Origin of the sequence: Lacinutrix mariniflava, from assembly GCF_001418015.1 — a bacterium.
In the GTDB taxonomy this organism is placed as follows: domain Bacteria; phylum Bacteroidota; class Bacteroidia; order Flavobacteriales; family Flavobacteriaceae; genus Lacinutrix; species Lacinutrix mariniflava.
In genome coordinates this window covers 346029-807401 of the sequence record NZ_LIQG01000026.1, presented here as the reverse complement: position 1 = coordinate 807401, position 461373 = coordinate 346029, and the positions used below count along the sequence as shown (strand labels likewise).

407 protein-coding genes, 6 tRNA genes and 1 pseudogene (2 of these 414 running past the window's edge) are annotated in these 461373 nt (G+C 31.9%); 236 read left to right on the top strand and 178 right to left on the bottom strand.

Annotated features, from left to right (window positions below; genetic code table 11):
* Both ASC44_RS10545 and ASC44_RS10540 read left to right on the top strand, forming a co-directional pair.
* Nucleotides 1-611: the 3' portion of a sensor histidine kinase gene (locus ASC44_RS10545; RefSeq protein ID WP_241491426.1), read on the top strand. 193 nt of this gene lie to the left of the window's left edge; the window shows 611 of its 804 coding nt (coding positions 194-804); the start codon falls outside the window, past its left edge; its stop codon occupies nt 609-611.
* Nucleotides 604-1281 (top strand): response regulator transcription factor, encoded by a 678-nt coding sequence (locus ASC44_RS10540; RefSeq protein ID WP_055447562.1) that lies wholly within the window; start codon nt 604-606, stop codon nt 1279-1281. Before ASC44_RS10545 ends, ASC44_RS10540 begins: the two co-directional genes overlap by 8 nt.
* Before the next feature lie 55 nt (nt 1282-1336).
* On the opposite strand, the gene ASC44_RS10535 is transcribed toward ASC44_RS10540, so the two are convergent.
* From ASC44_RS10535 to ASC44_RS10515, 5 genes are all read right to left on the bottom strand, one after another.
* Nucleotides 1337-2056: a Bax inhibitor-1/YccA family protein gene (locus ASC44_RS10535; RefSeq protein ID WP_055447561.1), complete on the bottom strand. Its 720-nt coding sequence runs from the start codon at nt 2054-2056 to the stop codon at nt 1337-1339.
* Between the two features lie 26 nt (nt 2057-2082).
* Nucleotides 2083-2796 carry a zinc metallopeptidase gene (locus ASC44_RS10530; RefSeq protein ID WP_083476277.1) on the bottom strand — a complete coding sequence of 238 codons (714 nt, stop codon included), beginning with the start codon at nt 2794-2796 and terminating at the stop codon, nt 2083-2085.
* Between the two features lie 204 nt (nt 2797-3000).
* Nucleotides 3001-3480 carry a hypothetical protein gene (locus tag ASC44_RS10525; RefSeq protein WP_055447559.1) on the bottom strand — a complete coding sequence of 160 codons (480 nt, stop codon included), beginning with the start codon at nt 3478-3480 and terminating at the stop codon, nt 3001-3003.
* A gap of 84 nt (nt 3481-3564) precedes the next feature.
* Nucleotides 3565-3996, bottom strand: coding sequence for a hypothetical protein (locus ASC44_RS10520; protein WP_055447558.1), 432 nt, complete (start codon nt 3994-3996; stop codon nt 3565-3567).
* The gene (locus ASC44_RS10515) at nt 3989-6913 is read right to left on the bottom strand and encodes a leucine--tRNA ligase (RefSeq protein ID WP_055447557.1); all 2925 of its coding nucleotides are present in this window, start codon (nt 6911-6913) and stop codon (nt 3989-3991) included. Before ASC44_RS10515 ends, ASC44_RS10520 begins: the two co-directional genes overlap by 8 nt.
* Before the next feature lie 127 nt (nt 6914-7040).
* Here ASC44_RS10515 and ASC44_RS10510 point away from each other — a divergent pair, with 127 nt between their 5' ends.
* The 6 genes from ASC44_RS10510 (at nt 7041) to ASC44_RS10490 (ending at nt 11215) form a co-directional block, all read left to right on the top strand.
* A complete protein-coding gene (locus tag ASC44_RS10510) occupies nt 7041-7919 on the top strand; it encodes a cell division protein FtsX (protein ID WP_055447556.1) in 879 nt (292 codons plus the stop codon).
* Nucleotides 7920-8080: 161 nt separating this feature from the next.
* Nucleotides 8081-8218: a hypothetical protein gene (locus ASC44_RS18050; protein WP_161805016.1), complete on the top strand. Its 138-nt coding sequence runs from the start codon at nt 8081-8083 to the stop codon at nt 8216-8218.
* Between the two features lie 373 nt (nt 8219-8591).
* Nucleotides 8592-8867 (top strand): DUF3098 domain-containing protein, encoded by a 276-nt coding sequence (locus tag ASC44_RS10505; protein WP_055447555.1) that lies wholly within the window; start codon nt 8592-8594, stop codon nt 8865-8867.
* Between the two features lie 44 nt (nt 8868-8911).
* Entirely contained in the window at nt 8912-9706 is a 795-nt protein-coding gene (locus ASC44_RS10500) for an undecaprenyl-diphosphate phosphatase (protein ID WP_055447554.1), read from the top strand.
* Nucleotides 9707-9710: 4 nt separating this feature from the next.
* Nucleotides 9711-10409, top strand: a complete 699-nt coding sequence (truB, locus tag ASC44_RS10495; RefSeq protein ID WP_055447553.1) for a tRNA pseudouridine(55) synthase TruB — start codon at nt 9711-9713, stop codon at nt 10407-10409.
* A 26-nt stretch (nt 10410-10435) separates the two neighbouring features.
* Nucleotides 10436-11215, top strand: coding sequence for a hypothetical protein (locus ASC44_RS10490; RefSeq protein WP_161805015.1), 780 nt, complete (start codon nt 10436-10438; stop codon nt 11213-11215).
* 126 nt (nt 11216-11341) lie between these two features.
* Here ASC44_RS10490 and ASC44_RS10485 read toward each other — a convergent pair whose 3' ends face one another.
* Nucleotides 11342-11959 carry a thioredoxin family protein gene (locus ASC44_RS10485; RefSeq protein WP_055447551.1) on the bottom strand — a complete coding sequence of 206 codons (618 nt, stop codon included), beginning with the start codon at nt 11957-11959 and terminating at the stop codon, nt 11342-11344.
* Between the two features lie 105 nt (nt 11960-12064).
* Here ASC44_RS10485 and ASC44_RS10480 point away from each other — a divergent pair, with 105 nt between their 5' ends.
* Nucleotides 12065-12628 (top strand): DNA-3-methyladenine glycosylase I, encoded by a 564-nt coding sequence (locus ASC44_RS10480; RefSeq protein WP_055447550.1) that lies wholly within the window; start codon nt 12065-12067, stop codon nt 12626-12628.
* A 126-nt stretch (nt 12629-12754) separates the two neighbouring features.
* On the opposite strand, the gene aat is transcribed toward ASC44_RS10480, so the two are convergent.
* The 3 genes from aat to ASC44_RS10465 form a co-directional block, all read right to left on the bottom strand.
* Complete coding sequence (aat, locus tag ASC44_RS10475; RefSeq protein ID WP_055447549.1) at nt 12755-13381, bottom strand: leucyl/phenylalanyl-tRNA--protein transferase; 627 nt, start codon at nt 13379-13381, stop codon at nt 12755-12757.
* An 89-nt stretch (nt 13382-13470) separates the two neighbouring features.
* Nucleotides 13471-13845 (bottom strand): DUF3127 domain-containing protein, encoded by a 375-nt coding sequence (locus ASC44_RS10470; protein WP_055447548.1) that lies wholly within the window; start codon nt 13843-13845, stop codon nt 13471-13473.
* Nucleotides 13846-13890: 45 nt separating this feature from the next.
* Nucleotides 13891-14745 (bottom strand): flavin reductase family protein, encoded by an 855-nt coding sequence (locus tag ASC44_RS10465; protein WP_055447547.1) that lies wholly within the window; start codon nt 14743-14745, stop codon nt 13891-13893.
* A 131-nt stretch (nt 14746-14876) separates the two neighbouring features.
* Between ASC44_RS10465 and ASC44_RS10460 the strand changes: the two genes are divergently transcribed.
* Complete coding sequence (locus ASC44_RS10460; protein ID WP_055447546.1) at nt 14877-16055, top strand: sensor histidine kinase; 1179 nt, start codon at nt 14877-14879, stop codon at nt 16053-16055.
* Between the two features lie 2 nt (nt 16056-16057).
* Nucleotides 16058-16411 carry a hypothetical protein gene (locus ASC44_RS10455; protein ID WP_055447545.1) on the top strand — a complete coding sequence of 118 codons (354 nt, stop codon included), beginning with the start codon at nt 16058-16060 and terminating at the stop codon, nt 16409-16411.
* On the opposite strand, the gene ASC44_RS10450 is transcribed toward ASC44_RS10455, so the two are convergent.
* Entirely contained in the window at nt 16392-16781 is a 390-nt protein-coding gene (locus ASC44_RS10450) for an HIT family protein (RefSeq protein ID WP_055447544.1), read from the bottom strand. The two genes, ASC44_RS10455 and ASC44_RS10450, sit on opposite strands and share 20 nt — an antisense overlap.
* Nucleotides 16782-16928: 147 nt before the next feature.
* A complete protein-coding gene (gene greA, locus ASC44_RS10445; protein ID WP_055447543.1) occupies nt 16929-17402 on the bottom strand; it encodes a transcription elongation factor GreA in 474 nt (157 codons plus the stop codon).
* A gap of 192 nt (nt 17403-17594) precedes the next feature.
* On the opposite strand from greA, the gene ASC44_RS10440 reads away from it, so the two are divergent.
* Complete coding sequence (locus ASC44_RS10440; protein WP_055447542.1) at nt 17595-18071, top strand: hypothetical protein; 477 nt, start codon at nt 17595-17597, stop codon at nt 18069-18071.
* A gap of 195 nt (nt 18072-18266) precedes the next feature.
* Here ASC44_RS10440 and ASC44_RS10435 read toward each other — a convergent pair whose 3' ends face one another.
* From ASC44_RS10435 to ASC44_RS10400, 8 genes are all read right to left on the bottom strand, one after another.
* Nucleotides 18267-20528 carry a TonB-dependent receptor gene (locus ASC44_RS10435; protein WP_055447541.1) on the bottom strand — a complete coding sequence of 754 codons (2262 nt, stop codon included), beginning with the start codon at nt 20526-20528 and terminating at the stop codon, nt 18267-18269.
* A 280-nt stretch (nt 20529-20808) separates the two neighbouring features.
* Complete coding sequence (gene arfB, locus ASC44_RS10430; protein ID WP_055447540.1) at nt 20809-21216, bottom strand: alternative ribosome rescue aminoacyl-tRNA hydrolase ArfB; 408 nt, start codon at nt 21214-21216, stop codon at nt 20809-20811.
* The gene (locus ASC44_RS10425; protein ID WP_055447539.1) at nt 21216-22766 is read right to left on the bottom strand and encodes a DUF4301 family protein; all 1551 of its coding nucleotides are present in this window, start codon (nt 22764-22766) and stop codon (nt 21216-21218) included. The genes arfB and ASC44_RS10425 overlap by 1 nt, the downstream gene beginning before the upstream one ends.
* The gene (locus ASC44_RS10420; RefSeq protein WP_055447538.1) at nt 22753-23331 is read right to left on the bottom strand and encodes an AAA family ATPase; all 579 of its coding nucleotides are present in this window, start codon (nt 23329-23331) and stop codon (nt 22753-22755) included. The genes ASC44_RS10425 and ASC44_RS10420 overlap by 14 nt, the downstream gene beginning before the upstream one ends.
* The gene (pnuC, locus tag ASC44_RS10415) at nt 23292-23924 is read right to left on the bottom strand and encodes a nicotinamide riboside transporter PnuC (protein ID WP_055447537.1); all 633 of its coding nucleotides are present in this window, start codon (nt 23922-23924) and stop codon (nt 23292-23294) included. The genes ASC44_RS10420 and pnuC overlap by 40 nt, the downstream gene beginning before the upstream one ends.
* On the bottom strand, nt 23908-24168 hold the full coding sequence (locus ASC44_RS10410; RefSeq protein WP_055447536.1) for a hypothetical protein: 261 nt from the start codon (nt 24166-24168) through the stop codon (nt 23908-23910). The genes pnuC and ASC44_RS10410 overlap by 17 nt, the downstream gene beginning before the upstream one ends.
* A gap of 81 nt (nt 24169-24249) precedes the next feature.
* Nucleotides 24250-24960 carry a geranylgeranylglyceryl/heptaprenylglyceryl phosphate synthase gene (locus ASC44_RS10405; RefSeq protein ID WP_055447947.1) on the bottom strand — a complete coding sequence of 237 codons (711 nt, stop codon included), beginning with the start codon at nt 24958-24960 and terminating at the stop codon, nt 24250-24252.
* A gap of 1 nt (nt 24961) precedes the next feature.
* Entirely contained in the window at nt 24962-25588 is a 627-nt protein-coding gene (locus ASC44_RS10400; protein WP_055447535.1) for a 4'-phosphopantetheinyl transferase family protein, read from the bottom strand.
* A gap of 131 nt (nt 25589-25719) precedes the next feature.
* On the opposite strand from ASC44_RS10400, the gene ahcY reads away from it, so the two are divergent.
* Both ahcY and ASC44_RS10390 read left to right on the top strand, forming a co-directional pair.
* Nucleotides 25720-27036: an adenosylhomocysteinase gene (gene ahcY / locus ASC44_RS10395; protein WP_055447534.1), complete on the top strand. Its 1317-nt coding sequence runs from the start codon at nt 25720-25722 to the stop codon at nt 27034-27036.
* 409 nt (nt 27037-27445) lie between these two features.
* Nucleotides 27446-27910, top strand: a complete 465-nt coding sequence (locus ASC44_RS10390) for a DUF1569 domain-containing protein (RefSeq protein ID WP_055447533.1) — start codon at nt 27446-27448, stop codon at nt 27908-27910.
* A gap of 3 nt (nt 27911-27913) precedes the next feature.
* Here ASC44_RS10390 and ASC44_RS10385 read toward each other — a convergent pair whose 3' ends face one another.
* The 3 genes from ASC44_RS10385 to rplU form a co-directional block, all read right to left on the bottom strand.
* Nucleotides 27914-28681, bottom strand: coding sequence for a hypothetical protein (locus ASC44_RS10385; protein WP_055447532.1), 768 nt, complete (start codon nt 28679-28681; stop codon nt 27914-27916).
* Nucleotides 28682-28774: 93 nt separating this feature from the next.
* Nucleotides 28775-29035, bottom strand: coding sequence for a 50S ribosomal protein L27 (gene rpmA, locus ASC44_RS10380; RefSeq protein WP_034062695.1), 261 nt, complete (start codon nt 29033-29035; stop codon nt 28775-28777).
* 40 nt (nt 29036-29075) lie between these two features.
* Nucleotides 29076-29726: a 50S ribosomal protein L21 gene (gene rplU, locus ASC44_RS10375; RefSeq protein ID WP_055447531.1), complete on the bottom strand. Its 651-nt coding sequence runs from the start codon at nt 29724-29726 to the stop codon at nt 29076-29078.
* Between the two features lie 456 nt (nt 29727-30182).
* Here rplU and ASC44_RS10370 point away from each other — a divergent pair, with 456 nt between their 5' ends.
* A complete protein-coding gene (locus ASC44_RS10370; RefSeq protein WP_055447530.1) occupies nt 30183-31505 on the top strand; it encodes a M16 family metallopeptidase in 1323 nt (440 codons plus the stop codon).
* A 24-nt stretch (nt 31506-31529) separates the two neighbouring features.
* Nucleotides 31530-33617, top strand: a complete 2088-nt coding sequence (locus tag ASC44_RS10365; RefSeq protein WP_055447529.1) for a M16 family metallopeptidase — start codon at nt 31530-31532, stop codon at nt 33615-33617.
* Nucleotides 33618-33664: 47 nt separating this feature from the next.
* On the opposite strand, the gene ASC44_RS10360 is transcribed toward ASC44_RS10365, so the two are convergent.
* Complete coding sequence (locus ASC44_RS10360; RefSeq protein ID WP_055447528.1) at nt 33665-34543, bottom strand: DMT family transporter; 879 nt, start codon at nt 34541-34543, stop codon at nt 33665-33667.
* A 107-nt stretch (nt 34544-34650) separates the two neighbouring features.
* On the opposite strand from ASC44_RS10360, the gene ASC44_RS10355 reads away from it, so the two are divergent.
* Nucleotides 34651-35169, top strand: coding sequence for a cation transporter (locus ASC44_RS10355; protein ID WP_055447527.1), 519 nt, complete (start codon nt 34651-34653; stop codon nt 35167-35169).
* 103 nt (nt 35170-35272) lie between these two features.
* On the opposite strand, the gene ASC44_RS10350 is transcribed toward ASC44_RS10355, so the two are convergent.
* The 3 genes from ASC44_RS10350 to ASC44_RS10340 form a co-directional block, all read right to left on the bottom strand.
* Nucleotides 35273-35632, bottom strand: coding sequence for a YraN family protein (locus tag ASC44_RS10350; protein ID WP_055447526.1), 360 nt, complete (start codon nt 35630-35632; stop codon nt 35273-35275).
* 123 nt (nt 35633-35755) lie between these two features.
* Nucleotides 35756-36064, bottom strand: coding sequence for a hypothetical protein (locus ASC44_RS10345; protein ID WP_055447525.1), 309 nt, complete (start codon nt 36062-36064; stop codon nt 35756-35758).
* 177 nt (nt 36065-36241) lie between these two features.
* The gene (locus tag ASC44_RS10340) at nt 36242-37252 is read right to left on the bottom strand and encodes a S66 peptidase family protein (protein ID WP_083476276.1); all 1011 of its coding nucleotides are present in this window, start codon (nt 37250-37252) and stop codon (nt 36242-36244) included.
* A gap of 211 nt (nt 37253-37463) precedes the next feature.
* Here ASC44_RS10340 and metG point away from each other — a divergent pair, with 211 nt between their 5' ends.
* The 5 genes from metG to ASC44_RS10315 all read left to right on the top strand — a co-directional run bounded on the left by metG (nt 37464) and on the right by ASC44_RS10315 (nt 44456).
* On the top strand, nt 37464-39521 hold the full coding sequence (metG, locus tag ASC44_RS10335) for a methionine--tRNA ligase (protein ID WP_055447524.1): 2058 nt from the start codon (nt 37464-37466) through the stop codon (nt 39519-39521).
* 3 nt (nt 39522-39524) lie between these two features.
* On the top strand, nt 39525-40940 hold the full coding sequence (locus ASC44_RS10330; RefSeq protein ID WP_055447523.1) for a hypothetical protein: 1416 nt from the start codon (nt 39525-39527) through the stop codon (nt 40938-40940).
* A 126-nt stretch (nt 40941-41066) separates the two neighbouring features.
* Nucleotides 41067-41537 carry a lipocalin family protein gene (locus ASC44_RS10325; protein ID WP_055447522.1) on the top strand — a complete coding sequence of 157 codons (471 nt, stop codon included), beginning with the start codon at nt 41067-41069 and terminating at the stop codon, nt 41535-41537.
* Nucleotides 41538-41542: 5 nt separating this feature from the next.
* Complete coding sequence (locus ASC44_RS10320) at nt 41543-42250, top strand: YiaD family glycine zipper/OmpA-like lipoprotein (protein ID WP_055447521.1); 708 nt, start codon at nt 41543-41545, stop codon at nt 42248-42250.
* 85 nt (nt 42251-42335) lie between these two features.
* Nucleotides 42336-44456, top strand: a complete 2121-nt coding sequence (locus tag ASC44_RS10315; protein WP_055447520.1) for a Tex family protein — start codon at nt 42336-42338, stop codon at nt 44454-44456.
* A 62-nt stretch (nt 44457-44518) separates the two neighbouring features.
* On the opposite strand, the gene ASC44_RS10310 is transcribed toward ASC44_RS10315, so the two are convergent.
* From ASC44_RS10310 to ASC44_RS10260, 10 genes are all read right to left on the bottom strand, one after another.
* Nucleotides 44519-45013 carry a hypothetical protein gene (locus ASC44_RS10310; RefSeq protein WP_055447519.1) on the bottom strand — a complete coding sequence of 165 codons (495 nt, stop codon included), beginning with the start codon at nt 45011-45013 and terminating at the stop codon, nt 44519-44521.
* Between the two features lie 93 nt (nt 45014-45106).
* Nucleotides 45107-45448, bottom strand: a complete 342-nt coding sequence (locus ASC44_RS10305) for a hypothetical protein (protein WP_055447518.1) — start codon at nt 45446-45448, stop codon at nt 45107-45109.
* Between the two features lie 109 nt (nt 45449-45557).
* A complete protein-coding gene (locus tag ASC44_RS10300) occupies nt 45558-46301 on the bottom strand; it encodes a LytR/AlgR family response regulator transcription factor (RefSeq protein WP_055447517.1) in 744 nt (247 codons plus the stop codon).
* A complete protein-coding gene (locus ASC44_RS10295) occupies nt 46291-47097 on the bottom strand; it encodes a sensor histidine kinase (protein WP_055447516.1) in 807 nt (268 codons plus the stop codon). Before ASC44_RS10295 ends, ASC44_RS10300 begins: the two co-directional genes overlap by 11 nt.
* 623 nt (nt 47098-47720) lie before the next feature.
* On the bottom strand, nt 47721-48290 hold the full coding sequence (locus ASC44_RS10285; RefSeq protein ID WP_055447514.1) for a hypothetical protein: 570 nt from the start codon (nt 48288-48290) through the stop codon (nt 47721-47723).
* A gap of 298 nt (nt 48291-48588) precedes the next feature.
* Nucleotides 48589-49299 carry a hypothetical protein gene (locus ASC44_RS10280; protein WP_055447513.1) on the bottom strand — a complete coding sequence of 237 codons (711 nt, stop codon included), beginning with the start codon at nt 49297-49299 and terminating at the stop codon, nt 48589-48591.
* Between the two features lie 118 nt (nt 49300-49417).
* On the bottom strand, nt 49418-51196 hold the full coding sequence (locus ASC44_RS10275) for an OmpA family protein (RefSeq protein WP_161805014.1): 1779 nt from the start codon (nt 51194-51196) through the stop codon (nt 49418-49420).
* Between the two features lie 250 nt (nt 51197-51446).
* Nucleotides 51447-51824: a hypothetical protein gene (locus ASC44_RS10270; protein ID WP_055447511.1), complete on the bottom strand. Its 378-nt coding sequence runs from the start codon at nt 51822-51824 to the stop codon at nt 51447-51449.
* A 67-nt stretch (nt 51825-51891) separates the two neighbouring features.
* Nucleotides 51892-53316 (bottom strand): DUF5689 domain-containing protein, encoded by a 1425-nt coding sequence (locus ASC44_RS10265; protein WP_055447510.1) that lies wholly within the window; start codon nt 53314-53316, stop codon nt 51892-51894.
* A 37-nt stretch (nt 53317-53353) separates the two neighbouring features.
* Nucleotides 53354-56131, bottom strand: coding sequence for a TonB-dependent receptor (locus tag ASC44_RS10260; protein WP_055447509.1), 2778 nt, complete (start codon nt 56129-56131; stop codon nt 53354-53356).
* 119 nt (nt 56132-56250) lie between these two features.
* Between ASC44_RS10260 and ASC44_RS10255 the strand changes: the two genes are divergently transcribed.
* The 3 genes from ASC44_RS10255 to ASC44_RS10245 all read left to right on the top strand — a co-directional run bounded on the left by ASC44_RS10255 (nt 56251) and on the right by ASC44_RS10245 (nt 58661).
* Entirely contained in the window at nt 56251-57306 is a 1056-nt protein-coding gene (locus ASC44_RS10255; protein WP_055447508.1) for an endonuclease/exonuclease/phosphatase family protein, read from the top strand.
* A 69-nt stretch (nt 57307-57375) separates the two neighbouring features.
* On the top strand, nt 57376-57999 hold the full coding sequence (locus ASC44_RS10250; protein WP_055447507.1) for a DUF4097 family beta strand repeat-containing protein: 624 nt from the start codon (nt 57376-57378) through the stop codon (nt 57997-57999).
* 26 nt (nt 58000-58025) lie between these two features.
* Nucleotides 58026-58661, top strand: coding sequence for a lipoprotein signal peptidase (locus ASC44_RS10245; RefSeq protein WP_055447506.1), 636 nt, complete (start codon nt 58026-58028; stop codon nt 58659-58661).
* Here ASC44_RS10245 and ASC44_RS10240 read toward each other — a convergent pair.
* The 4 genes from ASC44_RS10240 to ASC44_RS10225 all read right to left on the bottom strand — a co-directional run bounded on the left by ASC44_RS10240 (nt 58658) and on the right by ASC44_RS10225 (nt 61571).
* Entirely contained in the window at nt 58658-59224 is a 567-nt protein-coding gene (locus ASC44_RS10240) for a 5-formyltetrahydrofolate cyclo-ligase (protein ID WP_055447505.1), read from the bottom strand. The two genes, ASC44_RS10245 and ASC44_RS10240, sit on opposite strands and share 4 nt — an antisense overlap.
* Before the next feature lie 2 nt (nt 59225-59226).
* On the bottom strand, nt 59227-60201 hold the full coding sequence (locus tag ASC44_RS10235) for a succinylglutamate desuccinylase/aspartoacylase family protein (protein WP_055447504.1): 975 nt from the start codon (nt 60199-60201) through the stop codon (nt 59227-59229).
* A 2-nt stretch (nt 60202-60203) separates the two neighbouring features.
* Entirely contained in the window at nt 60204-61076 is an 873-nt protein-coding gene (gene rimK, locus ASC44_RS10230; protein ID WP_055447503.1) for a 30S ribosomal protein S6--L-glutamate ligase, read from the bottom strand.
* Between the two features lie 63 nt (nt 61077-61139).
* A complete protein-coding gene (locus tag ASC44_RS10225; RefSeq protein WP_055447502.1) occupies nt 61140-61571 on the bottom strand; it encodes an ATP-dependent zinc protease family protein in 432 nt (143 codons plus the stop codon).
* 107 nt (nt 61572-61678) lie between these two features.
* On the opposite strand from ASC44_RS10225, the gene uvrC reads away from it, so the two are divergent.
* From uvrC to ASC44_RS10170, 11 genes are all read left to right on the top strand, one after another.
* Complete coding sequence (gene uvrC, locus ASC44_RS10220; protein ID WP_055447501.1) at nt 61679-63481, top strand: excinuclease ABC subunit UvrC; 1803 nt, start codon at nt 61679-61681, stop codon at nt 63479-63481.
* A complete protein-coding gene (locus ASC44_RS10215) occupies nt 63482-65731 on the top strand; it encodes a patatin-like phospholipase family protein (protein ID WP_055447500.1) in 2250 nt (749 codons plus the stop codon).
* Between the two features lie 193 nt (nt 65732-65924).
* Nucleotides 65925-67085, top strand: a complete 1161-nt coding sequence (locus ASC44_RS10210; RefSeq protein WP_055447499.1) for a homogentisate 1,2-dioxygenase — start codon at nt 65925-65927, stop codon at nt 67083-67085.
* A 212-nt stretch (nt 67086-67297) separates the two neighbouring features.
* Nucleotides 67298-68461, top strand: a complete 1164-nt coding sequence (gene hppD / locus ASC44_RS10205) for a 4-hydroxyphenylpyruvate dioxygenase (protein ID WP_055447498.1) — start codon at nt 67298-67300, stop codon at nt 68459-68461.
* Between the two features lie 153 nt (nt 68462-68614).
* Complete coding sequence (locus ASC44_RS10200; protein ID WP_055447497.1) at nt 68615-69394, top strand: DUF3108 domain-containing protein; 780 nt, start codon at nt 68615-68617, stop codon at nt 69392-69394.
* The gene (locus ASC44_RS10195; RefSeq protein WP_055447496.1) at nt 69395-70318 is read left to right on the top strand and encodes a tryptophan 2,3-dioxygenase family protein; all 924 of its coding nucleotides are present in this window, start codon (nt 69395-69397) and stop codon (nt 70316-70318) included. It begins immediately after the preceding gene.
* Nucleotides 70276-71595 carry a M23 family metallopeptidase gene (locus ASC44_RS10190; RefSeq protein WP_055447495.1) on the top strand — a complete coding sequence of 440 codons (1320 nt, stop codon included), beginning with the start codon at nt 70276-70278 and terminating at the stop codon, nt 71593-71595. Before ASC44_RS10195 ends, ASC44_RS10190 begins: the two co-directional genes overlap by 43 nt.
* A 12-nt stretch (nt 71596-71607) precedes the next feature.
* A complete protein-coding gene (pgi, locus tag ASC44_RS10185) occupies nt 71608-73251 on the top strand; it encodes a glucose-6-phosphate isomerase (RefSeq protein WP_055447494.1) in 1644 nt (547 codons plus the stop codon).
* A 167-nt stretch (nt 73252-73418) separates the two neighbouring features.
* Nucleotides 73419-75968: a TonB-dependent receptor gene (locus ASC44_RS10180; protein ID WP_055447493.1), complete on the top strand. Its 2550-nt coding sequence runs from the start codon at nt 73419-73421 to the stop codon at nt 75966-75968.
* A 10-nt stretch (nt 75969-75978) separates the two neighbouring features.
* Nucleotides 75979-77655, top strand: coding sequence for a choice-of-anchor J domain-containing protein (locus ASC44_RS10175; protein ID WP_055447492.1), 1677 nt, complete (start codon nt 75979-75981; stop codon nt 77653-77655).
* A 100-nt stretch (nt 77656-77755) separates the two neighbouring features.
* A complete protein-coding gene (locus tag ASC44_RS10170) occupies nt 77756-78175 on the top strand; it encodes a hypothetical protein (protein WP_055447491.1) in 420 nt (139 codons plus the stop codon).
* Between the two features lie 69 nt (nt 78176-78244).
* Here the strand turns inward: ASC44_RS10170 and ASC44_RS10165 are convergent, their stop codons facing one another.
* The 8 genes from ASC44_RS10165 to panC form a co-directional block, all read right to left on the bottom strand.
* The gene (locus ASC44_RS10165) at nt 78245-78631 is read right to left on the bottom strand and encodes a TraR/DksA family transcriptional regulator (RefSeq protein WP_055447490.1); all 387 of its coding nucleotides are present in this window, start codon (nt 78629-78631) and stop codon (nt 78245-78247) included.
* Between the two features lie 4 nt (nt 78632-78635).
* The gene (gene ileS / locus ASC44_RS10160) at nt 78636-82043 is read right to left on the bottom strand and encodes an isoleucine--tRNA ligase (protein ID WP_055447945.1); all 3408 of its coding nucleotides are present in this window, start codon (nt 82041-82043) and stop codon (nt 78636-78638) included.
* Nucleotides 82044-82254: 211 nt separating this feature from the next.
* The gene (locus ASC44_RS10155; RefSeq protein WP_055447489.1) at nt 82255-87057 is read right to left on the bottom strand and encodes a LamG-like jellyroll fold domain-containing protein; all 4803 of its coding nucleotides are present in this window, start codon (nt 87055-87057) and stop codon (nt 82255-82257) included.
* A 215-nt stretch (nt 87058-87272) separates the two neighbouring features.
* Complete coding sequence (radA, locus tag ASC44_RS10150) at nt 87273-88631, bottom strand: DNA repair protein RadA (RefSeq protein WP_055447488.1); 1359 nt, start codon at nt 88629-88631, stop codon at nt 87273-87275.
* Between the two features lie 100 nt (nt 88632-88731).
* Nucleotides 88732-89877, bottom strand: coding sequence for an alpha/beta hydrolase (locus tag ASC44_RS10145; protein WP_055447487.1), 1146 nt, complete (start codon nt 89875-89877; stop codon nt 88732-88734).
* A gap of 35 nt (nt 89878-89912) precedes the next feature.
* Entirely contained in the window at nt 89913-90866 is a 954-nt protein-coding gene (locus ASC44_RS10140) for a lysylphosphatidylglycerol synthase transmembrane domain-containing protein (RefSeq protein ID WP_055447486.1), read from the bottom strand.
* 3 nt (nt 90867-90869) lie between these two features.
* On the bottom strand, nt 90870-91220 hold the full coding sequence (gene panD, locus ASC44_RS10135; protein ID WP_013869457.1) for an aspartate 1-decarboxylase: 351 nt from the start codon (nt 91218-91220) through the stop codon (nt 90870-90872).
* Nucleotides 91221-91233: 13 nt separating this feature from the next.
* Entirely contained in the window at nt 91234-92082 is an 849-nt protein-coding gene (gene panC, locus ASC44_RS10130) for a pantoate--beta-alanine ligase (protein ID WP_055447485.1), read from the bottom strand.
* A 174-nt stretch (nt 92083-92256) separates the two neighbouring features.
* Between panC and ASC44_RS10125 the strand changes: the two genes are divergently transcribed.
* The 8 genes from ASC44_RS10125 (at nt 92257) to ASC44_RS10090 (ending at nt 104103) form a co-directional block, all read left to right on the top strand.
* Nucleotides 92257-93063, top strand: coding sequence for a glycogen/starch synthase (locus tag ASC44_RS10125; protein WP_055447484.1), 807 nt, complete (start codon nt 92257-92259; stop codon nt 93061-93063).
* A gap of 20 nt (nt 93064-93083) precedes the next feature.
* On the top strand, nt 93084-94775 hold the full coding sequence (locus ASC44_RS10120; protein WP_055447483.1) for a BamH family beta-barrel-assembly machinery protein: 1692 nt from the start codon (nt 93084-93086) through the stop codon (nt 94773-94775).
* A gap of 6 nt (nt 94776-94781) precedes the next feature.
* Entirely contained in the window at nt 94782-96629 is a 1848-nt protein-coding gene (gene glmS / locus ASC44_RS10115; protein ID WP_055447482.1) for a glutamine--fructose-6-phosphate transaminase (isomerizing), read from the top strand.
* A gap of 199 nt (nt 96630-96828) precedes the next feature.
* Nucleotides 96829-99576 (top strand): TonB-dependent receptor, encoded by a 2748-nt coding sequence (locus tag ASC44_RS10110; RefSeq protein ID WP_055447481.1) that lies wholly within the window; start codon nt 96829-96831, stop codon nt 99574-99576.
* 1 nt (nt 99577) lies between these two features.
* Nucleotides 99578-101212 (top strand): SGNH/GDSL hydrolase family protein, encoded by a 1635-nt coding sequence (locus ASC44_RS10105; RefSeq protein ID WP_055447480.1) that lies wholly within the window; start codon nt 99578-99580, stop codon nt 101210-101212.
* A gap of 168 nt (nt 101213-101380) precedes the next feature.
* Nucleotides 101381-102889 carry a F0F1 ATP synthase subunit beta gene (gene atpD, locus ASC44_RS10100; protein ID WP_055447479.1) on the top strand — a complete coding sequence of 503 codons (1509 nt, stop codon included), beginning with the start codon at nt 101381-101383 and terminating at the stop codon, nt 102887-102889.
* Between the two features lie 90 nt (nt 102890-102979).
* A complete protein-coding gene (locus ASC44_RS10095) occupies nt 102980-103273 on the top strand; it encodes a FoF1 ATP synthase subunit delta/epsilon (RefSeq protein ID WP_055447478.1) in 294 nt (97 codons plus the stop codon).
* 143 nt (nt 103274-103416) lie between these two features.
* Nucleotides 103417-104103, top strand: coding sequence for a GNAT family N-acetyltransferase (locus tag ASC44_RS10090; protein WP_055447477.1), 687 nt, complete (start codon nt 103417-103419; stop codon nt 104101-104103).
* Between the two features lie 40 nt (nt 104104-104143).
* Here the strand turns inward: ASC44_RS10090 and ASC44_RS10085 are convergent, their stop codons facing one another.
* Genes ASC44_RS10085 through ASC44_RS10075 form a run of 3 tightly spaced genes read right to left on the bottom strand, consistent with a single transcriptional unit; the run spans nt 104144 to nt 107210 of the window.
* A complete protein-coding gene (locus ASC44_RS10085; RefSeq protein ID WP_055447476.1) occupies nt 104144-105907 on the bottom strand; it encodes a M61 family metallopeptidase in 1764 nt (587 codons plus the stop codon).
* A gap of 35 nt (nt 105908-105942) precedes the next feature.
* Nucleotides 105943-106386: a LexA family protein gene (locus ASC44_RS10080; RefSeq protein WP_055447475.1), complete on the bottom strand. Its 444-nt coding sequence runs from the start codon at nt 106384-106386 to the stop codon at nt 105943-105945.
* 56 nt (nt 106387-106442) lie between these two features.
* Complete coding sequence (locus ASC44_RS10075; protein ID WP_055447474.1) at nt 106443-107210, bottom strand: XRE family transcriptional regulator; 768 nt, start codon at nt 107208-107210, stop codon at nt 106443-106445.
* Between the two features lie 82 nt (nt 107211-107292).
* Here ASC44_RS10075 and ASC44_RS10070 point away from each other — a divergent pair, with 82 nt between their 5' ends.
* Both ASC44_RS10070 and dinB (ASC44_RS10065) read left to right on the top strand, forming a co-directional pair.
* Nucleotides 107293-110292 (top strand): DNA polymerase III subunit alpha, encoded by a 3000-nt coding sequence (locus tag ASC44_RS10070; RefSeq protein ID WP_055447473.1) that lies wholly within the window; start codon nt 107293-107295, stop codon nt 110290-110292.
* On the top strand, nt 110289-111509 hold the full coding sequence (gene dinB, locus ASC44_RS10065; protein ID WP_055447472.1) for a DNA polymerase IV: 1221 nt from the start codon (nt 110289-110291) through the stop codon (nt 111507-111509). The genes ASC44_RS10070 and dinB (ASC44_RS10065) overlap by 4 nt, the downstream gene beginning before the upstream one ends.
* A 24-nt stretch (nt 111510-111533) precedes the next feature.
* Here the strand turns inward: dinB (ASC44_RS10065) and ASC44_RS10060 are convergent, their stop codons facing one another.
* On the bottom strand, nt 111534-112001 hold the full coding sequence (locus ASC44_RS10060; protein ID WP_055447471.1) for a CYTH domain-containing protein: 468 nt from the start codon (nt 111999-112001) through the stop codon (nt 111534-111536).
* 1 nt (nt 112002) lies between these two features.
* Complete coding sequence (locus ASC44_RS10055; protein ID WP_055447470.1) at nt 112003-112602, bottom strand: DUF2238 domain-containing protein; 600 nt, start codon at nt 112600-112602, stop codon at nt 112003-112005.
* Between the two features lie 44 nt (nt 112603-112646).
* On the opposite strand from ASC44_RS10055, the gene dinB (ASC44_RS10050) reads away from it, so the two are divergent.
* Nucleotides 112647-113747 (top strand): DNA polymerase IV, encoded by a 1101-nt coding sequence (gene dinB, locus ASC44_RS10050; protein ID WP_055447469.1) that lies wholly within the window; start codon nt 112647-112649, stop codon nt 113745-113747.
* 254 nt (nt 113748-114001) lie between these two features.
* Here the strand turns inward: dinB (ASC44_RS10050) and ASC44_RS10045 are convergent, their stop codons facing one another.
* The 3 genes from ASC44_RS10045 to ASC44_RS10035 are packed head-to-tail and all read right to left on the bottom strand — an operon-like array spanning nt 114002 to nt 115175.
* Nucleotides 114002-114208, bottom strand: a complete 207-nt coding sequence (locus ASC44_RS10045) for a helix-turn-helix domain-containing protein (RefSeq protein WP_055447468.1) — start codon at nt 114206-114208, stop codon at nt 114002-114004.
* 2 nt (nt 114209-114210) lie between these two features.
* Nucleotides 114211-114720, bottom strand: a complete 510-nt coding sequence (locus ASC44_RS10040) for a DUF2975 domain-containing protein (protein ID WP_055447467.1) — start codon at nt 114718-114720, stop codon at nt 114211-114213.
* Nucleotides 114721-114722: 2 nt separating this feature from the next.
* The gene (locus ASC44_RS10035) at nt 114723-115175 is read right to left on the bottom strand and encodes a DUF2975 domain-containing protein (RefSeq protein WP_152973313.1); all 453 of its coding nucleotides are present in this window, start codon (nt 115173-115175) and stop codon (nt 114723-114725) included.
* 159 nt (nt 115176-115334) lie between these two features.
* Between ASC44_RS10035 and ASC44_RS10030 the strand changes: the two genes are divergently transcribed.
* Nucleotides 115335-115886, top strand: coding sequence for a hypothetical protein (locus ASC44_RS10030; protein WP_055447465.1), 552 nt, complete (start codon nt 115335-115337; stop codon nt 115884-115886).
* A gap of 147 nt (nt 115887-116033) precedes the next feature.
* On the top strand, nt 116034-116471 hold the full coding sequence (locus ASC44_RS10025; RefSeq protein ID WP_338035190.1) for a putative signal transducing protein: 438 nt from the start codon (nt 116034-116036) through the stop codon (nt 116469-116471).
* Nucleotides 116472-116531: 60 nt separating this feature from the next.
* On the opposite strand, the gene ASC44_RS10020 is transcribed toward ASC44_RS10025, so the two are convergent.
* Nucleotides 116532-117014, bottom strand: a complete 483-nt coding sequence (locus tag ASC44_RS10020; protein WP_083476275.1) for a cytochrome c oxidase assembly factor Coa1 family protein — start codon at nt 117012-117014, stop codon at nt 116532-116534.
* A gap of 248 nt (nt 117015-117262) precedes the next feature.
* Between ASC44_RS10020 and ASC44_RS10015 the strand changes: the two genes are divergently transcribed.
* The 3 genes from ASC44_RS10015 to ASC44_RS10005 all read left to right on the top strand — a co-directional run bounded on the left by ASC44_RS10015 (nt 117263) and on the right by ASC44_RS10005 (nt 120385).
* Entirely contained in the window at nt 117263-117835 is a 573-nt protein-coding gene (locus ASC44_RS10015) for a hypothetical protein (protein ID WP_055447463.1), read from the top strand.
* 14 nt (nt 117836-117849) lie between these two features.
* Nucleotides 117850-119268, top strand: coding sequence for a flotillin family protein (locus ASC44_RS10010; RefSeq protein ID WP_083476274.1), 1419 nt, complete (start codon nt 117850-117852; stop codon nt 119266-119268).
* A gap of 148 nt (nt 119269-119416) precedes the next feature.
* Entirely contained in the window at nt 119417-120385 is a 969-nt protein-coding gene (locus ASC44_RS10005) for a hypothetical protein (RefSeq protein ID WP_055447462.1), read from the top strand.
* A gap of 141 nt (nt 120386-120526) precedes the next feature.
* Here the strand turns inward: ASC44_RS10005 and ASC44_RS10000 are convergent, their stop codons facing one another.
* Both ASC44_RS10000 and ASC44_RS09995 read right to left on the bottom strand, forming a co-directional pair.
* On the bottom strand, nt 120527-120823 hold the full coding sequence (locus ASC44_RS10000; RefSeq protein WP_055436067.1) for a hypothetical protein: 297 nt from the start codon (nt 120821-120823) through the stop codon (nt 120527-120529).
* Nucleotides 120824-120938: 115 nt separating this feature from the next.
* Complete coding sequence (locus ASC44_RS09995; protein ID WP_055447461.1) at nt 120939-122429, bottom strand: aminotransferase-like domain-containing protein; 1491 nt, start codon at nt 122427-122429, stop codon at nt 120939-120941.
* A gap of 78 nt (nt 122430-122507) precedes the next feature.
* On the opposite strand from ASC44_RS09995, the gene ASC44_RS09990 reads away from it, so the two are divergent.
* The 4 genes from ASC44_RS09990 to ASC44_RS09975 all read left to right on the top strand — a co-directional run bounded on the left by ASC44_RS09990 (nt 122508) and on the right by ASC44_RS09975 (nt 126943).
* Nucleotides 122508-124328 (top strand): TonB-dependent receptor plug domain-containing protein, encoded by a 1821-nt coding sequence (locus ASC44_RS09990; protein WP_152973312.1) that lies wholly within the window; start codon nt 122508-122510, stop codon nt 124326-124328.
* A gap of 106 nt (nt 124329-124434) precedes the next feature.
* Nucleotides 124435-125529, top strand: coding sequence for a biotin synthase BioB (gene bioB, locus ASC44_RS09985; protein ID WP_055447459.1), 1095 nt, complete (start codon nt 124435-124437; stop codon nt 125527-125529).
* A 66-nt stretch (nt 125530-125595) separates the two neighbouring features.
* Nucleotides 125596-126441 (top strand): cupin-like domain-containing protein, encoded by an 846-nt coding sequence (locus tag ASC44_RS09980; protein WP_055447458.1) that lies wholly within the window; start codon nt 125596-125598, stop codon nt 126439-126441.
* Nucleotides 126442-126448: 7 nt separating this feature from the next.
* Entirely contained in the window at nt 126449-126943 is a 495-nt protein-coding gene (locus ASC44_RS09975) for a DUF6646 family protein (protein ID WP_055447457.1), read from the top strand.
* A gap of 61 nt (nt 126944-127004) precedes the next feature.
* On the opposite strand, the gene ASC44_RS09970 is transcribed toward ASC44_RS09975, so the two are convergent.
* On the bottom strand, nt 127005-127481 hold the full coding sequence (locus ASC44_RS09970; protein WP_055447456.1) for a regulatory protein RecX: 477 nt from the start codon (nt 127479-127481) through the stop codon (nt 127005-127007).
* Nucleotides 127482-127527: 46 nt separating this feature from the next.
* On the opposite strand from ASC44_RS09970, the gene ASC44_RS09965 reads away from it, so the two are divergent.
* Complete coding sequence (locus ASC44_RS09965) at nt 127528-130821, top strand: lamin tail domain-containing protein (RefSeq protein WP_055447455.1); 3294 nt, start codon at nt 127528-127530, stop codon at nt 130819-130821.
* A 47-nt stretch (nt 130822-130868) separates the two neighbouring features.
* Here the strand turns inward: ASC44_RS09965 and ASC44_RS09960 are convergent, their stop codons facing one another.
* The 4 genes from ASC44_RS09960 to gdhA all read right to left on the bottom strand — a co-directional run bounded on the left by ASC44_RS09960 (nt 130869) and on the right by gdhA (nt 137799).
* Complete coding sequence (locus ASC44_RS09960) at nt 130869-133298, bottom strand: TonB-dependent receptor (protein WP_055447454.1); 2430 nt, start codon at nt 133296-133298, stop codon at nt 130869-130871.
* Nucleotides 133282-133998, bottom strand: a complete 717-nt coding sequence (gene recO / locus ASC44_RS09955) for a DNA repair protein RecO (protein ID WP_055447453.1) — start codon at nt 133996-133998, stop codon at nt 133282-133284. Before recO ends, ASC44_RS09960 begins: the two co-directional genes overlap by 17 nt.
* Nucleotides 133998-136352, bottom strand: a complete 2355-nt coding sequence (gene porZ, locus ASC44_RS09950) for a type IX secretion system anionic LPS delivery protein PorZ (protein ID WP_055447452.1) — start codon at nt 136350-136352, stop codon at nt 133998-134000. The genes recO and porZ overlap by 1 nt, the downstream gene beginning before the upstream one ends.
* Nucleotides 136353-136455: 103 nt before the next feature.
* A complete protein-coding gene (gene gdhA, locus ASC44_RS09945; protein WP_055447451.1) occupies nt 136456-137799 on the bottom strand; it encodes an NADP-specific glutamate dehydrogenase in 1344 nt (447 codons plus the stop codon).
* Nucleotides 137800-138021: 222 nt separating this feature from the next.
* Between gdhA and ASC44_RS09940 the strand changes: the two genes are divergently transcribed.
* Nucleotides 138022-138831, top strand: coding sequence for a THC0290_0291 family protein (locus ASC44_RS09940; protein WP_055447450.1), 810 nt, complete (start codon nt 138022-138024; stop codon nt 138829-138831).
* A 74-nt stretch (nt 138832-138905) separates the two neighbouring features.
* On the opposite strand, the gene ASC44_RS09935 is transcribed toward ASC44_RS09940, so the two are convergent.
* The gene (locus tag ASC44_RS09935) at nt 138906-140045 is read right to left on the bottom strand and encodes a cystathionine gamma-synthase (protein ID WP_055447943.1); all 1140 of its coding nucleotides are present in this window, start codon (nt 140043-140045) and stop codon (nt 138906-138908) included.
* 100 nt (nt 140046-140145) lie between these two features.
* Here ASC44_RS09935 and ASC44_RS09930 point away from each other — a divergent pair, with 100 nt between their 5' ends.
* Nucleotides 140146-140889: a PdaC/SigV domain-containing protein gene (locus ASC44_RS09930; protein ID WP_055447449.1), complete on the top strand. Its 744-nt coding sequence runs from the start codon at nt 140146-140148 to the stop codon at nt 140887-140889.
* On the opposite strand, the gene ASC44_RS09925 is transcribed toward ASC44_RS09930, so the two are convergent.
* A complete protein-coding gene (locus tag ASC44_RS09925; RefSeq protein ID WP_055447448.1) occupies nt 140878-141342 on the bottom strand; it encodes a DinB family protein in 465 nt (154 codons plus the stop codon). The two genes, ASC44_RS09930 and ASC44_RS09925, sit on opposite strands and share 12 nt — an antisense overlap.
* A gap of 71 nt (nt 141343-141413) precedes the next feature.
* Here ASC44_RS09925 and ASC44_RS09920 point away from each other — a divergent pair, with 71 nt between their 5' ends.
* Nucleotides 141414-141773 (top strand): arsenate reductase family protein, encoded by a 360-nt coding sequence (locus tag ASC44_RS09920; RefSeq protein ID WP_055447447.1) that lies wholly within the window; start codon nt 141414-141416, stop codon nt 141771-141773.
* Entirely contained in the window at nt 141763-142662 is a 900-nt protein-coding gene (locus ASC44_RS09915; RefSeq protein WP_055447446.1) for a DMT family transporter, read from the top strand. The genes ASC44_RS09920 and ASC44_RS09915 overlap by 11 nt, the downstream gene beginning before the upstream one ends.
* Here the strand turns inward: ASC44_RS09915 and ASC44_RS09910 are convergent.
* Complete coding sequence (locus ASC44_RS09910) at nt 142651-143130, bottom strand: acyl-CoA thioesterase (protein ID WP_055447445.1); 480 nt, start codon at nt 143128-143130, stop codon at nt 142651-142653. The two genes, ASC44_RS09915 and ASC44_RS09910, sit on opposite strands and share 12 nt — an antisense overlap.
* A gap of 127 nt (nt 143131-143257) precedes the next feature.
* Between ASC44_RS09910 and ASC44_RS09905 the strand changes: the two genes are divergently transcribed.
* The 3 genes from ASC44_RS09905 (at nt 143258) to nadD (ending at nt 145393) form a co-directional block, all read left to right on the top strand.
* Nucleotides 143258-144115, top strand: a complete 858-nt coding sequence (locus ASC44_RS09905; RefSeq protein WP_055447444.1) for a YicC/YloC family endoribonuclease — start codon at nt 143258-143260, stop codon at nt 144113-144115.
* A gap of 84 nt (nt 144116-144199) precedes the next feature.
* The gene (gmk, locus tag ASC44_RS09900; protein ID WP_055447443.1) at nt 144200-144802 is read left to right on the top strand and encodes a guanylate kinase; all 603 of its coding nucleotides are present in this window, start codon (nt 144200-144202) and stop codon (nt 144800-144802) included.
* Between the two features lie 12 nt (nt 144803-144814).
* Entirely contained in the window at nt 144815-145393 is a 579-nt protein-coding gene (gene nadD / locus ASC44_RS09895) for a nicotinate (nicotinamide) nucleotide adenylyltransferase (RefSeq protein WP_055447442.1), read from the top strand.
* Between the two features lie 399 nt (nt 145394-145792).
* On the opposite strand, the gene lysM is transcribed toward nadD, so the two are convergent.
* Together lysM and ASC44_RS09885 are read right to left on the bottom strand one after the other, a co-directional pair.
* Entirely contained in the window at nt 145793-146278 is a 486-nt protein-coding gene (gene lysM, locus ASC44_RS09890) for a peptidoglycan-binding protein LysM (RefSeq protein WP_055447441.1), read from the bottom strand.
* A gap of 172 nt (nt 146279-146450) precedes the next feature.
* On the bottom strand, nt 146451-147407 hold the full coding sequence (locus ASC44_RS09885; protein WP_055447440.1) for a hypothetical protein: 957 nt from the start codon (nt 147405-147407) through the stop codon (nt 146451-146453).
* 132 nt (nt 147408-147539) lie between these two features.
* Here ASC44_RS09885 and ASC44_RS09880 point away from each other — a divergent pair, with 132 nt between their 5' ends.
* Nucleotides 147540-148541, top strand: a complete 1002-nt coding sequence (locus tag ASC44_RS09880) for an NAD(P)H-dependent glycerol-3-phosphate dehydrogenase (protein WP_055447439.1) — start codon at nt 147540-147542, stop codon at nt 148539-148541.
* Between the two features lie 187 nt (nt 148542-148728).
* On the opposite strand, the gene ASC44_RS09875 is transcribed toward ASC44_RS09880, so the two are convergent.
* The 11 genes from ASC44_RS09875 to ASC44_RS09825 all read right to left on the bottom strand — a co-directional run bounded on the left by ASC44_RS09875 (nt 148729) and on the right by ASC44_RS09825 (nt 161906).
* Complete coding sequence (locus ASC44_RS09875) at nt 148729-150504, bottom strand: alpha/beta fold hydrolase (protein ID WP_055447438.1); 1776 nt, start codon at nt 150502-150504, stop codon at nt 148729-148731.
* Between the two features lie 75 nt (nt 150505-150579).
* Complete coding sequence (locus tag ASC44_RS09870; RefSeq protein WP_055447437.1) at nt 150580-151161, bottom strand: Crp/Fnr family transcriptional regulator; 582 nt, start codon at nt 151159-151161, stop codon at nt 150580-150582.
* Between the two features lie 49 nt (nt 151162-151210).
* Complete coding sequence (locus tag ASC44_RS09865) at nt 151211-151606, bottom strand: hypothetical protein (RefSeq protein WP_055447436.1); 396 nt, start codon at nt 151604-151606, stop codon at nt 151211-151213.
* A 17-nt stretch (nt 151607-151623) separates the two neighbouring features.
* Nucleotides 151624-152217 carry a TetR/AcrR family transcriptional regulator gene (locus tag ASC44_RS09860; protein ID WP_055447435.1) on the bottom strand — a complete coding sequence of 198 codons (594 nt, stop codon included), beginning with the start codon at nt 152215-152217 and terminating at the stop codon, nt 151624-151626.
* A gap of 11 nt (nt 152218-152228) precedes the next feature.
* A complete protein-coding gene (locus tag ASC44_RS09855) occupies nt 152229-153650 on the bottom strand; it encodes an efflux transporter outer membrane subunit (RefSeq protein WP_055436099.1) in 1422 nt (473 codons plus the stop codon).
* 4 nt (nt 153651-153654) lie between these two features.
* Nucleotides 153655-156792, bottom strand: coding sequence for an efflux RND transporter permease subunit (locus ASC44_RS09850; protein ID WP_055447434.1), 3138 nt, complete (start codon nt 156790-156792; stop codon nt 153655-153657).
* A gap of 21 nt (nt 156793-156813) precedes the next feature.
* On the bottom strand, nt 156814-157944 hold the full coding sequence (locus ASC44_RS09845) for an efflux RND transporter periplasmic adaptor subunit (protein ID WP_055447433.1): 1131 nt from the start codon (nt 157942-157944) through the stop codon (nt 156814-156816).
* A gap of 12 nt (nt 157945-157956) precedes the next feature.
* On the bottom strand, nt 157957-158460 hold the full coding sequence (locus ASC44_RS09840; protein ID WP_055447432.1) for a GbsR/MarR family transcriptional regulator: 504 nt from the start codon (nt 158458-158460) through the stop codon (nt 157957-157959).
* A gap of 171 nt (nt 158461-158631) precedes the next feature.
* The gene (locus tag ASC44_RS09835) at nt 158632-160725 is read right to left on the bottom strand and encodes a M13 family metallopeptidase (RefSeq protein WP_055447431.1); all 2094 of its coding nucleotides are present in this window, start codon (nt 160723-160725) and stop codon (nt 158632-158634) included.
* Between the two features lie 129 nt (nt 160726-160854).
* A complete protein-coding gene (locus ASC44_RS09830) occupies nt 160855-161388 on the bottom strand; it encodes a nuclear transport factor 2 family protein (RefSeq protein WP_055447430.1) in 534 nt (177 codons plus the stop codon).
* A complete protein-coding gene (locus tag ASC44_RS09825) occupies nt 161385-161906 on the bottom strand; it encodes a hypothetical protein (protein ID WP_055447429.1) in 522 nt (173 codons plus the stop codon). Before ASC44_RS09825 ends, ASC44_RS09830 begins: the two co-directional genes overlap by 4 nt.
* A 158-nt stretch (nt 161907-162064) precedes the next feature.
* Between ASC44_RS09825 and ASC44_RS09820 the strand changes: the two genes are divergently transcribed.
* Nucleotides 162065-163015, top strand: coding sequence for an NAD-dependent epimerase/dehydratase family protein (locus ASC44_RS09820; protein WP_055447428.1), 951 nt, complete (start codon nt 162065-162067; stop codon nt 163013-163015).
* 19 nt (nt 163016-163034) lie between these two features.
* Here the strand turns inward: ASC44_RS09820 and trpS are convergent, their stop codons facing one another.
* Nucleotides 163035-164003 (bottom strand): tryptophan--tRNA ligase, encoded by a 969-nt coding sequence (gene trpS / locus ASC44_RS09815; protein ID WP_055447427.1) that lies wholly within the window; start codon nt 164001-164003, stop codon nt 163035-163037.
* 126 nt (nt 164004-164129) lie between these two features.
* Here trpS and ASC44_RS09810 point away from each other — a divergent pair, with 126 nt between their 5' ends.
* On the top strand, nt 164130-164870 hold the full coding sequence (locus ASC44_RS09810; RefSeq protein WP_055447426.1) for a lysophospholipid acyltransferase family protein: 741 nt from the start codon (nt 164130-164132) through the stop codon (nt 164868-164870).
* Nucleotides 164871-164981: 111 nt separating this feature from the next.
* On the opposite strand, the gene ASC44_RS09805 is transcribed toward ASC44_RS09810, so the two are convergent.
* From ASC44_RS09805 to ASC44_RS09795, 3 genes are all read right to left on the bottom strand, one after another.
* Complete coding sequence (locus ASC44_RS09805) at nt 164982-166829, bottom strand: energy transducer TonB (RefSeq protein ID WP_055447425.1); 1848 nt, start codon at nt 166827-166829, stop codon at nt 164982-164984.
* Between the two features lie 12 nt (nt 166830-166841).
* The gene (locus ASC44_RS09800; RefSeq protein WP_055447424.1) at nt 166842-167384 is read right to left on the bottom strand and encodes an RNA polymerase sigma factor; all 543 of its coding nucleotides are present in this window, start codon (nt 167382-167384) and stop codon (nt 166842-166844) included.
* Between the two features lie 211 nt (nt 167385-167595).
* A complete protein-coding gene (locus ASC44_RS09795) occupies nt 167596-168381 on the bottom strand; it encodes a DnaJ domain-containing protein (protein WP_055447423.1) in 786 nt (261 codons plus the stop codon).
* A gap of 261 nt (nt 168382-168642) precedes the next feature.
* Between ASC44_RS09795 and ASC44_RS09790 the strand changes: the two genes are divergently transcribed.
* The 4 genes from ASC44_RS09790 to ASC44_RS09775 all read left to right on the top strand — a co-directional run bounded on the left by ASC44_RS09790 (nt 168643) and on the right by ASC44_RS09775 (nt 171555).
* Nucleotides 168643-169053 (top strand): BrxA/BrxB family bacilliredoxin, encoded by a 411-nt coding sequence (locus tag ASC44_RS09790; protein ID WP_055447422.1) that lies wholly within the window; start codon nt 168643-168645, stop codon nt 169051-169053.
* Between the two features lie 115 nt (nt 169054-169168).
* Entirely contained in the window at nt 169169-169906 is a 738-nt protein-coding gene (locus ASC44_RS09785) for a lysophospholipid acyltransferase family protein (RefSeq protein ID WP_055447421.1), read from the top strand.
* 4 nt (nt 169907-169910) lie between these two features.
* Nucleotides 169911-170897, top strand: coding sequence for an acyl-ACP desaturase (locus tag ASC44_RS09780; protein ID WP_055447420.1), 987 nt, complete (start codon nt 169911-169913; stop codon nt 170895-170897).
* A 1-nt stretch (nt 170898) separates the two neighbouring features.
* Entirely contained in the window at nt 170899-171555 is a 657-nt protein-coding gene (locus ASC44_RS09775) for an HD domain-containing protein (protein ID WP_055447419.1), read from the top strand.
* Between the two features lie 48 nt (nt 171556-171603).
* On the opposite strand, the gene ASC44_RS09770 is transcribed toward ASC44_RS09775, so the two are convergent.
* Nucleotides 171604-172473 carry an AraC family transcriptional regulator gene (locus tag ASC44_RS09770; protein WP_055447418.1) on the bottom strand — a complete coding sequence of 290 codons (870 nt, stop codon included), beginning with the start codon at nt 172471-172473 and terminating at the stop codon, nt 171604-171606.
* Between the two features lie 203 nt (nt 172474-172676).
* Here ASC44_RS09770 and ASC44_RS09765 point away from each other — a divergent pair, with 203 nt between their 5' ends.
* Complete coding sequence (locus tag ASC44_RS09765; protein ID WP_055447417.1) at nt 172677-173273, top strand: hypothetical protein; 597 nt, start codon at nt 172677-172679, stop codon at nt 173271-173273.
* Between the two features lie 120 nt (nt 173274-173393).
* On the opposite strand, the gene ASC44_RS09760 is transcribed toward ASC44_RS09765, so the two are convergent.
* The 5 genes from ASC44_RS09760 to hemH form a co-directional block, all read right to left on the bottom strand.
* Entirely contained in the window at nt 173394-174176 is a 783-nt protein-coding gene (locus ASC44_RS09760) for an enoyl-CoA hydratase/isomerase family protein (protein WP_055447416.1), read from the bottom strand.
* 97 nt (nt 174177-174273) lie between these two features.
* Complete coding sequence (locus tag ASC44_RS09755; protein WP_055447415.1) at nt 174274-175725, bottom strand: sensor histidine kinase; 1452 nt, start codon at nt 175723-175725, stop codon at nt 174274-174276.
* Between the two features lie 2 nt (nt 175726-175727).
* Nucleotides 175728-176105 (bottom strand): hypothetical protein, encoded by a 378-nt coding sequence (locus tag ASC44_RS09750; protein ID WP_055447414.1) that lies wholly within the window; start codon nt 176103-176105, stop codon nt 175728-175730.
* A gap of 81 nt (nt 176106-176186) precedes the next feature.
* A complete protein-coding gene (locus tag ASC44_RS09745) occupies nt 176187-176735 on the bottom strand; it encodes a CopD family protein (RefSeq protein WP_055447413.1) in 549 nt (182 codons plus the stop codon).
* A 2-nt stretch (nt 176736-176737) separates the two neighbouring features.
* On the bottom strand, nt 176738-177766 hold the full coding sequence (hemH, locus tag ASC44_RS09740) for a ferrochelatase (RefSeq protein WP_055447412.1): 1029 nt from the start codon (nt 177764-177766) through the stop codon (nt 176738-176740).
* 175 nt (nt 177767-177941) lie between these two features.
* Between hemH and ASC44_RS09735 the strand changes: the two genes are divergently transcribed.
* Complete coding sequence (locus ASC44_RS09735) at nt 177942-181415, top strand: TraB/GumN family protein (protein ID WP_055447411.1); 3474 nt, start codon at nt 177942-177944, stop codon at nt 181413-181415.
* Between the two features lie 9 nt (nt 181416-181424).
* Nucleotides 181425-182000, top strand: a complete 576-nt coding sequence (locus ASC44_RS09730; RefSeq protein ID WP_055447410.1) for a hypothetical protein — start codon at nt 181425-181427, stop codon at nt 181998-182000.
* Here the strand turns inward: ASC44_RS09730 and ASC44_RS09725 are convergent.
* On the bottom strand, nt 181997-182899 hold the full coding sequence (locus tag ASC44_RS09725) for a helix-turn-helix transcriptional regulator (RefSeq protein WP_055447409.1): 903 nt from the start codon (nt 182897-182899) through the stop codon (nt 181997-181999). The genes ASC44_RS09730 and ASC44_RS09725 overlap by 4 nt on opposite strands.
* A 177-nt stretch (nt 182900-183076) precedes the next feature.
* Here ASC44_RS09725 and hemA point away from each other — a divergent pair, with 177 nt between their 5' ends.
* From hemA to ASC44_RS09680, 10 genes are all read left to right on the top strand, one after another.
* Nucleotides 183077-184336 carry a glutamyl-tRNA reductase gene (hemA, locus tag ASC44_RS09720; RefSeq protein WP_055447408.1) on the top strand — a complete coding sequence of 420 codons (1260 nt, stop codon included), beginning with the start codon at nt 183077-183079 and terminating at the stop codon, nt 184334-184336.
* A complete protein-coding gene (gene hemC / locus ASC44_RS09715) occupies nt 184329-185912 on the top strand; it encodes a hydroxymethylbilane synthase (protein WP_055447407.1) in 1584 nt (527 codons plus the stop codon). The genes hemA and hemC overlap by 8 nt, the downstream gene beginning before the upstream one ends.
* A gap of 8 nt (nt 185913-185920) precedes the next feature.
* Nucleotides 185921-186007 (top strand) — tRNA-Ser (locus ASC44_RS17935).
* A gap of 53 nt (nt 186008-186060) precedes the next feature.
* Nucleotides 186061-187089, top strand: coding sequence for a uroporphyrinogen decarboxylase (gene hemE, locus ASC44_RS09710; protein WP_055447406.1), 1029 nt, complete (start codon nt 186061-186063; stop codon nt 187087-187089).
* A gap of 68 nt (nt 187090-187157) precedes the next feature.
* Complete coding sequence (locus ASC44_RS09705; protein WP_055447405.1) at nt 187158-187931, top strand: EI24 domain-containing protein; 774 nt, start codon at nt 187158-187160, stop codon at nt 187929-187931.
* Between the two features lie 22 nt (nt 187932-187953).
* Nucleotides 187954-188487 (top strand): GNAT family N-acetyltransferase, encoded by a 534-nt coding sequence (locus ASC44_RS09700; RefSeq protein WP_055447404.1) that lies wholly within the window; start codon nt 187954-187956, stop codon nt 188485-188487.
* A gap of 6 nt (nt 188488-188493) precedes the next feature.
* The gene (locus tag ASC44_RS09695; RefSeq protein ID WP_055447403.1) at nt 188494-188841 is read left to right on the top strand and encodes a 5-carboxymethyl-2-hydroxymuconate Delta-isomerase; all 348 of its coding nucleotides are present in this window, start codon (nt 188494-188496) and stop codon (nt 188839-188841) included.
* Between the two features lie 2 nt (nt 188842-188843).
* Complete coding sequence (gene hemF / locus ASC44_RS09690) at nt 188844-189746, top strand: oxygen-dependent coproporphyrinogen oxidase (protein ID WP_055447402.1); 903 nt, start codon at nt 188844-188846, stop codon at nt 189744-189746.
* 2 nt (nt 189747-189748) lie between these two features.
* Nucleotides 189749-190519: a hypothetical protein gene (locus ASC44_RS09685; protein ID WP_055447401.1), complete on the top strand. Its 771-nt coding sequence runs from the start codon at nt 189749-189751 to the stop codon at nt 190517-190519.
* Between the two features lie 10 nt (nt 190520-190529).
* Nucleotides 190530-190919, top strand: coding sequence for a YchJ family protein (locus tag ASC44_RS09680; protein WP_055447400.1), 390 nt, complete (start codon nt 190530-190532; stop codon nt 190917-190919).
* 3 nt (nt 190920-190922) lie between these two features.
* Here ASC44_RS09680 and ASC44_RS09675 read toward each other — a convergent pair whose 3' ends face one another.
* The gene (locus ASC44_RS09675) at nt 190923-193559 is read right to left on the bottom strand and encodes a DEAD/DEAH box helicase family protein (protein ID WP_055447399.1); all 2637 of its coding nucleotides are present in this window, start codon (nt 193557-193559) and stop codon (nt 190923-190925) included.
* Between the two features lie 120 nt (nt 193560-193679).
* Between ASC44_RS09675 and hemB the strand changes: the two genes are divergently transcribed.
* The 6 genes and pseudogenes from hemB (at nt 193680) to ASC44_RS09645 (ending at nt 198727) form a co-directional block, all read left to right on the top strand.
* A complete protein-coding gene (hemB, locus tag ASC44_RS09670) occupies nt 193680-194669 on the top strand; it encodes a porphobilinogen synthase (protein WP_055447398.1) in 990 nt (329 codons plus the stop codon).
* Between the two features lie 29 nt (nt 194670-194698).
* Nucleotides 194699-195775: a CNNM domain-containing protein gene (locus tag ASC44_RS09665; protein WP_055447397.1), complete on the top strand. Its 1077-nt coding sequence runs from the start codon at nt 194699-194701 to the stop codon at nt 195773-195775.
* Nucleotides 195775-196251, top strand: coding sequence for a methylated-DNA--[protein]-cysteine S-methyltransferase (locus ASC44_RS09660; protein WP_055447396.1), 477 nt, complete (start codon nt 195775-195777; stop codon nt 196249-196251). The genes ASC44_RS09665 and ASC44_RS09660 overlap by 1 nt, the downstream gene beginning before the upstream one ends.
* Nucleotides 196251-196769 carry a DUF4442 domain-containing protein gene (locus tag ASC44_RS09655; protein WP_055447395.1) on the top strand — a complete coding sequence of 173 codons (519 nt, stop codon included), beginning with the start codon at nt 196251-196253 and terminating at the stop codon, nt 196767-196769. The genes ASC44_RS09660 and ASC44_RS09655 overlap by 1 nt, the downstream gene beginning before the upstream one ends.
* A 53-nt stretch (nt 196770-196822) precedes the next feature.
* Nucleotides 196823-197977 carry a serine hydrolase domain-containing protein gene (locus ASC44_RS09650; protein WP_055447394.1) on the top strand — a complete coding sequence of 385 codons (1155 nt, stop codon included), beginning with the start codon at nt 196823-196825 and terminating at the stop codon, nt 197975-197977.
* Between the two features lie 36 nt (nt 197978-198013).
* A pseudogene (locus ASC44_RS09645) lies at nt 198014-198727 on the top strand (3'-5' exonuclease).
* A gap of 19 nt (nt 198728-198746) precedes the next feature.
* On the opposite strand, the gene ASC44_RS09640 reads toward ASC44_RS09645, so the two are convergent.
* Nucleotides 198747-199889 (bottom strand): fibrinogen-like YCDxxxxGGGW domain-containing protein, encoded by a 1143-nt coding sequence (locus ASC44_RS09640; RefSeq protein ID WP_152973311.1) that lies wholly within the window; start codon nt 199887-199889, stop codon nt 198747-198749.
* A gap of 176 nt (nt 199890-200065) precedes the next feature.
* Here ASC44_RS09640 and ASC44_RS09635 point away from each other — a divergent pair, with 176 nt between their 5' ends.
* Complete coding sequence (locus ASC44_RS09635; protein WP_055447392.1) at nt 200066-200980, top strand: hypothetical protein; 915 nt, start codon at nt 200066-200068, stop codon at nt 200978-200980.
* Nucleotides 200981-200990: 10 nt separating this feature from the next.
* The gene (locus ASC44_RS09630) at nt 200991-201647 is read left to right on the top strand and encodes a putative signal transducing protein (protein WP_055447391.1); all 657 of its coding nucleotides are present in this window, start codon (nt 200991-200993) and stop codon (nt 201645-201647) included.
* 196 nt (nt 201648-201843) lie between these two features.
* Here the strand turns inward: ASC44_RS09630 and ASC44_RS09625 are convergent, their stop codons facing one another.
* A complete protein-coding gene (locus ASC44_RS09625) occupies nt 201844-205308 on the bottom strand; it encodes a M4 family metallopeptidase (protein ID WP_055447390.1) in 3465 nt (1154 codons plus the stop codon).
* 251 nt (nt 205309-205559) lie between these two features.
* A complete protein-coding gene (locus tag ASC44_RS09620) occupies nt 205560-208217 on the bottom strand; it encodes a GEVED domain-containing protein (RefSeq protein WP_083476273.1) in 2658 nt (885 codons plus the stop codon).
* Nucleotides 208218-208398: 181 nt separating this feature from the next.
* On the opposite strand from ASC44_RS09620, the gene ASC44_RS09615 reads away from it, so the two are divergent.
* On the top strand, nt 208399-210084 hold the full coding sequence (locus tag ASC44_RS09615; protein WP_055447388.1) for an ABC transporter ATP-binding protein: 1686 nt from the start codon (nt 208399-208401) through the stop codon (nt 210082-210084).
* A 338-nt stretch (nt 210085-210422) separates the two neighbouring features.
* Here the strand turns inward: ASC44_RS09615 and ASC44_RS09610 are convergent, their stop codons facing one another.
* The 15 genes from ASC44_RS09610 to ASC44_RS09540 form a co-directional block, all read right to left on the bottom strand.
* Nucleotides 210423-211049, bottom strand: coding sequence for a hypothetical protein (locus ASC44_RS09610; RefSeq protein WP_055447387.1), 627 nt, complete (start codon nt 211047-211049; stop codon nt 210423-210425).
* 9 nt (nt 211050-211058) lie between these two features.
* On the bottom strand, nt 211059-211712 hold the full coding sequence (locus ASC44_RS09605; RefSeq protein WP_055447386.1) for a CoA transferase subunit B: 654 nt from the start codon (nt 211710-211712) through the stop codon (nt 211059-211061).
* A 101-nt stretch (nt 211713-211813) separates the two neighbouring features.
* On the bottom strand, nt 211814-212515 hold the full coding sequence (locus tag ASC44_RS09600; protein ID WP_055447385.1) for a CoA transferase subunit A: 702 nt from the start codon (nt 212513-212515) through the stop codon (nt 211814-211816).
* A 94-nt stretch (nt 212516-212609) separates the two neighbouring features.
* On the bottom strand, nt 212610-213965 hold the full coding sequence (locus tag ASC44_RS09595; protein WP_055447384.1) for a dihydrolipoyl dehydrogenase family protein: 1356 nt from the start codon (nt 213963-213965) through the stop codon (nt 212610-212612).
* 170 nt (nt 213966-214135) lie between these two features.
* Nucleotides 214136-216679: a TonB-dependent receptor gene (locus ASC44_RS09590; protein ID WP_241491425.1), complete on the bottom strand. Its 2544-nt coding sequence runs from the start codon at nt 216677-216679 to the stop codon at nt 214136-214138.
* 83 nt (nt 216680-216762) lie between these two features.
* Nucleotides 216763-217593 (bottom strand): GLPGLI family protein, encoded by an 831-nt coding sequence (locus tag ASC44_RS09585; protein WP_055447382.1) that lies wholly within the window; start codon nt 217591-217593, stop codon nt 216763-216765.
* Nucleotides 217594-217664: 71 nt separating this feature from the next.
* Nucleotides 217665-218000, bottom strand: coding sequence for a hypothetical protein (locus ASC44_RS09580; protein ID WP_055447381.1), 336 nt, complete (start codon nt 217998-218000; stop codon nt 217665-217667).
* Nucleotides 218001-218441: 441 nt separating this feature from the next.
* On the bottom strand, nt 218442-221120 hold the full coding sequence (locus tag ASC44_RS09575) for a TonB-dependent receptor (RefSeq protein ID WP_241491424.1): 2679 nt from the start codon (nt 221118-221120) through the stop codon (nt 218442-218444).
* A gap of 17 nt (nt 221121-221137) precedes the next feature.
* A complete protein-coding gene (locus ASC44_RS09570) occupies nt 221138-221905 on the bottom strand; it encodes a GLPGLI family protein (RefSeq protein WP_055447379.1) in 768 nt (255 codons plus the stop codon).
* Nucleotides 221906-221931: 26 nt separating this feature from the next.
* The gene (locus ASC44_RS09565) at nt 221932-222669 is read right to left on the bottom strand and encodes a GLPGLI family protein (RefSeq protein ID WP_055447378.1); all 738 of its coding nucleotides are present in this window, start codon (nt 222667-222669) and stop codon (nt 221932-221934) included.
* A 164-nt stretch (nt 222670-222833) separates the two neighbouring features.
* Nucleotides 222834-223403, bottom strand: coding sequence for a uracil-DNA glycosylase family protein (locus ASC44_RS09560; RefSeq protein WP_055447377.1), 570 nt, complete (start codon nt 223401-223403; stop codon nt 222834-222836).
* On the bottom strand, nt 223404-225143 hold the full coding sequence (locus ASC44_RS09555) for a M28 family peptidase (protein WP_055447376.1): 1740 nt from the start codon (nt 225141-225143) through the stop codon (nt 223404-223406).
* 18 nt (nt 225144-225161) lie between these two features.
* Nucleotides 225162-225833, bottom strand: coding sequence for a 16S rRNA (cytidine(1402)-2'-O)-methyltransferase (rsmI, locus tag ASC44_RS09550; RefSeq protein ID WP_055447375.1), 672 nt, complete (start codon nt 225831-225833; stop codon nt 225162-225164).
* Entirely contained in the window at nt 225826-226221 is a 396-nt protein-coding gene (locus ASC44_RS09545; RefSeq protein WP_055447374.1) for a DoxX family protein, read from the bottom strand. Before ASC44_RS09545 ends, rsmI begins: the two co-directional genes overlap by 8 nt.
* Nucleotides 226222-226230: 9 nt before the next feature.
* On the bottom strand, nt 226231-226959 hold the full coding sequence (locus ASC44_RS09540) for a hypothetical protein (protein ID WP_055447373.1): 729 nt from the start codon (nt 226957-226959) through the stop codon (nt 226231-226233).
* A gap of 118 nt (nt 226960-227077) precedes the next feature.
* On the opposite strand from ASC44_RS09540, the gene ASC44_RS09535 reads away from it, so the two are divergent.
* The 10 genes from ASC44_RS09535 to ASC44_RS09490 all read left to right on the top strand — a co-directional run bounded on the left by ASC44_RS09535 (nt 227078) and on the right by ASC44_RS09490 (nt 240212).
* On the top strand, nt 227078-227719 hold the full coding sequence (locus ASC44_RS09535; protein ID WP_055447372.1) for a thymidine kinase: 642 nt from the start codon (nt 227078-227080) through the stop codon (nt 227717-227719).
* Entirely contained in the window at nt 227712-228818 is a 1107-nt protein-coding gene (gene alr, locus ASC44_RS09530; protein ID WP_055447371.1) for an alanine racemase, read from the top strand. The genes ASC44_RS09535 and alr overlap by 8 nt, the downstream gene beginning before the upstream one ends.
* A 95-nt stretch (nt 228819-228913) precedes the next feature.
* Nucleotides 228914-229318, top strand: a complete 405-nt coding sequence (mscL, locus tag ASC44_RS09525; protein ID WP_055447370.1) for a large conductance mechanosensitive channel protein MscL — start codon at nt 228914-228916, stop codon at nt 229316-229318.
* Nucleotides 229319-229480: 162 nt separating this feature from the next.
* The gene (locus ASC44_RS09520) at nt 229481-230470 is read left to right on the top strand and encodes an aspartate-semialdehyde dehydrogenase (RefSeq protein ID WP_055447369.1); all 990 of its coding nucleotides are present in this window, start codon (nt 229481-229483) and stop codon (nt 230468-230470) included.
* 94 nt (nt 230471-230564) lie between these two features.
* Nucleotides 230565-232730 (top strand): prolyl oligopeptidase family serine peptidase, encoded by a 2166-nt coding sequence (locus ASC44_RS09515; RefSeq protein ID WP_055447368.1) that lies wholly within the window; start codon nt 230565-230567, stop codon nt 232728-232730.
* Between the two features lie 142 nt (nt 232731-232872).
* Nucleotides 232873-233283, top strand: a complete 411-nt coding sequence (locus ASC44_RS09510) for a hypothetical protein (RefSeq protein ID WP_055447367.1) — start codon at nt 232873-232875, stop codon at nt 233281-233283.
* A gap of 150 nt (nt 233284-233433) precedes the next feature.
* Nucleotides 233434-234516: an efflux RND transporter periplasmic adaptor subunit gene (locus ASC44_RS09505; RefSeq protein ID WP_055447366.1), complete on the top strand. Its 1083-nt coding sequence runs from the start codon at nt 233434-233436 to the stop codon at nt 234514-234516.
* A 25-nt stretch (nt 234517-234541) separates the two neighbouring features.
* The gene (locus ASC44_RS09500; RefSeq protein ID WP_055447365.1) at nt 234542-237793 is read left to right on the top strand and encodes an efflux RND transporter permease subunit; all 3252 of its coding nucleotides are present in this window, start codon (nt 234542-234544) and stop codon (nt 237791-237793) included.
* Nucleotides 237786-239234: a TolC family protein gene (locus tag ASC44_RS09495; protein WP_055447364.1), complete on the top strand. Its 1449-nt coding sequence runs from the start codon at nt 237786-237788 to the stop codon at nt 239232-239234. Before ASC44_RS09500 ends, ASC44_RS09495 begins: the two co-directional genes overlap by 8 nt.
* Nucleotides 239235-239303: 69 nt before the next feature.
* Nucleotides 239304-240212 (top strand): ABC transporter ATP-binding protein, encoded by a 909-nt coding sequence (locus tag ASC44_RS09490; RefSeq protein WP_055447363.1) that lies wholly within the window; start codon nt 239304-239306, stop codon nt 240210-240212.
* A 91-nt stretch (nt 240213-240303) separates the two neighbouring features.
* Here ASC44_RS09490 and ASC44_RS09485 read toward each other — a convergent pair whose 3' ends face one another.
* Together ASC44_RS09485 and ASC44_RS09480 are read right to left on the bottom strand one after the other, a co-directional pair.
* A complete protein-coding gene (locus ASC44_RS09485) occupies nt 240304-241788 on the bottom strand; it encodes a leucine-rich repeat domain-containing protein (protein WP_055447362.1) in 1485 nt (494 codons plus the stop codon).
* Nucleotides 241789-241901: 113 nt separating this feature from the next.
* Nucleotides 241902-243623 (bottom strand): WYL domain-containing protein, encoded by a 1722-nt coding sequence (locus tag ASC44_RS09480; RefSeq protein WP_055447361.1) that lies wholly within the window; start codon nt 243621-243623, stop codon nt 241902-241904.
* Nucleotides 243624-243715: 92 nt separating this feature from the next.
* Between ASC44_RS09480 and ASC44_RS09475 the strand changes: the two genes are divergently transcribed.
* From ASC44_RS09475 to ASC44_RS09455, 7 genes are all read left to right on the top strand, one after another.
* Nucleotides 243716-244303: a hypothetical protein gene (locus tag ASC44_RS09475; RefSeq protein WP_055447360.1), complete on the top strand. Its 588-nt coding sequence runs from the start codon at nt 243716-243718 to the stop codon at nt 244301-244303.
* A 454-nt stretch (nt 244304-244757) separates the two neighbouring features.
* Nucleotides 244758-245468 (top strand): peptide chain release factor H, encoded by a 711-nt coding sequence (gene prfH, locus ASC44_RS09470; RefSeq protein ID WP_055447359.1) that lies wholly within the window; start codon nt 244758-244760, stop codon nt 245466-245468.
* Nucleotides 245469-245472: 4 nt separating this feature from the next.
* Nucleotides 245473-246015, top strand: a complete 543-nt coding sequence (locus ASC44_RS09465; protein WP_055447358.1) for a hypothetical protein — start codon at nt 245473-245475, stop codon at nt 246013-246015.
* Nucleotides 246016-246179: 164 nt separating this feature from the next.
* A tRNA-OTHER gene (locus tag ASC44_RS17930) sits at nt 246180-246319 on the top strand.
* 161 nt (nt 246320-246480) lie between these two features.
* Nucleotides 246481-246542 (top strand) — tRNA-OTHER (locus tag ASC44_RS17925).
* 590 nt (nt 246543-247132) lie between these two features.
* On the top strand, nt 247133-248233 hold the full coding sequence (locus tag ASC44_RS09460) for a slipin family protein (protein ID WP_055447357.1): 1101 nt from the start codon (nt 247133-247135) through the stop codon (nt 248231-248233).
* Nucleotides 248234-248640: 407 nt separating this feature from the next.
* The gene (locus ASC44_RS09455) at nt 248641-250044 is read left to right on the top strand and encodes an RtcB family protein (protein ID WP_055447356.1); all 1404 of its coding nucleotides are present in this window, start codon (nt 248641-248643) and stop codon (nt 250042-250044) included.
* 46 nt (nt 250045-250090) lie between these two features.
* On the opposite strand, the gene ASC44_RS09450 is transcribed toward ASC44_RS09455, so the two are convergent.
* The 13 genes from ASC44_RS09450 to ASC44_RS09390 all read right to left on the bottom strand — a co-directional run bounded on the left by ASC44_RS09450 (nt 250091) and on the right by ASC44_RS09390 (nt 265006).
* A complete protein-coding gene (locus ASC44_RS09450) occupies nt 250091-250684 on the bottom strand; it encodes a 4'-phosphopantetheinyl transferase superfamily protein (protein WP_055447355.1) in 594 nt (197 codons plus the stop codon).
* Nucleotides 250681-250935 carry an acyl carrier protein gene (locus tag ASC44_RS09445; RefSeq protein ID WP_055447354.1) on the bottom strand — a complete coding sequence of 85 codons (255 nt, stop codon included), beginning with the start codon at nt 250933-250935 and terminating at the stop codon, nt 250681-250683. The genes ASC44_RS09450 and ASC44_RS09445 overlap by 4 nt, the downstream gene beginning before the upstream one ends.
* Nucleotides 250936-251021: 86 nt before the next feature.
* Nucleotides 251022-252284: a beta-ketoacyl-[acyl-carrier-protein] synthase family protein gene (locus ASC44_RS09440; RefSeq protein ID WP_055447353.1), complete on the bottom strand. Its 1263-nt coding sequence runs from the start codon at nt 252282-252284 to the stop codon at nt 251022-251024.
* A gap of 42 nt (nt 252285-252326) precedes the next feature.
* Nucleotides 252327-252764, bottom strand: coding sequence for a 3-hydroxyacyl-ACP dehydratase FabZ family protein (locus ASC44_RS09435; protein ID WP_055447352.1), 438 nt, complete (start codon nt 252762-252764; stop codon nt 252327-252329).
* A gap of 55 nt (nt 252765-252819) precedes the next feature.
* Nucleotides 252820-253617 carry an enoyl-ACP reductase FabI gene (locus tag ASC44_RS09430; protein ID WP_055447351.1) on the bottom strand — a complete coding sequence of 266 codons (798 nt, stop codon included), beginning with the start codon at nt 253615-253617 and terminating at the stop codon, nt 252820-252822.
* A gap of 56 nt (nt 253618-253673) precedes the next feature.
* Nucleotides 253674-254726, bottom strand: a complete 1053-nt coding sequence (locus tag ASC44_RS09425; protein ID WP_055447350.1) for a type III polyketide synthase — start codon at nt 254724-254726, stop codon at nt 253674-253676.
* Nucleotides 254727-254830: 104 nt separating this feature from the next.
* The gene (locus ASC44_RS09420; protein ID WP_055447349.1) at nt 254831-255547 is read right to left on the bottom strand and encodes a methyltransferase domain-containing protein; all 717 of its coding nucleotides are present in this window, start codon (nt 255545-255547) and stop codon (nt 254831-254833) included.
* Nucleotides 255544-256680: an NAD(P)/FAD-dependent oxidoreductase gene (locus tag ASC44_RS09415; RefSeq protein ID WP_193787266.1), complete on the bottom strand. Its 1137-nt coding sequence runs from the start codon at nt 256678-256680 to the stop codon at nt 255544-255546. The genes ASC44_RS09420 and ASC44_RS09415 overlap by 4 nt, the downstream gene beginning before the upstream one ends.
* Before the next feature lie 54 nt (nt 256681-256734).
* Complete coding sequence (locus ASC44_RS09410) at nt 256735-257196, bottom strand: GreA/GreB family elongation factor (protein ID WP_055447347.1); 462 nt, start codon at nt 257194-257196, stop codon at nt 256735-256737.
* The gene (gene mtgA / locus ASC44_RS09405; protein WP_055447346.1) at nt 257189-257875 is read right to left on the bottom strand and encodes a monofunctional biosynthetic peptidoglycan transglycosylase; all 687 of its coding nucleotides are present in this window, start codon (nt 257873-257875) and stop codon (nt 257189-257191) included. The genes ASC44_RS09410 and mtgA overlap by 8 nt, the downstream gene beginning before the upstream one ends.
* The gene (locus ASC44_RS09400) at nt 257876-258994 is read right to left on the bottom strand and encodes an NAD(P)/FAD-dependent oxidoreductase (RefSeq protein ID WP_055447345.1); all 1119 of its coding nucleotides are present in this window, start codon (nt 258992-258994) and stop codon (nt 257876-257878) included.
* Between the two features lie 184 nt (nt 258995-259178).
* On the bottom strand, nt 259179-262022 hold the full coding sequence (locus ASC44_RS09395) for a T9SS type A sorting domain-containing protein (protein WP_055447344.1): 2844 nt from the start codon (nt 262020-262022) through the stop codon (nt 259179-259181).
* Nucleotides 262023-262264: 242 nt separating this feature from the next.
* On the bottom strand, nt 262265-265006 hold the full coding sequence (locus ASC44_RS09390; RefSeq protein ID WP_055447343.1) for a zinc-dependent metalloprotease: 2742 nt from the start codon (nt 265004-265006) through the stop codon (nt 262265-262267).
* Nucleotides 265007-265083: 77 nt separating this feature from the next.
* On the opposite strand from ASC44_RS09390, the gene ASC44_RS09385 reads away from it, so the two are divergent.
* Complete coding sequence (locus ASC44_RS09385) at nt 265084-265626, top strand: hypothetical protein (protein ID WP_161805013.1); 543 nt, start codon at nt 265084-265086, stop codon at nt 265624-265626.
* 38 nt (nt 265627-265664) lie between these two features.
* Here the strand turns inward: ASC44_RS09385 and accC are convergent, their stop codons facing one another.
* The 6 genes from accC to pdxA all read right to left on the bottom strand — a co-directional run bounded on the left by accC (nt 265665) and on the right by pdxA (nt 270685).
* Entirely contained in the window at nt 265665-267017 is a 1353-nt protein-coding gene (accC, locus tag ASC44_RS09380) for an acetyl-CoA carboxylase biotin carboxylase subunit (RefSeq protein ID WP_055447341.1), read from the bottom strand.
* 78 nt (nt 267018-267095) lie between these two features.
* A complete protein-coding gene (gene accB / locus ASC44_RS09375) occupies nt 267096-267566 on the bottom strand; it encodes an acetyl-CoA carboxylase biotin carboxyl carrier protein (RefSeq protein ID WP_055447340.1) in 471 nt (156 codons plus the stop codon).
* A gap of 40 nt (nt 267567-267606) precedes the next feature.
* Entirely contained in the window at nt 267607-268602 is a 996-nt protein-coding gene (locus ASC44_RS09370; protein ID WP_055447339.1) for a beta-ketoacyl-ACP synthase III, read from the bottom strand.
* 178 nt (nt 268603-268780) lie between these two features.
* Entirely contained in the window at nt 268781-268984 is a 204-nt protein-coding gene (gene rpmF / locus ASC44_RS09365) for a 50S ribosomal protein L32 (protein WP_013869593.1), read from the bottom strand.
* 9 nt (nt 268985-268993) lie between these two features.
* The gene (locus ASC44_RS09360; protein WP_055447338.1) at nt 268994-269533 is read right to left on the bottom strand and encodes a YceD family protein; all 540 of its coding nucleotides are present in this window, start codon (nt 269531-269533) and stop codon (nt 268994-268996) included.
* 72 nt (nt 269534-269605) lie between these two features.
* A complete protein-coding gene (gene pdxA, locus ASC44_RS09355) occupies nt 269606-270685 on the bottom strand; it encodes a 4-hydroxythreonine-4-phosphate dehydrogenase PdxA (RefSeq protein ID WP_055447337.1) in 1080 nt (359 codons plus the stop codon).
* Between the two features lie 66 nt (nt 270686-270751).
* Between pdxA and ASC44_RS09350 the strand changes: the two genes are divergently transcribed.
* Entirely contained in the window at nt 270752-271342 is a 591-nt protein-coding gene (locus tag ASC44_RS09350) for a riboflavin synthase (protein WP_055447336.1), read from the top strand.
* On the opposite strand, the gene ASC44_RS09345 is transcribed toward ASC44_RS09350, so the two are convergent.
* The 3 genes from ASC44_RS09345 to mce form a co-directional block, all read right to left on the bottom strand.
* Nucleotides 271339-271542: a PID-CTERM protein-sorting domain-containing protein gene (locus ASC44_RS09345; RefSeq protein ID WP_055447335.1), complete on the bottom strand. Its 204-nt coding sequence runs from the start codon at nt 271540-271542 to the stop codon at nt 271339-271341. The genes ASC44_RS09350 and ASC44_RS09345 overlap by 4 nt on opposite strands.
* A 274-nt stretch (nt 271543-271816) precedes the next feature.
* A tRNA-Ile gene (locus ASC44_RS09340) sits at nt 271817-271890 on the bottom strand.
* 47 nt (nt 271891-271937) lie between these two features.
* On the bottom strand, nt 271938-272354 hold the full coding sequence (gene mce / locus ASC44_RS09335; protein ID WP_055447334.1) for a methylmalonyl-CoA epimerase: 417 nt from the start codon (nt 272352-272354) through the stop codon (nt 271938-271940).
* 173 nt (nt 272355-272527) lie between these two features.
* Between mce and rbfA the strand changes: the two genes are divergently transcribed.
* A complete protein-coding gene (gene rbfA, locus ASC44_RS09330) occupies nt 272528-272929 on the top strand; it encodes a 30S ribosome-binding factor RbfA (RefSeq protein WP_055447333.1) in 402 nt (133 codons plus the stop codon).
* 5 nt (nt 272930-272934) lie between these two features.
* Entirely contained in the window at nt 272935-274149 is a 1215-nt protein-coding gene (locus ASC44_RS09325) for an ABC transporter permease (protein WP_055447332.1), read from the top strand.
* 236 nt (nt 274150-274385) lie between these two features.
* On the opposite strand, the gene dusB is transcribed toward ASC44_RS09325, so the two are convergent.
* From dusB to ASC44_RS09310, 3 genes are all read right to left on the bottom strand, one after another.
* Nucleotides 274386-275381 (bottom strand): tRNA dihydrouridine synthase DusB, encoded by a 996-nt coding sequence (gene dusB, locus ASC44_RS09320; RefSeq protein ID WP_055447331.1) that lies wholly within the window; start codon nt 275379-275381, stop codon nt 274386-274388.
* Nucleotides 275382-275418: 37 nt separating this feature from the next.
* A complete protein-coding gene (locus tag ASC44_RS09315) occupies nt 275419-275817 on the bottom strand; it encodes a DUF4345 domain-containing protein (RefSeq protein ID WP_055447330.1) in 399 nt (132 codons plus the stop codon).
* A 137-nt stretch (nt 275818-275954) separates the two neighbouring features.
* Nucleotides 275955-278348, bottom strand: coding sequence for an outer membrane beta-barrel protein (locus tag ASC44_RS09310; protein ID WP_055447329.1), 2394 nt, complete (start codon nt 278346-278348; stop codon nt 275955-275957).
* A gap of 161 nt (nt 278349-278509) precedes the next feature.
* On the opposite strand from ASC44_RS09310, the gene lepA reads away from it, so the two are divergent.
* Entirely contained in the window at nt 278510-280306 is a 1797-nt protein-coding gene (gene lepA, locus ASC44_RS09305; RefSeq protein WP_055447328.1) for a translation elongation factor 4, read from the top strand.
* 68 nt (nt 280307-280374) lie between these two features.
* On the opposite strand, the gene ASC44_RS09300 is transcribed toward lepA, so the two are convergent.
* The 4 genes from ASC44_RS09300 to ASC44_RS09285 all read right to left on the bottom strand — a co-directional run bounded on the left by ASC44_RS09300 (nt 280375) and on the right by ASC44_RS09285 (nt 286502).
* Nucleotides 280375-281139 carry a LytR/AlgR family response regulator transcription factor gene (locus ASC44_RS09300; RefSeq protein ID WP_152973310.1) on the bottom strand — a complete coding sequence of 255 codons (765 nt, stop codon included), beginning with the start codon at nt 281137-281139 and terminating at the stop codon, nt 280375-280377.
* Between the two features lie 4 nt (nt 281140-281143).
* Nucleotides 281144-282157, bottom strand: coding sequence for a sensor histidine kinase (locus tag ASC44_RS09295; RefSeq protein WP_055447326.1), 1014 nt, complete (start codon nt 282155-282157; stop codon nt 281144-281146).
* Nucleotides 282158-282172: 15 nt separating this feature from the next.
* Nucleotides 282173-284530, bottom strand: a complete 2358-nt coding sequence (locus tag ASC44_RS09290; protein ID WP_193787265.1) for a TonB-dependent receptor — start codon at nt 284528-284530, stop codon at nt 282173-282175.
* A gap of 121 nt (nt 284531-284651) precedes the next feature.
* The gene (locus ASC44_RS09285) at nt 284652-286502 is read right to left on the bottom strand and encodes a cation:proton antiporter (RefSeq protein ID WP_055447324.1); all 1851 of its coding nucleotides are present in this window, start codon (nt 286500-286502) and stop codon (nt 284652-284654) included.
* Between the two features lie 135 nt (nt 286503-286637).
* Here ASC44_RS09285 and ASC44_RS09280 point away from each other — a divergent pair, with 135 nt between their 5' ends.
* The 6 genes from ASC44_RS09280 to ASC44_RS09255 all read left to right on the top strand — a co-directional run bounded on the left by ASC44_RS09280 (nt 286638) and on the right by ASC44_RS09255 (nt 294724).
* The gene (locus tag ASC44_RS09280; RefSeq protein WP_055447323.1) at nt 286638-287486 is read left to right on the top strand and encodes a universal stress protein; all 849 of its coding nucleotides are present in this window, start codon (nt 286638-286640) and stop codon (nt 287484-287486) included.
* Nucleotides 287483-289669, top strand: coding sequence for a SulP family inorganic anion transporter (locus ASC44_RS09275; RefSeq protein ID WP_055447322.1), 2187 nt, complete (start codon nt 287483-287485; stop codon nt 289667-289669). The genes ASC44_RS09280 and ASC44_RS09275 overlap by 4 nt, the downstream gene beginning before the upstream one ends.
* A gap of 51 nt (nt 289670-289720) precedes the next feature.
* The gene (locus ASC44_RS09270; RefSeq protein ID WP_055447321.1) at nt 289721-290593 is read left to right on the top strand and encodes an MBL fold metallo-hydrolase; all 873 of its coding nucleotides are present in this window, start codon (nt 289721-289723) and stop codon (nt 290591-290593) included.
* 24 nt (nt 290594-290617) lie between these two features.
* A complete protein-coding gene (locus ASC44_RS09265) occupies nt 290618-292231 on the top strand; it encodes a S8 family peptidase (protein ID WP_055447320.1) in 1614 nt (537 codons plus the stop codon).
* A 67-nt stretch (nt 292232-292298) separates the two neighbouring features.
* The gene (locus ASC44_RS09260) at nt 292299-294140 is read left to right on the top strand and encodes a M1 family metallopeptidase (RefSeq protein ID WP_055447319.1); all 1842 of its coding nucleotides are present in this window, start codon (nt 292299-292301) and stop codon (nt 294138-294140) included.
* 83 nt (nt 294141-294223) lie between these two features.
* Nucleotides 294224-294724: a hypothetical protein gene (locus tag ASC44_RS09255; RefSeq protein ID WP_055447318.1), complete on the top strand. Its 501-nt coding sequence runs from the start codon at nt 294224-294226 to the stop codon at nt 294722-294724.
* A gap of 51 nt (nt 294725-294775) precedes the next feature.
* Here the strand turns inward: ASC44_RS09255 and ASC44_RS09250 are convergent, their stop codons facing one another.
* Nucleotides 294776-295411, bottom strand: coding sequence for a peroxiredoxin-like family protein (locus ASC44_RS09250; RefSeq protein ID WP_055447317.1), 636 nt, complete (start codon nt 295409-295411; stop codon nt 294776-294778).
* Nucleotides 295412-295540: 129 nt separating this feature from the next.
* Between ASC44_RS09250 and rnpA the strand changes: the two genes are divergently transcribed.
* From rnpA to ASC44_RS09235, 3 genes are read left to right on the top strand one after another with little or no spacing between them, the layout of a single operon-like run.
* Nucleotides 295541-295906, top strand: coding sequence for a ribonuclease P protein component (gene rnpA, locus ASC44_RS09245; protein WP_055447316.1), 366 nt, complete (start codon nt 295541-295543; stop codon nt 295904-295906).
* Between the two features lie 4 nt (nt 295907-295910).
* A complete protein-coding gene (locus ASC44_RS09240; protein WP_055447315.1) occupies nt 295911-297557 on the top strand; it encodes a S41 family peptidase in 1647 nt (548 codons plus the stop codon).
* An 18-nt stretch (nt 297558-297575) separates the two neighbouring features.
* On the top strand, nt 297576-298451 hold the full coding sequence (locus ASC44_RS09235; RefSeq protein WP_055447314.1) for an OmpA family protein: 876 nt from the start codon (nt 297576-297578) through the stop codon (nt 298449-298451).
* 315 nt (nt 298452-298766) lie between these two features.
* Here the strand turns inward: ASC44_RS09235 and ASC44_RS09230 are convergent, their stop codons facing one another.
* From ASC44_RS09230 to rpiB, 3 genes are all read right to left on the bottom strand, one after another.
* Nucleotides 298767-299216 (bottom strand): GNAT family N-acetyltransferase, encoded by a 450-nt coding sequence (locus ASC44_RS09230; RefSeq protein ID WP_055447313.1) that lies wholly within the window; start codon nt 299214-299216, stop codon nt 298767-298769.
* A gap of 120 nt (nt 299217-299336) precedes the next feature.
* Entirely contained in the window at nt 299337-300254 is a 918-nt protein-coding gene (locus ASC44_RS09225) for a cation diffusion facilitator family transporter (protein WP_055447312.1), read from the bottom strand.
* Nucleotides 300255-300683 carry a ribose 5-phosphate isomerase B gene (rpiB, locus tag ASC44_RS09220; protein WP_055447311.1) on the bottom strand — a complete coding sequence of 143 codons (429 nt, stop codon included), beginning with the start codon at nt 300681-300683 and terminating at the stop codon, nt 300255-300257. It abuts the gene before it with no gap.
* 868 nt (nt 300684-301551) lie between these two features.
* Here rpiB and rnr point away from each other — a divergent pair.
* The 6 genes from rnr (at nt 301552) to ASC44_RS09190 (ending at nt 307512) form a co-directional block, all read left to right on the top strand.
* Nucleotides 301552-303750 (top strand): ribonuclease R, encoded by a 2199-nt coding sequence (gene rnr / locus ASC44_RS09215; RefSeq protein ID WP_055447310.1) that lies wholly within the window; start codon nt 301552-301554, stop codon nt 303748-303750.
* Between the two features lie 157 nt (nt 303751-303907).
* On the top strand, nt 303908-304216 hold the full coding sequence (locus ASC44_RS09210) for a heavy metal-binding domain-containing protein (RefSeq protein WP_055447309.1): 309 nt from the start codon (nt 303908-303910) through the stop codon (nt 304214-304216).
* Nucleotides 304217-304274: 58 nt separating this feature from the next.
* On the top strand, nt 304275-304949 hold the full coding sequence (locus ASC44_RS09205) for a head GIN domain-containing protein (RefSeq protein WP_055447308.1): 675 nt from the start codon (nt 304275-304277) through the stop codon (nt 304947-304949).
* A gap of 147 nt (nt 304950-305096) precedes the next feature.
* The gene (locus ASC44_RS09200) at nt 305097-305777 is read left to right on the top strand and encodes a LysE family translocator (protein ID WP_055447307.1); all 681 of its coding nucleotides are present in this window, start codon (nt 305097-305099) and stop codon (nt 305775-305777) included.
* 17 nt (nt 305778-305794) lie between these two features.
* Nucleotides 305795-306712: a hypothetical protein gene (locus ASC44_RS09195; protein WP_055447306.1), complete on the top strand. Its 918-nt coding sequence runs from the start codon at nt 305795-305797 to the stop codon at nt 306710-306712.
* Nucleotides 306713-306753: 41 nt separating this feature from the next.
* Nucleotides 306754-307512 (top strand): polysaccharide lyase family 7 protein, encoded by a 759-nt coding sequence (locus tag ASC44_RS09190; RefSeq protein WP_055447305.1) that lies wholly within the window; start codon nt 306754-306756, stop codon nt 307510-307512.
* 365 nt (nt 307513-307877) lie between these two features.
* Here the strand turns inward: ASC44_RS09190 and ASC44_RS09185 are convergent.
* Together ASC44_RS09185 and folB are read right to left on the bottom strand one after the other, a co-directional pair.
* Nucleotides 307878-307948: transfer RNA gene (locus ASC44_RS09185), tRNA-Cys, on the bottom strand.
* 50 nt (nt 307949-307998) lie between these two features.
* A complete protein-coding gene (gene folB, locus ASC44_RS09180) occupies nt 307999-308361 on the bottom strand; it encodes a dihydroneopterin aldolase (protein WP_055447304.1) in 363 nt (120 codons plus the stop codon).
* Between the two features lie 154 nt (nt 308362-308515).
* Between folB and ASC44_RS09175 the strand changes: the two genes are divergently transcribed.
* The 8 genes from ASC44_RS09175 to ASC44_RS09140 all read left to right on the top strand — a co-directional run bounded on the left by ASC44_RS09175 (nt 308516) and on the right by ASC44_RS09140 (nt 318852).
* The gene (locus ASC44_RS09175) at nt 308516-310522 is read left to right on the top strand and encodes a glutamine--tRNA ligase/YqeY domain fusion protein (RefSeq protein WP_055447303.1); all 2007 of its coding nucleotides are present in this window, start codon (nt 308516-308518) and stop codon (nt 310520-310522) included.
* Nucleotides 310523-310645: 123 nt separating this feature from the next.
* On the top strand, nt 310646-313222 hold the full coding sequence (locus ASC44_RS09170; RefSeq protein WP_083476271.1) for a DUF2339 domain-containing protein: 2577 nt from the start codon (nt 310646-310648) through the stop codon (nt 313220-313222).
* The gene (locus tag ASC44_RS09165) at nt 313197-314429 is read left to right on the top strand and encodes a hypothetical protein (protein WP_055447302.1); all 1233 of its coding nucleotides are present in this window, start codon (nt 313197-313199) and stop codon (nt 314427-314429) included. Before ASC44_RS09170 ends, ASC44_RS09165 begins: the two co-directional genes overlap by 26 nt.
* A 21-nt stretch (nt 314430-314450) precedes the next feature.
* Complete coding sequence (locus ASC44_RS18190) at nt 314451-315761, top strand: TPM domain-containing protein (RefSeq protein ID WP_055447301.1); 1311 nt, start codon at nt 314451-314453, stop codon at nt 315759-315761.
* 53 nt (nt 315762-315814) lie between these two features.
* Nucleotides 315815-316294, top strand: coding sequence for a DUF1761 domain-containing protein (locus ASC44_RS09155; RefSeq protein ID WP_055447300.1), 480 nt, complete (start codon nt 315815-315817; stop codon nt 316292-316294).
* 56 nt (nt 316295-316350) lie between these two features.
* Nucleotides 316351-317511 carry a GNAT family N-acetyltransferase gene (locus ASC44_RS09150; protein WP_055447299.1) on the top strand — a complete coding sequence of 387 codons (1161 nt, stop codon included), beginning with the start codon at nt 316351-316353 and terminating at the stop codon, nt 317509-317511.
* An 84-nt stretch (nt 317512-317595) separates the two neighbouring features.
* Nucleotides 317596-318492 carry a hypothetical protein gene (locus tag ASC44_RS09145; RefSeq protein ID WP_055447298.1) on the top strand — a complete coding sequence of 299 codons (897 nt, stop codon included), beginning with the start codon at nt 317596-317598 and terminating at the stop codon, nt 318490-318492.
* Between the two features lie 156 nt (nt 318493-318648).
* Entirely contained in the window at nt 318649-318852 is a 204-nt protein-coding gene (locus tag ASC44_RS09140; protein ID WP_055447297.1) for a hypothetical protein, read from the top strand.
* A 44-nt stretch (nt 318853-318896) separates the two neighbouring features.
* Here ASC44_RS09140 and ASC44_RS09135 read toward each other — a convergent pair whose 3' ends face one another.
* The gene (locus ASC44_RS09135; RefSeq protein ID WP_055447296.1) at nt 318897-319841 is read right to left on the bottom strand and encodes an SPFH domain-containing protein; all 945 of its coding nucleotides are present in this window, start codon (nt 319839-319841) and stop codon (nt 318897-318899) included.
* 108 nt (nt 319842-319949) lie between these two features.
* On the opposite strand from ASC44_RS09135, the gene ASC44_RS09130 reads away from it, so the two are divergent.
* Both ASC44_RS09130 and ASC44_RS09125 read left to right on the top strand, forming a co-directional pair.
* On the top strand, nt 319950-320636 hold the full coding sequence (locus ASC44_RS09130; RefSeq protein WP_055447295.1) for a hypothetical protein: 687 nt from the start codon (nt 319950-319952) through the stop codon (nt 320634-320636).
* A 56-nt stretch (nt 320637-320692) separates the two neighbouring features.
* Nucleotides 320693-322516 (top strand): T9SS type A sorting domain-containing protein, encoded by a 1824-nt coding sequence (locus ASC44_RS09125; RefSeq protein WP_055447294.1) that lies wholly within the window; start codon nt 320693-320695, stop codon nt 322514-322516.
* Between the two features lie 70 nt (nt 322517-322586).
* Here ASC44_RS09125 and gltX read toward each other — a convergent pair whose 3' ends face one another.
* Nucleotides 322587-324095: a glutamate--tRNA ligase gene (gltX, locus tag ASC44_RS09120; RefSeq protein ID WP_055447293.1), complete on the bottom strand. Its 1509-nt coding sequence runs from the start codon at nt 324093-324095 to the stop codon at nt 322587-322589.
* A gap of 170 nt (nt 324096-324265) precedes the next feature.
* Nucleotides 324266-326290 carry a T9SS type A sorting domain-containing protein gene (locus tag ASC44_RS09115; protein WP_161805012.1) on the bottom strand — a complete coding sequence of 675 codons (2025 nt, stop codon included), beginning with the start codon at nt 326288-326290 and terminating at the stop codon, nt 324266-324268.
* 286 nt (nt 326291-326576) lie between these two features.
* Between ASC44_RS09115 and ASC44_RS09110 the strand changes: the two genes are divergently transcribed.
* From ASC44_RS09110 to ASC44_RS09080, 7 genes are all read left to right on the top strand, one after another.
* On the top strand, nt 326577-330089 hold the full coding sequence (locus tag ASC44_RS09110; protein WP_055447291.1) for a DUF4175 family protein: 3513 nt from the start codon (nt 326577-326579) through the stop codon (nt 330087-330089).
* Nucleotides 330082-330492: an rRNA maturation RNase YbeY gene (gene ybeY, locus ASC44_RS09105; RefSeq protein WP_055447290.1), complete on the top strand. Its 411-nt coding sequence runs from the start codon at nt 330082-330084 to the stop codon at nt 330490-330492. The genes ASC44_RS09110 and ybeY overlap by 8 nt, the downstream gene beginning before the upstream one ends.
* A 157-nt stretch (nt 330493-330649) precedes the next feature.
* Complete coding sequence (gene mnmG, locus ASC44_RS09100; RefSeq protein ID WP_055447289.1) at nt 330650-332521, top strand: tRNA uridine-5-carboxymethylaminomethyl(34) synthesis enzyme MnmG; 1872 nt, start codon at nt 330650-330652, stop codon at nt 332519-332521.
* 49 nt (nt 332522-332570) lie between these two features.
* Entirely contained in the window at nt 332571-332945 is a 375-nt protein-coding gene (locus ASC44_RS09095; protein ID WP_055447288.1) for a hypothetical protein, read from the top strand.
* A gap of 30 nt (nt 332946-332975) precedes the next feature.
* The gene (locus ASC44_RS09090; protein ID WP_152973309.1) at nt 332976-333836 is read left to right on the top strand and encodes a class I SAM-dependent methyltransferase; all 861 of its coding nucleotides are present in this window, start codon (nt 332976-332978) and stop codon (nt 333834-333836) included.
* Between the two features lie 225 nt (nt 333837-334061).
* On the top strand, nt 334062-334574 hold the full coding sequence (locus ASC44_RS09085) for an OmpH/Skp family outer membrane protein (RefSeq protein WP_055447286.1): 513 nt from the start codon (nt 334062-334064) through the stop codon (nt 334572-334574).
* A gap of 145 nt (nt 334575-334719) precedes the next feature.
* The gene (locus tag ASC44_RS09080) at nt 334720-336681 is read left to right on the top strand and encodes a hypothetical protein (protein ID WP_055447285.1); all 1962 of its coding nucleotides are present in this window, start codon (nt 334720-334722) and stop codon (nt 336679-336681) included.
* Between the two features lie 4 nt (nt 336682-336685).
* Here the strand turns inward: ASC44_RS09080 and ASC44_RS09075 are convergent, their stop codons facing one another.
* A complete protein-coding gene (locus tag ASC44_RS09075) occupies nt 336686-337606 on the bottom strand; it encodes a diacylglycerol/lipid kinase family protein (protein WP_241491423.1) in 921 nt (306 codons plus the stop codon).
* The gene (locus ASC44_RS09070; protein ID WP_055447283.1) at nt 337606-338760 is read right to left on the bottom strand and encodes a DNA polymerase III subunit; all 1155 of its coding nucleotides are present in this window, start codon (nt 338758-338760) and stop codon (nt 337606-337608) included. Before ASC44_RS09070 ends, ASC44_RS09075 begins: the two co-directional genes overlap by 1 nt.
* A 185-nt stretch (nt 338761-338945) precedes the next feature.
* Between ASC44_RS09070 and ASC44_RS09065 the strand changes: the two genes are divergently transcribed.
* From ASC44_RS09065 to ASC44_RS09050, 4 genes are all read left to right on the top strand, one after another.
* Nucleotides 338946-340502, top strand: coding sequence for a hypothetical protein (locus ASC44_RS09065; RefSeq protein WP_152973308.1), 1557 nt, complete (start codon nt 338946-338948; stop codon nt 340500-340502).
* Nucleotides 340503-340519: 17 nt separating this feature from the next.
* Nucleotides 340520-341707 carry a phosphoglycerate kinase gene (locus ASC44_RS09060; protein ID WP_055447281.1) on the top strand — a complete coding sequence of 396 codons (1188 nt, stop codon included), beginning with the start codon at nt 340520-340522 and terminating at the stop codon, nt 341705-341707.
* Between the two features lie 63 nt (nt 341708-341770).
* Nucleotides 341771-343354 (top strand): LysM peptidoglycan-binding domain-containing protein, encoded by a 1584-nt coding sequence (locus ASC44_RS09055; RefSeq protein ID WP_055447280.1) that lies wholly within the window; start codon nt 341771-341773, stop codon nt 343352-343354.
* A gap of 23 nt (nt 343355-343377) precedes the next feature.
* Nucleotides 343378-344364, top strand: a complete 987-nt coding sequence (locus tag ASC44_RS09050; protein ID WP_055447279.1) for a DUF4837 family protein — start codon at nt 343378-343380, stop codon at nt 344362-344364.
* Nucleotides 344365-344437: 73 nt separating this feature from the next.
* Here ASC44_RS09050 and tatA read toward each other — a convergent pair whose 3' ends face one another.
* Nucleotides 344438-344623, bottom strand: coding sequence for a twin-arginine translocase TatA/TatE family subunit (tatA, locus tag ASC44_RS09045; protein ID WP_055436204.1), 186 nt, complete (start codon nt 344621-344623; stop codon nt 344438-344440).
* A 127-nt stretch (nt 344624-344750) separates the two neighbouring features.
* Between tatA and ASC44_RS09040 the strand changes: the two genes are divergently transcribed.
* From ASC44_RS09040 to ASC44_RS08870, 35 genes are all read left to right on the top strand, one after another.
* Nucleotides 344751-345623, top strand: a complete 873-nt coding sequence (locus tag ASC44_RS09040; protein WP_055447278.1) for a M23 family metallopeptidase — start codon at nt 344751-344753, stop codon at nt 345621-345623.
* Nucleotides 345623-346519 carry an alpha/beta hydrolase family protein gene (locus tag ASC44_RS09035; protein WP_055447277.1) on the top strand — a complete coding sequence of 299 codons (897 nt, stop codon included), beginning with the start codon at nt 345623-345625 and terminating at the stop codon, nt 346517-346519. Before ASC44_RS09040 ends, ASC44_RS09035 begins: the two co-directional genes overlap by 1 nt.
* Entirely contained in the window at nt 346519-348021 is a 1503-nt protein-coding gene (locus tag ASC44_RS09030) for a GH3 auxin-responsive promoter family protein (protein WP_055447276.1), read from the top strand. The genes ASC44_RS09035 and ASC44_RS09030 overlap by 1 nt, the downstream gene beginning before the upstream one ends.
* A 28-nt stretch (nt 348022-348049) precedes the next feature.
* A complete protein-coding gene (locus ASC44_RS09025) occupies nt 348050-349738 on the top strand; it encodes a DUF6909 family protein (RefSeq protein WP_055447275.1) in 1689 nt (562 codons plus the stop codon).
* 15 nt (nt 349739-349753) lie between these two features.
* Nucleotides 349754-350815, top strand: coding sequence for a hypothetical protein (locus tag ASC44_RS09020; RefSeq protein WP_055447274.1), 1062 nt, complete (start codon nt 349754-349756; stop codon nt 350813-350815).
* Nucleotides 350805-351821, top strand: a complete 1017-nt coding sequence (gene rfbB / locus ASC44_RS09015; protein WP_055447273.1) for a dTDP-glucose 4,6-dehydratase — start codon at nt 350805-350807, stop codon at nt 351819-351821. Before ASC44_RS09020 ends, rfbB begins: the two co-directional genes overlap by 11 nt.
* 90 nt (nt 351822-351911) lie before the next feature.
* Nucleotides 351912-352775 (top strand): glucose-1-phosphate thymidylyltransferase RfbA, encoded by an 864-nt coding sequence (gene rfbA / locus ASC44_RS09010; protein WP_055447272.1) that lies wholly within the window; start codon nt 351912-351914, stop codon nt 352773-352775.
* 10 nt (nt 352776-352785) lie between these two features.
* Nucleotides 352786-353334 carry a dTDP-4-dehydrorhamnose 3,5-epimerase gene (gene rfbC / locus ASC44_RS09005; RefSeq protein WP_055447271.1) on the top strand — a complete coding sequence of 183 codons (549 nt, stop codon included), beginning with the start codon at nt 352786-352788 and terminating at the stop codon, nt 353332-353334.
* Between the two features lie 81 nt (nt 353335-353415).
* Nucleotides 353416-354264, top strand: a complete 849-nt coding sequence (rfbD, locus tag ASC44_RS09000; RefSeq protein ID WP_055447270.1) for a dTDP-4-dehydrorhamnose reductase — start codon at nt 353416-353418, stop codon at nt 354262-354264.
* A gap of 16 nt (nt 354265-354280) precedes the next feature.
* Nucleotides 354281-355537 carry a nucleotide sugar dehydrogenase gene (locus ASC44_RS08995; protein WP_055447269.1) on the top strand — a complete coding sequence of 419 codons (1257 nt, stop codon included), beginning with the start codon at nt 354281-354283 and terminating at the stop codon, nt 355535-355537.
* Nucleotides 355538-355716: 179 nt separating this feature from the next.
* Complete coding sequence (gene wecB, locus ASC44_RS08990) at nt 355717-356841, top strand: non-hydrolyzing UDP-N-acetylglucosamine 2-epimerase (RefSeq protein ID WP_055447268.1); 1125 nt, start codon at nt 355717-355719, stop codon at nt 356839-356841.
* Between the two features lie 2 nt (nt 356842-356843).
* A complete protein-coding gene (gene wecC, locus ASC44_RS08985; protein ID WP_055447267.1) occupies nt 356844-358046 on the top strand; it encodes a UDP-N-acetyl-D-mannosamine dehydrogenase in 1203 nt (400 codons plus the stop codon).
* A gap of 6 nt (nt 358047-358052) precedes the next feature.
* A complete protein-coding gene (gene pseB / locus ASC44_RS08980; protein ID WP_055447266.1) occupies nt 358053-359072 on the top strand; it encodes a UDP-N-acetylglucosamine 4,6-dehydratase (inverting) in 1020 nt (339 codons plus the stop codon).
* Nucleotides 359072-360217, top strand: a complete 1146-nt coding sequence (gene pseC, locus ASC44_RS08975; RefSeq protein ID WP_055447265.1) for a UDP-4-amino-4,6-dideoxy-N-acetyl-beta-L-altrosamine transaminase — start codon at nt 359072-359074, stop codon at nt 360215-360217. The genes pseB and pseC overlap by 1 nt, the downstream gene beginning before the upstream one ends.
* Nucleotides 360210-360896, top strand: coding sequence for a pseudaminic acid cytidylyltransferase (gene pseF, locus ASC44_RS08970; protein WP_055447264.1), 687 nt, complete (start codon nt 360210-360212; stop codon nt 360894-360896). The genes pseC and pseF overlap by 8 nt, the downstream gene beginning before the upstream one ends.
* 2 nt (nt 360897-360898) lie before the next feature.
* Entirely contained in the window at nt 360899-362362 is a 1464-nt protein-coding gene (pseG, locus tag ASC44_RS08965; protein ID WP_055447263.1) for a UDP-2,4-diacetamido-2,4,6-trideoxy-beta-L-altropyranose hydrolase, read from the top strand.
* On the top strand, nt 362355-363377 hold the full coding sequence (gene pseI / locus ASC44_RS08960) for a pseudaminic acid synthase (RefSeq protein ID WP_055447262.1): 1023 nt from the start codon (nt 362355-362357) through the stop codon (nt 363375-363377). The genes pseG and pseI overlap by 8 nt, the downstream gene beginning before the upstream one ends.
* A gap of 92 nt (nt 363378-363469) precedes the next feature.
* Nucleotides 363470-364609: an MATE family efflux transporter gene (locus ASC44_RS08955; RefSeq protein ID WP_152973306.1), complete on the top strand. Its 1140-nt coding sequence runs from the start codon at nt 363470-363472 to the stop codon at nt 364607-364609.
* Complete coding sequence (locus tag ASC44_RS08950) at nt 364606-366342, top strand: hypothetical protein (protein WP_055447260.1); 1737 nt, start codon at nt 364606-364608, stop codon at nt 366340-366342. The genes ASC44_RS08955 and ASC44_RS08950 overlap by 4 nt, the downstream gene beginning before the upstream one ends.
* The gene (locus ASC44_RS08945; RefSeq protein WP_055447259.1) at nt 366339-367520 is read left to right on the top strand and encodes a hypothetical protein; all 1182 of its coding nucleotides are present in this window, start codon (nt 366339-366341) and stop codon (nt 367518-367520) included. The genes ASC44_RS08950 and ASC44_RS08945 overlap by 4 nt, the downstream gene beginning before the upstream one ends.
* Complete coding sequence (locus ASC44_RS08940; RefSeq protein WP_055447258.1) at nt 367517-368713, top strand: O-antigen ligase family protein; 1197 nt, start codon at nt 367517-367519, stop codon at nt 368711-368713. Before ASC44_RS08945 ends, ASC44_RS08940 begins: the two co-directional genes overlap by 4 nt.
* Nucleotides 368714-368721: 8 nt before the next feature.
* Entirely contained in the window at nt 368722-369231 is a 510-nt protein-coding gene (locus tag ASC44_RS08935; protein ID WP_152973305.1) for a hypothetical protein, read from the top strand.
* An 843-nt stretch (nt 369232-370074) separates the two neighbouring features.
* On the top strand, nt 370075-370548 hold the full coding sequence (locus ASC44_RS17920) for a hypothetical protein (RefSeq protein WP_152973304.1): 474 nt from the start codon (nt 370075-370077) through the stop codon (nt 370546-370548).
* 10 nt (nt 370549-370558) lie between these two features.
* On the top strand, nt 370559-372028 hold the full coding sequence (locus ASC44_RS08925; RefSeq protein WP_152973303.1) for a right-handed parallel beta-helix repeat-containing protein: 1470 nt from the start codon (nt 370559-370561) through the stop codon (nt 372026-372028).
* A 38-nt stretch (nt 372029-372066) separates the two neighbouring features.
* A complete protein-coding gene (asnB, locus tag ASC44_RS08920) occupies nt 372067-373884 on the top strand; it encodes an asparagine synthase (glutamine-hydrolyzing) (RefSeq protein WP_055447254.1) in 1818 nt (605 codons plus the stop codon).
* 77 nt (nt 373885-373961) lie between these two features.
* Nucleotides 373962-375788, top strand: a complete 1827-nt coding sequence (locus ASC44_RS08915) for a heparinase II/III domain-containing protein (RefSeq protein WP_161805011.1) — start codon at nt 373962-373964, stop codon at nt 375786-375788.
* 3 nt (nt 375789-375791) lie between these two features.
* The gene (locus ASC44_RS08910) at nt 375792-377030 is read left to right on the top strand and encodes a glycosyltransferase family 4 protein (protein ID WP_055447252.1); all 1239 of its coding nucleotides are present in this window, start codon (nt 375792-375794) and stop codon (nt 377028-377030) included.
* Between the two features lies 1 nt (nt 377031).
* The gene (locus ASC44_RS08905) at nt 377032-377637 is read left to right on the top strand and encodes a sugar transferase (protein WP_055447251.1); all 606 of its coding nucleotides are present in this window, start codon (nt 377032-377034) and stop codon (nt 377635-377637) included.
* Nucleotides 377637-378248, top strand: a complete 612-nt coding sequence (locus tag ASC44_RS17915; protein WP_055447250.1) for an acetyltransferase — start codon at nt 377637-377639, stop codon at nt 378246-378248. The genes ASC44_RS08905 and ASC44_RS17915 overlap by 1 nt, the downstream gene beginning before the upstream one ends.
* Nucleotides 378249-379376 carry a DegT/DnrJ/EryC1/StrS family aminotransferase gene (locus ASC44_RS17910; RefSeq protein ID WP_055447249.1) on the top strand — a complete coding sequence of 376 codons (1128 nt, stop codon included), beginning with the start codon at nt 378249-378251 and terminating at the stop codon, nt 379374-379376. It begins immediately after the preceding gene.
* Between the two features lie 94 nt (nt 379377-379470).
* Entirely contained in the window at nt 379471-381435 is a 1965-nt protein-coding gene (locus ASC44_RS08890; RefSeq protein ID WP_055447248.1) for a polysaccharide biosynthesis protein, read from the top strand.
* A gap of 75 nt (nt 381436-381510) precedes the next feature.
* Nucleotides 381511-382809: a UDP-glucose dehydrogenase family protein gene (locus ASC44_RS08885; protein WP_055447247.1), complete on the top strand. Its 1299-nt coding sequence runs from the start codon at nt 381511-381513 to the stop codon at nt 382807-382809.
* Nucleotides 382809-383801 carry a UDP-glucuronic acid decarboxylase family protein gene (locus ASC44_RS08880; protein ID WP_055447246.1) on the top strand — a complete coding sequence of 331 codons (993 nt, stop codon included), beginning with the start codon at nt 382809-382811 and terminating at the stop codon, nt 383799-383801. The genes ASC44_RS08885 and ASC44_RS08880 overlap by 1 nt, the downstream gene beginning before the upstream one ends.
* A gap of 3 nt (nt 383802-383804) precedes the next feature.
* Nucleotides 383805-385214, top strand: a complete 1410-nt coding sequence (locus tag ASC44_RS08875; RefSeq protein WP_055447245.1) for an exopolysaccharide biosynthesis polyprenyl glycosylphosphotransferase — start codon at nt 383805-383807, stop codon at nt 385212-385214.
* Nucleotides 385215-385304: 90 nt separating this feature from the next.
* Nucleotides 385305-386090, top strand: a complete 786-nt coding sequence (locus ASC44_RS08870; RefSeq protein WP_055447244.1) for a glycosyltransferase family 2 protein — start codon at nt 385305-385307, stop codon at nt 386088-386090.
* Here ASC44_RS08870 and ASC44_RS08865 read toward each other — a convergent pair.
* Nucleotides 386071-387381: a phenylacetate--CoA ligase family protein gene (locus ASC44_RS08865; RefSeq protein ID WP_055447941.1), complete on the bottom strand. Its 1311-nt coding sequence runs from the start codon at nt 387379-387381 to the stop codon at nt 386071-386073. The two genes, ASC44_RS08870 and ASC44_RS08865, sit on opposite strands and share 20 nt — an antisense overlap.
* 151 nt (nt 387382-387532) lie before the next feature.
* Between ASC44_RS08865 and purD the strand changes: the two genes are divergently transcribed.
* Nucleotides 387533-388804, top strand: a complete 1272-nt coding sequence (gene purD, locus ASC44_RS08860; RefSeq protein WP_055447243.1) for a phosphoribosylamine--glycine ligase — start codon at nt 387533-387535, stop codon at nt 388802-388804.
* 17 nt (nt 388805-388821) lie between these two features.
* On the opposite strand, the gene ASC44_RS08855 is transcribed toward purD, so the two are convergent.
* On the bottom strand, nt 388822-389049 hold the full coding sequence (locus tag ASC44_RS08855; RefSeq protein ID WP_055447242.1) for a DUF6341 family protein: 228 nt from the start codon (nt 389047-389049) through the stop codon (nt 388822-388824).
* Between the two features lie 41 nt (nt 389050-389090).
* Here ASC44_RS08855 and ASC44_RS08850 point away from each other — a divergent pair, with 41 nt between their 5' ends.
* Entirely contained in the window at nt 389091-390014 is a 924-nt protein-coding gene (locus ASC44_RS08850) for a DUF6427 family protein (protein ID WP_055447241.1), read from the top strand.
* Here the strand turns inward: ASC44_RS08850 and upp are convergent.
* Nucleotides 390003-390662 (bottom strand): uracil phosphoribosyltransferase, encoded by a 660-nt coding sequence (upp, locus tag ASC44_RS08845; protein WP_055447240.1) that lies wholly within the window; start codon nt 390660-390662, stop codon nt 390003-390005. The two genes, ASC44_RS08850 and upp, sit on opposite strands and share 12 nt — an antisense overlap.
* Before the next feature lie 74 nt (nt 390663-390736).
* Here upp and ASC44_RS08840 point away from each other — a divergent pair, with 74 nt between their 5' ends.
* Together ASC44_RS08840 and ASC44_RS08835 are read left to right on the top strand one after the other, a co-directional pair.
* The gene (locus ASC44_RS08840; protein WP_055447239.1) at nt 390737-391342 is read left to right on the top strand and encodes a DUF4254 domain-containing protein; all 606 of its coding nucleotides are present in this window, start codon (nt 390737-390739) and stop codon (nt 391340-391342) included.
* 114 nt (nt 391343-391456) lie between these two features.
* Entirely contained in the window at nt 391457-392473 is a 1017-nt protein-coding gene (locus tag ASC44_RS08835; protein WP_083476269.1) for a glycosyltransferase family 9 protein, read from the top strand.
* 215 nt (nt 392474-392688) lie between these two features.
* Here ASC44_RS08835 and ASC44_RS08830 read toward each other — a convergent pair whose 3' ends face one another.
* A complete protein-coding gene (locus tag ASC44_RS08830) occupies nt 392689-393744 on the bottom strand; it encodes a ferredoxin--NADP reductase (RefSeq protein ID WP_055447237.1) in 1056 nt (351 codons plus the stop codon).
* Nucleotides 393745-393852: 108 nt separating this feature from the next.
* Here ASC44_RS08830 and ASC44_RS08825 point away from each other — a divergent pair, with 108 nt between their 5' ends.
* The 23 genes from ASC44_RS08825 to ASC44_RS18045 all read left to right on the top strand — a co-directional run bounded on the left by ASC44_RS08825 (nt 393853) and on the right by ASC44_RS18045 (nt 414221).
* The gene (locus tag ASC44_RS08825; protein ID WP_055447236.1) at nt 393853-394191 is read left to right on the top strand and encodes a PadR family transcriptional regulator; all 339 of its coding nucleotides are present in this window, start codon (nt 393853-393855) and stop codon (nt 394189-394191) included.
* A complete protein-coding gene (locus tag ASC44_RS08820; protein WP_055447235.1) occupies nt 394191-394826 on the top strand; it encodes a hypothetical protein in 636 nt (211 codons plus the stop codon). Before ASC44_RS08825 ends, ASC44_RS08820 begins: the two co-directional genes overlap by 1 nt.
* Before the next feature lie 5 nt (nt 394827-394831).
* Nucleotides 394832-395521, top strand: a complete 690-nt coding sequence (locus ASC44_RS08815) for a hypothetical protein (RefSeq protein ID WP_055447234.1) — start codon at nt 394832-394834, stop codon at nt 395519-395521.
* Between the two features lie 47 nt (nt 395522-395568).
* Nucleotides 395569-397041, top strand: coding sequence for a DUF5687 family protein (locus ASC44_RS08810; protein ID WP_055447233.1), 1473 nt, complete (start codon nt 395569-395571; stop codon nt 397039-397041).
* Between the two features lie 24 nt (nt 397042-397065).
* Nucleotides 397066-397773 carry an ABC transporter ATP-binding protein gene (locus tag ASC44_RS08805; RefSeq protein ID WP_055447232.1) on the top strand — a complete coding sequence of 236 codons (708 nt, stop codon included), beginning with the start codon at nt 397066-397068 and terminating at the stop codon, nt 397771-397773.
* A 127-nt stretch (nt 397774-397900) separates the two neighbouring features.
* Nucleotides 397901-400450, top strand: a complete 2550-nt coding sequence (gene porW, locus ASC44_RS08800) for a type IX secretion system periplasmic lipoprotein PorW/SprE (RefSeq protein ID WP_152973302.1) — start codon at nt 397901-397903, stop codon at nt 400448-400450.
* Nucleotides 400451-400477: 27 nt separating this feature from the next.
* Complete coding sequence (locus ASC44_RS08795; RefSeq protein ID WP_055447230.1) at nt 400478-400879, top strand: bactofilin family protein; 402 nt, start codon at nt 400478-400480, stop codon at nt 400877-400879.
* A complete protein-coding gene (locus tag ASC44_RS08790; RefSeq protein ID WP_275044206.1) occupies nt 400851-401075 on the top strand; it encodes an AtpZ/AtpI family protein in 225 nt (74 codons plus the stop codon). Before ASC44_RS08795 ends, ASC44_RS08790 begins: the two co-directional genes overlap by 29 nt.
* On the top strand, nt 401065-401448 hold the full coding sequence (locus tag ASC44_RS08785; RefSeq protein ID WP_055447228.1) for a DUF6168 family protein: 384 nt from the start codon (nt 401065-401067) through the stop codon (nt 401446-401448). The genes ASC44_RS08790 and ASC44_RS08785 overlap by 11 nt, the downstream gene beginning before the upstream one ends.
* Before the next feature lie 131 nt (nt 401449-401579).
* On the top strand, nt 401580-402665 hold the full coding sequence (gene atpB / locus ASC44_RS08780; RefSeq protein ID WP_055447227.1) for a F0F1 ATP synthase subunit A: 1086 nt from the start codon (nt 401580-401582) through the stop codon (nt 402663-402665).
* Nucleotides 402666-402706: 41 nt separating this feature from the next.
* Nucleotides 402707-402907 carry an ATP synthase F0 subunit C gene (atpE, locus tag ASC44_RS08775; RefSeq protein WP_193787264.1) on the top strand — a complete coding sequence of 67 codons (201 nt, stop codon included), beginning with the start codon at nt 402707-402709 and terminating at the stop codon, nt 402905-402907.
* 87 nt (nt 402908-402994) lie between these two features.
* On the top strand, nt 402995-403486 hold the full coding sequence (locus ASC44_RS08770; protein ID WP_055447225.1) for a F0F1 ATP synthase subunit B: 492 nt from the start codon (nt 402995-402997) through the stop codon (nt 403484-403486).
* Nucleotides 403487-403493: 7 nt separating this feature from the next.
* A complete protein-coding gene (atpH, locus tag ASC44_RS08765) occupies nt 403494-404024 on the top strand; it encodes an ATP synthase F1 subunit delta (protein WP_055447224.1) in 531 nt (176 codons plus the stop codon).
* A 29-nt stretch (nt 404025-404053) separates the two neighbouring features.
* A complete protein-coding gene (gene atpA / locus ASC44_RS08760) occupies nt 404054-405634 on the top strand; it encodes a F0F1 ATP synthase subunit alpha (protein ID WP_055447223.1) in 1581 nt (526 codons plus the stop codon).
* Between the two features lie 101 nt (nt 405635-405735).
* Entirely contained in the window at nt 405736-406596 is an 861-nt protein-coding gene (atpG, locus tag ASC44_RS08755) for an ATP synthase F1 subunit gamma (RefSeq protein WP_055447222.1), read from the top strand.
* Nucleotides 406597-406761: 165 nt separating this feature from the next.
* On the top strand, nt 406762-407298 hold the full coding sequence (locus ASC44_RS08750; RefSeq protein ID WP_152973301.1) for a hypothetical protein: 537 nt from the start codon (nt 406762-406764) through the stop codon (nt 407296-407298).
* A gap of 64 nt (nt 407299-407362) precedes the next feature.
* On the top strand, nt 407363-408823 hold the full coding sequence (locus ASC44_RS08745; RefSeq protein WP_055447220.1) for an oligosaccharide flippase family protein: 1461 nt from the start codon (nt 407363-407365) through the stop codon (nt 408821-408823).
* An 80-nt stretch (nt 408824-408903) separates the two neighbouring features.
* Nucleotides 408904-409338, top strand: a complete 435-nt coding sequence (dut, locus tag ASC44_RS08740) for a dUTP diphosphatase (RefSeq protein WP_055447219.1) — start codon at nt 408904-408906, stop codon at nt 409336-409338.
* Between the two features lie 92 nt (nt 409339-409430).
* A complete protein-coding gene (locus ASC44_RS08735) occupies nt 409431-410450 on the top strand; it encodes a sugar phosphate nucleotidyltransferase (protein WP_055447218.1) in 1020 nt (339 codons plus the stop codon).
* A 117-nt stretch (nt 410451-410567) separates the two neighbouring features.
* Nucleotides 410568-411932, top strand: a complete 1365-nt coding sequence (locus ASC44_RS08730; RefSeq protein ID WP_055447217.1) for a tetratricopeptide repeat protein — start codon at nt 410568-410570, stop codon at nt 411930-411932.
* On the top strand, nt 411933-412709 hold the full coding sequence (gene lolB1 / locus ASC44_RS08725; protein ID WP_055447216.1) for a lipoprotein insertase outer membrane protein LolB1: 777 nt from the start codon (nt 411933-411935) through the stop codon (nt 412707-412709). It begins immediately after the preceding gene.
* Nucleotides 412709-413938 carry a murein hydrolase activator EnvC family protein gene (locus ASC44_RS08720; RefSeq protein WP_055447215.1) on the top strand — a complete coding sequence of 410 codons (1230 nt, stop codon included), beginning with the start codon at nt 412709-412711 and terminating at the stop codon, nt 413936-413938. The genes lolB1 and ASC44_RS08720 overlap by 1 nt, the downstream gene beginning before the upstream one ends.
* 130 nt (nt 413939-414068) lie before the next feature.
* Nucleotides 414069-414221, top strand: coding sequence for a hypothetical protein (locus ASC44_RS18045; protein ID WP_161805010.1), 153 nt, complete (start codon nt 414069-414071; stop codon nt 414219-414221).
* Between the two features lie 266 nt (nt 414222-414487).
* Here ASC44_RS18045 and ASC44_RS08715 read toward each other — a convergent pair whose 3' ends face one another.
* Together ASC44_RS08715 and ASC44_RS08710 are read right to left on the bottom strand one after the other, a co-directional pair.
* Nucleotides 414488-414997: an acyl-CoA thioesterase gene (locus tag ASC44_RS08715; RefSeq protein WP_055447214.1), complete on the bottom strand. Its 510-nt coding sequence runs from the start codon at nt 414995-414997 to the stop codon at nt 414488-414490.
* Between the two features lie 115 nt (nt 414998-415112).
* Nucleotides 415113-416051, bottom strand: coding sequence for an HU domain-containing protein (locus ASC44_RS08710; RefSeq protein WP_055447213.1), 939 nt, complete (start codon nt 416049-416051; stop codon nt 415113-415115).
* Nucleotides 416052-416155: 104 nt separating this feature from the next.
* Between ASC44_RS08710 and dprA the strand changes: the two genes are divergently transcribed.
* Complete coding sequence (gene dprA / locus ASC44_RS08705) at nt 416156-417259, top strand: DNA-processing protein DprA (protein WP_055447212.1); 1104 nt, start codon at nt 416156-416158, stop codon at nt 417257-417259.
* Nucleotides 417260-417482: 223 nt separating this feature from the next.
* On the opposite strand, the gene ASC44_RS08700 is transcribed toward dprA, so the two are convergent.
* From ASC44_RS08700 to rseP, 4 genes are all read right to left on the bottom strand, one after another.
* Nucleotides 417483-417770, bottom strand: coding sequence for a GIY-YIG nuclease family protein (locus tag ASC44_RS08700; protein WP_055447211.1), 288 nt, complete (start codon nt 417768-417770; stop codon nt 417483-417485).
* Between the two features lie 86 nt (nt 417771-417856).
* Nucleotides 417857-418144, bottom strand: coding sequence for a GIY-YIG nuclease family protein (locus ASC44_RS08695; protein WP_055447210.1), 288 nt, complete (start codon nt 418142-418144; stop codon nt 417857-417859).
* A 38-nt stretch (nt 418145-418182) separates the two neighbouring features.
* A tRNA-Asn gene (locus ASC44_RS08690) sits at nt 418183-418256 on the bottom strand.
* 67 nt (nt 418257-418323) lie between these two features.
* Nucleotides 418324-419670 (bottom strand): RIP metalloprotease RseP, encoded by a 1347-nt coding sequence (rseP, locus tag ASC44_RS08685; protein ID WP_055447209.1) that lies wholly within the window; start codon nt 419668-419670, stop codon nt 418324-418326.
* A 330-nt stretch (nt 419671-420000) separates the two neighbouring features.
* Between rseP and ASC44_RS08680 the strand changes: the two genes are divergently transcribed.
* The 4 genes from ASC44_RS08680 (at nt 420001) to ASC44_RS17905 (ending at nt 423211) form a co-directional block, all read left to right on the top strand.
* Entirely contained in the window at nt 420001-420672 is a 672-nt protein-coding gene (locus ASC44_RS08680; protein ID WP_055447208.1) for an SCO family protein, read from the top strand.
* Nucleotides 420673-420747: 75 nt separating this feature from the next.
* The gene (locus ASC44_RS08675) at nt 420748-420981 is read left to right on the top strand and encodes a FeoA family protein (protein WP_055447207.1); all 234 of its coding nucleotides are present in this window, start codon (nt 420748-420750) and stop codon (nt 420979-420981) included.
* The gene (gene feoB / locus ASC44_RS08670; RefSeq protein ID WP_055447206.1) at nt 420974-423079 is read left to right on the top strand and encodes a ferrous iron transport protein B; all 2106 of its coding nucleotides are present in this window, start codon (nt 420974-420976) and stop codon (nt 423077-423079) included. The genes ASC44_RS08675 and feoB overlap by 8 nt, the downstream gene beginning before the upstream one ends.
* Complete coding sequence (locus ASC44_RS17905) at nt 423080-423211, top strand: FeoB-associated Cys-rich membrane protein (RefSeq protein ID WP_152973300.1); 132 nt, start codon at nt 423080-423082, stop codon at nt 423209-423211.
* A gap of 198 nt (nt 423212-423409) precedes the next feature.
* Here ASC44_RS17905 and ASC44_RS08665 read toward each other — a convergent pair whose 3' ends face one another.
* Together ASC44_RS08665 and ASC44_RS08660 are read right to left on the bottom strand one after the other, a co-directional pair.
* Nucleotides 423410-423832 carry a hypothetical protein gene (locus tag ASC44_RS08665; protein ID WP_055447205.1) on the bottom strand — a complete coding sequence of 141 codons (423 nt, stop codon included), beginning with the start codon at nt 423830-423832 and terminating at the stop codon, nt 423410-423412.
* 2 nt (nt 423833-423834) lie between these two features.
* A complete protein-coding gene (locus tag ASC44_RS08660) occupies nt 423835-424491 on the bottom strand; it encodes a metal-dependent transcriptional regulator (RefSeq protein WP_055447204.1) in 657 nt (218 codons plus the stop codon).
* 100 nt (nt 424492-424591) lie between these two features.
* Here ASC44_RS08660 and ASC44_RS08655 point away from each other — a divergent pair, with 100 nt between their 5' ends.
* The 6 genes from ASC44_RS08655 to ASC44_RS18445 all read left to right on the top strand — a co-directional run bounded on the left by ASC44_RS08655 (nt 424592) and on the right by ASC44_RS18445 (nt 431283).
* A complete protein-coding gene (locus tag ASC44_RS08655; RefSeq protein ID WP_055447203.1) occupies nt 424592-426844 on the top strand; it encodes a TonB-dependent receptor in 2253 nt (750 codons plus the stop codon).
* A gap of 41 nt (nt 426845-426885) precedes the next feature.
* Entirely contained in the window at nt 426886-427800 is a 915-nt protein-coding gene (locus ASC44_RS08650; RefSeq protein ID WP_055447202.1) for a metal ABC transporter solute-binding protein, Zn/Mn family, read from the top strand.
* Nucleotides 427801-427967: 167 nt separating this feature from the next.
* A complete protein-coding gene (locus ASC44_RS08645) occupies nt 427968-428702 on the top strand; it encodes a metal ABC transporter ATP-binding protein (RefSeq protein ID WP_055447201.1) in 735 nt (244 codons plus the stop codon).
* A 147-nt stretch (nt 428703-428849) separates the two neighbouring features.
* Nucleotides 428850-429977, top strand: coding sequence for a metal ABC transporter permease (locus ASC44_RS08640; RefSeq protein WP_055447200.1), 1128 nt, complete (start codon nt 428850-428852; stop codon nt 429975-429977).
* A complete protein-coding gene (locus tag ASC44_RS08635; protein ID WP_055447199.1) occupies nt 429970-431130 on the top strand; it encodes a metal ABC transporter permease in 1161 nt (386 codons plus the stop codon). Before ASC44_RS08640 ends, ASC44_RS08635 begins: the two co-directional genes overlap by 8 nt.
* 27 nt (nt 431131-431157) lie before the next feature.
* Nucleotides 431158-431283 (top strand): hypothetical protein, encoded by a 126-nt coding sequence (locus ASC44_RS18445; RefSeq protein WP_275044205.1) that lies wholly within the window; start codon nt 431158-431160, stop codon nt 431281-431283.
* A 166-nt stretch (nt 431284-431449) separates the two neighbouring features.
* Here the strand turns inward: ASC44_RS18445 and pyk are convergent, their stop codons facing one another.
* From pyk to ASC44_RS08610, 5 genes are all read right to left on the bottom strand, one after another.
* Entirely contained in the window at nt 431450-432874 is a 1425-nt protein-coding gene (pyk, locus tag ASC44_RS08630) for a pyruvate kinase (RefSeq protein WP_055447198.1), read from the bottom strand.
* Nucleotides 432874-433362, bottom strand: coding sequence for an IPExxxVDY family protein (locus ASC44_RS08625; RefSeq protein ID WP_055447197.1), 489 nt, complete (start codon nt 433360-433362; stop codon nt 432874-432876). The genes pyk and ASC44_RS08625 overlap by 1 nt, the downstream gene beginning before the upstream one ends.
* Nucleotides 433363-433512: 150 nt before the next feature.
* Complete coding sequence (rnc, locus tag ASC44_RS08620; protein ID WP_055447196.1) at nt 433513-434256, bottom strand: ribonuclease III; 744 nt, start codon at nt 434254-434256, stop codon at nt 433513-433515.
* 7 nt (nt 434257-434263) lie between these two features.
* Complete coding sequence (gene fabF / locus ASC44_RS08615) at nt 434264-435514, bottom strand: beta-ketoacyl-ACP synthase II (RefSeq protein WP_055447195.1); 1251 nt, start codon at nt 435512-435514, stop codon at nt 434264-434266.
* 12 nt (nt 435515-435526) lie between these two features.
* A complete protein-coding gene (locus ASC44_RS08610; RefSeq protein ID WP_013869581.1) occupies nt 435527-435760 on the bottom strand; it encodes an acyl carrier protein in 234 nt (77 codons plus the stop codon).
* Nucleotides 435761-435943: 183 nt separating this feature from the next.
* Between ASC44_RS08610 and purN the strand changes: the two genes are divergently transcribed.
* From purN to ASC44_RS08595, 3 genes are read left to right on the top strand one after another with little or no spacing between them, the layout of a single operon-like run.
* On the top strand, nt 435944-436507 hold the full coding sequence (purN, locus tag ASC44_RS08605; RefSeq protein WP_055447194.1) for a phosphoribosylglycinamide formyltransferase: 564 nt from the start codon (nt 435944-435946) through the stop codon (nt 436505-436507).
* Nucleotides 436504-437196, top strand: coding sequence for a cyclase family protein (locus tag ASC44_RS08600; RefSeq protein WP_055447193.1), 693 nt, complete (start codon nt 436504-436506; stop codon nt 437194-437196). Before purN ends, ASC44_RS08600 begins: the two co-directional genes overlap by 4 nt.
* Nucleotides 437197-437212: 16 nt before the next feature.
* On the top strand, nt 437213-437851 hold the full coding sequence (locus ASC44_RS08595; RefSeq protein WP_055447192.1) for a ribonuclease H1 domain-containing protein: 639 nt from the start codon (nt 437213-437215) through the stop codon (nt 437849-437851).
* 187 nt (nt 437852-438038) lie between these two features.
* On the opposite strand, the gene ASC44_RS08590 is transcribed toward ASC44_RS08595, so the two are convergent.
* The 3 genes from ASC44_RS08590 to ASC44_RS08580 all read right to left on the bottom strand — a co-directional run bounded on the left by ASC44_RS08590 (nt 438039) and on the right by ASC44_RS08580 (nt 444064).
* Nucleotides 438039-441410 carry a zinc-dependent metalloprotease gene (locus ASC44_RS08590; RefSeq protein WP_055447191.1) on the bottom strand — a complete coding sequence of 1124 codons (3372 nt, stop codon included), beginning with the start codon at nt 441408-441410 and terminating at the stop codon, nt 438039-438041.
* Between the two features lie 510 nt (nt 441411-441920).
* Nucleotides 441921-442661 carry a LytR/AlgR family response regulator transcription factor gene (locus tag ASC44_RS08585; RefSeq protein WP_055447190.1) on the bottom strand — a complete coding sequence of 247 codons (741 nt, stop codon included), beginning with the start codon at nt 442659-442661 and terminating at the stop codon, nt 441921-441923.
* Nucleotides 442661-444064, bottom strand: coding sequence for a sensor histidine kinase (locus ASC44_RS08580; RefSeq protein ID WP_055447189.1), 1404 nt, complete (start codon nt 444062-444064; stop codon nt 442661-442663). Before ASC44_RS08580 ends, ASC44_RS08585 begins: the two co-directional genes overlap by 1 nt.
* A gap of 201 nt (nt 444065-444265) precedes the next feature.
* Between ASC44_RS08580 and ASC44_RS08575 the strand changes: the two genes are divergently transcribed.
* A complete protein-coding gene (locus tag ASC44_RS08575) occupies nt 444266-445195 on the top strand; it encodes a PfkB family carbohydrate kinase (protein ID WP_055447188.1) in 930 nt (309 codons plus the stop codon).
* Between the two features lie 90 nt (nt 445196-445285).
* Nucleotides 445286-447184: an amidophosphoribosyltransferase gene (locus ASC44_RS08570; protein ID WP_055447187.1), complete on the top strand. Its 1899-nt coding sequence runs from the start codon at nt 445286-445288 to the stop codon at nt 447182-447184.
* Between the two features lie 472 nt (nt 447185-447656).
* On the opposite strand, the gene ASC44_RS08565 is transcribed toward ASC44_RS08570, so the two are convergent.
* The 4 genes from ASC44_RS08565 to recA all read right to left on the bottom strand — a co-directional run bounded on the left by ASC44_RS08565 (nt 447657) and on the right by recA (nt 451469).
* Nucleotides 447657-449348 carry an outer membrane beta-barrel protein gene (locus tag ASC44_RS08565; RefSeq protein WP_055447186.1) on the bottom strand — a complete coding sequence of 564 codons (1692 nt, stop codon included), beginning with the start codon at nt 449346-449348 and terminating at the stop codon, nt 447657-447659.
* Nucleotides 449348-449893 carry an RNA polymerase sigma factor gene (locus ASC44_RS08560; RefSeq protein ID WP_055447185.1) on the bottom strand — a complete coding sequence of 182 codons (546 nt, stop codon included), beginning with the start codon at nt 449891-449893 and terminating at the stop codon, nt 449348-449350. Before ASC44_RS08560 ends, ASC44_RS08565 begins: the two co-directional genes overlap by 1 nt.
* Before the next feature lie 25 nt (nt 449894-449918).
* The gene (locus tag ASC44_RS08555) at nt 449919-450326 is read right to left on the bottom strand and encodes a hypothetical protein (protein ID WP_055447184.1); all 408 of its coding nucleotides are present in this window, start codon (nt 450324-450326) and stop codon (nt 449919-449921) included.
* A gap of 138 nt (nt 450327-450464) precedes the next feature.
* On the bottom strand, nt 450465-451469 hold the full coding sequence (gene recA / locus ASC44_RS08550) for a recombinase RecA (protein ID WP_055447183.1): 1005 nt from the start codon (nt 451467-451469) through the stop codon (nt 450465-450467).
* Between the two features lie 547 nt (nt 451470-452016).
* On the opposite strand from recA, the gene trhO reads away from it, so the two are divergent.
* The 4 genes from trhO (at nt 452017) to ASC44_RS08530 (ending at nt 457535) form a co-directional block, all read left to right on the top strand.
* A complete protein-coding gene (gene trhO / locus ASC44_RS08545) occupies nt 452017-453084 on the top strand; it encodes an oxygen-dependent tRNA uridine(34) hydroxylase TrhO (RefSeq protein ID WP_055447182.1) in 1068 nt (355 codons plus the stop codon).
* A 211-nt stretch (nt 453085-453295) separates the two neighbouring features.
* Nucleotides 453296-454621 carry a PSP1 domain-containing protein gene (locus ASC44_RS08540; protein WP_055447181.1) on the top strand — a complete coding sequence of 442 codons (1326 nt, stop codon included), beginning with the start codon at nt 453296-453298 and terminating at the stop codon, nt 454619-454621.
* Complete coding sequence (locus tag ASC44_RS08535) at nt 454611-455096, top strand: gliding motility lipoprotein GldH (protein WP_055447940.1); 486 nt, start codon at nt 454611-454613, stop codon at nt 455094-455096. Before ASC44_RS08540 ends, ASC44_RS08535 begins: the two co-directional genes overlap by 11 nt.
* Nucleotides 455097-455177: 81 nt before the next feature.
* A complete protein-coding gene (locus ASC44_RS08530) occupies nt 455178-457535 on the top strand; it encodes a transglycosylase domain-containing protein (RefSeq protein ID WP_055447180.1) in 2358 nt (785 codons plus the stop codon).
* Between the two features lie 131 nt (nt 457536-457666).
* Here the strand turns inward: ASC44_RS08530 and ASC44_RS08525 are convergent, their stop codons facing one another.
* Nucleotides 457667-458257 carry a carboxymuconolactone decarboxylase family protein gene (locus ASC44_RS08525; protein ID WP_055447179.1) on the bottom strand — a complete coding sequence of 197 codons (591 nt, stop codon included), beginning with the start codon at nt 458255-458257 and terminating at the stop codon, nt 457667-457669.
* A gap of 93 nt (nt 458258-458350) precedes the next feature.
* Between ASC44_RS08525 and ASC44_RS08520 the strand changes: the two genes are divergently transcribed.
* The 3 genes from ASC44_RS08520 to ASC44_RS08510 all read left to right on the top strand — a co-directional run.
* On the top strand, nt 458351-458773 hold the full coding sequence (locus ASC44_RS08520) for an OsmC family protein (protein ID WP_055447178.1): 423 nt from the start codon (nt 458351-458353) through the stop codon (nt 458771-458773).
* A gap of 76 nt (nt 458774-458849) precedes the next feature.
* On the top strand, nt 458850-460541 hold the full coding sequence (recJ, locus tag ASC44_RS08515; RefSeq protein WP_055447177.1) for a single-stranded-DNA-specific exonuclease RecJ: 1692 nt from the start codon (nt 458850-458852) through the stop codon (nt 460539-460541).
* A gap of 18 nt (nt 460542-460559) precedes the next feature.
* Nucleotides 460560-461373, top strand: the 5' portion of a protein-coding gene (locus ASC44_RS08510) for an MFS transporter (protein ID WP_055447176.1). Its footprint extends 461 nt past the window's final position; 814 of the gene's 1275 nt are visible here — the first part of the coding sequence; it begins with the start codon at nt 460560-460562; its stop codon lies beyond the right edge, outside the window.

Sequence of the window (461373 nt, the reverse complement as noted above, 5' to 3'; positions counted from 1 at the left end):
CTATTCAAGAGGCAGAGCGTAAACGAATTGCACAAGACTTGCACGATGCCATAAGTTCTAAACTTAATATTGTTAGTTTATCTACTAACGTGCTTTTGGCTGATAAATCTTTAAATGAAAAACAAAAAGCATCGTTAAGTCATATACTAGAAATCACCTCAACAACACTTGAAAGTTCTCGAAAAATTGCTCATGATTTAATGCCTCCAATTTTAGACGAGTTTGGTCTTAATGTCGCTTTAGAGGAATTATTTGACGATTTTTCTGCTAACACCACCTTAGAAATTGAGCACAATATTGAAAACTTAACTCAATTATCTAAGACCAATCAATTACATGTATTTAGGATTATTCAAGAGTTAATGAACAATTCTATAAGACATGGAAAAGCTAAGGAATTAGCAATCTATATGGAAGAAAGCACTACAGGTTTTAAAATACGATATCAAGATAATGGCATTGGTTTTATTGTATCTGAAATTGAAAAAAAATCTGGAATAGGGCTTCAAAATATTAAGAGTCGTGTAAAAATTTTAAATGGAATATTAAAGATAGAAAGTACTAAAAACAATGGTAGTCTTTTTATTATAAAATGTAAATACCATGAATAAAATAAATATAGTATTAGCAGACGATGAACTTCTCTTCCTGCAAGGTCTAAAAGCTATTTTAGGAAACGAAGAGCATATAAATATTCTTTTTGATGCCAAAGATGGTGATCATTTAATACAACAATTACGCGATGCAAAAACGCTACCAGAAATTGTAGTCACAGATCTTAAAATGCCTGGTTTAAATGGCGTTGAAGTTACTAAGATTATTCATAAGGAATTCCCGAACATCAAGGTTATTGCATTAACTAGCTATTTTAGTAAGCCTTTTATTTTAAACATGATTTCTATTGGAGCTGTTGCTTATTTAGCAAAAAACAGCACACCTGCACTTATGATAAAAACCATAGAAGAAGTCTCTAAAAAAGGCTTTCATTATGATGAGCAAGTAATGAAATATGTACATGAAAGCATTACAAATCCTAAAGACAAAAAAACCAAGTCTACATTTGATGCTAATTATTTTACCAAGCGTGAAATTGAAGTTTTAGAACTTATTTGTAAACAACATACAACTGCAGATATTGGTGAAAAACTATTTATAAGCCCAAGAACTGTAGAAGGCCATCGCAACAATTTGCTCTTAAAAACTGAAGCCAAAAATGTTGCGGGACTAGTAATCTATGCTCTAAAGAACAAAATGGTCTCTATTGAAAACGACAGTTTATAAAAACAAAAAGCTCCTCGATTAGAGAAGCTTTTTATTTTTATCGTTTTAAAAGAAATTAATCTCTTGACATAAATATTCTTAAAATATACCAGAACAATAACATTAACGAAGCAAATAAACCTAAGGCTGCGGGAATATAATCGTCTACAGTATACTTATTTACTAAGTTAGAAGTTTGATACAAAATAGAACCTCCAGCTAATAAACACATACCTACAGAAAACCATAAGCCCATATTAAACCCAAAAAGCGATCCTGCAACTATTAACCCAAGCGCAATAAAGAAACCTATTGTTAAACCCGTTTTTAAGAACGAAAAATCCTTTTTTGTTACAAACACTACGGCTGTTAAACCTGAGAATAAAGCTAGAGTAACAATACCTGCTTGCTGTATCATTTCTGATCCTTGTGGAAGGAAATTTAAAGCAATATGAATCATTGGTATAAAAATAAATGCTTCAGCTAAAATGTATAGTCCAAAAGCTAAGTATTGCTTGTTTTTATCTGGTGTTTTTAATGCCATATTCTCGGCATAATTTGTAATAAACATAAATCCACCAAGCATTAATAACCACTTGAAACCTGAAGTCATTGACATAGTAAAATTTACTATGGTATCACTTTGTAGTAAAAGGTACTCAAAAAAGATAAACACTAATACCCCTGCAGCAACATGCCCATAAGTTTTTTTATAAAATGCCACGCGCTCTTCTTCAGCTATAGCACTTAATGGCATATGCTGTTGTGGCATATTATTTTCAAAAGAATTATTCATATAATCGTTTTTAATTGTTTTTAATTTTAATCTCTAGAGCCAAATATTCTTAAAGCAAAATACAATAAAGAAGCAATTGCTCCAAGTGCAGCTACCAAATATGTTCTTGCTGCCCATTTAAGTGCATCTTCAGAACCTTTATACTCATCAGGAGTAAGCATATTTTTATTCTTTAACCATGCCAATGCACGATTACTAGCATCATACTCTACAGGCAAAGTTACTACGCTAAATAGTGTTGCAAAACCCATCATTATTAAACCAGCAATAGCTACATATTTACCAGCAGCGCCCATAGCCTCAGTTGCCATTAACGCTATACCTCCAAAAATAACCCATTGAGAAATATTAGATGTCACTTGAACAACCGGTACTAATTTAGAACGCATAGTTAAATACTTATAAGCTGTTGCGTGTTGTACAGCATGACCACATTCGTGTGCTGCTACAGCCGCTGCCGCTGCATTACGTTCTCCATAAACAACTTCACTTAAATTAACCGTTTTATTTGCAGGATTATAATGGTCTGTTAATTGTCCGGGTGTAGAAATAACCTCAACGTCTCGAATACCATTATCTGCTAACATTTTTCTAGCAATCTCCGCTCCACTCATTCCATTTTTTAAATGAACTTTAGAGTATTTAGCAAACTTCTTTTTTAATTGATTACTTACAAACCAGCTTACCACAGATATTATTCCAATAAGAATGTAGTAACCCATATAACTCGATCCCATCATAATTTTAAAGTTTTAATTCTAGCTTAAAGATAACAAAAAGTGAGCCACTTTTCGTACAAGAAATTTTTGTCAGTTTATTGTTTAAAAAAAAATCACTTTTATGCTCATAGTTAAAAGACAACTTACAACCTAAGTAACATCCTCTATCGATTTTGTAGTTTTAACCACCACTTTACCAGAGGTTATAATTTAATAATGTCCAAATTACTCAAATTCGTTATAAGGGTCGTAAGGAATACTTGTAAACTCTAATAAATCTTCATCTCCATCATCATCATAATCAAATCTTACTTGGTACGTAAAAGAAGTTTCATTGACTTCAATTATTTTATAAATTAACACTAATGGTTCACCAAAATAAAATTTTATAATATCACCATCTAATTCCCATCTCAAATTTGTTGATGACGAAGCACATTCTGCACAGTTATCACAATCTAGAATAACTGTTTCCTCAAAATCAAATATTTTTCCTGGTTGGTTGTAAAACTGAAAAAGATCTTTTGTACAATTATCTACATGATCATACAGATATGTTTGCCCATCTACAACAACAGTATCATAAGCCCATGAACCTAGAATTGCTTCTTTATAATAAGCCTCTAAAGGATCTACAGTATCATCGTCTTTACTAGAGCATGAGAAGGTAATAACAGCAACGAGTATAACAAAAAATCTCTTCATAATATTACTATTTTTTAAACCTTTTTTATGCCCTAGAATAACTTAAATCATTCATTTATAAAATGAATAAAATTCCTAATATTTTTATTCCTGAGATTGAATCACTTTAACAACTCTACTCTCTTCAAAAATAATTACAAGCTTTTCTTTTTTAGTTTCAAAAAAACTAGGAGGTGTTCCCAACGGATAAATTAAATGCTCTCCGTCATCAACCTTTAAAGATCTTACAGTATTACCTAACAGTAAAATAACCTCTTGTTTCGATTTTCCTATTAACAATTTATTGTCCACAATCTCATCAGCCATTTTGTACCGTTTCTGCGGATACGATTGCCAATGTTCTTTAGTAAAACGCTCTTCAAATAACCATAATAACGAAGCGCTTAAAATCAATGCTACAAATAAAAAAGCACCAATTTGATCCACCTTACTCACTTTTAAGCGTGTTAAGCGACTAATAAAAATTTTAATTCTTTTTATAATCGTATCATTTCCACCTTCGTGGAAATTAGCCAACAATATTCACAATCTTTCCAGGGACTACAATTACCTTTTTAGGAGTACGCCCTTCTAATTGTGCTATGGTTTTTTCGTGAGCCATAACTGCTTTTTCTATTTCGTCTTTACTTAAATCCATTCCTAATTCTAACGTAAAACGCATTTTACCGTTAAACGAAATTGGATAATTTTTGCTACTTTCTACTAAGTGGCTTGCCTCAAATTCTGGAAAAGCAGCAGTAGAAATAGATGCACTATTTCCTAATTTACTAAACAGCTCTTCTGCAATATGTGGTGCATAAGGCGATATTAAAACCAATAAAGGTTCAAGTATTTCTTTACTTGTACATTTTTGTGCGCCAAGTTCGTTTACAGCAATCATAAAAGTAGACACCGAAGTATTAAAAGAGAAATTCTCGATATCTTCCTGTACCTTCTTTATGGTTTTGTGTAACGTTTTTAAATTGTCTTTTGTTGGTTCTGCGTCGTTTACTTTTAAACCATTATCGTCTACATACAATTTCCATAGTTTCTTTAAAAAATTATGAACTCCTGTAATACCTGCAGTATTCCATGGCTTGTATTGTTCTAATGGACCTAAGAACATTTCGTATAAACGAAGACTATCTGCTCCGTAATCTGCAACGATGTTATCTGGATTAACAACGTTGTATTTGGATTTCGACATTTTTTCGACTTCGCGAGAAACTTTAAAGACTCCATTGTCGTCTCTTAAGAATTTAGCATCGTTAAACTCGACTCTCCAGTTTTTAAATGCATCAATATCTAATTCATCAGATGCATTTACAAAAGATACATCACAGTGAATTAATCTTTTTGTAACCTTTGAAAAATCCTCTTCAGTTAAACCTTTGCTTTTATATATTTCTCTTAAATCATTCCATTTAGGATCTTCAGAAGTTATAGAATTTGGCCCATCTAATAGATTAAATGATTCATAAACATTCAGAGTTTTCCCATCATATAATGCTTCAACAACAAAAGCACTAGTCCCAAGAATCATTCCTTGGTTTATCAACTTCTTAAAAGGCTCTTCAACATTTACAAAACCTCTATCTTTTAATAATTTTACCCAAAAACGAGAATATAATAAATGACCAGTAGCATGCTCTGCTCCACCAATATATAAATCTACATTTTCCCAATACTTCAATGCATCTTCACTTGCAAAAACATCTCCTCTATTGGCTGCTTCTTCCATATAACGGAAAAAGTACCATGAACTTCCTGCCCAACCTGGCATTGTGTTTAATTCTAATGAAAACACAGTTTCATTATCGATAGCATCGTTAGAAACGACTTTGTTATTTTTAGTATCCCAAGCCCAAACATCGGCACGACCTAAAGGCGGCTCTCCTTCTTCTGTTGGTAAATACTTTTCTACTTCTGGTAATTGTATTGGTAGATGTTGTGCATCTATCATTTGTGGCATTCCGTTTACATAATATACTGGAAATGGTTCTCCCCAATAACGCTGTCTTGAAAATACAGCATCACGTAATCTATAGTTTGTTTTACCTTCGCCTTGACCTAATTTTTCTAGTTCATAAATAGCTAATTTGCTTGCTTTTTTGTAGTTCATTCCGTTTAGGAAATCGCTATTAGCAATCTTTACATTGTCTTTTCCAGCAAAAGCTTCTTCGCTAATATCTTTGTCTTCAAAAATATTTGGAATTTCAATATTAAAGTGGTTTGCAAAATCATAATCACGTTGGTCACCGCAAGGTACAGCCATAACTGCTCCTGTTCCATAACTTGCTAATACGTAATCACCAATCCAAATCTGCACTGGTTCTTTAGTAAAAGGATGTTCTGCATAAGCACCTGTAAATACACCAGAAATGGTTTTTACATCTGCCATACGATCGCGTTCACTACGTTTTGCGGTTTTTTCAATATAGGCTTCAACAGCTTCTTTTTGTTCTGCTGTTGTTAATTTAGACACTAATTCGTGTTCTGGCGCTAAAGTCATGAAACTTACTCCAAAAATAGTATCTGGTCTTGTGGTGAAGACTTCTATTTTCTCATCATGATCTTTTACATTAAAAGATACTGTTGCTCCAACCGATTTCCCAATCCAGTTACGCTGTGTTTCTTTTAAAGAATCTGTCCAATCAACAGCTTCCAGTCCTTGTAAAAGTCTTTCTGCATAAGCAGAAATACGCATACTCCACTGTGTCATCTTTTTACGTACAACTGGATGTCCACCACGTTCTGAAACACCGTTTACAATTTCGTCGTTTGCCAAAACGGTTCCTAAAACAGGACACCAATTTACTTCGGTTTCAGCTAAATATGTTAATCTGTATTTTAATAGTATTTCTTGTTGTTTTTCAGTTGAAAAACTATTCCAATCTTCGGCTGAAAACGCTTCAACATCATCATCGCACTCAACATTAGCATCTTTGTTTCCGTTGACTTTAAAAACATATATTAATTCGTTTATATGCTTAGCTTTATTATCATTATTGCAATAATACGATTCGAATAATTGAATAAATATCCATTGCGTCCATTTATAATATTCTGGATTAGAAGTACGTACTTCTCTACTCCAATCGAAAGAAAAACCAATTTGATCTAATTGTCTTCTATACGTTTTTATGTTAGTTTCTGTAGTAATTGCAGGATGCTGCCCTGTTTGTATTGCATACTGTTCTGCAGGCAAACCAAAACTATCATAACCTTGTGGATGTAATACATTAAAACCTTTATGGCGTTTGTAACGCGCATAAATATCACTGGCAATATAGCCTAAAGGATGCCCAACGTGTAATCCTGCTCCAGAAGGATAAGGAAACATATCGAGAACGTAATATTTAGGTTTATCACTATTATTTGAGGCTTTAAACGTTTGGTTTTCTGCCCAATATTTTTGCCACTTGGCTTCTATGTCGTTAAAATGATATTGCATGGTGTTATTTTTCCGCTTATAATGCTTCAAATTTAAAGGTATTACAACAGAATTAAAAGTTTAAACGTTGTAAAGTAGTATTGTTTGAATTCTTTATTATTTTTACACCATTAACTAAACTCTTTTTATGAGCTCATCTTTTGATAAATACCAAAAACGTCGTTTAATCTCTTCATACTTTTCTGTAGTTTTAAGTATAGGTCTTGTCTTGTTTTTATTAGGCTTACTTGGCCTTTTGGTATTGAATGCAAAAAAAGTAGCCGATCATTTTAAAGAACAAGTTACCGTTACTATTTTCTTAAAAGACACTGCTAAAGATGTTGAAATAAAACAACTCGAAAAAAGTTTAGCGATGGCAGACTATGTAAAATCAACAACTTTTGTCTCTAAAGAACAAGCCGCCGAGTTTATGAAAGCTGAAAGTGGTGAAGATTTTATGGACTTTTTAGGTAGCAATCCTCTAAAGAACTCAATTGATGTTAATTTAAAAGCAGACTTTGTAACATCTGAAAAACTACAAATTATTGCAGATGAAGCTCTAACAAAAAACTTTGTAGAAGAAGTTAGTTACGATAATGACTTAGTAAACTTAATGAATGATAACGTTAAGAAAATTAGTTTTTGGGTATTACTGTTAAGTGCTCTATTTACAATAATAGCTGTATTATTAATTAATAGTTCTATTAGACTCGCTGTTTACTCTAAACGCTTTACCATAAAAACCATGCAAATGGTTGGAGCAACAAAGCGTTTTATTAGAAAACCATTTATTTTAAGAAGTGTAAAACTTGGAATTTTTGGAGCAATATTAGCACTTATTGGAATGGCTGTTGTATTATATTATATTGATAAAACTTTTCCAGAGCTAACCTTACTAAGTAAGCCTATTCTTATTATAGGTCTCTTTTCTTTCGTGTTTTTTCTTGGTATTTTTATTACTTGGATTTCTACATTTTTCGCTACTCAGCGTTTTTTAAACCTAAATACAGATAAGCTGTACTATTAATTAATTGTCTTCATTTAATTAATCATTTTAATTCCTCAAGTTTAACATTCTTTAACTTAAGCCTTAACAATATTTAAGGGTTTAAGCGGTTATATTTACATAACCAAAACATACATATACTGACTATACCATTACATTTAAAAATCTCTCAATTTAAAATTATGAAACGAGTAACATTTGTATTTATAGGTATTGTAGCAATCACAACTTTTGTATTGTTATCGCAAAAGAAAATAGAAGACAGATCGATTGTTAAAGTCGATATGAGCAATCATTACGTAAAAGGAATTTACGACTAAAAAGGTTTGAACCTATCCAAAAACACAAAAGATGGAATTGTAATATGTTTTGCAATTGTTGTAATCTCATGGATTTTTTTCTTGAGTTACCGACTAGTTGTGTCTTTTAAAACAGATAACTTAGTTGTTAAAAACAATAAAACCACAGCGCTATATGAAGCATCGACTTTATATATTATGTTTAGGAATAATCACGACATTATTAGTACATAAATTACAGACTTTAAACAGGTTTAAATTTAAACCTATTAAAAGCAAAAGTTTTAAATAAAACCGTTACTTTGCAACTACGAAGTGAATTTTTAAATGGTTATTTTAAAGTTTGTTTAGTATTAAATATTTTTTTTACAGCATTAAATTAAATCTACTTAAAGTGGGAGAGCAAAAACGCAAAGAAATCGGTTCAGAGAATAAAGGTGAATTTATCTTTGGAAAACGCAACTATAAATTTATGTTTATTGGTCTAGCCATTATTGTACTTGGCTTTATTTTAATGTCTGGTGGCGGAAGTGACGATCCAAATGTGTTTAATGAAGACATATTCCATTGGAGACGTATTCGTTTAGCTCCAGCTCTTGTACTTATTGGTTTTGGAATGCAGATTTATGCGATTTTAACACGTAAGGAAGATTCAGATTCTAAAAAATAACTACAAACGACCTTTTGGTCATTCTATTTTGATATTTTTGCCGGATGGACATTATAGACTCAATCATTTTAGGCATTATTCAAGGACTAACAGAATTTCTTCCTGTATCTTCTAGTGGACATTTAGAATTAGGGAAAGCCATTCTTGGCGACAACTCTGTGCCTGAAGAAAGTTTATTATTTACAGTAGTCCTTCACTTTGCAACAGCATTAAGTACCATCGTAATTTTCAGAAAAGATATTATCGATATTATAAAAGGTTTATTTAAACCTGGTATTAATGAAGACCAGCGCTTTGCTGGAAAAATTATAATCTCTATGATTCCTGCTGTTATAGTAGGACTATTTTTTGAAGAACAACTCGAGCAACTTTTTGGAGGCAACATTATGCTAGTAGGTTGCATGCTTTTAGTCACTGCAGTTCTTCTGTTTTTAGCAGATAAAGCTAAGAGCACAAATAAGGAAGTCAGTTTTAAAAACGCGCTTATTATTGGTATCTCTCAAGCCATTGCTATGCTTCCAGGAATTTCTAGAAGTGGAGCAACAATTTCTACATCTGTATTATTAGGTAACGACAAAACGAAAGCTGCACGTTTTTCGTTTCTAATGGTTGTGCCTCTAATTTTCGGAAAAATTGCTAAAGATCTTGTAGGTGGAGACTTATCTTTCGAAAGCCAGAACATTACAGCTTTAGGCGCTGGATTTGTTGCTGCATTTATATCTGGATTATTTGCTTGTACTTGGATGATTGCTTTAGTAAAGAAAAGCAAGTTGTCTTATTTTGCAATTTACTGTGTTATAGTAGGATTGATTGCTATTGGTTTTTCACTTTTAAATTAAAATTATGACTGTTGAAGATTACCAAGCTGGACAAGTTTTACTTATAGATAAACCCTTAAACTGGACCTCTTTTCAAGTGGTTAATAAACTGCGTTGGGAAATACGTCAGACATTTAACATCAAGAAAATAAAAGTAGGACACGCTGGAACTTTAGATCCTTTAGCAACTGGATTGTTAATAATCTGCACTGGGAAAATGACCAAGCAAATTGATACTTTTCAAGGTCAAATTAAGGAATATACAGGAACAATAACTTTAGGTGGAACCACGCCTTCTTTCGATTTAGAATCTGAGATAAACGATACATTCCCAACAGACCATATTACTGAAGCTTTAATACACGAAACCACAAAACAGTTTATTGGAGAAATAGACCAATTTCCACCTGTGTTTTCTGCATTAAAAAAAGATGGTAAACGCTTATATGAATATGCAAGAGCAGGTGAAACTGTTGAGATAAAATCGCGTAAAATCACTATAAACGCGTTCGAAATCACTCAAATTAATGGTAATTCAATCGATTTTAGAGTTGTTTGCAGCAAAGGTACCTATATTCGTTCGTTAGCAAACGACTTTGGAAAGTCTTTAAATTCTGGTGGACACCTTTCGGCTTTAAGACGTACAAAAATTGGTGATTTTCATGTTGACAATGCACTTTCAAAAGAAGATTTTATAACCTCTTTACCTCAACAAGCGAAATAGCTTATAAGCTACATCTATAATACAGATTGAAACGTATATATAATACGAACAAGCCTAATGCGTATTATAAATTATTGCTTTTGAACTTAAATAATTCTCACAAGGCGTTAGCCATTTCATTATTAATTGCAGGAAGTGTAATCCTTTCACTTTTTAACTTCTCCCTTATTAAGCAAAATGAAGTTGTAGCTGAAACATTAATAGATATTACACCACCAGATCTATTTATTGAAGACGCTCGAAAAGACACTGAACCAAAAGACAACTCACAAAAAACTAATAAAGGTTATAACAAAACTAAAGACTATAAGCATTTTACTCAAGCCTTTAAACCTATTGCTCCTCCAAAAGATTATGATGATCCTAGATTAAAAAACATATCAAAAAAAATTTCAAAAGAAAAAGAAACACCAAAAACTAATGGTAATTCTAAAAGCAATACTAAAGAACTTTCTTCTTTTAAAAGCGTAAGCGCTATACTAAATAAACGTAAAAAAGCCACACAACAATCAAGTTCTAAAGCGTCGGCAAACAAAAATAGTTCTATTATATATTCTTTAAAAGGCAGAACGGATACAGCGTTACCTATTCCAATTTACCTGTGTGAAACTCAAGGGAAGATTGTAGTAAATATTACTGTTAATGCTTTTGGTGAAGTTGTTTCGACCGCTATAAATTCTACCTCGACCTCTAGTAATGCTTGTTTACAAAAGAACGCTTTAGAATTTGCGAAAGAAGCACATTTTGATGTGTCTAAAAAAACCTCCCAAGTTGGCACGATTACTTTTACTTTTGAAGGGAAGTAACAGATGTCTTAACCTCTAGTGATTTTTATTTTTATAAAAATTTTGCATCGAGAAGTCAACCTTATTATTCGGTTATTCTCGATACAAAATTATTAAAAGGATTATGTATTGAATTGACAAAAAAAACTAATGCATTAAATTAACCAAATCGTCAATAGCATTTTGTCCTTTATTCTTATTATACCAACCTTGTAAATCTTCTTTAAATTCAGGAGTTAACGCTCCATGTTCTGCCTTATAATCGTTAACTAATTTAGTTGCCTCTGTTGGTCTTGGTCCAAACGTGTTTATAACTTCATTAGTATCATTATCAATCATAATTAACTTAGGAATGGCCTGTCCTCCATTGGTTAAAAACGCATTCATTAAGGCTTGATTTTCGTCTCTCAGGACAACTTTAAAATTGATGTTATTATTCAATCCAGCAACTTTATTCATTACAGGCATTAAATGTGCAGCATCTCCACACCAACTTTCAGTTAATACTAACCAAGTTTGATTGGTTTTTAAAGTTGAAATTTTATGCTGTGCAGCTTCCGAAACTTTTACTGTTTTGTCCCAACGCTTCATACGCCTATCGTTAAGCATTGTATAATTTGCTAAAGCTTCATTTTTTTCAACTCCAGTAGTAGATTCTTTTGAAACCAAATCGATTACGAGTTCTCTATAATCGTGATAAGAAATAGCATTCTCTAAACTATTGTTTATTATATTTTTTAATTCTGTATTTTGTAGTGTTTCCATAGTATAAAAATACTGATACCTTGGTGATTATTAAGTAACAGTTGTTACATTAGTAGTATAAATTTAAAATCCTTACAATCTATAGTGAGTATTAAATAAAATACCATGACAAAACATAAATGCGGTTGGTGTGCTGGCGACGAATTATACGAAGCTTACCATGATAATGAATGGGGAGTTCCAGTATACGACGACCACCAATTATTCGAGTTTTTAATTCTTGAAACCTTTCAAGCTGGCTTGAGTTGGATTACTATTTTACGTAAACGCGAAAATTTTCGTGAGGCTTTCGATTTTTTCGATTATAAAAAAATTGCCAACTATAATGAAGATAAAAAAGAAGAGCTGCTTCAAAATGCTGGGATTATTAGGAATAAACTAAAGGTAAAATCTGCTATTACAAATGCGCAGGCATTTATAGAAATTCAAAAAGAATTTGGCAGTTTTAGCAAATACATTTGGGCTTTTGTAGATGGTAAAACGATAAAAAATAAAGTAAGAGTTTATAAAGAAGCTGCTCCAAATACTCCTATAAGCGATGCTTTGAGTAAAGATTTAAAAAAGCGAGGCTTTAAATTTGTTGGTAGCACAGTTATGTATGCTTTTATGCAAGCCACTGGAATGGTTAATGACCATGAAGTTGGCTGTTTTAGATATGATGAAGTATAATGAAATAGAAAATTATTGTCATTTCTACTCATTTTTAAGCATAAGAAATTCCATCGAGAAGCTTCACACCTTTATGGTTCTCGATAAAAAATTCTAAAAAAGAATTTCACTCGAACTGACATATTCTTACTTTAAATATTCCATAAACTCATCCCTAGAAATATCCTTTGCTCCCAGGCTTGCTAAGTGGTTTGTGTACACTTGGCAATCGATTAATTTATAATCTGTATTTTGAATAAAAGTAATAAAAGCAGCTTTGCTTGCATTACTTTCTTTGGCAAACATACTTTCACCGCAAAACACTCCATTGTTTAAATCTACACCGTAAAATCCTCCTACAAGTTCGTTGTTTCTCCAAACCTCAATAGATTTTGCAACACCTTGCTCGTGTAGTTTACAATAGGCATCAATCATGTTATTTGTAATCCAAGTTCCAGCTTGCCCATCTCGTTTTGCCTTAGCACATTCTATAATTACAGATTTAAAGTCTCTATTTATAGTAATCTCGTAATCACAGTTTCTAAGAAATTGCTTCATGCTTTTAGACACCTTTAACTCATTTGGAAAAAGTACAAATCTAGGATCTGGAGACCACCACAAAATAACTTCATCCTCGTTAAACCAAGGAAAAATACCACTTTGGTAAGCTAACAATAAACGCTTTACGGACAAATCGCCACCAACAGCAAGCATACCTTCTTCGTCGGCTTCTTGCACGTTTGGGAATACTATATTTTGGTTTAGTATATGCATGTGTTAAAAATAAAAAAACCTCGACAACTTATTACGTTATCGAGGTTTTTATATGAAATTTCTGCTTCCGTGGAAACAAAAAAAACGATTTAGAAAGGTAAATCGTCGTGATCTTCTTCTTTTAAATCTGTTGCTGGCTCAAAAGCTGCAGCTGGAGGTGTTTCTGGCATTCCTGCAGGAGCTCCTGCTTGTGCACCTTCAATTCTCCAACCTTGAATAGAGTTAAAGTATTTTGTTTCTCCTTGAGGGTTAACCCACTCTCTACCACGTAAATTGATGTTTACTTTAACATCTTGACCTGCCTTATAATTGTTTAATAAATCGCACTTATCTTGAACAAACTCCACTAATATGTGCTGAGGATACTGCTCATCAGTCGTTACAACTAATTCTCTCTTTCTAAAACCGTTACTTCCAAACGTTTGTGTTTCTCCTACTAATTTTACTTTACCTTGTACTTCCATTATCTATATAATTATTAAATATTCGTCTTATTTATTATTGCTATTTTACGATAACAATACTTTCCATGCACTTTCAACATCACCAAAACTAAGCAAATTTTGTGCCTTCTTATGCTTTTCCTCTTCAGTTAATGTAATATTGTCATGTTTTTCCGCGAAAGCGTTAATAGCTTCTTTGGTTGGTAACGCTTCTACATTACCCAGTAAACCCAAATCGTTTCCTGTTAAAACTGTACTATTTTTAATAACTTCTGGCAACACATCTACTCCTATTCCTAAGGTAGATAATGGTTTCGGAATTTCAAAAAAACCAGTTTTTGCTCTACTATAATAACTTCCGCCTGCACGAGCAACTAAGTCTAACTTTTCTTGGTCTATGCTTCCGCTTTCATTTAAAACAGTATCATTAATATGAAGCTTTACAACTTCGCAAATAATTAAATTACCTGCTCCACCTTCTGTTCCTAACTTTATAATTTCGTTTATTTTACACTCAAATTGCACAGGTGACTCTGCAACACGAAATGGTTTTACAATATCGCTTTTAAGCATTGTTAAACCTGCTTTATCAAACTCGTTTACACCTTCGGCATATTCTGTACTACTTAGCGACATTTGTTGTACAATATTATAATTTACAACATTTATCACGACCTCTTTTGTGCTTTCTGCATTTTCCAAAGTATGTTTTGTTGTATTATCTCTAACACGCCTCGCAGGAGAAAAAATTAAAATAGGCGGATTGGCACTAAATACATTAAAAAAACTAAATGGCGACAAATTTGGATTCCCATTCTTGTCTATAGTACTCGCAAAAGCTATTGGCCTTGGTGCAACTGCACTTAACAAATAACCATGTAATTTTGCTGTTGATAAGTCTTTAGGTTCAAAAGATGTCATTAGCTCTAATATTTTCCACAAATGTACTTAATTAACACCCGAACTAAAAGAAGATTATTATACGTTTGTACAATATTATTAACAATAGCCCATTATATAGTTTTTAATTATCTTAACACAAAAATTACTACATGTTTTTCACTAAAAACAGACAACTTGTTCGCTGGATTATAATAATCGCTTCTTTCGCAATCATTTCTTTGATTCTATGGAATACCTATACATTCTTTCAAAAATTTAAAGATGAAGAACGTGCTAAGATGGAAATTTGGTCTAACGCCCAAAAAATATTTTCTAACGACGAAAACAATCCAAATTTTAATTTTCTAATTAAAATTCTAAACAGCAACACTACAACTCCCATTTTAGTTGTTAACGTCGATGGTACAATTAGCAACTTTAGCAATATTGAATTTAATGGTGAAGACGGTTCTAAATATGTTGAAAAAAATAAAGAAAAGTTAATTAGGCAGTTTGAAGCTGAAAACTTGCCTATTGAAATTTCATATATAGATTCTAAAACACAAAAAAAAGTACTTGCCAGCAAATTATATTATGGTAATGCTCCATTATTAAACAAACTAAAATTTTACCCTTTAGCGCTTTTACTAATTATTTTCTTATTCGCTTCTGTAGTTTATTTCTTTTACCGAAGCTCTAAAATTGCTGCACAAAATAAATTATGGTCTGGCATGGCAAAGGAAACTGCACATCAAATTGGAACGCCTTTATCGTCTTTAATTGGTTGGGCTGAAATTTTAAAAATAGAAAACGTAAACCCAGAATACATTCTAGAAATAGAAAAAGATATTGACAGATTACAAACTATTACGGAACGTTTTAGTAAAATTGGCTCTCTTCCAACCTTAAAAAAAACAGATATTGTAAAAGAAACTCAAGATACTTACGATTATCTTAAAACGAGATCTTCTAAACTTATTAATTTTACTTTAAAGCTTCCGGATGCTCCAATTTATGTAAATTTGAATCCGCAATTATACAGTTGGACTATCGAGAATTTAGTAAAAAATGCTATCGATGCAATGAAAGGTAAAGGCGATCTTACTATAGTAATGACACAGTTAGAAAACAACGTAAAAATTAATATTATCGACACAGGAAAAGGCTTAACTAAAAGTCAGTTTAAAAGTGTTTTCGAACCAGGTTACACCACGAAGAAACGTGGTTGGGGACTTGGTCTATCTCTTGCTCGACGCATAGTAGAAGATTTTCACGACGGTAAAATTAAAGTTGCTCAATCTCAAATTGACAAAGGAACTATAATGCAAATTGCATTAAAAACTGTTTAGTTATGGGAGAAAAACTTATTACTGTAAAGGAAGTATCCTTAAACAATAACTGTCCAGAATGTTTTAGTAAAGAAGGTTTAGAACTTACTTTTAAACAAAAATTTATAGAAACTAAATTTTCTAAATCTATAACTCAAGAGATCGCTACAGAAATGCATTGTAATGTTTGCGATACAACTATTTACCCAGTAAATTGGACTGAAGATATCGAGCGCATTTACGAGTACCAAATGAAGGCTTTTGTTCCTAAAAAAGCATCAAAAAAATACAACTCCTTATTTTGGATTATTATTGGAATTACTGCTGCTGTAATAATCGCTGCAGTTGTTTTAGTGCTTATAAATTTGCCTGTATAGACTTAGCTAAACTTTTAAACTCTGCTTTTTCAAGCGATACTTTATTAGTAAAACGAGCATCGTCCATTGTATTTAATGGTATTAAATGTACGTGAACATGTGGTACTTCTAAACCAATTACAGAAACACCAACACGTTTACACGGCACCGTTTTTTCTAAAGCAATTGCTACCTGTCTAGAAAACTCCATTAAACGAGCATATTCCTCTTTACCTAAATCGAAAATTTTATTAGTTTCCTTTTTAGGAATACATAATGTGTGTCCTTTAGCATTTGGATTAACATCTAAGAAAGCAAGAAACTCATCAGTTTCTGCAACTTTATAACAAGGAATTTCTCCATTAACTATTTTCGTGAATATAGATGCCATAATTTTATTTTTAAATATATTTTCGACCTACATGGTCTTTTGAGAATTCAAGATAAAAAAAAGAATCCTGCTAAACTGAAAATTATTTCAGAATAAACAGGAATATTATTTAACACATAGTTTTTCCGCGAAAGCGAAAGACTAAAATTATCTTGAAATTTCGATAATATCAAATTTTATAATACCACTTGGCACTGTTATCTCTGCTACATCACCAACAGTTTTACCTAATAAACCTTGACCTATTGGAGAGTTTACAGATATTTTACCAGCAGCTAAATCTGCTTCTCCGTCTGCAACCAATGTGTAATTAAGTTCCATACCATTGGTTTGGTTTTTAATTTTTACAATAGAAAGTACCAAGATTTTTGAAGTATCCATTTGCGACTCATCAATAACACGAGCTCCAGCCAATTGGTCTTCTAATTTAGAAATTTTCATTTCTAGCATGCCTTGCGCTTCTTTGGCAGCATCGTACTCGGCATTTTCACTTAAATCACCTTTATCACGTGCTTCTCCAATTGCATTACTAGCCTTTACACGCTCAACATCTTTTAACTGCGCTAATTCTGCTCTTAATTTTTTTAAACCTTCTTCTGTATAATATGATACTTTACTCATAATTTTTTCGTTTAGATACTATATCTAAATCAATTTAAGTCTTTGCTTTTGTGTTATTCAAAACAAAAGGTATCAAAATTGATTCAGCATAAAAAAAATCTCGCATACACGAGATTGTAATACAAATATACAAAATATTTAATTCGCAACTTACTTTTGTTGTAAATTGCACTGCTATAAAAAAGTTAAAAAATGAAATTTAAAACACTATTATTCTCCTTATTTATTGGTCTTATACTTAGCTCTTGCAGTAAGAATGATGACAACCAAAATAACAATCCTTATATTCCAAATGCTAGTTTTAATACGGGAAACCAAATTAACATGCAGTTAGGAGGGATTTATGGTCAATTAGATTTTGACACTAATGCTATATATGTTCCTAATTACGGTATAAATGGCATCGTGGTAATAAATACTGGTTTCAATAACTACAGTGCTTTCGAATATAGTGATCCTAATCACCAAATAGCATCTTGCTCTTTATTTGAACTAGATAATCCTGGAACTATAGCATCAATAAGCACAGTAGCTACTTGTTCTTGTGACGACGGTAATTCTTACGATATTTTATCTGGCGGAGTCCCACTGTCAGGTACTACAGGACAATACACAATGGTTCGCTATCGCGTAGAAGTAAACGGAAGTATAATTCGTGTTTATAATTAATTAGAGCAAATTTTCAATGCTATTAGTAGCATTAAAAAACAGGCTATCCGTTATATCCTTTTTACTTGTCTTCGATACATTTTGATCATGCTTCACAAAACACTAGAACTGACATAAAAAAAGATGCCATTTCTATACTTTTTACAATAAAAAAAGCGGCATCATGCCGCTTTTTCTATTAAAGTAATTTTCTATTTAGAATTTTAGTGTCATCCCTAATAAAAAATTTGTTTTTGCTTGAGGATAATAAAAATTCTCAGTCACTGCTGCATCACCAGAATTTTCTGGTCTATAAAAATAACTATACGTGTAACCGTTAGACACATATTCTTTATTAAAAATATTATTTACCAATAAATTAAAGGCAATTTCCTTTATCCATTTTGGATTAATTTTATAAGATGCATTAATATTATTTACTAAATAAGAAGGTATGCTTTTAGAGTCGCTAGACGTATTATCTAAAAACTGTTTCCCTACATACTTAGTTACAAATCCTAAATTAAGATTTTTAACAGGTGAATAAGTAAGCGTTCCACCAGCAATAACACTAGGTGAAAATGAAATATCCGTATCTTTAAAATTAGTTACAACCGGCTCGTAAGACACTGTCGAAAACGTATCTGCATCGTACTGCGTATCGTAAACAATATAATCGAAATCTTCAATTTGGTTTTGGCTAAATGTTGCATTAGCATCGATTCTTAATTTATTACTAAACTTATAACCAGCCTGTAATTCTATACCAGCTCTAAAACTTTTATCTACGTTTTGTCTAATAGGATCTCCAACATCGTCTAAATCTCCGGTAAGTACTAATTGGTCTTTATAACTCATATAATACAAATTAGCATTTGCATAATAATTAGCATCCTTCAGTTTATAACCAAACTCAAAATCGTTTAAACGCTCGGCTTTTGGAGTGATTGGATTTTTAGTTAAATCATCTCTATTTGGCTCTCTATTTGCAACAGCAAAAGATCCATAAATACTACTATGGTTATTAATATTATAGGTTAAACCAAACTTAGGATTAAAAAAACCATAGTCTTGCTTTACATTAATATCTACCAAATCTGAACTCGTACCAACTGACTCATAATCTACCGTTCTATATTGTAAATCTACAAAAGCGAATAGGTTTGAGCTTAAATCGTATTCTGCTTTTACATAAGTACTAAAATCTGTTTTTTTACCAACCGAGAAATAATATTGATCTCTAATAGGTATTGCTGTAGCAAAAGAATCCCAAATAACTTCACCAAAGTGATCACCTTTATAAGTATTAAAACCACCACCTAAATACAGGTTTAGTTTTTCTTTCTTATAATTTAAAGAATAAACAATAGCTGTAAAATTGTTGTCTAACCAACGTCTTCTAATAACATCTCCTTCATCTGACGCATTAGCACTGTTTGGAAAATAATCTCCTAATTTTTCACCATCCTTATATTGCTCGAAGAAACCATCTCCTTTTGTAAAGTTCCCAGAAAGACTACCAGAAAGATTAGTATTAAACTGATGAGATAAATGCAATTGATAATGTGTTTGCTCATAATTATCAACCTCATTATCGTAGGTGTAAAAATTATAAGTTCGTCCTGAGTTTAAAAGATTTTCAGCCTCTGTATCAGACGGAAAGTTTCTATCGATAAAAGCCTGAATACCTTCTCTGTCATTATTAACAACAGCTTCTGGCGTACCATACCATGATTGATAAGTAATTTCTTTACCTCCAAAAACAATAGCTTTTATAGATGTATTATCATTTATAAAACCTGCTTCTGCGTAATAAGAAGACAAATCTGACGATGCACGATCTATGTAACCATCACTTTTAATTTTAGATAAGCGTCCTTCAGCATAAAAATTATTATTTATACCAGAACCAAAACTTACATTATGCTTGCTCGTTCCATAAGAACCAACAGTGTTTGTAATAGAAGCATATCCTTTGTTTGAAGGGTTTAAAGTTTTTAAGTTCAAACTGGCACCAAAAGCACCAGAACCATTTGTAGAGGTTCCAACACCACGTTGCAATTGGATATCTTCAACCGAAGACACAAAATCTGGCATATTCACCCAAAATGTACCTTGGCTTTCGGAATCATTATATGGAATACCGTTAATAGTGACATTAACTCTTGTAGCATCACTTCCACGCACTCTAATTCCAGTATAACCAACACCTGCTCCAGCGTCACTAGTTGTTACTACCGATGGTAATTGGTCTAAAAGGATAGGTAAGTCTTGTCCTAAATTGGTAGATTCGATTTCTTCTTTTGTAATGTTTGTAAACGCAAAAGGAGACTTATCTTTTACTCGTGTAGAAGACAATAACACTTCACTTAAGGCTTCTACTTTTGTTGAATCCTGTTTAATTTCTTGCGCAAAACCATTTAAAGTTATTGCAGTAAATACTAAAAATAAAGTTGTGTTTTTTACTATAGATTTCATTCGAAATACATTTAAATCACGAATAAAAAGAGGTAATTATTCTATTATAATAATTAGTTTTTGAAATACTTAAAACACATTACTGCGTTAATTTATAAAAATTCCTACCTATGGATAGACAGATTTATAATAAATAAAGTATTTCTTCAAATTCCTAAACAGCATTACCTGTTCTAGGTTCAATGGGTATGATCTCAGCCGATTTTAAGGCACCCCTTTTTTGAGAACAGCGCAAAGGTAAGTCTCTTTTTTGAATTTACTAAAACCTTATTACTAATTTTTAATCTAGATTTGGCTTACGTCGGTTTGCCTTACGTTCTTTATTATGGCGCTTCTTTTTTAACCTTTTCAAAATTACAGATTTAGGTGTTTTTGTAGGAATACGTCTTTTCTTTATGTACAAAGTCGATTTAAGTACTTGAATTGCTCTAACAATCGCTATATTCTTGTTTCGATGTTGACTTCGACTTTCTCCACACTGCATTATTAACAAGCCTTCTTTTGTTATTCGATTTGATAATTTGTGGAGAATGATTTCTTTTTGTTTCTCATTTAAAACTAAAGATTCTTGGATATTAAAGGACAATTCAATTTTTGAAGACACTTTATTTACATGTTGTCCTCCTGCTCCAGAACTCCTAATACCCTTAAAATTAAATTCGCGTACAAGTTCCTCCTCGTTAAACATTAATCTTGATGCATTACTTTTAATAAATCTGTCACTGTTTTTACAGGATTGAAAGTAGCAAGAGGGACTTCAACAAAAATAGTGTTCCAATTTGCCATACTACCATTCCAAAGGCCAGGAGATTCGAGTGCTTTTATATCTTTTCCTGTTTTTGTTTTCATGGTAATAAATGCCGTTTTGGGATCGACATAATTAGAGAGATCAAAGGTTTTCCCTTTATAATTTTTTATACCACAAACTAAATCTACGGGATTAAAATGAGTTGCATTTTTTAAAATATTTTTTTGATGTTTGTTCTTTTTATCCACCTGGGCAGACTCAACAATTTGTAACGAAACCGTTCCATTTTCACTCTTTACCCAAAATGGACCACCACCAGGTTCTCCTTCATTTCTAACCATTCCACAAACACGAATTGGTCTATTAAGTTTGTTTCTTAAATATTCTATTTGATATTTTATAGAATATTTTTCGAACTCATTAGAGACAATAACATTTAACTTTTTTCTTAAAAATCGTGCTATCTCCAATAATTGAATTTCGGTTTGATTTTCGTTTTCCAACTGTTCTAAATAAGAAAAAGCCTGTTGCTGCTCACTTAATAAAATACCTGCTAGTACTTTTTTATACTTTGCTACTTCTTTTTGATATTTGTAAACGACAACATTGTCTATGTTTTTTATAAAAAGAATATCGCCTTCAAAATCATTTAAATTACATAATAATGCGCCATGACCTGATGGTCTAAAATATAATGTTCCGTCAGGATTCTCTATCGGTTGGTTTTTTGTATTTACGGCAATAGTATCTGTTTCTTCTTTTTGGTAAGAATAGGTAATATTAAATGTTGAATTGGTTTTATGTTCTACAGTCTTTTGAATACGCTTAAATTCTTCATTAAAGATATCTTTATAAATTTCTGAAATAGTGAAATGAATACTCACTTTACTTTTAGTAGATGTGTATAAAGCTGCTTCAAATAGATGTTCCTCGAAAGCAGTTGCAATATGATCTTTATATTTATGAAATGGCAATAGTCCTTTAGGAGAAAAACCATAATTTAAACGGTCTTCGTTTAGCATTGTTTTTATAAACTCTAAAGCTTTTAAATCTGCTGATAGGGAGTCAAAATTCGAAACATATTTTTTAGTTTCATTAAAAACAACGTCATAAAAAGGTAACTTTTCAACACCAACTCCAAATACTAATAACTCGTTTGCTTTTTGTTTATTTACAAAACCATTAATGGTATCCTTTTTAGGATTATAGGTGTCTAAAAATTCAAATAAAAACTTGAACATTCTCGTTGCTGCACCAGAGGCAGGTACAAATTTTACAATATTTAGATCCTCTTTTTTAGTATCATAAAACGTAGCATATTCTTGTTTTTCTTCTTCAGAAAAACTAAAAATACCATGACCTAAAATAGCCGCAGATTCTAAATTAATTAAAGGCAATCCTGATTTAAAAGTCTCTATTTGCTTTAAAACTTTCTCTACAGTTAACCCTTTATCTTCTATCTGTTTTATTTGTGCTTTAGTGAAGTTCACTTTTTATTTTCATTAATTTATCTATATGCTTTACGGCAATTTCGAGACGTTTATTCTTATCTCCCTTTAACAAAACATAAGGTCTCTTATATTTTATTAAAGCCTCCTCAAACACTTTAAACATCGCTTCTCTTTCTTCAGGCTTATCTCTTAAATCGTCTGCTTCCCAAGGCGTATCAATATACGTTAAAAAGTATAAATCGTAAGTATTTTCTACTGCATATTTTTCTAATTGTGGATCGCAAGTTCCAGAATAATAAGCTTCGGAGTATACTTTGGTTTCTAACAAATCTGTATCACAGATAAGTACTGAGTCTGTTTTTTTTGCCGATTCATTTTCCAAAAACATTTGTCCTTCAGCAATTGGCAATAAATCTTTAGCTTCGCAGGTTTTACGCTCGTTATTCCATTTATCTTGTAGATATTCGCGAGCATATTCACGAACCCAAACTGAATTATAATAACGCGCTAAATGCCTTGATAATGTTGTTTTTCCAGTAGATTCCGGACCAAACAAAACTACTTTTATGCAATTTGCGGGTTGTTGTTTATATTTTTCTTCCATGCTAAATAACCAAATATTGCAATAATTGTGAATCCAAAATACTGAAAACTTGTAAAAGTGAATCCTTTATACAAATATAAAGGAACGGAAATTAGATCTCCAATAATCCAAAATATCCAATTTTCTATTTTCCGTTTTGCCATTAACCACATACCTACAAAGAAAATTGCCGTCGTAAACGTATCTACATAAGCAACCCAACTAGTCCATTTATCAAATACATTATAAACCGTAAAAACAAAAAACAAAGTCGCAATAAAAATACCTAAACTTATTTTTTTCTCTTTGAGAGTCGTACTTGATATTGGTGTAACATGCGTTGCGTCCACCTTATTAGTCCATATAAACCAACCATAAATGCTCATTATAAAATAGTATGCATTTATCATCATATCGCCCAAAAGTTCCCATTTTAATAATAGGTAAACAAAAATAAGCGTGCTTATAATTCCTGTTGGAAATACAAGTATATTATTTTGTTTAGAAAACCACACAGACAAAAAACCAAAAATAACAGCTATAATTTCTAAAGCAATATCTAAGGTTTCATATTGAGCGTACTGACTAAAAAGTAAATCAAAAATGTGGCTCATAATCACTTCTGTCTGTTTTTACAACTTTCATTGTTAATACTGAAATACCTACTGCTTCAAACGAACGTTTTATCTCCTTATTTAAAAAAGGCATTAATTTATCGTAATCCCCATAAATTTGAGTGCTTAACGGGTTTTCTAAAACTGTAAATTCTGAATCACGAAGTGCTTTTATAAAGTCTATAACGTGCTTTTCGTAATCATCTTGTAAAGGTGACAATGTTAAGTCTACTGATATATTCATCTTTAGTTTCCGCGAAAGCGGTCATTTTTTAAATTAATAATATATTTTAGTTTGATTCTTGAGCAGGTTCAGCGAAACAATTTACTTTAGCAAATCGTCAAAAAACGATTCATCTTCCTCAAAAGCAGTACCTATTACAACAACATTTGCTCCAGCACTAAACGCTTTTTCTATTGCTAATTTACTTCTAATTCCGCCACCAACTATTAATGGAATATTAATTTCTTTCTTTACTGCATTTATTATTTCTGAAGCAACAGCTTGTTTTGCACCGCTTCCAGCCTCTAAATACACCAATTGCATACCTAATAACTCTGAAGCTTTAGCAGTATCAACAATCTCTTGTAATTTTATTAAAGGCTTAGTATTCGTCACCTTTTGGGTTGATGTTTCTTTTTTACCTTCAACTAAAACATAACCTGTTGGTATAATTTCTAAATCACTATTTCTCAATTTAGAAACCGCTTTTACTTGCTGACCGATTAAATATTCTGGATTTCTACCAGAAACTAAAGATAAAAACAGAATAGCATCTGCCTGCTCAGAAACCTGAATAACATCTCCGGGAAATAAAACAATAGGTAATTTTGTTAATGGTTTTATAGCAGAAATTAAAGCATCTGTTGCAAAAGCATCGACAATACTTCCGCCTATAAATATATGGGTTGCTATAGATTTGTTTACTTTATCTATAAATTGCGATGCGTTTTTTAAATCAAATTTATCCGGATCTATTAAAACAGCAAGACTTCGAAATTCTGGACTTTTTATATGTTTTAGAATAGACTTCATACTATCCCAAAACATAAGCACACGTGAAACCTTCAAACTCTAGAAAGTATGAATTGTATCTGTATTTCTTCATCTTATAATCTATCCAACATACAGTTTCAAGATCTTCTATCATAAACGGAATCACTAAAAAATGTTCTCTAAACAACATACCTGGAGTTGCAAACAATTTATATAAAGACTCTTTAATTCCCCATATAACCGTTAATCTCCTAATATAGTTTTCGTTATTCTTAGATAAATATTGAAACTCATAATCCACAAACTTCTTTGCTATAACGGCTATTTTATCACGTTGTTTCTCTATATCAATACCCACTTCGACATCACTAATAATAACACCAGAAAATGTAAAACTATGTGTTATAGAAATGTGTTTACCATCCTTTAAATGCGGCTTACCATTATCGTCGTAAAACAAATCTTGATCGGTATAACCAAACTCTCGTAAAAGGTGTCTTACACTTAAAAATCCACGCTGATGCAACTCGCTTTTCATACCTAAAACACGAGTTAAACTTGTTGATTTTAAGTCTAATGCAGAAAATAACGTATCGTAAGATTCTTCAATCTTCCAGATTTTAACAGTAGTTTGTGAGTTTACACTTATGGTTTTATAAAGAGGCATTTAATATTCTAAATGTTATTGATTATCTTTGCAGTGCCTAAGGCGAACTTAGTACTTTCAATGGCGAATTTAACTATTTTAAGTCCTAAATCCCAAAGGTGTTTCATTTTATAAAAAACAAAAAAAAGAATATGACTAACAAAACAGTTGCTTTTGTACCTAATAAGGTAAAAGATATGTCGCTTGCGGCTTGGGGAAGAAAAGAAATTAATTTAGCCGAAGCAGAGATGCCAGGTTTAATGAGTTTACGTGAAGAATACAAAAACGAACAACCATTAAAAGGTGCTCGTATTGCAGGATGTTTACACATGACTATTCAAACTGCAGTTTTAATTGAAACTTTACAAGCTTTAGGAGCGGAAGTAACTTGGAGTTCTTGTAACATTTTCTCTACACAAGATCAAGCTGCTGCAGCAATTGCAGAAGCTGGAACGGCTGTTTATGCCTGGAAAGACATGACAGAAGAAGAATTTGATTGGTGTATAGAACAAACACTTTTCTTTGGTGAAGACAGACAACCATTAAACATGATTCTTGATGATGGTGGTGATTTAACAAATATGGTTTTAGACCGTTACCCAGAATTATCTGCAGGTATTAAAGGTTTAAGTGAAGAAACAACAACTGGTGTTCACAGACTTTACGAGCGTGTAAAAAATGGAACATTAACAATGCCAGCAATAAACGTAAACGATTCGGTAACAAAATCGAAATTCGATAACAAGTACGGTTGTAAAGAATCTGCAGTAGATGCAATTCGTCGTGCAACAGATATTATGTTAGCAGGAAAACGTGTAACTGTTTGTGGTTATGGTGATGTTGGTAAAGGTACAGCAGCCTCTTTTAAAGGAGCTGGAAGTATTGTAACAGTAACAGAAATCGATCCTATTTGTGCGTTACAAGCTGCAATGGACGGTTTTGAAGTTAAAAAACTAGAAACTGTAGTTGGAAATAGTGATATCATTATTACAACAACAGGAAACAAAGATATTGTACGTGCTGAGCATTTTGAAGCAATGAAAGACAAAGTAATTGTTGCTAACATTGGTCACTTCGATAACGAAATCCAAGTAGGATGGTTAAACGAAAAGCATGGTCACACTAAAGATACTATCAAGCCTCAAGTTGACAAATACAACATCAACGGAAACGATATTATTCTACTTGCTGAAGGTCGTTTAGTAAACTTAGGTTGTGCAACAGGACACCCTAGTTTTGTAATGAGTAATTCATTTACTAACCAAACTTTAGCACAAATAGAACTTTGGAAAAACAGTGCAGCATACAAAAATGATGTTTACATGTTACCAAAGTATTTAGACGAAAAAGTAGCTAAATTACATTTAGCAAAAATTGGTGTTGAGCTTACAGAATTAGCAGAATACCAAGCAGATTATATTGGTGTAAAAGTAGAAGGACCTTATAAGCCTGAGCATTACAGATACTAATTGTCATCCAGAGCGAAAGCGAAGAATTTCAAAAATTAATTATATTAAAATCCCAAGCAGCAATGTTTGGGATTTTTTTATGTTTTGGGCAATTTGTTTTTGGTAATAAAAACCAAAACCAACCACGCTTTTCACTATATCTTTTTTATGAAAAATAAAAAAGGATGCCGTTACAATCCTTATTGCAAGCTAGTCAGTAATTGTCACATCTTATTCGGTGTCATTGTGAGGAACAAAGCAATCTTTTCTTAGGTTATCCAAAGCAAAATGCACTTCGTTTATTTTAGTACAAACCTTCCGAGTTTTATTTCACAATAAAACCCACCTTCCTTTAACTAAAGGAAGGAGCGCTTACTCAATTTTACTCTTATTATAATTTACTAACTTCACCATCTTAAATAACAACCTCATGAGTCTTAATAAAGTAAAAAGCGCACTTAACAACTTAGAGTCACATATTAAAAACTACAATACATCCAACCCTAAAGTCTCTAAAAGTGGCGTTGCATGGCATTTAGACCACAGTTTAAAGGTTATTAACGGTGTTTGTATTACACTTCAAAAATCGGATCCAAGATTATATAAAAACAACTTTAGTTTTTTAGGAAAGGTATTCTTTACACTTGGTTTTTTCCCAAGAGGAAAAGCCAAAGCACCAAAACAAGTAAAACCACCAGAAATTGTTTTAAAAGAAGATATTATCTCGCAACTACAACTGGCAAAAACCAATGTTGATAGTATTGCAAATTTAGACAAGAATGCTTTTTTTAAGCATCCTTTATTTGGAGACGTTAATACCGTAAGAATTTATCGTTTTTTAGCGCTTCATACTAATCATCATTTAAAGATTATTGAGGATATAATGAAGAAATAAAATTTAGTACCCAGTAACTAATAGGTTTCTAGCGCCTCGAATTCCACATTTTTGGTATTTATGATAAGCTTGAGCTGCTCTTTCTCTAATCTGTAAATCTGTTTCATTTAAAATCCATCCATCAATAGCCGATTTTAAAGTATACGCTTCAGGTGCCATTAATCCTGTTGTCCAAACTAATGGATTAGACTGCGTCTTTTCGAGATAAGACTTAAAATAATTTTTACTTATACATGCCAGAATTATAGCATCTCTTTTACTAGTATTAGATGGAGTAAATCTTCCTTCTACTTCAAACTCCATTAATCCATCATGGCCAACGTAACTTAAAAGATTAGCATCTCCACCAAAACAAAGTTCATTACTATTATATTCAATTTTTATCCCATTATTTCCAGCATTTGCTTCAAGAAAATCAATAGTTGTTTGCCTAATATACTTACCGTTATATGCATCTGCTAACAAATAAGTATTTGACATTTTATGTTTAAACAAAAGACGTTCGAGAATGTTTTCTTTAGGATTTAGTGTTGTAGACAGTAAAACCCAATCTTTACTTCTTTTAAAATAAGCTTTAACGCCATACATCGCTCCCCAATAAAGATTGGAATTAACATCTTGGCCATTACCTAATTTTTTTGGGACTGGTACAATTCCTTGATTTACATTATCGCAAAGCGCTACAAATACATGAATAGTTTTTGCGTTATTTTCTGACTGACCCATTGACAAAAAAGGAATAACTAATAAAATAAAGAGTAGTTTTCTCATGCAATCCAAACGTAAAATCTTTGGTTTTATTACAAACAAAAAAAATGCCTTTCCAATGGAAAGGCATTTTTAATATTTAAAAGAAAATTATTTCTAAGCTTCGAAAGGCTCAATAGACACATAAGATCTATTGTTTCTTTTCTTTGTAAATTTTACAAGACCATCTACATATGCATGTAAAGTATGATCTTTTCCTTGGTATACGTTTTCACCTGGGTGATGCGTGTTACCACGTTGTCTTAATATGATATTTCCAGCAATAGCAGCTTGTCCACCAAATATCTTAACGCCTAAACGTTTTGATTCTGATTCTCTACCATTCTTCGAACTACCAACTCCTTTTTTATGAGCCATTGTCTTAAGGTTTTATTTGTTAATATTAAGTAGTTAGCGATTAAGCTTTACCACCGTCTAATTCGTCTTGCCATACTTTCAACTCATCCCACTTACCATCAGCAGCCATTTGAGCTTGTGCTGGCCAAGTATCAGTTACGTGGTTTCCACGAACACCTGCGATGATTTCAGAAATTTTAGCTGCATCAATTTTTGCTAATTCAGCAAAAGTTGAAATTCCAGCTTCTACTAACGTAGATGCTATTTTTGGACCAATACCTTCAACTTTTTTCAAGTCGTCAGCTTTTCCTGTTGCTTTAGCAGCAGCTTTCGCTTCTACTTTTGGTTCAGCTTTTTTAGTTTCTTTTTTTGGAGCAGCCTTTTTTGCTGGCTTAGCTCCTGAAGCTACAATGCTCTCAATAACGATTTCAGTTAAGGCTTGTCTATGACCATTTTTAACACGGTAACCTTTTCTTCTTTTCTTTTTGAAAACAATAACTTTGTCACCTTGAAGGTGCTTTAAGATTTTCACACTTACTTGTGCTCCATCTATAGCTGGGGCGCCTAAAGTAACATTGTCACCATCTGCAATCAAAAGAACATTATCGAAAGACATAGTCTCTCCTTCTTCTGATGCTAAACGGTTAACAAAAACTTTTTGGTCTTTTTCAACTTTAAATTGATGCCCTGCTATCTCTACAATTGCGTACATTAGCGTAACGTTTTTATTAATTTGTTATTAAAATACTTACTTTCTTCACAGAAAGCGGATGCAAATATACTTCTAATAAATTAATTTGCAAACGTTTTTACCTATGATTACTAATATTTTAGCTACATTTTCTTCATTTTATCGCTAAACATATTACTTAATAGATAACTTATTAGCTTAAAAACGCATTAAACCGCTAGTTATCCTTTCTTAATGGTACTTCAAGCTTGTTTTTAAAATTCATTATTAAAATAAATAATTAGTTTAATAAAAGCAGATTCTAAAATTAACGGTTTTCGATTTAATTACTAAAACAGGTCAAATCATGAATAATTGATTGTTAATTTTTTAACATATAGCCTACTTTATATTTAACTATTAGTAATTTTGTTAGTAATCTGTAACAAATTATCTAAGTTAGAGACCTATAAATCAATTAACATTAAACAACTCAAAATGAAAAAAAATTTATTCTCGTTAGCAGCTTTGCTCTTGGCTGGATTTGCCGCTAATGCGCAAGAAGTTAAATTTGAAGAGTACGATTTAAGTAACGGAATGCACGTTATTTTACATCAAGACAAAACTGCTCCAGTAGTAACCACTTCAGTAATGTACCATGTAGGCGCAAAAGACGAACAACCAGACCGTACAGGTATGGCTCACTTTTTCGAGCACCTTTTGTTTGAAGGAACAGAAAACATAGAACGTGGCGAATGGTTTAAAATTGTAACTTCTAATGGAGGAAGTAACAATGCCAATACTACAGATGATAGAACGTATTACTACGAAGTATTCCCTTCTAATAGTTTAGAATTAGGATTATGGATGGAGTCTGAGCGTTTAATGCACCCAATTATTAATCAAATTGGTGTAGATACTCAAAACGAAGTTGTAAAAGAAGAAAAACGCTTACGTGTTGATAATTCTCCTTATGGTAAGTTTATTGAAGAAATTAAACTTAATATCTTTAAAAAACACCCGTATAAAGGAACGACTATTGGTAAAATGGCTCATTTAGATGCTGCTTCTTTAGAGGAGTTCCAAGCTTTTAATAAAAAATTCTACGTGCCTAATAATGCTGTTTTAGTTGTTGCTGGTGATATAGAAATTGCTTCAACAAAAAAAATGATTGAAGATTATTTTGGACCTATTCCAAGAGGAGAAGATATTGTTAGAAATTTCCCAAAAGAAGATCCTATTACAGAAACTATTAAAGCTAAAGCTTACGATTCTAATATTCAAATTCCAGCTATTATGGCTGCTTACAGAACTCCTGCAATGACAGAGAGAGATGCTTATGTTTTAGATATGTTATCTAGTTATTTAAGTTCTGGTAAAACTTCAAAATTATATAAAAAACTTGTTGATGATGAAAAGAAGGCTCTTCAAGTTGGTGCTTTTAGTCAAAGTCAAGAAGATTACGGAACGTATATTTTATTTGGCCTCCCGTTAGGTGATAATTCTTTAGAAAGCTTATTAGCTGGAATAGATGAAGAATTGGTAAAGGTTCAGAACGAATTAATGTCTGAAAGAGATTACCAAAAACTTCAAAACCAATTTGAAAATGATTTTGTAAACTCTAACTCTAGTGTTTCTGGTATTGCAAATTCTTTAGCACGTTACTACATGTTATATGATGATGTAAACTTAATTAATAACGAAATTAATATCTACAGATCTATTACAAGAGAAGAAATTCAAGCAGCTGCAAAAAAATATCTAAACCCTAATCAACGTGTGGTTTTAGAATATTTACCAGAAGTTAAAGAAGAAAAATAATAAATTTAGAAACATCATATTATAATGAAAACAAAAATAACAGCAATTATAGCACTGTTTTTACTATCCATTTCTGCTACTGCTCAAATAGATAGATCTGTGCAACCAAAACCAGGTCCAGCTCCATCAATTACATTGGAAGTTCCTGGTGAATTTGAACTTAAAAACGGACTTAAAGTACTTGTGGTAGAAAACCACAAACTACCAAGAGTATCTTATTCTTTAAATATAGACAACCAACCACAAGTTGAAGGTAACATAGCAGGAGTTTCGGGTATACTTGGAGCAATGATGGGTAATGGAACAACTTCTATCTCTAAAGATGAATTTAATGAGGAAATCGATTTTCTTGGGGCAAGTTTAGGCTTTGGGTCTAGCAATGTATCTGGAAGTTCATTAACTAAATATTCTGAAAGAATATTAGAATTAATGGCAGATGCTACAATGAATCCTTTATTAACAGAAGAAGAATTCCAAAAAGAGAAAGACAAAGCCATAGAAGGTTTAAAGTCTAGTGCAAAAAGTGTAGACGCAGTAGCCTCTCGTGTTGGTGGCGCATTATCTTACGGTAAAAAACATCCTTACGGAGAGTTTCTTACAGAAGAATCTTTAAATAACATTACGCTTGATAATGTACGTGCTTTTTATCAGAAGAATTTCAACCCAAACAACGCTTACTTAGTTGTTGTTGGTGATGTAGATTTTAAAACTGTTGAAAAGCAAGTGAAAAAATATTTCAAGAAATGGGATAAAGGAATTGATATCACTAGAAACATGCCTGAAACATATAAAAATGTTAATGCAACAGAAATTAACTTTATAGACATGCCAAATGCTGTACAGTCTAATATATCTGTAACAAGCAATGTAAAATTAGAAATGGGTGATGCAGATTATCATGCCGTTTTAATTGCTAATAAAATTTTAGGTGGTGGTTTTAACTCTTACCTTAACATGAATTTACGTGAAGCTCATGGTTATACTTATGGTGCACGTTCAAACGTTGGTACAAGCCGCTATGGTGCTTCTCGTTTTACAGCCGGAGCTCAAGTAAGAAATGCAGTTACAGATAGTGCTGTTGTAGAGTCTTTAAAAGAAATTAAAAGAATTAAAAGTGAAAAAGTTTCTGCTGAAGATTTAAGAAATGCTAAAGCAAAATACGTTGGTGACTTTGTATTAGCTTTAGAGCAACCATCTACAATTGCTAGATATGCTTTAAATATTAAGCTAAACAACTTACCAAAAGATTTTTACAAAACGTATTTAACAAAAATTAATGCGGTTACTGTTGACGATGTACAACGTGTAGCGAACAAATATTTTACCGAAGATAATGCTAGAGTTATTGTTGTTGGAAAAGGTAGCGAAGTAATTTCGAACTTAGAAAAAACAGGAATTCCTATTAAATATTTTGATGTATTTGCAACTTCTGTAACAAAGCCAGTATTTACTAAACCAGTTCCAGCAGGAGTTACTCCTCAAACAGTTTTAGATGGTTATTTAAAAGCTATTGGCGGCGAAACTACATTACAAAATGTAACTACTTTAGTTCAAGAAATGAGTGCTTCTTTTCAAGGACAAAATATGGCAATGACTGTTAAGCAAAAAAGCCCAAACCTTATGTCTACAGATGTTAGCATTATTGGAATGGGATCTGTTTTCAAACAAGCTTTTAATGGTGAAACTGGTTACATGGCACAAATGGGAAACAAACAACCCATGCCTGCTGAAGCTATCGCTAAATCTAAGGCCAAAACAGCATTATTTGATGAATTAGGTCTAATGGCTAATTCTTCATTAAAAGTATCTTTAGATTCAATTGAAACTGTAGATGGTAACGATGCTTATGTTTTAGTAATTGAAGATAAAGATGGAGAATCTACTAAAAATTATTACGATGTAACTTCTGGTTTAAAAATAAAAAGTGTTTCTAAAGAAAAAGGTCCAGGAGGACAAGAAATTACTCAAGAAAGAACTTTTGGTGACTATAAAGAAGTAAGTGGTATTAAATTTCCACACATAACTTCTGTACCAATTGGAGGACAAAATGTAGAGCTTAAAGTAACTACAATTAAAGTAAATGAGCCTTTAACAGCTGCTGACTTTGAATAAGCAAAAAGTTATTTAATATCTTTACTCAAATCTGAAGTCGAAAGGCTTCAGATTTTTTTTGTCTTTTTATTAGCTAAATAGACTCCAAATAAAATTATTATAGAGGCAACTATTTGCAATAACCCAAAAATTTCTCCATCTATTAATCCCCAGGTTAAAGCTACAATAGGCATAATATAAGTTACCGATGAAGCAAAAACAGGTGTTGACATTTGTACCAGTTTAAAAAACAAAACCTTAGCAATTGCAGTACCAAATAAAGATAAAATAGCAACATATAAAATAGACATCCTAAATTCTGACTTACTAAATGCTTCAGCAGAGAAGAAATCTGTACAAAACAGAACTATAAGCCCAGGTATAACAATAGGTACATAATTTCCAACAGCAATAGTTAATGGTTTCACATCTTGTAAATAACGTTTTATAATATTTACGTTAGCAGCATACATTAATGTTGAAGCGATTATAAAACCCGCAAATAAGTAGTTTTGACTAGGATTAAGCTCAGCACCTTTTAATATTAACAAAGCTGTGCCAATAAAACCTATAATTACACCTAAAATCTGTCTTTTTGTAGAGGTGATTTTAAAAACAGCCAATCCCATTAAAACGGTATTTAATGGTACCAAAGAGTTTAATACAGAAACTACAGCACTATCAATTTCTGTTTCTGCAATTGCAAAAAAGAAAGCAGGAATAAAAGAGCCTAAGAAACCTGAAATTATTATCCACTTCCAGTCTGCCTTTTTAATGGTTTTTATTGTATTAAATCCTGCAGCAAATAAAAACAAACCTGTTAATACGGTTCGCAAAGCGCCTAATTGATAAGGATTTAAACCAATTAATGCCTTTTTTATTAGTATAAAACTTGTTCCCCAAATTATAGATAAGATAATGAGGTAAGTCCATTTAGATGCTTTCATTTTTGTAATGCATTGATTAGCTTATGCAAAAATCTAATTTTTAACGCAATAAATAGATATAATTGTTAATTTTGTAATTGATAACAGAATAAAAAAAATTGATATTTATGAAAAATTTAAAAAACATATTAGCAATAGCTATTATTACCATTGCAGCATTTAGTTGTAAAAATGAAACACAACCAGAAGTTAAAACTGTAGAAACGGTTGAAACTGAAATTAAAGCAGCAAAAGCAGAATTAGATCCTAATGCAACTTATGCTAAAGCAGAATTTAAAATCGAAGGTATGACATGTGCAATGGGTTGTGCAAAGACTATCGAGAAAAAAATGGCTAAAATGGAAGGTGTAAAATCTGCAATTGTAGATTTCGACAGACAATTAGCTATGGTAGAATACGATGAAGCTAAGGTAACACCTACAAGCTTAGAAAGTACAGTAACTGGTGTTTCTGACACTTATAGCGTAAAAGACATGAATACGGTTGAATCTTTTTCGAAAGAAGAGAAAAAAGCATGTACTGCAGACTGCAAAAAAGACTGCTGCAAAAACAAAACTGAAGGTGAGAAAGTAGCTTGTGCTAAAGATTGTAAAAAAGCATGTTGCACTAAAGAAGTGAAAGCGTAGTTTCTAAAACCTACAAATAAAATAAAAAAACTTACTTAACATAATTTATTTTTTTATTTAAAACCAGATTTTTTTTAATTTCAAGATATAGATTAACCAAGTATTAAAAGTGATAAAAAGCATCCTCTAAATGCTCAATCTTAAACTGTTTATTATCCTTAACAATAGCAATTACATCAAAACGAACTTCTACATCTAAGCTATTTACGTTAACAAATTCATCTATTGCTTTTACTAAACGTTGAATTTGCTTAGGCTTAACGAAATCTTGAGGATTACCAAATTCCACAGTCGATCGTGTTTTAACTTCTACAACAGCTAATGTATCTTTTATTTTTGCAATAATATCGACTTCAGATTTCTGGAAAGTATAGTTTCTTTCTAAAATTTCGTAACCTTTTTTTAATAGAAAATCTACAGCAAGTTGCTCTCCTTTTTTCCCTAATTCGTTGTGTTGTGCCATGATTTCGTTTTTAGTGCTACAGAGATAATAGATTTAATCTATAAAATTAAGTCTCGCCTTATTTATAGAATCAATTATTACACCATTAAAATTGGTATTAATTTCAAGTACTATTTTATGACTTTACTCTTCTAATAATTTAATATCACATTGAAAAGCTCCTATTCTTCCCATTTTAGAGTTAGGATTAAAGAAAATTTTAGATTCTTTTTCAGCAACAACTTTTTCTAAAAAGTAATATTTCTCAATTAATCTGTAACCGTAAGCGTGTCCAATAATATCATATTGAGTATTCGGTATGTTTTTTCTAAAACCTAAATAGGAATTATTAGAATTGAAAAACTGGTAACTTAAAACTATAATTGGAGCAATAGCAAGTATTGCTGCATAAAACTTCTTGCTCGTTGTAAAAATTAAAAACAGAGCGCTCATTAAATATACTACCCAGAAAAAAAACCTATAACTAACAAATATTTTAATTTCAAAAACAATGTTAACAATCAGTAAAACCAAACAGAGAACGAATACTATTTTAATAATCGAATTAAAAATTGATTTTAACTTCATTTCATTTAAATAAATAGAATTTACAATTCTCTTTTTCGTTATTTACTCTTGAAAATTAACTATTGATTTCTCTTTTTTTACATCTAAATCAATCGTTCGTCCCATAATCATAGCACGATTATCTTTTTCATGTCCTGCCGGCATATTAAAAGCAATAGGAAAATCATAGTCCGATAAAGCATCTATAACAAGTTGTTCTACACTCGTTCCCCAAAGCGTAGTGTTTTTTCTCATTCTACTCATACCTCCAACAATTACACCATTACAGTTATCAAAATAACCAGCACGTTTTAAACTTTGTAACATACGGTCGATATGGTATTTATATTCACCTATTTCTTCAATAAACAAAATTTTACCACTAGTATCTATACTTGTATTAGATCCCAACATAGTATGTAATATGGTTAAGTTTCCACCAACCAACTCACCTGAAGCTTCACCTACTCTATTAAACTCTGATCCTTTTAAAGTATAGTTAATAGGCTTACCAAAAATAGCCGCTTTAAAAGTCTCTATACTTTCTTTAATGTCTTCTTGATCTTCGGGTAAACTCACACACATAATAGCATGAATGCTTTCTACTCCTTTTGTATGCAATTGATTATGCAAAGCTGTAATATCGCTATAACCAACAACCCATTTTGGTTGTTGTAAAAACTTAGAATAATCTAATTTATCAAGTATTCTAACCGTTCCATAACCTCCTCTTGCACTCCAAATGGCTTTAATTTTTGGGTTATCTAATGCGTTTTGAAAATCTTCACAGCGTTCCTGATCTGTACCGGCAAAGTGATCATCTCTACTAAAAACATGTTTACCAACAACAACATTTAATTGCCAACTTTCTAATAGTTTTTTAGCACGTGCAACTTCTTCTGTTCTGTTTTTTAAAACACCAGATGGTGCAACAATAGCAACAGTATCTCCTGCTTTTAAATAAGATGGTTGCATCAATTTAGACGGTGTTTTAATAGTTGTGTTTTCTTGAGCCGAAGCGTTAATACTTCCGAAGAGAAAAAACAAAGTGATAATAAATACTTTTTTAATCATACTGTAAATGTACACGATATTTTGTAAAATTATAATGAAGTATAAATTTAATAAACACTTTTTAAAAACCAATGAACATCATAAAACAGCACTCGTTTTTCACTTTTATTCTCAATTACATTAAAAAAGCATCGGTTTTCATCAAATCTGAGGTTAAGAATTCAATTTTAAAAAAGGTAATGGTTATTTTTGTTCAAAATTACTAGAATTCATGTCGAAAGATCCTAAAAGATATACAATTACTGCAGCCTTACCATACACGAATGGACCAATACATATTGGTCATTTAGCTGGTGTTTATGTGCCTGCAGATATTTACGCGAGATATAAACGTTTAACCGGAAACGATGTTGCTTTTATTTGCGGAAGCGATGAGCATGGTGTGCCAATTACTATTAAAGCAAAGAAAGAAGGTGTAACGCCTCAAGAAATTGTAGATAGATACCACGCCATTATTAAGCAATCTTTTTTAGACTTCGGAATTACTTTCGATAATTATTCACGTACATCTGCTAAAATCCATCATGATACTGCGTCTGAATTTTTCATGAATTTGTACAACAAAAACGAATTTGTTGAAGAAGTTTCTGAACAATTATATGATGCTGAAGCAAACCAGTTTCTAGCAGATAGATTTGTTGTTGGTACGTGCCCAAAATGTGGTAACGAGGAAAGTTATGGCGATCAATGTGAAAAATGTGGAACGAGCCATAATGCTACAGATTTAATAAACCCTAAATCGGCAATAACAGGAAATGTACCATCTTTAAAAGAAACAAAACACTGGTTTTTACCATTAAACAAACATGAAGCCTTTTTAAAAGAATGGATTCTTGAGGGACATAAAAAAGATTGGAAAGCTAACGTTTACGGACAATGTAAATCTTGGTTAGACGATGGTTTAAGACCAAGAGCTGTAACACGTGATCTTGATTGGGGAATTCCAGTTCCTGTTCCAGGCGGCGAAGGCAAAGTATTATACGTTTGGTTCGATGCACCTATTGGTTATATTTCTGCAACTAAAGAATGGGCTGCAAGAGAAGGTAAAGATTGGGAACCATACTGGAAAAATGAAGACACTAAACTAGTACACTTTATTGGTAAGGATAATATTGTGTTTCACTGTATTATATTTCCAGCAATGTTAAAAGCTGAAGGCTCTTATATTTTACCGGATAATGTACCTGCAAACGAGTTTTTAAATTTAGAAGGCAATAAATTATCGACCTCTAAAAACTGGGCTGTATGGTTACCAGACTATTTAATAGATTTTCCAGACAAGCAAGATGTCTTGCGTTATGCATTAACTGCAAATGCACCAGAAACTAAGGATAACGATTTTACTTGGAAGGATTTTCAAGCAAGAAATAACAACGAGTTAGTTGCCATTTATGGTAACTTTATTAATCGTGTAGTTGTTTTAACAAACAAATATTACGATGGTATTATACCAACTCCAAGTGAGTTCTCTAAAATAGACGAAGAAACTCTAGCAACTATTAAAGCATTCCCAAGTGTTATAGAAAGTTCTTTAGAGCGCTACCGTTTTAGAGAAGCATCTCAGGAATTAATGAATTTAGCGCGTTTAGGAAATAAATATCTTGCAGACGAAGAGCCTTGGAAATTAGTAAAAACTGACGAAGCACGTACTAAAACAATTATGTATGTTGCTTTACAAATAGCATCTGCATTATCAACATTATGCGAACCATTTTTACCGTTTACTTCTACTAAATTAAAAAATATTTTAAATAGTGATGAGAACAAATGGGAAGACATTTCAACTAAAGAAATACTAATTCCTGCTGGACATCAAATAGGAAAAGGAGAGTTGTTATTCTCTAAAATTGAAGACAGCGAAATACAAGCACAGTTAGATAAATTAGAAGCTAGTAAAAAAGCAAACGAAGCAGCAAATAAAGTAGTAGAACCACAAAAAGAAACAATTGCTTTCGATGATTTTACAAAACTAGACCTACGTGTTGGAACCGTTTTAGAAGCTGAAAAAATGCCGAAAGCAAAAAAGCTTTTAGTTTTAAAAGTAGACACAGGAATAGATGTTAGAACTATTGTTTCTGGTATTGCAGAAAGCTTTACAGCTGAAGAAGTTGTTGGTAAAAAAGTAACCGTTTTGGTTAATTTAGCACCAAGAGCATTACGTGGCGTAGAAAGTGAAGGCATGATTTTAATGACTGAAAATGCAGAAGGTAAATTAGTATTTGTAAATCCCGATGATGATAATGTTAGTAATGGATTACAAATAAGCTAAGCTATGTTTAAAAAGTTGTTTTTCCTTATTATTTTTTCACTTCTTAGTACAATCGTTTTTGCACAAAGAAATTGGATTGTTATTGAAACAGGTTTACAAGACGAATATGTAAACCTTAAAGATGCCTTACCAATTGTTGATGTAGAAACTGGAAATATTGCTTTCTTTCTAAGAGAGAAAAGGCAAATAACAGCTTATTTGTACAATGGAAGTCAAGAACTAATATCTAAAATAATTATTGACGATATCCCTAAAAAAAGCAGGAATATCATTGGACATTCTATAAAAAACGACAATTACCTACTTTACTTTAAACGCAATTCTGGATTAAAATTTGGATACTTAAAAATAGACTTTAAAAACAAAACCTTTAAGTTAGTTGATGACATTGATATTAGTTTTGAAAAAGAACAATTTATTGAAAGTTTTGTAGAGAAAGATAAATTTTACATTTTAACTTCGGTAAACAAAAGCTCTATTCTTAATCTATATACATTAGATAATGAGGGTAGTATTACTAAGAAAGAAATAATACTTCCAGAAAACAAAATTAAATCTGACACAGACTTAGTTATTGATTTTAGTAGTATTATTTTTTCTTATCGATCTCAAATAAAAAAACTTGATATTGGAGAGCCTTTGCCATTAGAAAATGTTGCTGCTCAAACTAAGGTGTTTTGTAATAATGGTAAAATAGTTCTTACCAATAATTTTTTTGGAAAGCGTACTTTCCTTTTAGACATAAATCTATCTGACGGTGCAGTACAATTTAATGCCTTAGATAATTTAGGTTTTATTAAAGGAGAGTTAAAGTCTGGAATTAATTCTTTTATTTTCGATAATCACTACTTCAATGTTTATGCTACTAAAAACAAGCTTCTCTTCTCCATATATAGCTACCCAACCTTAGAGATGGTTAAAAGCTATAAGGTTGAAAAACATGAGATAATAGATTTTAAAAACACAAAAATTACACAAAAAGTTGGTGATGGAAAATATAGTGTTCGTGAACTACAAAACACCTCACAGTACTTACGAAAAATAGCTAACAAAAATTTGGGTATTTCTGTCTATAAAAACAACAATGATTACGTTGTAACTCTTGGATCTAGTAAAGTTGCTACTGGAGGAACGATGTCCATTGTTGGAGGTGTACTTGGAGGCGCTGTTGGTGGTGTTTTATTTTCTACTTTCGATAATTATAATAAAACAAAATCTGTTCAAATTCAATGTTTATTTGATGAAAACTTCAACCATAACTCAAATCTAATTCCTGAAAATGGTTTCGACAAAATAAACAAATTCACAAAAGACTTTAGTCACCTAAAAGCACAATCTGTATTTCGTTATAAAGAGGATTATGTTTGGGGATCTTTTAATCATAAAACCGGTTTATATAGACTGTTTATATTCGATTAGAGCCCATTTAGATAAAGTTTTATCCTTATTATCACGACTTAGTTAAATATTTATTAATTGAGATTTTATTAATACTATTCCACTTTCTTGATTGTACATTTGTTGTATAAAATCAAAAACTAAACCATGAAAAAACTAATATTACTACTAATTACTGCAACTTTCTTGTCTTGTGGTAGTTCTAAAGTTGTGAGACAATCTCAAAAAACCATTAAAGGAGATTGGACACTAAATAACATAACCTATAGTGAATCTGGCAACTACAATGTTATGCTATTAAATGATGTATCTAAAGCGTGTTTTGAAGGCAGCACTTGGTCTTTTATACCAAACAACAATACTGGCATTTACACCATTAATAACGAAAATTGCACTACAGGAGACAGAAATTTTGTGTTTACAATACAAGAAATAGATGAACAAACTGGCTTGTACGACTTTTTATTAAAGCCTACAGATGCCAAAAACAAATCTGTAACCAATCAAGGATTTAGATTAGAATTATCTCAATTATCAGACTTTGATATGCAATGGCAACAAACCGTATCTGTAGACGGAAAACCGTTTACAATTAACATGAACTTTTCAAAACTATAAAAATTATGAAATCAATTATATATAAATTTTCAAGTACAGCATTTGCAATATTATTAGTACTTAGTTTAACACATTGCAGCTCTGTTAAAAATGCAAATAACAAACAAAAAGGTGGTGCAATTGGTGCTGCTGGTGGTGCTCTTTTAGGTGCTATTATTGGTAACAATGTTGGCAAAGGTGGTAATGGCGAATTAGGAGCCGTTATTGGTGGTGTTATTGGTGGTGGAGCTGGTGTGCTTATTGGAAATAAAATGGATAAGCAAGCAGAAAAAATTGAACAAGAAATTCCGGGAGCAACAGTAGAACGTATTGAAGATAAAATTGTAGTAACATTCGATGAAGATAGTGGTGTATATTTTGACACAGCTAAGTATAATGTTAATACAGCATCCCAAGCAACACTTAACAAGCTAATAAATGTTTTTAGAGAATATCCTGACACAAACATCTTAGTTGTAGGACATACAGATAGTGTTGGTAACGACGAAAACAACATGACGCTTTCTAAAAACAGAGCGAATGCCGTAACGAACTTTATTACTGGCCAAGGTGTAAGTAGTGGTAGATTAACTACAAATTGGTTTGGAGAATCTCAACCAACACACGATAACACAACAGCCGAAGGACGATCTAAAAACAGACGTGTAAACATTGCTATTTTGCCAAATGACAAAATGATTGATGACGCGAAAACAGAATCTGGAGAAAACTAAAAATCTTTTGTGTTTTTCTTCGGAATAATCCCAAGATTAAATATATTACAAGACCTTATTTTACTTAAAAAATAAGGTCTTTTTTATGCTTTTAAAATACATATTATCTCATACTAACTTACCTGAATCTTCAGTTAAGAACACTATTAAATTACTTAATGAAGATTGCACAATACCTTTTATTTCGCGTTACAGAAAAGAAGCGACAGGTAATTTAGACGAAGTGCAAATTGGTGACATTGTAAAATTTAAAGAACGCTTTGAAGCTTTAGAAAAACGTAAAAAAGCCATTATTAAAGCTTTGGAAGAGCAAGATGCGTTAACCCAAGAGTTAAAACAAAAAATTGAAACCTGTACAGACTTAATAGCACTTGAAGATCTTTACTTACCATTCAAGAAAAAACGTAAAACTAAGGCAGAGACAGCACGTAAAAATGGTTTAGAGCCATTGGCTAAAATAATAATGAGCCAAAATGCAAGTGACGTAGAGTCTATTGCTTTTAAATATGTAAAAGGTGATGTTACTTCTGTTGATGATGCTTTAGAAGGCGCAAGACACATTATTGCAGAATGGTTAAACGAGCGTACAGATATTAGAAACAACCTAAGAAACCAGTTAGAGCGTCATGCTCAAATTGCTACAAAAGTTGTTAAAGCAAAAATTGAAGACGAAAAAGCTCAAAAATTTAGAGACTATTTCGATTGGTCTGAAAGTTTACAACGCATTCCGTCGCACAGATTACTAGCCATTTTAAGAGCCGAAAACGAAGGCTTCATAAGAGTTAAAATTGAAATTGATGCTATAAAAGCGCTAGAAAATATTGATAGAAAAATAATTAGAAGTAAGAATGCGTGCGCAGATCAAATAGAGCTAGCCATTTCCGATGCTTACAAGCGTTTATTATTTCCATCCTTAAGCAACGAAGCCTTAAGTCATGCCAAAGAAAAAGCCGACGAAGCTGCAATTACCGTTTTTGCGAAGAATCTAAAGCAATTGTTATTAGGCTCTCCAATAGGTGAAAAACGAGTATTAGCTATTGATCCTGGTTTTAGAACAGGCTGCAAAGTCGTTTGTTTAGATGCACAAGGTGCCTTTTTACATAACGAAACTATTTATCCGCATCCACCAAAAAGCGATAGTACTGGAGCTATTAAAACAATAACCGCTTTATGTGAGACTTACAAAATTGAAGCTATTGCTATTGGAAATGGAACAGCATCTCGAGAAACGGAAGCCATTGTAAAACAGGCTCAGTTTAAAAATGATGTACACGTATTTATTGTTAGTGAAGCTGGAGCAAGTATTTACTCAGCATCTAAAATTGCAAGAGATGAGTTTCCAGATTACGATGTAACCGTTAGAGGTTCTATTTCTATTGGACGACGTTTACAGGATCCGCTAGCAGAACTCGTTAAAATTGATGCTAAATCTATTGGTGTTGGACAATACCAACACGATGTAGACCAAAATAAATTACAAAAACAATTAGATGTTGTTGTCGAGAATTGTGTGAATGCTGTTGGTGTTAACATTAATACTGCAAGTGTTCCTTTATTGAGTTCGGTTTCTGGAATTGGACCAAAGCTAGCTGAAAACATTTTTAATTATAAGAACGACAATGGTGTTTTTAAATCTAGAAACGACATAAAAAAAGTACCACGCTTAGGCGGAAAAGCATTCGAACAAGGTGCAGCTTTTCTTAGAATTAAAGATGCTAAAAATCCATTGGACGATTCTTCAGTACATCCTGAAAGCTATAAAATAGTCGAAAAAATGGCTAAAGATGAAGGTGTTTCAATTTTAGAATTAATTGGTAACGAGGCCATTCTTCAGAAAATAAATTTAAAAAAATATTGCACAGAATCTGTTGGATTATTAACGCTTGAAGATATTATTAAAGAACTTAAAAAACCCGGATTAGATATTAGAGAGACTGCTAAAGCATTTAGTTTCGATCAAAATATTAAGTCTATAACCGATTTGCATCCCGGACAATTATTACCAGGTATAGTAAATAATATAACCGCTTTTGGTTGCTTTGTGGATGTTGGCATTAAAGAAAGTGGATTGATTCATGTCTCTAACTTGTCGGATAGTTTTGTAAAAGATGTTAATGAGCATGTACATTTACACCAGCAAATTATTGTAAAGGTTCTAGAAGTAGATGTTGCTAGAAAACGAATTCAATTAAAGTTAAATAAATAATATAAAAAAGCATCAACCTTATTAAAGATTGATGCTTTTTTAACACCTCTTAAACCAATAAATTAAGATGCTTTTTTTAAAGCAATATTTATATTCTTATTAATTATGTTGTTCCATTTTTCGACTCTAAGCATTTCGTAGTCCTCTGTAAAACCATCATTGGTATTAAAAAAGTTTAAAATCACTTCTTCTTTAAGGCTAGAATAAAACGCAATTTTTAAATCTAAATACTGTAATCTAGTTACTTTATCTTTTCCTGTTTTATAATTGGTAATCAATTCGCAAGATTTAATTTCAGATAATTTTAGATTAAAAATCTTATGCTTGTCTTCATTAAACTGAATATAAGTTAACATATTATCGTCCTCCGCAAGTCCAATAAATTTATTGGTCCAAACCTCTTTTAACTTATATACAAAACCACTTAGTTTTGTTATTTTTTCTGCTTTTTGCTTTGTTTTCGAAGTACTGTTAAGTCCTTTATAAATGAATATAAAGAATGGTACAAAAACGCTTGATACTACTAATATTTCTATTAAAGTGAATGATAATTTCATTGTTTAAAATTTTTGATTTAATGTATAATAAATCAATACTAAATCTTTACATAAAAGATTTAGTATTGCAAGAGTTTAAAAAAACCTATTGCTTTATGTAAACCAATGAAATGGGAAAATAATTTGTTTTGTAGTAAGCCCAACATCTATAAGCTGACTTGTTTTATGATACACCAAGTAACTTTCTTGCTGTTCCTTGCATACTGCATTTAATAAACCTTGTTGTTTAAAAAATGTAATGTTATCCTCTTGCGAAGCATCAACTGTAAAATCTACATGTGAGTCTACAATTAAACCTTTAGTATTAGAAGAAGTACTTGCTTGTACTGTAGGTTGAGGTGAAGTATTATGGACACTAGTAATCTTACTTTCTGTAAAGAAGAAAGTGGAGATACTTAATAAAAGCGTTATAACTAAATAGTTAAACTTTGCCATGTTAATACTTGAATTTAAAGTACAAATTTATATCATTATTTGTTAAGAAAATACTAAACTTTCATGATTCACAATTTATTTTAACTAGCCATTTAATTAAAACACTTGCCTATTTTTTTAATTGCTCTAAAAATTCTTGTCTACGATTTCGCGATACTGGAATTTTAGCATTTCCAGTTAATACTACATAACCTTCGTTAAGGTATTTTTCTATGTAGCTAAGGTTTATTAGGTGTGATTTATGCACCAAATAAAAATCATTATTCTCAAGCATTTTATTAAAATGTCCAATACTATTAGAACTCATCATCGATTTTTCATTTTTTAAATGAATTTTAGTGTAGCCTGTTTCTCCTTCGCAATGGATAACATCTTCTATTTTAACAAATTCTAAACCCTCCACACTTGGTACAATTATTTTCTTTTTTTGAAACGTTTGTGCTCCTAAGTTTTCTATTAACTGTTTGTTTTTAATTAGTGCTGTTTTTTCTTCAATATTATGTTTTGCGTTTTTTACAGCATCAACCAAATCACTATTATCTACCGGTTTTACTAAATACCCAATAGCACAATGTTTTATAGCTTCTATTGCATAATTATCGAAAGCAGTGGCGAAAATTATTTCAAAATCTGGTTTTTCAAACTGCTTTAAAACATCGAAACCACTTAATTCAGGCATTGCAATATCGAGGAACACTAAATCTGGTTGCAGTTCCTTTATAAGAGCTATACCTTCTTTAGGGTTTTGTGTTTCGGCAATAATCTCAATTCCTGGGCATAAGCGTTCTAACTTATTCTTTAAAATAGCTATAGCTTTACGCTCATCGTCTATTAATATGGTTTTAATCTTCATTTTCTCCTGCTTTAAATACTAAAGTTACTCTTGTTCCTGTTTGGTTGTCTTCACTTTCACTACGATCTAAAATAGAAAAATCGATGTCCCAATTATTACTTTCTTTTAGTAAAGCTAAACGTTCTTCCAGTACGAAACTAGAATGCTCTGTATGTGTTTGCTTTTTATTTTTAGATAATTCTCGTGCTTTATTTACACCAATACCATTATCTATTACTTCTACTTTAAAACTATTATCGTTAATATATGTAAACTTTAATTTTAATGTTCCTTTTCCTTTTTTATGAAATATGCCATGGTTTACAGCATTCTCTAGAATTGGTTGTAAAATCATTGGTGGTAAAAGCAAATCTGCGGTATCTAATTTTCGGTCGACCTCAACGGTGTACTCTAAGTTATCTTCGAACCTTAATTTTTCTATTTCGAGATAATTGTTTAATAGTATTAATTCATTTTCTAAAGAGATACTCTGCTTTCTTGAATACTCGAAAAACAGTCGCATTAATTTTGAAAACTTAGCGAGATAGTCTTCACTTTTTTCAACTTCGTTTAACTGAATATAGTATTGAATAGCATTTAGTGAATTGTGTACAAAATGCGGATTCATTTGTGCTCGTAAAGCATTTAATTCTAGATCATGTTGCCGTTTTTGGTTATCTAACTTAGTCGCTAACTGTTCTTGTATTAGTTTGTTTTTTCGGTTGTTAAAGGTTATGAATAGGATAACTACCGCAATAATTATTAGTAATGCAATTGCAAAAAGAATAAATAATACCGAATTTAAATCTTTACTCATCTATTCTATGTTTACTGACTACAAAACTATAACTGTAGCATCCATATAAAATTAAATTTAATATTAGTATTGCTGATTGATACTCCACAGTATTAGCTTTGATAATAGCTATAAGTAAATGCAGTGGCAAAAATCCAATGTAAAAAATTAACAACCCTACTACTATCCAAAATCGTTGTGACTTATAATAATTAATAACATTATTATTATTAATTAACTCCATAAAGTATAATATTGAACAAATTAAAATAATGATAGTTTCAATCGTTAGTAAATCGGTAAAAAAATAATCATAAAAATTTAAACATATCAGGGATAATATTGTTGAAAAGCTAAATAAGGCAACCAGTAATTTAATTAGTTTTTTGTTGTTGATAATTTTACTAAACCAGTATAAATAAAAGAACCCTAATACTATTATTAAAATATTATATAAAAAATTAACTCTATACTGCAAAAACATACTAAGTAACAATGCTCCTTGATCTATTAAGGAAGAAAATATTATTAAAAACAAAAAATAACGTTGATTAGTATTTTTGTAGCTATTCCAATAGTTAACAGCAAAAAAAATTGCTGTTAACTGAACAATAATCAGCGCTATTTTAAAATATATCATCATATTAGTTTCCTCCTGAAGTATGTTCGAAAGCAGGCATTCCACTGTTTCCAAAATTTAATCTATCAATCCCTGGTGTATTACTATTATCTTGTACTGCAGCTCTCGTACCCTCTCTATAAGTTGGTGTAAAAAACACAGTTGTCTTTACATTACCATCTTCTTTTGCCGCAAAATAAACTCTTAAACCTAAATTCTCATATCCTAATTCTGTAGATTCTGTTTTTACGTAATTTAGATAGTTTTCTAAATTTTCTAAATCGAACCAAACTTCACGGTTTTCTGATCCTACAGGAATATTTGCAGCAGCTAATTGCTGTTTACGTATTTCTAGCTGCATAATTGCATCTTGATTATCTAAATCATTATTTAATACTTGCAACAAAACATTGTTTTTAAGCATTTCTTTATTTTTAAAAGTTTCCTCTTTTAACTCTGCTTCAACTTGTGTTATTAATCCTGTTGGTTCTTCGTAGCTACAGTTGTTATTCTTATTTGCTTCACACTCTTTAAAAAGTAATACAGCTAAAGCTATACAAATAACAAGTAGGGATTTTGATGCTAAATTTTTCATTTTAATATTAGTTTAATTAATAGTTAGAATACTAAGGTAAGTTTTTACAGGTTAATACAGGATCTAGTTTTCTTGTTAGTTCTTTCTAGAATCTTGAATCATTTTTTTATTAGGCTTGATAGTTGTTACGAGATTTAAAATATTCTTGATTTGAATCGTTTAGTAAAGCAATAGTGTAGTTTCCTTTTATTTCTCTTTTTATTGTCTTAACGTTTTAAATCTTCCGCAAAAAACTAATAGTGCTAAAAGGCACGGTATTATTTTTATTTTAAAAAATTTCAAATTAAACTAAATTGTTTTATTGAATTGGACAACATTGTTTAAAACAGAAGTTATCGAACCACCATTGCTCTGCTGGATTACTGCCTTCATCTATAGCAAAATAGACACCTTGGGCATTTTGAATTAAAGTATTAAAACTTGCAACATCTGCAGCAGGAGTTGTAGATGGACTAATAACCCATGTTCCAAAACTATTAGAAGGTAAAACTACACCTGATGCTAAATCTAACGGAACTTGAATAGTTGTAGGAGCATTACCTGAAACAATAAGATTTGAGGCGTTTAATACAAAAAACGCTCTAACGGCTGCACTTAACGGATCTGTATCACTATAAACACCTATCCCATTATCTGTGGTATTTCCGTTACTTCCTCCAGATAAATATTCAATATCTAAATTAAGTTCACACCCTTGAGCATTTAAATCGCTAGGAAAATCTACTCCATTATATGCAATTGTTCCTCCTGATCCATCTTGCACATAGAGCACTTGAGAGCCTCCTCTAGTTTGAAACTCCACATTATTTGTTGTAATACCTATCCAGTTACCTTGTGTTCCTAGAATTTTATCTTCAAAATCCTCGAACACATCACATGATTCTGTACATGGTATTACATCATAATCACAACCTTCATCACTACATGATAATGGTATTGATAATATTAACGCTAGTAGTACTAATTTAAGTTCTGCGAAAAATCTTGATTTTAAATCTCTATTTTTCATTATTCTATTTATTGCATTCATTTTAATTTTATTTTAAATAAGCCAAGATTTCATTTAGAATATGAAATAAATCCATCTTGGCTTGACATTGATTAATAGCCTCTTTTATACTTTTAGATTATTGAGGACAGATAACTTTAAATTCTGTTCTACGGTTAATTGTGTGTTCACTTTCTGGACATGTTACTCCATCTGCACAACGGTTTAACAATTCTGTCTCTCCTGCTCCACGTGCCACTAAACGATCTCTAGTGATACCTTTAGTCATTAAATAGTTTACAGTAGATTCTGCTCTTTTTTGAGATAGTGTTTGGTTATAAGGATTGCTTCCTCTAGAATCTGTATGCGAAGACATTTCTACACTTACAGTTGGATTATCTTGCATTAACTTAACAACATAATCTAAATCTGGTTGTGCAGCTGGAAGAATATCCCATTTATCGAGATTAAAAATAATATTATCTAATTTAATTGCTTGACCACAAGGGTTTACACACATCTCGAAATCTATAAATAATGATTCACTTCTATCTAATCCTGATGTAGTAACCTCAACTTCATTAGAAAAATAACCATCTTTTCTTCCGTTTAATCCATAAATTGATGTCTGCTTTAAGTGAAATATAAAATCTCCTTCGGCATTAGACAATGTGTTTTTTTGACCAGCATTATTTTTATCTTTTAATAATATATCTACACCTTGAATACCTATTGCTGTATTACACTCGACTACATCTCCTTTTAATATAAAATTTAAGTCTCCATAAAAAATCTCTTTTTGAATACTATTTCCTTCTTTTTTACAATCAATAAATTCGCTTTTAGAGATAGAAGTTTCAGTTAAATCTACGTTGTACAATTTTGCTTGTACTATATAATCATCTGCAGAGACATCGTTAAACACTACAACACCATAGGAATTAGTTGTTCCGGTTTGTACTATGTTTTCATATAAATCTGTTAGTACAACATCTGTATTTGGTAAAATTTCGAATGTAAATTTATCTTTAGCAGTAATTGTTACAGTACAACCGCAAGTTGCACAACATCTTGGCATATGATCTTCTCCACAAACCTCGCAAACATCGTCCTTTTTATTTTTACTAAATTTATAAGTAATGCCAGCAAATAATCCAACCGAAGAAATATCGCAATCACATGCTTCTTCTCTTAGGTTAACTTCCTCTAAACGCTGTCCAAATTCTCCTGTTGGACCTGTAAATTCTACGGTATCATAATAAGCAGCAGAAATCCCTAAGGTTGGATCTACTAATTCTTGCGCACCAAAGTGGCGCATATAATAAGCTCCAGCATTAATACCAAAATTATTATTTAACATGTAGGTAAAACGTACTTGACCCTTAAAGGTAAATACTCCAGAATCTTTATAACCCGCATGAAAATTTAACAATTCGTTTGGTGCTGCTGCATTTTCAAGAAAAGTTCTACCTCCTTTAATAGATGCTAAACCAAAGCGCGTATTAATTTCGGCTACAAATTTACCTGTCTTACTTCTAAATTGAGCATTGGGTCCAATACCATAGAATATTCTAGAAATACCATCTTCTGAAAGGTTAGTGGTAGAAATTAATATCCCACCACTATTATAAAGATTATCCGTTGCAAAAACACTTTCTGGTTGATTTTTAATGTAATCGAAATCGAAACCGAATCCAAAGGTACTCCAATAGTAATCTAAAGAAAGACCTAAATTTAGTCCGCCATTATAATCTATTGCTGGTGTGTTATTATTATAAGTTGGGAAATCGTAACCAATTCTTGGTGACAACTGAAAATAATTAATATCATTATCTAACTGTTGTGCGTTAGTAGTAAACGATAAAGCGCATACAAATGCAACAACAAATAGTTTAATAGTGTTTTTTAAATTGTTCATTATTTTAGGTTTAATTTGTTTATACATCTTTAGATAACTTTGGTTACTATTTTGTTACCCTCTATTTTAAATTAGTCCTACAGAGTATAGTCTCAAGTAATTTTATTTAGCAAATATTGAATAAGTTCTTACCTAAACATATAGCAACTGCACCACTAGTATTGTTGAATCTATTATTAGTAATCTTGAGTGTATTAACTAAAAAAGCCCACTCATTGAGTGGGCTTGTATTTTTTAAAAGAAAATGTATTTATAGCGCTTGAAGTAATAAGAATCCCATTCCTATACAAATAAATGGAAGTGCCAGAAGCAGGAGTGCATTATATTGTGGTGCTTTCTTTTTATTGAATTTAGCATTCATCACTTTTCTAGTCTTACCGTTGTAGCCTATCCAATTCTTAAAATGAATAGCGAATGCTAACATTATAAAAAGTGTCCAAGCTTTACCGCTAGACATGGTATCGACATGTAGTTTGTTTAAAAATGCTGCAAAAAAACAACCCAATAAAAAAGCTAATGCTATTTGTAATATAGATATGTAAAACAACGCAATTGTATTAGCTTTTTGTTTATACTGCTTTTTATATTTAGAAAATATAAAGAAAAATAATTGATCGAAAATTGTCATTTCTCAAAAGTAAAAAACCTGCCAGTAAAAACGATTAGATTTTAATATAATGTTTAAATAATATTTATTACATCTCTGCGAATACAGAAAAATTATCTATTTGGTAAGCCCCATCTAAATCTTCATCTGTTCCAGAACCTGTATACTTAAATGCAACATGTAATGTCCCTGAATATGAAGATAAATCTACTAAACCTGAATTAATAAATTGGTACCATGATGTTGCTCCTGAAGGCAAGGCAACTGAAATTGGCGCCCAAGTAGCAGTCAATACATTAGTTCCGTCAAAATCTGTAGATACAAATACCTCTAAAGTATTTTCATTGCCAACTAAATTATGTTGGGCAACTTCAAAACTTACAAACTCTAAATCCTGAGCATCTACATTAATTCCAGGAGAGACTAACCATGCAATGTTAATAGCGTCATTAGACAAATATCCACTTAACTCTGTATATCCGTTACCATCTTGCTCCTTTTCTCTCCATAATCTAGATCCCGTTTCAGCAAAATTAGTCCAACCATTAATATCTAAATCTGTATTGTTTGTAACAGATTGAAAATCTTCACTCATGATTTCAGAAAAATCTGCAGGATCTAACACCAAACAACGAGAAGATTCAAACACTACATCATCGATAGAATTCAAAACTAAAAGTATTGTATCACCTGTATAGTTTTTTGTAATTACACCCGAAATAGAACCATTTGATACAGGTAATAATTCATTTTTAAAACTAGAAAAAGCACTCGTTTCTAATATAAATTCTGAATAAGCAAAACCACCACAAGATTGTAAAACTCTTTGAGTATCGAAATCTTGAGAAGGATCAAAATAACGTTCTCCAGATAAGTTATTTGCAAACTCTACATTATTAAATTTAACAAACACTCCAAGAAGATCACTTGTTACATCAGAAAAAGAGATGTTTAAGGGTACAATAGCCTCAGTATTTGGAGATCTATACATTTTAGTACTTTCTTGACTATTTGTAATTGGCGTTACAGTTGTACCATATTGGTTTGACTCTGTTCCTCCTCCAATAGTTGTTATTCCATTACCTACTCTTGTTTCCCCAATAAATAAATCTTTTAGTTTAATGTATATCTCTCGTCCTTTATTAAACTTATTATAAGTGTCTGTCGTGCTCATTAAAATTTGTAATCCACTTGTAGGATTTTCTGGAGCATCTTGGATATAAAACTCTTTAAAAAAGTTACCAGTAGCATCAGATGAGCTTACATATCCTTTTACAACTATGTCTGTATCTACTTCAAATGGATCTATAGAATTGTACATCATTTTAACCTCTGCGATAGATACTACCTGAACATCACCTACTTCAATTTCAATTAGCAACGCATTTAATGCTGCATTTTCTTCAGCTCCTTGAGATTGTGGTACTGAATAATCATCATCCTCAATACAAGACGACACAGCTATTAAAGCCATAAAACTTAATACCAGTGTTATTAATTTATTCGTTTTCATAATTGAAATGTTAAAAATTACTGCTTTTTCTTATTTTTTAAAACCTAAGATACACATTTACAAAGTAATTAGCTCCTCTTCCATACCAATACTTAGCTCCAAAAACTCTCTTATCAAGACTTACATCGTCTCTTAAAGCTCTGTAATCTGCACGCCTTCCTTGTTCGTAACCTCCTGTTTTGTATTCTTTATCTAACAAATTTCCTACGCTTGCAAAAAAGCCAATATATTTTCCGCCTATTCTCCAAGACTTTCCTCCAACAAGATTTACAACCATATAGTTATTAAATTTCTCTTGTTTTAATAAGCCTTCTGCTACTTCTGGATCATAATCGTTAAAAGGCAATCCATCTGCATCTGTGTAAAACACATCTGATCTTGATAATGGACTTATGTCTACATAAGCATTATCAAAAAAGTTTGCAGTTGCACCAAACCACCAGTAATCTGGATCCCTATATTCAAAACCTACAGAATATGCAGTTTGTGGCCCAGCTGCTACTTTATAATTTTTCAAATTAGATATTGTAACTGGAGTTACAAGGTTAACCTGACCTTGTTCATCAACAAAATCTTCTGATGTTGAATTGGTGTATAAATTAGGGTTATTATCGTAAGTATATTGTCCTACAGAAGCTGCACCTTTTAATTTAATAGTTGGCGTTACTTGTGCTTCTATACCTAATTCTCCTCCAATATGCCTTTTTTCAACACCAGTTAGTATTTCTTGAATAAATCCAGTATTACTTCCTTGTGTAAAGAAGAAAGAGATTTCATTCGCATCTTCTATTTTAGCATAGAACCCTGTTAGTTTTGCTTTAATTATTGGAGATCTAAAAATATAGCTTGCGTCTAAAGACATTATTTTTTCTTCAGTAATATCAATACCATCTTCTTTTTCTCCAAATCTTACACCAACATAATCGTGGCTTTCTCTTGAGTTTGTATATGTGTTTCTAATAGAGGGTGCTTTTGTAATATAACCACCATTAAAATCTAATAAATGCTTGCCAGTAATTTTATAAGTAAACCCTCCTTTTACTCCAATACCAGTAAACGCTAACTTATCTCCTTTTCCAAAAGAATTATCAAAATTATTTCCATTTTTAAATAATCCTTCTCTTTGGTAATCTGTTTTTGTTACGCTTCCTGCTATATAAAAATCTACTTTATTATAATTAAACTGTGCTTGTGCAAAACTAGACAGCTCGTTTACGTTTATATTATAGTTATATCTAAATTTATCGCCTTCAAAAGCTATATAATCTGGATTGTTAGCATCATACGCTCTTTGACTAAATGCATCTATATTAGAAGCTCCAGTAGTGCTTCCTAATAAATCGATAATTTCAGCAAAATTTTCAGAATCTAATTTTCTGTAATTAATTCCTGCATTGAACAATATGTTTTCATTTAACTCAGTATTAAAAATAGTATTTAATGATAGTGTTTTATCATCATTTCTATCTTCGTACAATGCGTAAGCCGCGTTTGAACCAGAAATATTATTTGTTACGTTAGCATCGATAATTCTATTCCAATCTATTTGCCCATCGTTTAAAAACTCTTGCTCTGCCGCATATGCTCCTGCTACATCTCCATCTTCTAAGTAATCACTTGGTAAATCTTGATAATACGCTGGACTTGGATTTGCACCACCTGCATAATCCAAACGACTGTTTCCAATTTTACCAAACTGGTATCCAACATTAGTATTTAACGCGGTTTTAGATGAAATATCCCAAGTATGATTTAACATTAAAATGGGTTCTTCTACTTCTTTTATACGCGAGTTTTTTTGTTCGCCGTTTAAAATCCCCCAAAACTCGTTATACTTAATTCCTTTTAAATCATAAACTTCTTGTGTATTAGAAGAAGACTTTCCTCTTCGGTTAGGTGCATAAATTGAAGTAAAATTTAAGCTATGTTTATCGTTAATTTTCTTTTCAACTGAAGCAAAAAACGAATTAGAATCGTAAAGAGAAGCATCTTGATAACCTTCGTCTCCCCAACGTCTCCCTATCATAAGTACATAAGCCCAACCGTTTTCTATTAAACCAGTAGCATAACTAGCCATTAAACGGTTTGTATAACTTCTATTAGAAGAGGAGTATGTTATACGCCCACCTTCTCTATAAGAAGAAGCTTTTGTATTCATGTTTGTTGCACCTAAAACACCACCAAAGGTGTATGCTGAAGGTGAAAGCCCTTGAGAAAATTCTTGATTACGAACAACATCGTTTAGTCCTCCCCAATTACTCCATTGCGGTCTACCTGTATCGAATTTATTCATTTTGATACCGTTTATTAGTACCGTACCGTTGTCTGAATCTAATCCTCTTACTCTAAAGAAAGAAGAACTAAACTCGAAAGCAGCAGTTCTTTGAAAAATATCTCTTGAAGATGATAATAAGCCTGAAATATTATCAGAACCGCTAGTGTCATCATTTAATTCATCATCCGAAAGTGTGATGGTAAATAAATCTGCTTGGCTACCAAGATCCACCTCAAGAGTCATATCTTGAATATCTACCACTTTTCCTTCATTTACTATAATAGAATATCTTTTTGGTAAAAATCCAGACTTAGAAATTTTAAGCATTTGTTCTCCAAAAGGAACTGCTGTACTAAATTTAAATTGCCCTAGCCCGTCTGTAGTTTCAATCTGTCCTGTTTCTTCAACCATAATAGTAACTTCTGGAAGAGGCTCATCTGTAACAGCGTCTTTTACGCTACCTTTTACAATCGTTTCTTGAGCTACCATTGTAAAAACAGAAAACAAACCGAATAAAAAAATAAGTAATTTTATTTTCATGCAATAAAAAACAGTTTAAACCTTAAATAACAGCTATTTAAGTCTATCAAATTTACATTATTTATTAGAAACATCTACCTTTGGAAAGAATTTTGAATGCATGCATAACATTATAACTAATGAAAAATTTTAAACTTTGGCTTTTTGTTGCACTTATCTCTGCTTTTATAAGCGTTAATGCTCAAGAGGAAAAAAAATATAAAATTCACACGGTGGCTTTTTATAATCTAGAAAATTTGTTTGACACTGTAAATGATACAGAGAAAAATGATGAAGCTAGTCCGATGATGGAAATTAAAGCGGGTCGTGAAGCGGTTTATAAAAAGAAAGTACACAACATGGCGCGTGTAATTGCAGATATTGGCACTGAAACTACCGGTAATTCACCTGTTATTATTGGCATATGTGAGGTTGAGAATGTTGATGTTGTTGAAGATGTTGCTAATGACTCTTTATTACTAGTTAAAGATTATGGCATTGTTCATTTTGAATCACCAGACAGGCGTGGTATTGATGTTGGCTTAATGTACCAAAAAAGATTATTTCAACCCATTTCTAAGAGTGCACATACCCTAAGGATTTATGATAATAATACAAAAAAACGTATTTACACCAGAGACCAACTCTTAGTATCTGGTAAATTAGAAGGCGACCTCATACACATTATAGTGAGCCACTGGCCTTCTCGTAGCGGTGGTGAAGCTAAGAGTCGTCCAAAACGTGTAGCAGCTGCAAAGCTTAACAAACGCATTATTGATTCTTTACAAGCACTAAATCCTTATGCAAAAATTATAACGATGGGAGATTTAAACGATGACCCTACAAACGCCAGTATTAAAGATGTTTTAAAAGCAAAAAGGAAAAAGAAAGATGTTAAAATAAAAGGCATTTACAATCCTTTTATAAATATGTTTAAAAAACAAGGTCTAGGAACTACAGCCTATAGAGATGCATGGAGTTTATTCGACCAAATTATGGTTACAAAACCATTAATTGAAACCGATTTTTCTTCATTTAGATACTATAAAGCAGGAATTTACAATAAAAACTATTTAACAAATAAAAAAGGGCGTTATAAGGGCTACCCATTTAGAAGCTTCGCAGAGGGAGGTTTTACAGATGGTTTTAGCGATCACTTTCCTGTATACATATATTTGATAAAGGAAACGAATTAAAGGTATTAACTTTATACATTTAAAACATGAACTCTAATGAGTTAGTGTTTTTTTTTATTACATTCTTTTATGAAAAATATATTATTTACGGTTTTTTTCTTTTCTATATTTTTCCTTTATGGTCAAAAAATAGAAAATAAAACAATAGAAAACAGTAAGATAGAATCTATAGTTATTGAAGGTGATGCTATATTTAAAATAGAAATAAATTCGACTACCTCAAAAACTATTAATATAACTTCTAAAATAGAAGGTGAGTATGCAAAAAGCACCAAAGTGATTACTCAAATTAAGAATAACTCCCTTTTAATAACATGCGATTATCCTAAATTAACATATAAAACAGACGATAAATTAAATGCACATAAAGTACACTCTATAGAAATAGCTCTTGAAGTTCCTAAACATTTGAATCTCTATATTAAAAGCGCAATAGCATCCGCCAAAATTAATGGCACTTTCAAGTATCTACTTTTAGAATTAAATCAAGGCAATGTAGAAGTCTTAAATTTTAAGGGAGATGCTACAATTAACACATACAATGGTAATATTGATGTAGAAACTAATAATGGTATAATTGATGCAAAAACTAAAACAGGAATTTTTAAAAGCGAAAAAATAACTGAATCGCTAAACCAAATAAAGATCCGTTCTATTAACGGAAACATTAACATCTATAAAACTAAAAAATAACCTTATTTTAGCTTCAAATTATTGCAATGTCTTTAAAGAAAGCCTCTATTTTAATAATCATCATATTACTAATCGACCAGATTAGTAAACTGTATATAAAAACACATCTACAGCTACACGAATCGCTCGAAGTTTTTAGTTGGTTTAAGATTTACTTTGTAGAAAATGATGGCATGGCTTGGGGAACCAAATTAAGCGACTTCGCTCCAAATTTAATAAGCGATCGAACAGCAAAATTATCATTAACTACTTTTAGAATTCTTGCCATTCTAGGTATAGGTTATTGGCTAGTGAACTCTATAAAAAAGCACCAATCTAAAACACTTCTTTTAGCTTTAGTTTTTATTTTCGCAGGAGCTCTAGGAAACATTATAGACTCTGTTTTTTATGGTGTGTTTTTTAACGACAGCTTTGGTCAAGTTGCCACATTTATGTCAAAAAATGGTGGTTATGACGACTTACTATACGGCAATGTTGTAGACATGCTTTACTTCCCAATGTGGCAAGGTAATTTACCAGAGTGGTTACCACTTTTAGGAGGTAAAAACTTTGTTTTTTTCGAACCTGTTTTTAATGTAGCCGATGTCGCAATCGCAACTGGGTTTGGTATCTTACTGTTCTTTAACAAGAAGGCGTTTCCTAAGAGAGAAGAAAATGCTTAAAATGTATATATATTTTGTGGAGTAACACAATAATCTAGTGCAATATCACTTTCTAAAATGGGAAAAACAGCTTCCTCTACTTCATAAAAAGATAAGCCTATTTTAAGAGTTTCAGGTTTACAATTTGCTAAAAAAGTATCATAAAAACCTTTACCATAACCAATTCGATTTCCTTTTTTATCGCAAGCCAAAAGAGGTACAAATACAACCTCTATTTTAGAGTTGTTAATTTCAATACCATCTATAGGTTCTGGAATATTATATTTATTTAGTTTAATTTTTGTTCCATCTGTTAGCAAGAAATTTTGAAGTGTTCTCGTTTCGAAATCACTTTTAGAAATCACAATGTTTTTATCTTTTCCAGATAAAATACTCAAAATAAAATCTGTATTTATTTCTTTTAAGCTTGCTATTGAAAGAAAAACATGATAAAATTCATAGTTCCAAATCTCTAAACTAAGTAGCTTATTTGCAATGTCAAGACTCAAATTATTTATAACATCTTCGGTCAATTCATTCCGAAGGTTTCTATATTTTTTCCTTAATTCATCTTTGGTAACCATTACTAATCATTTACTAATTTAGTTGAAATATGAAAAAGTGCATCACCTTGATAAACAATAGGCGATTCGTTTACATTAATTACATAGCCACTATTAGAGGTTTTTACAAAGTGATTAAACTTACCATAAGGGTCTGTTATATGTCCAATAACCTGACCTTTTTCTACTTTAGAACCAATAGCTATTGAAGCCTTAAACATTCCAGAATAACTAGCACGAATCCAACGGCTTTCATTTATAAAAACGACAGATTTTTTGGGCTCAGACACTTTAAATTTTCTTTGAAGCATTCCAAAATGAGCTAAAATACGCTTAGCTCCATTTACACCAGTATTTGTAACATCATTATCTATATGAATTGATTTCCCACCTTCAAATAGCAAGATTGGTTTATTCATACGGTTACAAGTGTTTCTAAAAGATTTATTTAAATTCTTAGAATAGAGAACAAACGGCGCACCAAAAATTTTGGCAGCAATATTTAACTCTTCGTTACCTTCAGCAATTCTTATTTGTGGTGCATTAAAACGCAAAGCGCCACCGGTATGGAAATCCATTATAAAATCGGCATGAGGTACAATTTCAGAAACTAAAGAATATGCAACTCGGCTCGCTAAAGAACCCGATTTACTACCAGGAAACACGCGATTTAGATCGCGTCCATCTGGAAACTCACGTTCCATATTAATAAATCCAAAAACATTTAAAACAGGAACGCAAATTATAGTTCCTATTTTGGGTTTATTAATTCCTTTTGAGATAATTTGACGAACAATTTCTACTCCATTAATTTCGTCTCCGTGAATACCTGCCGTAAATAAAATAACAGGTCCTGGCTTTTTAGAGCGCTCCACAATAATTGGGATATCTACTAGTGTTCCAGTGTGTAATTTGGCAACATTAAAGCTAATTTCTACGCTTTGTCCAGGTTTAATTGTTTCTCCTAAAATGTTTAAATCGTTATTTTCAATGCTCATAATTAAACGTTACGTTCGATATAACGAATAATAGTAGATGCAATATCTTTTTTTGTAGCTGCCTCAATACCTTCTAATCCTGGAGAAGAATTAACCTCTAAAATTAACGGTCCACGAGCAGATTGTAATAAATCTACACCACAAATACCTAAACCAAGAGATTTAGCAGCTTTTAAAGCAGCATTTTCTTCTTCGTCTGTAAGCTCAATTATATTAGCACTTCCTCCTCTGTGTAAATTAGATCTAAATTCACCTTCTTTACCTTGACGTTTCATAGCGCCTACTACTACGCCATCAACTATAAAAACACGGATATCTGCTCCTTTAGACTCCTTAATAAATTCTTGTACAATAACACGCGCTTGTAATCCATTAAAAGCTTCTATTACAGATTCTGCTGCATTATTTGTTTCAGCTAAAACAACACCTAATCCTTGTGTTCCTTCTAATAACTTAATAACTAATGGTGCTCCACCAACATAATCGATAACACTTTGAACTCCATCTTTTGCATAGTTAGAAAACACCGTTTTTGGCATTCCTAAACCTGCTCTCGAAAGCACTTGCAAACTACGCAGTTTATCACGAGACCTTACTAAAGCTTGAGATTCTACAGCTGTAAACACTTTCATCATTTCAAATTGTCTTACCACAGCAGTTCCATAAAAAGTTACAGAAGCACCAATTCTAGGTATAACAGCATCGCATTCTAAAGTTCTTCCTTTAAAGATAACCTTTGGGTTTTTCTTTTCAATAACAATATCACACATTAATGGATCGATGATTTCAACTTCGTGCTTACGCTTTTTAGCGGCTTCTACAAGACGTTTAGTAGAATATAAATGAGCGTTTCGGGATAAAATTATTATTTTCATTATTTTATGTTGATGTATTATTATTTATCAAAAATAGTATTATTTACTATACTTAAGGTTACTTTATTTAGAGAGCTCTTTATTTAAAAAGGATAAGTTTTTTAAATTAATATCTACAAGAAATTTCTTGGAAAGAAATTTTCGTCCAATTAAAATAGGATATTTCATTTCAGATCTAGTACTTAAGGTAAGATCAATTTTATATTTCTTCTCAAAAAGAATAACAGATGTTTTAACCATATATCTTTTCTGAACGATTCCATTACTACTTTTAACTTTCGTTGTAGAAAAGGTTTTAAAGACTATAATTTTTTTATTATAATTTGGATGTTCTTTATCGAAAAACAAGCATTTTAATAAATTATCTTCTTCAATTACTTTGTGACAATGCATAGAAGACGTAAAAGCTCCTGTGTCTATTTTAATATCTATATCAAATAAATCAAGAGTCGGAAAGTCTACTTTATCTACTCTGCCTATAATTTTTTTTGGCATTTTTAAAACTTAAATTTATGGTGCAAATTAACAAAAAAGTTGGTTTAAACTAATCTTGTAATCATAATTACTATCTAAAATATTTTTTAAGTATTATCTTTGGGTTAATGGATAATCCTTCACTAGAAATACAGTTAAAAACCTTACCTAATTCTCCAGGTGTGTATCAGTATTATGATGCAGAAGGTACGATTATATACGTAGGTAAAGCGAAGAATTTAAAAAAACGAGTTACCTCTTATTTTACAAAAACCCACGACAACGGAAAAACTAGAGTTTTAGTAAGTAAAATATCTAATATAAAACATATTGTTGTTGAAACTGAAACCGATGCTTTATTATTAGAGAATAACTTAATTAAAAAACACAAGCCGCGCTACAATGTTCTATTAAAAGACGACAAAACCTATCCGTGGATTTGTATTAAAAACGAACGCTTTCCAAGAGTATTCCCTACACGTCGCGTTATTAAAGATGGAAGTGAGTATTTTGGACCGTACACAAGTATGAAAACGGTTAAAACCTTGTTAGGCTTAATAAAAGGACTTTATAAATTACGAACCTGTAATTATAAATTATCTCAAGAAAATGTAAACTCAGGAAAATTTAAAGTCTGTTTAGAATACCATTTAGGAAATTGTAAAGGTGCATGTGAAGGTAGAGAGACTGAAGGAAGTTATCATGAAAACATAGAAGCAATTAGAGCCATTTTAAAAGGAAATTTTAAAGATTCATTAGAACAGTTTAAACATCAAATGCATTTATTCGCCGAAGAAATGTTATTTGAAGATGCCCAAAAAATAAAAGAAAAAATTGAAGTCTTAGAAAATTACCAAGCCAAGTCTACTATAATAAATCCAAAAATTAGTAACGTGGATGTCTTCTCGATTGTAAGTGATGAAATATATGGTTACATAAATTTTCTTCAAATATCTTATGGTTCAATTATACGTTCGCACACCTTAGAAATTAAAAAGAAATTAGACGAAACCGATAAGCAATTATTGGAGCTTGCTATTATTGAAATACGAGCGCGTTTTAATTCAAATTCAAAAGAAATTTACGTCCCATTTCTTGTTGCAGTAGGCGATGAAATAAAAGTAAGTCTACCACAACTAGGAGATAAAAAGAAAATTTTAGACCTCTCTATTCGTAATGCAAAATATTACAGAATGGAACGTTTTAAGCAAGTTAAAATTACAGATCCAGATCGACACGTCAAGCGTATTATGGCACAAATGAAAAAAGATCTACTTCTAAGCGAAGAGCCTAGACATATTGAATGTTTTGATAATTCTAACATACAAGGTACTAATCCTGTGGCTGCATGTGTCGTTTTTAAAAATGGTAAACCTAGCAAAAAAGATTACAGGAACTTTAATATTAAAACCGTTGTTGGCCCAGACGATTTTGCATCTATGGAAGAGGTTGTTTTTAGACGCTATAAACGTTTACTCGACGAAAAAGAACCTTTACCGCAATTAATAATTATTGATGGTGGAAAAGGACAATTATCTTCAGCTTTAAAAAGCTTAGACGCTTTAGGATTGAGAAATACTATAGCAATTATAGGAATTGCAAAACGTTTAGAAGAATTATTCTATCCGGACGACCCAATTCCACTATATTTAGATAAAAAAAGTGAAACACTAAAAATTATACAGCAATTAAGAAACGAAGCACACCGCTTCGGAATAGAGCATCACAGGAATAAAAGAAGTAAACAAGCATTAAATACAGAAATGGAAAGCATTCCTGGAATTGGAGAAAAAACCATTATAGATTTGTTAAAAGTTTTTAAGTCTGCCAAACGAATTGCTAATGCAAAACTAGATGAACTTGAACAAGTTGTTGGTGTTTCTAGAGCAGAAAAAATTTATAGCTATTATCATAAAAACGAAAACGAATAAATGAAATCATTTATCATCGCAACATTATTTTTAATCACCTTTTGCACGAACGTACTTGCACAAGAGAAACCTATAAAAGAACCAAAAGTTGGTTTAGTTTTAAGTGGTGGTGGCGCAAAGGGCTTAGCACATATTGGTGCTTTAAAAGTTATAGACAGCTTAGGTATTCGTATAGATTATATTGGTGGCGCAAGTATGGGATCTATTATAGGATCACTCTATGCCTCTGGTTATTCTGGCAAACAATTAGACTCTATTTTTAAAGGTGTAGATTTCGATAAAATTTTAAACGACGAGATTCCAAGAGGTGCAAAAACCTTTTACGAGCGCGAAAATCACGAAAAATATGCGGTAATACTGCCTTTCGATAAATTTAAGGTTCACCTACCATCAGCCTTATCTAGAGGTCAAAATACCTTCAACCTATTATCGAAACTTACATTACATGTTAATAATGTACATGATTTTAGTAAACTCCCAATTCCATTTTTCTGCATGGCTACAAACATAGAAACAGGACAACCTGTTCTATTAGACAAAGGTAATCTAGCACAAGCTGTAAAAGCAAGTAGTGCATTTCCTTCGTTATTTCAACCTGTAATGATAGATGAGCAATTACTAATTGATGGTGGTGTAACTAATAACTATCCCATAGACGAATTACGTGCCAAAGGCATGGATGTTATAATTGGTGTAGATGTGCAAGACGGACTTGCAAATAGAAGCGACTTATCTTCTGCTCCTGCTATATTATTTCAAATAAATAATTTTCGTACCATAAACGATATGAAGATTAAAGCGACTAAAACAGATATTTATATTAAACCTGATATTACCAAGTTTAACGTTGTGTCTTTTGATGCTGGTGAAAAAATAGTTGAAAATGGAGAAATTGCAGCAAAATTAAAAAGTTATGAATTAAGCGATCTAGCCAAATTACAAACTAAAAAGAGAAAGAATATTATAGAACCTAAAACACCAGATAGTCTACAAATAAATCAAATATTATTTAAAGGCCTAGACAACTATACCATCTCTTATGTTTTAGGTAAATTAAAACTAAAACCCTATGAGAAAGTAAGCTATAATCACTTTATAAGTGGAGCAAATAATTTAGTTGGCACAAATAACTTCGACAGCTTTACCTATAAACTAATTCCATCAACTATTGATGGTGTTGATGGTTACGACTTACACACAGAGATTAATGAAACTAGCAAAACAACTGCTCTAAAATTTGGTCTTCATTACGATGGTTTATATAAAAGTGCACTCTTAGCTAATATTACCAAAAAGCAAGTATTATTTAAAAGTGATATTATGTCTTTAGATTTAATTGCAGGAGATAACGTGAGATATAATTTTGAATATTATATAGACAAGGGATTCTATTGGAGTGTTGGTTTAACCTCTCGCTATAACGAGTTTAACAAAAACGTTGCTGCTTCTGCCTTATTATCTCAACAGGCTATAACCGCTGCAGGAGTAAACAAACTAGGTATTAAGGCCACAGACATTACCAATAAAATATTCGTACAAACACAATACAAAAACGATTTATCATTAACACTTGGAGCAGAGCATAAACGCCTAAAATTAACGTCGGAAACCCTATTATCATCTTCCAACCAAAGTGAAACGACCTTCGATAAAAGCGATTATCTAAGTGCCTTTGCTAATTTAAGATTCGATTCTTTCGACAATAAATACTATCCTAATGAAGGCTTTTATTTTAATAGCGATTTTAATCTGTATATTTATTCTTCAGATTTCAACAAGAATTTTACTCAATTTTCAATTATAAAAGCAGGTTTGGGTTATGCGTATTCTTTCTCTCCAAAACTAAGTACGACTATAAGTAGTGAAGCCGGTACCAAAATAAATGGAAAAAACACCAAATACCTCGATTTCGTTTTAGGAGGCTATGCAAATAATTTTATAAATAATTTTAAAACCTTCTATGGTTACGATTATTTATCGCTTCCTGGAGATAGCTTTATAAAAGGAACTATAACTTTAGATTACGAAATTTTTAACAAAAACCATATAACGCTAATAGCAAATTACGCTAATGTCGAGGACGACTTATTTAGTTCAGAAGATATAGAATGGTTTTCTCTCCCAGACTACTCAGGTTATGCCTTAGGATATGGAGTGGAAACATTTCTAGGACCTATAGAAGCAAAAGCGAGTTTCTCGCCAGAAACAAAAGAAACCTACTGGTTTTTCAACCTAGGTTTTTGGTTTTAAAAATTACATTTTTTAAACTCCAAAAATTTCACGATATTTGTTAATGATGAATCACTCTTGGCAAGACATATTAACCTTCCTAAAATTTCTTATTAAAAGAAATCCAGAGTAGCCTGCATTTTCCTTTTTCCGCATTTAGTAAAGTAAAAAGTCTCACTTAATACTTTAAATTTTTAACTCAAAAACTTAAAAAATGCCGTTTTATCACAAATTAGGAAACATACCGCATAAAAGACACACACAATTTAGAAAAGAAGATGGGTCTTTATATTCCGAACAACTTTTTGGAACCATAGGTTTCGATGGTATGAGCACAAACTCTTACCACGAACAACGTCCAACACAAGTAAAAGAAATAAAAAAGCAATACAGTGTTGCACCTAAAATTGCAAAAGAAAACCACATACAATCCTATCGTTTTAGAGGCTTTCAAGTAAAACCAGAAAACGATTACCTAGAAAGCCGTAAAGCCGTTTTAACAAATAGCGATTGTACCATAATTTTAGCAGCACCTAAACACTCTACAACAGACTATTTCTATAAAAATTCTGATGCAGACGAAATGATCTTTATCCACAAAGGCTCAGGGAAATTGAGAACACATCTTGGTAATCTAGACTTTAAATATGGAGATTATTTAATAATCCCTCGTGGTATAATCTATAAAATAGATTTCGACACCGAAGACAACAGACTCTTTATTGTAGAATCTCGCAGACCAATTTACACACCAAAACGCTATAGAAATCACTTCGGGCAACTTTTAGAACATTCGCCATTTTGCGAACGCGATATCCGCAGACCATACGAATTAGAAACCAATAACGAATCTGGAGATTTTTTAATGAAAGTTAAAAAACAAGGCGACATTTTCGATATGGTATACGCCTCACACCCTTTCGATGTTGTGGGCTACGATGGTTACAATTACCCATACGCATTATCAATTCACGATTTCGAACCCATTACAGGTCGCATACACCAACCACCACCAGTACACCAAACCTTCGAAACAGACGCCTTTGTAATCTGTAGTTTTGTACCACGCATGTACGATTACCACCCACAAAGTATTCCTGCACCTTACAACCACAGTAATATAGATAGTGACGAAGTATTGTACTACGTAGATGGCGATTTTATGAGCCGTAACGATATAGACCAAGGGCATATTTCACTGCACCCAGCAGGTATTCCACACGGTCCACACCCAGGAACAGCAGAGAAAAGTATAGGTAAAACCAAAACCGAAGAATTAGCAGTCATGGTAGACACTTTCAAGCCTTTAATGGTTACAGAAGAAGCCATGAAAATTGCGGATGAAGATTACCACAAATCTTGGTTAGATCATTAGAAGCTATTTCCTGCTTTACACTATATTTTTTTTTGAGAAAAACAAAAAAGGATGCCGTTTCAACTGCGAAGCAATCACTAAACTCCATATAAATAAGAGTCTTGTGAAGTAATCAGGGCTAGAATACTTGTAAGGTAATAGTAAAAACAATATAACAATACCAACTTATTAAGTTGGTTCTCTTTCAAACGAAAGAATAAGACATAAATATTATGAGTAAAAAAGAAGTAAAATCAGTAAACTACGGTTTAGAAAAAATATTTGAAGGTGCACAAGATTTCCTTCCGCTTTTAGGAACAGACTACGTAGAATTCTACGTTGGTAACGCCAAACAAGCAGCACATTTTTACAAAACAGCATTTGGTTTTCAATCTTATGCCTATAAAGGATTAGAAACAGGATCTAGAGACTCTGTTAGTTATGTATTAAAACAAGACAAAATTCGTTTAGTTTTAACAACACCATTAAACAGTAAATCTGAAATAAACAACCACATTGTAAAACATGGAGATGGCGTAAAAGTCGTTGCTCTTTGGGTAGATGATGCGAGGAAATCTTACGAAGAAACCACAAAACGTGGTGCAAAATCGTACATGGAACCAACCGTAGAAAAAGACGAATTTGGAGAAGTAGTAAGAGCAGGAATCTATACTTATGGAGAAACTGTGCACATGTTTGTAGAACGCAAAAACTATACTGGAACATTTATGCCAGGATTTCAAGCATGGGAAAGCGATTACAATCCAGAGCCAGTAGGTTTAAAATATATCGACCATATGGTTGGTAATGTTGGTTGGGGACAAATGAACGAGTGGGTAAAATGGTACGAAGATGTTATGGGCTTTGTAAACTTTTTATCTTTCGACGATAAGCAAATTCACACAGAATACTCTGCTCTTATGAGTAAAGTAATGAGTAATGGAAATGGTCGTATTAAATTTCCAATAAACGAACCTGCAAAAGCTGCTAAAAGATCTCAAATTGAAGAATACTTAGACTTTTACGAAGGTTCAGGAGTACAACACATTGCTGTAGCAACAGACGATATTATTAAAACCGTTGCACAATTAAAAGCTAGAGGAATAGAATTTTTACCACCTCCACCACAATCATATTATGACGATATCCCAAACCGATTAGGTGATCACATGGACATGATGAAAGAAGATATTGGCGAGCTTCAAAAACTATCGATAATGATAGATGCTGACGAAGAAGGTTACTTACTTCAAATTTTCACAAAACCAGTCGAAGATAGACCTACTTTGTTTTTTGAAATCATACAACGTATGGGAGCACAAGGTTTTGGAGCAGGAAACTTTAAAGCGCTATTCGAATCTATTGAGCGAGAGCAAGAAAAAAGAGGAACACTTTAATATATAATCTGTCAAAAAAAAATCATTAAAAAATACCGTCTATTATTTAGATGGTATTTTTTTGTTTTATACTTTTGGAATAGTAATTGTAATCTTATGTTTATAATGCAATAAATGCTTTAAAATAAAGTTGATTATAATAACTCAAATCTTATGAAAAAATTACTACTTATATTACTCACAATAGCCTCAATAAATATTACTTCTGCACAAGACGGTGCGTTTGGAGATGGCGAATGGTTCAAATTTAAAATGAGCTACAGTAATTTCTTTAAAGCAGGAAATGCAACTTTATCTGTAAAAGAAAAAGATCTTAATGGAAAACCTGTATTTCATGTTGTTGGAAAAGGCTGGACCACCGGAATGGCAAAATGGTTTTTCAAAGTAAAAGACCGCTACGAGAGCTATTTTGATGCAGAAAAAATGATACCATATAAGTTTATTAGAGATATAGACGAAGGAGGACACACTAAAAAATTAGAAATTGATTTCGATCATACCAATAAAACAGCCCAAATACATAACAAAAAACACAACACTAAAAAAACGGTAGACATCAAGCCAAATGTTCAAGACATGGTTTCTACATTCTATTATTTACGTAATAAGTTGGATGTTTCAAATTTAAAAGCTGGAGACGAAATAAAATTAGATATGTTTTTTGATGAAGAGAACTATGGTTTTAAATTAAAATACTTAGGAGAAGAAACTATTAAAACAGAGTTTGGTAAAATTGAAACTCTAAAATTTAGACCTTACGTTATGGCTGGTCGCGTCTTTAAAGAGGAAGAAAGTTTAACGCTTTGGGTTTCTAAAGATAAAAATAAAGTACCTTTACGTATTAAGGCAGACTTAGCCGTTGGTTCTTTAAGAGCAGATCTTGAGGCTTTTAAAGGATTAAAACATCCGTTTAAAATTGTAGTTGATAATTAAATGAGTATAGATAATAAAATAACCGACCAACTAAAGAATAAATACGAAGCAATAGACCAAAATGTAAATACTCATTTGGAAGGTTTATTACATAGTAAACCAATAGACTATTGGGATTATATACAAACAGACGCTCTATTAAATCTACAAATACAACGTACAGTATTTCCAGACGAAATGGTGTTTTTAATGTACCACCAAGTAAACGAATTATTATTTAAAATGATTCTTTGGGAAATAGATCAAGTCGCAAAAAAAGAAGACATCACTGCTTCCTTTTTTGAAACAAAAATAATGCGTATTAGTCGTTATTTCGATGTACTTACATCTTCTTTTACTGTAATGAAAGATGGAATGGACGTAGAGCAATATAATAAGTTTAGACACACTTTAACGCCCGCTAGTGGTTTTCAAAGTGCACAATACAGAAAAATTGAATTTGCCTCTACAGAACTTATCAATCTTATAGATAATCGTTTTAGAGAAAGCATAGACAGAAACACACCTTTTGAACATGCATTTGAACACTTATATTGGCAAGCAGCAGGTAAAGATTATAAAACTGGTAAAAAAACGTATACATTAACAGTTTTCGAAGAGAAATACAAAGACGAATTTATTAGATTTGTAAAATTCACTAACACACATAACTTGTGGTCAATTTTTAAAAAATTACCAAAAGACGTTAGAGAAGACAAAGATTTAATTAAAGCAATGCGTCATTACGATTACACAGTAAACATTACTTGGGTAATGGCACATTATAACACAGCAAACCACTATCTTAACATTGGTGGAAAAGCAGTAGAAGCAACAGGAGGAAGCGAATGGGTAAAATATATGCATCCAAAGTATCAAAGAAGAATATTCTTTCCAGATCTATGGAGTCAACAGGAACTAGACGATTGGGGAAAAAATGTATAATAGCAGTTTTATGCTTTATTTCTATTTTAAGCTGTAAAAAAGAGGTCGAAAATAGCGACGCTCTTGACACAGCATTAGTTGAAGAACCCAAAGAAATTTTCGAATTTGGATTTAATTTAGAAAATTATATCGTTAAGAAAGATACTATTAAAAATGGTGATACTTTCGGAAAGATTTTAGAGCGCAACAACATTTCTTATCCTAAAATTTTTGAAATAACAAACAAATCAAAAGATAGTTTTGATGTAAGCAGGAATCTACAATTAGGTAAGCCTTATACCTTATTATGTTCTAATGACTCTCTTCAAAGTCCAAAATGTTTTATTTACCAGCCTACAAAAGAACGTTATGTTGTTATAGATTTTCAAGATTCTATTAAAACTTATACAAGTTACAAACCTATTAAATATGTTGAAAAAACAGCTTCAGGAGTAATTACTTCAAACATTTCTCAAGCTATGAGCGACGAAGGCAAGCCATTTATGTTAGCCTTAAAAATGAGTGATATTTATGCTTGGACCATAGATTTTTCAAGACTTCAAAAAAATGATAAATACAAGGTTGTTTATACTGAAAAATATATTGATGATTCTATTTACGCAGGAATTCACGAAATAAAGGCAGCCTATTTCGAGCACAACAAAGAACCATTTTACGCATTTAATTTCGAAACAGACTCCGTTTTAGGTATTCGCGATTATTTTAGTGACGAAGCTAAAAATTTACGTCGTGCCTTTTTAAAAGCACCAGTAAATTTTAGTCGTATTTCATCGCGATACAATCTTAAAAGACGTATTGCACATTATGGATATCGAATAAAAGCACACAGAGGCACAGACTTTGCAGCTCCTAATGGAACACCTATAATGTCTACAGCAAATGGAACCGTTACAAGATCTGGTTATGGTTTAGGTAATGGTAAATTTGTTAAAGTAAAGCATAACGCAACTTACAGCACGCAATACCTTCATATGTCTAAAAGAAACGTAAAGGTTGGTGATTTTGTAAAACAAGGAGAAATTATTGGTTATGTTGGAAATACCGGAAGCTCATCTGGAAACCATGTATGCTATCGTTTTTGGAAAAATGGAAAAGAAGTTGATCCCTTTAAAGAAAAACTACCAGAAGCCAAACCAATTTCCGATAGCCTAAAAATTAAATTTTTAGAGCACATAAGACCAATAAAAACTCAATTAGAACAATTAGATTATCCAAAAAAACTTATAGAACCCGATAGTTTGAACACAGAACTAGACGAACACAAACTAATTACTTAGACCACTACAAAAATGGCACTACCATCAATCAACCCAACAACTACGAAAGCTTGGAAAGCATTACAAAATCATTTTGATGATGTTAAACAAGTTAATATTAAAGAACTGTTTTCTTCAGATAAACAAAGAGCAGATAACTTTAAAATAGATTGGGAAGATTTTTATGTAGATTTCTCTAAAAACCGTATCACAAAAGAGACCTTCAAACTCCTTTTAGAACTTGCAGATCAAGTAAAACTAAAGGAAGCTATTACGGCTTACTACTCAGGAGACATTATAAACAAAACTGAAAACAGAGCCGTTTTACACACTGCCTTACGCGGAAAAGAAAGCGATGTAGTATTAGTAGACGAAAAAAATGTTATGCCAGAAATTTTCGCTGTTAAAGCAAAAATGAAAGACTTTACAAACGAAGTTGTATCTGGTAATAAAAAAGGATATACCAACAAACCCTTTACAGATGTTGTAAATATTGGAATTGGAGGTAGTGACTTAGGTCCTGCCATGGTGGTAGAATCTCTTCAGTTTTATAAAAACCATCTAACTACTCATTTCGTAAGCAATGTAGATGGCGACCATGTTAACGAAGTTATAAAAAAGTTAAATCCTGAAACAACTCTTTTTGTTATAGTATCTAAAACTTTTACAACACAAGAAACCTTATCTAATGCAAATACACTTCGAGAGTGGTTTCTAAAACATGGCAAGCAAGAAGATATTGCTAAACACTTTGTAGCAGTATCAACAAACACTGAAAAAGTAAAAGCTTTTGGTATTGAAGAAGCTAATATTTTCCCAATGTGGAATTGGGTAGGTGGACGCTTTTCTCTTTGGAGCGCTGTTGGTTTAACAGTAAGTCTAGCTGTTGGATTCGAGAACTTTAATAAGTTATTAAAGGGAGCCAATGAAATGGATATTCATTTTAAAACCGAAGAATTCGAAAATAACATTCCTGTTGTTTTAGCTTTAATAAGCGTTTGGTATAATAACTTTTTTGGAGCTGAAAGCGAAGCAGTAATTGCTTACTCTCAATATTTAAATCAATTTGCTACTTACCTCCAACAAGGTATTATGGAGAGTAATGGAAAATCTATAGACAGAAATGGAAATAGAGTAAATTATGAAACAGGTACACTAATATGGGGAGAACCAGGCACTAACTCTCAGCATGCCTTCTTTCAACTTATACATCAAGGCACAAAATTAATTCCAGCAGATTTTATTGGGTTTGCAGAAAGCCTTCATGGCAACAAAGACCATCAAGACAAATTAATATCTAACTATATTGCCCAAACTGAAGCACTTTTAAACGGTAAAACCGAAGCGCAGGTACTAGAGGAATTAAAAGGCCAAAAAATATCAGATCAAGAAATAAAAGATTTACTTCCTTTTAAAGTTTTTGAAGGTAATAAACCTACCAACTCAATCTTCATTGAAAAATTAACTCCAGAGAGCTTAGGTAAGCTAATAGCCATGTATGAGCATAAGATATTCGTACAAGGAATTATCTGGAATATATATAGTTATGATCAATTTGGTGTAGAGCTTGGAAAACAATTAGCTAGTACAATTTTAGAAGACATTAAATTTAACACTTCAGAGAATCATGATGCTTCTACCCTAAATCTTTTAGAATACTTTAAAAAATTTAGATAATAATTGTTAAAAAAACTGTTAATAGTTTTTTTTATTAATAATAAAATATCCGCTAATAAAAACTATCTTTAAAAAGTGAAAATTTGTTAACATTAAGTTAATATTAAAGGCTTTATTATCCCTATTTTTGCAAAAAAATTAAAACATATTAACTTTAATTAAACCAAATGAAAAACACTATTAAAATGTTGTTTTTTGCAGTAACTATCTTAAGTTCTGCAATTACTATGGCTCAAAGTACAGTAACAGGAACTGTATTAGATCCAGAAACTAATTATCCTTTACCTGGTGTAAACATTTTAGAAGCAGGTACTTCTAATGGGATTTCTACAGATTTCGACGGTAATTTTAGCATTGTAACTAAATCTAAAGACGCAACAATAATTGTATCTTACGTAGGTTACTTATCTCAAGAATTTACAATTACAGGTAGTAAAGACCTTGGGAGTATTACTTTAGCTCCAAGTGAATTTGGGTTACAAGAAGTTAATATTATGGCATCTGTAGCTGTAGACAGAAAAACACCAGTTGCAGTATCTACTATTAGAGCAGCCGATATTGAATTAAAACTTGGAACTCAAGAATTTCCAGAAGTTTTAAAATCTACTCCAGGAGTATACGCTACTAAAAGTGGTGGTGGTTATGGAGATGGACGTATTAATTTACGTGGATTTACATCAGAAAACGTTGCTGTAATGATTAATGGTGTACCAGTAAACGATATGGAAAATGGTCAAGTATACTGGTCTAACTGGGCTGGATTAGGAGACGTTACTAGTTCTATGCAAGTACAAAGAGGATTAGGAGCTTCTAAAGTTGCTGTACCTTCTATTGGAGGAACAATAAATATTATTAGCAAAACTACTGATACGGAAGAAGGAGGAAATATATACACAACTTTAGCTAATGATGGTTATAAAAAATTCGGTTTCACTTATTCTACTGGATTAATGGAAAATGGTTTTGCTGCTACAGTATCTGGATCTAAAACAGATGGTGACGGTTATGTAGATGGAACAGAGTTTAATGCAGTTTCTTATTTCGTAAATATTTCAAAAGAAATAAACGACAACCATAAATTATCTTTTACTGCTTTTGGTGCCAAACAACGTCATGGTCAAAGACAAAACAGAAACACTATTGAAACTTACACAGAGAGTGAAAGAGGAAGAAAGTTTAACCCAGATTGGGGATACAAAAACGGAGAAGTAACTCACGTTGAAGATAACTTTTACCACAAACCGCAAATATCTTTAAACCACTATTGGACAATTAACGATAAAACATCTGTGTCTACTGCAGCGTATGCATCTTTCGGATCTGGAGGAGGTGGCGGTACAGCTGGAGAAGAAAGTTCTAAATTTAATTTAGGAAGTTCAGATTATAGATTAGGAAATAAAGGTCCTATTGATTTAGATAAAATTGTTGATGAAAACATTGCAAATGGTGCAAATGGTTCTACAGCAGCATTAAGAGCATCTAGAAACGATCACGTTTGGTATGGTGTTATCTCTACATTAAAAACTGATTTAACAGACGAGTTAGTGCTTTTAGGAGGTTTAGATTATAGAAACTATAAAGGAATACACTATCAAGAAGTAACAGATTTATTAGGAGGACAATACTTAGCAGACGATAGCAATGTAAACAACCCTAATGCAACATTACAAGTTGGTGATAAAAGAAGTTATTCTAACGACGGATTAGTTGGATGGTACGGAGCATTTACTCAATTAGAATATTCTAAAGACAAATTAGCAGCATTCGTATCTTTATCAGCTTCAAACACTTCTTATAAAAGAGTAGATTACTTTAACTATTTAGATAGCGATCCATTACAAGAAACAGACCGTTACAACTTTTTTGGTTACGGAGCAAAAGGAGGAGCTAACTATAATATTGATGACAACCATAATGTTTTTGCTAACATAGGTTACTTTGAAAAAGCACCACTTTTTGATGCTGTATTTACTCAGTTTGATAACGAGCATATTATTGAAGATGCTGAAAACCAAAAAATTACTAGTTTTGAACTAGGTTATGGTTTTAGAAGCGAAAAATTAACAGCTAACGTTAACATTTACAGAACACTGTGGAAAGATAGATCTGAAACTGTATCATTCGATCAACCAGATGGAACATTTGCATCTGCAAACGTTTTAGGTGTAAATGCTATTCACCAAGGTATTGAAGTAGATTTAAAATATAAAGCTACAGAAAAATTAACATTAACAGGTGTTGCTTCTCTTGGAGATTGGAAATGGGATAACAACGTAGAGAATGTTCAAATTTTTAACGATGACCAAGAATTAGTTAAAACTGTGAACTTATTTATTGAAGATTTACATGTAGGTGATGCTGCGCAAACAACATTTGCTTTAGGTGGTAGCTACAAATTAGCTCCTAAAACAAGATTTATTGTAGATTATAACTACTATACTAATCTATATGCAGATTTCGATCCTAGTGATAGAAATGATCCAAGTTATACAGAAGATGCATGGGAACTACCTGCTTACGGTCTTTTTGACACAGCACTTAGCCATGGTTTTGCTTTTGGAGGTTTCGATGCTAAATTAACAGGTAGAATAAACAATATTTTCGATACTGAGTATGTTTCTGATGCTAGAGATGGTTCAAATTCTAATGCTCAAACATCTACAGTATTTTATGGTTACGGAAGAACATTTAGTGTTGGACTGAAACTTAACTTTTAAAAAAATAAAAATGAAAAAAATAGTTTATTTATTAGCAATTATTGGAGCATCTGTTTTAACAGGATGTAATCCTTTAGAAGATATTAATAACGATATCGACTCAATAGAAAGACCGATTGTTGGCGACGATGTAATTACATTAACAACTGACGACTATGCAGCAATAGTTGAGCAAGGTGAAGATGACGAACCAGATTATTATGAAACATTCGAAGCTTTTAGCTCTGTAGATGATGCAAAAAATATGCTACCTCCTTTTTTAAGTAGCAAATACCCTTTATGGGGACAAGGATCATCTGTGTTAGTTAATTATAATTTATATGATGGTAATCCTTCAGATGTATCAAGCTTTGTTAATGCTGATAGTTATACATTAGTCTCTGAAGATTACCCAATTGAAGGTGCAAATGCTTTTTATCAAAATGAAGATTCACAAGCAACTATTAGTAATCTTCTATTAAATGAAATTGCAACTCCAGAAATAGGAGATGTTGTAAGAGCTCAATACAGACAATTTACAGAAGAACCAGTTGTAGGTTTTGCAGCGTTAGAAGAATATGTTTTTGAAGACAACTTAGCGGGTTGGAGTACAGAAGAAGTTTCTGGAAACGATTCTGTTTGGTTAACAAACTCAAGCTACATTCAAGGAAATGGTTTTATTAATGGCGCAGCTTCTGCTAACGAAGAATGGTTAGTTTCTCCGGCTATAGATTTAGCAGGTGAAACAAATGTAAAATTCCAAATTGCACATGCAATTAAATATGCAAATGATCCTTCTGTACTTAAGATTTTAGTATCTACAGATTATGCAAATGATATTGCTACTGCTACTTGGGATGAAATTACATTAGCTACACCAGCATCAGAAGATGACTTAGACCCATCTGAAGATTACGACTTTTCAGCTTACGATGGTCAAACAGTAAACATTGCATTAAAATATGTATCTACACTTACTAACGCAGGACGTTGGAGAGTAGCATCAGTAACACTTAAAACAGTAGGTATTGAAGGTGATACACTAACAAAATCTGATTACTACCAATTTTCTGAAGCTGGAACTTGGGAACTTGTTAATGATGTAAGATATTTAACATCTGATGATTATGACTTCATGGGTGAAAGCCAAGGACAGCCAGGACAGTTTAATAACTTTAGTGGATCTTTATTAGCTAGCGATTACTTACCAGCATTCTTAAGCTTAAAGTACCCTTTTGCTCAGGAAGAAGATTCTATGTACATAATGTACAGGTATTATGCAGGTAGCACAATACAAACTATAACAAAAGGTAATTTGTACACTGTTATTAATGGTGTTTGGACGCCAAGTATAGCTTCTCTACAGTTTGGTTTTGACAATGGAATCTGGGTTCCAGATAACACTATTAAATATACTTTAGTATCAGCAGATTACTCTTACGCAGCTTCTCAACTATTAACAACAGAAGGTTTTGAGGCAGCAGCAGCAAACTTAAACCAATACGGAAACTTTAATACCGCTACAGGTACTTCTGGGTGGAGTACTGAAATGGTTGCAACTGCAATGGCAATATTATTAGATAACCTATATCCAAATGCGGAAGAGGCTCAAAAATATCTTTTAACATTCGATATTTTTAATGCAGGTCCTGGAGTACAAGACATGCATCTTATTAAAACAAATGGCGAGTGGGTACTATTTAACTAATACCTATCACTATATTATTAAAAACCGCTTATTTAAAGAAGCGGTTTTTTTATGACTAATAATTACTACATTTGTTATATAACTAATTAAAACACAAATTATGATTAAAATGTTGCACTCTTATTGGGCATATCTCGTCTTCTTTATGATGATAACAGCCGCAGGAAATGCATTAATAAAACATTTTGGAAAAAAAGAGTACGAGCCAAGAGATTTTAGAATTGCCTTATTCACTTTAATCGTATCGCATATCCAATTACTTATTGGTATTGTATTATGGTTCTCACAAGATTATTTTGGAGAGCTTTCTGTAGGAGAAGTTATGAGCAATAAAGCAATACGCTCTAATGCTATCGAGCATCCTCTTGCCATGATTTTAGCAGTTGCATTCATTACAATTGGTTATTCTAAACACAAAAAGAAATTAACCTCAGCTGGAAAACTAAAGCCTTTGGCTATATTTTATACGTTAGCACTAATTTTAGTATTAGCAAAGATTCCTTGGAGTATTTGGTTCTAATCTTTACTATTATAACAAACAAAAACGCCAACTAAATTAGTTGCGTTTTTTGTTTTAAAATAAAATTCTTTAAGACTTCTGTATATTTTTAGCTTCAATACTTAAGGTAGCATGTGGCACTAATTCTAATCGCTTTGGATTAATTAATTTACCAGTTACACGGCAAACGCCATAGCTCTTATTCTCTACTCTAATTAAAGCATTTTTAAGATCACGAATAAATTTCTCTTGTCTAATAGCTAAAGCAGAATTAGATTCTTTACTGTTAACCGCACTACCTTCATCAAAGGCTTTAAATTGAGGCGAAGTATCTTCTGTACCATTATTATGGTCATTCATGTACGCACTTTTAATAAGCTCTAAATCGTGCTTTGCGCTCTCTATTTTTTCTTGAATTATAACTTTAAAAGCTGCTAATTCCTTATCTGAATATCTTACTGTGTGTTCTGATGACATACTATTAGTGTTTTGTGATAAATAACTTAGTATTTATAGTGTCGAATGCAATATCTATACCATTATCTAACTGTTCTACAATCTCAAGACTATCTGTTAATGTTTCGGCCTTAATATATTCTAAATTTGTTTTCACTGCTTTAGTAATTTCTTCATGTTTTTGCAATTTAACAGAAATACGATCTGTAACCTCAAAACCTGAATCTTTACGTAAATTCTGAATACGATTTACAAGCTCTCTCGCAATACCTTCTTCTCGTAAACCTTCAGAAATTGTTACATCTAAAGCAACTGTTAATGCGCCTTCACTAGCAACAAGCCATCCTTCGATATCTTGAGAAGTAATATCCACATCTGTACGTTCTAAAGTAATGCTTTTTCCATTACACTCGACATCGATACTTCCGTTTTGTTCGATATTTTTAATGTCGTCTGCATTAAACTTCTGTATTTGCCCAGCAATAAGCTTCATGTCTTTTCCAAAACGTGGTCCCAATGCTTTAAAATTAGGTTTTATTTGCTTAACTAAAATATCTGAAGCATCTTCTATTAGCTCCACATCCTTAATATTTACTTCACTCTTAATTAAATCTGCTACCGCTAAAATTTCTTCTTTCTGTTCTTCTGAACTTACAGGAATCATTATTTTTTGTAACGGCTGACGTACTTTAATTTTTTCTTTAGCTCTTAAGGATAGCACCAAAGAACATATTGTCTGTGCAGCCTCCATTTTTCGTTCTAAAGCTTTATCTATAAAGCGTTCATCACTTACTGGGAACTCTGCCAAATGTACACTTTCAAAGGTCTCTGTATGTGTTGTATTTGTTAAGTCTAAGTAAAGTTTATCCATAAAAAATGGTGCAATTGGCGCTCCAAGTTTTGCTATGGTTAACATACAAGTATATAATGTTTGGTAAGCCGAAATCTTATCTTGTTGATAATCACCTTTCCAGAAACGTCTTCTACTTAAACGTACATACCAGTTACTTAAATAATCTTGAGTAAAGTTGGAAATTGCACGTGCTGCTTTTGTTGGTTCGTACTCTGCATAGTACTCATCTACTTTTTGAATTAGTGTATTTAATTCTGAAAGTATCCATCTATCTATCTCAGGTCTTAATTCTAGAGCAACCTCATCTTCAGCATAAGTAAACTTATCAAGGTTTGTATATAATTGAAAGAATGAATAGGTGTTATAAAGTGTTCCGAAGAACTTACGCTTCACCTCTTCTATTCCTTCTAAATCGAATTTTAAATTATCCCATGGATTTGCATTCGCGATCATATACCAACGCGTAGCATCTGCTCCATAAGTATCTAAAGTTTCGAAAGGATCCGTTGCATTACCCAAACGTTTAGACATTTTCTGCCCGTTTTTATCTAACACTAAACCATTAGACACTACATTTTTATACGCTACAGAATCGAATACCATAGTTGCAATCGCATGAAGTGTGTAAAACCATCCACGTGTTTGGTCTACACCTTCCGCAATAAAATCTGCTGGAAACGATTCGTTACTATCAATCTTCTCTTTATTCTCAAAAGGATAATGCCATTGTGCATAAGGCATAGAACCAGAATCGAACCAAACGTCTATAAGATCGCTTTCACGTTTCATTGTTTGTCCGCTTTCTGAAACTAATACAATCTCATCAACAATGTTTTTATGTAAATCTATTTTAGCATAGTTTTCTTCGGAATTGTTTCCAACTTCGAAATCAGCAAAAATATCTTCAGCTAAAACACCAGCAGAAACTGCCTTTTTCATCTCAGCTTTTAATTCTTCAACAGAACCAATACAAATTTCTTCTTTACCATCTTCGGTTCTCCAAATTGGTAATGGTATTCCCCAATAACGAGAACGCGATAAATTCCAATCGTTTGCGTTTGCTAACCAGTTTCCAAATCGACCTTCTCCAGTAGATTTTGGTTTCCAATTAATACTCGTGTTAAGCTCGTGCATACGACCTTTAACATCTGTAACTTTAATAAACCAAGAGTCTAATGGGTAATAAAGAATTGGTTTATCTGTACGCCAACAATGTGGATAACTGTGCTTGTATTTCTCAACCTTAAAGGCTTTATTTTCTTCTTTTAACTTAATAGCTAACTCAACGTCTATTGAACGTTCTGGCGCTTCACCATCGTTATAATATTCGTTTTTAACATACTTACCACCAAACTCTTTCATCTCCGGTCTAAAACGACCTTGTAAATCTACAAGTGGTACTAAGTTATCGTTCTCATCTTTTACTAAAAGTGGTGGGATTTCTGGTGATGCTTGTTTTGCTACTAAAGCATCATCTGCTCCAAAAGTTGGCGCTGTATGTACTATTCCTGTACCATCTTCGGTAGTTACAAAATCTCCTGCGATAACTCTAAAAGCATCTTGAGGATTATCGTTTGGTAAAGCGTATGCTAATAATTGTTCGTATTTAATACCAACAAGATCTTTACCAACAAACTCTTTTACTACAAAATATGGAATTACTTTGTCTCCATCTTTGTATTCTAAAAGTGCTGCTTTATCTTCAACCTGATTGAATAGTTTTCCAGCAAATTGTTTTGCGACCAATAGTTTGGCCATAATCACATTCATTGGTTTGAATGTGTACTGGTTATAAGTCTCTACTAAAACATAATCTATTTTTGGCCCAACAGTTAATGCTGTATTACTTGGTAATGTCCATGGTGTTGTAGTCCATGCTGTAAAATGAATATCGCCTTCGTTCTGTAAAAAATCTGGCAATGTACTTTCTATTGCTTTAAACTGAGCAACAATAGTTGTATCGGTTACATCTTGGTATGCACCTGGTTGGTTAACCTCGTGAGAACTTAAACCTGTACCTGCTTTTGGTGAATAAGGCTGAATAGTATAACCTTTATACATTAATTTCTTAGTGTATATTTCTTTCAATAACCACCATACTGTTTCCATGTATTTAGGTTCGTAAGTAATGTATGGATCCTCCATATCTACCCAATAACCCATTTTTTGAGTTAAATCGTTCCAAACATCTGTATAACGCATAACTGCTTTTCTACAAGCTGCGTTATAATCTTCTACAGAAATAGTTTTACCAATATCTTCTTTGGTAATACCTAATTCTTTCTCTACACCCAATTCTATTGGTAATCCATGCGTATCCCAACCTGCTTTACGCTTTACTTGGTAACCTTTCATGGTTTTGTAACGTGGAAAAATATCTTTGATAGCACGTGCTAAAACATGATGTACACCTGGTAGCCCATTTGCACTTGGTGGTCCTTCGAAAAACACATAAGGTTCTGCATTTTCACGAGTAGTTACACTCTTTTCGAAGATGTTATTTTCTTGCCAGTATGCTAAAATTTCTTCTGCTACGTTTGGTAAGTTAAGTCCTTTATATTCAGGGAATCCTGCACTCATTTTTTCTAATTTCATCTATTTGTATTATTTTCCTATAAAGTCACATGGAATAAGTCAATTGAGACCATTTCTAACCATCAAATTACTAAGCATTTGACTTATTTCTAATAGGAAAAGCGAAATTAAGAAATTCTACTAAAAGGACTGCTTTTATGGCACAAAAAAAGCTTCAGTAAAAAACTGAAGCTTTTAAATTAAAATTAAGGGATCGTTATTCTATTATTATCTTCTTATCTATTATAGTATTATTTTCTGTCTTAATACTAACAATATATAAACCTGTGCTTAAGTTTGAAATTGAAATACCGTTTGCTAATGTTTGTGCACTTAAGTCTTGTTTATTAAATACATTTTGACCTAAAGTATTATATAAAACTAATTGCTTTACATTATCTTTTAATCCTTTTACAAATAGAGATTCTTGAGTATTGTTATAAAAAATAGTAGTGTTTTCTTTTGTATCGAAATCTTCAGTGTTTAGCGTTTCTCCTGGTGTAAATACAATTTCAAATCGATTAGCAACAACACCTGCTTCTACTGTTACTGTATATGCTAGTGTTCTAAGATTATGGTATGTATCATTATCTTTTAAATAAATGTCTAAAGATGGATCTACATTTTCTAATGCATCAATACCTATTTCTATAATACCTCCATTTTCCGTTTTAACAGTTAATGGCAGAGCTGTTGTTGGTAAAGTTTCGTTTGTTCCTTGTATTACAAATTTCTCATTTGCAAAATTCCAATACATATCTTCAATATTAACTTCGTCTATTTTAGCATCGTATCCCCAATTATAATCTATACTTGTATTTTCGTCGATGGTTAAAAGAATTTGTCTTTTATAAGTTTCGGGAGATTTATAGCCAAATCTAAATTTAGATCTTAAATCCTCTACTGCATTGTCTTCTGTATTAGTAACAGAAGTAGTATTATTCTTAAAAAACCATGAATTTGCATTCCCTATTTCTTTAACAAAAATTCTTTGATCGTTGTCAAATTTAATATCGCCAGAACTTAATCCTTCTACAAAGAACCCTTGACCTACAGGTATGTAACGTCTTGGTGTCTTTATACCAGTACCTCCTGATGCATCTGTTCCTCCTGTTGTATAGTTGTGCTGTATTGCAGGAGCTCCGCCCGAAAGGTTTCGTACTCCATAACCTCCTTGGTATCCTACAGTATTGTGTGTACCTCCTGCAAAATGCTCCCAAAAATAAAGCTTTCCAGTAAGATTTGGATTGTCATTAATAAATTCATGAGCATCTATTGCAGATGCGTATGGGTTACCAACTAAGTAAGTATTACCTGTCGTTATTGGCAATAGTATTGCACCATTGTTAGGCTTACCAGAAAAAGTATAATTTTGTTCGTTGGTAACAGCTCCTAACCCAGGTCCTTTCATCGAGTAGCCTTCTCCAACTTTAAGACTTCCATTATCTGAGACATGTTGCCAATTATAGTAATCTGTTGCAAGGTTTCCGTATTTCCATAGCCAATAATTAGCAATTTTAATTGATGAAGTACTATTATCTCCATTATAACCACCAATAAAGTCGATTGCTATTGGATTAGTAGGATCTGTTCCATCCATCATAACATTACCTATAGTGTAAATTTCATTTCCATCTACTACCGAGTTGGTATCACTAGAATGTACTGGAGACGAAAAATAATTATAAGTATATAAATTTTCTGTTCCTTGTTGATCTCTTTCTATTCTACCATTAGTACCAACAACTAACTCACTATCGTTAGTTTGAATTAATTGAGAATCATTCTCAAGATCTATAAAGCCATTTAATTCTAAATACCACGTGTTTTTAAGTTCGTTATTTGCAATTTCTAATTCTTTATTTGCATCTACTAACAAACCTAGCGTTGTATGATTTACAGCTGTATCTACATTATTTTTTACACTTACAATAGACCAGTCTTTATTATTTACTTCATCTGTAATATCCCAAACATCTCCATGAAGCCATGTTGCTGTTGTTGACCAATTTCCATCTGCTATTGTTTGATAAGGCATTGGAGCTGTTTGCTCTTGAACGCTTGTGATATTATGAAGTTCTAAGTTATTATTATTTTCGGAATAATCAGATGTTGTATTACTAATTATGTTAGACATTGGGTAATATCCTTTTAAACGACTCCATAATACCTTTTCTGAAGTACTAAAATCTTGAATATCTTTTGGTATAACAGTACCTCTTAAAACTCCTGAGTTATTCTCAATTTCTTGATATACCATTTGTTTTATTTGATCGTTTGTTAATGCAGAATCAAAAATTCTAACTTCATCAATATCTCCTTTAAAATGACCAAAACCAGCTGTGCTTGTATTTGTTGGATATCGTCCTATTGTAAATCCTCTTTGTGAATAAATATGAGGAGTTCCATTAAAATTTTTAGTTAAAAGTTCAGAATTTAATCTTGAATCTGTTGTTGTACCAACCAATTCTCCATTTAAATACAATTTAACTGTTTGGTCTGAAGAATTAAATACTCCTGTTAAATGATACCATAGATCATTTTCTAATTTAATACCTAATGACGAATCTGGTTGAACCTGTATATTAGAAGGATAGTTACTAGAAGCTGTTACTTGATCTTGAGTAATAACATAAAAAGCAGGTGTCCTACCATTAGTTACGTATAACCTCATATTTTCCTGACCTGCAACACTATATAAATTTGGAAGGTTCCCACTTGAAGTATGACCAATTTTTACCCATCCCATAACTGTTCCTGCTGTCCAGTTTTCTATGTAAGGTGCTGTATCTAAATAATCATCTATTCCATCGAAATCGATAGTTGCTGAAGATGGTGGATTAACATTAAAAACATCTCTATAATCTAAATCACCAACTGTAAATAAATCTCCATCTGCATCTGGTAAAACTGTTAAATTAGTTGGATCATCTATCTCATCGTTATAATCTAAATCATTAACATTAGATCCTTCAAAAGAATCATCTAAACCATCTAAATCTGTATCTACACCACTTGCTACATTAGCCATTCCGTTTTCTTCAATATCCAACATTTGATCGTTGTCTGAATCTAAATCTAAATAGTCTGGAGTACCATCTCCATCTGTATCTTCTATGTTTACAAAGCCTTCTCCATAATTATCGTCAACTCCATCATTATTTGCATCTATCATTGATGCACCATTACCACTTGGAGCAATATAACCTATTGTTGTTTGAGCTTCTACATTATCTGGAATACCGTCATTATCACTATCTATGTCAATAAAATCTGGGATATTATCTCCATCTAAATCATTACTACAATTTAAGCCATAACCCGTTGCATACAAAAATGTAGGTCCTTGAACTTTTTGTGTAACCTTAACAGTATTTGTTGCAGACGAATTCCATGTTATTGTATTAAACTGTGGATGAGATGGGTCTATAATTAAATCTTCTAATATTGAAGTTGCTGTACGTTTTCCCTGAATAGAAACTTCTCCGTTTGGAGATATAAAAATTCTTAATGAAATGAATAACGGATTACTATTATTATAATTTATTGACCAAACATTAGAATTACCAGACTGACCATATAAAGAATTATCTGAAGCAAAACGTACTAAAGACTCTCCAGTTGTATATGCCCACGTATTATCAAACTGAATTTCATCAGGCACTAATTTGGTACCGTTTATAATTAAATTAAAACTATTGTCTATCGAAGAAATATCAATTACATAACCACCTGTTGAAGCAGTCAAGTTAAAGGTTTGAGTGTTTCCGTTTGTAACAGAAAAAGTACTAAATTCTACTCTTCCACATTCATCAAAGTCTAGTATACCATCATTATCATTATCAAGATCACAACTGTTATTTAACCCATCTCCATCTGGATCATTAGTAGTTGCTGTACCTAAAATAGCACCATCTACACAATAATCAATTAGTGTTCCGTCAAAATTTCTACAATCATTATCTAACATTAGAGTTTGTGAACAGTTACCATAAGCAATACAAGCTTTAGAAACATTTGCTAACTCTGTAGAGTTATTAAAATTTTGGTAGACATTAGCTTTGTCTGCTGCATTTGTTCCTGGATAATACTCTAAATCAAGGTTTGGGCCTATTGTACCACTATTAAAAGTAGCTTTTTGTCCAAATCTTATATATCCAAGTTTAGAGTTACTGGTTGGACCTGCAAAAACACCATTTGTAACATTAACAGTACTTTTAATTGTCATTTCTCCTTCATTATAAAGATAATCAGAACTTGAAGACATATTCATACCAGAATTAAGATCCATAGTTGCATAATTTTCTAACACACCTCCATTAAAGACAATAGTCCCCGATTCTGTTATAAAAAGTCCAGTATTAATTATCTTTCCTCCATCTAAATCAAATCCTTGTTCTGTAGTTACATTACCACAATTACTAAATATAACATTAGACTTAAAAACAAAACTTAATCCTATATTCAAATCACCTCTATTTCTAAGGTTAGTTGCACCTTCTAATACTATGTCTTTATTAATATCGAAAGTCCCAAAATTTTCAATGAAATTATTAGCAGAAGGGCTATCAAATTTTAAAGCTCCCATTTCTATTAAGCCATAATTTACAATACTATTAGCTCCTGAACTATTGAAATCAAAATCTACATTTCCAGATGTTCCGGTTTTTAAATATCCCGTTGCCGAAACAAATAAATCTAGTTCACTTTTAAATTCAACAGGTTGAAAAATAATAAAAGAACCTTGTACATCAATATCTACGCTGGTATTTATCGTTGTTATTATAGTACCATTTATAGTTACTGTTATACCTGGTGCAATACAAACCGAACTATTATCATGAAAAGTAACATCGGTAAGTGTTGCATTTGCTGTAAAACAAGTTTTAGTATTACTCGCAAAAACAAAATTACCTGTTGTAGGACCAACAACATCACAATTATTACATTGTGAGTAAATATTATTTATTAAAAAGAAGAAAAGTACTAAAAAAGCACTTTTAAGTAGTGTTGTATTCATAGGTTAAATCATTAATTTCCAATAGACTTGGGGAGTCAAAGGTAAAAAGTAGGCGCAATATTAGTTTAAATAACAAACACAAACATTTATTATTCGATTAAATGCACAAATTATCGTTTAGTTTATGCATTAACGCATTTTAAACTAAAAACGAATAACTACTTGATTTAATAACTGTTAAGTTCGCTTCGGCAACTTAATTTGCTTATACATTTTTACACAATAAAGTCTACCAAATCTTCAATTTTAGAGATGAGTTGAATTTTTATTTCGGTATCTTCAAGTGAAATTTTATTGTATTTTGAAACGAATATAGTTGAAAAACCAAGTTTCTCAGCCTCAAGAATACGTTGTTCCACGCGTTGAACTGGACGAATTTCTCCAGACAAACCAACTTCTGCAGCAAAACAATAATTTGATGGTAAAGCTTCGTCTTCGTTTGAAGATAATATAGAAGCTACTACTGCTAAATCTATAGCCGGATCATCTACGTTAATACCACCTGTAATGTTTAAAAATACATCTTTTGCTCCTAAACGAAAACCAGCTCGTTTTTCTAAAACCGCTAAAAGCATATTTAGTCGTTTAGCATTAAAACCTGTTGCACTACGTTGCGGTGTTCCATAAACCGCAGTACTTACTAAGGCCTGTACTTCTATCATTAAAGGTCGAACGCCTTCTAAAGTTGCAGCAATAGCATTACCTGAAAGTTCTTCGTCTTTTTTTGAAATTAAAATCTCGCTTGGATTACTAACCTCTCTTAAACCTGTCCCTTGCATTTCATAAATACCAAGTTCGTGTGTAGAACCGAAACGGTTTTTTTGAGCACGTAAAATTCTAAAAACATGATTTCTGTCTCCTTCAAATTGTAAAACAGTATCGACCATATGTTCCAGAATTTTTGGACCTGCAATATGACCGTCTTTAGTAATATGACCAATTAAAATTACTGGTGTATTGGTTTCTTTAGCAAACTTAATAAGCTCTGTTGTACATTCTTTTACTTGCGAAATGCTTCCACTAGAGGATTCTATATAATCGCTATGCAAGGTTTGAATAGAATCTATAATAACAATATCTGGCTCTAAAGCCTCAATTTGCTTAAATATGTTTTGCGTTTTGGTTTCCGTAAGAATATAACAACTATCGTTCTCTGGATTAATACGTTCGGCACGCATTTTTATTTGTTTCTGACTTTCTTCACCTGAAACATATAACGTCTTGTATGGTAATTTTAGTGAGATTTGAAGTAGTAATGTACTTTTACCAATTCCTGGTTCTCCTCCTAAAAGCGTTAATGAGCCAGGTACAATTCCGCCACCTAAAACACGATTAAACTCACCATCTAAAGTATCTAATCTTGCTTCCTTTGAAGAATCTATTTCTTTTATTGTTAGCGGTCTAGAGGTACGTTTTTTTGTATTTGTAGGCGTTTTCCATTCACTTTTCTCTGGTTTTTGAACGACTTCTTCTACAATAGTATTCCATTCTTTACAGGCTGTACATTGTCCTTGCCATTTAGAATATTGTGTGCCACAACTTTGGCAAAAAAAGGTGGTTTTTACTTTAGCCATAATTGCTTTCGTCTTTGTACTGAAACTATATAAGAAACAGCAGAAATCTCTTTATTTTAGTTAATTAATCCTTCCGCGAAAGCGAAAAAAATCTTTTTTATTAATATCCGAAATCGGCTTTAATTTGCTCAGACAATTCTAACACGTGATCTTTTGTAATACCGCCTATTTCCTCTAATATATAGGCTGACTGGTACGTTTTCATTGCTTTTTTTGTAGCCCCAGTTTCTTCATAAAAGCGTCCTAAATAGTAATTTCCTAAAAGTGTATTTGGATATTCCTTTCTAGCTAATTTTCCTAGAGGCTCAAAATACTCATACTTTTTAGACTTGTTTATTGCTGCTGCTATCGCTCTAAAATCGTTTACTAGTATTGGCTTTTTTATACCGAAAAGATCGTCGATCATTTCATATTTTTCTGTTAAATAATCTACAGGAGATGTTTCTAGTTTTAAAATGGTCTCTTTATATTCTTCCTTAGAAATTGGTTTAAAAACAAAGAAAATACTTTCTAACGCTTTAGGTATAGCATGTGCCGGAAGCGAATAATGCGTAGGGCCTTCAAAATTATCAAACGTGCTTAATACATTTTTATTATCTATTCCTTTTATAGCCGTATTTAAAGCTTCTGTATTTGCCTTAATGCCTTTAATATCGTTATTAGATGTTGCTAAATAATAGAATGTTTTAGTCGTTATATTAGGAAGTCTTTCGGTTAAAAAGGTTTGCATATCTGGAGCTAGTTCTGGACTTAAACCTATGTACGCATTAAATAAAGGAACTTCTTTAAATAAATAGTAATTAATAAAGTTTGCCGTAATTCCATGACCAACAGCTACTTTAAATTTTTCTGTTCTGTAGGTTTTTTCTATGTAAGGCATTAATTCCATGCCAATAAAGTCGAAAAAAGCTGCACCTGTTTCTATAGGTAATGAATTTTGCTCAGAATACATAGTGTCGCTTTCTCGTTTATCGAACTGATTAACTCCAACGACTATTGCCTCTGGAATATCTTCCCAATAGGCTGCGTATTCAACATTTCCTGCTACAATTTCGAACATATAATCACCATCTAAAACTACAATTATAGGATAACTTTTATCGCCAGAATCGTAACTTCTTGGTAATTGAATTTTAACTTCTCTTGCCTCTCCAAGTTTTTCGGAATTAAAATTTTTATAAGTGACTTGAGCACCAATAAATTGGGCTGAAAAAAGTATAACGAAAAGGTGTAAAATACGTTTCATAATGGTTTATATAAAATTAAAATGCAATGTACAAATTATTTTTTTCTATTGTAAATAGGCAGAACCAATAGAGACAAGCCTCCTAAAAGGATAATCATTACGGTTTGAGATGTCCACATAATCCAGCCAAATGCAATACTTGGTGTTTCGGCAATTCCAAAGATAGCAAAGGCACCAAAAACGGCTACAGGATAAGAACCTAATCCTCCATTTGTAGCAGCAATACTAAAACTCGCAGCTATAAAACCTATTAAAATGGCTCCAAATGGAATAGGCTGCAAACCTGTAATTGCAAAACTCGTAACGTAAAACATAAGCACATACATTCCCCAAATAAAGAAGGTGTGAAAAATGAAAGCCCATTTTTTCTTCATTTTAAAGATGCTAAGAGCGCCTTCAATGAGCCCGTTAACAAACGTCTTAATCTTTAATGCTATTTTAGATGTACTTTTTTTAATGTAAAAAATAAAAAACAAGCCTAATGCAACTAGCACTGAAAAGGCTATTATAACTTTTAGTGGATTAAATCTTTCTGCAAAAAAATTATAGATAAAATCGAACTCTAAGAACAGTGTAATAGCTATAATTAATAACATCACTAAAACATCTGCAACTCGCTCTGCAACTATAGTTCCAAAACCTTTTTCGAAAGGGACTCCTTCGTAATTAGTTAATATTGATGCTCGTGCAACTTCTCCTGCACGTGGAATAGTATAATTAATTAAATAAGTTGCAAAAACAGCCATTAAACTATTTCCAAACTTTACTTTATAACCAAGTGGCTCTAACTGAAATAACCACCTGTAAGCTCTTGATAGGTGACTTAACAACCCTAAAAACATACCCAAAGTGATATAAAGATAATTTGCAGATTTAAAATGTTTTACAAGTTCATCTATAGAAACCTTTGATAGAGAATACCATATTAAAAAAACGCCCAATAGAATTGGGAGCGAAATTTTTAATATTTTAAGAAGACTCTTATTCAATTGTTATTTCAATAAATTAGTAGCTTCATCGGGAAATACCAATGACGGCTTAAACACTTTAGCTTCTTCAATATCCATAAAACCGTAGGTAATCAAGATAAGCACATCTCCAGGAGACACTAGTCTTGCCGCCGCTCCATTTAATGTTATTTCTCCGCTATTTCTTGGTCCAGGAATAGCATAAGTTTCTAATCGAGCTCCATTATTATTATTTACAATCTGAACTTTTTCTCCTTGAATAATATTAGCCGCATCCATTAAATCTTCATCGATAGTAATACTACCAATATAATTAAGGTCTGCGCCTGTTACTTTTACTCTATGAATTTTTGATTTTACTACTTGTATTTGCATGGTACAAAGATAATTAATTTAGTGCTATATTATCTATTAATCTTATGTCATCTGCATAGGCAGCAACAAACGCACGATACGTTTTAGATTTAGACTTTCTTTTTACTGTTTTTAATGTTGTAATATCTGCAATTATAAAATATTCGAGTTCTAAAAACTCGTTTTTAGCAAATTGTTTTTCAACCCATTTCGTTACTTCATTAGCACTTTTTGTGCCAAACTTATCTTTAGCAGCCAGGAGTGTTTGAAAGATAAATGGTGCCGCCGCTTTATAATCTGGTTTCAACCTAGCATTTCTAGAACTATATGCTAAGCCACTACTTTCTCTATAGATTTCACAACCTTTTACATTTACCGGAATACCGTGCTTTTGAGCTAGCTTTTTTACGATAGCTAATTGTTGAAAATCTTTTTCTCCAAAATAAGCATTTTCAGGTGTTACTATTTCAAAAAGTCTTTTTACAATGGTACCAACACCATCAAAATGACCTTTACGAAATTTGCCCTCCATTTCGAATTCTAAGCCATCAAAACTAAAATGCCCTGCTTTTGTATTACCTTCATAAATGTCTTCAACTGTTGGAGCGTAGACCAAAATATCCTTAGAAATTGTTTCCAAAAGCTTTATGTCTTCTTCCAAAGTTCTTGGATACTTTTCCAAGTCATCTAGGTTATCAAACTGTGTAGGGTTTACAAAAACACTAACAACACAAACATTGTTTTCTTGCAATGCTCTTTTTACTAAAGACATGTGACCATTATGCAATGCTCCCATGGTTGGCACAAAACCAAAAGTTATTCCTTTTGCTTTTTCCTTAGAGATATGATCTTTAATTTCGGATTTATTGGTAAAAACTATCATTTTTAATATAAAATTAACGCGTGCAAACATAATATATTAGTCGCAATCTGCATAAAATTTTGTACTTTTGCGTGTTTTTTAATTTCATTTTTTAATGTTGAATTACTTTTTAAGTCTTTCAATCTAAAAGAAAACTATAGAAAAACTAGAATATAAATCGATTAAAACTAACGTATGAAAGATAAGAGAATATTATATGTGTCGTCCGAGGTAGTACCATATTTACCAGAAACAGAGATTTCTTCAATGGCGTTTGAAACTCCTAGAATGGTAAACCAGCAAGGAGGACAAATTAGAATATTCATGCCTAAATATGGAAATATTAATGAAAGAAGACATCAGTTACATGAAGTAATTAGACTTTCTGGAATTAATTTAGTGATTAATGATTTAGATATGCCACTTATTATTAAAGTTGCATCTATACCTAAAGAGCGTATTCAAGTTTATTTTATAGATAATGATGAATACTTTAAAAGAAAAGCAACTTTAACAGATGAAGATGGTAAACTATTTTCAGATAACGATGAACGTGCAATTTTCTTTGCAAAAGGTGTTATTGAAACTGTTAAAAAATTAAACTGGTCTCCAGATATTATTCATGTACACGGATGGCTTGCTTCCTTGCTACCATTGTATTTAAAGCAGTTTTACAAAGACGAACCATTATTTAACGAAAGTAAAATTGTAACCTCTGTATACAATCAAAGCTTTGAAGACACGTTAAATAAAGACCTAATTAATAAAGTTGCTTTCGATAATATTGATAAAGACGCAATAAAAGATTTAAAAGAGCCTACTTATAATAATTTAATGAAGGTAGCTATAGATAACTCTGATGCTTTGATAATTGGTTCTGAAGAAATACCAAAAGAACTAAAAGATTATTTAGAAAAGACAGACAAACCTGTTTTAGATTATAAAGAAAAAGACGAGTTCGCTGAAGCTTATACTACGTTTTATAATGAAAGTGTTTTATAATACACGAAGAATAAAATTTTATGAAAAAAATGATTAAAAGCCTTAAGTCTTATGTCCTACTTGGCTTAATTTTAGTGATTTCAATATCTTGTGATAATGATTTTACCAATATTGAAAGTGAAATTCAAGGTATAAAAAACTTTGAAGCCGCAAGTAGATTATTTCCATTTATTACAAAAACACAAACTTTTACTCCTTTCACTGCAAGTGGAGTAAGTGATGAAGTTGGTGTGAAAAGCAACAATTTAAATGGTAATCTTTTTGGTGTTTACACTAACCCAACTGCAACTTTTGGAACAACAGTAGCTAGCGTTACCGCTCAAGTTGCACCAATTACATATAACCCAGACTTTGGAGACGACAACAGAACCATTGAATCTGTATGGTTAAACATTCCTTATTATTCTACATTACAAAGCACAGACGAAGCTGGAAACAATACCTACACATTAGATTCTATTATAGGAAATAGCGATAGCGACCAACAGTTTAAACTCTCTGTCTACAGAAGTAACTATGTTCTTAGAGATTTAGACCCTAATTCTGATTTTCTGGAATCACAATGTTACTATTCTAATCAATCTTCTTTATTTGAGTCGAACTTAACAGCTTCAGATTTAATATATGAGGATTCAGAATTCACTATAAATGCTACCGAACACACTACAACAGAGCTAAACGCGGATGGTGAAGCAGAAACTACACGCTATCCTCCTGCAATTAGACTTAATCTATTACACTCTGGACCAGCCAACGCTAATGCGAATTTAAACATGTCCCTTTGGCAAAGTATTTTCTTTGCAAACCAAGGCACTAATGTTTTAAGTACGAAAAGTAATTTTAAAGATTTCTTTAAAGGTTTAATTTTTAAAGTAGAACCATTAAATTCTAGTTCTCCTACTGGAAGTTTAACTTATTTAAATTTTAATGCTGCAAGCATTCTTTTCGACTATACAAATCAAGAAGAATTAGATGCTGAAGAAGAATATGCAGACAGTGCAGCAACGGTATATAGGTTAGAGTTCAACGATAATATAGTTAATACATTTAACCAAATTAATGTTGAAGATCACGATCAAGATCAAGACAACCTTTACTTAAAAGGAACTGAAGGTTCAATGGCTGTATTAGAATTATTCTCTGGAAATATAGAAAATGAAGATGGAGATTTAGTACCTACTTTCGATTATTTCTATAGCAAAAAGGACAAATGGTTAATTAATGAAGCTAATTTGGTTTTTTACGTAAACAATGATCTTCTTAATGACAGTAGATCTGAAAATGACGAACCTAACCGCCTAACACTATACGATTTAAAGAACAATACACCAATTCTAGATTACTTTTTAGATGGCTCTACAAATACCGTACAACCTACTTTATCTAAAACTGGCTTTTCTGAAGTACTTGAAAGAGATAGTGATGAGAAAGGTGTTAGATATAAAATTAGACTAACGGCACATATTACAAATATATTACAGAGTGATTCTACAAATGTTAAATTAGGCTTGTTTATTGCAAACAACGTTAATATACTAGAACAATCTAAAATTCAAGGCAGAAACAACGATAATGATGATAGTACATTAGATATTGTACCAAGCACAAATGTTTTAAGCCCGAAAGCAACAATTTTGCATGGTTACGACGCTAATATTAGCGAACCATTAAGAGCAGAATTCGAAATTTTTTATACAGAACCAGAAAACTAAAAATATATGTGTGGTATAGTTGGCTATATTGGCAAAAAAGAAGCATATCCTATTATTCTTGAAGGACTAAAAAGACTTGAATATAGAGGGTATGATAGTGCAGGAATCGCTTTATACGATGGCGAAAACTTAAGACTATCTAAAACTAAAGGTAAAGTTGTAGATTTAGAAAACAAGATTAATAAAGAAATGCATACCAGCGGTACTGTTGGCATTGGGCATACACGTTGGGCTACACATGGTGTTCCAAACGATGTAAATTCTCATCCACATTATTCTAATTCTGGTGACTTAGTAATAATCCATAATGGAATTATTGAAAATTACGCTTCCATAAAAAAAGAGTTAATAAAAAGAGGTTATACTTTTTCTTCGGATACTGATACTGAAGTATTAATCAATCTTATTGAAGACGTAAAAAAGAACGAAAAAGTAAAACTAGGAAAAGCAGTACAAATAGCATTAAACCAAGTTGTTGGAGCTTACGCTATTGCTGTTTTCGATAAAAATAAGCCAGACGAAATTGTAGTGGCAAAATTAGGAAGCCCACTTGCCATTGGTGTTGGTGAAGACGAATTTTTTATTGCTAGTGATGCTACTCCTTTTTTAGAATACACTAAAAAAGCCATTTATCTTGAAGATGAAGAAATGGCCATTGTACGCCTAAAAAAAGGCATAAAGATTAGAAAAATTAAAGATGACTCTTTAGTAGCTCCATACATACAAGAATTACAACTTAACTTAGAGCAAATTGTAAAAGGTGGTTACGACCACTTTATGCTTAAAGAAATACATGAACAACCAGAAGCGATAAAAGATACTTATCGTGGTAGAATGCTTGTGAAAGAAGGCATAATTAGAATGGCAGGAATAGATGATAATCTTGAACGTATTCTAAATGCAAACCGAATTATTATTATTGCTTGTGGCACATCATGGCATGCAGGTTTAGTTGCAGAATATATATTTGAAGATCTAGCTAGAATTCCTGTTGAAGTAGAATACGCTTCAGAATTTAGATATAGAAATCCTGTTATTACAGAAAAAGATGTCGTTATTGCTATTTCTCAATCTGGAGAAACTGCCGATACGTTAGCAGCTATAAAATTAGCTAAATCTAAGGGTGCATTTGTATTTGGTGTTTGTAATGTTGTTGGTTCCTCTATAGCAAGAGAAACACACGCAGGAGCATATACTCATGCTGGTCCAGAAATAGGTGTAGCATCTACAAAAGCTTTTACAACACAAATTACTGTTCTAACATTAATAGCTTTAAAATTAGCTAAAGAAAAAGGAACAATCTCTAAGTCGGATTTTCAACTTCATTTACAAGAACTAGAGCTAATTCCAAGTAAAGTTGAAAAGGCACTCTTACAAGACGAACATATTAAAGCTGTTGCTGAAATATATAAAGATGCTAAAAACTGCTTGTATTTAGGTCGTGGTTATAACTTTCCAGTTGCATTAGAAGGCGCTTTAAAGTTAAAAGAAATCTCTTACATTCATGCAGAAGGATATCCTGCAGCAGAAATGAAACATGGACCAATTGCTCTAATCGATGAGCAAATGCCTGTTTTTGTAATAGCAACGAAAAAAGGTCATTACGAAAAAGTAGTAAGTAACATTCAAGAAATAAAATCTCGTAAAGGAAAAATAATAGGTATTGTTACTGAGGGAGATCAAGATGTAAAACAGCTTGCAGATCATATTATCGAAGTACCGGAGACAATAGAGTCTTTAACACCTTTATTAACAACTATACCTTTACAGTTATTATCGTACCACATAGCAGTAATGCTTAATAAAAACGTGGACCAACCTAGAAATCTAGCTAAGTCTGTTACCGTAGAGTAATATTACTATTCGAAATTTAAAGCCATCGCTTCAAATTATCAAATACTCATAAATCATTATCTTTTTTTATACTATTAATAAAAAAAGGTGATGATTTTTTTTATATTTTTTATTATGCATGCATAATTTTGTTAACTTTTTTTTAAGATATACTTAAAAAACGTATATTGGCACATAATAAATTAACTAAATCTAAAAAATGAGAACAATTTTATCAATTGTATTGTTGTTTTGTTGCACTCTTACTTTCGCGCAAACTACAATAACTGGTACTGTTATGGACAATAACGGTTTACCTATTCCAGGCGCAAATGTAATTGTAACAGGAACATCTTCAGGAAGCGAAACCGATTTTGATGGAAAATTTACTGTTACAACAGATAACAACCCTCCATTTTCAGTACAAGCTAGTAATGTTGGCTTTTCTACTGAAATAATGGATATTGCTTCAAAAAATCAAAACTTAAATTTCATTTTACAAGAAGGAAGTATCCTCGATGAAGTCGTTCTTTCAGCTTCTAGAACTCCAGAACGTATCTTCGAATCTCCTGTAACGGTTGAACGTTTTGGCTTAAAAGAAATTAAAAACACAGCTTCTGCAGATTTTTACGGTGGTTTAGAAAACCTTAAAGGTGTAGACGTTAACACAAATAGTTTAACATTTAAGTCTGTAAACACTCGTGGTTTTGCAACTTTTGCAAATACACGTTTTATGCAGCTAGTAGATGGTATGGACAACTCTACTCCTGCTTTAAACTTCCCAATCGGAAACTTAGTTGGTATGGTTGAAACAGACGTACAGAGTGTAGAATTATTACCTGGAGCATCCTCTGCTCTATATGGTGCGAACGCTTTTAATGGTGTTTTATTCATGAGAAGTAAAAACCCTTTCGATCATCAAGGAATAAGAGCCTCTCTTAAAAGAGGTATCACTTCTCAAGAAGCATCTGGAGACAACGAATACACCGACGTTGGTGTTAGCATGGCTCACAAATTCTCAGATAAATTCGCTGCAAAAATTAATTTTGGTTACTTAAAAGGAACAGATTGGGCTGCTACTAGCGAAGTAGATAAAATTAATCCTAACAGAACACGTGCAAACACAAACTACGATGGTATTAATGTATATGGTGACGAAGTTTCTACTAACATCCGATCTGCTTCTGGCTTAGGAATTATTCCAGACGTCGTTGTGAGTAGAACTGGTTATAACGAAAGCACTTTAACTAACTACAATGCAGAGAGTATTAAAGCAGATTGGGGATTCTATTACCGACCAATTACAGATAATAGTCTAGAGCTTTCTTATGTTGGAAAAATAGGAACAGGTTCTACAATATACCAAGGAACTAACAGATATAACATCAATGGCTTTTTTCAAGAACAACATAAATTAGAAATAAAAAATGACAACTTTTTTGTTAGAGCTTATTTAGTTGCTGATAAAGCAGGTGACTCTTATGACATGACTGTTACCGGAATTCAAATTAATAGAGCATTTAAAAGTGATAAAGATTGGTTTGGAGATTATATTGCAACTTACGCAGGTATAGAATTAACAGGAAACCCAACAGGATTAACAGATCAACAAAAGCATGATACAGCCAGAGCTGTTGCAGACACAGGTCGTTTTGAACCAGGTTCAGCAGAATTCAAATCGGCTTTTAATACAAGTATTAAAGATCCAAACTTAGCAACAGGTTCAAGATTTCAAGATGCCTCTAAATATTATCATTCGGATGTAAATTACAACTTTAGCCATTTAATAGATTTTGCAGACATTCAAGTAGGTGGCTCTTTTAGAAGCTACGACTTAAATTCTGGTGGAACTATTTACACAGATAGAGATGCTGCAATTAGATATTCAGAATTAGGTTTTTATACTCAAATTCAAAAAAACTTTGAAATAACAGAAGATATGGCGTTAAAAATAACAGCTTCAGGGCGTTATGATAAGTCTGAATTATTTGATGGTTTCGTTTCACCTAGACTATCCGCAGGTTTAACACTAAACAGAAATCACAACGTTAGAGCTTCTATTCAAACAGGATTTAGAAATCCAACAACTCAAGATTTATTTATTGGTTTAGATTCATCAGATGCTATTTTAATAGGTTCTGCTGTGGATAATTTAGATCGTTATTCAGGTGACTATTCAACAAACAACACTAGTCAAGCAAATGTAATTACACAAACGGGTGCTGCAGCATACAACAACTCTTACAGCGAAACTTCTGTCAACTCATATCTAGCATCTGGAAACATCAATGACTTACTAATATCAAACCCTAATTTAGTAAAGCCAGAACAAGTAACTTCTGTTGAAATTGGATATAGAGGAAAGTTCGATAACTTAATAGTAGATTTTAGTACTTACTATAACAAGTATCAAGATTTTATTTCTCAAGAAGTTGTAATCGCTCCATTATACGGTGTAGTTGGTGATGGAACACTTTCTGTTGATGCACTTGATTTTGATGATGTAAAGAAATATAGTACGTATACAAATTCAGATGTGGATGTTAATTCTTATGGAGCTTCTATAGGACTATCAACTAAAGTTTTCGACAACTATGATTTGAGTGGAAGTTACACCTTCACAAAACAAGATTTTGACAGAGCTGCTAATCCAGATTTCGAAACAAATTTTAATACACCAGAGCATAAGTTCAAAGCTTCTTTTGGTAATACAGAGGTCTTTAAAAACTTCGGTTTCAATATCGCTTATAGATTTAGTGATGATTACTTCTGGGAAGCAACCTTTGGAGACGGTGTTGTACCAGAATTTCATACAGTAGATGCACAAATAAACTATAAAGTACCAAGTTTAAAATCTGTGATTAAAGTAGGAGCTACAAACCTTACAGGTAATGAATACTTTACAGCATTTGGAACAGGATTTATAGGATCTATGTACTATGCGTCATTAACCATTAATAACTTATAAAATGAAGACATTTAAAAACTTAAAATATATTGGACTTCTAGCTATAGCTATTGGTTTTACTGCTTGTAATGATGAAGAAGATTATGAACAATTCTTAGAAGAACCACCAGTAGATGCGGTAACTTTACCAACATTAAATGCTGGCTCTGCCGACTTCTCTAACTATATCGCTGTAGGTGCTTCATTTACTGCTGGTTTTACCGATGGCGGATTATTTATGGCTGGACAAGAAAATTCATTTCCTAATACATTAGCAAAGCAATTTTCAAATATAGGTGGAGGAACTTTTACACAGCCCTTAACTGCAGATAACTATGGCGGATTAACGGTTGGAGGAAGTAGAATTCAAAATCCAAGATTAGTTTTTGGAGGTGCTGGACCAGTATCTTTAGAATCTGTAATTGGATCTGTAACTGTTGGAACCGATTTATTATCTCCTCCAACGGGACCTTTTAATAATTTTGGAGTACCTGGAGCAAAAAGTTTCCATTTAATTGCTCCTGGATATGGAAATCTAGCAAACCTATCAGCTGGTTTAGCAAATCCATATGCAGTGCGCTTAACAGCTGCAACACCAGATGCCTCAATGGTGCAATTAGCAGTAGCTCAGAACCCTTCATTTTTCACACTAAGTGAAATTGGAGGAAACGATGTTTTAGGCTATGCTACGACTGGTGGTGATGGAACAAATCTTATCACACCTACTGCTACTTTCGATTTTGCATTAACAACAATAGTAACTTCTTTAACCTCGAACGGTGCCAAAGGAGCTATTGGAAATTTACCAGATATTACAAGCTTAGCTCACTTTACAACTGTACCACATAACCCTTTAGACCCTTCGAATCCAAGTTTTGGACCTCAAATACCATTACTAAATTCAATATTTGGAGCTTTAAATCCAATATTTAATGCTGTAGATCCTGCTAGGGCAATTGTTTTTTCTGAAACAGAAGCAAGTGCGGTTGTTATAAAAGACGAAACCTTAACTGATATATCAGGAGTAATAGCGGCACAATTAAATGCTAGTCCTACATTTCCTGCTTTTATAGCTCAATTTGGATTACCTCCTGCGGCAGCTCCATTAGTAGCGAACCTTTTAGGTACAACTTACGGACAAACTAGACAAGCTACTCAAGAAGATTTATTCGTACTACCTAGCTCTTCTATTATAGGAACTGTAAATACAGCAAATGTTGTAATCTTAATGGGTCAAGGTCTTCCTCAGGCTTTAGCAGGACAGTTTTCTGTAGAAGGTGTTACTTTACCTCTTGAAGATAAATGGGTATTATTACCAAGTGAGCAACAAGAAATTGCTACTGCAACTAATGCCTTTAATGCAAGTATAGCCTCTATTGCCTCGAGCAATGGCTTAGCTTTAGTAGATTTAAATACTATTCTAAGTCAAGCTGCTTCAGCAGGTGTTCAGTTCGATGACTACAACTTAAGCACAGGTCTAGTAACTGGTGGTTTAATAAGTTTAGATGGTATACACTTAACAGCCAGAGGTTACGCTTTAATGTCCAATGCTTTCTTAGATGCAATAGACACTACATATGGATCTAACTTTATAGCTTCTGGTAACGTAGCAAAAGCTGAAGATTTCGGCATAGCTTATTCTCCTTTACTACAATAAGAACAATAAAATATAATATTCTAAAACGCCTTCAATTTGAAGGCGTTTTTTTATGCAGTAAAAAGCTTAACAAACCACTTTTATTTTAAATTAAATCCACTATCTTTGCACGCGAAAACCAGAGGTGTTTTCAAACAATTAAGTCGCATAATATTAAATAGATAAGTAATGTCAAAAGTTACAGGTAAAGTTGCACAGATAGTAGGTCCAGTAATCGATGTAGAATTCGAAGCTGGTTCTGAACTTCCAAAAATTTACGATTCATTAGAAATTAAGAAAGCTGATGGTTCATTATTAGTATTAGAAGTACAATCTCACATTGGTGAAGATACAGTACGTACTATTGCTATGGATTCGTCTGATGGTTTAAGTAGAGGAACAGAAGTTAACGCTACTGGAGCACCAATACAAATGCCTATTGGTGGAGATATTTACGGACGTTTATTTAATGTAATTGGTGATGCCATCGACGGTTTAGGAGATTTACCTAAAGCTGGAGATGCAGGTTTACCAATTCACAGAAGCGCACCAAAATTTGAAGATTTATCAACTTCTACAGAAGTTTTATTTACAGGTATTAAAGTAATTGATTTAATCGAGCCTTATGCAAAAGGTGGTAAAATTGGTTTATTTGGTGGTGCTGGAGTAGGTAAAACAGTATTAATCCAAGAGTTGATTAACAATATTGCAAAAGGACACGGTGGACTTTCTGTATTCGCAGGAGTAGGTGAAAGAACACGTGAAGGAAACGATTTACTTCGTGAAATGTTAGAGTCAGGAATTATCAAGTATGGTGATGACTTTATGCATTCTATGGAAGAAGGTGGTTGGGATCTTCAAAAAGTGGACAAAAATATAATGAAAGAGTCTAAGGCTACTTTCGTATTCGGACAAATGAATGAGCCACCTGGAGCACGTGCACGTGTTGCATTATCTGGTTTAACAATTGCTGAGTACTTTAGAGATGGCGCTGGAGATGGACAAGGAAAAGATGTACTTTTCTTCGTTGATAACATTTTCCGTTTTACTCAAGCTGGTTCAGAGGTATCTGCCTTATTAGGTCGTATGCCATCTGCCGTAGGATACCAACCGACATTAGCAACAGAAATGGGAGCAATGCAAGAGCGTATTACTTCAACTAAAAAAGGTTCTATTACATCTGTACAAGCGGTTTACGTACCTGCAGATGATTTAACAGATCCAGCACCAGCAACAACGTTTGCTCACTTAGATGCAACAACAGTATTATCTCGTAAAATTGCAGAGTTAGGTATTTATCCTGCCGTAGATCCTTTAGATTCTACTTCAAGAATTCTTACTGCTGACATTTTAGGTGATGAGCACTACGATTGTGCACAGAGAGTAAAAGAATTATTACAACGTTATAAAGAATTACAAGATATTATTGCTATTCTAGGTATGGAAGAATTATCTGAAGAAGATAAAATGGCTGTAGGTAGAGCAAGACGTGTACAACGTTTCTTATCTCAACCTTTCCACGTAGCTGAGCAATTTACAGGTTTAAAAGGTGTTTTAGTAGACATTAAAGAAACTATTAAAGGATTTAACATGATTATGGATGGTGAGTTAGATCACTTACCAGAAGCAGCGTTTAACCTTAAAGGTTCTATTGAAGATGCTATCGAATCTGGAGAAAAAATGCTTGCTGAGGCATAAGCCAAAGTAAGTGCTGAATTTATTTTCGGCCTCTGTTTAATAAAAATGAGACTTTCGATTACTCGGAAGCTTTTAAATAAAATTTAAAAGATGTATTTAGAAATTGTATCACCAGAAGCGACTTTATTTAGTAGTGAAGTAGATGCTGTAACTGTACCAGGAATGAATGGCGAGTTTCAAATGCTTAATAATCACGCAGCTATTGTAGCTGTATTAGCAGAAGGTACTGTTAAAATTAACACGCACTCTCAATCTCATCTTGTTTTTGATGATTTACATGGTAGTGTTGTACCTCATTTCGATGATAACAAAGTATTGACAGTAAAAATCAAATCTGGAACATTAGAGATGAAAGATAATAAGGCAATTATTTTAGCTGATTAATTAGCGATTGCTTTACAAATTATAAAAAACGCTTCAGATGTATCTGAAGCGTTTTTTTTTTATACAAATTTATCATTACTCTTAAAAAAATATAGCTTAATTTAAAACTTACATTGATTGCTCGTTTTATATATTCATTTTTTATGAAAACACTAGAAGACAAATTAGAAAACCCTGTTTGGTATTCATTAAATGAAACTCACAATAAATTTGTTATACCACACGACAGTGTCCAATTCTACCAACCAGACGTATGTAATTTCGGAGCCGTTTTAGACAGTACTAAAACAGAAAAATCATTAAACGCATATTCTAAATTAGTTGAAAGTTTCTTTATAGTTTCTGAAAACAAAACGCCTATTATAGATACCGAGACTGTTGTGTTAGAGCGTAAAATTGACGGGTGTCAAATGGTTTTAGAAAACTTTGTAGATATTAAAATAACCGAAGACATTGTACAACTAACAGAAAACTATATAGATGATGTCTACAATCTAATATGGTTAGTAATGCCAGGATTTTACAGAAAAAGAGGTTTCGAAATGGGTAAATATTTCGGTATTTTTAAAGACAATAAACTTGTTGCTATTACAGGTCAAAGAATGCAAACTGACGATTTTATTGAAATTAGTGGCGTTGTTACACACCCAGATTATACCGGAAACGGATTTGCGAAGCAATTAATTACGCACACAACAAAAGCTATTTTAAAAGAAAACAAACTCCCTATATTACACACCAATAAAGGGAATTTAGCCATTCCTCTTTATAAAAGATTAGGTTTCAAACTAACCAGAGACATGAACTGGTTACTATACCGTAGAAAATAAAAACCCAATAAAAATAATGGGTTTATACTACTAAATAATGCTATTGCTTAAGCCAAGCCTTTCTTTGTTTTTCAGCCTTTCGGTTTTTATCTTCCAAAGAAATACTAATGGTATATGTTGGATCTGGAACCAACTCTAATTTTGCGGTCTTAGTTTCTTTATTTCTAAGATACTCAATATCCAGTGCCGTCTTTTCCGAAGCTTTAATAATAGTCTCAACGGTATTCGTTTCATCTATTTTAATGCCATTTACGCTCGTTATTTTATCTCCTTTCTCTAAACCTGATACATAAGCTGGAGATCCTATTTTAGCACTCCTAGACACTATATTCTTATCTAACGAAAGACCCGTAAAGTTCCTTTTAGAATCTTGCTCCATTTTTAATCCTACCGTTTTAAACAAAGACGCGTAGTCTGGCATTTCGCTTTTATAAATATAATTTTTAAAGAACGCATTTCCGAAAGCTTCATCAGCATATGTATTTAATAAGTCGTTAAGGTTTTTAATAGTATATGGTGTTTCTGTTTTTCCGTAAGTAGTCCATACTAGTTTCATATAATCATCTAAATTCAAACCTTTTTCACGTAAAGACAAGTCTAATGCTAAACCTAAAACGCTTCCATAAGAATAATACGAAATAAAAGTATTGTCTCTATTTACAGGATCTATTGACGATGCAGCATCCACAAATGGTGCTTGATAACTCATTTCAATAGGATTAAAAAACTCTCGTGCTGGAGAATTCCATACATAATTAAAAGTTCTATTTAATCCAGAAACATACGCTTCTGGCGTAACTACTCCTGCTCTACATAAAATAAGATTGGTATAATAACTTGTAAAACCTTCAGCAAACCAAAGTTCTCCACTCATGTTTGCTTCTTCAAAATTAAAAGGCTCAAGTGACTGAGGACGAATACGCTCTACATTCCATGCATGAAAAAACTCATGAGAAACAGTACCTATATTCCCTTCCATTCCGCCTTCGGCTAAACCTTCTTTATCTGTTAAAATAGTAGAGTTTCTATGCTCCATTCCATCGCCACTTACATTACCAATATAGCATGCTAAAAATGTATATTTCCCGTAATCGAAACTTGGTAACTCACCATACACAGCTTCTTCTGCTAAAACAACTTTCTTCACTTTTTCGAAGTAAGTATCTAAATCCTTTTCCGATCCTTTGTGATGCAATACAAACTCAATCTCTTGATTTTTAACTTTAAAACTACGTTTGCTATAGTTACTTAATTCTGTTGGACTATCCATAAAATACTGCAAATTTGGGGCAGTATAAGTAGTTCCGATTTTTAAAGGTAGCTGTGTTGCTACTTTCCAGTTTAAATCTGTTCTAGACTCAAACGTTATTTCCATAGCATTTTCACTTAAAGCTGGCGCATACATAAATGTTGCTGGAGCATTAAGATGTGCATGAGTTTCGTCTACTTGACTGTATGTTCCATCTGCTCTATTTGCAAATAAAGTGTACGAAATATTTACTGTACTATCGTGATTTAAAATTTCCCAAGCTTGCGGGTTTACACGCTTAATTTCTAAAGCCTCTCCTTTACTATTTAATGCTTTTACATTATACACGTTTTTTGCAAAATCATGAATAGCATAACGCCCTGGAGATGTACGACTCATTTGAACCAACAGAGAACTGCCTTTTAGGTTTTTATATGAAATATTAATAGACGCTTCATGATGTACTGCGTTTTCAAAACTTATAGAATAGTTTATGTCTTGAGCAAAAAGAAATGTTGTTAAAAAAAAGGCAAGAAAAGAAAAGAGTGATTTCATTTTTTAAATAATATAGCTGTTAAAATAGTAATTAGTTAGACCTTTTTAATCACATTTGTTACAATGCCCCAAATAAGAAAGTTATTATCTTCAGTAATATTTATAATAGGATAGTTAGGGTTTTCTGGTTGTAGCCAGATTTCATCTTTGGTAACTCTTAAACGCTTAACAGTAAATTCACCATCAAGAAAACAAACTGCTATTTTATTGTTTTCGGGTTGTAAACTTCTATCAATTACCAATAAATCGTTATCATCTAATCCTGCACCTATCATGGATTGTCCGCTTACTTTAGCATAAAAGGTGGTTTCTTTATTTTTAACAAGTGTATCGTCTAAAGACAATCTTTGTGTAGAAAAATCTTCAGTTGGCGCTGGATAACCAGCAGAAATACCCGTGTCGAAAAATGGAATACCTTCTGTAACCTCACTTTCTGGGTTAAAAAACGTTATACTATCACTACTTTTTGGAACAATCATAATTTCTACTTTGTATTTAATAATTCATTTTAAATATACTGCTTTATATTAAAACATTACATTTTTTTTATAGCTTCAAGTTCAACCTTAAGTTCTTGAAATAAATTCATGATACTACTTAATTTAAGTTCTTTCTCGTCGTATTCTTGAGTATTAATACAACACGTGAACTCCCATAATTCAAGTATTGACTCATATTGTACCAAATAAGGTTCGTACGCTTTATTGTCTGACGATAATAACAACGCATTCTCATTATCCTTCGTTTTATAAATACGTTTATAGACCAAGCCATCGTCTTTTGTAAGTAAAATATAAGTACGTCCGTTTTTAACGTCTGCAATAGACTCAACATATTTAGCCACAATAAAAGCACCATCTTTTACTGGTAACATAGAATCTCCTTTTATTGGAAACGCACGATGTGTTCCTGTGGGCAAAAATGGCAATTTAATTTTTTGTAGATGCTCAATATATTCTGGATCGGCATAGCCTTCTAAATAACCTGCAGATGCTTGTGTTGGTATTATTTCTATTAAATCTTCGTCCATTTCATTTACCGTTACCGGAAACAATATACGCTTGCTTCCTATTTGTATAAATGAGGTATCCTTGGCAGAGCGCAAATCGTTCTTCACCAAAATATCAATAGGTATATCAAAAAAATTAGAAAGCTCGATAAGGCGTTCTATTGGCGGTTCGCTTCTACCTTCTTCGTAAGACCCAACCATAGAACGTGACCATTTTAGCTCTTCGCCAAAACGCTCTTGCGAAAGCTTTTTTAAACTACGCAGGTGTTTTATGTTGTGTTGTATGTATTTCATTTTTAACATTTATTACTACAAATATAAGCAATCAAAACTACAATATGTAGTTAATTTTGTAGCCACCTAAAAATTAATATTCATGCTTTTAAATTGTCATAGCTATTTTAGCTTACGTTTCGGGACTATAAATCCTGAAGAGCTACTTGCTTTGGCTGCTAAAAATAATCACAAAAACTTAGTACTAACAGATATTAATAATACCTCTGCTTGCCTTGACTTTGTTAGGATTTCTAAAAAATATAATATCAAACCTATACTAGGCGTAGACTTTAGAAATAGTGCAAAACAACAATTTATAGCGATTGCAAAAAACAACATAGGCTTTGCTCAGATTAATCGCTATCTCTCTCAATTTCTACATGATAAAACATTAAAAATACCCGAATTTATAGATGAAGAACTCCAAGACTGTTTCATTATTTATCCTTTTGATTTTGAAGTAAATTATCAATTAAAATCTAATGAATTTCTTGGTATAAAACCAGACCAACTAAGCCGATTACAATTTTCTAAACGAGAAATAGACCTTGAGAAATTAGTAGTACTAAAAACGACAACTTTTAGAAATAAAAAAGATTTTAACACACACCGACTCCTTCGTGCTATCGATAATAATGTGTTATTAAGTAAGCTCCCAAAAAGTGAACAAAGTGACGCAGATGCTATTTTCCAGACACCTTTAGACATTGAAAAAAGATATGAAACGTTTCCTGAAATTTTAAAAAACACTGAAACACTTTTACAACAGTGCAATATTGATTTTGATTTTTCAGACAACCAAAAACCAGCAAATAAACACTACTTTTTGCAAACTGCTGAAGACGATTATAAACTATTAAAAACATTGGCTTATAATGGTGTTGCTTATCGTTATGGCACATTAAATAATAACATTAATTCGCGTATAGAAAAAGAGCTTCACATTATAAAAGCAAAAGGCTTTGTGTCCTATTTTTTAATTAACTGGGATATTTTAAAATATGCTAGAAGTAAAAATTATTTCTATGTTGGTCGTGGTAGTGGCGCCAATAGTATTCTCGCTTATCTATTACGTATTACAGATGTAGACCCGATAGAATTAGATCTCTATTTTGAGCGATTTATAAACATGTATCGCACCAATCCGCCAGATTTTGATCTTGATTTTTCATGGCGAGATCGCGACGATATTACACGATATATTTTTAATAAATATGAAAACACCGCATTAATTACCGTTTACAACACCTTTAAATTTAAAGCAGCTGTTAGAGAATTAGGTAAAGTTTTTGGGCTACCAAAAAGTGAATTAGATAAACTAAGTAGAGGAAAGTATGATGTAAATCAATTAGATCAACTCTCTAAACTAGTCTTAATTTATAGTCAATATATTCAAGGTTTTCCTAATTATTTAGGTATTCATGCTGGTGGTATTTTAATTGTCGAAAAACCCATACACCACTACACAGCTACTTTTTTGCCTCCAAAAGGCTATGCAACCACACATTTTGATATGGTAATTGCAGAAGACATAGGACTTTATAAATTCGATATTTTAAGTCAGCGTGGTTTAGGTAAAATTAAAGAAGCTGTAGAAATTATTGATGCCAATTACACCAATCAATCGCCTTTAGATATTCATGATATTAAACGGTTTAAGCAAGATAATCGCATAAAAAACTTACTCCGAAATGCACAAGCAATTGGTTGTTTTTACGTAGAATCTCCTGCCATGCGCATGCTCTTAAAAAAACTGCAAGTGGATGATTATTTGGGTTTAGTTGCAGCCAGTTCTGTAATAAGACCAGGTGTTTCTAACTCTGGGATGATGCAGCAATACATTATAAGGCATCGCAATCCTGAGCGTAGAAAAGATGCACATCCTACTTTACTTGAAATAATGCCAGATACTTACGGCGTTATGGTTTATCAAGAAGATGTTATTAAGGTAGCACATCATTTTGGTGGTTTAAATTTAGGCGAAGCAGATATGTTAAGACGTGGTATGTCTGGTAAATTTCGCTCTCGTGAAGAGTTTTTAAAAGTAAAACAACAGTTTTTCGATAACTGCAAAAACAGCGGAAAAGCAGATGCCTTAGCGCAAGACATTTGGAGACAAATTGAAAGTTTTGCTGGTTATGCTTTTGCTAAAGGCCACAGTGCTTCTTATGCAGTAGAAAGTTACCAAAGCCTATTTTTAAAAGCCTACTATCCTTTGGAATATATGGTGGCAACCATTAATAATTTTGGAGGTTTTTATAGTACCGAATTATATATACACGAAGCTAAAATGCACAATGGTATCGTTGAAGCACCATGCGTAAACCGAAGCAATATAGAAGCCACCATTAAACAGAAAACCATCTATTTAGGCTTTATGCTTTTACACGCTTTTGAGCAAAAAGTAAGTCATCGTATTTTAGAAGAAAGAATAGCAAACGGAAACTTTCTCTCTTTAGACGATTTTATAGAGCGCGTTCCAATTTCTATAGAACATATTGCCATTTTAATAAAAATTAATGCTTTTAGATTTACCAAAAGAAATAAGCGAGAACTCCTTTGGGAAGCACATTTAAAACTAAACAAAGCAAGAACCGAAGCACCAGAAATTACACTTTTTAAAACCGAACGCAAACATTACAACACACCTAATTTACCAAGTACGTTAACAGAAAATGCGTTTGATGAATTAGAACTTTTAGGGTTTTCATTGTGTAACATATTTAATCTTTTACAGCAACCCATAAAAAGTAAATTGCGTGCGAAGCATTTACTTCAGTTTAATAAAAGACTTATTAATATTCAAGGCTATTTAATCACTTTAAAAAACACACGCACAGTAAATAATAAAAACATGTTTTTTGGAACGTTTTTAGATTATGACGGCAATTTTATAGACACGGTTCATTTTCCACCAGTTTCAGCAAAATACCCATTGTCAGGATCTGGTATTTATGATATTGTTGGCACGGTTAGCATATCATTTGGGTGTACAACTATAGAAGTGAAATCTATATACCGACTAGATATTATCGAAGATCCACGTTACGCCATTGCACCTGTAATAGTACCAGAACCCAATTATAACAAACCTATATGATAGATAATAAGCGTGCAATAGTGCACATGGATTTAGATACTTTTTTTGTATCCTGCGAACGTAAATTAGACAGTCGTTTAAATAACAGGCCTGTATTAATTGGTGGCACAAGCGATCGTGGTGTTGTGGCAAGTTGTAGTTATGAGGCAAGACGTTTTGGTGTGCACTCTGCCATGCCAATGCGTTTAGCAAAACAACTCTGTCCAGAAGCTATTATACTTAGAGGTAACTCTGGTATTTATTCTAAATTTTCAAATGAAGTCACCGATATTATTAAAGAAAGTGTTCCTATTTACGAGAAATCTTCGGTAGATGAGTTTTACATCGATCTTACTGGAATGGATAAATTTTTTGGTTGTTTTAAGCAAGCTTCAGAGTTACGCCATCGTATTATTAAAGAAACAGGTTTACCTATTTCCTTTGGTATGTCTATTAATAAAACGGTTTCTAAAATTGCAACTGGAGAAGCAAAACCTAATAATGAAATTCGTATTATTTCGGGAAACGAAAAACTCTTTCTTGCACCACTTTCAGTAAAAAAAATACCAATGGTTGGTACTGTTACTTACAAAACCTTGTGCGACTTAGGCGTTAAACAGATTAAAACCGTACAAGAAATGCCAATGGAATACATGCGCAAAGTACTTGGCAAAAATGGATTAACCATTTGGCAAAAAGCAAACGGTTTAGATAATAATCCTGTAGTGCAATATCAAGAACGTAAATCTATTTCTACAGAGCGTACTTTTGAAACAGACACAATAGATGTGCACAAACTAAAAAGTATTATTATTGCTATGACCGAGAATTTGGCGTTTCAATTACGTCGTGGTAATAAATTAACGGCTTGCGTAGGTTTTAAAATTAGATATTCAGATTTTCAAACGTATACTTTACAAAAACGGATTGCCTACAGTTCTTTAGACGACGATTTAATAGCCATAGCGCTAGCACTTTATACTAAATTATATAACAGACGTTTATTGGTTCGATTAATTGGTATAAAATTTAGCCATTTAGTAGAAGGCGGACACCAAATTAATTTATTTCAAGACAACCAAAAACAACTTAACTTAGTTGAAGCCATAGATGGTTTACGCGAGCGTTTTGGAGATAGAAGTGTTATTAAAGCATCTGGAATGGAAGCAAAATCTATTAGTCGCTGGAATCCTTTTACGGGTGAGCCACCACCTTTATTAGCTAATAGAAGACAGTAATTAATTAACAATTTTCTTCAAAAACTACCACTTACAAAAAGGTGTTTTACTTAATTGTGAATTATAATATTTAGCATCTCCTGTTACTTCTTCTCCTAACCAATTAGGTTTAGTAAACGCTTCTGTTTCATCGTTTAATTCTACCTCAGCAACAATTAAACCTTCGTTTTTACCAAAAAACTCATCGACTTCGAAGGTGTGATTATCTACTTTAACTTCATATCGTATTTTATCGATCATGCCTTTTTTACAAAGCTTTAAAAGAGCTTCTGCTTCTATTTTAGGAATTTCTTTTTCCCACTCGAAACGAGACAATCCGTTTTTAGAAGATTGGCCTTTTATAGTTAAAAAACCAATATCACCTTTTAGCCTAACACGAACCGTTCGTTTTTTATCTGTGCTTAAAAAGCCTTGTACAATTCTGGTTTGTTTGAAAGCTTCAGTTTTAAAAGCATGAGACTGGACTAAAAATTTACGTTCTATTTCTATCATATTAATTTAAACTTTCAATTTGCTTATTATGAATTTTACTTAAGAAAATTAGCGCACAAATGGCTCCAATAGTTGCGTATAACATATCACTTTGTGTATCCCAAATATAACCTTGAGTTCCTAAAAACGAATCGCCTCCTTCTCCTGTTTGTAAGGATATAAACCATTCTATAAACTCGTAAGTAACACTAATTGCCATGGCAATGCAAACCACTATAAAATTTAACCAACTATTACTATTTACAACCTGTTTTCTTATTAGTATCTCTCGAGCAATCATAGCAGGAACAAAACCTTGCGCAAAATGTCCAAGTTTATCGTAATTGTTTCGGCTTTGGCTAAATACTTCTTGAATGTAATCGAATAAAGGCACTTCGGCATAGGTATAATGGCCTCCAATAATTAAAACAACACAGTGTAAGAAAATTAGAATATATACCAAGTTGGTAAACCTAAAACGATTAAAGGTAAATGCCAATATTAAAACGCCTGAAACGGCTGGCAAAACCTCTAGAAACCACGTAAAATGTTCGAACGGATTAATTGCAGACCAGATAAGTAGTACTATAATTAAAGTAAGAAGCGTGTATATAAGTTTCATGGTTTTGATGGTCTAGAAAACCAAAGATATTATAAATTTGTGTTATGTCTGAAAGCTTACCATTAAGAAAGATAATTCATGTAGATATGGATGCATTTTATGCATCTGTAGAGCAGTTGGATAATCCTGATCTTATTGGAAAACCTTTAGCTGTTGGTGGTAGCGGAACACGAGGTGTTGTAAGTGCTGCAAGTTACGAAGCTCGAAAATTTGGTGTGCGCAGTGCCATTAGTGGTGTAAAAGCAAGACGTTTATGTCCAGAATTAATATTTGTGCCACCTCGATTTGATAGGTACAAAGAAATTTCTAAAAAAATTAGAGCCATTTTTTTAGATTACACAGATCTTGTAGAACCGTTATCTCTAGATGAAGCGTATTTAGATGTTACCGAAAACAAAAAAGGAAATCCTAGTGCTTCGCTTATTGCCGAAGAGATAAGAACACGCATTTTTAATGAGGTTGGTTTAACTGCATCTGCCGGCATTTCTGTAAATAAATTTGTTGCCAAAATTGCTAGCGATTATAATAAACCTAACGGACAAAAAACAGTAAATCCTGAGGAGGTTTTAGACTTTTTAGAAGCTCTTGACATTAGAAAATTTTATGGTATTGGTAAAGTTACTGCCGAAAAAATGTACCAAAAAGGTGTGTATACAGGTCTCGATTTAAAATCTAAATCTTTAGAATTTTTAGAGAAAAACTTTGGCAAATCTGGTACGCATTATTATTACATTGTTCGTGGCATACATAACAGCGAGGTAAAACCAAACCGAATAAGAAAAAGCTTAGCTGCAGAACGTACTTTTAATAAAAATTTATCTTCGGAAGTGTTTCTTCTTGAAAAGTTAGAGCATATTGCCGAAGAAGTTTCTAAGCGTTTAAACAATAGTAAAGTTGCTGGAAAAACAGTAACACTTAAGATTAAATACAGTGATTTTACACTGCAAACACGTAGTAAAACCTTGCCTTATTTTATTAGTGATAAAAGCGTGGTTTTAGAAACTGCTAAAGATTTACTCTATCAAGAAAAACTAAACAACTCTGTTCGGCTTTTGGGTATTTCGTTATCGAATTTAAATACCGAGAAAAAGACTAAAAAGGTGGAACAGAAAAGTGTTAGTGCACAGTTGAAGATTAATTTTTAGATATCGGTAATTTTATAAACTTCTCGATACAATTTTCTCGTGCCTCAAAAATCACTCGAAGTGACACGGTGTTTGCTAAAAATAATAGTCTTCTGTCAGTTCGAGTGAATTTTTCGATTGCAATGAATAAAAATTTGTATCGAGAACATTTGTTTTACTTATAAAATAGTTCTCGATACAATTTTTCTCCCGAAAGCTTTCGGGATAAAAATCACTCGAACTGACATTACGATTTCAAATAAAATAAAGTGTTTCTAGTTTTTAACGTATTCTAAAATATCACTTGGTTGGCACTCTAAGGCTTCGCAAATAGCTTCTAATGTAGAAAAACGGACTGCTTTTGCTTTACCAGATTTTAGTATCGATAAGTTAGCTGTTGTTATACCTATAATTTCTGCCAAGTCTTTGCTTTTCATTTTACGCTTAGCAAGCATAACGTCTAAGTTTACAATTATTGGCATAGTTATATTGTTAGGTTGTTTTCTTGTTGGATTTCTCTACCTTTATTTAGAGCTTTTGAAAAGATAATTAAAAATAGACCTAAAATCATAAGTAAAATATAAAGCGGTTTCGAATCTATATATAAATAATCCTGTCCATGATAATCTTTTAAAATAACAAAATTAATTACCTCGAAAATTGATGTAATAAAACCAAGTATTCCTGATATTAAAAAGACTCTTCCCGATTTCAGGAAACAATTAATTAATTCTAAATTAAAAAAATCTCCCGTTATTAAAAGTCTAAGTTTTTTTATTAAAATAAAAACAGCTGAAACAAATATCAACAATGCTATTGCTTTAAAAATAAATAATACTTTAATATTTAATGATACTCCTATTCCAGAAGGCAACATTGCACTAGAAACATCTTGATTAAAGAATAAACCAAGTGTACACAAAATAATGTCACCAATATTAAATATCGCAAGTGATATAAAAAGTACCGTTATTATAATTCTTCTTGTTTTCATAATTATATAGTTAAATCGTTTTCTTGCTTAAGAATGCTCCCATTTTCTACAAATTCTATAATTACAAAAAGTCCAAAACCAATCATTATTAGAAGAAAATATGTTGCAAGGTTTGTATAAAAGAACTGAGAATTTGGATTTTCACCATCTCTATTTAATATTAAGATATTAAAAACAGTGCTCCCAAAACCACAAATTAAAAAACATGCACCAGCTACTTTAAAACTCTTTGCTACAATGGTATTAAAATATCCATTTTTTATTATTTTAAATAATGCTCTTTGAATAAAAAATAAGCCTACACATATTAATAACGAAAAACCTGATGTTACTAAAAAGTCCAAATACAATTGTCCTTTAAAATCTTTAAAAACATAAAAATTAGTTAAGAAGCCTATTGTAAATAACACTAACAAAATGACTAAAAAAACACGGAATACTTTTATTTTCCTCATAATTAAAACTTTAATATTATCGTTTAACAATAACAAATATATAAAAATTATTGATAAACAATAATAAATTATTAAAAAAAGATAAAATTACGTTTTTAGACCTGTCAGGTTTTAAAAACCTGACAGGTCTTTTTTAAAAGCTTTATTTATATTTGAACAATGGATAAAAAACACATTATTATCTCTGAAACGCCAAGACCATTTTGGCAATTAGTAATAGCAGCATTAATATTCACAGTTTCTATTGCTGTTTTATTACTTACGTTTTTTACAATGCATTTATCTTTTCAAGGATTTATAGATACTATATATATTATTTCTTTTTCCGTTTTTATTTCTATAGTAGCTACAGGATTTTGTTCGCAAAAAAGAGTGTATTTAGATTTAGAAAACTCAAAATTTAAACCTTCTCTAGAAATAGGCTTTGTAAAAATTGGTAAATGGAAAACCATTAATAATTACGAATATGTTTCAATATTTCATGAACCGTCTACATTAGAGTCTCATCAATTCGAAGTTAATTTATGGTACGATAGGAACAAACATTTCGAGTTATATACAAGAAATAATTTTGAAGATGCAATTTCTGTTGGCTTTGACATTTCAGAAAAATTAAACATCGATTTATTAGATGCTACTATTCCAAATAATTTTAAATGGATTGACAAGGAAGCGTTGAAACAAGGCACATCTAAAACAAAAAAAGGTTAACTTTAAAACAGAAAACAAAAAATTTAAATGGATGGATAGAGATCTATATAAACTGGAGAAACAGTTTATATAGATTAAGTATTGGTATCATGAAACCATTTTAGTAAATTACATATTATTAATATTAAACACAAGATTCCCATTTACATGGGAATTATAATGAGCGATACTTTTAAAACCATAGCAAGCTTTCAATACTCTACCGAAGCTCAAATAATAAAAGGCCGTTTGGAAGCCGATGGTATTCAAGTATTTTTAAGCGATAACTTTACCATAGATACAGATCCATTAGTAAGTAATGCTATTGGAGGCGTAAAACTAAAAGTGTTTGCTAAAGACGCAATGCAAGCGCAACACATACTAGAATCCATTTCTAAATATTCTCTGGACGATGAAGGCAATACTATACATTGCCCAAATTGTAATGGTGAAAAAATAGAATTATTTTCCACCATAAAAGACTTTAAATCTTTCTTCGGGTTTATTTTCGGAGTGCTATTTGGCACCTTACCAATAAGCGCAAAACATAAGTATAAATGCGAAACGTGTAAAACGGAATTTGAGATTCCGCGTTCACAAGCATGACACTTCCAATAGAAACCGAGAAGCAAAGCTTAAAACAATTATTCTGTATTAAATAACTTTTTAATTATCGTCTAACAATTCTTCATCTTCTATTTCATCTTCTTCATAATAGTCCTCATGCTCTCTACTATCACTTCCTTCCAAATAAATAAGTTCACTTTCACCATCTATTTTCACATAAAGCGTATTATAAGCCCATTCATTATTAATTTTTTCGGCTTCAACAATAATTTCACCTTCATCAATCGATCCTTTTATTGGTATAGTTAAACTAACAGTGCTTTTTCCATTTGTAGTTCTATAACTAGTACTTCCCATACCATCACTCTCGATTGGCTCACCTAAAAAACCAACAACTTCCTCGTTTTCTATAGCCTGAGAAAAGGCATAAGTATACGGTTCGGATCCGGAAATAGAATCTGATATTTTATAGAACGCTCCAACAATTACTAATACTACAACAACAATTATAGATAAGCAACCACCACCAAGTAACCATCCCCAATTTCTACTAAACCAACTCTTTTGTCCTGCTTCTTCCATTATTAATTTTATTTAAAAATTGTTTCCTTTTTTATTCTTACTAATTCTAATCTTCAATATAAGTATTCCTTTTTCAGAATTAGTTACAAGAAAAACAAAAAGAACTATAAAACTAACAATTACAAAAGTTATAAAAAAAATTTTGTAACAAAACACCTACATTCACTACATATAAATAGAAAGCAGAATAGCTCTCATTACTTTCAAAAAGTAGTATATTTCATTTTTCTAACTAACAACGCATTATCATGACAGATTGGTTCTTTAGCCTAGAATTTTTTCCAAAAATATATTGGAGTATTGCATTATTAGGTTCAGTTATTTTCATTTTTACCACAATTTCTACTTTTATTGGTGGTGATGCAGACGATTTTGGAGATGTAGACTCAGATATTGAAGGAGATACTGGAATCGGTTTTCAATTTATAACCTTTAGAAATTTAGTAGGCTTTTTTACGCTGTTTGGCTGGAGTGGTATTGCATGTATAGATGCAGGATTCTCTAAACCATTAACAATAATTATCTCTTTAATTTGTGGATTAATTATGATGACTATAATGGCTGCCATGTTTTTTTACATGAACAAACTTAGCGATAGCGGAACCATGAAATTTAAAAATGCCATAAATGAAGTTGGCGAAGTGTATTTAACCGTTGGAGCAAAACGCTCTACAATAGGAAAAGCACACGTTAAAATTCAAGGTGCACTAAGAGAATTAGAAGCCTTAACAGACAGCGAAACCGATTTAAAATCTGGCACAGTAATTAAAGTAAAAGACATTACCGATAACGGAATATTAATAATTGAAAAATTGAACTAAAAACCACAAAACTTATGATGCTAACCATTCAAGATGCTTTTAATTTAGGCTTCCCAATCGCAATTATTTTTGCAATACTATTTGTTTTTGTATTTCTAATAGTACTTGTTAAACGCTATAAGCGTTGTCCTTCAGACAGAATTCTAGTTGTTTATGGTAAAGTAGGTGGCGGACAATCTGCCAAATGTATCCATGGTGGAGCAGCCTTTATTTATCCTGTAATTCAAGATTACCAATTTTTAGATTTAACACCAATTTCTATTGAAGTTAATTTAGTAAATGCTTTATCTAAACAAAACATTCGTGTTAATGTACCATCGCGTTTTACTATTGGTGTCTCTACAGAACCTGGTATTATGCAAAATGCTGCCGAAAGACTTTTAGGTCTTAACCAAAACGACATTCAAGAACTAGCTCAAGAAATTATTTTTGGTCAGTTACGTTTAGTTGTAGCTTCTATGGATATTGAAGAAATTAACAACGATCGCGATAAGTTTTTAACCAACATTTCTCAAAGTGTAGAATCTGAACTTAAAAAAGTAGGTTTAAAACTAATTAACGTAAACATTACAGATATTGTAGATGAGTCTGGATATATAGAAGCTTTAGGTAAGGAAGCTGCAGCTCACGCAATAAACGCAGCACGTAAATCGGTTGCCGAGAAAACTAGAGATGGATCTATTGGTGAAGCAAATGCTGTACAAGATGAAAGAACCCAAGTTGCTGCAGCAAATGCACAAGCAGTAGAAGGAGAAAATACAGCAAAAATTGCAGTTGCAAATTCCGATTCTTTACGTCGTCAACGTGAAGCTGAAGCAGAACGTGTAGCAATAGCATCAGAAAAAGTACAAACAGCAAAAGCTTTACAAGAGTCTTATGCTGCAGAAAAGGAAGCAGAAACAGCGAGAGCAGACAGAGAGCGTTCTTCTCAAGAAGCAGATATTATTGTACCAGCAGAAATTGATAAAAGAAAAGTAGAAATTGATGCTGAAGCTGAAGCTGAACAAATAAGAAGACGTGCAAAAGGTGAAGCAGATGCAATACTATTTAAAGCACAAGCCGAAGCACAAGGTCAGTTTGAAATCTTAACCAAGCAAGCCGCTGGTATGGAACAAATTGTAAAAGCTGCCGGTAATAACTCTAAAGACGCTGTATTATTATTAATTGCAGATAAGTTACCTGAGTTAGTAAAAATGCAATCTGATGCAATCAAAAATATTAAAATTGACAAAGTTACTGTTTGGGAAAATGGTGGTGGAAAAGACGGAAAATCGTCTACTGCGAATTTCCTTTCTGGATTATATAAATCGGTACCACCTTTACAAGAAATGTTTAATATGGCAGGAATGGAATTGCCAGAATATTTAAAAGGTAAAGATGTAAAAAGTGATGCTGAAGCGGAAATTATAGAAGACAATAATTCGAAAGCATAATCAATATTAAATTTTAGAGGCTATTTAAAAATGTTATTCTGAATAAAATGAAGCACCTGTTAAAACACTTCACTTTACTCTAAATACTATTTTTAAAAAGCCTCTTTTTCTATACAATACATTTAAAGTAAATACTTCAAGTTAAAAAATGAAGAAAAAAAAAGGCAGACAACAAAAAAAGTATAGAAAAAGGTTGAATCCAACTCAAAAAATAGTTCTTACTATATTAAGTGTATTTGCTATTGCTGCAATTTTTGCTGTTATTTTTCAAAATCCAGAAATTATTCTTTTTACTTTCTTTCTTGGGTTTCCAATAGCTTTTGCACTTGTAGGAATTTATATTTTACGCTCAAGAATAAGTTTTATAAAAAAGGCGGACACGTTTTTAGATACTTTTATGAGTTCTAATCATGATAATATTATTGCTCCTAATCAGCAATTCTATTTAAATCCAATGTATTATCATCTTTTCTTAATACTACTGGCTTTATTAAATATCCTTTTTTCAGAATTAGGAATGGAAAAATACAACGATTCGTTGTACAACCGTTTTTATGACGATGTTTCTTTTCAAATAACAATTGCCTTTTTATTCGCTATTATTGGTTTTTTTAATCCTTATTTAAAAATTCCTCTACGTGTAAAAGACGCCATTAGAAAACGATATAAAAAGTTAGATAACTTTCTTTCAAATGACAGAAAAATATACACCTTCAGAATTTTAGCTTGTATTATTGTTGTCCTATTTTTTATTTATAAGGAGTGGTTAATCTTTCCTAACCTATTTCAAGATAATTTAATATCTAAAGGTATTGATATCACTCTATTATTTTTTGTGTTTAATAGTATCATTCAAATGATTAGAAATGCAAAACAATTTTTACTCAGTAATATATTTAGAGTCATTAAATTATTTACAATTCTTACTTCTTCTCTATTCGTACTAGTGCCTTTGGTTCCTTTAACACTAATTTCGCTTCATCTTTTAGATATAGATGAAAGAAATATCAACTTACTACCTTTTCCTTTTATAGGTTTTAATATTATTATGGTTTATGTAGAATACACTTTAAACAAAACAAATAAAGAGTCTAAAACAATTACTGAAACTAAATAACTTTAAAGACTGAAAAAGCTTCGTCAAAACTGATATAACGCACCTTTTAAATAATAAATATTTTCACAAATTATACTAATTAACTTAATAAAAAAATGCTTCGATTTTCATCGAAGCATTTTTATTTGAAATAGGGTAAACTTATTTACAGTTTCCTGACATTTCTAATTTTTCAAATCCTACAATAAAAGCAGTTGCAGATACTGTAGTAGTAATATTTGTTACACCATTAGTACATTTACCGTTTAATTCTGCCATAGCAGTTTTTGCCTCTTGCTGAGTATCCATTGGTGTAAAACCAAAAATGTTAGTTGATTTTTTTACAACTTTCACTTCTTTCCCTGCAGATACATACTCTGAAGGTGTTGAAACTAAACCTGCAACTCCACAACTTGACATCATAACTGCAACAGCCATTAATCCTAATACTTTTTTCATCTTAAAAATTTTGATTTGTTAATATTGATAATCAAACATAATTCTTTTCCATTTAATAAATGAGTAAAAGGAAATCTTATTAACTGATTTATTTTCACACTAAATAACAAACCTACTACACTACCTCATTAAAAGAAACTTTTAAAATTTTAATAACGCTTTCAATTTCATCTTCATTTAAATGTCCAAATCCTAATCTAATAGCACACAAGTTCTTATTTTGATACAATATGGTTTTAGGCAAAAACAAATCGTGTGCTTTAGCCTTTTCAGCCAATTTAATAAGCGGTATTCTAGATTCAAAATTTAACCAAACTGCCAAACCTCCTGTTGGCACTTGCCAAGTGGCATAATCTTTAAAATAAACACTTAAACAAGCACACAAATAATCGCGCCTTTGCTTATAAATAGTAATGTTCTTTTTAATCAACCGGTGTATTTCTCCCTCACTAATAAGTTCGGTTAGTATCTGTTTTTGTATTAAGTCTCCTTGTTTATCTAGTATTTGCAAATAGTTTTTGGCTTCATTAATAATGTTTTCTGGAGCGACTACAAATCCTATTTGAAAACTTGGAAAAAACGATTGTCCTAATCGTCCTAAATAAATAACTACACCTTGTCCATCGGCACTTGCCATAGGCACCATTGCAGAGCCACTAAACTGAAAATCGTAATCAAAATCATCCTCTATAATAGCAAATTTATATGCCTTTGCTAGTTGTAATAATTTTAAACGTCTTTCCGCAGTAAGCGTTACCGTGGTTGGATATTGCCTATGTGCACAAACATACACACAACGAATACTATTTTTTGTAAAGTTTTTTTCAATAAAATCCACATCAATACCATGCGCATCTACAGGAATCGTTATAATGTTGGCTCCAGCTTGCTGAAAAATCATATTGGATTTATAATGACTTAAATTACCAACAAGCACAACATCGTTTTCTTGTATTAAAAGTTGAGAGACAATATATAAGCTCATTTCAGTACTTCGTGTACTTACAATGTTGCTTGGTTTTATATGAAATCCTCTCGTAGCATTTAAATAATTACATAACTGTTTACTAAAAGTAGTATTAGATTCCGCTTGTGCTTGATTCCACTTCGAAACTAACGAAGCACGTTTCATAGACGCGCTATACCACTTAGAAAACTGATGCGTAGGATGCAATCTTAAATCGGGTTTCCCATCGTTAATTACATATTTACGTATTGAAAACTCTTCGGTAGATGCTAAATTAAAAGACGATTGAAACGGAAATCCTGCTATTTCTGGATAGGATTTTATTTTTTCTAAGCCTTGAACCACAGCTTTTATTGCAGCAGTTTTTCTTTCTGGCATTAAAACAAATGTTCCTTTATTAGCAACAATATCTACCCAACCTTGAGAGGCTAGTTCATCGTAAACTGCGACTGCGGTATTTCTATTAATAGACAATAACGCACTAAATTTCCTTGTTCCTGGTAACGCAGTTCCTTCTCGTAAATAGCCACGCTGTATGGCATTAATAATTTCTTGAGCTATTTGAATATAGATTGCAGTATTCGGAGATTTTTCGAAATTAATTAAAGATTTTAATATGTCATTAACCGGACTACTCATTGTTTTAAAACTGGACTACTTTAATGATCCGGAAAGTTACGAATTTTGCCGCGTTAAAAAACACCTATATATTTTATTATGAAATTATCCTTTTTATCAATTTTGCTTGTAGCATTTACTATAACAGCACAAGCTCAAGAATTAGACAAAAATCAACAATTAGATTCTGTAATTATCTCATCTACCAGAATAGACTTACCTTTTAAAGAAAACTCTAGAACGATAACGGTTATTTCGGCTTCAGACATAAAAACCAGCGCAGCTACAAACGTTGCCGATTTATTACAACAAGTTGCAGGTGTAGATATTAGACGTCGTGGTACAGCTGGTAGTCAAGCCGACTTATATATTAGAGGTGGTGGTTTTGACCAAACACTTTTACTTATTGATGGTATTAAAATGGACGATGCACAAACTGGTCACCACACCATGAATGCCGCATTACCAATTGAAGTAATACAACGTATAGAAATTATTAAAGGTCCTGCAGCTAGAGTTTTTGGACAAAATGCATTTACAGGAGCCATAAACATTGTAACTAAAAAAAATCTTGAGAATTCGGTTTCTCTTAACTTAGAAACAGGATCTTTTGGGCAATTAAACGCAGGAGTTACTGTTGGTACAGAATTAGAAAACTCATCGCATATAGTGCATGTTGGGAAGTTAACGTCTGAAGGTTATAGAAATAATTCGGATTATGACAACTCTAACTATTTTGTAAAAAGCACATTCAATAAAAAAGCACAAGCTATAGAAATGATTGCTACTTTTTTCGATCGCAAGTTTGGAGCTGAAAACTTTTACACAACCAACCCTGATTTTAATGAATATGAAGAGACTCAAAACAGTTTAATAGGTTTTACAACCACTTTTAAAACAGAGAAATTTAAAATTAAACCTCGTATTTACTGGAAACGTAACGAAGATTTATTTTTATTAAAACGAGAGGATCCTTCTTTTTTCAGAAACCTACATATTACAGATAAAATTGGAGCCGAAGTTAATGCATCTTACACTTCTGAAGCAGGAGTTACTGGTTTTGGTGTGGATGTTTCAAAAGTATATTTAAGAAGTAACAACTTAGGAAACCGTAACCGATTCATGACTAACGTCTTTTTAGAACATCAGTTTAAACTATTAGATAACAAATTAGATATTACTCCTGGTATTGCTGTTTCTTATTTTTCTGATTTTAAATTTCAAGCCTTTCCTGGATTAGACGTTGGATATAAAATTAACAACAACTTAAAAGTTTATGGAAACATGGGCTACACATACAGAATACCAACATATACAGACTTATTTTACAACGATTTTAGAACTACTGGAAATGCAGATTTAGAACCTGAAGAAGCATTTGCTCAAGAACTTGGTATTAATTACAACACCAATACATTCTCTACATCTTTAGCCTTTTTTAATAGAGACGCTAAAAACTTAATAGATTTTTTAAGACCAAACACTACTGAAGAAATCTATACTGCAACAAATATTACAGAAGTAAATACTAAAGGTTTTGAGTTTGATGCTTCTTATAACTTTAAAATAATTGATTTTAATCAGACACTTGCTGTTGGTTATACGTTTTTAGAAGACGATATTCTAGACCAAAATAAGAACTTATCACGCTACTCTTTAAACACATTAAAACATCACTTTACAACACGACTAAGTACTCAATTGTTTAAAAACTTAAGACAAAATATTATTTACAAACATGCAGAGCGCACTACCGGACAAAGCTATAATGTTTGGGATGCCTCTTTAGTATTAAGTTTAAAACAAGTAGAATTAACAGCTACTGCAAGCAATATTTTTGATGCAGATTATATAGAAACTGGGTTTACACCTATGCCTCCAAGTAACGTGTTATTTGGATTACGTTATAACTTTAACTAAAGGAGCACCATAACTTAACCTAACCACTTTAAGCCCTATAGTTTTAAAACAATAGGGCTTATTATTTTACATAAAGAAACGGAACCTTAAAATTATTTTATTTCCTATGAGCAAAATTAGACACAACTGGACAACGGAGCAAATTCTAGATATTTACAACAAACCAATGATGGAATTGCTCTATGAAGCTGCAACCGTACACCGTCTACATCACGACCCAAATACGGTTCAAGTTAGCACTCTAATATCTATTAAAACCGGAGGTTGTTCAGAAGATTGTGGCTACTGCCCACAAGCAGCAAGATATCATACAGATGTAGAAGGAAATGACTTAATGACTATACAACAAGTTAAGGCCCAAGCTCTACGCGCTAAGTCTGGAGGAAGCTCCCGAGTATGCATGGGCGCTGCTTGGAGAAATGTTAAAGACGGAGCAGAATTTGATCAAGTTTTAGAAATGGTTCGTACTATTAACAAACTAGATATGGAGGTGTGCTGCACCTTAGGAATGGTTACCGAAAATCAAGCCAAAAGGCTAGCCGAATCAGGTTTATATGCTTACAATCATAATTTAGATTCTTCTGAGGAATACTACAAAGAAGTCATTTCAACTCGTGGTTTTGAAGACCGCTTAAAAACGATAGAAAACGTTAGAAAAACAAATGTAACCGTTTGTTCTGGCGGAATTATTGGTATGGGAGAAAAAACCGAAGACCGAGCAGGAATGTTAGTCGCATTGTCTACATTAAATCCACAACCAGAATCCACACCAATAAATGCATTAGTAGCTGTAGAAGGCACTCCGTTAGAAAGCCAAAAACCAATTAAAATCTGGGATATGGTTAGAATGGTAGCTACTACTAGAATCGTGCTACCAGAAACACAAGTGCGTTTAAGCGCAGGTAGAACACAAATGTCTAGAGAAGGACAGGCCATGTGCTTTTTTGCTGGAGCGAATTCCATCTTTGCTGGAGATAAATTATTAACAACTCCTAATCCTGAAATTGAAGGAGATATGGAACTATTTAAAACTCTAGGCTTAAAGCCACAAAAACCATTTACAAAAAAAGAACAACCACAAACTATTGAAGCAAGAGATTCTAAATTTGAAGCCTTGGGAGAAAAACCAAAATGGACAAGACCAGACCATAAAATAGCACGCAATGAATTAGCAAAGCACAATAGAAAACCTTTAAAATAGTTAAAGTACTTTATATAGAATTTTAGTTTTGTTAACTTTGTTGGCTAATTTAACAATACTTAAAGCTTGAATATTAAGAATATACCACGTGTAAAGACTATTACAAAAGAAGACTTTATACGTCTTTATTTTAAGCCACAGAAACCTGTGGTAATAGAACACGGTATAGAAGATTGGCCTGCTTTTACAAAATGGAATTTAGACTATATAAAAAAAGTTGCAGGTGACACAACAGTCCCTCTATACGATGATAGACCTGTAGACTATAAAGACGGATTTAATGAACCACATGCTAAGATGAAAATGAGAGACTATGTAGACCTGCTTAAACGTGAGCCTACAAAGTTTCGAATTTTTTTATGGAATGTTTTAAAAGAAGTACCTCAGCTTCAAAAAGATTTTAAATTTCCAGATTTTGGCATACGTTTAATGAAAGGCTTACCAATGCTCTTTTTTGGTGGTAGCGACAGCCACACTTTTATGCATTATGATATTGATTTAGCTAATATTTTTCATTTTCATTTTGAAGGCAAGAAGCAAATTATTCTATTCGACCAAAAACAAAATAAGCATTTATATAAAATTCCACATTCACTAATTGTTAGGGAAGATATAGACTTTTCTAACCCGGATTTTAAAAAATGGCCAGCTTTACTAAAAGCTAAAGGTTGGGAATGCGAACTTAATCATGGAGAAACCCTTTATATGCCAGAAGGATATTGGCATTACATGAAATATATAACTCCCGGATTTTCAATGAGTTTAAGAGCTATAGCGAGACGTCCAAAAAACTTAGCAAAAGCTATTTATAATATAATTGTAATGCGTAATTTTGACAACTTAATGCGAAGTCTAAAAGGTCAAAAATGGATTGACTGGAAAAACAGACAAGCAATAAAAAATACTAAATAAATTAAAAATGAAAAAAGTACTATTTGTATTAGCGATCTTAAGTGTTTCGTTAATAAATGCTCAAGTGTTTGAAGGTAAAGGAGATCAGAAATTTCAAATTGGAGCTAACCTTCAAGATTACGCCTCTGGATTAAATATTAGTTACGACTATGGACTTGGAGAAAACATTTCAGTAGGTGTATCTACAACATATGCTTTAAATGTTAAAAATAACAACGTCATTGATGCCGATTTTGGAGATCGTTTTGATATTAAAGCACGCTTTAATGCTAATTTAGGAAACGTTATTAATATTGATGATAATTTCGATTTTTATCCAGGTTTAAGTTTAAGTACTAAAAACTTTGGTGGGCATTTAGGTTTCCGTTATTTGTTTACTAATGGTTTTGGAGTTTACACTGAGTTTAATACAACGCTAGCTAAATACGATGAAAACCCAATTGGAGCAGAAAATATTCACAATCAATTTACGGTAAATTTAGGAGCTGTTTTCAACCTATAAACCGAACATAATATTTACTAAAAAGCCTTTCAGAATTAAAACTGAAGCTTTTTTTTTTGCTTTATTTTATCAATTCGTTCACTTTATCGTAAACCAGATAAGACTCCCAACCTCGGTACAACAAGTAGTCTATTAATTTCTTTTTTTTCTTCAATTTATTAGACTCAAGTATCATATCTGCTTTTTTTTCGGCTAAATCATTGAAAACACCGATGTACTCATCCTCATCTATTTCCCTGAGTGCGAGATTTATATTAATTTTGGAGATATCCTTTCTCTTGAGTTCTTGAGTTAACCGAAAGCGTCCCCATTTTTTAATGTTGAACTTTCCTCGAACAAAGATTTTGGCAAAACGTTCCTCATTAAGATAGTTGTGCTCCAAAAGATGAACTACTATAATATCTGTTGCTTCAGGTATCATATTTAAATCTCTTAATTTTTGCCTAACTTCTTTATGACAGCGCTCTTGGTAAGCACAGTAATGTTCTAGCTTTTTTTTAGCTTCATCTACTGTGAAGGATTTAAGTTTTTGGTGCATGCATCAAAAATACGCTATTAATATATAAACATAAGTTCCCTCTATTATGAAAAAATTTACAATTCTTTTAATTATATTATTTGTTTTTAGTTTTGGTTATAGCCAAACAACTATTTATAGTGAAGATTTTACTGGGCAACTTGGAAAAGGAGCCTCATACAATACAACAACAGGAGTAACAGAAACTGATCTTTCCGGAGTAAATTGGACTATAGATGTTAGCGCTACCAGTTTTGTACAAGTAAGTGATTGGTTTCGAGTACTAGGAGGAAATCGCTACCTTGAAGCAAGAGACGTAGATGGTACTGCTATCTGGTACTCTCCATTAATTAATATAAGCGCTTTTTCAAATATCCAATTTTCATTTGATGCTACAGAAAGCTCACCAACAACTAATAATCTTGAGCCTACAGATACCTTTAGGACTGAGTTTAGAATAGATGGTGGAGCATGGACGCAAGCAGGAAGTAATGGTTTTATCCAAGATGACTATGTTGCTACTGTAGTATCGCATAATGCATTATTAAACGGGAATACTATAGAACTTAGAATGCTTTTTACAAATAATGATCAGCAAGAACGTATGCGTATAGACAATATCTTAGTAGAAGGTATTACTCCTACAACACCAACAATTACAATTAATCCGGGTACAAATACTATTCCCACATTAAGTAATATTGAAAATAATGTGCCATTAATTTCTGAAACTTTTACAGTACAAGGTTCTGCATTAACAAATGATATTGCTATTGCCGTAACACCTCTATCAAATTTTGTTATTGCTACAGCTATAAATGGGCCATACACAAATACTATTACGTTACCACAAGTTGCCGGAACAATAAACACTACTACAATATACACACAGCTAGCCTTTGGTCTACCAGTAAACACCTACAATGAAAGCATAAGTATTAGTAGCACAGGAGCAACAACCGAAATGGTTACCGCATCAGGGACAATAGTTCCTCATTCACCTGCTTTAAGTTGTAACGAGCTATTAATTTCGGAATATCATGAAGCTGATTCAGGTACTCCTAACGAACAATATATAGAACTTTACAACCCAACAAATACTGCTATAACCTTATCAAATTATCAAATTGCTCGATTTAGAAATGGTAGAGTTAACTTTCGACCAGACATAAGAACAATACCGGCTGGACAAGGTACAATAGCACCATATTCCACTTTTTTAATAGCTAGAAATAATTCTACATTATGTAATAATGGTATGGCAGATTATTGCAATGGAAGTAATGTTATGAATTTTGATGGAAACGACGTTATTGCACTCCAAAACTCTAATGGCGTAAACATAGATGTAATTGGCGTATTAGGAGTTAATAACCAATTTGGTGAAAATGTTAATTTAGTAAGGAATTCGAATATTCAAGTAGCTGAGGTTACATACAATGCTGTAGATTGGTCTTCAACTCCATCAAACAATACATCTATGTTAGGTTGGCACATTAACGATTGTCAATGTCCATCGACTACAACATGGGAAACTACAGGATGGGATAACGGTATCCCTAATGCATCTACTGCAGCAATAATTAATGCGCCATATACTACCTCTAGCACAACCAATATTACAGCTTGTTCATTAACAGTTAATAACGGAATATTTTTAACAGTTACAGACTTTACATTCTTAGATATAGAAAATAATATTATTGTTCTTGGTAACGGAAATATTAATGTTCAAAAAAATGGTTCAGTAGTACAAAATAATCCAAATGCAAGCTCTATAATTACAGATCCCTTAAATGGAATTATTAACGTAACCAAAGAAACAGCGTTTATAAAGGCTTGGTATGAATATACCTATTGGAGTTCTCCTGTTGTTGGAGAAACAATTGGAAACACTTTTTCTGGAACCAATTTAGATCGTCGTTTTACTTTTAATGGAGGTGACTTTGCCGATGAATATGCTGAGGACATGAATGATAATAACGGAACTGTTTTAGGGCAAGACGACGTGGATGATAATGGAAATGCTTGGCAACTAGCTAATAGCGCCCAAGTAATGCAACCAGGAGTTGGATATGCTTGCACGCTTTCTCCTGCATCTTTTAATGCTGCAAACAGTTTACCTGGAGGCCCATTTCTAAATGGTATAAAAATTAGTCATATTTTTAACGGTCCTTTTAACAGCGGTACAATAAACACTCCAATTGAAAGAAATAATACAACAATGGCAGATAATAATTGGAATTTTATTGGCAACCCATACCCATCTGCTATATCAATAGATAATTTCTTTACATTAAATGCTTACAGCTTATCAAATACTGCGGGAACTATTGATGGTGCAATTTATCTATGGTCGCAAGACACTGCTCCTTCCGCTACTACTAATGGAAATTCAGCACTTAATTTTGACACATCAGATTATGCTATAGTAAATATAACAGGTGCTACGGGTGCTCTAGAAGTTGAGGGAGGAGACACAGTAATACCCTCAAGATTTATTCCTTCGGGACAAGGTTTTTTTGTTAATTACAATAACTCAGGAGCCTCAATCAATACTACCGCAGGAGTTTCTAATGGTGAAGTGATTTTTGATAATTCAATGCGTGTAACTGGAAATAATGATCAGTTCTTCAGAAACAATCAACCTATTCAAGATAACAAAATTTGGTTAGAATTAACTAGCGATAATGGTGTTTATGGACAAATTTTAGTAGGTTATGTACCAAACGCAACAGATGATGATGATGATATGTCGTATGATGCTGTAAAAAATAAATCAACAGGTTATGCTTCTTTTTTATATTCAACTATTCCGGGAAGTGATAAGAAATTTGGTATTCAAGGAAAAGCAATCTCTAGCTTAGATTTAAATGAAGAGATACCGCTAGGCCTTTATACTACTATTACAGAACCTACGCTTTATAAAATCTCTGTATTACAATTTGAAGGTGATTTTTTCGCAAACAATACAGTATACCTAGAAGATGCTTTAATGAATACGATTCATGATCTAACAAATAGTGATTACACTTTTACTTCTGCGGTTGGAGAGTTTAATGATCGTTTTAAGATTGTTTTTAATACCAATACACTTTCTACCGAAAATTTCGAATCAAATTCACAAAACCTTTCTATTGTCGAACTTCAAAATAATGATGTAAAATTCTCTATCGCATCAAAAGACTTAACTATTAAAAGAGTTAAAATACTAGATGTTTTAGGTCGCGAGATTTATTATTTCCGTGGAAGCGAAAAAACAGAGACTTATAATCTTTCTAACTTAAGTAGTTCAATATATATTGCTAAAATAGAATTATCTAATGGTAGTATAATTACCAAAAAGGCAATTAAGAAATAATCTTAAATAAAATACAGCGCAAAGAGCTCCTTAATAGGAGCTTTTTTTTATAGACTATATTTTAAAGCAACTATTAAATTTCTACCTGCAGCCGAGATTCCAGAAGAATACGTTCTATAACGTTGGTCCGTAATATTCTCAAGACTTGCAGTAATACTTGTGGCTTTATTAAGCTGATACTGCGTTCTAAAATTTAAAGTGTACCAAGATGGCGAATATGGGTTTCCATCGCTATCTGAAGCATACAAATAAGCTTTACCTTGCTCTGAAGGTGCTAATTGATTAAACGATAATGCATTATTATAGTTAATAAACGCATCTGCTTTTAAAGTTTTGTTTTGCCAAACAAAATGTGTGTTTCCAAAATTTGGAGAAACATGTCTTACAGGTACTTCTACACCATCTGTCTCCTCCGTACCTCCAACAACATTATATTGGGAAGTTAATTTAAGTGTTTCGCTAAAATTAATTTTTGCTCCAACCTCAAAACCATAAATCCAAGATTTTGATGCATTTTGAATAGACTGCACATTACTTAATTCTCCATCGTAAAATAACTCACTTTCTCCGTTTAAATCTCCATCTCTACGAACTAAAGCATTATCTAAATAGGTATAATAAGTTGCTGTATCAAAAATTAAAACATCATTAAAATTAATAGCTAATCCTAATTCACCACCATAAGCGTATTCTGGATCTAAATTGCTATTTGGTACAACAACAGAACCAGGTTCGGAATCGAAGACTTTACCAATATCATCAATATTTGGAGCTCTAAATGCAGAAGAAAAATTAAGCTTCCATTGTAGCGTTTCGTTTGGAGCCCAACTTACTCCGGCCGTACCTGTTAATGCACTAGAATTATTATTTGCTTCTGTAAATGGCAAATTAAGAAAAACGTTATTGCTTGTAAAATCTGCTTTTGAAACTACATTATTATAACGCAAACCTGTTTGAAATACAACATTAGTATTTGGTTTGTATTTTAAACTTGTGTAAATAGCAGCAGATTGCCATGTAGAACCATCTGGATAGCGAGTAACAGTTGGAGCGCTGGTATTTGTTAAAATATTCTCTTCGAAACCAACAGAACTAATGGTATTGTGAACGTACTCTACTCCATAGAAAAGCTCTGTGTTTTTAGTTAATCGTTTTTCTAAATCTAAATTAAATGAAAAAGCATCGACTCCTTCTTCTCTTACGTTTCTGTTCTCTGACTGGTAATTACGATCGATTCTACTCTCGTGAAAATTTTGATAGGCAACTGTTCCTTTAATTTTATCATAAAGATTAGAATTACTGCTTAATTTGGTTACATTTAAATTCGTCATAAACCATTTTTGTGGTCCATAATACCATTCTGCAGAACGTAAATTACCACCCTTGTAACGTATTAATCTATCGTATCTTGGTGTGTTTGAGGTTTCTGTATAAAAGACACCTAAATCGAAACTTAAATTCTCTTGAGCCTCATATCTCGCCTTTTGCATGATATTAAATTGGCTATATCCAGAGAATTTTTGAATGTTAGGATTACTATTTTCTACTATAACATCCTCACTATTATTTGTAACCACAAATTCTGGTCTTAAATAATCTTCAGGCCCTTGACTTCCCATCCTTAAATCACCAAAATCTGTATAGCTGGCATTGGTAATAAATGCCCATTTTTTAAAACCATAATTAACATCTAAATGCGCCGTTTTTTCCTGACTAGCAGACGCATAACGTAGTACAGCATTGGTCTTAACATATGTAGAATCTGTAAAAGATACTTTTGGTGTTTTGGTATAAAAACTCATAACACCTCCAATCGCATCGCTGCCATAGATTACGTTTCCCGCACCTAAAGAGACTTCTGTAGATTGGATAGAAAACGGATCGATAGATATTACATTTTGTATGTTTCCTCCTCTAAAAATAGCATTATTCATTCTAACACCGTCTACAGTAATAAGTAATCTATTGGTAGAAAAACCTCTTATTATTGGGCTTCCTCCTCCCAATTGACTTTTTTGAATATAAACTTGACCCGTAGATTCTAAAAGATCTGCACTTGTTTGAGGGTTAGCAAAAGCAATCTCTGCTGCACTTACACTAGAAATTTTCTTGGGAATATCCCTTTTATTTTCTTTGAACTTAGATCCAGATATTACAATCTCGTCCAATCCTTGAGCTATGGGATTAAGCGCTACTTTTCTATTAGATATCATTATTTTTCTAACTGAAAATATTTTAAAAGACAAGTGCTTAAAGTATACAACTTCGGATGATTTGAAACCATTTAAATTAGCTTTCCCATCAAAATCGGTAACAACACTTTTAGATTTAGTTTTGTTATAAATTGCAACTCCTATAATTGGTTCTTGTGTTTCTGTATTTACAACAGTAATTTCCTGAGCTTTAGCATAAAAACTAAAGCAAAAAACAATAAAGAAAGCGAGTAAATATTTTTTGTTTTTAACTAAATACTTCATTAAATATCTGTAGTGATTTTGGTTTTTTAAAACTCCCCAAATGTAATTCAAAATATACTAAAATGAGATTTAAAAAAGATTGTCTTTGTTTGGCGTTAATTTTAACATTTTCTAAAGCATCAAATGTTGTGCCTAACAACTCTTTTAGAAGTGTTAAATTTTCATTAGAGATAGAGTATTTACTTTCTTTTTCATCTTGAAATTTCCCTGCTTCTAAATTAAAATATGCCTTATCAACTTTTGAAACATCCGGATAAAACCCTAAATGTTTTGTTAGATTTAAAAGAAATAGCAAATGAAAATTAGCAAAATTATCATGTACATCTAACCATTGTAAAGTTGCTTCTAGATAGTTATACAAAGTATCGTTCTGTTCTTCTTCTTGAAGTGAGCTAGAAAGCACTTCTGCCAAAAACATAACAATAGCACTTTTTAATACATTGGTATGCAAGCTAGAATAAAGATGATTAATTTTTACTTCTTTAATATATTGAAGTGACCGTGATGGTTTAAAATCTGTTTCTAACTGAAGCTGAGTAAGTAATTGATAATATGCGACTTTCGAACCTTTTTTAGACTTTAAAACACCTCTTAATAGATAACTTACTACACCTTCTTTTTGGGTGTAGCATTTAATTATCAAATCGTTATCTCGATACTTAAGTTTGGATAAAACTATTGCATTTGTAGTTAGCAACATTATCTCACAACCATTAGTTTAAGCACCTTTGTTTCGAAGGAATCTAAATCTGCGAGCATAACCAAATAAACACCGGTTGCAACTGTTTGTCCAGACATGTTTTTACCATTCCAAAGTGCGGTTCCTCCATCTATTTCAAGATTATAACCACTAAATTTTGTATTTGTTCTTGATTCGGCTTCTGTAACAAGGTTACCTTCGATATCTGTTATTTTTATATTCACATTTCCAGTAATACCTTTAATTTTAATTTTTTTATCGTTAATATTAAAGTTTGGTCTTACAGGATTTGGATACACATAAGCCTCTTGGAGGTCACTATCCGGAATAGACGTCTCACTATTAAAAGAAACAAGCCCTTTATCTGTGGCTATGTACACAATACCATTTGTTTCATCTAAAGCAACATCTACAACGTTATTAGACGGTAATGGAGAATTATCTGTTGTGAAATGATAAATAGTTTCTTGTCCATCTGAAGACAAATAATACACTCCAGTATCTAATGTTGATATCCATTTATTATTTGCTCCATCGATCTCTATATCTGTAATATATTGTTGAAACAATAATTCGCTAGCCGCTCCATCATCAAGTACAATTATTTCTGAAAGCTCATAAGAAGGGTCATTAAAAAAAGCTTCAGTATTATATATTATACGCAATCCTTTTACTGTACCAAGCCATACTTGATTTTGTTTATCAACCTTAACAGATTCAACAGAAGGAGATGGAAGATTTTTTTCAACAGATTCAATATTGTATATTTCTCCTGTTTCTGGCTTATAGCCCATTATGCCTTTTCTATGGCCTCCAATCCAAATGACTCCATTTTGGTCGAAATCAATGGATGTGTATCCAACCTCTGTATTATTATTTATAATTATCTCACTAAAATCATACGTTTTCCACTCTCCCGTTTCAATATTATATGATTTAAGAGGATCTAATCGCTTAGCATTTGTACACCATAATATTCCGTTTTTATCAATTTTAGACCCTTTATTTCTCAAATCAGAAACATTTGGATTACTCGATGAAGACTCAAAAGTACTATTACTAGCGTTAAAAATATTTGTTGATACATCATCTTTAACCTCTAAGAGCCCATCATAAAAAGAGGATATAAAAATCTGTGAAGGATTAAAGGGATTGACATTTATTTCATTTAAATTCCTTGCTCCTAACAAGCTGTCGTATGGGGTATTTAACCACTCTTCGCCTTTTAAATGACTATACCCTCTACTTCTTAAAGGAAATGCATTGTAAGACACCGTATAACCTCCATAAGTCACCCATGCATTATTGTCTGAGGCCTGAATTTTAAATGCATTATTTGAAAGCGGACAAGTAGGGTGAATTACTTCGAAGTTTGAAATATCTGAAAGATTTGCTTTGAGCAATCCAAATCCAGATTTTCCCGTAACGAAAACACCTCTAGTTCCAAAAAAAACATCGCCATTTCCATTAAAAGTAAAGGCTGAAATGATAGTTTCGACATCATTAGTTACAGGCACATTTAATATTTCATTCAAGTCCTCGTCATAAACTAGTCCATTATTGTTAGTTCCTACTAATAAATTTTCATTAACTCTTCTAAAGTCAACAACAACGTTAGGATAGAAAGATTGTTTAAAAACTATCGAAGTATTAATTACTTCATATATCCAACTATTACTCCTCATAGCATAAATTTTCTCTCCAACAAACTCAATTCCAATCCAATTTATTCCAGAAATAGTTTGCCATTGTTGATAATCAATTAAATTAGGATTATAAACCTCTGCTTTTTTTATTCCATTAATTGTTGCTGCATAAATATGATCTTGAAATACAGTTGTATGATTAACTTTTAACTGAGAGCCATTTGGTCCAAAAAAATAAGTATCTCCAAATTCTAAAGAATCGATGTTATAAATGGATATTCCATAATCAGTAGAAATGTAAGCTAGACCATCATAAACATTAAAATGATTAATCCTCTTATCTGTTGGAGGAATTGTTGGTTTATTTAAAATATCGACTACAGTTTTTATCTCTTGACTAGATTCTAAGTAAACTTGCATTAATCCATTTTCAAAACCTATTAAAAGCAATCCATTTTCTTCGACATAATGTATACTAGAAATAGCCTCTCCAGACAAACCATTAATTGTTGTTAGTTCTTCTATTTCATTAGTTTGAGTATCATAGATAAAAATTGCATTTTCAGCTGCTCCAAAAACCTTAGAAGACCCTTGAGCTATATCACTTATATCTAAATAAGAAAAATAACCTTTCCAATCTCTTGAGTACTCTTGAGAGAAAAGTGAAATTGGAAAAAATAATATTAATATGAGGTGTTTTATTTTCATAATTTATAATTACGCTTAATATAACGTAGAATATTGCAAAAATATATACAAAAACAAAAAAAGCCTCCTAAAAGGAAGCTTTTTTTAATGTAATAAATTATTGTTATACAACTCCTTGAGCTAACATAGCATCTGCAACTTTAACAAAACCAGCGACATTCGCTCCTTTTACGTAATCTATGCTACCGTCTTTTTGGGTTCCATATTTTACACAAGATTCATGAATATCGTTCATAATCTGATAAAGTTTAGCATCTACCTCTTCTCTTGTCCAATTATATCTTAAAGAATTTTGACTCATTTCTAAACCAGAAGTTGCAACACCTCCTGCATTAGATGCTTTTCCAGGTGAAAATAACACTTTTGCTTTTTGTAAAACTTCAATAGCTTCAGGTGTTGTTGGCATGTTTGCTCCTTCAGCAACAACAATAACATTGTTTTTTACTAAAGCTTCAGCCTCTTCTTTGTTTAATTCGTTTTGTGTTGCACATGGCATAGCCACATCGCAATCAATACTCCAAGGTCTTTCTCCTTCGTGGAATGTTGCCGAAGAATATTTAGCTACATATTCACTAATTCTTCCTCTATTTATATTTTTAATTTCCATAATAAAGGCTAATTTCTCAGCATCTATTCCATTTTCATCATAAATATATCCAGAAGAATCAGACATTGTAACTACTTTTCCACCTAATTCAGTAGCTTTCTCACAGGCATACTGTGCAACATTTCCTGATCCAGAAATAACAACCGTTTTACCTTCAAAAGAATCGTTTTTAGTCGCTAGCATATTTTTTGCAAAATATACAGTACCATATCCTGTTGCCTCTGGTCTAATTAAAGAACCACCATAGCTTATTCCCTTTCCTGTTAATATTCCTGTAAATTCGTTTGCTAATCGCTTATATTGACCAAACATGTAACCAATTTCACGGCCACCAACACCAATATCTCCAGCAGGAACATCTGTATTTGCTCCAATATGTCTAAACAATTCTGACATAAAAGATTGACAGAAACGCATTACTTCGTTATCACTTTTTCCTTTAGGATTAAAATCACTTCCTCCTTTTCCTCCACCCATAGGTAAAGTTGTAAGAGAATTTTTAAATACTTGTTCAAAACCTAAAAACTTAAGAATACTTAAATTTACAGATGGATGAAAACGTAAGCCACCTTTATATGGTCCTATAGCAGAATTAAATTCTACTCTAAAAGCTCTATTTACTTGAGTATTACCTTTATCATCTATCCAAGGCACTCTAAAAATTATTGTGCGTTCTGGTTCTACCATACGCTCTAATAACATTTTCCCTTGATACTTAGGATTTTCTTCAATAAATGGGATTACAGTCTCTGCAACCTCATGAACAGCTTGTAAAAATTCTGGTTCGTGACCATTTTTTTCTTTTACTAAATCTAAAAATGCTTGAATTTTATTTTCCATTTAACCTTTTAATTATATTTTTAACACTAGAGTTCCCTCTTTTGTACAACAAAGATACATTATCTATAAAAAACATATCTCTTTTTTTTAATTTCACAATCAATATTTTTTATTTCAGTATTGCTAAAATAATATTACACTGCATTTTATCTATAATATTTGTTTGTTCATCGTGTTTTTATATATTTGTTCACTTAATGCTTTTAATCACTTGACATAACTATGCTTAATCCAAAACATATAACGAAGCTAATTATAATTCTTCTTACTGCTCAAGTTTCTTTTGCACAATTAGGACTTTCTCATGAAATAGGCATTATTACTGGTCCCGTAGCCTTTAAATCTGATTATGGATTAAGGAGCGAGTTCGAAACAAATGCTGGAAACACCGGTTTTGGTATTGGTATAGTTCACTATCTAAATTTCGCTTATCAAGCAAGCTGTAACTGCTACACTACTGATAATTATTTTAACGACCACTTTAAATTAAGAACCGAATTATCTTATAATAAAACAAAACTCGAACATTTTGGAGAATTTGTAGATCCGGAAAGAACAAGTGAAAATTCTAAACAACTAAGAGGACATAAAGGTGAAGCTAATAATTTTGATATTGGAATGCAAATTGAATACTTCCCACTAAGCATTCGTTCTTTTCAAGCTTTCTCTTACAAATTAGCTCCTTTTATAAGTTTTGGTGCGCACTACGTATCCTTCAACCCTAAAGTGAGTACTACTTATGGCGATGGTAATAGCGAGAATACTCTTAATTATTATCAACCATGGTATACGCAAGTTCCAGACCCTATAAATACTAAACCTGTAGATGTAAGTGGCGGTAGCACATGGTCTGTAGTATCAAGTATAGGAGCTCGTTATAAATTAAACACCTCTTCAGATTTAATGATAGATCTTAGAGGTCAATATTATTTTAATGATTTAATAGATGGTTTAGACCATGATTTAGAGTTCAATAAATATAATGATTGGCTAGTATGGCTTAACTTTGGGTATATTTATTATCTAGATTAAGCTCAAATAAATGATAATAAAAAAAAGCTCAAGTTTAACACTTGAGCTTTTTTTTGTTTCTACAATATGCCGTTCTACCCTAAGGCCTGTTTTAAATCGTTTATTAAGTCTTCTTCATCTTCGATACCAACACTTAGCCTAATTAAAGAATCTACAACACCTATTTTCTCACGTTCTGCTTTTGGTATACTCGCATGTGTCATGCTTGCAGGATGTCCCACCAAAGATTCTACGCCACCAAGAGATTCTGCTAATGTAAATATTTTTAAATTTTCGACCACTTTTATAGCCTCTTCATAATTATTTCCTTTTGTATTAAAAGAAAGCATGCCACCAAAATCTTTCATTTGAGTTTTTGCTATATTATGGTTTAGATGATTTTTAAAACCTGGCCAATATACACTTTCAACTTTTGGATGTGATGCTAAATATTCGGCTACAGCTTTTCCATTTTCACAATGACGTTGCATTCTAACGTGTAGTGTTTTAATTCCGCGTAGCGCTAAAAAAGAATCTTGTGGACCACATATTGCACCACTAGCATTCTGTATAAAATACAACTTATCTGCCAAATCTTTATCCTTTACAATTAAAGCTCCCATTACTAAATCGCTATGTCCACCAATGTATTTTGTTGCAGAATGCATAACAATATCTGCACCCAAATCTAATGGTTGTTGCAAATAAGGCGTAGCAAAAGTATTATCGACAGAAAGTAAAACACCATGCTTTTTTGCAATTAGAGCAACCGCTTTAATATCAATAATATTTAACATTGGGTTTGTAGGTGTTTCTACCCAAATTAATTTTGTTTTTTCGTTTATATAGTTTTCAATATTTGCTGCATTTTCCATGCCTACAAAATGAAATTTAATACCAAATCCTTCAAAAATTGAAGTAAATAAACGGTACGTGCCACCATAGAGATCGTTAGTAGAAATAACCTCATCTCCAGGTTTTAATAGTTTCATAACAGCATCAATAGCCGCTAAACCAGAACCAAAAGCCAATCCAAATTCACCATTCTCTATACTTGCAAAAGCGTTTTCTAATGCGTGACGTGTAGGATTATGAGATCTTGAATACGCAAAACCTTTATGTCCTCCAGGTGTTGTTTGCGCATAAGTCGAGGTTTGGTATATTGGTGGCATTACTGCTCCATAAGCTTTGTCTGGATGCTGTTTACCATGTATGGTTTTTGTGTTAAATTTCATGTGTTCTTCTTTCAATTAAAAAATAACTTTCAGTTTTTTTGATTAGAACAAAAATAGCCTTTAATTCGTTGTATATAAATTGCATTAAAACCTTTAGTCAATGTTTAACAGTTCATCTTTTAGATTAATAAAAATTTTTAGCCTCATTATCCTTTCAAGCATTTGTTTTTCTTGTAAAGATGAAGTTACCCTTAATTTTATAGAAACGTCTATTATAGATGAAGGAGAAACTACTATAGAAATAAACATTCCTAAAGCCGAAGGTAAAACTGAAGCTGCAAAACAAATTAACAAAACACTTGCTCAATTTGTAAACACAGCACTAAACATTGAAGCTGTTTCTGAAACAAAGCCAAGTACAGAGGAAAGTATTGAAGACTTTAAAAAAGCTTATAAAGACTTTAAAATACAAATAGGAAAAACACTGTACACCAATTTACCACCTTGGGAAGTTTTAATAGATGGTGAAATAGTTTACGAAAGTGAAACTTTAGCTTCTATAGCCATGAATTCTAGCATAAATACCGGAGGAGCGCATAGCAACTTAGTCTTTAGGTTCTATAATTTTGATGTTAAAACAGGTCAAGAACTAAACACTAAAGACTTATTAAATGATGTGCCTGCTTTTACAACATTAGCCAAAAAGTATTACGACAAAGAATTACTTTCGGCAAACAACGACCGTATAGAGGCCTTTGATGCCGATACTTTTACACTACCAGAAAACCTAGGTTTTAGCGAAGATGGTGTAATTGTCTTCTACGACACCTTTAATTCTTCTTCTAATAATATAATAGAATTTACAATCCCATATACTGTTGCAAATAACTATTTAAACTTTTAAAGCACGCAACATCGCTAAAATATAACCAGCATGCATCCCTTCGTGAATAAGTGCAAATTGTATGGCTTGATTTACGTTTGTTAATGTATTACCTGTAGTAGATAAAGTATATTCGTTAAACGTACTAAATACTTTAGAACCAAAATCTGCTTTGGTATGCTCAATTGTAGAAAAAGACAAGGCTTTTAGTTCGTTAACGTCTTCTTGCGTTGCATTACCATCTGGAATAGTTCCTTTTTTATATTTCTCGATAAGCGCTTCACTTACATTAGGTTTTAAACCCGAAAGTTTATAAACTAATATTTGCTCTGTCACAATACTGTGTCCAATATTCCAGATAATATTATTATTAAATCCGTTTGGTATAGCATTAAGTTGTGCTAATGACAATTCTTCTAAATACGCTTTAAAAAAGCCTCTTGTTTTCGCAAATACATCGAAAGTAAAATCCATAATTCAAATTTTTTATAAATATAGTAGAATCTGTTTTAAATAAATTTAATTTGCAGTGTAAAACTATTGTAATGACTAATAAAGTATATTATTTAAAATCGTGTAGCACCTGTATTCGTATTTTAAAAGAGCTTGATCTACCAGATAACGTAGTACTTCAAAATATAAAAACTGAAGCGATTACAGAAGCTCAAATAGAAGAGATGAAAAACCTCGCAGGAAGCTACGAAGCTTTTTTTAGCAAAAGAGCAACACTTTACAAACAACGCGATTTAAAAAATCAGAATTTAACTGAAACAGATTACAAAAATCTAATTTTAGAACATTATACTTTTTTAAGCCGACCTGTTTTTATTTTAAACGATAAAATCTACATAGGAAATTCTAAACAAAATGTTGAGGCTGTAAAAAATGCTTTAAATGAAAACTAGATATTGGGCTTTAATTGCGGCGCTTGTCGTTCAGTTACTTTATGGTTTAACTTTTACTTTTGCTAAAGATGCTATGGCAGGAGGCTATATAAAACCTTTTGGTTTTATATTAATACGTGTTGCAGGTGCAACAGCTTTGTTTTGGACCTTTAGTTTTTTAGGACCTAAAGAAAAAATAGACACCAAAGATTACTTAACCTTCTTCTATGCTGCTATTTTTGGCGTTGTACTAAATATGCTTTGCTTTTTTAAAGGTCTGGAATTTACAACACCTATCCATGCTTCGGTAATTATGATAATAGTACCAATAATTGTATTGGTTTTGTCATCCTTCTACTTAAAGGAACGCGTTACAATATTAAAAATTTTTGGTGTTATTCTAGGCTTTTCAGGTGCTTTGGTATTAAGCATTTATGGCAAATCTAACTTAGAAGGAGATAATGTTTTATTAGGTAATCTACTCGTTTTTATTAACGCAGTTTCCTACAGTATCTATATTATCATTATTAAAAAACTAACCAACAAATACCATCCATTTACGTTTATACGTTGGTTGTTTTTATTCGGATTAATTATGGTAATTCCTTTTGGATATAATGATGTTGTTACTGCTCAATTTTCAACGTTTACGCCATACATTTTATTTTCAGTACTATTTGTTGTTATTGGTGCAACATTTGGAACATATCTATTAAACCCTTTAGCACTTAGACATTTAAAAGCTTCTACGGTAACCACATTTATTTACATACAACCAGTTATTGCTGGTGTTTTTGCAATTATTATGGGAAGTGATACTGTTACTCCTGTAAAACTAATAGCCTCTGCATTAATATTTTCAGGCGTGTATTTAGTAACTAAAAAGCCAAAAGAAATATTAGAGGCTTAAATTTTTTGGTACGCGACCGTTTGCTCGCGTGTCTTCTTTTGTTAGAATTTTATAGTCTTCAGATTTTGGAAACTTATCTGCTAAATCTGAAAGTACTTTTGGCAAATTAGTCATCTTTCTAGCTTTTAAATCTATCCAAGCGCCAAGCATTTCGCAAAATGCAATGTTTTCTCCTTTATGATTATAAAAATTATGATCGAACTTAAAAAACATTCCATCTTCGCTCAATCCTGAAACCTCTAAAGACACAGTAATAGGTTGTCCCATAAAAGCTTCTTTAAAATAGTGCATGTGCTCGTAAAAAACTACTGGTCCAATATTATTAAGGGCCAATTCTTTCATAGTAAAACCATGTTCTATTAAAAAAGCCATCCTTGTATGACTCATAAAATTAGTATAAGCAGAATTGGCTAAATGCCTATTAGCATCTACATCACTCCAACGAATTTCGAACTCTTTTTTGTACATTTTTACAGATTTTGAAATACAAAGCTATATTATTTTCTCTTAATAGCTATAGCATTAAGTAAAAACAATATGGAGTTTTCTAAGGATTCTGTTTTACTTATCTTTGTGCAACTTTTATAAAAAGCATATGATACATTCAATGACAGGTTATGGTAAATCTGTTTTACAATTACCAACAAAAAAAATTACAATTGAGCTAAAATCGCTTAATAGCAAAAACCTAGATTTGAATGCTAGAATGCCTTCTATTTACAGAGAAAAGGAACTTTACTTGCGTAAGTTAATGGCAAAAGAGTTAGATCGTGGAAAAATAGATTTCTCTATTTATGTTGAAGCTATTGCTGAAGACACCTCTACTAAAATTAATACTCCTGTTGTAAAACAATACATGCAGCAACTTAAAAACGTTGTTGACGGTAACGAAATCGAGCTTTTAAAAATGGCGGTACGTTTTCCAGATGCTTTAAACACGGAGCGTGAGGAAATAGACAATACCGAATGGGCACAAATTGAAGCTGAAATAAAAGTTGCTATTACTGCTATTAAAGGTTATCGCTTAGATGAAGGAAAGGTTCTTGAAACCGATTTTAAAAATCGTGTTGCAACTATAGAAAACTTATTAGAACAAGTACTTACTATGGATCCAGAACGTGTTGAAGGTGTACGCGAACGATTAAAGAAAGGTGTTGAAGACCTTAGAGAAAAATACGATGAAAACCGTTTTGAACAAGAATTGGTTTACTACATAGAGAAGTTTGATATTACAGAAGAAAAAGTGCGTTTAAAAAACCATTTAGAGTATTTTATTGAAACATTAAACTCTAAAGATTCTAATGGAAAAAAGCTAGCTTTTATTGGCCAAGAAATGGGAAGAGAGATTAACACCATTGGCTCTAAAAGTAACTACGCTCCAATGCAACAGTTAGTTGTACAAATGAAGGATGAGTTAGAGAAAATTAAAGAACAGTTACTAAACGTTCTATAGCATAATAAAGAGCTTACAAAAAAAAGAACAAAGACGAGTAAAATATCTAAACGAGTACCAAAGAGTACATTAAAAGCATAAATTTTGAGTAACAAAGTTCTAAAAAAACAAGGTAAACTAATTGTATTCTCTGCTCCATCTGGCTCTGGAAAAACAACTATTGTTAGACACTTACTAAAACAAGACACATTAAATCTAGCGTTTTCTATTTCTGCTACTTCTCGCGAGAAAAGAGGTACAGAAGTTCATGCAGAAGACTATTACTTTTTATCTGCTAACGATTTTAAGCAGCATATAAAAGACGACGATTTTTTAGAGTGGGAAGAAGTTTATAGAGATAATTTCTATGGCACCTTAAAAACGGAAGTCGAAAGACTTTGGGCTTTAGGCAAAAACGTTATTTTCGATATTGATGTTTCTGGTGGTTTACGTATAAAACGAAAATTCCCTGAGCAAACGATAGCCATTTTTGTAAAGCCGCCTAGTATAGACGAACTAAAGATTAGGCTTAAGAAAAGAAAAACAGAAAGCGACGATAAAATTAACATGCGCGTAGCAAAAGCAAGTGCAGAGTTAGCTACCGCTCCTCTTTTTGATGTTATTATTGAAAACGATAATTTAGAAAAAGCCTTACAAGAAGCAGAAAATATAGTTGGCCATTTTTTGATAACAGAAACTGAAAAATAACATCATACTAGCATGAAAATAGGTCTCTACTTCGGTTCTTTTAACCCAATCCATATTGGACACTTAATTATTGCCAATCAATTAGTAGAGAATAGCGATTTAGACCAAATTTGGTTTGTAGTGACGCCACACAATCCTTTTAAAAAGAAAAGCACGCTATTAGATAATTTTCAGCGTTTGGAAATGGTATATCTTGCGACTAAAGACTACGATAAGTTAAAGGAAAGTAATATTGAATTTAATTTACCACAACCAAACTATACCATAAATACACTTACATATTTACAAGAAAAACATCCAGACTACCAGTTTTCTTTAATTATGGGAGAAGATAATTTAAAGAGCTTCCATAAATGGAAAAACTACGAAATTATCTTAGAGAATCATAACATCTATGTTTATCCTAGAATTTCTGAAGGCACAACGGACACTCAATTTAGTGAACATAAAAAAATCCATAAGGTAGATGCTCCAATCATGGAAATTTCTTCAACCATGATTAGAAAAGCAATTAAAGAGGGTAAAAACATTAAACCTTTATTACCAATAAACGTTTGGGAGTATTTAGATGAGATGAATTTTTACAAATAGCCCGAAATTCAGCTTTAAAATTATGCCTGATTTTATCTTTTTAAAGATAAACTACTACAAAACCTGAAACCAATTCCTACAAACGAAAATAATTACGGTTTTTACCGTAACGCAAATTGAACAAAATCGCTCTTTTTCGATGAAATGCACAAAATCATGGAAAATAATTTTGTGAGCACTCTTACTTTATTCTAATTTTGAAATAGAATTAGTTACAACATCTCTTTTTTAGATGTTTTATAAAAGCAAAACAACATACTTTAATAATTAGTAATTTCTAATCTATTTAAAGTTTACTCTTAGCAAATAATTTTTAGGTATTATTTGTTATTTTTGATTAATAGCGAAAAAAAGCCAACTCTCTCGAGTTGGCTTTTTTATGTAATATATTATATGTTTCTAGTCTAAAGCAGGAATACGCAATACTTGTCCTGGATAAATTTTATCTGGATCCTCTAACATTGGTTTGTTAGCTTCAAAAATTGCAGGATACTTCATGGCGTTACCATAAAACTTCTTTGCAATCTTACCTAAAGTATCTCCGCTTACAACAGTGTGAAACTGTGCTTCTGGCTCCACGTGCTCAACAGTCATTTTATCGTCTACAGTAGCAATACCATTACTGTTCCCTACTACTAATATAGCTTTTTCACGTGTTGCTTGATTGTATGCCAATCCAGAAATAGTTGCAGCATCATCATCAATGTGTATAATTAGTCCTTCAACTTTTAAATCTAAATCTCTAATTGTTTCTTCTAATTTTCTTGCAGCAGCCTCTTCTAATTTTACCTCTGCAGCAGCAGCTTCAGCAACTTCTTCAGCATCTGTTTTTCCTATTCCAAAAACTTTAGCACCTGCATTTTTAATGAATGAAAATAATCCCATAATTTGTATTTGTTTTTATGTATTAATTGTTAAACGTACTATTGTAAAGTTGGAAAAAATCTTCATCAATTGCAACTTATCACTCTTATTATTATCATAAAAATCGGTATAAAGCAAAAAGAAACTGCTTAATGTCTATCAATTAAACAGTTTCTTAACTTTACTATTATCTTTATGCTTGTAATCGAGTATTATCCCTACTGTTTTCCTTTTTATCTTTTCGTTGCTTACGCTTCTTTTCTGCAGAGGTTTTAGACTTATTTAAAGCAGTTCCCTCTTTTAAATATTCAATATAGCCTCTACCTGTAAACTCGTATACTGTACCAGAATCTGTGTGAAGCAACTCAATTTTCTGATCATTAATAACACTTAATTTAAAAAGTTCATTATCAAAATAATCGTAATCTAAAGTTAACGTTTTTAAGTACATATTACCATTAACATCACCTACTCCATAGTTTCCTGTAAAATCCCAATATAAATTATTTGGGTTTGTTCCATATTGGTCTTGAGAACTTCTAAACGTATTATCGTTCCCTCCAGATAAAAACTGTAAGAAGTTTTCGTTATCAAATTCGTTTAACGCACCATAATCGCTAGTATATGTTTTTTCCCAAGCTTCGTATTCTTGCATAAAATATTGGATATTATCATAAAAAACATAATCATAATCAAAATTAGAGCGTTGGTATCCATTTAAAAAATAAGACGTATCGTTAAACGGATTGTATAATTCAATAGTATTATTATCTACTTGATAGACATCAAAACTATCATAACCATCTATATCATGATCGATATCTAAAATCATATCATAGGCATTATAACCTCCTATTGGTATTCCAAATCCATTCCCTTGACTACCAATACCAACTAAATTATTGTTTGCATATAGTGTTCCATTTCTAAAAGAAACCGTAAAGGCTATTTGTAAAAATGGAGACTCTCCATAACCAATTGTTTCGTTAACATCTACATACCATAATTCGTAAGCATTTAATAATTGATTTACAGATATCGCTGGTGTTGTATTATTTACGTAGTCGTCTTCTACTATAACTTCAGTATAACAAGACGTTAGCAATGTTGTCATTAAGGCAAATATCGAAAGTAATTTTAATGTCTTCATAATCGTTTCATTTTAAAGGATTGATACTAGACTAATTTCAAAAGCTGTGCCAAAAACATTAACTACATGGTTTCAAGCTTCTTATTAATAATTATTAATTCCGTAGTTTTGTTATATAATCGCATCAAGTTTATGGGTAAAGAATTAAAATATGCTGTATTTGGATCTGGTAGTTGGGCAACTGCCATAGTTAAAATGCTATGTGAGAACCAAGAAAAGGTAGGTTGGTACATGAGAAGTGTTTATACTAAAGAACACTTGCTTAAAGAACAGCACAATCCTACGTATTTAAGTTCGGTAGAATTTCACTTAGAACAACTTAAATTAAGCAACGATATTAATGAAATGGCTGAGTATGCTGATGTACTTATTTTTGTAGTACCATCTGCATTTATACATTCAGAATTAGAAAAATTAACTGTAGATATCACGAATAAAACAGTAGTCTCTGCCGTAAAAGGTATCCTTCCTGAAACAGGAAAACTATTAGGCGAACATTTTCATGATAGCTATAAAATTCCTTTTGAAAACATCGCTGTTATTGCTGGGCCTTGTCATGCAGAAGAGGTTGCTTTAGAGCGTCTCTCTTACTTAACAATATCTTGTGTAGACCAGAAAAAAGCACAAGCCATTGCCGATGCTTTATCGAGCGACTATATAAAAACAAAAACTAGCGACGATGTTATTGGTACAGAATACGCTGTTATGCTTAAAAACATATATGCTATTGCCGCAGGTATAGCACATGGTTTAGGCTATGGAGATAATTTTCAAAGTGTATTAATGAGCAATGCTATACGCGAAATGAAACGCTTTATAAAGAAAATGCACAAAATGAAACGTAACATAAACAACTCGGCTTACTTAGGCGATTTATTAGTTACAGGTTACTCTACATTCTCTAGAAACCGTATGTTTGGAAACATGATTGGCAAAGGCTACACAGTAAAATCTGCACAAATGGAAATGAGTATGGTTGCCGAAGGTTACTACGCTTCAAAAAGCGCACATTTACTTAACAAAAAAAATGTAAAAAAAACACGCTTACCAATAATTGAAGCTGTTTACGATATATTATATGAAGGTAAAGATGCAAAAAAAGTGTTTAAAAAATTAACAGATAAATTAGATTAAAATAGTCCCTTTGAAAAAAGGGATTTATTTTTTTTAGCGTTACCTAAAGGTCAGGCTTTCTACTATATCTTTTTATCGTACCTCAAAAAAGGATGCCGTTTCAATCCTTAACGCATGTATTTACTAAAGTTTTTTTTAACCACAAATTTCAAGTTTACTTACCAAGGTAATCCTTCTTTTTTAATATTTATTCTAACACTTTTAAAGGCACGGTTTGCACAACATCTACCTTTAAAATTTTAGCAAACCTATCGTTTGGGTTATCTAAAACATACCAAGTGTGCTGTGTTGTAGCTTCTAGTTTTTTTCCATCTTTAGATTGTCCTTTCCAATAGAACTCTACCTTCATTTCAAACTCATTTTCAATAATTTGTTTCACTTCAAAATGCTTAGGATAATGCTCGCTATTAGACAACTGTATTGGCGTCCCTTTTAACCATGTCTCTAATTCTTTAATAGAAGTCATTCTACTTTGCGTAGAAAAATTCAACACAAAACCATCTGCTAAAACCTCCTTAAAAGGTGAAACATCTCCATCTAGGTTTTCCATAGATGCAATCCAGTAATACATTAAAGACTTTACTCTGTTAGTTCCATAAGCATCTTCAAAGTTATCATTAGTTTCTCCTGTAGGCGTTATTTCAATAGACGAAAACTTAGGTAAATAATCCTCACCATTAATCAGTTTCGTGTTGTAATGTATCGTGTAACTTTTCTTTTCACCATCTGGTCTTATATTTTGATACCTAATATCTGCTTCTAATTTTAATCCATCTTCTATAGTTGTAACATTTACATGCTCTACATGGTGTGCATTTTGCCAACCTTTATAAGCCGTCAATCTTTCAGGATAATTCGCTTTTCCTTTCATTTCACCTGCAGCAGATTTCATATAAATAGCATCGTCTAAAATATCTAATTGATTGTTTATACGTTTCTCATTCATCTCTCTTTCATATAACTGATACCATCTGTGCAATTGTACTTTAGCTAAATGTTGTTCTCTAGTTGTTGGTGCTGCTGCTTTCATTTGTTTACTTTTATTTTGAATAAAACTGTTAATACTTGTTGCTACAACTTCTGGCACTTCTAATTGTGGCGAATGTGAAGCATTTTCTATAATTTCGATTTCAGATAATGGTATATCTCTTTTGTAACGCTCTGCTACATTAAACTTTACAACAGCATCGTGTTTCCCCCAAAGAATTAAAGTTGGCGCTTTTATTTGGTTTATGTTATTTTTTAAATCAAAATATTGACCGTTTTTTATTTGAGGAATAATATTATTGTTTAAAAAATCGCGACTCTCATTAATTTGAGAGATGTACATTTTTTTTATAGGACCAGGTAAATCTGGCACTTTATAAAATACGCGAGACAAAACAGCGTTTAAATCGGTTTCATCTTTTAAAACACTACCAAATCCAGAATACACAACATGATCATCTAACGTTAAACCTGGTGCATTTAAAAGTACTAACGCATTTACTTTTTTGGGATATGCAATAGCATAAGCAGCAGCCACATGTCCTCCCATAGAGTTTCCTGCTAGACTAAAATTTTCAACTTTTAAATTGGTTAAAAACTGATTTAAAAAATCGACTTGACCTTTAATGCTTAAATCTGAAGTGTTATCTTTTTCATTCTCTCCCGAAGCTAAAAGATCTGGAATAATTAAATAATAATCGTTAGTTAAAAATGCAGCCGATTGCACAAAGCTATTTTTATCATCACCAAGTCCATGAAGCAATACTAATGTATCTTTTGCAGTAGTATTATTGTTTGTATAATAATGAGTATTATAACCATTAACAGTTATTGTCTCAGCTGTTAATTTCGCTGCACTTGCATTTTGAGAGTAGGTGAAATCTACAATTTTTTGAGGAAAAAAGAAATAGATTATCCCTATTCCAACTATAAGAAGTACTAGAATACTGCCAATTACTTTTAATATTTTTTTCATAATAGTTTTATTAATTATTATGATACAAATATCTAAAGGATAGCAATGTTATCCGTTGCCAAATGACAACTAATACTATTTATTAGCTATTTGATTACGAATTCTACTTAACGAGAATTTTGTTATTCCTAGAAATGAAGCAATATGAGTTTGAGGTACTCTATTTATAATGGATGGATTTTGTTCTAACAAACTTAAATAAGAAGCTTTAGCATCTTGGTTTATTAGCCGGCGCTGAAAATTAGTTTTTTCCAACAACGTCTTTGAGGTGATTTTTGAAATAATACTATTCCAGTTTTCAATTTGCTCTGCAAACAACTCCCAACCTTTTCTATCTATAATTAATACAAGACAATCGGTCTCTGCGGCAATAGTTCCAGAACTAAACGTGTACTCGTTAAAGCTAGTAATATTGGTTACAAATTGGCTTTCAGACATAAAATACGATGTAATCTCGTTACCTTGACCATCGTAAAAAAAATATCGAAATACACCTTCGATAATAAAACCAACTTGATTAGCTATTTTTCCAGTATGCAAAAACACGTCTCCAGCTTTGTACGCTTTAAACTCGACATTGTCTATTAGACACAGCTTATCTTTACTTGTTAAAGCTCCAAAGGTTTCTAGATATTCTATTAACTTATTGTTGTCCATACTTTTATTAATTAGGTTTTACAATCTAATGTAAAAGTATCTAAATAATCTACTTTACCAAAACACCACGTGCTTCCATTAAAGGAAGAGCCTGTAAAGCCTGCAGATTAATCGTGTTTTTTCTAAAAGTATATGTTTTATCGAACATTTTATTATCCTGAAAAAAAGTAACCTTAAATTGATTGTTAAGCGCAAATAAGTCTTCCTGCATCAATTCTATTTTAGCGTAACTTTTTTTAGGAAGCTTGTCTAGTTTTTTTCTAAAAATAGAAGTCATTTTCTTTTCAGAATAACCACTAGTAACAATAAGCACCATTTCTAAATCAACATCTTTATCATTAATTATATAAGCGTTCCAATCTTGAGTTTTATAAATGTCGTTGTACTCGTTTACAATAGCAACGTAAACGCCTTCAACTTTTGGAATGTCAATGTCTTTTTTCATATTGCAAAAATACTAAACTATTCAAAATAAGAATTAGAATAGTTACTTGTAATTACACCTTTTAAATTATAGATCACTAAATACTTAAACAACTCTTCTTTTGGATACAATTCAAACAAATTATTCTTCTTAAATATAAGGTTATCAATCCTAAAAAAATAGACTTTGGTCATCAATTCTATATTAAGATCTTGTTTAATATCACCAGATTCTTTTGCATTTTTAAGAAGCTTGTAAACGATATCGTTTGATAATTCTTCGGTAAAATCATCTACCAAATCAGCTGCTTTTGGGTAGTACTTTTGCAATCCAAATAAAAAAGAGGGCTTAAAGTATTTTAAATACTCAAACCCTCTACGGTAAATTAATATAACACATAAAATAGGATCTTTACCATTGCTATTAACAATCCCATTTATATCGTCTCTATACTCATTTAATAAACTTTCAATACTAGATATAACTAAGTCTTCTTTGTTATTAAAAAACGTATAAATTGTTTTTTTTGATATACCAAGCGTATTTGCTATCTCGTCTAAAGTAACATGTTTGCTACCAAATTGCGTAAATTTTGAAATAGAACATTTTAATAACTCTGCTTTAGTAATCATTTTAATTTATTTTATCTCCATCCACCACCAAGTGCTTCATATAAATCTACAATAGACACTAGTTGTTGTAATTTACTATCGATTATATTAAGCTCTGCACTTAATGCGCTTTGTCTTGCTGTTAATAAGTCTAAGTAGTTAGCATAACCATTTTTAAGTAAAATATCCGAATTGCTTTCTGCTTGACGTAAAGCCTCAACTTCATTCTTTCTAAATTCGAATTTTTTAGTTTCAGATTCATAAGAAAATAAAGCATTGGACACTTCGGTTCCAGCTATTAACAATGTCTTTTTAAACTGAAGTAAAGACTGCTCTTGTTGTGCAATAGCTACTTCTTTTTGCGTTTTTAAAGCACGTTTGTTAAATAATGGCTGCGTTAAACCGCCAACTATATTTGCAAATAAAGAGTTTGCATTAAACAATTTGTCTATTTCCAAACTCTGTAAACCTCCCGAAGCAGTTAATTTTAAAGATGGATATAAGTTACTTTTAGCAACGTTAGTTAACTCAAAAGATTGAATTAAATTATACTCTGCTGCCATAACATCTGGCCTATTACTAAGCAATGTTGCCGCTACTCCAAGTTTAAGTTCCTCTTCTATTTTTTGAATATCCAAACTACTTCTTTCAAAATTTTGAGCAGATTTACCTAACAAAATACTAAGTGTATTTTCAGTTTTAAAAATAGCAGTTTCAATATCTACCTCTAATGCTTTTGCACTATTAAATTGTGCCACATTCTGATCTACAGCAACCTGTGTTACCTGACCAGCATCTTTTAAAGCCTTAATAGTTTCTACACTACTTTCTCTGGTTGCAATGGTTTGCTTAGTTATTTCTAATTGCGCATCTAAAGCCAATAAACTGTAATACGTATTAGCAATACTAGAGATTAGTTGCGTTTTTACGGCTTGATGTCCGGCTACACTTTGTAAATAAGCTGCTTGAGTTGCTCTTTTATTACTTCGAATTTTTCCCCAAATATCTGCTTCCCAAGATAGGTTTGCTGTTACATCAAACTGATCTGTAGAAGTGTCTGTTAAAAACGCTCCAAACTGCGTGTTTTTAGACAGTTCTTGGTGTGTCCAATTTGTACCAACACTTACAGATGGTAAGTAACCTGCTTTGCCTTGTTTTGCATAAGCTTCGGCAGCTACCATTTGTTGTATTGCAATACGAACATCCATGTTATTTTGCAGACCTTCCTCTATATATTGTTGAAGATATTGGTCTGAAAATAAGGTTTTCCAAGATACATCTGCAATAGATACGCTGTCTGTTGGCAGGTTATCTGTTCTGTAAAGTGCTTCAGTTTCTATATCTAATTCTGGTCTTGCATAATCTTGCGCCACAAAACAACTTTGTAACGTAAGTGCAACAACTAAAATTAGTGCTCCTTTACTAAAATTTCTATGTTTTATAATTGATTTCATCGTTTTATTCTTCTATAGTTTGTACTGCTGGTTTACTAGACATTTTTTCTTGTAACCACTGAAATAATATAAATAAGATTGGAATAACGAAGACTCCTAAAATAGTTCCTATTAGCAATCCACCAACGGCTCCTGTACCAATGGATCTATTTCCTTCCGATCCTACACCTTTTGCTAACACTAATGGCATTAAACCTAGAATAAAGGCAAACGAAGTCATTAAGATTGGACGTAAACGAGATTTTGCTCCATCTACAGCAGCCTCAACAATGCTTTCTCCTTTTCGTCGTTTCTGCAGTGCTATTTCCACAATAAGTATGGCATTTTTGGCTAATAAACCAATAAGCATAATTAAAGAAATTTGGAAGTAAATATTATTCTCTAGTCCTAAAAACTTAGTACTTATATAAGCTCCAAAGACTCCAAATGGTAATGATAAAATAACTGCAAATGGTAATAAGTAACTTTCGTACTGTGCACTTAATAAGAAGTATACAAACAGAATACTCAATCCAAAAATAAAGGCTGTTTGGTTTCCTGCACTTACTTCCTCTCTTGTTAAACCAGAATAAGCAACCGTATAATTATTAGGTAATTTTGCAACTTCCTCTTCAATAACTCTAATAGCATCACCTGTACTAAACCCATCGTTTGTAGCACCAGTTATAGAAGTAGAATTAAATAAGTTAAAACGTGTTACCGATTGTGGACCATATACACGCTCTAATTTTACGAACTGTGTAATTGGTGTCATCTCACCAGAATCTGTACGAACGTACATACTATTTAAATCGTCTACATCTGCTCTATCGTCTGGTAAAGCTTGGATGTATACTCTAAACTGTTTCCCAAATCTAGAGAAATCTGAAGCGTAAATTCCACCAATATAACCTTGTAAAGTTGAGAATATACTATTAATAGGCACGCCTTTTTCCTTTGCTAATGGTACATTAACTTCCATTTCGTATTGTGGATAGTTTGTACTAAAAGATGATTGTGCATATTTTACTTCTGGATGCGACATTAAAGCCATTGCGAAATCTTTATTCGCTTGATCTAAGTCTTTAAACTCGCCACCAAACTTATCTAATAAATTAACCTCGAAACCAGCTGAGTTACCAAAACCACGAATACTTGGCGGTGAAAAGAAAATAATATTTGCTTCTTTAACTCCTGCTGCAGCACCAAATAACTTGCCTGTAATGGCTTGTACTGATGTTGAAACATCCTCACGGTCTGCCCAATCTGCTAATTTTATAATACCAAAACCATAGTTACTACCAGTACCATTAATTAAACTTCTACCTTTAATAAAGTTTACTGCAACAATACCATCGATATCTTTTATTTTATCGTATAAATCTCTAGAAACAGCATCTGTTCTATCTAAAGATGATCCTTCTGGTAATGCAATGTTTGCAAAAATAATTCCTCTATCTTCATTTGGTACAAATCCTGTAGGAGTTGTAGAAGATGCCCAGTAAATTCCAGCAAAAGCTAAAATTAATAATAAAGGAGAGATCCATTTTACTTTGTATAAAAAATGAAGTGATTTTCCGTAACGTTTTATTGTTGCATTAAATCCGCGATTAAAAAGTTTATAAAAACGTTTTAATGGACTCTTACCTTTCAACTCTTCGTCATCTTTATGAGGCTTTAATAATAGCGCACATAATGCTGGACTTAAAGTTAATGCATTTACTGCCGAAATTAAAATAGCAATAATTAAAGTGACACCAAATTGCTCGTAAAACACACCTGTAGGTCCTGTTACAAACGTTACCGGAATAAATACTGCTGACATTACTAAAGTAATAGATATAATAGCTCCAGATATTTCATTCATAGCAGTAAGTGTCGCCTTTTTAGGATCTTTTTCACCTTCATCTAATTTAGCGTGTACAGCTTCTACAACCACAATAGCATCATCCACCACAATACCAATGGCGAGCACTAACGCAAATAGCGTCAACAAGTTAATCGAGTATCCAAAAACATTCAAGAAAAAGAACGTACCAATAATAGAAACTGGAACCGCAATTGCCGGAATTAAAGTAGATCTAAAATCCTGTAAGAAAAGGAATACCACTAAGAATACTAATACAAAGGCTTCTAATAAAGTACTTATTACCTTTTCTATAGAAGCATTTAAAAACAAACTCGTATCGTAAGGCACAAAAACATCTAATCCTTCTGGAAGGTCTTTTTTAACCGACTCTAAAGTCACTTTAATGTTTTCAATAATTTCTCTTGCATTAGATCCTTTGGTTTGGAAAATACCCATAAAAACCGCTGGATTACCCATACTCATGGCGTTAGCCGCATAAGACTGTGCATCTAATTCTATAGTTGCTACATCGTTTAGACGTAGAAACTCTCCATTTCCTAAAGCCTTAATAACAATATCTGCATATTGCTGCTCATGTTTAAAACGACCGCTATATGTTAACGTATATGAAAATGCTTCTCCATTATTCTGACCTAAAGAACCTGCAGCTGCTTCCAAGTTTTGTTCTGCTAAAGCTGCTGTAATATCTGAAGGTATTAAACCATAGGTTGCTAATTTTTCTGGTTTCAACCAAATACGCATCGCGTAATCTTGTTGAGAGAATAAACTAACATCTCCAACACCACTAATACGTTGCATTGCAGGTACTACATTTATTTTTAAGTAATTCTGAATAAATGTAGCATCGTAGCTCTCATTTTCAGAATACATAGAAATAAACATTAAAGCACTTGTTTCTTGCTTTTGTGTTATTACTCCTGTTTGAAGCACCTCTTGAGGTAATAAAGCATTTGCTCTTGATACACGATTTTGAACGTTAACCGCAGCAATATCTGCATCTACATCTTGATCAAAATAAACTGTGATTTCTGCTGTACCTGTATTAGATGCTGTAGAAGTGATATAACTCATCCCTTCAACACCATTAATTTGTTCCTCTATAGGAATAATTACACTCTCTAAAACAGTTTCTGCATTGGCTCCAGCATAAGATGCCGTTACCTTAATTGTTGGCGGTGCAATATCTGGATACTCTTCTATGGGTAGACTTGATATACTAATAAAACCAAGTACAACTATGATAATAGAAATTACCGTTGAAAGAACAGGTCTTTCAATAAATGTTTTTAACATGACTACTATTTTTGTTAGTTACTAGTTTTTAAATAATACAGCTACAGGCTTAATCGCTTCATCAAAAGGTGTGTCTTTTGGAGCAATAGCCATTCCTGATCTTAATTTCCCTACTCCAGAAACAATAAGCTTATCGCCTACCTTAAGTCCAGATTCTACAACATATAAGTTACCTACAGTACCTTGTACCTTTATGATACTAGATTTTACCTTATTATCTTTATCAACAGTAAAAACCATGATATCTTTTTGCTGCTCGAATGTTGCAGATTGTGGTACAACAATAGCATCTTTATACTCTATTGGAAATCTAATTTTACCACTATTACCATTGGTTAAAATTTCGTTTGGATTATTAAAAGCGGCTCTAATTTTTATAGTTCCAGTCTTATCATTAATTTGTCCTGTACTGGTTTGAATACGTCCAGTTTCAGAATACATTTTTCCATTCGCTAAGACTAAACTTAAGTCTGGCGAATTTTTAATACGCTCTGCTTTATTTTGTCCTTCAGATCTTTGTAAAAGATCGATGTATTGCGCTTCGTTAAAACTAAAAAAGGCATACACTTCACTAATATCACTAACAGTAGTTAGTGGGTTGCTATCGTTAGGACTAATTAAAGTTCCTTCTCTAAAATTAATAGCACCAACATAACCATTTACAGGGCTTTTAATAGTAGCATAACCAATATTAGCAGAAACACCACTTAAAGAAGCTCTTGCTTGTGCTAGATTAGCTTTCGCTGTTTCTAGTTGCACACCACTAATAATGTTTTTTTCTACTAGAGGAATCAATTTATCTACCTCAACTTGTGCTACATTAACACGTGCTCTTGCAGCTCCTGCATCTTGACTTAAAGATTGCGTTTCTAACTTAAATAAAGCTTGACCTTTACGTACTTTTTGACCTTCGTCTACTAATACGTTTTGAATATATCCTGAAACTTTAGCTCTTACATCACTATTTACTACACCTTCTATATTTGTTGGGTATTCTTGGTATCCTGTTACCGTTTTTGTTTGCATACTTACTACTGGAAACGATGCTGGAGGAGCTGGTGCTGCTGCCTTTTGCTCTTTATTTTTTCCACAACTTGAAACCACTAAAAATAAGGTTAGTGCTAGTAACGTGTATAATCTATTGTTTTTCATTATTACTTTAATTTAAATATCGAATTTATTATTTGCTAGGTTTGTTTTTAATTCTTCTACAGAGGCTTTTGCGCCATCTATAAATTTTATATAATCGTCATGAAACGTTAAATCGAATTTCTCATTTTCATTTTCAATTTTACTATTGTTTATCGTTTCCTTGTACTTTTTGATCTCTAAATGCATTTCGCGTTCTTCTGACCATTTATTTATCATGCTATCGATATGCTGACCAATCATATCCTTATTAATAATAAAGTACTTTTTGCGATCTCCCGTTTTTGTGAAGTAAACAATTTTTTGTAAATCTTGTAAATGCTTAAGATGTGTAGAAATTGTACTCTTACTTGCACAAAGTATAGTAACCATATCTTCGAAAGTGGTTCCTTTTTTACCTGTAAGAATGATATAAGCTAGAATACGTGCAGCAACAGGAGCTAGTTGCTCTCTATCTTCTAAATGCACTCCTAGTTTTTCAACTAAACCCATTTTCTCTTTGCAGATATTTTCTTTCATTTTTAATAATTTATTACTGCCTCTTGAGACTAAAAAAAATCTCCTTCCAGTAAAATTCTTTGCAAAGATACTTTTAGGTTCGGAACAATCCGAACTAATCGAAGTTAAATTATTGTTAAATAAAAAAAGCCACTCTATTTAGAGTGGCTTTTAATACTGTTTTATGGTTTCTTACCAGATTCTAACACGTTCCTCTGGAGTAATAAACATTTTATCCCCTTCTTTAATGCCAAATGCTTCGTAAAACGAATCAACATTTAAAAGTGGTTGTACAGCTCTATTCATTCCTGGAGAATGTGGATCTGTCTTAATTTTTGTTTTTAAAGCATCATCACGCATTTTAGTCCTCCATACGGTCGCCCAACTCATAAAGAAACGTTGCTCTGCAGTAAAACCATCTATTTTTTCTGGTTTAGCGCTGTCTTTAAAGCTTAATTGTAAAGCATCGTAAGCAGCTAAAACACCACCTAAATCACCAATGTTTTCACCTAAAGTAAATTTACCATTAATGTTTACTTCTGGTAACACTTCAATAGCACTATATTGCGCTGCAAGGTCTGCACCTAAACCTTCGAATTTAGTTAAGTCTTCTTTTGTCCACCAATCGTTTAAGTTTCCGTCTTTATCGTAACGCGATCCAGAATCATCAAAACTGTGCGAAATCTCATGACCAATAACAGCACCAATTCCACCATAATTAACTGCATCGTCTGCATTGTAATTATAAAAAGGTGGCTGTAAAATAGCTGCAGGAAAAACGATTTCGTTAAACGCAGGATTAAAATAAGCATTCACAACTTGTGGAGCCATATACCATTCGCTTTTATCTACAGGCTTTCCTAATTTTGCAATATCCTTTTTAAAATTCCAAGCACTTGCATTTAATGAATTTTGAAGGTAAGAACCGCCTTCTTCTGTACTTGCAATATCTAAAGATGAGTAATCTTTCCACTTATCTGGATAAGCAATTTTAATTTGCGTTGCTTTTAATTTCTCAATTGCTTTTAACTTGGTTTCAGGACTCATCCATTCCAAATTATTTATTCTGCCTTCGAATGCTAAAATTACATTCTTTATCATCTTTTCTGCCTTTGCTTTAGCTTCTGGCGGAAACTTTCTATCTACATATAATTTACCTAAAGCTTCTCCTAATGTACCGTTTAAACTTCCTAAAGCACGTTCATCTAGAGCTCGTTGTTTTTTTGATCCGTTTAATGTTTTTCCATAAAACTCCCAATTTGCTTTATCTAATTCTGTAGATAAACTTCCGGCTGCTCCATTAAAAGCAGACCATCTTAAATAGGTTTTCCAATCTTCTACATTTCCCTCAGCTAGAATTTCTTGTAAACGCGTAAAATATCCTAAATCTCCAACAATAACAGTATCTAATTTTGTTGCACCAATGCCATCAAAATAATTTCTCCAGTTTACTGCTGGCACCATTTTTTGTAAGTCTGCTATAGACCTTGGATTGTAACGTTTACGAGCATCACGTCTTTCTACTTTATCCATTTTAGCCTCTGCTATACGCGTTTCGAAAGCTAAAATATTATCTGCTTGCTCCTTTGCTTCAGCTTCATTATCTCCTAAATACTGTAACATTTTAGCAACATGCTCAACATACTTAGCTCTTTTCTCTTTAGAATCTGCATCATCTTTAACATAATAGTCCCTATCTGGTAAGCCTGTACTTCCTCCTCCAACATAAGCAACATTTCTATTACTGTCTTTAGGATCACTACCAACACCAAAACCATACAAACCACCACCTCCTTGAGGCTCCATTTCGATCATGTATGCTTGTAAATCTTCACTGTTTTTAATAGCTTCTATTTTAGCTAAATATGGTTGTAATGGTTTTAAACCTTGCTCATTTCTTCCCACTGTATCCATTATTGTTTGAAAATAATGAACAGCCTTTTCTTGATCTGATCCCGGAAGCACCTCAATAGTTTCGAAATCTTTATTTGTATTCATTGCTGCTTTTAAAATAGCCAAAGCATCTGCATCTGTATTTTTTCTAAGTTCAGCAAAACTTCCCCAAGAAGATCTATCATCTGGAATCTCATTAGTTTCTAACCATTTTCCATTTACGTATTTAAAAAAATCGTCACTAGGCTTTACATTTGTATCCATTAAATCCAAATTAATGCCTGGCGTTACTTCTAATTGAACCATTTCTTTTTTTGGCTCTTCCTTACATGCCATAATGCTTGATAAAGCAAATACACCAAGTAATGAAACTGTTTTAAAATTAGTTTTCATTTTATTACTATTCTTTAGTTGATTATAGGCCTCTAATTTACACAGATATTTTTATGTAACCTTTTCATTTAACATAAAAAAGCGCATCCCGTTTAAGAATGCGCTTTGTAAATTACTTTTATTTTGTTCTTATTTAAGCATTAGTTTTTTAGTGTATAAACTATCAAAATCTGTTTTTAATTTTACAACTTCGGTAACATTCTCATTTGGAATGGTTATAGACAAAACATAATGTGCTATTTTCCATTTACCATTTTCTAACTTTAATATTCCAGAGCCTCTACATAGTTTCATTTGCGTGTCTAACAACTCATCGAACCAAGCTAGTTTTTGATCTTCATATATATAAATATTTCTTTCTACTGATGTAAAACTCCAAGCTTTTCCTTTATCGAAATAAGGTTTTGAAAAGATTTTAAAAGCTTCATTTTGCCAGTTTTCAGTTGCATCTGTACCAATAAACACACCTTCTTTTGTCATTAAATTAAAGTAATTATCGAAATTTGCTTCGGCTGCAGCCTTATGCCAAAGATCTAACGAGGTATTGATACTTTTTTTTATCTCTTCAGTTGAAACACTTTCCGTTTCTATATTATCTGTTTTAACCGCTGTTTTACAAGACAACGAAAGTATACACAATAAAAGGAATGTAATTATTCTCATAAAGAATCTGGTTTAATAATATTTTGTGCTTCTTTTTCAAACTTCTTGTTTATTTGAAGTGTAACGTAAGAAAACGACTGAAACAATTCTTTTATAGCTATCAATTTATCCTTTTTATTAGCAGTGTTTAAATTAATTACTTCTCTAAACTTTAAAAGTTTAGTTCTTAAAATTAAAACTCTAGCTTTAATTGGCTCGCTATCTATGGTTTCTGGAGTTGTTGTTTCTATATCTTTTAAAGTAGTATTAAAAACCTCATCATCTGTTTTAAAGAAGGTGAAATCTCCTTGTTTTAAGGTCTCAATAGCTCGTGAAATCGTATTGTAAGCCTGCCAAGAATCTAATGTTTGTTTTGCTTTATTATCTATACCATATTCTATATAGTTAATTTTAGAAATATCTTCTTTAGTTACTTTTGTAGAGTCGTTGCTAACCAAAGCGCTCTCTGTTTCAGGCTTTACCTCCTTTTTACATGCCGAAAGCATAACTAGAAATATGAGTATTAATAACTTTTTCATTAAATAAAGTGTCTTTTATTGTTACAAATATATTGTATTCAAGCTTTTAAGCTCTTACTAATATCATAAAAATATACTCACGCTGTTAATATTCTATTTTTAACTTGAAGTTGAATAAAATCTTATTATTTTTGATTCACTTTATATACAACAATACTATGTCATCAAAAATTTTAATTATTGGAGCTTGTGGTCAAATAGGCTCAGAACTTACTTATAAACTTAGGGAAATCCATGGAGTCGATAATGTAATTGCAAGCGATATTAATACTAGAAAACTAGAACTTGTAAGTTCTGGTCCTTTTGTTATTCTTGATGCAAAAAACTTTAATGCTATTAAGGATTGTTGCTTAAACAATAATGTAAAAACCATCTATTTAATGGCTGCTTTACTGAGTGCCACAGGAGAAAAATATCCTATGGAAGCTTGGGATTTAAATATGAATTCTTTATTTCATGTTTTAAACCTTGCCAAAGGAAAAGTTATTGATCATGTATTTTGGCCTTCTAGTATTGCTGTTTTTGGACCAACAACACCAAAAGAAAACACACCACAATATACCTCTATGGAGCCAACTACGGTTTACGGTATTACCAAACAAGTTGGTGAGCGCTGGTGCGAATATTACCATAATAAATACGGAGTAGATGTTAGAAGTATTCGTTATCCTGGTATTATTAGTTGGAAAACATTACCAGGTGGTGGTACTACAGATTATGCTGTAGAAATTTATCACGAAGCTTTAAAAGCTAGTAAATATGAATGTTTCTTATCTGAAAACACAGCATTACCAATGTTGTTTATGGACGATGCTATTAAAGCAACGGTAGATATTATGGCTGCAAAGCCAGAGACTATAAAAATAAGATCGGCTTATAATTTATCTGGAATTAGCTTTACGCCTAAAGAAATCGCAGCGTCTATACAAAAAGTTATTCCTGAATTTAAAATGACTTACAAGCCAGACTTTAGACAAGACATTGCAGATTCTTGGCCACAAAGCATTGATGATACCGAAGCTAGAGAGCAATGGAACTGGAAACACAGTTTTGATCTTGAAGCTATTACTAAAGAAATGTTGACACAACTAAAAGCTATTAAAAAATAGCTTTTAGTTGCATAAATATTTAATATCCAACTTTAGCTCTTACACGTTTTAAAACAGCATCTGCAACAACTTTAGCTTTTTCTGCTCCTTTAACAAGCGCTTCGTCTATTTTATCAAGATTATCCATATAAAAATAATAACGTTCTCTTTCTGTTTCAAACGTTTTTAAAATTAATTCGAATAAGGCTTGCTTTGCATGACCGTAACCGTAATTACCGTTTTCGTAGTTGGCTTTCATAGTTGTTATTTCTTCCTCCGAAGCCATTAAACTATAAATAGCAAAACAGTTACAAGTAGACCAATCTTTAGCATCTTCAAGAGCAGTACTATCTGTTTTAATAGTCATTACTTGCTTACGTAGTTTCTTTTCTGGTAAAAATATATTGATAATATTACCTTTACTCTTACTCATTTTAGCACCATCGGTTCCTGGAATAAGCATATTACTTTCTTGTATCTGACCTTTAGGCATAACAAATGTTTCACCCATTTTAGAATGAAAACGAGAGGCTACATCACGCGTCATTTCTATGTGTTGTAATTGGTCTTTTCCAACAGGAATAATTTCGGCATCATATAATAAAATATCTGCTGCCATAAGCATTGGGTAAGTAAATAAACCTGCGTTTACATCTTCTAATCTGTCTGCTTTATCTTTAAAACTATGTGCTAATGTTAAACGTTGGTATGGAAAAAAACAGCTTAAATACCAAGACAACTCTGTTGTTTGTGGTATATCACTTTGTCTGTAAAATATTGTTTTTTCTATATCTAAACCTAAAGCCAACCAAGTTGCAGCAGTAGAATACGTGTTATTTCTTAATGTTTCACCATCTTTAATTTGGGTAAGCGAGTGCATGTCTGCAATAAACAAAAACGATTCGTTTGCTGCATCGTTAGCTAATGCCATTGCTGGCTTTAATGCGCCTAATATGTTTCCTAAGTGTGGTGTTCCTGTGCTTTGTATTCCTGTAAGTACTCTTGCCATAATAATGTATGTGACTTGACTCTGCTATCTATAAATTAAGCAGTAATCGCTTTTAGGTTAATTAAAAAACAAAGGTATTTTTTTTCAATTAAAATAGCTCAAAACAATTATGTATTTTTGGCGCTTATGATTGTTTTTAAAAAGATTTTCTGGTTATTCTACCGTATTTGGTTTTACGTAATGGTTGCATTACCTATAATTATTATGTTTCCATTTCTAATAGTCTCGATTTTAAAAGAATCTTGGTATCCCTACTTCTTTAAACTCGCACGCATTTGGGCACGTTGTATTTTAATAGGCATGGGATTTAATACTAAAATAATAAGAGAGCAAGTACCCGAAAAAAGCAAGAGTTATATGTTTATTGCCAACCATACCTCTATGTTGGATATTATGCTAATGTTAGTTACTGTTAAAAACCCATTTGTTTTTGTTGGTAAAGCTGAACTCGCAAAGATTCCTTTATTTGGTTTTTTCTACAAGCGTACCGCTATTTTAGTAGACAGAAATAACCCAAAAAGCAGACAAGCCGTGTTTTTAAGAGCGCAAAGACGTTTAAAGCAAGGTTTAAGTATTTGCATTTTCCCTGAAGGTTTGGTACCTGAAGAACACATTCTTTTAACCGATTTTAAAGATGGTGCTTTCCGTTTAGCTATAAATCATCAAATACCAATTGTACCGATTACTTTTGGAGACAATAAAAAACGTTTTTCTTATACTTTTTTTAGTGGAAGCCCTGGACAAATGAGAGCGAAAATTCACAAATTTATTGAGACTGAAGGTTTAACAAAGGATGATGCTAAAGCTATTAATGCACAGTCTAAGTCTGTTATTTATAATCAATTGTTGGCTTTTGGGAGTAAGTAGGTTAAGTTAGAAATGTCATTGCGTGTGAAGCGTGGCAACCTCTTAAATATATCGATTACTTCATGAGATTACCATGTAACAAAAACGCGTTGCAATGACGCTAAAAGAATATTAGAATGAACTATTTAAATTTTCTAATTCCATTTTAAGCTCTTGAATTGTTACTTCTTTGAAGTCTAGTTTCAAATCTGGATTCCTTTTTGTTTGCATCTCTTTTTTAGCTAAATACAACTTGTCTTTTGTTTTTTTAATAGCTATTACTATAACTTCTTCATCTATAGGAAGAAGCCCAAAATCGAATTCGTCTGCAAACTTTTTACTTGGTAAAATAGAACTCATGCTTTTAAAAACCATTTTTACATTAGTTCCATTAGGGTCTTTAATTTTTAGTTTAAATTTTACTTTTTGTTTTTTAGAGTTAACAAATCTATCACAGTTTATCCAACCTAGTTTTGTGGTTGCAAAGGCATAGCGTGCAATATGGTCATTACTTATTGTTCCAAGGATTCCATTTGAAGATTCAATAGAATCTAAACGTTTTTCGAAAATTTCTATAAATTTTTTATCACTTTTTACAAAAACAACTGAGTTTGATTCTGTATTTTCACCTTCCAATTGAATATTAAAAACTAAAGAATATCGAGTTCTTACAGGCTTACCTCTTTGTTTACCTGGAATAAATTGTGGTAAAAATTCTATAACTCTTACAGCTTCATCTGCTACTTCTTTTCTTGATGCTCGTGCATTAACTTCACCTACATTTCCCTTTTTGTCTATTCTAAAATCTATAACAATTTTTTGTTTTCCTTTTAGCCCTAAATTTTCAGCAATTTCCATATCAAACTTTCTAGATACAATCTTATTTATTGCATCATTCATACATTTTCTCTTATCATTATTTGAAAGATTTTCGCATCCAGGATAAGTTGGAACTATTTCTATTGTTGAAAAAGCGACTTCAACATCTTCTTCTATACTCTCCTTTTTTTCAGTTTGTAATTTCCAATTCACACCTTCATTATTCTCTTCACCAGAAAATAATTGCATGCCTTTTTTGCCTTTACTATTAAAAGTCATTTGTATTCTTCTTCCTTTTTTTAATTTTAGTTTTTTGCCTTTTTTATTAGCATCTAAATACAACATGCCTCCAGTTTCCAATTGCTTATCATCTGCTTTTGTTGTTAAATTACCAATTAACATATCAGACAATTTATAGTATTCTGTAACTTCAAGACTAATTATTCCTGTTACTAATTTTGCTGTTTTAGCATCTACAAAAGATTTTGCTGGAATGGTTAAAATGGTTCCTTCTTTACAAGTAACAGTAAACTCTTTTTCTGTATTTACTTCTATTATTTGAGGTTGTTTTTTATTTAATTTGAAGAATGCCTTTAATTCTGTTGCCATTGGTTCAGGCTTTGTTTTTTGAGAGACTTCGTCTATTTTTACAAGTGACTTTTCTTTTGAAACTGCTTCTTTATTTACAACCTCTTCAATCGATACGTCATTGCGAGTCGCTTTTCGAGACGTGGCAATCTCATCATCTATTTCTATTACTTCTTTTAACTCTTTAGGGTCTTCAATTAATTTTTTTAAAGATTTTTCAACAGTTTCTACATCTGTAATAGCTTCAATTTGATTGTTTATTTTTTCTGTGTTTTTAGTTATTTCAGTTTTAAAAACTAAACTAAAAATCACAACTGAAACTAAAACAACACCAACCGAAATTCCAATATATTTCATCCACTTCCCACGAACGTAGCTTTGTTTTGCTGCATTAATTTCAGCTTTTAAACCTACTCGATTAATGCCTTCTAAAATTGCTAATTGCTCGTTATAAAGTTGTTTAAATTCTGAATCTATTTCTAGTCTTTTTTCAAAAATTAATTTTTCGTTTTTTGAAAGCGTATTGTTTAAATAAGCGTTTATTAAGTCGGTATTTTCTATATATTTTTCCATGATTGTTTCGAATTAAGATTGAACGGTTTTTAGTGTTGTTCTGTAGATGTCTTTTGCTTTTTGTAAGCATTTGTACTTTTGGTTTTTGGCAATTTTTTCGCTTTTAAATTGCATAACCTTAGCAATGTCTTTAAAAGACATTTTTTTGAGGTAAAACCGTTGTAGTAATTGTTGACATCGTTCTCCTAATTCGCGAAAAGCTTTTTCGGCAAACTGGTATTTTTGTTCCTCTAAAACGTTATGAAATATAGAAACCTCATCGGTACTTAACTTGAGTAGTTCTTGTTTTGAAAACTTATTTTGCATGTCTTTCCATACAAAACGCGAAACGGAATATAAATAAGTATAAAATGAAGATGTTAATGTGAAATCTGATTTTTCAAGATTTCTATTGAGTATAATTAGCGCTTCTTGAAACACATCGTTAGCATCTGCTTTTGTCCCTCCTTTAGATAGAATAAGTTTTTCTATTCTTGGATAGAGTTTATATAACTCTTTAAACGCCTTACTTCGCTTACCATTTTTAAAAAGTTCCAATATTTTTTGATCGCTCATAAATAGTTGTTTACTTATTAATGGTCATTTTATGGAAAGGTCTCCTATTTTTTTTTAATTATTTTAAGTGTAGTACTAAATGACAATTAAAATAGCTTCGCATTTTTTATCAAACTCTCCGATTTCGGTTAAACCGAAACCACCTCTCTTTAACTAAAGAGAGGAGCTGTAATTAGTAGTCTCATTTTAAATTGCTTTGTAAAAACTTCACTTACAACCCGCGTTCCTTTTGCAACTGCTCGTAAGCCATTTGTACTTGTTTAAATTTTTCTTCGGCTCCTTTTTTGTGTTCGTCTCCTAAGTGTTCTACTTTATCTGGATGGTATTTTTTAGCCATTTTTCTGTAGGCTTTTTTAATTTCATCTGCTGTTGCAGATTTGGTGATTTCTAATATTTTATAAGCATTATCACTACTGTTATAAAACATGGCTTTAATACTATTATAATCGCTAGAACTAATACCTAAATAACCCGCAATGGTGAAGATTTGGTTTACTTCGTCTTCGGTTACCATACCATCTGCCTTTGCAATACCAAATAAGAAATGCATTAATTGTAAGCGAGACGAGTGATCCATCATTTGCTGTATTTGCATACATACTTGACGTAATGGAATGGTTTGCTGACTTACTTTTTTAAATAAATCGAAAGCTTTGTTGGCTCTCTCTTTGCCATACATACCAACAAATTGTTTTCGTACAAAATCTAGTTCTCTTTGGTCTTGTACACCATCTGCTTTTATTACTACAGTTGCCAGTATTAGTAAACTAACTTCAAAATCTCCAGATGTTGTTTGAGATCTTCTTTGTTGCTGCGTTCTATAATGTGGTCTTCCACCTTGTTGCTGTTGCGAATCATCGCCTTGACCTAAAAATATATTTCCTTTTCCTGATGCTAAAGCATCTCCTAAACTACCTAATGCTAATCCTATTATTGCTCCTATTGGTCCTCCAAAAGACCATCCTAATGTGGCACCAATCCATTTTAATCCGCTCATTCTCTCGCTATTATTTTTTAAGATTGTAAATATAATACTTTGTTAGTTGTCAATATGTTTGTTTTGTTACGACTATTAGTAAGTAAGTGCGTTAAGGATGGAACGGCATGTTTGAGCTCTTTTTTGTTTTTCTCAAAAAAAGCGAGTAGTGATAGCCTGACCTTATGGCACGATAGTGATATAAGGTAACGCCATAATAATAATTGCATGGTTTTTGATTAACTTTGTACAAATAGAATATTAATATAAAAATTAGAAGATATGTATCCAGCAGAAATGGTAAAACCTATGAGCGAAGATTTAACAAACGCAGGTTTTGAAGCATTACATACAGCAGCGTCTGTTGACGAGGCTATAAAAAGAGAAGGAACTACGTTAGTGGTTGTAAATTCGGTTTGTGGTTGTGCAGCAGCAAATGCGCGTCCAGGTGCAAAAATGAGTTTAAATAATGATAAAAAACCTACTAATATTGTAACTGTATTTGCAGGTGTAGATAAAGAGGCGGTTAACCAAGCAAGAGGCCATATGGTACCTTTTCCTCCAAGCTCGCCTTGTATGGCTTTGTTTAAAAATGGAGAATTAGTACACATGTTAGAGCGCCATCATATTGAAGGTCGTCCTGCAGAATTAATTGCAGAAAACCTTGTAGATGCTTATAACGAGCATTGCTAGTAATTAAATACACTTACAGTATTTAATTCGCGGTTTTTAAAACTAAGTATTATAGAAAAACCACGTTTTTTAAACGTGGTTTTTCTATTTTTGACATATAATTAGCTTGTCGAAAATGAGAAAAATTTTAGCATATCCATTAACTTGTTTGTATTACCTATTTTTTGGGTTGTCGTTACTTGTTTTTCATCCAATACAATGGTTCTGCTTTAATGTACTGGGCTACAAGGCACTTAAAAACAGTGTTGATATTTTACAGTTTTTTTTAATGCGTTGCTTAAATTGCTTAGGCACTTGGCATACTTTTATAAACCCATACAAATTAGACACTTCTCAGCCTGTAATTATTGTTTCTAATCACCAGAGTATGGCAGATATTCCGCCATTAATGTGGTATTTTAGAAAACACCATGTAAAATTTGTTAGTAAGAAGGAATTAGGAAAAGGTATACCGAGTGTATCTTATAATTTAAGACATGGAGGATCGGCTTTAATAGACCGCAAAAACCCGAGACAAGCTATTGTTGCTATTAGAAAATTTGCAGATTATATAGAAACTACAAACAGAGCAGCTGTTATTTTTCCGGAAGGCACTAGAAGTCGCGATGGAAAACCAAAACATTTTCAAACTAAAGGTTTGGAAACACTAATAAAATATATACCAAGTGCTGTTATTGTTCCTGTAACGATTAATAATTCTTGGAAAAATTTACGCTATGGAAAATTTCCTATGGGTATTGGTAATCACTTAACTTTTGAGGCTCATAAACCTGTTAAACCAAGCGATTTTGAAACACAGGAATTGTTATTAGCACATATTGAAAACACTATAAAAAACAGTATAAAACTTTAAGATTATGTCATTAAAAAATGTAAGATTAGAAGTGATGTCGTTTTTAGAAAAAGACATAGAGTCACTAATAGAAAAATATTTAATTCCGCCTGAAACGATATGGCAACCTACAGATTTTTTACCAAATTCTGAAGGTCCAAATTTCTTGGAAGAAGTAAAAGAAATTAGAGAGCTCTCTAAAGAATTACCATACGATTTCTGGGTGGTTTTAGTTGGTGATATGATTACCGAAGAAGCATTACCAACCTACGAATCTTGGTTAATGGATGTTGAAGGTGTAGACCAAGGTGGTAGAAACGGTTGGGCAAAGTGGATAAGACATTGGACTGCTGAAGAAAACCGTCACGGTGATGTGCTTAATAAGTACTTATACCTTTCTGGTCGTGTTAATATGAGAGAAATAGAACAGACCACACAGCATCTTATTGCAGATGGTTTTGATATTGGCACAGCTCAAGACCCTTATAAAAACTTTGTTTACACTAGCTTTCAAGAGTTGGCAACATACGTTTCTCACAACCGTGTTGCTAAATTAGCGAAACAAAAAGGTAATAAACAATTGTCTAAAATGTGTAAGATTATTGCTGGTGACGAAATGAGACATCACCATGCTTACAGCGAATTTGTAGAACGTATTTTTGCTGTAGATCCAAGCCAAATGATGCTTGCTTTTCAATACATGATGAAGCAAAAAATTACAATGCCTGCTCATTTTTTAAGAGAATCTGGCGGAAAAATAGGTACTGTTTTCGAAGAGTTTTCTAACACAGCTCAACGTATTGGTGTGTATACTTCTTTAGATTATATTGAAATTTTAGAGAAGCTTACTAAACGTTGGGAAATAGACAAAATTACTGGTCTTACTGACGAAGCTGAAAAAGCACGTGACTACTTAATGAAATTACCTTCAAGAATGTTACGTTTAGCAGATAGAATAAAGATTCCTGAAAACTCTTACCAATTTAAATGGGTTGAACCTGCAAAGTTATAGCATGATTAACCTTGTTTTAATAGAAGCTACCAAAGCATTTGTGAAAAAAGAATTAGCAAATGCTGAAGGTGGGCACGACTGGTTTCATATAGAACGTGTTTACAACAATGCTTTACTTATTTCTAAAGGCGAGGTAGTAAACTTAGAAATAGTCGCTTTAGGCGCTTTATTACATGATATTGCAGATAGCAAGTTTCATAATGGAGATGATACTGTTGGTCCTAAAAAAGCACGAACATTTTTACAAGAACACAATGTAGACTCTTCTATTATTGAGCACGTAGTAGCTATAATTGAAAACATCTCTTTTAGCTCTAATATTGGTAAAACGGACGCTTTTAATTCTATAGAATTACAAGTTGTTCAAGATGCAGACCGATTAGATGCACTTGGAGCTATTGGTATTGCAAGGACTTTTAATTATGGCGGGTTTAAGAACAGAGCACTTTATAATCCAGATATTAAGCCTAATCTTAATATGACTAAAGCAGAATACAAAGCCTCTACTGCTCCAACAATTAATCATTTTTATGAGAAATTGCTGCTATTAAAAGATACAATGAATACTAAAACCGGTAAAGAAATTGCTCTAGAACGCCATAATTATATGTTTTCGTTTTTAAATCAATTTCATGCAGAAGTTAATGGTGAAAAATAGCTTAATTTTCCTTCGCCACTTCTAATGCTGTAATTTTATATTTTAAAATTATTGTATTATCTGTTTTATCTCACTTCTATATTTAGAAGCATTCTTACCTGTTATTTCTTTAAACAACTTATTAAAATGTGAGAAATTATTAAAACCACATTCAAAACAAACATCTGTAATACTCATTTGGCTTTCAGATAATAGTTTTGTAGCATGCACAACTCTATATTCATTAACTAGCTTTGTAAACGTCTTACCTGTTGCTTTTTTAAAATAACGACAAAAGGCAGGAACAGTCATACTTACTTGCTCTGCAATAGTATCTAAACTTATATGCTCTTTAAAATTACTATAAACGTATTTAAAAACAACATCTATTTTAGTATTGTCCTGTAATTGAGCTTCAAAGGCATAACCGTCTGCATTTAACAACACATAATCTTCTGCCTCTGCTAAAATATGAAGTATTTCGAGTAACTTAATTACTCGTTTAAAACCTTCATACCTTGGTAATCTTGTTATTTTCTCTCCTACCTTCTCTTTTGTTTCTGGCTTAAAAAGTAATCCCATTTTAGCACGTTCTAAAAGCAACGAGATACTACTCATTTGTGGTAAGCTAAAAAAATCCTTACCTAAGAAATCTGGATGAAACTGTATTAGTGTTTCTTTCCCTTTGGCTGTTAGCCTATTTTCGAATCCGTTATGAGGCAAATTAGATCCAACTAAAATAAGTTGACTGTTATCAAAATAAGACATGTGGTTTCCAATATGCCTTCTTCCCTTTCCTTTATTTACATAAACCAATTCTATTTCTGGATGAAAATGCCAAAAGGCTTGGTCTCTCTTCCTTTTCTTCAATTTATTAACTGCAACAATGGAGTTTCCAAATCCAGGTGAAATTTTCTCTAATGTAGGCTTGTTTTTCAATGCGTAATTATTTTAATGTAAAATTAATTGTTATTCTATTTTTAAATATATGCTAAATTACCTTTTTTATTATCAAAATTACCTTTCATACATGCCTAATTATATCTATCTGTTAATTTAGTACACAAATAAGCCAAAATAGACGTTTTCTACATGAACCTTTGCCTCTATCTTTGCAGAGTAAATATTAAACAAATAAGATTATGAAAAAAGCAATTCAAAAAAGTATATTATTAGTTGCTGTATTAGTAACAATGGTAAACTACGCAAACAATGTTTCTCCATTAAATGAAGATGACAACATTAAAAAAACAGTACTTACTTTAAATAACGTAAAAGAAGGTCAACAATTATTAATTAAAGATGCAAACCAGGTTATTCTTTACAAAGAAGACATTACTAAATCTGGAGATTATAAAAAAGGATTCGATTTAACTGCATTACCAAATGGAGATTATTATTTTGAACTTAACAAAGACATGGTAATTGAGGTTATTCCTTTTAAAGTAGACTACAATGTAGTAACATTTAATAAGAATAATAAAACTGAGATTTTTAAACCTTTCGTATCTTCAAAAGAAAACACTGTTTTTGTATCTTCATTATCTTTAAATGCAAAGCCGGTTAGCCTATCTATTTATTATGACAACGATGGCTCTATGGAATTAATTCATAATGAAACTATAAGCAACACTGTAAACATTCAAAAAGCTTACGAGTTAGACGCTACAAAAATAGGAGAATATGTAGTTGTAATTAAAACAGAAAATAGAACATTTTCAAATAGCATAAACCTTTAGACTCTAATATTGGTTAGAGTTTAACACCCAATTAATTTAGTTAGTTAATTAAAAAAAGTGAGCCTTTCGGCTCACTTTTTTATGTTATATACTCTTCTTAATTAATTTACAATCTTAAGTTTATTTCCCAGGAAACTCAGCCTTACGTTTTTCTAAAAACGCTGTTGTTCCCTCTTTAAAATCTTCGGTTCCAAAACAATTACCAAACTCTTCTATTTCTGTTTCAAAACCATTAACACCATCCTTGTAGTTAGCATTTACCGCTTTTATTGCTTTACTAATAGCTACAGAAGAATTGCGCATAATCTTACTAGCAATCTTTTCGGCTAATGGTATTAATTCTTCTTGAGAAACTACATGGTTTACTAAACCATAATCTTTAGCCGTATTAGCATCTATCATTCCTGCAGTCATTATTAACTCCATAGCACGACCTTTACCAACTAATTGTGGCAAACGTTGTGTTCCTCCATAACCAGGTATTACACCTAAAGAAACTTCTGGCAATCCCATTTTTGCATTATCGCTTGCCACTCTAAAATGTGCTGCCATAGCTAATTCTAATCCTCCACCAAGTGCAAAACCGTTTACTGCCGCAATTACTGGAGTGCTTAAATTTTCAACAAAGTCAAATAATAACTCTTGTCCTTTAGCTGCTAATTTACCTCCATTATCTACATTAAAATTTGCGAATTCACTAATATCTGCTCCCGCAACAAAAGCTTTTTCACCACTTCCTGTAATGATTATGACTTTAGTAGAATTATCATCATTCGCAGTTTCAAATGCGTCATGAAGCTCTTTAATAGTCGCTTTGTTTAAAGCATTTAACTTTGAAGGTCTGTTGACTGTTATGGTTGTAATTCCATTTTGAGATGCTGATAGTATGTTTTCGTATGCCATTTTAAAACTGTTTTTTATTTCCGCGGAAGCGAAAAATTTAATATTTATATTTTATTTATTTGCTCCAAATTTAAACAAGGATGACAAACAGATTTATTTATACTTTTGGAAAAACAACTGTAAAAGTTGTGCCTTCATTCTTTTGTGAAACAAAGGTAATAGTTCCATGATAAGTTTCTACAATATTCTTAACCATTGCAAGACCTAATCCCATTCCACTAGATTTTGTGGTAAATTTAGGTTCAAATATTTTAGATTTATTTTCTTCTGAAATTCCAATTCCGTTGTCTGAAACTGTAATTTTTATATTTTCTTCTTCTTCATATACATTCACAGTTATTTGAGGCAGCCTCTCTTCTGAAATGGCTTGAATTCCATTTTTAATTAAATTGGTAACAACTCGAATAAGCTGTGTTCTGTCAAAACTCGCTATAATTTCCTTTTTATCAGATTGAAATGTTATATAATTTTCGCTAAAAATATCAAGCGTTAAATCAACAACTTCAACTACGTTAAGCATTTCGTTTTTTTGAGCTGGCATTTTAGCAAAGTTAGAAAAAGCACCTGCAATAGCACTCATGGTATCTATTTGCTGAATTAAGGTTTTAGAGTATTCATCTAATTTTTGGTGAATATTCTCATCTTCAGGATCAAATTTTCGTTGAAAACTCTGTACGGTTAATCGCATTGGAGTTAACGGGTTTTTAATTTCATGCGCTACCTGTTTTGCCATTTCTCGCCAAGCCTGCTCCCGCTCGCTTGTTGCCAATTGCACTGCACTTTCCTCAAGCTCATCAATCATTCTATTATAAGAATTTACAAGTGTTGAGATTTCTTCGCTCGTGTCTTCAATGTTAATTTTTTCATTACGCTTTTCTAAACGTGTGGCATTCATTTTTTCACTAATGGCCTTAATTGGTTTGGTAATATATCGTGATAAGAAAAATGCCAATATAACTGCCATCAATAACACAACTAAGGATGTATAAGTTAAACGCTCTAAAAATTCATTTAATTCTTTAGCAAGAAAATCATCTTTCTCTAAATATGGAATGTTAATAATAGCTAAGTCTTTAAATTTTGAATCTGTAATAAAACGATAACTTGATCTAAAGATTTCTTCACCTTCTTCTCTTCTTTCTTCAAAACGATGTTCCGCAGTATTAGATAGGGTGTTTAAAACGTTAGGGTTTAAACATTTTGCAATAACTTCTTCATTAATATCTGCTTTAGACGAAATAAGCAATGACCCTTCTAAATCGTATAGGTTAATTTGAATATTATGCACCTCTGCTACTTCATAAATTTTCATTTTAAAAATAAGAGGAACGTTTTCTGTAATAACAGGAAAAGAAGTTTCACGGATAACAAAGTCCAGACTTCTAATTATAGCTGTTTCTTTTCGATCTAAACGTTGTTTATGGTAATCTTGAGTTTCTTCGTTATATTGATAGATGGCAACCGCAGCTATTAATACTGAAGATATTAATACCAGCAAAATCATTGCTATAAATATTCTAAGACGTAAAGACAGTTTCTTTAATTTCATCATTATTTTCTGCTTGTACGTTTTGCTTTACGGTCTTGTTTCTTTTTAAACTTTAAGTATTTATGATGTGCTTTTATAGTCTTTTCATCTAAAATACCATTTGCTGCCAAAGTGTAACCTAAATCTACTAATTGCTTTTGATATGTAATAAATTTAGTAGTTTCCTCATCTGTTTTTCTAACATGAAAAACATTTACTCCGTTAGACCCAGTAGCTTTAGATTTTTTACAATCAACCTCTTTCCATTCTATAGGCTTATCGTAATAAAAGCAGCGTTCATAGCATTTTCCAGGTTTTGGATTTTTTGGTAAATCAACATTCTGAGCTATTGCGCTGCTAAATGCAAAACATAGAATTGTAGGAATTAGCAGGAATCTCATAAATTAAATTTTCTTAAATATAGCAATAATCAAACCAAACGCGTGGTCGGTAAATTTCAATATTTCTATAATAGTATAACTTTAAGCTTCTGGATTTTTATTACGAATACGCTTATAAGATTTAAAACCTAACATTAAAAGAAGCCCTAAAACAAAAATACCAATAACTCCAAAAATCCAATTAAAAGCACTTTTTAAAAGCACTAAAAAGATAACTGCAAAAAGAATAAATGTTGCACCTTCGTTCCATAAACGCATAAACCCAGAGGTTTTTTTTACGATACCATTCTGTAATTGTTTAAAATAAACATGCGTCTGTAAGTGATAAATTATAAGCAAGACAACGAAGCCAAGTTTTACTTGCATCCAATCGTTTTGTATAAGGTATGGATTTAAATAAAATAAAGTCAACCCAAAAAATAGTGCTAAAATAGCAGAAGGCCAAGTAATTATAGTCCATAAACGCTTGGCCATTAATTTTAATTGTTTGCCTAAAATCTCTTTATCTGGCGATGGCTTGTGAGATGCTTCTATTTGATACACAAACAGTCTTGGAATATAAAACAAGCCAGCAAACCAAGTAATTACAAAAATAAGATGCAGTGCTTTTATGTAATTATAATACTCCATAATTAAGCTTGAGCGGGATTTTTAGACCATTCGTTAATTTGATTTGCAAGAAACGAAACCCAATCTTTATTGGTGTTTAAACATGGTATTGTTGTAAAATCTTTTCCACCCATTTCATGAAAAATCTCTTCACCCTCCATAGCAATCTCCTCTAAGGTTTCTAAACAATCACTAACAAAAGCAGGTGTTGCAATCGCCATTGTTTTAACACCTTTTTTACCTAAACGTTCGATAGTTCTATCTGTATAAGGTTGTAACCAAGGATCGAAACCTAAACGCGATTGAAACGATGTAGAATACGTATCTGGTTCTAACTTTAAATACTCACCAACCAAACGTGTTACTTCTTTACATTGGTGACGGTAGCAAAACTCGTGTGCTTTACTTGCTGTTTCACAACAACTACCATCTATTTTACAATGCGATTTTGTAATATCGCTTTTACGAATATGTCTTTCAGGAACTCCATGATAAGAAAACAATAAATGTTCGTATTTTTTATCTTTTAAGTCGTCTTTTATACTGTTTGCTAAAGCAGAAATATATTCAGGATTGTTATAAAATGGCTTTATTGACTCAATTTTTAACTTCGGAAAATATTCTGCTCTAATTTCTTCGGCCAAAACAACAATAGTCTCTACTGTTGCCATTGCAAATTGTGGATATAATGGAATTAAAAATACTTCATCACAACCTTTGTCTACCAATTCCTGCAAGCCTTTTTTAATAGTCATACTTCCATAACGCATGGCTAATGCTACAGGAAAATCTACTTCTTCTTGCACCTTTTTTTGTAAGCGCTCAGACAGCACTATTAATGGAGAACCATCTTCCCACCATATTTTTTTATATGCAGCAGCAGACGCTTTAGGCCTTGTGTTTAATATTATTCCTTTAACTAAAGCTGTTCTAGCTATTAATGGAAGATCTATTACGCGTTCATCCATTAAAAATTCGCCTAAATATTTTTTTACATCTTTAGGTTCTGGACTTTCTGGCGACCCTAAGTTTACGAGTAGTATTCCTTTCATTACTATTTATTTTTCTTTTCCACAGAAGCGAAAATTTACATTTTTCTTTTTACAAAAATACAATACTAAAACATATTAAACCACAGATTAAAACGTTGCATATGTTATAAACACGTTAAATTACTAAATAATTAAACTTAAATAAATATATTTATAGTTCATTTCACACCTATTTATGCACAAATATTTCGCTATACTAACCACGTTTTTTTGCTTTTTAGGTTTTTCTCAAGAACAAGAACAGAGTTTACTTTGGGAAATTTCGGGTAATGGTTTACAAAAACCATCTTACATCTACGGCACAATGCATGTTAGCAAAAAAGTGGCTTTTAGACTAGACGATGTGTTTTTTAATGCCTTAGCAGAAAGCGAAGTCATTGCATTAGAAAGTGACCCTTCTACATGGTTGGACCATAGTTATGAAGCTGTAACTCTATCACCTCAAAACCTTAGTAGTAATCATAGAGATGGTTTTTACACCTCTAAATTTAGCTTAAAACATCCAAACGAATTATTAATTAGAAGTGCCATTCGCCAAGATAACCGTATGCTTAACGGTTATTTATATAGAAAGAATTCACAAACAGATAATTTTGAAGAAGAAACTTATCTAGATATGTTTATTTATCAAGCAGGTAAAAAGAAAAACAAACCTATTGTAAGCCTTGAAGATTTAAATGAAGCTGAGTATTTAACTACCAAAGCAAGCACGAACGCTTACAAGAAAAAAACAGATCCTTGGTTAACAGAAATTTACGAAAAAGAGAGTCCTAATTTGCTACAAGAAAACACATATCGAGAACGTAATTTAGCACTTTTAGATTCTATTGGAGAGGCCTCTAATACGCAGTATTTTAGAGAAAACATGCTATACATTCGTAATGACAATATGGTGACCGTTTTAGACAGTATTATCCAAAAGCAAACTGTTTTTGCCGGTGTTGGCGCAGCACACTTACCTGGAGAACGTGGCATGCTAAAATCGCTTAAAGACAAAGGCTACACCGTAAAAGCACTATTGAGTGAACAAACACAAACTGGGCAAACAAAAAAACAAGCGATAGAAGATTTTATTGCACCTCCCATTTTAAAAAGCTACACTACTACAGATGGCTTCTTAACAATAAAAAGCTTTAGTGATTTAAAAGAATTTTTCTACAACGGACAAAAATTTTCTGTTTCACCAGACATGACTAATGGTGCTTTTTTAACCATTAGCAAGTTTAATTTATTCGATTATTTACCAAGCGAAGAAGACATTTCGTTAGACCGATTAGAAAATTTTCTGTTCGAGGATATTCCTGGAGATATTATTTCAAAAGAAAAAATAACAACACCTTTTCCTGGTTTAAGCATTTTAAACAAAACAAAAAAAGGAGATTACCAGAAGTATCATATTTACAAAACACCTTTAGAAATCGTTGTTATAAAATTTGGAGGCCCTAAAAACTATGTTTTAGATTATGAAAAAGAAGTCTTTCAATCCATTAGCTTTAAAACACCATCAAAAACTATAGAGACCTTTAAATCTCCATATGGCAAATATCAAGTTTTGTTACCTAAATTTAACACGCAAGACAATCTTAAAAATGCTGGAAACAAACTAATTCAAGGGAATATTGATGACGATTACTATTTTGTAAAAGAATCTGTAAATCAAGACACTTATTATATTGAAGAAGATGCCTTTGAAGCAAAATACATAACAGAAAGCTTTTTTAGAGATTTAAAGATTGAGCACTCTATGTCTGGCAAATTTATTAATGGAACTTATAAAAGCTATGAAGCTGTTGCTAAGTTTGATAGTATTTCAGATAGAGAAATTCATTTAAAAACCATTGTAAAAGATGGTAGTTATTACTTATTGGGTTATTCTGGTAAGCAGAAAACGAAAGCGACTGCCTTTTTTAATTCTTTTAAATTTAATAAAATTAAGCATGACAACTTCGAAACAAAAACAGATACTTCTCTTCACTTTACTGTATTAACAAACACAAAACCCGTAGTCTCAGGTTATAATCGGTACAACAAAAATAAGCGAAAAGACTACGAACCAGAAACAAAACAAGCTAGCTATTACTCTAAAGCAAACGAACACGTATTTGTTATAAGAACCAAGTTTCATGATTTTCAAATGTATAGCAATATTGATAGCTTGTGGCAAGAAATGGATGATGCTAGATTACCTAAATATAAAAGTGATGAGGCTAAACTTTTTAAAATTAGTAATAAGAAGAAAACAAAAAAAGACGACACCTATACTTACAGCTACACATTAACAGATTCGCTTAGTGTAAAAGAAATAAAAGTGAAGCATATTGTTAAAAAAGGAGTCTTATTTACCATAAAATCTTTAAACGATTCTAAAAATAAACCATCGCCTTTTATTACCAATTTCTACGAAACATTTAAACCTATAGATACTATTATGGGAGAAACGATTTTTAAAGATAAAACACAACGGTTTTTTGAAGCATTAAAAAAAGACGACAGTATTGTTATGAATACTTACGATCTATTAAAATTTAATACATCGCACACCAATACTATTATGGATCTGATCACCAATTTCCAGTTCCCTGAAAACAAACAAACTATAAAAACAAATTTAATTAATGAACTTATTAAGTTAGACGATACTAAAACGATACCTTATTTAAAACACTTATATGCACACTCGTATTCTAGTCCTAGAATTCAAACTACCATTTTAAAGGCACTTTTAAATAAGAAAAACAAAAAAGCTTACAAGGATGTCTTAGCTTTAATGCAAAAAGACTTACCATTAGAAGAATACGACGTAAAATCGCTTTTCTACACTTACCAGGACTCCTTAGAACTTAAAAAGGACTTGTTTCCAGAGCTTTTAGAATACACTAGCATTCAAGAGTACAAAGAACCTGTTTACAAATTACTAGCGCGATTAAAAGACAGTAGTATTATAAAACCAAAAGATTATAAAAAGTATAAAAAGACTATTATTAACGATGGAAAAATTGAAATTAAACGCAGTTTGAGTCAAAAAACCAGCTACCAATCTAGAAACAGCGCGCTATATAGTTATGTAAAATTAATTTTCCCATTTAGAAAAGAATCTTCAGCCGAAAGTTTTTTCGATAAATTAATAGACAGTGAAAATGCCGAAGCGCTAACGACCTATTATTCACTTTTAGAAAAAGCAAAAGAGCGTATTCCTGTAAAGCTTAAAAATAAAACATTAGACGACTATAAAAACCAAGCGCTTCTAGTAGATAAACTGTATGCTTTAAACCTTAAAAATCCTTACTTAACTCAAGAAATAACACAGCATAAATACGCTAAATCCTATTTATTTAGTACTGTAAAAATTGAAACAGGAAGAGATTCTATTTCCTTTTTAACTCAAAAACAATTTGAGACAGACAGCGGTAAAAAAGGAACTATGTACTTTTTTAAACTAGACACTAAAAACGAGTATGGTGATTCTAAAAAACTATACTATGTTGCTTTTTTAGAGCCTAAAAAACAAAATGAGTTGGTTACAGATATCTACTTTCAATCTGGTTATAATGGTAATTATATGGATGAGAACGAAAAAGAAGATGAGCTTATAGAAGACATTTTACACGTGGTAAAGTATAAGACCAGAAAACGTATTAATAGAAGGTAAAGTACAATTTTGAAAGCAGCCAAAACATATTTAAAAGGTCAATCTGTATTTATTATTTCGATAATTGTTATACTAATCACCATTCTTACTGTTTACCTAAATGGCGAAAATCATGACCGATCTATTACTTCCAATTTTTATATTTCATTAGCCATAATTGGAACGGTTCTATTTTTATTTATGACCTATGGTCTCTATAAAGGAATTGGCCTAAGAGATAATTTCCCAAATTTTAAAAGTTATGAAGTTGGTAATTACATTCCTTCATCTGGAGAAATGCCAGACCTTCCGTTTTTCGAAGGTGGTGATGGAATAGGTGGAATTATAATATCCGTCTTAGTTTGGGTAGCAATGACAATATTAATTTTTCTATTACTCATTTTAATAGAAATTGCTCTTTGGTTCTCTATCTTTATAATAATTATGATGCTCTATTGGTTATTTTTTAGAGCCTTGAAATTAGTTTTTACCAAAGCACCAATCACTAAAGGAAAAATAAGAATTTCTATGCTTTACTCCTTAGCATATACCATACTGTATTTAGGCTGGATATTTATACTCGTTTATTTAACCCAAAAATTTTAACCCACAGACTGCACATATTTCTTTGGTGTAGTCCCATACTTTTTCTTAAAAGCAGCAATAAAATGACTAGACGTACTATAGCCAATTTTTAAACCCACCTCATTAACATTATGGGCACCAGATTCTAAAAGTTTTCGAGCAACTTCCATTTTATAATCTAATAAAAAACTAAAGACAGAATCACCATAAATTTGTTTAAAACCTTCTTTTAGCTTTTTTAAAGTCAAACCAATTTCATCTGCCAATTCTTGTAAACTTGGTGGTTCTGCCATTCTAGAAATTACAATATCCTTTGCTTTTCTAATTTTTAATACATTAGACTCATCTACTAAAAATGGACATTGCTCAATATCTGCCTCCTCATTTCTATTAAAATATAAGCTCAAAACTTCGTATGCTTTAGCTTTAAAATAGATGTTTTTAATAGAGGCGTTTAAATTATAATTCACCAACTGGTTTAATGCAATTGCCATTGAAGGTGAAATTTTACCATCTTTATAATATTTTTTATCGCGATTATCTCCACTTAAAAATGTAATATAATCCGCTTCTTGAGAAAATAATCCGTGAAATTTTTTAATAGAAATTAACACCGAAACTAACCAAGAATTAGGTTTTACCTCCAAATGTATTGGCAAATCGCGTTCAGGGTTGTATAATAATAAAGAAGTCTCCTCGGCTACATTTAAAGTATAGCTACCATTATTAAACAAAAACTGACTCTCTCCCTTTAAACAAAAATGAAACTGAATAAAGCTACTATCTATCTCACGCTCAATAGTCTTAACTTCCTGTGTATCATTTTGGTGCGTTAAAATAAAAACACCATCATCCGCACGAGTTTCAATAAAAAAACCTTTAGCGATACTTTTGTCTATTTTGTTTTCTGAATGTAACATAACTCTATTTAGATTTGTTCTAAATTACAAAACGAATAACGCTTGCAACGTAAGCAAATATAGTACTTTTCATGATTTTAATTAAAAAACAACGCAAAAAAACCACAAGCGACACTATTAGTTCTTTTAGCGTTGTTTTATAGCAAAGTGAGATATTAATTTTGCTAAGGATAGATTATGAAACAATATCACATTTCAAAAGGAACAACATTTTATGCGATTGGCTTAAGCTATAAAAAAGCTGATGCCAAAATTCGTGGTAATTTTAGTTTAAGCGAAGACGCAAAAAACAACTTACTAAATCAAGCTAAGACCAATGGTATCGAGAGCTTAATAGTAACATCTACATGTAATAGAACAGAGATTTTTGGCTTTGCAGAACATCCATTTCAGCTCATCCAATTACTTTGCGATAACACAAAAGGAACTGTTGAAGAGTTTCAAAAAGTGGCGTATGTTTACAAAAACAAAGACGCCATTTCTCATATGTTTCGCGTTGGTTCTGGTTTAGATAGTCAGATTTTAGGTGACTTCGAGATAATAAGTCAGTTAAAAACTGCTGCGAGAATTTCTAAAAAACACGATTTACTTAATCATTTTATAGAAAGATTAGTAAATGCGGTTATTCAAGCAAGTAAACGTATAAAAACAGAAACCGACATTTCATCTGGTGCAACCTCTGTGTCTTTTGCCTCTGTGCAATACATAATGAAGCATGTTGAAAATGTTACAAATAAAAATATTCTACTTTTTGGTACCGGAAAAATAGGCAGAAATACTTGCGAAAATTTAGTTAAACATACCAAAAACGAACATATAACTTTAGTTAACAGAACTAAAGATAAAGCTGAAGCCATTGCAGGAAAATTTAATTTAATTGTAAAAGATTATGCAAATCTTCAAGAAGAAATTAATGCTTCAGATATTTTAATTGTTGCAACAGGAGCTCAAAATCCTACAATCGACAAGCATATTATTCAATCTAAAAAAGACTTATTAATTTTAGATTTATCAATTCCGAAGAATGTAAACGAAAACGTTCAAGAATTAACCAACGTTAAGCTTATACATTTAGATGATTTATCGCAAATTACCGATGAAACATTAGAAAACAGAAAACAACATATTCCATTAGCCGAAACTATTATTAAAGAAGTAAATACTGAATTTAATAGTTGGTTGGAAACTAGAAAATTTGCTCCTACAATAAAAGCGTTAAAAACAAAATTACAGTCGTTTAAAACGGCAGAATTAGACACACAACGCAAAAAAATAGCAAATTTTAACGAAGAACAAGCAGAGTTAATTAGCAATAAACTCATTCAAAAAATAACAAATCACTTCGCTCACCATTTAAAAGACGAAGCAATTTCTACAAACGATAGCCTGGAACTTATTCAAAAAGTGTTTCAGTTAGAACCAATAAAGAATGTCTAGAATAATAAGAATTGGAACTCGCGATAGTGAGTTAGCGCTTTATCAAGCCAGAGCTGTAAGACAACAATTAGAACATTTAGGACATAAATCTATACTTGTTCCTATAAAATCTACGGGCGATATAGTTTTAGATAAGCCTTTATACGAACTTGGTATTACTGGAATCTTTACAAGAACTTTGGACATTGCTATGCTAAATGGCGATATTGATATTGCTGTGCATTCGTTAAAAGATGTCCCTACAGTTTTACCAAAAGGTATTGTACAGGCTGCAGTTATGAAACGTGGAAACGTTCGTGACACTATCGTTTTTAAAGGTACCGAAGAGTTTTTAGGTGGCCGTGAAGCCGTAATTGCTACTAGTAGTTTACGTAGAAAAGCACAATGGCTAAACCGTTACCCAACACATACTATTGTAGATATTCGTGGAAATGTAAACACGCGTTTAGAAAAATTAGATAGTAGTGAAAATTGGGATGCTGCTATTTTTGCAGCTGCTGGTTTGGGTCGTTTAGATGTACGTCCTGAAACTGCAGATAATTTAGAATGGATGGTTCCTGCTCCTGGTCAAGGTGCAATTATGACAACTGCTCTTGAAGAAGACGAAGAGCTTTTAGCTATTTTAGCTGAAATTAATGACGAAGAAACAGAAATTTGTACGCAAATAGAGCGTGAGTTTTTAAACCGATTAGAAGGTGGCTGTACCGCTCCTATTGGTGCATTATGTTACATAAAAGATGAAGAAGTACATTTCGAAGGTATTTTATTAAGCCCTAACGGAACTAAAAAAATTACTGTAGAACGTGTTAAAATATTAGGAGAGCATAGAGATATTGCACAATGGTGTGCAGACTATGTAATAGGTAAAGGAGGCAAGAGTTTAATGGATGCTATGAAGCAAACTAGCAGGCCAACAAACATCTACTCTACCAAGTCTTTTACAGAAGATCAGCGCTTATTATTTCACGAAAAAGTAACTGCTGAAAGCAGTGATTTTGTTAAAATTAATTTAAACAGAATTGCTCCAAGATACTTAAAAAACGAAATAGAAAATGTTGTAATCACAAGTCAAAATGCTATTGAAGCACTACTTACCAACTTTTCTCCAATAGAACTACAATTCAAAAACATTTATTGTGTTGGTCGTCGTACAAAACGCATGATAGAAAAAAGAATTGGAGAAGTTAAACACAGTGAAAACAATGCTAAGAAATTAGCAGAACACTTAGTTGAGTTTATGGATGGTAGCGAAGTTACTTATTTCTGTAGTGACTTAAGGTTAGACGATTTACCAACTATTCTTAAAGAAAACAACATAAACGTTAACGAAGTTGAAGCCTACCAAACAAAGCTAGACAGCGTAAAGGTTGATGATTCTGTAGAAGGACTTATGTTTTACAGTCCATCGACAGTAAAAAGTTATAAGCAAGAAAATAACGTTGGAGATAAAACCATTGCTTTTTGCATTGGAGAATCTACAGCAAAAGAAGCTAGTAAACATTTTAAAGATGTTAGAATTGCAAAAGTACCAACGGTAGAAAGTGTTATCGAGTTGGTAAACGAGCATTACGTTTAAAATAAAATAGAGAGTTGACAGAGTGGCCGATCGTGCTACCTTGGAAAGGTAGTGTGCCTGCAAAGGCACCAAGGGTTCGAATCCCTTACTCTCTGCAAAAGTAAAGTACAATAAAAGAGATTATTACACAGGCAAGAATAACAGAGCGATGATTAAGAACGATTTATTTTTAAGAGCATTAAAAGGAGAAACAGTAGACCGTCCACCAGTTTGGATGATGCGTCAAGCAGGTCGTTACCTTCCAGAATTTATGGAAATAAAGGCTAAATACGATTTCTTTACACGTTGTCAAACTCCAGAGTTAGCAAGTGAAATTACAGTACAACCTATTCGTAGATACGGAATGGATGCTGCAATTTTATTCTGTGATATTTTAGTGATTCCTCAGGCAATGAACATCGAAGTACAAATGAAGCCGGATTTTGGACCTTATTTACCAAATCCTATTCGTACTCAAAAAGATGTCGATACTGTTATTGTACCAGACGTAAAAGAAAGCTTAAGCTACGTTTACGAAGCCATTAAAATGACTAAAGAGAAACTAAACGACGATATTCCATTAATTGGTTTCGCTGGTTCTCCTTGGACCATTTTATGTTATTGTGTGCAAGGTCAAGGTTCTAAAAACTTTGATAAAGCAAAAGAATTTTGTTTTACAAATCCTGTTGCTGCACACCAATTATTACAAAAAATTACAGATACAACAATTGCTTACTTAAAAGAAAAAGTAAAAGCAGGTGTTAATGCTGTTCAAGTATTCGATTCTTGGGGAGGAATGCTTTCTCCTGTAGATTATCAGGAGTTTTCTTGGAAATATATTCAGCAAATAATTGATGCTTTAAAAGACATTACACCGGTAATTGCTTTTGGAAAAGGATGTTGGTTTGCTTTAGATGAAATGTCTAAATCTGGAGCTGCGGCTTTAGGTGTTGACTGGACATGTTCTGCAAGAAACGCACGTTACTTAACTGGCGGTAACATTACTTTGCAAGGTAATTTTGATCCTACACGTTTATTTTCTCCTCCTGCAGAAATCAAAAAAATGGTACACCAAATGATTAATGAGTTTGGTAAAGATAAATATATTGTAAATTTAGGTCATGGTATTTTACCTAACATTCCGTTAGAAAATGCTAAAGCATTTATAGATGCTGTAAAAGAGTACAAAGCTAATTAGTTAATAGAACCTGTAACTTAATCTTGGTTTTTGCGTCTTTTAAGCATGTTTAATTAAACACCTATTTAATGATTAAAAACATTTTAAAAGGTATCAAAGCCTATACAGGAACATTCGCATTAATTTCAAAATTAAAGCTCTGGAATTACTTTTTAGTGCCAATCATCATTAGCATTATAACGGCTACAATTGTTGGTTTTACTGCTTATGCCTTATCAGATAACATTGGTAGGTTTATAGCCAAAATATGGCCTTGGGAAACAGGAATAGAAACCTTTACCTCTATTTCAAGTTATTTAGGTGGAGCCATTATTATTCTTTTAGGTTTTATACTTTATAAGCATATTGTAATGGCATTGTCTGCTCCTTTTATGAGCCCGGTTTCAGAAAAAATCGAATTACATCTTACAGGAACAACAAAACACGATCATAGAGCGACCTCTTTTAAAGAACAACTTTGGAGAGGTATTAGAATTAACGTTCGAAATCTTTTTAAAGAAATACTCTTTACTATTCCCTTAATTATAATTAGTTTTATTCCTGTTATTGGTATTATAGGCACTATTCTTATATTCTTAGTTCAAGCGTTTTATGCTGGATTTGGTAATATGGACTACACTTTAGAACGTCATTTTAAATATGAAGAAAGTGTTAATTTCGTTAGAAAAAATAGAGGTTTAGCAATAGGAAACGGTATTGTTTTTATGCTATTTTTATTAATTCCAATAATTGGAATTATTATAGTATTACCACTTTCCGTAACAGCAGCAACCACTAAAACAGTAGAAGCTATTAAAGCCGAAAACAAATTACTAACAGCACAAAAAATGCCTGCAGTTTAAATACTTAGCGTAAAATTAAATAATGATTCTACAGTTTGACGACTTCGAAATTAGCCCAGTTAAAGAAACAGATGCCTGGAAGCTTTGTGACTTTATGGTAACAAATTCCGATCGTTTTAAACGCTATTTCCCTGGCACTTTAAACGAAAACTCGAACCCAACATTATCGCAGTTATTTGTTGAGACTAAAGTGAAGCAATTCAATAAAAAAGAAGAGTTTCTATTCACTTTAAAACAAGCTCAAAATAACAAACTTGCAGCAATTATTTACATAAAAGCATTAGACTGGTCTAAAAAACAAGGTGAACTTGCATACTGTATAGATTACAATTTTAAAGGTCAAGGCCTTGTATCTAAAGCTATAAAAGCATTGTCTAATTATAGTTTTAGCACATTAAATTTAGAGACACTTCAAATAATTGCACACAAAGACAATTTACCAAGTGTAAACGTGGCTTTAAATAATGGTTTTGTTTGGCAAAAAACGTTGCTAAAAGAATTTACTCCAATAGGTGAAGAACCTCTTGACATGGAGTTATATGAATTATACAAATAAACAATTATGCCACATTTTGTAATAGATTGCTCTGAAGATATATTAAATAATGTTGAAGCAAAATCTGTTTTAACCAAAGTACACAACACAGCAAATAACAGTTTATTATTTGATGAAACAGATATTAAAGTGCGCTTAAATCCTTTTAAAGAAAACTATTTAGTTGGCGGAAAAAAGGAACCTTTTATTCATGTTTTTGCAAACATTATGGAAGGCAGAACAACCGAACAAAAAGCGAAGCTTTCTAAGAGTATAGTAACCGAATTAAAATTAATGTTTCCTGAGATTCCTTTTATTGCAATTAATATAAGAGATTTTGAAAAGGTAACATATTGTAACAAATCAATGGTATAAAAATGAAAGACAAATTTTTCAAATACATACATCAATTACAAGACACTATTACAGCAGGTCTAGAAAAAGTTGACGGAAAAGCGACTTTTCAAGAAGACATCTGGAAACGACCAGAAGGTGGTGGCGGACGAACAAGAGTTATAGAAAACGGAAACGTTTTTGAAAAAGGAGGCGTTAATATTTCTGGTGTACATGGAAAACTACCAGACTCTATGCAAAAGTATTTTGGTGTCGAAGATGCAGATTTTTTTGCCTGCGGATTAAGCCTTGTTTTACATCCTAAAAACCCAATGGTTCCAACGGTACATGCAAATTGGCGCTATTTCGAAATGTATGATAAAGAAGGAAATATTGTAGACCAATGGTTTGGTGGCGGTCAAGACTTAACACCTTATTATTTGTTTGATGAAGATGCTACACATTTTCACCAAACCTGCAAAACTGCTTGCGACAAACACAATCCAGAATTTTACCCTAAATACAAAGCGCGTTGCGACGAGTATTTTTACAATGCACACCGTAACGAAGGACGTGGTATTGGCGGTTTATTTTTCGATTATTGTAAAGCTTCAGAAGACATGAGCATGCCAAATTGGTACAACTTTGTTACCGAAGTTGGAGATAGCTTCCTTGAAGCTTATGTTCCTATTGCCGAAAAAAGAAAAGATTTAGAATACACAAAAACACAACGCGATTGGCAAGAAATACGTCGTGGTCGTTATGTAGAGTTTAATTTAGTGCATGATAAAGGCACACTTTTTGGCTTGAAAACTAACGGAAGAATAGAAAGTATATTAATGAGTTTACCTCCTCATGTACAATGGGTTTACGACCACCAACCAGAAACTGGTAGTGAAGAAGAACGCTTAGTAGAAGTATTACAGAATCCTAAAAACTGGATATAATTATGAAATTATTTAAACGTGTTTTTTTAATAATCAACTGGAAAACATTTGTAATTACGGCTTTAGCTATAGCTTCGACTGCATTTTGTATTCATTTTGAGATTAAAGCAGACTTTCCCTTAACGCTTATAGGAACAGCAATTGTATTTCCTATTGTATTCTCTATTGGAGGTGCTTACAAACGTCGTGAAGTTGCCTTAGACGAATATGGCTCTATAAAAGCGCATGGTCGTGCTTTGTACTTTGCAGTATCGCATTGGTTAGAAAATCCGCCAGAAAATCTTAAAGCAGAAATTAAAACCAATCTAGAGAATTTACTAAATTCTTTAACAGACGTTTTTACAAATCCTATTAGTGATTTAGAAAACACAGAAAAAAAAGTATACGAGAATTTTAATACTATTTCTCAGTTTATAAAAACCTTAAGGTCTCATGGCTTGCCTTCTGGAGAAGCTTCAAGATCTAATCAGTTTTTAAGCAAAATGATGATTTCTTTCGAGCGCATAAAACACATTTACCAATACAGAACACCAAGAACATTACGTACTTATAGTGATATTTTTATTATTGCTTTACCTATAATTTACGGGCCTCATTTTGCACATAGTGTTACAAGTTATAATTACGGTTTACAATATGCTGTGCCAATAATGTTTAGTGTTATTTTGGTAGCTTTAGATAATATACAATCGCATTTAGAAAATCCGTTTGATCAACAAGGTGAAGATGATGTAGAAATAAACGTAGAAAAATTTATAAGAAATTTAGACTAGTTTTTTAAATATGAATTGCTACTGCGGAAACAATAAAACCTACAAAGCATGCTGCGAAGTATTTCATTTAAATAATGGAAAAACAGAAACAGCTCAACAATTAATGCGTTCAAGATATAGCGCTTTTGTTCTAGCTAATGGCGATTATTTAATGCATACACACCATAGTTCTACAAGACCAATAACCGAAAAGAAAGCCATTGTAAAGTGGGCAAAATCTGTAGAATGGATAAAACTTGAAGTACTTGAAACTACTAAAGGCTTAAAGAATGACGAAGAAGGTACAGTAACATTTGATGCTTCATTTTATGAAAATGGAAGTGTTGATGTTATTCATGAAAAGTCTGCTTTTGTGAGAGAGGATGGAAATTGGAAATATTTAGGGCTTTTTAAAGATTAAAAACTACTTCCAAACCACAACCTCCTTTGTCATCTTACTAAAAGCATTATAAACATGAAACAACCTAGCTTTTAAAAGCAGTTTTCTACCATCAAATTGTCTAGTGTATACTAACTTGTTTTTTCCAAGATAGTTGGTCCAATGCTTCTGAAACAAAACAGCGTTTTCTTTCTTATCACCAAAAACATCTGGAACAGGATAAAAACTCTCTACATCTAACTTTTTTCTAAAGATATTTGTTTTAATAATTAAATAGCGAGGCGAATCTATTGGCTCTAAAAGTTCTGTAAGCGCATTAGAAAATATTGAATTTTCTAATGCATTTGCGCCAACTAAGTTGCAAACTACATCTCCTTTATTTAAGACGTAAGAATCTACAGTAATATTACTTTTATTAGTAGTTAGTAACTTTAAATCGTCTAAAGTATCTAGGATTACTAATCCCATTTTTTTTATTTTTTTGTACAAAAAACCATATCGCAAATACAACTTAATCGCTTTGTAAAACTTGTATCCAAAAGCACCTAAAAGCGCAATTAATAATGAGTATAAAAAGTACAGAACACCTTGATGTAAAGCAATAGCTGCGCTTTTAATTATAAACTCTACATAGAATACCATAAAACCTAAAAGTAATTCCACAGTAAAAAAGCGTAAAATATCAAAATAGTAAATCTGTTTTTGCTTTTTAAAAGGCACATTTTTATAATGAATAAGTTTTACTTGTTTGGTCAATTTTGTTCCACTACCAATACTACTTTTCCATTTTGCAATAACATTACTCCTCTGCTTTGCTTGATCTAATGTATGCGTGTTTAAGGCTTCAATAGTATCTGGTTTTATGTTTTTAGGAAAGTACAAACGTTCAAACCCATTAGAAATAAACGGAATTGCATTATTGGTTACACCAACAAAAGCTTCAAAACGTCGTTTTAATATTTCAACCTCTCTTCCACCATCATCTTGCGTTGGATCTATACTTGCTAAATGCCAAATGCTTCCTGTTTTATTGGGAGTATTTGCATCTGTTCTAATAGCTCTACCTCGCATTTGGTTTGAGGACACAAACGAACCTACAAAAGAAGCTAGAATTAAACTGTTTATTGAAGGTGCATCCCAACCTTCGCCTAATAAAGATTTTGTACCAACAAGTACTTTTATCGTTCCGTTTTCAAACAGTTTTGTAATACTACTTACTATGGTTTTTTTAGCTGTTGTATTCGGTGTTACTTGCAAAAAAGAAGCGTCAATTTCTAATGGTTTAATAGAAAAGTCGTCTTCGCTTTCTATAGTAAGCAATGCGTTTACAATAGATTTATGAATTATAATAATACTACCAGAAAGTACAGCAAGCTCTTCTTTATTACCACAATAACATCTAACGTATTGAAAGATAGAAATAACACCTATTTTATCTATCTCACTAATGTCATTCACTTTTGTCGTTAAAAACTCTTTTCTTATATAATCTGTAAGAATAACACAACGTAAATTTTCTTTTAAATGTGTTCTTTCACTATCAATAATACTTACAATACTTTTAAGCTTACTTGGACTATTTGATAACGATTTGTAAATTAAATCATCACCTCTAAAGTCTACTTTATTACGCTCGAAAGTATTTAAAAGGCGTAACTGTTTTTCTAAAGTTTTTAAATATTTTTCATCCTCTAAAAGCTCCTCTCTATCTTCAACTAATATATTTTGAAGTAAAACTTGAAGCCATTCTAACTCAAACTTAGGAAGCTTAATCGCTTCATCTTTATTGAAACCAAGGATTTCTAATTTTTCTAATTCTATTGAAAAACCACAGGCATGTAAAGCAATTAATATTGAAGAAAAGTATTTAGTGTTAGCGTACAAGGCATCTAAATTCCAGTTCGGATTTTTATAAAACCTATGATTTAATAAAAATTGAATAAAACTGGCATCTTCCAAAAGGTTATCCTTAAAATCTGCAATTTTACGTCTATAATCTACTATAAAATTAATCTCTAAATCGTCTGGTTTCGAGAAATACACATAATCTTGATGTGCGCACAAATCGCCTTCCTTTACTAAATCTGGCACAGCAATTTCATCGTCTACCTCACCACACAATGTAAAATATTTAGAAACTTCTGCTCTACTACTATCGTAAGGAGGAGTTGCTGTTAGCGAAACCATATAAAACGAACTGTTGTTTTTCAAGTCCATTAAACACGTCCACCATGCATTTTTTAAATGGTGTGCTTCATCTAAAACAAGTGTTTCAATATCATGCTTTTTAAAAAACTTATAATAGTCGTTCTTGTCTTCGAACGTTTTATAAAAAGCGTGAAGCGATTGATAGGTAGAAAAAGTAACATCGCTTGGTTCTTTAATATTAAAAGAGAAATTACTAAATGTTTCACCTTCAGAAAAAAACGTTTGCAATCTATCTTTCCATTGATTTCTTATGGTAAGCGTTGGAGCAAGCACTAAAGTCTTTTTTCCTAAACGTCTAAGAATTTCAATTCCTAAAATTGTTTTACCAGAACCTGGAGGTGCAATAACGTGAAAATGATTATCTGCCATGTGGCTATCAAAATGCTTCAATAACTCTGCTTGATAACTTCTCCAAGGAAAAATAAATTCTAATGTATCTAAAGATTCAATCAATTATAAAATGGTTTAATTCCAATAAATAAAGCAAGCCTATTAATTTAAATAATGTAAGCTTCATTTCGCTTGTTAATTGGTATAATCATTAACTTTGTATTCGTTAAAAGTAATAAAACTATGTATCCAATAAAAAGAAATAGAAGATTAAGAACTAACGAAGCCATAAGAAGTTTAGTTAGAGAAACTATAATATCTCCAAACGATTTTTTAGTACCACTTTTTGTGGTTGAAGGAAAAGGTATAAAAGAAGAAATTGCTTCTATGCCAAATTACTATCGTTACAGCTTAGATTTATTACAAGCCGAAGTTAAAGAGCTTTGGAAGCTAGGTTTAAAATCTGTATTACTATTTGTAAAAGTACCAGATAATTTAAAAGATAATAAAGGAACCGAGGCTATAAATCCTGATGGATTAATGCAACGTGCTATTAAAACGGTAAAAAATGCTTGTCCAGATATGCTAGTGATGACGGATGTTGCACTAGATCCTTACTCGGTTTACGGACACGATGGTATTATAGAAGATGGTAAAGTAATTAACGATGAGAGTGTTGATGTATTAACAGAAATGAGTCTTTCTCATGCCGAAGCTGGAGCCGATTTTCTAGCACCTAGCGACATGATGGATGGTCGTATTCTATCTATTCGTGAAGCTTTAGAAGATGAAGGTTATACTGATACAGGAATCATGAGTTATTCAGCTAAATATGCCTCTGCTTTTTATGGTCCTTTTCGTGATGCTTTAGACTCTGCTCCTGTAGATGCTTTAGATATTCCGAAAGATAAAAAAACATACCAAATGGATTACGCAAATCGTTTTGAAGCGTTACGCGAAACCGAAATGGATATTGATGAAGGCGCAGATATTGTTATGGTAAAACCAGGTTTATGCTATTTAGATATTGTACGCGAAATTAAAAATGAAGTCGATGTACCTGTTGCTGTCTATCAAGTTTCTGGAGAGTACTCTATGCTTAAAGCTGCTGCCGAAAAAGGTTGGTTAGACCACGATGCTGTTATGATGGAACAAATTACAGCCATTAAACGTGCTGGTGCAGATATAATTGCGAGTTATTTCGCAAAAGATGTAGTAAAATTAATATCGTAAATTAGCCACAAACAAACCAAAATCAATTCATGGGATTATTATTATTTTACGGCGTTATATCTATTTTCTTTTCTTTTTTATGCTCTATTTTAGAAGCTGTACTTTTAAGTGTTACACCAACATTTATTAACTTAAAAAAACAAGAAGGAAAAGCTTTTGCCGAAAACTTAGAAGAACTTAAAAAAGACGTAGACAGACCATTAATTGCTATCCTTACTTTAAACACTATTGCTCACACCGTTGGTGCAATTTTGGTAGGTAAAGAAGCCGAAGGCCTTTACGGAAGTGGCGATGGATATGGTGTATTTATCGTTTCGGCAGTAATGACTATTTTAATATTAGTAGCTTCAGAAATTATCCCAAAAACTATTGGTGCAACTTACTGGAAAAGTTTAGCAGGTTTTACTACTACCGCCCTTAATATTTTAATTTTTCCTTTAAAATGGACAGGTTTATTATGGTTAATGCAGTTAACTACAAAGTTAATTGGTGGTAAAGGTCATGGAAGCATTTTAAGTCGCGAAGGCTTTTTAGTGATGGCAGACATGGCTCATGAAGAAGGTGTTTTTGTAGATAACGAAAGTAAAATCATAAAAAACCTATTAACTTTTAAAGACATAAATGTTAAAGATATCATGACTCCTAGAACGGTTATGAAAACTGAAAATGAAAACACAACCGTTGAAGATTTTTTTAACGATAATCTGAATCTTAAATTTTCTAGAATTCCTGTGTTTTCAGATTCTGAAAACAATATAAAAGGAGTTGTTCTTAAAGATGAAATCTATAAAGAAATGGCCTTAGGAAATGGCTCTAAAAAACTATCAGAATTAAAACGTGATATTATTATTGTAGAGCGTAATACGCCTATTCCAACTTTATTCGAAAAATTAGTTGAAAGCAAAAATCACTTAGCTTCTGTAGTCGATGAGTATGGAACTGTAAGTGGTATTGTAACAATGGAAGATGTTATAGAAACGCTTCTTGGTTTGGAAATTATGGACGAAAGCGATACTATAAGCGATCTACAACATCAAGCTAGAAAAAACTGGGAAGTAAAAGCTAAAAAACTAGGCATGATAGAGAATATTGAAGAAAATCAATAATGAAAGAAACCTGCTATATCAATTCGCCTTTAGGCATTACCAAAATTGTTGGTGATATGGATGGTATTGCTTCGGTCTCTGTATTAAACTCTAATGAAAAGGTTTCAGATATTATTCCGGAAGTTCTAGAGGATTGCGTGCTTCAGCTTAACGAATATTTTAAAGGCGAGCGTCAGCAATTTAGTTTAGAACTAAACCCTAAAGGTACTGTTTTTCAAGAACGTGTCTGGGATGCTTTAAGCACTATTCCTTACGGAAAAACAACTTCATATTTACAATTATCTAGACAATTAGGCGACGAAAAAGCCATTCGAGCAGTCGCAAATGCGAATGGAAAAAATCCACTATGGATTATTGTACCATGTCATCGCGTTATTGGCAGCAATGGAAGCTTAACTGGTTATGCAGGAGGTTTACATAGAAAACAGTGGTTATTAGAACATGAAAGCCCTTATAAACAACACTCTTTATTTTAATGTATAAAATTGCAACCGAGTTTTTAACACGCTTTATAAAACCAGCTAACATCTACAAATATGGCTTTAACTGGTCTCCAATGTACAGACGCACAACCGCAAAACTTATTGAGGTTAGCGACGATTTACACTACGTAAAAATTAGACTAAAACTAAATTGGAAAAACCGAAATTATGCAGGCTCTATGTTTGGAGGCAGCATGCTTTCTGCTACAGATCCTATTTACATGATACAGCTTATTCAAATTTTAGGAGACGAGTATGTGGTTTGGGATAAAGCGGTAACTGCACAATATAAGCGACCGGGAAAAGGCACTATTTATGGAGAATTTATTTTTACTGCTGAAGAAATAAAAACCATAAAACAAAACGTGGTAGAACAAAAACAGTTTGACATTGTTAAAGACATGACTTTAGTTAATACTAACAATGAAACTGTTGCAGCGTTTTCTAAAACACTTTACATTGCTGATAAAGCATTTTATAAAGAAAAGCTTAAACAGAGACGCTCTCAATAAATCAATATCCTTTTAAATTTTACTATATTTAGTTTTCTAATAAAAATCAATCCATGAAATTCCTTAAAAACTTTTTCAAAGTAGTAGTCGTTCTTTTCGGTTTACTAATCGCAGTTCTATACATAACAGATACCGATTATTTAATAAAAGCTGTTCGCACAATATACATGCGAGGCTACACAACAGCGTTTTTAGACGATTATAAAAAATTCGACAATAGAACCATCGAAATAGGAACACCTCAACCTTGGGAAAATCATAAAAATTACAATTCAGTAAAAGAAACTGAGACTTTAAGTAAAGCCAATAAAGATTGGGGAACCATTGCTTATGTTATTATTAAAAATGACAGCATTTGGTTCGAAAACTATTACGATGGTTACACTGCCAACTCAAAATCGAACTCATTTTCTATGGCAAAAAGTTATGTCTCTGGATTAATGGGAAAAGCCATAATGGAAGGTTACATAAAAAGTGAAGATCAGCCAGTTTGCGATTTTCTTCCAGAATTCTGTGATGGCTTAGCATCAAAAATGACGGTTGGAAACTTATCGACTATGAGCTCTGGAACCAATTGGGACGAAGCTTACTATTCGCCATTATCTATAACAACACGTGCTTATTTTGATGATGATTTAGCAAAAGTAATGAATGGTTTAGAAGTAGTTACAGAACCCGGAAAAGCATTTAAATACGCCAGTGGAGACACACAAATGTTAGCCATGGTTATTGAAAAAGCTACAGGTAAAAAATTATACGATTATTTTGAAGAAAGCTTCTGGAAACCTTTAGGTAGCGAAAACCAAACACTTTGGCAAGTAGATAGCGACGATCACGATTTAGTAAAAGCCTATTGCTGTATTGCTAGTAATGCAAAAGACTTTGCGCGTTTTGGAAAACTATACAAAGACAACGGAAAATGGAATGGTAAGCAAATATTAGATTCGGCATTTGTAGCTAAGTCTTTAACACCAAAATTCGATCCTATTTATGGTTACGGTTGGTGGCTTAAAAAACATAATGGTAAAGATTTCGCGATGATGCGTGGACACTTAGGACAATACGTAATTGTACAGCCTGAAGATAATGTTATTATTGTACGTTTAGGTCACCAGAAATCTCCAGATGCTGGCATTGGTGCTTATACTAGTGATATTTCACTTTATATTGATGAGGCTTATGAGATGATGAATGCAGCTAAAAATTAATTTTTAAAAAGACTTTCGCTTTCGCGGAAAACACCTATGATATCTAAACTCAACCTAGAAAACATCTTATTCCTAGACATTGAAACGGTTCCAGAAACTCAAAATTTCAATGAACTCGACAAAACGAAGTAAGAACTTTGGGAAGCAAAATCGCGTTACCAAAGAAAAGAAGAATTTTCGGCTGAAGAATTTTATGATCGCGCAGGTATTTGGGCAGAGTTTGGTAAAATAATTTGTATTTCGGTTGGGTATTTTACTAATCAAGACGAAACGCGTTTGTTTAGAACCACTTCTTTTTATGGTGAAGAACCAACACTTTTAAGAGACTTTAAAAACTTAATTATTTCTCACTTTAGCCAAGCTAAGCATTTATTATGTGCACATAATGGTAAGGAATTCGATTTCCCTTATATCGCGAGACGCATGATTATTCATAATATAGAATTACCATATAAATTGAATCTCTTTGGTAAAAAACCTTGGGAAGTGCCACATCTTGACACTTTAGAATTATGGAAATTTGGTGACTATAAAACGTATACTTCTTTAAAATTAATGACTCACGTTTTAGGTATCCCATCTCCAAAAGACGATATCGATGGTAGTGAAGTTTACAAAACTTATTATGAAGATAACGACATTAATAGAATAGTCGTTTACTGCGAAAAAGACACCATTGCTGTAGCTCAAATATTCTTGAGGCTACGTGGAGAAAGTATTTTGCAAGATGATGAGATTATACATGTATAGTTAATAAAAACCTTATCGCTTATCTAACAAACAATTGCACACTATTAACCGCTTCAGAGTTTGAAGGTATACCTCCATTCCATACATTTACACTACCTATAGAATAAAACCAATTCCCACTACTTACAGTACCATCTAAATAAGTATTTCCTCCAGACAATTCTAGACCTCCCCAACTATTATTAGTCATCGCAATATCTATTCCAACATAGCCAACTACTGGATTAACACCTGAAGCTCCACTTCTAGGATCGAAAGCCTGGCGCCAATGATTAGTTAAATCTAGAGTAGGATAATGCAATCTAAACTCATAATTAGCAGTACTTTTTATCTCATCTAATTTACTTAAAATAGAATATTTAGCAGTTGTTAAACCAGGAGAACCTACATTAAACTCACTCGATTGCACATCATTAGTCCAGTAACCACCTGAAGTATTATGATTAAACACTAAAGTCCATCCACCACCATTATTAGTCATATCGCAATAACAATCGTAAGAATTAATAGGCCCAGCGCCATCAGGATCGATAGTATAAACACCATCTGTAGTAGCTCCTATATTTAAATATTCTAAACAATTAGAAAAAACAGTTGTAATAGCAACGTCTGTAGTACAGACATCTCCATTATTTGCAAAAGTAATAGTAAAAGTATCTGTTTGATTAGCAATTGGAGTACCTAATCCTGTTAAAACAATCGTATTTACACCAACTGAAGTAAAATTACCAGATCCAGAAAAACTGTAACCATTTACTGTATTTGTACTAACGGTATAAGGCTCTATAACATTTACAAGAACATCTATTGTTATTGTATTACTAGCATTTAAAGGTGTCTCTGTATGATAAGAACCTGTTGCTGCTGAAGAACTACAATCTAGAGCATTAGAAGCCATCTCACCTAAACAATTAGACCATGAGGTACCTTTATAGTATTGAAAACAGCTACTATCCAAATTATAAATAAACAAACCTTCGGCAGGAGATGCAATATTATCCCTTTGTAAAGCGGTCATTCTTGGAGGCAAAAAACCTTGCTCTGTAGATTCAACATGCAAAACAGAAGAGGGATCTGGAGATGTAGTACCAATACCAACTTGACAGAAACTATAACCGCTGCAAACTAATATAAGTAATAATGTAAATCTTAATTTGTACATTTCTTTTTTTTGCAAGTAAAGCTACGTATTATATGTAAGTTAATTTCTACAAAATAAAAAAAACATAAAATTTATTCTTTATTACTAATTTATAGGCTTAAAATTTACGATTTCCATATCACACAATTCCTTTTATTAACTTTGCTTAATCACCTGTGTTACAAACAATTTTAAAAATGAAAAAATTTCTAGGAATATTATTAGTACTCATTATTGCCTTTTCTTGTAAAAACAAAGAACCGAATATCATAATAAAAACTGAATTTATAGAAATAATAAAAGAGGACTATGTATTAAATAAACCAGTTAAAAATACCGAAGCAGTCTTAGTCGTTTTTGGTGGTTTTCCAGAAAAAGCAGATGACATTAAACGTGAGTTTAAAATAATTGAAAACGCTGAAGAAAATAACATTGCTGTTTTATATATGAATTATAGCCGAAAAATTTGGCTTACAGAAAATGAAAAAACACTTTTAAGCGAACAACTTAAAAACATATTTGAAGACAATAAATTACCTATTAATAACGTCTATATTGGAGGCTTTTCAAGTGGCGGAAATATGGCTTTATTAATTAGTAATTATATAACACGTAAAAATTCAAGCATCATTCCAAAAGGTGTTTTTATAGTCGATTCTCCTCTTGATTTATCCGAATTATATACTGTTGCACAAAAAAATGTAGAACGTAATTTTTCAGAGCCTGCTATTGAAGAAAGCACTTGGTTAATTGAAACTCTTGAGAAAGAATTAGGCATACCAGATGAAGATATTTCGAAATACGAAGCGTATTCTGTTGCTACTTTAAGAACAGGCAATATTGATAATATTAGAAATTTAAAGGAAACTAAAATTAGGTTTTATACAGAACCTGATACACTTTGGTGGAAAAAGAATAGTTTATCTAAATACGATGAAACGAACGCCTACTATATTAAAAAACTTCATAAAAAATTAAGCGAATTGAAATTTAAAGCTGTCGAATATATTCCTACAGAAAATAAAGGTTATCGTGCGAATGGAGAACGACATCCTCACAGTTGGTCTATTGTTGATAAGGCAGAGTTAGTACGTTGGATGCTTAATAAATAAAAAACAATTAATGAAAGAAGAATATTCAATATTTAGAAAATTTCCTACTTTAGAACAAGCTATAGAGCTGAGAGATTTATTGAAAAAAGAGGATATTGAGACTATCCTTGAGGACAACGTTCCACCTGTAGATATTACTTTTTCGGGAAGCACTTTAAATAACCAAATTGAAATTAGAATAAAACAATCTGACTTTGAAAAAGCTGAAAGCGTTTTAGAAAAAGATGCTGAAGGTTTAATTGATGAAATTGATAAAGATTATTACTTATTTAAATTTACAAACGAGGAACTTTATGAAATTCTTTTAAAATCTGACGAGTGGAGTGCTTTAGACTATACTCTTGCTCAAAAAATATTAACACAAAGAGGCAAACCTGTTGACAAAGATTTACTTAATTCTCTAAAAAATGAACGCTTAAAAGAATTAGCAAAACCAGAAGGAAACCAAAAGCCGTGGATTATTGGTGGTTATGTTTTTTCTTTTTTAGGTGGCTTTTTGGGTTTGATTATTGGTTATTTTCTTTGGACTTCGAAAAAGACTTTGCCTAATGGCGAAAAAGTGCATTCGTATTCTGCTAACGATAGAAAACACGGGAAATATATATTCTATATTGGTTTAATAATAACGCCTATAACTTCTTTTTTAAAAATATTTAATTTCTTTTAAAACTGTTCTCTCGCACAAAGGATAGAACGGTATGTTTGAAATCCTTTTTGGCACAAAAAGATTGAGTAGTGATAGCCTGGTTTTTGCTTTTTCTAGCAAAAATTTGCTCTAAAAAACATTGAAATTTTTATAAATTAAAAAAGCCCAAACTTACGTTTGGGCTTTTGGTACTAAGCTATTTTTTTAAGGGATAAAACTATTGCTTAATGAATTTTCTTGTTTCTAATGTGTTATTTACATTAAACTGAATCATATATAATCCTGCTTCAAGTTTTGCAACGTTTACTCCATTTGTAGATGCTCCTTTTGCTACTTGTTGTCCTAGCATATTTACAATCGTAAATGGCAAGTTCTCTATACTAGATTTTACATATAACATATCTCCTTTTACAGGATTTGGATATAATGAGATTTCTATTGCATTTGGTGGGTAGTTAACATCTTGTGCTAATAATGTTGCTGTTGCTCCACAAGCTCCTAAATTAGTCCAGCTAGATGCAGTTCTCTCGAATAAATTACCTTGATAAGTTACACGGTCTCCTGTTGAATAACTTGTTGAACTATTATACTCAGACACTCCAGAACATGGGTCTGCAGTTGCTGTTGAATTAAGTAGTTTTACATTGTCGATTGCAATATCTGCTTGCCATGTATCTCCTGTTACACGTACAAATCTTAATTGCACAACTCCTCCAACATAAGCCGATAAGTCTAAATTAACAGATTGCCAAGTATTACCTTGCGATGTCCCAGATGCATTCCAAATTGATGCCCATGACGATCCATTATTACTACTTGCTTCTACTGCCACACTTCCTAAATTATTTGCTCCATACATATGGTAATCGAAGCTAAATACTGCTGTAGATACACTACTTAAATTAAAACAAGGTGAGTTTAATATCGCGCTTTTGTTTGGATTATTTGGAGACGAAGCTTCCACAAATAAATACCAAGATCCTGCAGATCCAGATGATGGTCCTGTATTAGATGATGGTGTTCCTGAGCTATCACGAGTCCAATCGATATCGTCACCAGATGCTTGAGACCATGAGCCTAATCCGCTTTCAAAACTTTCGCTATATGGAAAAGAAGAAATTCCTCCTGTACAACCTCCAGATGAAGCCTCTGCTAATGTTGTTCCTGTTGCTGTATTACTAAACCCAGACGCGTTGTCTTCTGCATCTTTTGCTTTTACTCTAAATGAGAATGATGTGTTAGCTGTTAATCCAGTAATATTTGCTGTTGTTCCTGCTACCGTTCCAATATTAGTAGCTCCGCTATAAATATCGTAACCTGTAACACCAACATTATCTGTAGAAGCTGTCCAGCTTAAATCTACTGTTGTTTGTGTTGCATTAGAAGCAGATAAATTTGTTGGATTACTTGGTGCTTGCGTATCTACGGCAGTGCCACCAATATTAATTGTATAATCTTCTACTTCTCCATAAGTAAAGGACTGACATGCTGTAGGTACTGCATTATATTGCATAGACACACGCATTCTTGTAGCTGTTGCGCTGGCAGTATTTGGTACCGTAAAAGTAATACTTGACGTTGTATTTTGATTTGGAGCTACTGTACCAATTTGTTCTCCTGCATCATCAAAATCTTTATCATCATTATAATCAATCCATACTGAAATAGCTTCATCGTATTTAGTACCTGTCCAAGTTGGTGTTACCGTAACGGTATAAGATGTTCCTTTAGCTAATGTTGTAGCAATTGAAGTAAAGTCTGAATAATTTTGAGCTCCAGAAGTATTATTAATTGTATTTAATTGTACACGAGAGATATACTCATCGTTTGTATTAGAACTTGTAGAAGTACAATATGATGCTCCTCCACCTCCTGTTGGATACGCTGCTCCAACACCTACTGCGTGCCATGCATTTGTTACTCCAACTTCTTCTACTCCACCTGCTCCATATAAATCTATTGCAGATTGAATAGCTCCTGCTCTTGCATTCGCAAATGTAGAGTTTGAAGATAAATATTGTGTTAACGTTCTGTATGCAATTTTAGCAGATTTAGTCATCCCTATTCCCGAAACGCTAAATGCGCTACCGATATCGTTAGTTCCGTTTCCTCCTGCTACAGATAAGTAAAACCAGTAGTTTAAAACACCAGAATTTGTATGTACTCCACAATAATCGTTAGCACGAACTGGTGTACCGCAATTAGGATTCTGCCAGAAAGTTCCACCATAAGTATCTGGTTGATTTCTAGAGTTTGGATTACTCATAGAACGTAAAGCTGAAGAGCCGTTTCTTCTGTCTATCTCATCACCAATTAACCAAGTATCTGCAGAAGGAGAGGCATTATTTCCATTTCCTTTAGCAAAATGCTCTACTGCTGCTCCCCAAATATCTGAAAATCCTTCGTTTAAACCTCCCGATTCTCTTTGGTAAGCTAAGTTAGCAGTACTAGATGTTACCGCATGTCCTATTTCGTGTGCTGCAACATCTAAAGACGTTAAGGCGTCAAAATTTCCGTTACCTTCTGCTCCTGTAGAAGTACCATCTCCATAAGTCATTACACTTCCATTCCAGAATGCATTATCATACCCTAATCCTCCAGGAATATCATCGTAGTGCACCCAACTATTTATAGCTGCTCCAGAGCCATTGTAACTATTTCTACCGTGTACAGAAGATAAATAATCGTAAGTCTTCTCTGCTCCCCAATGCGCATCTAATGCTGCATTATCTTTATTACTGTTATTAAATTCTGCAGCTGTCCAGTTATTATCTGCATCTGTGAAGTTTGTAGATGGGTAACTGTCTTGTCTACCACTATTATAAGTATTAACACCTCCGCCACGCGTATTATCTCTTAATGCGTAACTAGAACCAACCACACGTGTAGTAATGGTTTGCGTTCCACTATAACGCGTCGCTGCATTTGCTGTCGCTCTAAAAGCCGATACTTTAGATGATTTATTATTATTCTCAACAGAAATTAAGTTTTTTGAAGCGTTTGCATGCTCATCTAAATGCTTGATAATACTATTGTAAAAAAGCACCTCTCCTGTGATAGCATCTATGTATATTTCTCCTCTGCCTACAGGTTGTGTAGCATAAATATCATATTTATAAGCTAACTGTGCATTTTTTGAAGCATCTTTTCCTTGTGCACTCAAATTTGGTAATAAAACCAATTCTCCCTGAGGTTTTGTGTAATCCATTTGATTAGCAGCAGTAACATTCTCCCATAAATAACTTTGTGCTCCAATATGGTTTATTGCAGATTGAAAACCTTGTTCTTTATTTAAAGTTGGTGTAACGTTAATACCATCCAATTCGTAATATTCTCCACTTATAGAAACTACTTTTCCATTTTTACCATGAAAAGTATAAGTTGCAAATTCTACAGGAATACCATTATAATGTTGTTGGTATTTTTGATGCAGAAAGCCAATATCATCTGTTTCAGATTTTATTTGAGTAAAACTATCGCTATTTCTTGTCTTTAACTGCTCTGCCAAAACAGTATTTACATCTTGCATAGAGTATGATGCGTCTTTACTAAAGACAACTAGACTTGGCTGACCGTTGTCTCCGTTTACTTTTTGAGCTACTCGATCTTGTCCGTAACTTGAAGCACAAACTAAGGCTGCAAATCCGGAAAGAAGTAGTGTTTTAAAGGAATTTTTTTTCATAATTAATGATGATATAAATTAATATTAAACTAGTAATTTTTGAATAATTTTAAATTATTCTTATTTAAACTATTAAAATACTAATGATACCGAATAACTATTCATTTATTTTCGACGTATAACATCGATAAAAAAAATGTTCGGCTGTATTTACGGTTTTTACCGTAATTTTTTGAAGTATAAAAATGAAAAAGCCTCGAATATTTCGAGGCTTTTTTTGCAATAATTTTAGTTAGTTTAAGGGATAAAATTTACTGCTTAATGAATTTTCTTGTTTCTAATGTGTTATTTACGTTAAACTGAATCATATACAATCCAGCTTGAAGGTTTGCAACATCTACACCGTGTGTAGCTGTTCCTTTTGCAACTTGCTGTCCTAACATATTAACTATCGTGAAAGGTAAGCTTTCTATATTAGATTTAACGTATAACATATTACCTTTTACTGGGTTTGGATATACCGAAATTTCAACTCCTAAGTATTGAACAAAACCTTCGTTTGCTACTCTTGCTGTTCCGCAAGTTCCAAGGTTAGTCCAACCAGAAGCTGTTCTTTCATACAGGGAACCGTTATAAGTTACTTGTTCTCCCGTTGCGTACGATTGCCCACTAACATAAGGTGAAACTCCCGCGCATTTATCTGAAGAAGCCGATCCAGCAGAAATTACTATAGCATCTACAGCCATATCACCTTGCCAAGTTGTACCTGTTGTACCATCGAATCTTAATTTTATTGTTCCTGAATAAGATGATAAATCTATTGATGCATCTTCCCATGAGTTTCCTTGGTTTCCAGATCTTGTCCATAGTGTAGACCATGAAGAACCATTGTTTGTGCTTATAGCCACATTTAAACTACCCATGGCAGCTGCTCCATACATATGATATTTAAAACTAAATGATGCTTGAGATACGCCTGATAAATCAAAACATGGTGACTCTAAAATAGCACGTTTAGTAGCGTTATTTGGTGCAGAAGATTCCATATACACATAATAAGAACCTGAACTTGCACTAGAAGGACCTGTGTTACTTGATGGTGTTCCACTTGCATCTACTGTCCAATTAAAATCGTCTCCTGTACCTTGAGTCCATGCTCCTAGCGTGTTTTCGAAACTTTCGCTATAAGGGAAAGATGAAATAGATCCTGAACAACCAGATGTACTTGCTGGACTTACTACAATACTTCTAGAGACTTGGTTTGCTGCATTTCCAGCTGCATCACCTACGTTATAGTTTCTTGTATAAGTTCCTGCAGAATTAGTGTTTACCGTTCCTGTTGTAACAATACTTGATGTTAAGTTTCCGTCTATATTATCTGTTGCAGTCGCTCCTAACTCACTGTAAGTATCTCCAACTGTAAGATTAATAGTTGCGCTTCCTGTTCTCGTAATTACCGGCTTAACAGTATCTGCTACTCCTGTAACAATATTAACCGTATAGTCTTCTACTTCACCATAACCAAACGTTTCGCAAGATGTTGGTACACCGTTATATTTCATAGAAACTCTCATTCTAGTATCTCCAGAAGACGCTCCTGTAGGCACTGTAAAGCTTCCGCTTGCTGTTGTTCCGCTAGATGCTGCTTTAGAGAAAACCTGTTCTCCAGAATCTGTAAAATCGCCATCCTTATTATAATCTATCCAAACGGCATAGCCTTCAGAATACGTTGTACCAGTCCAAGTTGGAGTAATAGTAATTGTGCTTGAAGCTCCTTTGGTTAGATTAGTAGAAATACTTGTAAAATCTGAATATAACTGTGCTCCAGAAACATTATTTATACTTCCTAATTGCACTCTAGAAATATACTCATCGTTTACACTATTTCCTTGAGATGCGCAATATTGTGGCCCAGTAGTACATGGTGTACAAGAACCTCCACAATCTACTCCTGTTTCTGTTCCGTTTTGAATACCGTCTGTACATGTTGGTGTTGTTCCAGTACTTCCACATTTATCTGATAACGCTAAAGTACGTCTCGCTCCTCCTGCTTCTAATACTGCTCTCATTCTTGTTTTTTGACCTTGCGTAAATAGGTTCATGCACGAATCGTTTGTGTAATCCATATAGTTTTCTACCATATCTGTAGAACCACATGATGTTTGACCTGTTGGACAACCTCCATTAGAAGTTTGATGTGTTGGTGTATCGCTTACAAAATCGTTTCCACAGTTACTGTCACCCCAAATATGACGTAAGTTAAAATAATGACCAATTTCGTGAGTTGTTGTTCTTCCTCCATCAAAAGGAGCTGTAACAGCGCCAGTTCTTCCAAAATAGTTATATCCCATTACAACACCATCTGTTGCAGCACTTCCACCAGGAAATTGAGCATAACCTAATATAGTGTTACCATTACTTATCATTTGAGGTACTATCCACATATTTAAATATTCGCTTGTATTCCAAGGATTAATACCTCCTGTTGAGGTTCTTTTCATGTCGTCACTTGTTCCCCAATCTTGTCTAGTTGTAGACTTTCTAGTAATACCAGTAGTTGTATTTCCGTTAGGATCTACGGTTGATAAGCAAAATTCAATTTGTGTATCTGCAGCTTGAGACCAAGTATTATCTGCATCTGGATTTGTACGTCTAAAATCTTCGTTTAAAACGTCTAATTGAGACTGTATTTGAGCAACACTAATATTCTCTGTAGAGTTTCTATATAATACATGTACCACAACAGGAATTGTAATAAGATTTCCTACAATTTTGTTTTGTGAGTTTTCAGATTGAGAAACTTTCGCTTTAGTAAAGGCTTCAATATCTGCCATACGTTGCTCAAGATTTGGATCTTGTTGTTTTCGATATTCTAAGTTTTCCATAGATGCGCATTCTCGTTGTTGTTGAGCAAATGCGACAAACGTAAATAAAAAACATAAAATTGATAGTGTAATTGTTTTTTTCATGTGAATAATTTAAAAAGTTGATTGTTTTACTACTGAATTGACAATGAAAGTATTAAAATATTAACAACTACCTGTTTTGTTTTAACTAAAATCGTTAAAATACTAACTAAAAAATAACATTCGGCTTAGAGTACGGTTTTTACCGTAATTTTTTCATCTATAATTCCTACATTTACAGAATATGAGTCACTTACTAGCTATAGAAGATTTATCCATTTCCTTTTTTTCCAACGGTGAAGAAAATGAAATCATTCATAATATTTCTTATCATTTAAACCCAAATGAAATACTTGGTATTGTAGGAGAATCTGGTTCTGGTAAATCGGTTTCTTCTTTAGCCATTTTAGGACTGCTTCCTAAGAAAATATCAAAAATAACATCTGGTAGCATTATTTTTAATGATGATGATTTAACTAAAATAACTTCGAAAGCCTTTCAGAAAATTAGAGGACAAAAAATAGCAATGATTTTTCAAGAACCTATGAGTTCTTTAAACCCATCGACCACTTGTGGAAAGCAAGTTGAAGAAATGCTGTTCCAACATACTAAACTGTCTAAAAAGGAAATAAAAGCAGAAACGCTCTCACTGTTTGAAAAAGTTAAATTACCAGAACCTGAGCGTGTATATTCGGCTTATCCTCATGAAATTTCTGGTGGACAAAAACAACGTGTCATGATTGCTATGGCTATTGCATGTAAACCACAAATTTTAATTGCAGACGAGCCTACAACTGCATTAGACGTTACAGTTCAAAATGATATTATAGACCTACTAAAAGAATTACAAGCCGAAACCAAAATGAGTATTATTTTTATTACTCACGATTTATCGTTGATTTCGCAAATTGCAAATCGCGTCCTTGTTATGTATAAAGGTAATATTGTCGAGCAAAATACGGTGGAAGCCATTTTTAAGTCACCTCAACACAATTACACAAAAGCCTTAATAAACTCTCGACCATCTTTAACCACAAGACTTAAAAGATTGCCAACCATTACAGATGTTATGAATAATAATGTAAGCAATACGGTTATTACTTCTGAAATGAGAGCCGTTCAGCATAAAAAAATATACAGTCAAGCGCCTTTACTAGAAGTTATTAATCTTGAAAAAGAATACATTTCTAAGTCTGGACTATTTTCTAAATCTGAAAATTTTAAAGCCGTAGATAACGTTAGTTTTAAACTATATGAAGGAGAAACTTTAGGTTTAGTAGGAGAATCTGGTTGCGGGAAATCCACTTTAGGAAATGCTATTTTACTTTTAGACAGACCAACAGCTGGAACCATATTATTTAAAGGCAACGACATTACAAAACTTAATAATGCTCAAGTAAAAACACTTAGAAAAGACATACAGATAATATTTCAAGATCCTTATTCGTCACTAAATCCAAGATTAACTGTTGGACAGGCAATAATAGAACCTATGAAAGTTCATAATCTGTTTTCTAGTGATACTGAAAGGCAAGAAAAAGCAATAGAAATCTTAGAACGTGTTGGTTTAGAGGCGTCACACTTTAATAGGTATCCACACGAATTTTCTGGAGGACAAAGACAACGTATTGGAATTGCAAGAACGATTGCTTTGCAACCTAAATTAATTGTTTGCGACGAATCGGTTTCTGCTTTAGATATTTCTGTGCAAGCACAAGTACTGAATTTACTAAATGAATTGAAAGAGAACTTTGGATTTACCTATATATTTATTTCACACGATCTTGCCGTAGTAAAATACATGAGTGACCAATTACTGGTTATGAATAAAGGTAAAATAGAGGAGTTGGATGATGCTGATGCTATTTACAATACACCTAAAAAAGAGTATACTAAAAAATTAATAGACGCTATTCCGAAAGGATTATAGCATAAAAACCTTTTTAGTTAAATACATCATCTTTCCAACAAATTTAAATGTATCCTTAATCTTTTGGTATTGCTTTAATAAAAATAAATCTGAATTCATAGGTAGGTTGTTTATGATAGATTTGGGCTTATACCGATTCTACTTTGAAATTGTACTTAGATTCTAAAATAATTTCAAAGTAAAACTAGTATTACATAACAAAGCTATTAAGCTAATGGTACATTTGGGTTATAAAAATTCGATAGGTTTGGGACTGCTAATATAAAAATGAATTTAGAATAATCTGCTTAAAAGCATTATTATTCGATGAAATGCATATAATTTTAACATTTAGAGCTTTATTTACTCTTTTTAGCACGCTTTGTAGTTAAAACAGATTGTGTTGGATAATAACTTCTGCCATAATTACTACGCCTATCTTCACCTAAACGTTTTGCTACTTGATTCGTCATTTTAATAACAAATACTTCCTCTGCATTAGGGAATGATAAATCATGACCATCTGCATCTATTTTTTCACCTTTAGAGGTGTGATTTTGTTTACGCTTATGATAATCTTCTGCATCGAAAATTTCATTATAACAATGTATCAACTCGTGAGATAATAAAGCTACTGGAGAATTATAACCTTTGTTACTTCGAAACCATCTCTTTTTATGGTTTTTTCGGAATACAACTCCATGCGTATCATAAAACAAAACAGTATTGTGAGACGGACTATATGCATTTTTTTGTCCAGGCATAATAGTAATATTGTTCTCTACATCTGCAACTAACACATCGATAATATCAATCACTTTAGGCACACCATTATCTATAAAACTAATAGTAAGCGCACTTGTTCTAACCAAAAAATCTAACGCAGTGGTTGTATTTTTAAGAAAACGATCTTCTATTGTATTATAATCTCTTTTTTCTTGATATTGGTAGTTTACAAAGGTGTTTTTTAATGTTTTAATTCGCATGAAACACAATTACAAACTCATCTCAGGAATATCACCTTCAATAATAAGCGTGCCTTCTGTAGCGTTCTCAATCTCTTCTACCGACACTCCAGGAGCACGTTCCAAAAGTTTGAAACCTTTATCCGTAACTTCTAAAACAGCCAAATTGGTAACTATTTTTTTAACACAACCAACACCTGTTAATGGCAAACTGCATTGTTTAAGTATTTTAGACTCACCTCTTTTATTAGTATGCATCATAGCAACAATAATATTCTCGGCACTTGCTACTAAATCCATTGCACCGCCCATTCCTTTTACCATTTTACCTGGTATTTTCCAGTTGGCAATATCTCCATTTTCAGAAACTTCCATAGCTCCTAAAATGGTTAAATCTACGTGTTGTCCGCGAATCATGGCAAAACTCATTGCGCTATCGAAAAAACTAGCACCTGGAAGTGTTGTAATGGTTTGTTTTCCAGCGTTAATAATATCTGCATCTTCTTCGCCATCGAATGGAAATGGTCCCATACCAAGAACTCCATTTTCACTTTGAAACTCTACTTCTATATCGTCGCGTACATAGTTAGCTACTAATGTAGGAATACCAATTCCTAAGTTTACGTAGTAACCATCTTGTACTTCTTTTGCAATACGTTTTGCTATTCCTATCTTGTCAAGCATACTGTTTTCTTTTTTATCATTCCTGCAAAAGCAGAAATCTTATATATTAACCTAAATAATGAAATGTGGCTTCCTGCCTACACAGGAAAGGTAAGACTAACTTACTCTTTAGTTCTAACCGTTCTTTGCTCTATACGCTTCTCATACTTTTCTCCTTGAAAAATACGTTGCACAAAAATACCTGGAATATGTATTTGATTAGGATCTAATTCGCCAACAGGCACCAATTCTTCAACCTCAGCAACTGTAATTTTTGCTGCTCCTGCCATACACGGATTAAAATTTCTAGCCGTTCCTTTAAAAACTAAATTTCCTGCAGCATCGCCTTTCCAAGCTTTTACAAACGCAAAATCAGCTTTAAAAGCATGCTCTAAAACATACATTTTACCATCGAATTCTCGTGTTTCTTTACCTTCCGCAACTTCGGTTCCATAACCTGCAGGTGTAAAAATTGCTGGAAATCCTGCCTGTGCAGCACGACAACGCTCGGCTAGTGTGCCTTGCGGTATTAACTCTACATCTAATTCTCCCGAAAGCATTTGTCTTTCAAATTCATCGTTCTCACCAACGTAAGATGACACCATTTTTTTAATTTGTTTTTGGTGTAGCAATAAACCTAAACCAAAATCGTCCACACCAGCATTATTACTAATACAGGTTAATCCTTTTATATTACTTTTAACTAAAGCCGCTATTGCGTTTTCTGGAATTCCAGATAGCCCAAAACCACCAAGCATAAACGTCATGTTATCACTTATGCCTTTTGTAGCGTCGTTAACCGAGTTTACTTTTTTATTAATCATTGTTGTATTTTTTGTTGTGGCTTAAATTTATGAAATAAAAAACCATTCGATAATGAATGGCTTGTAAATATTTATTCAGAGTATTATTTTAATATTAATCTGCCATCATTTTTTTTAAATCGTTAGTATACGATGGATAAGTAAAAATGAGCTTCTTAAATTCTGAAACAGTCATTTTGCTATTAATTGCCATCGAAAAAATATTAATATTCTCGTTAGCTTCCTCACCTAAAATATGAGCACCAACAATTTCTTCTGTCCGTTTATTAACAATTATTTTATAAGCATAAGTATCTTGGTTTGCCTTCTTGGCATTAAACCAATGCGCTGCATCACCCTTGTAAACTGTTATGTTTTTGTAACGTTGTTTTGCTTCGGCTTCCTGCATACCAACACTAGATAAATTGGGTTGCGTAAACACCGTTGAAGGTACTAATGGAAACTGAAATTCCTTTGTGTTTCCTTCTATTATATTTGTACCAACAATATGACCTTGCAGTCCAGATAATGGCGTTAGTGGTAAAGATAAATTAGAAACATCTCCACAGGCGTAAACTTTTTTATTGGTTTTACTTTGAAGAAAATTATTTACAATAACACCCATTTCATCAACTTCTACATTTGCGTTTTCTAATTTTAATTGTTTTACTGAAGGTACGCGTCCTGCTGTATTAAAGACTTTTCTGCTTTTATGTCGTTTTCTATTTCCGTTTACCGAATATTTAATTCTTATATTTTTATTTAATTTTTCAACTGAAGCAACCTCTGCATTAAATATGAATTCTACACCAATAGATCTCATTTTATCGGTTAGTTTTTCAACTAAAAAAGAATCGAAATTTGAAAGCGGCGCATTACCATGTTCGAAAACGGTTACTTTACAACCTAAAATGGCTAACATATTTGCAAACTCCATGCCTACGTATCCTGAACCTATAAAACTTGCTGTTTTTGGTATTTTTTCAAGATTGAGAATTGCATCGCTAGTTTCAATAAATTTACTACCTTTTATAGCTAATGTTCTTGGCGTTTTGCCTGTGGCAATTATAAAAAAATCGGCAGAGATGGTTTTTCCTTCAACTAAAATCTCATCTTCATTTTTAAATTCTGGTGATTGGTGGTATAAATCTATTCCTAAATTTTCTAAATCTTCTTCTGTTCTAGTAGGAATTACATCTACATAGTTATTTTTCAAGTCTTGAATTTGTTTCCAATTAATTCTTGGCAACTTTTCAATTCCTAAATGTTCTAACTGTTTAGATTTCTCTAACAAATCTGAAAATTGAAGCATCATTTTTTTAGGGTCGCAACCTCTATTAGCACAAGTTCCTCCATATTCTCTATTGTCTGCAATAGCAACGGTTAAGTTTTGCTCTACACAGGCCTTGGCAACGGTTTGTCCTGCAATTCCAGAACCAATAACAAATACATTGTAGTGTTTGGTTTTCATAACTTTCAGTTTAAAAACTGAAGTTATTAAAGTACTATTGATTTTCTATTAACTAAAACTTAAATTTTTGATGTTATCACAATTTATAAGCCACTTTAAACATGATAATTCTTGGTAGAATAAAAGTTTGACTGTCGGTAATTTAAGTATAAAAAATACAATATAGATTCTTACAATGAAAATCTAACTTTAAATAATACTTGTGATGGTCTTAATGAAAAATTTGTTTCAATATAGCTAAAATCATCAATGTTTACTGTTCGATAGTTTTTAGTGTTAAAAATGTTACTCCATTCTAATTCAAAATCTAAGTTTTTCTTTTTCCAAGTATAACGATAAACTAAATCTGAAAATAAATTTTTTACATTTTCTGAAAACAAATTCATTTTAACATATTCTGATTTTAAAGCAATGTATTGATTTTCTTTTGGATAAATATTAATGTTAAACTTATGAAATTGTTGTGTTATAGTTTGATTATTTTGTCCTTTAATTTCACTGTTTGAGAATTGAAAAACAGATTCTAATTCTGTATTCAACCAATCCGTTATATCAGTGTCTAATTTACCATTAAAACGCCAATTTTGATTTGAAATATCTGTTATATCACTATTTAATATCTGTTTAAAATCTTGCAAACTATAATTTGCACTTAATGTAAAACTAGTATCAAAATCACTAAAGTATTTGCTTGCTCTTGTCATAATATTATGACTATAGCGCATATTATCTTGCTTAATAGCTTGTAACTCCATTGTTCCGTTGTCTAAAATCTGATTGTTATAAAGTAAATTATTTTCGGTAGTTGTATTGCTATAAATCACACTAAAAAACAATGATTTTATAGGGTTTCTATAACCTAAAGATGCCGAATAACCAAGGTTTTTCATTTCAGGTAATGGTGTATCTATTCTTTGTAAACTTCTATAATTCTGTAAAATATAATTGTAATGTACTTGATTTATAGTTCCAAATTGGTTACCAATATTTGCAGATGTACCAATGCGCCAAAAAGAAGTTAGGTCATAATTTAATGATAATCTAGGCTCAAAATTTACACGATTTAAATTTTGTTCTCTCTGCAACGGCTTATCTTCTAATTGATAATTATGAAGATTGATAGGTGTGGTTAATTCCATTCGCCATTTATCTTTTTCATATTGTGTCTGTAGTTTAAAGTACAGTTTTGAACGTGTCCAAGCCAAATTATTTTCAAAGTTATTAAATGTATTTTCTGAAGTTAAAATGTTACTTTCCAAATTCTGTTTTTCAAACTGAATACCCAACTTTGGACTAAAACTAAATTGTTTCCAACCTTTTGTAAAACCTAACGAATTGTTAGTGTAAAATGTTTGTAAATCTATGTTTTGTGTTACTTGGTTGTAATTATTTCCATTATTAAGTAAATCATTAAATTGGCCAGGATTTACAACTAATGATTGTGGTGTTTTATTTAAGCTTACATATGAATTAAGAGTTGCAATTTGTTTACCTAAAGGAAATAAGGTTTTAAGATTGTTTGATAATTTAAAATAACGATTGCTTAAATTTTGAGTAATATTAGCAGTATTTAATTGAACATTTCCACGTTGAATATCCCAAAAACCTTGAAATTGCAAGCTGTTTTTTAAGAAATTTTTGTCTGTATTTTTTTGAAGTGTTAAGTTGGTTTCTAAAGTACTTGTATATAGTTGATTGTATTTGTTTTCAAATAAAACAATAGTATCGTTTGCGGTAAAGAATTGCGTATTTGTAAAACCATTTTGTTGTTGATAGTCGTTTAAATAGGACATATTTAAACGTAATTCATAATCGTTTTTAAGTTTTTGCAAATAGTTTGTAGTAATTAAATGGATGTTATTATCTAACCAACGCTGTTCTGAAAAATTGGGCACTGTTAATTGCTGAATAGACAACCAATCTTGCTTTTCGTCATTACGCTCAAACTGTTCTAAAAGCTCATCAATAGTTAATTTTTTTAATTGTTTAGCGACATTATTACCGGTATTATTGGTTTGATAAGAACTTAGCATTTGTCGTTTTTTAGAGAATAACATTGGTGTTACATTAGTATTCCAAAGTAAAGGACTTATTCCTGATCCAACTTTTGCTTGACCAGTAAAGGTGAGACTGTTTTTAAGTTTAATATTAATAGCTGCTTGGTCTGAATATACTAAACTATCTAATAACTTTATAGGTTGATGATTTTCTAAAACCTGAACTTTTACAACTTCTTTATGTGGTAGGTTACTGTTTGCTAGGTTGTATTTACCTTCTAATAAATCTAAGCCTTCAATATAATACTTATTAATAGGCTTACCTTGATATAAAATTTTACCGTCAGATAAAACTTCAATTCCCGGCATATTTTTTAATACATCAGCAATAGTTCTATCTTCTTGTTTTGTAAACGCATTAACGCTATAATTAATGGTGTCGCCTTTACGTGTTATCGGGTTATTTTTAATTAAAACTTCTTTAAGTTCTGTTCTTTCTTCTTTTAAAATAAAGTTTAAGGTTTGGATTTTGTTATCAATTATTTTAACAACAGTTCTAAAACCCATTGACCTTATATTGATTTGTAAGTGTTCAATTTTACTATTTAGTGAAATGGAAAAACTACCATTATTATCAGAAATAGCATAGTTTAAAATATTGTCCGTTTGTAATTCTGTAATTGTTATACTTGCTCCAGAGATTGCCTTGTCATTCACTGTTTTTAAATTTCCAATAATTTTAGTCTGAGAAAAACAACATATATAAATAAAGAAAACAAAATATAATGTTAAAATTTGCTTCATTTATCATCTTCATTTAATTCCAATGGGTTGTTTTCGTATTTTAATTTTTCTTTTGCTCTTCTATCTGCTTTATCAAGCAGTTCTTTTGGTAGTTGTATACCACTTGTATTCATCATTGAAGATGGTTTTTTAATAAATTTATTTTCAATGGTTTTATACTCATCATAAGATGTAACTATGTTTGAGTAGATTGGGTCTTTTGTATCAAAAAAGGCATTTGTGTTTTTAATACTAATAATTTCAAAGGAATATTGTTTTTTAGTGTCATAAATTAAAAATATGAGACCTGGTAATCCGTTAAATTTGTAAGGACCATCAGAGATAGGAATGTCAACAGCGTACCAAGCAGTGTAATCTCTGCCTGCAAAAGACGTAGTCGCTTTTTGGCAAGAATATCCTATTATGTCTTTTTTCTCATCATTTAGAACCCATTTAAATGAGTCAATTTTTTTTGAGTAAGAAAAATAATTCATTCCAAACATGTTACTAAAAGTCATTTCGTTTTTTACATAATTTTTCAAAATAGTATGATGTATTTTAGCTCTTGATATGGAATTTAAGTTAGTAGGCATTTTTTTAGTTTTTTCAAATGCTTCAGACATTTCACGAATCCTCATACTATTTAAAGAGACATAATATGAAAAATCTTTTGAGATTTTTAAAATCATGTCTTCTGTTTTTAAGCTAGTTGTATCTTTATCATTCTCTTGATAAGAATATTTATATATTACTTCGTGTCTTAACGAGTCTTTTAAATTACTTTGTGAAAATAATAAAGAAGAAGTGAAAAGGCACAACAATACTATAATTGAGAATTTTATTTTCATAATATTTATTTTTTGATAATAATAAATGAGGCTATTTTGTTTTAATACAGCCTCATTTACATTAATCTATTTTAACAACCAGTTAATTGATTAATTGCGTTACCTGCTATAATGAACGCATTGAAATCACTTATTTCCGAATCATTGTAAGTAACTGTCCACCAATTACCACAACCATCTAAATAATCTACTGACTTTACTTTAAAGAAAAAATTAATAAATTCTCCTTGTTCGATACTACCATTTTGTAGCATTTCCTTGAAAGAAGAGTAGTCAATCTGATTTACTTCGTTGTTGTTTGAAACTTCAATAGTTTCTTCTACATTCAGTTTTGCTTCATCTAAATTGTTTGCAAAAGCAAACGTTCCTACTAGCATAAAAGCTAGTGCAAAAAATACATTTTTCATAATTTAAAATTTTAAACCAGTTTTTAGTTTTAACTGGTTGGTTAATAAAATTTAAGAAGCTAAGAAGCATTTTTTAAGAAGCTATATCATTGATAAATAAACCTGCGCAGGTTATTAAGTTGCAACCATATTCTCTATTAATGTGAGGCTTCTTAAAACTCAACTTAATATTGAATACTTTGTAAACCTAAAAAAAAAATAGCGAGCCTCACAAATTTTGGTAGGTGTTTATGTGTATTTTATCGAAAACGTGTGTATTTAGTCAATTTGTGTTACGGTAAAAACCGTAATTGGAGTGGAAATTCTAGTTTTCTACGAAATGGTTTTAACAACTTTTCGTAACCATTTTATAGCCAACACCTTAAACAATGAGTTTCAAAACAGACCTTTAAATTTCATAGTATTCATGATTTCTTCCTAAATAAAACTAATGAGCAATATCTACAATTTATAAGCCACTTTAAACATGATTATTCTTGGTAGAATAAAAGTTTGGCTATCGGTAATTAAAAAGTCGCTAAAACTATTGTCTTGTTTAAATTTGGTGTTAAACACATTAGTTGCGTTAATCTCGAATCCCCAAGCACTATCTTCTACTTGGTAAAAAAGTGATGCATTGGCAGTATCGAAAGTGTTTTTAATATTTAAACTTTTGTTTTGGTAGTTATCTAAATTATAATCTGCTTTAAAAATAAAATCATTTAAAAAATCGTATTCAATGTTTACAAAAAAGGCATCGTTTTCGAACTTAGAAATGCTTCCGCTTGAGCGATAATTATTAAAATCTTTAGTGTAACCAATTTCTATGTTTGGATGCTTTTTAAAAGATGTTTCGGCACTTAAAGTTCCAGATACATTTTTAGATATGTTTTTATTGGTTTCGGTATTTACAATTTGAAAGAAATCGCGATAGCTATAACTGCCTCTAAACTTATATTTAATTTTCTTTATCTTTTTGGCTATTCTACCACTTACATTCCAACTGTGTTCTGGCTGCTCGAATAAAATTGATGTGTTAAACTGATTAATACCATCTAATTGTGTTACATTTTTATAATCCTTAACTTTTTTATTAAAGCTTGTACTCAAGTTTAAATTTAAGTTTTTAAACAAACTAAATTTGTAATATGTTAAACTTGCTGAGTGATATAACGTATTATCTAAATCTGGATTCCCACGAGAGACACTATTAAAACTAGATAACATAAAATTGTTTACCAAACGGTTTACGGTTGAAAAACGTGCATTTAATTTATACTTGAAATTTAATTTCTGACTAGAATTAAACTCCGTTTTAATGATAAGCTGTGGTAAAACCAGAGCTTTTGTTTTACTAATTTGAGAGTCTTGCTGGTTAACTTGCCAATTGTAAAAATGATAATATAAAGCTGGCTTAAAAGTAGTAATACCTGTTTGGAATTTATACTCCAAACCTACAAACGTATCTATAAAATTGTACTTTAAAGCGTTACCAAAACCAGCTGAGTTAAAATTATTAATTTCTCCATTACTTAACTGTTGTACATCTTGATTCTCGAAACTATTGAATGCTGCATTTACACCTAAACTCGTATACAAATGGTTAAAATTATTTACAACCCAATAGTCTTTTACAATAGCACTTGCATTGTGTGTGTTTACTGTTTTGGTTTGCAAAATATTAAAAACAGCATCGGTTTGTAATGGTATTAATCCTGGTAGTATTTCTTGATTGGTAAGCCAGTTTACTAGAGGCTCGTCGTTTTTATAATTGTAAGTTGCTTCTAGCGTTCCTGTGTGTTTTTTAGAAAGTTTTCTACTATAACTTACGTTTTGCTTAAGATTTAATCCTACAATATCTGTAAGTGTATTGATAGTATTATTCTGGTTTATACTATTAGTATTTATTAAACCATTACTAGTGTTATTAGTTACTTTTACAAAGCTATTATAAGCAAAGTCCTCTTTGTATGTTGGATCATAATCTATGGTTACTTTACCAATTGTAAAAAAGGTATTGGCATTATTTGTAGTTATTCTGTTTTCTGTAAAAGGTTCTCCAAAATTGTATTGGTTAATGGTGTTGTTTTGGGTTTCTACTTTTGCTTTACTAGAAATAACATAACCAGAAATATCTGTAACATCGCTTATAGCTTGCCTTATGTTTAAAGCACCAAATTGGTTAGTATTGCTTTTAAAATCTTGGTTTGCTAAATACTGCGCAAAATCGCTATTAAATAAATTAAAATAACCACCAGAGTCGCTCATTAGTTTCCCAAAACCACTTTCGAACTCTAAATAATCTCTAAACGTAAAACTTTTTGTGCCTGTATTATTTAAATCGCCAATAAGGTTAATATTAGTTTTTGGACTGTAATAAAATAAGTTTGGGTGTATTACATAACGATCTTTAATACCTGCTCCAACCTCAACATCTCCAAAGGCAAAGTTTTTTTTGTCTTCTTTTAGTTTAATATTCATGGCAAGGTCTTCGCTATCTTGCAAACCTTTTAGCATGGCAACATCGTTGTAATTATCTAAAACCTCAACCTCGTCTACAGCATCTGCCGGAATATTGTTTACGGCAAGCTTGCTGTTTCCTGTAAAAAAAGTTTTACCTTCTACTAACACTTTGGTAACTTTTTTGCCTTGTACAGTTACATTACCTGCTCTGTCGACCTCGACACCTGGTAATTTTTTTAAAACATCTTTTAGTTTACGTTCTTCTCCTGTTACAAATTTATCTACACGATAAGTTGTGGTGTCTTTTTTAACTGTAATTGGTGGTGTGTAGTTTAAAGTAACCTCGTCGAGTTGATTGTGGTTTACTTGTAGTGTAAAGTTTTTAGTTAGGTTTTCTATAGTTGTAGTAATAGCTCTTTCTTGAGGTAAATAGCCTAAATAACTTACTGTTATTTTATAGGTTTGGTTTTGCTCTAGTTTTAATTGGTAGTCGCCATTGTCTTTGGTTATGGCAAAACGAAGTTCGCTATCGCTTTCTGGTACTGCTAAAATATTAGCGTAATCTAATGGTGTTTGTAGGCTGTCTTGTACTTTACCAGAAACGGTTATGTTTTGGGCGCTTAGAGAAAAGCCTCCTAAAAACATTAACACTACATGAATTTTTATAAGTGTATTCAATAATCTGTGCTAATTAATTATTGTTTGCGGTATTTACTAATAGCATTTTTCATCAAGTCCTCCTCAGTCGTTTTTATGCCTTTTGATAAGGGTTTTATTTTCGTCTCCTCTTTTGTGAATTCTAATTGCGCTAAAGTTATTCTTCTTTGTTTTTCGTATACATCTACAACAAGACCAGGTAAACCGCAATAACCATAAGGCCCATACGGTATTGCTATTTCTGGAGCATACCATACCACAATCTTATCTAAAGATGTGCTACCAGATAAATTATATCTTTTTTTGTAGGCTTCTGCTTTATAACACGTGTAGCCGTTTATAATTCTTTTTTCATTTACTAGCTTCCATTTTAAAGAATCGCTTTTAGATTCTATTAAATATGTTTCTCCCAAAAAATCCTTTTGTTCAATAATTTCTTTAGTAGACCTGTTAAAATAGAATTTACTTTTTGCTTTAGAAAGGCTTTTTAGAAATACACTTTGCATTTCTCCTTTTTCTCCAACACTCAATCCCTTCTCTACTTCAAAATGTGATTCCTTTTTATTAAAATTTAAAATAAATTTAATATTAGATCCATCATCATTAAATAAATCTTTTACTATGGAAAGCACCTCTTCTTTTTCATTTGTTAGACCATCTGAATTAATTAATGAGTCTACTTTTTTTAAAGATTTAGAGTTATCTCCCGAACTAAAGAAATACTTAGCAGTCCCGTTTTGATTTTGAGCACTACCAACTAGTGTTACTAATATTAATAATAGAAAAAAATGTAAATTAAATCTCATGTAATTGTTTTAATATATAGGTTATTCTAGTTATAATCTAAGGACATTTCTAATCCAATGACATCAAACTCTTCTTTTGTAATTGCTTTTCCTTTTGTAGGTTTTGTTATTTCTACAATACGCTCTGGATTAATTACAACTTTAAAGGCTTTGTAACTTAGTTTTCCTTTTTGTAATTCTAAAATTAAACTTGGCAAATGACAATATCTAGAAGGACCAAATGGAACAGAAACTTGAGGCGTATACCATGCAACAACCTCTTCTTCATGCCTTCCTTTTTTATTAACTACAACATTAACTGTTGTTGCTTTGTAGCACAAATATTGGCCTATAGTTTTAGTTTCTTTATGCAGTTTCCATACCAAAGAATCTGTGCTTCTTTTAATTAAAAAATCTTTTCCATAAGCATCAATTGCTCTTAATTGTTCTTTAGATTTTATGTTTGTATAAATAGTTCCTTTTCCTGCTATAATTGAAGTTATATTAAGTTTTTTATTCCCTATTTCCATTTTCTCTTCTTGAAAAAATAAAGATTCAGAATTAACAACCTTTAAATAAAGTTTAACCGGTTCGGTTGCGCTTATTATACTTTTAAGTGTTTTTGCATAAAGTGCATTTGTATCTTTTTTTATTATTTTTTCGAAACCTTCATTTAGAGACTTATCGTCTAATGTTGCTTGGTACTCTACTAATATAGTTCTATTTGTTTGAGAAAAAGCAGAAACACAAATAAGAGAAAGGTATACGTAAATGAGGTGTTTCATATAAAAAAGATTCAAATTTCTAATGTTATTTATTTTAAAAATATTAAAAAGCATGTCAATAACAAAAACTAATGACTAGTATTTTGTGTTGTTCATCGAAAACATAGATTTTTACTCAATTTAGGTTACGGTAAAAACCGTAATTGGAGTGAGAAACATATTTTCTACAAGATAGATTTAACAATTTTCTGCAGATCAAGCACAACCAACTCCTCGAACCAAGGGTTTTTACTTCTCCAAAATCTATTGATTGGTGAAGGATGAGGCATTGGAAAGTAGCTTGGTAAATACATTTTATACTCACCAACAGTTTCGGTAAGGTTCTTTTTAAAACTATCTTTTAAATAATATTTTTGAGCATAAGCACCAATTAGTAATACTAATTCTACATTAGGCATTTTATTAAGTAACTGCTCATGCCATTCTGGAGCGCATTCTTTTCTTGGTGGTAAATCTCCTGTTTTTCCTTTGCCTGGATAGCAAAATCCCATTGGAATAATCGCGAAGTTTTTAGTGTTGTAGAAATCGGCATCGCTAACATTTAACCATTGCCTTAATTTCTTACCGCTTTGGTCGTCCCAAGGAATTCCAGAATCGTGCACTTTAGTTCCTGGAGCTTGCCCAATAATTACAATTTTAGATTCTGGATTTGCAGTTACAACCGGTCGTGGACCAAGAGGTAAATGGGCTTTGCAAATAGCACATTGTCTAATATTGTAGAGCAAAGTTTCCACCTAACTACTTAAGCTATTAATATTGTTTGCAGTTGTTATTTTTATACCGTTTTGAGCTTTTGAGATATCTTCACTTATAATAGAATTATCTTCAACCATATCTTTTGTGGTATCCAAAGCTTTAATATACCACTCCTTCCAGGCTTCTAAAATAGCAACTTGTGTTTTTAAATCATCTCCTTTTTCTAAGGCTAAACGCCCTTGATTTAACTCTACGTTTAATCTTTTTATTGCAGAACTTTCAATTTGTTTTATTATTTCTCTAGCTAAATTTTCATCAGCATTTAAAAGCTTGTAAGCAGATATCAAAGAAGCAGTTCCAACATTTTTAAGCGTAGTTTTCGAGACTTTATCTAATCTATCATTATCTGTATGATAAAATTGATCTGTAAAATGCCAAAAAAGAACACCTGGAATGTTTGCTTTCAAAAATGGCGTATGATCACTTCCTCCTTCATAAGGATTCGTTTCTACAACCCAATTGGCTCTTTTGCCTTGTTCTTTAAAAATATTGATTAAAAAATCGTTTAAGTAATGAGGTTTCATTTGGCGTAAGCTCATTTTACTTCCTCCCCACTCTGTATGCTTATCATTTCCTCTTGTCCAAATTGCACTTGGATCTGGCATTTTCTCAATTAAAAACGTACCGCCAGTAATATTGGTGTCTTCACCTACCATATCTAGGCTAATTCCCCATTTAATATCTTTTGCTCTGGTTTTATCTTCTTTAACATAACGTTGTGTTGAAACTATTTCGTCTCCCCAAAGAAAGGTTAATGTTCGATTGTTAGACCACTTCCCGTCTTTAATAAGTTTTGCTGTTACAGTAGCCATTTCTAGAGCGACTCCAACTCCTGTTGCGTTATCATTTGCTCCAGGCTCTTGAATATGCGCACTAAAAACTAAACGTTCTTTTGGATTTTTAGCTCCTTTAATTTCTGCAATAATAGTAAGTTCTTCAGAAGGATATATTTTAGTTTCTATAGCAACGTTTACATTTACTTTACCTTTTCCTAAAGCTAATTTTAATCTCTCTTTTGCTTCGTAAGACAATGCAATTGCCCATGGTTTTAAATTTTGATTTAAAGGCATTGAGCGAAATTGGATTGACGTCGTATTTTTCTCTGGTTGTAAATATTTAGGATTATCGTAAGTCATCATCCCAACTGCTCCACCTCTAACAAGTGCTGCATGAAACACTCTAAACGGACTCGTTTCTGCAAACACTATTTTCCCTTTGACATCTATGTCTTTTAATTTCGAAACATCCGCAATATGTATAACTTCTGCATTTATGCCTTCTCTTGGTGTGCTATAAGAATTTAACATCACCATATTTCTATTTGTGTCTTGATGAAGCAATGGCTTATCTTCTCCTTCTATTTTCACAATTGCAGAAACGGGTTCCCAAGTTGGATTTTTAAGCGCTCGTTTTTCTATTCTATAAGTAAAAATAGTTTCAGGAACCGCATTCTCTTCATTTACATATCCTGCTTTTTTAAGCTCTCTTTCTATTTCGTAAATACTAGCATCGAAACCTTTATTACCAACTACTCGCCAATATTTTTCAACAAACGCCGTAGTTTGATATGATAAATCACCTGTGAAATTATTACTTACAAGCTTAGAATAATCTGGGTTTTTAGTATTTTGCGACTGTATTTCTTTGCCAATTTTAGTAGTATTACAACTTATAAATAAGATTGCAACAACTAAAATAGAAATCTGCTTTTTAAACATTTATTTTGATTTTAACATTTATTTCTTACCACCAACAACAATAACAATCTCGCCTTTTGGTGGCTTATTAGTATAATGTGCTAAAACTTCTTTGGCTGTGCCTCTAATGGTTTCTTCGAACATTTTGGTTAATTCTCGAGATACAGAAACTGGTCTGTCTTCTCCAAAATACTCGCAAAAATGACCTAATGTTTTTATTAGCTTATGCGGACTTTCATAAAAAATGATCGTTCGCGTTTCTTCGGCAAGTAGCTTTAAGCGTGTTTGTCTTCCTTTTTTAACTGGCAAAAAACCTTCGAACACAAATTTATTGTTTGGCAAACCAGAGTTTACCAACGCTGGAACAAAAGCGGTTGCTCCTGGTAAGCAATCTACCTCGATGCCGTTTTCTACACAAGCTCTTGTAAGCAAAAATCCTGGATCACTAATAGCAGGTGTTCCGGCATCACTTATAAGCGCAATAGTTTCACCACTTTTTAAACGCTCGACCAAACGCTCGACCGTTTTATGCTCGTTATGCATGTGATGGCTTTGCATTGGTGTTTTTATCTCGTAGTGCTTCAAGAGTTTCCCTGAAGTTCTGGTGTCTTCAGCTAAAATAGAATCGGCAGATTTTAAAACCGAAATGGCTCTAAAAGTCATGTCTTCAAGATTTCCTATTGGTGTTGGTACTATATATAATTTACTCATATTTATTTTCCGAGACATCGGAAATCTTTTTAAATTCTTGTCTAACTGTTTTACCTAAAAAGTAAGATATTAGAATTAATGGAATCACTACATAGGATAATCCAATGTCATGACCTGCATTATAATGCGCAGCACTTGCTAAAACCGCATTAAAAAAGAAACCTGCATAAGCCCATTCTGTTAACCAATTACTTTTTCTCCACAGAATCATACTAACACCAATAATTTTTAGTGTTGCTAGAGGATAAACAAGATACGAGGGATGATTAAGCATCTCAAAGAAGCCTTTTACCATATCGTATTCTGTAAAATACATAGCTGCCGAAAATAGAAATATACCGCAAACACCTAATGTGGCAATCCAATAAATTATTTTTTTAATAGTCATTAAAATCTCTTAATTAAATCTTGATTCGATAATTAGCATAAAACGCTCAACATACTCATCTTTACCTGCCCAAGACCTATAATCTGGTTTTACATTATTTTCTATAAAAGTATTAGCTTCCTTAAAACTAGACATCGTATTTAATTGAGAAATGACACGATCATAATCTTCATTTTTACCATCGAACAAGTGCTTAATAAAAGCCAATTTATCATTTAAGCCAATAGTTAATCCTCCAGACTTTAATTTATCGTTTAACGATTTTTTTTCAGTAGTCTTAACATCACTTACCTTATCAAAAATCGGACTTTCGTTAAAATCTGCAGTAATCTCTTCAAAATCATTTTTATGGTATTTAGGCTTTAATGCTTCGAAAATAGCATCAACCTCCTGTGTTTCTTGAGGCATCTGCGCAACCATATCCTTAATTTTCTCCATTACTGGCTCCATTATTTCATCATCGTCACGCTCATCTAAATCAATATATGTTTTACTCCCAACCTCTATATTATCACTTACAGTATTATTAAAAGCAGTATCTAACATACCAAAAAATGAAGAATCATTTCCTATTGTAGGCAAATGGTCATCAAAATTTTCTTGTGCAAATTTTAAAACGGTAAGTTTTTCGTATAAAGCAGCAACTTCAGCATGCATTCTATTTACATCTTCTTTCCCTTTTAGTTTAAGAATCTTGTGAGCAATGCTCATCAATTCGGATTCTAACTTCTTCTTCATAGATTAAAATTTTTATAATTATTCAAATTTATACAATTTAGGCTTTTGATTTTTAATAAATTTGAGCCACCTTTATACCAACGAGAAATTTATCTTGTTGGTGTGTTAAAATTACGAAATGTTTCTTGAAAATACAGTAAATCAAAAAGAACAATTTGGTTGGATTGAAGTTATTTGCGGTTCCATGTTCTCTGGAAAAACCGAAGAGCTCATTCGAAGACTAAAACGCGCTCAGTTTGCAAAGCAAAAAGTAGAAATCTTTAAGCCAGCAGTAGACGTGCGATATGATGATGAAATGGTAGTCTCTCACGATGCTAACCAAATTCGCTCTACACCAGTTCCTGCGGCGGCTAATATCCCTATTCTAGCAGATGGTTGCGATGTGGTTGGTATTGACGAAGCTCAGTTTTTCGACGACGAGATTGTACGCGTTTGTAACGATCTAGCAAACAAAGGTATTCGCGTTATTGTTGCAGGCTTAGATATGGATTTTAAAGGCAACCCATTTGGCCCAATGCCTAATTTAATGGCAACGGCTGAGTATGTTACCAAAGTACATGCCGTTTGCACTCGTACAGGAAACCTAGCACAATTTAGCTATAGAAAGAATAATAGTGAGGACCTTGTATTATTAGGTGAAACCGAAGAATACGAACCCTTAAGTCGCGCAGCATACTACAAAGCAGTCACAGGTGAAAAAGTAAAAACCATGAAAGTGAATGATGCCGAAGAGCTAAAATTTAAAGATAAAGATGCTTAAATCTCAGGAAACCATTCTGGAAATTGACTTAAGCGCTTTAAAACATAATGTTACTTTTATAAAATCTAAACTTAAAAGTAATACCAAATTTTTAGCCGTAGTAAAAGCTTATGCATACGGAAGTGATGCTACAGAAATAGCAAAGTATCTTGAAGATTTAAATGTAGATTATTTTGCTGTTGCCTATACAAGCGAAGGTATTGCACTTAGAGATGCTGGAATAAAAACACCTATTTTAGTTTTACACCCTTTACCAGAAAACTTTAAAGTAATTATAGAACGCTGCCTAGAACCAAGTATTTATTCTCAACGTGTTTTAAATGAGTTTATAGCTGTAGCTGAAAACTTAAAACAATCAAACTATCCTATTCACATTAAATTTAATACCGGTTTAAATAGGTTAGGCTTTACTGAATCTGAAATTGAAAACATTTTAAACAGCTTAAAAACTTCAAAAACAACAAAAGTAAAATCTCTCTTTTCGCATTTAGCAGCAAGTGAAGATGAAAATGAAAAAGAGTTTACAATAAATCAAATTGAAAGCTTTGAGCGTATTTCAAAAAAGATGATAAATAACTTAGGTTACCAACCGCTTCTGCACCAAAGTAACACCTCTGGAATACTAAACTATCCAAAAGCACATTTTGATATGGTTAGATGTGGAATTGGATTATATGGTTTTGGCAATAACCCTGAGATTAATAAGAGCCTAAAACCAATAGCAACCTTAAAAACAAGCATTTCTCAAATTCACACTATAAAAAAAGGAGACAGCTTGGGTTACAATCGTGCATTTATAGCTAAAGAGCAAACTAGAACAGCAACCTTACCTATTGGCCATGCAGATGGTATTAATAGACTCTTTGGAAATGGAAAAGGATTTGTTTTTATAAATGGAGAAAAAGCACCTATTGCAGGTAACGTTTGTATGGACATGATTATGGTTGATGTTACAAATATACCTTGTAAAGAAGGTGATGAAGTTATAGTTTTTGGCCCTGAACACTCTGCTGAAAATTTAGCTGCTAGCATAAACTCGATCTCTTACGAATTACTAACATCAGTATCTCAACGCGTAAAACGAGTGTTTTGTCGATAATAGACTTTTTTACACACTACTATTTAGAGCCTTTTGTTAAAATTTTAACTAAATTTAACAAAAGTTAATATCAACTAATTAAATAAAACAAAATTATGCTTAAAGAATTTAAAGATTTTATTATGACAGGAAACGTGATTGATTTCGCTGTTGCTGTAATTATGGCTGGTGCATTAGGCGCAGTTATTAATGGATTTGTATCTAAAATCGCTATGCCACTTATTGGTTTAGTAACTGGAGGAAAAAGTTTCTCTGACCAATTCTGGACTCCTGGAGACGAAGTATTCGCAACTGTTGCTGCTGCCAAAGAAGCAGGTATTGCTGCGGTAGAATATGGTGCTTGGATTGACACTATTATTAGCTTACTTGTTGTTGGTTTTGTAATGTTCTTACTTGTTAAAGCATACAATAAAACTAAAAAACCTGTTGCAGCAGCTGCTCCATCTGGACCATCTGATAATCAATTATTAATGGAAATTAGAGATGCTTTAAAAAAGTAATCTATATTTTTTATAAATATTATCTGAAAAACCGATTTTGTAATGCAAAATCGGTTTTTTTTATGCCAAATTTTTACGAAAAAATTAATACGCATTTAAACACAAGCTATTTAAAATACTATAGCTTTGTTAACTATATTTTTTTGAAAAAATTTATTATTTATGAAATTAGCAGTTATTGGTGTTACAGGTATGGTTGGAGAAGTCATGCGTAAAGTATTAGAAGAACGTAATTTTGAAATCACAGAATTTATTCCTGTTGCTTCAGAACGTTCTGTAGGTAAAAAAGTAACCTTTAAAAATAAAGAGTTTACTATTGTAAGTTTAGCAGATGCTGTTGCAATGAAACCAGATGTTGCCTTATTTTCAGCAGGAGGAAACACATCTCTAGAATGGGCTCCTAAATTTGCAGAAGTTGGTACTACAGTAATCGATAATTCTTCGGCTTGGAGAATGGATCAATCTAAAAAATTAATTGTTCCAGAAATTAATGCTGGAGAACTTACTAAAGAAGATAAAATTATTGCAAACCCTAATTGCTCTACTATACAAATGGTAATGGCACTAGCACCTTTGCATAAAAAATATAAAATTAAACGTATTGTAGTTTCAACATACCAGTCTATTTCAGGAACTGGAGTTAAAGCTGTAAAACAGTTAGAAAATGAAATGGCCGGAATAGAAGGAGATATGGCTTATAACTACCCTATTCACAGAAACGCCATTCCGCATTGTGATGTTTTTGAAGAGAATGGTTACACCAAAGAAGAAATGAAATTGGTTCGTGAAACTCAAAAAATTCTTAGCGATAACACTATTGCAGTTACAGCAACTGCTGTTAGAATACCAACAGCCGGCGGACATAGTGAAGCTATAAATGTTGAATTCGAAAATGATTTTGATGTTGCTGAAGTAAGACAATTACTTACCCAAACAGATGGTATTACAATACAAGATAACTTAGAAACAAACGAATATCCAATGCCTTTATACGCCAATGGAAAAGACGATGTTTTTGTTGGTCGTATTCGTAGAGATGGTTCTCAACCTAATACATTAAACTTATGGGTTGTTAGTGATAACCTTAGAAAAGGAGCTGCTACAAACACAGTACAAATAGCAGAATATTTAGTAAAAAATAATTTAGTATAAATTATACTAACAATAATAAACATTCTAAAAAGTGCTTACATAATTATGTAAGCACTTTTTTTGTTTATTTTTATGCTTATTAAAACAATCAACCATGAAAAAATTAGCACTTTGCTTATTAACACTTTCAATATTTATGTCTTGTAAAGAAGAGAAAAAAGAACGAGAAGCAATTATATTAAATTATCCTACAACTAACACTGGCGATGTTATTGATAATCATTTTGGCACAGAGGTAAAAGACCCATACAGATGGCTTGAAGACGATAGAAGTGAAGAAACTATGGATTGGGTTAAAAACCAAAACAAAACAACCTATGGCTACCTAGATAATATTCCGTTTCGTAATGAATTAAAAGACAGATTGACCAAACTATGGAACTACGAAAAAATAGGTGCTCCATTTAAAAAAGGAGATTATACTTATTTCTACAAAAATACTGGACTTCAAAACCAATATGTTATTTATAGATATAAAACAGGTGAAGATTCAAAAACCGCAACTGTATTTTTAGACCCAAATGGATTTAGCGACGATGGTACAACTTCTTTAGGTGGCACAAGTTTTTCTAAAGACGGAAAAATACTAGCCTATGCTATTTCAGAAGGCGGAAGCGATTGGAGAAAGATTATGATTATGGATACAGAAACTAAAGAAATAATTGAAGACACCATTGTAGATGTGAAATTTAGTGGGATGTCTTGGTATAAAAACGAAGGATTTTATTACTCTAGTTACGATAAACCAGAAGGCAGTGAGTTGTCTGCAAAAACAGATCAACATAAAGTATATTACCACCAACTAGGAACATCGCAAAAAGACGATAAAGTTATTTATGGTAATACTCCAGAAGAAAAACACAGATACATTTACGGTAGTGTTACAGAAGACAATAAATACCTATTAATCTCTCCTCGCACCTCAACATCGGGAAATAAATTATACATTAAAGATTTAACAGTAGCTAATGCTCCTTTAGTAGAAATTATTGGTAACACAGATAGCGACACATATGTTTTAGAAAATGTAGATTCAAAATTATTTTTAGTCACAAATTTAAATGCACCAAACCAGAAAATAGTTACCGTTGATGCTTCAAATCCAACACCAGAAAACTGGGTAGATTTTATTCCTGAAACTAAAAATGTATTAAATCCATCTACAGCTGGTGGTTACTTTTTTGCAAACTATATGGTAGATGCTGTTTCTCAAATTTTTCAATATGATTATAACGGAAAATTAGTACGAGAAGTAGAATTACCAAGTATTGGAAGCGCAGGAGGTTTTGGATCTAAAAAAGAAGAAACAGAATTATACTACTCTTTTACAAACTATGTTACACCAGGAAGTATTTATAAATACGATATCGAAAAGGGAGTTTCAACTTTATTTATAAAACCAGATATTGACTTTAATTCTGACGATTATGAAAGTTCACAAGTGTTTTACCCTTCAAAAGATGGTACAAAAATACCAATGATAATCACTCATAAAAAAGGCCTTGAACTTAATGGTAAAAATCCAACAATTCTTTACGGTTATGGTGGATTCAACGTTAGTTTAACACCTAGTTTTAGTATTACAAATGCAGTTTGGATGGAACAAGGCGGTATTTATGCTGTAGCTAATTTACGTGGCGGTGGAGAATACGGTAAAGAATGGCATGATGCAGGAACACAATTAAAAAAGCAAAATGTGTTCGACGATTTTATCGCTGCTGCGGAATACCTTATTGGTCAAAAATATACATCATCAGACTACTTAGCAGTTCGTGGTGGATCAAACGGTGGCTTATTAGTTGGTGCAACCATGACGCAACGCCCAGACTTAATGAAGGTAGCATTACCAGCAGTTGGTGTTTTAGACATGTTACGTTACCATACTTTCACTGCAGGAGCTGGATGGGCTTACGATTACGGAACAGCAGAAGACAACAAAGAAATGTTCGAATATTTAAAAGGTTATTCTCCTGTACACAACGTTAAAGAAGGCGTACAATATCCTGCAACTTTAGTCACAACTGGAGATCATGATGACAGAGTTGTACCTGCACATAGTTTTAAATTTGCTGCAGAATTACAAGCAAAACAATCTGGCACAAACCCAACTTTAATTAGAATAGAAACAGATGCTGGACATGGCGCAGGAACACCTGTAAGCAAAACCATAGAACAAGCTGCAGATATTTATGGTTTTACGCTTTTTAATATGGGCTATGATGTATTACCAAGTAAAATGAAAACCGAGTTTAAAGATTAAAACAACAATAAAGCAAAGACCTGTAAACCTTAAAAAGCATACAGGTCTTTTTATTTATAAATTAGTTTTCTTCTTAAAGAACACTTAAAAAGTAACCTTTATTTTGGTATTATAAATCTATTGGTATAGTTTTGCCTTCGAAATGAAAAACACCTTCAGTAAATATTTCGCGTTAACAGTAGTCTTGTTACTAGCAGGACTTACTAATACATACGCAAATACCACTATTGAAAACGGTGATTATTACTATAGCAGTAATGATAATTCTGAAGTTTCAGCTCATTTAAACACAAACAATTCTTCTTTATTTTCTTTTCAAAAAAATGAAGACACTCAGCTTTTATTCGATTATACAGAAGCCGAAGAAGTAGAAAATGAAGAATCTGTTTCTACTACAATTAAAACGTTTAGTAGTTATATTTCAACTTTTTCTGAAGCACAATTATTAAGCGATCTATCCTCTAAACTTCAAAAAGAGGTTAACAGTTTCACCTATACGTTTTGTCAACCTTCGACAAAGCTTCATGTTAGACTATCAGTTTTCATAATCTGATAATACTTTCTTTTTTGCAAATCAAATTTCTATCGATTTGCTACTACATCACACTAATTAATATAACACAAACAGCCACACCTATCCTCTATTTGCAAGGTTTGGCTACAATCACATTTTATTTTACCAATTTACTTCAAATAAAAAATTATGAAAAAAATATTCATTTTCATGGGTTTATTCGCATGTCTATTTCATACAAGTTGCGAAACTAAAAAAGAAAAAAAAGAAGAGCATGTTGCTTTTCTTGTTACAAATCCTATTAAAAAAGACACCACTATAACCAAAGATTATGTTAGTCAAATACACTCAATAAGACATATTGAGGTAAGAGCTTTAGAGAAAGGCTACTTAAAACATATTTCTGTAGACGAAGGACAACATGTTAAAAAAGGACAAGCCATGTTCCAAATCATGCCCAACATTTATCAAGCAGAATTACAGAAGGCTAAAGCAGAATCTAACGCAGCAGAAATCGAACTAAAAAACACAAAACTATTGGCTGATGGTAACGTTGTTTCTCAAAACGAATTAGCCATGGCAAATGCTAATTTAGATAAAGCTAATGCTGAAGTTTCTTTAGCACAAACACATTTAGGTTTTACTAGAATTACAGCGCCTTTTGATGGGATTATGGATCATCTTGAAGCTAGAGAAGGTAGTCTTTTAGACGAAGGCGAATTGTTAACTACGCTTTCTGACAACAGTAAAATGTGGGTATACTTTAACGTACCAGAAGCAGAATATCTAGATTACATTACCAGCACAGACAAAGATGTTAAAAAAGAAGTTGGTCTATTAATGGCGAACAATAAGCAATTTAACCAAAAAGGAATTGTAGAAACTATTGAAGGAGAATTTAATAGCGAGACAGGAAACATTGCTTTTAGAGCAACATTTCCTAATCCAGATGGTATTTTAAGACATGGTGAAACAGGTAGTATTTTAATGAGTGTTCCTTTTAAAGATGTTATTATAATTCCTCAAAAAGCAACGTTTCAAATCTTAGATAAAACCTATGTTTTTGTTGTAAACAAAGACCATGTTGTTAAGCAAAAAGAAATTACTATTGGTGCAGAATTACCTCATCTATTTATTGTCAACGAAGGACTTACCGAAAACGACACTATTTTATTAGAAGGTATTAGAATGGTTAAAAACAACGAAGAAATAGAAACGAAGTTTTTAGAACCAAACAAAGTAATGTCTGAGTTAGACTTATACGCTGAATAATTTTAGAATTTAATCTACAAAAGACATGTTTAAACAATTTATAAAAAGACCCGTTCTGGCTATTGTCATTTCGGTTATCATCCTATTTTTAGGAGGACTTGCCATTAAGCAACTCCCGATATCGCAGTTCCCACAAATAGCACCAACAACCGTAAACATTTTTATTGCGTATCCAGGTTCTAGTTCAGAAGTATTAGTAAACTCCACATTAATACCATTAGAAACAGCCATAAATGGTGTGCAAGACATGCGTTATATTGCCTCTGATGCCACTAGTGCTGGTGAAGCAACCATTCGTGTAATTTTCGAACCAGGCACAGATCCAAACGAAGCGGTAGTTAGGGTAAAAACACGTGTAGATCAAGTGATGCCACTACTACCCGAATTAGTGCAACGTGAAGGTGTTATTATATCACCTGTGCAACCTAGTATGTTGATGTACGTCAATCTATCTAGCTCAGATAAAAACAATGACGAGAAATTTTTGTACAACTACGCATACACCAAAGTTATACCAGAAATACAACGTATTAAAGGAATTGCCAGTGCACAAATTTTAGGAAGTAGAAAATACGCTATGCGTGTTTGGTTAAAACCAGATCGTATGCGTGCATATAATATTTCGGCAGAAGAAGTTTTAGAAGCCATGGAAGAACAAAGTATTCTTGCCAGGCCAGGTCGTTTAGGTCGAAGCTCCGGGATGACCTCGCAATCTTTAGAGTATGTATTAACCTATGAAAACCGATATAACGAACCAGAACAATACGAAGAGATTATTATCCGCGCCAATAAAGAAGGAGAAATTATTCAATTAAAAGATATTGCCGACGTAAAACTAGGGAGCGAATTTTTTGATATTTATTCTAATTTAGACGGAAAACCATCTGCATCCATCGTATTAAAACAAACGTTTGGGAGTAATGGTAGTGATGTTATTGATGCTGTAAAAGAAAAATTAAAAGAATTAGAAGTCGAACTTCCTCCTGATGTAGACTTTCAAATTAGTTATGATGTTTCTAACTTTTTAGATGCGTCTATAGAGCAAGTATTACATACCCTTAGAGATGCCTTTATATTAGTTGCTCTTGTGGTCTTTTTATTTTTAGGAGATTGGCGCTCGACGTTAATTCCAATTATAGCTGTACCAGTTTCGTTAATTGGAGCCTTTTTTGTGATGCAATTATTTGGACTGTCCATTAACTTAATAACCCTATTTGCTTTAGTACTCGCCATTGGTATTGTCGTCGATAATGCTATTGTCGTCGTGGAAGCCGTCCATGTTAAAATGGAGGAAGAACACCTCACGCCCTACAAAGCGTCTTCTGAAGTTTTAGGCGAAATTGGTGGTGCCATTATAGCCATTACATTGGTTATGGTTTCTGTGTTTATCCCCATTTCATTTATGTCAGGTCCTGTCGGCGTTTTCTATAGACAATTCTCTATCACAATGGCTGGATCTATTGTTATTTCGGCAATTGTAGCCTTAACCTTAACACCTGTTTTATGTGCTATTTTACTTAAAAACAATCATGGAAAAGCAAAAAAATCGTTAATCGATAAGTTTATTAATTGGTTTAATAATGGTTTCGAAAAACTAACTGGAAGCTATGTAAAAATCCTTAATAAAATTGTAGCCAGACGTATTGTAACCTTTGGAATATTGATTGCTTTTTGTGTCGGAATTTTTGTAACCAACAAAGTGCTTCCTGCTGGATTTATACCCAATGAAGATCAAGGGATGATTTATGCTATTATCCAAACACCTCCTGGAGCTACGTTAGAACGTACCAATGAAGTTGCTAAAAAACTTCAAAAAATTTGCGAAGAAACGGAAGGCGTACAATCGGTATCCTCTTTAGCGGGTTATGAGATTATGACCGAAGGTCGCGGATCTAACGCCGGAACTTGTTTAATTAACCTAAAACCGTGGTCTGACCGTGAACATTCTGTACACGAAATCATGGAAGAGCTGGAAGAAGAAACTAAAGATTTAGGAGCTGTTATTGAGTATTTTGAACCACCTGCTGTTCCTGGATTTGGATCTTCTGGAGGGTTTGCTCTACGTTTATTAGACAAAACAAACTCTACAGATTATCATCATTTTGAGGAGATCAATAATAGCTTTATTGAAGCCTTATCTAAACGTAAAGAGCTAACGGGATTATTTACTTTTTTCTCTGCAAATTATCCACAATACCAATTAAAAATAAACAATAAAATCGCCATGCAAAAAGGCGTTAGTATTGGTAAAGCAATGGAAAATTTAAATATTTTAATTGGTAGTACTTACGAACAAGGATTTATTCGTTTTGGTCGCTTCTTTAAAGTATACACGCAAGCAGGACCAGAATACAGACGTTTACCATCTGATTTAGAAAAACTTTTTGTTAAAAATGAAGAAGGTGAAATGGTACCATATTCTGCGTTTATGACCATCGACAAAAAACTAGGCCCTAACGAAATTACACGTTATAACCTTTACAACTCTGCCTCAATTAGAGGTTTACCTGCACCAGGATTTACCAGTGGTGATGCTATAAACGCCATTAAAGAAGTTGCTGCAAAGGAGCTTCCAAGAGGTTACGACATTGCATGGGAAGGCTTGTCTTACGACGAAGCAAGTAGAGGTAATGAATCTACTTATATTTTTATTATCGTATTAATTTTTGTCTATTTTGTTTTAGCCGCACAATACGAAAGTTTCTTATTACCATTTGCTGTAATTCTATCCCTACCTGTTGGTGTTTTTGGATCGTTTTTCCTATTAAAATCTATGGGATTAGCCAACGATGTATACGCCCAAATTGGTGTTATCATGCTGGTCGGGTTACTTGGTAAAAACGCAGTATTGATTGTAGAATTTGCAGTACAAAAACAACGGGAAGGTGCAACAATACTAGAAGCTGCAATTGAAGGTTCTCGAGCAAGATTTAGACCTATTTTAATGACGTCCTTTGCTTTTATCGCAGGATTAATTCCGTTAATTATAGCAACAGGAGCAGGTGCAATTGCCAATAGAACTATTGGTAGTTCTGCTTTAGGAGGAATGCTTATTGGTACACTTGGTGGTGTGTTAATTATTCCTGGTTTGTACTACATTTTCGCAAAAATGGCTGAAGGAAAAAGTCTTATTAAAGACGAGTCTCATGAGCCTTTATCTGAAGAAATGATTAGAAATAGTGAAAATCCTAATCAGCAAACAAAAGAGAATACTCAACAAATAAGTAAACTGAAAAGTCTATTTAAAAAACTAAGTAAAAGAAACAAAGATGAATAATATAAAAAAACATATTAAGATTAGAAAGCTCTATGCAGTTGGTGTTTTAACATTAGTTTCCTTGTATTCTTGTGTCCCAACTAGAAACGTTAGAGAAGAAAATAAAACGGTTCCTGAGCAGTACGAAAGCCAGACAGCAGACACCACTAACACTGCTAACATAGAATGGAAAAACTTTTTTTCGGATGCTAATTTAGTCGCTTTAATAGACACTGCATTAGTTAACAATCAAGAGTTAAATATGATGCTGCAACAAGTAGATATGGCAAAAAACGAGATACAAGCCAAAAAAGGTGAGTATCTTCCATTTGTTAGTGCTTTTGCTGGCGCTGAAGTTGAGAAAGCAGGAGAATATACTAGAAATGGTGCAGTAGAAAAACATCTAGACATTCGTGAAGGTGAAGAATTTCCAGAACCATTAACTAATTTTTCAGCAGGACTTACAGCTTCTTGGGAACTGGATGTTTGGAAAAAACTGCGAAACGGAAAAAAAGCAGCAGTTTTAGAATATTTAGCTTCAGTTGAAGGTAAGAATTTTATGGTAACACAATTGGTTACTGAAATTGCTAGTTCATATTACGAGCTGATGGCATTAGACAATCAGTTGGGAATTATCGAACAAAATTTAGAGATTCAACAACAAGCTTTAAAAATGGTAAAACTTCAAAAAGAAGCCGCCAGAGCAACATTGTTAGCCGTAAGACGTTTTGAAGCCGATGTTTATAAAAACCAGAGTAACAAGTTTCTAATTCAACAAAAAATAGTGGAAACAGAAAATTTGATTAACTTTTTGGTTGGTCGTTATCCACAAACCATAACTAGAAGCTCTAATAATTTTATAACCACTACGGTAGATGTTATGTCTTCTGGAGTCCCTGCTCAGTTATTAGCTAATCGTCCAGATATTAGACAAGCAGAATATGAGTTATCTGCTTCAAAATTAAATGTAAGTGTTGCTAAAGCTAATTTTTATCCTTCCATTGGTCTTAAAGCCGGTGTTGGATTAGAAGCTTTTAAACCTAAATATTTAACAAGCACTCCAGAATCTTTATTATACAATTTAGTTGGAGATGTGGTAGGCCCTTTAATTAATAGAAATGCGATTAAAGCAGAGTATAAAAATGCTAATGACAGACAACTGCAAGCTGTTTTTGAATACGAAAAAACCATTTTAAATGCGTTTATGGAAGTTCAAAATCAGTTATCTAATGTAGATAATCTTAAAAAAAGTTATCAGCTTAAAGAAGACCAAGTACAAGCACTTACAGAATCTATAGAATTATCTCTTAGGTTGTTTAGATCTGCAAGAGCAGAATACACAGAAGTGTTGCTAACACAACGCGAAGCATTAGATTCTAAAATAGAAATTATAGAAACTAAACGCGACCAATTATTAGCTAACGTAAAACTGTATCAAGCTTTAGGTGGCGGTTGGAATTAACTCAAACTATTTACTAAATTTAAAACCGCTCAATAAGTTGAGCGGTTTTTTTTGTGTTATTTTTGTAATATGCTAAACGTAAAAAACCTTTCATTTTCTTACAAAAAAACACCCGTTTTAAAAGACCTTTCTTTTAAAGTAAAGCCCGGAGAGTATCTTGCAGTAATAGGTGAAAGTGGTTGTGGAAAAAGCACACTTTTAAAAGTACTTCGTGGAGAATACGATTTAAACAAAGGGACTGTATTCTGGAAAAAAGAAGAAATCCTTGGTCCAAAACACAATCTTGTTATTGGTTATGATTTTATGAAGTATGTTGCACAAGAGTTTGAACTAGAACCTTATATTTCGGTAGCAGAAAATATTGGTCAGCATCTTTCAAACTTTTATAAAGAAGAAAAAAAGGAACGTACTGCAGAGCTTCTTGAAGTTGTAGAACTCACAAATTTAGCATCAACTAAGGTTAAATTATTAAGCGGCGGACAAAAACAGCGAGTTGCCTTAGCAAGAGCTTTAGCAAATGCACCCGAAATATTGTTACTAGACGAACCATTTAGCCACATCGACAACTTTAAAAAACAATCGTTACGTCGTAATATTTTTAAGTATTTAAAAGATAAAAATATTACATGTATTGTTGCTTCTCACGACAAAGAAGATGTTTTAGGTTTTGCAGACCAAATGATGGTGTTAAACGACAATAAAATTGAAGCTTATAACACACCTGAACAATTATACAACACACCAGAAACACCTTTAATTGCTTCGTTTTTTGGTGAGTTTAATGTAATAAATGATACTATTGTTTACGCACATCAATTAAAAATTGTTGAAAAATCAGACTTAAAAGCAATTGTAAAAAACAGCTATTTTAAAGGCAATCATTATTTAATTGAAGCGGACTTGGATGGTGACATTGTGTTTTTTGAAAACGAATGTTCATTAGAAAAAAAACAAAGTATTTTTCTTAAAAAATTATAAAATTGTTCTTAAAATTTATAATTATAATAAGTCTATAAAAAAAAGCCAGCACTAAAACAGTACTGGCTTTGGAAATTACTTTTTTAGCTCTTTATTCACAAACAACACCAGCATCTTTAACTATTTGAGTCCCATAATTAGTTTCTAAATCGCAAACTACTTGTGGTATTGATGTTAATTGATTGTTTACTAGTTGTAAATATTGTAGATTAGTTAACTGACCTATTTCTGTAGGTAAAGAAACTAAACTATTTCCTGCTAAATGTATAGCAATTAAGTTACTCAATTGACCCATTTCCAGAGGTAAAGTAACTAAATTATTACTCTCTAATCTTAAGTTTGTAAGATTAGTTAGTCCCCCTATTTCTGATGGCAAAGCTGTTAAACCATTATTATTTAACCATAAGTGGTCTAAGTTACTCAATTCGAATATTTCTATCGGGAATGTACTTAAACTGTTATCATTTAATACTAAATTTGTTAAGTTACTCAATTGCTCTATTTGAGATGGTAAAGCTGTTAAACTATTTCCTTCTAACCTTAAGTCTGTAAGATTAACTAGTTGCCCTATCTCTGATGGTAATATAGTTAAACCGGTATTGGCCATATTTAACTTTTCTAAGTTGCTAATTTGCAATATCTCTGGTGGAAATGTATTAAAACTATTATTCGCCAAATACAATTCTCTTAAGTTGTTCAATTGCAATATTTCTGTTGGCAATGTCGTTAAACCATTATCTGCTAAACCTAAAACTTCTAAGTTATTCATCTGAAATATTACTGATGGTAAAGCAACTACACTATTACTATCAAACCATAAAGTCTTTAAGCTACTCAACTGTACTATTTCTGACGGTAATGTTGTTAAATTATTATCATCTAAATCTAATTCTTCTAAACTACTCAATTGCCCTATTTCTGCTGGTAATTCAGTTAAACTGTTTTCCCATAAAGACAAAGAATACAAGTTAGTCAATTGCCCTATTTCTGGAGGCAATACAACTAAACTATTATTTTTTAAATACAAATTCCCTAAGTTAATTAACTGCCCTATTTCTGGAGGTAAAACTTCTAAATTCTTACCTTCAAGATCTAGTTCAATAATTTTTCCTTGAGTATCAAGTGTTACACCTGTCCAGTTTCCATAATCGTTAGAAGTTAAATCCCAATCCAAAGTATTGTTTGGGTTCGCATTATAAATAGCCTTTAAAATATTAATTTCCGACAAAACAACACTTACAGTATAATCAGCTGTTGTACCATCTTGTGCTGTAACTGCATAAACTACAGGACTTGTGAAATTTTGCGCGCCTTGTGGTGAATAAATCGCATTTGTAGACACTTGAACAACTGGCAATAGAGCTGTTATTTCTGCTCCTTCTGGTACAGTGAAGTATATTTTTTTACTGCTTTCGTCTATATCACTTATAATGTTTTCATCAAAAGGGTTATCAGACAATAAAAACTGAAAACTTGTTATTTGCTTTCCTGAACTTTGTGAGACACTATCATCGTCTCCACTACATCCAAATAGTAGTGTTAATAGTAGTATGGTTAATACTTTAATTGATTTCATAACGTTTGTTTTTAAATTTAAAAATTATTGACGGGCTAAGTTAAACATTTTCTCAGATAGGTGAGAGTTTTCTTATGTTTTAAAAAGAGACAATCATCCACTTAGAAATACGCTTATAAATCTTCTCTCTCCGCATACTCCAACCCATTAGGCAACTCAATAGAAGAAAATTCTAAATGCAAAACACGACGCCTTTTTTGAACCGTGGTTTTAGACGAAGCATGTAATAACAATGGTTTTAATAATTGCACACCACCTGCTGCTATTTCACTTACAAAAGGAATAGAATTAGTGCTAATTAACTGTATTTCATCGTCAGATAAGCGCTTGTTATGCGAACCTGCAATTACCTTTAAAGCACCGTTTTTGCCTGTGGTATCGTCTAAATGAATACGCATAGAAAAGGTGTTTTTAGAAATCGCTTCTGGAGGACAAACACTTACTACTCCTTTTTTATTAGTCCAAGATACAAAGCCTTCTACATCCTTTTTTTCTAATACATTTATTGGCACGTCTTGATGCCAAGTTACATACCAGTTATCACTTGGCGATTTATCAAAATATATCGCTTTCGTTAAAAAAGCATCTTTATCTATAGCTTTTATCAGTTTTTTAAAATTCTTATTAATCAGGATTTCTTTTAATTCCGGCATCTTTTTAAGCACTTCTCTCATACCAAAAGCTTGCTCGTTATTCTGCTTTATATAATTATCAAACCTTGCCTTCAATTTTCTTATATCACGCTTAGTATATACCTGATTTAATAAACCGAAACCTTTGTACTCCAATCGTTTTGCAATCGTACGTAGATTTTTATCATTAATCTCTGTTTCGTAAGCGTCTACAGCGTCATATAATCGCTCTTTTATCTGACGTTTTAAACGCTCTGGAGCAACAACTTTTATACCTTCACCTAAACCAAGAATTTCTTTTTCCAATTCAAAATTAAGTTGCACATCTAAAGAAATAGTAACACCATAATTATCTTTTTCTACTTCCTTTTGCGAATGATGAAAAGGCTTCGTTAACACATAAGGTGCTTGTTTATGGTTTATATATAATAAAACGTGTTCTGTTTCTAATTGCGGACTAACAGAAACACCAATAGCATCTTTATAATAGGTTTCCGAATTAAATTCAGGATCATACACAAAAGGTTTTTCACTCTTTTCAATAGCAATAATTCTATCTAATGCTAAATTCATTAAGCCTTCATTTTTTCGTCTTTTCCCAATAATAAACCACCTGTTTCTAAATTCTTTTAGTAAATATGGGTAATAAGTAAATGTGTTTTCTTGTCTCGCTTTAAACGACTGATACGTAATTTCAATGGCTTGTTTATTTAAAATGAATTGATACAAAACATCCAAAAATCTTAATCCTTTTAAATTGTCATTCTTTTCGAAATCTATTAATGGTTTTTCCTGTGTTTTTTGAGTGTGAACATGATCTTCCAGTTTTTGAACCATACTACCTAATTCTTCAAAATGCGAAAAACCTTGAAACTGTTTTAAAAAAGAAACCGCCTCAGATAATTTCGTTAAATCCTGATTAGAAATTGGACTGTTAGTAATACTATAATCATCTTCATCGTACTTATAATACTTTCTATTGTAAACTATAATTGGCGCATTATAACCTAATTTATCGCTACGCATCATTTGTAAATCTAACTGTACAGTACGTTTACTAACATCTACATCTTTACCTTCATATTCGTAAAGAGCATCGGAAACTGCTTCAATTAAATCGTTAAGCGTCCATTCTCTAAACTTATTCTGAAGACATTTATCTATGGTTTTATATCGAATTAATGCGTTTTTATTGACTGCCATTTTAGAAGATTTATCCTCTAATTTATACTAAAAAAATTAGTACGCAAAAAGATTGCGTATTTGCGTCTAATATTTGTTAGAAATTAGAAACAATGGAAGTTTTAAAATTAAAAATATTTGATGTTTTAACTGAAAAAATAAGCGTTTCAGAATTTGAAAATTGGTTGTATGGTTCTGAAGAATTTGTGCGTCAAATAAATATAAATTCATTTTATTTCGACCTAATTTCAATTAATTATAAAAATGAAGAATGGCTTAAAAAATTTGAAAACATTCTAATTCTACACTTTGAAAATAATGAGCTTATAAAATTTATAGTAATGAACACATACACAAAACTCAAACATTCAAAAACATCAAAAGAGTCTTTTTTAATATTGAAAAATTTTAGTAATTATTATAACTTCCAAACAGATTCAATTATTCAAAACCAATTATACTATTTGTATTGTGATTTCGATTTATTAGACATTGGAGTTTACGATGAAATTGAATTAAATCATATTGTAGAATATACCTCAAATGATATTTTAAAACAATTTAATTCTTACGCAAAATTAGAAGAAAAAATAGGTTTTATAAATGAAGAAAACACAATTGATAATACTATATATACCGTTCAAAAAACAGAAAAATCAACCTTTAAACAAAAATTCCTTGCTTTTTTCAAAAAAATATAATACTTCGTATTATGCAAGCTGATTTTCAAGGAAATAAAAAATAAATTTTGAAAAGTCGAAAATAAAGTTAAATCTTTGCAACGCATTTCAACCAAAATAGAAGTTGAATTAAAAATTAGAAACCATGAGTTTATTTATAACATATCAAAACGATCCTAAAGGCATACTGCCTTTTGTGATGCTTCGTGATTATCGTTAGATAAACTTTTCAATTTTATAAATAGAAAACCCGAAGCAATTTAAAAACTGTTTCGGGTTTTTTGTTTTAAATAGTTAGCAGGCCTGCTAATAAAAAACTCCAAAATAGCAATTACAAAACTAAGATGCATACTGCATGCTAATCTTTCCTAAACTGAATTCAGTCAAGGATAGAAGTGCCATATGCTATCGTTAAACAAAATATCTAGCAATACTTAAAATACCAAGTTCTGTTAGATATCAACAATAATACACCATGGGAAAACCATTAATAAATACTAAAATAGTACAAATAACCTCAGGTCGAGGTCCAGCAGAATGTTGTTGGGTTGTCGCTCAAATTCTAAAACGTTTTTTAGAAGCTGCAAGCAACAAAGGCATAGAGTATAAAATATTACATCGAGAAAAAGGTATTGAAAACAGAACATTACAATCGGTATCAATTCAATTAAAATCAGAAAATCTGAGTCGATTTTTAAGTCAATGGACAGGAACAATACAATGGATTGGAACCTCAACTTTTAGACCTCAAAACAAGCGTAAAAACTGGTTTATCGGCTTGTACGAAATAAGAAAAAGCGAACAGTTTCAAATTCTAGAAAGAGACATTGCTTATCAAGCCACACGAAGCTCTGGACCAGGAGGACAACATGTAAACAAAGTGAGTTCTGCTATTAGAGCGACGCATTTACCAACAAAAACACAAGTATTGGTTATGGATAGTCGCTCGCAACATCAAAACAAAAAAATAGCAAGAGCGCGCTTACAAGAAAAAGTAGTAGAGCTACAATTAGAAGCCTTACAATCTGGCATAAAAGACCAATGGAAAAACCACTTAACATTACAACGTGGTAATCCAGTACAAGTTTTTAAAGGCACAGATTTTAAGAAAAACAGAATTGTAAAACATTACAAAAAACAACGTTCCGCATTAAAAAACGAATTGCGCGAACAATTAAATAATTAAAAAAATGAACACGAATTTGTTAAACAATTACGTGCTTAAAGCCATAGATGCTTATCCATACGAACTAGAAGAAACTGTAGAAAATCTAAATTATGCCTTGTCCTACGAAAGCGAAAATGTTTACGCTTTGTATTTAATGGGACGTTTACAAGCCGAACAATTTGGCGATTACGAAAAAGCAAAACAGTATTACGCTGAAGCTTTGGCTAATAAAATGGATTTTCTAAAAGTGTACAAACACTACATTTTTGTTTTAATATGGAATGAAGATTTCGAAGAAGCTCAAAAATTAATAGACTTTGCCTTTACCGTAAAAGGTTTAGGTAAAAGTCAAGTTTGGGTATTACAAGGACAACTATTTGAAACTCAACAAGCATACAAAAAAAGCTTAAAAGCATTAAAAACAGCAAAACAATTTGCTTACAATAACGATTATACAAGTTTTATAGTTTCTGAAATAGACAGAATAAAAGACAAGGTAAAATCAAACAAAAAGAAAATGGCTAACAGTAAAACGAAGAAAAAAATAAAGAAAAATAAAAAATAATTTAACTACGCAAAAACATTGCGCAATAGTGCGAAATATTTGCAGAGTAATTAATAAGAAGTCTTTTGGAATCAGACTTTAAAAGTAGTGCTCCACCAGATAATGAAGCTGGTGGAGTTTAGTAAAAATGTCATTCAGAGCGAAAGCGAAGAATCTCATAAAATGGAAATATTGAGCAATTGGTTGGCTCGTCAGACTGAAATGCTTTTTTAAGCATTCAACGAATCCTATTTAATAAAATAGATAAGTTGAGTTAAAATCTGATTTCATCATGAACATGTAGGTTCGAGTCCTACTATTTCCACATCAAGCGAGTCTTGTTAAGTGTTTCGGTATAGCACTATTGCATAAATCCTTGCCAATTGGCATGAGGTTTTTATGTTCAACTTGACTTGAAGGTTTGACTGTTATCCAAAAAATGGTCTCACTCTATTTACACAGGTTCGAATCCTGTCTTCATTAATTTGAAGTAGCTAAGTCCGGTAAAGCAGTAGAACAAGTGTAGGTTCGAATCCTACCTAGATCAGAAGGTCTAGTGGCGAAATTGGTAGACGCGCTGTATTTAGGTTACAGTTTGAAATGGACTCAAAATCCATCTTTAGAAAAAGAAGGTTAACTTTTAAAAAAGACCACCAAGTGAGTCGCACTTAAATCGGCAAAAACAAAGTGAAAGCGAATGCGCTTAAACAACTTGTTGTTAAATACTTTTAAGTCTAAACAACTTGTTGTTAAAGCAGTCCAGAAAACACCTTGAGATACAGTAGTATTAAAAGCCGTTTTGTGTTTCCTTTTTAAGGGTTTATTTATTACAAAATATGTGAATGCACATTAAAAACTAATAAATCATAAATAGAAACGATCTATAAAACACTTTAAAAATCGCTTGTATTTCCGTAGTCAGAAAGATGATTTTCTTTCGCTTTGTTTTACTAAAAATAGTCATTCTCTAAGGAAGAGAAATTTATTATAAATGTTTAATCGTTCTGAAATAAAAAAAAAGCATCAGAACTAAAAAATTAGAAATCATAAACCATCCATAACTAACAGTTAGTAGTTTGGTTTATAACACAAAATGGATGTACCATTTGACAATTAAAAAACAATAAAAACAAATCAAATGAAAAGAGTAAGAATTCATGCAGGAAACGTAGGTTTAGTATTTAAAAACGGAAATTACCAACGCGTAATTAACCAAGGAACACATTGGTTAGGCTTTAGCGAATGCGCAATAAAGTACGCTTTAAACACACCATTTCAAACGCCAAAAGCATTAGAAATCTTACTTCAAGATAACGCTTTAGCAAATATGTTAACCATTATAGAAGTTAAGGATAACGAAATTGTTTTGGTTTACGAAAACAACAACTTTAAAAGCGTTTTAACAGCTGGTCGTTATGCGTACTGGAATACCTTAATCAATTACAAATTTGTAACTGCAGATTTAAACAAAATCGAAATTACAGAAGACATTGATAAAGCTATTTTCAGCAAACCACAATTAAGTAAATACATTAGAGTTTTCGAAGTTGCCGCATACGAAAAAGCCATTTTAATAGTAAACGATACGTTCGAAAAAATTGTAGAACACGGTACATACCGTTTCTGGAGAAACGATCAAACCATTAAAATTGCGAAAGCAGATTTACGTCAATTACAATTAGAAATTGCAGGTCAAGAGTTGTTAACTAAAGACAAAGCAAGCGTACGTATTAACTTTTACGCACAATACAAAGTTACAGATATCGAAACGGCGTTAATGCGAAATAAAGAATACGAAAAGCAATTGTACATCACCTTGCAATTGGCATTAAGAGCCTTTGTTGGTGCTTACACCTTAGACGAATTGTTAGAGCAAAAAGAAACCATTGCCAACGCCGTTTTACAAGATGTAAAAGCACAAGCCACAAAACTGGGTGTCCATGTATTGCATGCTGGCATTAGAGACGTCATTTTACCAGGCGACATGAAAGAAATCATGAACCAAGTATTAATTGCACACAAAAAAGCGCAAGCCAATGTGGTAACAAGACGAGAAGAAACAGCTGCAACACGTAGCTTATTAAACACCGCAAAATTAATGGAAGACAACAACATGTTGTTTAAATTAAAAGAAATGGAGTATGTAGAGAAAATTGCTGATAAAATCGGCGAAATTACAGTGGCTGGAAATGGTAATGTAATCGAGCAATTAAAAGATATTTTCTCGGTAAATAAGTAAGCTTATGGCGTATCCCAAACCAAAAAAAGGTTTGGGTCGCGCTTTCCGCTATATCTTTTTAAAACGTCATTGCGAGGACAAAGTACGTGGCAATCTGCCAAATTCTACTTCTTAATAATGTTAGGTTTTAAATCGTTTTAAAAAGGATGCCGCATCAATCGCTTACGCGGTGTATGCTCGCTATAAATAATTGTCATTCTTAACATGCTCATACTTAATTTATTTCAGTATTGCAGAATCATATTAGCTTTTACTCCTGCAAGGTTTCCAAAACCTTGTAGGTTTAATAAACATAAAAACCACACCTACAAGGTTTTGGAAACCTTGCAGGATAATTAAACATAACTACGCAAAAACATCGCGTAGCGCACTATCATATTTGTAGTGTCATTAAGAAATTAGAAAACATGAACACAAAAATAACAGGAAACCACTTATTAGAGTTAGGTTTCAGACAAGGAAAATGGATGAAAGACGCCATTACACACATTAACGAAAACAACTTAGAAGACGACGAAATGATCACATATTTAGAGCAATTTAAATCGCCAGATCCTATCGCATTACATAAAAGTCCAATAAATTTTTCTATAAACATTAAAGCAGAAAACGAAGAAGAAAAAGACAATGTTGCCAAAGTAGTAAACTCTATGCATACCTTAATGAAAACACCAACATTAGTCGATGGTGCAATCATGCCAGATGCTTGTCCTGCAGGTCCAGACGGAACAATCCCAGTTGGAGGCGTTGCTGTAGCAAAAAACGCCATCCATCCAGGAATGCACAGTGCAGATATTTGTTGCTCTGTCATGTTAACAGATTTTGGTAAAGCAGATCCAAAAGATGTTTTAGATGCCGCACATGCAAATACACATTTTGGTCCAGGTGGAAGAGATAGAGAGTCGCAATTTAGATTCCCAAAAACATTATTAGAAGCTTTTGAAGCCAACTATTTCTTAAACGATGGAAATATGTTGCAAATAGCGAGATCACATTTAGGAACTCAAGGCGATGGTAACCATTTTTTATTCGTTGGTAAATCTAAAAAAACAGGAAATACCATGATGATTACGCACCATGGATCAAGAGGTCCAGGCGCAAGATTATACACAAAAGGTATGAAGGTTGCCGAACGTTTTAGAAAAGAATTATCGCCAGAAACAAAGAAACAAAACGCATGGATTCCATTTTTAACCGAAGAAGGAAAAGCCTATTGGGAAGCCTTACAAACCATTAGAGATTGGACAAAGGTAAACCATGAAGTGATTCATAATTCGGTAGCCGAAACCTTAGATATTGCAATTGAAAACAGATACTGGAACGAGCATAATTTCGTTTTTAAAGATGGCGATTTATTTTACCACGCCAAAGGTGCAACACCTTTAGACGCTAAGTTTATGCCAGATATTACTGGTCCAAGATTAATTCCTTTAAACATGAGCGAACCGATTTTAATTGTAAAAGGCGATACAACTAAAACCAATTTAGGTTTTGCACCTCATGGAGCTGGTAGAAACGTAAGTAGAACACAACATAGAAGAAGCAAAACAGGCACAACCATGCAAATCTTTAAAGAAGAAACTAGAGGTTTAGATATTAGGTTTTTCTCTAAAGAAATCGATATTACCGAGTTACCATCTGCTTATAAAAACGCAAATAGCGTTAGAGCCCAAATGGAAGAGTACAACTTAGGTAAAGTAATCGACGAGGTGATGCCTTACGGTTGTATTATGGCTGGAGATTTTCAGAAAAATGCACCTTGGAAGGTTAAAAGGGATAAGAAGAGGTTGAGGAATAAAAGTAGAACTTAGAAAGGTGAAAAGTGGACTGACGTTAGTTGGTCTGCTTTTTTATTTTTCACAAATAAACAAACCCAGAAAACCGACCACAATGCGTCAAAGAAAAGTTAATAGGCAACCTTTTTAAGTCACGATAAACTTTAGGAACTCCAACTTCAGATTTTTTAATCTTTAAAGTCTTTAGGTTGTAATTTTTATTTTTAGCAACAGATTTTAAAAACTGTTGTTTTAAAACTTCAGATTGTAATTTGTAGTTTAATTTCTTCGCTTTAAAACAATGCGTTTTAAAACTACTTTCTTCTTTTAAGGTTGCAACAGTATATACATAATCTTCGGTTATTTTAGAGCTCGTAAAATAGGTTTCGATATCAATTTTTACCATTCCTTTTTCATTAGAAACAAGCTCACACTCCAACCGTTTTGGGTTAAAAAATCGTTTCCCAAACTGCTGTACATTCACTTTATAAGCCGCTTCTTTCATGCTCCAAAGCAACCAAACCGTTTGGTGTTTATCTTCCGAAGCTATAATAAGGTCTTGTTCTTTTACCGTAAAAACTTTCTCTAAAAACCGCAGATGCCTTTTGCCATCCGGATAACTATCGGGAGAATCTAAGGCTGCTTGTTTTAAATCGACAATATCATTGCCTATCATTTTTCTGCTAATTTCTCATTAACAATATCCATTGCTGCTTTTACAGACACCATTCTTTCCATATCGTCATTTTCAATTCTAATATCAAATTCGTCTTCGACATCTAGAATAACATCTACTAAATTTGCAGAATTTATTTTTAGATCGTTTATAAAATCTGTGTTTTCAGATAAATTATTAAACGCCTCTTCATTTTGAATATAAGGCTGAACGATCGTTTTTAGCTTGGCAATTAATTCTTCTTTTGTCATGTGTATTTATCAATTAGTAGTTTAGTAAAAAAAACGAAACACTTCAACAAGCTCAGTGTGACAGTTTATTTCAAATTTGGCAATACTCAATACTTTTTAAAGATAACACAACCATTTACATCGCCAAAACCAAAACTGGCTTTAGCAGCAATGTTCACCTCTGTCTTTAAAAGTTTTTTTACAATTTTTTCTTCGGAAATTAATTGTGAAATATCAGGATGCAAATCGTCACAATTAATATTAGGAAACACAAATTGCTCCTTAATTTGAAGTACTGTTGCAACACTTTCAATGCTTCCTGCTGCAGACAAACAGTGTCCAACCATAGATTTTAAAGAATTAATATATGGAAAGTCACCACCTTTTCGGTCTAGTGCTTTGGTCCAGTTTTCAATCTCTAAACCATCTTTAGAAGTTGCGGTTAAATGACCATTTATTACATCAATCTCCTTAGCAGTAATCCCTGCATTTTTTATAGCATCTTTAATACAACGTTGTACAGCTTTAGCATTTGGCGCGGTCATGGTTCCACCATTTCTTTGTCCTCCTGAATTAATATTACCTCCTAAAACCTCAGCATAAATTGTTGCGTTACGCTCTAATGCAGTTTCTAAAGACTCTAAAACCAAAGCACCTGCTCCGGAGCCAGGAACAAAACCTGATGCACTTGCACTCATTGGTCTTGAGCCTTGTTCTGGTGATTCGTTATGTTTATAAGTCATGACTCGCATGGCATCAAATCCACCCCAAATATATGGACCATCGTCACTACAACTACCAACAAGCATCCGTTTTGCTTGTCCGTTTTTAATACGCTCGTAACCCATTAAAATGGCTTCAGTTCCTGTTGTACAAGCTGAGGAATTTGTAGTTACTTGGTTTCCTAAACCTAATATTCCACCTAAAAAAGCACTAACGCCACTTGCCATGGTTTGCACAACGACTGTGCTTCCTAATCGTTTTACTTGTTTGTCGTCGAGCTTGTAAATGGCTTCTCTAAATTTTTCTACGCCAGAGGTTCCTGTTCCAAAAACGGTTCCACTATCGAAGTCCAAATCGCTTTCTGAGTCTATTTTAAATCCTGCATCTTTCCATGCATCCATTCCAGCCATGCAACCGTATAAAATACCAGAACTATTAAAACCTCTAAGTTGTAAAGGTGTTAAATACGCTCCTTTTTTTTCTTCGGAAATTTGAGGTATTCCACCAATACAGCACGAAAAATTTAAATCGGCTAAATTTTGATGAAATGTAATGCCCGATTCGCCATTTTTTATGGCTTTAGTAAACGCGTCTATTCCCACACCATTTGGTGCAACGACTCCTAAACCTGTGATTACTACTCTCATTTATTTCTTTTTTTCATTTCCGCGAAAGCGAAAATCTAATTTTCATGCTTTTAACATTCCCGAAATTTGTCCACGACAAACCAACTCGCCTTTTTCATTTAATAACTTTACTTTACATTTTAATTTATTAAATCTGAAGACTTCTTTTTCTGAAACCACAATCACTTTCTCTCCCGGAAATACTGGTAAAAAGAAGTCCACTTGACTAGATGTTAAGGCTATTTGCGGCTTATTTTCTTCATTGATTTCATCTTTCAGCATATAAATACCTAAACACACAACACCAATTTGCGCCATACATTCGGTTAAAATAACACCTGGAGTTATTGGGTTATTTTTAAAGTGCCCTTTATAAAAATACTCATCGTTTTTAAAAGTGTAGCTTCCTGTTATGCCTTCCGAAGAAAACGCCGTTAATGCATCAACGAACAGAAAGGGTTCTTGATATGGTAAACATTTTATTATTTGGCTTGCTGTCATTGTCCTAGTTTTATTTAGACCTCACACGTTTTTAAAACCCATAAAGTCAATTACTCTAACTTATATGTTCGCCACCATCCACCGGAATTACGCAACCATTAATCCAACTGGCTTCATCTTTACATAGTAAATAAACTGCATTCGCAACATCTTCCGGCTGTGTTAACCGTTTAAATGGATTACGTTTTAAACTGTGTTCTTTTATTTGTTCGCTTCCAGGAATCATGCGCAAAGAAGCAGTATCGGTAACTCCTGCTTGAATACAATTGGCTCTAATTCCAAAAGGCGCAAACTCTAACGCAATGTTTCTTGTTATGGCTTCTAACGTTACTTTTGCCGCAGATACTGCTGCGTAATTTTGCCACGCTTTGGTATTCCCTTCACTTGTAAAGCTAATAATTCGAGAATCCTTTGCAAATAATTTAGCTTCAAAAAGTGCTATAGTCCAATCGTATAGACTAATTGCCATGGCGTTAATTGTTAAATTAAAATCATCGTTTTTTAACGTTGGCTTGCCTTCAGAAATCATTGGTTTTAAATTTCCTTTAGCAACGCTATGCACTAAGGTTCTAATTTTACCTTTACTTCCTAAAATAGCTTTTAATTCTGAAATGGTTTGTTCTCGTTTTTCAACCTTAAAAGCATCTACGTTATAAGATTGAAACTGCACACCTTCCGTTTTAATACTGCTAAATGCTAAAGCTATTTCTTCTTCTTTCGCTCTAGAATTTCTATGAATTATACAAATATTCATACCATGTTTCGCTAGCTTTTTTGCTGTTGCCAAACCTAATCCACTTGAGCCTCCTAAAATTAAGGCCCAATAGTTTTTATCTTGAAAGTCTTTATTCATGTTTTCTTAATTAATGAGATACTGTATCAAATTCAGGATGACAAAACTTCTTTTTGTTACCACTCTAATAAAATGCGTTGAGCCGAAAAACCTGGCCCAAAACTTAGCATTAAACCTCTATCTCCTTTTGGTAATTTTTTATCCATAAAACGTTCTAAAACATACAAAACTGTAGCACTACTCATGTTTCCGTATTGTTTTAACACGTCTTTGGTGTCGTCAATATTCTTTCCAAGAGATCCAAACAAGTCTTCGACGGTTTGTACTATTTTTTTTCCACCTGGATGAAAAATTAAATGATCGATATCTTCAATCGCCATATTATTTCGTTCTAAAAACGGATGTACAATCATAGGAAAGTGTTCTGAAATAGTTTCTGGAACAGCCTTATCTAAAATCATTTGTAAGCCTGTATTTACGAGTTTAAAACCCATCATAGTTGTGGCATCGTAAAAATGATACATGGCTTCGTCAATAATTTTTGGTCCTTCCTCATCTTTATAAGACGATAAAATAACACTGGAAGCTCCATCACCAAAAATAGCAGCACTTACAATATTAACCATTGAAAAATCATCTAACTGAAATGTTGCTGTTGGAGACTCTACAGCAATAACTGCTGCGCGTTTATTTGGGTTTGCTTTTAAAAAGTTTTTAGCATAAATAATACCTGAAACACCTGCAGCACAACCCATTTCTGTTACTGGAAGTCTTACGATATCTTGTTTCATTTTTAGATTATTAATCAGGTAAGCGTCCACAGAAGGAATCATAATTCCTGTACAACTAACCGTAATAATATAATCTATATCTGTAGGTTTAAGCTTAGCTTTATCTAATGCTTTTACCAAAGATTGCTCTGCTAATTTAACGACTTCGCGAGCGTAGATATCGTTTTTCTCTTGAAAAGAGGTTTTAAAAAACACTTCTTCGGCGTCCATTATAGAGTAACGTCTATCTACTCCTGCGTTCTCAAAAAGCTTAATCACTTTACGCTGAAAACGCTCGTCTTGGCCTGTCATCCATAGTTTTAAATACGGAATAATATCCTTAGTCTCTCTTGTGTATTTTGGTAATTGTTTGGCTACTGCTGTTATTTTTACGCTCATACTTTTTTGTTACACAGCGTTTCGCTGAATTATCACAGAGATTCACTGACGTTTACTTGCCAAGCAATGCGATTGCAAAGCCGATTCTTATTATTTTAAATTATTTAGTTTCTGTTTTTTAAAATCCATTGAAAACGAAATGCCCATTTCCATTGTATTTGATACGCTGCATTTATTTTTTCTGAAATAGCTATAAGTTCGTTTCTTTTAAACCCTCTTAATACTGAAGTCAATCCGTCTTCAACAATAGTCTTATTCTTTATCGTTGTGCATAACAACTTAAACAAATAATAAGCTAATTTATGTCTGTGTAAATCATTAACAACTATTCCTAATTTGGCTTTTTCTAGCACTGGTTTTAAAAATGAAACCAATTGGCCTTCTTTAAAATGATGAAGGAACAATGTTGTTAATACTAAATCGTATTCTAAATTATTAAAAGCTTCCGAAAAAATATCTATCTCTTGAAACTCTACATTATCGTAATTTTGCGATAATTTATTAGCGTAATTTACGGTGTGTGGATTGGCATCTATACCTATTAATTTAAACTTGTAATTGTTTTTTTTTCCAAATAGCGAGACCGCTCTTAAAATGTCACCTCCACCGCAACCTAAATCGATAATAGTAATCGTTTCTGTTTTTGAATGTTGTTTTAATGCTTTTTTCAATCCGTTTATGGTGACTATATTTCCACCTAACCACTGGTTTATTTTTGCTAACTTATTTAGAGCATCATGTAATATTGGACCATTATAGTCCAAATCGTCCATAATCTCTTCCGCTTCACTTCTATATTTTGTGTTAATCAATAGACTCATTTAACGTTCATTAATTTACCATGTGTTCGCTTAATAATTTGTGGTAGAATAAAAGGAAACCACTTTACAATGCTAATTAACACTTCGGCTAATTTGTTTTTACTAAATAAATTAGCAACAATATGACCTGTTGTTAGACGCAATTTAAACTCTGCATTCCACTCTCTAATATACTGCTTTTCTAAAGTTTTTCGGTTTTTTATTTCACCATTACAAAACTTAATAATAAGTAGCGATGCCATTTGAGCACTGCGTATTGCCATGCTCATTCCATTTCCACATAATGGATGAATCATGCCTGCTGTATCACCACACATTAACATATGGTTTTCGATTGGATTTTTAGTTTCAAAAGAAATTTGACTAATACTTAAAGGTGATTTAAAGACTGGTTCTGAGTTTTTAAAAATAGATTTTAGAGCCGTATTTTTAAAGACTACTTTCTCCTGAAACTCGTCGATATCTTTATACTTTTTAAAGGCTTCGAAGTTAGTAATGTAACAAACGTTAATACTATTGTCTTCCACTTTTGAAACTCCGCAATAACCGCCTTCAAAATTATGAAGCGCAACTAAATCTTCAGGAAAATTGCCTTTTACATGTGTTTTCACAGCTAGAAAAGGCGATTTGTTCTTTATAAAACTTCGTTTAAGTTTAACATCTAAATTCGCGCGTTTGCCGTAAGCACCAATCACTATTTTTGAGGAGTAATTTGCTTCTTTTGTTTTAACTAAAAATGCATTGTTTGCAAAGGTGACGTCTTCAACAGTGTCTTGAATAACTACTGCTTTATTCGCAATCGCTTTTTTAGCAAGATCATTATCTAAACAAAACCGACTGATCCCGAAACCACCAAGTGGTAAGTTTGCTTTTACTAATTTATTTTTGGGTGTGGATAGCTCGAATTTATTTATTCTTTTAGCTCCTAATTTAAAAACATCGATTCCTAAATAATAGAGATAAGGTAAGACTTCGTTTGATATATATTCGCCACAAACTTTATGTTTTGGATACGTGTTTTTTTCGATAACCAAAACGCTACAATTATTTTTAGATAAATGGATAGCACTACTTAAACCTGCTAATCCACCACCAATAATAATGACATCAAAATTTAAGGGAAGTGTATTCAACTTTTTTCTAATTCAATTTTACTAAAGATAACCCGAAAATTGTTTATTTAGAAGTTAGTTAACATTTGTTATAGTAAATTCTTGATTTCTAAACTTAATTTGGTCTCCCGTTTTTTTTCCTAATACTAATTGTGCAATTGGAGTATTGGCTGCAATAGCGTAGAATTTTTGATCATTAAATTCTAATTCACCTGCACTAATTGCTATATAATAATTAGCGTTTGTAGTGAAGACAACACTTCCTAAACCAATAACATTAGACGTTTTTTCTGTTCTTATTTTAGCTAATAAGTGATTTACTTTCTGAATTTCGGCTAATTGCTCTCCTGCTTTTTCACGTTCTAAATGAACCATTGCACGACCAGTTTCGTGCTTATCTCCTGCGCTGCTTTTGGTTTCGGAGGTTAAAGATTCTTGTAATTCTTCAATTGTTTTATTAATTGTATCCAGTCTGTTTTTTGTAAACTGAACACACTTATTATAGAGTACTTGCTTTATATTTTCTAATTTATTCATCTTTAGTTTTATAATTTAAAACACCGTAAAAATTCATTTGATTTACAATCCATTGTTTCCTTTTCTCAATGTATTGGGACGCTGGATTTGCACGATACTTTCTTGGGTTTGGCAATATAGATGCTATTGCTGCTGCCTCGTAAGCTGTTAATTTAGCTGCTGGTTTATTAAACCAATAATGAGATGCTGCTGCAATACCATAAATACCATTTCCCATTTCTATACTGTTTAAATAGACTTCAATAATGCGTTCTTTACTCCAAATTTTTTCAATTAAAAAAGTAAAATAGGTTTCTAAACCTTTGCGCAACCAACTACGGTTTGGCCAAAGAAACACATTTTTTGCTGTTTGCTGACTTATAGTGCTTCCTCCTTTTATGCGTTTCCCTTTTTTATTGTGCTCGTAAGCCTTTTCTATAGCTTCAATATCGAAACCATTGTGGTTTAAAAACTTTTGATCTTCGGTACAAATTACAGCTAATTGTATGTTTATAGAGATATTTTCTATGGGTTCCCAATTGTGTTTCCATAGTTGTTTTTCTGAAGGATTTTCAAAATAACGAATCACCATTAGTGGTGTTATTGGTACTGGCACAAACTTAAAGACAACAACTAAAGCAATAGAAGATGCTACGCTCCAAAAGAAAACTTTAATTATAAACTCGAAAAATTTTTTCATTTAGTTACAAGTAATATCTGCTAATTGTTTTCCAATAGTGCTACCTATTGCAACTCCCATTCCTCCTAATCTTACTCCACAAAACACATTATTGCTTAACTGTTTTACTATTGGCTTTTTCTGACTTCCAACGCCCATAATTCCGCTCCATCTATGTTCTATTTGAAAAGGTGTATTAGGTAATATTGTGGTTTTAAGTATCTCTTCTAACTTATTTTGAATGAGATCTGTTTGTGATAATTGGGTGGTTTCTTCAGTTTTAAAATCGAGGTTTCTTCCGCCACCAAACAATATTCTATTATCTATGTTTCTAAAATAGTAATAGCCTTCATCTAAATGGAACGTTCCTTTTATATGTAAGTTTTTAATTGGTTTTGTTATTAATACTTGAGCTCTTGCAGGCTTTACGGTTTCTTTTATTAATTGTGAGGCGAAACCATTTGTCGCAATTAATAGTTTAGATGTAGTAAATTCGAATTGATTTGTTTTAACATCTACTGAACTTTTATTGTCTAAAAACGAATCTACGGTAATATTATTTAATATTTTAATGCCTTTTGCTTGTACTTTCTCAAGTAAGGCTTCCATCATTTTACCTGTATCTATTTGTCCTTCGAACTTATTGAATATATAATTTTCTTTTATATTTTTAAATTGAAAAGTGTTTGGTTTTAAACTGAAAACATCTGCTTTAAATAATGGTTTTAGTAATTGATTTACCTCTTCTCTTTTAGAAAGACAGTCTTGGAATAATGCATTGTCTTTTTCTGAAAACAATTCGTAGCCTCCTAATGCTTTATAATCTATTTTAATATCTCCTAAAGTTTCTCTGAGACGTTTTAAACCTTCTTGTCTTTGCTTTATTAGTTCTAAGACTTCATCTTGACTATGTTGTTTTAAATCGCTTAAAATCTCACTTAAACTACCAAAACAAGCAAAGCCTGCATTCTTTGTACTTGCGCCTTGTGGCAGAAAGCCTTTTTCTAATATAAGAATGTTAGCTTTTGGGTATTTTTCTTTTAATTGTAATGCACAATTTAAGCCTACTATGCCGCTTCCAACAATTGTATAGTCTATGTTGGTTAGCCATGTTTTTATTTCCCAGTAAGATAAATTCATGATGCTAAGTTATTATTTTATTTTTAAGTGTGGCGCTGTGTTAAGGATAGTAGTGGCATCCTTTTTGTTTTTCTCAAAAAGATATAACGGATAGCCTGACTTTTGCTATTTGAAGCAAAAGTAACACCATAAAAAAACTCCGAAATTGCTTTCGGAGTTTTAAATTTATTTTAAGAAAAGAAGATTACTCTACAATAATCTTTTTTGTTACTGTTCTTCCTCCATCGTTTACATTAAGTAAGTATAGTCCAGATTGAACATTTCCTATGTTAATGTTTTCGTTGAATGCTCCTGAATTAGAATATGCTTTATTAAAAACAGAACGTCCTCTAACATCATATACTTTAACACTAATGTTATTTGATGTAGACGTAAGCTTAACATTAAAACTTCCGTTGTTTGGGTTAGGATAAATCTCGAAAGAATTATCAAAACTAACGTCGTTTGTAGATAATAATGAAAATTGAGTACCAAAGTAATATGTTCCGGCAACTCCTGTATTAAATGTTCCTGTTAATTTACTACCTGTTCCAAATGGAGTAATACTTAATGACGTTACATCAGCAGTATCTTCATTTTTAGCATATAAATCATTTCTACTATTTCCTGTAACCGTTTCCCAACCAGAAATTTCACTTTCTGTAAAATAAAAAGTTACAGTTGTTTGATCTGTAGTATTTGAATTTACAGATGTGATATCAAATGTTTTAGCGGTTACAAATGATGAAGGATCTGTTCCTCCAACATACATTACAGCATCTGCACCAGCAGTTGCAGCGTCTCTTGAAACTTCAGCTGTTGTACAAGCGTAATCGAAACCTCCCGTGTTGTCTATATCAAGCATAATGTTTCCTGATGCAGTATCTGTGTAAAAAGCATTTCCTGCTGCATTAAGATTATTACTAGCTAAAGTTCCATTATTTACAGTCGTTTGCACGTCTATTCCAACAGTTGAAGTTACTGTTACATCATCTATAGAAATAAAATCTTGATCTGTAGTGTCCCAATGTCTAAAGGCAATATAAACTTGTGCCTGTCCAGCCATTGCAGAAAGGTCTAAAGTATGTGGTGTTGGTGCTCCAGTATCGCCTGCATCTCCTAAAGTTTCTGTTAAAGAAGTTGCAGAGTTAATTAAAACACTGATATCGTTAACTGTACCAACGTGTATACTATATTTTTCTAAATCAAATGATGCCGCAGCAACTTGTGTTATCCAATTTAATGTTATAGCACCACTAGCTGACGATAAATCTATTACTGGTGAAACAGCCCAGTTATCTGGTGTTAATGGGTTAGTTTGCCATGATCTTGAAATTAATGATACTGGAGTAACTGGAGTACCAGCTGTATTATTAATAGCAAATATATCGCCCCAATTGTTACCATCTCCATCACTATCTGTTAATGTCCAATCTGAAACATCTTCATCATCAAAATTGTCACTAAAGTGAGTAATTTCTGCTGTGTCTCCTACTGCAAAATCATCATTAAGAATAGTAGTAATATAATTATTTGTACTTGCAACAGCATCTCCTGTAGTAGTTACGTTTATTGCTATATTAATAGTTTCGTCTGCTTCAACAAAACTATCGTTAAAAACTCTTAGTGTTATACTATTACTAGTAGTTGTTGCTCCTGCCGCTATTGTTACAGAGTTATTAATGAATTCGAAATCTTCATTTTCTGTAGCTGTTCCAGAATTTATTAAGTTAACTGTTGCTGTTGCAGAAGCTGCAGTAGCAATACTTAAATCTATTACAACATCTGTAAAGTCACAATCACTACCTTCATTAATATTTTCTAATAATGTAGAAGATATATAAATAGTCGGTTCTACTGTACAAGCTGTAGATGTGTTTAATTCTACTCTTCTAGGAGAAGCTCCCATAATAGCTTGGATTCTATCTTTTTGATTTTGAGTAAACGTATCCATACATGCATCATTTGTATAATCCATATAGTTTTGTACTTGATCAATTCCTGTAGAACTTGTACATGAATCTGCCGTTAAATCACAAGTATAATTAGGATCTGCTGTATTTGGCGTATCTGCACAAAAATCGTCTACACCACAACTACCTGTTTGTGGCCCATCTCCCCAAATATGTCTTAAACCAAGCCAGTGTCCAACCTCATGCGTCATTGTACGACCTAAGTTGTATGTTGGATTTAAAAGAAAAGTACCATCGTTAGAATCGTTAGTTCCCATGGCGTCGAATGACGCTACTACACCATCTGTGTTTGCAGATCCTCCCGAAGCATTTATACCGCCTATTCCTGGAGTATTGTCTGGAAATTGCGCATAACCTAAAAGACCTGATTGACCTCCACTATTTACCGGTAATCCTCCTGCTCTAATAGTCCACATGTTTAAATATTTTGTTGGATCCCACTGCGTTGCAACTTTCATTTGCTCTGTGTCTGCACGATTCTCCCAATCTGCTCCACCAGCTCCATCTGCAACATCGTTACTATATGGTGTTATATTATGCCTTACAACACCTGTTGTAGCTGCTCCACTTGCATCTACTTGTGCAATACAAAAATTTAATTCTACATCCACAGCTACACCAGTAGTATTGGATCCTCCTCTTGTTCCTGCTAACCTTCTAAAATCTTCATTCATTACTTGAATTTGTGATAAGGCTTGAGCATCTGTAATGTTTTCTCCAGTTCCAATAGCATCTCCATTGTGAATAACATGAATAACAACTGGAATGTTAAAAACTGCCATAGAAGTTCTTCCTGCTAACCTATCTGCTTGTATTTTAGCTACTTTAGGCGCTAACCACTCTTCAAATTCTTGAGTTGTTGAACGGTTAGGAAATTGCTTCCTTAAAGCTATTTCATTCTCATCTGTTAAACAACGTGCATAACCTGTTGTGTTAATTGAGTTAATAGTTTCTGCTGTTAATTCAAATTCTTGATGCGAATTTTTAGATGTTTTTTGATTACTATTTTTTTGTTGTGCTAAAGAAGTAAGACAATAAAAAAACATTAAACATAAAGTAAATGTAGTTTTTTTCATGATTGTTTATGATAATATTATTTAAAGGCTGAAAGTTAAAAATAAAACTGAAGGTTTTGTGTTAAAATTCTATTTAATATTCATTCTATAGCCCTACAAAACCTATAGATTATTAGGTTTAAGAAACTTGATTTAAAAAAAATAAACTACAGAATAACCTACATTATATTCTGATGTTTTTAATCCATAAAAAAACTCCGAAATTGCTTTCGGAGTTTTTAAAATATTGAAGAAAAGAAGTTTTACTCTACAATAATCTTTTTAGTTGTTGTTTGTCCGTTCGTTTCTATATTTAATAGATACATTCCAGATTCTACATTACCAAGATTAATGTTTTGATTAAAATCTCCGTTTGCTTTATAAGTATTTGATAATACACGTCTTCCTCTAATATCGAATACCTCAAGGTTAACGTTATTTATAGCATTTGCTAGTTTTATAGTAAACTCTCCATTGTTTGGATTTGGAAAAATAGATAATGAATTATCTAAATCAAAATCTTCAACGCTTAAAGGAGCAAGCTCTAATGTACAAATTTCTAAATCTACAGTATTAAAAACCATATTACTTGAACCTAAGTTTGCTGTCATAAATCTCCATGTTCCATTCATTTCTTGACCATCAAAACCACTTAATGGCTCTGGTGCTGCAATATTAGCAGGTGTTGCAATTCCGGTTAAAGGATTTGTACCACAAACTATTGCTGCTGTTGCTTCATCATCGAAAGTTACTTGCATATTAGCACTACCATCTGCTCCTGTACAAGGTCCAGCTGCATATAGGTATGAACGAATAGCTGTTGGACTAATTATAGCCATATGCAAATCTGAAAGATTAGATGTTGTTATATCATATTTTACGTTAACATCTGAAATAATTCCAGAATCTGTTACATCTTCATCAAAAAACTCAAATGCTGTTGCATTAGGTGTAATAGTTTGATTAATAGCATAAGAATAAGTTGTACAAACTTCTGTAAAACCAAACCCTATAGCAATTCTAGCTGAGTTAATATTAAAAAAGATATTACCACTTCCTTTTACCATTATTCTACAATTCCCTTCTACAATATTAGGAACTGTCATACTATATGTTCCGTTATTAGGAACAGCTGTTGCTATAGTAGTATTATAAGTTAAGCCTCCATCAGTAGATAATAAAACATCTACATTAGGTGAGTTTACTACTCCTGCATTTGTACCTGCTACATCCCATGTAATAATTTCTGTATCACCTCCAACCCAAGATGTTAATGAACTTTGAGAAGTAACAGCAAAAGGTATTGTATTCGCATCGTTAACAGTAATTGTCATTTCATCTACAGCCGTTTGACCTCCCGAAACATCATTATCTCTCACTGTAAGTCTAAATTTTTGCGTTCTTGCAACCGAAGCTAATTTTTCCCAAGTTGTAGAAACACCTCCAGAAATAAGGATATCTTCCATTCTAGGAACAAATCTTGTTTGGCTTGATGTTCCTGTATAAGATCTTACCATTGGTCCAGAAGTATTAGTATCTAAAGGTAATCCTGCTGCTCCTAAATCGTATTGTTCCCATGTATATGTATGTGTTGCTATTCCATCAGCATCTGTAGAAGTACCTGTTAACATATAAGGAGTAGAGCTTGGAATAGTATAATCTGCTCCAGCATTAGATGTAGGTGCACTGTTACCTGTATTAGTTGTTGTAGCACATTGACTATTACCAATTGTAACGTTGTCCCAAATCATTTGTAAACTCTTTTGGTGAAAATAGGCATCACTATTATTTTGTACATTTTGAGGTGCACAAATACCAGCATAAGCCATGATGGTAGATCCACTTCCTGGTTCATAAGCATTAGATGCTGTTCTGTTATTGCCTGCACAGTTACCTTCATTACCATTAAATGTATGAGGTCCACCAAATTGATGTCCTAATTCATGTGCAACAAAATCTATATCATAAGCATCACCTACTGGAGATGGTAAACCTGTAATACCTTTTGCTTTATTTCCTGTACATGGAGAATTTAATTGAGCTAGACCTCCACCACCTGTGCTAAAAGTGTGTCCGATATCATAATTAGAAAATCCAATCGCACCATCTATTACCGTTTGACTTTCATCAATTAATAAATTTGCGGTATCATTAGAAAAATTATCAGAATCTATAAAAACTATAGAATCGTTATTTCCAACCAGTGTCATTGTAATAGATAAGTCTCTTTCGTAAACTTGATTGTTTCTATTTATTGTTACAACAATAGCAGCCATAACAGCAGTTCTTTTAGCCGCTTCTGAATCTGCTGCAGTAAGCCCTGCTGCCATCCAATGAAATGAAGAGTACTCTATAGTCGTTGCTACGGCTAATCTAAAGTTTCTTAATAAACCATCGTCGGCATTTCTTTGTGCATTAACGCTTAAACCTTCAGTTACTTTAGTAGCCTCACCATCTACAACACCACATTCCCAACTTTGATCTAAAAGCGGTAAATCTTTTTTTGCGTATACAATATATTCATTACCATTTTGTGTATAAGGATCTATAAACTGTGTTCCCTTACTAGACATAGACATTGTATGCAAACCTTGAGGAGTAACACTAAAACGAATGGCTGCTCCAGGAGTGCTTACACTCTCTCCTATATAAGTGCGGATATTTGGATACTTATTTTGAAGTGCTTCTTCCATTATTGGCGCCTCTTTTACTCTATAAGATTCTAAAACTCCTTCTGCTGTAGGAAAATCTATAATAACATTTGAGACTCCAAAAAAAGTGTTTCTATTTGGCACTAATTCAAGCTCTGTTTTTAGGGCATTAATATTTAATTGATAGAAATCGGCTTTAATAGGTTCTGTTTTTCTAAAAACTAAATCTTTTTTTGACGCTTTATTCTCGTCTGTTTTAACCCATAATTTTTTTCCACTTTGAGAAAAAGCAGGTAATGTTAGCAGCATAGATAGTGCTAATGTAAAAACCCACCTAAAGTAATTCTTTTTCATATATTCCTTGTTTAATATTTTTTGAGCTCTAAATATATTCAGATATGAACAAAATAAAAAATCTTTGGTGTTAAATTATGGTTTTACTATATTTGATTATGAAAATTCACCAAATTTTATTGCTTTTTTTTATCTCTTTTTCCTGTAATGCGAATAAGAATTTAAAACCTGAACAACTAAATATTACAAAACCTATATCTTGTCCTGAGGATGGAGTTTGTACATTTCAAGTTTTAAAGAATAAAACTTATACAATAAAAAAAGATGAGTTTGGAAATAGTTATTCTGAAATTTTAAATGGAAAAAAAACGGTTTTAAAATTTGAATATAAACGAAACGAATTGAAAGGTGTACAAGATTCTAGCTATAGAGAACTTATATATGTTGAAATTGATCCGGAGAACTTAGAACTAAATTTAACAAATGAAAATTTACAAAAAGCAAATATTGGTTTCGAAAGACTCTGCTTTTGTAGAGGTCAAACAGGCTCTTATGTTTTGACACAAGGCCACTTATTGATAACTAAAATTCAAGACAACGAATTTAATATAACTCTAGACTTTAAAACCGATAAAGTACCACAGGTTATAACTTCGATTAACGAAAATTTTAAACTATAAAAAAAAGCGACTTGAAAATTTCAAGTCGCTTTTTTATTTTAATCTTCAATTGGTTTTTGCATTACAAAATCTTCCATAAATTTTGTTGTATAGTTTCCAGCTAAATAATCTGGATGATCCATTAATTGTCTATGGAACGGTATTGTTGTTTTAATTCCTTCTATTACAAATTCGTCTAAAGCGCGCTTCATTTTATTGATAGCTTCTTCTCTTGTTTGCGCTGTTGTAATCAACTTTGCAATCATAGAATCGTAATTTGGCGGTATAGAATACCCTGCATACACATGAGTATCTAAACGCACTCCATGACCACCTGGCGCATGTAATGTTGTTATTTTACCTGGTGAAGGTCTGAAGTCGTTAAAAGGATCTTCAGCATTAATTCTACATTCTATAGAGTGCAATTGTGGTAAATAATTTTTACCTGAAATTGGCACACCTGCAGCCACAAGAATTTGTTCACGAATTAAGTCGAAATCAATTACCTGTTCGGTTATTGGATGCTCTACTTGAATACGTGTATTCATTTCCATAAAGAAGAAATTTCTGTGCTTATCTACTAAAAACTCAACAGTTCCTGCGCCTTCATACTTAATGTACTCTGCTGCTTTTACCGCTGCATCTCCCATTTTTTTACGCAAAGCTGTCGTCATAAATGGAGAAGGTACTTCTTCTGTTAATTTTTGATGACGTCTTTGTATAGAACAATCTCTTTCTGATAAATGACAAGCTGTACCTCTTGAATCTCCAACAATTTGAATTTCAATATGGCGAGGCTCTTCAATAAGCTTTTCCATATACATATCATCATTTCCAAAAGCAGCTTTAGATTCTGCTCGAGCAGATTCCCAAGCGTTTTGAAGATCTTCTGGCTTCCATACAGCACGCATTCCTTTTCCACCACCACCAGCAGATGCTTTAAGCATTACCGGATAACCAGTTTCTTTTGCTATTTTTTTGCAATCTTCAAATGTTTCTATAACACCTTCACTTCCAGGAACACATGGTACACCTGCTTCAATCATTGTTGATTTAGCATTTGCCTTATCTCCCATACGGTCGATCATCTCTGGAGAGGCGCCAATAAACTTAATATCGTGTTCGGCACAAATTTTTGAAAACTTAGCATTTTCTGATAAAAACCCGTAACCTGGGTGTATTGCATCTGCATTTGTTATTTCTGCAGCTGCTATAATATTTGACATTTTTAAATACGATTCGCTACTTGGTGCTGGACCAATACAAACCGCTTCGTCTGCAAATTTTACATGAAGACTTTCTGCATCTGCAGTAGAATAAACAGCTACTGTTTTAATGCCCATTTCTTTACAGGTTCTAATAACACGTAGTGCTATTTCTCCTCTATTTGCAATTAATATTTTTTTAAACATAACTTTTAAATTTTTAAAATGCTCCCATATTTTGCGCCGAAACGCATAATTATTGGGAGTAATTGGGATTTTTAATTGTTATGATGGGTCTACTAAAAATAATGGTTGATCAAATTCTACTGGAGAAGAATCGTCTACTAATATTTTAACTACTTTACCTGAAACTTCAGATTCTATTTCGTTAAATAATTTCATAGCTTCAATTATACAAAGTACATCTCCTTCTGCAATTGTTTGTCCTACCTCTACAAATAATGGCTTATCTGGCGATGGTTTTCTATAAAAAGTTCCAATAATAGGAGATTTTACAGTTATATATTTAGAATCTTCACTTTCTACTGGTGCTGCTGGAGTTACTGCTGCTGCTGGAGCTTGTGCCATTGGCATTTGCATTTGCGGCATTTGACCCATTGGCATTTGTTGTACAATTGTTGTTTCTTCTGATCCCGTTTTTATTGTAATCTTAACGTCATCTGTTTCTAATTTAACCTCACTTGCACCAGATTTTGCTACAAACTTGATTAAGTTTTGAATGTCTTTTAAATCCATAATATTAGAGTTATTAAGTGTTTTTTTTAGTTAGTTTATTTTAAGAATTGTAAGCCCATTTTAAATATATTGAGCCCCAAGTAAAGCCACCTCCAAAGGCAGCAAAAATAATATTATCGCCCTTTTTTAATTGCGATTCATAATCGTTTATCAATAATGGTAATGTTGCAGAAGTTGTATTTCCATACTTTTCTATATTCATCATTACTTTTTCGCTATCTAATTCAATACGTCTTGCAGTGGCATCAATTATTCTTTTATTAGCTTGATGCGCTGCTAACCAAGTAACATCATCATTTGATAAATTATTTCTTTTAAGAATTTTTTCAGCTACATCTGCCATATTAAATACAGCGTTTTTAAACACTGTTTTTCCATCTTGAAAAACAAAGTTTTCTTTTTTAGCTATAGTTTCGGCAGTTACAGGATAAGAAGAACCACTTGATTTAACTTGTAGAAATTCTCTACCAGACCCATCACTTCTTAGATACTCATCTTGTAAACCTAAACCTTCTTCATTTGGTTGAAACAAAACAGCTCCTGCTCCATCTCCAAAGATGATGCATGTTGCTCTGTCTTCATAATTAATCATTGAAGAGTTTTTATCTGCTCCAATAAGTAAGACGTTCTTGTAACGTCCTGACTCAATATATCTAGCTGCGGTAGACATGCCAAATAGAAAACCTGAGCATGCTGCTTCTAAATCGAAAGAGAAAGCATTTACTGCTCCTATTTCTGTAGCAGTATATGCAGCTGTTGATGCTGCTTGCATATCTGGTGTTGCAGTAGCTACTATTACAAGCTCTATGTCTTCAGGGTTTGTGTTAGATTTTTTAAGAAGGTCTTGTGCGGCTTTAATAGCCATATAGGAAGTTCCTTTGCCTTCTCCTTTTAAGATGCGACGTTCTTTGATACCTGTTCTCGAGGTTATCCATTCGTCGTTGGTATCAACCATAGATTCTAAAATCTTATTGGTTAATACATATTCTGGCACATAAGCGCCTACAGCTGTAATTGCCGCAGAGATTTTACTCATACTTTTAAGTTAATTTGACCAAAAACTGCTCGGAATCGCCAAAACAAGGCAGATTTTTATTAAAAATAGCTAATTCTGGTTAATAACGTGCAAATTAAGTTGTTTTTAACTGAAAGAAAAATATATCACAAAAAAAACGCTCACAAGTGAGCGTTTTTCTATATGCATGCATAGTAAATTATGCAATATTCTCTTCTGCAACAGCATTGTCAATTAAAACTTGACCTCTGTAATATAATTTACCTTCGAACCAATGTGCTCTATGGTATAAGTGCGGCTCACCAGTTGTTGGGCAAGTTGCAACCTGTGGCGCAGTTGCTTTGTAATGTGTTCTTCTTTTATCTCTTCTTGTTTTCGAGATTTTTCTTTTAGGATGTGCCATTTTATTATTTTATTTATCCGTTAATAGTTTCTTTAATGTATTCCAACGAGGATCTGTTTCCTCTTGGTCTTCTTTTATATCCTTTTCTTTAGGACTTAATTCTTCTAATTTTTCGAGTATATCCGAATCTAATGTACCATCTTCAATTCCAGGATGAATTCGTTTTGTTGGCATAGCTAACACTATAAGTTCGTATACATATTGTTGTATACTAATTTCGTATTCGCCATGAGAAATAATAAGAATATCTATATTCTCATCATTGTATTCCTCTCCAAATTTAACAACCAAATCAAAAGCATTTTCAAGCGCTTGATCGTAAGGTTCGTTAGTAACGTCGCAATTAACGTTTACTGTTCCTGAAACTTCAAAATGTAATTCTAAAAGTGTTGACTTTTTTACAAATTCAACATCAACTTTTAAATTACTACTATTAAAGTCTTCATATCCAAAATATTCAAAGAACTTATTGTCAATATCAAAATCAAAATGATGCTTTCCTACTTTTAAACCTACAAATGGAATTGTAAACTCTTTCAATGGCTTCATTATCACATCTATTTTGAGCCTGCAAATATACAATTATTTATTTATTGAGCAGACTTATTAACAATTTTTTGTTTACTTCTTTTTTGATTCGTATTTTCTCTCATCAAAACGCTTCCTTTTACTAACAGCTAAAGGGTTTTTAGTGAGCTCTTCATATTCTTTTCTATTATTAAAAATACTAACTGCGGTAAAGAGCGCTTCTTTAAAAGAACTAGTATCGGCTATACCTTTACCTGCAATTTCGTAAGCCGTACCGTGATCTGGCGAAGTTCTCACCCTATTTAATCCTGCTGTAAAGTTAACTCCTTGACCAAAAGACAGTGTCTTAAATGGTATTAAACCTTGATCATGATATGAGGCAATTATAGCATCGAAGCTTTTATAATTATCGCTTCCAAAAAAACTATCTGCTGCATATGGTCCAAAAACTAATTTACCACTTTCTTTAATTTTTTTAAGTGTTGGCCTCATTACGGTATCATCTTCCGTTCCAATAACACCATTATCTCCCGTATGAGGGTTTATACCTAAAACTGCTATTTTAGGCTTACTAATTCTAAAATCCTTTTTTAAAGAATTATAAACGGTATCTATCTTTTTTATTATTAATTCCGGAGAAATATGACTTGAAACATCTTTTACTGGAACATGATCCGTTAACAACCCAACTCTTAAGGTATCTGTAACCATAAACATTAGGCTATCTCCTTCTAATTCTTGAGCCAGGTAATCTGTATGTCCTGGGAATTTAAAAGTTTCAGATTGAATATTACTTTTATTTATAGGTGCCGTTACTAACACATCTATAGTTTCTTCCTTTAAAGCTTTTGTTGCAGCTTCTAAAGATTTTATAGCGTACTCACCAATTTTAGTGTCTTCTTGACCAAATTTAATGGTTACATTTTCTTTCCAACAATTAAGTACGTTTACTTTACCATGAATAATTTCGTTTGTATTATTTATGCTATTCAAATTAATGTTTAGCTTAAAATGGTTTTTAACAAAAGTCATTGTTTTAATAGATGCAAAAATTACTGGAGTATAAAAATCCAACATTCTATTATCTTCAAAAATCTTTAAAACAATTTCTGAACCTATACCGTTTAAATCTCCTATAGAGATGCCTAAAATTATTTTTTCTTCTCTCTTCATTAATAATGCTAACTATTGTTCGTAATTTTATACACGCAAATTTAACCAAATAATATAGTTAAAAGTATGTTTACAGGAATTATTGAAACCTTAGGTCATGTTACAAATCTTAAACAGGAGCTAGAGAACCTACATATTACAGTTGAAAGTACAATTACTAGCGAATTAAAAATAGATCAAAGTGTTGCACATAATGGCGTTTGCTTGACTATTGTGAATATTGATACTAATTGCTATACCGTTACTGCTATTAAGGAGACTTTGGACAAAACCAACATTGGAAATTTAGAGCTTTTTGATACCGTTAACTTAGAACGTGCAATGAAACTTGGAGACAGGCTTGACGGACATATTGTACAAGGTCATGTGGACCAAACAGCAGAATGCATAAGCATTAAAGAAACCCAAGGCAGTTGGCTATTTACTTTTAAATATGATTCTACTCTTAATAATATTACAATAGAAAAAGGGTCTATTACTGTAAATGGAGTAAGTTTAACTGTAGTTAATTCTAAACGCGATACGTTTAGCGTGGCCATAATTCCTTACACTTATGAGCATACCAATTTTAAAACCTTCAAAATTGGTTCTATAATAAATTTAGAATTTGATGTTATTGGAAAATATGTTTCGAGACTAAACGCCCTAAAGAGTTAAAGCCTCTTTTTTCTAAGCGTATACATTTTATAAATACCGTAAAGAATACCTACTGCAAATAATAGTACTAAGCCACTATCTATAGGTAGACCAGGAGGTCCTGGAGGTCCCGCTGGAGGTGGAGGAGGCATTTGAGCAGAGCACACAAAACTTATTAATACAAATAAGATTGAGGCTAATGTGTTTTTATCTTGTATCATAATTCAGTTTGTAAATTTATAAAAAAAACTGTCTTAACAAAACTTTTAAGTACTTATTCGGTAAAAAAAATCTACGAACTGTTCTTTTTTTTCGGTAAAATACCGAATTCTAGAAAAATTAGTCACTCTTTTTATTTTATAAATTTATGAAAAAGAGAAATATAAATTGCTTTATACAACTCATTTTTAAAGAAGAACAAGGCGCAATACGGGATGTTTACCTATAAAAAACAAAAAAGCCTTTCAACTAAATGAAAGGCTTTACAATTTTAAGTGGTCCCACTTGGGCTCGAACCAAGGACCACCTGATTATGAGTCAGGTGCTCTAACCAACTGAGCTATGGGACCAAAATTGGTTTGCAAATCTAATATTAATTTTAAAAGGTCGCAACATTTTATTTCTTTATTTCTTCCTTTATTTCTTGACACAGCTCTATAAGTACTCCATTACAGGACTTTGGGTGTAAAAAAGCTACTAATTTATTATCCGCACCTTTTTTTGGAATTTCGTTTAAAACTATAAAACCCTCAGATTTTAATCGTTTAATTTCGGTTACAATATCATCAACATCGAAGGCTATATGGTGGATACCCTCACCTTTCTTTTCAATAAACTTCGCTATTGGGCTATCTTCCTTAGTCGCTTCTAACAATTCAATTTTATTTTCACCTACTTGAAAAAAGGACGTATTTACACCTTCGGACTCTACTTCTTCCAATTTATAATGTGGTTCTCCAAATAATTTAGCAAACAAACTATTTGAATCTTTTAAGCTTTTAACAGCAATACCTATGTGTTCTATTTTATTCATTTAATACTTTGTTTTTTTTATTTCCGCGTAGACGGAAACCTCTTTTTTAAATTTATTTAAGTTCTAATCGTTAATTAAGGTACAAAACTTGCATTCAAAAATACTATAATATTTAAAAAGCGTATTTTTGCAGTCCAATCTTTAATACTAAAGTGTTGGGAGTAATACAATAGATGAAAACAGAAGAAAGTCAAAGACAAAAAAAAATAGGATCGGTTTTACAACGCGATCTAGTAGATATACTACAAACAGCAGCTACTCAAGGTGGTATGCGTGGTGTTATTATTTCGGTATCTAAGGTTAGTGTAACCGTAGATTTATCGGTAGCGAAAGTGTATTTAAGCATTTTCCCAAATAATAAAGCGAAGGAATTGGTAGAAGGCATAAAATCTAACCAACCTTTTATTCGTCATGAATTAGCCCAACGTACAAGAAATCAATTACGTAGAATGCCACAACTTTACTTTTTTGTGGACGATTCTTTAGAACATATTGACAAAATTGAACAATCTTTAAAGGGAGAAGACAACCCATTAAAAGATCCAGACCTTTTTAAGAAACGCAAAAAATCCTAAACTGTTTGAGCTTTCCACTTTACATCGCAAAACGCTATTTACGGTCTAAAAGCTCTAATAATGCGATTAATTTTATCACTTACATTGCTATTATAGGTATTGTTTTAGGCTCTGCTTCTTTATTTGTTGTACTCTCTGGTTTTGCTGGTCTTCGCGAATTTACGCTTCAGTACACAACCATAATAGATCCCGATTTAAAAGCTGAAGCTACTATTGGTAAATCTTTTATTTTAGAACCAAATACCCAAGAGAAATTAAATGCAATTTCAGGTATTGCAAGTTATTCTAAAATAGTAGAAGAGCGTGTTATTGCTTCTTTCGATGGTAAAAAACAACCTTTATTTATTAAAGGTGTAGATGCTAATTACACAAAGCTAAACGTAGTAGATTCTATTTTATGGGAAGGCAGTTGGTTAACCGATAAAACCAACCAGGTTGTAGTTGGATATGGCGTTTCTAATAGTTTAAACATAGGTCTTTTAGATTATGGAAAGCGAATTACGCTATTTGTACCTAAACCTGGAAAAGGACAAATTACTTCTATAGAGCAAGCCTTTAATCAAGTACAAACTACAAACGTTGGTGTATTTACTGTAAACGAAAAATTAGACGATAGTTATATATTCTCGTCAATAGAGGTTGCACAAGAATTACTAAGTTTTAAAGACAGCCAAATTACAAATATTGAATTTAGGTTAAAAGAAGGCGCAAACGAAGACGAAGTAAAATCTCAAATTCAAGCCATTTTAGGAGATAATATCACATTAAAAAATACAGCACAGTTAAACGATGCTTTAAACAAAATGTTAAACACCGAAAACCTAATGGTTTATCTGCTGCTTACATTAGTTTCTATTATTTTAATTTTTAATGTTATTGGTTCTATAATCATGATGATTTTAGACAAAAAAAGGACTCTAACCACGCTTTATAGTATTGGAGCAACACTAAAAGATATACGACGTATTTTCTTTATTCAAGGTGCCGCAATGACCATTATTGGTTCTCTTTTAGGCTTATTTATTGGTTATCTGGTTTCCCTAAACCAAATATACGGTCCCGAATTTCTAAAAGTATACATTACTAGTAGATTACCTTATCCACTTGCTATTAAGTTTGAAAACATCCTTCTTGTTTTTATAACTATTACCGTTTTGGGTGTAATAGCCTCAAAAATTGCTTCTGCAAGAATTACTAAAGAGATGGTAAAAACAGGTTAGAAATTTTTTGGCGAGTTGCCTAAAAATTGTCTATTTACTTAAAACTTTGTTGTTCTTTGCAGCTTCCCGCAACTCGCAAACTCTCCACTTTTAATCTAAGATTAAAACCGCCTCTTTAACTAAAGAGAGGAACCATTAAATTTATCTTAAAATATAAAAGAAGAGGTTATTAAACTCTATTTAGAACTGAGTAAGTTTTTGAAATTTGTGGTTAGGTTTTGAAATTTGACTTTCCACTATTCCGTAAACTGAAAATCTCCAAACTTTTCTAAAACCTCATCGAAAGCAGCAAAAACATCTACAGATGCGTCACTTGTAACCATTTTCATTCGGTGTTCCTTAAAGTGTGGAATCCCTTTAAAATAATTTGTGTAATGTCTTCTAGTTTCAAAAACACCTAATATTTCTCCTTTCCAATCTATAGACATCTGTAAGTGTCTACGCGCAGCTTCTACTCGTTCTTGCATAGTAATTGGCCTGTAATGCTCACCTGTTTCAAAAAAGTGTTTTACTTGCTTAAAAAACCAAGGATTTCCAATAGTAGCACGACCAATCATGCAACCATCTAAACCATATTCGTCTCGCATTTTCATAGCAAGCTCAGGCGTTGTAACATCTCCATTTCCAAATACAGGAATATGCATTCTAGGATTGTTTTTTACGTCTGCAATTGGTTTCCAATTGGCGTTACCTTTATACATTTGCGCTCTAGTTCTACCATGAATAGCAATGGCTTTACAGCCTACATCCTGAAGTCTTTCGGCAACCTCAACAATTCTAATAGAATCGTCATCCCAACCTAAACGGGTTTTTACTGTTATTGGAATATTGGTACGTTTTACCATTTCGGCAGTTAGTTGCTCCATTAAACAGATGTCTTTTAAAATACCTGCTCCAGCACCTTTACTTACTACCTTTTTTACGGGACAACCAAAATTAATATCAATAATATCTGGCTTAGAAGCCGTAACAATATCAATAGTTTCTAACATACTCTCCATATTAGCTCCAAAAATTTGAATACCAACAGGTCTTTCTTTTTCGTAAATATCTAATTTCATAACGCTTTTTGCAGCATTACGAATCAAGCCTTCACTACTTACAAACTCAGTATACACAACATCTGCACCTTGTTCTTTACATAAAGCGCGAAAAGGTGGATCGCTAACATCTTCCATTGGTGCTAAAAGTAATGGGAAATCCGGAAGTTCAATTGTATCTATTTTTACCAATGTGTTTGTTTTTTTTTGGCAAAATTACGGTTTTTTCTTAAACCTTTATATCTCTATTAATTCGGTTTAAAACCCAAAGTCCATAAAAACCTAAAAAGAGTTCTGCAATTACCCCAAAAACATAACCAAAAGTTGGTATTCCATCTACCATAATACTAACTACTCTTCCAAAACCTAAACCAAGCATAAAAATAATATTGGTTACAATAGCTACTTTAAGATAACTAGCTTTTAAAACACCACATATCCATAACATCGAAAACCCCAAATACAGTCCCATGACCGCTTTATAAAAATTATGCTCGTCTGTAGTTTCTAAAAACATATCGAAGCTTAATTCTGGTTTAAAACCATATATTATTGCTGTTGGTACGACAATGCTTACCGAAATTATAAGGTGAATTTTGTTTATGAAATCGGTTTTAGATTTAATCATTTTTTAATCTATTTTAAAATAAATTCGATGACAAATTGTACTCCTTTATTTTAATAGAAACACTAGTTCTGGATGTAATAATAAGTTATTTATTACTGAAAGATAGCATTCGTGTTTATATAAAAAAAGCACTTTTACTAATCTCGCGCCTGTATTCTATTACGTTCTTTATTAGATTTATCTTTCTCGTTAGTTTCAAGTGTTCTATTACCAAACTTGTAACTAAAACCTAGTTTAATGTAGCGATTATCTTGGTCTGCAAATCGCGTATTACTTTGGTTTAAAAAATTAGAAGTAGTCTTAAAATCTTGTGTATTAAACAAATCTGAAGCAACTAAAGATATTGCTCCTTTTTTATTCCAAATGGTTTTAGAAATAGTTAAATCTGAATAAAAACTCCCTTGATGCACTTGAAGTCCTAATAAATTTTTACCCACATATGTTAAAGATATATATGCAGATAAACTTTGATCTTTTAAAAAATCCGCACTTCCTGCCAAGTAAGTATAGTTAGACCATTGACTTAGTTTTATATTTTGGTTTTCTATTTTTGTTTTTTCTGTTGCATTATAAATCTCTGTTCCAAAATAAAAATAACACTTATCTAATAGTGTAAAATCAGTCTCGTAACTAAAACCTAAAGTTGTTGTTTTACCAATGTTTTCGGGTGTAAATGTTATAATATTAGTTGTATTATCTTGTATAGGCAACTCGTTAATATTTCCGTTTGTAGTTGTTAAGGTCATATAAACTTGATGTTTATTATTTATAACAGTACCAAAATTCCATTTATTACTAAATGATGGTTGTAAGTTAGGATTCCCAGAAACAATAACATTATCATTTAAAAAATATTTGAAAGGGTTTAGCGATTCATAAACAGGTCTTGAAATAGATCTTTTATAAGTTGCATATAGTTTGGCCTTTTTAAATGTTTTGTGGTTTAAAATAACTGTTGGAAACCACTCTAAGTAATCCTGCTTATTTAAGGTGTTAAACGATTCTCCTTCAAGATTAGTTTGTTCCACTCTTAAACCTGTAGTAAAACTAAAATCTCCAAATTTATCATCATAGCTTACATAACCAGCTAACACGTTTTCTTTATAATCAAAAATATTAGACGTATTTAAAACTTCTTGACTATCAATAATATCAAACTGCGTTAAATCGCTATTTGTATATACAACAGCATTTTTAATACCAAAAGATAAAGAAGACTCTTCACCAAGTGGTTTGTAATAATCCACCTGAGACGACGTTAAATTAATTTTTTGATTAGAATTAGTTTTAAAAGCGGTATCAAAATCAAAACTATTATCTGCTAAAAAATATTGACTATTTACGCCTTGTACTCTAGAGTAATCATAGCTTGTATAATTTCCGTTTACAGATAATTTATCGTTATTTTTAAACTTACTAACATAATCTACATCAAAAGCTAAATTGCTCTTATCATCTCTTGATAATGTATTAGCATTAAAACTGGATTGCAAATCTGCTTGATTATTAAATATCGACGTCTTGTTTCTTGTACTATATTTAAAGTATGGTGTTAAGCTTATCTTTGAAGATAGGGTAACAGTATTGTTATCATCAATAAAATAATCTAAACTCGTATTTATATTATGCGTTTCTAGCGTTGTATTTCTATTTAAATTAGAATCCCATAATTCATTTAGCGAATTATCTGAATCTAAATAACTAATACTATCGTCATTATCACGATTAATCTTATTTTTAGAATAACTGTAATTTGCAGAAAGGCTTATTTTTTTAGTTTTATAAAAATTAGAAATACCACTAGTGTAACTAGGAAAAACACCTTGTTTATAACTACCAAAAACACGACCATTATAACCTATAGTAAAATTTTTACCCATTACAATATTTAAAACAGCTCCACCTGAAGCATCATACTTTGCACCCGGAGTTGTAATAGCTTCTATAGATTTTATACTATTTGCAGGTGTGTTATCTAAAAATTGAATAATATCCTCTCCAGATAAATTTACTTTTTTATCATTTATATACACTGTTGGGTAGTCTCTTTTAATTTTAATGGTTCCGTCGGAAACAAAAACAGATGGTGTGTTACGTAAAACGTCTAAAACATTACCTTCGGTTAACGCCGTACCTTCAACATTAAAAACTAAACGATCTGCCATTTTTTTAATGGTTGGCTTTTTAGCTACCAGAGTAACCTCGCCTAAGGTTTGGGTTGAGGCTTTTAAGGTCACCTTTCCAATATTGGTGTTTTTAGAAAGTGTTATTGCTTGACTTGTTTCAACAAAACCAAGAGACGATATTTTTAAAATATAATCTCCAGCAATTAGATCTTCAATATTAAATTCACCTGCTTCATTGGTACTTGAGCCTGTAATAATATTCGATTCATCCGAAGAAAAAATAACAGCATTAACGTAAGCGATAGGTTTTCCAGATTCTTCTGTAACAGTACCAAAAATGGTGAATTCTTGTGCTATAATTTCCGAAGAAAAAAGAAAAATAATTAAGTATAATATATATTTCATTTGATTTTTTAACGAAAAAGCAAGTTACTAATAGTTTTTCATTTTTTGTTACGGTAAAAACCGTAAATTTTAACTGTTTACTAAGCCGAAGAAAACTAAAAAAATCGCCAATAAATGCCTTATATTTGCAGTCTCTCCATTTTTTTGAGAGCCTATAGATTATGAAGCACATTAGAAATTTTTGCATAATTGCACATATTGATCACGGAAAAAGTACACTTGCCGATCGTTTACTCGATGCAACAGGCTCTGTTACCGCACGTGAACAACAAGCGCAACTTTTAGATACAATGGATTTGGAACGTGAACGTGGTATTACCATTAAGTCGCACGCCATCCAAATGGAATATACTTACGAAGGTCAAGAATACATTTTAAACTTAATTGATACACCTGGTCACGTAGATTTCTCTTACGAAGTATCGCGATCTATCGCTGCCTGTGAAGGTGCATTGTTAATTGTAGATGCTGCACAAAGTATTCAAGCACAAACGATTTCTAATTTATATTTAGCCCTTGGCAATGATTTAGAAATTATTCCTGTTTTAAATAAAGTAGATTTACCAAGTGCAAACCCAGAAGAAGTAACAGATGATATTGTAGACCTTTTAGGTTGTGATCCAAGTGAAGTTATTCATGCCAGTGGAAAAACGGGTTTTGGTGTCGAGAATATTTTAAAAGCAGTTATTGAACGTATTCCGGCTCCAAAAGGAGATCCAGATGCGCCTTTACAAGCCTTAATTTTCGATTCGGTTTACAATACATTTAGAGGTATTGAAACGTATTTTAGAGTTTTTAACGGAGAAATTAAAAAAGGACAAAAAATTAAATTTGTTGCTACAGGTAACGAATATAACGCAGATGAAGTTGGTACTTTAAAACTAACTCAAGTTGCAAAAAAGAGTGTTAAAACAGGAGATGTTGGGTATTTAATTACTGGTATTAAAACAGCAAAAGAAGTTAAGGTTGGAGATACTATTACAGATGCAGTAAACCCAACGACTAACATTGTTGAAGGTTTTGAAGATGTAAAACCTATGGTTTTTGCAGGTATTTACCCTGTAGATACAGAGGATTACGAAGAGCTTAGAAACTCTATGGAAAAGCTTCAGTTAAATGATGCGTCTTTAGTGTTTGCTCCAGAAAGTTCTGCGGCATTAGGCTTTGGTTTTCGTTGTGGATTCTTAGGAATGTTACACATGGAAATTATTCAAGAGCGTTTAGAACGTGAGTTTGACATGACTGTTATTACAACGGTTCCCAATGTATCGTACAATGCATTTACAAACAAACATCCAGACACACCTTTTATAGTAAATAACCCAAGTGATTTACCAGATCCTTCTACAGTAAATCGTGTTGAAGAGCCGTTTATTAAAGCAACCATAATTACTAAAGCCGACTTTGTTGGTAATGTTATGAGTTTATGTATTGAAAAACGTGGTATGATTACTAACCAAACGTATTTAACAGCTGTGCGTGTTGAATTAACGTTCGAAATGCCTTTAGCAGAAATTGTTTTCGATTTTTATGATCGTTTAAAAACAGTATCTAAAGGTTATGCTTCTTTCGATTACCATCCAATTGGTATGAAAACGTCAAAATTAGTACGTTTAGATGTATTATTAAACGGTAGTCCTGTTGATGCGCTTTCTGCGCTTATACATGCAGACAACGCTAATAATATTGGTAAAAAAATGTGTGCTAAGTTGAAGGAATTAATTCCACGTCAACAATTCGATATTCCTATTCAAGCAGCAATTGGAGCAAAAATTATTGCTAGAGAGACAGTAAAAGCTGTACGTAAAGATGTAACGGCAAAATGTTATGGTGGAGATATTTCGCGTAAACGTAAGTTACTAGAAAAGCAGAAAAAAGGTAAAAAACGTATGCGCCAAGTTGGTAATGTAGAAATACCTCAACAAGCATTTATGGCTGTTTTAAAGTTGAATGATTAATTCGATTATTAACAATTCGAATTTTAGATATAAAAAAAACCTTCAGTTTACGCTGAAGGTTTTTTGCTTTATTGCTCTAACCATTTTCTAAACTCTGCTGTTGTAGAAGAACTGGTCATTACTTTATCTTTTAAGCCTTTTACTTTAATTAGTAATCGGTTTTTAAAATGACTTTCTAAATTTTCTATGTAATCTATGCTTAGAATCTCGCTTCGGTTTATTTTAAAAAATTTAGTTGGATTTAATTGTTGAAGAATTGATCCTAAATTTTGAGAAATAATGTGCCGTTTTCCCTTAAAATCTGTGGCAATACAAAAATCTCCTGAAGCTTCAATTACACTAATTTCTGAAACATTTAAGAGTTGAATTCCTTTTGCTTTTTTAATTACGAAACGTTTTTTGTAGCTATTAGATTCTTCTTTTAAAGCAACTTTAAGTTCTGTAATTGTTTCGCTAGAAAGTGAATTATAATCGCCTTGTTTAAATAAAGACTGATATTTTTCTATAGCCTTTTTAAAATCTGTTTGCGTATACGGCTTTAAAATATATGCAATACCATTTGTGTTGAAGGCTTGAAACAAATAGTCGTCGTGAGCAGAACAGAAAATAATTGGAGAATCGATATCTATTTCATTAAACAAATCGAACGAGACGCCATCTAACAATTGGATATCCGACAAAATAAAGTCGTACTTATTGTTTACCAGAAACACTTTTCCTTCTGTATTAGATCTTGCCCAATCGTGAGGAATATGCTCATTAAAATAGTCGTTTACAAAAGAAACTAATTTTTGATATGCTGGTATTTCGTCTTCTAGAATTAAAATTTTCATTGTTCTAATTTTCGTCAATTAATTTAATAATTGGAATTGAAATAACAAATTCTTTATCTGTATTTATAATTATTACTTCCTTATCTGATAATAATTTATATCGTGCTTTTAAGTTTTCTAAACCTGTTCCAAACGATTCGTCTTTAGATAAGATTCCAGATTTTGTATTTGTTACTTTAAGCGTGTTTTCTTCAACTAAAATAGTTGTTGCTATTGCTTTGTTGTTTTGTGGCTTATTGTGTTTTACAACGTTCTCTAATAAGGCTTGAATTGCTCCTGTTGGAATAAACCTATCTGTAATGTCTGTGTCTCTTTCAATTTTAAAATCGTAATCGTTTCCAAATCTCGTTTTAATTAAAAACATGTAATTTTCTGCCAATTCAATTTCTTCAGACAACTCCATGACCTCAGCATCTTTAGTCTTTATTAAATAGCGATAAATTAACGATAGCCTATTAATATATTCTTTCGCTTTATCTGGATCGCTATCTATTAAAGAGTCTAATGTATTTAAATTATTAAATAAAAAATGAGGATCTATTTGTGAACGTAATAATTTGAGTTCGTTTTCTTTTTGTTGTTTTTCTATAGTAAGAAGCTGTGTTTGGCTTTCGTAAAATTTCTTGGTTAAAAGCAACCCAAAAGGCAATCCCATTTGGTTTGCGCTTATGGATATAGATTCAATAATAAACCAAAAGGTTGAAGGGAATCGACTCCAATCATTATCTCCAGACCAGTAACCAACAACTTTATCTATACCTCCAATAACAATCATGGCTATAAGACTAAAAAATATAAAATTGAAATACTTTTTTTGCTCTATAATATATTTAGGTATTAGCCAATACATAAATATTGCAATTAATGTAAGAATCATTATTATGTCTACAGGGAAATCGACCCAATATTCCCTTGTTAATGCCTGACGATCGTAATAATCTAACGCCTGCATTGCAATGGATATTACAAAATAGATAGTCAGTAATATATAATCCGATTTGTTTAGTTTTGTATTCATTCTAAAACGAATGTATTAATTATTATCATCAATTCTATTTTCTTCGTCTTTAGAAGCATTACTTCTGTTCTTCTTTTTTCCGTATTTAGAACCAAAACTATACGTTGCTCTTAACTGAATATTTTGTCTTGATTGGTTGCTTTCCACATCTGCTTGCAAGTTATTATAGTTTATTTCACCTATAAAACCTCTATTTAGCATTTTATTGAAGCCTAAGTTTAGTTTAAGGCTTTCGTCTAAAAATTTTTTTCCAAAAGAAAAATCTAGTCCTGCAAACCAGTCTGTATCTATACCACCTTCTAAAGCTCCCGTTCCATAGTTTGCACTAAGTTCTGCACTAATTTCCCATGGCAGCTCATAACTCGCTTGAGAAAACCACATTAAACTCCATTTGTCTAGGTTTAAATTGTTTGGGTTAGACTCAAACTTATTATAATTTACAATAAAACCGGTATAACCTTCTACACCTTTAATAAAACTTAAAGGTCCAAATAATCTAAAATTCCAGTTTTTACTGTCCGATAAATTAATGGTTGTTCTACTTATTTCGGCTGTATCATTATTTTGCGATATAAACTGAAACATAGCATCTTCGGTTTCGCTATAACCAACCGTAAAAAAAGGTTGCCCATCGTAGGTTAAATTAAACTGATAATTATTAGTAAAAGCTGGCCTTAAATTTTGGTTTCCAACATCGGACGATAACGGATCGTAATAGGTTACAAATGAATTTAAAGTATTATAATTTGGACGGCGAATTCTATAACTATACGCAATACTTCCGCTTAAGTTTTCGTTTATTTTTCTACTCAAGGAAGCACTTGGAAATAGTTTAGAAATTTTACGCTCTCGTGTTTCGTTATTACTGCTTGATGTGCCTTTAGTATTACTATCTTCAAAACGTAATCCTCCAGAAAAAGACCATTTTCCTTTGGTTAAATTTAATTTAGAGTAGAGTGCAAAAACAGTTTCATCTACTAAAAATCGATTACTTGCATTTGCATTAAAATCAAAATTTCCGTTATCGTTTTCGGTAAAAGACATTAAATCGCTATCTGTATTTACATTTGAAAATTTACTACCAAAACTGACTTTAAAATCTTCAGAAAACAGTCTTGAATAATCTGCTTTATAGGTTTTAATTTGATACTCTCCATCTTGTAAATAACGTTGATTTGTGTATGGAATAGTACTTCCTAAAACTGAAGAAATAGTGTTTTTATTAGTGTTAGAATAATCTACAAAATTAAAATCCATGTTAAATTTATGAGCACCTGTTTTATACTCATAATATGGATTTACATTAAAAACAATTTGGTCTCTATCGTAAGTGTTTTGAGATAGTAAAAAGTCTGTTGCAGTTTCACTAGTAATTATGTTTGAACTTTGAGAGGTCCTATCGGACTTTGTTGTGTTTCTTCTTACACCAATTCCTATAGTATTATTATCGTTTATGTAATAATCTACGCTACCTCCTAATCTAATACTTTGTGGATTATAAGCTTCTATTGTAGCTTGATCGTATGTGTTATTACCAACAGTTCTTTTAATAAACAAATCTTCCCGCCAAGTAGGACTTGAATACCCAATACTTGTTTGCCAATTTAGTTTGTTTTTATAGCTCGCTATCGAAGCACTTGTTCCATACTCGATACCTTCGTCCTCACCAACCCAACCTACAACATTACCATGTGTACCTAATTTTACATTTTTCTTTAAAATAATGTTTATTATTGGTCCAGAGCCTTCTGCATCGAACTCTGCTCCTGGTTGTTCTACTAGTTCTACTCTTGCTATATTATCGGCTGGCATATCGCGAAGCAAAGTGTCCATATCCATGTACTCGGTAGTCTTGCCATCTATTAAAATTCTAATATTGCTTTTTCCTGCGTAGCTTATTCCATTATTGGTTACAATAACACCTGGAACACGTTTCATAACATCTTGTAAATTAGAATTTATCATTTCAGAATTTTCTAAATCTACTATTAGTTTTTCTGCCGTTTGCCTAATAACTGGTCGTTTGCTTTTTATAACAACTTCTCCTAGCGTTTGGGCTTCTTCCTTTAAGGTGAAGTTTACTGTTTTTGATTCTTGTACGAGTTGAAAAACGTCACACTTTTCGGTTTTAAAACCTAATAAAGAGATTTCTAAACTGTAACTACCTTGCTCTAGATTTTTAAACTCGTACTTTCCGTTATCATCACTAACGGTTCCTGTTAAAGGACTAGTGCTTCCTTCTTTATAAATAAGAACATTAGCAAAAGGCTGTGGTTGATTGGTATTGTCTAAAATAGTTCCGGTTATGTTTTGCGCGAAACTCAACGTAATTCCGAAAAGGAAAGACAGAATAAATAATAGATTTAATTTCATAATTGATTCGTTAAAGATTGATGACGTAAATATAAAATCATCAATCCTTTAATAGAAATACAATATGCCGAAATGGGTTAAAAACAAGATGAACTGGTTTTTTTAAAATTAATTAAATTAATTAGGCTTCTTCATTAGCAACCTCTTCAACATCAAAAGGTTTACCTAAATACACTAAATGGCAATTTTCACCTATTTCTTCAACATCTTTGTTATGGGAAGAAATAATTTCTATCTCGGATGCTTCATTCTTAATAAATAGAGGGATAATATCTTTATCGTTATTAGCCATTTCAATTAAACTATCGTAATGTGCTTTATCTCTTAATTCAATTTCTTGAATACTTGGGTATTTTCTAGTGACATTACTAAGTGTGGTATAATCGTCTGTCTGAGAAAACAAGCCTTCTTTTGGGTTGCTTTTTTCATCTTGCATTTCATCTACAGAAACTAATCTAAACGATCCATTTTCACCAAACTGCTTACTAAACTTGTTAATAGCATACTTATTAATATCATTACTTCCTGTTAATGCCATTAAATAACCTACATCGTTTAGCTCTATATTATCCATTAAAGTATCAGAATAAATATTGGTATTAAAAGCTTCTAAGCCTAATTCTTTAGCTTTTACAATATTGCTTTGATTACTATCTATTAATACAACGTGCCTTCCATTAGATTCTAAATAATGACCAATTAATCGTGATACTTTGCTGGCTCCAACAATTAAAATACCATCAGATTTAGTTAAAAACACTCCAACTAATTTAGCAAATAATCGTGCAGTTGTAGCGTTTAATAATACGGTTCCTAAAACAATCATAAACACCAAAGGTGTTATATACTCTGCTCCTGGAACGCCTTCTTTTGCTAATTTTAAGCCAAATAATGAAGCAATACCTGCTGCAACTATTCCTCTTGGTCCTACCCAACTAATAAATATTTTTTCGTTAAGCTTTAAAGAAGAGCCATGAGTACTTAAAAACACACCAATAGGTCGAATAATAAATACAACTGCTGCAAATAATACTGCTGTTTTCCAGCTGTAAATTAGATACAATTCTTCCATGTTAATATTCGCTGCTAAAAGAATGAATAAAATAGAAATTAACAAGATACTTAACGACTCTTTAAAGTAAAGAAGCTCTTTTAAATAAGGAGCATTAGAGTTTCCTAAAACCATTCCCATTACTACAACAGCAAGTAAACCAGATTCATGTGCAAAAGTATCAGACAATACAAAAACACCAAGTACTGCTGCCAAAGCAAACACATTTAATAAATAATGTGGTACTAGCTTTTTATTAACTATAAAGTTCATAGCGTGTGCAAAAGTGAAACCAAAAGTACTACCAAATAATACAATTTTACCAAACTCTATTAATGCTGTTTTTGTAAACTCTCCACCGCCATCTACACTTATAAACTCGAAAACCAAAACAGCGACCAATGCTCCAATGGGATCGATTAAAATACCTTCCCACTTTAATACTGTAGAAATATCTTTCTTTAACGGTATGTTTCTTAAAATAGGTGTTATTACTGTTGGTCCAGTAACTATAATAAGACCTGAGAATAAAAACGAAATCTCCCAACTTAAATTAAAGGAGTAATGTGCAGCTACTGCCGCTCCAAAAAATGTAACCATAGAACCTAAAGAAATAAGCTTTGTTATTACTGGTCCAACATTTTTTATTTCGCTCATTTTAAGCGTTAGTCCTCCTTCAAAAAGAATGATACTAATAGCTAATGAGACAAAATAAAATAAGCTTTGTCCAGGAAATAAACCTTCTTCTCCATTCCAAATTGGTTCTATCCATTTGGTACCATCTTCACTTAAAAATTCGGCGGCAATTGGTCCTACTAAAAGTCCTATTAAAATTAAGGGTAAAATAGCAGGAATCTTAAATTTCCAGGCCACCCATTGTGCTAATATTCCAAGAATAATAATACCTCCTAATTCTACCATATAATATCGCTTATATATTTAAAAGGCTAAAGTTATAAATATTTAAATCATTTCTTTAACTCTATCAACAATACTTCAATGTTTGTCAGGTATTATGAAAAAAACTATCTTCACTTTTTTCGAAACTATTTAACCGTGATTCAAAAACCATTCAAAACCATAGGCTTAGGTATTGCCTTCTCTCCAAATTTAAAAGCAAACCTTTATGAGGCTGCACGTTTGGCGCTGTTTTTTGAAAGTAAATTGGTTTTAATTCACGTTGGTAATGCGTCTGAAGACAAGCTAGAAAGTTTAAAAAATATTCTAAATACCTTTAAAAAAGACAATTTAGATTACGAAGTAATTTTTAAACCAGGAGATCCTGTTGAAGTTATTTTGGGTGCTTCCGAAGAGAAAAAAGTAGATTTATTAGTAATTGGTGCTGCAAAAAGAGAAAAAATATTTACTTATTACGTAGGTTCTATTGCCCGCCAAATTACTAGAAAAGCCAAGTGTTCTCTTTTATTGTTAATAAACCCATCTATTGAGCGTTTACCTTGCCAACATATTGTTGTAAATGGTTTAATAGATCCAAAAACCGAACAAACAATAGCTACAGCTTTTTATGTTGGCTCTAAATTAAAGGCCGAAAAATTAACAATTGTTGAAGAAATAAAACAAAACGAAATTGCAGTTAAGTTAAATGACGATAAATCGCTTAGAAAAACAACAATTCTAAAAGAAAGACTTAGAAACCGCGAACGCTCAAGAATTAATCATATTATTGAAGATATACCTGAAGAATTTACAAAAGATATTGTTATAAAATCTCAACCAATTTTTGGTACACAAGGCTACTCGATTGGTCATTATGCTCAAATTGCAAGAGCCGATTTATTAATTATGAATGCGCCTACAAAAATGACTTTTTGGGATCGTTTGTTCCCACACGATATTGAACATATTTTAACCGAATTACCAACCGATGTTTTAATTATTCAATGAGCCAAAAAAAGAATAACATAAAAACGTTTTTTCAAGCATTACCAAAAAATATTTTTTCTGGTTTTGTAGTAAGCCTCATTGCATTACCTTTAGGTTTAGGACTTGCAATGGCTAGTGAGGCACCTCCAATATCTGGTGTTATTGCTGCTGTTGTTGGAGGTGTTTTAGTCTCTATTTTAGGCGGTAGTAATGTTACTATTTCAGGACCAGGTAACGGTCTTGTTGGAGTGCTTTTAGTCGCAATTTCTACTTTAGGAATAGAAAGCGCGTATGCAGCCATAATTTGTTCTGGTGCTTTACTTTTAATTCTTGGCTTTTTACGCTTAGGAAAATTAGCAGACTTCTTCCCTTCTTCGGCAATACAAGGAATGTTAGCAGCAATTGGACTTATTATTTTAGGAAAACAGTTTCATATTATGCTAGCGCACCGTATTAAACGAGAAGACACTATTGATTATTTATTAGAAATTCCTTTTACCATAAACGACGCCATACATTATAATAATACAGGCCTTCTTTACGCAGCGGCAGCTGGAGTAATAAGCTTTGTAATCATGATTTTCTATTCTAAAATTAGAAATAAATATTTACAGCTTATTCCTGCTCCAATGTGGATTGTTATTTTATCAATTGCATTTAGTTATTATTTCGAATTAGTTGCTCACCAAAACAACCCAATTGCGCTTGAATATATGATTTCTGGTATTCCTGAATTCTCAGAAATTATTGAACAAATTCCAACCATAGACTTTAGTAAAATTGACTCTTTACCATTTTGGACAAGCGTTTTGGCGTTAACCTTAATTGCTAGTATAGAATCCCTATTAAGTATAAAAGCTGTAGATAAACTCGATCCAGAAAAACGAAGAAGTAATGTAAATCGAGATTTAAAAGCACTAGGTTTAGCGACCATTGGAAGTGGTTTTCTTGGAGGACTAAACGTAGTCACTGTAATTGCTAGAAGTTCTGTAAACGTTAATAATGGTGGAAGTAACAGGTCTTCAAACTTTTTTCATGCTACTTTTTTAGTTGTTTTTATAGTGCTATTTAGTTCGCAATTACAACGTATTCCACTACCTGCATTAATGGCTATTTTGGTTTATACAGGTTATAAACTAGCATCACCAGAAAATATTAGAAAAATTTTTAAAATTGGTCGAGAACAGTTAATAATTTTCTTTGTTACATTACTTGTAACCTTAAAAATAGGTTTAATTTCTGGTATTGCTTCTGGAGTTGTAGTCACCTTTATTTTACACCTTATAATTAATAAAAGTTTTAGTCTTTTTGGAAGAAACCTTTTAAAACCTAATGTTTTAATGTTTCAGGAAGACCGTAATTATTATGTAAGTGTAAAACACTTTTGCAGTTTCCTAAATTTTTATAAACTAAAAGCAAAATTAGATGCAGTTCCAGAAACCGAAGATGTAATCGTAGATTTTTCACTTTGTAAATTTGTGGATCATACTGTTATGGAAAACCTCAACAATTATCAAGAATTATTTACAAAAAGAGGTGGCCATTTTGAGGTGCTTGGTCTTGATTTACACGATACAGATTCTAAACACCCATTTGCTTTACGTCGTCTATTACCCGTACCAAATGTTATTAAAAAGAGTTTAACGCGTCGCCAAACAACCATAGAAGAGTTAGCAAAAGACTACCAATTAAGCTACGTATCTAAAAAGGAAAGAGAGACACATTTCTTAGATAGTTTCTTATTCTTTAGAGTAAAGAGTATAAACTACATTTATAATCAATTATCTAATAAAAATGAAGCAATAAACACTTTCGATATCGAGTTTTCTGAAGGTGAATTTATTGCTAAAGAAGTCGTTAGATCAACAATGCTACATATAAAATTAGACAAAAGTATTCCCGAATTTACGTTAGACCGCGAGGGTTTCCTAGAAAAGGTATATGCATTTGCTGGTTTTAAAGATATTCCTATTGCAAACCATACCGATTTTTCTAAAAGGTTTTATTTACTTGGTGAAGACACCAAGGCTATCCAAGCTTTTTTTACAGATGAAATTACCCATTTTTTCGAGAGTAACCCTTACTATCACGTAGAATCTAATGGTCACGATTTACTTATTTTTGGTCGCGAAAGATTAGCTAGTATAAAAGAAATCAAGGCACTATACGATTTTGGTAAACGTTTACAACAAGTAGTTTCTTAATAAAAACTTAACGTCTACTCTCAATCCCTTAGTTTTTCATAATTTGCAGTTATGAATTTATATCCAATAAATGCAGGGAATTTTAAGCTCGATGGTGGTGCTATGTTTGGTGTTGTGCCAAAATCACTATGGACAAGAACCAATCCTGCAGATAGTAATAACATGATTGATATTGCTGCACGCTGTTTATTAATTGAAGATGGAAATCGTCTTATTTTAATAGATACAGGAATGGGAAACAAGCAAAGCGAGAAATTCTATGGCTATTATCATCTTTGGGGAGACGATAGTATAGATAAATCTCTTGCTAAATATGGTTTTCATCGCGATGATATTACCGACGTTTTCATGACGCATCTCCACTTCGATCATTGTGGTGGATCTATACAATATAACAAGGACAGAACACTTTTAGAACCTGCTTTTAAGAATGCTCATTTTTGGAGTAATCAAAAACATTGGGATTGGGCAACAAAGCCTAACCGTCGTGAGGTTGCTTCATTTTTAAAAGAAAATATTATGCCAATGGAAGATAGTGGACACTTAAAGTTTACTAAGCTTCCACAGAGTCCTTCAGAAGACATTCTAAAAAATTCTGCTTTAGGCTTCGATATCTTTTTTGCTAATGGCCATACCGAAAAACAAATGATACCAATGATCAATTATAAGGGTAAAACCATTTGTTTTATGGCAGACTTATTACCAACAGTTGGTCACTTGCCTTTACCTTTTGTAATGGGCTACGACACAAGGCCACTATTAACCCTAGACGAGAAGGAAAAATTCTTGAATCTCGCAGCAACTCATAATTATTACTTATTTTTGGAACACGATGCGCATAACGAAATAATTACTGTGCAACATACCGAAAAAGGTGTGCGCTTAAAAGACTCTTTTTCAAGCAACGACATTTTTAATCTTTAAATTAACAACTAAACATTTTATAACATGAAATTAATTAATAAAACACTTTTGTTTTCTGTATTTTCAGCTGCAATATTATCTAGCTGTGGTGGTGGTTCACCAATTTTAACAACACCTGTTGAAAACATCGACACTTCACCACTTAAAGAAGCTGCTTTAACAGAATCTGAAGCACATAATTGGGGACACTTAGACCTTGCAAAAGACACTATTCCTGGTATGAGTGTTGATAAAGCTTACGCTGAAATAATAAAAGGAAAAAAAGGAAAAAAGGTTATTGTAGCAGTTATAGATACTGGTATTGATTTTAATCATGAAGATTTAGATGGTGTAATCTGGACTAACAAAAAAGAAATTGCTGGTAATGGGATAGACGATGATAAAAACGGTTATGTAGATGATATCCACGGTTGGAATTTTCTTGGTGATGGCTATGATGAACAGTTAGAATACATTCGTTTAGTAGCAAGTGGAGACACAAGTGCACCCAGATATGCTGAAGCAAAAGCTAAATATGATACAGAATATAATGCAGCTTTAGCTGGAAAGCAACAATACGAAGGTATTTACAACTCTGTTGAAGGTGCACATAAAGCATTAGCAGCTCACTTTAAAAAAGAAGATTATACCTCTAAAGAAGTAGCAGCTATTACAACCGAAGATGCAACATTAAAAGCCGCCGCAGAAACTGCTACTGATATGTATGGAAGAGGTGCTAAATCTTTACCAGAAGTTATAGAGCAAGTTAAAGGTGGTGTAGACTATTATGGTGATCAAGTTGCTTTTAACTTAAATAAAGATTTTAAGGGAAGAACAACAGGAGATAATCCAGACGATTTTAACGACAAGCCAGGTTATGGAAATGGAAACGTTATGCCTGTAAAAAAATCTGAAAGCCATGGATCACATGTTGCTGGAATTATTGGTGCAGAACGTAACAATGGTTTAGGAGCAAATGGAGTTGCGAATAATGTAGAAATTATGAGTCTTCGTACAGTACCAAATGGAGATGAGTATGATAAAGATATTGCTAAAGCAATACGTTATGCAGTAGATAATGGTGCACAAGTAATAAATGGAAGTTTTGGTAAAAGTTTTTCTCCTCATGCTGATTGGGTTAGAGATGCTATAAAATACGCAAGTGATAACAATGTAATTTTTGTACACGCTGCAGGAAACTCTAGTGAAGATGTAGATACAGAACCTAACTTCCCAGATGATAATGTAAATTATGTAGAAATTAGTAATACTTACATTCGTGTTGGTGCATTAGCTCCTAAATATGGAACTGCAATGGTTGCTGGTTTTTCTAATTACGGAAAACAAAACGTAGATGTTTTTGCTCCAGGAGCAGCAATATATTCTACAACACCAGAAAACGAATACAAAACTATGGGAGGAACTTCTATGGCGTCTCCTGCTGTTGCCGGTGTAGCTGCATTAGTTTGGTCTCAGTACCCAAAGTTAACTGCTGCACAGGTTAAGCAAGTTATTATGGACTCTGGTTTAGCTATAAATGCTAAAGTTACTGTTGGTGGTAATGGAGATGATGTAAGAGATTTTAGTACTTTAACTAAATCTGGTAAAATGGTTAATGCTTACAATGCATTAATTATGGCTTCACAAGTAGCCAAGTAAAATAATAATCTTAAAAAGCCTCAGTAGTTATTAATTACTGAGGCTTTTTTATTTAAAAAATATTAAAATGAAAAAAGTTCTTCTTTTTAGCCTTTCAGCTTCATTGCTTTTTATGGGTTGTGGTTCATCTAAAAGTGTATCTGCAACTTCTACGACACAAAGTAACACAACTACTAACTCATCAGCTTCAAAATCTACTTATTGGCAACAACATGTAGATTATAAAATGGAGATTGATATGGATGTTAATAACTACCAATATCAAGGAAAACAAACGTTAGTTTATACTAATAATTCGCCAGATGTATTAAATAAAGTATTCTATCATTTATTTTTTAACGCGTTCCAACCAGGAAGTCAAATGGATGCAAGATTACAATCTATTGCCGATCCAGATGGTAGAATGGTAACAGAAGTTAATGGTAAAAAACAAAGTAGAATTAGCACATTAAAACCTAATGAAATAGGTTATATTAATGTAACATCTCTTAAGCAAAATGGAGGTATTGTAAAACATACAACTGCTGGAACTGTTTTAGAAGTAACTTTAAACAAAGCAATTCAACCAGGAGAAAGTGTTACTTTCGATATGGTTTTCGATGCTCAAGTTCCTGTACAAATAAGACGTTCGGGTAGAAATAATGCAGAAGGTGTTGCGTTATCGATGACACAGTGGTATCCAAAACTATCTGAATACGATTTTGAAGGATGGCATGCTTACCCATACATTGGAAGAGAATTTCATGGTGTTTGGGGAGATTTTGATTTAAAACTAACTATCGATAAAGACTACGTTGTTGGTGGAACAGGATATCTTCAACCAAATCCAGTTGTAAACGGTAACAAGAAAACGCTTCATTTTAAAGCACCAAACGTTCACGATTTTACTTGGGCTGCAGATCCAGATTATATTCACGACACTATGCAAGTCCCTAATGGTCCAATGCTTAATTTCTATTATAAAAAAGATTTGCCTGCAGAAAACTTAGAAGGTTGGAAGAAACTTCAGCCTAAAACAGTTGAAATGATGCAATATTTTAGTGAGAATATAGGTAAATATCCTTACGAGCAATACTCTGTTATTCAAGGTGGAGATGGTGGAATGGAATATGCCATGTCTACTTTAATTACTGGTAAGCGTAAATTTGGTAGTTTAATGGGTGTTACAGCGCATGAATTAGCACATACATGGTTTCAGTTCTTATTAGCAACAAACGAAGCGAAACACGAGTGGATGGATGAAGGTTTTACTAGTTATATTAGTGACCAAGCAATGGATGTTATTGCTAACAAAAATGCCGATAATCCTTCGGCTGGAGCTTATAGAGGTTACGATTACCTTGCTAAATCTGGTAAAGAGAAACCACAATCTACGCATGCAGATCGTTATGAAACTAATATGGCTTACGGTATTGCTGCTTATAATAAAGGTGAAGTGTTTTTGTCTCAATTAGGTTACGTTATTGGTGAAGACAATTTAAAGAAAACCTTAAAACAGTATTTTATAGATTGGTCTTTTAAACACCCAACACCAAACGATTTTATTCGCGTTGCCGAAAAAGTATCTGGCTTAGAATTAGAATGGTATTTAACAGACTGGACTATGACTACTAACACTATAGATTATGGTGTAAAAAGTATAAATGGTAATATGGTTACTTTAGAGCGTATTGGCGAAATGCCAATGCCTATTGACCTTGAAGTTACTTATACAGATGGTTCTACAGAAAGTCTTTACATTCCATTACAAATGATGCGTGGAGAAAAGCCTACAACAGCAACTACAATTGCAGATTGGGCTTGGGCTCACCCAACCTATACTTTTGAAGCTAAAAAGGCTGTAAAGAGCGTAGAAATTGATGCTAAGAATTTAATGGCAGATATAAATAAAGAGAATAATAAAAAGTAATCTAAATATTAGATTAAAAATCACACAAAAAGCTACACCTTAGGTTGTAGCTTTTTTTATAAAAAAATTTAAAACGCTTAGAGATGAAACAAATTTCGATATTATTAATTATAATTATGGCCTTAAATTGTAAAAATGAGACTAAACCTGTAGCAATAGAAAAAACAGTTACAACTGAAACCTCTATACCAAAGCCAATTGAGAAAGTTGTTACTAATACAGCATCTATTCCTTTTCTTGAAGACGTAAGAAGTATAGAGAAAGAGACTTCTAAAAATCCTATTGAAGCTTTTAAAAAAGACGCTAACAGTATAGCTAAAGAAGTTATTAAAATAAATAAAGACAATATAAAGGAGTCTTTAATAAAAGCGAAAGATTATAAATATGCCATTATTATTGTAGAAGACCATACAATTATTAAAATTACAGATTTAAATAATTGTAAACCATCGGGTGCTTGGAGTGCTTGTATGCCAAATGGAGAGGGTTATATTAAAAAAGGTGATTTAGAATATAAAAACGATTACATAAATAATATTATTGGGTTACCAGATAGCAAAGAGCGTTTATTGTATTTGTTTTAAAACAAAAAAACCTCATCTTTCGATGAGGTTTTTTTGTAAATATATATCACTTTAAAGCACTTCTAATATTGCTGATGGATCTGCACGTAATTTATAATCTTCTTGTAGAAAATGATAAATAATTTTTCCGTTTGTATCTATAACATATGTTGCTGCAATTGGTAATTCGGAATTTGAGTTCCCTTGACTATCATCCAAACTAAGTCCAAATTTACTATATAATGCTATTAAATCGTCTGGTAATTTATAAACTAAACTTAAGCCTCTTGCAAAGCTGTTGTCTTTATCTGTAAGGACTTCAAAACTTAAATCATTTTTTTCTTTAGTAGTTAAAGAGTTATCAGGACTTTCTGGGCTTATAGCGATAAGTTGCGCTCCTTTCTCTTGAAGTTGAGGTAATACATTTTGTAAAGCCTTCAATTCAATATTACAATATGGGCACCAACCTCCTCGATAAAACGCAATAACCAATGGCCCTTTATCTAATAAAGTTAAAGAACTAATAACTTCTCCTTTTGCATTTGGTAAATTAAAACTCGGGAAAATATCACCTGTTTTTAACGCATTAGTAGTTAGTTGAGACTGTTCTAAATCTTCAATAGCATTTTGCATTATAGCTTTAACCTCTGCTGGAAATTTTGCTGCAGATTCTTCTGCATGATCTTTTAATAATTGTGTTAATGACATTGTTTTTCTTTTTTATTCTCAGTCTCAAATAAGAACAAAACATTACAATTTAAACATCTTTTAAATAGTATGTAAAAGGTGTCTTTTTAGATTTTTTTATTTCAATAGCATTACTACCTTTGAAAAACTATGAAACTGACTTATAATAAACACGAAAAACTAAAAAGCCAGAAAACCATCGAGAAATTATTTCTTGATGGAGAATCGGTTTCGGCATATCCTTTGAGGTTAGTCTATTTAAAACATGGAGAATCTAGAAAGGTAGCCGTTTCGGTTAGTAAACGAAATTTTAAACGCGCTGTAGATCGTATTCGTATAAAACGCTTACTTCGTGAAGCTTATAGATTAAACAAAACCATGTTAATTAATAAAGAAGTTAACGATTATGCGTTAATGATTTTATATATTAGTAAAGATATGCCAGATTTTGAGTTAGTAAATACCAAAATGAAGAAAGCATTAGAAAAATTTACAGACACAATTTCTAAAAGTTAGAACAATGAAAAAATTATTAAAACGAAAAGTGCTCATTCCGGTATTAGCGCTTACATTATTACTTACAGGTTCTGCTTTTAAAACTTATAACAACGATTTTTTTGAAATCGCTAAGCAAATTGAAATATTCACCACTCTTTTTAAGGAGTTGAATATGAATTATGTAGATGAAACAAATCCTGGCGATCTAATGGATAATGCCATTAAAAACATGTTAAACGAACTCGATCCTTATACTAAGTTTTATAACGAGCAAGATGTTGAGGCAGCAAGAATTCAAAGAACAGGAGATTATACTGGTATTGGCGCTCAAGTACGCATATTAAAAGATAAATTAGTAATTATAGAACCTTATAAAGGTTACCCAGCAGATAAGGCAGGATTAAAAGCTGGAGACCAAATTATAAAAATGGATAACCAAATAGTTGCAGACTATAAGGATGATGCTAGTAATCTACTTAAAGGTGTCGCTAACTCTATTGCTCAAGTGACTTATGTAAGACAAGGTAAAACTGCAAATACAACTGTAAAACGAAGTGAAATTGAAATTGATGCTGTACCTCATTTCTCAATGATTGATGAAACAACAGGTTATATTGTATTAAAGAAATTTAACGCAAAAGCATCGCAACAAACAGGTTACGCTTTAAAAGATTTAAAAGCACAAGGAGCCAAAAGTATTATTTTAGACTTACGTGGAAACCCTGGTGGCCTATTAAGAGAAGCTGTTAATGTTGTTAATTTATTTGTACCTAAAAATCAATTAGTAGTAACAACCAAATCCAAAGTAAAAAAATACAATAGAACATATTACACTAAAAAAGATCCAATAGACATAGAAATTCCTGTAGTTGTACTTATTAATGGAAGTAGCGCTTCGGCAAGTGAAATTGTTTCTGGTACCTTACAAGATTTAGATAGAGGTGTTGTTGTTGGCTCAAGAAGCTTTGGTAAAGGCCTTGTACAGCGTCCTAAAAAATTAACCTATGGTACACAGTTAAAAGTTACAATTTCTCGTTATTACACACCTTCTGGTCGTTGTATTCAAGCTTTAGATTATTGGAACAAAGATGAAAAAGGAAATGCAGTGCGTGTAAAACAAAAAGATTATAATGTCTTTAAAACTAAAAATGGTAGAAAGGTATTTGATGGTGGTGGTGTTTTTCCAGATGAAGCTTTAGAGAATTCTAAAACCTCTGCAATTACCAAAGCTATTTTAAATAATCAAAGTATTTTCGATTATGCTACTAAATACTATTACAATAACCAAAACATTAGTGATATTAACAGCTGGGAACTATCAGACTCAGATTTTCAAGATTTTAAAAACTTCTTAAAGTCTTCAGATTTTTCTTTTGAAACTGATACAGAAAAATCACTTAATAAAGCTTTAGAAGTTGCAAAAACAGAGAATTTAGATCATGATATTCAGCGTGATTATAATAATTTAATTAAAAATTTAAATCATTCAAAATTAAAAGCTATCGACGACAATAAGTCTCAACTTATGGGTTTATTAAGCGACGAAATTATAAAACGCTACGTTTATAGAGAAGGGTTATACGACTACTATAAATTACATAATAAAGAGATTAAAAAAGCCACAGGTATATTAGCAAACCCCAATAAATACAATGGCTATTTAAACTAAATTATAAGTTATCAAAAAATGAAATACTTAATTACCATACTTCTATTTGTAACTCAATTTGGGTTTTCTCAAAACGAATTTACTCATGATGTTTATTTTGATACAGATAAATATATTGTACCATTAACCGAAGAGAATAGGCTTTTGCTATTTATCTCTCAATTAGACACTATTCCCATAGGAAAAGTCTCTATTTATGGTTTTACAGACGATAGAGGTTCTAATAAATATAATTTAGAACTCTCTCAAAATCGTGCAGATGCTATAAAAGAAATGTTTGCAGGTTATGGTATTGATCCATATTTAATAACAAATGTTAATGGTAAAGGTGAAATATTATTAAAGATTTTAAATGAAGAAGAAATACACCAAATTCGTGGATTAAATCGTAAAGTAGAAATAATAGTTACTCTAAAGAAAACGAAAGAGCCAATTGAAGGTTCTGTAAGTAGTACTGAACAAGATATTGTATTAGATGAAGGCCCTAAAGAGAAAACAACAGAAGACATTAGTAATGGCACCATAAAAAAAGGTGATAAAATACGATTAGATAAAATATATTTTAAAACTAGTTATAGCTATGTAACATCAGATTCTAAAAAAACATTAGAAGAGCTCGCTAAAATTATGGCTAAAAATAAGAATATCTATTTTACCATTCAAGGTCATGTTTGTTGTACTCAAAACAGTCGTGATGCCGTTGATAAAAAAACTAGAAAACGTAATTTATCTGTTGCTAGAGCAAAATATATCTATGATTATTTAGAACGAAAAGGCGTGGATAAAAGACGAATGAAATTTGTTGGTTTACGAAGAAAATTTCCTCTTGGTGGCGAACCAAAATTAGATAGACGTGTAGAAATTTTAGTTACATATGTTGGAAAAACTGAATAATAAAATGCTAAAATTATAAGTAAAAAAACCATCTAAAATAGATGGTTTTTTTTATGGCTCATATTTTACAAATCCTTGAAACGTCAATAATAGCGGTCAATTTACATTACTGCTTATCGAACGCTTTTGCTTTTTGTTTACGTTTATGTTTTTAAACAAATATTTAATGACACAGGTCTAAAATATTTCTTATAACTAATTGATATACCTATATTTGTACAATAATTTAAAGTTTTACAAAATTATAATATATTTCTAAGTAAATAATTTTTAGTAGGGTTTTTTACTTACAAAGTCAGCGCAATGCGCTGACTTTTATTTTTTACTATAAAGCATTCCAATATGTGGGATTCCATCTTCTAGATACTCCTCGCCTATTTCTTTAAAATTTAAGTTATTATAAAAACGTTTTAAGTAACATTGTGCCGAAATTTTTATTTCGTTTGTATTGTAATTTTCTTCGATTGCTTTAATTGAAGCTTCCATAATATCGTAACCATATTTATGTTGTCTTTCATTTTCTGCAACCACTACTCTACCTATACTTGATAAATTAAAATAATCTCCAGGTTTAAATAAGCGTGTATAAGCTACTATTTTTTTATTTTTAATACCTAATATATGTAATGCCTTTTGGTCTTTATTATCAACGTCTTGATAGACACATTCTTGTTCTACCACAAAAACTTCACTTCTTAATTGAAGTAGGTTGTAAAGCTCTATAGTTGTTAGTTCTTGAAACGTTTTAATTTTAATTTCTAGCATTTTATATTATGTGTTTTATTTCATATTTTTTCGATAGAAAAAAGCGCGATAATCTGTTTAATATATTTGTTTTATGAGATTGACACGTCATTAAAAAACGCCTGGCAAAAACACTTATTATTAATCCTGTACAATAACATCCTTAGTATCATCTTTACCAAATTCGGGTTGAATATTAATATGATTAATTTGAAATTTAGTAAACAAAAGTCTTTCAATTTTAGAAAGAATAACATCAAACGCTGTTAAGGTAATGTCTTTTTCAAAATCTATGTGCGCCTCAAAATGTGTTTCATCTTCATTTAATTGCCAAACATGTATGTGGTGCACGTTTTTTATTTCCGCGAAAGCGTTAATCTCTTTAACAATTTCATCTATAGGAATGGTATCCGGAGTAAATAACATTAATACTTTTGTAGATTCTTTTAACAAATCGAAACCCATCCATATTAAATAAACAGCAATAGCAAATGTAAGTACGCTATCTACCCAAAACAATTGGTAAAATTTCATTAAAAGTCCACCTATTAAAACAGCAACACTAGCCATCATATCTGTGATAAGATGTAAATAGGCACTTCTCATATTCATATTAGATTTACTATCTTTTTTAAGTAGTAAAACACTAAATCCATTACCTAAAATAGCAATAAATGCTAGCCAGATAACCAAGTTACTTTCAATTTCTTGTGGATTTTGAAAACGCTTAATAGCTTCAATAATTAATAAAATAGCTACTATTATTAAGGTTGATGCATTAATAAAAGCAGCCAAAATTTCGGCTCTTTTATAACCGAATGTTTTATGTATAGAGGCTTTTCGTTTAGATAATTTTTCGGCTATATAGCTAATAACAAGGGATACAACATCGCTAAAATTATGTAACGCATCACTTAATAAGGCTAAACTTCCAGATAACAATCCACCAATAACTTGCGCAACAGTAATAACTATATTTAAAAGGATAGAAATTAATAAATTTCTACCTTTTAAATCGTTATGATCGTGTGTATGGTTATGTGATTTATTGTGTGCCAATTAGCAAGGTATTTTATCTACACGGTTTTGGTGTCTTCCGCCTTCAAATTCAGTTTCTAAAAAGGTATCAACAATAGCAATAGCTTGTTGTACTGCTGTATAACGCGCAGGAATACAAACAATGTTTGCGTTATTATGCTGTCTTGTTAATTCTGTAATTTCTTTAGTCCAGCAAATACCAGCACGAATGCCTTGGTGTTTATTAGCCGTCATGGCTACTCCATTTGCGCTTCCACATATAAGGATACCAAAATCTGCTTTTTTATTTTCTACATCGTTTGCAACAGGATGAACAAAATCTGGATAATCTACACTATCGTTAGCATCTGTTCCATGGTTTGTTACTGTAATTCCTTTTGATTCTAAATGCTTAATAATAGCAAATTTGTAATCTGTTCCTGCGTGATCGTTTCCTATTGAGATTGTCATAATATTAGTTGTGTGTGTTTTAAAAAGGTAAAGTTAATAATTGCTTGCAACTATTAATAAGTAATACTAATGAACTTATTCAAAATTTATAGGTTTGAAAATTCAACTTAAAAATAGTGTTTTATATGGTTGTTAACAACTGTATGATTTTATAGTGACTACTTGTTAATATCTTATCATTGTTTTTTAAAACTTTTCTTAGGATTATCCAATTAATTTTCCAAACCAAAATTGGTTATTAACAACCTAAAAAGTTAGCACTTATTTTTTGGAGACTTATCATTAAAAAAAATACACATACAAACACAAAAAAATAAATTACTTATTAAAAATAGGTTGTGAACATAGGTTACTAACAGTTGTTAATAACCTAGTTAAATACAATAAAAATCAATACTTTAATATGTTTATAAAGTGTTAATACAAACAGAAAAGTAACATACAAAACTAAAACTCAATAAAGTTATACCGCTATTCACAAGCTATCATAATCACTATTTTTTTTTAAAATTTTAAAGAAAGAATAATAATATATAATGTAAATGTGGATAAGTCTAAAATTAAGTTTGTTTCAATTCTTTTTTAAACGTGAAGACTAAATTTATTAAAAGTGTTTATTTAAAATTAAAGATGTGTAAAGTAAAATTTAGTGTGGAGACTTACTTTTAAACATATAATAACTAAACCTATTAAGTTAACTTAATATTAAAGAAACATCGATTTAATATTAAAAACGTAGCTTTGCATAAACCAAATAGCAAAATATCTTCTTCTAATTGCTATTTATTATCAATTATTTAATATAATAATTGATGTTAAAATCAAGAAATTCCAATAACTTTAGGAATTCATTACATTAAAACATTACATGAGTAAAAAGAAACACAGGAAACCAAGTCATAACAAGATTTCCAACCTTACAAATACAATTCTAAGTATTTTAAAAAAAGATAGAACCAAATCATTTAACTATAAACAAATTGGAGCAATACTAGATGTTAACGATGCTAGTAGTCGCAACCAGATTATAAAAAAATTACAGTTACTTAAAGCAAAAGACGAAATTAAAGAAGTCGATCGTGGCAAGTTTCAAATAAATAATAATACAGTGTATCACACAGGAATTTTTGATGCAGCACAACGTGGCAATGGTTACGTTATTAGCGACGATTTTGAAAAAGATATTTATATTGCTTCAAACAATGTAAACAAAGCTTTAAATGGTGACGAAGTAGAACTTTATGTTTACAAACGCAGTAAAAGTGGTAAACAAGAAGGCGAAATTACCAGAATTATTAAGCGTGCAAAAACTGAATATGTAGGTATTATACAAATACATACTAAAAAGAATTTTGCCTTTGTAGTAGTGGATGGAAACAAAATGAAAACAGACATTTTTGTACCAATCAATAAAACGATGAATGCCGAAGATGGTGATAAAGTACTAGTTTCTATGGAAGAATGGCCAGAAAAAGCCGATTCTCCAAACGGAAAAGTAATTAAAGTTCTAGGAAAAGCTGGAGAACATAATACTGAAATCCACGCTATTTTAGCAGATTATGGTTTGCCTTATGAATTCCCAAAAGAAGTAGAAGACTATGCCAATAACATAGATTTAAACATAAAACCAGAAGAAATTAAAAAGCGTCGCGATATGCGAAAGGATTTAACTTTCACTATCGATCCAAAAGATGCTAAAGATTTTGATGATGCCTTATCGTTTACCGTTTTAGAAAATGGTAATTACGAAATAGGAATCCATATTGCAGATGTGTCGCATTATTTACAAGAAGGCACCATTTTAGATGATGAAGCTTACGAACGTGCAACCTCTGTATATTTAGTAGATCGTGTAGTACCAATGCTTCCTGAAGTTTTAAGTAATGGCGCATGTTCTTTAAGACCACATGAAGAAAAGTATACATTCTCGGCTGTTTTTGAATTAAACGCTAAAGCGGAAATTAAAAACGAATGGTTTGGTAGAACAGTAACCTATTCTGATGCACGTTTTGCATACGAAGAAGCTCAGGCTATTATAGAAAATAAAAATAATACCATTCCTGCCGAAGTGTCGCTTACAGGAAAAGAATACAAAACAGATCAAGCCATTGCAGATGCTGTTTTAAAAATGGATGAACTGGCAAAAATTATGCGTGGAAAACGTATGCAGTCTGGCGCAATATCTTTTGATAAGGTTGAAGTAAAATTCGATTTAGATGAAGAATCTAACCCAGTTGGCGTGTTCTTTAAAACGAGTAAAGATGCTAATAAGCTAATTGAAGAGTTTATGTTATTGGCAAACCGAAAGGTTTCAGAATTTGTAGGAAAGCAAAAACCAGAGAAAACATTTGTTTACAGAGTGCATGATGAGCCAAATGAAGAGAAATTAATGGCTTTACAAGGCGTTGTTTCAAGATTTGGACATAAGCTTAACTTTAGTGGTAAAAACGGTGTAGCATCTTCTTTAAATAAGTTATTAAGCGATGTACAAGGTAAAAAAGAACAAAATTTAGTTGATACTTTAGCTATTAGAACCATGTCTAAAGCAGAGTATACAACCAAAAACATTGGTCATTACGGTTTAGCTTTCGAATATTATAGTCATTTTACATCACCAATACGTCGTTATCCAGATGTTATGGCACATCGTTTATTACAGCGTTATTTAGATGGCGAAAAATCTGCAAATGCAGACATTTACCAAGAGCGTTGTAAACATTCTAGTAACATGGAATATTTAGCAACAAAAGCCGAAAGAGATTCTACTAAATACATGCAAATTCGTTTTATGCAAGATCATCAAGACGAAGAGTTTTTAGGTGTTATTTCGGGTGCTACCGATTGGGGAATTTATATAGAAATTATATCTAATAAATGCGAAGGTATGGTAAGAACTAGAGATATAAAAGGCGATTATTACGAGTTCGATAAAGAGCAGTTTGCATTAATTGGAAAGAAAACAAAAACCATGTACCAACTTGGAGACGAGGTTATTGTAAAAGTGAAAAATGCTGATTTAGTAAAGCGTCACTTAGATTTCGAATTAATTGGTAAGCCAAAAGCTTAATATTTTTACTTCGAGTTATTTAACAAAGGAAAATTGTATCGAGACGCTTTTTATATATAAGTGTCTCGATATTTTTTTATTTAAATTCTTACGTAGTTAAAAAATAAATACTGTAACATTTTTATAAAACAGTCAACTAATAAAAAAACAAACAACCATGATTTTAACAACAACAAACTCTATAGAAGGATTTAGAATAATTGAATACAAAGGCATTGTTACAGGTGTAAGTGTAAATGTTAGAAAAGCATCGTTTAGCTTTAAAATGGAGAAATATTACGAATCTGTAGAAGTAACAATGAATGAAGCTCAAGAGCAAGCATTTCAAAAATTAAGTGATAATGCAGCAAAATTAAATGCAAATGCTGTTGTGGGTATTAGGCTAGATTTAGAAACAAATTCTAATTCAGGAATGACTATGGTATCTGTTACAGGAACAGCTGTACACGTAGTTTCCGAAAAATAATTTTTACAAACTGTAACACTTCTAGTTTTTTGTACTCTTTAAAGAAACACTATTTACAATGAAAAAATTTGCATCAGTATTATTCCTTTTTATAACAATTTCTGTATTTTCTCAAGATCCAAAAGAGATAAATGTAGGCGATTTTACAACGGTTAAAGTTTTCGATTTAATCCATATAAGTTTGGTTAAATCTGAAGAAAATAAAGTTATTGTGTCTGGTCAAGATGCAGACGACGTAGAAATAATAAATAAAGATGGTATATTAAAAGTACGCATGAATTTAGAACGTACTTTCGATGGTACTAAAACATTTGTTGCAGTACATTATAAAACACTAGAAGTTATAGATGGTAATGAAGGCGCTAAAATTTTTGGTAACGAGTTAATAGTACAAGATAAAATAGAACTTCGTGCTCAAGAAGGTGCTATTTTAAAAATAGGATTAGACGTTAAAAAATTAGAAGTAAGAGCTGTTTCTGGTGGTATTATTGAAACCAAAGGAAAAGCCAAATCTCAAGACATTACAATTAATACAGGCGGCATTTACGAAGGTCGCGAGTTTATAACTGAAAATACTAAAGTTAAAGTAAGCGCTGGAGGAGAAGCAGAGGTTAATGCAAGTGAATCAGTAAATGCTAAAATAACTGCTGGAGGAGATATTTATATTTTCGGAGATCCTAAAAATGTAAAGAAGAAAAAAACTTTTGGTGGTAGAATTAAGATGAAAGACTAGAGTTTAAGAATTATATTATTATAAGAGCTTCAGATTTATCTGAAGCTTTTTTTTATATAAACTTATCTCTAGCACACTAAAAACAGTTAATCCTTTACTTTAACCACATAATTTCTTTACTTTGTATTAACACTTACATAGTTTTTTATGATAGAAGATATTCAGGCAGCAATACCATTAGGCTTTTTTTTAGCTTTCATGATTGGTCCTGTGTTTTTTGTACTTATTGAAACTAGTGTAATAAAAGGTTTTAGAGCAGCATTAGCTTTCGATTTAGGTGTTATTGTTGCAGATATATTATTTATCGGTATCGCGTATTTTTCAAGTTTTCAATTATTAGAAAATTTAAGTAACCAACCAGGACTTTATGTTTTTGGTGGTACTATTTTAGCTGTTTATGGTTTTATTATCTACTTTAAAAAGCAAAAAAAGGAAGCGATACAAACCATGAAAATAGTGATTCCTAAAACCAACTATTTCAAATTATTTATAAAAGGTTTCTTTCTTAACTTTATTAACATTGGAGTTTTAGTTTTTTGGTTAGGTATTATTATAGTTGTTGGACCTAATTTAGATAACGATCCTAATAGATTTATACTCTTTTTTGGTGCTATGATTGGGGCTTATTTTGTAACAGATATTATTAAAATTCTATTAGCAAAACAATTAAAAAATAAGTTAACACCTCAAGCTATTATTAAGGTAAAACGTTTTTTAGGACTTATTCTTGTAGTTTGTGGAACGGTACTTATAATAAAAGGTTTTCTTCCAAAAGATAAACTTAATCCTCAAGAAATTTTCGAGCAAATAGAAGAGAATACGCACTAATAATTACCATATAATTCATGGAATCTCAAGAAAAGATTAGACTTAAATACTGCAATAAGTGCATTAATAAAAAAGTAGATGATCGTTTTGGTATTTTATGTGGTTTAACAAATCAAAAACCACATTTTAAATACACTTGTAAAGATTTTGTTAAAGGGAAACCTAAACAAAATTTTACTACTACTAATACTTCTACTAAGCCTCAAGAACGCCCAATAGCGAAACCTAAACAAGTTTACACTAAACCAATTACAGCCAAAACAAAAAGTAAAAGTCCATTCTGGATTGGAGGTTCTATTGTGTTAACGGTTATTATTTTTATTTTTAAAATAGGACGTACTGTTTCTAGTTTAGGTAATGATAATTCAAGTACTCCTCAATACGAACACGATTATATTAGAGAATTACAGAAAGCGCAAGAAAGACGTAATAAGATACCAACTATAAATTACTTAAGCCATAACAATAGTACAGCAGAGTTTTCAAGAAAAATGGAAACAGATACGGTTTTAGTTTTAAATCCAAAAGTTACATTAAGACTACCGAGACGGTTTCAATTAACGATTTATAATGAGGATAGCGAACTCCCAATAAAAGCAACGTCTAGAGGTTATTATTTTATTTATAATAAATTAAAAATAGATAAAAATCAAGACCAGTTGCAACAATGGAAAACACTTAGAAATCAACTTATTAATAACTATCCTGGAAGTACATTAATAATAAAAAAACCATTAACAGTCAATACAGCTACAAACGATTTAGATAGAATAAATTTTGAAATAAAAAACAATTCTAAAAGAAATGTAATAGGTACTGCCAGAATAGTAGATTATAAAAGCGAACGTTACTTTTTTCAGCTAGTATCAGACGCTTCAAATGCAGATCATACTATTACTAACAAGTATTTAAGGTATTACGTAAAGGTTAAATAATTTTTTTTAAGATTTTATTTTTCAATAGTTTAGTAAAAAAAATGAAAATTTTAAGTTTAACATCAATAATTGTTTTGTCTTTATTTTTTGGTTGCTCACAAAATGAGACAGAAAGTAATGCATCAATAAATTCTAATACTACAACACCATCACCAACAACTCAAAGTAATCTTCCCGGAGAAAACTTTAATTTAGAGACGCTACAAATAGAAACCAGTTGGAACACACCAGACAGATCTACAGTGTCTGAAACAGCTTCTACTTTTAACCCAACCGCTTTTTTCTATATGGAAAATAATAATATGGTATTTGAAAGTAAAGAAAGTGATGGTAAAAGAACAGAACTTAAAGAAGCACCAGGTCAAGAAAAAGCACTTAGTATTTATAAAAAACTAGAGTATACTGCAATGGTAGATTTAATTCCAGAAAATGGTGTTACTATCGCACAAGTTCATAATAGAGGTAATGGCGTACAGAGACCGTTAGTACGTGTTTATATAGACAACGATCTTAAAATTAAATTTAAATTATCAAATAACCCAGTGGGCACTTCTACTTATACAACTATTATTGGACCAGATTATATTGAAGGTTCTATATTCGATGTCGCTGTTTTAATTCAAAATGGAGTTGCTGAGTTTTCTGTAGTAACAACAAATGGTACACAAAGCCATACTTTTACGCCATCTAGTAATTGGTACTCCTATTCGTCATCGTATTATTTAAAAGCTGGAGTTTATACAGAAGGAAATGATACAAGACCAAAAATTAGTTTTAGTGATTTTGTGTTGACTAAATAAACATAGGTTTAGGATGCTGTAATATTTAATAAAAGAAGAGTTACTTTTTAAAGTAACTCTTCTTTTATACTTATAGTAGATTATAACTAGTGAATGACATTACTTTTAATTTTTCAAAAATTTGAAATAAAATAACCTACAATTGGCGTTGAAGGTTTCTTTGACGCTTCTATCAGATTCGAACTGCTACATAACATTACTATAAATTTTCATAAAATTTAAGACATAAAAAAAGAGCTACTATAGATAGTAACTCTTCTTTTGAGGCTTCTATTAGATTCGAACTGCTACATAACATTACTATAAATTTTCATAAAATTTAAGACATAAAAAAAGAGCTACTATAGATAGTAACTCTTCTTTTGAGGTGTCGAGCAGATTCGAACTGCTGTAGATGGTGTTGCAGACCACTGCCTAGCCACTCGGCCACGACACCCTAATTAGGACAGCAAATATAAAAATATTTACCATTCTAAACTATATCAATTAACTTTTTCTTTTTTCAGTCAATTCAATAGTTACCATTTCAACGTCTCCACTAATAGGTGGATTAATTTTACTTACAGCAACTGTTGCGATACTAACTCGTTTAGATTCAGATAAGATACGTCTTAAAATACGCTTTGCAACATGCTCTAAAAGTGCACTTGGAGTTGCCATTTCTTCTGCTACAATTTTATTTAAAAAAACGTAATCTACAGTATCATTTAGTTCATCTGTACTTGCACTTTTTTCTAAATCGGCTTTTACTTTTAAATCTACGCGGTAATCACTACCAATAGCTGTTTCTTCTTTTAAACAACCATGATTAGCATGTATACGGATATTTTCAACTTTAATTATTCCCATTTTCTTTATTTTGAATGGCAAATGTACTTAAAAAAGAGGCTTTAAATAATTATAAATGACTTCCAATTTATTTCAGAATAAAATTAACTAATTTTACAATCTATTTTTAAGTTGATTTAATAGCATAAAATCAACAGAATTAAAGAATAAACTTATGTCTACAGAAACAAAATCGCTCAATTTTTTAGAGCACATTATAGAAGAAGATTTAGCAAACGGATTATCTCAAGATAAATTACGTTTTCGTTTTCCACCAGAACCAAATGGTTATTTACACATTGGTCATACAAAAGCTATTGGAATTAGTTTTGGTTTAGGTGAAAAATATAATGCGCCTGTAAACCTTCGTTTCGATGATACAAATCCTGCAAAAGAAGAGCAAGAATATGTAGATGCTATAAAAGAAGATGTGTCTTGGTTAGGTTATAAATGGGCAGAAGAGCGTTATTCTTCAGATTATTTTCAAGAACTATACGATTGGGCAATTTTACTTATAAAAGATGGAAAAGCTTATATAGATTCTCAGTCTAGCGAAGCTATGGCAGAGCAAAAAGGAACACCTACACAACCCGGAGTAGATGGACCGTATAGAAATAGAACAGTAGAAGAAAATCTTGCCATTTTTGCTAAAATGAAAGCAGGAGAATGCAACGAAGGCGAACATATTTTACGTGCTAAAATAGACATGCAACATGTAAATATGTTAATGCGAGATCCAATTATGTATCGTGTATTAAAAAAAGACCATCATCGTACAGGAAGCGATTGGTGTATTTACCCAATGTACGACTGGACACATGGAGAAAGTGATTATATAGAACAAGTGTCGCATTCATTATGCTCACTTGAATTTAAGCCTCACAGAGAGCTTTACGACTGGTTTAAGGAGCAAGTGTATGGCTTTGCAGAAAACAAGTACCCAATGCAACCTAAACAGCGTGAGTTTGCACGTTTAAATCTTACTTATACTATTATGAGTAAACGTAAGTTGCTTAAATTAGTAGAAGATGGTGTAGTTTCTGGATGGAATGATCCAAGAATGCCAACCATTTCTGGTTTACGTAGACGTGGTTATACACCACAATCGATTCGAAAATTTGTTGAAACTGTTGGTGTTGCTAAGCGCGAAAACCTAATCGATGTATCGCTTTTAGAATTTTGTATTCGTGAAGATTTAAATAAAAAAGCAGACCGAGTAATGGCTGTTTTAAATCCTATAAAAGTTGTTATTACTAACTATCCTGAAGATAAGGAAGAATGGCTTGAAGCCGAAAATAATCAGGAAGATGAGACTGCAGGTTCTAGAAAAGTACCTTTTTCTCGCGAATTATACATTGAGAAAGAGGATTTTAAAGAAAAAGCAAGCAGCCAATTTTTTAGATTAAAATTAGGCGGAGAAGTTAGATTGAAGAACGCTTACATTATTAAAGCAGATAGTGTAGTAAAAGATGCTCAAGGTAATGTAACCGAAATTCACTGTACTTATTCTGAGGATACCGAAAAGAAAGTAAAAGGAACCTTACATTGGGTTTCTATAAAGCATGCTATTAAGGCAGAAGTTCGTGAATATGATAGATTATTTACAGACGAAGCACCAGACAGTCATGGAGATAAAGATTTTATGGAATTTATTAATAAGAATTCTTTAAAAACAATTGAAGCTTTTGTAGAACCAAGTTTAGCTGAAGCTAAAATAGGAGCACAGTTTCAGTTTCAACGTTTAGGTTATTTTAATGTAGATAACGATGCTACTAAAGACAATTTAGTGTTTAATAAAACGGTTGGTTTACGTGATTCTTGGGCAAAGGTAAAGCCTAAAACAGCGAATGATAATCAACAAAAGCAAGCACAACCAAACAAACGTTCTGCAATAGACCAAATTAAATCTTATGGTAAGAAGTACGATCGTATGAAAGACGATCAACGTGAAAAAGCGAAAGCTGAAATTCAAGAATTAGCTAAAAGCGTATCTTACGAAGATTTAGAATCTTTATTTGGTACAGCCGTTAAAAAAGCAGGAACGCGTATAATTACAATAATAAGTTTGGGTGTTTTACTAAATAACGGATTAGAAAAAAATGATGCTATAAACGATTTTATTTCTAAGGCTTTAGAAGATAAAAACGATTTATTAGTAGAAGAAGCTAATGCAATTGCATAACTTTTTCCTGCAGATTTAAAAACAAACACTGCACTTATAAATTACTTTGTTAAGTACTTTTTATATAGGGTATATTGATTTTCTTAACTGTTATAATGTTAACTATTAATAGCGACATAATTTATGATATATTCTATAGAGGTAGTAGTGGTAATTTTAATACTTATTTTATTATTTGTTTTAATTAAGAAAACAAATTCTAATTTCAACACTCTAAACGAGAACAATAAGACCTTAAATGAAAATATAAAGGTATTAAACAAGAAGATTATTAAGCTCACAGAAATGGTGTCTTCTACTGGAAATACGGCACCTATTGTTCAGGCTAAAATAGAGCCATCAAAAGAAGTTGTACCAATTCCAATACCAGAGCCTATTGTTCCAATAATTCCAGAAATTGTATCTAAGCCAATTCCAGAATCAATTCCAGAACCGGTTAAAGAAACTATTAACAAAACTATAAAGGAGGAACCTAAACAGGTTATTGAAACTAAAGCAGCAGATACTACTAAAACGTATACTATAGAAAAGAAATCTATTGTAGACAGTACAACTAAAGAAGAAGAGACTTTTAAACCCGACAGTAAACCACTATGGGAACGTTTTAAAGAAAAAAACCCAGATTTAGAGAAGTTTATAGGTGAGAATCTTATTAATAAACTTGGTATATTAATTCTTGTTTTAGGTATAAGTTATTTTGTAAAATTTGCAATTGATAAAAATTGGATAAACGAGCCAGCGAGAGTAGGAATAGGTGTTTTATGTGGTTCTTTAGTCATGTTAATTGCTAGTAAATTACGAAAAAAATATGCAGCATTTAGTTCCGTTTTAGTGGCAGGAGCTATTGCTATTTTCTACTTTACAATAGCTATAGCTTTTCATGAATACAAGCTCTTTAATCAAGAAGTAGCATTTGCTATTATGGTTATTATTACCATTTTTAGTTGCTTAGTATCTTTATCTTATAACAGAATAGAGCTTGCTGTATTATCACTTATTGGTGGTTTTGCAGTACCTTTTATGATAAGTACAGGCTCAGGTAACTATATCGTGCTCTTTACATATATTATTATCTTAAACATTGGGATAACACTTTTAGCGTTCTATAAAAAATGGAGTTTAGTAAACATACTGGCATTTATTTTTACAGTAATTTTATTTGGAGGTTGGTTTATACAAGACAACCAAAGCGAAGCACCTCATTATTTAGGTGGCTTACTATTTGCTTTTGCTTTTTACATCATATTTGTAATTACAAATGTTGTAAACAACCTAAGAACTAAAACTATTTTCACAAAAGCGCAATTAACAATGTTATTTGCAGCGACAGCTTTCTTTTTTACTGTAGGTATGGTAACATTAAACAATTATCATCCAGAATTTAAAGGATTATTTACAGCAGGTTTAGCGGTACTTAATTTAGTTCTAGCTTGGTTCTTATATAAAAAATTTAGCCTTGATAAGGTCGCTGTTTATATGTTAATAGGTATAACATTAACGTTTATTACGTTGGCAATCCCTATTCAGTTTGAAGGCAACTTTATTACATTATTTTGGGCTGCAGAAGCTGTTTTACTAATGTGGTTAGCTAAAAAATCAACTATAAAAAGCTATCGTTTTGCTTCTGTAATTGTTCATGGTTTGGCTATTATAAGTCTTGGTATCGATTGGGTACAAAAATACAATGATGAAGCGGTTTTAAATATAGTACTAAACCCAATTTTTGGAACTGGACTTTTTGTAGTAGCCTCTTTATTTGCTGTTTTCTTTTTACTTAAAAACGAAACATTACGTTTACCTTTCTTTGAGACGGAATTTAATGCTGTTAATTATCGTAAATTCACTTTTGTTGGAGGAATTATTCTTTTATACATAGTTGGTATGTTAGAAGTAAGTTTCCAATCTGTATATTATATAGATAACTGGGATTCTGCTTTAGCAATACCAGTTATATACCATTTATTATTTACGGCTGTTATAGCCTTTATTTTATTCAGAAGAAAAAAACAATACAATTTAGAGATTGCAAATATAATTGCATGTGTAAATATTGTTCTTTTTGCCTTTGTATTTTTAAGTTTACCTTTCTTAGAAAACAGAGCATATGTAGATGGAACAAGTGTTTATAGAATAGCTTTTAATTTGCATTATGTTATGCTTGCTATAACAGTATTTTTTAGTGTTATTGTATATAAATCTAATAAAGAAAAACCTGTTTTTGGAATTTTTAATAATAAAATATTTATTTGGGTTGCTGCTTTTGTATTAGTACTTATTGCTAGCAAAGAAGTATTACTACATGGTTTAAAATTATTAACAGAACCCGTATTATCTCAAGATGTATCTTCTTACAAACAAATAAGTTTAGCCACTCAAAAAGTAATTAAAACAGCATTTCCTGTACTTTGGGGAATATTAGCTTTTATATTTTTAATCTTTGGTATTAAAAAACAAATTAAAAGCATAAGAATTATTGCTTTAGTGCTTTTAGGAATAACGATAGTAAAGTTATTTACTTACGATATTAATAATATTTCTGAAACAGGTAAAATAGTTGCTTTTATACTACTTGGTGTTTTAATCTTGATTATTTCGTTTGTATACCAAAAGATAAAAGTATTGGTTAGTGATGATCCTAAAGAGGACATAAAAGAGGAAACTAAAGAAGCTATAAATGAAGATACTGAACAAACAGATTAAACTTTTACTAGCATTAGCATTTGTTAATGTAGCGATTGCGCAAAACACTACAGGAACAATTGAAATTGCTAAGGAAGATGGCTTATATGAAATAAGTTTACCAAACAAAATCCGTTCATTTTCTAATAGAGATCTAAGCGATTTTAGAATACTGGATAGTAAAGGTAAAGAGGTCGCTTATTTTGTTCGAGAGAAAAGAAGTAGTGTAAGAACGAGTTCTTATGCAAAGTTCGAAATCCATTCAAACAAAGTAATTACCAATAAAAAGACCTCTATTATTTTTAAGAATCCATATAAAGTAATAGAAGAAATTATTTTAACTACGGCTAATTATTCGGGTTCAAAAAATTATAAAATTTTAGGAAGTAACCATCTTAAACAGTGGTATGGTGTTTTAAATAATGGATATTTATCTAATATAAACGCTGTAAATAACACGAGTATAGATAACGTTATTTCGTTTCCTAAATGTAATTACAAGTACCTTAAAATTGAATTTAATGATGTAAACTCATTACCAATTAATGTTTTACAAATTGGAAATTTAGATAGCGCTATTACCAATAGAGAATTGCAAAACGTTGCTGTTAAGTCTATGACCACTGTAGAGTTGGTTGAGGAGAAGAGAACACAAATTCATATAACATTTGAAAATAAAGAAGTAATAAATCAACTTCATTTTAAAGTTGTTGCTCCAGAGTTTTTTAATCGAAATGTTATTATTTATAAGAAAGCTTCACGAAAAATAAAGAACAAAGAAGAGGTTTATAATAAACGTTTAACGAATGTTCGGTTTAATTCAGATTTGGACACTAATTTTACAATACCAGAAATTTTTGAAGATGATATCTATATTGAAGTTGAAAACAAAGACAGTAATAGCTTAAGTTTTGCTGGTATTAACTTTTATCAAAAACCATTATATGTAATTTCATCGTTAAAAGCTAATGAAAAATATACCGTACAAACAGGACGTAAAACAATGGATGCTCCAGAGTACGACCTTTCTTTTTTTAAACATAATATTTCCGAAAACTTACCACGATTAGAGATTTCAAACGTTCTTAAGGAAGAAGTAAAGCAAACAGTAGCAAAAGAACAATCTTTCTGGCAACAACCGTGGTTTATGTGGGTTTGTATTGTGCTAACAGGATTAATTATAATATACTTTTCTTCTAGTCTAGTAAAGGATTTAAAAAAACAATAAACGTAATTTAGAACGTATTAAATGTTGAAAAAAATAAAAATAGTAATTCTCCTTGTTTTTGCTAGTATTCAACACATAACAGCACAAGAGTATCCTGTTATATCAGATATGGTAACTGATAACGCTGCTATTTTTAGTGTAGATGAAGCACAATATTTAAGGCAAAAACTTACAGCTTACGAGGCTAAAACATCTCATGAAATAGTTATTTTAACTATAGATAGATTAAATGGGAATAGCATTGAAAGTTATGCATATTCCGTATTTAATCAAGAAGGAAACAGCTTTGGTAAGAAAGAGATTGATAATGGGCTTTTAATTTTAATCTCTCGCAACGATAGAAAGGTTAGAATTGAGGTTGGTAATGGTTTAGAACCCATAGTTACAGATGCTTTGGCTTCTAGAATTATAAGAAATATTATAACTCCAAATTTTAAAGAGAGCAATTATTTTAATGGTATTGATGTTGCAACATCACAGTTGATTAGACTTATAGATAATCCGCGTTACGAACAAGAATTTTCTAATTATTATCCCGAAGTAGAAGAAACTTCTTCTAGTGAAGTAAGTAATGTTACTAAATTCTTTGTTTCTTTATTTCTAACAGTTGTATATTTTTTATTAGGATTTTATGGCTATAACAAACTTGTTGTTAAAAAGGGTAAACGAAAAATTAAAATAAAGCAATTATATCAAGATCATAAAACTAAGTTTCTTATCTATTTAGGATTAGGATTTTGTGTCATCCTGTATTTCTACACCTTTTCCGTTTCATTACTTTTAGGTTTAATATTTGTTGGTTTTTTATCCGTTTTCGTTGCAGTTGGTGTGTTAGTGATATTAAAAATGGCCTTTAAATTTGCGATTAGTGTTTTTACTAATTTATTTACTGGTAAGCTAGGTATCTTAAATTTTCTGTTTGTTTTTCCTTTTACACTTTTTCCATTTTTTGGTGGTTTTGCTTTTACTTTAATGCCTCTTTTTTTTATGGGTGTAGCTGGAATTCAACTTTTTTTTAATAATGATATTAATGCTATTATGTCCAGCCTAACACCGTTGTATTTTTTAGGGTTTATTATAGTTATCTATATAGTGGTTTATATAATCTCTATTTGGATCGCTATTAAAGATATTAGGGGCAGTCAGAAACTTACCTTCGGTTTTTCATTCTTTAAAATGGCAGGAAGTTTGTCTGGTTTAGGAGGTGGAGGTTCTTCTAGAGGTTATTCATCTTCAGGATCTTCAAGTTATTCGTCTTCATCATCTTCAAGTAGTAGTTATTCTGGAGGAGGAGGAAGTTCTAGTGGAGGTGGAGCTAGCGGTAGTTGGTAGACGTATTCTACTTTTTCGTATATTTAAAGCAACTAACTAATACATTACTAAATATGGAATTTAATTTTTTAGCAATAGCCGTAGCTGCTATAGCACCTATTATTCTTGGATTTTTATGGTATAATCCTAAGCTTTTTGGAAACGCTTGGATGCGCGAAGCAGAAATGACACCCGAAAAAATGAAAGGCGGAAACATGGCTTTAATTTTTGGTCTTACTTTGTTACTCTCTTTTGTTTTAGCATTCTTTTTACAAAGCTTAACAACGCACCAAATGGGAGCATATAGTTTAGCGCAAGGAGAATTGGGAGAAACTATAAACTATAAAGCGTTTATGGAAGAGTATAAAAACGAATTTAGAACTTTTGGACATGGTGCTTTACATGGTGTTTTAGCAGGAGTATTTTTATTCTTTCCAGTAATTGCAATTAATGGAATGTTTGAGCGTAAAAGTTGGAAATACATTTTTATAAACTCAGGTTATTGGATTGTTTCTTTAGCAATTATGGGAGCAATTGTTTGTGGTTGGAGATAATATTGTAATTTTATAAAATATTAAATGAGACTGATGGATTTACCATCAGTTTTTTTATGGACAAACTACACATTAAAATATACAATAAAGTTAAAGAGCTACCAGAGTCTTGGAATGCTTTACCTACTAATGATGTGTTTTTAAAAACAGCATTTTTAAGCGCCTTAGAGCAATCTTCGCCTAAAAACATTACTTCACAGTATCTTGGTGTTTTTAAGGAAGAAGAGCTCGTTGGAATAGCTATAATACAACGTGTAGAGATGTATCTTGAAGATATTTTTAGAAATGCTAACGATAAACTAATCACCAGAAAATCTAAACAGCTTATATCTAAAATAGTAAAAGGTAACACCTTAGTTATTGGTAACATTATGCATACTGGACAACATGGTTTGTTTTTTAAAAGTGAAGCCATAAGTTATAAACAATACCTAGAGCAGTTATCTATTGCAATTAAAACCATAACAGTAGATTTAAAAGAGAAGCAGAGTAAGAAAGTAAGACTAATTGCCTTTAAAGACTATTTTCAAGAAGATACAATTCATAATAATCAACCCTTTTTTAAATCTAATAAACTATACAAAGTAGAAGTGCAGCCCAATATGGTTTTTAATATTCCAGAATCTTGGAATGCTTTAGAAGATTATACTGCTGCTTTTACCAAAAAATATCGCGATCGTTTTAAATCGGCTAGAAAAAAAGGAAAAGGAATAGTAAAAAGAGAATTAACGGCTGAAGATTTAAATACTTTAGAGTCAGAAATATTTCAATTGTATAAAAATGTATCTGATAATGCACGTGTAAATTCTTTCATTTTAAACAAAAATCACTTTAAACTTTTAAAAGGAGAACTTAAAGATAACTTTAAAGTTTTCGGTTATTTTATAGATGAAGTACTCGTGGGTTTCTTCACCTTAATAATTAATAACCAAGCGCTAGAAACTTACTTTTTAGGCTATAATCCAGAGTTTCAATATAAGCATCAATTATATTTAAATATGCTGTACGATATGGCGCAGTTTGCAATAGAGAACAATGTTAAAGCTATTATATATGCAAGAACAGCAATGGAGATTAAAAGCTCTGTAGGAGCAAAACCCAAAGCTATGTTTATATACATGAAACATACTAATTTTATAGCAAACTCCGTACTTCAAATAATTTTTAAGTATCTAAATCCAGTCACAAAATGGGTAGAGAGACATCCTTTTAAATAATATATTTAGTAATTATATTTTTAAAAAGTAGGGTAATCATATTTTAGATTGTCTTACTACTTTAAACTACTAAATATAAATATCATGACTACAAATAACAGAAAGCAATTAGGAAGAGGATTAACATTATTAGCATTAATTATTTTCGGATTTGGATTTTACTCAATTAAACCGGATCCAAAAGTAGATACCACGCTAGAAACCGAAAAACAACTTGTTTTAAAGGAGTTACAGCACATGCATAAAGCATACGATTGGGCTATTATTGAAACTGAAGAAAAGGATGTAAAGCTTGAAGCTGCTAAATTAGAAATAGAAAATTTAATAGATTCTATAAAAGTTATAGAACCAACCTACAAAGCTTTAATCCAACTTAAAAGGAGACAATTAGAACTTGATAGCGAGTTTAAAAACTTAATAAGAGAGAATAAAGAATTAAAACAAGATAACAGCTTACTAGTAAAAGCGATTACTAAACGTAGGAAACAATTATCGAATTCTAAAGAAATAAATACTGCGCTTACTAAAGAAAAAGAGGTTTTAGCTGAAGAGAAGGAAGGTTTAACTAAAAAGATAGAAGAAGCTAATTTTTTAAATTTATTCGATTTAAGAATAGAAGGTATTAAAGAAAAGTCTTCAGGAAAAGAGGTTTTAACAGTAAAATCTAGACGTGTAGATAAATTTAAAATTTGCTATTCTATAGCTAAAAATACTTTAATTAAAGAAACTAATAAGGCATTATACATTCAAATATTAGATCCAAATAATACTGTAATTGTATCTAAAGATCAAGCTTTAATAATAGAGAATAACGATAATGAGTATTCTTATAAAACAACATTTCTGTATAAAAATGAAAATTTAAAGGTTTGCGATTATTTTACTTTTAATAAAAATAACGATATAGAAAAAGGAACTTATACTGTTAATATTTTTGATGGAGATTTATTAGTGACTACCTCTAAAATAACTTTAGAATAGTAGAGATATTATACTAATACAATAGAAGTTAAATTAATTATATTTTTTTAAATACTGAAATTCAAGGTATTAATGATTAATTTTTAAGTATTAATTAACAGCTAAAACTTTATTTGAAGGCATTTTTTTTATAAATTAAGTAGAAATATTTAAATTATGAAAAACAGAGAACTGCTTACTAAAATTAGTACGATAACAAGAGAGATTGAAACTAAATTTCCTGAAGTTTACGAACATTTAGATGAAATTCCTCAAACCATTCCATCAAAGGAAAACCCGGAAGTAGAAAAACAAGATCTAGAAAACTATTTAGATAGTTTACAAACCATATTAGATAAAGCAAAAAAAAACCAGAAGTAGTTACTTCTGGTTTTTTTATAAAGCTTATTTAAGCTAGAGTTATCTTATTCTTTATCTAACTTATTATTCTCTTTATTAAGCTTAGCCTCTTTCATGGCTTCACCAATTTCGTTACTAGCAGCAAAACTAGCAACCATATCGTTTAACATATTACTTCCTGCTTGAGGTGTATTAGGTAATAAAATTAAGTTACTATTAGTTGCGCTACCAATAGCTTGTAAAGTATCATAATGTTGTGTAACTACAATTAAAGCAGAAGCTTCTTGAGAGTTAATACCAACTTTATTAAGCACTTCTACAGATTCTTCTAAACCACGTGCAATTTCACGACGTTGGTCTGCAATACCTTGTCCTTGTAAACGTTTACTTTCTGCTTCAGCTTTTGCTCTTTCAACAATTAAAATTCTTGCAGCATCACCTTCATATTGTGCAGCAGTTTTTTCTCTATCTGCAGCATTAATTCTGTTCATTGCCTCCTTTACTTGTGCATCTGGATCGATATCTGTAACTAAGGTTTTAATAATATCGTAACCATAGTCAGACATTGCTTCGTTAAGTTCAGATTTTACTGCAATGGCAACATCATCTTTACGTAAAAACACATCATCAAGTATCATTTTTGGTACTTCTGCACGTACAACATCAAATACATAAGAGGTAATTTGATCATGCGGATAATCTAATTTGTAAAAAGCATCCTCAACTTTATCTCTAATAACTTTGTATTGTACAGAAACTTTTAAACGTACAAATACATCATCTTTAGTTTTTGTTTCTACAATAACATCTAATTGTTGAATTTTTAAACTTAAACGCCCTGAAATTTTATCTACAATCGGAATTTTAAATTGTAATCCAGATTGACGAATACTAAGAAATTTACCAAAACGCTCTACAATAGCTGCAGTTTGTTGTTTTACAGTAAATATTCCCGAAATTAAAATGATAAGACCGAAAAGTATAATCGGAATAAGAATAATTTTTCCCATAACAGTTTTTTAAATGGTTAGATAAAAGCCAAGCTTTCAGCTTTTAAGGTTTATAAAAATTGAAATACTAAATTAAGTTATATTTGCTCGTAAACACCCAAATTAAAGATGAAAAGAATACAACTTTCCTTATTAGTAGCACTTATGCTATGTTTCGTTACAAAAAGTTTTGCGCAACATAAAAATTATGACATTAAAAACGGCTTCGGTTTGTTTGGTGGCTTAACGCAATTTGATATTATTACAGATAATTTTCAAACCACAAAAGGTGATGGATGGATTGGAGGAATGAGCGCTACCGTAGACATTCCGCACAAATGGTACAACGCAAGTTATGGTATGCAACTTTCAGAGAATACTATTGGAATTTCTGGACGCACAAGCAATACAGACTTATCTACAAAAGAATTGGAATACAAGGTTTTTACTGCACAACTTGCCTTTTTGTGGCATGCTAAATTAGCCGGAAGCTACCTAACGTTAGATTTTGGACCAATGTTACAATACAACAGTGATCTTGAGTTAAAAGACGACCAACAAGAAAATTTTATAATTTCTAATTACAATGCTTTAACAGCTAACGATATTACAGATATCTCAAACTTTAATGTAAATGGAGCAATAGGCTTAACCGCAGGATTTAGTATAATTAAGTTTAAAGCCCAATATATTTATGGTTTCTTAAACACCTTAAATGCTCTAAATTCTAATAATGATTTAGACTTATTAGGAAGTGATAAGAAGTTTAATGGTAACCAGTCTATGCTTACTTTCTCTGCCATGATTACGTTTTAATAAAATGTAACTAACTTGCAAATAGTATTTTATATAAATAATTCAAGTTTTTTAAAATGAAGAATAAATTACTTTTTACCGTATTTACACTTTTAAGTTGTGTTACAATTTTAGCACAAAGTGAAAAAGAAACCATTGCGAGGAATTGGTTAGAAAATAATAAGCACGAATTAAATATTCAAGATAATCATACGTTGGATATGCAATTTAGCAGAGCTGGTTTGTCTGGTGAAACATTTCGTTTTTATCAAATGATGAATGGAGTGCAGGTTTTCAATGCTGAGGTTACTGTTCATGTTTCAAATAATAAAAAAGTGTCTTATCATGCGAGTACTTATGATGCTTCTATTGAAACAATTAATATAACACCAAGTCTTTCAGAACAGCAAGCGTTCGATATTGCTTTAATAAACCTAAATGCTGGAGTTGTTGATTTTGAGAATAGAGAACTTTTTATTTATAATAAAACAGGAACCACTGTTTTAGCTTATGTTATAACAATAGAACCAAAGGAAACACCATTAGGAAGTTGGGAAGTTGTGGTAAACGCGCAAACAGGAGAAATACTAAGTGTAATTGATAGATCTCATAGTTATAATGACAAAAAAGATAAAAAGAAAGAAAGAGCTATTGAAACAAACAGTATAATGTTGATTAATGGTAGTGGTTTTGTTTACGAAACAGATCCATTAACAGCAACTACAAGTGCTTATGGCGGGCAATATATAGATGGCAATGATGCGACAAATGCAGCTTTAGATGCTGCTAGAACATCTGTAACATTGTTAGATATTACTCAAACAGGAGGACAGTTTTTTTTAACTGGCCCTTTTGCAGAAATTGTTGATTTCGAGTCGCCATCTAAAGGCCTTTTTAGCCAGTCTTCAAGTACATTTAATTTCAATAGACAGCAAGATGGTTTTGAGGCTGTTAATGTGTATTATCATATTGATAAAAGCATGCGATATATTAATAATACATTAGGGATCGGTTTAATGCCAAATGCATACAATACAGGTGTTAGAGCTGATCCATCAGGGCAGAATGGTGCTGATAACTCTCGATATTTTCAAGGTTCAGAGAGATTAACTTTTGGTGAAGGTTGTGTTGACGACGGAGAAGATGCCGATGTAATTTTACACGAATTAGGTCACGGTTTACACGATTGGATTACTAATGGAGGTTTATCTCAAGTAAACGGTTTAAGTGAAGGTAGTGGAGATTATTGGGCTAACTCTTATAAAAGAAGTTTAGGACAATGGTCTGCTAGTGATGCTGCTAGAAATTGGGTTTTTGGATGGGATGGACACAACGCTTGTTGGCCAGGAAGAACAACTGTTTATACTGGACAATATCCAACAAATTTAACAGGGCAAATTCACACAGATGGACAAATGTGGGCAACGACATTAATGGAAATTTGGGAAGATATAGGTCGTGAAAAAACAGATAAAGCTTTTTTAGAAGGTCTTGGTATGACTAATAGCGGAACCAACCAACAAAACGCTGCCATTGCAGTAAGACAAGCGGCAATAGATATGGGAACTGCTCATGGTTATACTTGTGACGATATTCTAGCAATAACAAATAGGTTTACTGCCCAAGGTTATAATTTACCTGCTTACACCTGTAGTTTAAGTGTAGATGAGTTTGCTGTAAATACTATTTCAATATTTCCAAATCCTACAAAAGGCGTAATAACTTTTAAGAATATAAAAGAAGACTATAGCGTTGGTGTTTTTAATATGTTAGGTCAAAAAGTAAAAGACCAAACAATAAATACAACAGCTAATACAATGGATGTTTCTAATCTTTCTACAGGAACTTATTTTATTAAGTTTAATGGAGTAAATGCTGTATTAAAATTTATTAAAGAGTAAATATTAGATTTTGTAAAAAGAAAAAGCGAGCCATTTGGCTCGCTTTTTTTATACAATATATTTCTGTTTTTTATAAAACTGAAATCACTTTCTCAATACGCTTCACCGTTTCAGCTTTACCAATCATGTACATAATATCAAAAACATCTGGACCTTGTAAAGCGCCAACTAAAGCTAAACGTAAAGGCATCATTACTTTTCCAAAACCAATATCGTTTCCAGTAATCCAACCTTTTATTTCTGTTTGAAGTGTTTCTACTTCAAAATCTTCAATAGCAGACACTATCGACACTAATTGCGTCATTAAGTCTTTAGTTTCGTCTTTAAATGCTTTTTTAGAGGCCTTTTCGTCAAAGCTTTCTGGAGCAACAAAGAAGAAGCTACTTAAATCCCAAAAGTCGTTTACAAACGTTGCACGCTCTTTTACTAAAGCTACAACCATTGCAATATAACTTGTATCAATACTTTTTAATTCAGAACGGTTTGCTTGAAAAGCTTCAGCCAATTCATCATCACTTTGCTCTTGCATATAATGGTGGTTAAACCATTTTATTTTATCTGGACTAAATTTTCCTCCAGATTTACTCACATTTTTTAAATCGAAAGCTTCAATAAGCTCATCTAAGTTAAAAATCTCTTGTTCTGTACCAGGATTCCATCCTAAAAAGGCTAAGAAATTAATAACAGCATCTGCAAAATAACCTTCTTCTTTATAACCTTTAGAGACGTCTCCATCTGGAGAAGTATATTCTAATGGAAATACAGGAAAGCCTAATTTATCTCCATCACGCTTACTTAATTTTCCTTTTCCTGTTGGTTTTAATATTAATGGTAAATGTGCAAATTCTGGTGCTTCCCAACCAAATGCAGTATACAATTGCATGTGTAATGCTAAAGAAGGTAACCATTCTTCACCACGAATAACATGAGAGATTTCCATTAAATGATCATCTACAATATTTGCTAAATGGTACGTTGGCATACCATCACTTTTAAACAAAACTTTATCGTCTAAAACATTAGTATCTATTTTAATATCTCCTCGAATAATATCTTTAAGCCGTAATGTTTGGTCTTGAGGCGATTTAAAACGAATAACATAATCGTCTCCATTATCTAATTTAGCCTGTACTTCTTCAGCAGAAAGCGATAAAGAGTTACTAAGCTCTAAACGGTTGTGCCAATTATAAATAAAAGTCTGTTTGTTTGCTTCGTATTCTTTTCTTTTAGCATCTAAAGTTTCAGCAGTATCAAAAGCATAATAAGCATTGTCGCTAACAATTAATTGTTCAGCATATTGCTTATATAAATGCTTACGTTCACTTTGTTTGTAAGGTCCAAATTTTTCATTTTTACCTGGTCCTTCATCAAAAGGAATATTACACCAGTTTAAAGCATCTACTATATATTTTTCGGCACCTTCAACATAACGGTTTTGGTCTGTATCTTCAATACGTAACACAAAAGTTCCGTTGTGTTTTTTAGCGAATAAATAGTTAAAAAGAGCAGTTCTTACTCCTCCAATATGTAGAGGTCCTGTTGGACTTGGTGCGAAACGCACACGAACGTTTTTAGACATTTTGTATAAATTAATTTACAAAGATATGTTGATATGTGTATAGTACAAAAAAAACGGAACACTAAGATTAAATTAAAAAACCGATTGAAGCGAACTTCAATCGGTTTTAATTAATGTGTGTTTTCAAATTACAAACGGTCAACCTTTTTTAGATGACACAATATTAAAATTTATTGTTTTATAAACTTTAGTGATTGTATGTTTCCATCTTCGGTTTCAATATTTATAAAATACATATTACTTTGAAGACTAGAAACATTAATTTGTTTCTTATCTGTAACATTCTCTATAACTTTTTTTCCTAACATATCAAAAATAGTATAAGATTTAATAGCCTGTTTAGATTTTATATTTATTACATTATTACTCGGGTTTGGATATACACTTAAAACTCCTGTTTCGTCAATAGACTCCGTATTATCTTGATTAAATTCTCTAAACATAGACCTTAAGTAGTCTCTAGCTTCTTTTGTAAAAATAGTATCACCATTTGTTCCGCTTGTTTTTGCGCCATTTAATGTTAATTGGTAAGCCCAAGCCTCATCATAACAACTCTCGCAACAAGAAGGAACATACATACCAATAACGTATAACTTATTGTTTTCAAAATTATAATTTTGAAAGTTTGTAGTTAAACTCCATGCAGGATTTGTTGATGATGCAGGTAGTCCTTGAGAACTAAAACCACCTAAATTACTAGACCAAGACCAAGAGTTTGGTGCCATATTAGAGTTATCAATTGGTGGGTTAAACGGGAAAGATGTTAGCTCGTAAACAAACCAGTAATATTGATTTCCATTAGTCTGTTCTAAGCATTGTTCACCAACTAATAGCACATCGTCTGTATTAGAAATACTGTTAATAGATGCTGTAGTTTGTTGTGGGTATCCTTGATTTTGAACCGTTAAACTAAGTTCTTGATTTAGTTTTTCTTGTATAGAAATATCATCTATAGCTAAATCGTTTCCATCTCCATTTCCATCTTCTTTTAAATGAATTTTTACAACTAGTTCTTCGCCGTTTCCTGTAAAACATTCAGAAATTTGTTGCCAATCGCAAGGATTTGTAGCATCCGTATCAATTTTAGTCCAAGGATATAATGCACCATTAATTTCAATTTGAATTTCTGGAAATATATCAAAAGTACATTGTGGCATATTCTTAAAATTAGCACAAAGTTTATAGTTTTTTTCAGGTTTAACAGAAATGGTCTGTTCCCATATTACAGATGTTGTTCCAGTTGGTTGTTGCGTTCTTCCATTTACAACCATAAAGTTTTCGTTATTAGCATATAACGTAGAATCTTCACAAAAAGAATGGTCTGTAATAGACGCATTAAAATTAGATGCAGAGGTTACTACATCATATTCTCCAGGATATGTTGCAGTGGTTTGGTTGTATTCACTCTTAAAGTCGGTATCGCCAAATTCAAAGTTTCCATTTTTTACTAAATTTTCACCTTCACAGCAGTATGAACCTTCATTTGTAGGTTCGTTTACAACTAATGTACTATCACAGTCTTCGCTTATACAAATATTATCTACACCGTATATTTCGTTTCCGCTACCAACGTCTATATAATAACCTATTCCTTTTACATTTGTAATTAAGTTATCCCAATCTAACGAACTCGAAGTATTTATTACCCATTGCCCATCACTATTACTTGGAAGGTTTCCTGAAGAATCACTTAATCCTATAGGAGCACAAATTCTTACCCATCCTAAGCTTGTATCTAAAGGTATACTTAATACAAAAGTTGCTATTAACGTTGTATTAAGTGGATCAGAGCCATTATATATTCTTAAAGAATTTCCGTTTTGAGTTCCAACTTGAACATGAAACGATTTAAAATCATAACAAAAACATCCATCGTCTTGAACCATTTGCATCCAGTTTCCCGAATAATCAGTAGAATTATATGCCCAACTTCCACCATTACCACAGCTTCCATCATCTAAAATTAAAAAATTATCTCCAGCTCCATTTTGGCTACCGGTGTTTTGATATTTAAGGCCAGCATTAATTGTTCCCCAATTGTCAAGGACATTGTTTACGGCTGTACCTGTGCATCCAGGATATTGTAGTCCTGTTGTTGCATTTTGGTTAAATTGCTCACAAAAGGAGTTTTGTGCCTGCAGTGTCATTATCGACATTATAAATGCCAGATAAAATAATAGTTGTTGTTTTTTCATGATTAATAGTTTTAATTTACCTACTCTATAATTTTGGCTTTTCGGTTTCCGCCACAAATCAAAAGTCATGATAATCAAGTGGTTATGAAACAATTAATTTGTAAACCGTTTAGTTTAGTTTATTAAATTACAGTTTCAATAGATTAAGTGTAACAAGTAATAATCTTAATTTTTTTAAACAAAAGAGATCGTTCTTTACAATAGAAGAAGTTTTAATGCATATTTGTTAAAAGAAAAAAATAAAACTGTATTTTTAGCTGTTATCAGATTATAGTAAGAACAAGGAATGAACAATTTTAAAAACATACAATCTAAACTAGAGCAGTTTATTAGAAAATATTACACTAATGAGTTAATTAAAGGTGTGATTCTGTTTTTTAGTATTGGCCTGTTGTATTTACTTTTTACATTACTAGTAGAGCATTTTTTATGGCTTAGTCCAATAGCAAGAACCATTTTATTTTGGTTGTTTATAGTTGTCGAAATTGCCTTGTTTTCTAAGTTTATCGCGCTTCCTTTAGCAAAATTATTCAAACTTCAAAAAGGAATAAATTTCGAAGACGCTTCTCAACTTATTGGTAATCATTTTCCTGAGGTTAATGATAAATTATTGAATGTACTTCAGCTAAAAAACACAAATTCAGATTCTGAGTTGTTATTGGCAAGTATCGATCAAAAATCTGCCGAATTAACTCCAGTTCCTTTTAAACTAGCCATTAATTTCAAGAAAAACGCTAAATATTTAAAATATGCAGCCATTCCGTTGCTTATTATTTTAATTACAGCCATTTCTGGAAAATTAAATTGGTTTAGCGATAGTTATGAGCGCGTAGTAAATTACCAAACCGCTTATGAACCTCCAGCACCTTTTCAGTTTTTTGTTTTAAACGAAGATTTGCAAGCGGTCGAGAATAAAGAATTTCGATTAATTGTTAAAACAGCAGGAGACGTTGTCCCAGAAAATGCGCAAATTTCTTTTAATAACGAAACCTACTATTTGCAACAACGTGGAGTAGGAGCATTCGAGTATGTCTTCGAGCAACCTAAAAACAATATCACTTTTAATTTATCGGCAAATAAAGTAACGTCAAAACCATATACAATAACGGTTGCTCCAGTACCAACTTTATTAGGTTTCGATATGGTTTTAAATTATCCAAATTATACAAATAAGCGAGATGAAGTATTAAAAAGTACAGGAAACGCGGTTGTGCCAACAGGAACAAGTATTACTTGGAAATTAAGAACAAAAGCAACAGATTACGCTACACTTTATGCTAAAGACACTACGCAGTTTAAAAGCAATGAAAACGGACAGTTTTCTATAGGAAAACGCGTGTATCGTAATTTAGATTATAGTATTGCTACAAGCAATAAGCAACTTAAAGATTACGAGAATTTGGCCTTTAATATTCAAGTGGTTCGCGATCAATATCCAGAGTTAAAACTACAGTCTAAAGTAGATTCGCTAGATAAGCAATCTTTGTATTTCTACGGAAAAGTTAGCGATGATTACGGACTTAATAAGTTACAATTAGTTTATTATCCTACCGGAAAGGATACCGATAAAAAGATTGTTCCTATTACTATTTCAAAATCTAATTTTAGTGAGTTTGTAAGTGCATTTCCAAATAATTTAGATATTACTGAAGGTACCAGTTACGATTTATACTTCGAGGTTTTCGATAACGATGCTGTAGCGAAAAATAAGAGTACAAAAAGTAGTGTCTTTAGTTATAGAAAACGAACAGCAGACGAGGAGGAGAAAAAACAGTTGCAAGAGCAAAGCGAAACGATACAAGATTTAAATAAATCTTTAGATAATTTCGATAAGCAACAAGAAGAGTTAGAAGAGTTATCTAAAACGCAAAAAGAAAAATCTGAACTTAATTTTAATGATAAGAAGAAGTTTCAGAATTTTATGAAGCGTCAAAAGGAGCAAGATAAAATGATGCAGAAGTTTAATAAAAAGCTTCAAGATAATTTAGAAGAGTTTCAGAAGGATAATGAAGAGAAAGATCAGTTTAAAGAAGATTTAAAAGAGCGTTTAAAAGAAAATGAAGCGCAGCTTAAAGAAGACGAAAAACTAATTAAAGAGTTAGAAGAATTAAAAGATAAAATTAATAAAGAAGAATTTACTGCGAAATTAGAAAAGTTAGCAAAGAAAGCTAAAAGCCAAAAAAGAAGTCTGGAGCAAATGCTTGAGTTAACTAAGCGTTATTACGTGAGTAAAAAGATGGAAAAGATTGGTAATGAGTTAGATAAACTTGCGAAAGAGCAAGATAAGTTGGCTAACGAAAAGCCAAAGGAAAACACGAAAGAGAAACAGGACGAACTTAATAAGAAGTTTGAAGACATCCAAAAGCAGTTAGACGAATTAGAGAAAGATAATAAGGAGCTAAAGAAACCGGTAGATTTACCTAGAGATGAAAATAAAGAGGATAATGTAAAAGAAGATCAAGAAAATGCCTCAGAAGAATTAGATAAAAAAGAACAGTCGCCAAGCGAAGAGCAAAAGGAGAGCCAGAATGGTAAAGCTAAGAAAAAGCAAAAAGCAGCTGCTCAAAAAATGAAAGAAATGAGCATGAAAATGCAGGCTCAAATGGGACAAGCTTCTAAAGATGCTTTAGAAGAGGATATTGAAATGTTACGTCAAATTTTAGATAATTTAGTATTGTTCTCCTTTGATGAAGAAAAATTAATGAAACAGTTTAGAAGTATAGAGGTTAACCATAATGAATATGCTACGTATCTAAGAAAACAAAAAGATTTGCGTACTCATTTTGAGCACGTAGATGATAGTTTATTCGCAATGGCACTGCGTCAGCCAAAAATTTCGGAAGAAGTAAATAAAGAGATTTCTGATGTTTATTTTAATATTGATAAGGCTATGGCAGAGTTATCAGAGAATAATATTTATAAAGGTGTAGCTTCCCAACAGTATACTGTAACTTCTGCTAATAATTTGGCTAATTTCTTAAGTAACGCTTTAGATCAATTACAAAACGCGATGGGAATGCCGTCACCAGGACAAGGTCAAGGAGAAGGAGGAATACCACTTCCAGATATTATTATGAGTCAAGAGGAGCTTAATAAAAAGATGGAAGAAGGTACAAAGAAAGGTGAAAGCGGTAAGCCTAAGGATGGAGAAGGAAGTGAAGCTGGAGATAAGCCAGGAGATAAACCTGGAGACAAACCTGGAAAAGGGAAAAAACCAGGTGACAAAGGTGAAGGTGGAGAAGAAGGAGAGAATGGTAAAGGAGGAAAAGGGAAAAAAGGGAAAGACGGAAAAGGTGAGGGCGAAGGAAGTGGAGAAGGTAATGGCGAAGGTAAAGGTGGTCAAGGAAAAGGGCAAGATGGCTTTAATGAAGATGTAAATGGTGAGTTATATAAAATCTACCAACAGCAACAAATGATTCGTCAAGCGTTAGAAGAAAAGTTAGCTCAAGATGAAAAGGCAGGCAAAGGAACTTCTGCTGAAGCTAAAGAACTTTTAAAACAAATGGAAGATGTAGAAGGTGATCTTATTAATAATGGTTTTACAAATGAAACGCTTTCTAAAATGAATAATATTCAGCATCAGCTTTTAAAACTTGAAAAAGCGGCTTTAGAACAAGGACAAGAAAGTAAGCGTAAATCTGGAAGAAATAAAAAGGAATTTTCAAATAATACGAACAATCAAATTCCAAAAGCTAAAGAATATTTTAATACTACAGAAATATTGAATAAGCAAGCTTTACCTTTGCAACAAATTTATAAACAAAAAGTACAAGAGTATTTTAAACAGAAAAATGATTAGTTTTAACTACGAAAACGATTTTAAGCTTCCTAACGAGACTCAAATCTCTAATTGGATATCTACAGTGATAACTTCTGAGAACTGCAAAGAGGACGAGATAAACTATGTGTTTTGTGATGATGATTATCTTCATAAATTAAATGTAGACTTTTTAAACCACGATACATTAACCGATGTTATTAGTTTTGACTACTCAGTAGGAAAAACGCTACAAGGGGATATTTTTATTTCTACAGAAAGGGTAGCGGATAATGCAAAAGATTTTGAGGTAACTTTTCAAGAAGAGGTTCATCGTGTTTTGGTTCATGGTATTTTGCACTACTGTGGATATAAAGACAAAACAGAAGAGGAAGCAAAGTTGATGAGAGAGAAAGAAAACTTCTATCTTAATACGCTTAAATAGAATTCACTAATTCGCAGTATATTTGCGAACTTTTATGTTTTGATAAAAATTGTTTCACGTGGAACAATTAATATTAAAATCTAAATTATTTAATATAAAACCACATTAGAAACTTTGATTTGATCAAATGTTTCACGTGGAACAATTACAGAAATTTATGTTTAACGAAATTTACGACGTTATTGTTGTTGGAGGTGGTCACGCAGGAAGTGAGGCTGCTGCATCGGCTGCAAACATGGGAAGCAAGACTTTGCTTATTACGATGAATCTACAAAACATCGCACAGATGTCTTGTAATCCTGCTATGGGAGGAATTGCAAAAGGACAAATTGTAAGAGAGATTGATGCGCTTGGTGGTTACAGTGGAATTGTTAGTGATACTTCTGCTATTCAATTTAAAATGTTGAACAAATCTAAAGGACCTGCAATGTGGAGTCCTAGAGTGCAAAGTGATAGAATGCGTTTTGCAGAGGATTGGAGATTGCTTTTAGAGAAAACTAAAAATCTTGATTTCTATCAAGAAATGGTTTCAGGGTTAATTGTAGAGAACGGAAAAATTGCTGGCGTTAAAACATCTCTAGGAATTGAGGTTCGTGCAAAATCTGTAGTGCTTACTAATGGAACTTTTTTAAATGGCTTAATTCATATTGGAGATAAAAATTTTGGAGGAGGTAGAGCAGGTGAAAGAGCTGCAACTGGAATTACAGAACAGCTTGTTAATTTAGGTTTTGAATCTGGTAGAATGAAAACTGGAACACCTCCAAGAGTAGATGGGAGGTCATTAGATTTTTCTAAAATGGTAGAACAGCCTGGAGATGCAATTCCAGAAAAATTTTCTTATTTAGATATTACAAAACCATTAGAAAATCAACGTTCTTGTTATCTAGGTCATACTAGTGAAAAGGTTCACGACTTACTTCGTGAAGGCTTCGATCGTTCGCCAATGTTTAATGGAAGAATTCAAAGTCTTGGACCAAGATATTGCCCGAGTATAGAAGATAAAATAAATAGGTTTGCAGACAAAAATAGTCATCAGTTGTTTGTAGAACCTGAAGGGTGGAATACAGTTGAGATGTATGTAAATGGTTTCTCAACATCCTTACCAGAAGATGTTCAATTTAAAGCCATGCGTTCTATAGTTGGATTTGAAAACGTAAAGTTTTTTAGACCTGGTTATGCTATCGAATACGATTATTTTCCACCAACACAATTACAACATACATTAGAAACTAAGCTAGTAGAAGGCTTGTATTTTGCAGGCCAAATTAATGGAACTACAGGTTACGAAGAAGCAGCTTCTCAAGGTTTAATGGCAGGTATAAATGCAGCTTTAAAAGTTCAAGAAAAAGATCCTTTTATATTAAAACGTAATGAAGCTTATATAGGTGTTTTGGTCGATGATTTAATTACTAAAGGAACAGAAGAGCCTTATAGAATGTTTACATCGCGCGCGGAGTATAGAACGTTATTAAGGCAAGATAATGCAGATATTAGGTTAACGCCAAAAGGTTTTGATTTAGGATTAGCAAGCGAAAAACGTCTTCGTAGAATGGAGGAGAAGCATAATGCTTCTGATAAATTTGTACAGTTTTTTAAGGACACAAGTGTTACAAAAGAAGAAGCAAATCCTGTGTTAGAAGCCAAAGATTCTGCGCCTGTAAAACAGCAAGGAAAGATGCATAAAATATTTGCTAGACCAAATATTACTATTGATGATATGCGTAAAATTGAATCGGTAGACAGTTATATAAATGAACATAATTTAGATAGAGAGGTTATAGAACAAACGGAAATTCAAGTTAAATATGCAGGTTATATTGACAAAGAAAAGAACAATGCAGACAAACTTTCTCGTTTAGAAAACATAAAAATTCCTGCTAATTTCGACTACTCAAAGTTGCAATCGATGAGCTTAGAAGCAAGAGAGAAATTAAACAAAATACAACCTGTAACTATCTCTCAAGCGTCAAGAGTAAGTGGTGTTTCACCAGCAGATATTTCTGTTCTTTTAGTTTTTATGGGTCGATAAATAGGTGGTTTTTAATTATTGTTCCACGTGGAACAGATGTCGGTTTTAAATGAATTTTAATAAATTTAGTCTTCGTAAATCAATTAAGACTAATAAAAACAGTGATGAATTATTGACCTGTTTAAGACGATTTAAGAGTAGTGAAACGGTAATTATAGATGACACGATTGTAATTAAATATCAAGTATTTTATAATTTCACTTGTGATTTAAATGATTCAGAAGTAGAAATAACAGCTAAATTTAAAGACTATATTTTGGTTTTTTGTATTCTGTTTTTCTTTGTTTTTATGTTTGGAATGATTCAGAATGTTGGTTTTGCTTTCGGAATAATATGTCCATTAGTCTTCTTTTTCTTCGGTTATTATGTACACAAAAAAATGATGGAATCGATTATTGATGAAATTTCTGAGTTTATAAAATAAATTAAAACACTAAATAGATATATTATTTCTGTGAATAAGGTAAACAAAACATATATTAAAGTTAAAGATCATTCTGTTTCAGGAGAAGAATTTCAGTTAATAATTAACAAGGAATTTGGCTTTTTAGAAACAACGCCTCAGCCATCTTTAGACAACCTTTTTGGTTATTATGAAAGTGAAGATTACATTTCTCATACAAATAGCAAGCGTAATTTGTTTGAGAAAGTGTATCATTTTATTCGTAATATTTCATTAAAACGAAAACTTAAACTTATTAATTCATTTCAATCCGAAGAAAAAAAACTGCTAGATATTGGTTGCGGCACAGGAGCGTTTTTAAAAACGGCACAAGATAATGGCTGGAAAGTTTCGGGAATAGAACCTAATGAAAAGGCTAGAGCGATAGCAAATAAAAGTTGTAGTAATTCTGTTTTAGATACAGAAGAACTTAAAAATTATATAAATGAAAGCTTCGATGTTATTACATTATGGCATGTTTTGGAACATTTACCAAACTTAGAGAGCCAAGTCGCAACATTAAAAAAACTATTAAAACCAAATGGAACTTTGGTAATTGCTGTCCCTAACTTTAAAAGTTACGACGCATTGCATTACAAAAACTTTTGGGCTGCTTTCGATGTACCAAGACATTTATGGCACTTTTCTAAAGATTCAATTTCTAAACTTTTCTTAAAAGAAGGCATGAAAGTAGAGAAGACACTTCCTATGGTTTTCGATTCTTTTTATGTTAGTTTACTTTCAGAAAAATATAAAAGAAGTTTCTTAAAACTATTACCAGCATTTTTAATTGGTTTGCGTTCTAATATCAAAGCAAAACGCTCTGGAGAGTATTCTTCGCTTATTTATGTGATAAAAAACAGTAAAAACTGAATATTAGACATCTTAATTCTTTTGTTTTGTGTTCATTCGTATATTTAGTTGTCAATTTTTAGAAAGAGCCTTAAAACGCTTTATTTGAGCCCGTTTTTGATAATAAAAAACTATTGTTGCTAGAAATGTCTATAATAAATTCTTATAATAGCCTTTTAGTAAGATTTTTTGCGAATAAATTACTTCTCTTTTCTATTTTTGCTCAAAACATAAAATTATTTTAAAATGAAAAAAATAGTATTAGCGGTTATCGTTCTAATAACATTCGCATCTTGCCAAGAGCAAAAAATTGGATTTGTTGATAATGCAAAAGTGATTAACGATATACAAGAGAAAAAAGATATTGAGTCTAAATACGATGTTTTAAACGAATCGTTTAAATTACGTGCAGATAGTATAGGTAAAGGTTACCAAACCGAATATTTAGCACTACAAGCAAAGGTGGCTAAAATGTCTCAAAGTAAGCAGCAAGAAGCAGTTCAAGCGTTTCAAGCAAAGGCACAGCAGTTTCAGCAAATGATGCAAACAGAACAACAGCAATTGCAAACAGCTTACCAAACGGATATAGACTCTGTGATTTCTAAAATGAAAGTTACAGTAAAAGATTATGGTAAGGCAAATGGCTACAAATTTATTATTGGAGCTAACGAATCTACAGGTAACATCCTTTACGGTGATGAAGCATCAGATTTGTCAGGCTTAATGATTAAAGAAATAGACTCTAAGTATAGAAAATAATTAGACTATATTACTTTTTATTAAAAGCGCTAAACTACCATTTAGCGCTTTTTTTATGCCTTAAACTCTTATATTTCAGTACTCTTAAATAATTACCTATATTTAACGTAATAATTTAACGCTATTAATTATTCTATTTAAGATGATGAAAAACTGTTTACCATTCAGTTTCATTGTCTTTACTTTTTGTGGGCTTTTATATGCTCAAGAGGCTGTTCCTTTTAAAGTTCAAAACGAATTTTATATTTATGGGGACGCAACTGTTATAGGAAATAACATCTTAAGTAAAGACGTAAAAGAGCCATTTAACGATACATCTCTAACCAATGATGATATTGATATGGTCTTTGTTGATATTGATAATGATCCCTCTACTTTTAGCTCCAGTTCTGCGAGCCTTAAGCTACCTGATAATCATAAAAAAATTATTTATGCTGCGTTGTATTGGAGCGCAACATATAGTTATGAGCAAGGCTATAGACAAGAATCTAATGGTCAGTTTTTGTTTCAAGGTAAGCGAGTTCGTAAACGAGATGCTATTGACAACGTTCAATTAAAATTGCCAAATGGTGATTATAAAAAGATTAATGGAACTGTAATTTTCGATGGCGATCAAAACACGGATTTTGCTTTAAATTCACCTTATGTGTGCGTTGCAGATGTAACTAGATTACTTAAAAATGCTGACACAGTAAATGGAGACTATACAGTTGCAAATGTAAAGGCAACTAAAGGTTTCGTTTCTGGTGGAAGTGCTGCTGGTTGGTTGTTATATGTTGTTTATGAAAAGCCTTCAGAGAACCCAAAATATATTACCACTTATAATGGGTTTGCGCATGTTAATAATGCACCTCTAAAACTAAAATTTAATAATTTTAAGGCGTTAGAGAAAGGAGAAGTAAAGACAACACTCACGTTTGCGGCTTTAGAAGGAGATTCTGCGTTAATAGAAGATGAGTGTCTTTTAGTTAATCCTTTAGCGAAAAGAGTATCGCTTTTAAGTACGGAATTAAGGCCTAGTAATAATTTTTTTAATAGTAAAATAACGTACGATAATGAGGGTTTTAATAATAGATATCCTAGTAGTGAAAACACCTTAGGTTTTGATATTGTGTCTATGAATGTACCAAACGATTCTCAACCTATTATAGATAATACAACTACTGAAATTGAAATGGCGTTTAATACCGAATCTGATAGGTTTTATTTGTTTTTTGCCGCTTTTCAAACCGAGATTAGTAAGTCTTTTTACGAAGAAAAAAATAGTGACGCAGTAGTAGAAACGATAGAAGTAGAACAAACAAATAGGGTTGTTAATAATCAACCAGAGAAAAAAGAAAAGAGTCAAAAGAGTCAAAAGGGCAGAAGAAAACGAAGCAAGCCAAGGAAAGAAAACAAAGAAGATAAGGTAAAAAAGAGTGAATCTAGGGTAGAAGAAGAATTAGCTTTAAAAGCAAATGAAGTTAAAGAAACAGAAGTAAAACCGTCACAAAATATAGCGATTAAAGAAGTAGAAAATACTATAAAACCTTTATCTGTAAAGCAGGATGTGTATACCTCTAAAGCGGAATTATCTGAAACAAAAAACTATAAGCCAGTAGAAGTAGAGAAAGATAAACCATTGCCAATTTGGTTACAGAAAAAACAAAATGTAGAGATTATTTCTACCATAAATAAAAATGTTTATCAGCCAGATATTACTTTGAAACAATCAAATTATCATACTAAGTCATTGATAATGAATAGGGAGAACTACGAAAAGCTATTAACCAAAGAAGATTATGTTTACGAAACCCAAAAATTTAAGCGTATTCTAAATCAAGAACCATCATTAATTAACGGAGTAGAAAAAGGATATTATATAATTGCAGGTTTGCTATACAATCTCGACTATGCTATAAATTATCAAAAAGAGCTTCAGGATAAAGGTGTAAATTCTAAATTATTTAAAGATGTTTCTGAAGGTAAATTTTATGTTTATCTTTTTAATTCTGAAAATTTTTATGATGTTTTCATGCTTAGAAAAGCATTTATTAAAAGCGAATTTTTAGAGCAAGTTTGGATCTTGAATATTAATATAGAAAAACAGGTTATTAAAAAATTATAAAGTATTAAGTGTAGAAAGAAAAAGCCTGTTTTAAGATAGATATATTTATATTTTCGGCATTAAAAACTTCACCATCTGTTTGCATATAAAAGTCTTTCGTTCTTTTATTGCTTAGTACTAAAATACTATCTGTTTTAAACGTGTTTACTTTTTTAGCAGCTTGTACTTTCCCATTATATAATTTAGGTAAATTTTTAATAAAATCCCACGTATTAAAATTGGTTACATTGCTTATATCAAATAAACCATCTTTAGGATTTGGAGTATCTGTTAGTCGCATACCTCCACCAGAATAGGTGCATAACCCAACTAAAACCATTAAAGATCGTGTTGTAGACCTATTGTTTTTATATATAATCTCAACCTCAAAATTATTGAAGGTCAGTAAGGATTGACAAGCAGCAATAAAATAAGAAAGCTTTCCAAGGTGTTTTAGTTTTTCGGTTTTTTTAGCCACCAAACCATCAAAGCCAATTCCAGCAAGATTGTTAAAGTATAAAGACGGTTTCTTAGATTCTAAAAAATCTATTTTACCAATATCCTGAACTTTTATGGTGTCCTTTTTTATAAGCAGAATAGCCTCTTTTATTGTATTTGGAATGTTATACGTTTTTGCCCAATCATTACCTGTACCAATAGGAATTAAGCCAACATAAATAGCTGAAGATTCTACTTTTTTTTGAAGCATTAAGCCGTTAACAATAGCATGTAAAGTCCCATCACCACCAACGCAAATAATATTTCTAAAACCTTTATTCGCTGCGATTTCAACTAGTTTTGTTGCATGATTTCGATATTGAGTAAAAGTAAATTGAAAATTAAAATTGCTAGTTTTTAATAACGCTTCTATTTTTGGCCATAGTTTTAGGGCGGATCCATTTCCAGCTTTCGGGTTAATGATAACAAACCAATTGGAATGTTCCATTATTCAGATTTTTTATGAAGTAATCTAGTAAGTTTAATGGATAAATCGGTAAGAATTATTTTAGAATTACCGTTACGCTCGATATGGTAAATGGCATCTTGTAGTTCGTTAGAAATATCTAAAATATTATTGTTGTGAACAAAAGGAGCGAAGTTCTCAAGTTTAAATTTTTCACTTTTAATTTCCATATAAACTAAAGCGTCTGCATTATAATTTAGTAACAATGCTTGACGAAAAAAGTCTAAACAAAAATTTAAAAAATGTTTTTGTGTTTCACGACCTGTTTTAGCAATATCCTCACTCCATTTTATTAAATCGTGGATAGCAGCTTTATTTCCTTTAGCTTTAAAAGCAGCACGAATCCAGAAAATAAACCAGGTTTCAAACTGGGTGTCTTCACTATCATTGTAAACTAAATCGCAGGCTTTATTGTAATTTCCGTTGGCTTGATGGGCTATTTTGATTGCTACAGCTTCATTTAAACTATAGTTTTTAATTAGTGCATTTTTTATATCAATTTCAGCTAAAGGAGGGAAATGTAATAACTGGCAACGCGATCTAATGGTGTTGATTATTTGTTCTTCTTCTTCAGCAATTAAAATAAAAACAGTCTTGTTTGGTGGCTCTTCAATTAGTTTTAAAAGTTTATTTGAGGCTGCAGTATTCATTTTATCTGCCATCCAAATCAACATTACTTTATAACCACCTTCGTAAGATTTTAGAGCAAGAGATTTAATAATATCTTGCGCTTCGTCCACACCAATTTGACCTTGTTTGTTATCTACACCTAATTGCTTATACCAATCGAATAAGTTTCCATACGGTTGTTTGGTTAACAAATCTCGCCATTCTTCTAAAAAATGATTAGAAACAGGATGTCTTTTTATTTTATCGTTTGTAGTAACTGGAAAAGCAAAATGTAAATCTGGATGCGAGAAGTTTTTAAATTTCAGGTTACAAGCATTACCTTCTTGGCTGTTTTCTCCATCGCTATTAGAGCATAAAACATATTGCGCATAAGCAATTGCCATTGGTAAAGTTCCAGAGCCTTCCGGACCAATAAAGAGTTGAGCATGAGGTATACGACCATTATCTACACTTGTAGTAAGGTGTTTTTTTATATGTGTCTGTCCAATAATTTCACTAAAAAGCATAAAGCAAATATAGTTTATACTAGTTATAGTTTAAATTTAACGTAAAAGAAATCGCTTATTTTTATAAAGTATTGGCTTAAACGACAATTTTAAACACTTTATCCCAAAACGGTGTCATAGGATTTATATATATTTGAAGTGTAAAAAAAGTATCGCTATTTTTTTAAACATGAAATCAATATTTAATGAAGTTATTATTACTAATTTGTTTATCCTTTTTGGGATTTATTAACTGCTATTCGCAAGAAAAAGAGGCAGTTAAAGAAGATTTAGATTATGATGGTGTAGATTTTAAATCTGTAAATGAATTTTATATTTATGGCGATTCTAAAACTATTGGAAACAGTATTTTAGGGGAACATAAAACGGACGATTTTAATGATATGAATGTTATTAATGACGATGTAAAAATGAAATACATTGATATTGACAACGATAAATCGACCTTTAGCTCCAGTGCTGCCAAATTAAAACTTCCAGATAATTTAAAGAAGATTACTTATGCTGCGCTTTATTGGACAGCTACTTATAGTCTTGAACAAGGGAAAAGAAGAAAATCTAAAGATAGCTACGAGTATAGAGGAGATTTTAGACAAAGTAGTGCAATAGACACAGTTAAGTTTAAGACACCAAATGGTGAGTACCAAACCATTGGTGGAAAAATTTTATACGACGGAGCAAAAAATCCAACGCACGCCATAAACTCACCATATGTTTGTTTTGCAGATGTTACAAAAATACTTAGAGATGCCGAAGAGCAAAATGGAGATTATACTGTCGCTAATGTAAAAGCTTCTCAAGGTTATATTTCTGGTGGTAGTGCCGCAGGATGGATGCTTTATATTGTGTATCAATCGCCTACAGATAACCCTAAATATATAGCGTCTTACAATGGTTTTGCTTTAGTAAATAATCTACCTGTAGATATTACATTTAAAAACTTTAAGTCTGTAGATCAAGGCGATGTAAAAACATCTTTAGTGGTTTCTGCATTAGAAGGAGATATTACTTTATTGCAGGATGAATGTGCTATTATTAAAAAAGATGGCTCGTACCAATCACTTAGTAATGGTGTTAGAAATCAGCAAAACTTTTTTAATAGTAGTATTACAAATAATAGTCTACTAAATACCGACCGTATACCAAGTAGTAGAAACACCTTGGGTTTTGATATTGCAGAATTAGAGATACCTAACTACAATAACTCGATTATTGACAACAACATGAGTTCTACGACTTTGAGATTAAAAACACGCTCAGATCGTTTTTACATGTATTTTGCTGCATTTCAAACAGAAATTAGTCAAGACTTTTTTGAGGATGTAGTTGAAGAAAAAGAACCAGTTAGTAAAGTATCTATAATTGAACCAGAAGTTATTAGAACAACTCAAGCCGAAGTTAATAAAAGGAAATATGTTTGGAAACCACCAGGAAGGAAAGGTTTTAATTCTAAAGCTTTTAAGATATTGGTGGCAAAGCGTTCAGTACTATTTAGTGATGTTAGTAATGGATATTATGTAGTTACCAATGTGTTTTCAGAGCGGTCGCGTGCTAGAAAATGGGAAGGGTATCTTATTAAAAAAGGCTACACACCAATTACTATTACAAATCCCAGAAATGGCTGGCAATACGTAGCTATAATGCAAACAGAAAGTGCTAAAGAAGCATTTACAAAACAACAAGAATTAATTCAAGACTATCGTTTTAGAGATACTTGGATCTTAAAAGTAAACTTAGACTAAAATATTAAAAACACGATATGAAGACTTTAAACGATTTCAATTTTAATAATAAAAAAGCATTAATTAGAGTAGATTTTAATGTGCCATTAGATGCTAACTTTAAAGTAACTGATGCTACGCGAATTTCTTCTGCTAAACCTACTATAATTAAAATTTTAGAAGATGGCGGAAGCTGTATTTTAATGTCACATTTAGGACGACCAAAAGGAGCTCAAGACGAATTTTCTTTAAAGCATATTGTAAGTAAAGTTGAAGATATAATTGGTGTAGAAACTAAGTTTGTTTCTAACTGTGTTGGTACAGAAGCTGAAGAAGCTGCTGCAAACCTAAAACCTGGAGAAATATTAATTCTAGAAAATTTACGTTTTCATGAAGAAGAAACAAAAGGAGATCGTGACTTTGCAGAGAAATTATCTAAGCTTGGAGACATCTATGTAAACGATGCGTTTGGTACAGCACATAGAGCACACGCTTCTACAACTGTTATTGCTCAGTTTTTTCCTGAAAACAAATGTTTTGGTCTATTACTAGAGCAAGAAATAAATAGTATTGATAAGGTTTTAAAGTCAGACGATAGACCTGTTTTAGCAATATTAGGTGGTGCAAAAGTATCCTCTAAAATAACAGTGATAGAAAATATTTTAGATAAAGTAGATGATGTAATTATTGGAGGAGGAATGGCATTTACATTTGTGAAAGCACAAGGCGGAAGTATTGGAGATTCCTTAGTAGAAGACGATAAGTTAGAAATGGCTTTAGATATATTAAAGCAAGCAAAAGCTAAAAATGTTAATATTCACCTTCCTGTAGACTCTATAATTGCCGATGCTTTTAGTAACGATGCAAATATTAAAGTTTGCGATATTAAAGTAATACCAGAAAACTGGATGGGATTAGATGCTGGACCAGAATCTAGAAAGCAATTTCACGAAGTTGTAATGAAAAGTAAAACCATTTTATGGAACGGACCTTTAGGAGTTTTTGAAATGGAAAATTTTGCTAATGGAACTATAGCGTTAGGAAACTCAATTGCCGAGGCTACTAAAAAAGGAGCCTTTTCTTTAGTTGGAGGAGGAGATTCTGTAGCTGCAGTAAAACAATTTGGTTTTGAGAAAAAAGTAAGTTATGTAAGTACTGGAGGAGGAGCAATGTTAGAAAGTTTAGAAGGTAAAACATTACCAGGAATCGCAGCTATTTTAGAGTAAAATAGCGTTTATACCATTCCTGATATTATTGCGTTATAGCAATTTAAATACAATTTTTTTTAAATGACATTAGTTTCAAAATATATAGGTGTATTGTTTTTTGTTGTCTTCGGATTTCAGTTGAATGCGCAAGATTCTTTAACCGTAAAAACGACACGACTCTCCGAGTCTGAATTAATTGCAGGCGAGAGTTATGTAATAGACACTATAATGGATGGTAAGGCCTTGTATAAACAATCTATCGAACCGATAAAGAAAATAGATTTAACCAAGGAGTTAGTAGACCATGAATTTGCTTCAGAAATAGATAAAAAGTGGATGGAAGAGCTGTATAGCACGTCTCTTTTCGATACTATTTATCGTGATGTAACAGATTTAAAATATGAAGCTGTTTACTACCCAGAACTATCTACCGATACTTTAAAAGCAAGGTTAGAGCGCTTAAATGCTAGAACACCTTTTAATGTAGAATACAATCCGCAATTAGAGAATTTAATTAAGCGTTGGTTAAAGACAAGACACCATTCTATGGAGCGTTTAATGGGATTGAGTAAGTATTATTTTCCAATGTTCGAGCGTGAGATGGATAACTACAATATTCCTTTAGAGATGAAGTATCTCTCGATAATAGAATCTGCATTAAAACCAAGAGCAAAATCACGCGTAGGAGCAACAGGTTTATGGCAATTTATGTTTGCTACAGGAAAACAGTATGGTCTTGATGTTAGTAGTTATGTCGATGAACGTAGCGACCCTATAAAATCTACAAAATCTGCAGCAACATATTTAGCAAAATTATATCAAATTTTTGGCGATTGGGATTTAGCATTAGCAGCATATAATTCTGGACCAGGAAATGTAAGTAAAGCCATAAGACGCTCTGGTGGATATAAAAATTATTGGAATATAAGACCAAATCTTCCACGTGAAACAGCAGGTTATGTTCCTGCTTTTTTAGCAACAATGTATATTTTCGAATATGCAGACGAGCATGGTTTTGTGCAACATAAACCTCAGTTTAATTATGTAGAAACCGATACGATTCATGTAAAACAAATGATTACTTTGGATCAAGTTTCGGAGTTTACAGGCGTAAAAATGGAGACACTGCAATTCTTAAACCCGTCTTATAAATTAGATGTTATTCCATACATAGAAGGAAAGAATTATACTTTAAGACTACCTAGAAATGTAGTTGGTGTTTTTGTAAATAATGAGAAAGATATGTATGCTTTCGCTAAAGAGGAATTCGATAAACGCGAAAAACCTTTGCCGCAGCTTCAAAATTCAGATACTAAAACACGTTATTCTGTAAGACAAGGTGATTATTTAGGTAAAATTGCAAGAAAATTTGGTGTTCGAGTTAGTCAGTTAAAACAATGGAACGGTTTACGAAGTAATAACCTAAAAATAGGGCAGAGACTAACTGTATATCCTCGAAATCCTTCTTCCGTAACAAAGACAGCCAGGAAACCTAAAAACACGGCAAACTTCACCGGAAAGACTTATAAAGTTAAGGAAGGAGACTCGTTATGGAGTATTTCGCAAAAGTTTTCTGGTGTTTCTGTTCAAGATATTAAAGATTGGAACGATATTAGTGGTACTAACTTAAAACTAGGCATGACTTTAAGGGTGTCTAAAAGTTAGTAATTCATCAAAAAAAACAAATTATGCGTAAACTTATTCTATTGGTAGCTATTGTAGCCACGACATTGTCTTGTAATAATACCAGTAAAGAGGGAGTGAAAATTCTTCCAGATTCTGCCGGACCAGTTAATAAAATTGCTATTGTAGTCGATAACGAGTTATGGAAAAATAGTGTTGGAGAGACTATTAGAGCTGTTATGACTCAGCCAATAGATGGTTTAAATCAGGTAGAGCCAATGTTTTCTCTATCTCAAATACCAACTCAAGTTTTTACTGGTTTCGCTAAGCAGAGTAGAAGTATTTTAAAAGTAGAACAAGGAGAAGCAGGTTTTAGAATTGAGAGAGATGTGCATGCTAGACCTCAAAAAATTGTGACCGTTTCAGGGAAGGATATTGAAGAAATTAAAGCAGAAATAGCAAAAAATGCGGACAATATTGTTGATGCTTTAAAAACGGAAGAAATAAGATACAAGCAAAAGCAAATGAGCAAGTCTTTATCTAGAACTACAGATGTTCAAGAATCTTTAGGTATAAAGGTAAAGTTCCCTTCTTATTATAGAGTAACAAATACTACAGCTAATCCTGAAGATAAGTTTTTTTGGATAAAACGAGATATACCAACAGGTTATACGAATGTTTTATTTTATGAGATACCCTTAAATGCTATAGAGAAGGATGATAGCTTGGTTAGTCAAATAATTAAAACTAGAGATTCCATTGGTGAAAAATATATTCCAGGACCAGTAGACGGAAGTTATATGGCAACAGAAATGGCTTATGCTCCACATGTTTACGAAACTATAGTTGATAATAAGCCAACAATAGAGGTTAAAGGACTTTGGGACGTCAAAAATCAGTTTATGTCAGGACCTTTTATTATGTACCTAATTGAAGATAAGGTTAATAATAGATATTTAGTTGCCGAAGGTTTTGTTTTTGCGCCATCAGTATCTAAACGTAATTACGTTTTTGAGTTAGAATCTATTATAAAATCTATTAGAATAGATTAGTCGTAAAGGAATGTAAAACACAAAAAAAACCATCGCAATGCGATGGTTTTTTAATATAGTTTAATTTGTGAATTTACTTTTTTTCTTCAGCTTTTCCCTCTTCTTCTTTACTTGCGTCTTTAAACTCTTTAATACCGCTTCCAAGACCTCTCATCATTTCAGGTATTTTTTTACCTCCAAATAACAACAAGATTAAAACGACTACTAAACCAATTTGCCAAGGGCCAATCGCTCCTAAAAATATGCTTAATGATATCATAATATATGTATTTAAAAGACAAAGTTAGTAATTAAAGTTTAATTATAGCGTTTTAAAGCTAACTTTAGCATATTGTTAAATAGGTAAAGTTATATTTTTATTTACTTTTGTTTTAAGATAAACAAGCATGGCTAAGAAGATTAAAAAAACTAAAAAAATATCGAAAAAACTACTTCATAAGTACCGTTTAGTCATATTAAACGAGGAGACTTTTGAAGAAAGATTAGCTTTTAAACTCACGCGTTTAAATGTTTTTGTACTTCTTGGTATCTCATCAATCGCATTAGTTTCTTTTACCATTTTGCTAATCGCTTTTACACCTTTAAAAGAATATATTCCAGGTTATTCCTCTACGGCATTAAAAAAGCAAGCAGTAGAGCTTAATTATAAAACAGACTCATTACAACAAATTATTACTTACAACGATCAATATTACGCGTCAATAAAAAAAGTTTTAAAAGGAGAAGTGAGTGCGATGAAGTTTAATAGAGATTCTATAATCGAAGCAGCAAAAATAGATACAAGCGAGATCGATTTATCGGCAAGCGAAGCAGATTCTATTTTAAGAGAAAAAGTAGACAAAGAAGACAAGTACAATCTATTTGAAACAGCAAAATCTAAAACTAATTTTGTATTATTTCCACCAGTAAATGGTGAAATTAGTGAGCATTACAATGCTAAAAAGAAACATTACGCGGTGGATATAGTCGTCGCTAAAAACACACCAGTTAAAGCGACAGCAGATGGTACAGTGATTTTTGCGGAGTGGACAGCAGAAACAGGTTTTGTAATTTTAATAGAGCATAGTTACGGGTTACTTTCTGTTTACAAGCACAATGCTACGCTTACTAAAGAGCAAGGAGATTTAGTAAAAGCAGGAGAAGTAATAGCAACCTCAGGAAATACAGGAGATTTTTCAACAGGTCCACATTTACATTTCGAATTATGGAGTGATGGTTATTCTGTAAACCCAACTAATTTTATAGATTTTAAGAAATAGTGAGAAGAATTCCGGTACTAGTAGTAAATCTTGTAATTATCATCATACTTTTTTCTTGTAAAAATGAAGAGGTAAATACTTTTCATAATCAAATTACCTCTCAACAGCTTTTAAATAAAACAGAAATGTTTAATCTTGAAGGTGTAGATACTTACAAAATTAAGTATAAATCTGAGGGTTTAAATATTGAAGGCTTTATAGCCAGACCAATGCAGTACAAATCTAGTACTAAGTTGCCTGTAATAATTTATTGTAGAGGCGGAAACCAAAGTTTTGGTATGATTGGAGACTTTCAGCTTAAATTGATTAATCAACTTGCTTCAAAAGGTTATGTTGTTTTAGCTTCACAATTAAGAGGTAATTTAGTCAGTGAAGGCATTGATGAATTTGGAGGAAAAGATGTAAACGATATTTTAAAGTTGATTGATATAGCAAAAGAATTAGATTTTGTAGACGCTAAAAACATTCATATTTTAGGATATTCTAGAGGAGGAATGAATACGTATCAGTTATCTAAGTTGACAGATGATATAAATAGTATCGCTGTTGTTGGAGCGCCAACAAATCTTTTTGAAGTTGCTAAATTTAGACCAAGATTATATAGAAAGGTTTTTGAACCGTTAGTTGGTGATTCTATTAGATTTAAAGATGAGTATAAAAAACGATCATCTCTATATTGGTTTAATAAAATAAACGAGCCTTTATTAATACTTCATGGTACAGATGATGTTGCAGTAGCGGTAGAAGAGCCGCAAAAATTAATAGATTCTTTAACAGCATCAAACAAAGAAGATTTTAATTATAAAATATTTGAAGGTGGAAATCACGGCTTGTCAAATTTCAAACAACAAAGAGATAGTTTAATTATTAACTGGTTTAAAACACATAACAAATAATGCTATCACTAAAAGCAGCGTTGGCAAAACCATTTGCAAAAAGAGTTTATAAAAAAGTTCAAAAATGGGCTAATAATCCTATTGAAACCCAAGAAAAGGTCTTTCGAGATTTAATTAAAGGAGCATCTGAAACAACCTTTGGAAAAGATCATAGTTTTAATACTATAAAAAATCATGACGATTTTATAAAGCATGTTCCTATTCGCGATTACGAAGCGCTTAAACCGTATGTTGAAAGAGTGGTTGCAGGAGAAAAAGACATCCTTTGGAAAGGAAAACCATTATATTTTGCAAAAACATCTGGTACAACATCTGGTGCAAAATATATTCCTATTACAGCCGATAGTATGCCTAACCACGTAAATGCGGCTCGAAATGCCATCTTGCTTTACATCCATGAAACTGGTAACGCTAAGTTTGTAGATGGTAAAATGATTTTTTTACAAGGTAGTCCAATTCTAACAGAGCAAAATGGCGTACAATTAGGGAGATTATCGGGTATTGTTGCGCACTATGTACCAAAATACCTTCAAAAAAACAGGTTACCATCTTGGGAAACTAATTGCATTGAAGATTGGGAGACTAAAGTAGATGCTGTGGTAGAAGAAACATTGCCAGAAGACATGACTATTATTTCGGGAATACCGTCTTGGGTACAAATGTATTTTGAAAAACTAGAAAAGAAAACAGGAAAAAAAGTTGGAGATATTTTTAAGAATTTCAACCTTTTCATTTTTGGAGGCGTTAATTATGAGCCTTACAGAGCTAAGTTCGAAAATTTAATAGGACGAAAAGTAGATAGTATAGAATTATATCCAGCAAGTGAAGGCTTTTTTGCTTTTCAAGATAAACAAGATGAAAAAGGGATGTTGCTTCAGCTTGATTCTGGAATGTTTTATGAGTTTGTATTAGCTGAGGATTTTTTTGAAGACAATCCAAAGCGAATCACCATAAAAGATGTTGAGGTTGGAAAAAATTATGTTTTAATAATCTCGACAAATGCGGGATTATGGGCTTATAATGTGGGAGATACTGTAATATTTACAAGCACAAAACCATTTCGTGTTATCGTTTCTGGGCGTATAAAACACTTTATCTCCGCCTTTGGAGAGCACGTTATTGGTAAAGAAGTGGAACATGCCTTGCGCATAGCTACGGAAGGCACTTCGGTTAGAATTAACGAGTTTACGGTTGCTCCGCAAATTAATCCAGATTCTGGTTTACCATATCATGAATGGTTTATCGAGTTTGAGAACGAACCAGAAAGTCTTTCCGCTTTAGCGCAAAAAATAGACGCAGCTTTACAACAACAAAATAGTTATTATCTAGACTTGATTGTTGGTAAGGTTTTACAGCCATTAAAAATATCTGTAATAAGAAAAAACGGGTTTCAAAACTACATGAAATCTATTGGAAAATTAGGCGGACAAAATAAAATTCCACGTCTTGCAAACGACCGTATTATAGCAGATGCGTTAAATGCCGAAATAATAATTAAATAATACTATCTTTGCTAGCTAAGGAAATTACATGAGTAAGATAAAAAAACACGAAAGAACAAGAGCGCAAGAAAGCTCGAATGCCATTGAAAGAATGTACATTACAATGAGACATTTATTCAACCGTGGCTTTTATAAGCCTATGGGAATTTCTGGGGAAACCTTAAGAGAAGCGCTTTTGGTTTTAAGACCAGAAATTTATGGATCGATTGCAGATGAAAAGGCCGAGTTAGAAGGGCTTTTATATGTTATAGATAGACTTCCAATTGGTATAGAAGAATGTCGTTTTATTAACCTTACAAGCGATGAAGGTTATGCCGATTCTCATTTTGAAGCTATTATTCCACCAAAAAGAAGACGTAATTGCTACCGTATAGACGAGGAGCAAATGAATATTGAGATCACGCGTGGACGCAGTGAAATCTACGATATTTTAACGCACTTAACGTTTCTTTTTGTAGAATCACATAAAATCTTTAAGCGAGTAGTTATAGATGATAACGGCTCTACAACTAGAGATTGGATTAAATTAGAAACAGCTGTTTTAAGCAGCAAGAAACTAACTAATCAGGAGCGTGAGATAGCCATAACACATGCAGCAAATATTCTAGGACGTACTTTTAAAGAGATAACAGATGTTTATGGTGTATTTGCTACAACTAAGCATCCAGAACGCTTATTAGAAATTGTTTACTGGTTAGGGAAACTGGCAATAGATGAGGTTATAAATAATAACAAGCGCACAGTTACTTTTAGTCCTGTATTACGAGAACGCTTAGGTCACCACATCCATGGAGAGCGTTGGGCAGATACTATTAAAGAAACACTTAAGAAAAACGATTTATTATCTAGACCAATACATATTATTAGTGCCAACTTACATAGTGTAATGAACACCTTGTATGCACCACAAGCATTAAAAACATTAACTTCTAAAAAAGATATTTTTGAAGTTTATGAAGCGTTAAGTAGTTCTGAAAATGAAAGCTTACGCAATAAGGTAACGCAAAAAGCGTTACAGCAAGGCATGATATATATCAAAGACACTTCTGGAACTAATATTAATGTTCAGATTTTTGATACAGCAAAATTAGACTTAAGTCATACAGATTTGGGACTTAGTAAGGCCGAAAAGGACAGCGAGAAACCTGTACTTTTTGTTATGGACTATGCTTTTGGAGAACAAGCTTACGAGACAATTGATGAGTTTTTAAAACCTTACGGAACTGGAAAAGATAAAACACATTTAAATATCGAGTCTATCTCAATTATGGGAAAAGCTGGAATTCTTGAAGGTGGTAAAGGAGATATAATGATTCCTTCTGCACATATTTTTGAAGGAACAGCTGATAATTATCCTTTTAAAAATGAATTAGGTAAAGAAGATCTAGAAGGACAAGGTGTTGAAGTTTTTGAAGGAAGCATGATTACCGTTTTAGGTACATCTCTTCAAAATAAAGATATTTTAAAGTTCTTTTATAACTCAACATGGAATGTTATCGGTCTAGAAATGGAAGGCGCACATTACCAAAAGGCAATTCAAGCAGCGTCTAAAGTAAGAGGAAGTATTAATCCAGACGTAAAGGTAAGATATGCTTATTATGCTAGTGATAATCCTTTAGAAACAGGAGGTACTTTAGCTTCAGGAGGTTTAGGTACATCGGGAGTTAAGCCAACATATTTAATTACACGAAAAATATTGCAACAAATTTTCAATTAACCATTATTATAAATTATGAGTCAAGAATTACCATCGAATAAAAACAACAATGAAGAAGTTGATTTAATTGTGTTTTTTAATCTTATTGGAAACCTTTTAAATAAAGTATATATTTTTATATCCTCAGTTGTTAAAGCTGTTTTTTCTTTTATAATTAGCGCTCTTAAAGTTGTTGTTAACGGCTGGAAAGTAATTTTAGGTGTTTTATTACTTGCTTATGTAGCTGGTTATTTTCTAGACAAGTCCAAGGTTGATGTTTACACTTCAGATATGTTGGTAACACCTTACTCAGGGTCTAAATTTCAATTGGTTACTAATATTGGTTATTATAATGCGCTAATTGCTAGTGGAGATTACGATGCTTTAAGTAAAATATTTAATGCAGAAGGCAACAATGTAGATGTTAAGTCTCTATTAAGTTTCAAGATTGAGCCAGGACCCGAGACAGAAAATGATAGAGTTCTACAATATCAAAATTTTGCAAGACAACTGGATTCTTTTGCACTTAACAAGACCTCTTATGAAAAATTTATTGAAAACAGAAGTATCTTTACGGGAGATGTTTTTTTAATAACAGCAAAATCAACGAAGAAGGATGTTTTTAAAGAGCTAGAAGATGGTATTAATGTTGCTTTTAATACAGAGTATTCAAGAACTAAACGTAGAAGAGATTCTGTTTACTATGAACTTGAAAAAGATAATATAAAGTCTGCTTTAAAGAGGGTTAATGAGTTACAGACAATATATATAGACGTCTTACAGAAAGATGCTGAAAACCTTACATCAAGTTTTAGAGTAGGTGAATTACCGTTAACGCAAGAGAAGCCAGACACAAAAGAATATGAGCTACTAACAAAAGAACTTGAGTTACGAAATAATCTTAGAGGCTTAGAAGAAAAGAGGATCACACAAGATGTTTTAGCAGATGTTATTTCAAGCTTCCAACAAGTTGGTAATAAAGTTACAGTTTGGTATAAGAGCTACACTACTATTGTACCTGTTTTAGCGTTATTATTACTGACTTTCTTTTACATAATCAGGAAAACAGTAAGCTTTGTAAATAACTATGAAGAATAAAAATATATTAATTACTGGCGGAGCAGGTTTTATTGGCTCTAACTTCATACCTTATTTTTTAGAGAACAATAAAGATACTCATGTTGTAAACCTAGATAAGCTTACTTATGCTGGTGATGTTACAAACCTAAAAGAGATTGAAGCTAATACAAATTACACCTTTGTGGAGGGAGATATTTGTGATAGATTATTAATCGAAGAGTTATTTAATAAATACAAATTTCAAGGTGTTATACATTTTGCAGCAGAATCGCATGTAGATAATTCTATAAAAAATCCAGGTGCTTTTGTAGATACAAATATTACAGGAACTTTTAATTTATTAGACGTAGCAAAACACTTCTGGATGTCTGGACCAAACCAAATAAAAAAGGGTTTCGAAAACGCTAGATTTCATCATATTTCAACAGATGAGGTTTATGGTACTTTAGGAGAAATAGGTTTGTTTACAGAGAATACACCTTACGCACCTAATAGCCCTTATAGTGCATCTAAAGCAGCGTCCGATTTTATTGTGCGTAGCTATTTTCATACCTACGGAATGAATGTTGTAACTACCAATTGTTCTAACAATTATGGCCCAAAACAACATAATGAAAAGTTGATTCCTACCATAATAAGAAAGGCAATTTCAGGAGAGGATATCCCAATTTATGGTGATGGTAAGAATATTCGCGATTGGCTATATGTTTTAGATCATTGTAAAGGAATAGAATTAGCTTATAAAAGTGGGAAATCTGGAGAAACTTACAATATTGGAGGAAGAAATGAAAGAGATAATTTATCTATTGTAAATACAATTTGTAATATTTTAGACGAAGTACAACCATCTAAAAATTCATATAAAAAGCAAATTACTTTTGTTAAAGACAGACCAGGACACGACTTTAGATATGCTATTGATGCTGATAAAATAGAAAGTGAATTAAGCTGGAAAGCAGATGAAAATTTTGAGTCTGGAATTCGAAAAACAATAGACTGGTATCTAAATAAATATAATTCATAGAATGAAAAGAGCATGCTTAGAGTAATATCGCTAAATTAAAATATTAATAGCGAACAGCATGTGTCCGTTAGAAAAGAATAAATATAACACATGAAAGGAATAATATTGGCTGGAGGATCAGGTACACGTTTACACCCATTAACATTGGCGGTAAGCAAGCAATTAATGCCTATTTACGATAAGCCAATGATTTATTATCCTTTATCTACACTAATGTGGTCTGGGATAAAAGATATTTTAATAATTTCTACACCGCATGATTTGCCTCTATTTGAAGCCTTATTAGGAGATGGAAAGAAGTTTGGGTGTAATTTTCAATACGCTATTCAAGAAGCTCCTAATGGACTAGCCGAAGCTTTTATTATTGGAGCAGATTTTATTGGTAACGATAAAGTAGCTCTTATTCTAGGAGATAATATTTTTTATGGTACAGGCTTAGAGAAATTGTTACAAGAGAATAACGACCCAGAAGGAGGCGTTATTTATGCTTATCATGTACACGATCCAGAGCGTTATGGTGTAGCCGAGTTTGATGATAGCGGAAATGTAATTTCGATAGAAGAAAAACCAGAGAACCCAAAATCTAATTACGCTATTCCTGGTATTTATTTTTACGATAACGAAGTTGTTAATATCGCTAAAAATATAAAGCCTAGTCATAGAGGAGAATTAGAAATAACAGACGTTAATAAAGAGTATTTAAAACAAGGAAAACTTAAAGTAAGTGTTTTGGATAAAGGTACAGCTTGGTTAGATACAGGTACTTTTAATTCCTTAATGCAAGCATCTCAGTTTGTTCAAGTAATAGAAGAAAGACAAGGCTTAAAAATTGGGGCTATTGAAGAGGTTGCTTATAGAATGGGTTATATTAACAAATCCCAACTCCAAGAACTGGTAAAACCATTAGTTAAAAGTGGCTATGGTAAACATCTACTTAGTATTTTAGAGAAATAAAAGAATTTAAATGAAAGTTTTGGAAACTAAACTAACGGGCTGTCTTATTATTGAACCCAAAATTTTTTACGACAAAAGAGGTTATTTTTTTGAGAGCTTTAATTCGAAGCAATTTCAAGAAATGACTAAGTCTAATACTACTTTTGTTCAAGATAACGAGTCTTATTCTACAAAGGGCGTATTAAGAGGTCTACATTACCAAACAGGAGTTCACGCTCAAGCAAAGCTCGTTCGCGTTGTTAAAGGAAAGGTGTTGGATGTTGCAGTAGATTTAAGACAAAACTCTAAAACTTTTGGAGAACATGTTTCGGTAGAGATTTCGGAAGAAAATAAAAAACAACTCTTTGTTCCTAGAGGTTTTGCACATGGTTTTATTGTGTTAAGTGAAACAGCTATTTTTTCATATAAATGTGATAATTATTATAATAAAGCATCTGAACAAGGTGTTATTTTTAATGATATCGATTTAAAAATAGACTGGCAATTACCCAAAGAGGAATTTCTAGTTTCAGAAAAAGATAGTATTCTTCCTACGTTTAAAAATGCTGTTTTACCATAAAACGAGCACATTAAATAGTTAAACTTTAAGAAATGGTTAATAGCTAACAGCATTAAATCATAAAAGAATAGAAAATAGCACATGAAAACCAAAGTTTTAGTTACTGGATCGAATGGACAATTAGGGCAATGTTTACAGTCATTAGCATTGCAAACAGATTTTGAGTTTTCTTTTTTTAATAGTACTACATTAGATATTTCTTCAAAAGAAAATATTAATACTATTTTTAATTCCACTTACGATTTTTGTATAAATTGTGCAGCTTACACAGCAGTAGATAAGGCTGAAGAAGAAAAGGAGAAAGCTAATTTAATTAATAATATAGCAGTAAGAAATATAGCCGAATCTTGTAAAACAAACAATATTACTTTAATACATATTTCTACAGATTTTGTGTTTAATGGAAATAAAACAGAACCTTATCATGAAAATGATGAAACCAAGCCAATTTCTGTCTATGGGCAAACAAAATTAGATGGAGAAAAAGCGATTCAAGATACTTTAAAACAACACTTTATTATAAGAACCTCTTGGTTGTATTCTCAATTTGGGAATAACTTTTTAAAAAGCATGCTCAATTTGGCAAAAACAAGGAGTACACTAAGTATTGTTAGCGATCAGGTGGGCACACCAACTTATGCAATGGATTTGGCTAAGACCATTATAGTGTTAATAAAACAAAATAAAAACCATGGTACATACCACTATAGTAATAATGGTGTCGCTAGTTGGTTTGATTTTGCAAATGAAATATTTAGAAGAACGAAAACTACTATTGAGTTAAATTCAATTCCTACTTCTCAATACCCAACAGCAGCAAATAGACCACATTATAGTGTTTTAAATAAAACAAAATTAAAACAAAACTTCAATGTTATAATTCCTGAGTGGGAAGAAAGTTTAGAGACATGTTTAAAAGCTTTATTTTAGCGTAATAAGCACTATTATGGAACAGAAAATTGCGATTATTGGATTAGGTTATGTAGGATTACCTTTAGCGGTTGAGTTTGCAAAAAAGGAGTTTGCAGTTATTGGTTTCGATATTAATGAAACTAGAATAAACGAACTTAAAGTAAATAGGGACCATACCTTAGAAGTATCTTCTGAGGCATTAGAAAATGTGAACACACTTGTTTTTACTAACAATGAAGCAGATTTAAAATCTGCCAACGTCTACATTGTAACCGTTCCAACTCCAATAACTAAACATAAGTCACCAGATTTAACGCCAATAATTAAAGCGAGTGAAACGATTGCCAAAGCTTTAAAAAAGGGAGATATAGTAATTTACGAATCTACAGTGTATCCAGGATGTACAGAAGAAGTGTGCGCACCAATTTTAGCAACAAAAAGCGGACTAGTATTTAACAAGGATTTCTTTTGTGGTTATTCTCCTGAGCGTATTAATCCAGGAGATAAAAAACATACTATTAGTAAAATAATTAAAGTGACCTCTGGCAGTACGCCCGAAATTGCTAATGTTGTGGATAATTTATATAACACTATAATAACGGCCGGCACGCATAAAACAAGCTCAATAAAAGTAGCAGAAGCAGCGAAAGTGATTGAGAATACACAGCGCGATTTAAATATTGCTTTTATTAATGAGTTGGCTATTATTTTCGATAAGCTTGATATTGATACTACTCAAGTTCTTGCCGCAGCGAAAACGAAATGGAATTTTTTACCCTTTACTCCAGGACTAGTAGGCGGACACTGCATTGGTGTAGACCCGTATTATTTAACACATAAAGCCGAATCTGTCGGTTATCATCCAGAAGTAATATTAGCAGGAAGACGCATAAACTCTAATATGGGAATGTTTGTAGCTAATAAATTAATAAAGCTTTTAGCGTTAAATGGAAACGAAATTAAAGGCGCTAAGGTGCTTGTTATGGGAATAACCTTTAAAGAAGACTGTCCAGATATAAGAAACACAGGAGTAATAAATGTAATTAATGAATTAAAGGAATTTGGATTAAATGTAGATGTTTACGATTCTTTTGCTAATAAAGAAGAGGTAAAAAAAGAATACGATATAGATTTAATTCCAGAAATTACTGAAAAATATAATGCGATTGTACTTGCTGTAAAACACAATAAGTTTAATGCTTTAAATTGGGAAAAAATTATTAATAAAGACACAGTCGTTTTCGATTTAAAAGGTTTTTTACCAGATAATATAGTAACTGCAAGGCTATAAATAATAAATATTTAATCTTTTACATCTATTAAAAACCCTTGAAACAACGACTAAAATCACTTTTAGTCGATAAAACGAGAGTTTATTCTTTATAATAATCTAGAAATCACCATAAAAATATTACTTTTGCAGTCGCTAAAAGGATCGTTTAAACCAATACGTATTACCTCAATAATCTAATGAAAAAAAATCTTATTATTTTCGGTACCAGACCAGAAGCTATTAAAATGGCTCCTTTGGTTAAAGAATTTCTTAAGAATAAGAATGAATTTGAAACAAAAGTATGTATAACAGCTCAACACAGAGAAATGTTAGATCAGGTCTTATCGTTTTTTGAAATTATTCCAGATTATGATTTAGACTTAATGAAACCTAACCAAAATCTATATTCACTTACGGCGGACATAATAACAAACCTAAAACCTATATTAGAAGAGTTTAAGCCTGATTACGTTTACGTACATGGCGATACCACTACTACGATGGCTGCAAGTATTGCTTCTTTCTATTCTGGCGCAAAAGTATGTCATGTAGAGGCAGGATTAAGAACATTTAATAAACGTTCTCCATTTCCAGAAGAAGTAAATAGAAGTATTGCAGGAAGTGTTTCAGATTATCACTTTGCTCCAACAACAACATCTAAGCAAAATCTATTAAACGAGAACATTTCAGAAAGTAATATTCTTGTTACAGGAAATACAGTAATCGATGCTTTAGACTTTAGTTCAGGAAAAGTAACTTCAGACCAATATTCGGATAGCGAAGTAAACAATCTTAAAACGATTGTAGATGGCTCAAAACGATTAATACTGGTAACAGGTCACAGGCGTGAAAATCACGGCCAAGGATTTATTAACATTTGTAGTGCTTTAAAAGAAATTGCTGAGAATAATAGCGATGTCCAAATTATATATCCAGTTCATTTAAACCCTAATGTTCAAAAACCTGTTTACGAACTTTTGGCGAATATTGATAATGTAAAATTAATAGACCCGTTATCATATCCTGCATTTGTTTGGCTAATGAATAAATCATATTTAATTATTACAGATAGTGGAGGTGTGCAAGAAGAAGCTCCAAGTCTAGGGAAGCCTGTTTTAGTTATGCGTGATACAACTGAGAGACCAGAAGCTGTAGATGCGGGAACTGTATTCTTAGTAGGGACAGATAAAAATAAAATAGTAAACGAGACAAATAATTTATTAAAAAATGAAAAGGCCTATTTAAAAATGAGCAAGCTCCATAATCCTTATGGAGATGGAACAGCTTGTAGAAAAATAGTAAACTTTATTTCTAATTTATAAATATGAGTAAGAAACCAAGTGTTGTTATGGTTGGGCTAGGCTATATAGGCTTGCCAACTGCGGCATTAATCGCGAGTAAAAGTATTAACGTTACAGGAGTAGATATACATCAACATGTTGTAGATACTATTAATAAAGGAGAAATACATATTGTAGAGCCAGACCTTGATGGTTTGGTACATCATGTTGTTAAAGAAAACTACTTAACAGCAAGTACAACACCAGTAGAAGCAGATGTTTATTTAATAGCTGTTCCTACTCCATTTAAAGGAGACCATGAGCCAGATATATCGTATGTCGAGTCTGCGGTTCGTGCAATTTTACCAACTCTTAAAGAAGGTGTCTTAGTAATTATAGAATCTACTAGTCCAGTAGGTACTACAGAAAAGATGGAAAATGTTATTTTTTCAGAAAGACCAGAGCTTAAAGGGAAACTATTTATGGCATACTGTCCTGAGCGTGTTTTACCAGGAAATGTTATTTATGAGTTAGAACATAATGATAGAGCTATTGGAGGAATAAATAATGAATCAACAGATAAAGCTGTCGAGTTTTATAAACACTTTGTAAAAGGAGAATTGCATAAAACAAATTCGAAGACAGCCGAAATGTGCAAGCTAGTCGAAAACTCTTCAAGAGATGTGCAAATTGCTTTTGCTAACGAATTATCAATGATTTGTGACGAAGCAGGTATTAATGTTTGGGAGCTTATTAAATTAGCAAATAAACATCCAAGAGTGAATATTCTTCAGCCAGGAACAGGTGTTGGAGGGCATTGTATTGCAGTGGATCCTTGGTTTATTGTTAGTGAATTTCCGGAACAAGCAAAAATTATTCGGTCTGCAAGAGAGATTAATAACTACAAAACAGAATGGGTTATTGAAAAAATAAAAAGTACAGCATTACAGTTTGAATTGGATAATGGTAAAAAACCAAAAATCGCAGCAATGGGATTAGCTTTTAAACCAAATATTGACGATTTAAGAGAGTCTCCAGCGGTATTAGTAGCAAATACATTAATACAAGAAGGTTTTAATGTTATTACAGTCGAGCCTAATTTAAACACACATAAAGATTATAATATAATCACAACAGACGAAGCTATCAAACAAGCAGATATAATTGCATACTTGGTAGCACATAAAGAATTTTTAGCATTAGAAAAAACCCAAAACGCCTTAGATTTCTGCGGCATTTATAAATAGTACATTATGAATTTAGACTTAAACGGAAAATCAATACTTATAACAGGAGGAACAGGATCATTTGGTAAAATGTTTACCAAATTAATTCTTGAGCGCAATCCAGATGTTAAACGCTTAGTAATACTCTCTAGAGATGAACAAAAGCATTTTCAAATGGCAATGGAATTTCCAGAACATAAATATCCTGCTATGCGTTATTTTATAGGAGATGTAAGAGATAAAGAACGCTTAATGAGTGCTTTTGAAGGTATTGATATTGTTATTCACGCAGCAGCCATGAAACATGTGCATTTGGCAGAATACAATCCAATGGAATGTGTTAAAACAAATATTTTGGGTGCCGAAAATGTGATTTCAGCAGCTTTACAATCTGGTGTAGAAAATGTTGTAGCACTTTCAACAGACAAAGCAGCAGCACCTATTAATTTATATGGTGCAACTAAATTAGCATCAGATAAACTGTTTATAGCGGCTAATAATATTAAAGGAAAAAGAAATATTAAGTTTTCAGTAGTGCGATATGGTAATGTTATGGGATCTAATGGATCTGTAATGCCATTTTTTTTAAATAAAAGAGAGGAAGGTGTATTACCAATAACACACCCTAAAATGACACGTTTTAACATTTCACTTGAAGATGGATGCCAGATGGTTTTCGATGCGATTGAAAAAGCTTGGGGAGGAGAAGTTTTTGTGCCAAAAATACCATCTTATAAAATTGTTGATGTAGCAACAGCTATTGGTCCAGAATGCGAACAAAAAGTGGTTGGTATTCGCCCAGGAGAGAAGTTACATGAAGAAATGATTACGGTTTCAGATGCAATGAATACATACGATTTAGGAAAGTACTACGCTATTCTTCCTCAGAGAACAAATTTTAATTTAGAGGAGTTTATAGCTCATTTTAATGCAAAATTAGTAGATGAAGAATTTAGTTACAATTCTGGTAATAATACAGAATGGGAGACCATTGAAAGTTTAAGAGATTTAGTAAAAGAACATGTAGATCCAAATTTTACAGTATAATGAAAGCAATACCTTACGGAAGACAGAATATTGAACAAGATGACATTGATGCAGTTGTCAAGACCTTAACCGCAGATTTTTTAACGCAAGGTCCAAAAGTTAAAGAGTTTGAAGATAAGTTTGCAGAGTATGTTGGTTCCAAATATGCTGTTGCTGTAAACAACGCGACTGCAGGATTACATATTGCCGTTTTAGCACTAGATTTAAAGCCTGGTGATAGAGTAATTACTACATCAATTACTTTTGCAGCCTCTGCCAACTGTGTTAGATATGCGGGAGCAGAAGTATGGTTTGCAGACATAGATCCAGAGACTTATTTGTTATCTTTTGAAAGCACCAAAAATCTTATAGAAAGTAAACCTAAAGGATTTTTTAAAGGTATTATACCAGTGGATTTTGCAGGACTTCCCATCGATTTAGAGAAATTTAGAGCACTAGCCAATGCTCACAACCTATGGATTGTAGAAGACGCTTGTCATGCTCCAGGAGGACATTTTACAGACTCTAAAGGGACTTTACAAAAATGTGGAAATGGAAATTACGCAGATATAGGAATCTTTTCTTTTCATCCTGTAAAACATATTGCTTGTGGAGAAGGAGGAATGGTAACTACAAATTCTAAAAAATTATATCAAAAATTATCCTCTCTTAGAACGCATGGTATTACTAAAGAAAACATGGAAGAAAATCATGGTGGTTGGTATTACGAAATGCAAGAACTCGGTTATAATTATAGACTAACAGATATTCAGTGTGCTTTAGGTATTACACAACTTGCTAAAAATGAAGCAGGTGTAAAAAGAAGAAATGAAATTTCTAAATCTTATAAAAAGGCTTTTCAGAATAAAATAAAATTTCAAAGCTTACCAGATAACAGTTATAATGCTCACCATTTATTTATTATAGAAGTTGAAAACAGAAAAGGGCTTTACGATTATTTAAGAACGTTCAATATTTTTGCCCAAATCCATTATATTCCAGTACACACCTTACCTTATTATAAGGAAATAGGTTATGGTGATGCTAGTTTAACAAATGCAGAAAATTATTATTCTGGATGTATAAGCCTTCCTATGTATCCTAGTTTAACGGTGGATGAGCAAAATTTTGTAGTAGAAAAAGTTTTATCTTTTATCAATGGCTAATCTAGCAATAATACCAGCAAGAGGCGGAAGTAAGCGCATACATAGAAAAAACATAAAACTGTTTTTAGGAAAACCAATTATTGCATATTCTATAGAAGCAGCATTAAAAAGTAACCTTTTCGATGAGGTTATGGTTTCTACAGATGATAAAGAAATTGCAGAAATTGCAATACAATATGGCGCAAAAGTTCCTTTTTTAAGAAGCGAAAATAATGCAAATGACTTTGCAGTAATTGCTGATGTCGTTGAAGAGGTTTTAATAAGTTATTCTAAGAATAATAAGACTTTCAATAATGTTTGTTGCCTATTGCCAACAGCACCATTTATTACCGCAAGTAAAATAATAGATGCACATCTAAAAATGTTAAATGAAAAATTTGATAGTGTCTTTCCTGTACTAGAATATTCATTCCCTATACAACGTTCATTAAAAATGAACAGTAACAAAGTAGAAATGGTTTGGGAAGAAAATTTAAACACAAGATCTCAAGATTTAGAACCTAGATATCATGATTCTGGTCAGTTTTATTGGATTAAAGTTTCATCTTTTTTTAGAGAAAATAAAATATTTACATCTAATTCTGGAGCTATTATAATTTCAGAATTAGAGGCCCAAGATATAGATACAGAAACAGATTGGGCTTTAGCAGAATTAAAATATAAAATGACGTTTGTATAATTATGAAAATTCTTTGTAGAGCAGATGGGAATTCTGAAATTGGCTTAGGACATTTGTATAGAATGATAGCTATTGCTGAATTTTATAAGGATAATTATGAAATTATATTTTTGACTCATGCTGCTTCATTGCCGTCAGTAATTCCAAGCGAATTTAAAAAACAGACTATCCCAAAAGGTGTTTCTATTAAGGATGAACCTGATTGGATAAAATTAAATTTTAATCCTTCCGAATATACAATTATAGCAGATGGTTATCAATTTATAAGTTCATATCAAAAAAAAATTAAGGAACTTGGATACCCTTTAATGTATATAGACGACTTGTTAAGTGAGCACATGTATGCAGATATAGTTGTTAATCATTCACCACACTGTTTTGCTTCTAATTTTGACACAGAACAGTATACAACTTTTGCATTAGGTACGCCTTATGCTATGTTACGACCGTCCTTTAATAAGGCAGCATTAGAGACTCGGGAAATTGGTCCTATAACGGATGCAATTATATGTTTTGGAGGAGCAGATCAATATGATTTGTCATTAAAAGCGTCTAAAGCCCTTTTAAATATTGATACATTTGAGAAAATACATATTGTTTTAGGCGGAGCATATAAACATAAAGAGATTTATACTCTTCAAGATAAAGAAGGTAAAATATTTCTTCACAAAAACCTTGATGAGACTACCTTATGTGATCTTATGAAATCATGTCAAATAGGAATTGCTCCTTCAAGTACAATATTATATGAAATGTGCTCTGTTAAAATGCCAATTTTGAGTGGCTTTTTTGTCGAAAACCAAAAAAACATATATCTAGAATTTGTTAAAAAAAGAGTAATTTTTGAAGGCGGAAACTTTGCTGAATATACAGTATCTGATTTTGAAGATAAAATAAATGGAATATTAAAAAACCCATTAACTAATAGTATTATTAAAAAGCAAAATCAACTTTTCGATGGACAAAGTAAAACACGTTTTTTAGGACTTTTAAACCGGTTAAATGTTTTGTTTAGAAAAGCATCAGAACAAGATTTAATGCAGGTTTATAACTGGTCTAATGATGTTTTGGTTAGAAAAAACTCCTACAATTCAAGCAAAATAGATATAGAAAGCCATACTAAATGGTATTTAGAAAAAATTAATAATAAAGACACTCTATTTTTAATTACCTTAATAAATAACAAAGCAGGAGGAGTTGTTCGCTATGAAATTGGAAAAAACTATTCTGTTGTTGGTATATTATTATCAAAAGAATATAGAGGTCAAAAGCTATCAAGTGTAATATTAAAGAAATCTGCACAACAGTATTTTAAAAATAATACCATTCCTATTTATGCATATATAAAAAAGAAAAATATAGCTTCAATAAAATCTTTTGAAAAAGCAGGATATACTTTTTTAAAGGAAGAAATAATAAAAGGAAACATTAGCTTTGTATATAAATTAGAAAAAAAAGATGCTTAAAACAGATAAATGCTTTATAATCGCTGAACTTTCTGCAAATCACGGAGGAAGTCTAGATATAGCTAAGGAGACAGTAAGAGCTGCAAAAAGGGCTGGTGCAGATGCCATAAAATTACAAACATACACTGCAGATACAATTACTATAAATGTAAAAGCAGAGGCTTTTAAAATAAGTCAAGGGACAGCTTGGGATGGACAATATCTATATGATTTGTACAAGGAGGCCTCATTACCTTGGGAATGGCATAAACCGATTTATGATTTAGCTAAGCAAGAAGGGTTAGTATGTTTTTCTTCTCCTTTTGATTTTACAGCTGTAGATTTTTTAGAAGAATTAAATACACCCATTTACAAAGTAGCTTCATTTGAGATTACAGATATACCTTTGATTAAATATATTGCATCAAAACAAAAACCAATAATAATTTCTACAGGTATTGCTACAATAGAAGATATTGAACTAGCAATAGAAACTTGTAAAAAAGAAGGAAATAACGATATTACAATATTAAAATGCACATCTGCATATCCGGCAGCTCCAGAAGATGGAAACCTTATTACTATTCCAGACATAGCAAAACGATTTGGTGTTAAATCTGGTCTTTCAGACCATACAATGGGAATAGAAGCGCCTATGGTTGCTGTTGCTTTAGGAGCAAAAGTAATAGAAAAGCACTTTATATTAGATAAAAAAATTGGTGGAGCAGATGCCCATTTCTCTTTAGATGAAAGTGAGTTTAAAGAAATGGTAGACGCTGTGCGTTTAACCGAAAGCCTACTTGGTAAAGTAGATTATGAAATGACAGAAAAAAAGAAAAAAAGCAGAGAGTTTTCTCGCTCTTTATTTGTAACCAATGACTTAAAAGAAGGCGATATTATTACCAAAGAAAACGTTAGATCTATAAGACCAGGTTACGGTTTACATCCAAAATATTATTATGAAATTTTAGGAAAAACTGTAAATGCAAATTTAGAAAAAGGAACACCATTTAGTTTAGACCACATTAATCAATAGCTTTGTTAAAAAGTAAAATACTAAAACATAAAGCCTATATCTTTTATACCTTTTTCAAATATGTTGAATATGGTATATTAGCTATAATATTTATGTCCTTTGCAAATCTGGTTACTCCGGAAGAGTACGGAAGAGCATCTATTGGTTTTCAGGTAGTAACCTATTCTGCATTTATAGTAATGGGAGTAAACCAAGTATTACTTAAGCGATACTCTTTAGAGGAAAATAAGCAGCTAAAACATTTTTTTGTTCAGTATAACGTTTTTTACAATTTGTTGGTTTGTTTGTTTTCAATCCTACTTATTTCAATATTGTTTTCTTCTAAAGATTATGTTATTTATCTATCTCTTATTTGCGGTGTTAAATTAATTTTAGAATCTGCAATAGCTATTAATAGAGTAAATGGCAACATGGTGAAAATAAATATTATTTACCTTTCGTATTCCGTTTTATTTTTAGTTTTGTTTTTTAGTTTTGTTTCTAATGTCTTTAACTTTTTTAAATATTGGAGTTATTCTATTGTTTTTGGAGCTTGTATAGGTGCACTTCTTAGCTTTATACAAGTTTTTAAATCTTTTGATGTAACGATCTTTAAAAAGTATTTTAAAGATTACTATAAGGTGTTATTTAATGACGGCATTAAATTAGCGTTAATAAGTTTAATTTCCCCATTGTTTTCTACTCTTAATATTATTTGCTTAAACCTTTTTAAAATAGATGAAGCCGTAATTGGAAATTTTCAATTAGCAGATAATATTGCAAATATGGTTTCCTTAGGAGGTGCTTCTGTATTATTTATTGTATTTCCAGATGTAATTAAGCAAATTTCAAAAGATAAAACTAAAATTCAATCCTTTTATACTATAGGAATCAAAATTTTAGTTTCCAGTATTATTGCTCTTATAGTTTTATACTATCCGTTAAAAGAGGCTTTAGTATACTTTTTTCCAGAATACCAAAAGCTATCGTATCTTATTCTTTTTACTTTAATTTCAAGACTATTAATATTACTATTATTTATTCCTAACTCTGTTTGGATTACGTTCTCAAAAGAAAAAATTTATATTAAAAGTGCTGTATTAGGAGTACTTATTATGGGTGTGGTTTTTGTGGTTTTTTTAAATTATGCTAGTGTAGATGCTATTTATAATTACTTTTTAATCTTTCAAATATTGTTTCTAATAGGGTTGCATATTTATTTTAAACGTAAAATTAATACTAGTATTTTATGAGACTTATAATAGTGTTTGATGAAGATTTTAAGTTTTATGATACAGATATAATTATTTCTGACAGTAAACCCATAGGCATAAAAGAAAGTCAGTTTATAAAGGTTGAAGTAGATGGTTTTAAAGATTATGCTACCAAATTAGATGTTTATAGAGAGGATTACGCCAAATCAACAAAGGCTTCAATTTTAAAGGATGTAGTAACTTCCTCTATTAATAATTTCTATAGAAATTGTACTATGCCGGTATTTGCTTGGGTAGAAACCATGCATAGAACCTTAGGTAGTAACACGTTTTCTGAAATAGTCATAGTCGGTTTTTCAAAAAATATTGGATATATGCCTTATTATGAGGCCGAAGGAGAGATTAATAAGAGGTTACTCTACAAGAGTTATGATGCTGTTCCTGCAATATTATCAAGTATATTAAATAAAAAAAGAATTAACCACACTCTTGTAAATAAGAAAAATGTATATAATCTAAGGGCGCGAATTTATATAAGACGGTATGTTTTATTAATGTTTAAACTAGTATTATTCTTAGGTAAAAGCATAAAATCTAATATAACAACTACAGTACACGTCGACCAATCAAAATACAGTAGTATGATGTTTTCTAGAGGAATTGCTCATACCGAATTTATTGAAAAGCTTATAAAAACATATAACAATAAAATTCTTGTTCATGTAGCCGATGGACTTGTTTCTAAAAATAAAAATGCAAACTATGTTAGGTCTGTAGGTATTACAAACAGTCTGTTTTATGAACAACAAATAAAAGTAACAACCGTGTTGAAAGCTTTTTTTACAATAGTAAAATGCATTTTAAGCTTACCTAAAACACATAATATTAAAATTGAAGGAGTAACTTTTAATTTTGCTAGTGCTCAAAGAGAAATGCTGATATCTTATTTTGATGCGCTAATCTATAAAAACACCATTAAAAATTACATTACTCCTAATATAAAAATGTTAGTAACGTGCGAAATGTATACACCTTTCGCCTACGTTATAAGTCAAATTGCGAAAGAAAAAGGAATAAAAAGTGCACAACTGCAATCTACAGCTATGAGTCTTAGAAAAGAACCGTCTTATTTTTATGCAGATTTCTTTTTGATGAATACTAAAAAAAGTGCTGAAACATTTAAACAAATATTTCCTAATCACGCTAAAAAAATAGAGTTTATTGGAAATATTACTGTTGATGAAAATACTAATCAGGAATTTAATAAAAATACAAATGTAAAAAAAGTTGTATATTTTTCTCAACCAATAATTTCAGAACTAAAAGAAGAAGATCTTTTATTAAGAAAACTGGTGCTATTAGAAAAAGAACTTGGGTTTAAGCTTTTTATTAAGCTGCACCCAAGAGAAAATAGAAATAAGTTTGAGAGTATAGAAAATTTAAAATATATAGAAGATGGCTTAACATTTGGACAGTATATTAATAATACAGACTTAGCAATATTTAGAACAACATCACTAGGTCAACAGTTATTAATTAACAATGTTCCAACAATAACGTGTCTATTAACCGAAAACTCAAGACAATTTAATGTTGATTATATTGATAGAAACTACTTTGGTACGGTGCAAGATATCGATGATATTGAGAATAGAATAGAAAACTATAGTTTTCTATTAAAAGACTTTGCCAGATTTAGAAAGGAATATTTGAAGGCTAACAATCTAGATAAAGGTCTTTTCTATTTTCATAACAAATTAAATCAATTATGAGAATTTTTGGAATAAAGAGCTATCTATATACAACAGCAGTTATTATTGTATTTGGTTTATTTGTTAGTTTAGCACGACTTTACACGTCTTTTAACCTAGTTAGGGTGGTTTTACTCCTTTTTATGTTTAATAACATATGGTTTATATTCTCAAATTTTACTAAGTTAAAATTTAGGCTATTTTCTGTAGTAATGATCTCTTTAGTATTCATTGCTTTAACTAAAGGGTTACTGGTTAATGATTTTAGCGATCGTGTAATTTTAGATACCTATAAGCCGTTAAGTTTTATTTTAATTTACCAACTCTTTTCGTCTATAGATATAAGCCTGGTTAAGGATAAATTACAATTAATTGTACAAAAGTTAAGTGTACTATTTTATAAAACCTCTATTTTTTTCGGTTTCACATCATTTGGAATGCTTTTATTGTTAGGAGGTTATCCAGGAATGAGACTTCCTGCAATATTACCAGCTGCATATTATGCAGCGTATAATAAAAAAGGAAGGTTAATAATGATAATTTTAGCAATTCTTTTATCAGGAAAAAGAGCTGTTTTATTAGCCATAATTCCAGCATTAATAATTGGGTTTAATATTAAATTTACGGTTAAAAAAGTTGCAATTGTATTGCTTTTTGGGATAGTTGGGTATTTTTTTATTAATGCCAACTGGGAAACTTTAAAGCAAACAAAAGGAGTGTCTAAATTTACTTATACAATAGACAAGATTACCAAATACAGAGAAACCAACGATATACGAGTGCTAAATAATGTTTCTGGTAAAAGGTTACAAGAAATAACATCAAGCTTATATGATTTTGATTTTACTGATTACGTTTTTGGTGGCGGTTCCGGTTATACTTATAATTTGTATGACATTAGAAGAGAGGAGCTTATAAAAGTAAAGTATGCTAATGTACATTTTTCTCCAATATCATTACTTACACAATATGGTATAATATTTATGATTTTGTTTTATGGGTTTCTTTTCCGTTCTTGCTTTTTAGGATTCAAGTATTCAAAATTGTCTGGTAGTAAGTTTTTACTAATATTGTCTATTTTATTAATAGGTTTTATTATCGAGTCACTATTTTCTTTTGTGTTATTTGTACTTCCCCTTTTACCAATTACTTTAGGGCTTATGCATAGCGAAATTAAGTATTTAAAATCTCAAGAATGAAAAACCTAGAAACTGTATTAGGATATTTAATTTTAGTTTTAGCCTTTAGTCTTTCATTCAATATTCTAGAAATTGACAGTGCTCTAATAATAATAATTTTATTACTTTCATTTATAAAAGCTTATAAGAAAGTTAATACAAGTGAAATCAAGCTTTTTTTTAAATCCTTTTATCCTTTTCTCATCTTTTTTTTAATGCTGGTGATAGGGCTATTATATAGCGATAATTTGTCTAAAGGTTTTTCTGTAATTGAGCGGTCATTATCATTTTTGGTATTTCCTATAATTTTTTATATAAATAAAAACAACAAGCAAGTTAATTTTTTACCTGAAGCCTTTACGTTAGGAGTAATATCTACCGCAGTGTACTGTAATTTGTATCAATTCGTACTATATGGTTCGCCATTTAAGTATGGGTTTTCGAAAATGTTATTTCCCATAGAAATAGATCCTACTTATTTTTCTATGTATATACTAATGGCTTTAATAGTTTGTTTGTCTTACTTATTAAAATCACATAAGAAGTTAACTTTACCTATAAGTTTTGTTATAATATACCTTTTCTATTTTATTCTTGTTTTAGGATCAAAGTCTGCTTTAGTAGTATTAATTATTATTCTAATGCTATTTATAGCATACTTTATTAAAGAAAAACTTAGTGTAAAATATTTTCTACTAACACCGTTAGTTTTAGGGTTGTTGATAGTAATTACTTATTATAACCCACTTACTTATAGTAGATTCTATAGTCCAATAATAAATAGTGATTTTGATTTTTATCAATTTAGATTAAAATTTATTGGTGATAGGTACTATGTCTGGAAGTGTGCAATTGAAAACTTAAATATTCCAAATATTCTATATGGATATGGTACAGGAGACGAAGTAAATACAATGTCTCCATGTTATGATAAGTACAGATTAAAGGTTCATCTTAACCCTCATAGTATTTACTTCTCTTCCTTGTTAAAACTAGGTATTATTGGTTTTATACCATTTGTTCTTTCAATTTCTTATGGTTTATGGAAAAACAAAGGACAAAAAATGTTTATACTATTTAGTATAATTATAATCATTATGGGTTTGGTAGAATCTTTATTCGACCGTTCAAAAGGCATCGTATTCTTTTGCTTATTTAGCTCGTTTTTTGTGATGAAAACAATAAATACGGTATATTTGAAGCAATTAAAATGAACAAGGAAATGAGAAAATCAGTCATACAATTATTAGCATGTTTATTATTAGTTACAGCATGCGGTAACGATAAAAAGAAACAAGAGAACAGTGAAAAGGATAAAGTAGAAAAAAAAATTAGCAAGGAAAATAAATATAAAGAAACGATACTTGAAGTAATTAATAATGATGACATTGTATATACAGGCGCTACAGGTATTAAAGTAATAGTATTGAATGGCACTGTTTTATTAGTAAAACAAGAGACTGAAATTACAGATGAAGAAATGGATGAAACTATTTTTTTAAATGTTCATCATTTTGAAAAGGAACAAAAAAGGTTGAATTTTAATATGATAGATATGCTAGGTAAGGATTATCTGGTTGATGGGGTTAAGTTTTACGTTGCAGAACTTGATTATCCATTCTCAGAAGATATTTCTGTAGTTCAAGTTGGTCAGTATAGTTTAGAGAAGAAAAAAGCAATTTGGAATATCGTGGTTCCTAAGAAAAAAATTCAAACAAATAAATTTGAGTAACATTTATAAGGGACATTTGAGGTACAATAGTTAATATATTGGTTTGTATTCTGCCCTTTTATTAAACATACAGTCTCTTCTATTATGAAAGTAGAATATTTACAGTTAAGAGTTTATGGAAATCAATAATGTGTCAAAAGAAATAAAGCATCACTTTTTTATTGGTTTTATAGTTTTATATTTTCTGGTTAATTTTCTTTCTAAATATGTCGACCCTTATAATCAGTACAGATTTACTAGTGTTGTAAATCTAACTTTTGAAATATTAATTGTTTTTTTTCTTTAAGAGAATTATTAAAAAAAAGGAGACTTCTCATTCCTATTGTATTAACTTTTACTTTTTTTATTGGGCAATGGATATTAATAGAACCTAAATTCAACATATCAAGTTTAGATGATATTATTTATGAGGTTTCTAAAGGTCGTATTTTACAGTTAAATAATTATATTTTTGTATTTATTTTTTTAGTACTGTTCAAGTTAATAGAGGATTATCAAGAATTAGCATCAAAAACACTAAAGATTTTAGAGTTGATTTTTTATGTTAATTCTACTTTTGTATTACTTGGAGTAATAACAGATATAGATTATTTTAAAACCTACCCTAATAGTGATAGATTTGGATATCTAGGGCTTATAAAAGCAAACACTTTTGCGGTATATTACTACTGTTTAGTTCTTACTTACTTGTATAAACAATATGTTATAGGAGAAAAGAAAACACTAAACATTATATATCTAATACTTATCGGGTTATTGTTAGGTAAGAAAGCGTTTTTTCTCTTTGTTGCACTTTTGTTATTATACCATATACGGTTTACTTTAAAAATTAGTATAAAGAAGATGTTTATAATAGCAATAAGTATTATAACTGTTATTTTTGCATTAAGAGATAAGATGTTAGTAGCTTTTTTTAAATTTTTTCCTTTTTGGGAACCAATATATCGTCAAGATGGTTGGTTTTCATTTATTACATCCTATCGAAACGTAAGATTTAAAGAATCATACAATCAAATTAGAGTAACATGGAAATTCCCTAATTATGTTTTCGGGGGAACAACGATACCAACCCAACGAACAGAATGGGGCTTTATAGATTTATACTTGTTTTTTGGAGCAATAGGATTGTTAGTTTACATCATATGGTTTGTGAAAATATTTAGAGATTTAGATATAAAAGATGTTTTTTTATTATTATTAGTACCAATGATAGCGTTTTTTGTAGGAGGTTTTTTTGTGAATATAAATATAATGATGTTCTATGTCTTATTAGTTGTCTTTTTTAAAGATAAAAAACAGAATACTTTTAGTAATTAATAGCAGTAAAATGAAATTTTTAGAAAAAACATTGATAGTATTTTTAGTATTGCTTTTGTTCTCTTGCAAGGCAAATATAGTTGCTAAAGAAAACATAAAAGAGATTATAGAATCTGCTCAAGAAGGAGATACCGTTGTAATTAGTGAGGGTATATATGAAAATATCGCTGAAATTAAAATACCAAGTGGAGTTACAATTATAGGAAATAAAAATGTCGTTCTTAGAAGAATAAAGTCGAGCAATAATAACTCTATATTTAATTTGTCAAATGCTCATAATGTTACGATAAAAAATATTAATATAGAATTATTGTCTAACTCTATGGGTATCTTTATTGAATCAAGCAATACAAGTCGTAATATTGTTTTAGAGAATATCAACATCTTTGGAAACCTTCAAGATGATAGTATAGAAAAAGATGCTTATTCTTCTACCGCTATAAGTATCAAAAATGTTTCGAACATAACTATCAGAAACTGCTTGTTTAAGGGCACTCGAGGAGGGATTTATTTGAACAAAGTAGAAAACGCAGAGATTATAAATAACATTTTAAACAGTGTTAACTTTGGGAATATAGTTGTTTCTAATTCGAATAACTTGAATGTTTCTAATAATAAAATTACACAACCAGGAAAAGGGGCTAAGCACTTTCACCCATCAGGAGATGGTATGACTTTTGGAGGAATAAATGATAAAGTGATAATTAATAACAATTATATTTCAGACGGTTATTGTTATTTAATATGGGTAACCGGAGAATTGTTAAATTCAACTATCTCAAATAATGTTTTTAGATCAGGATCTACATCTGCCTTAAATATTAACGATGGTAATAATATAAATATAATTAGTAATAAGTTTGATCACAATTTAGGAGTTGGCGTGTTATTAAGTAAAAATTATAAAAACATAAGGATAGAAGGCAATGAGTTTTATAACGATGCTATTTTAAGCACGAACAAGGATGCTATAAATGTAGTGGCAATTGATAATTTTTTTTATGATAATTTTGCGAGTGATAGATTGGTAGGTTTAGTTGGTCAAATTAACACTCAAGAAAGGAACCAAATTACAGATAGGGAAACCTTAGTATCGAATATCTATATAAGAGATGAAAACAATAAAAGAATTAATCATGGAGATTCTTATAAATTAAGCGGAGAAAGCATGACTTTTGAAATTATTAATAATGGAGGAAAAAAAATAAATTTTATGGGATATCCTCAGATTGTATTAAATGATACTATTATTTCAAAAATAAGCAGAGGCCCAAGGAAAAGTGGAGCTAGTTATTATAAAAATTTCAATATTTCCACTGTTAATCAACCAAACGTACTAGCGCTTGACATAGGCGGTACAGCATCATTTGAAATTAATAAGACTGGAAAAAATATAGAAGAGGTGGTTGTTAACATACCAACTACAGATAAAGAATATGGTCCATTCTTTTTTTATCTTTCATCAGAAAAACAAAATTAATAAAGACTTTTTAGAAAGTCAAAAACCGATATAGAACTATGTGCGGAATTTATGGATATATAAATCACTCAAAACTTGAAGATATCAAGTTAATTGACAGGCATAAAAAATCAATAGATATTATTTCTCACAGAGGACCAGATAATTCAACCCTTAAATTCTACAATACAAAGTCAAATGATAACGACCTTTTCAATATTGCTTTAGGTCACAATAGGTTGTCAATAATTGATTTAAACGAGAGTGCAAACCAACCTTTTGAGAAAGATGACTATGCCATTATTTTTAATGGTGAAATATTTAATTACATCGAGTTAAGAGAAGAATTAATAAAGAAAGGTGTTCGTTTCAATACCGATTCTGATACAGAGGTACTTTTAAATTTATACATTGACCAAGGATCAAAAGCTTTTAATAAGCTCAATGGCATGTGGGCTTTTTCGATTTTAGATAAAAAAAAGAACGAATTAGTATTGTCAAGAGACCGTTTTGGTATTAAACCGCTCTACTACACCGAAACGAAGGATAGTTTTATCTTTGGTTCTGAAGCAAAACAACTGTTGCATCATTTAGAAGAATTAAAACCAAATCTTTCAAATATAAAAGACTATTTATCTTTAGCCTTTTTAGATCATAATAATGACACTTTTTTTGATTCGATTTATAAAATACCAGCGGCAACAACGCGCACAATTAAACTAAGTTCTGGACAGTATAATGATGAAATTTATTGGAATATCAATAATATTACACCATACAAAGAGAGCTACAATGAGGCTGTAATAGAATATGGTGCTCTTTTTGAAGATGCAGTAAAGATAAGACTAAGATCAGATGTTCCTGTAGGAAACACGCTTAGTGGTGGTTTAGATTCATCAAGTATTGCGGTAGTAGCAGACAAGCATACACCAAATTTATTAAATTTTTCTGTGGTAAGTGCAGAAAAAGGAATCTCTGAGGAGGTTTATGTAGATGAACTTGTAAAAGAAAACAATATTAACGTTAAAAAAATATCGTCAGATGCTTTAAATCCATGGAAAATGCTTGAAGAAGTCATTTACCATAACGACGAACCTATACTATCGTTTAGTGCTGTTAATCACTTTAACATGATGAAAAAAGTGAAGAACGAAACAAGCTTAACGGTTGTTTTAAGTGGCCAAGGAGGAGATGAAGGTTTGTGTGGTTATGGTAAGTATACGATTATGAATATACTTGAAGCAAAGAAAAAAGGGTTTTCAAACCTTATAAGCGAAATGTATTATGCTTTTCCTAGACTAGCTAAAGAATTTAATTTTAATCTATCTAAACGTTACTTTAATAAACTTTTTCCTCAAAAAGAGAATTTTACTTTTAAAGTTAATACACCAAAGGATTTTTCTATTTCAAATAACATAGTAGACCGTCAAGTAGTAGACTATCAAAAATACTCGGTGCCACCATTATGCCATTATGAAGATAGAAATGCCATGGCATACGCTTTAGAAATAAGATTGCCGTTTTTAGATTATAGACTTGTTGAGTTTTCTTTAGGCTTGCCAACCGAATTTAAAATTAAAAAAGGGGTATCAAAACGCATACTTAGAGATGCCATTAAAGCATTGCCAAAACGTATATCACAACGTAAGGTAAAAATGGGTTTTAATATTCCTGAAAGAGAATATTTTCAGCTACCAGAAGCTAAACAGTTTATAACGAAAGTGTTAGAAAAAGATTCGTTTCCATCACGACATAATCTTTTAAGTCAAGATTTAGTTAAAACATTGAGTCAAGATAAGTTTAGTAAAAAAGCGGATTTCAGATTATTTCAACGAATTATTTTTTTAGAAGTATGGGCAAGAAAATTCAACTTATAATTTCATTTACCATTTTTTTAAAAAAAATGGGCAGTCAATATATCGTATTTAAGATATCAAGGATTTTTCAAAATAAGTTGAATCTTTTCCAAAAGAGGTTTCCTCAACAAAGCTTAAGGTCTATTGATAACTTAGAAATAGATGCTTGGTATTCAAAAGAATTCAAAGGAATTTTTTTAAAAAGAGAAAAACGGTCTAAAAAATGGCTAGATTTTAACCTAGAAACCTCTGGTTTAGAACAGCGAATTTTAAACTATAAAAAAGGAGATAAGTTGTTTTTTAGATATAAGTGGTATTCTAAATTACAAATGGGTACCTGGAACTATAATGTTAAATCAAAAAAGGAATACCCATTACAACATTGGACAACTCTTAACTTACTAGATAACGATCTAGGGGATATTAAATTTGTTTGGGAGAAATCTAAATTTACTGAAATACAAGATTTTATGGTGTACGACCTTGTTACGGGTCAGTCTAACCAACAATACATTTTAGATGATATTCTTGATTGGATAAGTAGCAATTCGGTAAACACAGGTCCAAATTGGGCTTGTAGTCAAGAAATAAGCCTTCGCTTAATTAACTGGCTAATGTTTATATGCTTCTACAAAGAAGAGTTATATAAAAATAATTATCCCGAACTTAAAATCATAATTCAAAGTATATTCGATCAGATTTTACATGTAAAGGAAAATATTAATTTTTCAAAAAAAGCAGTTAGAAATAACCATGCATTTTCAGAGCTTTTAGCACTTTACTTAGTGGGCAATATGTTTAACCATATTGATGAGGTTTCAAAATTTAAAAAAATAGGACACGACGGTTTCATTAAAGAATTTAAGTTTCAAATTTTTAATGATGGCTCAGATAATCAATACTCATTAAATTATTACAGAACCAAAATTCAATTAACATCAATTTTTATTAACCAAGTAGAAGATAAAAATAAGTTTATTCAAGAAAATAAGAATAAATTGGAGGCGATGGTCAACTTTTTTAATGCTGTTATAATTGATAATGGTCAAGTACCAAACTATGGTGCAAATGATGGCTCACTTTATTTTAAATTTAATGAAACGAAAGAAATATCTAATTTTTTACCTCAAGTAGGTGCTTTTGTAAAATTAATTAAGTCGAGTAATTTTAGATTCAATAATAATAAGCTATTTTTAGATGACTATTTATGGTTTGAAAACGAGGAGTTGCATTTACCTCAAAATACAGAAAACTCAAAAGACATACAGTATTTCCCAGACTCAGGCTACCTTACGGTAAATAGAAATAATGTTTTTATGTTTATAAGGCTTGGAATTCATAAGTTCAGGCCGAGCCAATCAGACAATACGCATATAGACCTATGGAAAAACGGTAAAGCAATATTGTTAGATAGTGGTACTTATTCTTATAATATTCCTGAAGTAGATAAAGAAAAGTATGATTTTAATTTATCAAAATTTCATAATGTGTTGGTAATTAATGATGACAGCCAAATGAAACCACTAATGAATTTTATACTATTAGACTGGACTTATGTGGAAGATATTAAAATTGAAGACAACATTAACCAAAATGAAATACGAGTGTCTTGCCAGCTTTCTGCTTATAGATATTTGAACTCAAAGTTAAAGATAAACAGAACATTTGTACTAGATTATAATAATAGTACTCTTAATATTATAGACGAATTAAATTCTATGAAAAATATTAGGACCATAAAACATAATTGGATTACTAAAAACCCTAAACTAATAACATCTATAAAATCTAAAAGCATTTCCAAAAGCTTAGAAGTAGTATCTGAGGAAATTGAAATAGCTGATAAGTATGGAAGTACAATACCTGCTATGCGTTTTAACTCTGTATCCTCTGAAAAATCAATAGAAACACAAATAAATTTTTAGTTTATGAATATTTTGCTAATACATCAATACTTTTTAGAAAAAGGAGATGGAGGAGGTTCTCGGTTTAATGAGATGACTCAAGTTTGGGCTAAGGAAGGACATCAAATAACTGTTTTAGCTGGAATGGTACATTATGCAACAGGAAAAAAACCAGAAAAATATAAAGGAAAACACTTCTATAAAGATTTGGGTTTTTATAAAGACGTAGATGTTATTAGATGCCATGTATCCGAAAGTTATAATGTAAATTTTATTGGTAGACTATGGGCTTATTTTTCTTTTGTGTTTTCTAGTATTTATGCTGGTGTATTTAAAACGAAGGAAAAATATGATGTTATTATTGTAACCTCTCCACCACTTTTTGTGGGCATTACAGCTTATGTTTTATCAAAGATTAAACGTGTTCCTTTTGTATTTGAAATAAGAGATTTATGGCCAGAATCGGCAATAGATACAGGAGTTTTAAAAAACAAAATTATTATTAAATTTGCGTATTGGTTTGAGAAATTTATATACAAACGCGCTAAACTGATTAACGTATTAACACCAGCCTTTAGAGATAAATTAATTAACGATAAAAAAGTACCATCAGAAAAAGTAATATTTATACCCAATGCTGCAGACTTCACATTAGCAGAAGATATTCAAAAAGACTTTGATGCAAATCAGTTTAAAAGAGACTTAAACCTTCAAGATAAATTTGTAATTACTTATGTAGGTGCTCACGGTATAGCGAATCACCTAATTCAGTTAATAGATACCGCAGAACGTTTAAAAGATACGAATGTAGTGTTTCAATTAATTGGAGCTGGTATGCAAAAGGAAATGCTAATTTCAGAAACAAAAAAGAGAAACATTGAAAATGTAATTTTTAGAGACTCTGTTCCTAAGTCAGAGGTTTTTAAATATATTTTAGCGTCCAACGCAGGAGCCTCAGTATTAAAGAAAGTAGACACTTTTAAAACCATATACTCAAATAAAACCTTTGATTATATGTCGTGTAAAAAACCAATTTTGTTAGCGATAGACGGTGTTTCTCGCTTACTAATTGAAGAAGCAAATTGTGGTTTCTATGTCGAGCCAGAAAGTGCGATTGAGATTGAAAAAGGTATAAGGTTAATGATAGAAAAACAAGAAGATTTAGAGCAGATAGGCGAAAACGGATACCTTTACGCAAAAAAACATTTTGATAGAGAAGTTTTAGCTTCAAATTATATTCATAAAATAAAATCTATCTTGTAGTATGTATAAAACACTTTTAAAACCGATTTTCGATTTTTTATTAGCACTCATAGGTTTTGCAATACTCTCTCCTTTTTTTTTAATCGTTCTTGTATTATTAATGTTTAATAATCAAGGAAAGCCATTTTTCTTTCAAAAAAGGCCAGGTAAAAATGGTAAAATATTTAAGGTTATTAAGTTTAAAACCATGAATGATAAAAAGGATGATAAAGGCATTCTACTGCCTGATGCCAAGAGACTAACAGAATTAGGCAAGTTTGTTAGAAAAACATCCTTAGACGAATTGCCACAACTAATAAACGTTTTAAAAGGGGATATGAGTTTAATTGGACCAAGACCTTTATTGCCAGAATACATACCTTTGTATACGCCAGCTCAAAGCAAGAGACATAATGTTAAACCAGGTATAACAGGTTGGGCTCAGGTTAATGGACGTAATGCTATAAGCTGGAAAAAAAAGTTTGAATTAGATATCTGGTATGTAGAAAATATTAGTTTTAAATTAGATATTAAAATATTATTAAAAACGGTGTTTAAAGTAATTAAATCTGAAGGGATAAATGCTGTAGATGCAGTTACAACAGAAAAATTTACAGGATTGAACTAATGGTATATTTATATGGGGCAAGTGGTCATGCTAAAGTAATAGCAGATATTATAAATTCTAAACTAACTAATTCTATATTAGGTGTTTTTGATGATGATTTGTCAATTAATCATTTTATCGACTTACCTTTTTTAGGCCGTTTTGATAAGTCAAAAATTAATAAAGGCGGTAAGCTTGTTATCTGTATTGGAGACAATTTGATTAGAAAAAATGTTTCAAAAGAATTGGATAATAACAGTTTTTTTGTAGCAATACACGACAGCTCAGTTATTTCAAATAACACAATAATTAAAGAGGGTACTGTAGTTATGGCTAATGCAATTGTTAATTCGGCATCAACTATAGGTAAGCATTGTATTATTAATACAGCTTCAATAGTGGAACATGATTGTATAATAGAAGATTACGTACATATTTCCCCTAATGCTACCTTAACAGGAGGTGTTAAAATAGGAGAAGGAAGTCATATAGGAGCAGGAGCTATTATCCTTCCAAACATTACTATAGGTAAATGGTGCAAAATAGGAGCTGGAACTGTAGTTCTTAAAAATATACCAGACAACTCTGTTGTTGTAGGTAATCCAGGAAAAGTAATTAAAACATTAAATTAAATGAAGGCAAAAATATGGTTATCCTCACCTCACATGGGAGGAACAGAGCAAAATTATATAAAAGAAGCATTTGACGCTAATTGGATAGCACCATTAGGACCAAACGTAAATGGATTTGAAAAGGATTTAGAAAATTATTTGGAACAAGATAAAAATGTAGCTTGTTTATCCTCGGGTACAGCAGCAATACATTTAGCATTAGTACAATTGGGTGTAGTATTAAATGATGAGGTTATTTGTCAAACGTTTACATTTTGTGGTTCATCAAACCCAATAGCGTATCAAGGTGCAATTCCGGTTTTTGTAGATAGTGAACCAGAAACATGGAACATGTGTCCATTACATTTGGAAGCAGCAATAAAGAATAGAATTGCTAACGGAATAACTCCTAAAGCTATCATTATAGTTCACCTATACGGAATGCCTTCTAAAATAGATGAGCTATTAGAAGTTGCTTCAAAATACAAAATACCAGTTATAGAAGATGCTGCAGAAGCATTAGGGTCAACTTACAAAGGCCGAAAATGTGGAACGTTTGGAGATTTTTCAATACTATCATTTAACGGAAATAAAATAATTACAACCTCTGGAGGAGGAGCGATGGTGTGTAATACCGAAGAAGATAAAAACCAAACAGTATTTTATGCAACACAAGCCAGAGATATAGCACCACATTACGAACATTCTAAAATAGGATACAACTATAGGATGAGTAATATTAGTGCAGGAATTGGTCGAGGTCAAATGGAAGTCTTAGATAAACATATTGGTTTAAGAAGAGATATGAATGCTTTTTATGTCGATTTATTTAAAGATATTAAAGGTGTTGAGGTGCAAAAACAGCCTGGTTCAGAGTTTTATTCTAACTTTTGGTTAAGTTGTATTTTAATTCATGAAGATGCTCCATTTACAAAAGCACAGTTTCAAGAAGCAATGGATGCAGAAAATATAGAAACTAGACCGTTATGGAAACCTATGCATTTACAGCCAGTTTTTAAGAATCCTTTGTATTTTGGTAATAAATTAAGCGAATCGCTATTTAAAAATGGACTATGTCTGCCAAGTGGTTCTAACCTTACCCAAGAAGAAAGAGATAGAATATTAAAGGTTGTAATAAGTATTAAATAACTTATATTATACTTATTACAATTGTTAAATGGGCTTATATTTCTATATTGTAATTATAATTAAGATATTTGTAGTCCCAATTATAACACTTTAAATGTATAAAAAATTAAAACAAGCACTATTTCAAGTTTTAGAATCTAGCCGAAAGAAGATAGATTTTAAAAATATAAGCTATCTACCTAGATGGGCGATACTATGTTTCGATAGTGTTATATTAATGATGGCTTTAGTTATTACTAAAATTATTATTGGTAATTTAAAAAATAGTTCTATTTATTTCTCGTATCTCCCAACCAGTCAGGAGTTAATTGTTATACTAGTAAATGTACTATTCTTTATCTTTTTTAGAACTTATGCAGGATTAATTAGACATTCAACGTTTATTGATGCGGTTAAATTTTTCTTAGCATCTGCTGCCACATTAATTACCACATTAGGCATACATTACCTTTATTTTTTAATTACAAAAGATAGCATCTTTCTAGTTCCAGAAATTCTCGTTTATTCTATAGTTTCCTTTTGTGGGCTATTTCTCTTTAGAATTTTAGTGAAATATATTTTTGAAGCTTATTTAACTAATCAATACGAGGAGGACGAATTAAATGTATTGGTTTTTGGTACAGACGAAAATGCGATAGCTATTGCTTCAGCATTAAAATCTGAAAAGCCATCACGCTATAAAGTATTGGGTTTTATAGATAAAGCAGGTAAAAATAAAAGTAAAGAAATTCTAGGACTTCCTATTGTTCATTTACATAGAAAAGTTGCTGTAACCTTAAGAATTAATAAAGCGCAAGCCTTAATTCTTGCCGATAATAGTTTAACGAAAGAGGAAAGTATAGACATTGTAGACAACTGTCTTGAATATAACTTTAAAGTTTATAGAGCGCCTTTAATTTCAGATATTGAGAATAATATAAGTTTATCTAACCAAATTGAAAAAATTCAAATTGAAGATATTCTTGAAAGAGACCCAATAAAACTTGATAATAAATTAGTTGCTAAAGAAATTTATAACAAATGTATTTTAGTAACTGGAGGAGCTGGGTCAATAGGAAGTGAAATTGTAAGGCAGGTTGCAAATTATAAGCCTAAGAAATTACTTATTTTAGATAATGCAGAGACGCCTTTATACCGTATACAGCACGAAATAAATCAAAATTTTCCAAATTTAGATTTTGAAGCGATTATATCAGATGTAAGAAATAGAGAAACTATTGATGAGGTTTTCGAAACCCATAAACCAGACGTTGTTTATCATGCAGCAGCATATAAACATGTTCCGTTAATGGAGAAGCATCCGTCTCAAGCTGTGTTTGCTAATGTTATAGGCTCTAAAAATGTTGCAGACATGGCAAATAAATATAATGCCGAAAAGTTTGTCATGGTATCCACAGACAAAGCTGTGAATCCAAGTAATGTTATGGGTGCTTCTAAACGTATAGCAGAAATATATATTCAAGCACTTCAAGAAAAAATAAAAGCAGATAATAAGTCCACAACTCAATATGTAACGACAAGGTTTGGTAATGTTTTAGGTTCCAATGGTTCTGTAGTACCATTATTTAAAAAACAAATAGAAGAAGGGGGTCCATTAACCATAACACATCCAGATATTATAAGGTATTTTATGACTATTCCAGAAGCGTGCCAACTGGTAATAGAAGCAGGAGCAATGGGTAATGGAGGAGAGGTATTTATCTTCGATATGGGAGAGGCTGTAAAAATTATAGACTTAGCTAAAAAAATAATTAGATTGGCTGGGTTTACGCCTTACAAAGAAATTGATATTAAGGTTATTGGTTTAAGACCAGGTGAGAAGTTATATGAAGAGTTGCTTAACGATAAATCTGAAACCTTACCAACTTACAATGAAAAAATAATGATTGCAAAAATAGTTTGCCATGATTACGAGGTTATAAATAAGTTGATTTTAGACCTAGCATCCACAGCAAAAGAAGGCACTAAAAATGAAATAGTACTAAAAATGAAAGATATAGTTCCCGAATTTTTAAGTATGAATTCAGATTTTGAAAGACTAGATAAAAAGATAGTATAAAATATAATCAGGTTTAAAAATGACGTTTCAATGTATTGAAACGTTTTTTTAATATTAAAAGGATAATTTTTTTAAATGAAAATAGCAGTAATCGGTACAGGATATGTTGGTTTAGTTACAGGAACTTGCCTAGCGGAAACAGGGAACGATGTTCTTTGTATAGATATAGATGAGAATAAAGTAAAACAAATGCAGGAAGGTCAAGTACCAATTTACGAACCGCATTTAGACGTTTTATTCGAAAGAAATATAAAAGCCAACCGTTTAAAATTTTCAACAAGTTTAGCTGAAGGTTTAGAACATGGAGACATTATATTTTTAGCTCTACCAACACCAGAAGGTGAAGACGGCTCTGCCGATTTAAAGTATATTTTAGGCGTAGCAGATGATATTGGTAAACAATTAAAAGATTATAAAGTTATAGTTGATAAAAGTACAGTTCCTGTAGGCACATCAGAAAAGGTAGAGGCTGCAATTGCTAAAAATGCAACTGTAGATTTCGATGTCGTTTCAAATCCAGAATTTTTAAGGGAAGGTTTCGCTGTAGACGATTTTTTAAAGCCAGAACGTATTGTTGTGGGAGCAAGTAGTGATAGAGCTATTAAATTAATGGAGAAACTGTATAAACCTTATGTACGTTCAGGAAATCCTATAATTGTAATGGACGAGAAGTCTGCAGAGCTTACTAAGTACGCTTCAAATGCCTTTTTAGCGGCTAAAATTACTTTTATGAACGAGATTGCCAACTTTTGCGAAAAAGTAGGTGCAAATGTAGATAAAGTGAGAATTGGAATGGGAACAGATTCAAGAATTGGAAAACGTTTTCTTTTTCCAGGAATAGGTTATGGTGGTTCTTGCTTTCCAAAAGATGTAAAAGCACTTCACAAATCAGGAAAAGACAATAATTACAATTTTCAAATCCTTGATGCAGTTATTAATGTAAATGCGCGACAAAAATTAGTGTTAATTCCTAAGATTGAAGCACACTTTAATAATGATTTAAAAGGTAAAAATATTACTATATGGGGATTAGCATTTAAGCCTGAAACAGACGATATTCGAGAAGCACCAGCACTATATATGATCGATAGTTTATTAGAATCTGGAGCAAACATTACAGCCTTTGATCCAGAAGCTATGCCAAATGTAAAAAGGAAGCTTGGAGACAAAATTAGCTATGCAGAAAGTATGTATGAAGCGTTAGAAAATGCAGATGCGTTGGTGATTTGTACAGAATGGAGTATTTTTAGAACACCTAATACCGATAAAATAAAAACAGCAATGAATGGTAATATCATTTTTGACGGTAGAAATTTATACGACGTAAAGGATATTGAAAACGAAGGATTTAAATACGTGTCAATAGGAAGATAATGGATTTAAAAACAATATTAATTACAGGAGCAGCAGGATTTTTAGGTTCTCATTTATGCGATCGCTTTATAAAAGAAGGTTATCAAGTAATTGGTATGGATAACTTTATTACGGGTGATAAAAAAAACATTGCACATCTTTTAGATCATGTTAATTTCACTTTCATTAAACACGATGTTACAGAGTTTATTAAAATAGAAGGAAAAGTAGATTATATTTTACATTTTGCATCTCCTGCTAGCCCAATAGACTATCTTAAAATACCAATTCAAACACTAAAAGTTGGCTCTTTAGGTACACATAATTTACTTGGATTAGCAAAGGCAAAAGAAGCACGATTACTTATAGCATCCACATCTGAAGTTTATGGAGATCCATTAGTACATCCTCAAACCGAAGAGTATTATGGCAATGTTAATACCATTGGACCAAGAGGAGTTTATGACGAGGCTAAGCGTTTTCAAGAATCTATAACAATGGCTTACCATAGGTTTCACGGTATAGAAACAAGAATTGTACGTATTTTTAATACGTATGGACCAAGAATGAGGCTTAACGATGGTCGTGTAATTCCTGCTTTTATGGGACAAGCATTACGCGGAGAAGATTTAACTGTTTTTGGAGAAGGTTTGCAAACACGTTCTTTTTGTTTTGTAGATGATCAAGTAGAAGGTATTTATAAGTTGTTATTAAGCGATTACAGTTATCCTGTTAACATTGGAAACCCGCATGAAATTACAATAAAAGACTTTGCCGAAGAAATTATTAAACTTACTGGCACAACGCAAAAGGTAATTTATAAAGATTTGCCTGTAGACGATCCTATGCAAAGGCAACCAGACATTTCTCTAGCTAAAAAACTGCTAGGCTGGGAACCAAAAGTAGGGAGAGCAGAAGGCATGAGAATTACGTTTGATTATTTTAAAAACCTGAGTGAAGAGGAGCTTTATAAAAGTGAGCATAAAGATTTTTCTAGCTATAATAATAAATAGCAAATGGAATATACGCGTGGAAGATTTTCTTGGTTAATTAGACCTCTTTTAGTTATTTTAGACCTGTTTATTATCAATTTTTTCGCGTATTATTTCTTCAACTTTAATGCTGAAAACCTTCATTTGTTTTCTTCAGCATTTTTTAACAATAAACATTTATTATATATAGCGTATTCTGTATTTTTTTGGATGTTATCAACTTCTTTTATAGGTTTTTATAATGTTTATAGATATACATCTGTATTAAATATTTTATCTCTTTTAATAAAGCAATTTCTAATATTTTCAATCTTAGTTTATGCATTTATTGGTCTTTTTAGAAGTGTTAATATTCAGGCCTTTGTAACCTTCAAATATTTAACTTTAATTTTTGGGCTAATTGGTTTTGTGAAAGTTTTAAGTTATTATTTGCTTAGAGCTTATAGATTAAAACTAAAAGGAAATGTGCGGCGTGTAATTATTATTGGAGATACAGATGGAGCAAATGAATTAAAATCTATATTTAATCAAAAAAAGGAATTAGGATATAGATTATTAGCGCGTTTTAGTAATATTGAATCTGAAGGTATTACAGGAAGTATAAAAGAAAGTTTTTCGTTTTTAGAAAGCAATGAAGGTATTGACGAAATTTACTGCGCAATGGGAGAATTAACAGAAAATCAGGTTAATGATTTTGTGAAATATGCTAACATTCACCATTGCAATATTAAGTTTATTCCAGAAAGTAAAAAGCTCTTTTCTAAACGTTTAAAAACAGATTTTTACAACTACTTACCTGTCTTGTCAATTCAAGAAGTAGCATTAAATCAGGACTTTAATAAGTTAATTAAGCGAGTTTTTGATGTTATTTTTTCTGCATTTGTTATCGTTTTTATATTGTCTTGGGTTTCTGTTATTCTTTTCATTTTGATAAAATTAGAGTCTAAAGGACCACTATTCTATAAACATAAGCGCAACGGGATTAAGTATAAGGAATTTAGCTGTTATAAGTTTAGATCTTTAAGAACAGTAAAAGAAGTTAAAGGTACTTATGTAAAACAAAATGATACACGATTAACTAAAATTGGTAAAGTTTTACGTCAAACGAGTATAGATGAGTTACCGCAATTTATTAATGTATTGCTAGGAGACATGTCCGTTGTAGGCCCTAGACCACATATGTTGTCTTACACTGAGGATTATTCTAAAAAAATAGATAAGTATAACTTTATTTTTCGTCATCATGTAAAACCAGGTATTACAGGTTTAGCGCAAATAAAAGGTTTTAGAGGAGAGATAAAAAATGACGAAGACATAATAAATCGTATCAAATTCGATAATTTTTACATTGAAAATTGGTCGTTATTATTAGATATCAAAATTATTATTCAAACAACTTTAAATATTTTTAGAGGTCAAGATAAAGCGTATTAATTGTGAAGCGAGCATGTTAAAAATGGTATAGCTAAAAGAATAGATTAATAGCGAGCAACATGTGACAATTTAAAAAAATAAAAGAAACACATGAAAGCACTCGTTTCAATAATTACACCACTTTATAATTCGGAAGCCTTTATCGGGGAGACTATTCTATCCATATTAAGTCAAACATATTCTAATTGGGAATTGCTATTAATAGATGATTGTTCTACTGATAATACGGTTGGTATTGCGCACAGTTTTATTTCAGAAAATAAGAATATTACACTTATAAAAAACGAAATAAATCAAGGAGCGGCAGTGTCTAGAAACAAAGGAATAATGGCTGCAAAAGGAGATTATATTGCTTTTTTAGATGCTGATGATCTTTGGAAACCACAAAAATTGGAGAAACAGATAGTCTTCATGCAAAACCAAGATTGCGATGTTTGTTTTTGTAGTTATGAACAAATAGATGAATACGGAAAACCGTTAAATAAATTAGTAAAAGCACTACCAACCTTAAGTTATAAAAAATATTTAAAAAGTAATTATATTGGTAACTTAACAGGAGTATATAGCGTAAAGGCATTAGGTAAAATAACATCGCCTAATCTGCGTAAGCGTCAAGACTGGTTGTTGTGGCTAAATGCCATAAAAGCCTCTGGGAAATCAGCTAAAAGCGTTCAGGAATCGTTAGCTTTATATCGTGTTCGAGAAAACTCCATGTCTTCGAATAAAGTAGAATTACTTAAACATAATTATTGGGTTTATAAAAAAGGACTAGGCTTTTCTACAATTAAATCAATCTATTGTATGCTTATATTTATTTGGGAACACTTTTTTGTAAAAAGTAAACAGACAGTTACTATTACTCAACATACGAAATAAACTGTTTCACTTTTCCGCTTTTGGCACGTTCTAAACTTTCTTTTCTTTCAAAAGAGACATTTAAACCAGGTTCTAGATAATCGTCTAAAGCTTTTTTTACAGTTATTTTTTGAACTTCTGTAAGTTCTTCTTCAGCAACATAGCTTACTTTAAAAGTGTCTAGTTTAAACTGTTCAAGCATAAATTCCTTTATTTTAGAAGCGTCTTCAATTACCGTTTTAGTAACGTAATACATGGTAAAACCAGCAGCTATTTTTCCACTAGGTAATTTTAAGGTATCGTTAGTTCTTCCGGCTAAAGATTCAAGAATTGGTTTACTTAACGTGCTATTTTTTGAAAGCGTACCAATATCACCAGTATCGTAGCGAATAAACGGATGTGCTTTATTATATAGAGAGGTAATAACAATTCGGCCTTGTTTGCCATGTGGCAGAATATTATTATTAGCATCTAAGATTTCAATATATAGATCGTCACTATTTATTAACCATTCATCTTTGGTGTTCTGAAATGCTATTAGGCCCAATTCTGCACAACCATATTCGTTAATAATAGAAACACCAAATTGTTTTTCTAACAGCTTTTTGTCATTTGTAAACAATGTTTCAGAGGTTGCAATACATGCTTTCAAACTTTTGCATTTCTCTTTTAAAATAATATTCTCTCGCTCTAAATACTTTCCAAAAAGCGTTAATGCATTAGAATAGCCGTAAAGATATTGGTAATTAGATTTGCTAATCAATCCAACATTTTTAGCTAATTGTTCGTCACTCATATCAAAGACAGAAAACCGAAACCTGTTACTTAGTTTATCCTTAAGTCTTTCTTTATAATAATTTATAGTATCTAAAGGAATGCCATAAAAGCGGGCTTGCTTAGAAGTGTTTAAATCTAAATCGTGCCAACTGTATCTATCCATAAATATCGACCATGATAGAGCATGGCAAAATTGATCTTTTGCAAATGAAAGTGGGTAACCAGAAGAGCCAGAAGTGTTATTTATTTGACAGTTTTTTTTAGTATAACCTTGCGTGAGTCTATATGTTAATGGTTGTTGCAGATCGCGTTTAGTTAAAACAGGAATGCTTGTCCAATTTTTTACATTAGCATTTGCTGCAAACGATTTATAAAAATGGTTATATTTTAAGTGGTAGTTAACAATCTCTGTTCTTTTATTTAAAATATAGTGCTCTTTCTCAATTGGAGTTAAATCTATAATTGCTTTCAAAGCAAGCTTTGCTTTTTTTATAGGAAAGCCTTTTAATTTTAAAGAAAGATCAAATAAATTCAATTGTAATGGTTTCAAATAATAGAAATGTAAATTAAAGAAATATTATTTAAAATACGTGTCTTTTTTATGGAAGGTAGATTTCAATTGAAAAACTAAATTTGAGACGCTTTTTTTAATTCAAAACAGTATTTTTGTGGAAACAACTACAACTATGAATATTTTAATACTTGGTTCTGGAGGAAGAGAACATACAATCGCTTGGAAACTTGCACAAAGTAACAAATGTCGCAATTTATATGTAGCACCAGGAAACTCGGGTACAGCTACTATTGCAACTAATGTTCCTATTGGTGTAACAGATTTTCAGGCTATAAAAGAAGTAGTATTAAATAACCATATTACTATGGTTATTGTTGGGCCAGAAGATCCTTTGGTACTTGGTATTCATGATTTCTTTTTAGAAGATGAAGCACTTAAAAACGTTGCCGTTATTGGACCACAAAAAGCTGCTGCTGAATTAGAAGGAAGTAAAGAGTTTGCTAAAGAGTTTTTATTTAGACACAACATTCCAACTGCTGCATACCAAAGTTTTAATGCAAGTACTGTAGAAGAAGGTTATGCCTTTTTAGAAACATTAAATCCTCCATACGTATTAAAAGCAGATGGGTTAGCTGCAGGAAAAGGAGTTGTAATTTTAGAAGATATAAATGAAGCTAAAGCTGAATTAAAAGCTATGCTTGTAGATGCAAAATTTGGTAGCGCTAGTACCAAAGTGGTTATAGAAGAGTTTTTAGATGGTATAGAGTTAAGTTGTTTTGTTCTAACTGATGGTAAAAATTATAAGATTTTACCAACAGCAAAAGACTATAAACGCATTGGAGAAGGAGATACAGGTTTAAATACAGGTGGAATGGGAGCCATTTCTCCAGTCCCTTTTGCAGACGATGTTTTTATGTCTAAAATAAAGGAACGTGTTGTTATTCCAACAATTAACGGATTGCAAAAAGATAACTTACCGTATAAAGGTTTTGTATTTATAGGTTTAATAAAAGTAGGAAACGATCCTTTTGTTATAGAATACAATGTGCGTTTAGGTGATCCAGAAACAGAAGTAGTATTACCACGTTTAAAAAATGATTTAGTCGAAGTTTTTCAAGCTGTTGCCGATCAAACTTTAGACAAAATTAATATTGAAATAGACGAGCGTGCTGCTACAACAGTTATGTTGGTATCTGGTGGTTATCCAGAAGCTTACGAGAAAGGAAAAGAAATTTCTGGTATAGAAAACATAGAAGGTTCTATAGCTTTTCATGCAGGAGCACAACTTAAAGATAATAAAGTTGTAACCTCTGGAGGACGTGTTATGGCGATTACTAGTTACGGTGAAACGTACCAAGAGGCCATAAAAAAATCTTATCAAAATATAGAAAAACTACATTTTGATAAGATGAATTATCGAAAAGATATTGGTTTCGATTTATAAACTAAATAAATTAGTTTCTATAAAAATGAATGCGAAGAGATACTTTTATCTTCTTCGTTGTTGCTGTCAAATTTCTTTAGTTGTAACATCCAGTAAACCATTGCTACTGCACATATAATCATAAAGAACCAGTTAATACCGTTTGCAAGAAACCAGTTTTCTAGCTCTAGTGCTCTAAGTCCGTCTAAAGGAGCAAATGCAACATTAACAAAAAAGTCTTGTATAGCGTAAAATAAATCTTTCATAAGAGTAGTATATTTAAAAGACAAAAATACAAAAACAGATAATGATTACAAATGTTTTTAGTAAATCTAAACCAATTAATTTTTTAATTGTCTTTTCGCTGTCCTTATTGGCACTACTTGTGGCTGTAAATAAGTATGGAGATTTTACGTTTACTATGTTCTCAACTATCAAATTATCAGCTGTTTTTCTATGTTGCTTCTTGTCTGTTTTGTTGGTAGATTTTATAGTTGCTAAAAATTCATTATCTCAAAAAGGTAATGCCGAACTATTACTGTTTAGCCTGTTTTTAATAACCATTCCACAGGTTTATCTAGATTGGAAAATTATTTTATCTAACTTTTTAGTGCTTCTAGCGCTAAGGAGAATTATTAGTTTAAGAACCCAGAATGAGCATATAAAAAAGTTGTTTGATGCAGGTTTTTTAATAGGGCTAGCAAGTTTGTTTTATTTTTGGGCGCTCCTATTTTTCATTTTAATTTTTATTGCACTTTTATTATATGCCGAGTCCGAAATAAAGAAATGGATTGCACCAACTCTTGGATTACTTGCAATAGTTATGATGTCTATTGGTCTTTCTATAGTAATAAACGACGACTTTATTTCTTTATTAAATATTAATCTAGCGGTTGGGTTTAATTTTAATGCCTATAATTCTGTGCAATTTATTGTAGCTATTACTATGTTGTTATCTTTTGGTTTATGGGCTTCAATTTTTTATTTAAAGGATATTAAAAAGAAAATGAAAACCTACAGACCAGCTTATAAAGTTGTTTTTGTAGCTTTTATAATTTCGACACTATTAGTTATCATCGCTCCAAAAAAAGATGGTAGTGAGTTCTTGTTTTTATTCGCTCCTTTGGCAATTATAATTTCAAATTATATTGAAACCATAGAAGAGAAATGGTTTAAAACAATCTTTGTTGTTTTATTATTAGCGATTCCTTTAGTATTATTAGTGTTGTAGTTTTTCGCCGTATGCTAAATCGCCAGCGTCACCTAATCCAGGTACAATATAACCTTTGTCGTTAAGTTTTTTATCTATAGTTGCTATCCATAAATGGGTGTTTTCTGGAAAGTTTTTAGCAACAAAATCTATACCTTCTTGTGCTCCAATTACCGCGGCTAAATGTATTTCTTTTGGAGTACCAAATGGTTTCAAGGCTTCAAAAGTAGCAAGTAAAGATTGTCCTGTTGCTATCATAGGATCTGCAAGAATTAGTGTTTTACCTTCTAAGCTTGGACAAGCAAGATATTCTACTATAATTTCGAAGGTTTCTGGATTTTGCAAATGGTGTCTATAAGCAGAAATAAAGGCGTTTTCGGCTTTATCAAAATAATTTAGTAATCCATTATGCAAAGGTACGCCTGCTCTTAAAATAGAACACAATACCACATCGTTGTCGATGACTTGTACTTCAGTTTCGGCTAAAGGAGTCGTGATTTTTGTAGCTTTATAATTAAAAGACTTACTTATCTCATAGCTTAAAATTTCGCCTATACGTTCTATGTTTCGCCTAAATCGCATACTATCTTTTTGAATGTTGACGTCTCGTAATTCAGAAACAAAAGTATTTAAAATTGAATTTTCTTCAGATAAGTTATGAATATGCATTGTAGTGAATCTAAGTATTGAATGGTAAAGTTAAATATTTATCCGTAATTTTACAGTCTTAAAAATAAATCAATATGTTTTCAACTAAAGCCAATGCTATTTTTCAAGATGTAATAGCAACATATCATAAAATTAATACAGTAGACCAACCGTTTACTAATAAATATGAAAAATCAGATTTATTAGAACATTTATTATACAGAAAGTGTTGGATAGATACTGTACAATGGCATTATGAAGATATTATTCGCGACCCACAAATAGATCCAGTGGCAGCGTTAACTTTGAAGCGTAAAATTGATGCCTCTAACCAAGATAGAACAGACATGGTAGAGTATATTGATAGCTACTTTTTAGAAAAATATAACGATGTGTCTTCTAAAGAAGCAGCAACTATAAACACTGAAAGTCCAGCTTGGGGAGTCGATAGACTTTCTATTCTCGCGCTTAAAGTATACCACATGGAAGAAGAAGCTACAAGAGCAGATGCAACAGAAGCGCACAGAGCTGCTTGTCAAGTAAAGTTTGATATTTTATTAGAACAGCGTGTAGATTTGTCTACAGCAATAGATACTTTACTTGAAGATATTAGTAAAGGTGATAAATATATGAAGGTATACAAGCAAATGAAAATGTACAATGACGATGAGCTTAATCCTGTATTAAGAGGACAGAAGTAATTTTTTATTTTCATTTACGCTATAAAATGCTCCTTTCCTTAAATTTAAGGAAAGGAGCATTTTAATTTTTATATTATTAAACGGAAAGAGTTTAACCTAAAAGAAAAAAAGGTAATGTCAAAACGAAAACACATTCTAGTAATTAGACTCTCTGCAATGGGTGATGTTGCAATGTCCGTGCCTGTTTTGCGTGCTTTTACGCAGCAGCATCCTAATATTAAGCTTACTGTTTTAACACGAGAGTTTTTTAAGCCTTTTTTTAGAGATTTAGAGAATGTTACAGTATGCTCACCAGATTTAAAAGGAAAGCATAAAGGGTTTTTTGGTCTCTATAAGCTATCGAAAGAATTAAAAAGTTTAGGTATAGATCAAGTTGCAGATTTGCATAATGTTTTAAGAACAAAGGTTCTAAAGTTTTTTTTCTTCGGAAAGACTTTTAAGCAAATTGATAAAGGAAGAGATGAAAAGAAAGCATTAGTAGAAGGCCGAAATTTTGAACAACTTAAAACAACACACGAGCGTTATGCTGATGTTTTTAGAAGTTTAGGTTATAATATTAGTCTTAGTAATCCTAACTTTCCAGAACAAGCTAAATTAGACTTGAGTACACAGGAATACTTAGGGAAAGACAATAAAAATTGGATTGGTATAGCTCCTTTTGCGCAATACCAATCTAAAATGTATCCTTTAGATTTGTTGGAACGTGTTATAGCAGAATTATCCAAAACACATAAAATAATATTATTTGGAGGCGGTAATAAAGAGATTAAAATATTAAATACGCTCCAAAATAAATATGAGAATGTTATTAATCTAGCAGGAAAACTATCTCTAAACCAAGAGTTAAATGTTATTTCTAATCTAGATGTTATGCTCTGTATGGATTCAGGAAATGCGCATATTGCAGCAATGTTGGGAAAAAGGGTGGTTACAATTTGGAATGTTACACATCCATTTGCTGGGTTCGCGCCATTTAATCAACCAAAAGAATATTGTTTACAGGCTAATAGGAGTCAGTTTCCATTAATTCCTACCTCAATTTATGGTAACAAATTTCCTGAAAATTATAAAGAAGCATCAAGAACAATTGCTCCAGAAACTGTAATAAGAAAAATAGAATCTTTACTATAAAAAAAGCCTCACTTAAAAAGTGAGACTTATCGGTTTTATAACGTATTAAAAATATCTACTGTTTTATCCCTTAAACTAACAAATTTTAAGCGTTACAACCTGAAAGCAAATCTATGCAGTTAATCGGGATAATTGTAGTATAATAATTTTATTATTCGGTATTTCGATGAAATAACGATTAAATCGGATAAAATACAGTTAATAACGTTTTTGTATTAAACATCATCATAATCTACTACAATTTTAGAGCTAGTAGGATGTGCTTGACAGGTTAAAATTAAGCCTTCGGCCACTTCATTATCTGTTAATATATTATTTTGTCTCATGGTTGCTTGACCTTCTGTAACTCTAGCAATACAGCTACTACAAATACCGCCTTGGCAAGAGTAAGGTGCGTCTAAGTCTTTATCTAAAGCGGCTTCTAAGATAGTTTTAGATTGAGACATTACAAAGGTTGCTTCTTCATCGTCTACAATTACTTTTATTTCAGTTTCTCCTGTGTTTACAGCGTTTTCAATTGCCTGTTCAGTTTTTGCAACTTTAAAAAGCTCGAAAAACACACGGTCTTTAGAGATGTTATTTTCTGTTAATACATCTTTTACAGTATGTATCATGGCTTCTGGTCCACAAAGGTAGAAGGCATCTATAGTTGTATGTTTGTATTTGTTTTTTACTATAAGATTAACCGTGCTTTTTTCTATACGTCCAAATAAGGCATCAGGCTCTTGAGATTGGCTGAACACAAATTTAATATCAAAACGTTCTTTGTATTCGTGATGTAGTTTTAGTATATCATCAAAAAAGATAGTGTCCTTGGCAGTTTTGTTACCATAAACCAATACAAATGTGCTGTTTGGTTCTTCTTCTAAAATAGCTTTAGCAATACTTAATACAGGCGTAATACCACTACCCGCAGCAAAGGCAGCTACTGTTCTTGTTTTAGAACTGTCTGGAGTAAAAGTAAAACGACCTTGTGGTGCAGCAACTTCTAAAACATCTCCTACTTTTAAGTTGTTATTTGCATATTTCGAGAACGTTCCATTTTCAACTTCCTTAACAGCTACAGTAATGTCTCCGCTTTTTGGAGACGAGCATAAAGAGTAATCTCTACGTACTTCTTTTCCATCTATAGTAGATTTTAGCGTAATGTATTGCCCAGCAGTAAAGTTAAACTCCTGTTTTAAATCTTCTGGAATATTAAAACTTAATGTTACACATTGCTCTGTTTGGCGTGTAATGTTTTTTATTGATAATTTATGAAAATGTGACATCTGTTTATTTTTTGTAAAAATAGTGAAGCTTGAAACCAATTAAAATCAATTATGAAAAAAATAATACCTAAGATTATTATGCATAAGAATATTATGTATATTTGAATTATGAGTAATTCTAAATTATATAAAGGTAGTTTGACCACTATTATTTTAAAGCTTTTAAACGAAAGCGATAAAATGTATGGTTATGAGATTACGCAAAAAGTAAAGGAGTTAACTAAAGGTGAATTAAAAATAACTGAAGGTGCGTTGTATCCTGCTTTGCACAAGCTTGAAGCAGAAGGTTTACTAGATGTTGAGGTTAAAAAAGTAGATAATCGTTTACGCAAATATTATAAAATTACAGAAAGTGGTACAAAAGAAACTAGTAATAAGTTAAATGAACTTGCTAATTACATTGCAACAATGCAGGCATTGGTAAATCCTAAGTTTAATTTAGAATAATGGTAGAATTAAGCCAAGAAGATATAAAGAAGATTGACGAATTTTTAATGCGTCATAAAGTTAAGTTTATAGATGTTCGTTTAGAATTGATAGATCACTTAGCTTCAAAATATGAATTAGAGAATCAAAACGAAAAATTACACGCTTTTTTAATGAGAAATCGTGATTTTATTAAAACCTTTATTAAAGAAAGGCAGAGCAAAATTCATTGGGCCTATCAGAAACAAATTATTAAGCAGGTAGCTTTGTTTTTTTATAAACCGAGATTTCTAATTTTTACTGCGTTAATAATTCTTGTGTTGTTTAATATAAAAGAGTTAAACGCTCAAAAAATTACACTTTGGTTGTTTTTAGGTTCTATTACTACACCACTTGCAATTGCGCTTTATAAACAAATTAGGGCGCAATCAAAATTAAAAAAAATTCAATCGTATCAAACAGTTTGCAGTATAATGTCGTTACCAAGTTTGTTTTTATATATGTTTACTCCTATTAAAAATCACTTACCTTTTGATGGCAATTTATTCTATATCTATTGGTTTATAGCTTTAATTATGGGCATATCTGGACTAATTGTTTTTAATAAGCTTCTTAAAGAGACTTATGAAAACTACAATAAAATTGTATTCGCATAATTAATATGAAATTAAACGAAACTCAAATACAACACCTCTACACCTTCACAAAAAACCATTTTGTAGAACATTACGATTTACAAACAGAGCTCGTAGACCATTTAGCAAACGATATTGAAGCTATGTGGCAGGAACAACCACAATTATCCTTTGAAGAGGCAAAAACAAAAGCCTTTAAAAAATTCGGCATTTTTGGTTTTATGGAACCTATTGAACAAAAGCAAAAAGCCATGAGCAAAAGGTATAGACGTTATTTGTTGGTTGAACTTAAAAAGTGGTTTGCAGTACCGCAAATAGTAATAACATTAGCACTATTTTTATTTTTCTACTATACGTTTTCAACAGTTTACGTAGAATACCTTTCTGTTATATTTTATATTATTATAGCGATTTGGTGTGGATATAAAAGTTGGCAATTAAATAGAATATTTAAAAGAAGAAAAGAAAAATCTAACAAAAAGTGGATGCTTGAAGATATGATTTTTAAACAAGCTGGCGGAATAACGGGATTATTTCTTTCGCAACTGTTTAATGTAATCAGTATATCCGATACATCTTTAAACAATAAGTATGCTATACTAGCTTTTGCACTCTTATTCACTTTTTTAGTTTTAATAAATTATATAAGCCTAGAATTACTTCCTAATAAAGCTGAAAAACTAATAAATGAAACTTATCCAGAATTTTCTTTGTAACAATTTCTATACTTTTAATACTTATCTATTAAACCAAACCACAAACTATGTTTAAAAATTTTATAAGCCTAGAATGGAAGCAGTTTCGTCGCGCTTCTTATTTTCAAAAAGGTCTTGCTATTAAAATATTAATGGCATTTGTAGTTCTTTATTTTGGAGGAATGGCCTTACTATTTGGAGGAGGTGTCTTTTTTATTGCTAAAAAAGCAATACCAGAAGTAGACCCAATAGAAACCATTAACAAGTTTCTTATATTTTGGTTCCTATTCGATTTACTCTTTCGCTATTTCATGCAACAATTACCAGTAATGAATGTAAAGCCATTAATGGTAATTCCTATAAAAAGGAGTACTGTTATTCATTATTTGTTAGGCAAAACAAGTATTTCATTCTTTAATATTTTACCACTTTTTATTTTTATTCCGTTTAGTATTGTTTTACTATTTCACGGTTATGCAGTGCTAAATGTTTTAGGCTGGTTTGTTTCGGTTGTAGCTATTACATTATGTTTAAATTTCACTAATTTTTTAGTAAATAAAAACAATGCTGTTTTTTATAGTATCCTAACCATTTTAGTAGCATTTGTAGGATTAGAATATTACAACATCTTTAAGGTTTCAGAACCAATTGGTAATGCTTTTAATTTTTTATACAACAATCCATACATTGCACTTTTACCAATAGCTATCTTAGTGTTGCTATACAAAACAACATTTAATTTTATTAAAAAAGGATTTTATTTAGACGATGCTGTTTCTAAAAAGGTAAAACAAGTAAATGCAACAGACTTGTCTTGGATGAATCGTTTTGGAAGTGTCGCACCTTTTATAAAAAACGATGTTAAACTAATTTGGAGAAATGCGAGGCCAAAACAAGTTATGATGATGTCTTTTATGTTCTTATTCTACGGTTTGTTTTTCTTCACACAAGAAACCTATAAAGAAATACCTGCACTTTTGGCTTTTGCATCTATGTTTATAACCGGTGGATTTTTAATTTCATTTGGACAATTGGTTCCTTCTTGGGATAGTGAATATTATAAAATGCTAATGAGCCAGAATATACCATACCAACAGTATTTAGAGTCTAAATGGTACCTTATGGTTTTTGCGGTAATTATCTCTTTTATATTAGCAACTCCTTACATTTATTTTGGTTGGGACATTTATGCTATGATTGCTGCCGGAGCAATATTTAATGTTGGTTTAAATTCCTTTATTACATTATTTGGAGGAGCACTTAATAGAGTACCAATAGAGCTTAATGTTAAGGCAAAAGCATTTAGTAATACTAATGGGTTTAATCCTGTTCAATTACTAATAAGTTTGCCTAAAATATTTTTACCAATGATTTTATTCTACATTCCATACAAACTTATTGGTTTCAATGCAGGGCTTATTACCATTGCTTTAAGTGGTGTTTTAGGCATTGTATTTAGAAAGTATATTTTCAATTTTATTGTAAATGTCTACAAAAAAGGAAAATATAAAACCATCGCAGCTTTTTCAGAAAAAAATTAACCAACAGTTAAACGTATTAAAATCATGATAACAACATCAAACCTTACAAAAACATACAACGAAGTAACCGTTTTAAATATAGAAAATTTAGAGATACCAAAAGGCCAGAGCTTTGGTTTAGTAGGAAATAATGGTGCAGGTAAAACAACTTATTTTAGTTTGTTATTAGATCTTATTGAGCCTACAACTGGAGCTATTAAAAGTAATGGTGTTTTAGTTAATGAAAGTGAAGACTGGAAACCATTTACTTCGGCTTTTATAGATGAAAGCTTTTTAATTGGATACCTAACTGCCGAAGAATATTTTTACTTTATTGGTGAACTTAGAGGGCAAAATAAGGAAGATGTAGATGCGCTTTTAGCTCAGTTTGAAGACTTTTTCCACGACGAAATTTTAAATAAAAAGAAGTATTTAAGAGATTTAAGTAAAGGAAATCAAAAGAAAGCAGGTATTGTTGCAGCACTTATTGGAAATCCAGAAGTAATAATATTAGACGAACCTTTTGCTAATTTAGATCCAACAACACAAATAAGATTAAAAGGTATTATTAAAGATTTAGCACAAACAAAAGGTGTAACTGTTTTGGTGTCAAGTCACGATTTAATGCATGTTACAGACGTTTGCGAACGTATTGTGGTTTTAGAAAAAGGTGAAATAGTAAAAGATTTAGCTACTAATCCAGAAACCTTAAAAGAGTTGGAAGCGCATTTTTCTGGTGTGGCTGAGGTTTAATTTTCTTGTTGGATTATTGCTAATATTTAGTAAATTCAAAAAAGATGCTTATTTTTACGTGCTTATCTAATAGCTAACAATATTCGTGTAAGTTTAAAGTTATTTAATTAGACTAAATACCATACCGTTGAAAACAGTAAAAAAATCCATACTATTTATAGCTCTTTCTACCTTGATTATTACAGGTTGTTCGCGTAAGAACAACAGTTTTATTAGTCGAAATTACCATGCTGTAACTACAGAATATAATACATTATATAATGGTTTTATAGCCTTAAAAAAAGGGCGTGAAACCTTAAACGAAGCTTATAGAGATAACTATTGGGATATTTTACCAGTAGAGCGTATGCAAATTCTTGATGAAATTGTATTGCCTGGTCAATCTAAAAACGAAAACTTTACTACGGCAGAAGAGAAAGCCGTAAAAGCCATACAAAAACATGGCATGAATATTCAAGGTAAAGAACACAATCCCCAAATAGATGAAGCTTATCTTTTGTTAGGGAAATCGCGTTATTTCGATCAGCGTTTTGTGCCAGCCTTAGAAGCTTTCAATTACATTCTATATAAATATCCAGCAAGTAGTAATATTAATCAAGCACGAATTTGGAGAGAGAAAACCAATATGCGCTTGGAGAATGATGAGTTAGCAATTAAAAACATAAAAACGCTCTTAGAGCAAGAGGAATTAGAAGGGCAAGATTTGGCAGATGCGGCGTCTACAATGGCTCAAGCGTATATAAATACAAAATATTTAGATAGTGCATTAACACAAATTGTAATTGCTGCAGAGTCTACTAAAAAACGTTTCGAAGAAGGAAGGTATTTCTTTATTCAAGGTCAGTTATACAATGCGTTACAGGATAAAGATAGTGCAAATATTGCTTTTGATAAAGTAATCGATTTAAATCGAAAAATCCCTCGTAAATATCTAATAAGTGCTCACGTAGAAAAGGCTAAAAATTTCGATTACGAAAAAGGAAATAAGCTAGAGTTCATTGAGCATTTAACAAAGCTTGAAGAAGATAGAGAAAATAGACCTTTTTTAGATCAGATTTATCACCAAGTAGCACAATATCATATAAACCAGAAGCAAGATTCTATAGGAATCGCTTATTATAACAAATCTATACGTACAAATTCTCGAGATAATATTCTAATGGCAAGAAACTACGAGATTCTTGGAGATATGAGTTTCGATGTTAATAATTACAAAGTAGCAGGAGCTTATTACGATAGTACGATGATAAAGATGGTTGAAAATAGTAAGCCATTTAGAACAATCAAGCGTAAAAGAGAAAATTTAGACGATGTTATTTATTATGAAGGTTTAGCTGAGGTAAACGACAGTATTATGCGTTTAGTGAAAATGGGAGATTCTGCTAGGCAGCGATTCTTCGAAGATTATGTGGCTAAACTAAGAGAGGAGAGAGAAGTGGAAGCAGAGCGTTTGGCTATAGAGGAGCAGAAAAAAGTATTAGCTCAAACTAACGTAGGTCAAACTCAAAGTAGTGCGTTTAAACCAAAAGGTGGTCCTCCGGGAGCATCGGCATTTTATTTTTATAACGACCAGACAGTTGCTTATGGTAAAAATGAGTTTCAACGTATTTGGGGAGAAAGAGAGAATCAAGACAATTGGAGATGGTCAGACGGCTCTAGAGCGACTCAAATTGTAACAAGCTCTAATACCGATATAGCAAATAATGTAGAAGATCAAACGTTAGATGTCGATTATTATATTGCGCAGATTCCTACAGAAGAAAAAGCAATTGATAGCATTTCGAAAGAACGTAATTTTGCATACTACCAATTAGGGTTAATATATAAGGAAAAATTTAAAGAGTACGACTTAGCAAAATCTAAGTTTACAGACTTGTTAAATAACAATCCAGAGGAACGTTTAATTTTGCCTGCAAAATATAACTTGCTTAAAATGTATGAAACTTTAGGTAGAACTGCGGAAATGAATATTCTTAAAAATGAAATAATTTCTAATTATCCAGACTCTCGTTACGCAAAAATATTAAGTAATCCAGAAGTTGCATTGGCTAAGGATGATAGTAGTCCGGAAAGTATTTATGAAGACACTTATAGTCTGTTCGAGGCACAAGAGTTCGAGGCAGTTATTACAAAATGTGTAAAATATATTGGAGCTTTTGAAGGTGACGAAATAGTTCCAAAATTCGAATTACTAAAAGCTTTTGCAAAAGGAAGGTTGCATGGCTTTGAAGCTTATAAGAAAGCGATTAATGAGGTTGCTGTAAATTACGCCAATACACAAGAAGGGATTCAAGCGCAAGCCATTTTAGATACCTCTATAAAAGGTTTAGAGAGTTCTAAATTTGAAGATGATATTAGTGCAACAAGATGTAAAGTGGTTTACACGTTTTCAAGCGCAGCAAAAACAGAAATTGAAACTTTTAAGAAGACTTTAGACGAAACAATAGCTACTGCAAAATACAATAACATGTCTACGTCTGTAGATGTTTATAGTAAAGACCAAACATTTGTTGTAGTCCATGGGTTAAGAAGTATAGAAACAGCAAAAGAGTTTGTAAGTTTATTTCCTTCGGAATTAAAATCTAAAATAGAGCGTCCGTTTTTCGGAATTTCAACTAACAATTACAGAACGCTTCAAATTCATAAAAATTTACAAGCTTATACTACTAACCAATAGTATTGCATAACCTTAAAATTAATAGCAATGTTCTCTGAGAATAAAAAAGGCAAACAAAACGAAAATTCTTCAATTCAAAATTTAATTGCCAACGGCACCAAAATAGTTGGTACGTTTTCAAGCGAAGGCGATATTAGAATAGATGGTATAATAGAAGGTGATGTTATTACACCGGGAAAAGTTGTTGTTGGTAAAACAGGAGAGATTCATGGCTCTTTAGAAAGCAGTAACGCGCATTTTGAAGGGAAACTTACGGGCAAATTAAAGCTTACAGGAACATTAACTTTAAAAGCATCTGCGCACATTGAAGGCGAAGTGATAACAGGAAAGTTAGCCGTAGAGCCTGGAGCAACATTTAACGTATCGTGCGTTATGAAATCTACAGTAAAAGATATTAAAGGTGAGCAAAAAACCAAAAAAACAGCTTAGTAATTACGTAAAATTTACCACTATAGCGTTTCAAATGATTGCTACTATTGGGTTGCTTACTCTTTTTGGGATATGGCTTGACTCTAAATTCCCAAATAATTATAGCCTCTACACAGTTATATTTTCTTTATTAGGAGTGTTATTTTCAATGTATCAAGTTATAAAAAAAGTGACATCAATGAATAATGAAAAATAAACTAATAACCTTCTCAACAATATTAATACCCTTTTCATTAATATTATTTGCACTTCAATACTTTGTAGTTACTAAATTAGTTAGTGACTTGGCGCTATTTTATAGCACATGGAGTGTGTATCTATTTCATTTTATTGCAACTTTATTAGTTTACATGGCTGTGCTTTTTGTAAATAAAACATTTTCAGATCAAACTGGTTTTGCTTTTATGGCATGTGGTTTGGTAAAAATGATGGCTGCTTTAGTCTTTTTATTGCCATTAATTCAAAATAAAGAAATAGATGCTTTAAACGATGTTTTAGCATTCTTTGTTCCCTACTTTCTTTTTCTATTGTTAGAAACAGTATATGTTGTTAAAGTTCTTAATAAATAATTACTATTTAAGCCTTAGCAATTAACGAGTTGCATTCTAATTTTTTTTTTAGAAGAATAGTTACAAAGTCTAAAGAAAAACCATACCTTTGCACGGAATTTTTAGAACTATAATTTTTTATTATAAAAGGTATGACGATCGCACAAAATCCTATCAAATTAATCGCAACGCTTATTATAGCTATGCTTCCATTCTTTGCTTTAGCATTTGATGGTGGTCAACATGGTGATGATAAAGAATTTAATGCAAGTGAATTAATTAATGGACACATTGGTGATTCTCATGAATTTCATATTGCAGATTGGAATGGACACCCAATTTCTTTTTACTTACCGGTAATTTTATGGACAGATAATGGTTTAACTGTTTTTTCTTCAGAAAAATTTCATCACGATAATACTGGAGAGCATATAGTTGAAACTAACGGGCAGAAATTTGTGCGTCATAATGAGGTTATTTATTATGCCGATGATTATGCGAACTTAGCAGAAGACGATAAAAGTGCTTTTAATTTTGAAGCAAGACCTTTAGATTTTTCAATTACGAAATTGGTATTCTCAATGTTGTTTTCTGTAATAATATTATTTATTGTGTTTTATGTGGTAGCTAGATCTTATAGCAAAAACGATAAAGCACCAAAAGGATTAGCTGGTTTCTTAGAGCCATTAGTATTGTTTGTAAGAGATGATATCGCTATTCCTAATATAGGAGAAAAAAAGTACGCTAAATTTATGCCGTATTTATTAACAATCTTTTTCTTTATTTGGATTAATAATATATTTGGATTAATTCCTTTTTTTCCATTTAGTTCTAACTTAACAGGAAATATCTTTTTTACATTTGTATTGTCAGCAATTACATTTTTAATTACTTCTTTCAATGGTAATAAAGATTACTGGAAGCATGTTTTCGCTCCGCCAGTACCAAAAGCGTTATATCCTATTATGATTCCTATCGAAATTATAGGACTAATAACAAAGCCTTTCGCATTAATGATTCGTTTGTTTGCTAACATAACAGCCGGTCATATTATTATATTAAGTTTAGTATCTCTTATTTTTATATTCAAAAGTGTTTTTATTTCTCCTGTTTCAGGTGTTTTCGTTTTGTTTATGAGTGTTTTAGAGATGCTGGTTGCTGTTTTACAAGCGTATGTTTTTACGTTATTATCAGCATTATATATTGGTCAAGCTGTAGCAGAGCACGACCATCATTAAATATGAGTTTTTTAATTATTAACTAAATAAATTTTATTACTATGGTATTAGCTGGAATTGGTGCTGGACTTGCTGTTATTGGAGCAGGACTAGGTATCGGAAAAATTGGTGGATCTGCAATGGAAGCAATTGCTCGTCAGCCAGAAGCTGCGTCAAAAATTCAAACTGCAATGATTATTGCTGCTGCACTTATTGAAGGTGTTGCACTTTTCGCAGTTGTAGTTGCATTAATTGCAAAATAATTTTTGAGAAGAAATTAAATAGTTCCAGAACGGTTGGTTCTGGAACTATTTTAAAATTAAAGAATTAATTTAAAAAATAATATAGATATGAACTTTACTGCACCAGAAAGTTTAATTTTTTGGACAACTATAATCTTTGTAGTATTCTTTTTCTTAATGAAAAAGTTTGCTTGGAAACCAATTTTGGGAGCCGTTAAAAGTCGTGAAGAGTCTATTAATAATGCATTAAAGTCTGCTGAGAATGCAAAGATTGAAATGCAAAATTTACAAGCAGATAACGAAAACCTTTTAAAAGAAGCACGTGCAGAGCGCGAAGCTATGTTAAAGGATGCTCGTGAGATTAAAAACAAAATGATTGACGACGCTAAAGAAGAAGCGCAAACGCAAGCAAACAAAATGATTGCTCAAGCGCAAGCTGCTATCGAAAGCGAAAAGAAATCTGCAATGGCAGAATTAAAAAATCATGTAGCTGGATTATCTGTAGATATAGCAGAAAAAGTAGTACGTCAAGAATTAACTAACAAAGACAAGCAACTAGCATTAGTAGAGTCTTTATTAGGCGAAGCAAAACTTAACTAATAAATAGATGGGAAGAGCAGCATTACGTTATGCAAAAGCAGTTTTAAGTTTAGCACAAGATCAAAAAACAACGGATGTTGTTAATAATGATATGAAGCTAATTGTAAATACTGTCGCGCAAAGCAAAGACTTAAGCGATGTGCTTGAGAGTCCTGTAGTTAACGATACAATTAAAAAATCTGCTTTACTGGAAATTTTTAAAGGCATCAATCCTTTATCAGTAAATGCAATAGATACATTAATTACGAATAAAAGAATTTCAATACTTGCAGAAGTAGCGAAGCAATACACTGTTTTATTCGATCAATTAAATGGAACTGAAGTTGCAACAGTAACAACAGCATTACCATTAACAGACGATTTAAGAGTAAAAGTTTTAGCTAAAGTTAAAGAACTTACTGGAAAAGAAGTAGCTGTTGAAAATGTTATAGATGAAACGATCTTAGGAGGTTTCATATTAAGAGTAGGAGATTTACAGTACGATGCAAGTATTACAAATCAACTAAATAAATTAAGAAGAGAATTTACATTAAACTAAGGTATTTTTATATCTAAATATATAATAAGATGGCAGAAGTAAAACCAGCTGAAGTATCAGCAATCTTAAAACAACAACTTGCAGGATTTGAAGCTAGCGCTTCTTTAGACGAAGTTGGAACAGTATTAACTGTAGGTGATGGTATCGTACGTGCATACGGATTAGCTAACGCTCAATATGGAGAATTAGTAGAATTTGATGGTGGATTAGAAGGTATTGTACTTAATCTTGAAGAAGATAATGTTGGTATTGTACTTTTAGGAACATCAGTAGGAGTTAGAGAAGGATCTACAGTAAAACGTACAGAACGTATTGCATCTATTAAAGTAGGTGAAGGTATTGTTGGGCGTGTTGTAGATACTTTAGGAAACCCTATCGATGGAAAAGGACCTATTACTGGAACAACTTACGAGATGCCTCTAGAGCGTAAAGCTCCTGGTGTTATTTACAGAGAGCCAGTAACAGAGCCATTACAAACAGGAATTAAAGCTATTGATGCAATGATTCCAGTTGGTAGAGGACAACGTGAGCTAGTAATTGGTGACAGACAAACAGGTAAAACTGCAGTTTGTATTGATGCTATCTTAAATCAAAAAGAATTTTACGATGCAGGTGAGCCTGTATATTGTATATATGTTGCTGTAGGTCAAAAGGCCGCAACAGTAGCGCTTATTGCTAAAACTTTAGAAGAAAAAGGAGCTTTAGCATACACAACAATAGTAGCTGCAAATGCATCAGATCCTGCTGCAATGCAAGTTTATGCACCTTTTACAGGAGCTTCTATTGGAGAGTACTTTAGAGATACTGGTAGACCAGCTTTAATTGTTTTTGATGATTTATCTAAACAAGCAGTTGCATACCGTGAAGTATCTTTATTATTAAGACGTCCACCGGGACGTGAAGCGTATCCTGGAGATGTATTTTACTTACACTCAAGATTATTAGAACGTTCTGCAAAAATCATTAATAATGATGCTATTGCTAAAGAAATGAACGATTTACCAGATTCGCTTAAGCCAATCGTTAAAGGTGGTGGTTCTCTTACAGCTTTACCAATTATTGAAACACAAGCAGGAGATGTTTCGGCATATATTCCAACAAATGTAATTTCAATTACAGATGGACAAATTTTCTTAGATGGAGATTTATTTAACTCTGGTGTTCGTCCGGCAATTAACGTAGGTATTTCTGTATCTCGTGTTGGTGGTAACGCTCAGATTAAGTCAATGAAAAAAGTATCTGGTACTTTAAAATTAGATCAAGCACAATACCGTGAGTTAGAAGCTTTCGCTAAGTTTGGTTCAGATTTAGATGCGGTAACTTTAAATGTAATTAATAAAGGTAAACGTAACGTAGAGATCTTAAAGCAAGGTCAAAACGATCCATTTACTGTAGAAGATCAAGTAGCAATTATTTATGCTGGATCTAAAAACTTATTAAAAGACGTTCCTGTAAATAAAATTAAAGAATTTGAAAGAGATTACCTTGAATTCTTAAATGCTAAGCACAGAGGTGTTTTAGATACATTAAAAGCAGGAAAATTAACTGACGAGGTTACAGATACACTTATAACTGTATGTAAAGACCTATCAGCTAAATATAGATCATAAAAAGTTTTAATTTAGAGTTGTAAGGTAACTTGCAACTCTAAATTATTATTATAAAACTAATGTCACTCGGAGCTTGTCGAAGAGTCTTTATAATATAAAGAATGGCTAATTTAAAAGAAATACGTAATAGAATATCTTCAGTATCTTCAACGATGCAGATTACTAGTGCCATGAAAATGGTATCTGCTGCTAAGTTAAAGAAGGCTCAAGATGCTATTACAGCAATGCGACCTTATGCAGATAAGTTAACAGAGCTTTTACAAAGTTTAAGTGCTACTCTTGATGCAGATACTGGAAGTCAGTATTCTGATCAAAGAGAAGTAAAGAACGTACTTATTGTTTCAATTTCTTCAAACAGAGGTTTGGCAGGAGCTTTTAACTCGAATATTATCAAACAAACTAAAAATTTAATTGATAATGTACATTCAGGTAAAAATGTCTCTGTAATTGCAATTGGAAAGAAATCTAACGATGCTTTCGCTAAAACAGGTAATGTTATTTCAAATCACAGTGAACTATACGATGATTTAACTTTCGATAACGTGGCAATTATTGCAGAAATGTTAATGGATAAATTTGTTTCTGGTGAGTTTGATAAAATCGAAATCGTTTATAACAAGTTTAAAAATGCTGCAACTCAAATTATAATGACTGAGCAGTTTTTACCTATTGTTCCAATAGAAGGAGCAGCAGTTGCTAAAGCAGATTATATCTTCGAACCGTCTAAATTGGAAATTGTTGAAGCGCTTATACCTAAGTCGTTAAAAACACAATTATACAAAGGTATTAGAGATAGTTTTGCAAGTGAACATGGTGCACGTATGACAGCAATGCACAAAGCAACAGATAATGCAACTGAGCTTAGAGATCAGTTAAAATTAACATATAATAAAGCACGTCAAGCATCTATTACCAATGAAATCTTAGAGATTGTTGGTGGAGCAGAAGCTTTAAATAACTAATATTACTTATTCTGTGTGTTAAACAGAATCTACAATACTTAAAACCTTGTTCTTCATGAACAAGGTTTTTCTTTTTAATATAAGGCTTAAAACATTTATGGGTTAATTTTAACCATAATGGAATGAAAATTGTTTTACTATATTTATAATTAATTTATTAGGACTATGAAACGATATAAAATATTTGCTGTATTAACACTATCTGTTATAATGCTTACAAGTTTTACGCAATGCTCTAGCTCAAGAAACACAAGTGATCTTAATAAAAACCCAGAAAGTTTAGAATTAGAAGACAGTGCATCTTTTATTTTAGACACTGTTTATATTCAAAGTTGGATGGCTGGAGTACGTGGAGGAGGTTCAGGAATTCATATGTATATTACTTTGGAAAGCAATAAGAACAATGTCATGTTAGATAGTGTTTATTTTAGAGGTCTTCAAACCAAAGTCGAACTTAGTAAAATAAGTTATATAGCGAGTTTTAAAACTTCTGCAAACCAGAAGGACGATATTATTATGAGTAATAATAAAAATGACGAATATGGTAATCTTCCACCTGAAGAACAAAATTTTCCTTTTCAGCTAAAGGAGAATGAATGTGTATTAAGCTATATCGAGAACAATACAACTAAGTATTTGTTAGTAAAAAATGTGCAAGAGAAGCCGCAATTAGAATATCCAAGCGCTCCTCCACGTCACTAATAGAATTAAGCATTGTATGTCTTTATTATTTGCCGTACATTTATAGTAATTATTTCACACCAATTTGAGCGGATTTAAATCTCTTTTTAAGCAAACATTTATTTATGGTCTAGCCACTGTGTTACCACGAATGTTGAGCTTTATTTTGGTGCCACTTTACACGGATCCAGAAGTATTATCTACTGCAGAGTATGGTCGTGTATCTTTTATATTTGCCTATTTTGTATTGTTTAATGTTGTTCTAGCTTATGGAATGGAAACTGCATTTTTTAGGTTTTTTAATAAAAACGATAACCAAGATAAGGTAACAAGCACATCGGCTATTTCTATAATAGTAAGCTCTTTTGCTTTATTAGGTGGCGCTTTTCTTTTTAGAAATCAAATTTCATCACTTATAAGTATAGATCTTAAATACTTAAATTTAGTGTTTATAGTTCTACTTTTAGACGCATTAGTAATCGTTCCTTTTTCGTGGTTACGTGCAACGGGAAAACCAATGCGCTACGCTATTATTAAATTAGTAAACGTTGCTATTAATTTAGGTCTTAATATTTTTCTGCTATTGTATTTAAAGGATTTGGCTGAAAACAATTCTCTTTTTAACAGTATTTATAAACCAAATTTTGAGATCAGTTATATATTTATTTCTCTTATTATAGCAAGTGCTATTACATTACTGTTGTTACTTCCATTTTACGTCAAAATTAAATTTAAATTTGATACAGAATTGTGGAAGAAAATGATGCGTTACGCTATGCCTGTTTTAATTGCAGGTATAGCCTATTCTGTTAATGAAACCTTCGACCGTATTCTTTTAGAAAAACTACTGCCAGAAAACATAGCAGACGAACAAGTCGGTATGTACTCTGCATGTTACAAGCTAGCCTTATTTATGACTTTGTTTGCAACTGCTTTCCGTTTAGGCATAGAGCCTTATTTTTTTAGTCATTCAAAAACAGAAAATCCTCAAAAAAATTATGCAAAAATATTAGAGTATTTCGTTGCTTTTGGGTCCGTAATTTTCTTGTCTGTTGTGGTATTTGCCGATGTTATAAAACCTTTTATTATTAAAAGTGAAGCGTATTATGAAGCCATGTGGATTGTTCCTTTTATTCTTCTTGCAAACTTTTGTTTAGGAATATATCACAACCTTTCTGTTTGGTATAAAATTACAGATCGCACTAAATTTGGTGCATACATTTCTATATTTGGAGCAATAATAACACTGGTTTTAAATTATATTTTAATTCCTAAAATTGGATTTAAAGGCTCAGCTATTGCTACACTTTCTGCTTATGCAATAATGATGTTGTTATCTTTTTACTTCGGTAGAAAATACTATCCAATCCCATATAATTTTAAAAAGATAGTACTTTACTTTGGACTTTCAACACTATTCTCTATGTTGTATTTCTATCAATTTAGAGGTAATTATGTTATTGGAATTGGAGCATTAATTGTATTTTTAGGCATCGTTTTTCAGCTTGAAAAAAAGGAAATTATTCAAATTTTAAAAAGTAAGTAATTTGTCATTGAGAGAAAAGCGAAGACTATCAGTAATAAATACATAATTTAAAAGCAATACCGCTTATGCGGAAAGTAACCATGCAAATAAAAATAATAAATAAATCTGCTCACGCTTTACCGCATTACGAAACCATTGCTTCTGCAGGAATGGATTTAAGGGCTAATATAGAAGAGAGTATTATATTAAAACCTTTGGAGCGCACAATCGTACCAACAGGGCTGTTTTTAGAGCTGCCAATTGGCATAGAAGCTCAAGTAAGACCAAGAAGTGGTCTAGCAATAAAAAAAGGCGTTACAGTGCTTAATGCTCCAGGAACGGTTGATGCAGATTATAGAGGTGAAGTAGGCGTGATTTTAGTTAATTTATCTTCGGAAGAATTTACCATCGAAAACGGAGAACGTATTGCACAACTAGTAATTGCTAAACATGAAAGAACAGAATGGTTAGAAGTAGAAACACTATCTAAAACCGACAGAGGAGAAGGTGGTTTTGGAAGTACAGGAGTGAAGTAGAAAATAAAAACTACTAACACGTTCTAAAAACGTGTAGGTAGAAGTTAAATAAAGTTTAATTTAAAAAACACCTGCTTTTGCAGGCAATTAATATGAAAATAATAGTACCAATGGCAGGACGAGGTTCTCGACTGCGTCCACATAGTTTAACAGTACCAAAACCATTAATTCCTGTTGCAGGACAACCTATTGTACATCGTTTAGTAAAAGATATTGTAAAAGTATTAAACCAACCAATAGAAGAGATTGCCTTTGTTTTAGGTGATCCCGCTTGGTTTGGAGACGATGTTGTATCAAGTTTAAAAGAACTAGCTACAAGCTTAGGTGCAAAAGCTTCCATTTATAGACAAGACCAACCGTTAGGAACTGGTCATGCCATTATGTGTGCTAAAGAGTCGCTGTCTGGACCAGCTGTTATTGCTTATGCAGATACGTTAATTCGTGCAGATTTTAACTTAGATCCAGAAGCAGATGCTGTTATTTGGGTAAAACAGGTGGATCAACCAGAAGCTTATGGTGTTGTTAAATTAAATGACAATAAAGAAATTGTAGAGCTTGTAGAAAAGCCAGAGCAGTTTGTTAGTGATTTAGCAGTTATTGGAATTTACTATTTTAAAGAGGTTTCATATTTAAAAGATCAATTGCAAAAAGTACTAGATAATAACATTATTAATGGCGGAGAATACCAAATTAACGATGGTATTAAAGGCATGATGGCTAATGGGAAGGTGTTTAAAACAGGTGAGGTTAGCGAGTGGATGGACTGTGGAAATAAAGCAGTAACTCTAGAAACTAACCAACGTATGTTAGGTTTCTTAAAAGCAGATGGAGAAGAGAAGTTATTAGCAGATTCAATAAAAAATGAAAACTCAAACATTATTGAGCCTTGTTATATTGGTGAGAATGTTATTTTAAAAAACGCTACAATTGGACCAAACGTTTCTATTGGAAACAACTGTGTTATTGAAGATAGTACAATTAAAAATAGTCTTATTCAGAACGAGACAATAATTAAAAACGCTAATTTAGACGAAGCAATGATTGGTAACCACGTTAAGTACGATGGGAAATTTACTAAAATTAGTATTGGTGATTATTCTATTTTAGAATAACCTAGTTCCTGCGCAGACAGGAATCTTTTGAATCAATTAGAATAATTTAGATTTGGAATAAATTTTGATTGATTCATCTTTAAAATGTAAAGATTCCCTTTTTCAAGGGAAATAAATATGAATAAACTAAGCTATATATTATTTTTTGTCTTCGGAATACTCCTATTTCCGGTAGCTGTTTCTGCGCAAGTAGATTTTAATGCAGCACCAGATGATGATTTAGGAAATGTATCAGATGAATTTCAAGAACTTTTTTACGAAGCACTTAAAGAAAAAGCAATAGAAAACTACGATAAAGCCATTAATGCATTACAGAAGTGTATTGAAATGGACGATTCGCGATCTATTTTGTATTTTGAATTAGGTAAAAATTACAATAAGCTTAAAAACTTTGGTGCTGCAGAAGATGCGCTTAAAGAAGCGGTAAGTAAAGAGCCTGATAACGAGTGGTATTTAGACGAGCTTTACGAAAGTTATGCACAGCAAAAAGACTACGATAAAGCGATAAAAACTATCAAGCAATTGGTAAAATATCATCCGGATTATAAAGAAGATTTAGCTTCATTATATGTAAGAACTAAAAAATATAAGGAAGCAATAAGAGTACTTGATGATTTAGATGAAGAAATAGGAACTTCAGATGAAAGAGACCGTTTAAGAAATCAGATTTATAACGTTACAGGACAAAAAAAGCAGCAAATAAAAAATCTTGAAGCACGGGTAGATGAGAATCCAGATGCTGAAAAAAATTACTTGGCTTTAATCTTTAGGTATAGTGAGAGTAACGATACAAAAAAAGCATTTGAAACGGCGAAGAAACTCTTAGAAGTGCATCCAGAATCGCAATTGGTACATCTAGCATTATACAAGTTTTATTTAGATGATAATGATGCAGAGATGGCTATAAAATCGATGAAAGTGGTTTTAAGTAGTAGACAAATAAAACCAGAGGCTAAACTAAAAGTGTTAACAGATTTTGTAACCTTTGTAGGTAAGAATCCGGAATACGAAAAAGATTTAGTAGATATTACTTCTTTGGTTAGTGAAAGTGCCGCTGATGCTAAAACATTTATTGAAATTGCTCAATATTATTTAGCTAATGATGACAAAGCTAGTGCTATTGGGTATTATGTAAAAGCTCAAGCTATTGAACCTGATAATTTTGGAATATTAAGAAATATTATTTTATTACATATTGACTTAAAAGAGTTTGATAAAGCAGAACAAAAAAGTAGTGAAGGTCTAGAAAAATATCCTTCGCAACCAGTGCTTTATCTTATTAATGGCGTTGCTTTAAATCAATTAGAAAAGTTTAATGATGCAATAGAAACTCTCGAAATTGGACTCGATTATATTATAGATGATGCAAAAATGGAAGCCGATTTTTACAAGCAGCTTAGTAAAGCTTATACTGGTTTAAACAATTTAGCGAAAGCAAAAACGTTTAGTGATAAAGCTATAAAGTTAGAAATCCCAAATTAAATGAAATTTAGACCTCAAATAGTTTCGCTAATACTTGTGCTTTGTATTGGTTTGGTAAGTTGTAACTCTGCAAAAACTATTACAGAGAACGGAACCTTAAATGCTAATCTTTCTTCAAAACAGATAATAAAGAATAACGCGAAAAGTAATTCTGAATTTAAAATGCTTAGCGCTAGATTAAAAATTGAATCTACCGATGGTAAGAAATCACAATCTGTTTCTGTGTCTTTAAGGATGGAGAAAGATAAAATGATTTGGATGAGTAAACTAGGTATTGTAAAAGCCTTAATTACACCAAATAGAGTTGCCTTTTATAATAAATTAGATGGAACCTATTTTGATGGTGATTTTACTTATTTAAGCGAATTATTAGGAACCGATCTCGATTTTAATAAAGTGCAAGCACTCCTTTTAGGAGAGCCAATTTTTAATCCAAATACAAAGGATTACGAGGCTTCAGTTTTCGAGAAATCTTATATGCTACAACCTAAAAAACAAAACGATTTATTCGAGTTATTTTTACTTTTTAATCCAACGCATTTTAAAATGGATTCTCAAGAAATAGCACAATCTAAAAACAAACGTTTACTTAAAATAGATTATTTAGCGTATCAAAACGTGGATAAAGAAATTCTTCCAGAACGCATAAAAATTCTTGCGTTAGAAAATGAAGACCAATTAATAATAGACCTTGAGTACAAAGGTATAGAGTTAAACCAAAGCCTTAGGTTTCCGTTTAAGATTCCTTCAGGTTACGACAAAATAGAATTAAAATAATGACCAATTTTCAACATAAATTATTAGTTTTTAGTTTGCTATTTTTTTGCAGTGCTCTTGTCTTTGCGCAAAGCGGAAAGCAAAAGGAGCTAGAAGCGAGGCGATTGGAATTATCAAGAGAGATCCAACAGATAAATAAATTATTATCTTCAAATCAATCTAAAAAAAAATCACAAATTTCTCAAATAGAAGACCTGAACCATAAGGTTAGTGTTCGTGAGAATCTTATAAAAGTAACCAATCAACAAGCTAATTTATTAACACGCGAAATTAACACCAATCAAAAACAAATTACAGCAAATCGCGATGAGTTAACAGTTTTAAAAGACGGCTATGCTAAAATGCTTCAAAAAGCATACAAGAATAAAAACAAGCAAAGTCGTATTATGTTTTTACTGTCTGCAAATAATTTTAAACAAGCTTACAAACGTGTTCAGTATTTAAATCAATATGCAGATTATCAAAAAGAACAAGCCGATAAAATAAAGGTTAAAACCATTGCGCTTCAAGAAGCAAACACCAATCTATTAGTTCAAAAAGAAGCAAAGAGCAAACTAATTTCAGAAAATAAAAAAGAACAAAAAACGCTAGAAATTGAGCGTAAGCAGCACGAAGTTATTATGGCGTCCATTAAAAAGGATTTAAATAAATACACAGCTCAAATTAAAGCTAAAGAAAAAGAAGCAAGAAGAATAGATGGGCAGATAGATAAGTTAATTAGAGATGCTATTGCAGCCTCTAATAAAAAAGCGGGTGCTAAAACAACAACAAAATCTAAGGGTTTTGCATTAACAGCAGAAGCAAAGGCGCTTGCAGCAGACTTTTTAGGGAGTAAAGGTAAATTACCTTGGCCAGTAGAAAAAGGTGTGGTAAAACTGCGCTATGGTAAGCAACCGTCTCCTGTAGATAGAAACTTAACTATTAATAGTAATGGTGTTAGAATTTCTACGGAAAAAGGAGCAAAAGTAAGGGCTGTTTTTAATGGAGAAGTTATGGGTATTTTAAAACCTAAACGTAGTAATCCTATTGTAATGGTAAAGCATGGTAATTATATTACTACATACCAAAATCTTGGTAAAATATTTGTTAAGACTGGCGATAAAGTAACAACTAAACAGGAAATTGGAGAGGTTTTTACTAATCCTACAACTGGTGAAACCGTTTTAAAATTTAGAATAGATAAGGATAATAAAACTCAGAATCCTTCTAGTTGGATTTTTAAGATGTAACATTCCTGCGAAGGCAGTAATCTCTTGAAATTAAATAAAAACATGAAGTGCTACTTTGGATAGTTATGATACTTAGATGTAAAAATTAAATTTAATTTTTACATCTGTTCTTCTCTTTATCCTTTTTTCTATGTATTTATTTCATAAAGATAGAAAAGATCATTTAAAAGGAAATGTAAGGTATAGTATTGGTACTATTACGAATCTTAATAGCGGAGCAAAAGTATCTAATAGTTTTAGATACGCGTTTTATGCTAATAACCAATTCAAGAAAAGTATATAGGTAAGATGTTTTTAGTTAAATACAGTAATGAAAAACCTAAATATAGTGAGTTGTATTTGCATAAGCCAGTACCAGATAGTCTATTAAATTGTGTGAAATGTGTTTGGGATAAACTACCATTTTAGTTTTACTATGACTGCGATTTGCGAAGTTTGTAACTTCGCACCAAAACAAGAAATCTGATTTTTATATTATAACTGCGAAGTTACAAATATCGCAGAGCATTAAACATTTTAGCTTAAGCCGTTAAGCTTTGTAAACAGAACCTACTCAAAAATCGCCTTCAACTCAGTCGCATCATGAGGTTTCATTTTTCCTGCTAAAACTAAACTTAATTGTTTACGTCTTAAGGCACCTTCAAAACGCTCAATCTCTTCTTTAGTTTCTGGAATTAATTCTGGTACTCGAATAGGTCTTCCGGTTTCATCTACTGCAACAAAAGTATATATGGCTTCATTAGCTTTCGCTTTTACGCCAGATTCTCTGTCTTCTATCCAAACATCTATGTAAATCTCCATAGAGCTTGTAAAAGCGCGAGATACTTTTGCATCTACAGTTACAACACTCCCTAAAGGAATGGCGCGATTAAAAGCAACGTGATTAACAGATGCGGTAACAACAACACGTCTAGAATGACGACGCGCACTAATACCTGCAGCACGATCCATTCTAGCCAATAACTCACCACCAAAAAGGTTGTTAATTGGATTGGTTTCACCAGGTAAAACCATATCAGTCATTATTGTTCTTGATTCTTTTGCTGTTCTTGCTTCCATCAATTTTATTTAAAAATTTGTTCTCATGAAAATGAGGGTCTTTTTGTAAAATGCAAAGGTAAGCCGATTTAAAGGTTCAGCCTTAAATTTTAGGAAATATTAAGAGAAAGTGTATTTAGTTTAAGTCATTAACTAATAACCAAGCAGCTTCGTTTTCGTTTTTACGAATAGAATTTAGCATGTTTATAGCTTCGTTTCTATCGTTAAAGCTTCCGTAAGCAACTTGATGTAATCCATATTTATTAACACCAATTTTTCTAGCTTTAAAACCTTGTTCTTTTAGTTGTGCTACTTTTTTAAGACAATTGTCTTCTACTCTAAAAGCACCAGCAACAATATGGTAGTTTCCAGATTGCTTACTTACATTTAATGTTGCAGCAGGCAATGGATTACTAATAATAAAAGTAGCTTCCTGAATTTTGGTTTCTAACTGTGTATTGGCTTCTTCTTGTGCAATTTGATTTTGAGACTCAATAGTATTTACATAATTACTACCAGAAACCAAACCTGTAATCGTTAATGCAATTAAAGCAATAGCAGCATACTTAAGATAAGGCTTTGTTTTACGGCTTTCTTGAGTAATTGTTAACGGAATTACTTTTTCAATCGCTTCAACTTCTTCCTTGTAAACTTCACGTGTTACAGCAGGAGAAACTAATTGAGATAAACCAAAAGCATCAGTTAAGTAGTTTAAGTGGTAACTTGGGTTAAACTCAATTTTAGCTTCGGTATTGAGTTTTAAATCACCAATATTTTCGAAAGAAAGTGTTTTACCTTCAGTTAAATTAGACTTAAGAGATTTTACGCGTTTTGCGATTTTTTCGGTAGCTGCTTCAAATGGTATTTTTTCTACATCAGCAATATAACGTGCTAATAAACCATCGTTAGTTTGTATTTGCTCGTTAAACGATAATCGTTTTTTTGGCGGATAAAAAGCATTTGTAGTTTCGTGAACAGTTGCAGATACGCGTTGTGATAAAAAAGCACCAAACTCAGGTACAGTAACACATTCGTAACGGTATAATAAATCGCTTATGTAAGTCTCTAATTGCATAGAAACAAAGTTAAGATTTTTTATTACCCATAAAAATGTAGGCTCTATTAGTTATTAACACCGTTAAAATTCTTTTATTGTAGTCTCAAAATCAATTAGATAAAATGACAGAAAACGACTTGCTTTACATATTAGCGCTACAAAATGTCATTAAAATTGGTGATGTAACGGCAAAAAAACTCATATCTCATTGCGGTTCTGCCGAAGCTGTGCTTAAAGAGAAGAAACAAAACCTCTTAAAAATAGATGGCATTGGTAGTGTTACTATTTCCGATTTGTTTAGCCGAAACCATTTCGAAGCAGCAGAAAATGAACTTAAATTTATTAAAGCTGAAGGTTTAAAAACACACTACTTTAATTCAGATTCTTATCCTGAAAGATTAAAACACTGTATTGATAGTCCTATTTTACTTTTTGAAGCAGGAAATATAGATCTAAACAAAAAGCACATTATTAGTATTGTTGGTGCAAGAAAAATAACAACTTCCGGTATTGCTTTTTGTGAGAAGTTAGTGGAAGAGCTTGCTATTTACGATCCTGTAATTGTTTCTGGTTTTGCGTATGGTACAGATATTACAGCACATAAAGCAGCCATAAAACACAACTTGCAAACTATTGGTTGTTTAGCTCATGGTTTAAATCAAATCTATCCAAAAACACATAAAAAATATATGGCAGAGGTAGAGAATAATGGAGGTTTCTATACCGATTTTTGGAGTACTGCTAATTTTGATAGAAATAATTTTTTAAAACGTAATCGTATTATTGCTGGTATTAGCGAAGCAACTATAGTTGTAGAATCTGCCGTAAAGGGAGGTAGTCTTGTTACTGCAGATATTGCAAACTCTTATAATCGCGATGTATTTGCGGTTCCTGGTCGCACAACAGATTCGCAAAGTGTTGGATGTAACAATTTAATAAAACAACAAAGAGCACACTTATTATCGACACCTTTAGATGTGCCTTATATACTTAATTGGCAATTAGAAGACAGTAAAAAACCGGTAATACAAAAGCAATTGTTTGTAGAGCTTGACGATAACGAAAAAGTAATTTATAATTACCTTAAAGATAATGATAAGGTAATGCTTGATATTATTGCACTAAACTGTAATATGCCTACTTTTAAAATCGCTGGTTTGTTATTAAATATGGAACTTAAAGGTGTAATTAGACCTTTACCAGGGAAATTGTTTGAGGTTATTTAAAATTCTCTTCTTTTTAATAATTAGTTTCTTAAAGTTTTGACTTGTTATTCTATATCGTGAAGAAATAAAATTAATGATGTTTTGTTATTAAAGACTAAGTATAGATATAGCAGTTAGTGAGTGAAAGTTTACTCCATAAAAAAAGCCACTATTTCTAGTGGCTTCTGTAAACTTGCTCCTCTTCTTAGGCTCGAACTAATCCCGATAGCTATCGGGACTCTGCTTAACTTTTATATTTTTCTTTTAGTTTGCTGATAATTTCTGGATACTTTTTTAGATTCTTGATGTATACTTTACTTTTCATTTTTTTAATGTGTAGTTCAATCTTTTTGGCAATTGTTTTGTTTTCGCATTGAAATTTCAAGAATAAAGTCCAGTCGTTAGCTTTAGCTGTAAATTTTCGAGACTCAGCATTTTTATGAAACTCTATTCTAATATTAAAGTCGGCAGTTTCACCTGTATAGAATTTATCAAGTTTAATCGAATGTAGTATGTAGACGGTATGTTCCATAAAAAAAGCCACTATTTCTAGTGGCTTCTGTAAACTTGCTCCTCTTCTTAGGCTCGAACTAATCCCGATAGCTATCGGGACTCTGCTTAACTTTTATATTTTTCTTTTAGTTTGCTGATAATTTCTGGATACTTTTTTAGATTCTTGATGTATACTTTACTTTTCATTTTTTTAATGTGTAGTTCAATCTTTTTGGCAATTGTTTTGTTTTCGCATTGAAATTTCAAGAATAAAGTCCAGTCATTAGCTTTAGCGGTAAATTTTCGAGACTCAGCATTTTTATGAAACTCTATTCTAGTATTAAAGTCGGCAGTTTCACCTGTATAGAATTTATCAAGTTTAATCGAATGTAGTATGTAGACGGTATTTTCCATAAAAAAAGCCACTATTTCTAGTGGCTTCTGTAAACTTGCTCCTCTTCTTAGGCTCGAACTAAGGACCCTCTGATTAACAGTCAGATGCTCTAACCAACTGAGCTAAAGAGGAGTGTTTTTCGCTGTTGCGAGCGCAAATATATATTCTTTTTTAGTATCTGCAAAACTTTTTTTAATTTTTATTTAAAAATTGCCTTAAAAATATCATTTCCGTTGGCAAATAGTACTAAACCTATTAAAATAAAGAAGCCTACAGTTTGTGCATACTCCATAAATTTATCACTTGGTTTACGTCCTGAGATCATTTCGTATAATAAAAACATAACGTGTCCACCATCTAAAGCAGGAATAGGTAATAAGTTAAGTACACCTAACATAATCGATAAGAAAGCTGTAATGCTCCAAAAAACTGGCCAGCTCCAAGTATTAGGGAAAACATTTAAAATGGCGTAAAAACCACCTACACCTTTATAAGCACCTGTTTCAGGATTCCCTATTTCTTTAAGTTGTCCAAAGTATTTACCTACTTGTCCAGTAAACTTATTATATCCACCACTAAAACTTTCTCCAAAAGAGTATTCTTTAGTTGTCATATTGTAATAACCTAGTTTCTGCATATAATCCGAACCAACTCTTCCATAAGGAACTGCTTCTATTTTCCCTTCGTTACTAACTTTTATAGTTTCGTTTAAAACAACATCTTCTCTTAGAAATTCTACATCAATTGTTTGACCTTTATAATTCTCTAATATTGAAACAGCCTGGTCGTAATATTTTATTTTATTTTGACCAATTTTAGTTAAAACATCATATTGTTTTAAGTTCACAGATTTATTTATAGAAGAATCTGGTACTTCAGCTATCATAAAAGGATAACGCATTTCAAATAAATCTCTTCTTTTACTGTCTGAAAATTGACCTAAAAAATCTACAGGCATTGCAATTTCTTTCTTAACACCATCTCTTGTAAACTCAATAGTTTTGGCACCAATAAAGTTTCCTTTAATATCAGAAACATAGTTAACATCATAATCTCCAACCTTAGTAATATTATCACCAGTTTTAAAACCTAAATCTGTTAATAGCGGATTTTCAACTAAATAACCATCTTGAATACTTGTAGCATCAATATTTTTGTCACCATAAATAAAAGACAAGAAAAAGTAAATTACATAAGCCAATACAAAGTTTACAATTACACCTCCAAGCATAATAATTAAACGTTGCCAAGCTGGTTTAGATCTAAACTCCCAAGATTTTGGTTCTTCTTTCATGGCTTCGGTGTCCATGCTTTCATCAATCATTCCAGAAATTTTAACATATCCACCAAGCGGTAGCCATCCAATTCCGTAGACAGTTTCTCCAATTTTTTTCTTAAAAAGAGAAAATTTTACATCAAAAAATAAGTAGAATTTCTCTACTCTAGTTCCAAATAATTTTGCTGGTATAAAGTGCCCAAGCTCGTGAAGTATGATTAATAGTGAAAGACCCAGTAAAAACTGAGAGATTTGTATAATAATTCCCATGTAGTTTATCTATTCATTTTTATGACGCCCAAAAGTAAGTATTTAGGCTTAGAACTCGTTTATACTTTTTGTGTTTAAGCGAAAATTAGGAGTTTTTAACTCAGTTTTTGCCTTTTTTGAGCTGCATAGTATCGCTACGGAGTAATAAAAAGACGAAAATTGAGTTAAAAAGAACAATTTTTTAGCAAATAGAAAATGTGCAAATGAGTTCTCATTTAAAAAGCCATTACTTAATTGCTTTACGTTTTAACAGCAATTTATGAGCCTAAAAAGTGGTTTAAGAATTGTTTGGGTTGTATTTTTGTAGGATATTGACTTAATTCTTCTTTTATGCTTTCTTTTTTTAAAGACTATAAAAAATTTGCGATTGGATTCTTTATCCTTTCAGCTATCATTGTTTTCATTATATATAACATTTTAAATGTTGAAAAACCTTTACCAGTTTATCAGCCTAGTAATGTAGAGGTAACCCTGGTTGACAGTACAATTCAGCATGTGAAAAAATACCATAAAATTGCAGATTTTAGTTTAACTAACCAAAACGGAGAAACCATCACCCAAAAGGATTACAAAGATAAAATCTATGTAGCCGATTTCTTTTTTACCACTTGCCAGACTATTTGTCCGATAATGACAGGTCACATGGGAGATATTCAAAAGGAAATACTTAACGATAATGATATTATGTTACTATCACATTCTGTAACTCCAGTAATCGATAGTGTTGCGCAGCTTAAAAAGTATGCAGTACAAAAAGGAGTAAACGATGCTAAGTGGAATTTAGTAACAGGAGATAAAAAACAAATCTATGAACTGGCTAGAAAAAGTTATTTAGCAGTAAAATCTGTAGGTAACGGTGATAAATACGATATGATACATACCGAAAACTTCATGCTTATTGATAAAAAACGTCAAATTCGTGGGTTCTACGATGGTACAGATCCAGAAGCTATATCTCAACTTCTAAATGATATAGAAAAGTTAAAACGTATGGAAAATTAATAGTTTTTTGGTTTTAAATTTTTAGCTTAAGTTTTTTCTCTTACTTTTGCTTCTTTAAAATCAATCTAAATAAGCTTGCAACATACAATAGCACATTTAAAACGCGGAGAAAAAGGTATAATTACTGATGTTTCTTCAGCATTAATCCCTTTAAAACTTCTTGAAATGGGTTGCCTACCTGGTAATCTTGTCGAGTTAGTACAAGTTGCGCCATTTTCGGACCCATTATATTTAAACATTAATGGAAGCCATTTAGCAATTAGAAAAGAAACAGCTATTCACATTTTAATAGATAGAATAGATGAGTAAGCAAATAAACGTAGCCTTAATAGGAAATCCTAATACCGGAAAAACATCTGTTTTTAATGCTCTTACAGGTTTAAACCAACAAGTTGGTAACTATCCTGGTATTACTGTAGAGAAAAAAGAAGGTATCTGTAAACTACCACGTGGTCTAAAAGCGCATATTATAGATTTACCAGGAACCTACAGTTTAAATGCTTCATCGTTAGATGAAAACGTAGTTATAGAATTACTTTTAAATAGAAACGATAAGGATTTTCCGGATGTTGCTGTAGTTGTTAGTGATGTCGAAAACCTAAAACGTAACCTATTACTTTTTACACAAATTAAAGATCTTGAAATACCTTGTTTGCTTATTGTTAACATGGCAGATAGAATGCGTAGAAAAGGTATTACGTTAGATATAGAGTATTTAGAACAGCAATTAGAAACTAAAATAGCTGTCATTAGTACGCGTAAAAATGAGGGTATTGATAACTTAAAACAGCAAATAATAAATTATAAAGAGTTATCTGTTAAGCCTTGTTTAAATGCTTCAACAATCGATGATGAGTATTTTAGTAGATTGCGCAAAGCATTTCCAAATCAATTATTATACAAACTATGGTTGGTTATTACTCAGGATGTAAACTTTGGTAAAACAAATAGAAAAGATTTTGATGCTATTGCAAGTTTTAAAACAAAATCTAAAGGCGATTTAAAAAGACTTCAGCAAAAAGAAACCATAAAACGGTATCAGTTTATAAACAATGTTCTTAAAAAAGGACAAACCATAGACGCATCTCAAGCAACAGATGTTCGTGCAAAGTTAGATCGTATTCTAACGCATAAAGTATGGGGTTACCTTATTTTCTTTTTAATCCTTTTAACTATTTTTCAAGCCATTTACGATTGGTCTAGTATTCCAATGGATTGGATAGATTCGTCTTTTGCTTCACTAAGTAATTGGGTAAAATCTACATTTCCAGGAGGAGGGAAAGTAACAGATTTAATTGCCGAAGGTATTATTTCGGGATTAGGTGGAATTATTATCTTTATACCTCAAATAGCCTTTCTATTCCTGTTTATAGCCATACTTGAAGAAAGTGGTTACATGAGTCGTGTCGTGTTTTTAATGGACAGAATCATGCGTCGTTTTGGATTAAGTGGTAAAAGTATTGTGCCTTTAATTTCTGGAACAGCTTGTGCTATTCCTGCAATAATGGCAACACGAAATATAGAGAACTGGAAAGAACGTTTAATTACCATTTTAGTAACACCTTTTACAACCTGTGCAGCGCGTTTACCAGTATATTTAATCATCATTTCGTTAGTAATACCAGAAGGTAAAATTCTAGGTTTTATAAGTTATAAAGCATTAACATTAATGCTATTGTACCTCATAGGTTTTGGTGCGGCAGTTGGTTCTGCTTGGATCTTAAATAAAATCCTTAAAATTAAGAGTAAAACCTTTTTTGTAGTTGAAATGCCAAACTACAAAGTGCCACTTTTAAAAAATGTAGCACTTACGGTTTTAGAGAAAACAAAGGCGTTTATTTTTGGTGCTGGAAAAATAATTCTAGCCATTTCAATAGTACTTTGGGTATTGGCGTCTTATGGGCCTGGAGAGCAGTTTAATAATGCCGAGAGTATTGTAACAGAACAGTACGCGCAAGACAATTTAACTGTCGATGAGTTAGATCATAAAATCGCTTCACATAAATTAGAATATTCCTTTATAGGTATTACAGGACGTGCAATTGAGCCAGCTATTAGACCTTTAGGTTACGATTGGAAAATTGGTGTAGCCTTAATAAGTTCTTTCGCAGCACGAGAGGTTTTTGTAGGAACTTTAGCCACTATTTATAGTGTAGGTAGTGATGATGAAGAAACTATAAAAAACCGAATGGCAGGAGAGGTAAACCCTATTCTTGGAGGTCCATTATTTAATTTTGCTTCAGGTATTTCTTTACTTTTATTTTATGCCTTTGCAATGCAATGCATGAGTACGTTAGCTATTGTAAAAAAAGAGACTAATACATGGAAATGGCCGGTTTATCAATTTACTATCATGACTGCAATAGCATATATTGTAGCTTTAATAGCATTTCAATTCCTAAAATAAATGAGTACAACACTTCAAAATATAATTGTTTTAATAATCTTAAGTTTTGCTGTAGGATTTCTAGTAAAGAAATATTTCTGGAAAAATAAATCTAAAAAAGCATGTGGGACAGACGATTGTGGCTGCCACTAAATAGCTCTAAAAAAGAATAGCATGTACAGTGTTGTAATTTTTTGGGCGTTTTAACAGGCTGTCACTACTCGCTTTTTTTGAAAAAAACAAAAAAGAGCTCAAACATGCCGTTCCATCCCTAACGCGAATATTCAACGTATAAAAAAGACCTCACAAATTTTAAAATTATAAGGTCTCTCTATTGTATTTAAGTAACAATTACTCACTAATATCTAATTGGATATAGTAATCTTCAGGTTTAATTTTATTTCTATATTCAGGATAAGGAGCAATGTTAAAACCTGAAACTTTAAGTGTTTCCGAAGAGAAAACATTTCCAATTTTATTTACTAATGAATTTGTTGGGGAAATAATAACACGTTTTTGCTCTAATTTCTTTCCGTTTTTAAAAACATCTAAAAGCACAACAGCTTCTCCAGCCCAAACGCATTGTACACCTTTTGGGCAACGCGAATCGCTTTCTACAGCTACAAATTTAAGTTCTAGATCGTCTACTGTAATGGATTTACCATACATTAGTTTTGAAACAATTTTGGGCGTTTTTACTTTAACCGTTGTCGAATCTTGAGCAAACGAAAATAAAATGGTGAAAAAGACTAAAACGGAAAGTAAATATTTCATAATTAAACAGTTTTTAAAAATAGGTTTTTTGCAACATTTTGAGAGACTGTAATTTCGCGACTATTAATTTTTATTTTAATAGACTGATCAAAAGGTTCTTTATGCAGTAATACAATTTCCGTTCCTAAAGCGATAGTATTAGCGTCTAAATAATTTAAAAAAGCCGAAGACGTGTCTTTTACACCAACACATTGGTATTTTTTTCCTAAAGTAGCTTGGGATAATAGTATTTTTTCAATTTGCTTAAAATTTCCATCTCTATCTGGTATTGGGTCACCATGTGGATCGTGAGTTGGGTGTTTTAAATAAGCATCTAATTGGTCAATTAGTTTTTCAGATTTTATATGCTCTAAATCTTCAGCAACTTGGTGCACTTCATCCCATTTAAAATTTAGTTTTTCAACTAAAAACACTTCCCAAAGACGGTGTTTTCTAATAATGCCAATCGCAATTTTCTTACCTTCTAGCGTTAAATTTACACCTTGGTATTTTATGTAATCGGCATAACCTTTCTCTGCTAACTTCTTTAACATATCTGTTACCGAAGAGGCTTTAGTTTGCAAAGCTTCTGCAATAGCATTTGTGTTTACCGTTTCTACACCTTGTTTTCCAAGGTGATAAATAGCTTTAATGTAATTTTCTTCAGTAAGTGTAATCATAGGTTTGTATAACAGAAACAAATATAGTAATATAATTTTCTAAAATTTATATTTAGATTAATCTAAATTTTTATTTACATTTGTAAAAAATATATATTTCATGAAACTAATAACTACTTTTATTTTTTGTTTAAGCTTGTTTTGTGAAGCCCAAAATACAGTCACTATTTCTGGAGTAATAACTTCCGAAGGAGAAACACTACCATATGCTAATGTTTACTTACAAGGCACAACCTTAGGAACAACAAGCAAAGAGGATGGTTCTTTCGAAATTAAAAATGTACCTTCAGGAGCGTATAAAATTATCGCTTCGTTTACAGGTTTTAACTCAAGAAAAAAAAGTATAACTGTTTCTAGTGTTAATAGTATTGTTAATTTCGATTTACTAGAAAATCAAGCGTTAAATGAAGTTGTAATAACAGGAACATTAAAAGCAGTTAGTCGTTTAGAAAGTCCGGTGCCTGTTGAGGTGTATACACCTGCTTTCTTAAAAAAGAATCCAACGCCAAACATTTTCGAAGCACTTCAGAATGTAAACGGAGTAAGACCACAGCTTAATTGTAATGTTTGTAATACTGGAGATATTCATATTAATGGTCTAGAAGGGCCTTATACTTTGGTTTTAATCGATGGTATGCCAATAGTAAGCGGTTTATCTACTGTTTATGGTTTGTCCGGAATTCCGAATTCTTTAATCGAACAAATTGAAATTGTAAAAGGTCCAGCGTCATCACTTTACGGTAGTGAAGCTGTTGGTGGTTTAATAAATATAATTACAAAACTTCCAGAGCATGCGCCTATTGTTTTTGCAGATAGTTATGTTAGTGGTTGGGGAGAAGTAAATGCAGATATTGGTTTTAAAACAAAAGTTGGAGAAAAAGCGACGCTTTTGTTTGGTACTAATTATTTTAAATATGATAACCCAATAGATAACAACAACGATAATTTTACAGACTTAACGTTGCAAGATCGTATTTCGGTATTTCAAAAATGGAGTTTTAATAGAGAAAGTAAAAAGAAATTTTCGCTTGCAGGACGTTTTTTTTACGAAGACCGTTGGGGAGGAGAACTACAATGGAATAAAGGTTTTAGAGGAGGAGACGAGGTTTATGGTGAAAGTATTTACACCACACGATACGAGTTGCTTGGAGAGTATCAATTACCAATAGAGGAAAACATGACTTTTCAGTTTTCATATTCAGATCATGACCAAAATTCGGTTTATGGTAATGTGCCTTATTTAGCACAACAGCGTATAGGTTTCGGACAGTTAACTTGGGATAAACCTTTAAAAAATCATGATTTACTTTTTGGCGTTGCAGGACGCTATAATTATTATAACGATAATACTACAGCAACCGTAAAAGCCGATAATATTATAATTCCATCTGTGTTTGTGCAAGACGAAATTACTTTAACTAAAAAACAAAAAGTACTTTTAGGACTGCGTTATGATTACGATAAACGTCATGGTTCTATTGTAACACCACGAGTAGCATACCGTTATAAACCAACAGCCGATGATATCTTTAGGGTAAATGCAGGAACAGGATTTAGAGTGGTTAACTTGTTTACCGAAGAGCATGCCGCCTTAACAGGTTCTCGAGATGTTATCGTTGAAGAGGAGCTTAAGCCAGAGCAATCGTTTAATGTAAATGTTAATTACTTAAAAAAAATATACACCAAAAATGCAATGCAATTTACAATAGATGCTTCTGCATGGTATACTTATTTTTCTAATGCTATTATTCCAGATTACGACACCAATCCAAATCAAATTATTTACGATAACTTAGATGGCTTTTCTGTCTCAAAAGGTTTTAGTTTAAATGTTGATGCTATTTTTGGTAGTGGTATATCAGGAGGTTTGGGTATTACGGTTCAAGACGTTAATCAAACAGAAAATCATGTAAAAACTAGGCAAATATTAACAGAGCGCTTTACAGGTACTTGGTCGTTTTCTTATAAAAATTATCCAACAAATTTGACTTTTGATTATACAGGAAACGTTTATGGTCCAATGCGATTACCAACTTTAGGTGATCTAGATCCAAGACAAGAATATTCGCCAACATGGAGTATTCAAAACATTCAAGCTACGTACGATGGTTTTAATAATTTTGAAATTTATGGTGGTGTAAAAAATATTTTAAATTGGACGCCAAATAAAGGGAATCCATTTATAATTGCGAGAGCCGATGATCCTTTTGATGAAGAGGTGCAGTTTGACAATCAAGGAAACGCACAAGTAACAGCTAATAATCCTTATGCGCTTACTTTTGATCCTTCGTATGTTTATGGGCCAAATCAAGGGCGACGTATTTTTCTTGGTCTGAGATATACTTTAAACTAATTGCATCATTTTTAGTACCTTCACAACAAATTTTTAGACTTATGAAAAAAAACATAATAATATTACTATTAGCCGTCATTACATTTGCTTGTAAAAACGATGTTAAAGAAGATACAGGTAAACTAAATGTGGTCACTACAACAACAATGATAACAGATTTGGTTAATAATATTGGTGGAGATTTAGTAAATACCCAAGGTTTAATGGGAAGTGGAGTAGATCCACATTTGTTTAAAGCAAGTGAAGGTGATGTTTCTAAATTAGTAAATGCCGATGTTATTTTTTACAATGGCTTACACTTAGAAGGCAAACTAGTTGAGGTTTTCGAGAAAATGGGAAGCAAAACTACAAATACAATAGAGCTTGGTGCAGCTTTAGATAAGTCGCAATTAATAGGTTCGGAATATTTTGCTTCAAATTACGATCCGCATGTGTGGTTTAATATTGCTTTTTTTAAGCAATTTGCTAAAAAAGTAACTGCGGTTTTATCTGAAAAAGATCCTGAAAATGCTGCTGCTTTTTTAGAAAATGAAACACTATTTCTTAAAAAATTAGAAACGTTAGAACAAAAGGTTTTAACAACTATAGAAACGCTTCCAAAAGAAAAAAGAATACTTGTTACTGCGCATGATGCTTTTAATTACTTTGGTAAAAATTACGGTTTTAATGTTGTTGGTTTACAAGGTATAAGTACAGCTACAGAAGCAGGAGTACAAGATGTTCAAAAATTAGCTACCTTTATAATAGAAAATAAGGTGAAAGCTATTTTTGTAGAAAGTTCTGTGCCAAAACGTACTATTGAAGCATTGCAGGCAGCTGTTAAATCTAAAGACCACGAAGTTGTAATTGGTGGTACTTTGTATTCTGATGCGCTTGGTAATGCAGGAACTGTAGAAGGAACTTATATAGGAATGTTTGAGTATAATGTAAATACAATTGTTGAAGCACTTAAATAAGTAATTAGTCATCAGTATAAAGTACTTACTAGAATGAAAACAAAAGACTGTTACTTCGAGTGATTTTTGAAGAATGAAAAAATTGTATCGAGAAGTCATCAAATAGTTCTCGATACAATTCCGAAAAAAACTCCGAATCACTCGAACTGACGAAAAATAATAAATTAATGAGTAAAATAGCAGTAAAAGTAGATGACCTTACAGTGGCTTATAACTACAAGCCTGTACTTTGGGATATCGATTTAGAAATTCCGGAAGGTGTGCTGATGGCTATTGTTGGACCAAATGGAGCGGGAAAGTCAACACTTATAAAATCCATTCTAGGCATTTTAAAACCAATTGCAGGAAGTGTTACTATTTATGGTAAACCTTACAATAAACAAAGACAGCTTGTTGCTTATGTACCACAAAAAGGAAGTGTAGATTGGGATTTTCCAACAACTGCCTTAGACGTTGTTATGATGGGAACCTATGGTAGTTTGGGTTGGATTAAAAGACCAAGACAGAAGGAGAAAAAAGCTGCATTAGAGGCTTTAGAGAAAGTAGGGATGTTGGCTTTTAAGGGTAGGCAAATTAGTCAGTTATCTGGAGGACAGCAGCAGCGTATTTTCTTGGCGCGTGCTTTAGTGCAAAACGCATCTATTTATTTTATGGATGAGCCTTTTCAAGGTGTTGATGCTACAACAGAAATTGCAATTATTAATATTTTAAAAGAATTAAGAAAAGCGGGTAAGACAGTTATTGTTGTTCATCACGATTTACAAACTGTACCAGAATATTTTGATTGGGTAACGTTTTTAAATGTGAAGAAAATAGCTACAGGTCCAGTTAAAGATATTTTTAACGATGATAATTTAACAAAAACCTATGGTATTAATTTTAAAGTAAGTGTTCAAGAGTAAAGCAGTTGGCAGTGAGCAGTCAACAGTTGGCAGTATTTGCTCGGTTTAAAATAAGATAGTTAATATGTCATTCAAAGCAATGCGAAGAATCTCATAATTTATAACAAAACAATAAAGAATATTTCTGCATTAGCAGGAATAACAAAAATGGATATATCAGAATATTTTTCATTAGTATTTAGTGATTATACACTAAGAACCATCACGCTTGGAACCGCTATTTTAGGGGCTGTAACAGGAATGCTTGGTAGTTTTGCGGTATTAAGAAAGCAAAGTCTACTTGGTGACGCTATTTCACACGCAGCTTTACCAGGGATTGCTGTTGCTTTTTTAATTACAGGAACAAAAGATACTAATACGTTGCTTTTGGGCGCTTTAGTTAGTGGCTTAATTGGTACGTTTTGGATTAGAAGTATCGTTAAAAAAACACATTTAAAAAGTGATACAGCTTTAGGTTTAATTTTATCTCTGTTTTTTGGTTTTGGAATGTTGTTATTAACGTTTATACAAAAACAACCTAATGCTAATCAAGCAGGATTAGATAAATATCTTTTTGGACAGGCAGCTACTTTAGTAGAAAGTGATGTTTGGTTAATGGCTATAGTTACTGGTTTATGCTTGTTTGTTTTGTTATTGTTTTGGAAAGAGTTTAAATTACTATTGTTTGATGCAGATTACACTAAAACACTAGGTTTTAATACTAGGTTTATAGACATATTAATTACTAGTTTTATTGTGTTAGCTATTGTTTTAGGTCTACAAACTGTTGGTGTTGTTTTAATGAGTGCAATGCTTTTGGCTCCTGCTGCTGCAGCTAGGCAATGGACAAATAGTTTGGCTACAATGGTGCTTTTAGCAGCTGTTTTTGGTGCTTTTTCTGGTGTTTTTGGAACCGCAATTAGTGCAAGCCAAACAAATTTATCTACAGGACCAGTAATTGTGTTGGTAGCTTCCGTTTTTGTACTTTTTTCGTTTGTGTTTTCTCCAAGTCGTGGTTTATTATTTAAACAATTGAGATTTATTAAAAACAGACGCGATTTAGAATTGCATAAAACTTTAGCGTTCATGCATCATATTGCTGAAACACATGAGAATATTTCGCATCCTCATGCTATTAAATTATTAAATAGTTTTCAAGGTTACACACGTAAAACACTTCAGAAATTAGTTGAAATGAATTATGTAGAGCTAAAAGGTAATATGTGGAGCTTAACCAAAGTTGGGTTTGAAGCTGCAGCAAATTTATACACTAAACAATCTACTGAAGATGAATAGCGCACAAATAGAAATACAACTTATTGCGAGTTTAGTTGCCATTGCTTGCGCCATTCCAGGAACATTTTTAGTCTTACGTAAAATGGCGATGATAAGCGATGCTATAAGTCATTCTATACTTCCTGGTATTGTTATAGGTTTCTTTATAACACAAGATCTTAATTCTCCACTATTAATTTTATTTGCTGCCTTTACTGGTATTATTACAGTTATTTTGGTGGAGTATATTCAAAAAACAGGACTCGTAAAAGAAGACACTGCAATAGGATTAGTTTTTCCGGCTTTGTTTAGTATTGGAGTTATTTTAATTGCAAAGAATGCGAATGATGTACATTTAGATGTTGATGCTGTTCTTTTAGGAGAATTAGCTTTTGCACCATTTGATAGGTTGCTAATTTCTGGAGTAGATGTTGGACCAAAAGCATTATGGATTATTGGTGTTATTTTATTAATTACTGTGACGCTTCTTATAGCTTTTTTCAAGGAATTAAAAGTAAGTACGTTTGATGCTGGTTTAGCTGCTTCTCTTGGTTTTTCTCCTGCAATCATCCATTATGGACTAATGAGTGTAGCTTCGGTTACAACTGTAGGTGCTTTTGATGCCGTAGGAGCCATTTTAGTGGTTGCTTTAATGATTGCGCCTGCCGCTGCTGCCTATTTACTAACTACAGATTTAAAGAAGATGTTAGGGCTCGCTATCACTTTTGGTGTGATGAGTGCTATTTCTGGTTATTGGTTTGCACATTGGCTAGATGCTTCTATTGCTGGTTCTATTACAACTATGTTAGGCTTACTGTTTTTAATGGTTTATCTATTTGCGCCAAGTAAAGGTGTGATTGCTGTAATGTATCGTGAAAAACAACAACGTATAGAGGTTTCTTTATTAACGTTTTTACTTCATTTAAAAAACCATAATGAGTTAGAAGAAAGACATGTAAATCATTTAAGAGAACATATTAATTGGCAAAAGGTACGCGCTAAGACGGTTTTAGAATTGGCGCTTAAAAACAATATGATTGTGGTTGATAAAAATATTGTTTCACTAACCGAAAAAGGTGACACATTTACTTCTAAAGCGATAGACTATATTATTACTAATGAAGATACTCAGATTGAAGATATGAAAGATGATTTCTTTTTGTTTAGAGGATAATGAAGTGTTTTAAATAAAATTAATACTATGAAAAGAGCATTAACAAAAATGGAGTATAGAAAAATAACTGTTTTGGTAATTGTATTTATTTTTACTTCTGCTATTTTTTCTGACTGGCAGCATTTTAAGGATGGGCTTTTGAGCTTAAACTAAATTTTTTAGTGCTGTTCAAAACAAAAAAACCAGCTACAAAATTGTAACTGGCTCTAATTTATATTTACTCTCGCAAGTCCGCGTTAGCGATTGATGCGGCATCCTTTTGCTTTTTCTGCAAAAGATATAGCGGAAAGCGCGACCTTTAGGTAACGCCCAAATTGTTTTATATTTCTGAGATACGTAATGTATTCACCATTCCTTTTTCTTGAATAGGCATGGCTGCTAAACTTACTAGCATGTCTCCTTTTTCTAAATAACCCATTTCTTGAGCCATTTTGTTTACATCTTCTATAGTTTCGTCTGTACTTACAAACTTATCGTAAAAGAAAGCTTTAACTCCCCAAAGTAAGTTTAGTTGCGTTAAAATACGCTTGTTAGATGTGAACACTAATATGTGAGACTTTGGTCTCCAAGCTGAAATTTGAAATGCTGTATATCCACTATTTGTTAATGTAGAAATACCTTTTGCATCAATCTCGTTCGCCATTTGCGCTGCGTGATAGCATATAGATTTTGTTATATAACGCTTAGTTCTAATGGTTGGTGGTTCGTGTGGTACTTTAATTAAATCACTGTCCTCAACACTACGAATAATGCTTGCCATTTGCTCTATTACTTGTACTGGATATTTACCAACACTAGTTTCGCCAGATAACATTACGGCATCTGCTCCATCCATGATTGAGTTAGCCACATCGTTAACCTCTGCACGTGTTGGCGTAAGGCTATCTATCATGGTTTCCATCATTTGTGTTGCAATAATTACTGGTATTCTAGCACGTTTTGCGCGTAGCACTAATTGCTTTTGTACTAATGGTACTTCTTCGGCAGGAATTTCTACTCCTAAATCACCACGTGCTACCATTAAACCGTCACAATAAGCAACAATTTTATCGATGTTTGCTACACCTTCTGGCTTTTCAATTTTAGCAATAATTGGAATTTTATGGTCACTGTGCTCTTTTATAAGCTCTTGTAATATCATTAAATCTTCGGCATGACGCACGAATGATAATGCTAGCCAATCGACTTTTAATTCGCAAGCGAATTTTGCGTCTTCAATATCTTTTTCTGTTAAAGCCGGCTGAGAAATATTTGTGTTTGGAAGGTTTACACCTTTTTTAGAACGTAATGGTCCGCCTTGTATAACTTTGGCTTTTACTTCTGATACTTTATCTGAAGAAATAACTTCAAAAATTAATTTACCATCATCTAAAAGAATGCGTTCTCCCTTTTTTGCGTCTTGTGGAAACTTATCATAAGTCATGTAAACACGATCTTTTGTGCCTTCGAAACGTTCTCCTGTAGCGAAAATAATTTCGTCACCTGGTTGCACGTAAACTTCACCTTTCATTACGCCTACACGTAGTTTAGGACCTTGTAAATCTGCTAAAATAGAAGCGTTGTATCCAAATTCGTCATTTAGTTCACGTATCATTTGTACGCGTTCTTTTACATCATTGTAATCTGCATGAGAAAAGTTTATTCTAAAAACGTTAGCACCTGCGTCTAGCATGCCTTTTAAAACTTTTTTACTACTTGTTGCAGGACCTAAGGTTGCTACTATTTTGGTTTTTTTTCTTAACATTAGTTGAATATTAGTTGATCTTTAGATTTTAAACTTTCAGAAGCTATGCTGTAAGCTGTAATAACTTGATCTATTTTTAGTATTTTTTCTAGGATGAGTTTTTCTTTTTTAGAATGAAACTCATTATCAATTTTTAGCAGGTAATTAGCTTTGCTAAATTCTGGCACCAAATGATGCGTTTTTGTTTCTGTTGGATTAAAACTAAATAGAGAATCAAAATCGTTACCTGTTTGGTTTGTAACTACTTTACAAGTGTTAGATACTAAATTCCAAGTTTTAAATTGTGTGTCGTCTTCCCATTCGAAAATAGAAAAAGCCGTTTTGTTGTTGTTATTATCTATATCGTTGTCTTGCCTTACTAGTTTTAATTCTAAAACTTTATTAAGTAAATAAGCTAAACGATAATCTTCTATGGTGCAATGAATGCCAATAAGCGAGAAGTTTTCATCCTCTAAAAAATCATCTAAAACGAGTTTTTTAATTGCCATATTAATACCAACTTTTCTTTGACAGAATTGTAAATATAGTATTTAAAATGGTTTGAAGTACGTTGTTTTACTTAATCTTAACAAGAAGATAATACGAAAACGTTGTAGTTTGCTCTTAATTTATTTAAAATGATAAAATACCAATAGAGCTTATGAAAAAGCTTTTGATATTTGGTTTTGAAAAACAAAAAATGCGCGTTTTGAGGCTTTTTCTTCTGCTTTCTTTTTTGAAGTTGCTCTGCCTTTAGACACTATTTTATCGTCTATTGATAATTTTACAGAAAAATGACGAATATTATCGTTACCAGTATCTTCGTAAACATTATAATCGAAAGTCTTTTTTTCTTTCTGACACCATTCAATCAATAAGGATTTATAGCTAATAACTTTTCCTTCAAGTTGCTCTATGTCTACAAAAGGTGTAATAACACGTTTGTAAATAAATTTCTCGCACGCTTTATAGTTACCATCTAAGTAAATGGCACCTACTAAAGATTCGAATAAGTTACCATGAATATTATCACCAAATTGCCCTTTTGGAATTTTACTTTCTACAAGATCGATAAGTTTTAAGTCGCGCCCAAGTTCGTTTAAATGTTCTCTACTAACAATTTTAGAGCGCATTTTAGTTAAGTAGCCTTCGTCTCCACTTGGAACTTCTTTATATAAGTGATGTGCAATGACTGAACTTAGCATTGCGTCTCCTAAAAACTCTAAACGTTCATAATTTATAATATGACCGTTGTCGTTTTTAATATTCATAGAACGATGTGTAAACGCTGTTTTAAAGTGTTTAATCGTTTTTGGCTTGTAGCCTATAATTTCTGAAATTGTAGTAAAGAACTCTCCTTTTCCTTCTTTAGATTTTGAGAATATGTTTCGAATTCTTTTCATTCAATATTTAATCTAACTTTTTAAATAATACACAAGCATTATGTCCGCCAAAACCAAAAGTATTACTCATTGCGACTTTAATTTCGCGTTTTTGTGGTTGGTTAAGCGTTAAGTTTAGATTAGGATCTATGTTTTCGTCAATAGTTGTATGATTAATTGTTGGAGGTACGATACCATGTTCCATTGCTAAAATACAGGCAATAGATTCAATAGCACCAGCAGCACCCAATAAGTGACCAGTCATTGACTTTGTAGAATTAATATTGATGTTTTTAGCGTGATCTCCAAAAACGTTTGAAATTGCTTTAAGTTCGGCTACATCACCAAGCGGTGTAGATGTTCCGTGTGTGTTAATGTGATCGACATCTTCAGGTTTTAAACCAGCATTTTCTAAACAGTTTTTCATAACTGCAATAACACCTATTCCTTCAGGATGTGGCGCTGTCATGTGGTAAGCGTCGCTAGACATTCCTCCACCTAATACTTCAGCATAAATTTTTGCACCTCTTGCTTTTGCATGCTCATATTCTTCAAGAATAATTGCTCCAGCACCTTCACCTAAAACAAAACCATCTCTAGTTCCATCAAAAGGCCTTGAGGCTGTTTCTGGGCTTTCATTTCTTGTTGATAATGCGTGCATAGCATTAAATCCGCCCATTCCAGCAATAGTTACAGCGGCTTCACTTCCACCTGTAACAATAACATCGCAATGTCCTAAACGAATATAGTTAAGTGCGTCTATCATGGCGTTAGCAGATGATGCGCAGGCAGATACAGTTGTATAGTTAGGTCCCATAAATCCATTTTTTATAGATATGTTTCCTGGTGCAATATCTGCAATCATTTTTGGGATAAAGAATGGATTAAATCTTGGTGTTCCATCTCCAGCGGCAAAGTTTAGTACTTCGTTCTGGAACGTTTCCAAGCCTCCAATTCCTGCTCCCCAAATAACACCAACTCTTAATTTGTTGATGGTATCTAAATTAAGGTTTGAGTCCGCAATAGCCTCATCAGATGCGACCATTGCGTACTGGGTAAACCTGTCCATTTTTCGCGCCTCTTTTCTTTCTAGAAAATCGGTGGCGACAAAGTTTTTTAACTCACAAGCGAATTTTGTTTTAAACTTTTCAGTATCAAAATACGTAATAGGCGCAGCACCACTTTTACCTTTAAGTAGGGCGTCCCAATATTCATCCTTGGTGTTCCCAATTGGTGTAAGTGCTCCTAGACCCGTAACTACAACTCGCTTTAGTTCCATAAATATTAGTGCTTATTTTGCAGCTTCAATGTATGATACAGCTTGACCAACTGTTGCTATGTTTTCTGCTTGATCGTCTGGAATTTGGATATCGAATTCTTTTTCGAATTCCATAATTAATTCCACTGTGTCTAATGAATCTGCTCCTAGGTCGTTCGTGAAGCTAGCTTCAGTTACAACTTCGTTTTCATCAACACCTAATTTGTCTACGATTATCGCTTTTACTCTTGATGCAATGTCTGACATAATTTTAATTTTTTTTAGTTTTAATTAAGAGGCAAAAATAAAAAACTTTATTTTAAAACTCATCTTTCTATTAAAAAAGACTCCGAAAGTTAATAATTTATTTCGAGGAATTTTTGTTTTAGCCCGTAATTGTTAATAATTATTCTTTTTTTTGTTTGAAGATTTAACATTGAATTCTAGAAAATGAAACGAGTAGTAATTTTTGCGTCCGGTAGCGGAAGTAATGCTGAAAATTTAATAAGGTTTTTTCAAAATAGCGACAATGCGTCTGTTATTCAAGTATTAACTAACAATCCTCATGCCAAAGTTTTGGATCGATGTAAAAAGCTAAGTATTAGCGCATTGTCATTTAATAGGATGGCGTTCTCTAAGACCGATGATGTGCTTAATATCTTAAAATCTGCCAATCCAGATCTAATTGTACTTGCTGGTTTTCTTTGGAAATTCCCTGAGAATATTCTCAAACATTTTCCTAATAAAGTCATAAATGTGCATCCTGCATTGCTTCCAAAATTTGGAGGAAAAGGCATGTATGGAATGCATGTTCATGAAGCCGTAATTGCTAAAAAAGAAATTGAAACTGGCATAACAATTCACTACGTAAATGAACATTATGACGAAGGAGGAATCATTTTTCAAGCAAAATGTAAGGTTTTGACTACGGATAATGCAGACGATGTAGCGAGTAAAATTCATGAATTGGAGATGGAACATTTTCCTAAAGTGGTTGATAAATTATTATCATGACAGAAATTATAGATCTAAGTCAAGAAATATATGAAGGTATGCCTGTTTATAAGGATTTACCGCAAGTGAAAATGTCTATCCATAACACACATGAAGAATGGAATGGCGAATTAGATTCTAAAACAAGAACACCTGCTGTGCATAAACTTGAATTAGGAGAGCATACAGGAACACATGTGGATGCTATTAACCACATGGCTAAGCAGTATAAAGGACAGTCGATAGATACGATGCCTCTGAGTCTATTTTATACAGAAGGTGTCTGTCTTGATTTTTCTAATAAAGGTTTTCAAGAGTTAATAGATGTCGATGATATTATTGATGCGTGTAAGAAAGAAAATATAGTTATTAAGGAAAAAGATACTGTCTTATTGTATACTAACCATTATAAAAAGGCCTTTGGAACAGAAAATTGGAATAAAGGTCCTGGTATCACCGCAGATGCTGCAAGATGGTTGGGGAATAAAAAAGTATCAGCTTTTGGAGTAGAGACTATGTCTCCAGGAGTTCCAGGAATATCTAATAAGGAAGTGCATTATATTTGTGGAGAATTTAATTTTACACATTATGAAAATATGATAAATTTAAATCAACTTATCGGTCGAGGTAGATTTAGATTTATAGCTTTTCCGCTTAAAATAAAAGGAGGTACCGGTTCTCCTGTGCGTGCTGTTGCAATTTTCGAATAGTTTAAAGTGTATTTAAATGAGTAAAAAGAAAAAATATTATACCGTTTGGAAAGGGCATAAAACAGGCGTTTTTAAATCCTGGAAAGATTGTAAAGTGCAAATTAAAAATTACGATGGTGCACAATACAAATCTTTTACGACTGAAGATGCTGCCAATGAAGCTTTAAATGGAAACTACTTCGATTTTATAGGAAAAAACAAAAGTTTTAAGACAGAATTGTCTGCAGAGCAACTTAAAAAAATAGGTAAGCCTAATTATAATTCTATTGCTGTAGATGCTGCTTCAAGTGGAAATCCAGGAATTATGGAATATCGTGGAGTTGATACAAAATCTAAAAAGCAACTTTTTATTCAAGGCCCTTTTGCTCAAGGCACTAATAATATTGGTGAGTTTTTAGCCTTAGTTCATGGTTTAAGCTTTCTTAAAAAACACGATAGTGATCGTATTTTATATACAGATTCTAGAACAGCTATGAGCTGGGTTAGAAAAAAAATATGTAATAGTAAACTAGAGCGCAGCGCAAAAAACAAGCCCGTTTTCGATTTGGTAGATAGAGCTGTGATTTGGTTAAAAGAAAACGAGTACAAAACCACGATAGTTAAATGGGAAACTAAAGCTTGGGGAGAAATACCTGCAGATTTTGGGAGGAAATAATTAATAGTTTTTGAACTCTTTTAAGTAATCTTGACAGACAATAATATCTACCACGTTATAAGCATATGTTATTAAATGTTGGGTTCGCTCTCGACTTTTACATAGGTGATATCACTTACAAAAACTTATGGTTAAAAAAAGCCGCAACGTAAGTTGCGGCTTTTTAATTATTAAAGTTTTTATTAGTTTAGATTATAATCACTTTCCTTGTTTGTGTATTAAAACCATCACTAACTTGTAGCATGTACATTCCAGACTGTACGCTTTCCAAATTAATAGTTTCATTAAATGTTGGCGAGCTATCGTAACGCTTATTGTATACTTTTCTACCTCTTATATCGAAAACTACAACAGAAATATTTTCACTTGAAGTGCTATTTAGTTTTACATTAAATGATCCTCTATTAGGATTCGGATATATAGAAAACTCAGAAATTGAAGTATTAAACTCATCTGCAGATAGTGTTGTTTGACAAAGTTCTAAAGTAAAACTATTAAATGTCCCGCCATCATCAAATCCATCATCATCAATTGTTAGTATCCAATTTCCAGCTGACATTTCTCCATAAATAGAAGATAAGTCTCCGTTAGGAACAAAGTTTCCTGTAAAAGGAGCAGCATTACCAGCTATACTTCCATTAGTAGATTCTTGATCAAATATGGTTCCTGTATAATTATCTCCGGCACCTCCATTATATCTTGATAATACAACTATAGTCCCACTAGGGCTGGTTAATGAAATATCTAAATCAGCATCATAAGTATGGGTAATATCTATAGTTACATTTACATCAGTAATAAGAAAATTACTGCTCACACTTACTGTCGAATACACTGAGTCTGCGTCTCCAATTGCATTTATTACTTGAGAAACACTATTTGTATAACTGTTACATGATGAGTCTAAGCTTTCAGTAGTAAAACTAAAAGTTGAAGATGCAGTAGCTGTAGCACATTCATTAGACCCAGTTACTCTCCAAAAGTACTGAGTATTTACAGCTAAATCAGTAGTAGTAGAATATGTGTTTGTTTGTACTGTAGTAGATTCTGTTATTGATGTAAATCCATCATCAATTGCAATTTCAACCAAATAATCTTGAGTATTTGCCTCTAAATCCCAAGTTAGCATACCATCTACCGAAACACCTGTTGCTCCATCAACAGGAGAAACTAATGATATTATTGGTGATAGCATGTCGTTAGGCATATTTAGTGTTAAGGGTGAAGATTCTACTAGTGGGTCAGAGGTTCCTACTAAAGAAAAAGAATAAGTTCCTAAATCTAATGACCCTGTTCCTGATACTGTAACAGTTCCCATTGTTCCATCTGTTGTTGCAGAAGTAGGATTGATTACTGCTGTTGCTCCTGTAGGCAATCCAGATACTGAAAAATTAGTTATATCACTAAAACCTAGAAACGTATTATATGTAAAGTTATATACTGCGTCTGCTGGCTGGCAAATATCTACTTCTGGATTAGAAACATTAACAACAAATTCAGGTTGTCTAATAGTAAAATTTGTTGAGTTTACTGCATAAAATATATTGTTATTCCCTTCTACAATTACTCTCGCAGTGTTAGTACTCTCTATTGTTGCTGGCACTGCTAGATCATAAGAACCATTATTAGGAACATTAGAAGCTAATGCGGTAGGAAACGTTAAACCACCATCAACAGATAATAAAATATTTACTGTTGGCGTGTTTACAGCTCCACCATCTGTTCCTGCAACATCCCAAGTTACAGTTTCTGTAGAACCTGCATCCCAAGTTACATTTATAGTTTGAGAAGTAACGGTAAAAGGTCCAGCAGCAGCGTCTACAGTTACTTTCATAGTATCAAAATCTGTTTGTGGTATTTGTCCAACACCTCCACTTTCAGAATGATCTCTTACCGTTAATGCAAAATTTAATTCTCTACTTATAGTAGAAACAGTTTCCCAGGACGTATTATCTGCAGTTTCTACTGGATTAGTTTCTGTTAATTGTCCAGCTAAAACTCTACTTAATATTGGCATATATCTATTTGGAGATACGTTAGGAGGTCTTGATCTCCAAAGAGGACCACCATGAGTTGGACCAAATTGTACATTAGTTGTTAGCCCATCATCTATTTGCTCCCAAGTATATGTTAATATGTCTTCTTCATCTGTATCTGTGGCTGCTCCTTTTAATATAAATGCAGTTCCTATTGGTATAGTATGATTAATTCCTGCATTTGCTACAGGAGGACTATTTGTAATTGCAGTAGTAACAGCACATTGATTAGCTCCACTATTAACATTAATAAGTATTTGATTTATACTATGGTAATGAAAATAAGGATCTTGATGATCTTGAATGTCATTAGCAACTGCACCTCCAGCATAACTCATAATTGTTGTTCCACTTCCTGGTTCAGAACTCACACCATTTCCTTCAAATTCATAAGAAAAAGTATGATTTGCTCCCATTTGGTGTCCAATTTCATGTGACACTATTATATCAAAAAAATCAGACATGAAAGGTCCTCCATCATTGTCCAAAAATGTATGAGATGAATAAGCGCTTCCTTTTCCATTATTATATTGATCTGGATCTGGATCTATAGTATTATCGCAAACACAACCAAGACAACCAGCAAGACCTTCAATATCGCCATTAACTAATAAATGTCCAATATCAAAATCTGCAAGACCAACAAGGTCAGTTAGATTTGCCATTAAGTCAGTATTCAAATCTACATCGTAAGGATCTGTTCCTGAGTAAATTAAATCTAATGCAGGATCGTCCGCTGTATCAACTAATACAAAAGTAATAGCCATATCAACTTCAAAGACTTCATTTACTCTATTTAAAGTAGAAACCAATTGTGCTAAAGCATCTGCTTGCGCATTTCCATTACCAGGATTAAAATCATCCCAATGATTAGTATAAGATGCAGCTGTAGACATTGCCATTCTATAGGTCCTTAATAATTGATCGTTAGCATTACGTGACACTTCACTACCAATAATTTTGTTAGAAATGTCAACGTCTTCTATTAAACACTCAAAAGTATCTGAAGAATTTAGTTTAGCAGTTCTATTATAAACAATATATTGACCGTTAGAAACCTTTGTAACCGGTTGAATGTATACTGTTTCTTTACCAGGTTCAGAAATCATTGCTTTTAACCCTAAAGGCGTAACACTAAATCTCACTCGTGTTCCAGAACCATCTGTTCTTGAGCCCAAATAGGTTTTAATACCTGGGTGTTGTGCTTCATTATCTTCTGAAGAGAAAATAGCTGTTTCTACAACTCTGTATTGTTCCATTTTCCCGTTAACCGATGGGAAACTAATAACAGTATTAGACATTCGATTTGAAACACTTCTTAATGGTGCATTAACAAGCTGTTGTTTAAAGTCGTTAATATTTAATTGAAGAATTTTAGAATTATCAGCATCGATGTTTTTAAGTGAAATTCCCGTGGTTCCTTCTTTAAATGTTGTTCTAGACCAAATGTTTTCCTGCGCAAAAAGAGTAGTTGCTAAAAAAAGAAAAGCAAATGATAGAACATAGCATAGTTTTGTATTCATAATTTTTATATTAATAGTTACACATGGATTATCTGTTATTAAGTAAATATAGATAACATTGTAATTTTAAATAAAAGCAATTTATAAACGTATAGTTAAACTTTGTATTCGTTTTCAGTTTTTAAAATATTTTAGAAAAAGCAATATAATTGGACTAATAATAAATTCGAAAAACTATTAATCTGTAAATACGTTAAATATCATAGTCCCAAAATATTAGCAATAACAAGTCTATTAAATATTGTCTCGCCAAGATATCTACGACTAAGTTTTTTTTAAAAACATGGTAGCAACAGAATTAGTTACAAAAATTCTAGAATAGCAATGAGTTGGGGGAGTAGAAAAACAGATAAAAGCAAACTAGAACGAAACGCAAAAAAAATAAACCTGTTTACGATCTCGTAGATAGAGCGGTGATTTGGCTAAAAGAAAATAAATACAAAACAACCATTGTATAATGGGAAACTAAAGCTTGGGGAGAAATACCTGCAGATTTTGGTAGGAAGTAGGTTAAGTTATCCATTTTTTAAAGTCTTTCGACCTTTCTCTACTCACTATAATTTTAGTGTCATTGTAATTTTTTAATTCAATTTTAAATCTACTGTTTGTGTGAGCAATTACGTTTTCTATTGCTTCCTTGTTAATTATGAATTTTCTGTTGACTTTAAAAAACTGATTGCTATTTAATTTTGTTTCTAAACTAGAAAGTGCATCGTTTAATATATAATTAGAATTGTAGCTCCTTAAGTAAGTAGTATTATCTTCACTATAGAAGCAATCAATAGTTTTAGTTTTTATTATTTTAATTTTCTTTCCTATTCTAACAGCAAATTCTGTTTTGTAAACTTGAAGGTTTTCGTTTTCAATAATTGTTTTTAATGCTAATAACTCTTTTTCATTTTTATAGAATGTGTTTGCTTTTGTTATAGCCTTTTCAAGCTCTTCTTTATTAATTGGTTTTAATAGGTAAGACACACTATTATAGTCGAATGCTTTAATGCTGTATTCGCTAAAGGCGGTTATAAACACAATTGGACTCGTAATTTTAACCTGTTTAAAAATTTCAAAACATAAACCATCAGCTAAATGAATATCTAGAAACAATACATCTGGATGCTCATTATTTTTAAACCATTTTACAGCAGATTTAACCGAAACTAAACTAGCTAAAACCTCATAATTAAATGAGTTTAACATACGTTGAAGTCTTCGACTAGAAGCTAATTCGTCTTCTATAATTACTACTTTCATTACGCTTCAGGTTTTAATAATGGTAGTTTAATTGTGAATAGATTATCGTCTTTAATAATGATCAATTTTTCATCTGTAAAATAAGCATATCTATTTTTGATATTTTCTAATCCTGTTGGTTTAGTAGTTTCAATTGTTAACTTAGGATGTAAAGTGTTAGAAATTATTAAAAAATCATTTTTAACAGATAGCGTTATTGCTATTGGGTTTTCTATACTTAGTTCGTTGTGTTTTACAACATTTTCTAATACTTGTTGCAAAGCCATTGGTAAAATATAAAACGCTTCATTCTCTTCTACTTCGTTAATAAAAATTAAAGCATTTTCGAATCGCACTTTTAATAATGCTATATACTTATCTGCAAAAGAAATTTCGTCTTTTAAAGTTACTAAATCTTGAGTTTCTTGGTCTAAGAAGTAGCGATAAACTTTAGATAAATCTTCTGAAAACCTAATGGCCTTTTCTTTGTCTTCTTCAATTAAACCAGTTAAAACACTAATGTTATTGAATAAAAAATGTGGACTTATTTGCGACTTTAACTGTTGGTATTTTAAAGATGCTTCAACTCCAATTTGTTTTAGGTTTTGTTTTTCGCTTTTGTTCTTTAAATAAATGTAATATGTATGAATAACTAATGTCAAGAATAAGAAATATGGTGTCGAAACCGAGAGAAACACCTTAATTTTTATTACGAAAATTTCAAAAGTAATATTTGAATTTATTAGCGATAAAATGGAAGGAATAACAAAAGTTGCAATTATATAAATAGCTATAATCCAATATTTGCTTTTTGCTTTATTGATGACATGTTGAAGAGAAAAATAAACAAATAGAACCACCAAAAGTCCACTAATAAAGGTATTGAAAAGAATATGAAATTTTGCAAAAGAAGAATTATTAAAGGTTATTAGTGAAAAATATGCTAGTGTTACCCAAAAAAAATGAATTAAAGCAACAGTAATAGATGGTTTAGTGTTGATTTCATTAAGTGTTTTTGTATGTGGTTTGTTTAAAAGGAACAAAACTAGCGTACTGAACAAACTTATTATAATAGCAAATACAGCGTTTGGCAATGCTGTACTTGTTAAGTATGATATATTAAAACCCTTTTTTAAATTCATAACTATCAAAACCAATACTAGTATAATTATAAAAGAAAACAATACTGGTTTTAAGATAGGTTTAATTGTAGTATTCACGTTTTTAAAAAGAGTATCTCTAAAATATATTACTGAAAAGAAACAAGGAACGAAAAATAAAGGAAAACTTACTGGAGCAATATATAATATATCTACAATGGCTTTGTTTAAGTCATAAATAAGTATGTTAATTAGAGAACCAATCCCATTAATTACAACAGTTACAATCAACGCATAAACAAAAGCCTTTTTTAATTTTTTCATATCAAGTTTTATTAATTCAAAGCAAACATCCTTGATTTACAGCCTCAAAAAAAATAAAGAATAGTGAACTGTTCTATTTTATAAGTGAATTGCTAATATCTATAAATTTATTTCAAAGTTATTTCAATTTTATTCCGAAAGGAAATTAAAAAAAATGCGACTAAAAAACCTATATTTGCACTTTAATTTTAAGAACGCTTTATGAGCAAATTAGTAATAGTAGGTACAGTAGCTTTCGATGCTATTGAAACACCATTTGGTAAAACGGATAAAATCCTTGGAGGAGCAGCAACTTATATTGGTTTGTCAGCTTCAAATTTTGATAATGTAGATTCTGCTGCAGTATCTGTTGTAGGAGGAGATTTTCCGCAGGAATATTTAGATCTTTTAACTGATAGAGGTGTAGATATTGAAGGTATAGAAATTGTAAAAGACGGTAAAACTTTCTTTTGGAGTGGAAAATACCATAACGATATGAATTCTCGAGATACCTTAGCGACAGAGCTAAATGTATTAGAGCATTTTAATCCAGTTGTGCCAGAAGCATATAAGGATGCCGAAATTGTAATGCTTGGAAACTTACATCCAATGGTGCAACAAGGTGTATTAGACCAAATGAATAAAAAGCCAAAGTTGGCTATTTTAGATACAATGAATTTCTGGATGGATATCGCATTAGACGATTTGCTTTCGGTTATTAAGAACGTAGATGTTATTACCATTAACGATGAAGAAGCAAGACAATTAACTGGAGAATACTCTTTAGTTGTTGCGGCTCGCAAAATTCATGAAATGGGACCAAAATACGTAGTGATTAAAAAAGGAGAACATGGTGCTTTATTGTTTCATGATAATAATATGTTTTATGCACCTGCATTACCTTTAGAAGAAGTTTTCGATCCTACGGGAGCTGGAGATACTTTTGCTGGTGGTTTTGCTGGTTATTTAGCAAAAACAGGTGATATCTCTTTTGAGAATATGAAGAATGCAGTAATCTACGGAAGTACGCTAGCGTCCTTTTGTGTAGAGAAATTTGGAACCGAACGTATGTTAACACTTACAGATGAGGAAGTTCACAAGCGCTTGCAGCAATTTAAGGATTTAACGCAATTTGAAATCGAATTGAAATAAAATTAACGCGCTCTTTTAGAGCGCGTTTTTTATTCTAATATACTAGTAAGAAATTATAATTAACACACAACTCTCAATAACACAACAACAATGAGTGATGCTTTAAAACACGAGTGCGGAATTGCACATATTAGGCTTTTAAAACCATTAGAATTTTACAAGGAAAAATACGGAAGCGCTTTTTACGGAGTGAATAAAATGTATTTACTAATGGAAAAACAGCATAATCGTGGACAAGATGGTGCAGGATTTGCAAGTATTAAATTAGATACAAAACCTGGAGAACGTTATATAAGTAGAGTCCGCTCTATTGAACAACAACCAATTCAAGATATTTTTGCTCAAATTAATGAGCGTATTAATAATGAATTAGAAGCACATCCAGAATATAGCGATAACGTTGCTTTACAGAAACAAAACATACCATACATTGGCGAAGTGCTTTTAGGGCATGTGCGTTACGGTACTTTTGGAAAAAACAGTGTGGAAAGTGTACACCCATTTTTACGTCAAAACAACTGGCAGCATAGAAATTTAATTCTTGCGGGTAACTTTAACATGACAAATGTAAAAGAGTTATTTAGTAGTTTAGTAGAACTTGGTCAACATCCAAAAGAATACACAGATACTATTACTATTATGGAGAAAATAGGACATTTTCTTGATGATGCTGTTAGTAAGATTTATAAGAAGTTAAAAAAAGAAGGTTACAAAAAAAGCGAATGCTCACCATTAATTGCAGAGCGATTAAATGTAGCTAAAATACTTAAAAGAGCTGCTAAAAATTGGGATGGTGGTTATGCAATGGCAGGAATGTTAGGTCATGGAGATTCTTTTGTGTTAAGAGATCCATCTGGTATTCGTCCAGCTTATTATTATAAGGATGATGAGGTTGTTGTTGTAGCTTCAGAAAGACCAGTAATTCAAACAGTATTTAATGTAGAGTTTGATGATGTAAAGGAGTTAGATCCTGGTCATGCTATTATTACTAAAAAATCTGGAGAAGTTGCTATTGAGAAAATACTTGAACCTTTAGAGCGTAAAGCATGTTCTTTCGAACGTGTATATTTTTCGAGAGGTAGTGATGCAGAGATTTATCAAGAGCGTAAAATGCTTGGTAGACTATTAATGCCAGAAGTTTTAAAAGCCATTGATAACGATACAGCAAACTCTGTGTTCTCGTATATTCCAAATACGGCGGAGACTTCTTTTTATGGAATGATTGAAACTGTTGAAGAGCATCTTAATGAGCGTAAAACGCAGGCGATATTAAACGGTGATGGTAAGCTTACTAAGCAGGAGGTTATCGATATTTTAAAAGAAAGACCTCGTATAGAGAAAATAGCAATTAAAGATGTTAAGTTAAGAACCTTTATTACAGAAGATAGTAGTAGAGACGATTTAGTAGCACATGTTTATGATGTTACTTATGGTGTAATCAAAAGAACAGATAATCTTGTTATTATTGACGATAGTATTGTTCGTGGGACAACGCTTAAGAAGAGTATTATTAAAATGATGGATAGATTGCATCCTAAAAAAATAGTAGTTGTTTCTTCGGCACCGCAAATTCGTTTTCCAGATTGCTATGGTATTGATATGGCTAATCTAGAAACATTAGTAGCTTTTAATGCCGCGTTAGAGCTGTTAAAGGATAATAATAAATACGATTTAGTAGAAACTGTTTATCATAAATGTATAGCGCAAGTAGATTTACCAGATAAGGAGGTGAAGAATTTTGTAAATGAAATTTATAATCAATTTACACCAGAAGAAATTTCGGCTAAAATATCTGAACTTTTAAGTGATGAATCTGTAAATGCAGAAGTGGAAATTATTTTCCAATCGGTTGAGAATTTACATAAAGCATGTCCTAAAAATTTAGGAGATTGGTATTTTACGGGAGACTATCCAACAGTGGGAGGAAACCGAGTTGTAAATAGAGCATTTATTAATTTTTTCGAAGGGAATAAAGAACGTGCTTATTAATTAGTACATGTTCTAAGTAGTTATCTATAATATAAATTTGTAAAAAAAAAAGCTGAACTTTTGTTCGGCTTTTTTTTTATGTTTAATAATATTTTCGTTTTATCTCAATAAAATGAAGTCGCACTTTATCTAATTGAATATCAATTTATTCGAGATCATCGACTAAGTGTAATTCATCAGATATATTTACCATTTATCTAAAAAAACAATTTTATTGAAAACTCTTTGTTATATTTGAGCTTACCATAACATAAGTAGGTTAAGTTCATGGTAGATTTGGGGCAAAAAAGGTGAACTCTCGTTCACCTTTTTTATTTGCAAAAAATTGAGATTTTTTAAAATTTAGAATTCTATTCTAGACTATAAAAAAAAGCCACTCTTGGCACAGAGTAGCTTTTAAATAATTATTGGACTCTCATTTCAATAAGATACTATGTAACTCTAGCCAACCAACTAAACAACTTAACTTAACTTAAAATTTGTAGCTAATACCAGTATACACACCAATAATATATGGTTTAAAATTACCCGAGGTTTCGCTGTAGGCATTAATTTGGTATTTAAAAGTTGGTTCTAAATTAAATTTAATAGCATTGCTAAATTTATAACCTATACCTATCCCTGCATTTGCACTAAAGCTTATATTATTTACATTATTAGCCTCTCCAATTTTTGTTTTTCTATCCTCTACTTCTGTTACAACTTCGTTATCATTTAAAAAGAAGGTGCTAAAGCCGCTAATTAAGTTTAATTCAAAGCGATTCCTAACAACTGCATATTCAAGCTCTAAAGGCACTTCTAAATAGCTTAATCGTTGACTTAGTGCAGCATTTAAATTATCGTTAATAACACTGCTAATTTGCTGAACTGCTAAGCTATTTGTGCTTAAAACAGAAATATTTTGACCTTGGCTATTTGGGGTGAAATTAATAGTACGTAAAGGAGAGCTACTAGGTGTATTTGCTACATTTTCATAGACAATTACATTTGCGGTATCATAGCTTAAATTTAATTTATTAATTCCTGAACGAATTTTTAATTTATCACTTAAAATATAGCCAACATTAATACCATAACTAGTGTTAATTTCTCCATTCTTAGGGTTGTCAATAAATTGATCGTCAATGTGAGAACCTTTGCCAAGAGTGTTATAATAAACAGGTGCAGCATTTGCACTTAACGACCACCTGTTTACTTTCTCTTCTTCCTTCTCATCAAGATCTTCATTCTTGGCAAGAGTCTCTTCGATGGTATTAGACGAGTTTGCGCTGTCTTGTTCCATCAGTTTTTCTTCTTCTTTTTCCTTTTCACTATTTGTTGTTGCAGCAACTGCATCCGAAGACTTGTTATTATTGTCTAAAACGTTATCTGCTTTAATGTTTGTTTTATTTAAGGTGTTATTTATAATATTATTCTTATTATTAAAGTTTTTGCTACTTACTGAATTGCTTGATTCATTATTGTTGGTGTTGGCAGTTTTATCTGATTTTCCATTATTAGTAGCATTAGTTTTTGTTTTATCTACAGAGTTACTTTGCGCATACCTCTGCAAATTATTAGATGCACTTAAAACATTGTCTTTTTCTGAATTTGCACTAACGGTACTAGACTTGCTATTAATGTTATTTGTATTAGTGTTTTTAGCTAAAGAGATGTTGGTGTTATTCTCATTTTCTTTTAATTCGCCTTTTTGGTGTGGTGAATTAGATTTTAGGTTACTAGCTTTCTTTTTAACTGTCTCTAAAACGGTATTTCTTTCTGAATCATTTGTTACAATAGTTGCGGCGTCTATAGATTCATTTTCTATAAGGTTATTATTAGTATCTTCAGAAGAGTTTTGACTTTCAGTTGAGAGATTAGTTGTTATATTTTTTTCTGTATTAGAATTAATATGCTCACGTTTAGTATCTGTCTTACCTTTTACAATAATAGTTTTGTTTTCGGTTCCTTCATCATCAAGAAATAAATTCCCAATGGCGAGTAATAAAAATAATGCAGCTGCTATACTTGCGAAGCGCAGCCAGAAAGGTAAAACGGTTTTAGTTTTTTCTTTTGGATGTTCCATTTTGCTTTGAATCCCATCCCAAACATTAGCCTGTGGCTTGGCTTCAAAATCCTTGAATTTTTCCTGAAAAAGCCTGTCTATGTGTTTTTTATCGCTCATTATAAAGATTGAGAATTTAATCCCGTTTTATATTCTGTTATTTTATCTTTTAATATCTGTCTAGCCCTTGCAAGATTAGATTTTGAAGTTCCTATTGTTATTTTAAGTAAATCTGCAACATCTTTGTGAGAATAACCGTCTAAAACATATAGGTTAAAAACTAGACGATAACGATCTGGCAGTTCTTGAATGATTTGCAATAGATAATCTATAGAAATATCATCTTCATCTTCTACTGTAATAGAATCATCCTCAATTAAATGTTCGTTTACAATATCAAAAACGCCTTGCGTTCTGTAGCATTGTAATGCAGTATTTATGGTAATTCGTTTTAGCCAGCCTTCAAAAGAACCTTTATTTTTATACTGTTCTATTTTTTTAAAAATAGTAACAAATGCATCTTGCAAATTATCTTCTGCTTCAGCATAGTTTCGTGAATACTTCAAGCATAAAGAAAATAATTTACTCGAAAAGAGTTTATATAATTCGCCTTGTGCTTTAGTATCATTAATCTTACAATTATGTATGAGTTGGTCTAAACTCAAATTTAATTTACGTGTTAGTTAATAATTAGTTTACTACTGGAACTTCTACAATTAAATAAATATCCTCTCCGTTGTCATCTAGTCCTTTCCAAAATTTAAAAATATAAGAACCGATATTATTCGCTGTAAAGTTAAAGCTAGCTTGAGATTCTGTGTTTAAATCTGTACAATTTCCATTATTTTGAAAAACTGTTCCTATTACAATAACCGTACTAATATTATTATCCTCTTGGTATAAAATATCATTAAAAACATGGCACGTTGTCGGTTTTAAGTATGTAATAGTAATTTCATATTCTTCATTTAAAATAAATTCTTCGGGTAAATCTACTAGCTCAATAGGCATTGGGTCTTGGTAGTTATAAAGAGAATCATCATTTGAACTACAAGAAAACAATATTAAACCAACTAATAAAATAAGTGCTTTTTTCATTTTTTTTACTCTGTAACTTAAAACGTGTATTTAAAGGTAGATGCAAAAGTTTATAAAAGGTTGCGTCTAAAAACAAATAAATCCCGAAAAAATCGGGATTTATAATTTGTTAGAAAGTTAAAACAGTTATTATCTCGATTACATATCGTCTTTAATGGCTTGTTTTATTTTTTGTTCTAATTCGTCAAAAAGCTCTGGATTATCTTTTATTATTGCTTTTACAGCATCTCTACCTTGTCCTAATTTAGTATCGCCATAGCTAAACCAAGAACCCGCTTTTTTAACAATTTCTTTTTCTACTGCTACATCTAAAATCTCACCAACTTTACTTACACCTTCTCCATACATAATATCGAATTCGGCAAGTTTAAAAGGAGGAGCTACTTTGTTTTTAACAACTTTAACTCTTGTTTTGTTACCTAATACAGCACCATCTGTACTCTTAATTTGAGTAGATCGTCTAATATCTAAACGTACTGAAGCGTAAAACTTAAGGGCGTTACCACCAGTTGTTGTTTCAGGATTACCAAACATTACACCAATCTTTTCACGTAATTGGTTAATAAATATTACAGTACAATTAGTTTTACTAATTGAAGCCGTTAATTTTCTTAAGGCTTGAGACATTAAACGCGCATGTAATCCCATTTTACTGTCACCCATTTCACCTTCAATTTCGCTTTTAGGTGTTAATGCAGCAACAGAATCAATTACTACAATATCAATAGCACCAGAACGAATTAAATTATCGGTAATTTCTAAAGCTTGCTCACCATTATCTGGTTGAGAAATAATTAAATTATCTATGTCAACGCCAAGTTTTTCAGCATAAAAACGATCGAAAGCATGCTCTGCATCAATAAATGCGGCAATACCTCCTGCTTTTTGTGCTTCAGCAATAGCATGTAATGTTAATGTTGTTTTACCAGAAGATTCTGGTCCATATATTTCAATAACACGGCCTCTTGGGTAACCACCAACGCCTAAAGCAATATCTAAACCTAAAGAACCAGAAGGTATAGCTTCGATGTCTACAATTGCAGCATCACTCATTTTCATTACTGTTCCTTTTCCGTAAGCTTTGTCTAATTTGTCTAAAGTTAGCTTTAATGCTTTTAATTTTGCTTCTTTTTCACTGCTCATAGTCTGTTTTTTTCTTTAATTCATGCTAAAATACTACTTTTTAATCTTTTTTTTAATTTCCAACGCAACCTTTTAAACATTTTTGCATCTAGTAATAAAGGTGGGAAAGTTTTAGCTATGAAAAAGAAAAATTAACCGCATTTTTTAAGAGTTCATGTCTAATTTTTAAAGTGTAGTAACATGAAATATTTAAAAAAAGTATTAACATCAAATGCATTAGGTGTTTCAGTATCTGTTTTAGTAAACAGTAGCTGTAAAGCCGATGGAGGTTAGCTCGTTTGTTTTTTTTAGAAATAAAAAAAATTAATAACGAGTTAGTCTATTAAAAGTCCTTTGCAGAGCGCAAAGGACTTTTTTTGTTTAAAAATCAAAATAAATAAGTGGAGCTGAAATTTATTTTCTAAGGTTTAATTATCCTAAACTTATTTCCGAATCTTGAACCTCTTGCTTTTTTAAGATAAATCAATACCTTTGCGCCACAAACTCATTATATTTTCTTAGTAGAACATTAGATGAGAATTCTTTAACCTTAAAAACATAGTATAGCATGCAACTGTACAACAAATTAAGCGCCAAAGAAAGAGCAGAGCTTATAGAAAAAGCTGGGAAAGACCGTTTAACATTATCGTTTTACGTTTACGCTCAAATTGGCAACACACAACAATTACGTGACGATTTATTTATTAAATGGGACAGTTTAGACGTTTTAGGACGTATTTACGTAGCTCAAGAAGGAATAAATGCGCAACTATCTCTTCCAGCCGAAAATTTCGAGGCTTTTAAAACACATTTAGACAGTATCGATTTTTTAAACGGCATCCGTTTAAATATAGCTGTAGAACAAGATAATATGTCTTTTTTAAAGCTTAAGGTAAAAGTGAGAAACAAAATTGTAGCAGATGGTTTAAATGATGAGACTTTCGATGTTACAAACAAAGGAGTGCACCTTTCTGCTAAGGATTTTAATGAAATGCTAGCAAATCCAAATACGGTTTGTGTAGATATGAGAAATCATTACGAAAGCGAAATTGGTCATTTTGATGGCGCAGTTACTCCAGATGTAGATACATTTCGAGAAAGTTTAGATATTATTGAAGCCGATTTACGCGAGCATAAAGAAGAAAAAAATCTTTTAATGTATTGCACAGGAGGAATTCGCTGCGAAAAAGCAAGTGCTTATTACAAGCATAAAGGGTTTCAAAATGTGTACCAGCTTGAAGGTGGAATTATAGAATATACCAGACAAGTAAATGCTGAAGGTATAGAAAATAAGTTTATCGGTAAGAACTTTGTTTTCGACGATAGGCGTGCCGAAAAAATTAGTGAAGATGTTATCGCTAAATGTCATCAATGTGGAGACCCTTTCGATATACATACAAACTGCGCAAACGATGCTTGTCATTTACTATTTTTACAATGCGATAATTGTAAAGAAGAAATGAATAATTGTTGTTCAACTACTTGTCAAGAAATTCATGCATTACCTTTTGAGGAGCAAAAAGAACTAAGAAAAGGCCAAGGTAACAGTAATGATATTTTTAAAAAAGGACGAGCAAATCATTTACCTTATAAAAAAGATTTACGTAATATTTTTGAAACTTTTAAGAAGAGTTAACGCAATTTTAGTTGAGTTAAGGGCTGTTTGGAATGCCGCTTTTTTTATATTTCAAAGTCATAATAATAATCTTATCTTTACCGTTAGATTTTATTTTAAGCTGAAAACAGTATACTTCAGTATAAAATAGAATAATATTAATCGTCTTCTAGCACATAAACCATTTGTTTAAAATGGCGTAAGGTGTTTAGAATCAATATATCTACATAATATGGCTTGCGCAAGTTGCACAACTAAAGATGGCCAACCAGGTGGCTGCAAAAATAATGGTACTTGTGGTACAGACAGTTGTAATAAGTTAACCGTTTTCGATTGGTTAGCAAACATGTCTCTACCAAACGGAGAAAAACCTTTCGATTTTGTTGAAGTTCGTTTTAAAAACGGAAGAAAACACTACTATAAAAACACAGAAAATTTAACATTAGCAATTGGAGATATTGTTGCTACTCAAGCACAATCTGGCCACGATATTGGTATGGTAACCTTAACAGGTGAGTTAGTTCGCGTACAAATGAAACGCAAAAAAATTAACGAAAAGCCAGAGGATGTCTTAAAAATTTACAGAAAAGCTTCTCAAAAAGATATAGACATTTGGAGCGATGCGCGTGATAAAGAAGAACCAATGAAGGTTCGCGCACGACAATACGCTATCGATTTAAAGCTTCATATGAAGATTTCGGATATCGAGTTTCAAGGTGATGCCAGTAAAGCAACATTTTATTACACAGCTGAAGAACGTGTAGACTTTAGAGATCTTATAAAAGTATTTGCTCGCGAGTTTAGAACACGAATAGAAATGAAACAAGTTGGCTTTAGACAAGAAGCTTCAAGACTTGGTGGTATTGGATCATGTGGGCGTGAGTTATGCTGTTCTACTTGGTTAACAGATTTTAGATCTGTAAGCACAAGTGCAGCACGTTACCAACAATTGTCTTTAAATCCACAAAAATTAGCAGGACAATGTGGTAAGTTAAAATGCTGTTTAAATTACGAGTTAGACTCGTATCAAGATGCTTTAAAGGCGTTTCCAAAAGCAGATACAAAACTATACACGAAAAAAGGAACAGCAGTATGCCAGAAAACAGATATTTTTCAAGGACACATGTGGTATGCTTACGAAGGTGAGTGGATGAACTGGCATAAAATAACTACAGATCAAGCTAGAGAAATTATAGAAATAAACAAGAATAAAGAAAAGATTGCTAGCCTTGAAGAGTATGCTTTAGAATTAGTAGAAGAGGTAAAAGTTGAATTCGAAAATGTTGTTGGTCAAGATAGTTTAACACGTTTCGATAGTCCAAAAGGGAATAAAAAACGTAACAACAATAAGAACCGCAATCGTAATAAGAAAACTGTTTCCAACACTAATACAAATAAAAAGCCTCAAAGTGGGCAGCAAAACAAACCTAAGCCGAAGCCTAATCCTAAGCCGAAACCTAATCCGAAACCCAATCCAAGACCGAAGGCAAAACCGAGACCGAGACCTCAAGGGAAGACTCAAAGCAAGCCTGAAAACAACGCTAATGATGCAAAATAGATTGTTTTATTGTTTTTTATTTTTAAGTTTATTTTTGGTGTCTTGCGATTCTAAAGGTGTTTTTGATGATTATGAAACTGTTCCAGAAGTTTGGAATAAAGATAAAACTATAAGCTTTAACGTTAGTCCTCCAGACTCAACTAAAGCCTATAATTTGTTTGTTAATTTGCGTAATACAGATGCATACAAATACAGTAATTTGTTTTTAATTGTTGAAATGAATTTTCCACACGGAAAAAGTGTCGTAGATACATTAGAATACAAAATGACAAAACCAAATGGAGAGTTCTTAGGTACTGGATTATCTAGTGTAAAAGAGAATAAGTTTTGGTATAAAGAAGGTGTAATATTTAGTGAAACTGGAGATTATACTGTAAATATAAAACACGCTATGCGTGAAAACGGTGAGGTTAATGGTGTTGCTAATTTGGAAGGCATTACAGACATTGGTTTTAGAATAGAAAAAACAGAATAAAAAAAAGAGCTCTTAACGGTATGTATTATACTTATCGTTATCGGGTGGATAATACTTTAAGTACACTAGGCAATTATTTAAATGGCAAAGACAAAAACAAAACAAACACAAGATCATCAAGGTTTCGACAAATACGTGCGTTGGTTCTGGATGATATTTTTAGGAGGAATTTTCTCAGTAGCATTACTATTCTTATTAGCTTCTTGGGGAGCTTTTGGTGAAATGCCAGATCACACTGTTTTAGAAAACCCTAAAACAAATTTGGCAACAGAAGTTATTTCGAGTGATGGTAAAACGTTATCAAAATTTTATTTTAATGATAATAGAACACCCGTTAAATATAACGATTTATCAAAAAATTTAGTAGATGCTCTTATAGCAACCGAAGATGCTCGTTATCATGAACATTCGGGAATTGACGCTAAAGGAACATTGAGAGCAATTGTTACGCTTGGTTCAGGAGGTGGTGCAAGTACTATTTCTCAGCAGTTAGCTAAGCTTTTGTTTCATGGTGAAGGTTCAAAAAACATTGTAGAAAGAGTTATTCAGAAAGCAAAAGAATGGATTATAGCGATTCGTCTTGAGCGTCAATACACAAAAGAAGAAATTATAGCTCAATATTTTAATATTTATGATTTTGGTAATAATGGAGATGGTATTCGTTCTGCTTCAAATATTTATTTTAATAAAGAACCTAAAGATTTAGATGTTAAAGAAGCAGCAATGCTTGTTGGGATGTTTAAAAACTCTTCATTTTATAATCCAATACCATCAAGAAACCCGGTAGGTGTTAAAAACCGTAGAAATGTAGTATTGTATCAAATGAATAGATATGGTTTTATAGATAAAGCCGTTAAAGATTCTTTACAGAAAACAGAATTAGATTTAAGATTCACGCCTCAAACTCACAACTCTGGATCTGCAACTTATTTTAGAGAGTACTTGAGAAGCTGGATGAAAGACTGGACAAAAGATAAGGGCAATAGAAAGCCCGATGGTGAAAAATACAATATTAACAGTGATGGTTTAAAGGTTTTTGTAACGTTAGATTCAAGAATGCAAAAATATGCAGAAGATGCAGTTGGTAGACATATGCCAAGGTTGCAAGCAGAGTTCTTTAATCAAAATACTCCTGAAAGAAACCCTACAGCTCCATTTTTAGATTTAAATAAATCTGAAGTTGAAAAACTTCTTAACGATGGTATGCGACGCGGAGAGCGCTGGAGGATTCTTAAAAAACAAGGAAAGAGTGATAAAGAAATAGAAGCATCATTTGAGAAACCAACAAAAATGACGGTTTTTAAATGGATAGATGGTAAAGCTAGCGAAGTAGATACTATCATGAAACCTATGGATTCTATGCGTTATTATAAATCTTTTTTACGCACAGGAATGATGAGTATGGATCCACAAACAGGTCACGTAAAAGCTTGGGTTGGTGGTATGAACTATAGACATTTTCAGTACGATATGGTAAAGCAAGGTAAACGTCAAGTAGGATCTACTTTTAAACCGTTTGTTTATGCAACAGCAATAGATCAATTGCACATGTCTCCTTGCGATAAATTACCATTATCTCAAATAACAATTGCAGCTAATAAATATGGTAATCCAGAGCCATGGTCGCCAGGTAACGATGGTGGTGATTATGGTGGAGATAAAACACTTAAAGATGCATTAGCAAATTCTGTTAATACCGTTACTGCGCGTTTAATGGATAAAGTAGGGCCACAGCCAGTTGCCGATTTAGCAAGGCGTTTAGGTATTACCTCAGAAATACCAGAAGTACCTTCAATTGCTTTAGGAACTCCAGATATTAGTGTTTACGAAATGGTTGGTGCTTATTCAGCTTTTGCTAACCAAGGTGTATATACAAAACCAGTAATGATTGAGCGTATTGAAGATAAAAATGGAACGGTTTTATATCAGTTTACACCAGAGACTAGAGATGTGCTAAGTGCAGAATCTGCATACGTAACTGTAAAGTTAATGGAAGGTGTTACTCAAAGTGGTTCAGGTTCACGATTACGTAGAACGTGGATGCCAAAAACAGGTGTTTACCCAGAAATTATAACAGGTTATCCTTACGAGTTTAAAAACCCAATAGCAGGAAAAACAGGAACTACACAGAATCAGAGTGATGGTTGGTTTATGGGAATGGTGCCAAACTTAGTTACTGGAGTTTGGGTTGGAGCAGAAGATAGGGCAGCACACTTTAAGAGTATAACTTATGGGCAAGGAGCAGCAATGGCATTACCTATTTGGGGAATGTATATGAAGAGTTGTTATGAAGATGAAGCTTTAAAAGTATCTAAAGAAGCATTTGAAAGGCCTAAAAATTTGTCTATAGAAGTAGACTGTAGTAAATATCAAGCAGATAACCCAGATGGTGATAGTGATACACCAACGGAAGATATTCCTGATGGTTTAGAGTTGTAAGTTTAAAATCTGTCACTCATAGCTAAGCAAAGAGCGTCGAGATTAATAGTATTATAGAAAAGAAAAACCTTACCATTCAAGTGTTCTTGAGTTGGTAAGGTTTTTCTTTTTTTAGAATATTCTTTTATTAATTAAACATGCTTCCCAACTTCAAAACCATGTTTTCCTAGGTATTGATCTCCACTTTCAATAGCATCTTCTTCAAGCGTTGTTCCCATAGAATCGTTCCAACGGTTAAGGTACCCGAATAAAGAAATAACACCTAACATTTCTACAATTTCACCTTCAGTCCAATGTGCATGTAAACGTTTTTGTATATCTGCATCAACAGCATTTGGTACTTGTGAGGCTGCTAACGAAAAATCTAAAGCAGCACGCTCAGCATCACTAAAAGCGGCATGCGTTCTGTACTCCCAAATATTATCTAACTGCTCTTGTTCTGCTCTGTAACGCTCTGCAGCTCTAATAGCATGTGCTTGACAGTAACGGCAACCAGTGGCATTACTAGAAACCCAAGCAATCATACGTTTTAAGGCTGAGGTTACTTTGCCTTCATTAGCCATTACAGCTTTGTTTAAATTTATAAAAGCTTTAGAAATGGCTGGTCTGCGCTGCATGGTCAATACAGAATTTGGGCAAAAGCCTAATGTCTCATTAAAGAACTCTGCTAATTTTTTTGTTTCTAAATCGTGTTCTGCATCTAATGGCGTTACTAATGGCATATATTTGTTTTTTAATAGTATTTTTGATTGAACTCACTCAAATTTAAAAAGTATAGGTGAGTTAACCATCAATAAACAAAAAAATATTCAATTATGGCAGATAAAGTAACAACTGTTTGGAAAGAAAAAATGGTTTTTGAAAGCGATAACCCAAGTGGTTTTAACTTTAACTTAGGTGTAACCGAAGATGTAAACGACCCTTACAAACCGTTAAGACCAAAAGCAGCAATGTTATCGTCTTTAGCAGCATGTTCTGGTTTAGATGTTGTTTCTGTTGCCGAAAAAATGAAAACAGAATTTTCAGATTTAAAAATTGAAGTTGAAGGTGAACTTACAGACGAACACCCAAAAATATACCATACAGTAATTGTAGATTATCATTTTTATGGTAACGCTTTAGACGAAAAAAAGATAACAAAAGCCGTTAATCTTTCAGTCGAAAAATATTGTGGTGTCATGGAAATGTTTCGTCAGTTTTCTAAGGTTGAAACAAAAATTCATTTTCATAATAATTAATTATTGTCATTTAGAGCAAAGGGAAGTCTCTTATTAATTAAGAAACTTTACTCTGTTTTTAACTTTTTACTTAACTATGCGCTGGACTCTAAAGCCAAAACCTAATCTTGAAACTGTACAGTTTTTACAGCATGCATTGCAGGTGGAAGAACCTATTGCTGCGCTTCTTGCCCAAAGAGGAATAGAAACTTACGAGCAAGCCAAAGATTTCTTTAGACCAAGATTAGAAGATTTGCACGATCCTTTTTTAATGAAAGATATGCAGAAAGCGGTTGAGCGTATAGAAAAAGCGATAGAGAACAATGAAAATATATTGGTTTATGGCGATTACGATGTAGACGGCACAACTGCGGTGTCATTAATGTCTTCTTATTTAAAAACCGAATATCCTAATGTAGCCACATATATTCCAGACCGTTATGGCGAAGGTTATGGTGTCTCTTTTAAAGGTATCGATTTTGCCGAAGACAATAATTTTACTTTAATTATTGCTTTAGATTGTGGAATAAAAGCAATTGATAAAGTCGCTTACGCGGAAGAAAAAAATATCGATTTTATAATTTGCGATCACCACAGACCAGGAGACATAGTACCAAGTGCAGTTGCCATTTTAGACCCAAAACAAAACGATTGTAATTATCCTTACGATGAGTTATGTGGTTGTGGTGTTGGTTTTAAATTAATTCAAGCATTAGCATCTAAAAAAGGAAAAACCATTGAAGACTTAATAGAATATCTAGATTTAGTAGCTACGGCTATTGGAGCCGATATTGTACCTATTACTGGAGAAAATAGAATTCTAGCTTTTCATGGTTTACAGGTTATTAACCAAAATCCGCGAGTAGGATTTAAGGCGATTATAAATCAAATTAAAAAAGAAACACTAACCATTACAGATGTTGTGTTTGTAATTGCGCCAAGAATAAATGCAGCAGGCAGAATGAAACACGGTCAATATGCCGTAGATTTATTAACCGAAACCAATGTTGAAGCAGCTGAGGTTTGTGCTAAAGAGATAGAAGATTTTAATACAGATAGGAGAGAAGCAGATAAGCAAATTACTATTGAAGCTTTACAACAAGTTGAAGATAATAACGAAAAAGAGCGCGTAACCTCTGTAGTTTATCAAGAAGATTGGCATAAAGGTGTTATTGGTATTGTTGCAAGTAGATTAATAGAAACCTATTATAGGCCAACATTAGTATTTACTAAAAGTGGTGATAAATTAGCCGCATCTGCACGTTCTGTAAAAGGATTCGATGTTTATAATGCCTTAGAAGCTTGCTCTGAACATATCGAGCAATTTGGAGGCCATAAATATGCTGCTGGTTTAACATTAAAAGAAGAAAACTACGAAGCCTTCAAGCAAAAGTTTGAAGACGTTGTGGAAGCTACAATTGATAAAAGATTGTTGACTCAGGAAATTACAATTGATAGACAAATTGAACTTAACGATATTTCAGATAAATTTTATCGCATTTTAAGTCAGTTTGCACCTTTTGGACCAGGAAATATGTCACCAGTTTTTATGAGCGATAATCTTAAAGATACTGGTTATGGTAAATGTGTTGGAGAAGACGATAAACATTTACGAATTACCGTAAAACAGCCCAATAGTAACCAAATAGTATGTATTGGTTTTGGTTTAGGAGATAAATTAGGTGTGATAAAAGGAAATAAACCATTTCAAGCAGTGTATTCTATTGATGAAAATGAGTGGAAGGGCAATGTGAGTTTGCAGTTGAAATTGAGAGATATTCAGGAATAAAATAGTGTTATAACTACAATGAATAAAATTAAAAACGATCCATACGCAGCACTTCGCTTTAAAGAATTCAACATTTTTTTAACCATGCGTTTTTTCTTAGTTTTTGCTTGGTCTATGCAATTTATTGTTATAGAATGGCAAGTATATGCACTAACTAAAGACCCATTATCGCTTGGTATTATTGGTTTAATGGAAATTATTCCAGCCTTTACAATGGCATTATTTGCAGGACATATTGTGGATCAGCGCGAAAAAAGAAACCTACTAGCTATTTGTTTAGCAGCTTTTTCGATTATAAGTTTTGCTTTATTTTGGCTAACATCAGAAACCGTTTCTCAAACGTGGTCTAAAAGTAATTTGCTATATTCTATTTATGCTTTGGTGTTTTTCGGTGGTTTTTTACGTTCCTTTTTTGGACCTACTATTTTTTCTTTGGTGGCTTTAATTGTGCCAAAAAAAATCTACCCGAACGCTGCAACTTGGAATAGCTCGACTTGGCAAATGTCGCGTGTTTTAGGTGTCGCTTTTGCTGGTTTTTCTATTGGTTGGATTGGTGTGCATCTATCCTTGTGTATTGTATTTTGTTTAGTAATGGCAGCGTTAGTTATGGTGTTTCAGATTTCTAAAAAGCCAATATTAAATCCTAAAATAGGTGAACCTATTATGCAGAGTTTAAAAGAAGGAGTCAGTTTTGTATTTAAAACAAAAGCAATATTGGGCGCTTTAACGTTAGATATGGTTTCTGTTTTATTTGGAGGAGCAGTAGCACTTTTGGCAGTTTTTGCAGAAGATATTTTAAAAGTAGGACCACAAGGTTTTGGTGTTTTAGTAG

Excerpts from the sequence above, each read along its gene's own strand:
- ASC44_RS10540 (WP_055447562.1), top strand. The coding sequence starts at position 604 with ATGAATAAAATAAATATAGTATTAGCAGACGATGAACTTCTCTTCCTG.
- ASC44_RS10535 (WP_055447561.1), bottom strand. The coding sequence starts at position 2,056 with ATGAATAATTCTTTTGAAAATAATATGCCACAACAGCATATGCCATTA.
- ASC44_RS10530 (WP_083476277.1), bottom strand. The coding sequence starts at position 2,796 with ATGATGGGATCGAGTTATATGGGTTACTACATTCTTATTGGAATAATA.
- ASC44_RS10525 (WP_055447559.1), bottom strand. The coding sequence starts at position 3,480 with ATGAAGAGATTTTTTGTTATACTCGTTGCTGTTATTACCTTCTCATGC.
- ASC44_RS10515 (WP_055447557.1), bottom strand. The coding sequence starts at position 6,913 with ATGCAATATCATTTTAACGACATAGAAGCCAAGTGGCAAAAATATTGG.
- ASC44_RS10510 (WP_055447556.1), top strand. The coding sequence starts at position 7,041 with ATGAGCTCATCTTTTGATAAATACCAAAAACGTCGTTTAATCTCTTCA.
- ASC44_RS18050 (WP_161805016.1), top strand. The coding sequence starts at position 8,081 with ATGAAACGAGTAACATTTGTATTTATAGGTATTGTAGCAATCACAACT.
- ASC44_RS10500 (WP_055447554.1), top strand. The coding sequence starts at position 8,912 with ATGGACATTATAGACTCAATCATTTTAGGCATTATTCAAGGACTAACA.
- truB (WP_055447553.1), top strand. The coding sequence starts at position 9,711 with ATGACTGTTGAAGATTACCAAGCTGGACAAGTTTTACTTATAGATAAA.
- ASC44_RS10485 (WP_055447551.1), bottom strand. The coding sequence starts at position 11,959 with ATGGAAACACTACAAAATACAGAATTAAAAAATATAATAAACAATAGT.
- ASC44_RS10480 (WP_055447550.1), top strand. The coding sequence starts at position 12,065 with ATGACAAAACATAAATGCGGTTGGTGTGCTGGCGACGAATTATACGAA.
- aat (WP_055447549.1), bottom strand. The coding sequence starts at position 13,381 with ATGCATATACTAAACCAAAATATAGTATTCCCAAACGTGCAAGAAGCC.
- ASC44_RS10470 (WP_055447548.1), bottom strand. The coding sequence starts at position 13,845 with ATGGAAGTACAAGGTAAAGTAAAATTAGTAGGAGAAACACAAACGTTT.
- ASC44_RS10465 (WP_055447547.1), bottom strand. The coding sequence starts at position 14,745 with ATGACATCTTTTGAACCTAAAGACTTATCAACAGCAAAATTACATGGT.
- ASC44_RS10460 (WP_055447546.1), top strand. The coding sequence starts at position 14,877 with ATGTTTTTCACTAAAAACAGACAACTTGTTCGCTGGATTATAATAATC.
- ASC44_RS10455 (WP_055447545.1), top strand. The coding sequence starts at position 16,058 with ATGGGAGAAAAACTTATTACTGTAAAGGAAGTATCCTTAAACAATAAC.
- ASC44_RS10450 (WP_055447544.1), bottom strand. The coding sequence starts at position 16,781 with ATGGCATCTATATTCACGAAAATAGTTAATGGAGAAATTCCTTGTTAT.
- greA (WP_055447543.1), bottom strand. The coding sequence starts at position 17,402 with ATGAGTAAAGTATCATATTATACAGAAGAAGGTTTAAAAAAATTAAGA.
- ASC44_RS10440 (WP_055447542.1), top strand. The coding sequence starts at position 17,595 with ATGAAATTTAAAACACTATTATTCTCCTTATTTATTGGTCTTATACTT.
- ASC44_RS10435 (WP_055447541.1), bottom strand. The coding sequence starts at position 20,528 with ATGAAATCTATAGTAAAAAACACAACTTTATTTTTAGTATTTACTGCA.
- arfB (WP_055447540.1), bottom strand. The coding sequence starts at position 21,216 with ATGTTTAACGAGGAGGAACTTGTACGCGAATTTAATTTTAAGGGTATT.
- ASC44_RS10420 (WP_055447538.1), bottom strand. The coding sequence starts at position 23,331 with ATGGAAGAAAAATATAAACAACAACCCGCAAATTGCATAAAAGTAGTT.
- pnuC (WP_055447537.1), bottom strand. The coding sequence starts at position 23,924 with ATGAGCCACATTTTTGATTTACTTTTTAGTCAGTACGCTCAATATGAA.
- ASC44_RS10410 (WP_055447536.1), bottom strand. The coding sequence starts at position 24,168 with ATGAATATATCAGTAGACTTAACATTGTCACCTTTACAAGATGATTAC.
- ASC44_RS10405 (WP_055447947.1), bottom strand. The coding sequence starts at position 24,960 with ATGAAGTCTATTCTAAAACATATAAAAAGTCCAGAATTTCGAAGTCTT.
- ASC44_RS10400 (WP_055447535.1), bottom strand. The coding sequence starts at position 25,588 with ATGCCTCTTTATAAAACCATAAGTGTAAACTCACAAACTACTGTTAAA.
- ahcY (WP_055447534.1), top strand. The coding sequence starts at position 25,720 with ATGACTAACAAAACAGTTGCTTTTGTACCTAATAAGGTAAAAGATATG.
- ASC44_RS10390 (WP_055447533.1), top strand. The coding sequence starts at position 27,446 with ATGAGTCTTAATAAAGTAAAAAGCGCACTTAACAACTTAGAGTCACAT.
- ASC44_RS10385 (WP_055447532.1), bottom strand. The coding sequence starts at position 28,681 with ATGAGAAAACTACTCTTTATTTTATTAGTTATTCCTTTTTTGTCAATG.
- rpmA (WP_034062695.1), bottom strand. The coding sequence starts at position 29,035 with ATGGCTCATAAAAAAGGAGTTGGTAGTTCGAAGAATGGTAGAGAATCA.
- rplU (WP_055447531.1), bottom strand. The coding sequence starts at position 29,726 with ATGTACGCAATTGTAGAGATAGCAGGGCATCAATTTAAAGTTGAAAAA.
- ASC44_RS10370 (WP_055447530.1), top strand. The coding sequence starts at position 30,183 with ATGAAAAAAAATTTATTCTCGTTAGCAGCTTTGCTCTTGGCTGGATTT.
- ASC44_RS10365 (WP_055447529.1), top strand. The coding sequence starts at position 31,530 with ATGAAAACAAAAATAACAGCAATTATAGCACTGTTTTTACTATCCATT.
- ASC44_RS10360 (WP_055447528.1), bottom strand. The coding sequence starts at position 34,543 with ATGAAAGCATCTAAATGGACTTACCTCATTATCTTATCTATAATTTGG.
- ASC44_RS10355 (WP_055447527.1), top strand. The coding sequence starts at position 34,651 with ATGAAAAATTTAAAAAACATATTAGCAATAGCTATTATTACCATTGCA.
- ASC44_RS10350 (WP_055447526.1), bottom strand. The coding sequence starts at position 35,632 with ATGGCACAACACAACGAATTAGGGAAAAAAGGAGAGCAACTTGCTGTA.
- ASC44_RS10345 (WP_055447525.1), bottom strand. The coding sequence starts at position 36,064 with ATGAGCGCTCTGTTTTTAATTTTTACAACGAGCAAGAAGTTTTATGCA.
- ASC44_RS10340 (WP_083476276.1), bottom strand. The coding sequence starts at position 37,252 with ATGATTAAAAAAGTATTTATTATCACTTTGTTTTTTCTCTTCGGAAGT.
- metG (WP_055447524.1), top strand. The coding sequence starts at position 37,464 with ATGTCGAAAGATCCTAAAAGATATACAATTACTGCAGCCTTACCATAC.
- ASC44_RS10330 (WP_055447523.1), top strand. The coding sequence starts at position 39,525 with ATGTTTAAAAAGTTGTTTTTCCTTATTATTTTTTCACTTCTTAGTACA.
- ASC44_RS10325 (WP_055447522.1), top strand. The coding sequence starts at position 41,067 with ATGAAAAAACTAATATTACTACTAATTACTGCAACTTTCTTGTCTTGT.
- ASC44_RS10320 (WP_055447521.1), top strand. The coding sequence starts at position 41,543 with ATGAAATCAATTATATATAAATTTTCAAGTACAGCATTTGCAATATTA.
- ASC44_RS10315 (WP_055447520.1), top strand. The coding sequence starts at position 42,336 with ATGCTTTTAAAATACATATTATCTCATACTAACTTACCTGAATCTTCA.
- ASC44_RS10310 (WP_055447519.1), bottom strand. The coding sequence starts at position 45,013 with ATGAAATTATCATTCACTTTAATAGAAATATTAGTAGTATCAAGCGTT.
- ASC44_RS10305 (WP_055447518.1), bottom strand. The coding sequence starts at position 45,448 with ATGGCAAAGTTTAACTATTTAGTTATAACGCTTTTATTAAGTATCTCC.
- ASC44_RS10300 (WP_055447517.1), bottom strand. The coding sequence starts at position 46,301 with ATGAAGATTAAAACCATATTAATAGACGATGAGCGTAAAGCTATAGCT.
- ASC44_RS10295 (WP_055447516.1), bottom strand. The coding sequence starts at position 47,097 with ATGAGTAAAGATTTAAATTCGGTATTATTTATTCTTTTTGCAATTGCA.
- ASC44_RS10285 (WP_055447514.1), bottom strand. The coding sequence starts at position 48,290 with ATGAAAAATTTAGCATCAAAATCCCTACTTGTTATTTGTATAGCTTTA.
- ASC44_RS10280 (WP_055447513.1), bottom strand. The coding sequence starts at position 49,299 with ATGAAAAATAGAGATTTAAAATCAAGATTTTTCGCAGAACTTAAATTA.
- ASC44_RS10275 (WP_161805014.1), bottom strand. The coding sequence starts at position 51,196 with ATGAACAATTTAAAAAACACTATTAAACTATTTGTTGTTGCATTTGTA.
- ASC44_RS10270 (WP_055447511.1), bottom strand. The coding sequence starts at position 51,824 with ATGACAATTTTCGATCAATTATTTTTCTTTATATTTTCTAAATATAAA.
- ASC44_RS10265 (WP_055447510.1), bottom strand. The coding sequence starts at position 53,316 with ATGAAAACGAATAAATTAATAACACTGGTATTAAGTTTTATGGCTTTA.
- ASC44_RS10260 (WP_055447509.1), bottom strand. The coding sequence starts at position 56,131 with ATGAAAATAAAATTACTTATTTTTTTATTCGGTTTGTTTTCTGTTTTT.
- ASC44_RS10255 (WP_055447508.1), top strand. The coding sequence starts at position 56,251 with ATGAAAAATTTTAAACTTTGGCTTTTTGTTGCACTTATCTCTGCTTTT.
- ASC44_RS10250 (WP_055447507.1), top strand. The coding sequence starts at position 57,376 with ATGAAAAATATATTATTTACGGTTTTTTTCTTTTCTATATTTTTCCTT.
- ASC44_RS10245 (WP_055447506.1), top strand. The coding sequence starts at position 58,026 with ATGTCTTTAAAGAAAGCCTCTATTTTAATAATCATCATATTACTAATC.
- ASC44_RS10240 (WP_055447505.1), bottom strand. The coding sequence starts at position 59,224 with ATGGTTACCAAAGATGAATTAAGGAAAAAATATAGAAACCTTCGGAAT.
- ASC44_RS10235 (WP_055447504.1), bottom strand. The coding sequence starts at position 60,201 with ATGAGCATTGAAAATAACGATTTAAACATTTTAGGAGAAACAATTAAA.
- rimK (WP_055447503.1), bottom strand. The coding sequence starts at position 61,076 with ATGAAAATAATAATTTTATCCCGAAACGCTCATTTATATTCTACTAAA.
- ASC44_RS10225 (WP_055447502.1), bottom strand. The coding sequence starts at position 61,571 with ATGCCAAAAAAAATTATAGGCAGAGTAGATAAAGTAGACTTTCCGACT.
- uvrC (WP_055447501.1), top strand. The coding sequence starts at position 61,679 with ATGGATAATCCTTCACTAGAAATACAGTTAAAAACCTTACCTAATTCT.
- ASC44_RS10215 (WP_055447500.1), top strand. The coding sequence starts at position 63,482 with ATGAAATCATTTATCATCGCAACATTATTTTTAATCACCTTTTGCACG.
- ASC44_RS10210 (WP_055447499.1), top strand. The coding sequence starts at position 65,925 with ATGCCGTTTTATCACAAATTAGGAAACATACCGCATAAAAGACACACA.
- hppD (WP_055447498.1), top strand. The coding sequence starts at position 67,298 with ATGAGTAAAAAAGAAGTAAAATCAGTAAACTACGGTTTAGAAAAAATA.
- ASC44_RS10200 (WP_055447497.1), top strand. The coding sequence starts at position 68,615 with ATGAAAAAATTACTACTTATATTACTCACAATAGCCTCAATAAATATT.
- ASC44_RS10195 (WP_055447496.1), top strand. The coding sequence starts at position 69,395 with ATGAGTATAGATAATAAAATAACCGACCAACTAAAGAATAAATACGAA.
- ASC44_RS10190 (WP_055447495.1), top strand. The coding sequence starts at position 70,276 with ATGGAGTCAACAGGAACTAGACGATTGGGGAAAAAATGTATAATAGCA.
- pgi (WP_055447494.1), top strand. The coding sequence starts at position 71,608 with ATGGCACTACCATCAATCAACCCAACAACTACGAAAGCTTGGAAAGCA.
- ASC44_RS10180 (WP_055447493.1), top strand. The coding sequence starts at position 73,419 with ATGAAAAACACTATTAAAATGTTGTTTTTTGCAGTAACTATCTTAAGT.
- ASC44_RS10175 (WP_055447492.1), top strand. The coding sequence starts at position 75,979 with ATGAAAAAAATAGTTTATTTATTAGCAATTATTGGAGCATCTGTTTTA.
- ASC44_RS10170 (WP_055447491.1), top strand. The coding sequence starts at position 77,756 with ATGATTAAAATGTTGCACTCTTATTGGGCATATCTCGTCTTCTTTATG.
- ASC44_RS10165 (WP_055447490.1), bottom strand. The coding sequence starts at position 78,631 with ATGTCATCAGAACACACAGTAAGATATTCAGATAAGGAATTAGCAGCT.
- ileS (WP_055447945.1), bottom strand. The coding sequence starts at position 82,043 with ATGAGTGCAGGATTCCCTGAATATAAAGGACTTAACTTACCAAACGTA.
- ASC44_RS10155 (WP_055447489.1), bottom strand. The coding sequence starts at position 87,057 with ATGAATACAACACTACTTAAAAGTGCTTTTTTAGTACTTTTCTTCTTT.
- radA (WP_055447488.1), bottom strand. The coding sequence starts at position 88,631 with ATGGCTAAAGTAAAAACCACCTTTTTTTGCCAAAGTTGTGGCACACAA.
- ASC44_RS10145 (WP_055447487.1), bottom strand. The coding sequence starts at position 89,877 with ATGAAACGTATTTTACACCTTTTCGTTATACTTTTTTCAGCCCAATTT.
- panD (WP_013869457.1), bottom strand. The coding sequence starts at position 91,220 with ATGCAAATACAAGTAGTAAAATCAAAAATTCATAGAGTAAAAGTAACA.
- panC (WP_055447485.1), bottom strand. The coding sequence starts at position 92,082 with ATGATAGTTTTTACCAATAAATCCGAAATTAAAGATCATATCTCTAAG.
- ASC44_RS10125 (WP_055447484.1), top strand. The coding sequence starts at position 92,257 with ATGAAAGATAAGAGAATATTATATGTGTCGTCCGAGGTAGTACCATAT.
- ASC44_RS10120 (WP_055447483.1), top strand. The coding sequence starts at position 93,084 with ATGAAAAAAATGATTAAAAGCCTTAAGTCTTATGTCCTACTTGGCTTA.
- glmS (WP_055447482.1), top strand. The coding sequence starts at position 94,782 with ATGTGTGGTATAGTTGGCTATATTGGCAAAAAAGAAGCATATCCTATT.
- ASC44_RS10110 (WP_055447481.1), top strand. The coding sequence starts at position 96,829 with ATGAGAACAATTTTATCAATTGTATTGTTGTTTTGTTGCACTCTTACT.
- ASC44_RS10105 (WP_055447480.1), top strand. The coding sequence starts at position 99,578 with ATGAAGACATTTAAAAACTTAAAATATATTGGACTTCTAGCTATAGCT.
- atpD (WP_055447479.1), top strand. The coding sequence starts at position 101,381 with ATGTCAAAAGTTACAGGTAAAGTTGCACAGATAGTAGGTCCAGTAATC.
- ASC44_RS10095 (WP_055447478.1), top strand. The coding sequence starts at position 102,980 with ATGTATTTAGAAATTGTATCACCAGAAGCGACTTTATTTAGTAGTGAA.
- ASC44_RS10090 (WP_055447477.1), top strand. The coding sequence starts at position 103,417 with ATGAAAACACTAGAAGACAAATTAGAAAACCCTGTTTGGTATTCATTA.
- ASC44_RS10085 (WP_055447476.1), bottom strand. The coding sequence starts at position 105,907 with ATGAAATCACTCTTTTCTTTTCTTGCCTTTTTTTTAACAACATTTCTT.
- ASC44_RS10080 (WP_055447475.1), bottom strand. The coding sequence starts at position 106,386 with ATGATTGTTCCAAAAAGTAGTGATAGTATAACGTTTTTTAACCCAGAA.
- ASC44_RS10075 (WP_055447474.1), bottom strand. The coding sequence starts at position 107,210 with ATGAAATACATACAACACAACATAAAACACCTGCGTAGTTTAAAAAAG.
- ASC44_RS10070 (WP_055447473.1), top strand. The coding sequence starts at position 107,293 with ATGCTTTTAAATTGTCATAGCTATTTTAGCTTACGTTTCGGGACTATA.
- dinB (WP_055447472.1), top strand. The coding sequence starts at position 110,289 with ATGATAGATAATAAGCGTGCAATAGTGCACATGGATTTAGATACTTTT.
- ASC44_RS10060 (WP_055447471.1), bottom strand. The coding sequence starts at position 112,001 with ATGATAGAAATAGAACGTAAATTTTTAGTCCAGTCTCATGCTTTTAAA.
- ASC44_RS10055 (WP_055447470.1), bottom strand. The coding sequence starts at position 112,602 with ATGAAACTTATATACACGCTTCTTACTTTAATTATAGTACTACTTATC.
- dinB (WP_055447469.1), top strand. The coding sequence starts at position 112,647 with ATGTCTGAAAGCTTACCATTAAGAAAGATAATTCATGTAGATATGGAT.
- ASC44_RS10045 (WP_055447468.1), bottom strand. The coding sequence starts at position 114,208 with ATGCCAATAATTGTAAACTTAGACGTTATGCTTGCTAAGCGTAAAATG.
- ASC44_RS10040 (WP_055447467.1), bottom strand. The coding sequence starts at position 114,720 with ATGAAAACAAGAAGAATTATAATAACGGTACTTTTTATATCACTTGCG.
- ASC44_RS10035 (WP_152973313.1), bottom strand. The coding sequence starts at position 115,175 with ATGAGGAAAATAAAAGTATTCCGTGTTTTTTTAGTCATTTTGTTAGTG.
- ASC44_RS10030 (WP_055447465.1), top strand. The coding sequence starts at position 115,335 with ATGGATAAAAAACACATTATTATCTCTGAAACGCCAAGACCATTTTGG.
- ASC44_RS10025 (WP_338035190.1), top strand. The coding sequence starts at position 116,034 with ATGGGAATTATAATGAGCGATACTTTTAAAACCATAGCAAGCTTTCAA.
- ASC44_RS10020 (WP_083476275.1), bottom strand. The coding sequence starts at position 117,014 with ATGGAAGAAGCAGGACAAAAGAGTTGGTTTAGTAGAAATTGGGGATGG.
- ASC44_RS10015 (WP_055447463.1), top strand. The coding sequence starts at position 117,263 with ATGACAGATTGGTTCTTTAGCCTAGAATTTTTTCCAAAAATATATTGG.
- ASC44_RS10010 (WP_083476274.1), top strand. The coding sequence starts at position 117,850 with ATGATGCTAACCATTCAAGATGCTTTTAATTTAGGCTTCCCAATCGCA.
- ASC44_RS10005 (WP_055447462.1), top strand. The coding sequence starts at position 119,417 with ATGAAGAAAAAAAAAGGCAGACAACAAAAAAAGTATAGAAAAAGGTTG.
- ASC44_RS10000 (WP_055436067.1), bottom strand. The coding sequence starts at position 120,823 with ATGAAAAAAGTATTAGGATTAATGGCTGTTGCAGTTATGATGTCAAGT.
- ASC44_RS09995 (WP_055447461.1), bottom strand. The coding sequence starts at position 122,429 with ATGAGTAGTCCGGTTAATGACATATTAAAATCTTTAATTAATTTCGAA.
- ASC44_RS09990 (WP_152973312.1), top strand. The coding sequence starts at position 122,508 with ATGAAATTATCCTTTTTATCAATTTTGCTTGTAGCATTTACTATAACA.
- bioB (WP_055447459.1), top strand. The coding sequence starts at position 124,435 with ATGAGCAAAATTAGACACAACTGGACAACGGAGCAAATTCTAGATATT.
- ASC44_RS09975 (WP_055447457.1), top strand. The coding sequence starts at position 126,449 with ATGAAAAAAGTACTATTTGTATTAGCGATCTTAAGTGTTTCGTTAATA.
- ASC44_RS09970 (WP_055447456.1), bottom strand. The coding sequence starts at position 127,481 with ATGCACCAAAAACTTAAATCCTTCACAGTAGATGAAGCTAAAAAAAAG.
- ASC44_RS09965 (WP_055447455.1), top strand. The coding sequence starts at position 127,528 with ATGAAAAAATTTACAATTCTTTTAATTATATTATTTGTTTTTAGTTTT.
- ASC44_RS09960 (WP_055447454.1), bottom strand. The coding sequence starts at position 133,298 with ATGAAGTATTTAGTTAAAAACAAAAAATATTTACTCGCTTTCTTTATT.
- recO (WP_055447453.1), bottom strand. The coding sequence starts at position 133,998 with ATGTTGCTAACTACAAATGCAATAGTTTTATCCAAACTTAAGTATCGA.
- porZ (WP_055447452.1), bottom strand. The coding sequence starts at position 136,352 with ATGAAAATAAAACACCTCATATTAATATTATTTTTTCCAATTTCACTT.
- gdhA (WP_055447451.1), bottom strand. The coding sequence starts at position 137,799 with ATGGAAAATAAAATTCAAGCATTTTTAGATTTAGTAAAAGAAAAAAAT.
- ASC44_RS09940 (WP_055447450.1), top strand. The coding sequence starts at position 138,022 with ATGCTTAATCCAAAACATATAACGAAGCTAATTATAATTCTTCTTACT.
- ASC44_RS09935 (WP_055447943.1), bottom strand. The coding sequence starts at position 140,045 with ATGAAATTTAACACAAAAACCATACATGGTAAACAGCATCCAGACAAA.
- ASC44_RS09930 (WP_055447449.1), top strand. The coding sequence starts at position 140,146 with ATGTTTAACAGTTCATCTTTTAGATTAATAAAAATTTTTAGCCTCATT.
- ASC44_RS09925 (WP_055447448.1), bottom strand. The coding sequence starts at position 141,342 with ATGGATTTTACTTTCGATGTATTTGCGAAAACAAGAGGCTTTTTTAAA.
- ASC44_RS09920 (WP_055447447.1), top strand. The coding sequence starts at position 141,414 with ATGACTAATAAAGTATATTATTTAAAATCGTGTAGCACCTGTATTCGT.
- ASC44_RS09915 (WP_055447446.1), top strand. The coding sequence starts at position 141,763 with ATGAAAACTAGATATTGGGCTTTAATTGCGGCGCTTGTCGTTCAGTTA.
- ASC44_RS09910 (WP_055447445.1), bottom strand. The coding sequence starts at position 143,130 with ATGTACAAAAAAGAGTTCGAAATTCGTTGGAGTGATGTAGATGCTAAT.
- ASC44_RS09905 (WP_055447444.1), top strand. The coding sequence starts at position 143,258 with ATGATACATTCAATGACAGGTTATGGTAAATCTGTTTTACAATTACCA.
- nadD (WP_055447442.1), top strand. The coding sequence starts at position 144,815 with ATGAAAATAGGTCTCTACTTCGGTTCTTTTAACCCAATCCATATTGGA.
- lysM (WP_055447441.1), bottom strand. The coding sequence starts at position 146,278 with ATGGGATTATTTTCATTCATTAAAAATGCAGGTGCTAAAGTTTTTGGA.
- ASC44_RS09885 (WP_055447440.1), bottom strand. The coding sequence starts at position 147,407 with ATGAAGACATTAAAATTACTTTCGATATTTGCCTTAATGACAACATTG.
- ASC44_RS09880 (WP_055447439.1), top strand. The coding sequence starts at position 147,540 with ATGGGTAAAGAATTAAAATATGCTGTATTTGGATCTGGTAGTTGGGCA.
- ASC44_RS09875 (WP_055447438.1), bottom strand. The coding sequence starts at position 150,504 with ATGAAAAAAATATTAAAAGTAATTGGCAGTATTCTAGTACTTCTTATA.
- ASC44_RS09870 (WP_055447437.1), bottom strand. The coding sequence starts at position 151,161 with ATGGACAACAATAAGTTAATAGAATATCTAGAAACCTTTGGAGCTTTA.
- ASC44_RS09865 (WP_055447436.1), bottom strand. The coding sequence starts at position 151,606 with ATGAAAAAAGACATTGACATTCCAAAAGTTGAAGGCGTTTACGTTGCT.
- ASC44_RS09860 (WP_055447435.1), bottom strand. The coding sequence starts at position 152,217 with ATGATTACTAAAGCAGAGTTATTAAAATGTTCTATTTCAAAATTTACG.
- ASC44_RS09855 (WP_055436099.1), bottom strand. The coding sequence starts at position 153,650 with ATGAAATCAATTATAAAACATAGAAATTTTAGTAAAGGAGCACTAATT.
- ASC44_RS09850 (WP_055447434.1), bottom strand. The coding sequence starts at position 156,792 with ATGTTAAAAACATTTATTGAAAGACCTGTTCTTTCAACGGTAATTTCT.
- ASC44_RS09845 (WP_055447433.1), bottom strand. The coding sequence starts at position 157,944 with ATGAAAAACAATAGATTATACACGTTACTAGCACTAACCTTATTTTTA.
- ASC44_RS09840 (WP_055447432.1), bottom strand. The coding sequence starts at position 158,460 with ATGAAAGAAAATATCTGCAAAGAGAAAATGGGTTTAGTTGAAAAACTA.
- ASC44_RS09835 (WP_055447431.1), bottom strand. The coding sequence starts at position 160,725 with ATGAAAACTAATTTTAAAACAGTTTCATTACTTGGTGTATTTGCTTTA.
- ASC44_RS09830 (WP_055447430.1), bottom strand. The coding sequence starts at position 161,388 with ATGAGAATAATTACATTCCTTTTATTGTGTATACTTTCGTTGTCTTGT.
- ASC44_RS09825 (WP_055447429.1), bottom strand. The coding sequence starts at position 161,906 with ATGAAAAAGTTATTAATACTCATATTTCTAGTTATGCTTTCGGCATGT.
- ASC44_RS09820 (WP_055447428.1), top strand. The coding sequence starts at position 162,065 with ATGTCATCAAAAATTTTAATTATTGGAGCTTGTGGTCAAATAGGCTCA.
- trpS (WP_055447427.1), bottom strand. The coding sequence starts at position 164,003 with ATGGCAAGAGTACTTACAGGAATACAAAGCACAGGAACACCACACTTA.
- ASC44_RS09810 (WP_055447426.1), top strand. The coding sequence starts at position 164,130 with ATGATTGTTTTTAAAAAGATTTTCTGGTTATTCTACCGTATTTGGTTT.
- ASC44_RS09805 (WP_055447425.1), bottom strand. The coding sequence starts at position 166,829 with ATGGAAAAATATATAGAAAATACCGACTTAATAAACGCTTATTTAAAC.
- ASC44_RS09800 (WP_055447424.1), bottom strand. The coding sequence starts at position 167,384 with ATGAGCGATCAAAAAATATTGGAACTTTTTAAAAATGGTAAGCGAAGT.
- ASC44_RS09795 (WP_055447423.1), bottom strand. The coding sequence starts at position 168,381 with ATGAGCGGATTAAAATGGATTGGTGCCACATTAGGATGGTCTTTTGGA.
- ASC44_RS09790 (WP_055447422.1), top strand. The coding sequence starts at position 168,643 with ATGTATCCAGCAGAAATGGTAAAACCTATGAGCGAAGATTTAACAAAC.
- ASC44_RS09785 (WP_055447421.1), top strand. The coding sequence starts at position 169,169 with ATGAGAAAAATTTTAGCATATCCATTAACTTGTTTGTATTACCTATTT.
- ASC44_RS09780 (WP_055447420.1), top strand. The coding sequence starts at position 169,911 with ATGTCATTAAAAAATGTAAGATTAGAAGTGATGTCGTTTTTAGAAAAA.
- ASC44_RS09775 (WP_055447419.1), top strand. The coding sequence starts at position 170,899 with ATGATTAACCTTGTTTTAATAGAAGCTACCAAAGCATTTGTGAAAAAA.
- ASC44_RS09765 (WP_055447417.1), top strand. The coding sequence starts at position 172,677 with ATGAAAAAAGCAATTCAAAAAAGTATATTATTAGTTGCTGTATTAGTA.
- ASC44_RS09760 (WP_055447416.1), bottom strand. The coding sequence starts at position 174,176 with ATGGCATACGAAAACATACTATCAGCATCTCAAAATGGAATTACAACC.
- ASC44_RS09755 (WP_055447415.1), bottom strand. The coding sequence starts at position 175,725 with ATGAAATTAAAGAAACTGTCTTTACGTCTTAGAATATTTATAGCAATG.
- ASC44_RS09750 (WP_055447414.1), bottom strand. The coding sequence starts at position 176,105 with ATGAGATTCCTGCTAATTCCTACAATTCTATGTTTTGCATTTAGCAGC.
- ASC44_RS09745 (WP_055447413.1), bottom strand. The coding sequence starts at position 176,735 with ATGGAGTATTATAATTACATAAAAGCACTGCATCTTATTTTTGTAATT.
- hemH (WP_055447412.1), bottom strand. The coding sequence starts at position 177,766 with ATGAAAGGAATACTACTCGTAAACTTAGGGTCGCCAGAAAGTCCAGAA.
- ASC44_RS09735 (WP_055447411.1), top strand. The coding sequence starts at position 177,942 with ATGCACAAATATTTCGCTATACTAACCACGTTTTTTTGCTTTTTAGGT.
- ASC44_RS09725 (WP_055447409.1), bottom strand. The coding sequence starts at position 182,899 with ATGTTACATTCAGAAAACAAAATAGACAAAAGTATCGCTAAAGGTTTT.
- hemA (WP_055447408.1), top strand. The coding sequence starts at position 183,077 with ATGAAACAATATCACATTTCAAAAGGAACAACATTTTATGCGATTGGC.
- hemC (WP_055447407.1), top strand. The coding sequence starts at position 184,329 with ATGTCTAGAATAATAAGAATTGGAACTCGCGATAGTGAGTTAGCGCTT.
- hemE (WP_055447406.1), top strand. The coding sequence starts at position 186,061 with ATGATTAAGAACGATTTATTTTTAAGAGCATTAAAAGGAGAAACAGTA.
- ASC44_RS09705 (WP_055447405.1), top strand. The coding sequence starts at position 187,158 with ATGATTAAAAACATTTTAAAAGGTATCAAAGCCTATACAGGAACATTC.
- ASC44_RS09700 (WP_055447404.1), top strand. The coding sequence starts at position 187,954 with ATGATTCTACAGTTTGACGACTTCGAAATTAGCCCAGTTAAAGAAACA.
- ASC44_RS09695 (WP_055447403.1), top strand. The coding sequence starts at position 188,494 with ATGCCACATTTTGTAATAGATTGCTCTGAAGATATATTAAATAATGTT.
- hemF (WP_055447402.1), top strand. The coding sequence starts at position 188,844 with ATGAAAGACAAATTTTTCAAATACATACATCAATTACAAGACACTATT.
- ASC44_RS09685 (WP_055447401.1), top strand. The coding sequence starts at position 189,749 with ATGAAATTATTTAAACGTGTTTTTTTAATAATCAACTGGAAAACATTT.
- ASC44_RS09680 (WP_055447400.1), top strand. The coding sequence starts at position 190,530 with ATGAATTGCTACTGCGGAAACAATAAAACCTACAAAGCATGCTGCGAA.
- hemB (WP_055447398.1), top strand. The coding sequence starts at position 193,680 with ATGTATCCAATAAAAAGAAATAGAAGATTAAGAACTAACGAAGCCATA.
- ASC44_RS09665 (WP_055447397.1), top strand. The coding sequence starts at position 194,699 with ATGGGATTATTATTATTTTACGGCGTTATATCTATTTTCTTTTCTTTT.
- ASC44_RS09660 (WP_055447396.1), top strand. The coding sequence starts at position 195,775 with ATGAAAGAAACCTGCTATATCAATTCGCCTTTAGGCATTACCAAAATT.
- ASC44_RS09655 (WP_055447395.1), top strand. The coding sequence starts at position 196,251 with ATGTATAAAATTGCAACCGAGTTTTTAACACGCTTTATAAAACCAGCT.
- ASC44_RS09650 (WP_055447394.1), top strand. The coding sequence starts at position 196,823 with ATGAAATTCCTTAAAAACTTTTTCAAAGTAGTAGTCGTTCTTTTCGGT.
- ASC44_RS09640 (WP_152973311.1), bottom strand. The coding sequence starts at position 199,889 with ATGTACAAATTAAGATTTACATTATTACTTATATTAGTTTGCAGCGGT.
- ASC44_RS09635 (WP_055447392.1), top strand. The coding sequence starts at position 200,066 with ATGAAAAAATTTCTAGGAATATTATTAGTACTCATTATTGCCTTTTCT.
- ASC44_RS09630 (WP_055447391.1), top strand. The coding sequence starts at position 200,991 with ATGAAAGAAGAATATTCAATATTTAGAAAATTTCCTACTTTAGAACAA.
- ASC44_RS09625 (WP_055447390.1), bottom strand. The coding sequence starts at position 205,308 with ATGAAAAAAAATTCCTTTAAAACACTACTTCTTTCCGGATTTGCAGCC.
- ASC44_RS09620 (WP_083476273.1), bottom strand. The coding sequence starts at position 208,217 with ATGAAAAAAACAATTACACTATCAATTTTATGTTTTTTATTTACGTTT.
- ASC44_RS09615 (WP_055447388.1), top strand. The coding sequence starts at position 208,399 with ATGAGTCACTTACTAGCTATAGAAGATTTATCCATTTCCTTTTTTTCC.
- ASC44_RS09610 (WP_055447387.1), bottom strand. The coding sequence starts at position 211,049 with ATGCGAATTAAAACATTAAAAAACACCTTTGTAAACTACCAATATCAA.
- ASC44_RS09605 (WP_055447386.1), bottom strand. The coding sequence starts at position 211,712 with ATGCTTGACAAGATAGGAATAGCAAAACGTATTGCAAAAGAAGTACAA.
- ASC44_RS09600 (WP_055447385.1), bottom strand. The coding sequence starts at position 212,515 with ATGATTAATAAAAAAGTAAACTCGGTTAACGACGCTACAAAAGGCATA.
- ASC44_RS09595 (WP_055447384.1), bottom strand. The coding sequence starts at position 213,965 with ATGAAAACCAAACACTACAATGTATTTGTTATTGGTTCTGGAATTGCA.
- ASC44_RS09585 (WP_055447382.1), bottom strand. The coding sequence starts at position 217,593 with ATGAAAATAAAATTCTCAATTATAGTATTGTTGTGCCTTTTCACTTCT.
- ASC44_RS09580 (WP_055447381.1), bottom strand. The coding sequence starts at position 218,000 with ATGAAAAATGTATTTTTTGCACTAGCTTTTATGCTAGTAGGAACGTTT.
- ASC44_RS09570 (WP_055447379.1), bottom strand. The coding sequence starts at position 221,905 with ATGAGATTTAATTTACATTTTTTTCTATTATTAATATTAGTAACACTA.
- ASC44_RS09565 (WP_055447378.1), bottom strand. The coding sequence starts at position 222,669 with ATGAAACACCTCATTTACGTATACCTTTCTCTTATTTGTGTTTCTGCT.
- ASC44_RS09555 (WP_055447376.1), bottom strand. The coding sequence starts at position 225,143 with ATGTTTAAAAAGCAGATTTCTATTTTAGTTGTTGCAATCTTATTTATA.
- rsmI (WP_055447375.1), bottom strand. The coding sequence starts at position 225,833 with ATGAGTAAATTATATATAGTACCAACACCAATAGGAAATCTTGAAGAC.
- ASC44_RS09545 (WP_055447374.1), bottom strand. The coding sequence starts at position 226,221 with ATGACTATTAAAAAAATAATTTATTGGATTGCCACATTAGGTGTTTGC.
- ASC44_RS09540 (WP_055447373.1), bottom strand. The coding sequence starts at position 226,959 with ATGAAGAAGAAGTTAGAATCCGAATTGATGAGCATTGCTCACAAGATT.
- ASC44_RS09535 (WP_055447372.1), top strand. The coding sequence starts at position 227,078 with ATGTTTCTTGAAAATACAGTAAATCAAAAAGAACAATTTGGTTGGATT.
- alr (WP_055447371.1), top strand. The coding sequence starts at position 227,712 with ATGCTTAAATCTCAGGAAACCATTCTGGAAATTGACTTAAGCGCTTTA.
- mscL (WP_055447370.1), top strand. The coding sequence starts at position 228,914 with ATGCTTAAAGAATTTAAAGATTTTATTATGACAGGAAACGTGATTGAT.
- ASC44_RS09520 (WP_055447369.1), top strand. The coding sequence starts at position 229,481 with ATGAAATTAGCAGTTATTGGTGTTACAGGTATGGTTGGAGAAGTCATG.
- ASC44_RS09515 (WP_055447368.1), top strand. The coding sequence starts at position 230,565 with ATGAAAAAATTAGCACTTTGCTTATTAACACTTTCAATATTTATGTCT.
- ASC44_RS09510 (WP_055447367.1), top strand. The coding sequence starts at position 232,873 with ATGAAAAACACCTTCAGTAAATATTTCGCGTTAACAGTAGTCTTGTTA.
- ASC44_RS09505 (WP_055447366.1), top strand. The coding sequence starts at position 233,434 with ATGAAAAAAATATTCATTTTCATGGGTTTATTCGCATGTCTATTTCAT.
- ASC44_RS09500 (WP_055447365.1), top strand. The coding sequence starts at position 234,542 with ATGTTTAAACAATTTATAAAAAGACCCGTTCTGGCTATTGTCATTTCG.
- ASC44_RS09495 (WP_055447364.1), top strand. The coding sequence starts at position 237,786 with ATGAATAATATAAAAAAACATATTAAGATTAGAAAGCTCTATGCAGTT.
- ASC44_RS09490 (WP_055447363.1), top strand. The coding sequence starts at position 239,304 with ATGCTAAACGTAAAAAACCTTTCATTTTCTTACAAAAAAACACCCGTT.
- ASC44_RS09485 (WP_055447362.1), bottom strand. The coding sequence starts at position 241,788 with ATGAAATCAATTAAAGTATTAACCATACTACTATTAACACTACTATTT.
- ASC44_RS09480 (WP_055447361.1), bottom strand. The coding sequence starts at position 243,623 with ATGGCAGTCAATAAAAACGCATTAATTCGATATAAAACCATAGATAAA.
- ASC44_RS09475 (WP_055447360.1), top strand. The coding sequence starts at position 243,716 with ATGGAAGTTTTAAAATTAAAAATATTTGATGTTTTAACTGAAAAAATA.
- prfH (WP_055447359.1), top strand. The coding sequence starts at position 244,758 with ATGGGAAAACCATTAATAAATACTAAAATAGTACAAATAACCTCAGGT.
- ASC44_RS09465 (WP_055447358.1), top strand. The coding sequence starts at position 245,473 with ATGAACACGAATTTGTTAAACAATTACGTGCTTAAAGCCATAGATGCT.
- ASC44_RS09460 (WP_055447357.1), top strand. The coding sequence starts at position 247,133 with ATGAAAAGAGTAAGAATTCATGCAGGAAACGTAGGTTTAGTATTTAAA.
- ASC44_RS09455 (WP_055447356.1), top strand. The coding sequence starts at position 248,641 with ATGAACACAAAAATAACAGGAAACCACTTATTAGAGTTAGGTTTCAGA.
- ASC44_RS09450 (WP_055447355.1), bottom strand. The coding sequence starts at position 250,684 with ATGATAGGCAATGATATTGTCGATTTAAAACAAGCAGCCTTAGATTCT.
- ASC44_RS09445 (WP_055447354.1), bottom strand. The coding sequence starts at position 250,935 with ATGACAAAAGAAGAATTAATTGCCAAGCTAAAAACGATCGTTCAGCCT.
- ASC44_RS09440 (WP_055447353.1), bottom strand. The coding sequence starts at position 252,284 with ATGAGAGTAGTAATCACAGGTTTAGGAGTCGTTGCACCAAATGGTGTG.
- ASC44_RS09435 (WP_055447352.1), bottom strand. The coding sequence starts at position 252,764 with ATGACAGCAAGCCAAATAATAAAATGTTTACCATATCAAGAACCCTTT.
- ASC44_RS09430 (WP_055447351.1), bottom strand. The coding sequence starts at position 253,617 with ATGAATAAAGACTTTCAAGATAAAAACTATTGGGCCTTAATTTTAGGA.
- ASC44_RS09425 (WP_055447350.1), bottom strand. The coding sequence starts at position 254,726 with ATGAGCGTAAAAATAACAGCAGTAGCCAAACAATTACCAAAATACACA.
- ASC44_RS09420 (WP_055447349.1), bottom strand. The coding sequence starts at position 255,547 with ATGAGTCTATTGATTAACACAAAATATAGAAGTGAAGCGGAAGAGATT.
- ASC44_RS09410 (WP_055447347.1), bottom strand. The coding sequence starts at position 257,196 with ATGAATAAATTAGAAAATATAAAGCAAGTACTCTATAATAAGTGTGTT.
- mtgA (WP_055447346.1), bottom strand. The coding sequence starts at position 257,875 with ATGAAAAAATTTTTCGAGTTTATAATTAAAGTTTTCTTTTGGAGCGTA.
- ASC44_RS09400 (WP_055447345.1), bottom strand. The coding sequence starts at position 258,994 with ATGAATTTATCTTACTGGGAAATAAAAACATGGCTAACCAACATAGAC.
- ASC44_RS09395 (WP_055447344.1), bottom strand. The coding sequence starts at position 262,022 with ATGAAAAAAACTACATTTACTTTATGTTTAATGTTTTTTTATTGTCTT.
- ASC44_RS09390 (WP_055447343.1), bottom strand. The coding sequence starts at position 265,006 with ATGAAAAAGAATTACTTTAGGTGGGTTTTTACATTAGCACTATCTATG.
- ASC44_RS09385 (WP_161805013.1), top strand. The coding sequence starts at position 265,084 with ATGGTTTTACTATATTTGATTATGAAAATTCACCAAATTTTATTGCTT.
- accC (WP_055447341.1), bottom strand. The coding sequence starts at position 267,017 with ATGTTTAAAAAAATATTAATTGCAAATAGAGGAGAAATAGCACTACGT.
- accB (WP_055447340.1), bottom strand. The coding sequence starts at position 267,566 with ATGGATTTAAAAGACATTCAAAACTTAATCAAGTTTGTAGCAAAATCT.
- ASC44_RS09370 (WP_055447339.1), bottom strand. The coding sequence starts at position 268,602 with ATGAGTAAAATCTCTGCGGCAATTACAGCTGTAGGCGCTTATGTGCCA.
- rpmF (WP_013869593.1), bottom strand. The coding sequence starts at position 268,984 with ATGGCACATCCTAAAAGAAAAATCTCGAAAACAAGAAGAGATAAAAGA.
- ASC44_RS09360 (WP_055447338.1), bottom strand. The coding sequence starts at position 269,533 with ATGAAGCCATTGAAAGAGTTTACAATTCCATTTGTAGGTTTAAAAGTA.
- pdxA (WP_055447337.1), bottom strand. The coding sequence starts at position 270,685 with ATGAAGAGAGAAGAAAAAATAATTTTAGGCATCTCTATAGGAGATTTA.
- ASC44_RS09350 (WP_055447336.1), top strand. The coding sequence starts at position 270,752 with ATGTTTACAGGAATTATTGAAACCTTAGGTCATGTTACAAATCTTAAA.
- ASC44_RS09345 (WP_055447335.1), bottom strand. The coding sequence starts at position 271,542 with ATGATACAAGATAAAAACACATTAGCCTCAATCTTATTTGTATTAATA.
- mce (WP_055447334.1), bottom strand. The coding sequence starts at position 272,354 with ATGAATAAAATAGAACACATAGGTATTGCTGTTAAAAGCTTAAAAGAT.
- rbfA (WP_055447333.1), top strand. The coding sequence starts at position 272,528 with ATGAAAACAGAAGAAAGTCAAAGACAAAAAAAAATAGGATCGGTTTTA.
- ASC44_RS09315 (WP_055447330.1), bottom strand. The coding sequence starts at position 275,817 with ATGATTAAATCTAAAACCGATTTCATAAACAAAATTCACCTTATAATT.
- ASC44_RS09310 (WP_055447329.1), bottom strand. The coding sequence starts at position 278,348 with ATGAAATATATATTATACTTAATTATTTTTCTTTTTTCTTCGGAAATT.
- lepA (WP_055447328.1), top strand. The coding sequence starts at position 278,510 with ATGAAGCACATTAGAAATTTTTGCATAATTGCACATATTGATCACGGA.
- ASC44_RS09300 (WP_152973310.1), bottom strand. The coding sequence starts at position 281,139 with ATGAAAATTTTAATTCTAGAAGACGAAATACCAGCATATCAAAAATTA.
- ASC44_RS09295 (WP_055447326.1), bottom strand. The coding sequence starts at position 282,157 with ATGAATACAAAACTAAACAAATCGGATTATATATTACTGACTATCTAT.
- ASC44_RS09290 (WP_193787265.1), bottom strand. The coding sequence starts at position 284,530 with ATGAAATTAAATCTATTATTTATTCTGTCTTTCCTTTTCGGAATTACG.
- ASC44_RS09285 (WP_055447324.1), bottom strand. The coding sequence starts at position 286,502 with ATGGTAGAATTAGGAGGTATTATTATTCTTGGAATATTAGCACAATGG.
- ASC44_RS09275 (WP_055447322.1), top strand. The coding sequence starts at position 287,483 with ATGAGCCAAAAAAAGAATAACATAAAAACGTTTTTTCAAGCATTACCA.
- ASC44_RS09270 (WP_055447321.1), top strand. The coding sequence starts at position 289,721 with ATGAATTTATATCCAATAAATGCAGGGAATTTTAAGCTCGATGGTGGT.
- ASC44_RS09265 (WP_055447320.1), top strand. The coding sequence starts at position 290,618 with ATGAAATTAATTAATAAAACACTTTTGTTTTCTGTATTTTCAGCTGCA.
- ASC44_RS09260 (WP_055447319.1), top strand. The coding sequence starts at position 292,299 with ATGAAAAAAGTTCTTCTTTTTAGCCTTTCAGCTTCATTGCTTTTTATG.
- ASC44_RS09255 (WP_055447318.1), top strand. The coding sequence starts at position 294,224 with ATGAAACAAATTTCGATATTATTAATTATAATTATGGCCTTAAATTGT.
- ASC44_RS09250 (WP_055447317.1), bottom strand. The coding sequence starts at position 295,411 with ATGTCATTAACACAATTATTAAAAGATCATGCAGAAGAATCTGCAGCA.
- rnpA (WP_055447316.1), top strand. The coding sequence starts at position 295,541 with ATGAAACTGACTTATAATAAACACGAAAAACTAAAAAGCCAGAAAACC.
- ASC44_RS09240 (WP_055447315.1), top strand. The coding sequence starts at position 295,911 with ATGAAAAAATTATTAAAACGAAAAGTGCTCATTCCGGTATTAGCGCTT.
- ASC44_RS09235 (WP_055447314.1), top strand. The coding sequence starts at position 297,576 with ATGAAATACTTAATTACCATACTTCTATTTGTAACTCAATTTGGGTTT.
- ASC44_RS09230 (WP_055447313.1), bottom strand. The coding sequence starts at position 299,216 with ATGCTAGAAATTAAAATTAAAACGTTTCAAGAACTAACAACTATAGAG.
- rpiB (WP_055447311.1), bottom strand. The coding sequence starts at position 300,683 with ATGACAATCTCAATAGGAAACGATCACGCAGGAACAGATTACAAATTT.
- rnr (WP_055447310.1), top strand. The coding sequence starts at position 301,552 with ATGAGTAAAAAGAAACACAGGAAACCAAGTCATAACAAGATTTCCAAC.
- ASC44_RS09210 (WP_055447309.1), top strand. The coding sequence starts at position 303,908 with ATGATTTTAACAACAACAAACTCTATAGAAGGATTTAGAATAATTGAA.
- ASC44_RS09205 (WP_055447308.1), top strand. The coding sequence starts at position 304,275 with ATGAAAAAATTTGCATCAGTATTATTCCTTTTTATAACAATTTCTGTA.
- ASC44_RS09200 (WP_055447307.1), top strand. The coding sequence starts at position 305,097 with ATGATAGAAGATATTCAGGCAGCAATACCATTAGGCTTTTTTTTAGCT.
- ASC44_RS09195 (WP_055447306.1), top strand. The coding sequence starts at position 305,795 with ATGGAATCTCAAGAAAAGATTAGACTTAAATACTGCAATAAGTGCATT.
- ASC44_RS09190 (WP_055447305.1), top strand. The coding sequence starts at position 306,754 with ATGAAAATTTTAAGTTTAACATCAATAATTGTTTTGTCTTTATTTTTT.
- folB (WP_055447304.1), bottom strand. The coding sequence starts at position 308,361 with ATGGGAATAATTAAAGTTGAAAATATCCGTATACATGCTAATCATGGT.
- ASC44_RS09175 (WP_055447303.1), top strand. The coding sequence starts at position 308,516 with ATGTCTACAGAAACAAAATCGCTCAATTTTTTAGAGCACATTATAGAA.
- ASC44_RS09170 (WP_083476271.1), top strand. The coding sequence starts at position 310,646 with ATGATATATTCTATAGAGGTAGTAGTGGTAATTTTAATACTTATTTTA.
- ASC44_RS09165 (WP_055447302.1), top strand. The coding sequence starts at position 313,197 with ATGAAGATACTGAACAAACAGATTAAACTTTTACTAGCATTAGCATTT.
- ASC44_RS18190 (WP_055447301.1), top strand. The coding sequence starts at position 314,451 with ATGTTGAAAAAAATAAAAATAGTAATTCTCCTTGTTTTTGCTAGTATT.
- ASC44_RS09155 (WP_055447300.1), top strand. The coding sequence starts at position 315,815 with ATGGAATTTAATTTTTTAGCAATAGCCGTAGCTGCTATAGCACCTATT.
- ASC44_RS09150 (WP_055447299.1), top strand. The coding sequence starts at position 316,351 with ATGGACAAACTACACATTAAAATATACAATAAAGTTAAAGAGCTACCA.
- ASC44_RS09145 (WP_055447298.1), top strand. The coding sequence starts at position 317,596 with ATGACTACAAATAACAGAAAGCAATTAGGAAGAGGATTAACATTATTA.
- ASC44_RS09140 (WP_055447297.1), top strand. The coding sequence starts at position 318,649 with ATGAAAAACAGAGAACTGCTTACTAAAATTAGTACGATAACAAGAGAG.
- ASC44_RS09135 (WP_055447296.1), bottom strand. The coding sequence starts at position 319,841 with ATGGGAAAAATTATTCTTATTCCGATTATACTTTTCGGTCTTATCATT.
- ASC44_RS09130 (WP_055447295.1), top strand. The coding sequence starts at position 319,950 with ATGAAAAGAATACAACTTTCCTTATTAGTAGCACTTATGCTATGTTTC.
- ASC44_RS09125 (WP_055447294.1), top strand. The coding sequence starts at position 320,693 with ATGAAGAATAAATTACTTTTTACCGTATTTACACTTTTAAGTTGTGTT.
- gltX (WP_055447293.1), bottom strand. The coding sequence starts at position 324,095 with ATGTCTAAAAACGTTCGTGTGCGTTTCGCACCAAGTCCAACAGGACCT.
- ASC44_RS09115 (WP_161805012.1), bottom strand. The coding sequence starts at position 326,290 with ATGAAAAAACAACAACTATTATTTTATCTGGCATTTATAATGTCGATA.
- ASC44_RS09110 (WP_055447291.1), top strand. The coding sequence starts at position 326,577 with ATGAACAATTTTAAAAACATACAATCTAAACTAGAGCAGTTTATTAGA.
- ybeY (WP_055447290.1), top strand. The coding sequence starts at position 330,082 with ATGATTAGTTTTAACTACGAAAACGATTTTAAGCTTCCTAACGAGACT.
- mnmG (WP_055447289.1), top strand. The coding sequence starts at position 330,650 with ATGTTTAACGAAATTTACGACGTTATTGTTGTTGGAGGTGGTCACGCA.
- ASC44_RS09095 (WP_055447288.1), top strand. The coding sequence starts at position 332,571 with ATGAATTTTAATAAATTTAGTCTTCGTAAATCAATTAAGACTAATAAA.
- ASC44_RS09085 (WP_055447286.1), top strand. The coding sequence starts at position 334,062 with ATGAAAAAAATAGTATTAGCGGTTATCGTTCTAATAACATTCGCATCT.
- ASC44_RS09080 (WP_055447285.1), top strand. The coding sequence starts at position 334,720 with ATGAAAAACTGTTTACCATTCAGTTTCATTGTCTTTACTTTTTGTGGG.
- ASC44_RS09075 (WP_241491423.1), bottom strand. The coding sequence starts at position 337,606 with ATGGAACATTCCAATTGGTTTGTTATCATTAACCCGAAAGCTGGAAAT.
- ASC44_RS09070 (WP_055447283.1), bottom strand. The coding sequence starts at position 338,760 with ATGCTTTTTAGTGAAATTATTGGACAGACACATATAAAAAAACACCTT.
- ASC44_RS09065 (WP_152973308.1), top strand. The coding sequence starts at position 338,946 with ATGAAGTTATTATTACTAATTTGTTTATCCTTTTTGGGATTTATTAAC.
- ASC44_RS09060 (WP_055447281.1), top strand. The coding sequence starts at position 340,520 with ATGAAGACTTTAAACGATTTCAATTTTAATAATAAAAAAGCATTAATT.
- ASC44_RS09055 (WP_055447280.1), top strand. The coding sequence starts at position 341,771 with ATGACATTAGTTTCAAAATATATAGGTGTATTGTTTTTTGTTGTCTTC.
- ASC44_RS09050 (WP_055447279.1), top strand. The coding sequence starts at position 343,378 with ATGCGTAAACTTATTCTATTGGTAGCTATTGTAGCCACGACATTGTCT.
- tatA (WP_055436204.1), bottom strand. The coding sequence starts at position 344,623 with ATGATATCATTAAGCATATTTTTAGGAGCGATTGGCCCTTGGCAAATT.
- ASC44_RS09040 (WP_055447278.1), top strand. The coding sequence starts at position 344,751 with ATGGCTAAGAAGATTAAAAAAACTAAAAAAATATCGAAAAAACTACTT.
- ASC44_RS09030 (WP_055447276.1), top strand. The coding sequence starts at position 346,519 with ATGCTATCACTAAAAGCAGCGTTGGCAAAACCATTTGCAAAAAGAGTT.
- ASC44_RS09025 (WP_055447275.1), top strand. The coding sequence starts at position 348,050 with ATGAGTAAGATAAAAAAACACGAAAGAACAAGAGCGCAAGAAAGCTCG.
- ASC44_RS09020 (WP_055447274.1), top strand. The coding sequence starts at position 349,754 with ATGAGTCAAGAATTACCATCGAATAAAAACAACAATGAAGAAGTTGAT.
- rfbB (WP_055447273.1), top strand. The coding sequence starts at position 350,805 with ATGAAGAATAAAAATATATTAATTACTGGCGGAGCAGGTTTTATTGGC.
- rfbA (WP_055447272.1), top strand. The coding sequence starts at position 351,912 with ATGAAAGGAATAATATTGGCTGGAGGATCAGGTACACGTTTACACCCA.
- rfbC (WP_055447271.1), top strand. The coding sequence starts at position 352,786 with ATGAAAGTTTTGGAAACTAAACTAACGGGCTGTCTTATTATTGAACCC.
- rfbD (WP_055447270.1), top strand. The coding sequence starts at position 353,416 with ATGAAAACCAAAGTTTTAGTTACTGGATCGAATGGACAATTAGGGCAA.
- ASC44_RS08995 (WP_055447269.1), top strand. The coding sequence starts at position 354,281 with ATGGAACAGAAAATTGCGATTATTGGATTAGGTTATGTAGGATTACCT.
- wecB (WP_055447268.1), top strand. The coding sequence starts at position 355,717 with ATGAAAAAAAATCTTATTATTTTCGGTACCAGACCAGAAGCTATTAAA.
- wecC (WP_055447267.1), top strand. The coding sequence starts at position 356,844 with ATGAGTAAGAAACCAAGTGTTGTTATGGTTGGGCTAGGCTATATAGGC.
- pseB (WP_055447266.1), top strand. The coding sequence starts at position 358,053 with ATGAATTTAGACTTAAACGGAAAATCAATACTTATAACAGGAGGAACA.
- pseC (WP_055447265.1), top strand. The coding sequence starts at position 359,072 with ATGAAAGCAATACCTTACGGAAGACAGAATATTGAACAAGATGACATT.
- pseF (WP_055447264.1), top strand. The coding sequence starts at position 360,210 with ATGGCTAATCTAGCAATAATACCAGCAAGAGGCGGAAGTAAGCGCATA.
- pseG (WP_055447263.1), top strand. The coding sequence starts at position 360,899 with ATGAAAATTCTTTGTAGAGCAGATGGGAATTCTGAAATTGGCTTAGGA.
- pseI (WP_055447262.1), top strand. The coding sequence starts at position 362,355 with ATGCTTAAAACAGATAAATGCTTTATAATCGCTGAACTTTCTGCAAAT.
- ASC44_RS08955 (WP_152973306.1), top strand. The coding sequence starts at position 363,470 with ATGTCCTTTGCAAATCTGGTTACTCCGGAAGAGTACGGAAGAGCATCT.
- ASC44_RS08950 (WP_055447260.1), top strand. The coding sequence starts at position 364,606 with ATGAGACTTATAATAGTGTTTGATGAAGATTTTAAGTTTTATGATACA.
- ASC44_RS08945 (WP_055447259.1), top strand. The coding sequence starts at position 366,339 with ATGAGAATTTTTGGAATAAAGAGCTATCTATATACAACAGCAGTTATT.
- ASC44_RS08940 (WP_055447258.1), top strand. The coding sequence starts at position 367,517 with ATGAAAAACCTAGAAACTGTATTAGGATATTTAATTTTAGTTTTAGCC.
- ASC44_RS08935 (WP_152973305.1), top strand. The coding sequence starts at position 368,722 with ATGAGAAAATCAGTCATACAATTATTAGCATGTTTATTATTAGTTACA.
- ASC44_RS17920 (WP_152973304.1), top strand. The coding sequence starts at position 370,075 with ATGTTTATAATAGCAATAAGTATTATAACTGTTATTTTTGCATTAAGA.
- ASC44_RS08925 (WP_152973303.1), top strand. The coding sequence starts at position 370,559 with ATGAAATTTTTAGAAAAAACATTGATAGTATTTTTAGTATTGCTTTTG.
- asnB (WP_055447254.1), top strand. The coding sequence starts at position 372,067 with ATGTGCGGAATTTATGGATATATAAATCACTCAAAACTTGAAGATATC.
- ASC44_RS08910 (WP_055447252.1), top strand. The coding sequence starts at position 375,792 with ATGAATATTTTGCTAATACATCAATACTTTTTAGAAAAAGGAGATGGA.
- ASC44_RS08905 (WP_055447251.1), top strand. The coding sequence starts at position 377,032 with ATGTATAAAACACTTTTAAAACCGATTTTCGATTTTTTATTAGCACTC.
- ASC44_RS17915 (WP_055447250.1), top strand. The coding sequence starts at position 377,637 with ATGGTATATTTATATGGGGCAAGTGGTCATGCTAAAGTAATAGCAGAT.
- ASC44_RS17910 (WP_055447249.1), top strand. The coding sequence starts at position 378,249 with ATGAAGGCAAAAATATGGTTATCCTCACCTCACATGGGAGGAACAGAG.
- ASC44_RS08890 (WP_055447248.1), top strand. The coding sequence starts at position 379,471 with ATGTATAAAAAATTAAAACAAGCACTATTTCAAGTTTTAGAATCTAGC.
- ASC44_RS08885 (WP_055447247.1), top strand. The coding sequence starts at position 381,511 with ATGAAAATAGCAGTAATCGGTACAGGATATGTTGGTTTAGTTACAGGA.
- ASC44_RS08880 (WP_055447246.1), top strand. The coding sequence starts at position 382,809 with ATGGATTTAAAAACAATATTAATTACAGGAGCAGCAGGATTTTTAGGT.
- ASC44_RS08875 (WP_055447245.1), top strand. The coding sequence starts at position 383,805 with ATGGAATATACGCGTGGAAGATTTTCTTGGTTAATTAGACCTCTTTTA.
- ASC44_RS08870 (WP_055447244.1), top strand. The coding sequence starts at position 385,305 with ATGAAAGCACTCGTTTCAATAATTACACCACTTTATAATTCGGAAGCC.
- purD (WP_055447243.1), top strand. The coding sequence starts at position 387,533 with ATGAATATTTTAATACTTGGTTCTGGAGGAAGAGAACATACAATCGCT.
- ASC44_RS08855 (WP_055447242.1), bottom strand. The coding sequence starts at position 389,049 with ATGAAAGATTTATTTTACGCTATACAAGACTTTTTTGTTAATGTTGCA.
- ASC44_RS08850 (WP_055447241.1), top strand. The coding sequence starts at position 389,091 with ATGATTACAAATGTTTTTAGTAAATCTAAACCAATTAATTTTTTAATT.
- upp (WP_055447240.1), bottom strand. The coding sequence starts at position 390,662 with ATGCATATTCATAACTTATCTGAAGAAAATTCAATTTTAAATACTTTT.
- ASC44_RS08840 (WP_055447239.1), top strand. The coding sequence starts at position 390,737 with ATGTTTTCAACTAAAGCCAATGCTATTTTTCAAGATGTAATAGCAACA.
- ASC44_RS08835 (WP_083476269.1), top strand. The coding sequence starts at position 391,457 with ATGTCAAAACGAAAACACATTCTAGTAATTAGACTCTCTGCAATGGGT.
- ASC44_RS08830 (WP_055447237.1), bottom strand. The coding sequence starts at position 393,744 with ATGTCACATTTTCATAAATTATCAATAAAAAACATTACACGCCAAACA.
- ASC44_RS08825 (WP_055447236.1), top strand. The coding sequence starts at position 393,853 with ATGAGTAATTCTAAATTATATAAAGGTAGTTTGACCACTATTATTTTA.
- ASC44_RS08820 (WP_055447235.1), top strand. The coding sequence starts at position 394,191 with ATGGTAGAATTAAGCCAAGAAGATATAAAGAAGATTGACGAATTTTTA.
- ASC44_RS08815 (WP_055447234.1), top strand. The coding sequence starts at position 394,832 with ATGAAATTAAACGAAACTCAAATACAACACCTCTACACCTTCACAAAA.
- ASC44_RS08810 (WP_055447233.1), top strand. The coding sequence starts at position 395,569 with ATGTTTAAAAATTTTATAAGCCTAGAATGGAAGCAGTTTCGTCGCGCT.
- ASC44_RS08805 (WP_055447232.1), top strand. The coding sequence starts at position 397,066 with ATGATAACAACATCAAACCTTACAAAAACATACAACGAAGTAACCGTT.
- ASC44_RS08795 (WP_055447230.1), top strand. The coding sequence starts at position 400,478 with ATGTTCTCTGAGAATAAAAAAGGCAAACAAAACGAAAATTCTTCAATT.
- ASC44_RS08785 (WP_055447228.1), top strand. The coding sequence starts at position 401,065 with ATGAAAAATAAACTAATAACCTTCTCAACAATATTAATACCCTTTTCA.
- atpB (WP_055447227.1), top strand. The coding sequence starts at position 401,580 with ATGACGATCGCACAAAATCCTATCAAATTAATCGCAACGCTTATTATA.
- atpE (WP_193787264.1), top strand. The coding sequence starts at position 402,707 with ATGGTATTAGCTGGAATTGGTGCTGGACTTGCTGTTATTGGAGCAGGA.
- ASC44_RS08770 (WP_055447225.1), top strand. The coding sequence starts at position 402,995 with ATGAACTTTACTGCACCAGAAAGTTTAATTTTTTGGACAACTATAATC.
- atpH (WP_055447224.1), top strand. The coding sequence starts at position 403,494 with ATGGGAAGAGCAGCATTACGTTATGCAAAAGCAGTTTTAAGTTTAGCA.
- atpA (WP_055447223.1), top strand. The coding sequence starts at position 404,054 with ATGGCAGAAGTAAAACCAGCTGAAGTATCAGCAATCTTAAAACAACAA.
- atpG (WP_055447222.1), top strand. The coding sequence starts at position 405,736 with ATGGCTAATTTAAAAGAAATACGTAATAGAATATCTTCAGTATCTTCA.
- ASC44_RS08750 (WP_152973301.1), top strand. The coding sequence starts at position 406,762 with ATGAAACGATATAAAATATTTGCTGTATTAACACTATCTGTTATAATG.
- dut (WP_055447219.1), top strand. The coding sequence starts at position 408,904 with ATGCAAATAAAAATAATAAATAAATCTGCTCACGCTTTACCGCATTAC.
- ASC44_RS08735 (WP_055447218.1), top strand. The coding sequence starts at position 409,431 with ATGAAAATAATAGTACCAATGGCAGGACGAGGTTCTCGACTGCGTCCA.
- ASC44_RS08730 (WP_055447217.1), top strand. The coding sequence starts at position 410,568 with ATGAATAAACTAAGCTATATATTATTTTTTGTCTTCGGAATACTCCTA.
- lolB1 (WP_055447216.1), top strand. The coding sequence starts at position 411,933 with ATGAAATTTAGACCTCAAATAGTTTCGCTAATACTTGTGCTTTGTATT.
- ASC44_RS08720 (WP_055447215.1), top strand. The coding sequence starts at position 412,709 with ATGACCAATTTTCAACATAAATTATTAGTTTTTAGTTTGCTATTTTTT.
- ASC44_RS18045 (WP_161805010.1), top strand. The coding sequence starts at position 414,069 with ATGTATTTATTTCATAAAGATAGAAAAGATCATTTAAAAGGAAATGTA.
- ASC44_RS08715 (WP_055447214.1), bottom strand. The coding sequence starts at position 414,997 with ATGGAAGCAAGAACAGCAAAAGAATCAAGAACAATAATGACTGATATG.
- ASC44_RS08710 (WP_055447213.1), bottom strand. The coding sequence starts at position 416,051 with ATGCAATTAGAGACTTACATAAGCGATTTATTATACCGTTACGAATGT.
- dprA (WP_055447212.1), top strand. The coding sequence starts at position 416,156 with ATGACAGAAAACGACTTGCTTTACATATTAGCGCTACAAAATGTCATT.
- ASC44_RS08700 (WP_055447211.1), bottom strand. The coding sequence starts at position 417,770 with ATGGAACATACCGTCTACATACTACATTCGATTAAACTTGATAAATTC.
- ASC44_RS08695 (WP_055447210.1), bottom strand. The coding sequence starts at position 418,144 with ATGGAAAATACCGTCTACATACTACATTCGATTAAACTTGATAAATTC.
- rseP (WP_055447209.1), bottom strand. The coding sequence starts at position 419,670 with ATGGGAATTATTATACAAATCTCTCAGTTTTTACTGGGTCTTTCACTA.
- ASC44_RS08680 (WP_055447208.1), top strand. The coding sequence starts at position 420,001 with ATGCTTTCTTTTTTTAAAGACTATAAAAAATTTGCGATTGGATTCTTT.
- feoB (WP_055447206.1), top strand. The coding sequence starts at position 420,974 with ATGAGTAAGCAAATAAACGTAGCCTTAATAGGAAATCCTAATACCGGA.
- ASC44_RS17905 (WP_152973300.1), top strand. The coding sequence starts at position 423,080 with ATGAGTACAACACTTCAAAATATAATTGTTTTAATAATCTTAAGTTTT.
- ASC44_RS08665 (WP_055447205.1), bottom strand. The coding sequence starts at position 423,832 with ATGAAATATTTACTTTCCGTTTTAGTCTTTTTCACCATTTTATTTTCG.
- ASC44_RS08660 (WP_055447204.1), bottom strand. The coding sequence starts at position 424,491 with ATGATTACACTTACTGAAGAAAATTACATTAAAGCTATTTATCACCTT.
- ASC44_RS08655 (WP_055447203.1), top strand. The coding sequence starts at position 424,592 with ATGAAACTAATAACTACTTTTATTTTTTGTTTAAGCTTGTTTTGTGAA.
- ASC44_RS08650 (WP_055447202.1), top strand. The coding sequence starts at position 426,886 with ATGAAAAAAAACATAATAATATTACTATTAGCCGTCATTACATTTGCT.
- ASC44_RS08645 (WP_055447201.1), top strand. The coding sequence starts at position 427,968 with ATGAGTAAAATAGCAGTAAAAGTAGATGACCTTACAGTGGCTTATAAC.
- ASC44_RS08640 (WP_055447200.1), top strand. The coding sequence starts at position 428,850 with ATGGATATATCAGAATATTTTTCATTAGTATTTAGTGATTATACACTA.
- ASC44_RS08635 (WP_055447199.1), top strand. The coding sequence starts at position 429,970 with ATGAATAGCGCACAAATAGAAATACAACTTATTGCGAGTTTAGTTGCC.
- ASC44_RS18445 (WP_275044205.1), top strand. The coding sequence starts at position 431,158 with ATGAAAAGAGCATTAACAAAAATGGAGTATAGAAAAATAACTGTTTTG.
- pyk (WP_055447198.1), bottom strand. The coding sequence starts at position 432,874 with ATGTTAAGAAAAAAAACCAAAATAGTAGCAACCTTAGGTCCTGCAACA.
- ASC44_RS08625 (WP_055447197.1), bottom strand. The coding sequence starts at position 433,362 with ATGGCAATTAAAAAACTCGTTTTAGATGATTTTTTAGAGGATGAAAAC.
- rnc (WP_055447196.1), bottom strand. The coding sequence starts at position 434,256 with ATGAAAAGAATTCGAAACATATTCTCAAAATCTAAAGAAGGAAAAGGA.
- fabF (WP_055447195.1), bottom strand. The coding sequence starts at position 435,514 with ATGGAACTAAAGCGAGTTGTAGTTACGGGTCTAGGAGCACTTACACCA.
- ASC44_RS08610 (WP_013869581.1), bottom strand. The coding sequence starts at position 435,760 with ATGTCAGACATTGCATCAAGAGTAAAAGCGATAATCGTAGACAAATTA.
- purN (WP_055447194.1), top strand. The coding sequence starts at position 435,944 with ATGAAACGAGTAGTAATTTTTGCGTCCGGTAGCGGAAGTAATGCTGAA.
- ASC44_RS08600 (WP_055447193.1), top strand. The coding sequence starts at position 436,504 with ATGACAGAAATTATAGATCTAAGTCAAGAAATATATGAAGGTATGCCT.
- ASC44_RS08595 (WP_055447192.1), top strand. The coding sequence starts at position 437,213 with ATGAGTAAAAAGAAAAAATATTATACCGTTTGGAAAGGGCATAAAACA.
- ASC44_RS08590 (WP_055447191.1), bottom strand. The coding sequence starts at position 441,410 with ATGAATACAAAACTATGCTATGTTCTATCATTTGCTTTTCTTTTTTTA.
- ASC44_RS08585 (WP_055447190.1), bottom strand. The coding sequence starts at position 442,661 with ATGAAAGTAGTAATTATAGAAGACGAATTAGCTTCTAGTCGAAGACTT.
- ASC44_RS08580 (WP_055447189.1), bottom strand. The coding sequence starts at position 444,064 with ATGAAAAAATTAAAAAAGGCTTTTGTTTATGCGTTGATTGTAACTGTT.
- ASC44_RS08575 (WP_055447188.1), top strand. The coding sequence starts at position 444,266 with ATGAGCAAATTAGTAATAGTAGGTACAGTAGCTTTCGATGCTATTGAA.
- ASC44_RS08570 (WP_055447187.1), top strand. The coding sequence starts at position 445,286 with ATGAGTGATGCTTTAAAACACGAGTGCGGAATTGCACATATTAGGCTT.
- ASC44_RS08565 (WP_055447186.1), bottom strand. The coding sequence starts at position 449,348 with ATGAGCGATAAAAAACACATAGACAGGCTTTTTCAGGAAAAATTCAAG.
- ASC44_RS08555 (WP_055447184.1), bottom strand. The coding sequence starts at position 450,326 with ATGAAAAAAGCACTTATTTTATTAGTTGGTTTAATATTGTTTTCTTGT.
- recA (WP_055447183.1), bottom strand. The coding sequence starts at position 451,469 with ATGAGCAGTGAAAAAGAAGCAAAATTAAAAGCATTAAAGCTAACTTTA.
- trhO (WP_055447182.1), top strand. The coding sequence starts at position 452,017 with ATGCAACTGTACAACAAATTAAGCGCCAAAGAAAGAGCAGAGCTTATA.
- ASC44_RS08540 (WP_055447181.1), top strand. The coding sequence starts at position 453,296 with ATGGCTTGCGCAAGTTGCACAACTAAAGATGGCCAACCAGGTGGCTGC.
- ASC44_RS08535 (WP_055447940.1), top strand. The coding sequence starts at position 454,611 with ATGCAAAATAGATTGTTTTATTGTTTTTTATTTTTAAGTTTATTTTTG.
- ASC44_RS08530 (WP_055447180.1), top strand. The coding sequence starts at position 455,178 with ATGGCAAAGACAAAAACAAAACAAACACAAGATCATCAAGGTTTCGAC.
- ASC44_RS08525 (WP_055447179.1), bottom strand. The coding sequence starts at position 458,257 with ATGCCATTAGTAACGCCATTAGATGCAGAACACGATTTAGAAACAAAA.
- ASC44_RS08520 (WP_055447178.1), top strand. The coding sequence starts at position 458,351 with ATGGCAGATAAAGTAACAACTGTTTGGAAAGAAAAAATGGTTTTTGAA.
- recJ (WP_055447177.1), top strand. The coding sequence starts at position 458,850 with ATGCGCTGGACTCTAAAGCCAAAACCTAATCTTGAAACTGTACAGTTT.